Consider the following 461373-nt stretch of genomic DNA (forward strand, 5'->3'; position numbering starts at 1 on the left):
CTTGTTGCGTGAAAGCAAATATGCCAAGAAAGCCAGCACTACTTCCATAACTAATTACTGAATAGGGTATAAGTGACAAATCTTTACGAACGTGTTGGCTAATGAAAAAATAAGCAGTAATGATACCGGCAGCAATAAATGCTAAAATATCTCCATATAAAGCTTCTCCACTAATTTGGAAATCTTGCCAGCCAATGATGATACTACCTGAAATAGCGATGAGGCAACCAATAACCGCTCCTTTCGTAAATCTTTCCTTAAATAAAAAATAACCACCAATCATTGAGAACAAAGGTTGTAACGTTACGATAACTGTAGAGCTTGCTACAGAAGTATATTGTAATGATTCAAACCATAGTACATAATGTGCAGCTAAAAATAGCCCAGATATGAATCCGAATGTCCATTGTTTTTTCGTTAAAGTTTTTAGCTCATTTCGACTATTTTTATTAAATAGTAATAACGGTAACAGGATCAGTGTGGCAAAGAATAATCGGTAAAAAGCAATGATTGTCGCAGGAGCATCTGCCAATTTTACAAAAATAGCTGAAGTTGATAAGGCGAATACACCAAAAAATAAGATGAAATATGAAAGAATAGGTGATTTCAAAGTTTGTCCCTCCTATAGAGTGTTTATTATAATAAACTTAATACGATATAATGTACAAAGGTAAGTATATAAGTCCCGGAGATAATAGGAAAGGATTATTTGCCTTTGTTTAGTATGTCAGCACAAAGACAATGAAATATGCATTATGATGGATGAAAGGAAGTTTTACTATGATACATGATAGGCTTGGACAAACAGTATTAAGTTATCGTAAGAAAAATAATATGACAATTCGTGAATTCGCTGATTATGCAGGAATTAGTACATCACTAATTAGCCAAATTGAAAGAGGACATGCTAATCCTTCTTTAAATGTTTTGGAGTTAATTGCAAAAGCATTAAATGTACCGCTGTTTACACTTTTTATTAATGATATCGATACAGATTCGCTCATTTCTAAGAAAAAAGATCGAAAAAAAGTATATCGGGAAAACAATGATCACATTGTATATGATGTATTAACACCTGATTTTATGAAAGCACGTATTGAAATGTTAATGATGGATTTAAATAAACGAGCAAACACAACAGAAAGCCATTATTCCCATGAAGATAAGGAAGAGATTGCTGTTATTATGAAAGGGGAAGTGTATGTGGAATTGGAGGGAAAAGAATATTATTTAGAAGAAGGCGATGTTGTACGTATTCCACCGAATGTGAAGCATCGATTTTTGAATAAAAGTGATGAATCGAATCACATTTTATTTGTACTGACACCATCTTTAGGATGAAAATATAGTGATTTTTAATAGGGGAGAAAGAAAATGGAAAAAAGTATTTTGAAAGGCGGTCTTTCAATTATTTCTCAATGTAAAAAAGAAACAAATGATATTTGGCATGCACATTTTGGAGCAGCTGCAATTGCTAGTTATTTTTTTATGAAAGATAATAATATTGATGAAGAAACAGCTCGTAATATGTATTCGCAAACAAGGATGATGCTGAACAAGAAAAAAATTGGTGAGATGATTGATGATAAAAAAGAAATAGATTTTAAAATTGCGGAAAATATGATTATAAAATCTTTAGAACAAACGATTGATGAGCTTCATTGGGTGGGGCATAACGTCATTTATGCGTCATTAAGTTTATTAGCTATGAAAGAGCTACAAAAATGGGGTGATAATCAAGCAATTGAAGGGATTACTACTCTTATTTTATCATTTCGAAAAACAATTCCAGGTAGATCGTGGATTGGTTATACGACGAAAGAAGTAAAACAATTAAGTTTTGAAGAGGAGATACAAAGTGAATTGAGTAATCCAACACAAGTATCTCAGTTCATTTTAAATGAGTTATCGAAATTTAATAGTATTTATCGAGCGGAATCACATCATGATTTAATTGGGCATTTGCTTACATACTCCCACGCAATTAATATAATGTACGATTTAGGACATATAGATATATTTCAACGAGGGATACGTCCGCTGTTAAAACTAGTATACGTACTAAGAGCTAGCCAAAAGCTCAAGCTGAATACGGAAATAACTTTACACTCACCTATAGATCGATTACTTTTAATTCAATCTAAACGTGCAAATATTTTACCAACTGAAAATATATTTTGGATAAAAGACTATAGTGAATTCGATTGGGATTTTGGTCATGTATTTAAATTCTCATATAGTTATTTTAATCATATACAGAGAGCTCCAAATTATAAAGATATCACATTAGAAAAATTCCGTTATGTTATTCATTCTTAATGAACGTTAATGATCTGTAAAAGGATGTTTAATCTAGTTTCTTTTTTTGTTAGTAGTATATTATTTTTTCAAATATGTAAGATTTTACATGCGTATTTTACTTTTACTAATTATGTAAGTAGGCTATACTGAAATACATACATTTTATTTTTGGAGAGATGTAAAACGACATGGAACTAGCGAAATTGGAAAAAGTAATTGAAATAAAAAAAGAAGAACTTTTATATTTAGTATCGGATTATGGAATTCAACATGAAAAAGTATTGGCATTGAGTCAAGAACTAGACAAATTAATCAATTACTTTATGTTTTTAAAATAAAGAGAACTATGACGGGGTTTGTAAATGTTATAGTTCTTTTTTATTAGGTAATTTGAAAATATATTAAAATATATTGTCTAATTTCTTACAGAATGCGCAACTTGCTAGTCGAATATAAGGACTTTTGGTTATAATAAAAAGGAATTATTAATTGTATCGGTTAGGAGCGCAGCACATATGAAAACAGTTGTTGTTATCGGTGGAGGTATAACGGGACTTTCTACTATGTTTTATTTAGAAAAATTAAAAAAGGATTATAATATCGATTTAAATTTAATTCTTATTGAGAAAGAAGAGTATTTAGGTGGTAAAATCCATAGTGTGGAAGAAAAGGATTTCATTATGGAGTCAGGAGGGGATTCAATCGTTGCTCGTAATGAACACGTTATGCCACTTGTAAAAGATTTAAATTTAGAAGATGAAATGGTATATAATGAAACGGGTATTTCTTACATATATTCTGAAAACATGTTACATCCGATTCCTTCTGATACTATATTTGGGATACCGATGAGCGCCCAGTCGTTGTTTAGCAGTACGCTAGTCTCAACGAAGGGGAAAATCGTAGCTTTAAAAGATTTCATAACGAAAAATAAAGAGTTTACGAAAGATACATCACTTGCTTTATTTTTAGAAAGCTTTTTAGGGAAAGAGTTAGTGGAAAGACAAATTGCTCCTGTGCTTTCAGGCGTATATTCTGGTAAATTGAATGAGCTTACAATGGCATCTACATTACCGTATTTACTGGATTATAAAAATAAGTATGGAAGTATTATTAAAGGTTTTGAAGAGAATAAAAAACAATTTCAATCAGCAGGAAATAAAAAATTCGTATCATTTAAAGGTGGACTATCTACGATAATTAATCGCTTAGAAGAAGTGCTGACTGAAACTGTCGTAAAAAAAGGTGCTATAACGACGGCTGTAAGTAAACAAGAGGATCGATATGAGATTTCTTTTGCAAATCATGAAACAATACAAGCTGATTATGTTGTTTTAGCAGCTCCACATGATATTGCACAAACTTTATTACAGTCTAATGAGTTAAATGAGCAGTTTAATACATTTAAAAACTCATCTCTTATAAGTATTTATTTAGGATTTGACATACTAGATGAACAACTACCAGCTGATGGTACGGGGTTTATTGTAACGGAAAACAGTGATTTACATTGTGATGCTTGTACATGGACAAGTCGAAAGTGGAAACATACATCGGGTAAACAAAAATTATTAGTTAGAATGTTTTATAAGAGTACCAATCCGGTATATGAAACAATCAAGAATTACAGTGAAGAAGAATTAGTACGAGTCGCTTTATATGATATTGAAAAGAGTCTCGGAATTAAAGGTGAACCAGAAGTAGTTGAAGTTACAAATTGGAAAGATTTAATGCCGAAATATCATTTAGAACATAATCAAGCGGTTCAAGCATTACAAGAGAAAATGACGAATCTTTATCCAAATGTATATTTAGCTGGTGCCTCATATTATGGTGTTGGAATTGGTGCGTGTATTGGAAATGGAAAGAATATAGCCAATGAAATAATGGATACATTAAATAAATAATACTGTAGAATAAATAAAAACTGTCCCTTCAGCAAAATGGAGGAACAGTTTTTATTTATTTTATTTGAATGGAAATTGTATTGTTTTTTACATTGTTTTCTTTTATTGTTAATATTATTTCTCCAGACTCTTTAAATGAATACGGTGATAGTTGATAAATATCTTTTATATCAAGTTTTTCTTGTAATTTATTTACCGGTATTGATACGATATTTGGCTTCCATGTTTCTTGTTTTCCTGAAGGATATTCTATAAGTATTACCGGATTTTTTAACTTTATTGTTTTCCAAGAGACGAAATATAGTTGTACTTCTGTATCTTTTTTTAATAATTCTTCGGAGAAATAACCGAATTCGCCTACATTACCGAAAACAGTATAGTTTTGATTTTTTAATTTAATATCTAAATAACTAGGTTGATATGTTACTGCATGATAAGTCCCATATGAAAGTGAGAGTATGGCAGCGATTAAAATACCGATTGAAAATGTCTTAAAGCTATTGCCTTTAAAGCTAGTCATCATGAATGAGTTTGGTGTGAATTTTTTTGCGAATAAAAAAATAAGTAATATGAGTAAGAGGGATAAGCCGATGAATATATACATAGATTTTTACACCTCCATAGCGTAAAATGGATTAACTATATTTTACCATTAATGTATGGGTTAGGGTGGTTATTTAGAAGGAAAAAATGAAGGAACAAATTCTTTACAGTTCTTGATAATTTAAAATTTGATTTATGGAAATTATAGCGTGATGTTCGAGTCGCAATCAGAAGGTATCCAATTCGTGTATATAGAATAAAGAGGGAATGCGCCATTAGAAATGTTTGACTTATGGAACAATAAGGACTTTACTAATTATACATATTTTTTCTGATATAATGAATGAGTAGAGAGAAAGGAGTGATCCTATGGCATTTCCTATATTAGAAACAGAACGCTTACGTTTAGTTGAAATAGAACAATCTTATTGTCAAAAAATATATGAAATCTTTTCATTGGATGAAGTGACGTGTTATTACGGTATGAATTCTTTTACGGAGTTTGGACAAGCTTCACGTATGATCGAATCTTTTTCAAAAAATTACTTTGAGAAAAAGGCAATACGATGGGGAATTGTGTTAAAAGAAACGAACGTTTTAATAGGAACAATTGGACTAAACAATTTACAATTATGGAGTAAACGATCTGAGATTGGATATGATCTGCATCCTCGTTATTGGGGAAATGGTTACGCTTCGGAAGCAGCTCGAGAAATTATTGATTATGGATTTAAAGATTTAGGTTTGTTTAGAATTGGAGTTATTACATATCCTGAAAATGATACTTCTTGTAGAATGTTATCTAAAATTGGCTTCCAAAAGGAAGGTCTATTGCGTGGATATATTCATCAAGGAAATAAGCAACACGATGCATTATTGTATTCTATAGTACGAACTGATATTGAGAACATAAATTTATAATAAAAAAAACCTCTTAATTAAAAGAGGTTTTTTTTATTATAAATTAACCTAATTTAGGTAATAAACGTTCTCCGCTTTTCATGCTACTTTTACATAAAGGGCATTTAGGCTCTTCTTCAAATGAAAAGTTCTTTCTCATCCATCCTAAACAATCCTCTGATTCACATTCCCAAACAGGGGTTTGTTCTGGTGGTACTTCTGCTACATCGTTCTTTCGATTGCGATACATGTAACCACTCCTTTTATGTAAAAAATTTTAGTTATATATTAAAAAGGTTGTTAACCTTGCTGGTAACAACCTTTTTATTGTTTGAATTATAGCTTTACAACGTTTTTAGCTTGAGGTCCGCGGTTACCTTCTTCAACTTCGAAACTAACTTCTTGACCTTCGTCAAGAGACTTGAAGCCGTCGCCAGTGATAGCTGAGAAGTGAACGAATACATCGTTACCGTCTGCAACTTCGATGAAACCGAAACCTTTTTCGCTGTTAAACCATTTTACTTTACCTGTTAATGTCATGGTAATGCCTCCTAAAAGTAGAAAAATTACAATATGATCGGCCTTATTTGAATGAAAATAAAAGTTCACATATTATCAAAAACCCATAAGGAGTACAAAATGTCCCTGATTGATACTTGATAATATGCAAAGAAAATATAGTGTTAAATTGACCTTAATTACTATCTTACAACAAATGGTTGGAAATAGCAAGTGCTGGTAATACCACTGAGTAATCTGGGTGATAATAGTAAAGGCACAAAGGCACCTCTTTTATTTATATATTATTCCTAATTTGGATTTATTCCAAACAAAAATCATTTATATGAAAAAATAAGTTTAAATAAAAGGCTAAATATTATTTTAATATTGCTGATGAGTACCATAATTAGGAGGATAAAATATTGCAAAATAAACAATTTAAAATAATTGAAGCAGCAAAAGAAGGAAGAAGAAAAGTTCATCCTGTTTTTGCTGTCATACTCGCGATTATATTTTTAACTTTAGGTGAATTATTTATGTTGTTTATGCTGATTTTACCGAAAGCAGAAACAACTTTTATGAAGGCGATTTATAGCGACATTGAGATGATATTAATGTTTGGCGGCGCAATATTTTTTGTGTTTTTATGGATTAGATTTGTAGAGAAAAGATCATTTTCATCCATTGGTTTTTGGAGAAATCAATGGATAAGAAAATATTTGAGAGGTACATTAATAGGATTTGTTTTCATTTCAATACCAGTCATGCTACTTTTATTAACTGGAAATGTACAACTACAAATGCAACACATTACACCAATCGCTATACTTGGAATTGTGGGATCTTTAGTTGCTTTTTTAATACAAGGTGCAACAGAAGAAATTGTTGTTCGGGGTTGGTTATTTCCAGTTCTTTCTGTTAGAAGCCGTATATGGATCGGTATTGTTGTAACTTCATTTTTATTTGGTTTTCTTCATTTACTAAATCCAGGTATTACAATTCTTTCAATATCGAATATAATATTAGTTGGTGTGTTTGCAGCTTTTTACGTTTTGAAAGATAGTAGTCTTTGGGGGATATGCGCATGGCATTCCATTTGGAATTGGGCACAATATAACGTATTTGGTTTTGCGGTTAGTGGAATGACAATGTATTCTACACCACTTTTTAAACCTGTAACAACTGGATCGGAATTCCTTCATGGAGGCTCGTTCGGAATTGAAGGTAGTATCATTACAACAATCATGCTCACTATCGCTTCAATTGTTTTATGGAGAAAGTTATGGGGAAGAAAAGCGAAACAACGAAATTTTAGTTAATGAAAGAGGGGGAAACTATGGGGATAATAGCATTTGAGGGAGCAAGCGCTGTTGGTAAAAGTACCACGTGCCGTGAATTAGAAAAGAATTATGGTGCTTATATAATACCTGAAGTGAATTCTTTATTTGAAAGGCCAAAAAATGAACATAGAACATGGTATTTTGAAAAACAAGTTGAGCGCTGGAATATAGCTGTTCAGAAGTCAGAGCAATATGAATTAGTAATACTCGATGGGGATATATATCAACCACTTAGTTATAATTGGTGCTTTCATTTTGATATATTTAATCAGCCATTATCTTTAATAGAAAATTTTTATAAAGAAAAGATGATAAATAGGGAAATTGGTTTTCCGGATCAATATTTTTATTTATATACGAACGATGAAGAACTTAGAAAGCGGAAAGTATCTGATGAGACGAAAAGAAGAAGAAACTTTGAAAAACATTTACATATATCAAAATCGTTTCAGCGTTATTATGAAAATTTAAATACTGTTACAGATGGGTATTGTAAATTAATTGAGGCGAAAAGTGTAAGAAATAATGAATTAGAAATAGTGAGAAACTCAAAAAATTTGAATGTGTGTGAAGAAAGACGCTTTGATGTTTCAAGGTTAGATGCTATTACGAAGTGGTTAAAAGAAAATCGTGCATAAAGTAAAAACAACGAGTGTTGTAGAACGCGCTCGTTGTTTTTTTGTTTCTTTATAAATATAAAGGAAAAATTTGTAGAATATTTTCATTATTTAACAGAATAATCTTTCAATTTTAAAGAAAAAGAAATACAATATGAGGAAGTATATATAAATAATATGATAGGGGATGCGATGCGATATTTTGAATGAAGTAACAGTTTTTATATAAGAAATAATTAGGTAGTCAGAACAGAGATATTTGGGAGGAAACAAGCGAGATGAAAACATTTTTGAAAATAATAGGTGTTATAGCTGGTATGGCGGTAATCGGAGTAGGTTTAACATATGGTATTCTGCATTATTTAAATAATAGTAAACCAGCTGCGAAAAAGGCATCACCAGCTGCTCCAGCAGTAGAAGTATTAGCTGATAGTAACGTAAAAGCAGAAGATGCAAAGCTTTTAGAAAATGGCAATTATTCATTGCCAAATAGTGGTTTTAATAAAAATTTTAAATGGACAGATGAGAACATACAGACAGCATTACATGAAATGGCACATCAAAAAGCGAAAGCTGATCAAAAGTGGGGCTATATTTTTATTACACAAGAGCGGATTGAAAGCTTAATTGATATTGTAAAGAGTAATGATCTTGTGCAGGGAAGTACATATGTAGAAATTTTAGAACGATGGAAACAAGGAAAATATGAAAAGGTTGATGGGGATCACAATAAGATTTGGAAATTACAAAGTGGGAATTTAGGAGAAGGAAAAGGAGTAATGTCGGAAGCTGAGCAAAAAGAATTAATTAATCAAGTGTTTATGAACAAAGGTACATATTCAGGTAGTAAATTAATTGCAGGTGGCGGACAGACTAATAAATAATATACTAATTAATGTAAGAGAGTAATTGCTTATTAGGCAATTACTCTTTTTAAATGTACTTCTTAATATCTTAATCTCGTTCAAGTAAGGAAAGAAACGACTGTAACACCGGGGAAATCCATCTGGATTTATGATAGATTACATGACTTTGAATAACTGTTGGAGTTTCGATAGGCTGAAAACATAGTTGTTCTTTTTGACAACTTTCCTGTACAACGATATAAGGAAGAATTGAAATGCCTAACTCACACATGACGGATTGTTTAATGACTTCAACATTGGAAGTTTCAAATGTTTTAGCTGGAATATTTCCGCTTTGACGTAAAAAACGATCTACCATTGTCCTATAGCCGCAGCTTTGTTCTGTAAAAATGAACTGGGTTTCCTGTAATAACTGGAATGGATTTGTATGTGCAGCGGAATAAGCTGGTAAAATCCATCCAAATGTTTCATTACTAAAAGTACGCGTAATAAAATCATTATGTTCTATACTTTCTCCAATTATGAAGACAACGTCTGTTTCTCCTTCACGTAATTTTTGTAATGCTTGTTCATTTGTGTTCGTTTCAAGTACGATATTTACTTTCGGATTTTTCTGTTTGTAAGTACGTAATAATTGTGGTAATCGGTATACCGCTAATGATTCATTAGATGTAATACTTAATGTACCTTCTAAATAATCTGTATTTTGGGGGATTTCTTGCGCTTTTTCATATATTGAAAGTAATTCTAATGCATAAGGATGAAATTGATGACCGGCTTTTGTAAGTAGCACTTTTTTCCCTAACCGATCGAAAAGAGGGATATGTAAATCGTTCTCTAAAGCTTTCATATGTGCTGTAACAGTAGATTGCGCATAACCTAGCGCGTGCGCAGCTTTAGAAAAATTACCATACTTCACAATGGCGCAAAATGTTTTAACATGTCTCATTTCCATAAGCGATCCCTCTTTTATTATCATGATTTGTGAATGATTATATCATGTATTTTAATTTTCCAAATGATTAAATTCTGTATAAAATGAAATTGTAGAAATATTCATTCAGGTGATATTGGAGGAGAAAAGATGATCAAAAAGGGCTATCATGTAGCTGTTGTTGGGGCTACAGGTGCGGTAGGGCAAAAAATTATTGAACTGTTAGAGAATGAAATGAAGTTTAATATAGTTGAAGTTACATTGCTTTCGTCAAAACGATCCGCTGGTAAGAAAGTAAGATTCAAAGGACGAGAGATAATTATACAAGAGGCAAAAACAACTAGTTTTGAAGGTGTAGATATTGCCTTTTTTAGCGCTGGGGGAGAAGTATCTAGACAATTTGTAACTCATGCAGTTTCTAGTGGTGCGATTGTAATTGATAACACAAGTGAGTACCGAATGGCGCAAGATGTACCGCTCGTTGTTCCGGAAGTGAATGCGCACACTTTAAAACAGCATAAAGGTATCATTGCAGTTCCAAATTGTTCAGCATTACAGATGGTAACAGCACTTCAGCCGATTCGAAAATCATTCGGTTTAGAAAGAATTATCGTTTCAACATATCAAGCTGTATCGGGTTCTGGCATTCATGCGATTCATGAATTACAAGAGCAGGCTAAGTCTATGCTTGCTGGTGAAGAAGTGAAAAGTAATATATTACCGGCGAAAAAAGATAAAAAACATTACCCAATAGCGTTTAATGTACTGCCTCAAGTAGATATATTTACAGACAATGATTTTACTTTTGAAGAAGTAAAAATGATTCAAGAAACGAAGAAAATATTAGAAGATGAAAACCTGAAAATGGCAGCTACTTGTGTACGTGTTCCAGTTGTATCAGGGCATTCAGAATCGGTTTATATAGAACTGGAAAAAGAAGCAACCGTTGCGGAAATTAAGGAAGTATTAATGGGTGCACCAGGTGTTATTTTGCAGGATAACCCTAGTGAACAGCTGTATCCAATGCCATTATATGCAGAAGGGAAAATAGATACATTTGTCGGAAGAATACGTAAAGATCCTGATACGCCAAACGGATTCCACCTCTGGATTGTTTCCGATAACCTATTAAAAGGTGCGGCTTGGAATTCAGTTCAAATCGCAGAGACTTTAGTGGAAAAGGGGATACTTTAATATAGTTTAAAAAACTGGGAAATCGTTAATGATTTCCCAGTTTTTATTTCATAATTGTTTTCTTTATTTCGGCCGACTTTAATTAAAATTAGTCGTTATTGAATTTTTATAAATGTCTACTTTATGTGCAGTGAAGCGTAAGGTTTTGGATTCTGCATGAATTGTAAGGTTAATAATAATCGATAACGGCATTTCGACCGTTTTCACAATATCTTCTATAGCAATATACTCATTTTCTGTTTCGTTATAATAAACAACAGAACGGATTACTGCCTCGTTACCTTCAATATCAATTTCACACATCATAGGGAATTTTTCACCATTATGTAAGAATAGTTCGCCTAGTACGATTGAACCGTTTAACTCCTCTGTAAAATTAGTAGTTGTTGCTGGTTTTACCCATGTTTCGTCATGTTCTTCATTTTCCTCTTCATCTATTGCCCATTCCCATATGGGGTTTTGTTTTAGGTCTTCAATAGTTAATTTATCAATTGGTTTGCAACTACTCATACATAAATTCTCCTTTTATTTTGATAAATAAGTTTTTTGATTTCATGAATTAGATGATTGCTTATAAGTGGGTTTAACAAAGTATTTTGCTCATTTGATATCCAAACTACTTTATTTTGAAATAAAGCTATTACAGCAATATTAACAAAACTTTAATTGTCTAGTAAATAATTATTAGTGGAGATATTAAAATGGGATGGTGTTAAAGAAAGATAGTAAAAAACATCAAGGATGAATGAAATCCATTTGGTACGATATGGATATATCCAATGTGAGGGGGAATTTGATGTATCAAGTAAAGGGGTATTTTTCATCATTAAAAGGAAGTTATTATGAGATTGGAAAGCAACAAGGGGAATTCGTGAAACAAAATCCGTATCTCATCCCGCAATTTATACACGAAGAAAATGTAATATCTAATAACCATTGGACAGAATCGAGAAATATACTAAACAAACATTGTCCAGGCATAAATGAAGAAATTGAGGGGTTTTGTGAAGTGTTAAAAATTCCTTCAAAAAATATGATGTATTACTATCAAACACTATTGAAAGCAGGTTGTAGTCATTGTGCAGTATTACCTAAAAAGACCGATTTAGAGCACACATATGTATTAAGGAATTATGATTTGTCACCAGTAATAGATGATATGCGTTTTTGTTCAACTCATGTTGAAGGTGCGTATGCACATAGTGGCTTTTCTACTCAATATTTTGGCCGAACGGAAGGGGTTAACGAGCATGGATTAGCTGTTACATTTTCAGCATGTGGTCAACCAGTAGGAAATATTGCAGGTTTAAGAAAGCCAATGGTGAGTGGTTTACAATGTTTTGCGGTAATTCGATTGTTGTTGGAGAAATGTAAAAATGTGCAGGAAGCTAAGTTACTAATAGAAGAAATACCAATTGCTAGTAATATTAATTTAATAATAGCTGATCCTTTAAATGCAGCATATATTGAAATATTGGACGGTCATAAATCCACAATAACGATTGATGATGAAAAACAAGCTTTTATTGTATCAACAAACCATGCAGTTAGTTCATCAATTCAGAAATTAAATAATAGGAAATTAGAACAATCAACAAAGAGATATTACCTTTTACATGAGCATTTAAATAGATGTGAACAAGTAAGCATAGAGTCTTTAAAAAAGTTAGTAGAAGAAGAATATCCTGCTGGACTTACTGTGCATAACTATGAAGAATGGTTTGGAACTTTACATTCTGTATTATTCGATTTACATGATCGTACAATGAAGATTTGTTTCGGATCACCACTTTTAAACGACTGGTATTCATTGAAAGTTGGAGGAAGTATGCCGTTTTCTGAGGTGAACGTGAACTTTAAAAATAAAACTTATACTGACTTTTGGAAGGAAGATAAGAATGAATTGATACCTAAAAGATAAATGGGATAAGATGGTGATGTAAAGAGTGCATTTATACTGGAGGGATTACAAATGCTAAAAGTTATGTTACCATTTGTTCTTATCTTTTTTCTTATTATTGCGATGTATATTGCTTATCAAAAGAGAAAAAGTCTGGGATAAAAGGATTGAAAAGTGCGGTAACTTCTATTTGCTTCTTTTCACTTGCAATCTTAAATATGTTTGCATATTGGTTTCATTTTGGCGGTGCTTTTACTTGGTTATTTTCAATTGTATTATTGCTAGTTGGTGCATATTTTACTAAATATATTCCAATATCTAAAAAGGTACATTAAAGTTTATAAGAGTTAAATATAATGTTTACTTTGTTTTGAAAAGAGATTATTCTACTAAATTGTTGTGAAACGGTTTCATAGGATAATCTCTTTTGTTTAGTTTTGGAAAGAACGTACTGTGATTTTTAGTTGCTCAATAAATTCTCGAGTTGCAGCACACATATATTTATCTTTTCTATAAATTAGCCCTATTTCAATTATTGGAGTAGGGTTTTCTATTTTAATAGCTTGAATGTTTTTATTTTGTAAAAAGTCTATATATGGTTTGGGTAACACTGTAATTCCCATTCCTTTGGAAACCATTTGGATTAAAGATTCCATCGTACTAATTTCTAAAATTGGCCTTGGTTTAAAGTTTAACTTTTGACAATGAGATGTAATTAGTTCGGTTAAAAAGAAATTTTTAGGTAAAAGAATTAAAGGGTAGTTCTGTAATTCAGCAATAGATACATGATTACGTTCAGCTAATCGATGACCAGTGGGCACGACCAATGTAAGATCGCTTTTGTATAGAGGGATGGAGATAATCTCTTTATCTTGCACCGGGAGAAATGTAATTCCAATATCTAGTTCGTTTTGTAATAATTTTTCACGAATATCTCCTGTACGAAGCCCTAATACAGAAAGCTCTATATTAGGATATAAATTGTTAAAATTTAAAATAGCTGGTGGTAGTAAATAATTTACGACGCTTAACAAAGCCCCTATTGTTAAGGAACCTTGCTGTAATCCGTTTAGGTCTTGAATAGCTGAACGAGCTTGTTCGACTTCATGAAAAATGGTTTTACTATGTGATAATAAAATCTTCCCTGCTTCAGTTAATGATATTTTTTTACCAATTCGATTGAAAAGTGGCATTCCTACTTCATGCTCTAATGCACGTATTTGTTGACTTAGTGAAGGCTGTGAAATATTTAATTTTTCAGCCGCTTTTGTGAAATGTAATTCTTTTGAAACAGCTAAAAAGTATTCAAGTTGTCGTAATTCGATTGGAATCACCTCAAGTATAATGATAGGTTATACCTATCATTATTATATAAATAATTGAATTGAACAATGATTTTAGAGGTTTTATAATCATCTTTATGTAACAGAGAGGGTTGTAAAAATTAATCGAGAGAAAATACATGTAACACCTTTAAAGGAGGAAATAGAATGGCTAATGAATATCAATTATTATCTTTAAATATAGGATTACCAAAAGAGGTTACATACGGCGGAAAAGTAATTCATACAGGCATAAATAAGAAACAAGTAAAGGAACCGGTATATTTATCCTTTGTAAAATTTAATGGGGATGGACAAGCTGACTTAGTTCATCATGGAGGAGTAGATAAAGCAGTTTGTGTTTATACTGGTGATCACTATCCATATTGGGAAAAAGAATTGAATCAAGATTTTGTATATGGGGCTTTCGGAGAAAATATAACAGTTAGTGGTATGCGCGAAGAGGATGTTTGTATTGGTGATACGTTTGAGCTAGGACAGGCAATCGTACAGGTAACACAACCAAGGCAACCTTGTTTTAAATTAGCAAAAAAATATAATATTCCAAAGTTACCACTATATTTTCAAGAAACAGGATATACAGGATTTTATTTTCGTGTATTAAAAGAAGGATGGGTATCATCAGTCGATACCTTAAAAAAACTACAGTCTGATCCAAAAGGTGTTTCAGTAGCGTTTGCTAATCGTATCATGCATAAGGAAAAACAAAATATTGAAGGGGTAAAAAGGATATTAGAAGTAAATGCACTTTCATGTAGTTGGAGAAAGTCTTTTGAAAAGCGTATAAGTGGAGAAGAAATTAATACGAAGGAAAGACTTGAAGGAATAAAAGACTAAAAATATTTTATTATAAATAGTGTATTTCTATTAGTAAAAGCTAATTAGAAAGCGCTATTTTTGTATAATAAACTAATTAATATCCAAAAATCTTAATATCGTTTTATTCGACTTATTTTCAAATAGTCAAAACATAAAATTAATTAGACTTTTTTTTTATGTTTTGTGATAGTATATTGATTGGTAAGACCTCTATTTTTAAGAGTAGGTCATATAAGTATATCTAATTTAATGGAATTTAACATTTGGAGGTACAACATGGGGAATGTTGAAAAATTGGCAAGTCTTCTAATAGAAGAACCGAAAAGAGAGCAGTTATTTCCTTTATTTGAAGAAGTGTTTGGAATTACAACTCAAACATTGAATGATTTTTCGGATAAAGGATATTGGGATGATACATATAAAGCTTTATCATTTTTACAAGAAGATAAAGTGATTGCAAATGTTGCGGCATTTTCACTCCCATTATTAATTAATGGTGAAAAAATAAATGCAGCGGGTATTCAATCAGTAATGACACACCCTAATTTTCGTAGACAAGGGTTAATGACACAATTAATGGGTAAAATGATAGAAGAAATCGATAAGAAATGTGAATGTGCATTATTGTTTACGGAAAACCCTGAACTATATACAGCATTTGGATTTAAAGTTGTGCAGGAATATTTGATGACTATACCATATGATAAAAATATTAATAATAACGATTCACTACTTAAAAAGTTAGATTACTATAATATAGAGAATAGACAGTTAATACATGAAACTATTGATAGTAGCCAAAGACTTTCAAATAGTTTTTCAACTTTAAACTTCCATCCTTCATTTTATTTGAATATGTATGATTCGGAATGGAATGAGAAATTGTATTATTCAGAGAAACTAGATGCTCTAATCGTTTATGAAGTAGAAAATGAAAAGTTGAAATTATTTGGAGTATTTGCGCCAGTACTTCCGGTTTTAGATGAATTATGTGGAGAAATCAATGAAAGGTTTACGGAAATCGAATTTTATTTTTCTCCGGATCAATTAGGGGTTGAGGATGTACAGTTTACAGAAGTACAGTCTAGCAAGTATTTAATGGTTCGAAGTGATAAAGAGTTAGATTTTAAAGGTTATAAATTCCCAGTATTAGCGGAGTTTTAAATGTCTATATAAATGCTTTATTATGGAGGAGCTATGAATATATCGTATATACCAGAACATATTGAGCAACTCACTATAATGAATGTACCTGAATACTATAAAATTAATGATAATCATGCGTTTATTGTCCGTTCGAAAGCAGAAACTGATTTTTGGCTTAAAACACATTATGGTTTTGAAGTAATGAATGGTCATGTATTTTATAATGAGATGATGACAGACTTTCAAGCTGAAGTTCAGTTACGTATGAATCCAAATTCAAAATTCGATCAAGCAGGTCTTTTTGTTATGATTTCGGAGAACTGTTGGCTAAAAACATCTTTAGAATATATCCCTGAAGGGCCATCTCACTTAGGTGCTGTCGTAACGAATAATGGATATTCTGACTGGTCAACGCAAGATTATCCAACTGAAGCAGCTAAGCAACAACTTCGTTTTCGAATTATTCGAAAAAGCGGTGATTATACAATATATGTGAAAAAGGGCTATCAATGGGAACAAATAAGAATCGCTCATTTAATGGAGGATATAGGGAAGGAGCCTGTTAAAATAGGTTTTTACACGTGTAGTCCTTCTAAAAATAAGGGATTTGAGACTGAGTTTTTACATTTTACAATTGAAGAAATATAGATGAAAAACCGTATTCTTTTCATTAAGAATGCGGTTTTTGTATTTATATAATATAAAGCACATTTATTGACTAGAAAGTCATTAATACTTATCATTTAATAATGTTAAATATTAATTTACATAATATAATAGAAGTAATAAAGAAATTACAAAATATATAGCTTAAATAAGGAAGGGTATGAATTATTCAGTGGTAATTTCATGGGAAAAGGAGATTATGTATGAAATCATTTCGTAAGTTATTACAGTATTTAAAACCATACATGTTCTTCGCTATTATTGGGCCGCTATTTATGGTACTTGAGGTTGCGATGGACTTAATTCAACCGACTATTATGCAACATATCATTGATGTTGGGATTGCAAATCGGGATTTAAATTATGTAATAAAAATGGGGCTTCTTATGATAGGAGCAGCAGCACTCGGTTTAGTTGGAGGGCTTGGGTGTATGATGTATTCTACAAAAGCAGCTGTTAATTTCGCTACAGACATACGAAAAGATGTGTTTGCGAAAATAGAAACATTTTCTAGTATTAATCGGGACTCATTTGGAACAGGTAAATTATTAACGATCGTGACAAATGATATCACTTCCATTCAATCGGCAATGACGATGACATTACGTGTTCTCGTTCGTGGTCCACTGTTATTTATCGGAAGTATAATTATTGTTTTTGTAACAGCGCGAGAGTTATTTCCAATATTACTTGTAGTTGTTCCGATTTTATTACTTGCGATTATTTTAATTGCAAGTAAAGCAAGTGGTACATTTAAAAAGGTGCAAGAGGCATTAGACAAAGTGAATACAAAGCTACAAGAAAATTTATCTGGTGTGCGTGTTATAAAAGCGTATGTAAGACAAAAATACGAAATCGCTCAATTTGGAAATATAAATACAAATTTAACGAAGATAAATATTCGAGCTGTGCAACTTATTTCTTTAATGATGCCAATCATTATGCTAGTTGTAAGTGGCGGGATTGTCGCAACATTATGGATTGGTGGAGAAAAAGTATTCGATGGAACGCTTCAAGTAGGAGCGATTTTGGCATTTATTAATTACTTGAATATCATTTTAATGTCACTTATGTCGATTAGCATGGTATTTATTCAAATTGCGCGAGCTTTTCCATCTGCGGATCGTGTACAGCAAGTGTTAAATACCGAGGTTGATATTATAAGCGAAGCGAATGCGATCGAACCTGAGAAAATTGAAGGAAATATCGAATTTAAAAATGTTAGTTATAGCTATACGAAAAATAATGAATACGTTTTAAAAGATATTTCGTTTAGCATACAAAAAGGTGAAAAAGTAGGGATTATTGGATCAACTGGAAGTGGTAAATCTACCTTAGCGAAACTGTTACCACGTCTATATGATGTGGATCATGGTGAAATATGTATAGATGGAATAGATGTTAAAAAATATGATTTGCAAAAACTCCGTGCTTCAATAGGGTTTGTACCTCAGAAGGCGTTGTTGTTCTCAGGCAGTATAGAAGAAAATTTACGTTATGGTAAAGAAGATGCAACACATGACGAGCTGGAAGTAGCAGCTGCATCAGCTTGTGCGACTGAGTTTATCAATAAGCTCGAAGAATCTTATCAATATAATTTAACACAAGGCGCGACAAATCTATCAGGTGGACAAAAACAACGTGTATCAATTGCAAGGGCACTTGTGAGAAAGCCACCGATTCTCATATTAGATGATTCTACATCAGCAGTTGATGCAAAATCAGAGGCTACTATTCAAATAGCTTTAAAAACAAAATATAAAGGCACAACAACTTTATTAATTGCGTCTAAAATTTCTTCCATAATGGATGCGGATAAAATACTTGTATTAGATAATGGTGAATTAGTTGGCAATGGTACACATGAACAATTGTTAGAACAAAGTGAGGTTTATCAGGAAATTTATCTTTCCCAAGGTGGTAATTTAGATAAAGAAGGTGGGGAAGAACATGCGTAATTTTCAAGGGCAATTTGCTAATAAAGGTGGACGAAACACCCCAAAGATGGGAAAAGCTAAAAATGCTCAAGGAACTGTAATGCGGGTATGGAACTATATGGGCTATCAAAAAGCTGCTCTTATGTTTGTTATATTTCTAGTCGTTGTTACTACATTACTTGGATTATTAGGTCCCTATTTTATGGGAGTCATTATAGATCAATATATTGTACCGAAAGATTTAAGTGGTACAGCAAGAATGTGTATGTTACTTATCGCGATTTATGGTGTAACTGTACTTTTAACATGGTTACAAACGTTTGTCATGATTAACGTTGCATTAAAAACAATTCAAAAAATACGACAAGATATTTTTGAGAAAATCCAAACGCTTTCTTTACGGTTCTTTGATGTGCGTTCTCAAGGTGATTTAATGAGCCGTGTGACAAATGATATAGATAATTTGAATCAAGCCTTGACACAAAGCGTTGTACAAATTATTTCATCAGCATTAACTTTTATAGGTGTAACGATTGCAATGTTCGCCTTAAATTGGATTTTAGCAATTGTAACTTTAATTACAGTACCTATTATGTTTTACGTTACAAAAAAACTAGTTGCATATAGTGGTAAAAACTTTGCGAAGCGTCAAAAAGATTTAGGTGAATTAAATGGATTTATTGAGGAAGCAATTACAGGTGCGGATGTTACAACGTTGTACGGAAAAGAAAAAGAAACTGTACAAAATTTCAATAAAATTAATGAACAGCTAAGAGTTTCAGCTACGAAGGCTGATACATTTTCAGCTTTTATTTTTCCAAGTATGAACTTTATTAATAATTTAGGTATGGGCCTTGTCATTGGGACTGGATCAGTTATGGTCTTAAACGGAATGACAACAGTAGGAGTTATTGCGGCTTTTATTAATTATTCTCGTCAATTCTCAAGACCGCTAAGTCAATTTGCGACTTTAATGAATACAATTCAAGCGGCAGTTGCTGGTGGAGAACGTGTTTTTGAAATTATGGATGAGGTACCAGAAATTCAAAATAAAAAAGACGCATTCGTTGTACAAAATTTACAAGGGCATGTTGCACTTGAGAATGTTTCATTTGGCTACGCAGAAAATAAAACGATTTTAAAAGAAGTGAGTCTTAAAGCGCAGCCAGGAGAGACAATTGCTTTAGTTGGTCCGACTGGATCAGGGAAAACAACAATCATTAATTTGTTAACTCGCTTTTACGATATACAGCAAGGACAAATTCATATTGATGGAAAAGATATAAAAGATTATGATATTAATTCTTTACGAAGTAAAATAGGAGTAGTTTTACAGGATACGTATTTATTTGCTGGTTCGATTATGGATAATATCCGTTATGGACGCTTAGATGCTACTGATGAAGAAGTTATCACTGCAGCTAAGGCAGCATCTGCACATTCTTTTATTAAGCATTTGCCAAATCAATATGAAACAGAAATTACTTCAGAAGGATCGAATTTAAGTCAAGGACAAAAACAACTTCTAGCGATTGCACGAGCAATTTTAGCAGATGCAGATATATTAATTCTCGATGAAGCGACATCAAATATTGATACAAGAACAGAATTACAAATACAAGCAGGACTAAATAATTTAATGAGGGGTCGCACAAGTTTTGTGATCGCTCATCGACTTAAAACAATTGAAAAAGCAGATCAAATTCTTGTTATAAAAGATGGAAATATTTTAGAAAGAGGGAATCATGAATCTCTCATGGAAGATAGAGGGTTTTATTTTGATTTGTATACGAGTCAGTTTAAAATATAGTAAAAGCATTGATATGTTGCGGTTTCTCTTGAGAGGAGAAACCGCATTTTTTATATTTGCAAATATTACTATCCAAATGGTCTTTCACTACATATTTTAACAGCATCCACCTGCATTCCAGGCAAAACATGTGAATAGCGATTTAATGTTATGAACATATCTTTATAACTGAAGTGTTCACTTACAGTCTTTGGATGTATACCTTGTTTCAAAAGTAGCGTAGCATGTGTATAATAACGTAAATCATAAAATCGAACTTTAAAAATCGGAGTTTAAATAAAAAGAGCGCTGTTAAAAGCGCTCTGAGACAAACCATACATTTAGAGAGGAATCAAGATAATATATGGATATTGTGTGAGGATGTTGTAGGTTTTAATTAAAAATAAAGCACACATATAAGTGTGCTTTTATGAACGCTTTAGATTTGTATGACTATATAGTCATACAATAAAATATGCTTGTTTAATATAAATGTGTGTCAAATCTATAAAAAGATATTGTGTATAAGGAACAATAAATATTAATTAGCTAAGTCTTTTGTTTTTATCCTGCTATTTGCCGGACAGTAAGACCCCCACCTTAAAATTTAGCGGAAGCAAAGAAGTTAGGTGGGGGCTGGACTGCCCATAAAAGCCCATTGGTGAGGGCTGATTAAAGTTTCACTTTATTAACGAATTTGCACAACTGTTAACGCTGCAGAACGAATATCTACTGTACCTATTACTTCAACGGGGACAATTTGAATTAAATCACCAGGGTTTAAGTTAATTAGAATGACCCCACTTGATACATCGACTTCACCAGTTCCGATAATATTAGAACGGACTGCGGATCCGGATCCTGCAATAATATTAGTCGATGAATTTAATGTCAAGAAAAAGCGAGCTGCTTCCGGGGCTAATGGGACGTTATCAAGGCTAATCGTTAATGTATAGCTAATTTGATAAATACCAGCTACCTGAATTTTAATACCAGTTCCAGTACTAATTGTATCATTAATTACAGGGACAGTAATGTTAGGATTTGGGCCTGTACTAGGTAATAGTAGTGGTGTAAATAATGTTTCTAATTTCATTATTATCTTGAATATAAATCACCTCATCTTTTTAAATAAGAATGTAATAGATTTAGTACTTTTTAAATAGAATGATTAATTTATTATATTAATTAAAGCGGTTATAGCAACGGTAAAATGTTTAATATATGTAATAATTCTTTGGGAAGAAAAAAGAGAATAGTTATAAAGTTATTCTTTAATAATAGGGTCATAATGATGTGTATGAATTAAAAAACATGTGGAATGAGGTATTAAATTGAAACGCAATGACAATTTACCATTGAATAAGGGGATGATAGGCCCAGAAAATATTGGACCTACATTTCCGATTCTTCCACCAATTTATATTCCAACCGGAGCAACAGGCCCAACTGGAGAAACGGGCCCAACCGGAGCAACAGGTCCAACTGGAGAAACGGGCCCAACCGGAGCAACAGGCCCAACCGGAATAACGGGCCCGACCGGAGCAACAGGTCCAACTGGAGAAACGGGCCCGACTGGAATAACGGGCCCAACCGGAGAAACGGGGCTAACCGGAGAAACGGGACCAATTGGAATAACGGGCCCAACCGGAGCAACGGGCCCGACCGGAGCAACAGGTCCAACTGGAGAAACGGGCCCAACCGGAGCAACAGGCCCAACCGGAATAACGGGCCCGACCGGAGCAACAGGCCCGACCGGAGCAACAGGTCCAACTGGAGAAACGGGCCCGACTGGAATAACGGGCCCAACCGGAGAAACGGGGCTAACCGGAGCAACAGGCCCGACCGGAGCAACAGGTCCAACTGGAGAAACGGGCCCGACTGGAATAACAGGACTAACCGGAGAAACGGGGCCGACTGGAATAACAGGTCCGACCGGAGCAACAGGTCCTACTGGGGGCATTGGTCCTATAACCACAACCAATTTGTTATATTACACTTTTGCAGATGGAGAGAAACTTATATATACAGATGCTGACGGGATACCTCAATATGGTACAACGAATATTTTGTCTCCTAGTGAAGTTTCTTATATTAATTTGTTTGTTAACGGAATACTGCAACCACAACCATTATATGAAGTGAGTGCTGGTAAATTAACTTTATTGGATACGCAACCACCATCGCAAGGATCTTCAATTATATTACAATTTATCATTATTAATTAAAAGGACAGTTCCTTAATGAAAAGGAATCTGTCCTTTTCGTTTTATATTTGAATAGTTAAAATTAAGTGAGGGTACATTCAATTTCTAGCTGTTATAAATGGTTGAATGATAGGAATTTTAACTTCAATCCTTTTCATAGTGTATTGGAATAAAATATAAAATGAATTTTTCAATATAGTATATGAGAGTTCTCTATAATACAAACGGCTTCATGTTTAAAAAAGAGAACACAATCTTAGTAAAGAAATAAGGTATATTTATATGAAAAAAATGGCACTGTTAATTGTTGAGTATATTCAAATTAATATGTGTATTTAAACCTAAGAGATAAACGTGGAAAAATAAAATAAACTCTTAAGTTTAGGTATTTAATCTAAGCAGTCAATTATTAAAAACATATAATTAATATGTGAGTCATGAACATAATTAAATAGCGTTTTCAAGTTTAATTATATTTCATGTTTCCTATTTTAAGTAAATATATAACATATTTTTTACAACTTTATGATCCTTATAATAGGAAAAACTCAAATATAAAACAAGTAAGGAGGACATAAATGACAAACAATAATTGTTTCGGTCATAACCACTGCAATAATCCGATTGTTTTCACTCCAGATTGCTGTAACAATCCACAAACAGTTCCAATTACTAGTGAGCAATTAGGTAGATTAATTACTTTACTAAACTCTTTAATAGCGGCTATTGCAGCGTTTTTTGCAAATCCAAGTGATGCAAACAGATTAGCTTTACTCAATTTGTTTACTCAACTATTGAACTTACTAAATGAATTAGCACCTTCTCCAGAAGGGAATTTCTTAAAACAATTAATTCAAAGTATTATTAATTTACTACAATCTCCTAACCCAGATCTAAGTCAATTACTTTCTTTATTACAACAATTCTACAGTGCTCTTGCACCATTCTTCTTCTCTTTAATTATTGACCCTGCAAGCTTACAACTTTTATTAAACTTATTAACTCAATTAATTGGTGCTACTCCAGGAGGCGGCCCAACAGGTCCAGGAGGCGGAGCAACAGGAGCAACAGGAGCAACTGGTGCAACAGGAGCAACTGGTGCAACAGGTCCAACAGGAGCAGGAGTAACAGGAGCAACAGGAGCAACAGGAGTAACAGGAGCAACAGGCTTAACAGGAGCAACAGGTCCAACAGGAGCAGGAGCAACAGGCCCAACAGGAGCAACAGGTTTAACAGGAGCAACAGGCCCAACAGGAGCAACAGGAGCAACAGGTCCAACAGGAGCAACAGGTCCAACAGGGGCAACAGGTTTAACTGGTGCAACAGGCTTAACAGGAGCAACTGGTGCAACTGGTGGCGGAGCTATTATTCCGTTTGCTTCAGGTACAACACCAGCAGCATTAGTAAATGCGTTAGTAGCTAATACAGGAACTCTTCTTGGATTTGGATTTAGTCAGCCTGGTATAGCATTAACGGGTGGAACAAGTATCACATTGGCATTAGGTGTAGGTGATTATGCATTTGTAGCACCGCGCGATGGTGTTATTACGTCATTGGCAGGTTTCTTTAGTGCAACAGCTGCATTAGCTCCATTATCACCTGTTCAAGTGCAAATACAAATATTAACTGCACCTGCAGCAAGCAATACGTTTACAGTACAAGGCGCACCTCTATTATTAACACCAGCATTTGCTTTAATAGCAATTGGTTCTACAGCATCAGGAATCATACCTGAAGCTATTCCAGTAGCGGCTGGGGACAAAATACTGTTATATGTTTCATTAACAGCAGCAAGTCCAATAGCTGCAGTTGCTGGATTTGTAAGTGCAGGTATTAATATCGTTTAATTTGTTACATTTAGTAGGAAATTAAACAGGGGTTTGTATATAGTCCTTCCTAATAAATTTAGGAAGGACTATATTTTTTTGGAAAATAAGTAATAAATCAATTGAACAATTACTCTTTGTTAAGTTCGTATAAAAAAGTATAATTTACCCTTTCTCATTTAAGGAATAAGTTATGTAACTTTAAAAATTTTCGATCAGAAAAAAAGATGAATTCTTTAAAAAAAGAATTCATCCATAAAATAAACTATTTATTTTTATTGCAGTTACATCCTTTTTTCTTTACATAGCCTTGCTCGGCTAAGTCTCTTTGCGATTGGGAATTGGAAGATTGAGAATTGGAAGATTGAGAGGATGCTGAAGAGCTACTATTTTTATTATAAGAGTAGTTTTTTCGATAGTTATAATTACTCATAGTACTATCACCTCCAATTTAATATATAAATATTATATGTATGTACACTATCAATTGTTACTATTTTTAATAGGAAGAGAAGATACAATAAAAAAATCTCCTTGGTATTTTCCTAGGAGATAAATGATGATTCTTTTGAAAATTCACAAATTAATAGCCCCAGTAAAGAGGAAAGTAATAAGAATCTTGGTGATGCGGATTCTGTTGTTGAGCGAGGGGCTGGGTTGGATAATTTTTCGTTTCACGGTTTTGATTGCAGTTTGCCGGAGGACCAATTACAGTAGTTGATTGAATAGGGGAAACCGCTTGTTTCCATTGTTGTTCATTGAGGCAGTAAGTATGGGCCATCATATGAGCTGGAGTTAATCTTAAAATGTCAGAACCGAAAATAACTTCTGGAGTTGGAGCGTTGAAAATAGCTAATAAATGAGTATTATCTGCTGTAGCAATTTCATAATGCCACCACGCTTGTGGAATGTTGGCAACTTGCCCGGGTTTTATCGGTAAGTTTAATATTTGATTCGTAAATGGATTAAGTAAAGAAACAACAGCAGACCCTGAAATACAATAAACTAGTTCAGCTGCATTTTGATGAATATGTGGTTCTACAACATTTCCTGTACTTAAATAAATATCTAATAAAGAAGTATTTTCTAAAGTATTTAATTGTTTAATACCAAGTACATTTATATAATTTTGGGCATCTTTCCGAAAAAAATTACTTTTATTTACATCATAAGTAAAATTGGTTGAGGGGGAGGTATAGTCGATGTTGGCAGTCAATTGTATTACCCGCCTTTCTATAGGTAAGTTAGGTTGCAAAATTAGGATATGTGTCTAGTCTTTGTTTTGTGCTGTTATCGGTAGCTTAATAAATTCACTTATTCCATAAAGAATAAGGTGTTAAGACCAAACTATATTCGTATTCCCATTCATACTTTGGATTGATGGAAAAAAGTAATGAAAATGTTAATTTAAAATTACATCAATCATTTATAAGGAGTGAATGTTCATGTCATTTAGTGAAATGATTAGAAATGAAGTACTCAGCTGGGCGGGTGTTTCTGAAAAACCGCATCGATTTGGTGGTATTGAAATAAATTATGGCAAGAAAGAACTTGGCCATCTTCATGGTGATAAATTAGTTGATTTACCATTTCCGAAGTTAAAGCGAGATGAATTAGTGAAGCAAGGCTTGGTAAAACCACATCACGTATTACCTGAATCAGGATGGATCAGTTATTATTTAAAGAGTGAAGAGGATATTCCATTTGCAATTGAGTTATTTCGTATGCAATATGACCGAATTAAAAAGTAATGAAATATAGTAGGGTAATAAAAATTTATTTTTATGTCACATCCCTCCTTAATTGTTCGTCTTGTATGTAGAACGATTAAGGAGGGATTTTATTATGAAGAAATTTGATGTAGCAATTGTTGGCGGTGGGCTTGCTGGATTAACAGCATCTATATATTTAGCGAAAGCTGGAAAGAAAGTGATTGTATTAGAAAAATCCAGTCAATTCGGTGGCCGAGGGATGACTATAAATAAAAATGGAATCTGCATGAATCTTGGTGCACATGCTTTATATAGAGGCGGGGCAGCGTTTATAACTTTTAATGAGCTCGGTTTGAATCTTCCAGGTGGAATACCATCTACAAAAGCACATGGAATATGGAAAGGGGATATATTCACCATCCCAACAGATTTTCGCTCAATTTTATCAACACCACTACTTTCTTGGTCTGCAAAAGTACAATTCTCACGTCTTATGATTCGTTTAGGAAATTTAGATGTAGGAGAAGTTCCGAAAATGAGTCTAACTACATGGGCAGAAAATGAAATAAAAGATCCAATGGTTCGCAATATATTTTATGCGCTATGCCGGACAACAACATATACGTTTGCTCCTACAATACAATTAGCATCATCTGTACTAAAGCAAATACAGCTTTCTATAAAAGAAGGAGTGCTTTATGTAGATGGTGGTTGGGAGACGATAATAACAAAATTAAGAGCTATAGCAAATGATATCGGGGTGCAGTTTTTGGCTAAAAAGCATGTTGTGGAAATTGAGCATTCCGAAGGTAAACAAAGAATACATTGTGTTGATGATGAGGTTTTTGAAGTAGGTACAGTCATCGTGACGACTCCGCCGAAAGAGGCTTGTAAAATAATAAAAGGTGCAGAAGGAACAAGTTTGCATAAATGGAGTGAACAATCGGTACCGGTTACTGTTGGTGCATTAGATATTGGCTTGAGACAATTACCCAATCCTACACATCAATTTGTATTAGGATTAGATCAACCTATATTTTTCACAAATCAATCGAGAGCAGCTAAATTAAGTGAAGACGGATCAATTGCAGTGAGTCTAATTAAGTACCATAATCCTGTGCTAGAGATGAATCATATTCATGAAGATAAAGAACAGTTGGAAAGTACGATGGAGTTGTTACACTCAAATTGGAAAAGAGAAGTTGTTGCACAGCAATATTTACCGAAAATAACAGTAGTACATGATTTTCCTCATATTGACCGTGTTGAAAAGCCGGGTCCTAATATACCTGAAATGCCAGGTGTTTATGTTGCAGGAGATTGGGCAGGGCATGATGAAATATTAGCTGATGCTGCGGTAGCAAGCGGGAAACGTGCAGCGTTACACATTTTAAAGCAATATGAAAGTGGGGCAGTTCATCATGGAAACGGAGCAGTTATATGAAGCGTATCAACCATTATTATTTTCGTTATCATACAGAATCCTTGGGAGTGTTATGGATGCTGAGGATATCGTTCAGGATGTATTTATCTCGCTAAATAATATAGAAGATCCACAATCTATAGAAAATATGAAAGCATATTTATGTAAGATGGCGACAAATCGTTCAATTGATAAATTACGATCGGCAGCGCATAAACGTAACGTGTATGTAGGGATGTGGTTACCAGAGCCACTTGTAGAAGAGAGTGATGAGCCATCAAAGTCATTTATAATGAAAGAATCCCTTTCCACCGCATATTTATTACTTTTACAACAACTATCTGAGGTAGAAAGGATTGTTTTCATATTAAGAGAGGTTTTCAGTTATGAATACGAAGAAATAGCTTCAATTGTTGATAAGAGTAGTGTGAACTGCAGGAAGATCTTTCAACGTGCACGAAAAAGCATGTTGGAGAAACCGAAGCAATCAAAATTAAGCACGGAGAAAATGGCTTCTTATGTTGAAAAGTTTGTAGCATCATTACAGTGTGGGGATACGGAAGGTATGTTGGAAGTATTAAAAACAGATGCTATACTCAAAGCTGATGGTGGCGGTAAAGTTACGACTGCGATCAATCCAATTTATTCTGCAGATCGAATTATACGTTTGTTCTTTGGGATTGCACAACGATTGACAGAAGAGTACACTGTTGATTTCAAAATGGTAAATGGTATACCAGGAGTTATAGTTACAATAAATAATAAAGTAACATATGTTCTTTCGTTTGCATTTGAGGATGAGAAGATTTCAAATATTTATATGATGGTTAATCCTGAAAAACTTATGCATTTGAATGTAAAAATATAAAAAAGCGCATTTCTTCAGAAATGCGTTTTTTATTATTTTTCTAACATTTCAAGAGGTACATCTTTTTCGCCAGCTACCTCAAATTTAATTTCCCCGTCTTCTTCATAAATACGTGTAATAATCGGTATAGTAATCATTAATTTTTTATGCTGCTTTCGTTTTCGAGCAGCATCTAAGCTAATCACGTTCATTTGTAAGCATCCTTTCTTCTGGAAATATATAAACAAAGAAAATGCGTCCGAAAAGGGCGCTTAATTGAATTTGAAATACCGATTCATTTAAATGGGGTTTATATAATTTAATAACTGCAATTTTTATATGAAATAATATGAATGGAATAATTGCACGTAGAAATTAACTTTACCAAAAAACGAAACAATATGCTATAAAAAATTATAAATCTTTGTCATATAACAGGAAAAAGGTTTTTGTTTCGCATATAATAAAAAGTAGACGGGCAGCAAGAGCTTTTTCATCATATTGCTTGGAAAGGCGATGAAAAGAATGGATACAGTAGATTCATTATTATTACAACTTGAACAATATGGAGAAGAGCATGATCGAAATAAAAAAACAAGGGAAGAAAAATTACGGAATGTTTCTCGTGAGATGGGGCAATTTTTATCAATTTTAGTAAAAGGGTGTAATGCAAAAAATATCTTAGAAATTGGAACTTCTAATGGTTATTCTACATTGTGGTTGGCTAATGCGGTAGAAGAAACAAATGGAAATGTAACAACTGTAGAGCTTTCTTCAGAACGAGTTGGAGAGGCACTTATCAATTTTGAAAAGGCAAACCTGTTACAAAGAATTGATATTCATAATCAAGAAGCAGGGGCATTTTTAGATTCCCAATTAGATCATTCATTTGATTTTATTTTCCTAGATTCAGAGCGCACGCAATACATGTGGTGGTTTGAGCATATAAAACGTATGTTACAACCAAAAGGTTTTCTTGTTGTTGATAATGCAACTTCTCATGCAAGTGAATTAGATGAGTTTATAAAAATGATTGAAGAAGATGATACGTTTGAAACAGTGTTATTAGCGTTTCAAAAGGGAGCATTTGTAGCTCGCAAAAATAAATAGAAGTGAGTGTAATAGAATTATCACATTGAAAACGGGTGAATGTCAAAAGATTGAGTGTAGCACGATTAAAAGAACGTAAATTATTTAGGAAATATATGAAGAATCCGCCTTCAGCATGTAGTTCTCTAGGTCTTAAGTCTGAGGAAAATTATGTTGATTACAGGTATACTTATAGTAAGAAACAGGGAATGACTGCATAAACAGACATTTCTAAAAAAATCGATTTCAAGCAATCAGAATGTGTATGAAATACGATATAATTGATGAAATATAGTGCATATAAATTCGCACATATAAATAAAGGAGCGATTTTGTTGACTGAACTCGAGAAAAAAGAACCTGTATCCATTGTGAAAGATAATAATGTAGAAGTAGTGGTTGATACAGTTATAAAAGATGAAGAATTAGAGGAACTAAATAAAGAAGCTGATCTTTATGTACAAAAGTTAAATAGCGAGCAAAATACAGATTTATCAAAAGTATTATCTCAGCTAGGAGATTTAGGGGATAAAGAGCAACAAGCAGCAGGACAAACGTTATCAGCTTTAAAACGCCCTGTAACAGCGATGATGAATGGGAAAAATGAAGAAATTCCAAATACATTGTTAGAATTACGAAAAGTGGTATCAGAGCTTGATCCCAATTCACTTAAAGCAAGTGGTATGAAGAAAATAATGTTTAAAGTATTCAAGAAAAATCCACTTGAAACATACGTGCATAAATATCAATCTATAGATAAACAAATCGAGGAAATTATTAGATCCCTTCTAATTGGCCGTGATAACTTACAAGAGGATACAGTTGGTCTTGAAATGTTAAAAGAACAATCGCACGATAAAATTCATGCGCTTGATAAACAAGTATACTTAGGGAAAAAGCTTGCTGGCATGCTTGAAGCTGAGAAACAAAATCCAGAGCGTCAAAGGGATATTCCGTTAATTAACGATGCATTAGAAAAGATACTTGTACGTACACGTAATATGCAGCAAGCGAAAAGTGTATTATTACAATCTATAGCTTCTGTAGACATCATTAAGAAAAATAATGAAAAATTAACAGAGGCAATACGTAATGCGATTACGATGACACAAAACGTTGTAACAGTTTCAGCTGCTATTCAGCTTGCATTAACGAATCAACGGAAAACAATTGATGCCGTAAATGCGACGAATGAAGCAATTGAATCGATGGTATTAAGTAATTCTCAAGCGTTAAAACAAAATACAGAAGAAACGACGAAATTGCTTGAAAACCCTGCTATTAGCATGGATAAATTACGTGAATCATTCCAAAATGTGTTCGCTGCAATTGAAGCATCTGAAAAATCGTCAGAACGTATTATTGAGTCAAGCAAGAAGTTCGTTATTGAACTAGACACATTTAATGATGAGATGAAGCAGAAACTCATTCAGCGTCCAAGGAAATAACGGATTATTAGGAGGTGAACAAATGAGTTTCATTCAAACAGTACTATTACTACTCGGTACATTGCTTTTAATAGCATTTACTGTCGTTGTTTTAGTCGTATACTTCGGGCGGAAACTGTATTTTTCATGGACGAAGCCATATAAAAGAGCGCAAGATTCTTTAGATAAGATATCAAACAAATCAATACCGTTTCTACAAGAATTTACACAACATCCACTGTTTTATCGCTGGATTCGCACCGAAGGAAAGAAAGAACAAAATACATTAAATACTCTATTTTGTGCATCAGGTCAACGTACGAGAGAGCAAGTCTTCTCGATGTTACCGAAAGAAAAGCAGAAAAAAGTGCATGTAATGGCAAAAACTACGAAAAAGCTTACGAATGAAGATATTGATGTGGCTGCGATGAAAGTGAAAGATTTCTTAAGACAAGAAGCGCAGCAAACTGTAAAACCGACAGACTTATCATTTTACAAATTGTATTTTTATGACCGTTATCCAGACGCATTAAATACAATTCAAGCGTATAAACGCTCAATAAATCCTTCATTACAAAGAACGGTTGATGATATTACAATTTCAGTATTAAATGCACTTCCGTACTATCAAGAGCAACGCATGTTTGAACAACAACATAAACTTGAAACGTTCTTAATGAAAGATTTAACGGCCATGTTATCGTTGGTAGTACAATTACCACCTTCACAAAGACCAGAGAAGGAAGAAGAATTGAAAATCTACTTGGAAAATTTCCAAAAAGAAATGGAAGTAGTAGAGCGAGATATTCGCGACTCAATTGATCACGATTTAAATGTGAAGATGAGAGCAGCGACTGAGAAATTTAAGAATAAATAGAAGAGATCGCCTAAAAGTTGAATGTTTCAGCTTTTAGGCGTTTTTTTTGTAAATTGAGAGTGTTTAATCTTTTGTAAAATTGTATATGCAAACGTAAATAAATGGTAAAATATAGAGTGGTTTTTTGTACTTTGTGTAAATAATTATTATAAAAGGGGTATGGTATTGTGTTATTTGAGTTAGTCATCCTATTTGTAATTTTATTTTTATTTCTGGGCTATCCCATTAGTAAAGCTTGGGATAGTTTCCAATCGAAGAAGGAAAATTCCTCAAGTATACTAAAGTTCGAGCCACAGGAAATATTATCAATATGTTTGAGTTATTTTATATTTGGTTTAGGCATTATGTGGAATGCAAATGATGTAAGAGGAGGAATACCATTACATAAATTTGAAAAGAACGGAATGATGTCTGATCAATATGCTTCTTTAGCACATGACCACATTGCTATAGTAGTTCTCTTAGTTATTTTAGGTGCGGTTTCGTATTGGAGATTAACGAAAGGCCTAACAAAACTTTCACCAATATTTTATATTTTTTATAGTACTTTAATGATAGTAAACATTGTATATACATTCATCTATATTACCCATACAGGCTTTGCCTTTTATACGGAACTCGGAGGATTGAGATACATTCCAGTCTTTTGTATTCAAGTTGGGATGCTTGCATTTAGTCTATTATTCATAGCTAAATTAAGAAATACATTAGATTATTTCATACAATCTCAGAATGAGAAAGATTATACGCAGAGCAACAGAATTATATTATTGCTGTATCGTATTTCTTTTGGATATCAAAAAATGGCTACAGTCTGGATGATAAGTTTATTTCCTGTCTTGTTAATTATTCAATTCATTTTAATACTGTTTGGCCAAAAACCAGATAGTTTTATAAGAGTGTTTATGGAAACAAGTAGTTTTAATTATTCTAAGATTCCTGCCCCAAGTCCTCAAATTGTCTCCGGGGATGGGCATTATTTATGTACAGTTTCTGTGAAAGGCCATAAAAACATCGTTAAGCCATTACGAGCAGGAATTAGGCATGGGGAAAGAATTACAGTTAATCGACAGTTATTAATTGCGAACGCTTTTGAAAATGTAATTTAGGAGCGGGTACCAAAATGTCATAAAGTTATTCGTAATTTTTATGATAAATACGGTTATCCGATTAGTAAACATATTAATACGAAATGGTCGGCTGATTTTGTTTATATTTTAATGAAGCCACTAGAATGGTTCTTCTTATTTGTACTTTACACAGTAGATAAAAACCCTGAGAATAGAATTCATATTCAATATAGTGAACTACGAAAATAAAAGTAAGAGCCCGCATTCAAAAAAATGGGGGCTCTTACTTTTATTTTGCTTGAATAGTAGATTTACTAGAAGCCACACTTTCATTATGCAATCGATCAACTGCAGTTACGACATAGGTATACGTTTCTCCGGAAATAGCGGTTTTATCTACATAAATTTCTCCAAGCTTTGTTTTTCTTACAGTAGTAAGTAAATTTTTGGGATTTTGTATATCCACTTCATTTTTCCCATTCACGCGGTAAATAGCGTAATAAGCAGAATCATTATCTCTATTGTCAATGATACCAATTGCAATACCTTCATCTCTTGGAATGGCGCCTTTTAAAGTCGGTTGTTTTGGTGGATCATGATCAAGCCAAGGCATAGGCGGGATTAATGCAGGATGTTTATATATGTTTTTTGAAAGGCTATCTTTAACTCCGAGTGGATTGTTATTAATATCTTTTAAGCTAAAATGCATACTACCTTTTATATCAGGATATAGCCGGTTTAATGCAATTTGTTTTGGATATTCTTCTGGATCAGACCAAGCAGGGACGGAGTTATTATTAATTTTATAGGCCGCTTGACCGATGTATAGGTGAAGCGGTTTGTTATTTGTTTCTTTTTAACCCACCAATCTATTAATATGTCATATGCAGCTGGGGTGAAACCTATATTCCAATATATTTGCGGTGTAATGTAGTCAATATATCCTTTTTGTATCCACTCACGTGTGTCAGCATAAAGGTCATCATAGTTTCTTTGGCCTGCGGTTGTGTTAGAGCCAGTGGGATCGTCAGCTATATTTCGCCATACGCCGAACGGACTAATGCCAAACTTTACATATGATTTTTCTTGTTTTATAGCAGTATTTAAATCTTTTACAAGTTCATTTACATTGTTACGTCGCCAATCTTCTATATTTGTAAATCTACCATTATTATATGTTTCGTACGTTTTCTGATCTGGAAATTCTTCACCGGCTACTTTATATGGGTAAAAATAATCATCCATATGCAGCGCATCAATATCGTAATTTTGTACGATTTCTAAAGCGCCTTCTGTTATAAATTTTTTCACTTCCGGAATACCGGGATTGTAATATAACTTTCCGCCATAAGTGACAACCCAATCGGGATGTTGCCTTGCAGGGTGATTATTTGATAATCGATTTATATCGGTGTGATTCATCGTTATTCGGTATGGGTTAATCCAAGCGTGGAATTCTATATTTCTTTTATGAGTTTCTTCAATCATAAATGCGAGCGGGTCATAACCAGGATCTTTTCCTTGTGTTCCTGTAATGTATTCAGACCAAGGACCGTAATTTGAAGGATAGAAAGCATCAGCGGTTGGTTTAATTTGTACAACAACTGCATTCATACCAGTGCTTTTTACATCGTCTAATAATCTGATAAATTCTTGCTTCTGTTTTTCAATAGGTAAGCCAGTTTTTGAGGGTCAATCAATATTCAGAACTGATGCGATCCATACAGCACGTAATTCATGTTTTTTGTACGTAGTATTTACTTCAGCATAAGTAAAGTGAGGGGGAATGAAAGAGAAAGGGATGAACAAGATAACGATACAACATATCATTAATAAACGTTTAACGATCATTTATACGCCTCCCTATCATATGATTATTTAAAATAATATATGAGGCGAGGTTGACTTTGCAATAGAGAAAATTGCATATTGAAACATTAATTTAATAGGAAAAATATTTTTAATGAAATTTACTTTCATTATAACTAAATTCATTTACTACTTCATATGCTTGTTAGTAAAGTGAAACTTCCTTTCATTTGAAGAGTAATAAATTATAAGTATAGGAGGATTAATAAATGAAAGTTTTGTTCGTCTGTTCTGGAGGAATGTCCAGCGCAATTGTTGTAAACGCTTTAAAAAAAGAAGCGGAGAAAAATGGTGTGAACATGGAAGTGCATGCAATTGGAACGAATGAGGTAGAGGAAGAAGTAAAGAATGGCTGGGATGTCGTAATGGTAGCACCTCAAATAAGACACCGATTTGACTCTGTAAAAAAATTTGCAGAGGAGGAATCTATTCCGTGTGGCATCATACCGCCGCAAGCATACACACCGCTTGGTGGCCCGACTTTATTAAAAACTGTAAATGAATTAATCAGTTAGGGGGAAACGTTATGAATAAGTTTGTCACGTTTCTTGATAAAAACTTATCTGGACCGATGGCAAGGCTTTCTAAGCAGAGACATTTACAAGCAATCCGTGATGGAGTTATTTCGGCGTTACCATTTATTATAGTAGGAAGCTTCTTTTTAATAGTAGCATTTCCACCACTGCCGAAAGATAGTTTCATATCAGTTTGGGCATTAAAGAATCAAACAAGTATATTGATACCATATCGTTTAACCATGTTTATTATGTCTTTATATATCGCATTTGGAATAGGATATAATTTAGCGAAAAGTTATAAATTAGATGCTTTATCAGGAGCACAGCTCGCGGTATGTTCACTACTTTTAACATTAACGCCTGAGTTAATTGATAAAAAAGGATTCATGCTTCCGATGACAAATCTCGGAGGTCATGGATTATTTGTGACGATGATTGTTTCTATTTTATCCGTAGAGATTTTAAGATTTTGTAAGAAGAAAAATGTAATGATTAAAATGCCAGAACAAGTACCGCCATCTGTATCGCGTTCATTTGAAGCACTTATACCTGCAGCATTCGTTATTATTATAATGAGTCTAGTAACTGTCGTTTTTAGCATTGATTTACACCATGTTGTTGATAAATTAGCAGCACCATTAGTAAAAGCTGGGGATAGTTACTTCGGTGTAATGATTCCAGTGTTTTTAATTACGTTTTTTTGGTCATTCGGAATCCATGGTGTGTCGGTTGTTGGAACTGTTGCTCGGCCATTATGGGAAGTATACCTAGGGAAAAATGGTGAAGCAGTTGCTAGTGGAGCAGATCAGTTGCCATTTATTTCACCAGAGCCGTTATATCAATGGTTTATATGGATTGGCGGTTCTGGTGCGACGTTAGGGCTTGTATTAGCTATGATTGTATTTGGTCGATCGAAATATTCGAAAGCATTGTCAAGAACTTGTATTGTTCCGGGTATTTTTAATATTAATGAACCAGTCATATTCGGATTACCGATTGTACTAAATCCAATTTTAATTATCCCCTTTATCATTACACCACTTGTAACAGCAACTGTTGCATATTCAGCAACTGCGATGGGATTTGTAACACCAACGCATATTATGCCGCCATGGACATTACCTGCTCCAATTGGTGCATATTTAGCAACAGGAGGAGATTGGCGTGCGGTTGTATTAGTTTTTATAAATATAGCAATATCGTTCCTTATTTATTTACCATTCTTTAAAATGTACGACAAAAATATGCTTGAAATTGAAAAAAATGGTGACGGGGAATCTGTTAATCCTTAATCTGCACGCTGTTATTTTGAGTGATAGACTTTTTGTCTATCACTTCTTTCACATTAAAACTAGAAAGGGGGAAATAGAATGAATATAAAATTTAGTTATAAAGGCGTATTTTTATTATTATTTGGAGTGATTTGTGCAAATTTACTTTTTGTCCCTTTATTAGGCATGCTAAATCTATCACAAATGCATAGTATCTGGCTTGTTACAAGTATTGCGGCAAGCGTTTTGCTTACGGTAGTTGTTTCTTTCATTGATGGATCGTTTGCATCGAAAGCTCAGTTGTTTTTTAGATTTATATTGTTTTCGATTGGTTGTACGTTCGTTACTTACATGATTGTTTTTTAGTAAATAGGAGGTCATGCACGTTATGTATATTGCAGGGGTAATGTCTGGTACTTCATTAGATGGAATAGATGTAGCGCTCGTTCATATAGAAGGAAGTGGTGTAGATTCTAAAATCGAACTCATCCATTTTACTACTGTTCCATTTTGTAATGATATGAAAAATGAGATCCAACAAGCGTTATCAATTGAAACTTCGAATGTCCAACTTATATGTAGTTTAAATTTTAAACTTGGTTTATGCTTCGCCAATGCTGTAAAGGAAGTTTGTAAAGAGGCCAATTTTCCTTTGAGACAATTAGATTTAATAGGCTCTCACGGACAAACGATTTATCATCAGCCAAAGCAAGAAGGGAATATTATTTCTTCAACATTGCAAATTGGGGAACCAGCAGTAATAGCATATGAAACGAACACGACGGTTATCTCGAATTTCCGAACGATGGACATGGCGGCAGGGGGACAAGGTGCACCACTTGTACCATATTCAGAGATTATTTTATATCGGCATCAAACTAAAAATAGACTACTACAAAATATTGGTGGGATTAGTAATGTTACAGTGGTTCCAAGTAAACGAAGTAAAGAGAGTGTTATTGCTTTCGATACTGGACCAGGCAACATGGTAATCGATGAAGTATGTCAAAGATTATTTCATGTACCATATGATCAAAATGGTTGGATTGCAAAGCAGGGGGTAGTTGTAGATGAAATTTTAACATACTGTATGAACCATCCATTTTTGAACATGAAACCACCAAAATCAACAGGTAGAGAACAGTTTGGAGAAGCGTTTGTGACTGAATTATTGAATCGATTTAAAAAGCATAGTAAAGAAAATATATTGGCAACTGTCACGATGTTTACAGCATGTTCAATTGTTCATCATTATAAGGCGTTTATTTTGCCGTATTATGAAATTGATGAGGTGATTTTAGGTGGTGGTGGAAGTTATAATAACACACTTGTTGAAATGTTACGGAATGGATTAAGAGAAGAGAAATGTAGCATATGTATACAAGAAGATATTGGTCATTCTTCAGCAGCGAAAGAAGCAATTGCATTTGCTATTTTAGCAAACGAAACGTATCATCGTAATCCGAGTAATGTGCCGAGCGCAACAGGTGCTAAGAATTCCGTAATTTTAGGGAATATAACATTCCCTCCATACGCAGATGAAAATGAGGCGAACATATATGAAGTATATGATTGGAGTAGATGGCGGGGGAACGAAGACCGAGGCAATTGCATTTGATAAAGACGGAAATGAACTTGTAAGAGCTACCAGTGGTTTTGGAAACATATTAATAGATTTTGAAGAAGCTCTTGTGCATATTATGGAAGCAATTAATCAATGCCAGAAGAGTTTAATAAATGGGCATTGTGTTTGTGTTTGTTTAGGATTAGCTGGTATAAGCGGAGCGAATACAAATGAATTAACATTACGTTTAAAAAAGAAATACGGAACAAAAATTGAAATTTTTAATGATGCAATGATCGCACATGCAGCTGCTTTAAAAGGTAAGGATGGAATATTAACTATAGGTGGTACAGGTGCAATTTGTATAGGAAAAAAAGGAGCAGTATATCAGTATAGCGGTGGATGGGGACATATTTTAGGAGATGAGGGGAGCGGATATTGGATTGCATTACAAGCTTTAAAGAAAATGGCAATTCAGTTCGATCAAGGAATCAGTCTTTGTCCATTGAGTTTGAATATTCAAAGGCAGTTTCAACTTTTGACACCGTCTCATATAAAAAGCTTAGTATATACTTCTTCTAAAGATAAAATTGCAGCAATCGCCCCATTAGTTATTCAGGAAGCGAGAGATGGCAATGATGATGCGCATGAAATTATGATGCAAGCTGGAAAGGAATTAGCAAGGATTACAGTAAATGTTTATAACAAGTTGAACTTTAAGCACTCAACGCCAATTGCAGTAAGTGGCAGTATATTGCGTTTAGTTCCTGAAATATTTGCTGTATTTAAGAAATGGTGTGAAGAAAGTATGAAAGAAATTACATTCGTATCACAAGCAGAAATGGCAGTGAAAGGAACATATTATTTAATGAGGGATATATATTTTTAAAAATAGGTATGAGAATTTTTGTATGATTTGTAAAAATATGATGTTAAAATGTATAAAGGGATGTATGTTAAAAACGTACAATATACGTAGTAATTGAATATTGTATATGTATTCCCATGTAGAAAGTGAATGATTACATGATTAATAGTATGCAGTTTTTATATTTGGTGGCTTCTTATTTAATTGGAAACATATTGACCGCTTATATAGTAACAAAATTGAGACATAACGTTGATATTAGGGATGAAGGAAGCGGAAATCCTGGCGCAAGAAATATGGGGCGCGTATATGGAAAAGGGTATTTCATCGCTACATTTTTAGGGGATGCAATTAAAGGGGCAATCGTTGTTGCTGTAGCAAAATACCTTTTTGAAGATCCTACATTCGTAATGTTAACATTATTGGCCGTTATTATTGGACATATTTATCCAGTTTTATTTAAAGGCAAGGGCGGTAAAGGTATTTCAACATTTATAGGAGGACTAATCGCATTTGATTATTTGATAGCGCTTACCCTCTTAGGCATTTTTATTGTATTTTATTTAATATTTAAAGGGTTTACGAAGCCAGGACTAATTACGATTGCTTGTTTACCAATTTGTATGATTCTTTATTCTTATTCTATTGTTACCACTATATTAAGTGGAATAATTATTGTACTCATTCTATATGTAAATCGAGAATAAAATGAATGTTTAATAAGTGGGGATAATCTCCACTTATCATTTTTTATTAAATAGATAAAGGAGATAAGGCATGGGGTTAATTTATAAAGTTGCTGATCAAGATTGGGAATTTGAAAGTATACATAAATTGAATTATAAAACTTTTGTAGAAGAGATACCACAACATGAAGAAACGAAAGAACGGTTTCGTATAGATCGGTTTCATAAAGAAAATACATATTTAATTTGTTTAGATGAGGATAGATTAGTAGGTATGGTCGCAGTGCGGGGAAAACGACCATTCTCGTTAGATTATAAAATTTCAAATTTAGATATTTATTTGCAAGAGCATGGAGAAAAAGTGTATGAAATTCGTTTACTTTCAGTAGAACGTGAATATAGAAATGGAAGAGCGTTGTTAGGATTAATTCGTTTTCTACATCGTTATTTGCTTCTAAATGGATATGAATTAGCACTCATTTCTGCAACAACACGTGAACTAGCTTTATATGAGCAAATGGGATTCAAATCTTTCCATACGTTAGTTGGTACAGAAGAAGCAGCCTTCCAGCCAATGTATGTTACCCCTGCTATGTTTGAAGAGTCGAGTGTTGGGGGGATTATGACGAAAGAATATACGTTTTTACCTGGTCCAGTAGATATTGAAGAGAACGTTCGAAAGGCATTTTCTACGCGACCTATTTCCCATCGCTCTAAGTCATTTCAAGTGATGATGGACAATGTGAAAAAACGGTTACTTCACATGACAAAAGCAAAACATGTACAGCTTATGTTAGGAACAGGGACGTTAGCAAATGATGCGATTGCTTTACAGTTACGTTCTTTAAAAGGGAAAGGACTAGTATTAACAAATGGGGAATTTGGTAATAGATTAGTTGGACATGCAAAACGAGCACGGTTACATTTTGATACGTATAAAAAGGAAATGGGAGATCCATTTATTTATACCGAATTAGAAGAAATTATGACAACTGGAAATTATGAATGGATTTGGTTTGTTCATCATGAAACATCTACTGGAATGTTAAACGATTTAAACGAGCTAAATACTCTTTGTAACGAGAATCAAATGAAACTGTGTGTAGATTGCATAAGCTCAATTGGAGCGATACCATTAGACTTGAAGGATGTGTATTTTGCAAGTGGTGTTAGCGGTAAAGCGATTAAATCATATACAGGAATTTCTTTCGTTTTTCATAACCACATTGTAAAAATAAACGAGGCTGTGCCGGCCTATATGGACATTGGCATGTATGAAGAAAATGAAAGTATTCCATACTCACAATCATGGAATTTAATTTATGCATTGCAAGAAGCGTTGAAGAGATTTGAAGATGAAAAGACATTTGTAAAAATTAAAGAGACATATGATTATGTTGAAGAAGTTATTACTGATATGGGTTTAAAGCTTGTTTCACCTAAAGAACATGCCGCGCCAATTATACTTACTATTGTATTGAGCGAAGATTATTCTTCTAAAGTAGTAGGCGATACATTAGCATTACAAGGATACATCGTTCATTATGAGTCATCTTATTTACAAAAGAATAATTGGATCCAAATTGCATGTTTAAATCATTATAAAGAACGCGATATGAAGAGGATGTTAAATTGTTTGCAAATGTGTTTATTTCAGAGTGGGGTACATATATAAAGACTTTTTCTTTTCGTATAAAGGAGCTACGACTTACGAAAACTTAGGAATAGAACATTGGAAGAGGTGTCAGTATGATAACTAGAAAACTACCATTACATATAGACGATATTAAAAAAGCTCACAAAATTCTAGATAGAAATGCTCGTAAAACGCCATTAGTAAAATCTTTTTACTTAACTAGTAAAACGGGTGGAGAAATTCATTTGAAGTTAGAAAATATGCAATTAACGGGTTCTTTTAAATTTCGTGGCGCATTTAATAAAATGTCGCGGCTCACGGATCAAGAAAAAGAAAGAGGTGTAATTGCATGTTCAGCAGGTAATCATGCACAAGGAGTTGCATTATCTGCTCATTTACTCGGTATTAAGAGTAAAATTGTTATGCCAATTTCTGCACCTCAGGCAAAAGTTGAAGCAACAAAAGGATATGGATCTGAAGTGATTTTACATGGTGAAACCTTTGATGATGCAAAGGTAAAATGTGAAGAAATTATAAGGGAAACAGGTGAAACATACTTACATCCATATGATGATGTAGAGGTAATGGCTGGTCAAGGTACAATTGGATTAGACATTCTTGATGATATGTGGGATGTAGATACTGTCATTGTACCAATAGGTGGAGGCGGAATTATTTCTGGTATTTCTGTAGCATTGAAATCTTTTAATCCATCCATTAATATAATTGGTGTCCAAGCAGATAATGTTCATGGAATGAAGGCATCTTACGATAAAGGAGCAATCGTAGAACACTATGAGGCGCCTACTATTGCAGATGGTTGCGCAGTTAAAATACCAGGTGAATTAACATTTGAAATTGTAAAAGAATTAGTAGATGATATTGTAACTGTATCAGAAAAAGAGCTGGAAGTAGCGATGAAAGATTTATTACAACGTGGGAAAGCTGTTGTAGAAGGTGCAGGTGCATTAGCAACTGCTGCACTTCTTGCAGGAAAAGTTGATAGTTATATAAAAGGGAAAAAAGTAGTGGCTGTTATATCTGGTGGGAACGTGGACTTACAGCGCATATCAAGTGTATGTGAGCACTTTTTTGTCGCTAATGAAGTGAAATAGTTTTATGAAAGAAGAGCTAAGAGAAATGATTTTAGCTCTTACTTTTTGTCTACCGTTTACTGTAAGTAGAAATAAACTTGCAAAATTTGCTGTTTAAAAATTATTTTATTTAAGCGCCTATTTTTACACATATCTTTAATGTTATAATAATTATTTCAATATTGTCGAAACGTAAGCAGAAATTTAATATAATAGTTTTAATGTGCTAATGAGCGGTGAGGAGGGCAGGGCATGAATAAAGAAGAACAGGTCATGAACGGTTTCAGGGAATTATATAATAAGCTGGTTTGGCTTAATAAAGATAAGATGGAAGAGGGTCTTAAAGGTTTTAAGTCTTCTGAAGTCCACTGCATTGAATATATTGAAAACAATGCAGATTCTAACGTGACACAACTCGCAGAGGCTTTTTATGTGACTCGCGGTGCTATAAGTAGAATGACTAAGAAGCTCATACAAAAAGGCCTTGTTGAAAGCTACCAAAAGTCAGAAAATAAGAAAGAAATTTATTTTAGGCTTACCGAACAAGGGAAAGAAATTTATAAAATCCATGAAAATTTGCATAAAGAGTTTCAAGAGCGAGATAAAGCTGTATTTGAACAAGTGACTGAAGAAGAATTCAACAGTATAATTAGCTTTGTGGAAAAGTATAGTAGACATTTGGATGCAGAAATAAAGAAACAAGGTATACATATTAAATCGTAATATATTTTAATAATAAAGTGAAACTTTAATCAGTGGGGGCTTCATCTCCACTGATTATCAGCCCTCACCAATCGGGCTTTTACGGGCAGCCTTACTCTAATGAGAATAGGCTGCTTTTTTATTATTTTATTTTTATTGACTAATCAACAAAATTTTTAGGAGAGAAGTTAAATGTCTATATTTAGATCGAAAAATGAAAGGGGAACTGAAAAAAGCATAGATAAACATGCTTTACTATTCGGACTTATTTCTGTATTTCTTTGTGGTATAGGTTTCAGTATCATCATGCCTGTAGTCCCATTCTTAGTACAGCCATATACAAGTAATCCGGAAGAACAAGCATTGGTTGTTACACTACTAACTTCCGTATATGCGGCCTGCGTGTTTTTAGCTGCACCAGTACTCGGAGCTTTAAGCGATAAGTATGGCCGTCGTCCATTACTTTTAATATGCTTATTTGGTTCTGCAATTGGGTACTTAGTTTTTGGAATAGGAGGAGCTTTATGGGTACTATTTGCTGGACGCATAATAGAAGGAATAACAGGCGGGAGCATAAGTACTATCTTCGCATATTTTGCAGACATCATTCCAAAAGAACAGAGAACGAAATATTTTGGATGGGTGAGTGCAGTTGTAGGTGCGGGAACTATCATTGGCCCAACCATTGGGGGGATACTTGCCAAGTTTGGTGATACTGTACCTATATATTTTGGTGCAATCATAACGTTAATAAATGTTGTATATGGGATCAAATATATGCCTGAGAGCCTTGAAAAAAATAATAGGTTGAAAGAGATTACGTTTGTAAGGTTAAATCCTTTTGTACAGCTAGCAAACATACTTTCCATGAAAAATTTAAAGTGGTTACTTGTCTCAGCGTTTTTACTTTGGATACCTAACGGATCTTTACAAGCAATTTTCACGCAATTTACAATGGATACTTTCAGTTGGAAACCTGTATTAATCGGACTTATGTTTTCAATTTTGGGCTTTCAAGACATTGTTTCACAAAGTTTTATCATGCCAAAGCTTTTGATCAAGCTTAGTGATAAACAAATAGCAATTCTTGGGATGGTTTCGGAGATTATAGGATACAGTTTTATTGCGGCATCAGCTTTGTTTTCACTCTATCCACTACTTATCGCTGGGATGCTGATGTATGGTTTTGGGGATTCAATTTTCGGACCTTCATTCAACGGGATGCTTTCAAAGTCTGTCAGTTCTAGTGAACAAGGAAGGATTCAAGGTGGAAGCCAATCTATTCAAGCTTTAGCAAGAATGATTGGTCCTATTCTTGGAGGACAAATCTATGTATCACTTGGTCATGCCGCACCTGCTTTTATGGGTATGATTCTTATAGTAGCGGCAATAGCAGTTTTATATAAGGGAACGCATGAAACTGTATAACAGATAGATATAAGAATAAATAAAAGGGAGTCAGAACTTAGGAACAAGTGCTGATTCCCTATTTGTTTACGGTTTGAGAGCTAAGAGAAAAGTTTTTGTTTAGGAATTTATTCTGCTATGCTCTCATGGTGAAGGGTAATATTCAGTGAGGTGGAACTATCATTAATTACAGTTAGCTTTATTTGAAAGTAAAAAGGTAGGTAAATGACTAGATAGTTTCATTATGCTTGTGCTGAAGTAAATAATGACTCCATCTTTACTTTGCTCTTCTCTCGAATTTCAGCATCTACGTGTCTCATCACGTATTTATGCGCTACAGCGATTGCTAAAACATCATCTAATAAGCCGATCCCAATAATAGCAGCTATATCTGGAATGAAATCAATTGTTAATACGTAATAAGATAAAGCGGCTAATATTATGAATTTCGCTTTATTAGGTAATTCTTTCTTTTTCATTGTATAGAATAAAATAATACTTTCATATACGCTGGATTTACCGAGGTTTACAGAGCTTTTTTTGAACTTTTTCCAAAGTGTCTGTTTCTCCATATAAACACTCCTTTTACAAAAACATAGATTTTTTAAAAGGATGGACAAAGAAGTGAGAGATTAATCAATTTTATTGTTTTTCTTAATTATATATTTCCATAAAAATAGGGGAATACCTGTTCAAAATAATATAATGTGGATTATGCAACGATTCACAGTGTTCCGCTAAATAGTATATATATTGTAAGATGTATGTGGATCATTTAGTTATTATTATGCATTTTATAAGCGGTATGGGGGAAGAAAAATGAAAATAATAGAACTACCAATTGAATTCGAATTTAACGGGCAAAAACAATGTGTTTATCCAAGTTTAATTATAGTACATAATGAATTAACGTTAGTTGATACAGGATATCCAAGTTTTTTACCTTTAATTGAAAATGCAATATTAAAACATGGATATGAGATGAAAAACTTAAAGAATATAATTATTACCCATTATGATGACGATCATATAGGGGCTGTATATGATTTTAAAGTGAAATATCCAAATATTAATGTTATTGCTAGTGAAATTGAATCTAACTATATTAATGGTGATATAAAATCAGAGAGGTTAGTTCAAGCTGAAGAAATGTTAGAACGTATGCCCAATGAAGAAAAAGAATTTGGCAAATGGTTTATACAACAGTTAAAAAATATAAAACATATTTCCGTCGATGAAAAAGTACATGATGGTCAAATGATTTTGAATAATGAATGTCAAGTAGTGGCAACGCCAGGACATACTTCGGGGCATATTTCATTATATTTTCCGAATTTAGACTGTGTAATTACGGGAGATGCGGCTGTTCAAGAGAATCGTGAGTTAGTAATAGCTAATCCGAATTTTTGTTTGGATATAGAAAAAGCGAAACAGTCTTTAAATAGGATTAAAAGTTTTAAAGCAGCACAGTATTATTGCTATCATGGAGGAAAGCTTACTGTATAAATTAATGAAAACCGGTCTTTCCTAAATCGAAAAGATCGGTTTTTTAGTTCATATATTTTGCGATTTCAACCAAATCAGTAACATTATATTTCGGTAAAATTGAAATATATATGTAAAGAAGAATATATATAATTTGAGCAAGGGTATAGGGGGGAGAAAATGGGTTCGTTATTTGATGTAATAGCAGATATCATTTTATTTTATCCTCGAAATGACATGAAATTGAAACACCATATCGCAAAATTAAGTGAATTAGAGTGGTTTCGAAATCTACATGAAGATCCGAAGTATACAAGTTTAATTTGGAGTAATAGAAAAATTAAGAAGTTCATTTTGTCTTCTACTAACATGGAAACATTAATAAAATCTGAGAAAAAGCAAAAAGAATTTGTTCATCTAGTACAGGATGAATATAAAAAAAGAAGATAAGAATTTTTTTATTTTTCATATTTGGCGAAACAAATGGTACAATGAAAGCTAATGTGAAAAATAAGGAAAAGAAGTGGTCTATTTGAAAAACTTTTTAGAATTAGGAATTAGTGAAACTTTTAATCATACATTACGTGAAAATGGAATTACAGAAGCAACACCAATTCAAGAGAAGGCAATTCCAGTTATTCTGTCAGGTAAAGATATTATTGGGCAGGCGAAAACAGGAACGGGTAAAACGTTAGCATTCGTGTTACCGATTTTAGAAAAAATCGATCCAGAGTCTAGTGATGTTCAGGCTTTAATTGTTGCACCAACAAGGGAACTAGCTCTGCAAATTACAACTGAAATTAAAAAAATGCTTGTTCAAAGAGAAGATATTAATGTACTAGCGATTTATGGTGGGCAAGATGTAGCACAACAATTGAGAAAATTAAAAGGTAATACACATATTGTTGTTGCAACACCAGGACGATTATTAGATCATATACGACGTGAAACAATTGATTTAAGTAATCTTTCAACGATTGTACTAGATGAAGCGGATCAAATGCTTTATTTTGGTTTCTTATATGATATTGAAGACATTTTAGATGAGACACCAGGTAGTAAACAAACGATGTTATTCTCAGCAACGATGCCAAAAGATATTAAAAAATTGGCGAAGCGTTATATGGATGAACCGCAAATGATTCAAGTACAAAGTGAAGAAGTAACGGTTGATACAATTGAGCAGCGTGTCATTGAGACGACAGACCGTGCAAAGCCAGATGCACTTCGTTTTGTTATGGATCGTGATCAGCCATTTTTAGCTGTTATTTTCTGTCGTACAAAGGTTAGAGCAAGTAAGCTTTATGATAATTTAAAAGGACTAGGTTATAATTGTGCTGAACTTCATGGTGATATACCTCAAGCGAAACGTGAAAGAGTTATGAAGAGTTTCCGCGAAGCTAAAATTCAGTACTTAATCGCAACGGATGTAGCAGCTCGTGGACTTGATGTAGATGGTGTAACGCACGTATTTAACTATGATATCCCTGAAGATGTAGAAAGTTACATTCATCGCATTGGCCGAACAGGACGTGCAGGTGGATCAGGTCTTGCAATTACGTTCGTTGCAGCGAAAGATGAAAAACATTTAGAAGAAATTGAAAAAACGCTTGGTGCACCAATACAAAGAGAAATAATCGAACAACCGAAGATAAAACGTGTAGATGAAAATGGAAAACCGGTACCAAAGCCGGCTCCGAAGAAATCAGGTCAAAATCGTCAAAGAGATAGCCGCGAAGGTTCAAGAAGTGATTCAAGACGTGATTCGAGAAATAGCTCAAGAAGTGATTCAAGAAATAGTTCGAGAAATAGTTCTAGAAATGAAAATAACCGATCATTTAATAAGCCAAGTAATAAAAAAGGTAGTACAAAGCAAGGTCAGCAAAGACGTGGTCGTTAAATGGTTATAATTGTAAAAGAGTCGCAAAATATTGTGGCTCTTTTTTTTGTTTGAATACAACAAGGATGATGGCAAGGGAAAATTTCATTCACCGTATTTGAAATTTATAAAGGGAATTTTATAGTTCAAAACCAGTAGAGCAAGGGTATTACTGTCATTCAGCAGAACACTTTGGTTAAAAGAAAAGGTATTGAAGCGAGCGAGTATTTTCATTATACATTCCGCAATTATCGAAATAGAACAAGAGAAGTTTATGAAGGATTAAACTCGTATTGGTGTACGATCGTTGGAAACTGGAAAACTAATTTGTTAGTTTTTATCGATGAGGAACTCGAGAAGCACCACTGCCATCCTTATGGGGAAATTGCTTACGACGACGATGAAGGTAATGTAGTGATAATATGCGAAATAAGAAAAAAGGACTAGCAGTCGTACCTGCCGTCCTTTAATAGGAGAAAAAGTAATCTTGTTTAGAACTACGCATAAACAGAAAATCTGCTTGTAATTAGTTTTACCCTAAATATACGTGTCTATACAAAAAAGGGATAAGTAAAAAATACTTATCCCCGGAAGGGAAATCCCAAGTACCAAAATGGCTCGTATTGGTCTGCAGGTTCAAAAGTAGTATATGTAAAACGAAAAATCTCATACAAAAAGCAGACAACGATTTTGGTTGTCTGCCAGTGAGTTCAATGAGTTAGCTAATTGTGATAATTTGCATCCCCATTGCGAGAAGAGTGAAGCTGCTAGTTCAAACAGCTTGTTGGTATTATTTTCGATTTCTTAAAAAATATACATCAAAAGAAAGAGGTATTAGCCATGGACACGGCAGCTTGAAAGTAGTATGTATTTTTATTTGAAAAATATTCAAGGGGTGAAGAAACATGGAATGTTTAATAAAGGTGTTTGTTTTATTAATCAGTTAATTAATAAAACAAAATAGTTATTTGGGAGAAAGGGAAAATGAATATGAGATGAATTGAAGCTGTTGAAAAATTACTTGAAGTGATGAAAGAATGCTTTTGGAACGGAACATCTTTAAAGGGTGAAGCTAATGATTTTAATATTGTATCTTGGCTGATTGAAGAAGCGACGCGTAAAACAAAATAAAAATTTCATTTTGTAGCAAAGGGGAATAGATATGTGTACTTATTGGGGAAAAGTAGATAAAGAGTTCTTTAAGAGGCAAGAACCGGAACAAAATAAAAGAGCAGCTAGCAAAAGCTAACTGCTCAATACAAGGAGATACAGAGAAGACTACTTTAAATGAATGTTGGCATACAGCCTACATACAGTATTGACCGAATATTTATTTTAAATTCAATTTATTTAAAGTAAATATTCCAACAGATAAAATGGTTGCGCCTGCTACAGAACCTAACCAGTCTCTCCAGCCTAATGTATTTAAAGATGCATCTGTTAAATCCGTAATTAAGAAGATAGCAAACATTAATACACCAAATGCTAAGCATCCCCAAAATGTTTGCAAATATTTAATCATTTTCTTTCGGAACTTGCTCATATAAATCACCCTTATTAATAATTATATTTTTATAAATAAATTATCGCATGTGCAAAAATTAAAAGTACAAAATATGCAATATTACATATTGGAACTCAACAAAATACTCCATTGATAAGTACATAGATCGAACGAAGGCATCGTTCTTTTCCTAAAATGAAAGGTGACAATAAGAAACATGAGATACGTTTTAAACAAGTTGAGCGGACGTTAAAAAATAAAAATTTATAAAGGAAATAGAAAGTATGGTGTTGTATATGTACGATAATAGGAAACTTTTTGCAAACTAAACATATAATTTTAATAGACCGACAGTCGGTCTGGTGGGAAGGAGAACTTGAATGCGAATTGTAAAGGAGTATGAGGAGCGTAGAAAGGAAATTTTAGAAACAGCTGAGCGTTTGTTTCTTACGAAAGGTTATACGAAAACAACCGTGAATGATATTTTAAAAGAAATTGGTATAGCAAAGGGGACGTTTTATCATTATTTTAAGTCGAAGGAGGAAGTAATGGATGAAATCATTATGAGGATTATTAAAGAGGATGTCACTAAGGCGAAAAGGATTGTCTCCAATCCCGATATCCACGTTTTAGATAAGTTATTTAAAATTTTAATGGAACAATCACCAAAATCAGGAGATGTCAAAGAAAAAATGATTGAACAATTCCATCAACCAAATAATGCAGAAATGCATCAGAAAAGTTTAGTGCAATCCATTATACATTTATCTCCTGTATTAACGGAAGTTTTAGAGCAAGGAATAGAAGAAGGCATATTTTATACTCCATACCCACAAGAAACAATTGAATTATTACTCTCTTCAGCACAAGTCATATTTGATGATGGTTTATTTCAGTGGAAACCGGAAGAAATGATGAGAAGAGCTAAGGCTTATATTAAAATGATGGAAGTATCTGTTGGAGCGAAAGAAGGGTCCTTTGATTATATGATCGAGGTTTTAATGAAACAGAAATAGCTTTTTTCTGTTTGAGTATTATCGACCGGCAGTCGGTCTAACTAAATGAAGGATGTGATGAGGATGCCAGCAAGTATTCAATCTTCCTTGAAAGATTTTCACTTAATGGTAGGTGGTCAAATTATTACTATTTTAGGTTCAACACTATTACGTTTTGCACTGTCTTTATATGTGCTAGATATAACAGGACGTGCCGATATATTTGCAGGGTTATATGCCGTAACGAGTATCCCGTTTTTGTTAGCTCCTCTTGGCGGAGCGATAGCAGATCGTTTCAACCGCCGTAATGTAATGGTCATTTTGGATTTTATAAACGCTGCTATTGTATTAAGCTTTATAGTTTTGTTATTAACTGAATCGGTATCTATTTTATTGATTGGAACAATTATGTTTTTACTAGCAGTCGTTAGTGCAATGTACGCACCAGTTGTTATGGCAAGTATTCCGCAATTAGTTCCAGAGAAAAAGTTAGAACAAGCAAACGGTATCATAAATGGTGTGCAAGCATTATCTAATATAGTTGCACCTGTACTAGGAGGAATATTATATGGCATAATTGGTTTGAAAATGCTCGTCATAATAAGTTGTCTTGCTTTCTTTTTATCTGCAATTTTAGAAATGTTTATTACAATACCTTTTATAAAAAGAGCGCAAGAAAGCCATATCATACCGACAATTATAAAAGATATGAAAGAAGGTTTTCTTTATGTTTTAAAGCAACCTTTTATTTTGAAGGCTATGTTACTTGCAGCTTTACTAAACTTAATTTTGACACCGTTATTTGTTGTTGGAGGACCTATTATATTACGAGTAACTATGCAGAGTAGCGATACGATGTATGGAATTGGAATGGGATTAATTGATTTTGCAACCATATTAGGGGCATTGTCAATCGGTTTCTTTGCTAAAAAGTTACAGATGAAAACATTATATAATTGGATGCTTATCATAGCTTTATTAGTTATACCAGTGGCACTATCAGTTACACCGTTTACTCTTAATTTAGGATACTATCCACCATTTATCCTCTTTTATACTTTCTTCTCTTCTAATCGCAATGATTATGACAATTGTATCCATCTATGTGATTACTGTAGTCCAAAAGAAAACACCAAATGAAAATCTAGGAAAAGTAATGGCAATTATAACAGCGGTATCTCAATGTATGGCACCAATTGGGCAAGTCGTATATGGTTTTATGTTTGAAGGATTCAGTACGAAAATTTATTTACCTATATTATCTATAAGTTTCATAATGATAATAATAGCGGTGGTGACGAAGAAAATATTAAGAAATGAAGGGAACTAGCTTCATATGCTTAGAGTATTAGCGAAACCCAATCCTAATCAATTCTTTATCATTTATTTCAATTACGAATCTATATTCTTTGTCTAATATCCAGTAATAAAAACTGACTGCATCAACGTCAACTAATGATTGGAATACTTTATCAAGATTTGTACTTACTACAGGGATTTCATAGTTATCCCATATTATAAAAATCTGTTCGTCAAAATCTAGTTGGTTTGCTCTAATAAGGGAAATTAGTTGTTCTTTGTTCGAAGCTATGAATTGGTTATCTATCTGTTCCCAATCTATTCTTCCCGAGACAGTTATAGGAAATGAATTCATTAAAATAATAGCAATCTGCTGGCTTTTTTCTTGGGAGAAAATGAGAGTTTCGTTTCCTAGGGATTCAAGGCATTCACTAAACAAAGGGTTTGTGTCATTGTTGTTTTTGGTTTTCAGTGCTCTTAACTTTTGTCGCAATTTCCACTGTCTTGACGATCTATCATCCATTTTTAACATTCCTTATACAATTATTTAATAATGAGTATAGCATATAAGGGAAGTCTTTATGAAAAGGAACTTTTTAAATATAAATTAAATAAAAGCGTTATTTGAAAAAAAGCCTTTTAAGGAAAGATAAGAGGCCATCAAAAAATATAACAACATGAAAATTTTATATTATGTATATACAATTTAAAGAGTTAGTGGAAATAATAAAATGTATAAAATTCTTATAAAAAAGCCCTAGGATTAGGGGATCTAGGGCTTCCTCTGTTGGTATATCTCACACGACATTATAAAAAGAAAAGAACTTAATGAAGGTAACACATGAATGTTTCGTAAATGTATCAAAAAAGTGAACAAAAGCGTTATTTTATTAGAAAAGTATGATTGTATGAAATAACATGTATGAAAGAAGAGGCGTTAGCAAAAATATCCCTTAACGAAATCGGCTTTATTTTTCAGCAAAGTAACCTTCTTAAGTGACTCATGTTGTATAGGTAGCAGAGAAAACAGAAAGAGTTCTTTTTATGGAGGACGGAGAAGTTGTTAGTGAAATACAACTAGGCAAGTTTAGGAATGATGATTTAAAAGCGCGAGAAGAGAAATTGTTAAAATGGTTAGCTGTACTCGGATTTTAAAGACAAAAACTCCTATTGAATATAGGAGTTTTTTCTTTGTTTGAAAGTTCGAAAAGATATATAATAATTTTCTGACTATTAATTTATGGAGGGGTATTAATGAAAACTGAAACGTTACACACACAAGAAGACATTTTAAAAATGCTTGATTCATTATTAAGACCTGCAGAATCATTTTGGAATGATTTTTATGAGAATAGAGAAAAGGATGTTCCGTTTTTTGAAAATGTTCCAGATGAGAATCTAGTTTCGTATATACAAAAAGAGAGAGTTTCAAAAGGGAAGGTATTAGAACTTGGATGTGGTCCAGGTAGAAATGCCATTTATTTAGCGACTCAAGGATTTGATGTAACAGCAGTGGATTTATCTGTAGAAGGCATTAATTGGGCTAAAGAAAGGGCATTGGCAAAAGGGGTAGCAATTCATTTTATTTGTGATTCAATTTTTAATTTAGAGGTTCAAAACGAATTTGATTTTGTATACGATTCGGGCTGTTTGCATCACATTCCACCGCATAGAAGAATAAATTATGTGGATTTAATTAAAAACTCATTAAAATCGGGTGGTTATTTCGGATTAACATGTTTTGCGGCAGGCGATTTAGATGAGCGAAATGGATCGGAAATAACAGATTGGGATGTATATAGAGGATGGAGTCTACAAGGTGGTCTTGCATACTCGGAAGAAAAGTTAAGAGAGATATTTAAAGAATTTGAGGTAATTGAGATTAGAAGGATGAAACAAATGAAACAACCGAAAGAAATGTTTGGAGAATCATTTCTTTGGACAGCATTATTTAAGAAGAAATAATAAAGTAGATAATTGACAAACTCATCGTTTTTATAGACAATACACTTATAGGAATATACGTTCGGTTTTTGGCCGACTTATGTTTTACATAAATATATAACAAGGGGCTGTCTCCATATGAGTAACACAAATCAAAAAATTACTACGTTTTTAATGTTTGAAGGCAAAGCTGAGGAAGCAATGAATTTTTATACGTCGCTATTTGATCAATCGGAAATTGTAAGTATTTCTCGCTACGATGAAAATGGACCTGGTAAAGAGGGAACTGTAATTCATGCAACTTTTACGTTAAATGGCCAAGAGTTTATGTGTATTGATAGTTATGTAAATCATAATTTTACATTCACTCCAGCTATGTCTCTTTATGTAACTTGTGAGACAGAAGAAGAAATTGATACGGTCTTTCATAAACTAGCGCAGGATGGAGCAATTCTTATGCCTTTAGGTTCTTATCCGTTTAGTAAAAAGTTTGGCTGGTTAAATGATAAGTATGGTGTATCTTGGCAGTTAACTCTTGCTGAATAAAAAAGAAAAAGCGTAACTTATTTGTTTAATCGATTTAGTTAAAAGCTTGAAAAATTAAATAACATAAAAAAGCGTTCCAACTGTCAACAGGTTTGGAATGCTTTTTTTATGTGGAAGTGAGTTGTTTAAAAGTTAACAATTCTATGATTAGTTTAAATGAATGGAATAGATGTGTAATTTTTTGTCTTTTTAGAATTTTTTTAGTAATTTTTGCATTTATCTGTTAATGTAAATATAGACAACTATGTATGAACTATTAGGCAGGTTAATAGAAAAAGGAAAGCATTAAGCTTACACATTGAATGCAACTAGATCGTTAGGAGGACTAATCGCAATGGATACTACACAACAAAACAGTAATGCATGGGATAAGAAGGTTGAAGAAGGTTCTAGATACACGCAGCCTGTAAGTAGCGAGGTTATTGAGAAAAGCAAATCAGGTGAATGGGAGATTACAGTCACTACGGAAAAATCAGTTCCTAGAAAGTGGTTTCCAAAGTCATTAGATGGATTAAAGATACTTTGCTTAGCATCAGGTGGCGGACAACAAGCACCTGTTCTAGCTGCTGCTGGAGCAGATGTAACAGTTACTGATATATCTAAGAAGCAATTGGAACAAGATGAAAAGGTAGCAAAACGGGATGGTTTGACTTTGAAAACAGTACAAGGAGATATGTCAGACCTTGGTGATTTTGAGGATGAATATTTTGATATTGTTATAAATACTGTTTCTAATTTGTTTGTAAAAGATGTTCATCTTGTATGGGATGAAGTTTCTAGGGTTTTAAAGAATAAGGGTATTCTTATTGCTGGATTTACAAATCCGTTACTATGGATTTTTGATGATAACCAAGAACAAAAAGGTATTCTTGATGTTAAACATTCAATTCCTTCATCAACATTGGATTATTTACCAGAGGATGAAGTTCAAGATTACATCGATTCAAATCAAACAATAGAATATGCGCATACTTTAGAAGACAAAATCCAAGGCCAAATTGAAGCTGGTTTTGCTATAACAGGTTTTTATGAGGATGATTTTGGTGGAACAAGGATATTAGATAAGCATATTAAAACATTTATTGCGACAAAAGCTATAAAGTTAAAGATGGATTAAGAATTTTTGCTTGTCGCACGGGGCGTTAGTCGAAAAACGCTCTTAAAATAGAAAAGGATGGTGCTTTCCATCCTTTTCCTTATGTATTTTGATTGTCGAAACTATTCTCAAAACAAGTTTTACACTACCAATTGTATAATTAGGTTATGCTTTTATATTAAGAATTTTGCTGACCAAATCTTTTCCCGAGTTTAGCTAACAATTCAGGTTGATCGCTTTGGCTCATTATAACTTCAATAAAGATAAGTTGATTCTTATTAAAAGTTATATTTGTTAAGACTTCTGCTAATTCTGCTTCATTTTCTACTTTAAATGTTAGACTTTTTTCTTCTGACCCAAATACCATTGATAGTTTATTGTAATCCCACATTTGTATATCATTATAAGGTTGGTTTTGGCCGTGAATGGTACGTTCAACGGTGTATCCGTTGTTATTGATTAAAAATATAATTGGTTTTAAATTTTGACGTAATATAGTTGATAACTCTTGGGCAGTTACTTGGAAAGAACCATCACCAATAATTAAAATGTTGCGCCGTGATAAATTGGCGAGCTGTGTACCAAGTAGAGCGGGCAGTGTATATCCGATAGATCCCCATAACGGTTGTCCTACATATGCAGTGTTATTAGGTAGAGGGATAGCAGAACTACCAAAGAAAGGTGTTCCTTGCTCTACAATTAAGACGTCGTTTTCTTGTAAGAAATGGTACATTTGCTGCCAAAAACGTTTTTGTGTGACCATTTGTGCTTTTGGAATGAACTCTTCAGTAAAAGGTGAGGATTCTAAAATAAATGGCTTAACGTCAAGGGTATCTTTATTACGATGCTCAATTGAATCACTTAAATGTTGTAAAACATCCTGCATTACAACTGGACCGTATTTTTTATCTATAATTTTCACAGTGTAGGGATGGATTTCTATAACTTGTTCTTTTGTAAAACCTTGTGTGAAGCCGCCTGTAATAGTATCAGTTAACTTCACACCAATACTAATAATACAATCAGATTCATCAATTCTTTTTCGCAAGTACGGAGAACTTACATCACCAGTATAAATCCCTATAAATTGAGGGTGTTTTTCTGGGAATATTCCTTTTCCCATACTTAACGTCGCGATGGGAAACCCAGTTTTTTCTACAAATTGATGTAAATTTTCTTTAGCGTGAAATCGATCTACTTCAAAATCAGCTAAAATTACAGGTTTTTTGGCGTTATTTATTATTGAAGTGGCATGTAGTAGCATTTTATCCAACGCTTCTTTATTACTTAAAATCGGTTTATATAAAATTGGTTCTGTAGGTTTATTAATTGGTTTATTATATACATCAATCGGCAAATTAATATGAACCGGGCGTTTTTCATTCCAACATGCGCGTAAAACACGGTCAATTTCCTCAGCAGCATGCTCAGGTGTTACATTTGTTTGTGCCACAGTGATTTCTCGATACATATTGGAAAAGTGATCGAACTTTCCATCGCCTAACGTATGATGAACGATTGCTCCATTTTCCATTACTTTTGTTGGTGGCGTACCCGTGATTTTTATAACTGGCACGTTTTCCGCATATGAGCCAGCAATACCGTTAATGGCGCTTAATTCTCCGACACCGAAAGTAGTAATAAGAGCAGCGATTCCTTTTATGCGAGCGTACCCATCTGCTGCATATGCAGCATTTAATTCGTTACAATTGCCAATCCACTTTAAATTTTCATATGCTACCACATCATCTAAAAAGGCAAGATTATAATCACCAGGAACCCCAAATATATGTTCAATTCCTAATTCATGTAGTCTATCCAATAAATATGTACTTACAGTATATTGTTTTTTCAAATGAATCATCTCCTAATTGTGCAATGAATGTTTCAATAGACTAAATAAGTTCTAATGCGTTGATTAAAATATTCATTACTAGATTGTGGTATAATTTACATACAGGGGGAAAGTAGATGACACAACATAAAGAAGAACAGATGAATGAGGCATTAGCATTATTTTATTTTGCATATAAAACATTTACTGAAAAGCCAGATGAAATTATAAAAGAATATGGCATTCAACGAGTACATCATCGAATTTTATTTTTTATCGCACGTTTTCCAGGGATAAGTGTAAATGAGTTATTATCACTATTAGAAATAAGTAAACAAGCTCTCCACGGACCGCTACGTCAACTTGTGGAAAAGGGCTTAATTGAGAGTAATGAAGCTATGCATGATCGACGTGTGAAACAGTTGTCTTTAACAGAAAAAGGTACAGATTTAGAGAAAAAACTGAGTGATGTACAAAGACAACAAATGGGTGCTATTTTTTCAAAATTTGGTGAATCATGTGAGGACAATTGGCACCAAGTTATGAATGAAATGGCAAATAGCCGATCAGGTTTTGATGCTTGGATATCCAAACGTGAAATACCAGTCGATCAAAAATAATGAAAAAACTTCTGTTTTTATCGTTTGAAAAAGAACAAATTTTATCCATACATTTGGCAACTATGATTTGGTCATAGAGTGAATGGATAAAAAGATACATTACTAGATACTTTATACGTGTACGCAATGGAACAATAAAATTCACATTTCCGAAAGGGGAATTATAATGATAAAACTTGTACTTATTCGTCACGGACAAAGCTTATGGAATCTTGAAAATCGCTTTACGGGATGGACAGATGTTGATCTATCAGAGAATGGATTAAGTGAAGCGAGAGAAGCAGGAGCAATATTAAAGAAAAACGGATATACTTTTGATGTGGCTTATACATCAGTATTAAAACGCGCAATTCGGACGTTATGGATTGTACTTCATGAGATGGATCTTACTTGGGTTCCAATACATAAATCTTGGAAGCTAAATGAAAGACATTATGGTGCATTGCAAGGGCTGAATAAAGATGAAACTGCACAAAAATATGGTGAGGAGCAAGTTCATATTTGGAGAAGAAGTGTTGATGTAAGACCACCGGCTCTTACTGAAGACGATCCTCGATATGAAGCGACCGATCCAAGATATAAAACACTCAAAAAAGGTGAATTTCCATTAACTGAATGTTTAGAGGATACGGAGAAGAGAGTACTTGCTTATTGGCATTCAGAAATTGCGCCGACATTAAAAAGTGGTAATAAAGTAATTATTTCATCACACGGTAACACAATTCGCTCGCTAGTAAAATATTTAGACAACCTTTCAAGTGATGGTGTAGTTTCATTAAATATTCCCACTAGCATTCCGCTTGTTTATGAATTAGACGAAAACTTACGTCCGATTCGTCATTATTATTTAAGTATGGATGGAGAAGTACCTGAAGGGGAAATTCCGAAACATATTTCTTTTTAATACGAAAATTTGAAATGAATGCTTGTCTACATATACAATATAGACTCATGGTAAAGTGAAATTTTAATCAGTAGGGGTCTTATTTCCCACAAATAACAGGATAAAAGACGTGGTACTTTCTAATATATATGCGATGTAGCTAATTTTAGAAGCTTGTCCACGTCTTTTGTCATAAAGAGAGCAGCTTGCGCATGTAATGATATCGTGAGTAGTTTTTGAATGGAGGGTGATGTGATTAATGATCTCTAACATTCGAATTGGCTTATTTGTTTTAGCGATTGTCTTTGTAGTCCTTGTTTTCTTTTATTGGAAAAATGAGGAGTTGTACGAGGAGAAAAAGCAACGTATTAGAAAGACTTGGTATGGTTTGTTTATCATATCTGTCACCGTGTATTTCATGATAAAAGGAATTGATTTAACCCTCTGGAAAAATCTTTTAATGTTTACTGCAATGGTTATTTTTGTTGATATTGCGTTCATTTTAACGCCTAATATTTCAGAAATATGGGGTGCGAAATTTAGCGATATTGGCAAGACAGTTCAATCAATAAAACGATCATTAATTGCATCTAAAGCGAGAGGGGAAATATACACGACAATTATTCAAAATGTTAATCCAGCAGTATTCGGTACGATGGAATGGCATACGGAAGAGGAATATACAAAGAGCTTAAATGCATTTTTAGATTCATATGGGGAAAAGATTGGTGCGAAAATTGTTGTTTTTGAAGCCGCGAAAGAGTTAAATACAAACTTTCGTGGTATTCGCTCGCAATTTAGTATTATCGTTCCGTTAGAACATATCGAGCAATTGAATGAGCAGAAAGCGGTGCAAGTAGAAAATGTCGGGATTATACCAGCAAAAATAGTAAGTGACGTTTTCATTGTTATTGATGGAAAGAAAAATAACCTGCAAGATCGGGATTTTGAAAATGTATATAATTTAACAATACATCATAGTTATTTTAGTAAATAAGGACAGAATCTTTTTCTGTCCTTTTCTTCTATACATAAATTAAAAACAAAATCCGACAAAGTTGAATAAAATTGGACAATCATTCCTACACTAGCATGTAGAGGTGATTGTAGTGGTAAAAGATTATGACAATGATTTTTTTAAAGAAGGTAACGAAGATACAACAGATTTCTCTTTAATAAAAGGGGATACGTTGCAGCAAGTAGAAGAATTAGAAGAAGAATTAAAAAGAAAATCATAAGTGTACACTCTTTCTACATTTGCTATATAATATAAATAAAAGGTTGTATCTTTTTGAAAAGGGGGAGAAGAGATGGCTGAAGTCAATGGGCAAAAGTCTTCGTTTTTTAAAGAAAAAAAAGAAGAATCCAATACAGATTTCTCTCTTGTGAAAGGTGCATTAACGGAGAATATAAATCGGTTAGAGAAACTAATGAATAATAGTAGTTCAAAATATATACAGGTGAAAAGAACAAAAGAAAATGCATAGAGCATTTTCTTTTGTTCTTTTTATTTAATAGTAAACTTATCTTTTACTTTTTCAGGTAAATCTGCTTTCTGAATCTCTTCATAGGACTTTACTTCAATTGATGATCTTTCATTTTTGCTATCATCATCTTGATCTACATAAAGGCGTAAAAACGCGTCTTCATTTAATTTATGGGCGTTTTCTTTTTTTGTACTTCTAAATGTAATTTGTTTTTTAACACCATCTTCATCATATGCGGGCAGCGTATAGTTTCGTAAGTTTCTATCATTTACCTTTTCAATAGTTCCTTCGCCTTTTATTTGCATGTAATATACATCTTTACCAATTCTATTTAGTAACGCTCTCTCACAGCCAATAGTAAAACTAAAAAATAATAAACATAGTGTAATAATTGTTAAAAACTTTTTCATTTTCTTTATCTCCTTTAATGTGTTTCTTTAAAAAGTATACGATTATTATTAAATGAGAAAAATCGATATAGATTACAACGCTCTTACAATATTTTGAAATTTCTGTATATAAAATAAACAATAAAAGTTAAAAGAAAGGTAAAATAATGAATCATGGTATAATGATAAAAGACTTACATACTATTTTTTCATTTTGAGAGGAGCTTGAACATGTATTCTACTTTAGAACAATTAACAAAGCACCCTGTATTTTATCATTTTGCAGAAATTTCAAAGATTCCTAGAGGATCAGGTAATGAAAAGGAAATTAGTGATTATTTAGTGGGCTTTGCAAAAGAGCGTAACTTAGAAGTCATTCAAGATCAAGCATTAAATGTCATTATTAAAAAAGAAGCAACAACTGGTTATGAAAATGTACCAGCTATTATTATTCAAGGTCATATGGATATGGTTTGCGAAAAAAATCAAGCAACAGTACATGATTTTGAAAAAGATCCAATTGAATTACGAATCATTGGGGACATGTTATATGCAAATCAAACAACTTTAGGTGCTGATAATGGTATTGCAGTTGCGTATGCATTAGCTTTATTAGATTCGAAAGAAATTCCGCATCCAGCACTTGAAGTCGTTATCACTACTGAAGAAGAAACGACAATGGGCGGGGCTTTTGCTATTGATCCAAATCATTTTGAAGGAAAGATATTTATAAATATTGATTCTGAAGAAGATCATAAATTACTTGTAAGTAGTGCAGGTGGTGCGAAAGCTGTTGAAACAATTCCCGTAATTTGGGATGAAACGCCAGCGAATATGGATGCATACCGTCTATATGTTGGTGGTCTAAAAGGCGGACATTCTGGTATGGAAATTGATAAACAACGCGGTAATGCGAACAAAGTATTAGGACGAGTATTACGTGATTTATCAGCACATACGGAGTTTAACATAAGTGAAGTTCACGGCGGATTAAAAACGAATGCAATTCCGCGTGAAAGTGTAGCTACAATTTTAATTCGTACAGAAGATGTAGGACAAGTAGAAGAAAAACTAGAATCATGGACACGTGTATTACAAGAAGAAATGCGTGCTGTTGATCCAGATGTTCATGTTACACTGACAAAATTGGATGAAACAGTTGAAAAAGTATTTGCTAAAGAGACACAAAAGCAGCTTATTTCATCATTATTCTTAATTCCAAATGGCATTCAAAGTATGAGCATGGATATTAAAGGTCTTGTAGAAAGCTCAACAAATTTAGGCGTTATTGAAACGTTGCAAGATGAAATTAAATTACGTAACGAAGTGCGAAGTTCTGTAAGTAGTTTAAAACAACATGTTGCAGAAGAAATCAAATATATTGCTGAATTAGTTGGTGCTACATTTGAAATAGAGTCAGAGTATCCAGAATGGCCATACAATCCAAACTCACAAATTCGTAATTTATTTGAAAAAGTGCATCAAGAAAAATACAATAAAGAAATTGAAATCTTCGCTGTGCATGCGGGGATTGAGTGTAGCGCATTCGTTCAAAAAATGCCTGAATTAGATGCAATTTCATTCGGACCAGACATTTTTAACGTCCACACTCCAGATGAACATATCAGTATCTCTTCTGTAGTGAATAACTGGGGATTCTTCATTGATGTAATGAAGGGTACAAAAGAATTAGCTAAGTAATAACGACGAAATAAAAAGGAGCCTATAAAAATTTATAGGCTCCTTTTTTGTATTGGAATTTATCCCGCTATTTGCAGAGCAGCCCGATTGGTTTAACTAACAATCAGTGGGGATGAATAAAACCACTACTGATCAAAGTTTCACTTTATGAGAAGTCATTTTTCGTTAGTATGTAATATTAAGCTTGAACAATTAATAAGGATGAATTGTTGATGTTTTTTAGTACTGATGAAGGGGTGGAGAAATGAAGGGAAGAAAGCATTTTATTGTTTATATGTTTTTATTGTTCTTCACATTTAGTTTTATTGGTGTTCAGAAAATAATAGCAGAGGAAGTTGAATTTACAGGAACAACAGCTCCATTGAATGTAAATGTTAGAGAGGCAAAAAGTTTGAATGCAAATATTGTAGATGTGATTCCCGGAAATACAACAGTATCTTTTAAAGGATGGGAGTATGGTGAAGCGGTTAAAGATTACTGGACAGGAAATTTAGATAATCGTTGGTTTTATTATTTTAAAGGTGGAAAAAAAGTATATGTAACGTCAGCGTATATTAATGGAAATCCTCCAAATACATCAATAGATCGTAAATTATTTGTCCCTAACATATTACAAGAAAGATCAAATTGGTGTTGGGCAGGCACTTCGGTTTCAGTTTTAAATTATTTTGGGAAAACTCCTTCACAAGATCAGTACGTTAGGTATGTTAAGGGTGGATCATATAATAATCCTGCAACTTCACGTGAAATACAATATGGATTATCCGGATATGGGGTTAGCTCAGCTATAAGTTCTGGAGCAAAATCTTATGATTGGTTCAAAAGTCAAATTAATAGTAATCAGCCGATGATTGCACTCATTATGTGGCAAAATGGAGCTAACATCGGACACTTTCTAGTACTTGATGGGTTTTATAAAGGGACAACTGGAACAGATTATATAACGTACATGGACCCTTGGTATGGTGATCATTATAATCATAATTTCAGTACGTTCCATAACAATAATAATTTTTGGTGGAGTGAAACAGTTTATAATATCCATGCAAACTAATAATATTAAAAGCGGGGGTTCATAAATGGGAAAACTACTTAAGCTTGTGATATTGTGCATGTGCTTAATGACCGTTATTATTTTCGCTAGTAAAATTAGTTATGCATCAAAAAATAAAAGTGAATCAGTACAATCGATCGCATTAAAAGATTATCAATATAGTAAGGGAAGTTCTTCTGAAAATTTAAGCTTTGAAAAAATAACAACATCTCCATTTTCGTTACCAATCTATGCAACAATTCCAGCACAGCAAATTTTAAATAGCTCTGAATTTAAGCATTTACTATTACCAACAAATGAAAAGCTGTGGTTTATTATGAAGGGTGAGCAGCCAGAAGGACTAATTGTTGCGAATGATATTGAACCGATTCGAACGGGCGGAGAAAATAGAAGTAAAGATTTATATGGATTATATACAGCAATAAAGAATAATACAAATGAAACAAAAGATATTAGTTATTTCGAATTTGAAGGGCAAGGAATATTGGTAGTAAATCAAAATAATGATCAAGAAATATACCTTAGTAAAGGTGCCGCTGCCATATTAAAACTTCCTACTGGTCAAAAAGTATTGAGCAGTGAAGTATTACAGAAAATGAAAGAGAGAATTGTAACTGGTTTTGAATAGTGGTAATGTCTGATTCTTTTTTGTGTTTATACAGGGTTGAATAGGGAACAGGATCAATGGTAGCATTAGGGCATCTTTACTGTTTGAAACCTAATAGTGTATATAAAAAGGTTAGAGAAGTTAATTCTCTAACCTTTTTATATTAATGTATGAAATTTAAAAAGTGATGGAGTAAACCAAATAATAAAAATTTGTCTGCTCTTCTATTTTTATTTGCAATTTAAACTCGTTATATTCCGCTATCTATTGTACAACCTTTTTACATAGCTGAATTTTTTTATTTGAAAATAAGGGTGCATCTATAAAACCATAATGATAAACTAAAATACCTAATTCCACTCTAGAATTAATATGCCATTTTTCTTTAATATGATTAATTATCGTTGAAATTCTTCGAGGGGTAACATATATTTTTTTGGAAATTTCTGCATCTGTATATCCTTTTGCTACATAAATAGCTACTTCTAACTCTCTTTCGGTCAACATTCTTTTCATAAAATACGCTCCTTCGAAATTATTTATATAAAAATCAAAAGAAACTATTAAAAGAAATAAAGGTGAAAAATCATATTTATTTTAATCAGGCTATTTGCGGATAGTAAGATTCCCACCTCAAAATTTAGATGTGGCAAAGAAGTCTAACTCCCTGTAAAAGCCTGCCTGGAGTGGACTAATAATCAGTGGGGGGATAAAACTCCCATTAATTATTAGTGAACCATATTTTAATAATTTCTCGTATTGTAATACAAGTTTGTAAAAGAAACTATAAATCCATATAATTAGTAATTGTAACTATATTAATTTTACATTACATTAAAAGTTGGGAAATATTCTTATACTCATAAAGTGTTACATTTGAGGGAGGAAAGATGGAATTCTACAATCTTGGTATTATTATTAAAGAACTTAGAAAGAAAAAAAACATGTCACAATCTGAATTATGTCATGGAATATGTTCACAAAGTCAAATTAGTAAGATAGAAAAAGGTATTATTTATCCATCTAGCATATTGTTGTATCAATTATCTGAAAGACTTGGTATTGATCCAAATTATATATTCGCACTAACCAAAAATAAAAAAATAAAATATATTGAAAATGTAAAATGTGTAATGAGAGATTGTGTGAAACAAAAACAATATAATGAGCTTTACGAAATAGTAAAAAAAGAGAAAGATGAGAATAATTTTCAATCAAAAGAAGATAAACAATTTCTATTATGGCATGAAGCGATTGCTATATATTATGTAAATGGAGCAACAAGTAATGCCTTTGACATTTTAAATAGAGCACTAAAACAAACCTTAAGTAGTAGTAACTTTTTATCAGAAAAAGAAATAAGCATAATGAATTCAATTGCTATAATACATGCAGAAAATGAAGAGTATGAGAAAAGTATAAATATATTAAAACAAAGTTTAATTAATTTTAATAAGATAGAATTTCCTAGAGAAAAAGAAATCAAATTAAGACTCATTCATACGTTAACAAAATGTTTACACCTTGCAAATCAATATGAAGAAGCAATAAAGTATAGTGAAATAGGTATAAAATTAGCGATAAATATGAATACTTTATACTTATTAGGTGAATTATTTTTTGAAAAAGGTGCAATTTTATTGAAAGTTCAGCACTCTAATGAAGTTGGTTTAACAGACATAAAAAAAGCATTATTTATATTTGAACTAACTGAAAGAAAACAATATATAAAAATGATCAAGGAAAAATATATTAAAAATCAAGAATAAACAAGAAAGAATTCTAACATAAACTATTCCTAATTGTTATTTTTTTCTAAAAAAAGTACTGTAATACGAACTATTCCTAATTGTTGTTTATTGCTAAAATAAATACCGTAATATTAGATAAATATAAAGGGTGGCATTTTATGAAATCAAGAGGAATTACTCGTAAAGCAGATAGCATGGGGCGTATTGTTATTCCAATGGAAATAAGACGGGGTTTAGGAATTGTAGAAAAAGATTCTCTTGAAATGTTTATAGAAGAGGACCAGATTATTTTACGAAAATATCAATCTCCAAGAGCTTGTGCACTTACAGGGGATATTTCAGACAGCAATATTTCGTTAGCGAATGGGAAGATTATTGTAAGTCCAAACGGGATGGAACTGTTAATAAAGAAGTTACAGCAATATCTTTTAAAATAAAGTGAAACTTTAATCAGGGGGAGTTTTGTTCATCCCCACTGATTATTAGTTGAACCAATCGGACTGCCCGGCAAATAGCGGGGTAAAAGGTAAGTAAGAACTTTAAAATAGAATATACTTGAAAAAAATTCCTCTATCAATTTAGGGGTTTTTTTATTGTTATCAATAAAATTGAGGGGCCGTAGTTCGTTCAATGGAATACGAATTACTTCATAAATAGTCTGACTATTTTTTATAAAAAAACTATTCATTTACATTTTTTGGTTTCGTGTTATATTTTTAATGTTAACATAGTTGTATTGAAAATTCTGATTTTAAAATTAGGAAAACTTTAGAAAATGAAAGAGATTTTTAAATTAAATTTACCAATTCAATAGAGGTTCGTCGGGGAAATGTACCTAAGAAGAAATCTCTTATAATCCACGTTTTTTATTTGTAAATCGGTAGTTCTAATAGCTCTGACGAAAAGCGAAGGAGCAAAAAAGAAATGGATAGTTTGTTTAATAGAAGATAGGGTATAAAAAATAAAACAACGGAGGTTTTATAATGAATAAAGGAATACTGCAGATTACAGAAATTGAAGAAATTAGCATTCCTAATGTATTGAAGGATAAAATGAAGAATCTGATAGAAAATGAATTGAAAACTCATAATCCTTATACTTGTGATCAAGAAATAGCAGCATATTTTTCAAAAGAGTGGCTTAATTGTTTGATTGACTATTCAAAGAAAAATCCGAATTCAGATATGAAAAACCTACTACATATAATAAAAATAGCGAATTGTGGCGGAAACGTACCACCTACTCTTATTAAAAATACTCCATGTGATCCTATGGAAACACTATTACCTGGGGAAAATCGCAGAGGTTTTAATTATGGCGAAGACGAACACGATAGAATGAAAAAATATTTTTATGCAGAATGGGTCACATGGCTTTTTGCCACACTTTTTAATTATGATGCTTTAATTCACCCATCCGAACATGCAGGGAAAAATAGATTTCATCTTATTTCACCTTTAAACAACGATGAAGTTTTGCGAAATGTCGGTGCAAGCACCGGTGGCGGGAACTTTTATCAACATAACGATGCCACAGTGTATACAGATATGAAAGACCAATCAGATATTGAAGCAAGATTGAAAACATTCAATACGAATTTAGAAATTGTATCAAATAGACTTAATAAATCCGTGGAACGAATAGTGTCTGAAATTACTTGTGGAAAATTTACTAGAGTTGATGCTCTTTTATTAAAAGGAGTGTTAAATTTAAAAACTCAAACTCATATTGGAACGCCAAAATTACTGCAAAAGCATCTTGAAGAAAATCACTTCAGTAAAGATGACATATTGGCGGTAAGTAAAATGCCTATTGCTCATATCGCAGGAATGGCTGATGGTGAAATATCGGGATTTGTAGGAGAAATAAACCAAATTATATTTTTAGATGATAATGGTGATATTATTGCAACTTGTTTGAATGGAGCGGAAAATAGATTAATTTATGTGGGAGAAAGTGAAGAAGAAAAATTGAAATTTGACATGTTTTTAGAACTCTTACGAACAACGCCTACTTATAAGGTTCCACTTACATCTGAAGATTTATTACTTATACCAAATTCATACTATGGTAAACAAACAAATGTAACTCATGGTAGGGAAAGGTTATCTGAGGAAGAATATAAAATCCCGATTGGAAACAATAAATATGGAAGAAGAATTGTTTGCAGACAATACGTTTCCAGTCGATTACGTGATCAAAAAGAAAGTTACTTTACAGATTTAATTAACTAGTTTAAAGAGAGGAGGGACGATGGGGAGGTTTGGGTTATAATAGCTCAAGCCTCCCCATATTCTTTGTATGGATTTTACTATTGAATTACTTATACTACTATTTTTAGTAGCTGTATTAGCAGGATGGATAGATACGATTGCTGGGGGCGGTGGTATGATAACTATCCCGATAATGTTATTAGTAGGTATGTCTCCTTCTGTAGCGATAGCGACTAATAAACTACAAGGGAGTAGCGGAACCCTCATGGCAACAGTGTTTTTTATTAAGAAGAAAGAAATTAATCTTAAAGAAATGCGTTTGTCCATCTTAATGACCTTTTTGGGATCAGTTTTGGGTGGATGGCTTGTTTTACAGATACGAGCAGAATATTTAATCATGATATTACCTTTTTTACTTATTATTATTGGTCTTTATTTTCTATTATCTCCAAATATAGCAAACGAAGATCGACCGAGAAAAATAAGTATGTTGTTGTTTGCGTTAACAGTGGCTCCATTCCTTGGATTTTATGATGGTTTCTTCGGCCCAGGAACAGGTAGTTTAATTGCTTTAGCATTCATTCTTTTATGTGGATATAGTGCTACGAGAGCAACTGCAAATGCTAAAATCTTGAATTTTACAAGTAATTTCGCTGCTTTGTTATATTTTATTATTTTTGGCCAAATCGATTGGACAATTGGGTTGATTATGATGCTTGGTCAAATTATAGGATCGTATATTGGAGCGAAGATGGTGCTTACAAAAGGGACGTCATTAATACGACCAATAGTGGTTATTGTTTGCTTTGTCATGGCAATTAAAATTTTTTTACAAAATATAAACTAAATGTAATCAATATATTATTTGGATCAAAGTTAGAGTGTTTTCATGTTCTTATTGCAGTATTACGCTGTTTAAGATGTGTTCAAAATTACACAATTTGACTAGTGTAATATATTGCGTTATGCTTTTTTATAGTATAAAAGAAAGGCTTGAAGATAATGATTCGTCGTTTGAGAAAGCTAAAAAATGTAGCAGTCGTAGTAAGCTTCTAAGTAAATAGCAAAATATATAATACTTAGAAGCGAGGAATAAAGTTATGAAGTATCCATTATTTAATCATTGGTCAGAAACAAAGTATATAAAAGATATAGTAACAAATCCACTCATTGAAGTAGGAGAGTACTCCTATTATTCAGGCTATTATAGCCATCAAAATTTTGAAGATGGCTGTGTAAGGTATTTGTGGGGAGATGCTAAGTCTCAAGCACTTTTCAATCCAATTGAACAGATGGGATGGCATCTTGATAAACTCATTATTGGGAATTATGTTTGCATTGCAAGTGGGGTAGTCATTTTAATGGGTGGTAATCATAATCATCACTCAGAATGGATTACAGTATATCCATTCGCTGAGCAAATCAAACAATCATATGGACCAAAGGGCGATACAGTCATTCAAAGTGATGCTTGGATTGGAATGAATGCTATAATAATGCCTGGCGTTACTATTGGTGAAGGGGCAATTGTTGCTGCAGGATCTGTCGTAAGTAAAGATGTTCCGCCGTATACAATAGTTGGTGGAAATCCTGCTAAGGAAATAAAGAAACGATTCACTGATATAGAGATAAATATGTTAATGGAAATGCGTTGGTTTGATTGGGATAGGAAATTGATTGAGAAGGCAATTCCGCTGTTATCTAGTCCATCCATCGAACCATTATTTGCTTTTTATAAAAATGAAGTGAAAAATAAATAAATCAGTTAGAAAAACTACATCCAGTATAGGGTGTAGTTTTTTTATTACAAAAAACTAATAGTTTAGACTAAATAAAATTCATCTCTAATATAGGTCTAGCAAATAGCTGAATTGAATAATTAAAATCCTTGATAGCTAATAAAGCATTAACGGGCAGTAAGACTCCCACTGATTAAAGTTTCACTTTATTTTTTGTAAATATGGAACAAATGTAGCATCTAGACTGTCTATTAATTGTAATCCTAAAAAATATGAAAGTGCGAATCATTTTGAAAAATATAAGGGGATTAAAAATAGGGATATGTGTGGGAGTACAAAGTATCAGGGCACCTAAAAGTGTCGGATGAGATGGTCTATATGAAAGCGATCCTAACGTCTAATATGTATATATAATTTGAGAACACTGTCTATTTTTTTGAGATTATGTTAGAATAATGCTTTTTTTTGAGTACAAAGGTATTGGAGGTAACAGAAGTGAAAGGTATGTTTTGCAAGAGATTTATTACAATAGTAACAGTGCTTACACTATTTTTTAGCATGTTCGTTACATTTGGAAGAGCAGCAGCGGAAACAGTTTCTGCTATAGACGTTGAAGCGGGATCAGCAATTTTAATAGAAGCAAATTCCGGAAAAATTTTATATGAAAAAAATGCAGATGAATCATTGGCAATTGCTAGTATGACAAAAATGATGAGCGAATACTTAGTTCATGAAGCGGTGGATAAAGGAAAACTTAAATGGGATCAAAAAGTTAAAATCTCTGAATATGCACATAAGATTTCGCAAGGTCGTTCATTATCAAACGTTCCATTAGAAAATGGTGGCTCTTATACGGTAAAAGAGTTATATGAGGCAATGGCAATTTACTCTGCAAATGGTGCAACAATTGCTTTAGTTGAACAGATTGCTGGTAAAGAAGTCAATTTTGTAAAAATGATGAACGATAAGTCGAAAGAGTTTGGAATGAAAGATTATAAATTTGTAAACTCTACAGGCTTAACAAATCAAGATTTAAAAGGATATCACCCAGAAGGGACAACTCTAGACGAGAAAAATAAAATGTCTGCAAGGGATTGTGCAATTTTAGCGCAACGTCTTATTCAAGATTTCCCCAAAATATTAAATACAGCAAAAATTCCTAAAAAAACATTCCAAGAGGGTGGTAAATATCCAATTGATATGGCGAACTTTAACTGGATGTTAAAAGGTTTAATTAAGCAATATGAAGGTGTAGATGGTTTGAAAACAGGAACGACTCCAGAAGCGAGAGATTGTTTCACTGGTACAGTAGAAAGAAATGGTATGCGCCTAATTTCTGTAGTGATAAAAGCAAAATCTCATACGGCACGTTTTGATGAAACAAAGAAATTATACGATTATGGATTTGCGAATTTTGAAGTGAAGAATTTCTATGGAAAAGATTCAGTAATAAAAGGATATGAAACAGTTCGAGTGGCAAATGCAAAAGACAAAGATGTAGTAGTTCAAACGAAGCAAGCTGTTTCACTTCCAATGTCGAAGGGCAATAAAGACATTTATAAAAAAGAATTTAAAGTATTGAATAAAGAACAAGAAGCGCCTATTAAAAAAGGTGTAACAATTAGTAAAATGATTATCTCGCCTAAAGATAATACAGATCCTGGGTTCTTATCAGGTAAATCATTACAAATAGACCTTGTAACAAAATCTGATGTGGAACAAGCAAAGTGGTTTTGTGTTATCTATGGCACTTTATCATTCAAAAACAAATTATTGGGGATATTTAATTAAGAGATTTGTAAGAATCTATATTCCTTATTATTTTTGGATAATCGTTACCTTTGTTTTATTTATTTTATTTTCGTCGTATGAAGTGGTAGGATTACGGGATTGGTTCTATGATAGGTGGCAAGGGTCTATAACAAAATTAGATATTCTAAACCACTTTGTGCTTCTTAATAACTTTTTTACGGAAAATTATAATCCAGTTATTTGGTCATTGGCTCAAGAAATGCGTATATCTATTGTGTTTCCTTTGTTATTCCTTCTTTTTTATAAACTGAATTGGAAGAAAACGATACTATTTGCTTTGAGCTTTTCATTAATTAGTGTTGTTCTTAATATGTTGCATATTGGGAAAGCTGAAGGATTTTATAATGGTTATGCTGATACACTGCATTTTACATCTATGTTTATGGTTGGAATGTTACTTTTTAAGTATCAGGAAAAACTTAGCTACTCATATAGGAATATGAAAAAATTTAAAAAAAGATTTCTTATTGCATTAGGGGTTATCCTATATTTATATTCCATTTTAATTTATGGTTTTTCCCGTAATGATACAACTTTCTTATTAAAAGATTGGGGTGTCGTAATGGGGGTTAGTATATTTATTATAATGGCTATGAGTAACCTAAAAGTAAAAGCATTTTTAAATAAGAGTGTATTTGTATATTTAGGAGAAATTTCATACAGTATCTATTTGTGTCATTTTCCAATCATGATGGTACTATTTAAACTATTGTATACAAAGATACCTATCTTTTTCCTTCTTACTTTGTGCATTGTAATGACACTACTTTTTTCTATAGTTTCATATCATTTAATCGAAAAGAAATGTATCAACTGGGCAAAACAAAGAACAATAAATTTTTTGAAAAAAGTATAATTCCTAGATAGATTTTATTTCTTTAGTAAATATATGAATATGACCGATTCCTAAGTATACTTAGGAATCGGTCAATTTTAGATTCTAAATGTAAATATAGTAAAGTGGAATATAATTGAAATCGAAAACCACTTAGAAATAACAATTACGGTGTGAGCTATTGTATAGTATAGATATGGTTAACAATAAAGGGGGAATACATATGTGGAAGCGATTTGTAGCAATTGGCGATAGTTTTACAGAGGGGATAGGGGATAGGGGATGAAGTTGAGGGAATTGCATTAAAAAGCTGGGTAGATCATTTTGTTCAACTGTGTGAAAATGATATAGAATATGCCAATTTTGCAAAGCGTGGGTTAGTAACTAAAGAAATTCAATCGCAGCAATTGGAAAAGGCGCTAACTTTTAATCCAGATTTGGTTAGTCTCATTGCAGGGGCAAACGATGTTTTAAAAGGACGTTGGAATCATGATGCATATAAGAACGATATGGAATTTATGATAGATACATTAAGTAAAGCAGGGGCTGATATTATTATAGCAAACCTTCCAGATTTTACAGTTAGGCTTCCTTTTGCTTCTGAAAAAAAAACAAGTAATAAAAGAACAATTATTAGAGGCAAATGAAGTTATACATTCACTGAGCAGAGAGTATAAGCTTCATCATGTTGATTTTTGGAATCATCATTTAGTTAATGACAATACGCTTTGGTCTAAGGATTTAATTCATCCAAACTCAAAAGGATATGTAAAAGTTGCTGAATTAATTTTTAGTAGTTTGCCTGTACAGAAGACAAAATAATAGTTTGCAATGTAACGAATATGATATTAATTGTATGAAGCTATGTTTTTTAGTAAATAGAAAGAACTAAACATTTAGCAAACAAAGCGTTTCTACGATATATTTCTACAGTAGTGCACAAATACAGAATCACAAAGAAAGATCACTTATGGAAATAGGTGGTCTTTAAATGTTTTTATAACTAAATTAGTATATACTGTATTACTAACAGTTTCGTACTACATAAAAATTAAGTTCTCTTATAGAAAAACTGATTTTATATTATCTTAAAATATAATAAAATGTTCAAAACATATTTTGGGTATGTATCCTAATTGTGAATGATGTGTAATTTTTTGAAGTATAAATATCCAATAAATAAAATAGGTAGTAGGTGCAGAAGTATTAATACTATATTATTCAATTCTTGTTATGAGTACATTAGTGATTGGTAATATTATATTTTTATTATCAACTTTAGTTATTGGGATTAATTTGCATAGAAAATATGTAGGATAAGAAAAAAATATACTTTATTGTATATTTTTTTTGTTTAGTAGGATTTACGGTCTCTTTAAACTATTATGTTAATAAAATTAAAAAACTTAATTCTTGATACCCTTATGGTTAAAGCTATCTATAAAATGAAAATATAAATAAATAATAGTTTGTTATGATTTGTGGATTTGGTTTTTTATCCGAATTTTCTGATTCAAATATTTCAACTTTATGAATATAGTAGGTGAAATATTTGTGTGATAGTATTTGAGATAGAAAAAAGCCAACTTTAAAAAGGATGTGAATTGAATGTGTAAACGACTGTAAAGGGTTATATTAAGGCAACGTTTAGCTGTTATTAGTGTAAGGTAAAGATATATTTTGTAACAGTTGATATAAAAATGAAGAAATAGGTACGCTTTCGTTTGTCTGACTATTTTAAATATATGAAAAATAAGACCGGTTTGAGTTTTGGCGAAGTTAAATTCTAGGTGAGATGTCAATAATGATTAATTAGGTTTAATAAAGAGGTACCTTATACGCAAAAGCGTTTATATTAGTAACCTAAGGAGCTTGCTTTTATGAAAACTACTGATTCAAAAGGCCTATTAGGAAATAGGGTTTATTTACAAGTTTTCTCTGCCTATTCATTGCTTATGCTTGGTGTTTTTATTGATATGTTAGCGATTATGACTATAGTTGGGTTTGAATGGGAAGTAGATCCTACTATGATTGGATTGATTCCTGTTGCATATGCACTTCCTGGAATTATTTTTGGCTCATGGGCAGGTGTTATTGCAGATCGTTTTAGAAAAATTCCAATTATGATGTTCTGTAATCTAATGGTTGGTCTAATAACAATTGCTCTTTTATTTGTACAAGATATCCACTGGCTCTTAGTGGCATTAATGATTCGTTCCATTTTTATTGTTTTCTATTATCCTGCACAGCAAACACTAACAAGACAGATTGTATCCCCGGACTTGCTTACTAAAGCAGTAAGTATCAACGGAATAGTAGAGCAGGGTACAAAGATAGTAGGCCCCCTTATAGGGGGCATGTTGTTGAGCTGGTTTCAACCAGAGTTCTGCCTCATTATAAGAGCTATAAGTTGTTTATTAGCTACCTTAGTTCTCATACCCACAATAAAATTTAAAGAAACTATATCGAAAGAATTTGTTGAACAGCAAAAACAAAGTACTTGGACCGCTTGGGTACAAGGGTGGGGTTATGTGTTATCTAATCGGATAATATTATCAACCATGATTTTCGTTACAATAGCCATGGCGGTATTACAATTAGTAGACTCACAATTCCCAACTTTATTTAAGAGCTTATTCCCACATGATAAAAGTAAAATGGGATATATCATTTCTATTATTGGTCTTGGCGGAATACTTGGTGCATTACTAACTCAGAAATTAAAACAATTTCAATATGGCTGGGTAGTATGTGGAGGTATGGTTTTAATGGGAATTGGTTTTGGGGGGATTGGTTTGATAACGCCCGGTACGGTCTTCGTTTTAGCTTATTTAATTAGTTTTATCGCTGGTATCGGAAGTGGGCTGATGCTTGTATCTAATCAAGTCATTTTACAAATAGAATCCGATCAAGATCAAGTAGGAAGAGTATTTGGTATACAAAGCAGTTTAACAAACGCAGTTCTAATTATTTCTCCTGCTATGAGTGGTCCATTAGTGCATTTGTTTGGAGTAACTCAACTCTATGTTTATGGAGGGATTGGGCTTGTTATTATTGGAGTAATTGGAGTTTCACTGCAGAAATATTTATGGGCTAAACATAAACACGAACCTATAAGAGCAAATAATTTTTGAAGGGAAGATTTTTATGACCAATGAGGAATGCTATCCATTAAGCCATCCGCAGCGAAGAATATGGTATACAGAAGTCGTTCATTCTGATAAAGGAATATGTAATTTAAGATTTTTATTTAAACTTCATCGAAAAATGAATTATTCAAAATTAAACCAAGTTGTGAATCGCGTTATCAGTGAAAATGACGGTCTGTGCATTAGGTTAAAAGAAAATGGGCATCAGGAACCGAAACAATATTTTACTAAACATGAAGAACAAGAATTTGAGTTTTTTGATTTCAGTAATGTGGAGAATACAAATTTGCTTGAGGAATGGATTGAGCAGAAAACAAAAGAAACGTTTACATTATTTAATTCAAATTTATACTATTTCGCTTTAATAAAATTAAACGATAATGAATGTGCAGTCTTTGGAAATGTTCATCATATTATTATGGATGGTTTATCAATTCAAATATTTACTGAGCAGATTGCAAAATATTATTATGACATGCATAACGAGAATGAGGAAGGCGAAATTAAAAATTCATATGTTCAATTTCTGACCAACGAACAAACATACTTGAATAGTAGTCGCTTTCAAAAAGATCAAAAATTTTGGTTAGAGGAATTTAAAACACTGCCATCTGTGACTGGATTGAAGCCTTATAATACGTACCAAGTTAGTACAAAAGCATCACGTGAGACGTTTATATTAACGGAACATTTGAAGAGAAAGATAGAAAAATTTTCTGAAGATTACAAAAATAGTTTATATACTCTTTTTGTTGCTGCTTTTTCGTTGTCCATGTATCGGTGGACCTCATCGCTTGATATTGGTTTAGGAATGGCTTACGGCAACCGTATGACTAAAATGGAACGAAAATTGATTGGAATGATGGTGAGTACAGTTCCTTTAAGAATGGATATTGATCCAGAAGAAGAAGTACTTTCATTTATTAGTAGAGTGTCCAGAAAACAAAGCAAATCATTAAGACACCAGAAATATCCATTTGATTTGTTATTAAAGCAGATTAATAAAGAGAATAACAGTAATGTGAGACTTTTCGGAACTACGATTGATTATAGGGATCGTGATGAAAGTGGTGACTCACTATGGATTCCAAACCGTGAAGAAGTACAAGATTTTGCAGTTCATATTGAAAATCTAATTGATATAGACTCTTTACATGTACATATTGATTATCGTGAGGAGCTATTTTCTAAGGAAGAGATAGAACGATTCTTTAACGTTATGCTAGTGATACTGGAAAAAATTTTTGAAAACCCAAAGCAGAAGGTGGCTGAAATAGAAATCATTTCTGAGGAAGATAAAAGAAAAAGTTTAGTTGAGTTCAACAATCCTAAACTGGATGTCCCACCTCAAGTAACTATTCATGAAATGTTCGAACGGCAAGCGATGATTTATCCAAATGCTATTGCAGTTACGTATGAAAAAGAAAAAATTACTTATAAGGAGCTTAATGAACGTGCAAACCAGTTAGCTCATTATCTGCAGAAAAAGGGAGTAGGACCTGATACTTTAGTTGGACTGTGCGTTGAACGTTCCCTCGAAATGATTGTAGGTATTTTAGGAATTTTGAAGGCTGGTGGGGCTTATGTTCCACTTGATCCAACATATCCAGAGCAGCGACTTCAATATATTTTAGAAGATGCTAGCATTCAGTTATTCGTAACGCAAGAAAGTTTAAAAGAATTGAACTGGTTACCAGAAAATGTTGAGTCGATTTGCCTGGATTGTGATCAAGATGAGATTGGGAAAGAAAGTAAGACTTTGCCGGTTTCTAGTGTCGGTCCCCAAAATCTGGCATATGTGATCTATACTTCGGGATCAACAGGAAATCCAAAAGGTGTTATGATAGAGCATCACAATGTTATACGGTTATTTAAATCGACGGATTGTTTGTATCAGTTTAATGAAAAAGATACTTGGACGCTTTTTCATTCGTATGCATTTGATTTCTCAGTATGGGAAATTTGGGGAGCGTTATTATATGGTGGAAAATTAGTTGTTGTTCCGTACTGGATTAGTCGATCACCTAAGGATTTTTATCAAGTATTGGTGGAGGAAGAAGTCACAGTTCTAAATCAGACACCTTCCGCATTCCGCCAATTAATACGAGTGTGTGAACAAGAAGATAAGAATAAAAATTTGCAGCTGCGTTACGTGATATTTGGCGGAGAAGCGTTAGAACCTATTGGCTTGTTACCGTGGTTTCAAAGGTATGGGGAGAAAAAACCACAGTTAATTAATATGTATGGAATTACAGAAACTACAGTTCATGTTACATATTATCCAATTACTCTAGATGATGTGCAGCATGCTTCAAGAAGTAATATTGGAAAGCGGATTCCCGATTTAGAAGTGTATATACTAGACGCTTATCAACAACCTGTTCCTATAGGTGTTGATGGTGAACTTTATATTGGTGGAGCAGGATTGGCACGTGGATATTTAAATAGACCTGAATTAACAGCAGAGCGTTTTATATCTCATCCATTTAGTAGTAATCCGAAAGCAAGATTATACCGGACAGGAGACTTAGCTAGGTATTTGCCAGATGGGAATCTAGATTATCGTGGAAGAATTGATCATCAGGTTAAAATACGTGGTTTCAGAATTGAGATTGGGGAAATTGAGTCTACTTTACATACATATGCATCTGTAACAGAGGCAGTTGTAATTGTAAGAGAAGATCAGCCGGGCGATAAAAGATTAGTAGCATATGTTGTAGGAGATGGAAATGTAGATGCGTGGAGAGAGTATCTTAAAGCGAAACTACCAAGTTATATGGTTCCTTCGGGATTTGTGGCGATGGAAGCTATTCCACTTACAGCTAACGGTAAAGTTGATCGTGAGGCCTTACCTATGCCAGAGGAAAAGCAGATTAATAGTGAATGTGTTGGCCCTCGGAATAGTAACGAACAGATACTGACTACCATTTGGAAGCGAGTATTAGGTGTTAAAAAGGTGGGAATCTATGATAATTTCTTTGAAATTGGTGGCGACTCGATTCTCAGTATTCAAATCATATCTCAAGCAAGTCAAGTGGGGTTAAAACTTACTCCAAAGCAAATGTTTGAATGCCCAACTATCGCTGAGCTGGCACAAGTGGCTATAGAAACGCAGGGAGTACAAGCGGAGCAGGGAATTGTGATAGGTAATGTGCCTCTTACTCCAATTCAGTGCTGGTTCTTCGAGCAAGAACATCCACATACAGAGCATTGGAATCAATCAATGCTTTTAAGAGTAAAAGAAAGATTGAATGTGAAATTACTAGAGGGAGCGATATTAAATTTACTGAAACATCATGATGCTTTACGTTTCCGGTACGAACAGTTACCAAACGGAACGTGGAGGCAGAGAAATGAAGGGACTGATGAGCTGTCAGTACTCCATGTTGTAAAACGTAATCAAGTTAATGAAAAAGAGTGGAATAAAATAATACAAGAAGAGATGAACATTAATCAAGCTAGTTTCAATTTAGTTACTGGTCCGTTAATGAGAGTAGTGTACTTTGAAGATAACTTGACTGGAAATGATCGAATATTCTGGGTGATTCATCATTTAGTAGTAGATGGAGTGTCATGGAGGATTCTATTGGAAGATTTACAGGTGGTATATAACCAGATGAAACAAGGTCAAGAAGTTCGCTTACCTGCGAAAAGTACATCTTTTAAAGAGTGGTCTGAACGACTCCAGACATACAGTGATTCGGGGATTTCAAAAGAAGTACAAAATTATTGGAATGAACAAGTAGAAAAAGAAACGATGAAAATTCCAATGGACTATCCAATACAAGAAACAACAGAAGAATCGATTGATCAAGTGAAGAGGACTTTAGGAATAGAAGAAACACAAACATTGTTACACGAAGTTCTAGTCACTCATAAGACAAGGATTGATGAGGTACTATTAACGGCATTAGGACAAGCTATCGTTGATTGTATAAATCAGCAAACCGTTTCTATTCATCTAGAAGGACACGGAAGAGAAGAGATGATTGAAGGTATTGATTTATCAAGGACAGTGGGCTGGTTCACGAGTATTTATCCCGTTCATCTCAATTTTCAAGGAACTCAGACACCTATTGAAGGGTTAAAGGCTGTCAAAGAACAATTACGTCGAATTCCAAATCGCGGAGTTGACTATGGTATTTTACGTTACTTGAATAAAGGATTACTTCCGTTTTATCAGCAAAAGCCTTCAATAAGCTTTAACTATTTGGGCCAATTTGATCAGGTGTTTTCAAGGGACTCTTTGTTTATGCAAGAGACAGGATTTACATTTTTAGATCATGCTCCAGATTCCAAACCATCTCATCTAATTGAAGTTATCGGAATGGTGAAAGATGAAAAGTTACATTTTATTTGGATGTATAGTAGGGAACAGTTTTCTAAATTAAAAATTCAAGTGATAGCAGATGGTATGTTAAGGCATCTCCGTCAACTTATAAATAAACCAACAACAGAGTCTGCTTTTACGGTATCAGATTTTGCTGATGCAGAGGATCTTACGGAAGAAAGCTTAAGCAAAGTATTACTTAAATTAACAAAAAAGAGGGTGTAAAAATGGGAGACGTTATTGATATATATGGTTTATCACCTTTGCAAAAAGGAATACTGTTTCATACTTTATACGATCAAGATGATGAACATTCTTTTTCCTATATTGTACAAGTAGGTTTCTTGCTCGGGGGGCAATTGGATGTTGCTACTTTTGAAAAAGCTTGGGAATATGTTATTCAACGACATGAGGTTCTGCGCTCAGTATTTGTTTGGGAAGAAGTAGAAAAACCTCTACAAGCAGTTTACGAACGTCTTCCTTTTACTATTCATCAAGAGGATTGGAGTACCTATTCGCATGAGGAGAAGGAGAAGAAATTACAACAGTTTTTGACTGCAGATCGTAGGAAAGGATTTTTATTGGATGAAGCACCATTGATGAGAGTCACTGCGATTAAAGAAGCAAAAGAGGAAACGAGAATTATCTGGACACATCATCATATTTTGCTAGATGGATGGAGTGTGTCATTGGTCTTTAGTGAAGTGATGGAAGTTTATCTCAAGATGATAAAGGGAGAATTTTTGAATCTTCCTAAATCTCTTCCTTATAAAAAATATATTCAATGGATAAATAAACAAGATCAAAGTCAAGCAGAGGAATTTTGGAAAGAAGAATTAAAAGGATTCTATGCACCTACTTCATTAGCAATGGAAAGAAAGGATCAAGGACAAGAGAAGGGTTATGGGGAGTGTGCTTATCAAGTATCTGAGGAACCTACTGAGAATTTACAAGAGTGGGTACGAAATAGTCGATTAACGTTGAATACGTTAGTACAAGGTGCATGGGCTTATTTGATGAGTAGGTATAGCGGTGACAGTGACGTCGTATTTGGCGTAACTAGCGCTGGACGTCCTACTGATTTAATGGGAGCAGAGAATATGGTGGGGCTATTTATTAACACATTACCTACCAGAATTCGATTAGCGGATAATACATCAGTAGTAGATTGGCTTCGTAAAATACAAATGAAAGAAATGGAACGAAGACAGTATGAGTATAATTCGTTGATAGATATTCAAGGCTGGAGTGAGGTTCCGCGAAATAGCTCCTTATTTCATACCTTGTATGTGTTTGAAAATTATCCAATTCAAGGTGAGAGAAATGATGATTTAAGATTACTAGATGTTAAAAGCACGGAACAAACAAATTATCCTTTAACACTCATTGTAATGCCCGGTAAGAAAATTACTTTAAAGTTGATGTATGATCGAAGCTATTTTAATGAAGAAACAATAAATCTGATTCAGAATCACTTATTGCAAATATTAATTCAGATGACGAAGAGCCTAGACTCAAAACTATTTGAAATTACCCATTTAACAGAAGAAGAACAGATACAGTTACTAGAGGAATGGAATCATACTCAAGTTAATTATTCGGCTGAAGGCATGATTCATACGATGTTTGAGGAGCAAGTTAAAAAAACACCGGAAGCAATCGCGGCTAGTTACGAAAATGAACAAATTACCTATAAAGGGTTGGAGAAGCGTGCAAATCAGCTAGCTCATTATTTACAAAAGCATGGTGTAGGCCCAGAGTCTCTAGTTGGGGTATATATGGAACGTTCATTACAAATGATGATAGCGTTATTAGGTATTCTAAAATCAGGAGCAGCGTATGTTCCACTTGACCCTACTTATCCAGAGAGTCGACTTCGATATATATTAGAGGATGCTGGAATCGAAGTACTAGTGACGGAAGAGAATTCTAAAAATTTGTTTGTATCTGAAAATATAGAAACGATTTGTATGAATAAAGATTACACTGCAATTGAAAAAGAAGAAACAACCCCATGTATAAGTGGTGTAACAGGAGAAAATTTAGCGTATGTTATGTATACTTCAGGATCTACAGGGAATCCAAAGGGAGTAATGATTGAGCATCATTCAGTAATTAATTATCTAGAATGGATGCAACATAAATATCCGCTTTCTGAAAAGGATGTGGTCTTGCAGAAAACGCCATTCTCATTTGATGTCTCTGTTTGGGAATTGTTTTGGGGCATTCACGTTGGTGCAAGTGTATCTTTCCTACCTCCAGGTGGAGAAAAAGATCCTTCTATTATAGCTGAAGTGATTAAACAACATCAGGTTACTATAGTTCAATTTGTACCTTCGATGTTATCTGTTTTCTTAGACCACTTCAATCATATTGAATTGAACATGAATTGTTCGTCCGTACGCCATGTATTTTCTGGTGGAGAAGAACTAAGTTCAGGGTTAGTTAGACGTTTTCAACAGAAATGGGATTATAGTGGACAAGTGAAATTAACCAACTTTTATGGGCCAACTGAAGCCACTATTTATGTGAATGCATTTGATATTCAGCCTAATCAAGAATTTGTTTCTATTGGGCAACCAATACAGAACACGCAATTATATGTATTAGACCAAAATCAACGCTTGCAATCAATAGGAATTGAGGGTGAGTTATATATTGGTGGTGCTGGTTTGGCACGTGGATACTTAAATCGTCCGAATCTTACTGCTGAAAAATTCGTTTCGCATCCATATCGATTTGGGGAACGACTATATCGAACAGGAGATTCAGTAAGATATCTAACTGATGGAAATTTAGAATTTATAGGTAGAATGGACCACCAAGTCAAAATGCGTGGTTTTAGGATTGAATTAGGAGAAATTGAAGCGACTTTAGAAAAATGTTCGTTTATTAAAGAGGCTGTCGTATTAGTTAGAGAAGATCGTCCAGGTGATCAACGATTGGTTGCATATGTAATAAGCGATGGAAATACCCAAGAGTGGAGAGAGTATTTACAAAAACAATTACCGACTCATATGATTCCAGCGCACTTTATAGAGTTAGAACACTTCCCGCTTACTCCAAATGGGAAAATTGACCGAAAGGCCTTGCCAGCACCTGATGAGCAAGTTATTGAAGATTTAAATGTGCTACCTCGGACGCCATCGGAAGAGCTTATTGCCTCGGTTTGGGGTCAAGTGTTAGGGATAGAAAATATTAGTATTCAGGATTCCTTCTTTGAACGTGGTGGGCACTCACTACTTGCTACTCAAATCGTCTCTAGATTGCAAGAACTGTTCCAAATTAAAATTCCATTACGTGAACTTTTCAAGCACGATACAGTGGAAGCATTGGCGAAACGAGTGGATCAGTTACGAAAAGAAGATAAAAAACGAGAGGTTGCTCCTCTTGTACCTATGAAACGAGAAGAAATTATCCCACTTTCCTATGCGCAGAAACGTCTATGGTTTATTGATCAATTAATGCCAAATAGTGCTATGTACAATATTCATGCAGCGTGTCGCTTAACAGGTAAATGGTCAATTGAAGCATTGGAGGTCGGATGGAATCAATTGTTGGAGCGTCATGAATCATTAAGGACGACAATTCTAGAACAAGAGGGTGAACCTTTTCAACAGGTTCAATCTCATGTGTTCAGACATATTCCTCAAACGAATCTAACAGATCTTTCTTTGGAAGATAGGGAAAAAGAAATGCAACGCCTTATTCAAAACGAGGCGGAGGAACCATTTCATTTTGGACAAGATCCTCTGATTCGAACACGAATATTGAAAGTGGACAGGGAAGAATGGGTTCTCATTTGTACGATGCATCATATTATTTCAGATGGATGGTCAATGGGAATCTTACTTGAAGAATGGATGGCTTTTTATGAAGGAGCACTAACCGGAAAACCAGTGGAATTGAAGGAGTTATCTATCCAATATGCAGATTTTGTCATGTGGCAGAAGGAATGGCAAAAAGAGGAGAATTTGAATCAGCATCTTCAATATTGGAAGGAAGAATTATCTGGGGAACTACCGGTTTTACAATTACCGATGGATCGTCCTCGACCTGCAGTTCAAACCCATCGTGGTGCAAGTCAGTCCTTAATAGTGGCGAATTCCCTACAGGAAAAGCTCAAAGATTTAAGTCTGCAAGAAGGATGCACTTTATTTATGACATTGATGGCAGCGTATCAAAGCTTCCTTTCTCGTTATACAGGACAGGACGACATTATAGTTGGAAGCCCAATCGCTAATCGAAATGTGAAAGAGATTGAGGGATTAATTGGATTCTTTGCAAATACGTTGGTTTATCGAGCTGATTTCAGTGAAAATCCGACGTTCCAAGAACTTTTGTCGCAGGTAAGAAAAAAAGCGCTAAAAGCATACGAGTATCAGGACATCCCATTTGAGAAAGTGGTAGAATCCGTAAAACCTGAACGGAATACAAGTCATTCACCAATATTCCAAACTATGTTTACTTTACAGAATACGAAACAAGAGTTTCTTCAGCTATCTGAAAGACAAATGGAACTCATGGAAAGCCATGCTTCTGTTGCCAAATTTGATTTGAGTTTATTTGCTTCTGAGACGGAAGAAGGATTATCACTAACCTTTGAATATAATACTGATTTGTTTAATGATACAACCATTGAGCGTATGGCAAGTCATTTTAAACATTGGTTAAATCAAATTGTCTCTCATCCAAAATGTGTACTATCAGAACTGAATATGTTATCGAAAGTAGAATATAAGCAACTACTAGAGGAATGGAATAAATCGCGTGTTATAGATATGGAAGAAAGTACGATTCATACAATGTTTGAAGAACAGGTGAAAAAAACACCAGAAGCAATTGCAGTAGTGTGCGAAGATGAAGAACTAACATATCGAGAGTTGGACGAACGCTCGAATCAGTTGGCACATTATTTACAGAAAAATGGTGTAGGTTTCGAATCATTGGTTGGGATTTGTGTTACACGTTCATCTGAGATGATTGTAGGCCTCTTAGGAATTATGAAGGCAGGAGGAGCATATGTCCCAATTGATCCAGCGTATCCGGAAAGTCGACTGCAATACATTTTAGAGGATACTCAAATAAAGGTACTGGTGACACAGGAAAAGTTACAACAAAAAATGGTTATACCTAAATTCGTTGACGTGATTTGTATTGATCGTAATCGAGCAGAAATAGAACAAGAAGTAACTACGGTATGTATGAGTGAAGTGACGGGCGATAACTTAGCCTATATTATCTATACTTCAGGTTCCACTGGAAATCCAAAGGGAGTAATGATTGAGCACAGGAATACAGTAACAATGATTCATTGGGCGCATCGTACGTATTCCCGAAAGGAATTAGCGGGAGTGTTAGCTTCAACTTCGCTATCTTTTGATTTATCCGTTTTTGAATTATTTGTTCCCTTAACGATGGGTGGTAAGGTGATTGTCACTGAAAATGCTCTACATCTAGAGAAGTTGTCTACCAAAGGTGTAACTTTGGTTAATACTGTGCCATCGGTAGCGAAGGAACTGGTTCGAGTAAAAACAATCCCTTCTTCGGTAAAGGTGATGAATTTGGCTGGAGAACCATTGCCATATTCGCTTGTTCAAGATTTATACGAGAGAAGTACAATCGAAAAGGTGTACAACCTATATGGACCGTCCGAAGATACTACGTATTCCACGTATATGGAATTAGAAAAGGGTGTCATGTATAGGGTACCACCAATTGGTAAACCAATATTCAATACAGAAGTATATGTACTAAGTGCCGAACAAAAAATGGTTCCAATTGGTGTAGTTGGTGAGCTATACATTGGTGGATCAGGGTTAGCACGTGGATATTTAAACCGCCCTGACTTAACGCAAAATCTTTTTATATCGCATCCGTTTAAAGAAGGAGAGCGAGTATACCGGACTGGAGATCTAGTAAGGTATTTACCAGATGGAAATTTGGAGTATGTTGGACGAATTGATCATCAAGTAAAAATTCGTGGGTTCCGGATTGAACTAGGAGAAATTGAAGCGGCATTACAAAGGCATATATTAGTTAACGAAGCTATTGTAATGGTGCGGGAAGATTATCCTGGCGATCCACGTTTGATCGCCTATGTTGTAGGAGACGGGGATGCTCAAAAGTGGCGTGATTATCTCAAGGATCAACTACCAAATTATATGATTCCATCCTATTTTGTTGGATTAAATGCATTTCCACTCACTCCTAATGGGAAAATTGATAGGAAGGCTTTACCAGCACCAGAGAAGCAGGAGATAGCGAGTTGTTATATTGCTCCTCGTACGTCTACGGAAAAAACAATTGTTTCGATATGGCATGAAGTTTTAGGTATGGAAAACATCGGAATTCAGGATTCGTTTTTTGAAATTGGTGGACATTCATTACTTGCTACGCAAGCTGTTTCCAATCTTAAAGAGGCTTTTGGAATCGAGATACCATTGCATGATTTATTTATGTTTCATACGGTGCAGCAATTGGCAGAACAGATTGATCAATTGCTCGATAACAAAAATCAAGAAATGCAGAATGATAGTAAGGAGAATGTAAGTCTTCAAGACTATGTTCAAAAAGAAGCAGAAGTGAGTAATGATGAAGAATTATTGGAACTACTTAAGCAATTAGAGGAGCTATCAGAGGAAGAAGCACAAGGGATATTCGAGAGTAATTTGATTGAGGAAGGGGTAAAAAAATGAGAAGTGATTTACTTGCAAAGCTGAGTTCACTTTCTCCTGAGAAGAGAGCATGGCTTCAGAAGCAAATGCAAAAAAAGGAGAATAAAGAAGCACTCCCGTTGTCTTATGCACAACAACGTTTGTGGTTTATGGACAGATTTAACCCAAACAGTTCTTTATATAATATTCCAACAGTATGGCATCTAAAAGGAAATTGGATACCTGAAGCATTAGAGAAGGGATTCAATCGACTCATTGAACGTCATGAATCATTACGAACTGTTTTTAAAGAAATAGGAGAACAGCCTGTGCAACAAATTGTCGAATTCCTTCCTAGCGCATTACCTGTAAGGGATTACTCTCAACTTCCTCTAGAAGTAAAAGAAAAAGAGGTAGATAGTTTAATTGCGAGAGAAGCGCAAGAACCATTTGATTTAATGAATGGTCCTTTAATTCGTAATCAGCTTGTTCAATTAGAGAAGGATGAATGGTTATTACTGTGTACGATGCATCATATTATTTCTGATGCTTGGTCCATTGGTATATTCATGAATGAATGCCTTGCTTTCTATGAAGAAGAAACAGGCGGAAATCTTGCTAAATTAAGTTCATTATCTATTCAATATGCAGACTTTGCGAAGTGGCAAAAGGAGTGGTTGCAAGGTGATGTGCTAAATCGTCAGCTTACGTATTGGCAGGAAGAATTGTCTGGTGAGCTTCCTATCTTACAACTGCCAGTGGATCGACCTCGACCGGTTAAGCAGACTTACTCTGGGGCTGCGCATCACGTGATTTTTCCTTATAAATTGCTCAGTCAATTGAAGGATATAAGTCGACAAGAAGGATCCACTTTATTTATGACTTTAATGGCCGCATACCAGAGCTTTCTCGCTCGTTATACGGGACAAAAAGATATTCTAGTTGGTAGCCCGATTGCAAATCGGAACCATAAGGGAGTAGAAGGATTAATTGGTTTCTTTGTTAATACATTGGTTTATCGATCAGATTTGAGTGGCACCCCTACTTTTCGGGAGATTTTGAACCAAACAAAGAAAAAGGCGTTAAAAGCTTACGAATATCAAGATATACCATTTGAAAAAATGGTAGAAGCTGTGCAACCTGAACGAAGCATGAGTCATTCCCCTATATTTCAGACCATGTTTACGCTACAGAATATAAAACAAGAACGACTAGATTTGCCTGATAGAAGTATTGAAATGGTAGAAAGTAATATGTCTATTGCTAAATTTGATTTGAGCTTAACTGCCTATGAAGTGGAAGAAGGTCTATTCGTCTCATTTGAATACAACACGGATTTATTTGATAGTAGTACCATTGCACGTATGGCAGGACATTTTGAGAACTGGCTAAATGAAATCACGTATCATCCAGATGAATCATATACAAAGCTGTCAATGTTATCGGATACTGAGCAAAAACAACTCTTAGAAGAATGGAATGATACGGACGTAGTTTATGGTCATGATTGTATGATTCATGAGCTATTTGAGCAACAAGTTGCACGGACACCTGATGCAGTGGCGGTAGTTTATGAGGGTGGAAAGCTAACGTATCAAGAACTAAATGAAAAATCGAATCAATTGGCACATTTTCTACAAAAACGAGGTATCGGACCTGAATCATTGGTTGGTATATGTATTGAACGTTCTCCTGATATGATTATCGGTCTCTTTGGGATTTTGAAGGCAGGTGGGGCTTATGTCCCACTGGACCCAAGTTATCCTGAAAACCGCCTGAGATATATTTTGGAGAATTCACAAATTCAAGTGCTGTTAACAAAAGAGGCACTACAGGACTGGTTACCTAAAGATATTCAAGCAATTTGTTTAGATCGGGATCAAGTGATGATTTCTAAAGAGAGTAATTTAGCTCCGGTAAGTGGAGTAACAGCAAATAACTTAGCCTATATTATATACACTTCGGGTTCGACGGGAAATCCAAAGGGGGTAATGATTGAACATCATTCCGTTATCAACCGCCTACAGTGGATGCAGAAAAAATACCCATTGTCCGGGGCGGATACAATCCTACAAAAGACACCGTTTTCATTTGATGTTTCTGTATGGGAATTATTTTGGTGGTCATTTGTAGGAGCACGTGTTTGTTTACTTCCACCAGGAGGAGAGAAAGATCCTGCGGTGATTGAAGAGTATATTGAACGATATCGCGTGTCCACCATGCACTTTGTTCCGTCGATGTTATCTACTTTCTTAGATTATATGGAACTATATAATTCGAAAAGGGATGTATCGTCTTTAATTCAAGTTTTTACTAGTGGAGAAGCGTTAAACACTGAGCAGGTTCGCCGGTTTAAGGGGATCTTTTACAATGTTCAGCAAACAAAGTTAATTAACTTGTATGGTCCTACTGAAGCAACTGTGGATGTGACTTATTACGATTGTGATTTAGAAAAAGAACCAATGCTTATTCCGATTGGTCGTCCGATTGATAATACAGAGTTGTATGTGTTAGATCAATATCAACAAGTCGTCCCGATTGGTGTGGCAGGGGAACTTTACCTTGGAGTAGGATTAGCACGTGGCTACTTCAATCGACCGGATTTAACTACTGAACGTTTTATTCCGCATCCCTTTAAGGATGGGGAACGATTATATCGAACGGGTGACTTGGTGAGATATATGAATGATCGTAACTTAGAATATATTGGAAGAATAGATAACCAAGTTAAAATTAGAGGATTCCGAATTGAATTGGGAGAAATTGAAGCAGCTTTACATGATCACTCATCTGTAAAAGAGGCAGTCGTGTTGGTGAAGGAAGATCGACCAGGAGATAAGCAGTTAATAGCTTATGTAGTGGGTGAAGGCGATACTGGGGAGTGGCGTGAATATCTCAAGAAGCAACTGCCACATTATATGGTTCCGGCATACTTTTTCAAAATTGAAGGTATGCCACTCACTCCAAATGGTAAGGTGAATCGGAAAGCCTTACTGGAATTAGAAGAACAGTTCATAAGTGAAGATATTACTTCATCACGAACACCAGTGGAGGAGCTTATCGTTTCCGTTTGGAGCCAAGTGTTAGGAATAAAAAATATTAATGTTCAGGATTCCTTTTTTGAAATCGGTGGTCATTCACTACTAGCTACTCAAGTAGTTTCACGTTTACAGGGAATTTTTCAAATTGAATTACCAGTACGTGAACTATTTGAATATACAACGGTGGAGTCACTGGCAAAGCGATTAGATCAGTTACGTAAAGGAGATAAAAAACGAGAGATTCCGCCGCTGATACCAATGAAACGAGGAGAAGCTATCCCACTATCTTATGCCCAACAACGCTTATGGTTCATTGATCAATTTACACCTAATAGTGCCCTTTACAATATACCAATGGTATGCCGCCTTACAGGGAATTGGCTACTTGAAGCATTGGAAACGGGATGGAATCAACTAATAGAACGTCATGAATCACTGCGGACGGTCTTTCACGAAGTGAACGGTCAACCCGTACAGCAAATTGAACCGTATGCTTTTCAATCAATTCCGAAAACGGATTTAACTATGCTTTCTTCTGAAGATCAAGAAGAAGAAGTTAAACGTTTAATTCAACAAGAAACAGAAGTGCCATTTGATTTAACAGAGGGTCCATTAATCAGGGCAAGTATTTTGCACGTGGGAGAGGAAGAATGGATACTCCTTTGTACTCTACATCATATCATTTCAGATGGATGGTCAATGGGAATCCTACTTGAAGAATGGATGGCATTTTATGAGAAAGCAACGGATGGAAAGGTAGCGGAACTTGAACCATTGCCGGTTCAATATGCCGACTTTGCTCAGTGGCAAAAAGGATGGCTAAAGGAGGATGTGCTTGATCAACAACTCCAATATTGGAGGGAAGAATTGTCTGGGGAGCTTCCTGTACTCCAACTTCCTATGGATCGCCCGCGTCCCGCGATACAAACTCATCACGGGTCGATATACACTCTGGTTCTGCCAAGCACGCTACATGATAAATTGAATGAACTTAGTCGAAAAGAAGGGGCTACACTCTTCATGACGCTTTTAGCTGCATATCAAAGTTTTCTATCTCGTTATACGGGACAAGAAGATATTCTGGTCGGAAGCCCAATTGCGAATCGGAATTATAGAGAAATTGAAGGACTAATTGGTTTCTTCGTTAACACGCTGGTTTATCGAGCTAATTTGAGTGGTAGACCGACATTTCAAGATGTACTGTATCAGGTTCGTCAAAAGGCATTGAAGGCGTATGAATATCAAGATATTCCATTTGAAAAAATTGTAGAAGTTGTGCAACCGGAGCGAAGTACAAGTCATTCGCCAATCTTCCAGACTATGTTCATTTTGCAAAATATGAAACAAGAGTTTCCGGTGTTATCTAGTAGAAGTATTGAAATGATAGAAAGCCATAGTCCAATTGCAAAGTTTGATTTAAGTGTAATGGCAGCTGAGACGGAAGAGGGGTTACTTTTTACTTTTGAGTATAATAAGGATTTATTCAATGCTACTACTATTGAACGGATGGCAGGACACTTTGAGAAATGGCTACATGAAGTTTCTCATCGTCCACAAAATCCGTTGCATGACCTGAGTATGCTATCAGAACCCGAGCGTACTTTGTTATTAGAAACATGGAATGACACTGTAATGGAAATGTCTCATCAGGGTCTTGTTTGCGACAGATTTGAGGAGCAAGTAGCAAGGCGTCCTGATGCGATTGCGGTAGTTGACCAAACAAAACAGTGGACTTATGGTGAACTGGATACACAAGCAAATCAGTTGGCAAATGTTTTACAACGAAAGGGAGTAGCCCCAGAGTCAGTGGTAGGAGTTTATCTTCCGAGGTCAGCTGAGCTGATGGCAAGTTTACTGGGCATTTTAAAAGCTGGTGGAGCTTATGTCGTTTTAGATCCGTTGTATCCAAAATCAAGGTTAGAATACATGATTGAAGATGCAGGAATTCAATTTGTAGTGACGGCGGAAGGACAAGAAGGACATTTCGCACACGTCGAAATGGTGAGGTTAGAAGAATTAACGGTGGAAAGCGTAATCGCACCTACACGTCAAATAAATCCAGAGAACTTAGCCTATATTGTCTATACCTCTGGTTCTACAGGAAAACCGAAGGGTGTCATGGTTGAATATCGCTCATTAATGAATATGGTTTCTTGGCATCAGGAAGTTTATCATATTTCAGCAGAGGATCGTGCGACTCAGATTGCAGGGGTTGCTTTTGATTCGGCTGTCCAGGAGATTTGGCCGTATCTAACTGCTGGCGCAGCACTCTACTTGTCAACAGAGGAACTGAGAATTAATCCAGAAGCATTAAGGGACTGGCTCATTGATTCACGAATAACAGCTAGCTTTGCACCTACGCCTATTCTGGAAAGGCTCTTGAAATTATCTTGGCCAGATAAAACGGATCTTCGTTTTATCATTACTGGTGGGGATCAATTAACGCAGTATCCATCTAACGATATTCCTTTTGCGGTAATTAATCAGTATGGGCCATCGGAAAATACCGTTGTTACCACAGATTGTTATGTACCTGTAGGAGTGACAACAGGTACGCCATCGATTGGTCGACCGATTGCGAATACAGAAGTTTATGTGTTAGATTCTCATCTTCAGCTAGTACCAATTGGTGTAATTGGAGATCTCTATATTGGAGGGAAGAATCTTGCACGTGGATATGCTAATCGTCCGGATCTTACAAAGGAAAAATTTATTCCACATCCTTTCAAGTCAGGAGAACGTCTCTATTATACAGGAGACAAAGCAAGTTATCTTTCTGATGGTAATCTCCAGTTCCATGGCCGTATAGATGACCAAGTGAAAATTCGTGGTTTCCGGATTGAATTGGGAGAAATAGAAGCTGTTTTGCAGGCACATTCTTCTGTGAAAGAAGCAGTTGTATTGGTACGAGAGGATAATCAAGGTGACAAGAGATTAGTAGCTTATGTAGTTGGTGAAGGAAGTGTACATGAATGGCGAGAACATCTACAAACACATTTACCAAATTACATGGTTCCAACAAACTTTATTGAGATGGAAGTTTTACCACTTACACCGAATGGAAAACTTGATTTGAAGGCATTGCCTATACTTAGTGAACAATCCGCCGAAAATACTGTATACCCACGAACTCCGCTGGAAGAACTTATCGCTTCAGTGTGGAGGCAAGTGCTAGGAATAAAAGAAATTGGTGTTCAGGATTCTTTCTTTGAGCTTGGTGGTCACTCTCTACTTGCTACACAAGTGGTCTCACGTTTACAGGAAGTCTTTCAAATCAAATTGCCAGTACGTGAACTGTTCGAATATTCAACGGTCGAGGCATTATCAAAACGAATAGATCAGTTACGTAAGGGGAGCGAAAAACGAGAAATTCCACCATTGGTGCCGATGGAACGCGGAAATAATATTCCACTATCTTATGCCCAACAGCGCTTATGGTTTATTGATCAATTTGCACCTAATAGTGCACTTTATAATATGCCAATGGCATGCCGCCTTACAGGGAATTGGTTACCTGAGGGATTGGAGTTGGGATGGAATCAGTTAATAGAGCGTCATGAATCTTTGCGGACGGTATTTCATGAAGAAGAAGGTCATCCTGTGCAGCAGATTCAACCTTATATTTTCCGTCCTCTTCCGCAAATGGACCTAACTAAGCTTTCATTAGAGGAGAGAGAAAGAAAGTTGGAGCAATGGATTCAAACTGAAGTCGAATCTCCATTTGATTTAGAACAAGGGCCATTGTTCCGTGGGAAACTCATAAGAATTTCAGAAGAAGAATGGGTTCTTCTGTGTAATATGCATCATATTATCTCAGATGGATGGTCGATGGAAATCTTACTTCAAGAATGGATGGCATTTTATGAGAATGCGATTGGTGAAAAACAAGCAGAGCTGGAACCACTACCAGTTCAATATGCAGATTTTGCTCAGTGGCAAAGAGAATGGTTGAAAGATGAAGTACTAAATCAACAGCTTGCATATTGGAAGGAAGAATTATCTGGTGAGTTACCAGTCTTAATGTTGCCAATGGATCGTCCGCGTCCGCCAGTGCAAACCCACCATGGATTAACTCATAATGTGCTGTTGTCACGCTCATTACTGGATAAATTAAACGAACTAAGTCGTCAAGAAGGGGCAACGCTTTTCATGACCTTATTGGCATCGTATCAAAGTTTCCTTGCTCGTTATACGGGACAAACGGATATTATTGTTGGCAGCCCAATTGCAAATCGAAATTATCGAGAAATTGAAGGGCTGATTGGTTTCTTTGTCAATACATTGGTTTATCGAGCTGATTTAAGTAATGCACCGGCATTTCAAGAGTTGTTGTCTCAAGTGAGGATAAAAGCATTGAAGGCGTATGAGTATCAAGATGTTCCGTTTGAGAAAATTGTAGAGGTTATCCAACCTGAACGAAATACAAGCCATTCTCCGATTTTCCAAACCATGTTTACTTTGCAAAATACGGGACAGAAGCTACCAGAACTACATGGAAGAAATATAGAAGTAATAGAAAGTAATGCTCCTATCGCTAAGTTTGATTTAAGTTTAACTGCTGCAGAAGTGGAAGAGGGTTTATTACTTACTTTTGTTTATAGAACTGATTTATTTGACAGCTTAACTATTGAATCCATGGCTGAACATTTTGGGAACTGGTTGAATGTAATCGTGGAGAATCCTGATAAATCATTAGCTAAGTTGCCTATATTGTCAGTATTACAGCAAAAACAGTTGGAGGAGTGGAATAATGATGCTGTAGCATATCCACAGGAAAGTACGATTCATCAGCTGTTTAAAGAGCAAGTAAATCGTACACCTGATGCGGTAGCAGTGGTAGATGAAAAACAGAAGTTAACGTATCGAGAGCTGAATGAAAAAGCTAATCAATTGGCCCACTATCTTCAGCAATGCGGGATTGGGAATGAATCATTGGTTGGACTTTGCTTTGAGCGTTCAGTTGAGATGATTGTTAGTATTATGGGGATTTGGAAGGCTGGAGCAGCCTATGTTCCATTAGACCCATCATATCCAGAGAGTCGTCTACGATATATTTTGGAGGACACTGGAATTCAAGTATTAGTTACGAACGAGTCATTGGAAGACTGGATACCTAAAGAAATCAAGATAGTTTGTCTAGATAGGGATCAAGCAATGATTTCACAAGAAAGCATTCTTTCACCAAAATGTGAAGTAACAGGAGAAAACTTAGCGTATGTTATCTATACTTCAGGATCAACGGGGAATCCAAAGGGTGTCTTGATACAGCATCATTCTGTACTAAACTTGTCGCATGGTTTACAAAAAGAGGTTTTCGAACATGAGATACCATCTAACATGCATGTCGGTTTAAATGCGTCAATTGCCTTTGATGCATCTATCCAGCAATTACAAATGCTGCTTTATGGTTCAAGTTTGTATATTATTCCGAATGAAGTACGAAGTGATCCGGAGCAGTTTGTAGCTTATATTAGGGAGAACAAGTTAGAAATCTTTGATATAACACCTTCATTGCTTCAATTACTTATAGATGCCGGATTGTTAGAAACGTGCGATGGCGTTCATGCTCCAAGTAAGGTACTGGTTGGTGGTGAAGCAATTATGCCGTCATTATGGGAACAGCTAGTAGAGACTGATAAAATACAGTTTTATAATGTATATGGTCCTACAGAATGTACGGTTGATGCAACATGCTATCATATCAAAAAAGATAGTAAGAGAGTAACAATTGGACGTCCATTGCCTAACGTCCAAACTTATGTATTAGATAGTAATAGGTTGCTAGTTCCAGTTGGTGTGATGGGGGAACTTTATATCGGAGGAGTAGGTCTAGCAAAGGGGTACTTGAATCGTCCAGAGTTAACATCCGAACGATTTATTTCTCATCCATTCAAAGAAGGCGAGAGGTTATATAGAACAGGCGATCTTGTGAGATATCTTCCTGATGGTAATATAGACTACTTAGGAAGAATGGATAATCAAGTGAAGATTAGAGGATTTCGAATCGAACTTGGGGAGATTGAGTCGACTTTACAAGAGCATGACTTGGTAAAAGAGGTAGTTGTAATAGTTAGGGAAAATCAGTCGGGAGATAAGAGGTTAGTAGCTTATGTAGTGGGCGAAGGTAGTGTAGAAGAATGGCGAGAGTATCTTAAAACAAAACTGCCAATCCATATGATACCTTCCTACTTTGTCGAAATGAAAGAATTACCGCTAACCATAAATGGAAAGGTTGATCGGAAATCGTTACCTATACCAGATTATCAAGGAATACAAGAAGGCTACGCAACCCCAAGAAATGAACGTGAACATAAGCTTTCTATCATTTGGGAACGTGTGCTAGGTTCAAAACGTATTGGTATTTATGATAACTTTTTTGAAATTGGTGGAGATTCAATTCTTAGCATTCAGATTGTCTCTCGCGCAAAGCAAGCTGGTTTACAGTTGACACCAAAACAACTATTTGAACACCAAACGATTGCTGAGTTAGCGCAAGTAGTCAAAGAAGAACAAGGTGTACAAGCTGAACAAGGAATTATAACTGGAGAGACGATACTTACACCTATTCAGCAAAGGTTTTTTGCGCAAAATCATCCTAATCCACATCATTGGAATCAATCCATGTTCTTTAGAACGAAAGAAAAATTGGACATAGGATCACTGGAAAAGGCAGCGCGTAACCTTCTACTTCATCATGATGCCCTGCGTTTAAGATATGAACGTTTACCTAATGGGACTTGGGAACAGTGGAATGAAGGAATTGAAGAACAATTGATGCTGACTGTCATTTCATTAGACGAAGTGCCGGAAGCGGATTGGCATGAAGTTATTCAAAAAGAGATTAATGTTGCACAAGAAAGATTGAATTTACATGATGGTCCTTTAATGAGAATGGTGTATTTTGATGAAGGTGAGGAGACTGGTCGATTATTTTGGACAATTCATCACTTAGCCGTGGATGGTGTTTCTTGGCGGATTTTATTGGAAGATTTGCAAACAGCATATACGCAAGCGGTCCAAGGGCAAAAAATTCAATTACCTATGAAGAGTACATCTTTTAAAGAATGGTCGGAGAAATTACAACATTACGCTCAAACTGGAATATCAAAAGAAGTGCTACATTACTGGGAGCAGCAGGTTGAACAAGACGTAGTTATACTGCCAGTAGATGGTACTATAAGTAATCCAGTAAGCGCAGTAACTGAGGAAATTACTGTGGTGTTAAACGAGAATGAGACCCGTATGTTATTGCAAGAGACTTTAAGCACTCACCGTGTCCAAATCAATGAAGTATTATTAGCAGCATTGGTACAAGCTACAGCAGCATGTACGGGGCAGCCGATACTAAGCGTAGATTTAGAGGGACATGGTCGAGAAGAGATTATTGAAGATGTTGATTTATCGAGAACCGTGGGATGGTTTACAAGTATTTACCCAGTTCATTGAAATATTACTAATGCTAATACGCCAATTGCAGCATTAAAAGCAGTTAAAGAACAAGTTCGCAAAATTCCTAATAAGGGTGTTGATTATGGGGTGTTGCGTTACATGAACACAACAATGTGTGAGCCATTAAGCTCCCAATATACACCGTCTATTAGTTTTAACTATCTTGGACAATTTGACCAAATGTTTTCTAGCGATGCAATGTTTATTCCGGAGAACGAATTTAAGCGTTTAGATCATGCTGCCGGTTCCAAGCGATCGCATGTAATTGATGTAATTGGGGTTGTAACGGATGGAAAACTTCATTTCACTTGGGTATACAATGTTGGACAATTTGCCAAATCAACGATTCAAAGTATTGCACAGAATATGCTATATCAACTGAGTACATTGATTCAATTTTCAGATAGAGAATCTGCACTGACCATTTCGGATTTTGCAATGGCTAATCTTAGCCAAGAAGGTTTGACAAATGTACTAAACAAAATGCATCGCGGAAAGAACAATCAGATTACTGATTTATATCCACTATCACCTTTGCAAGAAGGTATGATTTTCCACACATTGCATGACCAAGGGGATGAACATGCTGCACCGTATATAGTGCAATTGAGTTTTATGATTCGAGGAAAAATGAATATTTCTACATTTGAGCAGGCGTGGAAATCTGTAATTCAGCGGCATGAAATTTTTCGTACAGCATTTGTATGGGACGAAATTGAAGAACCTGTACAAGTGGTGTATGAAAATATCCCATTTAAAGTGAACAAAGAAGACTGGCGTACAATGACAAGTGAAGAGATAGAGGAAAAAAGAAAAGTCTTTTTGGCATTAGATCGAAAACAAGCCTTCCAATTTGATGAAGCACCATTGATGCGGGTAACAGTCATTCAAGAAGGTGAGGAAGAATATCGGATTGTTTGGACCCATCACCATATTTTACTGGATGGATGGAGTTTACCATTAGTATTTAATGAATTACTTACAGTCTATCAGAAGAGAATGAATGGAGAAGCTGTGAAGTTACCTAAGTCCTCACCATATAAGAAATATATCCAATGGCTAAGAGAGCAAGATAAGGAGCAGGCGGAACAATTCTGGAGAGAGAAGCTAAAAGGTTTTACTGCGCCAACTTTGCTGGGCTTAGAAAGTAAAGAGGAAGAAAAAGGTTACACAGAGAAGGTTACGTATTTATCAGAAGAGCAGACTCAAGCGTTACAAGGATGGGCGAAACGCAATAAACTTACTTTGAGTACAGTAATTCAAGGTGCATGGGCATATCTCATGAGCCGATATAGTGGAGAAAATGACATTGTTTTTGGTGTAACAAGCTCAGGGCGTTCTACGGAGATTATTGCTGTTGAAAACATCGTAGGTCCTTTCATTACAACGTCACCGACGCGAATTCAATTGATGGATGATATAAAATTAATAGATTGGTTGCAGAAGATACAAGAGGAAGAGATAGAAAGAAGACAATATGAGTATGCTTCTTTGACAGAGATTCAGGGGTGGAGTGAAGTTCCTAGAGGAATACCGCTGTTCAATAGTTTATATGTGTTTGAAAATTATCCAGTGAAAGAGGAGTCTTCAGAAAATCTGGAAATTGGTGAATTGGAAGGGGTAGAACAAACCCACTACCCATTAGGGTTAGCTGTAGTTCCAGGAATCCAGTTATCGTTAAAGTTAATGTATGACCGTAGTAAGTTTAATAGAGTAACCATTGAACGAATGCTGGGTCATTTACACCAAGTGTTAATGCAAATGCTCAAAAACATTGATCAAAATCTATCGGAGCTAGTATATATTACGGAAGCTGAACAAAGAAAGCTATTGGAAGAATGGAATAATAATACTATATCCTATCCACGTGAGAATGCGATCCATCAACTATTCGAAGAGCAAGTACATCGTACGCCTGACGCGTTGGCAGTGGTAGATGAAAAACAGCAACTAACATATCGAGAGCTGAATGAAAGAGCTAATCAATTAGCTCATCATTTACAGAAATGTGGAATTGGGACAGAGTCATTAGTTGGCCTTTGCTTTGAGCGTTCAGTTGAGATGGTTGTTGGTCTCATGGGAATTTGGAAGGCTGGAGCAGCCTATGTTCCATTAGATCCATCGAATCCGGAAAGCCGCCTGCAATATATTTTAGAAGACACGGGAATTAGAGTGTTAGTTACAAATGAGGTATTACTAGGATGGATACCTAAAGACATCAAGACAGTTTGCCTAGATAGGGACCAAGCAATGCTTTCTCAAGAAAGCAAACTTTCACCAATATGTGAGGTAACAGGGGAAAACTTAGCGTATGTTATCTATACTTCTGGTTCGACAGGGAATCCAAAGGGGGCTTTAGTACAGCACCATTCTGTAATAAACCTATCCTATGGTTTACAAAAAGAAGTTTTCTCACATGAGATACCTAGTAATATGCGCGTCGGTTTGAATGCGTCAATTGCCTTTGATGTATCTATTCAGCAATTACAAATGCTGCTGTATGGTTCAAGTTTATATATTATCCCAAGTGAAGTTCGCACTAATCCGGAACGATTTGTGTCTTATATTAGGGAGAATAAATTGGAAATGTTTGATATGACACCTTCATTACTTCAATTACTTATAGATGGAGGATTACTAGAAACAAGTGCTGATGTTCATGTGCCAAGCAAGATATTGGTCGGTGGTGAAGCAATCATGCCGTCATTATGGAAACAGCTAGTAGAGACTGAAAAAATTGATTTTTATAACGTATACGGTCCTACAGAATGTACGGTTGATGCAACGTGTTATCATATCGAAACAGATAGTAAGAGAGTTACAATTGGACGTCCGTTGCCGAACGTTCAAACTTATGTATTAGATAAAAATTTGTTACCTGTTCCAGTTGGTGTAACAGGTGAGCTATATATTGGTGGTGCAGGTATAGCGCGAGGATACTTGAATCGTCCAGAATTAACAACAGAGCGATTCATCCGTCATCCATTTAATGAAGAAGAGCGTTTATATCGTACGGGAGATTTGGTTCGTTATTTACCTGATGGTAATTTAGATTACTTGAGAAGAATTGATAATCAAGTGAAAATTAGGGGCTTTCGTATTGAACTTGAAGAGATTGAAGCGAGTATAGAGAGGCATCCATTGGTAAAAGAAGCAGTAGTTTTGGTGACAGAGGATAAGCTAGGAGAGCAGAGATTGGTTGCTTATGTAGTTGGAGATGGAAGTATGCATGACTGGCGTGAATATCTCAAGACACAAGTACCGAATTATATGGTTCCCGCACACTTTATAAAGGTAGACAAGATTCCTCTTACACCGAATGGAAAAGTTGATCGAAAGGCATTGAACAGTTTAACAATTCAAAGAAAAAATAATTTGTCTACACCAATCATTCCAAGGGATGAAATTGAATATCAGTTGATTAAAATCTGGCAGGATGTGTTACAGATAGAAGATGTCTATGTAAATGATGATTTCTTTAATAGAGGGGGACATTCTCTCCTTGTAATTAAATTGATTTCAAAAATTAAGGAGAAGTTTGGAAAAGAGATTAAGGTGTCTACATTGATTAAGAATCCAACATTGGAAGGAATCGCATGCCTTATTCGCGATAAGCATGATATGACAAAATCTGTATCAGCGCTGGTTCCACTACAAGAATCAGAGAAAAGACCTTTCTTCTGTGTTCATCCGTTTATGGGAAATGTATTCTGTTACATTCAACTAGCAAGATTACTTAAGAACCATTGTTCATTTTATGGTTTACAGAATCCTCTTATAGAAAAGGGAGAAATTGATGAATTGACCTTGCCGGAAGTAATTCAACTTTACATTGAAGAAATCAAACGTGTTCAGCCAGAAGGTCCATATCGTCTTGGAGGATGGTCTTTAGGCGGTGCGATTGCTTATGAAATCGCAACTGTACTAAAGAATCAAGGTGAGGAAGTTGAGTTGTTGATACTAATGGATACTAAAGTACCTTCAGAGCAGGACTATAAAACAACGGAGGATATGCTCTCATATATATATGAGCATTTCATTTCTAGAGATTTTACTGAGCGGGGGAAAGGCCTCTTCCATGAACAAGATATGCTTGTAGAGCGATTACTTATGGAAGGAGTACTCCCGCCTGATGCAGATCTTATGAATTTGAAGCAAGTTATCAATGCTCATAGGAAATGCCTAAACATAATGGCAGATCATGATTTAATACCATACTCTGGAGAAGTTCTCTATTTTAGTGCTGAGGAAGGAAAAGAGCTGTTTACAGATTGGGGACCTTTATTAAAAGGAAGAGTAAATAAGTATTCTGTCCCTGGATCACATGAGGAAATAGTAGACTTCCCCGCAGTTGAAAAGATAGCTAAGTACCTATTAAATGAATTTGAAGGGATAAAAGAAACATCCCTTTCATTAACTGAAAAGTAAAGAGTGCAAAAGATGCAACGCTATGAACGAAAAGGGGAGACCAATACCTGCATATCAAGTGTAGGGAATAATGAATATAATATATTAAGAGCATTACTTTTTAAGGGGATAATGTAAAAAGTAATTGGTAGAGACATAGAAATCTTTGTAATAGAAGCGAATGCCTGATGATATTACTGAGGGAAGGTGCATATTTTCATTGATATGTAAATATGCACCTTTTCTATTGTATATGCAATTTAATAAAGTTAATTTGAGTTTCTGTAACGTTCATATATGAAGCCATTCTTTAAAAAAGGACGTGATTTATCATACAAATTCACGCTGTGAAAATACCAAAGAATATTGAAAGTCATTTGTTTAAGAAACTTAGTAACTTGGTTTCAAATGGGAAGAAAGAGCGAATGAAGCGATTATTAAATTCATGCGACATTAATAGGACCCTGATAGGGGATTTACTAATCCGATCTCTAATCTGCCAAAAGTATAAAATTAATAATGAAGAAATTAGATTTATATATAATGAGTATGGAAAACCTTTTGTTGAAAACTTTTCTGACTTTCATTTTAATCTGTCACATTCAGGAGAATGGGTGGTTTGTACTACTGCTAATTTTAATGTGGGTATTGATATAGAAAAAGTTTCAGAAATAGAGGCTTTTAAATTAGCAAAAGAATTTTTTTCAGCGGAAGAATTTTATGATATATCTAATATGAATTCTGATGAACAAATTAATTATTTTTATGATTTATGGACATTAAAAGAAAGCTATATAAAAACGATTGGAAAAGGGCTTTATACCCCATTAAATTCATTCTCTATAAAAAAAGAATCACGAACTTTAATTTCATACAAGCATATACCTAAAAACTTTTACTTTAAACAATATAACATTGATCCAAATTATAAGTTATCTGCTTGTGCAACAAGAGATGAATTTCCTCAAGAGATAATAATTAAAGACATTTATACAATTTGCCAAACTATATACAAATTTGAAAGTAAGGAGAAAATCAATGCAGAAGACTAAACTTTTTTGCTTTCCACATGCTGGGGGATCTGCGTTTAGTTACGCAAAATGGAAAAATCACTTTAATCCATATATTGAGGTAGTCCCGGTAGAGTTAGCTGGTAGAGGATATAGAATTGAAGAAAACTTGTACCAAAGTATGGAAGAGGCAGTAAATGATGTCTACAATAAAATAGTTATGCAGATAGATGATTCGCCCTACATTCTATTCGGGCATAGCATGGGAAGTTTGATCGCCTATGAAGTAGCCAGAAAAATAAAAGATTCTAAAAACGTATCGCCTGAATTTCTTGTTTTGTCCGGTAGAAATCATCCAAATAGTAAAATAAGAAATATCCGACATAATCTTTCTAATGAGCAATTTAAAAGAGAAGTTATTGCAATGGGAGGTACACCATCTGGGGTACTGCAATCAGAAGAATTAATGGAGATCTTTCTCCCTATTCTAAGAGCAGATTTTAAAATCGTTGAGACGTATATTCATGACAAAAATACACAACCATGTGATATTGATTTTCTTATATTTAATGGGGAAAATGATGAATTTACTACATATGATCAAGTAATAAAATGGGAACGATACACAAGTAAAACGTGTACTTTTCATTCTTTTGAAGGTAATCATTTCTTTCTAAATGAAAATATTGAAGAAATAGCAAATAGTATTAAAAGAAAGTTAGATTCTAAAAGATTATCAAATAGTTTTTAGAGTTTTATAAGTATGCTCATAGCTAAAAATATTAAAGGGTTTGAAGTATACACTTCTTGTGCAGATATGCATGGCAAAAAGACAATCGAGTACATTCGGTGGTCTTTTTCTATTTTTATGGAGTTTGTGGCGAAATGCTAGACTTGCTAGATTGTGGATCTGCGGGTTCAAGTCCTGTCATTCCGACCACGAGGGGGTATAATTTAAGGGTAAAACAGGGGCCTCCAGAACCTCTGATGTGGGTTCAATTCCCGCCATCCACTTATACTTGTTCATTAAAAGGTTTCACAAACAATATGTAATACGTTATGGGTACTTACATAAATTTATTGATTTTCAGTTAAAAAGTATTGTGCGATTATACACGTTATGTTACAGTTATATTACTAAATTGTTACAAAATATCATAAATATTTCGATATTATTTCTTGTTATTTCCGTAATGTTACAAAAAACTATAAATATTGTTATGTGTATAGGAGTGTGTGTAGTAAAAAGTCTGAGTTGAAAGTACGTGCACACTTTAAATTTCCTTTTTGTCTGAATGAAGAAGACTACCAACTAATTAAGGGCTTTAAAGTAACCACTTTAAATAAAATGTGCTTCCTTTCCCACACACAATTGAGTACATATTTAAAGTACAGTCTAATTGCTACACAGACTCTTGTACATATAAACATTAAGGTGAAATAGAGATAAGAATTCATTACATAAAAAGCATTACCAAGCTAAACGTACAAAATATCATCTGTGCATTTTGATGAAATGTTAAAATGCCTAGATGATATTTTTTTGAAGAATTCTTGGATATGTTTATGAATAACAATTCTTAATACTTAATGATTCTCTACTACTAAAACATCTGATAATTTATGTAATTAGATTTATAGGGTGTATGTACATTCACTTATATAGGGAAAATGAGGTTTTTCATATGAAGTATAGTTATAAAGTGTTTATATTTATTTGGACAATTATTTTATTGTTTTTTCTACTTTATTTTGGTTACAGTGAAATTTCCGAAAACGAGCAAATGCCAGTCATAACAATCAAACAATAAAAATAAGAAATACTACAAAAGCAAAACATAATAAAAATAGATACCCGAAAATGTTTAAGAACAGGAACAATTACATGCATAAACAACCTTACGATTTCCATGCATACCCCACGTCATTTGGGCAATAGGGGAAAAGTATTATTATTTGGCGTGCGCAATCTTCCATCACTAGTAGAAACGGAAAGTTCCGTATACCTGCTGAAGGAGGAAGATGTCTACCTGCCAGGGGGCGGATCTATTCAGCATCTAGAAATATTGGAATTAAAAGTGTAGAAAACAAATAGTGAAAAGGGAACATATCTTGTGATTCCTTTTTTATTCTTGTAGATAAGTCTGGGGAGAAAACGGGGATTTCTGCACGTAACATAGATCTCATCGGTATACTAATTGTGTTTTACGTATAGCTGGGAGTTGGTGTGATGGTATTTGCAATGGATGTGAGATTCCGTCATTCTTTTCATGAAATTGAATCATTAGACATTCCAAATATATTGTTTCCGAGTCAGTGCAGGAAATTGTATCAAGTGATTGGAATCGGCATTCAAGAAGAATTCCGCAATCCCTATGTCATTATAAAAGAGCAACATGGTTCCGTTACATTCCGATTACCAGAAGAATTATCAACATGGGTGCAGAACAAATTATTACTTGTTAAAGGGGGCCAGTTTGTTTCCATACTGCATTTCAGTTAGCCATGCGAAGTTTTGTGCCATTTTTTGATCTCGGATATAAAAAGAATAGTCTGTCAGGTTAGGTGAGGAGATGCCACCTCTGACTTTCACATCATACGTAGGATGTGGTGTAACTTGAATCAATTCAGATTTATGATTCTGAATAAACATTCTAACCTTTTCAAACTTGTTAATTACAGGCTGTATCTCCATTTTAAACCGATCATAGGGATATGTTTTATTTTTATTGTAATACCTATCCAGTTCAATCAACTCTGACACTGCTGTATCAAATTCACTCTTTACTTCAGGATTTACTTTTTGCAACCATTCTTTTGCATAAGAGCGGAATGAAGATTTATAAAACAAATTCATATCAAAACCAGCTAATGTGAGTGGCTTTCCTTTTTCTTTTTGTTCTTTCATATAGGTAAATAATTGTTCAAGTTCTTCAGTTTTCCATACAGAGTATAAGGATTGTTTCATCGCTTCTGTAGCGGTTGAGTTATCAAAATTTTGCTGAACATCTGCTGCTTCCCAAAGCCCTGTTTCAAATGCAATCACATCATATTCCAGGTGTAACAGCTTGAGAGGAAGTGCTGGAAGACGGGATCCCTAAGAAAGCAAAAAAACTAGGTGTGAAATAATCAGTTATTTGTGATGGTGGATTCTCCTAGGTGGAGGGTTCGCCGTTTTTTATTATATGTTATGTTGTGGTTTTTATATAAAGCATATTGAAAAGATGGATTAAATCTTCTGGAATGATGTCTCCATAATTAATAACTTGTACAATAACCTTTCAATTATCACTAAATCCATTCATATCAACAAGTTGTCCCATATATCCCTTTGTAGCAATATCTTTTAAAGTACGCTAAAAAATACCCTTTATTTTATCTTTATCTTATCTTTACCTTATCTTTAAATTTTTATATTAAACTTAAAACCTTAAAGTATTGATGTTTGAGTCTAAAAAGGGCGGGAGATAGATGTTCATTACATAGTTTGTAAATAACCAATTACCTTTGAAAAATTAAATTTTTTATACGAGGAGGAATATATGAAGGATACAAGTAAAAAACAAATTATAAAAGTGTTCCTTATTAGTATTTTAGGCTTAGTAATAATACTTGGAATGCTATATTTTAATCATAAAACCAATATTCAACAAAATAAAGCGCAAGCCACCGAAAAACGTGTATTGCAATATGAGTCTACCTTAAAAAAAGAATTAGAAAAATATAATTTAGGAGAGAAAACACCAATTTTATTAGGAATTATGTATCAAGAGAGTAGAGGTGAGGGAAACGATCCTATGCAGTCATCTGAATCACTTGGATTAAAGCCAAATGAAATTCAAGAGACAAGCTTGAGCATTGAACAAGGGGTAAAACACTTTGCTAAAATGTATAAATATGGAACGGACAAGGATGTTAGCATGGATACAATTATTCAAAGCTATAATATGGGGTCAGGTTATATTGATTTTGTTGCTAGTCAAGAAGTTAAACAACACTCGGAGGATTCAGCCAAAAAGTTTTCTAAGATGAAAGTTGATCAAAATCCAGCGATGTATACTTGTGGTGGAAATAAAAATAATTTTAGGTATCCATATTGTTATGGTGATTTCACATATGCCACAAAGGTAAATGAAAAAACAAAACTTATTGAAGAACTTCTTCGAAATGTACATAGCTCTTCTAAATAAGTTGCAGAATAAAATATAATGATACCGTCAGTTAATAATAATAATAATAATAATAGCTAAGAAAAAACTACTTCCTTTCTTAATTCACATAATTTTCAAAAATAAATCCTGTGGATGTTAATATTTGTTATATAGTATATTTGTCAAAGCATTACCCCTAAAGTTTCTACAGTCAATCTGTAAGATAGTTTGTTTGGCTCGTATATTCACCTTAAAACAAAAAGAACTTGTAGAGAGTCCTACAAGTTCTTTTTGTTTTAAGGGTTAAATGTGGATTTAAAATATAGTTGCAATTTTTTGAGGGGGAAAAGTAAATGTTTATAAAAACAGAAAGATTATTAATACGGAAATTTGAGTTCAAAGATTGGCAAGCTGTTCATGAGTATACATCAGATATCAATGTTATGAAATACATACCTGAAGGGGTTTTTACTGAAGAAAATACAAGAAACTTTGTGAATGAAAACATTGGTGAAAACGCTAAGAACTTTCCTGTAGTATTAATTCATAAAGATATTCTGATTGATCATATAGTTTTTCATAAATATTTTGGTGAGCATACATATGAGATTGGTTGGGTGTTCAATCCTAAATATTTCAATAAAGGATATGCTTCTGAAGCAGCACAAGCTACATTGGAATATGGATTTAAGGAAATGAAATTACATAGGATTATAGCTACATGTCAGCCACAAAATACCCCATCATATCGAGTAATGGAGAAGATTGGAATGAGAAGAGAAGGCTATTTCAGGAAGTGTATACCACATGGGAATGAATGGTGGGATGAATATTATTACGCTATTTTAGAAGAAGAGTAGTGTTTCAGAATGCATTATTTAAATTGACACTCTTATTCCTAAATAGGCAAGTTGACTATCTTTATTGGGGATTCTTGCTACTAAAGGCGAAGTTTATTTCCGGTATCGCTGACGTGCAAAACTTTGTATAATCTGATCTTATCTCTAAATCACAACTGTTACCCCATCACCATCAAGTTAAAGTTTCGTTTTATTTTGCTAACTTGATGGTGATGTGACGTAACCTTAATTATTTAAAAATTTTAAAAAGGCCCATTAGTCATGTTAAAGGGACCTTGATCACGCAAATGATCTGTAAACCAATTCATTTTTGATATACAGATCATTTGTATAATAATTTTTATAAATAATTGCTAAATAGTGAATTTACATAAATACTTTTAGTAGTTCTTGAATTAATGGGATTGCTCCACCTATAAATTTTAAAACTGCCATTGCGATTTCCATATTATTCTCTCCTCTTTTTCGTATTAAGATGTAATAAATCTTTATAACTTTATTATAGTAAGCGCTTACAATAATAACAATACATTTCCGTATGCAATATTGCATATTTATACATTAGATCTCTATTATTCATTTTTTAATGGTACTATAGCGAGGTGAGAGTCTTTAAGGGTTCTCCTTAATAGGAGGAAATATGGAAAGAGTGCAAGCGATTTACAGTAATCAAAAATTTAAGAGTTGGGTTAAACAGGTATTAGCTGTAGGAGGAGTAATAGGGTGCTGTTATTTGGTGTTATATGTTTTCTGTTTCTTAGTTATCATGTAAATAGTATACAACTAAACTAGTAGAGTCTTGCCTAGAGAGGTAAGGCTCTTTTATTGTAGTACCTGGAGATGAGCAAACTACATACAATATCTCTCAGGTTTTTCAGATCACTTTGTAGGATTCCTTGTTTAGAACACTAATTAATATCATTGAAAACAGAATTCTATGGATAAAAAATATGTTTTTACTAGATACATACTAAAAAGATAAGCATAAATTATATTAGATTTTGGCAAAATCTTTTTGAATTGGAAAAGGATTTAAATCTTACTTATAGACTTGATTCCTTTTTATATAATATAATCCTTATATTGATACGTAAATATAATACAGTAATAATAAATTAAAAGCAAGAATTTTAGTAGCGGTACGTTCACACATCCATCAACTTAAGATTTTCAAACAAAAAATTCTTTTTTTAATTGATTAATAGTAAACGAGAAAGATTGGCAAATTAACAACTAAAGAGATTTCTTCAGGTAAAATCTATCAAAAGGTCCTTTACAAAATTTATACATAAGTCAATTATAAAATCATGTAAATATTATGTATTTTTGTAAAAGAAATTCATTGACACTTGTGTATATAAGTAACTATACTCGTTACATCAAATTGAATGCGTGATAATACGATTTTATTATTATTACAAACATGTAAATATAAAAATAGAAAATCTCAATTTGATAAATACAATGGTAGAGGTGTTTATTTTAATGAAGCACAAATTAATTGCAACAGGTATCCTTGCAGGAGCTATATTATCCTATTCTTCTAATATTTTAGCAGATACTCATAAATTCCCTGATGTTCCTACATGGGCTGATAAATCCGTTAACTATTTAGTTGATAAACAGGTATTAAATGGTTATCCAGATGGAACTTTTGGTTCAAATGACTCCTTAGACAGAGCTTCGGCTACAAAAATTATGACAAAAGTTTTAGGTATAAAAATTGACCCTAATGCAAAACCATCTTTTACAGATTCACAAAACCACTGGGCTACTCCTTATATTGCTGCTGCTGAAAAAGCTGGTATTGTTAAAGGTGAAGGTAATGGAATCTTTAATCCATCCGGAAAAGTAACTCGTGCTGCTATGGCTACCATGCTAGTAAATGCATATAAACTACAAAGCACAGCAAATCATAACGAGCAGGTTAGATTTGAAGATTTAAAAGGGCATTGGGGAGAAAAACATGCCAATATTTTAATAGATTTAAAAATTTCTAATGGTACCGAGAACGGTTGGCAACCAAATAGATTTATAACACGTGCTGAAGCTGCTCAACTTACTGCAAAAACAGATATGTTACAACAAAATTTAAACGATGAAAAAGAGGTTATTACTGCTACCTCATATGAAGATTTAAATTTAACAGTGGCTTCGAAAATTACAGCTCAAGAGATTGATAGTTTTATTGCAAAATATCATTCAGATAGTCCCTTAGTTGGACATGGACAAGATTTTATCAATGCGCAAAATCAATATGGCGTGAGTGCTCATTATTTAGCGGCGCATGCGATTTTAGAATCTGGATACGGAAAATCAGAAATCGCATATCAAAAACATAATTTATTCGGTCTACGTGCATATGATGGAGATCCGTTTAAATATGCGAAATATTTACCAAGCTACGGCGATAGTATTGCTTATAACGCTAATTATGTACGAGAAAGATATTTAGAAGAAAGTGGTATGTATTATAACGGGTCAACATTAACTGGCATGAACGTGAAATATGCATCAGATAAAGGCTGGGCTAAGAAAATTGCGGGTATTATGGAACGTATTAAACCGTTTCGTGTAGAAGACTATACATATGCAAAAAAATTACCAAAGAATCCTGAAACATTAGATGTCGACGCGTTATCTAATGAAATTCCATATAAAATGTATGCAGACGGTTCAAGCTCAAATGTTGTATCATCAGCTACTTACTATCAGGTACCTTATCCATTTAATTTAAAAATTAAAAGTAGACCAGATGTAGCTGTCGAGGAGAATAAAGTTGGTACAGTAACTCCTGGAACAACCATCTTTATTTATCGTGAAGATCCGAATGGATGGGTAGAATTCTCTTTTGAAGCTAATGGAGAAAAATATTGGACATTAAAAAATAAATTAAGTATGTAATTAAAAAGATCTATTTCACTAGTTTTAAAAGTATGGGATTGGACAATTGATTCTCTAGATTGGAAATACAATAAATTACCCGTTGATGTAGCAGCTGCAAAGATTATTCAAAATGTCTTAGCAGGTGCTACATCCGCATACTTTTTCGGGAAAATGTTGCGCAAAGTAGGTTCATTTTCAACACTATCTCCTGGTTCACCGTAATCTTCAATGATGTAATATTCTTTATTTTTAATGTATATATTGAATATACAAATATATTGTGTTATGATGTGAATTAGAAACTCGCGTGTTTCAAATACAACATTTTTATCTTTTTGATGACCTCTTATCTTTCCGTAAGAGGTCCTTTTTTATCCCTCCGTATTGCATAGCCGCTAAAATACTATGAAAAGATACTAGAGACTACTACAATGTGATATTCTCTAGTATTTTTTCTTTATCCATATTATCTATTGTTGGGTAATTGATGAATTGTTAATTTTTGTATAATTTTCACAAAATAACTTTGAACCATTATTTATTTCAATATAAAATAATAAAGGTATATATATGAATAGGTATGTCCTTTTTATGTGATGATAATGCGAATTGAAGCGTAATACTGAAACGGTAAACGAGAAGAATCAGGGCCGAAACAGATAGTAAGGAGCAGACAATACTTATAATGAAAACGTTCATAATGGACTGTCTATGGATGGAGAAAAAATACGAAAAGATAAAAGGGGCAAATGAATATGAACAGAGCCTTTAAAGGTACCGTATTAGCAGGGATAAGTGTGGGTTTCTTGCTAGCTGGTTGTACAATAGAAACATATGTCCTAACGCAGTCCAGAATATAAGCAAGTAGATTAAGTATTCTAAGCAGATAAATGAAGACTATAGCGATGAAGAAATTGAAAGACAACTAAGAGGTATAGCATCCTGACTTTCTAAATAACATGAGTGTTTCTATAGAATGAATCCTTAGGAGGGCTATTGTGGAACCTTTAATCAATGCTATTTTATACTTTGTATTTTTATTTGGAGCACTGTTTCTTATACTGGGTACTGCATTGGTTTTATTAATCGCGGCTGCATTACCAGTAATCTGGAAGAAAAATCTATCATTCCTAATGATTAGCTTAGGTATAAATATACTTGTCATTCCATTGTCTTTTTTTATTGGCGGGATGGCAACAGATTCCCCTGGTAGTACGATGCACGATTTTTGGGAAGTATTTTTGTTTATTCAGATATTTCCGTTTCCCCTAGTACTGCTATCTTTAGTTTGGTGGCTTGTGCGTCGAAAAAAAGAAAAAGTTCATGTGTAGCGTTTTTAATGCAAATAAGCTGTCCGTTTGGGCAGCTTATTATATTTATTACTAAGCGTGATTATTTCCAAAATGAATGCAATACCACTATACAGTTAAATTGAAGGTGAACCATATTGAAATCTTATCAAACTTTAGCCCACTTGTATGCATTAGGACTAGGCTGCGGACTTTGGAATAGAGAGGAGGTTATTTCATGGTGCGATAGGTTGATTGAAGCAAATGATCACCCGCCATATGAAATTATGGAGATATCTTTAATGTCTAAAGCAAAGCTGATATATATATAGAATCGGCTTTACTGTCATATAGCCGCATAGTTGATGAAAACCCCTCGGTAAACATCCTTCTTTCAGTCTTAAATGAAAAGTTAGTAGTTCAGAAATGGAATATTAAACAAGCTATTACTTGCTCTACTCGATTACTAGTAAATAGAGGCCTGTATTGGGAAGAAGAATATTTTGATTTATACAGCCTTAATGATAGCTATGACTTAGCACAGGAAGGTATCCATTTTAATGAAAAAGATGTGATTTCTGCTTATATCGATACATTAGGTGTTTTTCGCGTCCATTTTAACGAGTTTGAAGATCTCTATTTACAAGTCATGAAACAGAAGTGGCAAGGGTAGAAGGCAGGAAAAAGAATCATTGGATCGTAAGAGTTACTTCCTGTATTTATCACCAAATTTATCTAGCCAAGACAAATCTGTCTTCGTGTTGATGAATTTTTGTCTCTTAATAACTTAATGCTATCGTTTTTATTTTTTCCGACAGCAAGCTAAGTTAGCATGTTTAATGCATAATGAGACGCCTGTAAATGAGCATTACTATTTAAATTTTTACCAGAGAGTAATTTAGTTAATTAGTAGAAAAAGGAAGGGGCCTATTTGGCTCCTTCCTTTTTCTCATACATACATAACGCTTGTTGACAACTTATGAAATAATAGCATTCATCGCTATTAAAATATAACATTAAAAGCAATTAATTAGATATATAATTTTGCATATATTGTACTATTTCATGAATAGGAACAAAACTATTTATCTCTTTCTGTATGGAGACAAATAGATTTAGGTTTACTTAAGTTAAGAAGATCTGATCATTGATTACTGGTTAAACCATATTTCTACGTATTTGAAAAAAATTATATTTGATGACGGATCTATTGTCTTTAAGACGGGAGATAAAGTAACAGAAGAAAAAATTAAGAGATTATATTGGGCAGCCAAGGAAGTAAAAGCACAATATCACCGTGTAATTGGAAATGATAAAGCACTAGAACCGGGTAATGCTGATGATGTACTAACAATAGTAATTTATAATAATCCAGATGAATATCAATTAAATAGACAATTATATGGATATGAAACAAACAACGGTGGAATTTATATTGAAGAGAAGGGGACTTTCTTTACATATGAGCGTACGCCAAAGCAGAGTATTTATAGTTTAGAAGAGTTGTTCCGTCATGAATTCACTCATTATTTACAAGGAAGATATGAGGTTCCTAGTTTATTTGGAAGCGGAGAAATGTATCAAAATGAACGGTTAACTTGGTTCCAAGAAGGGAATGCAGAATTTTTTGCAGGATCTACACGTACAAACAATGTTGTTCCACGTAAAAGTATAATAAGTGGCTTATCATCTGATCCAGCAAGCCGTTATACAGCAAAGCAAACTTTGTTCGCCAAATATGGATCTTGGGATTTTTATAAGTATTCCTTTGCACTACAGTCTTATTTGTATAATCATCAATTTGATACATTTGATAAGCTTCAAGATTTAATCCGTGCAAACGATGTGAAAAATTATGATGCGTATCGTGAATTATTAAGCAAAAATACACAATTGAATGCAGAATATCAAGCATATATGCAGCAGTTGACTGATAATCAAGGTAAATATAATGTACATCAAGTAACAAATGATTATTTAATTCAACACGCACCAAAGCCGTTAGCTGAAGTGAAAAACGAAATTGTAGATGTAGCAAATATAAAAGATGCAAAAATTACAAAACATGAGTCGCAATTCTTTAACACATTTAGCGTGGAAGGCACGTACGTTGGTGGGATATCAAAAGGTGAGTCTGAAGATTGGAAAACGATGAGTAAACAAGTAAATCAAACTTTAGAGCAGTTATCCCAAAAAGGGTGGAGCGGTTATAAAACAGTTACAGCCTATTTTGTAAACTATCGTGTGAATGCAGCTAATCAATTTGAATATGATATTGTTTTCCATGGTGTTGCGACAGAGGAAAAAGAAAAAACGACTACTATAGTAAATATGAATGGACCATACAGCGGGATAGTAAATGAAGAAATTCAATTCCATAGCAATGGTACAACAAGTGAAAATGGAAAAGTTATTTCTTATCTATGGAACTTTGGGGATGGTATAACAAGTACAAAAGCGAATCCTACCCACATATATGGAGAAAAAGGAACATATACTGTGGAACTAACTGTGAAAGATAGTAGAGGAAAAGAAAGTATAGAACAGACAAAAGTTACTGTAAAACAAGATCCGCAAACAGGCGGGTCCCTTGAAGAAGAGAAGATACTCCCGTTTAATACGCTTGTAAAAGGAAATCTGGTTACTCCTGATCAAACAGATGTTTATACGTTTAATGTTACAGATCCAAAAGAAGTAGAGATTTCTGTGGTAAATGAACAAAATATTGGGATGACATGGGTACTTTATCATGAATCAGATATGCAAAATTATGTAGCTTGTGGTGAAGATGAAGGAAATACTATAAAGGGAAAATTCGTAGCGAAACCAGGGAAATATTATCTGAATGTGCATAAATTTGATGATAAAAATGGTGAATATTCACTATTAGTAAAATAAATTCATTTCCGATATGTATACGAGAGTTGTATTTTAGGAGGAGTCTGTCACGATAGGCTCCCCCTATTTTTTTATTTATAAGGATGAAACTAAGCTTCCAACCTGTGTTCCGATTGGGAGGCATACAGGTGACACTCCAGGATTTAGTACTTTTGCTGAAGTACACTTGACGGAGAACGCATGCTTGTTATCAGGTTTGAGTAATACGAAAAGCGCTAACAGTCAGGATTCTTCTTCCATTTGGTGAAAAGGAAAAAATTTTCATGGAACAATAATTTCTCAAGTAGAATATTTTGTTATGTGGAAAATAAAGTAAAATGAATATTTACGTTATAGAAGAAGCGCTGTAAAATATTGTTTATATTAAGATTTTTTGTATATTTCAATAATTAATTCTATTGGCTTTCATTCCAATCAAAAAACTGTCATAAAAAAAGAGGGGGAAGACATTGTTTGCTAAAATTTGTTTGTAAAAGCTTTTAACCTGTTAAGAGCAATCCTAAGGTAGACTATTAATTTCTTTAATAATTTTTGCTTTCCTTTAGTACTTGGCATAATGCATTAAAAAGTTTAAATTTTGAAAGGAGAATTTGACATTATATATATATAGTATTTTTTATTGTATTCCTAACCATTCAAAGAGAAGGGGATGTGATTAAGGTGAATAATACATATAATGAAAAGACGCATACATTGATTAAACAATTATTAAAAAAGTTTTCACCAAAAGTTCCTGGCTTTGCATATATGGCCAGTTTTGATAGCGGAGTAACGTATAAAGGTGCAGTTGGCTTAGCTTCTATAGAGGAAAATCTACCGATAACCACAAAGAGCGTTTTTAATATCGCCTCAGTTTCTAAACAATTTACAGCGTTTTCTATATTACTCTTAGAACAAGAGGGAAGATTGAGTTTAGATGATTCAATTGTAAAGTTTGTCCCTTCTATAGGAACATATGCTGAACCAGTAACATTGAGGCATCTAATTCATCATACTGGCGGACTAGTTGATTATATGGAATTGGCTCATGCGGAAAATATTGAATTTACTGATATATTAACTGTGGAACAATCGCTAAAACACCTTAATGGTCATCAAATTGCAAGGTTCCCTGTTGGCACAAAATTTGAGTATAGCAATACAGGATATTTTTTATTGTCATTGGTGGTAGAGAAGGTAAGCGGGAAGTCTTTACGTCAGTTTGCAAAAGAACGTATTTTTGATTCTTTAAATATGAAAGACACAACAATTGTAGATTGCTACCCAACTACTATATCAATTGCTAGGGGGTATTCAAAGAATGAACAAGGAGCATATATGGTCTATGAAAGCCCTTGGGAACATACAGGTGATGGGGCAGTTCATGCAACAGTCGAAGACCTGGTAAAGTGGGGAGAAAATTTAACTACAGGTACCGTTGGCGGAAAAGAACTTGTTAAAAGAATGAGCGAAATAGGTCCGGAAATTTCTCCAACTAGGGAAACGATTATTGACAATGAAGATTATGCTTTTGGGCTAAGGCTTGCAGAAGGTTTTAACTGTCGATACTTGGAACATTCAGGTAGCTGGGCAGGTTATCGTTCATACTTCATGCGGTTTCCAAAAGAATATTTGACTGTTGTAGTACTAAGGAACTATGATGGATTTGACTCTAAAAAATATGCTAATGAAATAGCAGGAATTATTTTAGAAAAGTAAAAAATAGGGTGTAGAAGAGTATCTGGATTTGGTTAACCACACGTTGTTTTAGGGTGTAATTGATTTTGGGAACGGAAGGCAGGCATATATTTATGCCTGCCTTTTTTGTATTAAAATGAACATAGATATTAATTTTTTTGTAAATATGGAACAATGTCATTACTTACACTGTCTATTAAGCGTTAAAACATTTTTTATTAAATAAATTACGAAAGGAATCATCATTTTTAACTAAGGGAGAAGATTGAATTGAAAAAATTATGGATGCTGCTTTTCGTTTGTTTCGCAGTTTTGTTGGTAGGATGTAATAAAAACGAACCACCAAAACAAGCATTTGAAGAATATATCAATTTATGGAATGATAGAAAATTTGCAAATATGTATGATCATTTATCAGACCATGCCAAAAAATCGATTTCTAAAAAAGAATTCACAGAAAAATATCAAAAAATCTATGAGGGGATTGGAGCTAATAATTTAAAAGTTAAAATGAAAGGAGAGAATACGAAAGATAAAGAGCTTTTTCTTTTTGAAGTTAAGATGGATACGGATGTAGGACCAGTTTCATTCATCCATGAAGCAAAACTTGTGAAAGATAAAGAGTCTTGGGAAATAGATTGGACACCAGACTTCATCTTCCCAGGTATGAAAAAAGATTACAAAGTACGTATGCAAATAGAGCAAGGAAAACGCGGAGAAATATATGATCGAAATGGAAAAGGGCTTGCAACGAATGGTAAAGCGACTGAGGTTGGAATTATTCCAGAGAAACTAGGCGAAACAGCAGCGCAAACGAAAGAAATAGTAGCACAATTACTTGATATGTCTATAGAAGAGGTCGAACAAAAGCTCACAGCGAAATGGATAAAACCAGACTCCTTTGTACCAATTGGCATTTTAAAAGAGGGAACCAGACAGAATGATTATATTGAATTAGAAGGAGTTTCATCTCACCCAGTAAATATTCGTACGTATCCATTAGGTGAAGCAGCGGCACACTTAACTGGATATATAGGAAAGGTGAATGCGGAGGAGTTAAAATCACTTCAAAAACAAGGTTATCAAGCAGATGATTTAGTAGGTAAGACTGGTTTAGAGAAAGTGTTAGAAAATAAATTGCGTGGTGAAAAGGGTGGACGCGTATTTATAGAAGATGAGAAGGGGAAAGAGATTAAAAACGTAGCAAAAAAAGAAGCAAAAGAAGGAGAAAATGTTACGTTAACAATTGATGCTGCAATTCAAGAAAAAATCTTTAATGAGATGAAAACTGAAGCAGGGTCTAGTGCAGCGGTCAATCCTAAAACAGGTGAAACAATCGCACTTGTAAGTAGCCCTGCTTATAATCCAAATATAATAGTTAGAGGAGCATCGAAAGCCCAACGAGAAGCATGGAGTAACGACTCGAAACTACCAATGACGAATCGCTTTACACAAGCATTTGTACCAGGTTCCGTATTTAAAACGATCACAGGTGCAATTGGTTTGGAAACAAACACAATAAATCCGAAGGAAGAATTTAAAATTCAAGGATTGAAGTGGACAAAAGATTCATCTTGGGGAAATTACTATGTAACGCGTGTAAAGGATGCAAGTCCAATTGATTTTGATAAGGCAATGAAGTACTCTGATAATATTTATTTTGCTCAACAAGCTTTGAAAATAGGAAAAGATCAGTATGTAAATGAACTGAAGAAATACGGTTTTCATGAAAAATTACTAATCGAATACGAATTTCCTATTTCAATCATTGCAAGAGATGGGATAAGAAACGATATCCAACTAGCAGACACAGGCTATGGACAAGGACAAGTATTAATGACACCACTTCATTTAGCATTAACATATGCACCGATTGTGAATGAAGGGAATATTCCGTCGCCACATCTTTTAAAAGAAGCAAAAGTAGCAGGGAATTGGAAAGAAAATGTGGTTTCTAAAAAGAATCAAGAAATATTAAAGAGTGCATTAATCAAAGTCATTAATGACCCTGATGGTGCAGGGAGAATTGCAAAGGTTGATGGTGTAACGCTTGCTGGTAAAACTGGTACAGCAGAACTGAAAGAGTCGAAAGAAGCAGACGGAAAAGAACTGGGATGGTTCGCAGCTTTCGATGCAAATGCGCCAGACATGATTGTTACAATGATGATTGAAGATGTAAAAGGAAGAGGGGGAAGTAACGTTCCAGGTGAAAAAGTAAAACATGTATTTCAGAAATAATACTTAATTATAAGGTGAATTTTTTGACTACATTTATTACATGTTTGCTTAACTCAAAGATATAAATTGGGGAAAATATAGAGCAATGAAATTTCAAAAAAGCATTCTTTCTAATCGAGAATGCTTTTTTGCTGCGACTCTAGAAAGTTAATACCTTATCTTAATTTTCATTTCTGAAAAGTTGGCATTGCTAATGGTAAATAGAAGAGTATAGCAAGTTGAAATGGACAAGTGGAGTGTTACGTTAAATTCAAAAAACAGATTTTCATGAGTAGAATTTTATCATTGTATGCTTTACTTGTTTTTTAGTAGTATTATTCTGCTTGAAAAAAGATAAACAATGGAACAAATGAAACTTGTATCTTGTCTATATATTGAAACCATAATAAAAGTGAGGGCAGTTTTTATGTTTATTCAAATAAGTTTGAGGTGTGGAAATGGAACAGACGTTTATTGAAAAGTGTAATCATGATGAGCTGGACTATGTTATAAAAGACTATTGGCAAGATGTATGGAATTATTCATTTATTATTACGAAAGATCCACACTTATCAGATGATATCACGCAAGATGTATTTATAAAGGTGTTTAAAAATTGGAATTCATTTCGAAAGGAGTCATCTATTAAAACGTGGATTTTAAAAATCACAAGAAATACGGCAATAAACTATTTGAAATCCTCCTATTTTAAAAGGATATCTTTAATAGGATTTTTTAGTGACGATAAGCAATCCCTGTCAGCAGAACAAGAATTTTTTAACCAAGAAGAGATGAATGAGGTGTGGAAGGTTGTATTAAAACTACCTAAAAAGCACCGTGAAATAATTATATTGGACGCAAAATATGAATTATCATATGAAGAAATGGCTGAAACATTAGGAGTATCCATTGGAACTGTAAAATCGAGATTAAGTAGAGCGAGAAGTAAGGTTTCAAAATTAATAGGGGAGGGTAGTAGTGATGAACAATAAACAAAATCCTGACTGGTATAGAAAAATAAAAAAAGGCCCAATGGAGAATCGTAAAGATGAAGAAGAATTTATTTCTAAAATAAAGCAGTCTATATACGAAAATAATGAAGTGGATTTTGTAAAACATAAAAGACCATTTCGTAAAAAAGCATTACCTATTGTAGTTGTTTTAGTTTGTACAATGTTATTTTTTATTGTTCAACAACCTTGGCTTGATGATAATAAATCACCAGTACAAAGTAGTACTCAAATTAAGCCTAAAACAAAAGATGAGTCTGCTCAAGATCCATCATTAAAACAATTTATGAATGAACTATATCAAAGTACGAACTCAAAAAATGAAAATGACCTGTACAAAGCGTTAAATGATGAAGTTCTATTTAAAGGGAAGAGTTATAAGAAGGATGAACTGAAGTTTGATGAAGATATTTTTCATGAGTTGCAAGTCGCCCTTACAATGGGGGGAGAGTTTGGAAATGATACAAAGCAAGTATATAAAGTACCAAGTGGATTGACGGAAAGTAACCAACCAAAGCAAGCACATTTTATATATGCAACTGTTACTGGAAATAAAACAAAAATTTTAGCAGAACCAAAGCGAGAATCACAAGTTTTATATGAAGTATCTAATGAAATGGTAAAAGCTTGGATTCCAGAAAAAGTGCAGAATGATGGATATATAAAAATATCGACAATTAACGGTAATACTGGATATGTACAGAAAGAGTACATTTTAACTGATATTAAATATTCATTTATGTTCGAAAAGAATAATGAAGGTATATGGAAAATAATAAATATAGATTCTATATGGTAAAAGAGGAAGGTTCACTTTAATGAACCTTCCTCTTTGTTTTTATTCTCTTTTTGAAGAGTATTCCAGTACTCTAAAATTTCTGATGTAACGAGAGCGGCAATGTTTTTTTCGGAATTACTGCCAGGAATAACGACAGAAACGGCAATTTGTGGATCTTCAGTAGGAGCATATGCAATGAAAAGAGAATGATTTATCATTCTTTCTTGCTCATTTGGAAAACCTGTAATACCTGTTTTACCTGCGACGTCAAAGGGCAACTTTTTAATTTCCTCTATATTTTGACTCATTCCACCTTGCACGACACTCCAAAAGTTCATCGGGTAACGATTTGAACTTTCTAAAATGGTTTTAAACTTTTTGGTTTCCTTACCATCTTGACCAATAATCGCACTTACGATTTGAGGTTTATATTTATCACCTTTACTTGCCAATGTTGCTGCATATTGAGCGAGTTGAAGAGGAGTATGCACTTCATTTCCTCCCCAAGAGGCATTTAATAAAGCAGAAATCCCATTTTCAAATTTATTAGATGGATGGAATTCATATTGTCCGTCTTCTTCAAAGGGCAAATCAATCCCGGTTTTAGAACGTAGGCCGAATTGCATTAAATAATCTGTCCATATATGTGCCACTTTTTCTATATTTCCATTATTTTGGTTGAATAAGGGCAGAGCTACTTTTGCTGTCATAAATGTGTTAGATGAATTAATGATAGCCTGCCTCGGTGTAATCTCACCTGTTGGTGTTCCAGGTGCATTCGTAATGTTATTTTGATTATCATACTGAAAAGTACCTTTATCTAAATAAGTATCTTCGGGTTGAAAAAGTTTTTCGTTTAATCCAATTAAAATAGTAAGTGGTTTTATAGTAGAAGCCATATTTACATAAGATTCACCATACTTTAATTTTTGAATCGCTTTATTTTGCGAAAGAGATTTAATATTTTCTTTTCTAGAAGATACATGTGTATTTAATATATTTGGATCAAAAACTGTCGAGTTGACCATAGTTAAAATCGCGCCAGTTTTTGCATCGCTCACTACAGCATAACCAGCTTTAGCATCAGGTGTTTTCTTAATTTGCGATCTTAATGCTTCTTCTGCCTTTTGCTGCAACTCAGAGTCTAAAGCTAGCCGTACATCTTTTCCTTTTTGTACTTTTTGAATGTTCCATAAGAACTTTTTATTATTCAATTTAAAAATAAGAGTTTTACCTGGTTTTCCTTTTAAATCATTTTCATATTGCAGCTCAATCCCGCTTTTTCCAACAGCCATATGCTTTGAATTAAGGTCATTTTCTACATACCCAATTACTTGTGAACCAATTTCGTGTTTAGGATAATATCGAATCCATTCATCTTTAATTATTACATTATTGGGTTTGTTTTTGTTTATGAATGCAAGTTCATTCTCAGTTATATCAGAGTATAACGGTATATCATTCATAGTCTGCTTTTTACAAGATTGTTGTAATTGAGATTTTATGTTCTCTGTAGAAATATCATGTTGAAACTTGCTTGAAAATTGATTAAAAAAAGCTAATGTGCTTGATGTATCTTGTTTCGATAGCTTTTCATCATTAGAAGTGCAATATAGAGACTTAACTTTCTTATTTGTAGCTATTATTGCACCATTTTGATCAAAAATCTTTCCTCTTTCAGCTGAAGAAGTTGCGATAGTAATTGAAATGAAGTTGATTTTTAATAAAATTAGTAAAATCAAACCTACAATAGAAAGAACCGCAAATAATCTCCATCTTTTTGTATGTAACATATAACCCTCCCTTATGTAGCCTACTTCATCTTATATTTAATTATTTTTTTTGTAAATGTGGAACAACTGTATTGTTTAGGTTGTCTATTAAGTATTACAGCATGAAGAAAGGAATAATCAATATGAAAAGTTACTAGCAAGCCTATGTGTAAAATATAATATGAGTCACATTGCAAGCGACAAAAAACAAGTGAGAAAAAAGGAAGGGAGATTTATCAATTACGCGGCTATACAAAAAGGAATTAATACTTACAAAGATTTAGAAAAAAAGATAAGACACTATTTATAACCGAATAATGGTTTCAAATATATAGGGAACGTTTAAGTATTAGTGAGGAGTTCCGGAAGAATTATATGGAGGATTTATGAAAGAACAAAAAGGAAAGAAACAGAAGACATATATATCTATTCGGTTAAATATTATGTTCCTTTGCATATTTTTACTATTCTCAGCTATTATTATGCAGCTAGGGAAAGTACAAATTGTGGAGGGAGAGGCTTATAGGAACCAAGTGGAAAGTAGTCAAAATGCAATAACTAGTATTCCAGTTCCACGTGGACAAATTTTAGATCGAGAAGGGAAAACAGTCGTTAATAATAAACCTCTTCGCACAATTACGTATACAAGGGTAAAGGGGATTACGAGTGAAGCTATTTTAAAAACAGCAAAAGACTTGGCGGAAGTACTTGAAATGCCCGAACAAGACATAAATAAATTAACCGATATCGATAAAAAAGATTTTTGGATGCAGTTGAATTCGAAACGTGCGGAGACAAAGATTACTAAGAAAGATATAGAAAAATTTAAAGAAAAGGGTATAGAGGGCAAAGAGTTAGATAAAAAAATAGAAGACTTAAGACGAGGTCGCGTTACAGAGGTAGAATTAGCAGAATTAACAGCACAAGATTTAAAGGTGTTAGCTATTAAAAGTAAAATGAGTTCGGGTTATCAACTAACACCACAAATTATAAAAAAAGATGTAACAGATGAAGAGTATGCGCGGATAAGCGAAAATCTTGGAGATTTTCCAGGAGTAGATGCCACTGTTGATTGGGAACGTAATTATGTAAATGGTAATTTATTTCGTTCTATATTAGGAAATATTACGAGTAGTGAAGAAGGATTACCGAAAGAAAATTTAGATTCTTATTTAGTACGTGGATATAACCGTAATGATCGTGTTGGAAAAAGTTATATTGAACAACGATATGAAGATGTATTACACGGCACGAAAGAAGAAGTGAAAAATATTACTGATAAATCAGGAAACATTGTTAGCACAGAAATAATCTCTAAAGGAAAAAGTGGTAATAGTTTAACATTAACGATTGATATGGAATTACAAAAGAAAGTGGAAGAAAGTATAGAGAAAAACTTGAGAGCTTTTAAGAGTTCAGAGCCACTGCTCGATCGAGCTTTTGTTGTCATGACAAATCCAAATAACGGACAAATTTTATCTATGGCAGGCAAAAAGATTGTAGAAAAAGAAGGGAAAATAGAGGTTGAGGATTTGGCGTTAGGTAACATGACAACTTCGTATGAGCTAGGGTCAGCTGTAAAAGGTGCTACTTTATTAACTGGATATGAGACAGGGGCAATACATCCAGGAGATCAATTTTATGACGCGCCGATGAAATTTAAAGGTACACAAGCTAAAAAATCGTGGAATGTATCCGGATTTGGTAATATTAATGATTTACGAGCTTTACAAGTATCTTCAAATGTATACATGTTCCAGACAGCTTTAAAAATTGCGGGAGTCAATTACGTACCAAATGGCTCATTGGATATTAAACAAGGAGCATTTGATACGATGCGCTATTATTTCAAGCAATTTGGTTTAGGTGTCCTAACAGGTATTGATTTACCGAATGAAATAATTGGACAAACGAGAAAAGTAGATAGTCAACCTGGGTTTTTACTAGATTTTTCTATCGGTCAGTATGATACGTATACGCCGTTGCAATTAGCGCAATATATTTCAACGATTGCGAATGGTGGTTATAGAATGCAACCTCAAATTGTACAAGAAATACGAGAACAATCAATAAAAGAAGAGGTTGGCAAAGTTATACGTTCCATAGAGCCTGTCGTATTAAATCGAATTGATATGAAGAAAGAACATATTGATCGGATAAAAGAAGGGTTTAGATGGGTATTCCAAGAAGGTGATGGAACTGGCGTGAAATATTTCAAAAACGCGCCATATAAACCAGCAGGAAAGACAGGAACAGCCCAAACTGTATATGGTGGAGATGACCCGATTGGTAGAAATGCAAAAGGAGAACGTATGGAATGCTACAACTTAACGTTAGTTGGATATGCTCCATATGATAATCCAGAAGTAGCATTTTCCGTAGTAGTTCCATGGCTTCATGATGATAAAAATGGAATTAATTCTATAATTGGAAAGGAAGTTTTAGATGTATACTTTGATTTAAAACAGCAACGTATACATGGTGAAGCTACTAGTACAGGTAGTTCTAAGCAAAATTAAGATACTTTTCTCAGGGAAGAGAACCTGTTTGTATAAAGCCATTTATAAGAAAAAATGAAATGTGAAATAAGAGATAGCGGCGATCATAGCTACTATCTCTTATTTTGTTAATAACTCTCATACTAGCTATAAAATTTTTTTCAGTTTATGGAACAAATTTGGTTCGGTGATTGTCTATTATGTGTACGTATAAAAAGGTACTAAAAATTTGGAAGGAATGATGATTTTGAAAAATAAGAGGATGCTAAAAATAGGAATATGCGTTGGTATATTAGGTTTAAGTATTACAAGCCTAGAAGCTTTTACAGGAGGGGCACTGCAAGTTGAAGCGAAAGAAAAGACTGGACAAGTGAAACATAAAAATCAGGCGACGCATAAAGAGTTCTCTCAACTTGAGAAAAAATTTGATGCTCGATTAGGTGTATATGCGATTGATACTGGTATAAATCAAACAATCTCTTATCGATCTAACGAAAGATTTGCCTTCGCATCAACCTACAAGGCTTTAGCAGCAGGAGTATTACTACAGCAAAACTCAATTGATTCATTAAATGAAGTAATTATATATACGAAAGAAGACTTAGTAGATTATTCACCTGTTAAAGAGAAACATGTAGATACTGGAATGAAACTAGGAGAAATTGCTGAGGCAGCTGTTCGTTCAAGTGATAATACTGCAGGGAACATTTTATTTAATAAAATAGGAGGGCCGAAAGGATATGAAAAAGCGCTTAGGCATATGGGGGATCGGATTACTATGTCTGATCGCTTTGAAACAGAATTAAACGAAGCTATTCCAGGAGACATTCGTGACACTAGTACAGCGAAAGCTATTGCTACGAATCTTAAAGCTTTTACGGTCGGAAATGCACTTCCTGCTGAAAAACGTAAAATTCTTACAGAGTGGATGAAAGGAAATGCTACAGGAGACAAACTTATTCGTGCAGGCGTACCAACTGACTGGGTAGTTGGAGATAAATCAGGTGCTGGCAGTTACGGGACAAGAAATGATATTGCTATCGTTTGGCCTCCAAATAGAGCACCAATTATCATCGCAATTTTATCTAGTAAAGATGAGAAAGAGGCAACTTATGATAATCAACTCATTGCAGAGGCAACTAAAGTTATAGTTAAGGCTCTTAGGTAATAGTATTTTAGTTTTCGCATTTTTAACATGAAAGTATTAAAAGTATAAAGTTAGAAAACGACTCTTTTCGTGTGATAAGAGTCGTTTTTGTATTCTTATTATTAAAAAGGTAAAAGTAAAAATATAACGAATATATATGACATATCTCATATGAAATTTCATGTACTGTATTATTTTAAATAAATTTCAAGAAAGTATAATATAATTCAGTTAGCATATAGAAGTGTTTGATGAGAATGTAAAGGAGAAAATATGAAAAAGAAGATTAATAGAATTGTAATGATTATTTGTATATTAGTAGGTTTTACAATCTTTTTATATTTACAGAACAATTTAATAAGTATAACTGAGATTAAAATAACCTCTAGTAAAATACCATCCTCTTTTAAAGGGTATAAAATTCTACAAATTTCAGACTTACACAATAAAAAATTTGGCGATAATCAAGATGTGTTAATTCAAAAAATGAAAAGTATAGACCCAGATATTATTGCAATTACGGGTGATTTAATTGACAGTAAATCATACGATGCAGAAGTTAGTATGCAATTAATACGAGAAATGGTAAAGAAGTATCCTGTATATTTTGTGACAGGAAACCATGAACAATGGTCTGGAAAGTATAACAGTTTAGAAAAAGAGTTGAAGAAATATGGTGTCAATGTTTTAAGGAATGAACATGTAGGCATTCGAAAGGGTGAGCAAGAGATAAACTTGCTAGGTATTGATGATCCAGAGTTTGGTACTGGAAACCGTGATGAAGGAAATATTATAATAGATGAAATTAAAAAAGCAAAAATTGAAATGCAGCCAGATAAATATAATGTATTATTATCCCATCGGCCTGAATTTATAAAGGAATATACGAATGAGCGGTTGGATTTGGTTTTATCGGGACATGCTCATGGAGGGCAAGTTAGATTGCCATTTATCGGAGGATTAGTTGCGCCAAATCAAGGTGTTTTACCTAAATATACAGCGGGTTTATATGTAGAACAAAATACATCAATGGTAGTGAGTAGAGGATTAGGAAATAGTATCATTCCGCAAAGGATTTTGAATAGGCCAGAAATTGTAGTCGTGCAGCTAAATTAAGCTGTACGATTTTTTTTATACAAAAATGAGTAAAGGGGCTTTCTGTATTTTGCAGGAGTAAACATTACAATTTTGTTAAAAATTTTCTACGTTACATAAAGTAACAAAATTTGACCCTCAGTGTTTGTTATAGTGTAAATAATCAAAAAACTTAAAATTTGTCGAGTGAAAATTGTGATAAGTAATTCATATAAAAAACTTAAAGGGGTGTACACATGCATAAAGAATATGAAATTGAAGAATACACGGCGATTGAGGAACAAATCCATTATTATTGTAAATGTTTATTAGTAAGTCATCCTGATCAAATAATAAAGTATTTAGAAAAAAGGTTAGAAAAATATGCAGAAACATTACAATATGCACATTTATATCCTGACACAGTTATTTTACCGTTACAGCAATTAGTTATCGAATATTCTTTAGACGTTGCTAGAATTCGGAAGTATATGAATTTAAAAACGTAAAGTGAAATTTATAGTTTAAATGAAACAGAGTCGACTTTAGGAAATGAAATTCTAATGTCGACTCTGTTTCATTGTTTAATATCGGTGATTGAACATACATACTAATCAACGAAGTTTGACATATAATTAAGCAAGAGTAAAATAAAAGTGAGTACTCACTCATTTTTATTGGAAAAGGAGGATGAAACGTGCAACAACCTTCAATTATTTTACGGACTGTATCAAAAAGTTTTGGAAAAAAAGAAGTGTTACACAATCTTTCATTGCAAGTTGAAAAAGCAGAGATTTTTGGTTTTGTTGGACCTTCTGGATCGGGGAAAACAACGCTCATTAAAATGATTGCAGGTATTAATGAGGCAACGAAAGGTGAAGTGCTTGTTAATAATACTAATATGCCTAATTTAAATGAAATGAAACGAATTGGTTATATGGCCCAGGCGGATGCATTATACGAAGAATTGTCAGCATATGAAAATGCAGATTTTATAGCAACGATGTATGGGCTAAAGGGAAAACGTAAAAAGACAAGAATTGCAGAGGTTTTTGAACTTGTACAATTGTCACAGTATATGAAAAAGCAAGTACAACAATTTTCAGGTGGAATGAAAAAACGCTTATCATTAGCAATAGCGCTCCTTCACGAACCAGAAATATTAATTTTAGATGAGCCTACAGTGGGGATAGATCCGCTTCTTAGAAAAACGATTTGGGAAAAATTTTATGATCTTAAAAAGAAAGGCACAACGATTATTGTAACGACGCACATTATGGATGAAGCTGAATTTTGTGAGCGTCTAGGGTTAATTAGAGAAGGGAAACTAGTTGCGGTTGGAACAACTGAAGAATTGAAAAAACGCGTGTCATCTGGACGGATTGAAGATGTCTTTTTGCTAGAAGAGGTGGTGCCATCATGAGAGTTACTGGTGTAATCATACGTATTATTCGTCAATTTTTTCGAGATAAGCGTTCGTTAGCAATGATGTTTGGAGCACCGATGTTATTACTTTGGCTTTTGTCACTAGTGTTTACACAGAAAGACTATATACCGCAAATTGCTGTTGTTGATATGCCCGCTCAAATAGTAAAAGTGATGAAAAATCAAGAAGCGTCAATTTATGAATACAGTAAGGAAAAGGCGATTTCTGAGTTGGAAAAACAAAAGGTAGATGCAGTATTTCGAATAGAGAATGGAAAAATGAAACTTCTGTTGGAAGGTAGTGATTCGTCAAAAAATCGTGCTGTACTTCAAGTATTGCAAAAAAGCACAGAGAAGAATGATGTATCGATTATGAAACCTGAAGTAAATTATTTACATGGCTCTAAAGACTTTACGATGTTTGATGGGCTTGGTCCTGTATTAATTGGTTTCTTTACATTTTTCTTTGTATTTATATTATCAGGTGTATCTTTCGTAAGAGAACGTTTAAGTGGTACGCTAGAAAGGTTATTATCCACCCCAGTAAGAAGATGGGAAATAGTCGCAGGTTATATTATTGGTTTTGGAATCTTTGCCTTTATACAATCCATTATTATCGTAAGTTTTTCCGTTTATATTTTAGATTTATACGTAGCTGGCTCCATATGGCTAACGTTACTTATTACATGTATGCTCTCTTTAACTGCACTAACATTAGGTACGTTTTTATCGGCATACGCAAATAATGAATTTCAAATGATTCAATTTATACCGCTTGTTATTGTGCCACAAATCTTCTTTTCTGGATTGTTTCCAATGGAATCTATGAACCTACAAATGTTAGGGAAAGTATTTCCACTCACATACGGCGCTGACGCAATGAGACAAGTGATGATTCGGAATCAAGGGTTTACAGAGATTGCATTAGATCTTACTGTATTATTACTTTTTGCAATATTATTTGCAGTAGGAAATGTATTTGCTTTAAAGAAACATCGCAAAATATAATAATGACAAAAAGGAGCTTTATAAATGCAGAAGGATTGGCTGGAGGAATTAATAGCTGCAACTAATACGGATAAACGAAATGAACGTCAAATGCGTATATTAGAGGCGGCTGTTGATATGTTTGGAGAAAAAGGATACGCTTCAACTTCAACAAGTGAAATTGCAAAGCGTGCTGGTGTAGCGGAAGGAACCATCTTCCGCTACTATAAAACAAAAAAAGATTTATTATTAGCGGTCGTAATGCCAACTTTAACTAAGTTCGCTGCACCATTTTTCGTACAAACCTTTGCAAAAGAAATATTTAAATCGGAGTATGAATCATACGAAGGACTTTTAAGGGTTGTAATTCATAATAGGTTTAAATTTGCTCAAAAACACTTTCCTATGATAAAAATATTAATTCAAGAGGTGCCATTCCAACCAGAACTGAAAAATGAAATACAGCAATTAGTAGAAACAGAACTGTTTTCACATTTCAAAAAGTTGATTGTGAAATTTCAAGAAGTAGGGGAAATTATTGAGATACCACCATCTTCCGTACTACGTCTTACTTTATCAGCTGTATTAGGTTTATTATTAACACGATTTTTATTATTGCCTGAAGAAAAATGGAATGATGAAGCGGAAATTGAAAATACGATTCAATTTATATTGTATGGATTAACTCCACGATTTTAATCGTTGAAGTGTGAATTACATACATTACTTTTAAGTAAAAATAAATCGCCTTTAAAAAGGCGATTTATTTTCCAGAGTGTTGGGAAACCCTTTAGGGTTCCCAACACTCTGGAATCTTTTTTGATTTTAGCGAATAAAAACAACATAAAATAATAGAATTTTAAAAAATAGCCCTCCACCTGACCCTTTTTGGTCAGGTGGAGGGCTATTTTTTTCATGTTTTGACAAGCTGCGGTGAGATAAGCTTGCATTTGGACAGACTTCAGCCCTCGAAACCGGGCATAGCGGTAGCCATGTAGTTCTTTGGCGTCTGCAAAGCTTCGCTCTATAGTGGAACAGCGTACTTTATACAACCTTTTCCCTGTAGCTGTTAGCTTGTTTTTTCTAGCAATATCCTTATATTTCTCCCACACATGATGAGTGATAACTTTTTGTTTTTGTTTCTTTGAAAAGCACACCTCACGTAACGGACAAACAGCGCAGTCTTCTGGATTCGATTTGTATTGACGGTATCCTTCACGATCAGTTGTTACATATTCTAGAATACATCCCATCGGACAAGCGAAAACATTCATTTCTTCTACATATTTAAATTGGCTTTTCGGTACTTCTTTATTCCGTTTTCCAAATCGGCGATACCCCATCACCATAAATATATTCCGTTCTGATAGTTTCTTACAGATATATCCTGTAAAATAGCCAGCATCAAGGGCAACAGCTTCTACTTTGAAGTCGAATTTATCAATCTGAGCTTGGAGGCGTGCTAAATACGGCTCGGAATCTGCCATATTTCCAGCCGTTACATAGGTATCTGTAATAATATTGTACTTCGCATCAGTCGTACGATGATCCAAGAAATGAAAACCATTTGGTTTTCCATCTCTCATTAAAAATCCACTATCTGGATCCGTTGTACTTATACGAGTTTTTTTGGTAGGGGTATCACTTTCCTTTCTAGGTTTTAATTCTTTTTTCCATGTACCTCACGATCTTCGATTACCGCAGCTTCTAGCTCGTCTATATAAAACTTTGCTTTTTCTTTTTTATATTTATGTACAAATTTATTTTTATTGGCATTGGCCTTAATATGTGTAGAATCTGTCATCAGTGCACGTCCTCCTACCATCCGGTGCTCCGTCGCTTGTCTCACAATCTCATCAAAAATTTCTTCGAAAATATTTGTATGAATAAAACGAGTACGACGATTCCAACTGATTGTAGAGTGATCCGGAATAGTATCCGATAGAGAAAACCCTAAAAACCAACGGTAGGCAATATTCGTTTTAATTTCCTTTTCCAATTGACGCTCAGAACGAATACCGTAAAAATATCCAATAAACATCATCTTAAATAAAACAATAGGATGAATGGACGGGCGTCCATTGTTTTCACAGTAATAAGGGCGTAACTTCTCTTCAATAAAATCAAAACTAATTGTCGCTTCAATTGCACGAAGGAAATGATCTTGTGGAACCAACTCTTCTACAGAAACAGATACACGCTCATCACGATGATTTTTTAAAGCACCCATCATAAAAAATCTCTCCTTTTCCTCTTTTTTATCAGTGTTGACACATAAAAAGAGGTTCAGACACAAAAACAGGCTGTGGAGAAGACTTTCTCCACAGCCTGAAAAATAAATCGCCTTTAAAAAGGCGATTTATTTTCATTATATATTTTTGATAAATAAGTACTTGTTTACTAAAAACATTCTAAATCAGCGTGTTTCTTTGTCTCTTCTTCTAAGACCTAATAATCCTGCTAGTCCTAATAAACCAAGCCAAGCCCAATTATTATTTTTATCACGATTATCATTTAAATCATTTGTTGTATTTACATTTCGAGTTCTTACATCATTATTAACTCTGTCTAAGTTATTGTCATTTACTCGAGTTGAAATATCAGTGTTATTAACTCTATTCATATTATTTCCATCGTATTCAGCTTGCGTAGATGTACCTAAAAACATAATAGATAGTGCTAAAACACTTAAAATAGATGATAATTTCTTTTTCATAACAATCCCTCCTTTCTTAATCATTAATTTCTCCGAAGCATGTGTGTATTATTCATTTCACAATATCTAAACCCTCATTAATAGGGCGTACATTTATAGAAAATAGAGTTGAATGATTGTTAATATATCATTGGATATATATTTCTCATAAAAATAACTGAATCAAACTTTGCTTAAAATGTTAATCTTAGTACAATTTATATTATACGGGCTAGCAATAAGGAGGTAATAAGATGCGACAATTTGCAAAACCTACAATCGTCGTAAGTAAGTGTTTAGAATTTGATGCTTGTCGTTATAATGGAGAGATGATTCCAGATGTAACAATACGAAATTTGCAGCCATTTGTTACATTTATACCTGTTTGTCCAGAAGTGGAGATTGGATTGGGGACTCCTCGTGAAACGATACGAATTGTAGAAGAAAATGGTGAGAATAGACTTGTGCAACCGTCGACACGAGAAGATGTAACTGAAAAAATGGAGCAGTTTTCAAATGACTTTTTACAAACGATACCGGATGTGGATGGTTTTATTTTAAAGAATCGTTCACCAAGTTGTGGTACGCGTGATGTGAAAATTTATTCTGGTTTTGAAAAAGCGCCAGCAAAGGGAAAAGGAGCTGGCTTATTCGGCGGAGCAGTAGTAAAAAATTTTTCGCATCTTCCTATTGAAGAGGAAGGTAGATTGTCGAATTTTATTATTAGAGAGCATTTCTTTACAAGGTTATTTACAATCGCATATTACAAAATGATTAAACACAATAAAAATATGAAAGAACTTGTATCGTTTCAGTCGGACAATAAATATTTATTTATGGCATATAATCAGGTGAAACAAAAGGAATTAGGTCGTATAATTGCAAATCAAAAAAATGAAAAGATTGAAGTGGTATTTGAAAACTATGAGAAGACTTTATATGAATTATTTATGCGTGCGCCCCGTTATACATCGAATGTAAATGTATGCGAGCACATTTTTGGATATTTTAAAACAAAGTTAAAAAAACAAGAAAAAGATCATTTTATAGAACTGTTACAAAAGTATGCAGAAAAGAAAATACCACTTAGTAGTTTACTTACAATATTAAAATCATGGGCTATTCGATTTGATGAAAAGTATTTATTAAGACAAACGTATTTCGAACCATATCCTGAAGCATTAGTAGAAATTTCTGATTCGGGAAAAGGTAGAGATTATTAAACAATAAATTACATAATTCGACACAAAATCTCCTATGTTGTTGTAGAACAATGTAGGAATTTTTTTGTGCATTAGTACAGAATCTGTTTTAAAATTAAGTTATGACAGAATTATAGCAATTGTCTAACTAATATTCTTGTCTTTTAAGTTGTTATGTTTGTAGTAGAAACTCGCACGCTGTCGAAACTCAATATTCGATAAGGGGTGTGTAGCGGAATGGAATTTACTCTAACTCGCGAAAAACAAATGATTAAAGAAATGGTACGTGACTTTGCTGAAAAGGAAATCGCACCGAAAGCTGTATATTATGACAAAACTGCAGAGTTTCCATATGAAACATTTCAAAAAATGGGCGAACTAGGATTATTAGGCATCCCATTCCCAGAAGAGTATGGAGGTTCAGGTGGCGATACGGTATCGTATGCGTTAGCAGTTGAAGAAATTGGTCGCGCTTGTGGTGGCACCGGTTTAAGCTATGCTGCAACAATTTCATTAGGTGCTTCTCCAATTTATTATTTCGGTACAGAAGAACAAAAACAAAAGTATTTAGTTCCGATGGCGTCAGGTAAAACATTAGGTGCCTTCGGATTAACGGAGCCGAATGCTGGATCAGATGCAGGTGGTACTCAAACGAAAGCGGTATTAGATGGTGATGAGTATGTAATCAGTGGTGAGAAGTGTTGGATTACAAACGCAGAGTATGCAAATACAATTATTGTAACCGCTGTCAACGGTATTGAAGAGAATGGTAGAAAACGTATTTCTGCATTTATCGTGCCTACTACGAGTGAAGGATTAACGATTTCAAGTCCTTACGATAAGATGGGTGTTCGCGCTTCTAATACTTGTGAAATCGTACTTGATGGCGTTCGTGTACCGAAAGAAAATATTCTTGGTGATGTAAATAAAGGCTTTAAACAATTTTTATATACACTTGATGGAGGGCGTATTTCAATCGCAGCATTGGCAGTTGGTATTGCGCAATCAGCCTTTGAACGTGCATTACAATATGCGAAAGAACGTCAACAATTTGGAAAGTCAATCTCTAATTTCCAAGCGATTCAATTTAAATTAGCTGATATGGCGACTGAAGTAGAGCTAGCACGCAATTTAGTACATAAAGCAGCTTGGTTAAAAGATAACGATAAACCTTTCGGCAAAGAAGCGGCAATGGCAAAACTATTTGCATCGGAAGCAGCAAGCCGTATTGCGAATCAAGCAGTACAGATTCATGGTGGATATGGTTATATGCGTGAATATGAAGTTGAACGACATATTCGTGATGCGAAACTATTAGAAATTGGTGAAGGAACTTCTGAAATTCAACGTCTCGTAATTGCTAGACATTTAGGATGTAGATAAAAGGGAGGAATCACTATGTTTCAAAAAATATTAATTGCGAATCGCGGGGAAATCGCTGTTCGTATTATGAAAACTTGTCAAAAACTTGGCATTCGCACTGTTGCTATTTATTCTGAAGCAGATGAAAATGCCCTTCATGTGAAAATGGCAAATGAAGCTTACTTAGTAGGTGGACCGCGTGTTCAAGAAAGCTATTTAAACCTTGAAAAAATTATTGAAATAGCTAAGAAGACAAATGCAGAAGCCATTCATCCGGGTTATGGTTTATTATCAGAGAATCCGTCTTTTCCGGTTCGCTGCAAAGAAGAAGGAATCGTATTTATCGGTCCTTCAGAAGAAATCATTACGAAGATGGGAAGTAAAATTGAATCACGTATCGCAATGCAAGCAGCAGATGTCCCAGTAGTCCCAGGTATTACTACAAATATTGAAACTGCTGAAGAAGCAATTGAAATTGCAAAACAAATTGGTTATCCATTAATGCTTAAGGCATCCGCAGGCGGCGGAGGCATTGGTATGCAGTTGATGGAAACTGAGCAAACGCTCACCAAAGCGTTTGAAAGTAATAAAACAAGAGCGCAAAACTTCTTCGGTAACGGAGAAATGTATTTAGAGCGATATATAGCAGATGCGCATCATATTGAAATTCAGCTTTTAGCAGATACACATGGTAACACAGTGTATTTATGGGAGCGTGAATGTTCGGTACAGCGCCGAAATCAAAAAGTAATCGAAGAAGCACCTTCACCATTTTTAGATGAAGGTACACGAAAGGCGATGGGAGAAGTTGCTGTACAAGCTGCCAAAGCACTTGGCTATACAAATGCAGGTACAGTTGAGTTTCTTGTAGATAATCAGAAAAATTTCTATTTCTTAGAAATGAATACGAGATTACAAGTAGAGCATCCAGTGACAGAAGAAATTACGGGATTAGACCTTGTAGAACAGCAACTCCTTATCGCAAGTGGAGAGAAACTATCATTTACTCAGGATGATGTAAAACGTAGTGGTCATGCCATTGAAGCTCGTATTTATGCAGAGGATCCGAAAACATTCTTCCCGTCACCTGGGAAAATTACAGATTTAACATTACCGTCAAATGTACGAATTGATCACTTCTTAGAAAATCATGTAACGATTACACCTTTCTATGATCCAATGATTGCGAAAGTCATTGCACATGGCGAGACTCGTGAAGAAGCAATTTCGAAATTACATGATGCTCTAGAAGAATTAAAAGTAGAAGGTATTAAAACGAACACGCCAATGCTACTGCAAGTTTTGGAAGACGAAGTGTTCAAAGCGGGTATTTATACAACGGGTTTTGTAACGAAACAACTCGTTAAAAAATAAGATCTAACAATATTAAGGGGGAAAAAATGATGACGAAAGTATACGCATCGATGGCAGGAAACGTTTGGAAGATTGTTGTAGGAGTAGGAGATACAGTAGAGGAAGAGCAGGATGTCGTCATTTTAGAATCTATGAAAATGGAAATTCCAATCATTTCAGAAGAAGCCGGCACAGTTATGAAAATTAATGTGCAAGAAGGCGATTTTGTAAATGAAGGAGATGTATTATTAGAAATTGAATAGGGAGATATAGGGGGGGAAGCGAATTGAAACTACCTAATTTTGCTGTCATTAAAGAAGTAGGACCACGAGATGGTTTACAAAATGAAAAAAAGATTGTTGGCACAAAAGATAAAGTAAAATGGATTCAACTACTTACAGAAGCAGGATTGTCGTATGTTGAAGTTTCCTCATTCGTTCACCCAAAATGGGTCCCAGCATTAGCGGATGCAAATGATGTGTTTTCTGAGCTGAAAAGAGATCCAAATGTTACATATGCTGCGCTTGTTCCGAACCAAAATGGTTTGGAACGAGCTTTTTTGCAAAATGTAGATGAGGTGAATGTTTTTTTATCAGCAAGTGAATCTCATAATAAAAGTAATATTAATAAATCGATTAAAGAAGCGTTAGTTGTAATCGAAGATATAACAAAACAGGCATTATTCGAAGGGAAAAAGGTAAGAGGCTATGTTTCTACTGTATTTGGATGTCCTTATGAAGGGGATATAAGTGTCACAGCAGTTGACGAATTATGTAATCAACTATTTTCATACGGCATTTATGAAGTTTCTCTTGGGGATACAATCGGTGTAGCGAATCCATTACAAGTAGAACAAGTATTAGAACATCTATTAAAGAAGTATGATGCTTCGCAGTTTGCCATGCATTTTCATAATACGTATGGAATGGCTCTAGCAAATGTAGTTAAATCATTAGAATACGGTATTACAACATTTGATAGTTCTTGTGGTGGACTCGGGGGCTGCCCTTATGCACCAGGAGCATCAGGTAATGTTGCTACTGATGACCTAGTACATATGCTCCATAAATTAGGAGTTCAAACGAATATAGACGAAGAAAAGTTATTGCGAGCTAGTCAATTTATTCAAAGTAAGCTAAATATCCAATTACCGAGTCATGTGTATAGAGCGCTTCAACATAAAACGATAAGTAGGTGAGAAGATGCTACAATTACAAAACATTTCAGTTGATTATGTAACACCTCACGTTGTAAAGATTTCGTTATATCGTGAAAGACAAGCAAACTCATTATCTTTAGCGTTATTAGAAGAGTTACAAAACATATTAACTCAAATAAGTGAAGAGTCCAATACGCGTGTAGTTATTCTAACAGGTGCTGGTGAAAAAGCATTTTGTGCTGGTGCTGATTTAAAAGAACGTGCTGGTATGAATGAGGAACAAGTTCGCCATGCTGTTAGTATGATTCGCACGACTATGGAGATGGTTGAACAATTACCACAGCCAGTTATTGCTGCTATAAATGGAATCGCACTTGGTGGTGGTACGGAATTAAGTTTAGCTTGTGATTTTAGAATTGCTGCTGAATCTGCAAGTCTTGGTCTTACTGAAACGACACTTGCAATTATACCAGGAGCGGGTGGTACACAGCGCTTACCGAGATTAATTGGTGTTGGTAGAGCGAAAGAATTAATTTATACAGGTAGACGTATTTCAGCGCAAGAAGCAAAAGAATATGGTTTAGTAGAATTTGTTGTACCAGCTAATTTACTTGAAGAGAAAGCGATTGAAATAGCAGAGAAAATTGCTAGTAATGGACCTATTGCTGTTCGATTAGCAAAAGAGGCAATTTCAAATGGTATTCAAGTTGATTTACATACCGGATTACAAATGGAAAAACAAGCGTATGAAGGTGTAATCCATACGAAAGATAGATTAGAAGGATTACAAGCATTCAAGGAAAAACGCACACCAACGTATAAGGGGGAGTAAATATGTTAGATCAAAAACAACAATCTAATTCATTTGAAGAACGAGTTGAAACGATTAAACAAGGCGGCGCACCAAAGTATCATGAACAAAATAAAGCAAAAGGAAAATTATTTGTTCGAGATCGTTTAGCGCTTCTATTTGATAATGGCGAATATGTAGAAGATGCATTATTTGCTAACTGTGAACAAACAGGCTTACCTGCGGACGGCGTTGTAACGGCAACGGGTAAAATACATGGTCGTACTGCATGTGTAATGGCCAATGATTCTACTGTAAAAGCTGGATCATGGGGATCACGCACAGTTGAAAAGATTTTACGTATTCAAGAAACAGCTGAAAAACTACGTGTTCCGTTATTTTATTTAGTCGACTCTGCTGGAGCGCGCATTACAGATCAAGTAGAAATGTTCCCAGGGCGCCGTGGTGCAGGAAGAATCTTCTATAATCAAGTGAAATTATCAGGTAAAGTTCCTCAAGTATGCTTATTATTTGGACCTTCTGCAGCTGGTGGTGCCTATATTCCAGCCTTTTGCGACGTTGTAATGATGGTAGAAGGAAATGCATCTATGTATTTAGGATCTCCTCGTATGGCTGAGATGGTTATCGGTGAGAAGGTAACTTTAGAAGAGATGGGCGGAGCTCGTATGCATTGCTCTGTATCAGGATGCGGAGATGTTTTATGCAAGACAGAAGAAGATGCGATTACACAAGCAAGACAATACATTTCATATTTTCCAAATAACTACTTAGAAAAGACTCCATTGGTTACACCTCAAGAACCGAAACAATTCGATAAAACGTTAGAACAAATCATTCCAGAAAATCAAAATGCTCCTTTCAATATGAAAGATCTCATTAATAGAGTTATTGATGAAGGTTCCTTCTATGAAGTGAAAAAATTATTTGCTCAAGAGCTAATTACAGGCTTAGCACGTATTGATGGTAAGCCTGTTGGTATTATTGCAAATCAGCCGCGTATGAAGGGCGGCGTATTATTCCATGATTCAGCTGATAAAGCTGCTAAGTTTATTAATTTATGTGATGCATATCATATTCCATTATTATTCCTTGCGGATGTACCAGGATTTATGATTGGAACAAAAGTAGAGCGTGCTGGTATTATTCGCCATGGTGCAAAAATGATTTCTGCAATGAGTGAAGCAACTGTACCGAAGATTTCTATCGTTGTTCGTAAAGCATATGGTGCTGGTTTATATGCGATGGCAGGTCCAGCATTTGAACCAGATTGTTGCCTGGCATTACCGACAGCCTCTATTGCGGTAATGGGTCCAGAAGCTGCGGTTAATGCTGTATATGCAAATAAAATTGCAGCTTTACCAGAAGAAGAGCGTGCTAGCTTCATTGCTGAAAAACGTGAAGAGTATAAGAAAGATATTGATATTTATCATTTAGCATCAGAGATGGTGATTGATGGTATTGTTCATCCAAACAATTTACGTGAAGAATTAAAAGGACGTTTCGAAATGTATATGAGTAAATATCAAGTATTCACGGATCGTAAACATCCTGTATATCCAGTTTAAAAGCCCTATTTAGGGCTTTCTTGCTCAAAAAGTTAAGGAGGGGAAAACATTGAAACAAGCAGTTTGGTTTCCAACAGAAGAGTACAAGGAAAAAACACGTTTATATGGTTGGATGAAATCATTGGGATATGAAGATTATGAAACTTTTTATAATAAATCTATCGAGGAAACAGCTTGGTTTTGGGGAGAGGCAGAAAAGGCAGTAGGCTATCAATGGATGAAACCTTATACAGACGTGTTAGATTTAGAAAATGGTACACCGTTTGCACAGTGGTATAATGGCGGAACATGTAACGTTGTAGAATCAGCTTTATCCCGCTGGCTTGCGGATGAAGAGACGAGAATACAGCCAGCACTTCAGTACGAAGGGGAAAATGGAACTTCAAAATCATTTACATATGAAGAGCTTGACAACTGGGTAAGTCGTGTTGCAAATGGTTTGAAACACGCGGGTATTGAGAAAGGTGACCGTGTAACAATTTATATGCCGATGATTCCAGAAACAGTTGTTGCGATGCTAGCTGTAATGAAAATCGGAGCAATTATTTCACCAATATTCTCAGGCTTTGCGTCTGATGCAGTCATGACACGTGTGCAAGCGGCAGGTTCAAAAATGATTATTACCGCAGATGGATTTTCACGCCGCGGTAAAATTGTTTCTTTAAAAGATGAAGTAGATAAAGCTTGTGAACATTGCCCAACTGTTGAAAAAGTTGTTATCGTTCGTCATGCAGGAAATGATTTTACACCACATAACTATGACTTTTCGTGGAGTACGCTAGAAAAAGAAAAACCATTCATACATGCCGAGGAAATGCAAAGTGATGATCCATTAATGCTCATTTATACATCAGGAACGACTGGTAAGCCGAAAGGAACAGTACACACGCATGCAGGATTTCCTTTGAAAGCAGCTTTTGATGCAGGATTTGGAATGAATATTAAACAAGGTGATCGTGTATTATGGGTAACTGATATGGGCTGGATGATGGGGCCGTTTCTATTATTCGGTTCACTCATTAATGGAGCAACGATGGTTATGTACGAAGGTGTTCCAGACTTCCCAGAAGCAGACCGGTTATGGGAGACAGTTGATAAATATGAGATTACTCATCTAGGTATTTCGCCAACGTTAATCCGAGCATTGATGGCAAAAGGTGATGAGTATGTCAATAAACATTCTTTAAAGAGTTTGGAAGTATTCGCATCAACAGGAGAACCTTGGAATCCTGATCCATGGATGTGGCTGTTTGAAACGGTTGGAAAAGGAAATGTCCCAATCTGTAACTACTCAGGTGGAACTGAAATCTCTGGTGGGATTTTCGGTAATGTTCTTATTAAGCCAATAGCACCGATTAGTTTTAACGCATCTTTACCAGGAATGGCAGCTGTCGTACTGGATGATCAAGGTAAACCAATTCGAGATGAAGTCGGAGAATTATGCTTAGAGAAACCTTGGGTAGGTATGACGAAAAGCTTCTGGGAAGATGATGAACGTTACGTAAACACATATTGGTCGCGTTTTGAAAATAAATGGGTCCACGGTGACTGGGTCATTTACGATGGTGAACAATATATCATCACAGGGCGTTCAGACGATACGTTAAATATTGCAGGTAAACGTATTGGACCTGCTGAATATGAATCTATTCTTGTGAAACATAACGATGTAATCGAAGCTGCTGCAATTGGTGTACCTGACGAAGTAAAAGGTGAAGTTTGTCATTGTTTTGTAGTGTTAAGAGATCATGTAACATTCACAGGAGAATTAAAGAAAGAATTAATGAGTTTAGTAAACTCTCATATTGGAAAAGCGTTGTGTCCTAAAGACATCCACGTTGTAGAAGATTTACCGAAAACACGTAATTCTAAAGTAATGCGCCGTGTTATTAAAGCAGCTTACTTAGGAAAAGAATTAGGTGATTTATCATCGCTTGTAAATCCTGAAGTAGTTCCGTTTATTCAGGGGTTACAGTCTAGTAAATTATAAAGTTAGAAAGGATCTCTATATAAATAGAGATCCTTTTTTTATGTTTATAAAAAGAAAAGAAGTGAATTTGATGAAGAAGAAAAATTTTACTATTAGTGTTAAGTATGTTTTTTAGTTTTAATCAAAATACGATATTATGGAATGTCTATTCAATGGAGAAATACTAATTTACAACAACAAGGTGATGACAAAGCGTGAATGCTTATATGTCTGTTTAAACCTTTACGTGTTAATATATAAAAAGCTGACTATAAGCAGTCAGCTTTTTATATATTACATTCTAGTATTTGCCGGGCAGTAATGCCCCCATCTAAAAATTCAGCAAAAGCAAGGAAGTAGGTGAGGGATCAACTTTCCGGAAAAGCCCGATGGGTTCCAAAAGACATATTCTTTCCTTTACGTTGACATTAAAAATATTACCAATTTTTTCTTTTACAATGGCAACAAATAAAGAAACATTTACAACGACACTTATTTCGTTTAGAACTCCAATTATCATCACGATGACACTTTTCTTTAGATTTCCACCAATCATCATTACAATGTTTTTCCTGAGAACTCCAATCGTCATCACAATGACACTTTTCTTTAGATTTCCACCAATCATCATTACAATGCTTTTTCTGAGAACTCCAATCATCATCACAATGATGCTTTTCTTTAGATTTCCACCAATCATCACAGCAATGCTTTTTCTGAGAACTCCAGCAATCATTTTTCCAGGACATTTATTTCTACCTCCTTTCAATAGTGTTCATATTATTCTATGTTTTAATAAAAAAATGGCTTGTTTATTAACCTACTATTTTATCTTTATATGATAGAGTGTCTTCTACTCGATATAGAATTCATACAAACTATGCTAATTTTTAAGAGAAAGTGGAGAGAACTACTACTAGTTATGGTATTTTTCAATAAACACTTGTTGAAGAAAATGTTCTGATTACAAATAATATCTTATTTTCGAGTACGCTTTTTAAATGTATATTTCACAATGAAAAATGGGAAATCCACAAATAAAGTCTATGTATATGTGAGTTAATGGGAAAATCTAGTGTGTTTTTAAGGGGCGTCTTATTTAAAAGAAAAAAGGTTTGTTTTAGAAAGTGGTGTCTAAACATTAAATGGAGTAGGACTAAATTCACGGCCGCTCATTAAAAAGCTTTTAATTAGGAGAAGTATGTTTTTATAATGAATAATGAAAAGAAAGTTTGGTACAATTGTTTGTTTTTTTCTTTTTATGTGTTTGCCTCGTACCCTTTTAAGCTAGTGGACATACTTTACTAATAGAAAGGATTAGGGGGTGAGGTATTGGGTTCTCGATTTAATAATTGTAAAAAGAAGTGTACATGTAAACAAGATGATTGTTGGGAAGTATTCGAAGAGTGTAAAAAAGAACAGCATGAGAAATGTGATAATTCTTGTGTACAAGGAATTAGAGATGAACTTAAGAAATTAATTAATCGAACAGTTCAAATTAATACAGAGGGACGTACTTATGTAGGTACTGTTTCGTCTGTCAGTTGTGATGTAGTTAGGCTTGCGGCTATTCCAGGATCGGTTGGAGTAATTATTTCCATTTGTAAAATTGAAGCAATTTTCCCACCTGTTACAACGGTTACTGCTGACTTTGATTTTAATGGTATTGATGTAGCAAACAAAGCATAATTAAGCTGCTTTTTTGTAAAGCCATTCACATGAATGGCTTTATTTTAATTTCATATAAAAGGAGAATATATTCTTTATATAGAAATAAGTTTGAGGTTATAAAGCATGATGTACGAAAGGAGCAAGGAAGTGATTAAACTAGAAAGTTTTAAGAAATCTGATTTTAAACAATTAATAAATTGGATTAATTCCGAAGAATTTCTAATACAATGGTCAGGAAATGCATTCACATTCCCTTTAGACGAACAGCAATTAGAGAAGTATATAGAAAGTGCAAATACACTCGCTTTCAAAGTGGTAGATGAAGAGACTTCAGACGTTATTGGTCATATTTCGCTTGGGCAAATAGATAATATTAATAAGTCCGCTAGAATTGGAAAAGTATTAGTTGGTAATACGAAGATGAGAGGACGTTCTATAGGAAAACATATGATGAAAGCAGTACTTCATATTGCTTTTGACGAATTAAAACTACATAGAGTAACTCTTGGTGTGTATGATTTTAATACATCGGCCATTTCATGTTACGAAAAAATAGGGTTTGTAAAAGAAGGCTTATTAAGAGAGTCAAAAAGAGTAGGAGAAACGTATTGGAATTTATGGGAAATGAGTATGTTAGAATATGAATGGAAGAAGTAGCAACGATAGTAATTTATAATTATATTATGTTAACAAAGGGGCTTGGTGGGTATAGTGGATAATAAAACAAAAATAATTTCAATTGCAGCTGTTTCGGGGGAGAGCTAGTATGTTAAAACTAACAAAGAAACCATTTTTGAAAAAGGCCCACCTGCATTGTTTCTGAGGAATAAGAGGGTGAGTCATAATTAAACGAAACTGAATGAATCTAGAAAAATTGTAACTAAAGTATGCATCAACAATGTATTGAAAGGGATGAATAGTCCTTTATAGATTATTCCATATATAGCAAAACTGGTTAGCTTCTGATTTAAGCGCTACTAAATGATTATTATTAATAGAGTTATTCGTATACATTCTGTTCTTTTGGATGTTAAGTACCGTATAATTCACATCGTTTCGTTCATTTGAAAATGTTGATTCATTTAATAGTGTGAGTGTCGAGTTAATGTTGTATTTATCAATTCGCTCTTTTTTTCCTTTGAAAAACAGTTTGATAAGATGTGGCTCATTATTAATGAATAAGCCAAGTTCAGGTGATGAACGGACGATTAAATCATCTGATTTCCAATGTGATTTACCTGGATCAAACCAAGAGATGTCTTTATTTTTAATGAATTTTTTGTATTGCTTTATGACATCAATGTAGTTTTGTTTTTTTTTCTGATCAACCGTTTGTACTAATGTTTCGAAATATTCAAAAGGTAGTTTGTTTTGATGAAATTTAATAACAGTTTCTCGTAATTGTTTCCAGTAATCAAAAGCTGGTTGATATTCAGGTTGGGATTTTAGATTTTTTATAAAGGTTGTTTTAGCTGTACTACCTTTCAGTGTGAAGTCTAAAAATTGTGTAAGCCCTACTTTAATTTCTGTCATATTACATCCCCTTCCAAACATTATTCATTTAATAATAGACGAAAAATCCGACATTTTTAAAGAAATGAGCTAGATGCTAGAAAATCCAATGTCCATGCACAATAGATACGGGAAAGCCAATCCGTAAGTATAAATGATGGACCATTCAATTGAAGATACATTAGGTAATAGGATTTTACCAGGTGATAGGTTATTAATATAATCAGATAGTGAGCTGATTTTAAAAGATAACAATATAGATTATTTAGCTTGGATTTGAGAAAAAAAGTACATGGGAATAAAGAGGGATATAGGGAAATTGGCCCTCATCAAAAAATATAAGTTGGTATCAGTATACCGTAGAGAATGAGTGTATAGAACATACAAGTAAAAGTATTGGCTAGCACACTTAAAATAAGCCGTATAAAAAGTTAATCATTGGTGCTTTGATTATATAACGTTTGCGAAATAAATAGTGTGAAGGACAGCTATTCTAACAAGTATTTTATGTAACGTTCGTATATTTAAATTTTTTTGTAATTAATCGAATTCTAATTTTTTAGAAACGGATAATGAGGTATGGGTGGTGCTCTTTTTATTGAATAAAATGAGTTTATTTTTCGGAATTTCCTTACAATATAAAAATTAAAATTTTATTTGTTGTTAAGAAAATATATGAGGAAAATAAAAAAAGAGGGCTAATGCCCTCTTTTTCTTTTAATTTGGTAATTAATCACAGATTGGTATCCCAAGTACTCTTAGAGCTAATGCTACTTGAAGGGAAATCTCTAATCTAGCAATTTCAATACCAGCTACTGAAAGAACTAAAAAAGGTTGTCCGTTTACAAATACAACGCAACTATCCATAGTTAAGCCTCCTTTCTAGTAATCTACTATAGTATATGAGTAGAACTTTAAAGTGTAATAGTTCAATTGTTGGATTTAATAGAATTAATAGATTAACCCATTTAAACTAAACAAACGAACACAACGAAAGGAAACAGAGATGGATGTATGCCTCAAAAAACATAGGTTTTAAGACATGTAATGGGATATGAAATTTATCATATTGGTCAGCTATCTATATGGGCGAGAGAGTTAAACTTGCAACCAGTTTCAGCAAATTTGCTTGGAAGAGGATGATAGAATTAAAAACCGACTTGCATCTCAAGCGCAAGTCGGTTTTATATATATAAGAAGATTTCTTAATTGAAATCCTCGGATTTTTTCTGACGTATATGTAAAAACATTAAGGTGGTAATGATTAAAAAAATCATTATAGTTTGTATAATTAAATTTTTAAACTGAAGCAATATTGTCCAAGATGTAAGGGCGTCTTTAAAAGCTTGGAGTGCAGAGTACGAGGAAGGATCAAAACCATACTGGAGCAACTTTTTTGTTTCAATAAATGAAATGTTTTCTTCATCTGCATCTAATATTACTGAAATTAGTCTAGTATCTCCAAGTTTTGCTGTACTGACAAAACTATAATTACCGTTAGTTGAAAAACTAGTTTGTAAGCCATCAACACCTTGAAGTTTAATGTTTTCATTAAGGGAATATATCATTTTATTCGTATTGAAAACCTGGGAATCTTTGAAGGTAAATTGGTAAGAGGTTAGTTTCGTAATATTCAATACATCTGGAAAATCTTTTACTAATCGTGCTGCTAGTTTAGCTGCGTCTATCGCTGTTGTAGTTGATTGTTTATTTGTATTATTATTAATTCCAGTAGAGTTTAGAAATGGAGATGGTTGTAATAACTTTAGTTCTTTTGCTTTTTTATTCATTAATACTGTAAAGTTATCTTCATTTCCAGCAATGTGTTCTGCTAGAGCGAGTGCAGAACGATTATTCCCTGCCAGTAGCAATGCATGAAGTAAATCACGAACCGTTGTTTTATCATTCGATGTTACTTGTATAGGGCTTGTTTCTACTCGGAAAACTTCGTTACTTATTTGTACGAAGTCATCTAACTGTATCTTTTTATCATTTAGTTGCTCCAATACGATATATTCTGTCATTAATTTAGATAAAGCAGCTGATTGTACTGGGGTTTCTTCATTTTTTTTATAAACAATTTCACCTGAATTAGCATTTATTAAAATAGCTGATTTAGCTTGAATAATCGGACCATTTACATAAAGATAAAAATATAAAACGATAAGAGCAGTAATAAAAAAAGATAATAATAAAATAGCAAATTTCTTTAAGAATTGCATAAGCGATCCTCCTATTATGACATCAATAATAGTATTGTAAAAAGGAATGCTTAATTAGGAAGAAAGAAAAGGTAAAGAATTTCTAAAGAATTATAAAGGATTATTAAATTTAGGGTAATTATGGAAAAAGTTCAATTTCTTATATGGTAAGAAATTGAACTTTTTATTTGTAATATTAACATTTGTATGGGAGTAGTTTTACAGTGAATGTTGTTTTTTCGTCATCACTATATACTTCAATTGTTCCTTTATGCAATTCGACTATACTTTTTGCAATTGCTAATCCAAGTCCAGATCCACCAGTGTTTGTAGAGCGAGATTTCTCAACGCGATAAAAACGTTCAAAAATATGAGGTAAATCCGTACTAGGAATAGGTTGTCCGTAATTTGTTATATCAATTGTAATCATATTATTACTTTCATAAGCAGTAAGGTCAATATAGCGACCTTCGCTTCCATAAGCGATAGCGTTTATAATAAGATTTTCAAACACACGCACTAATTTGTCACCATCAGCTAATACCATGAGCTTTTGAGACGGGAAAGAAGGCCGACATTCTATATTAGCTTCTTGAACCTGTATGCGGAATTGAACAGTTAATTGTCCAAGTAACTCTACAATATCAATAGGAACAGAATACAAGCTTAATTCTTTATTTTGAACACGTGTATATTCGAACAAGTCATTCATTAATGCATTAAGACGAGTTACTTTATCGTAAATGACTTGAATATAGTATCGCAATTCCACTTCATCTCTATAATTATCATGATGGATTAAATTTACGTATCCAACTATAGAAGTAAGGGGAGTGCGTAAGTCATGTGATACATTTGTAATAAGTTCACTTTTTGCTTGTTCCGCTTGTCTTTCTTCATCAATTGAGACTTTTAATTGTTCAACAATTTCATTGACCCCGATTGCTAATTCTTCTAGATAATTATGATTTACAATAGAAACTTTATGATTGAAGTTTCCATTTGCAATATAACGAATTTCTTCTATCATTTTTTTTATACAAGTTTCATAATAAAGTTTTTTCTCGTGACGATAAAAAATGTAAAGATAGGATGAAAAAATAGAAAATAAAAACAAATAAGATACAATCATCATCCATAAAGACTCTTTAATCCCTTTATACTTTTCATAACCAAAAATTCGAATGAATTCTTTACCGAGTTCGGTTAGAGTAAGTGAACTTTCAATTACACTCGTAACGAGGCGATAAATAATTAGTTCAGTAATAGGAGTGAGTGTGATAGCTAATAAAAGCCAAAAAATAAGTTTCCATTTAGGAATATCTTTTAATATATCAAATGCTTCATTTCTCAATTTTATAGCCAACTCCCCAAACAGTATGAATAAATTTTTCTCCATTTATTACTGTTTCAAGTTTATCTCGTAAGTTGCTAATATGGACCATTACCGTCTTATTTGAACCATAACCATCTTCATTCCAAACGCGTTCGAAAATTTCTTCTGAACTAAATACTCTTCCTGTATTACTCGCAAGTAAATATAAAATATCGAATTCAATAGAGGTTAGTTTAATGTACTCTCCATTTACTTTAACTGTATGATTATGTTTGTGTATTTCAACAGAGCGAATACGAATAATACCATCTTCATTCTTTTGCGAAGTAGCATTTTGGAAAGAGGATCTTCGTAATAAAGCTTTCACTCTAGCTACTAATTCTAATGGATTGAATGGTTTGATCATATAATCATCAGCACCTGTCATAAGGCCTAATATTTTATCCATATCTTCTGCTTTTGCACTAAGCATTAGAATTGGTACAGTATTATTTTCACGCACTTCCTGACAAACTTCTAATCCGTTTCGTTTTGGCATCATAATATCCAAAATCATAAGGTCAACTTCATATGTAGAAACCTTTTGCAATGCTTCATCGCCATCATAAGCTTTATAAATGTTATAGCCTTCATTTCGCAAATAAACAGCAAGTAATTCAACAATTTCTTTATCATCATCAATAATTAATATATTTTTATTCATTGTGTAGTTCCTTTCCTTACAAATCATCAACATTACTATAATATCAAACATTTATGTACTTGTAGTGATGATTCTGTATAAAATTTCATGTAACGTATTAAAAAGGAGTAAAAAGATTAATAACGAATATAAAATAACAAGGATATTTAGATTCCACATTATAATGAAAGTTAGTTATAAGGGGGATTTTCTATGTTATGTAATGATATATATTCATTTACTCCAACTGGAAAAATAGACAATGATATTAAAGCTTTTCTACTAAAATATAATAAAGAGTTTACATATAAACATTCAATTCGTGTGGCAAATGAGGCAAAAAAGATTGCAGAAAAGTTTCACGTAGATAAAGAAAAAGCAGCAATTGCAGGATATTTACATGATATTAGTGGCATTTTTCCAAACGAGGAGCGGATTGCAGTTGCTGAAGAATTTGGTGTAGCAATAGTGGAAGCGGAAAGAAAGTTTCCTATGATTATTCATCAAAAATTATCGAGGGTAATCGCAAAAGAAATATTTAAAGTCGAAGATGAAGAGATTTTAAATGCAATTTGTTGCCATACAACGTTGCGTAAACATGCAACGAAGATGGATTTAGTATTATTTGTTGCAGATAAAATAGAATGGGATCAAAAAGGGACACCACCATATTTAATAGAAATAAAAAAAGAATTGGGAAAATCTTTGGAAAAAGCAGCTTTTGTATATATTTCATATTTGTGGGAAAGGAAAGATACATTGAAAGTTATACATCCGTGGCTAGAAGAAGCATATTGGGATTTAAAAAGAATTGTACAGTAGAAAGGACAAGGAAATGCAATTAAAAGAATATATGAATCAAACATTTCCAGGAGTTACATTAGGACCCTACTTATATTCTCAGTGGGAAAATCATTTACATTTTGATTTCGGAAAAGATAAATATCAAATTGTAGAAGAAACCGACGATTTAAATATGGAATACTTTTCTCAACTTTGAAGACATATTTTCAAAAGAAGATGTAGTGTTTGTAGTGACAAATGTTTATAGATTTAAAAAGGAAAACATAAAAACTTCACAGAAAATAAATATATACAATAAATATATTAAGAAAAGAGATTTAAGATTTCATATAAGATAAGAAACATTACCGTTTTTATTTGAAGATGAAGAAGCAGATTTATCCCGCTATTTGCCGGGCAGTAAGACCCCCCACTGATTAAAGTTTCACTTTATATTGTACATATCAATTTTCTTTTAAATGTCTTGCGGAAGATATTAAATATGAACCGCTGATACAAGCTGCTAATCATGAGGATTTTTCTGATCTGTATCTTCGATTTGGACGAAAAAAAGAAATCTCTTATCCAGATGTATTTCTCATAAATGCAAAGAAAGATATTGTGATGTTTATGTATGATGATAGAGGATGTGAAGTAATTGCGAAGAATAAAGAAATAATACGAGATTCATATAAGAAATACAAAGAATGGATTCCAGATTATGAACGAGAAAGTATAGATAACTTATTTAAATGACAATAGGGGAAGTGAAGCGTGTAATGAAACGTATTGCAATTGTATCTGCATGGGAACCAGAACTGACGTATTTGCATCAACATTATCCGAGTGAACGTGTTGAAAAAAGAGCAGCTTGGGAATTTCATTTTCATACTATTAATGAGCTGGAAATTATATCAGTTGTTACTGGTGTCGGTAAAGTAAGCTGCGCTAGTTGTGTACAATTGTTAATTAGTGAGTTTCAGCCAGATGAGTTGTTTATGACAGGAATATGCGGAAGTTTATCAAACAAGGTGAAAAACGGTCATATTGTAGTGGCACTAAACGCAATACAACACGATGTTACTGCAGCTGGCTCAGGGGAAGATGTTTTTAATTTATATAACGGTAGAACAGCACCTATTGAAACAACAAAATCACTTGTAAGAAGAATAAAAAAAATACGATCATATGATCCAATACATTTCGGTACATTTTTATCCGGAGATCAACGTATTCGTAGTTCAGAAATGAGATATTTACTCCATACCGTATATGGAGCATTGGCAGTTGATCAAGAAGTAGCAGCTTTCGCCTATGTGTGTCAAATAAATAAAAAACCATTTCTCTGTTTAAAAGCTGCTTCAGATCAAGCAAATGATAAAACGAAAGAAGAACAAAAAATTTTTAAAATGCTAGCATGCGAAAGAGCATGTGAGCATTTAATTGCCTTTTTACGTGTTTATGAGATTAATGTAGTAAATAATAGATAGTTAGAGGGTTTTAACATAAGTAATTGGAGGCATAATTATATTATGATTCAATATAAAAGGTGTAGTGATGTAAATATTGATTTAGTATATGAAGCTTTTAAAGTTGGATTTTCAGATTACATTATTAAAATGGAAGTTTCAAAAGGGGATTTTATACAACGTTTTTTGGGACCAGAAGGTAATTTGCTAGAACATTCTTTTCTTGCTTTAGAAGAAGGCAAACCTGTTGGCGTAATACTAGGTGGTATAAAGGATTATGAAAGTATTAAGACTATGCGCTGTGGAACATTAGCGGTTCATCCTAATTACCGCGGTATTGGTGTGAGTCAAAAATTATTTGAACTGCATAAAGAAGAGGCGATTCAACATGGATGTAAGCAACTTTTTCTCGAAGTCATTGTAGGAAATGACCGAGCGATTCATTTTTATAATAAGTTGGGCTATGAAAAAGTGTACGATCTTTCTTATTATAATTTAAATGATTTGACTAAAATAATGAATAAAGATTGTAAGGATATTGAAGTAAAACAATTAGAATTTCCAACTTTTAAAGATGAAATTCAGAAATGGTTAAACTTCCATATAAATTGGCAAAATGATATTGATTATATCAAAAAAACAAATAATGTATTTTATGGTGCATATGTCGATAATGACTTAAAAGGCTCTCTATGTGTAAATAAACAAGGTAAAATTAGTTTTATTTTCGTAGACAAAGATTATAGAAATATTGGTGTTGGGATGAAATTATTACAAGTAGCAAGAGAAGAATTAAATTTATCAAGTTTATCAATTGGGTTTCCTAACAATAATTTACTGGAAGGTTTTCTTAAGAAATGTGGATTTGAAAAGAATTCTTTAGCGCAATATGAAATGTATTTATTACTCTAAGAGCGGAAAGATTTATTCTTTTCGCTTTTTATTTTGCTGTTATGTTGGTAAATGCTCCGCAACTATAATTTATAATGAGAGGGATTTTGTTTATCCTTAAGTTATTTTTTAAATTGTCAATTTCATGCTAATAATTTTCTTTGTATAATATTCTAATTTTATGTAGAATAGATACGATGGGAGGGGATGAAATGAATAATGGATTAAAGTTTAAGATTTTTGAATTGCATTGTCTCGTTCAAAAGACTTATTCTGATATTAAAATAGCGTGTGATATTGCTATTTATCAAGAAAACACTTCTAAATATTTAATTTCATTAGGATTTTTAAATAAATCATATATGACTTATATAGAAGCAAAAAGATTCTATCGCGAAAATGAAGAGCTTGTAAGTGTAGAATTTGATAATTTCTTTGATATGTATGATAAATTAGAAAACGAATTAAAACAAGTTATTTCAACTGAAGATAAAAATCCTTCATTGTTACATAGCAGACTTGATCAGTTTCAGCAGAAAGTTGAAAATATAAATGACTTAATAAAAGTATTGCAAAATGCTCGTTAATGAATGCTTTTTTCTGTTCGTATAGAAATTATGTATTAAAAACATTTTAGGGATATTACATATTGAAGAGGTGGCTTTTGTAGATTACAAAAGTCATCTTTTTATGTTAGGAATAGATTGTATACATTTTAGCAGTTTCATATAAATAATAGAAATTTATACGAGGTAAATATCATGGGAAATAAAAAAGAAATAGCTATAGTTGCATTAACAACAGGATTCGTTTTAACAAGTGTAACACCATATGGAGTAGGGCATGCAGAGGAACCTGGTCAAATGCAAGTTGAAATTCAAGAGGATTCGTTCCGTACAGGTGATCTGACACAACCATCAAAAAAGGCACCAGAGAATGTAGTGAAAGATGCACTTAAGGAAAATACGGAGCATGCTTTGTCTCCAAAACAAGTTAGTGCAGAAACAGGAGTAGATTACAAGGTTCTTCAAAAACGTGGTTCTTATGATGGAACTACACTTGTGCGCATGCAACAAATATATGAAGGAAAAGAAGTATATGGCCACCAGTTGACTGCTCACGTAGATAAAAAAGGTATTATTAAAAGCATTTCAGGAGCTAGCGCACAAAATTTAACACAAGAAGATTTAAAGAAACCTATTAATTTATCAAAAGAAGAAGCAAAACAATATATTTATAAAAAGTACGGAAACGATACTAAATTTATTTCTGAGCCAGAAGTTAAGGCAGTTATTTTTGTTGATGAAAATCATGGGCAGGCTAGCAATGCATATCAAGTTACATTTGCTGCTACAACACCAAATTATGTATCTGGAACTTATTTAGTGAATGCTCATAATGGTGAAATGTTAAAAGATATGGTACAAGAATCAAGTTTGAAAATAAGTGAAGAGTATGTTGAATCCGTTAAGGAAAATAAAACTAGCAATTTTACATCATTAACTGGAACAGGAAAAGATGATTTAGGCGTAACTCGTACATTTGGTATTTCTAAACAGACCAGTGGGAATTATGCGCTTGCTGATTACACAAGAGGACAAGGAATTGAGACATATGATGTAAATTATAGAGATATTACAAATGAAGAAAGTTATTATCCTGGTATACTAGCAACTAGTGTTTCAACAACATTTAATGATCCAAAGGCGGTAAGCGCTCATTTCTTAGCAACAAAGGTATACGATTTTTATAAAGAAAAATATAAGCGTAATAGTTTTGATAATAAAGGAAAAAAAGTAGTTTCAGTTGTACATGCATGGGATTCTGGAGGAACAAATGATCCTGAAAATTGGGAGAATGCATTTAGTACTAATATTAATAACATTAGTATGCTTTTATATGGAGATCCCATGGTAAAAGCGTTCGATATAGCCGGTCATGAATTTACACATGCAGTTACATCAAGTGAATCTAACCTTGAATTTTCAGGAGAATCTGGGGCAATTAACGAGGCATTATCGGATATTATGGGAACGGCTATAGAGAAATACATAAATAATGGGGAATTTAACTGGACAATAGGAGAACAAACTGGATCGACTTTTCGTAATATGAAAAATCCAACTGCAATTAATTTTTCAGAAGGACTACCGTATCCGGATGATTATAGTAAATATAATGATTTAAATGGAGAGGATTATGGAGGCGTTCATTTTAACTCAAGTATTATTAATAAAGTTGCGTATTTAATGGCACAAGGTGGTACTCATAACGGTGTAAATGTAAATGGTATTGGTGAAGATAGAATGTTTGATATTTTCTATTATGCAAATACTGATGAATTAAATATGACTTCTAATTTCTCTGAATTGAAATTGGCATGCCTTAAAGTGGCAACTAATAAATATGGAGCGAACTCAATTGAAGTTCAAGCAGTCCAAAATGCTTTTGATGCGGCAAAAATTACAGGAACGGTGAAAGAGAACGAAAAAACAGCAGAAAACCAAGCTCCAGAGTTAACTGTACCGTTTACGATTACACTACGTGTAGGTGATACGTTTGATCCAATGAGAAATGTAAAAGCTGTTGATAAAGAAGATGGTGATTTAACAAATAAAGTAAAGCATAAAGGCGATGTAGATACTTCAAAACCAGGTACATACATTGTGGAATACATGGTTGTTGATTCTCAAGGGCGGAATGCAACGGCAACACAGACTGTAATTGTAGAGGGAAATGGAGAAACATCAGATTTAGAACCTAAATTAACAGTGCCTGTTGGAGCGACAATTCATGTTGGAGATTCATTTGTTCCAATGGCAGAAGTATTAGCTATCGATAAAGAAGACGGTGATCTCACTTCTAAAATCAAAGTTGATGGTGAAGTAGATACAACTAAAGCCGGTACTTACGTATTAACGTACACGGTTACAGATTCTAAAGGTCATGAAGTAACGGCGAAGCAAACTGTAACGGTCAAAGTTAGAGAAGAAGTTAAAAATGATAAACCAATACTAAAAGTACCTGCTACAACTTCAATTACTGAGGGTGATCAATTTGATCCATTGGTAGGGGTATCAGCTACTGATAAAGAGGACGGTGACCTTATTTCTAAAGTAGCGTATGAAGGAACTATAGATACAACTAAAGCTGGTACTTATGAAATAATATATAGTGTTAGAGATTCCGTGGGTAATGAGGTAAATGCAATACAAAAAGTATTAGTGAAAGATAAAGAAACTAGCAAAGCTAATGGCCTTGCTAATAAGGAAAATAAGAGTAATATCTCAAACAACAGTAATAGCGATAAAAAAGAATATACATATAAGGAGCTTCCAAAGACGGGTGTAAGTACAACTAACAGTGCAGCAATCGGCATATTGATAATTATTGTAGGCACAGTACTCACTTTGGTTCGCAAATTTAGAAAGATACAAAAATAATAGTAGGGATTATTCGTTTGAAGAAAAGAGTTCATTATTCAAAAGAAATAAAGTAGAAAGTAAGTAAAACAAAATATGGATTTTTTACTTAATAAGATTTTAGTAGTTAAGCGGTGCATTTGACTTCTATAAAAATTTGTAGTTGGATCATGTTCTGTCTACAAAACTACATTACATAAAAAACACGTTACTATTCTCATTAAAATAAAAGAATAGTAACGTGTTTTTTGGTTTGGAAAAAGCATAAATCCTATAGTTCATGAATCTGGGAGTGCTTCTAATCTGCCATTGATGAGTTACTGAAAACATTTTGTTTAATGGAAGTTTCACTCTAAATGACAACATGAGATTTTCGATATTTACCAGGTGTTTCATTGGTGAATTTTTTAAAAATTTTAGTGAAATAACTTTGATCGCTAAAATTAAGCGAAGCGCATATGTCTGATAAAGGATAGGTGGTGAAAGTTAATAATTTCTTTGCTTCTTCGATTCGTTCACGCTGAATGTACTCAATTAATGAAATACCGACTTCTTTTTTAAATAATATAGATAAATAATCTGAATTCACATTTGCAAATTTAGCAAGTTGTTTAACAGATATTGGATTGTAAATATTTTTAAAAATGTAGTTTTTGCAAATAGCAATAGTCTGTGAATGTTGCTGTGTTTTTTGTGCCTTTACACGGTCTGCACAGGTACAAAAAGCATTTTTTAATAAATCCCAAACAGATTCTTTGTCTTTTAAATCTTCTGTTCTTTGAATATGTAAATCATAAATTTTGTAAGCAATCCCAGATGGAAGTCCCCCTTTTATCGCATATCTAGTAGCGAGCGTGATGGATGAAATACAAATGTTTTTATGACGTCTTAATTGATGGAATGAAGATAAAGATGAAAGAGTCTCTTGTTGGAATTCGTAATAATATTTGAGTACGGTTTCTTTATCCCCTTCTTCTATAGAACTAAGTAGTTGCTGCTCTATATATAAATTATGATAAATGGATTCATCTTTTTGCATTGAAATATATACATCTTCGTTTAAGATGCTGCTATGACTTATATGAAGTGAGTCACTGTTATTTGAAAAGGTGCTTACATCTGAATTTTTTTTATAGAGAATGTTATAGAACAATATCGCTATATTTACAAAGAAATTTTGATCTTTGACTGACAATGAAAAATAATGGTCTCTTGTTCTTTTATAATTTGGAATAAAATTAAGGTTACTATCCGCTTTACTTGTAGAAGAATTCACATGTGTCAAGGGCCCAATAATAACAGTACCGTTCACCATATAATCGCTCTTTATGTGAATTAAAATAAAGTGCCCTAGATATTCGTGAGTTCTGAAGATGGGGGAATTATATGTATCATTTCTCTGAAAAAGCATATGTAACTCTTCTATTTTTGATGTATATAACGAATGTGAATCATTTTTTGATTTAAATTCTAAAAGAATATTTTTGTTACAATCTAAAAAACAAACTGGAATTTCGAAAGATTGAAAAAACATATTGCAAATGTACTCTATCTCAACTAGACTGAGTTTTTTAGTCATATTCTTCCTCCTTACAGTTATGCGTAATAGTTAAATAAACATATATTCCTTTTTCATAAGTAGATACGGAAAACCTTTATCAATAAAAAATATAAATAAAAGTTATAAACTTCTAAGAATAATACCATAATTTAACATGGATAGCACATATTATTTGAATATACAAGTAATAGTTTTGGACAGTAACGTAAAATATGAATCGTCAAACTTATTTGTTGGTTATTACTTATATGTATTAAAAAATGATTAAGATTGGATTTTAAATAGGGATAGGAAGTGAGAAATGAATAGATTGACAGTAAGTGACTAGTCGAAATTAGCAGTGAAAGCTATTATGTAACAAATGTAATGATTCTTGAAATAGGGATATACGTGTAATTTAGGGGAGAAAATTACATATATCATGTGGAGAGACAACGTAATAATAGAAGATAAGAAAAGTGAATAAGTGATTGTAAACAATGGATTGTTGGACGACTATGTTTTATGTTATTCGTTTAAATCTGATACTTGGCACACTATTGCTTTTAAGAAGGTAATAGTAATAAAGAAATTTTTAAAATGATAGAAGTAGTAAAGGGGATAAGAGAAATGAAAAAAATATTTAGTGTGCTTTTAGTGTTATTCTTAACATTTTCTACATGGTCTAGTGTATTAGTAAAGGCAGATTCACCATCTAAAGGTACTTTAACGATTCATAAGTATGAACAAGAAAAAGATGGAGCGCAGGGACTAGAAGGTGACGGTTCTGCAAATCAAGAGGTGCCAAAAGATGTGAAACCATTAAAAGGTGTAACGTTTGAAGTGAAAAGGGTTGCTTCTTTTGAAAAAATTTCAAACGATGGGAAAATCGTAAAAGAAGACGTGAAACCTGTAATGGGAGCCACTCCAAATCAAGTAGTAACAGATGATAACGGACAAGCTGTATTAAAAGATCTTCCGCTAGGACGTTATGAGGTGAAAGAAGTGGCAGGACCTCCACATGTGAATCTAAATCCCAATACGTATACAGTGGATATCCCATTAACGAATAAAGAGGGTAAGGTGCTAAACTATGATGTTCACATGTATCCCAAAAATGAGATTAAACGTGGTGCAGTGGATTTAATAAAAACTGGTGTAAATGAAAAAGCATTAGCAGGTGCAGTATTCTCTTTATTTAAAAAAGACGGTACAGAAGTGAAAAAAGAGTTAGCAACAGATGCTAATGGCCATATCCGAGTGCAAGGATTGGAGTATGGAGAATACTATTTCCAAGAAACAAAAGCTCCGAAAGGCTATGTAATAGATCCAACTAAACGTGAGTTTTTTGTTAAGAACTCCGGAACAATTAATGAAGATGGAACTATTACTTCTGGTACAGTAGTTAAAATAGAAGTGAAAAACAATGAAGAACCAACAATTGATAAAAAAATTAACGGAAAATTGGAAGCGTTACCAATAAATCCGTTAACTAATTATAATTATGATATTAAAACATTAATTCCAGAAGACATTAAGGAATACAAAAAATATGTGGTAACAGATACTTTGGATAATCGTTTAGTGATTCAAGGAAAGCCAATCGTGAAAATTGATGGAGCAGAAGTAAATGCAAACGTTGTTGAGGTAGCTATAGAAGGTCAAAAAGTAACAGCTACAGTAAAAGATTTCACAAAATTAGATGGTAAAAAAGAATTTCATTTGCAAATTAAATCCCAAGTAAAAGAAGGAGTACCATCTGGTTCGGAAATTTTAAATACAGCAAAAATACATTTTACAAATAAAAATGATGTAATTGGAGAAAAGGAATCTAAACCTGTAGTTGTTATTCCGACAACTGGAATAATTGAGTTAACAAAAATTGATAGTGCTAATAAGAATAAATTAAAAGGTGCAGAGTTTGTACTTAAAGATAATAATGGAAAAATAGTTGTCGTAGCAGGAAAAGAAGTAACAGGTGTATCAGATGAAAATGGTGTTATTAAATGGTCTAACATTCCATATGGAGACTATCAAATTTTTGAAACGAAAGCACCGACATATACAAAAGAAGATGGTACAAAAACTTCTTATCAATTATTAAAAGACCCCATTGATGTAAAGATTAGCGAAAATAATCAAACGGTTAAATTAACGATAGAAAATAATAAAAGTGGATGGATTCTTCCGGTAACGGGTGGTATAGGAACGACTCTTTTTACTGTAATAGGCCTTACTTTAATGCTTACAGCGGCATTTGTTTTCTTTAGAAAAAAGTTTGCTAGAAATTAAGATTTTAGGAACATGTAACCATATGAAAAGAGGAGAAGCAAAATGCTTCCCTCTTTTCGATATTTAAGCATATACAGAGGTGGAAATATGAAACGAAATCTTGTTTTGGGAGGTATTTTTTTATTTGGATTAGGTATTTTTTTATATCCTACTATTAGTAATTGGTTGGCGACCCGTGCACATTATTCTGAGATTAGCTCTTACGATAAGAAGATTAAAGCATTACAAAAGAAAGAAGTCGAACGTAGGGAAAAAGAAGCAGCCGAATATAATAAACAAGTTCAAACTTCTGCGAAAACATTTACAGATCCATTTTCTGAAAAAAAAAGTAATCATCAAGCGTATGCTGATGCGTTAAATTTAGGAGATGTAATGGGGTATATTGAAATATCGAAAATTAATATAAAACTGCCAATCTATCAAGGGACCTCTGAGGAAGTATTGAGTCGCGGGATAGGTCATTTAGATTTTTCTTCGCTCCCGGTAGGTGGAGAAAATACGCACACTATTTTAACAGGGCATCGTGGTTTACCATCAGCAAAATTATTTACAGATTTAGATAAGTTGAGCAAAGGAGATCTTTTTTATCTTCATTCTTTAGACAAAGTTCTTGCTTATAAAGTAGATCAAATTAAAGTAGTGTTACCACACGAAACGGACGATCTACAAATTGTACAAAATAAAGATTATACAACTTTAATTACGTGTACGCCTTATGGAATAAACACCAATAGATTGCTAGTTCGAGGTGAGCGTGTGGAGTTAAACGAGAAAGAAAAACAAAAAGTGAGTACAGAGATAGTTATATTTAATAAGTGGACTGTAATAGTTACAATCCTATTGTTATGTGTGTTTCTAGTCGAAATTTATAAGAAAAGGTTTACTTGATAGAATGTATGTATTTATCCTGTATTAATGGGAAGTGGGACCGGAAATTCAAAGATAAGTAAAGAAGGTATATAGGAGATGAAGTAAATCATCATTAATAAAAATTTCATTTTATTCGACTATAGAAAAAATACGGTAAAGGTGGGAACAAAGGAATTGAGGCTACGATTAAAGCTGGTAAGTATTCATTTTATTGTTTTGTTAATGTTAAGTGTAAGTTTTGTCGTATATGTACCAAAAGAAGCATATGGATCCACGACTAACTTAGAAGGTCTAGGAGATATATCGCGTTATAATGCTGTTGTCTTTGGTAACCATAAAGCAATAGGTGGCGACATTGAAGGAGCAATTGCAGTTCAAGGTGATATGGATGCATCGGGGTATACGATTGTAGGTGCTGCAGCGGGAACATCTAATATAGTAGGTGAAAAATGGGGTGATGAGGGATATCCGTCCTTGTTATTGTCTGGAAAATTTAAGAAATCAAGAGAAGAATCTTTTATCATTCAAAACGGAATAGTCGTAATGACAAAAGAGAGTGATCCAGATCGCATCATACAATCCTCTTATGATCGTATCGTTTATAAAGAAAAACTAGAAATTGACGCGAAATTTAATGAATTTCGCAATATAGTGAACCAAGTCAGTAAAAATGCAGGTCAATATAAAACGAATACCCCAATTCCAAATATGAGTCATGGAATCGGAAAAGATATAAACAATCCTAATATTTATGTTTCATCAGAATTGACAGGGAAAATTAATTTAGATATAAGAGATGTATTTTTACCAAATGCTAAGGACAAAGATTTTATTGTTATGTATTCGGATGCAACAGAGGTTACATTTAAAAATGGGTCTATTCTATATGACACGAACAATATTGGAAGGGCTACAGATATAGTTCCTACATCACAACCATATTCTCCTAATTCCCCGTTTACTGAGCTATATGGGAAAGTGATTTGGGTTTTTCCAAATGCGAAAAAAATTATAACAGAGGGATATGGTGTCGTTGGTAGTGTGTTTGCCCCCAATGCTGTATTAGAAACAAAAGGCGGTTCGATTAATGGACAAGCATTTGTCGGTGCGGTACAACAAACTGGTGGATTTGAATTTCACAATTTCAAATTTAACTGGCAACATTGGAACAAGCCTAGTACAGGAAAAGTAAAAATAAAAAAGGTTGATAGTAATAATGATAATAAAAAATTGGAGGGAGCAAAGTTTAAAATTGAAGATTCAAAAGGAAAAATAGTTGGAGAACTAGTAACAAATGAAGAAGGAGAAGCGATATCAAAAGACTTACCAATAGGAAACTATACCGTAGTGGAAGTAGAAGCACCTAAAGGTTACGAATTATTAAAAGATAACATAACTGTAAAAATAGAAAAAGATGCAGTAGTAGAAATTAAAATAGGAAATAAGAAATTGCCAGATCCAATGGGGAAAATGAAGCTTGTGAAAGTAGACATAAGTGATAAAAATAAAAAACTAGCAAGGGCAAAGTTTCATATAGAAGATTCAAAAGGAAAAATAGTTGGAGAACTAGTAACAAATGAAGAAGGAGAAGTAATATCAAAAGACTTACCAATAGGAAACTATACCGTAGTGGAAGTAGAAGCACCTAAAGGTTACGAATTATTAAAAGAAAAAATAACTGTAAAAATAGAAAAAGATGCAGTAGTAGAAATTAAAATAGGAAATAAGAAATTGCCAGATCCGACTGGGCAATTTGAAATTGAAAAAGTTGATGATATGGATAGTGAATTAAAGCTAAAAGGCGCTGTATTTCAAGTGTTAGATAAAGAAGGGAAAGAAGTTAGTAGATTAATAACGGATGAAAAAGGAAAGGTGATTTCCAACCAATTAGCAATTGGAAAGTATACGATTAAAGAAATAAAAGCACCGAACGGATACATGTTACTTAGAGGTCCAATAGAAATAGAAATTACAGAAGCAGTAAAGACACAAAAAATAACAGTGAAAAATGCGAAGAATAATTGGGTAATTCCTAATACTGGTGGGAGTGGAACAACAATTTTTTACGTAATTGGTATTATGCTAATGTTTGCTGTGCTATATTTCTATAAGAAAAATCGTATATTATGAACTAATTTTATAGAGTTAGACAGATCGTTGCGTTAGAGAGTTTTTAGGACATGAGTTCGGTATTGTACTGGACTCATGTTACTAAATTTGTTGAAGGAGGAAGGATAATAGTAAACATAGAATATGTTAATGAATTAAAATATTCAAGAGGTGAACATGGTGGCAATAAAACAAGACGAAATTAAAGTAGTTGTCGGAGCTGGAGTGTTTAATAATAATCCAGGTTGGATTCAAACGCAAGAAGATGAACTTAACTTACTAGATAAAGCTACGTGGGAAGGAAGATTTGAATACAACTCTATTTCAGCTATTTTAGCTGAGCATGTATGGGAACACCTTACTTTTGAAGAAGGTGTAAGAGCAGCTGAAATTTGTTATGAATTTTTAAAACCATCTGGTCATATTCGGTGCGGAGTCCCTGATGCATTCTTTCAGGATGAGGCATATCAAAATATAGTTCAAATAGGGGGCCCCGGTCCGAAAGATCATCCAGCAGCAAGTCATAAAATCGTTCATAATTATATAACATTAACGAAAATGTTTGAAACTGCTGGATTCGAGGTAGTTTTACTTGAATATTGTGATGAAAATGGTCGGTTTTATTACAACGAATGGGATGCAAACGACGGTGTTATTTTCCGTTCGAAAAGGTATGATTCTAGAAATAAAGGCGATAAACTTGGTTTTCCATCGCTAATCGTCGATGCGATTAAGCGCTAATCATTCAACAAAAAAGGAGTTAATCCTATGATTTCATAAGTCGCAAATGCGGCTTTTTTATTTGTACATAAATCTATATTTAATTTTCAATATTATATAATTCGATTTAGAAAATATTTAAGTTTTTCTCAGCACCATTCACTTTAAATTAACACTTCGTTGACATAAATATTTATTTTATATTTATATTCGTGTAAAATGAAATGGGAACATATATTCTATATAAGGAGACAATCAAAATGATAGCTGAAATTAGGAAACTAACTGATGGATATATTGTAAAATTTGAACGCCAATTTCCATATACGGCAGAAGAAGTTTGGTCTGTATTAACAGAAAACAGTAAGCTGAAAAAATGGATGCCCAATTTACAGATTGAAAGCCTTAAAACTGCTGGAATAATAAAGTTCGACATGATGGACGGTTCATTCATAAATATTGATATTTTAGAGTGTCAACTAAACTCAGTACTTGAATTTACTTGGGATAAAGACCGTGTCAGATTTGAAATACATAATGAGGAAAATGGTACCCTTTTACTTCTTAAAGAGTACATTCATGAATTAACAGATCATACACCGAGAGATGTAGCTGGTTGGCATATTTGTTTAAATCTTTTTTCTTTCGTTTTAGAAGGAGAAGAGAAAGAATTTTCTAAAGATGAATGGCAACAGTGGTTTGAAATATACAAGGATAAGATTCATGAAGTGAGAGGATAATTGCATAATAGATAATATTCATTATGTAATTATTATATTGTAAAAATGCTTTTGTGAATAAATAAGAATAGAGGTTAATATGAAAGTAAATCAATTAATTGCTAATAACATAAATAAATTAGATGCAACTATACCGTTTAATAAATCGTTTGGAATTGCTGGTTTATCTGGATCGGGTAAAACAACTTTTTGCCAAACAATTGGTGAAGAATCAAAAAAACGATTAGTTTCTTTATTACCAAAGGCTGAATATCAATATTTATTTCCTAACATTATGGAAACAAATTTTAGTGCCATTAAGATGGAAGAAATGCCTTTAGTACTTTTTCTAGGAAAATCATCGATTTCGTCTAATCCGCGTTCAACGATTGGTACTCATACTGGTGTTTTTACAGAGGTTCGGGAAAAACTTGCTGAAGTATTTAATCTTTCTCCAGAGGTCTTTTCATTTAATAATCAATTAGGCTGGTGTACTGGTTGTAAAGGCCGTGGTACTACAAAAAATGTTGAGTGTAAAAAATGTAAGGGAAAACGTTATAGTGAAGAAATTGAACAACATGAAATTGATTTGTTGGCCAAGCCACATTCAATTTCAAATATTAATGATTTAAGTGTTGAATCTATTCTTTCACTAGCAAAAGAATTGAATATTAGTGAAGAAAAACAGCATATACTGCAAAATATTATTAATATGAACATTGGTTATTTAACATTAAATCGAATTATGGGTACGTTGTCAGGTGGAGAGTTAACACGACTTTATTTGGCTGAATTCATGGCAGTAAGTGAAAATGCTGTAATTATTATTGATGAGATTTCAGTTGGACTTGATCATGAAACATTATTACAAATTTTAGAAGAGATTAAACGATTAGGGTGTAAAAATCAAATTTGGCTTATTGATCATTCAGATACAGTACTAGATACATCTGATGAGCAATTGTTCTTTGGACCTGGTAGCGGAAAATATGGCGGGAAAATTGTGGAAGAATCACCAAGACCAAAGTCAATACTGTGGGATCGAAATAAAGAAATACCAACAGAATTTTATACATTCTATGATTTATATTGCCGTAATATCCAAATAGCTGAGTTTCAAATTCCTAAAAACAGGCTTGTAACAGTTACAGGAGAATCAGGATGTGGGAAATCTACACTTGTCAACGAATGTCTAGCTACAGATTTTTTGAAACGATATCCAAAAGATAAATTAGTTATGGTAGGACAAGACCGAAATCAATCAATTACAAGTCGATCAACTGTAGCAACTTTCCTAGATATTAAAAAGAAACTGACAAAGTATAGTGAAGACATTGATGATATTTTTGAGCGCTCGATTGAGGATATTATTGATGAACTTCCAAATGAAGATATCGCTTATAAACGTTTGAGCCTACTAATTAAATTAGGACTTGGCTATTTAACATTAGAGAGAAAAACACAAACATTATCGACAGGTGAGTTTCAATGTGTTCATTTAGTTTCGGAATTATTTGCAAACACTAGAAATCCACATACATTATTCATTTTTGATGAGCCTTCAAAAGGTTTATCACAAAATATTTTAAATCAATTTATCGATAGTATTAGAGGTATTCTGCAAGATGAATCAGTTTCTATCATTATGATTGAGCATAATCGTTACATGTTAGAAAGCTCTGATTATATAGTTGATTTTGGAAAAAGGCAGAATGAATCTGTAGAGCATTTGGATGTTGTTAATCATGAGGATTACTATCGTCAAAAAAGTAATGTGAATAGCACAAAGAAAATAAATATCTCTTCAATGCTTAAGCAGAAAAAAGGAGTTCACTATTTAGAAGAAAATCATATTAACTATTTTAAAAATGCCGAAAATGTTTATAAGGGCGGTATTTTAAAAAGTTTATCATCAATGGCTAGGTTAATTTATGGTGAATATGAATCTGATACAATCGCACCTGTTATTGCTATTGATCTTGAAAGACATTTATATAGTCAATATAGTTTCTTATATGAGATTGGTGGATTAATTAATCATATTGTAGCTGCTCATCCAATTAATAAAGATACGAGAAGTTTTGATTTCTATTCACAGGACAATCATTGTCCATCTTGTTCTGGACGTCTTCAAATTGAAGTTTTTGATAAAGATATTGCCATTCAAGATAAAAGTGTTCCATTTTGGGATGGGCTATTCGATCCAGAAATCATGAAGGTATTAAAATTTTATCAGCATGAAAAAATAGAATTTCTATTCGAAGAAATAAAAAATGAGCTTGGTCACGATTTGTCAAAGAGCTATAATGATATGTCAGAAGAAGAAAAGCATACGTTTTGGTACGGATATTTTGAAAAATCATTTTATGATAAAAAAGGAAAGACACGTAGAACATGGGTAGGGTTTAATACAATTATTGGTGGGTATATTGTTATTTCAAAAGCACCTATTAAAGAAGAAATTAAGAGTTCAAAAAAAATGATGAAATGTCCAATTTGTGAGGGGACGGTTTTAAATCATCATAAACCACTTAAATTTGGTAACGTAGATATTCGTGAAATAATCAATCAGCCTATTAATAAAGTATTGAAAACAGTTGGTGATTTACCGGCACTTGTTACATTGAAGTCTATTGTTGGTGGCGATATGGTATTGACAGAAGATGTTTCTTTATTGCCAAGAAAAGCACAAGTTGCACTGAAGATGTTTGAATTAGAACAAGCAAGCTTTTCAAACTATGAAATGGTGTTACAAAATGTCTTACCATTCTGGAACGAAATAAAAGGAAATATCGAATCCATTAGTGTTAATAATCAAGTAACTGTTTGTGATTTCCCTAATGTTTATGAAACGAGAGAAACCATTATAGATAAGTATTTCACAAATGGTAAATATAAAAAACTTACGTATGTATACGAAGCGTTTGGATACAAAAAATTAGTTACCCAAATTAATAAAATTAAAAAGAGTAATCCATGTCCATTTTGTAAAGGTAAGAAAGTGATAACCGAAGATAATCTACATGATGGTGTCTTTAAACTAACAATTCCATGTGTAACTTGTAATGCAAGTGGTATTAATGACGAAGGGTTAAAAGAAGTTGTTGAGGGCGTGGATGTACAAACGTGGTTAACTGGAAAAGTAAGTGATGTTGTGAATGAAAGCTTATTAACAGAAGCTGTTGGACAAATACCAATTTTTAATCGCATACGTGAGTTGGATAAACGAGATATGATAGCGGTTTATGAATGTCTTGAGAAAAATAACTAGTGATGGATTTGTCAATTGCAGTAGTCATAAAAACAGGAATATAGGTTTTTAATTATATAAATATAACATGTTAAATTGTTATTTAAATCGTTAAAAATAGTTGACCCTCACACAATGTCATTGTTTAAGATAAAGTTGAGCTTTAAAGTAGATGTAACTTATAGGAGGAAATCATGTTTAAAATAGGGGATTTTTCAAAACTATCTTCCATTAGTATACGAATGTTGAGACACTACGATAAAGTGGAATTACTACAACCAGTAAAAGTCGATGAGCAGAGTGGATATCGATTTTATTCAGCAGACCAATTAAAAAAAGTAAATCAAATTCAAACGTTAAAAGCTATGGGGTTTAATATTGCTACCATCAAAGAAATAATAGAATGCGATAATATAGATACCATAAAAGAGCAATTTTTAAATCGTAGTGCTCAAATTAAAGAAGACATGAATAACCTCCAAAAACAATTACGTCTCCTCGAAGACTCAATGAAAACGATGAGAGAGGATGTTGTTGAGATGAATTATCATGTTTCAATAAAAGAAATTCCAGAAAGAACTGTAGCTAGTGTTAGAAAGATTATTCCATCGTATAATTGCGAAGGTGATTTATGGAGTGTATTAATGCAAGAAATTCAAATGAAAAATATTAGTATTGCCCAACCGAGTTATAGTATTGCGGTTTTCCATGATCATGAATACAAAGAAAATGATGTAGATATAGAAATACAGCTAAGTATTCTAGGTAAGCACGAAAATACAAAAGACGTTACATTTAAAAATATGGAATCGACTAATGTAGCTTCTATAACAGTTAATGGAAGTTATGAACAGATGACAGCTGTAAATGAGGCTGCGGCAAAATGGATTGAGACAGAGGGTTACAAATTAGCAGGCCCGATGTTTAATATTTATCATGTGAGCCCAGCGATGGAATTGGATCCTAATAAGTGGGTTACAGAAGTTTGTTATCCAATAAACAAATAAGTAATAAAAAAAGGCATGTTTTATGCCTTTTTTTATTTTGTTAATATCTCAAAATGTATAATTTTTCCTCTTTACAGTTTTCGTATCGGACTACATAAGGCAATAAAGACTTCAATTATTTTAGTAAAAGCAGCTAAAGCAAATATAAATACAGGATTGTAGGCTGAAATAATTCCACCTACTAATGCCCCCAATGGCATAGATAATCGTGTAAGTACACGAGAAAAACCTAAAACACGTCCTTGCAAATTGGATGGAACAGTTTCCTGCCGAATTGATGTAACAATCGTATTCCATGTGATATTACATGTCATCGCGATTCCGAAAGCAATTCCAGGAGCAAGCCAATATGTACTCCATAAAGCAAATGTTAATCCAAGCGCTCCAAAAAATAGGAGTAAAGGAATAAGTATACCACGTCGAAATTTCTTTTCTAAAGGAACGGCAATTAAGCTTCCTAAAAGCCCACCTATTCCTATTAAAGTATAATTATAACCACTTTGTGCGGAGGTAAGATTTAATGTCGATAATAAATAATACATAAGTACACCTAAAACAGCACTTGCTCCAAAGTTACCTACCATAGCTTGAAGTGACAAAGCTATATTTAACCGATCATTTATGAGCCATTTAAATCCATCAAACAAATCATTTAGTACATTTTGCAATGTTTTTTTATCAGTATTCTTTTTATTTAAGTTTTTCATAGAAGGTAATATAATCACAGCAATTAATGTAGCAATAAATGAAAGAACATTAATCCAAAGTACTTGAAAGCCGCCAATAAAAGATATGAAAAGCCCAGCTATGATTGGACCAAACAAACTAGCCAATTGATTAACCATTTGATATAAAGAATTAGCCTTCGTTAATGATGCACCTGCGATGTGTGGAATGACTGTAACTGTTGTTACATCAAAAAGCATGGACATAACTGCTAAGATAAAAGTAATTACGTATAAATGCCAGACTTCTAATAGATGTAATGCATGTAGAATTGGTACGAGACTTACTAAAATAATATTGATAATATCCGCCATCCAAAGTAACTTTTTTCGATCATATCGATCAACTAGTACACCAACTAAAGGGCCAAATAAAACGATTGGCAATACGTTAACAGCAAATAAAGAACCCATAATTACAGCTGAACCAGTTAATTGATAGGCAATCCAAGGCAGTGCAAAAGTATATAGTGAATCCCCGATTCGTGAAATGAGTAAACCAAAAATAAAAATCTTGTATTCTTTTGAAAAAGTTGTCTTGACAGTTAATCTTCGTTCTTGTACAAATTTCACAATTATATGACCTCCCTTTTTTATAGAGGAATTTGAAAATAATCCGTCCAATACGTATTAAATATAGAATTCCGTAAGAAGTTGTTGAATCCTACTTTATAATATTGATTTTATATAAAATTGTAGGGAATAGAAATTAGGGCGGTTTTTATGCGAGGAGACGGAATGATTTGAGAACAAAAGGGGTTGCTGGATAAAGAGTTAATCTTATGACCTTTTCCGCAATTATTGTTGTTAGCAGAACTTTTGAAAGAAGATCCTACATTAATATATCCCTTTTTTAGTTAATAATAGCCTCCTTAATACTAGTTAATACAAGGAGGCATTAAATTTTTAATAATTAATGGTATGTGTACCCTCCATCAGGAAATAATACATTACCCGTAGTAAAACTATTTTGCATTAAATATAGGACAGTATGTGCAATTTCATCATTAAATCCAGCTCGTTGTACAAGTGAAAGAGATTTATAAGCTTCGTAAGCAACTAGTCTATTTTCATTTTGTTCATTTTCTCTTTGTATTGTTCCAGGAGAAACCACATTAACTCTAATAGGAGCTAATTCCACAGCTAAAGCCTTCCCTAAACTTTCAATAGCACCATTGCAAGCTCCATAAGCAGGAGCGCCTTTAAGTGGTCTTTGACTAAATGCACCAGACATTAACACAATCGATCCAGAGTTTGAAAGAAAAGGAATTGCATATTTTACGGCATAATATTGAGGCCAAAACTTTCCGATGAAGCTACTTTCAGCAATTTCCTCTGTAGAGGTAATCGGTCCAAGTGTGTAAGAGGCTCCCGGTGTGAATAAATGATCAAAGTTCCCAACTATCTTGAAAAAATTTTGTAATTGCTCTTTATTTTGATTATCCAATATATAAGTTTGAAGATGATTGTTATTTATTACTTCTCGAGCAACTTTTAATTTTTCTTCCGAGCGTCCGGCAATAATAACATGTGCGCCTTGTTTAATTGCTTGTGTTGCTGTTGCTAATCCAATACCAGAACTCCCGCCAATGATAACAATACGGCTATTTTTTAATGTAGTAATAGACATATTTTAGCCACTCCTTTAATAAAAAATTTAGAATATAACTAACTGTGCTATGCTTTTATTATTCGCTAAAAGGGAGCAAGTGAAAAGTACGCACTTTATATGTACATAGTCGCAAATTTCGTACTAATCGCTATACATGCGGATAAGTAATAGGAAAAATTTCTAAATATGGTTTATCCGGCATTCACGGGCAGTAAAACTCTCACCTCAAAGTTAGGAAAATGCAAGGAAGTTAGGTAAGAGATCAATTGCCCGTAAAAGCTCGATTGGTTCAACTAATAATCAGTGTGGGATGAACAAAACCCCCACTGATTAAAGTTTCACTTTATGATATCTGAGGAGAGGTGAGAAAAATGGATTTACAAGAACCGAAGTTAAAAGGGGTAATAGCAACATTACAAATAATCGGTGGGAAATGGAAGTCACTCATTTTGTTTATTTTGCTAACAGATGGAATGAAACGTTTTGGTGAATTAAAGCGATTGATACCAGATATATCTCAAGGGACGTTAGCGAAGCAATTACGTGAATTAGAGCAAGATCAACTAATAAAACGCGAAATTTATCAAGAAATACCACCTAAAGTAGAATATTGCTTAACTGAACATGGAAAAACAGTCAGTACTGTTTTGGATAGTATGTGTAGTTGGGGAAGAGGGCATTTAGAATATATAGATAAAGATAAATCATAAAAATGTTATGTAAACTTATTGTAGTGTGAAGGGAAATGTTGTTTTAATAATTTGTACTTTATAATATATAATTAAAGAGTGTCGTAGGTTATTATACATATTTAATTTATTTTTACAAAGGGGAAGTAATAAGATGAACGAATTAGAGTATAAAAGCTTCTATGATAAAGTAGGAAGATTAAATGGATGGGATTTTAGCAAAATAAAATGTGAAACTGTAGGAGATACATGGGACTTTTATAGTGAGGTAAAAGAAAGGTGTAAACCATCACATATTTTACTTGATGTTGGTACAGGCGGAGGAGAAAATGTACTTAACATAGCATCATCAGCTAAATTGTTGATTGGAATTGATAATTCTAACGGCATGATTGCAACGGCACATTCTAACTTGAAAAAATCAGGTGTACAAAATGTTGAGTTTCTTCAAATGGGTTCTGAAGCTTTAACATTTCCACATGCACATTTTGATATTGCTTCAAGTTGTCATGCCCCGTTTCTGGCATCTGAGTTAGCGAAAGTAATGAAAAAGGGTGCCTTTTTCTTAACACAACAAGTAAGTGAGAATGATAAATTAAACCTGAAAGAAGCATTTGGTAGAGGACAATGCTTAGGTGAACGGGATGGTACTTTAAAAGAAAATTATATGAATGAACTTATTAGTGCAGGATTTGATCTCGTGCAAGTACGTGAATATGATGTTACTGATTATTACAGTAGGTCTGAAGATCTCATTTTCTTATTAAAACATACCCCTATTATTCCTAGATTCGGAGAACAGGAAGAGGATTTTACTATTTTACAAAAGTTCATTGATACGTATAGTTCTGAAAAAGGGATTCGTACGAATTCAAAAAGATTTATGATTATTGCTGTTAAATTATAATGTATTTTAGTGTAAAAGCTGCTTTTCATTTAAAGAAAAGCAGCTTTTTGTGTGGAAAAGAATACAGGAAATACTTGAAAATAATAGAAATAAATAAAGTGTAAATTAAAAAATCAAAATATGGAGGATAAATGTTTTGAAACGTTACTATATTAGCAATGAAAAAATAAATGTACATATTACTGAATGGGGGAATAATGACAAGCCCGTTATCTTTTGTTTACATGGATTAGGTAGTACGAGTTTAAGTTTTATAGAAATTGCTGAGGAATTAAAAGAAGAGTATAGATTTATCTCCGTTGATGCACCTGGACATGGTAAAACACCGCCATTTGAAAGAACAGAAGATTATGAGATGCACAATTTAGCAAATTGGTTAAATGAAATAATAAATGAATTGAGAATCAAATACTTCTATTTTCTATCACATTCATGGGGAAGTTTTGTAGCGTTATTTTATTTGTTAAATCATCCAGAAAAAGTACAAGGAAGTATTCTTATTGATGGTGGATATCAAACAAAAAGGCTTCGAGAAGAAACGTTGGAAGAAGAAATTGCTTATTATGAAAAGGACTTTGATAAATATGTTTTTAATAATTGGGACGAATTTTTCAAAAGTGAAAAAGAAGCTTATACTAGATGGTCTTCATTGTTAGAAGTTGCTGTAAAGGATCTCGGGATCGAAATGGATAATAAAGTATGGTGGCATGCCAGGGGGAATACAGCTAGTAATATAATAAGAGGTATGCATAAAGATGAAACAATAGATATATATGAGAAGCTACCGGCTAATATTGTATTACTTCGAGCTACAGTCCCACAAGTTTGGGCGGATTATAGAGATAAGACAGTAAATGTTTTTAAAGAGAAAACGGACAGTATAGTAAAAGTAATTCCTGATACTACACACATGTTGCACTGGGATAAACCAGAAATTGTTATAGCGGAAATAAAAAATAATTGGAGCTAACATATTCATACTAAAGTTGTAGTTTCTATATGAAAAATCCATCCTTCCGTTTGATTTTATCTATTTATAAGTGTAATACAATACGAATAGATAATAAGAAATGAGGGGGAATGTAAAGTGATTACACATATATCAGATATAAAACTACAAACGGTTTCCATAGAAGGGGTAAAACAAGTTTATAAGGACATATTATCTTTTCCAATAAAAAAAGAAACAGCATCCTTCATTCAATTTGAAGTAACACCTTATACAACAATTAGTTTTCAAGAAGTGTATGAACCAATCGCACCTGCACATTTTGCTTTTGAAATTCTATATTCAAAATTCCATGAAACAGCAAAATGGTTAAAGGACTCTGGATTACTCATTGTAAAATGGCAAAATGGAAATGTAATTGGTGAAGAGAATGGTCTATTCAATTTATACTTTAAAGACGGAGATGGAAATCTACTCGAAATTATCGCACATAGTTATGTTAAAGAGGATGTATTAGTACCACACTCACCTTTAAACATTTTATACGTAAGGGAAATTGGTCTTCCTGTTAAAAGTGTACCTGTTTTTACGGAATGGTTAAAATCAAATCTAAATATGAAAACGATGGAAGATGGGGATATTTTTAACTTTGTTATAGGTGGCACTGCATATATCGTCGCGACTTGGTGGCAGCGACCTTGGATTCCAATCGCGATGAAAGCTCTATCACCGAAAGTATACGTTTCTTTCGGAACACCAGACGTCGCATTTTTACAGCGAATCCAAAATAACTTTAAGAAAAATAGTGTATCATTTGAATGTAAACGTAATGAAGTATCATTTATTGAGCAAGGATATACATTTTCAATTGTGCATACATCAGAGTTTCATTCTGATATTCCTAAACAATTAAACTTACCGCTTTCTATTTAAGGATGAAAAGCGGTAAGTTTTTTGTATATTCGTGAAGAAGGTTTTAGCTAGGGTTACAGTGAATTTAAAGAGAAGTACAAGGTGTTATTTTAATTTATGTTAAGGGGAGAAATGAAGTGGTTTTAGGTAATCCAATTGCAAAAGGGAATACTGCAGAAATTTATTTAACTGATGATAAGGTTGTAAAATTATTTAAAGATTACCTCCCAGATACAGAGTCTATGAATGAAGCAAAAAAACAAAAATATGCGTATTCATGCGGGCTGCCAGTTCCAAACGTATTTGAAGTAATAAAGATACAAAATAGACAGGCAATTATTATGGAACATGTAAAAGGGGACAACATTGGTGATTTTCTGCTTAATAATTTAAATGAGGCAGAGCGTTATATCGGCCTTTGTGTTAATGAGCAAAAAAAAATCCATGCTATACATGTAAATACAGATGAAATGGAGTTAATGAGGGAAAGGTTAGAGAGTCAAATTAAATCTGTACATAAATTGGATGAAAACAAAAAGAAAAACATATTACTAAAATTAGATTCTATTACATTTGATTTTAGGCTATGTCATGGAGATTTCCATCCATTTAATTTAATTTTGAGTAAGGAAGAGAAAGTGAAAGTTATAGACTGGGTAGATGCTAGTTCAGGGGATATTCGCGCAGATGTATTTCGAACATATTTGTTGTACTCACAATCTTCGGTAGAATTAGCTGAGATGTATTTACATATATATTGCAGTCGTACCGGCTTATCAAGAGATGAAGTTTTTCAATGGGCTCCTATAATTATTGCAGCTAGATTTTCTGAAAAAGTATCACCGCAAAATGAAGTGTATTTGAAAAGATTATTGAATCAGTATTTATAAGTCATAAAAAAGGCTGTCAGCTAATTAATAAATGCTGTTGTTTAACCAAATTTTCCTTGCAGTTAAACAACAGCATTCTTAAATATTGATATAGGTATTCTTATTTTCGATCTTCATCCTATAAAGGTTCATAATCCGTACTTGTTCCTCCGTTAATTCTTCTTTATCCCAATACATATGCATTAAGCTATATTCAAAAATCTCCTTTAATTTAATAAATAACGGAAACTTGTCTTTCATCTCTTTTGGTAGCTCATTTTCCTTTTGGTAGCCTTCAAATAGTGCTTTTGTAATAGAATACTCATAGTCAACGATATTCCCATTTCCAGCAAATGAATATTCTATCGCACTATAAATAGGAACGGCTAAATCGAATATGTAAAAATGTTTTTGGAATGAATCCAAGAGAATATCAACTTAACAAAATGCCTATTCAATCATTTGTTAAACTAAATTTAAATAAAGAAGGGGCGTTTAAAATGAATATTTCTAGAAAAATAGAGTTTGAACAGTTACGAGATAGGAAGAGTGAGCTATTTGATAAAGAGGTACTTAACATATTAAATGGTCAAGTTATGTATGAAGAATTTAAAAACGAAAAGCTAATGGGTGATTCTGATTATGCACCATTTAATGAGGCAATGTGTGTGAACCCTGCTACTACACAAGTTTTTGATGAGGATTTTATTAAAACAAGAGCGGAAGGACATAACAGTTCCGTAGAAAGTTATACAAAAAAGGTTATAGATCCGTTAGAAAAACTTTTTACGAAAAATTATAAATGTATTGTTTTATGGTTTGGTGAAGATATGTTTTGTCAAATGAACCTACTTACCATACTTTCTCACCTTGAACAGTCTGTTTATGAAGGGAAGGTATACTTAAATAGCTTTAGAGAGGATGAATTTAAAGTAAATCAAATTGAACTTGAATTGGGGAAGTATTCTTCTATATACAATGAAGTATTAGTAAACCATAAAAAGACCTCCCATAAGGTACCACCTGTAATGTATCAGGCTATAGACTTATTTTTAGAAATGTTAACAGAAGATAATGCAGTAATGAAATTCATTTCTAAAAATAAAGATTTATCAACTCAAGAATTATTAACGAAGTTGTTTCATCTTTTTCCTACAATCGGATATGGAGATACTCAGTACATAGAACTGATTAATAAAATAAAGAAGAAAGCTACACCAAAAATATAGGTGCAGCTTTCTTCTTATAATTGCTCAAGTAATTCTAATTCTTTTTCTACAAATAGCATTAGTTCTTTAATTGTTTCACCAGAAAAATCAAAACGAATACCGGCTGCATCATACACGTCTTTTATAGATTGCGAGCTTCCTAGTGATAATGCCTTTTTATAATTTTCTAGCGCTTGCTTAGGATCCTCTTTATATTGTTTATACATTTGTAATGCACCAAGTTGGGCGATCGCATATTCAATATAATAAAATGGTACTTCAAAAATATGGAGTACAGGTAACCAACTCGTTGCTATCCAGTTTTCGTAGCCATCAATATGTATGACGCTAGACTGATAATGTTTTTGAAGTTGTAAGTATTTTTCATTTCTTTCTTTAGAAGTATGACTTGGATTTTCATACAGCCAGTGTTGAAATTGATCGACAATAAGCATAATAGGTAAATATGAAATAACATCTTTAAAGAAGTTAATTTTTGCTTGTTTTAAATCTTTTTTGTCTGTATAGAAGGTATCCCAATAATTAAGCGAGAATAACTCCATTGTCATACTGGCTAGCTCAGCTGTTTCAGCTGGAATTTCTATATACTGTCGTAATTTTAATGGTTTTATGAGTTCGTTATGAATACTATGACCCATTTCATGTATAAAAGTGACAATATCATCTTGTGTATAATTTAAGTTCATAAAAATATAAGATAATTGTGAAGCTGGTAAGTACTCACAAAAGCCACCAGCTGCTTTTCCTTTGCGGCTTGTTAAATCAAGACAATTGTGTTTATACATTCGGTTTAAAAGTGCTGAAAATTCAACATCTAGTTTATTAAAGATATGAGTGCTCTTTTCAATTAAATCATTTTCATTTGCAATAGGTTTAAGTACTTTTTGATCTGGAGTTACAGCTGATACATCCCACGGGCGAAGTGTATCCAATTGCAGTTTATCTTTTTTCTCTAGCAATATTTTATCTTTAAGAGGCACAACATACTTACGTATGGATTCAGCTAGTTCATAGCAATCTATCGCTGAATAATCAAAACGCTCGTATTTTTTGAACATATAATCGCGATAATTCTCTAGTTGAATATTTTTTGCTTTTTGATGGCGAATTTCAATTAATTGATTTAATATGTTTTGCAGTTCTTTTTCAACAGATAAAAATTGTTCAGAAATAATGGTTTTTGCCTTTTTACGGGTGTCACGATTCGAATCTTGTAAATAGGATTGTAATTCTGTTATCGTTTTTTCTTCTCCGTCCCAAATTCCACTTAATCCTCCAGTGATTTCAAAGTACTCTGTGACTAATTTGTCTTCCTTTATTTCTAATTCGATATTTTCCTCACAAAATAACTTTTGAGCATTTTTTATTTTTGTATCTAATAAACCATATACATTAGAATCTAATTCCATTCGAAAAGGTGACTCTAAATATTTATTATCCAATAAATTTTGGTATCGCTTTAAAAGTGGCTTTACAAATTGTTGATCATGTTCAAAAGTATCCTTTATTTCTTCATCATCCGTATTACATTGAAAGGCGATGTAATGTGATCTTAATTGTTCTTCGATGTCCCAAATTACTTTTGACTGCTCTTTTAACCAATTTTCAAGGTCTAGTTTTGAAGAAATCATTTTATTTAATAAAGTCGAAAGAGTTTTTTCCAATTGTAGTACATTACTAATATCAATCGTATTTACACGTTGCATTATATATCCCTCACTTTGTATTTATTCATAGAGATATTCTATTTATTAATTGTAATTCCCTTGTTAAGTGGGGTAAATGTGAAATAATGTTAAATTTAATAATTAAAGAAGGTATTTATATGTCAAAGTAAAAAGTTTATCGTAAATGAAAATATATGGAGGGGTGCTGCATGAGAAAGGGAAAGAAGTTACTTGTATTTTTATTTCCACTTGCTTTATTATGTGCCTGTGAGAATGACATTGAAGATGCTAAAAGTGAAGATTCTATAGTGATGGATATTGCCACAGCAGCGGTAAAGGAGGAATCTTTTTTTAGTGCTGCTATAAGAGATGAAAAAGAAAGAATATTAGATTTAGAGATTGCTGATAGCGAAGATAGTAACGAAATAAAAAATGATATTAATAAAAGATTGGTGATACAAGGTGTAACGTCTTATAAAATCAATATAACTCAAAGAAATAGAGAAGTTGTAAAGGCAGAGAGTAGATGGAATCAAGTTTTTGGACATATATTTGATGACGTATTCAGAAAAAATGGATATGAAGGGTTTGGTATTCAGCAAATAAATTATAAAAAGAATCAACCTGTTACCATTGATATAAAAACTAAGATTAGCGATGATGAAGTAGGGGCGAGAGAACTTGGACAGAAAATAGAAAAAGAAGTTGAAGTTGTACTTAAAACAGAAGCAGTAAAGAAATGGATTGAAAATGATTCATATGCTATTGGGATTTACGATATAGATGATCGGAAAATTAACTAATTGAGGAATGAATGCTGTATGAATGAAAAATCGATATAATTAAATATAGAATTACTGAAGGAGGTGTAAGATGTATAAGTATTTACATATTTTAAACGACATAGAAAATATGATTCAAAATGGAGAAATAAGAGAAGGAAAGAAATTACCGTCTATACGGTCACTCGTTACGCAATATGAATGTAATAAGGCAACAGTTATACGTGCGCTTCATGAATTAGAAAAGCGTCACATTATATATTCTGTCCCTCAAAGTGGATACTACGTTGTTAAAAAATCAGAGAGTACTATAGAAAATAACGAGATAATTGATTTTGCCTCCTCAGCACCAGATCCAGATGTTTTTCCGTATTTAGATTTTCAACATTGTATTAATAAGGCTATTGATACGTATAAAAATGATTTGTTTGTATATGGAACGCCGAAAGGCTTACCATCTTTAATACCAGTTATTCAAAAACAACTAGCAAATTATCAAGTCTTTACAAAAGAAGAAAATATTTTTATAACATCAGGTGTTCAGCAGGCACTTGCTATATTAACTTCTATACCATTTCCGAATGGAAATGAAACTGTATTAATTGAACAACCAACATATCATCTATATATTGATTATCTAGAAATAAATAAAGTTCCTGTAATCGGTATTAAACGTACGAATGAAGGTATCGATTTGAATGAATTGGAGCAAATATTTCAAAACGGAAAAATAAAATTCTTCTATACGATACCGAGATATCATCATCCGCTTGGAACGTCTTATTCTAAAGATGAGAAAGAAAAAATCACACTATTGGCTAAGAGATACAATGTATTTATAGTGGAAGATGATTATTTAGCAGATTTAGAAACTGATTCAAAAGCAGATCCATTATATAGCTTGGATAATTGTAGTCATGTCATATATTTGAAAAGTTATTCGAAGATTATTTTTCCAGGTTTACGGGTTGGAGTTGCGGTCATTCCACCATCCATTGCAAATGCGTTCTATACATACAAAAAGATACTAGATATTGATAGTCCGATGATTTCTCAAGCGGCTTTAGAAATTTATATAAAGAGCGGTATGTTTGAACGTCATAAAAGTAAAATTAATTCTTCCTACTATAATAGATCAATAAAACTAGCAGAAACATTAGAAAAAGTGCAAAATGAAGATCCATCATTATTTACATATAATAGACAAAACACATTTGGAATACACACTTGTTTAGAAATGCAGAAAAACACAGTTACAGAAACACTTATACAAAAATTAGGTGACAGGCAAATAAGTGTCGATACTATTGATAAGAATTATATGAGGAATTTTCCTAAAGAAAAACTGTTAAAGTTAAATGTTTCGAATGTAAAAGAAGATAAGATTGAAGAAGGTATTCGTAAAGTAATTGAGGAAATCAAGCAATCAGGGCGTTTAGATTTTCAATTTAAAAAAGAATAATACGTATAGGAAGGTTTATTGTGAGGCGAAAAATAATAACCTTGTTTGTAGCTATTGCCATAGTAATTGGAGCGTTGGTAGTTACGAAATATTATAAAGAAGATGATCAATGCATAGCAATTACTGAGTATTCAAAAGGTATTATCGTAGATTAAAATAACCGACCTATAGCAGATGTGAAAATTCAATTAAAAATAAAATGCATAGTATTTCACATGAAAAGGTGAATTTGAAATTGCGGATGGTGTTTGTGATGACATTTTGTTGCAATTAGTTACTCCAAATAACAGAGTCCACACAAGGAAATATGAAAGAGAACATATATCAAAAGTTATACAGTTGAATTATAAAAATGAGGCTGAATAAAATGAAACCATTACAAAGGGAAGTAACAATTGTGACTGGGGCAACAGATACGCTGGAAAAACAGTAGTAGCGTTAGAAAATGAACAAAATATTGGGAGTAATTATTTTGAGGAGAATGTTTTGAATCAAAATTAATATTTTTAAGAGCACTCTAGAGCCGAGTGCTCTATTTTTTATACTGTACACAAATAATGAACTTCTCTTAACTATCAAAATAGTTATTTGAAAAGCATTGGTAAAAATGAAATACAATCAAAAATAAAGTGGCAAATCCAACTCACCCAAACACTTTTTGAATTTTTCCATATATAATTTAGTGCTAATCTAACTGGGATTATAGTTATTAATAATTGCATTGGCACAAAACCGTAAGCTGGAATATGCCATAAAGCGAACAATAAACTACATATTATGGATGCTGTACTAAATTTCAATCCTAATTTTTGTAATGCAATAATTATATTAGTACAAATCAATTCTTCACCCATTAACATAAATGGTATACGGAATAAAATCATATAAATACTTATTACTTCAGCAACAGAATTTTTAGTTGCAGGTTCAAAAATGTAACTGAATATTAAACTGGAACCCATACCCACGATAATAGTTAAAGGCACACCCCAAAGTAAAGTTTTAAAACGAAAATGTTTAAATTGCTCTAATGATATTTTTCCTAAAAAATAGTATCCTATAATTCCACATAATACAAGGTTCCATAAAGCTTCAATAAGTATTCCTAACAATTGGGGTAGATTCCCCCCTAAATAAACCGCAAAAATTTGATATACAATCCCGGTAGTAATTAATAAACTAAAAGCCAAAAGAGATTTCGAAGCAATTTTTTTCTCAGTTTCCAAAATCTTTGTTTCCACAACAACCCCTTCTTTCTTATTTCTTGTTAATTATAAATATATAATAGCACATTAAAAACCTAAATAATGGTAAAAAAGATGGGTATTAAAATAATTTTTTTATCAGTAAATTCAATAGATAATAAAATCGAGTGGTTTGAGTATGAACTGCTGAGAATTCAACGTTAAAAGATAAATTATAAAATTATGATTAGGAAATTGTTGTATTTATACATAGTCTTATACATTTTTAAAGTTTTGTTAAACTAATGTTAATATTTTACTGTTAGATGCTATCATTAAATTATAATTTATATTTTGAATAGGAGGGAGATCGAGTCTATGGCGGTACGTATAGTCGATGATTTACAACAATTATCATTGTTACTTATGTTTTTAAGTACATTCATATTTTACAGATACTTAAAGAAGGTTAAACGAGAGAGAAAATTGACTGGCTTTGAATGGACAATGTATTTTGTCACTCAATTTGCGACATTAATTTGGGCAATTACTTATTTTATTAAACACTTAGCTGAATCGTAAATACTAATCATTCAATTTAGTTTACTGTTATCTATTTGGGATATAAATATAGTCCGTATCTAAATCAATGACAACATTGCTTATGACGTCTTCTTGTAGTAACTTTGGAATTTTTTTGTAATGATAGCGTACACAAAATAAGCTTAGCAGATCCTCATTAGATATCTCTTCATTTTTTACATTTAAATACATCGTTATTAATTCGTTAATAGAACAGTTACGGCCAATAACATACTCGTTTATTCTATATCCATCAAATTCAATTATCATGTTATCACTGTTGGGTGCTAGCCAACGCTATAGCTTTAATTTTGGATGAATCTATTATACATTGTTTGAAATTTAGTGAGAATATATTTTTATAAAGTGAGAGGATATGAATGGAACAATATAAGTTAGTTTTAGAAGGTGCGAAACAACTTAAGTGGGAAACAAATGAAATTAAGGACATACAGGACGATGAAATTATCGTTAAAACAATCGCAGGATCGATAAGCATTGGGGCCGAGTTACCACAGTATAATGGATCCGATGTTACAGATCCGCATCCTTTTTATCCAAGAAAAACTGGATATGAAAGTTATGGTGAAGTGATTGAAGTTGGTAATCAAGTAACACATGTAAACGTAGGTGATAAAGTAGTTTCTTTTTATGGACATGAAACGATAGGGATAGTTAAGGCGCATAAAGTAATTCGAGTGCCTAGTTCTATACAACCTAAAATTGCTTTATTATCTATTCTTTCATGTGATGCCGCTAAAGGAGTATTGAAACTAAACCCGCGACAGGATGAAAAAGTACTTATAATTGGAATGGGAGTTATTGGTTTACTCGCTTGTTATTTCTTAAAATACTATGTAGGCATTGAGCATGTGGATGTTATTGAGCCTAATAAAAATAGAAGAGATTTTGCAAAGAAGTTTGGTACGAAAAACATATATGATTCAGAAGAGAAAATAATAGAAACATATAATTATGGTTTCGAATGTTCTGCTACAAATAGTGGGTTCCATACTTTGCAAAAAGCTCTTAAAACTAATGGTAAAATATGTATACTGCCTGATGGTAATATAGAAGAACTAACATTAACTGCTAACTTTTATCAGAAAGAATTACAAATTATTGGATCAAGTGACGGATACGATTATCAAAAACATGCAGATTGGTTTTTTGAAGAAATAGGAAAAACACCATTTATAGAGGAGATCTTTCAACATGAAATACATTATACTTCACTCATACAATGTTTTGATGAATTGAGTTTAGGGATAATTAAACCATTAAAAGTATATGTTTCATATGAATAACGAAAAAATGAGCAAATATTTGTCACATACCTTACAAATGTTTCGTCACATTTATGATTATTAAATGAGGAGGAACATATATGAAAATATTTGTAGCAGGTGCAACTGGTGTAATAGGACGTTCTTTATTGCCAATGTTAATAAAAAATGGGCATACGGTGTTTGCGATGATTCGTAATACTTCGCAAGTAGAAGCAATGAAAAGGTTGGGTGCCATACCAGTAATAGCTGATGTATTTAATAGAGAGGCTGTATTTTCTGTATTAGAAGAAACAAATCCCGATGTAGTTATTCATCAATTAACGTCATTGTCATCATGGAATTTTGAGGATAATGCAAAAATTAGAACAAAAGGCACTCGTAACCTTGTCGATGCCGCTAAAAATGTAGGGGTACAGAAAATAATCGCTCAAAGTATTTCATGGGCGTATGAACCAGGGGATACATTTGCGACTGAAAAAGACTCACTACATATTACTGCTTCTATGCCTCGGCAAGTCACTGTTAATGGCATATTGAAATTAGAAAAAGCTGTTACTGAGTTACCTGAATCGGTTATACTTCGTTACGGCACATTATACGGACCAGGAACATGGTATGCGGAAAACGGATTAATAGCAAATCAAGTTCGTAATAATGAAATTATCGCATCAGACGGGATAAGTTCGTTTATACATGTTGAAGATGCTGCAAGAGCTACTATGCTATCCCTTAATTGGCCTTCAGGAATCGTAAATATTGTAGATAATTATCCAGCAACTAGTAAAGAATGGTTACCAATATATGCAGCAGCGATAGGGGCACATAAGCCTAAAGTTCAAGATGGGAAAAATAGTTGGGAAAGAGGAGCTTCCAATAATAAGGCACGTAAAGAGTATGGATGGACACCTTTATTTCCATCATGGTCTGAAGGATTTAACAACTTAATAGGTAAGTAAAACATACCTTTAATGGGAATGATAGTAAAATACACCATTAAAGGATTGGGTTATTATGAATATAATTTGGGAAAGTATTATATTAACTTTTACTGGAATAATTGTTTTGAAAATGACAGGTAGTACATCTGTGAGCCAAATGACAAGAGCTGAAATCATTATAGTTGTATCAATTGGCCGTATTATTGTAGAACCTGTATTAAGTAGAAAAGTAGTCCCATCTATATTCGCGGCTATCATATTTGCAAGCATATTACTTATCATTCATTTCTTTGAATTGAAATCAAGGAAGGTGGAACAATTTTTAAATGGAAGTAGCATTATAATTGTTGAAAACGGAGAGATTGTAAAAGAGAATTTGATGCAGGCAAAAATGTCGGAACAACAACTTTATATGCAATTAAGAGAAAAAGGGATTCATGACGTAAAGAGTTTACAGCAAGTTACAGCGGAACCGAATGGTCGTATTGGTTATCAATTAATAAAAGAAGCACAACCAATAACTTTAGAAATGTTAGAAAAAGTATTAGATCGGTACAATATAAAAAGATAATTTCTCGTGAGAAAAAGCCAATACTATAACGGAAGTATTGGCTTTTTTATTTTTCTACAAACGTAAGGATTAATAAAATAGGGTGGATTTTAAACCAATCATTATAATAGATATAGGCTTATAATTGTGCTATATTCAATGGACTTATAGTGAATGTGGTAAAAAACTAATTTGGCATAGGTAGACGCAGCGTTAAAATTTATAAGTTTTTCATGTGATACTAAAAATGGATTGAAAATAAGGAGATAGATACATAATGGAATTTTGGGAATCAAGTTTTATCGAAAAACAAACGATGTGGGGATTTGAACCTACAGAATCTGCAATTTTGACAAAAGGTTTTTTTCTTGAAAAGAACGTTAAGAATATATTAGTTCCGGGTATTGGATATGGAAGAAATGCAAAGGTTTTTATCGATAATGGTATAAATATAACAGGTATTGAAATTTCGAAAACAGCAATCGATTTAGCAAGAGAAAACGGACTAGAAGATGTTAGTATGTATCACGGTTCAGTAAACGAAATGCCTTTTGATAATAAACTGTATGATGGGATATTTAGTCATGCACTTCTTCATTTGTTGAATGAACAGGAAAGAGAGAAATTTATTGAAGATTGTTATAATCAGTTAAAACCAGGCGGATATATGGTTTTTACAACTGTTTCTAAAAAAGCTCCCATGTACGGAAAAGGAAAACAGTTGGATAAAGATTATTATGAGATAATGGAAGGTGTAAAAATGTTCTTTTATGATTCTGAATCTATAAAAAAAGATTTTAATCAATATAGATTAGTACAAGTTTCGGAAATTGATGAACCAAATAAGAACATGGCAAATAAACCTTCAATCAATTTCTTAATGATAAAATGTAAGAAAGAACGATAACTAAAAGTTATTAAGAATGATTAAAGATGTTTATATATTGATTATGCACAAATAAAAAGGACAAGCATATAATATAAATACCTTTTAACTTTAAGTAACCTTAACTTTCGTTAATAGGGTATCTCAAAATCCCCAAAAGAGCACTTGCGGAAACAAGTGCTCTTTTATTTTTTGTTTCATAAATATTTATAGTTGCAAATTTCGTGCAATAAAAATAAATATGAGAGAAATAATCATATCTTTATTATACGATTATTTCTGAACTACAAACGATATAGCATTTGTTTTTAATTGAATGTGTCTTTCATTTCGAACAATATCATAAGCTAATTCTTTTATTTCAACTTTTAGTTCTTTCCATTCTTTATAAATGCTTTTTAAAGTACTTATCATTTCTTCGGTTGAAAGATTAATTTCAATTAAAGCTTCTAATTCTTCATTCGTTATTGAATCAATTTCTTGTATGTTAGAGTTAATAATTAAACAATTAATACCGCCGTTTTTTGTACCTCTTTTCATAGAGTGGAGTACATTTTTAAAATCTTCTTCTGATCTGACATGTTCTAAACTTGATACTGCAACGATATAATCATAAGCGTTAGAGTCAATATGATAGTTTTCAATTGCTGCTTCTTCTGTTTTTATAGCCTCGAATACATCATGTTCTTTGCTATAAATTTGTAGCTTTGTTAAAGCGGAATTAAGTAAATCAACACATGTAACGGTGCCGCTAGTATTTTTTATTTTTTTTGCAATTGGAATGCTATTTCTCCCAACGCCAGAGCCAAGGTCAAGTACTTGCAAGTTGTTTTGTCCGTCAAAGTGGTTCATCAAGTCCATAACCGTTTTAACTGGTTTGAAAAGCCAAGAGCCAGCTTCAAACAGTTTATATTGTTCATAGCAAAGGTCGTGATATTTCTTTTCTTCTTGTCTTATGTAATCGATACGGTTCACATTGTTTCAGCTCCAATATTTTTATTGCAAAATGAATAGGTGGGACAGCCTTTAACATTTGTTTGAATTCGAAAAATACCACCAGCATGTGGATACTCTTTTAATTCGTTATCACTCATTCTTGTTCTGGCTGTTGTAACATATAAATCTGTTAAATTAGGCCCACCAAATGTACATGATGTTACATATAACGCGGGAATTGGAATGCTTAATATTTGTTCTCCAGTAGAGGGATTCCATCTAGTTATTTTTGAACCTCCCCAATGTGCAATCCATAAACAACCTTCTTCGTCAATTGTCATACCATCAGGTAGACCATCATTTTCAGAGAAATTGATTACATCACTTGGATTATGAATGTCTCCAGTACGTATATTATATTGATAGCGAACCACTTTTTTAGTAGGTGTATCTATAAAGTAAAAGTATGTATGATCAGGTGACCAAGCAATTCCATTTGATGTATTTACATGTAAAACTTTTTTCTCTACACTTAAATTATGATGTAAACAATACAAGGAACCTGCAGCATTCATACCGTATGTATCTGTAGAACCTGCCCAGAAACGACCAGCTGGATCACATTTTCCATCATTGAAACGATTTTCTATTAAATGTGGTTCAGGGTCAAAAATATGTGTCAGTTTTTCTGTATTTACATTAATAGAATAAAAGCCGTTTTCCATGGCTAAGAGTAGTACATCCTCTAAATATGGAACAACACAGCCAATTTGTTGATTGAGAACAATTACTCGGTTCGTATTAGCGGTAGGATTATATATGCATAATTTTCTCTCCATAATATCAACCCAATATAAAAGTTGCTTTTTTCCATTCCAACATGGTCCTTCAGCTAAACTTGCTTTAGCATCTAAAACTAATTCTATATTACTGAACAAGATGTTCACCTCGCGTTATAAGATATTAATATAATTCGATAAGAATAGAGGTAAACCTTTTAGTCAAAGGATATTAAAATTTATACTGTAGAAAAATGACCTTCTCAAGTGATTAAAAAAGTGTATAAACAAGGAGAGGAAAATGCATATGATGTTTTATGAGATTGTTTGCTTTTCTTGTAAGAATATATTTCGTGTTTACGAAGGCAGTGAAAAATATAAGCGATTTAAAGAGAAACCAAAAGGGGCATATTGTTGTGATGAGTGTAGCCACAAAATTCAATTAGAAGCGATAAAGAATTTTTTTAGATAATTTTACGATTTCGATTCGGAAAAGTTTGACAATAAAAGTGTTATAAATTATCATATTAAAAAACTAATATTTAAGGCATAGAAGAGAAGAGTAGTTAAGAAAGAATACGTACAGAGAGCTCTGGTAGCTGAGAAAGAGCGGTATACATCTTAATGAAAAAAGACTTGGAGCTGCGCAAGGAACTAATTTATTTAGGGATGGTGCGACGGGTTCTCCCGTTATAGAGATAGGGTATAAGCATATTTTGCCGTACCTGAAGAGGTTAATATGGTGACATATTAACAAACTGAGGTGGTACCGCGAAGCTAACAACTCTCGTCCTCAAGATGAATAATCTTGGGGGTGGGAGTTTTTTTGTTGCATAAAACTGGAAATGAGAAACAAAAAATAATTGAGGTGAGTAATATATGCATTGGGCGTATGAAGTAGCACATGAATTAATTAGGAAACATCCAAATAAAGAAATGTTTGTTTGTGCATCTGGAATTAGTCCGTCAGGTTCTGTTCATATTGGGAACTTTCGTGAAATCGTAACGACTTATTTCGTAGTAAGAGCACTTCAAGATTTAGGGAAAAAGACTCGTTTTATATTTTCGTGGGATGATTATGATAGGTTTAGAAAAGTTCCAAAAAATATTGATCCATCTTTTGCAAAGTATATTGGTATGCCATACTGTGATATTCCAGATCCGTATGGATGTCATAACTCGTATGCGGAGCATTTTGAAAAAGAGTTTGAAAAATCGCTTCAAGCATTTGGAATTGAAGTAGAATTTATTTATCAACATGATGAATATAGAAGCGGAAGGTATAACAAAAATATATTAGAGGCCTTGTATAAACGAAAAGAAATATATGATATTTTAATGGGTTTTAAAACTAGAGAGTGTAGTGAAGAAGAGCGAGAGAGCTTTTATCCAGCTACATTATATTGTGAGAGATGCGGAAAAGATACAACAACTATTACACATTTTGATGAAGTATTAAAAACAGTCCGGTATGAATGTGAATGCGGAAATGAAAAAGAGTTATCCGTATTAAATACAAATAAAATGAAACTAAACTGGAAAATCGATTGGCCGATGAGATGGATGATAGAGGATGTTATTTTTGAACCGGGCGGTAGAGATCATTCATCAGAAACGGGTAGTTATAATGTATCAAAAGAAATTGCAAGGAAAATATTCAATCGAGAAGTGCCTCATTACGTTGCTTACGATTTTATTGGTATTAAAGGGAATCATGAAAAAATGTCTAGTTCTTCAGGGAATAGTATTACACCAAGCAATTTATTGAAAGTGTATATACCAGAAGTAATTCTCTTTATGTTTGCAAAATACAAACCAGGCGCTGCTTTTCATATTGGGTTGGATGAAGATGTGATTCGTAATTATACAGAGTATGAGCGATTGAAAGATAGTTATGAAAATAAAACGCTCAAAAATGAAGATTTATTTGATGCAATTAAAATCTCTAGAGTTGATAGTGAGATTAAAGAATATCCGAAATTTAATCAAGTAGCAGGAACGTTACCATTATTAAATTTTGATTCAACTATTTTACAGGGGATATTAAAGAAAATAGATAGGAGCTATGCATTAGATGAAATGAGAGCGATAAGTAATCGCGCAGAGTATTGGATAAGAAACTTTCAATCTGAAAAATTAATCGCGGTAAATGAGGAGAAAAATGCAGAGTTTTACTACACATTAGATGAAAGGCAGAAAGAATGGCTAGTAGAAGTTTGTAAAATACTTCGTTCTAATAAAGATTACTCTAACTTAATGGAGCAATTATATGGGATTTGTCATCATGAAAATAAAAAAATAATGAAAGAAAATCAAAAACAATTATTCACTATTATATATAAGCTCATTATGAATCAATCAAATGGTCCTCGTATACCATTATTAATACATGTAGTAGGCATAGAAAATTTCATCACACTATTAGATTTCTAAAACACAGTTAAAAGCAACGCAAGTACCAAAATTTCTAAGTACTTGCGTTGCAAATTTTACTATCGTGAATACATTTTCGGACATTCATCACCACTTGGTTCATAAAAACAATGGCTTTTAAACTGTCCTACAAATGGCTGATTATACCATTCAGGCGGACAAGCTCCAACTGGACGGAAATACCAAAGAGCCCATCGTGCAGGCCAGCGCCATTGACCTTGTAAAACTTTTCGTGCGATTTCTTTTTCTGATTCACGAGCGCGTTGATAAAAATATCCATATTGTACTGCTTCAAATCCGCCGGGGCTTTGATATACAGCGTCTCGTACGGTACGGAGTTGTTTAAAATCTAAGCAATCACAAAATACACGGTTTACTACTACGCAGCCAACTAACTCCTCACCTTGGCGACCTTCGCCTTCAGCTTCAGCACGAATTAATCGAGCTAGTAAATCAACATCACTTTCGTTGTATGGAATAAGGGGCATAGTGATACCACCTTTCTGTTATAGTAAAGAGTGTATGTTATAAAACAATCTGCGTGCTTTTTTACATAAAAATAACATTTAATTTTAAGAGGAGCTTGTATAAAAAAAGCTAATTAGTAATAGTAGATAAATATAAAAGGGAGAGGTATTATGTATCGAATTCATAAAGACCATATCATTTACTCAATGTCACCAGAAAATAAGCCGTGTATGGAAGTAGAAATTGGGAGCAGTCTTGTATTTGAAACATATGATTGCTTTGAAAATCAAATCGATTCTGAAGATGTTGTGTTACAAGAATTAGATTGGAACCGAATTAATCCAGCGACTGGACCTGTATATGTTAAAGGAGCAGAACCTGGCGATATATTAGTCGTAACGATTGAAAAAATTGAAATTGCAGAGCAGGGCGTTTTAACTACAGGTGCAAACCTTGGTGTAATGGGTGATGAGTTAAATGAAAATACAGTGAAAATTGTCCCAATACATAATGAATATGTTTTGTTTTCAAGTGAACTACAAATCCCGATTAATCCAATGATTGGGGTAATTGGTACTGCACCGAAAGAAGAGAGCATTTCATGTGGCAAACCGCATGATCACGGCGGGAATATGGACTGTAAAGAAATTAAAGAAGGAACAACATTACTACTACCAGTTAATGTCCCAGGAGCACTATTAGCATTAGGTGATTTACACGCAGCAATGGGTGATGGTGAAATTGGTGTTAGTGGTGTAGAGGTTGCTGGTGAGGTAACGGTAACAGTTCAAATTATAAAAGGAAAACAATGGCCATTACCAATGGCTATTCAAAAAGAAAAAATGATGACGATTGCTTCAGAGAAATTGTTAGATGATGCAGCAAATCGTGCTGTACGTAATATGGTGACATTTTTACATGAAGAATTAGCAATGTCTAAAGCTGATGCAACGCTTTTATTATCGGCAGTAGGTAATTTAAAAGTTTGCCAAGTTGTGGATCCGCTGAAAACAGCGCGTATGGAACTAGGAATGGATTATGTGGAGAAACTAGGATTTACTTTTAGTAAATTTCATATTAAATAGATAAGGGACGAAAAAGGATACTTTTGTATAAAAGCATCCTTTTTTTAATTTACTGATTTTGTGAAAAGAGGTAGTATTTATTTTATATAAGTATATTTGAGATTGTGGATTAAAAAGGAGTTCAATAATGGTCAAAATTATGATTGTAGAAGACGATATGAAAATTGCAGAACTATTATCGACACATGTTGCGAAATATGGTTATCAAGGAGTTATTGTATCGGACTTTCAAAATGTATTAAACATTTTTTTAGAAGAACAACCAGAGTTAGTTTTATTAGATATTAATTTACCGAGTTTTGATGGGTACTTTTGGTGTCGTCAAATTCGGGGAGTTTCAACATGTCCGATACTATTCATTTCGGCCCGTGAAGGCACGATGGATCAAGTTATGGCGTTAGAAAACGGTGGCGATGATTTTATTCCGAAGCCTTTTCATTATGAAGTTGTAGTGGCGAAAATTCGTAGTCATTTAAGACGTGCATATGGAGATTATGCACCGAAATTAGAAGAACGAATGATTGAACAACAAGGTCTTTGTTTATATCCTGAAAGACTTGTATTGAAACTTAGAAATGACGAGATTGATATAACGAGAAACGAAGCCATTTTATTAGAGACATTAATGAAAAATTATCCGCGTGTTGTGAGTAGAGAAGTGTTACTTAATAAATTATGGGATAGTGAATCTTATGTTGATGATAATACATTAAGTGTAAATACAACACGTGTGCGTAAAAAGTTACAAACGTTGCATATAGAAGGTGCGATTGAAACGATTCGTAGTGTTGGATATAGATTTCATATTACTTGGGATAATGGTATAGAAAAATGATAAGGTTGTTTATACGTGATCATATACCACTTATTTGCTTTACCATAATTCAACTACTAGCTATATTTCTCGTATATTGGTTTGATGGGCATAATCATATTACAACGGCGTTATATGCAATGTTTCTAGGTGTTTTCTTTATGGGAAGTTATTTAGTGTTTCGTTATTTTACACATCGTTCTTTTTATGAGCGCCTAGCAAACCCGATGCAATCTTTGGATGAATCTGTTCAAAAATCTGATTTTGCAGCTGTATCGGCTGCTCTTCAAGAACTACTTGAGGTGCAATATCGACATTATCAAAATCAGCTGCAAATGCAAGAGAGAAAAAATAATGACCATTTAACCTTTATGAATCAGTGGATTCATCAAATGAAAACACCTTTATCTGTAATAGAATTAATTACACAGGATGAAGTAGATTCACGTTTTGAAAGTATAAATGAGGAAACTGATCGATTAAAAAAGGGATTAGAAATGGCTCTGTATGTCGCACGTTTAGAAGCATTTACACAAGATTTTTATGTAGAAAGAGTACAACTACATAAAATAGTGAATGATTCGGTACATGAGCATAAACGTTTCTTTATCCGAAATTTTGTATATCCAGAGCTTGAAATTGATAAGGACATTACTGTAGAAAGTGATGCGAAATGGTTACAATTTTTAATCGGACAAATACTATCGAATGCGATTAAATATTCATCAGGTAGTAGAGAGAAAATTAAAGTGAAAGCTTGTAAGGAAGGTAATAATGTTATACTTGAAATTGCTGATAATGGTGTAGGTATACCGAAGCAAGATTTACCAAGAGTATTCAAACCTTTCTTTACAGGAGAAAACGGTAGAGATTTTAAAGAATCAACTGGAATGGGGCTATATCTCGTATATGAAATTACGAAGCAATTAGGACATAGTGTAGAAATCTATTCAGAAGTTGGTAAAGGTACCGTTGTACGTATTATATTTTTTAATGTGTAAAATGACTCAGGCTAAAGAACTTTTGAAATAAGTTTTTTAGCCTTACTTTATATGGATTAAATGAAATGATATACAAGACTGGTATGATTCTAATAAAAGGTCGTGTAAGTATGTGTAATGACACAATAATAAATAAGGCTGTTAAATGAGAGGGATTTAATAATTTATTAATATATAAATAGTTTATTGTAAGAAAAAAGCTCGCCCTTTAAAAGAGCTAGCTTTATGAATTTTAATTAAGTAAACAAACTTAATAATTTATATCCAATTAATCCCAAAATAGTGATAGGAATCATCATTAAGAAAGAAGAAATTCGATGAGCATTAGAGCGTTCTAATACAAGAATCAAGATAATCCCGACTATGACTTCGGTATATCCAACAGGTAACATGTGACTATAGTCTTCAAAATTTAAAAGAATGTGAAGTCCATCTGTTACAAAAACTCCACTAATAAGTGAGCTTCCGAATTTATGAAGTGGATTTGTAGTATCTTTCCATAGAAAACCTGCAATTCCAAAGATAGTTCCTCCTATACATGCACATACAATCCATATAGATATAAAATAAATAGAGTGAGCTATATTTTTAATAACTATTGCATAACCATAGTAGCCTAATACCATTCCGAATAGTGCAAGGATACCAGAAAGTATAGCTGTACGCTTAGAATAACTAAAGCTAGCCACAAAAAAGGATGGAACTAACCAAACGCTTCCTAGATTAGCTAATGAATTCCAATGTCCAGGAAGTATACTTTGCCCCAATTTAGTTAGTATACCAACAATTATCCCTACTATAATCGGGATGAGAAAAATCATTAAAAACATATTTAACTTTGTGATTTTTAATGTCCTGTCCATAAAATCAATCCTTACATTATTATTTTCTGTAAAAATATAATAGCTTATTACAAGGGGATAATCAATAAAAAATTATCGATAAACAATAATTTATTGTTGGGTAATGAATAATATTTTGTTTTTATACAAAATTTATCCCGCTTTAATGGGCAGTAAGACCCCCACCTCAAAATTCAGCGAAGGCAAAGAAATTAGGTGGGGGTCGGGCTGCCCATAAAAGTCCGATTGGTTCAACTAATAATCAGTGGGGATGAAGAAAACCCCCACTGATTAAAGTTTCACTTTATATAAGAGAGAGTGCTTAGAAGTTTACTATTGGGGAAATCTAAAGGACGTAGTACAATCAATGTAATTTGTGCTTGTTCAATATGAAGCTAAGAAATGATAAATAAGCCTAAAAGAAAGCAATCTTTTGAACAGCACAAATAATTGCATTTACTCATACAGTACTAGTATGGTACAATATGGTTATTAATGACGGAAAGGAATGATGGGTGGACGATGATTAACTAATCTTATTTTTAAATGTTGAAATTCAATAAATTTCAATTTCTAAAAAATAGGATTAGTCTGCCCAATTCCAAACAACGGTATTGCTATTTATATTGCGCAATAGCTTATTTGGGTATAAATAATGTAATGACTAATCCTGCCAAATTTATTTGGGAGGATTTTTTTATTCTCCCTTAATGAAAGGGATCGATATTTATGAAAGAACTATTAAAATTAAATGATGTTTATGTTGAAATAAAAGAAAATATGTTGTTAGAGAAAATGAATGTGACAGTAAAACAAGGGGATGTTATCGGATTAATCGGTAAAAATGGTGCTGGTAAATCAACGTTACTTCAATTAATAAACGGGAAGATTGAACCTTCAAAAGGTACTGTTGAATGGATGCAAATGAATATGACAACAGCATATGTTGAGCAAGAAATAGAATCTTTTATTAGTAATGATGTAATTGCAAAAGAAGCAGAACTTCTTGCGAAATGGGGCGTGCCAACGAACGATTTTCATACTTTAAGTGGTGGTGAAAAGCTGAAAATTCGATTAGCAAAAGGATTTGCTGAAAATCCTAATGTCTTAATATTAGACGAACCGACAAATCATTTAGATGAGATTAGTACGGGATTTCTCATTAAACAAATAAAAAACATGAAAGGTACAGTTATCGTTGTATCGCATGATCGATATTTTTTAGATGTTGTCGCAACAAAGATATGGTCAATTGAGGACAAAAAATTAATTGAGCATAGTGGTAATTATACGAGCTACATGAAAGCACGTGAGCAAAAAAGAAAGTCGCAGCAGCGTGAATATGAAAAGCAGCAAAAAAAGATAGAACAAGTAGAAACACATATAAAAGAATTGAGTTCATGGTCACAAAAGGCACACGCGCAGTCTACAAAACAAGAAGGTGTGAAAGAATTCTATCGTGTAAAAGCGAAGCGAATGGATGCACAAGTGAAGTCAAAACGAAAACGACTTGAAAAAGAGCTGGAGAAAGCGAAAGTAGAACGTGTGAAAGAAGAGTATTCAGTTGAGTTTTCTATTCAAGCGAACAAAAAAGTAGGAAAACGTTTTTTAGAAGTGAAGCAATTAAAAAAAGACTTTCATGGGAAAGTATTATTTGAAAACGTTAATTTTACAATTCAGCACGGTGAGAAAGTTGCGATTGTTGGACCAAACGGTAGTGGGAAAACAACATTACTGAAGATGATTATGGGAACGGAAACTGCTGAAGGAGAAATATGGATTTCACCATCTGCGAACATCGGCTATTTAACACAAGAAGTTTTTGATTTACCGCTTGATAAAACACCAGAAAATTTATTTTTTAAAGAGACGTTTGAAGAAAGAGGAAAAGTCCAAAATTTAATGAAACATTTAGGGTTCCAAGCTTCTCAATGGAAAGAGCCGATTGAGCATATGAGTATGGGAGAAAGAGTAAAATGTAAGCTAATGGCTTATATTTTAGATGAAAAAGATGTACTCATTTTAGACGAACCGACGAATCACTTGGATCTACCTTCACGTGAACAACTTGAAAATACATTAGCTGAGTATAACGGAACATTAGTAATTGTATCTCACGATCGATATTTTTTGGAGAAAACAACTAACACAAAACTCGTGTTTTCAAACAATACGATACAAAAGCAGCTAGAAGAACCTACGAAAACAAGAGATGATATTGAAGAGCTACGTTTAACGTTAGAAACAGAGAGACAAGAAGTACTAGGGAAATTAAGCTTTTTAACTTCTAACGACAAAGAATATAAAGCACTGGATGAACGGTTTATGGAACTTACGAAGCAGATTAAGGAGCTTTAATGTAAGTAAGGGGGATTAACATGGATGAAGAGAGATTCACTAAGTTATTTAAAATAGATTGTGGAGATATATACCTACAAGAGTTTACGGTCAAAGATGCAGAGAGTATTTATAACATATCCAATCAACCGGAAATAGAAAAATTTTTACCGGACTGGAAATCGATGAAAGAACAAAGGGTTAATTGGGTTGTAAATTATGAAATACCAGAAAATAAAGCGTTTCTTCATGCAGTGAGAACTACGACTAACATAGATGATCACATATTAAGACTAGGAATATTTAAGAAAACCACAAATGAATTTATTGGATGGTGCTGCACAGGTATGAAAGAAGAACTCTCTTCACCAAACAGAGAGATAATGTATGCTATCTCAAATGAACATCAAAATCATGGCTATGCTACAAAAGCGACTAAAGGTTTAATTGACTTTTTGTTTAAAGAAACAAATTTAAATGTCCTTAACGCAATTGCTTTAATTAACAATGTAGCATCAAATAAAGTTATTGAAAAATGCGGGTTTATTTATAAGAGCCAACAGAGGATAGAAAATCAAATATATAATCATTATATATTGAGAAAATCTGAGTGGATAAAAATATAACGTTGGGTAGTAAAAGACCGATAGCAATCGGTCTTTTACTCATTTATATAATAAAGATTTATTATACATTGTATTTCCTACTACTATACAATTATTATAAGATAGTTATGCGCTAATTTTAGTTTGAAAATAGTTTTATTATCAGTTTTTTTAGAAAACTTACAAGCGTGTAAGATAAATGAAAGACGAATCAATATGAGCTGTAAGACAATTCATTTACACTCTGTTATGAGACGTGCAAATGAAGGGAGAATATACATGGAAATTTTACATGCAAAAAGTATTAGTAAAGTATATAAAGGGAAAGTACCTTATAAAGCATTAGTTGATATTGATTTATCAATTCAAGAAGGTGAATTTGTAGGGATTATGGGGCCATCTGGTAGTGGAAAAACAACGTTATTAAATATGGTATCTACTATTGATTCTCCATCATCGGGAGAAATTTTAATAAATGGTACAAATCCTTTCCAATTATCATCAGAAGATTTAGCGTTATTCCGCAGAAAACAATTAGGATTTGTTTTTCAATCATTTAATCTTCTTAGCACACTTACTGTAAAAGAAAACATCGTATTGCCGATGACTTTAGATGGTGTTTCCGTGCAAGAAATGAACAAGCGATTGGAAGAGATTGCAGAGAAGTTAAATATTACAGATATCTTGAATAAAAGAACATTTGAAATATCAGGGGGACAAGCTCAAAGAACAGCAATCGCTCGTGCGATCGTTCATAAGCCGCAATTATTACTTGCAGATGAACCAACAGGGAACTTGGACTCTAAATCTTCAAATGATGTAATGGAGATGCTTGATACTCTTAATAAAGAAGAAAAAGCAACGATGATGTTAGTTACACATGATCCGTATGCTGCGAGTTTTTGCAGTAGAGTAGTATTTATTAAAGATGGTCAACTATATAACGAAATTTATTGTGGTGAAAGCAGACAAGCCTTTTATCAAAAGATTATGGATGTTCTTTCTTTGTTAGGAGGGAAAAGGCATGACTTTTCGTCAGTTCGCATTTAATAATATTTTTCGTAATAAGCGTACATATGCTGCCCATTTTTTAAGTAGTGCATTTTCTATTATGATTTTCTTTACGTATGCTCTTTTATTATTTCATCCTGATTTACAAGGTGAGTTGAAATCGACAAGTGCAACAATAAGTGCATTTGGTACATTGGGATTTTCAGTTTCGCAAGGATTGATTTTTGTATTTTCATTTTTCTTCATTTTATATTCAGTTAGTTCGTTTTTAAAGACGCGTAAGAAAGAATTTGGCGTTTTAATGATGCAAGGTATGTCAATGAGACAGCTTAAGAAATTATTATTAATTGAAAATATGTTGATTGGACTTGGTTCAATTTGTATAGGGATTTTCATTGGACTCATATTTTCTAAACTAGTCTTATTGATAAGTGCAAGTGTATTAATGATTAATAATGGTTTACCTTTTTATATACCAGTGCGGGCTGTATTATTAACAGTTATCACATTTCTTTTCTTGTTTTTAATTGTTTCATTATTTACATTTAAAATGATAAAAGTAACGGAACTTGTGGAACTTATTCGAGCAGAGGAAAAGCCAAAACCTGAACCGAAATCTTCAGTTTTATTATCGCTACTTTCTTTAATTAGTATAGGATATGGATATTTTTCAGTATTTCGCTTCATACCAAGTACTAATTTTATTACGCTTGGAATAGGTGTGCTCCTAGTAATTATAGGAACGTATTTTTTATATACACAGTGTAGTGTTTATATATTGCACCTTGCTAAAAGGAGAGAAACTTTCTTTTTAAAGAGAACAAATATACTAACATTTTCAGAATTAATTTATCGTATGAAAGATAATGCAACAATGTTTTTTATAGTATCTATTATATCAGCAGTTGCTTTTACAGCAATTGGCACGACAGCTGCTCTTGGAAATAAAGATTTAGTAAGGATGACGAATCCGTATACATTACTATACATGGCTCCTGAAAACAACAAAATAGCGGATAAACATCTCTCTATTATAAAAAACCATCTGGCTGATGCTAATATTCCGTATCGAATGGCTTCATCTTCATATATATATACAGAAAGTAATGTATATGTAATGAAATTAAGTGAATATAACGAACTTGCGAGAGCACTAGGGTATCAACAAGAAACGATTGAAAAAGAAGATGAAATGTTATTAATTCCTGGAATGGTATCACAAAAACAAGAATTTAAAAATGGTGATTATAAGAAGAATATTGAAGTCATTCAAGGCGATTGGACAAAGACATTTCATGTGAAAAAAACTGTCGATAATTTAGTTTTGCCACATGATACGAAAGGGATATATATTGCTATTCAAGATCATGTATATGATGGAATTCCACTGAATAGTGGTCCAGATAATGAAGATATTATTCAATATCGTACTTACGGATTTGTTGTAGATGATTGGATAAAAACGAAAGAGGTTTCAAACCAATTAAATAATATATTTGATCAAGAACCTAGAGATATACATTTTGAATTTAGAGCACTAACAATAGAGTTGTTAAGTGCAAAACAAACGAATGGGTTATTACTTATGGCTAGTGTTTTAGTCGGAATCGTTTTCTTCACATTTGCTGCTAGTTTTATTTATTTCCGATTATATACTGATTTGAATCGTGATCAACAGCAGTATAAAATGATTTCGAAAATGGGGTTAAGTAAACGGGAGCTAAAGAAAGTTGTAACGAGACAGTTATTATTAATGTTTTTCTTACCAATTGTCGTTGCAGTAATACATACTGTAGTCGCTTATATGGCATTACAACAATTAGTCGATTTTTCTATTCTAAATAGCTCTATCGTCATTTTAATTTCATTTATATGTATACAAGTTTTATATTTCTTTATAACTCGTTGGCGTTATTTACAAAAGCTTCATAAGACAATGGAACAATAGAGAAAATCAGCAAGTAAGATTGCAGAAAAGCATGTAAAAAAACAATTTGAAGTTATGGAAGGAACTGTGATGAAAAAACAATTATCTATTTTCATATTAAGTATATTATTGTTATTAAGTGTAAGTGCATGCTCTAAAAACGAAAACAGATTTCCAGCTAACGGTGTGTTAATCATTGGAGATGAGAATCATACTGGAGCAATTATGAATCGTTATAAGGAAAACACGAAAGAACAGGAAGCTTTTGCAGTGAAAACAGGTAGATTTGACCAAAAAAGGGTTCTGATAATAAATGAATCTACTGCACAAGCGATGATGAATGCAAAGCTTTTTCGTAAACGTGATCAAGCATCCCTTTCTAAAACGTTAGATACGTTGCCGAATTTTCCAAAAGAAAGTTCCCTATTATTTATAAATGAAGAAGAAAAGAATATAAAAAGTATTGAAATAGAAGGAAACAAGATACCTGTTACATATGGTAGTGATGCTTGGCTTGGCAATAAACGTGACTATGGAGCACTATGGTATATCGTTGTGGCGAAAAATAGTGTGTATAAAGAAATAAAAGCAAATGAAACGAATATGCAACTTCTACACTTGAAAAAGTCATTAGGTGATGAAAACCCTAAAATATCGACAGATAATACGTTGATTAATGAAAAAGTAAAAGTAAGAAAGTTAATTGAAGGTTATAGAGATGAGGTATCAATTCAGTTTGTAACGATTGGAGAAAAATCTTAAAAAAGAGCTCGAGGTTGATGGATACTTTATCAACCTCGAGCTCTTTTTAATACCGTTTAAATAACTTACATTACTTCATTTAATCGAGTCTCACTCGTTTCTTCAATCGCATTTGAATTTTGAACTGAATTATTTTGTGCTTCTTTTTCTTTACGAGCCTTTTGTAGCATTTCAAGTATAATCCATAAAGGAACACCTTTATCTTTTAGCATCTTCCATAAATCTAATTCATTAAATTTATGCTCAGGCTGTTTCATTTCTTTTTCAGATAAACGAATATCAAACTTGATAGGATCATTTATTTTCTTACTTTCAAGTTTAGTAGAAGAGATGGTATTATGCTCAAGATGAGATGGAGTTATTTTAGTAGGTTGAGACAATGTATGAATATTTGATCCGATTTGCATGATTTTTCCTCCTTTTCAAGCAATGAGATTAGTTTTCTTATGGTTTTTAAATCTTTTTAACATGAGGAAACTATATCTAATTATAAATCTAAATAAATAGATTTACAAGTTATATTGTAAAAAGTAAATATTTACTTGAATTAATATTTATCAACATTTGTATATGTTTTCTATATATACAAAGTATATAAAATACTTTACATTATGTTTAAGTTGTTAAATTATTCTGTTAATTAGTTAAAAAGAAAAATGTAAACGTTTTATTAGGGGGGAGAAAGTATGGGGAAGTTATTTTTAAAAATATGTTTTTTTGCATTAGTGACCGTATGTTCATTCGCAGCGAAAATATCATACGCTGAAGAGAGGCAACAAAATAATTATCCTATCATATTGGTGAATGGATTTGCTGGATGGGGTAGAGAAGAAATGCTTGGCGTAAAATATTGGGGTGGTGTTCATGATATACAGGAAGATTTGAAACGAAATGGTTATACGGTACATACCGCAGCTGTTGGACCTGTTTCTAGTAACTGGGATCGTGCATGTGAATTGTATGCACAAATTAGCGGTGGGACAGTAGACTATGGTGCAGTCCATGCTGAGAAACATGGACATAATCGTTTTGGCAGAACTTATAGTGGTTTTGCGCCGAATTGGAGTGAAACAAATAAAGTTCATTTAGTTGGACATAGCATGGGTGGACAAACGATTAGAACATTAGTACAGCTATTAAAAGAAGGTAGTCTTGAAGAAAAGAATTATGTGAAAAATCACCCAAACACCAAAATATCACCACTATTTGAAGGCGGAAAATCATATGTTCATAGTGTTACAACATTAGCAACCCCTCACAACGGTACAACACTTGCGGATGGGAGTCTTCTACTGCCGTTTGTTAAAGATTTACTCATTACAGCTGCAAGCTTTGGAGGAAACAATAATTTACATTATATGATTTTAAATTGGATCAATGGGGTATAAAGAAGAATGCTGGAGAGTCCTTTTTCCAATATAGTAATCGTATTCTAAATAGTTCACTTTGGAAAAATACAAAAGATATAAGTCAGTGGGATTTAAGTACAGATGGTGCAAAGGAGTTAAATAATTGGGTAAAGACGCAACCAGATGTGTATTATTTATCCTATAGTGGACATGCATCACAAGCAGCACCTATAACAGGTTTACATTTGCCTCATATAACGATGAATAAAGTGTTAATGGGAAATGCATTTTTCTTAGGTTCTTATGCGAGATATGAAGAAAACCGTCCGCTAGTTGATACTTCTTGGTGGCAAAATGATGGTGTAGTAAATACAAATTCCATGATTGCACCATCTTCTAATGTTGCTGTAAATAATAATGAGTCATTACAGGTTGGAAAATGGAATCATATCGAAACGAAAGCGAATTGGGACCATCTCGACATGGTAGGGTTAAGTGTTTCAGACTCGTTAGGTTTTTCTAGCATTCAAGAGTTTTATAGAACAATTGCTGAAAAGCTATCACGTTTACCGAAATAGGTAATAATAAAGCGCTCTCGATGGAATTCGAGAGCGCTTTATATTATATTGAAAGAGGGATTTGGTAGAAAAATATGGGGGGATATTATGAAAATTCAAGTTGTATTATCAGGATACGGAACAGTAGGCAGAGAGTTTATAAAATTATTAAATGAAAAATATTCATATATATATGAAACATATGGGATTCAATTAGTTGTAAGTGGCGTATTAGGGAGAAATATTGCAATACATAATGAAGAAGGCTTATCTCTTCATCATTTATTGATGTATGGTGGCGGTACCGCTGCAATTGAAAAATATTTAGAGTATCATCCGAAGGAACGTGCAATAACTAGCATAAGTGGTACTGTATTGGTAGAATCAACGGTTACAAATCTTAAAGATGGAAATCCAGGGAAACAATATATGAAACAAGCGATTGAGAAACAGATGGATATAGTAGCAATTTCTAAAGGTGCGCTCGTTACAAACTGGAGAGAAATAAATGAAGCAGCAAGAGGCGCAAATGTACGAATTCGATATAGCGGTGCAACAGCCGCTGCACTGCCGACACTAGATATCGGACAATTTAGTTTAGCCGGTTGCAGTATTGATAAAATAGAAGGAATATTAAATGGAACAACTAATTATATTCTTACGAAAATGTATGAGGAAGATATGACATTTGAAGAAGCGCTGAAAGAAGCACAAAATAAAGGGATTGCTGAGACAAACCCTATATTAGATATAAGTGGTTCAGATAGTGCGTGTAAATTGTTACTTTTGACTAACAGCTTAATGGAAACAGAGAAAACACTTACTGATATACATATAAAAGGAATTGAGCACGTTACAAAACAGCAAATACAAAACGCTAAGGAACAACATAAAATTATTAAATTAATAGCATCAATATATAAGGATGAGGGTGGCAATGTGAATTTAAATGTTGAACCGTGCGAAATAGAAAAAGATCATCCGTTAGCAAATGTAAATGGGACCGAAAAAGGAATTACATTCTTTACAGATACGATGGGACAAGTTACTACAATTGGTGGGGCTTCTAATCCACGAGGCGCTGCAGCTGCAGCTTTAAAAGATGTAATTAACTTATATCGAAAAGATTTGTAAGACCGTACCGCCCTTTATAAAAAATACATATGTCGTGGACCTTTTGAGAATGAAATAAATATGCAAAAATGATTGCAGGGGGTAAGGAATTGTTTAAGGATTTTAAAGTTGTTAAAGATCGTCCAGTTTATATTCAATTAAAAGACTATTTGAAAAAGATGATTATGAAAGGGCATTTGCTCGGGGATCAAAAAATCCCATCAACAAGGGAACTAAGTGAATTACTAAGTGTGAGTAGAAACACTGTACTCGCTGCTTATGCAGATTTAGAGCAAGAAGGACTCATTTATGCAGTTAAAGGAAAAGGGAACTTTGTTGCGAAGGTGGATATATCTAACACTTCGTCTGTTGAAATAGATTGGAAAAATAAACTTAATACAGTGACCGCATTAGCGGACGAATTAGATTTAATGAAACATGGTGTTCGTTGGGCAAAGGAAATGATTGTTTTTAATAGTATAGCCCCGGATGAGAAGCTATTTGATGTTGAAAATTTCAAAAGAGCTTTTCTTACTCGTATGTCCATTGAAGGGGACATCGTATTGAACTACGGATATGCAAAGGGATATAGACCGTTAATGAATTATTTACTTCATTACATGGAAATGAAAGGTGTAGACATTTCGAATAAAGATATTCTAATTACAAATGGATTTACAGAAGGGTTGGATATTGTACTCTCTTCTTTATCAAAAAAATCCGGGCGTGTCATTTGTGAGAATCCAACTCACCACGCTGCACTTAAGCTTTTCCGTTTACATGGACTTGAAGTTCATGGGATTGATATGCATGAGGATGGTATTGATACGAATGAAGTTGAAAAAAGTTTGCGTGAAAAAGATTTTGATTTTGCTTATTTAATTCCTTCTTATCATAATCCAACCGGTATTGTTACGAGTTCAGAGAAAAGAACGGAATTGATGAGGTTATTCTCAAAATACAAGGTTCCTATTATAGAGGACGGATTTAATGAAGAATTACGTTATTCAGGTTCACATTTAGCTCCATTATTAACTTTTGCGGGAGCTGGCAATAATGTGATTTATATTAGTAGCTTTTCAAAGGTACTTTTCCCTGGTTTACGTGTAGGCTGGATTATTGCAGATAAAGAGCTGATTCATTATTTAGAAAGCGTAAAAAGAGCAAGAACGATTCACACATCTACGCTAGATCAAGCTGTTCTGTTTCAATATTTACATGAGGGATATTTTGAAAAATATTTAAAAAAGGCAAGATCTGTTTATAAGAAAAAATATGAGTTAGCTGTCGGGGCATGTAACCAGTACATTCCTTTTAAAAGAATGACTGGAGATGGTGGACTTCATTTATTTATAGAGCTAGAAGAGCATATGAATGCCCGCACACTTTTACAAAAGTGTTATGAGAAAGGCGTTACGTTTTCACCTGGAGATGTTTTTTACTCTGATGGAGAAGGAGCGAACACTTTCCGATTAGGTTTTTCGCGCTTGAAAGAAGAAGAAATAGTTCGGGGAATTAAAATAATTGGTGATACATTAAAAAATGAAATTTGGAGTTGAGAAAATGAAAATCGGTGTTATTATGGGCGGGGTATCGTCTGAAAAACAAGTTTCAATTATGACGGGGAATGAAATGATTGCTCATTTAGATAAAAATAAATATGAAATAGTTCCAATTACATTAAATGAAAAAATGGATTTAATTGAAAAAGCGAAAGACATTGACTTTGCGTTGCTCGCATTACACGGAAAATACGGAGAAGATGGGACAGTTCAAGGAACACTGGAGAGTTTAGGGATTCCTTATAGCGGAAGTAATATGTTATCTAGCAGTATATGTATGGATAAAAATATTTCGAAAAAGATTTTACGTTATGAAGGTGTAGAAACACCAGATTGGATTGAACTTACAAAAATGGAGGATCTAAAGCTTGACCAGTTAGATAAGTTAGGATTTCCATTAGTAGTAAAACCAAACTCTGGCGGATCGAGTGTCGGAGTGAAAATCGTTTACAATAAAAATGAATTGATCTCAATGCTAGAAACTGTATTCGAATGGGATTCTGAAGTAGTAATTGAGAAGTATATAAAAGGTGATGAAATTACATGTTCAATTCTGGATGGAAAACAGTTACCTATAGTTTCAATTCGACATGCAGCCGAGTTCTTTGACTATAATGCAAAATATGATGATACTAGTACAGTTGAGGAAGTTATCGAACTTCCAGCAGAAATTAAGGAACGTGTAAATAAAGCGTCACTTGCTTGTTATAAAGCATTAAAGTGTAGTGTTTATGCAAGAGTTGATATGATGGTGAAGGACGGAATTCCATATGTAATGGAAATTAATACATTACCAGGGATGACACAATCAAGTTTATTGCCAAAAAGTGCAGAAGCAGCGGGGATTAGTTATAGCAAACTATTAGATATGATTATTGAAACATCATTAAAAGTTAGAAATGAAGAAGGGTTTTAAGGAGATTATATAACGAATTCTTTTGACAGTTTCACGAAGTATGCTATGATGAATACATTATAAAAACAAAATATTTATCCACTAGGGGGGCCTTTTATAGGCTGAGATCAAATGTGATTTTGAGACTCTTAGTACCTGATCTGGTTAATGCCAGCGTAGGGAAGTGGGAAAGACGTTGCTATTTAATGAGTAAATAAATACTGTCAATTTCACTTTCTTTACGCCTGTAAAGAAAGTTTTTTTATTTTACAGCTTTAATAATTGTGGATAAATACTTATATTTTATACATTATTGGAGGGATTTAAATGACTTTTTCACAATCATTACGTAAAGAAGTAGATTCAATTTGGGAAGCGAGTTTTAACCATCCTTTTGTAAAAAAACTTGGTGAAGGAACGTTAGATTTAGCTAGTTTTCGTTATTATGTGCTTCAAGATTCATATTATTTGAGTCATTTTGCTAGAGTACAAACTTTAGGAGCTGCAAAAGCTCTTGAATTAGAGACGACAGCTCGTATGGCACATCATGCTCAAAATACATATGAAGCAGAGTTATCTTTACATGAGAATTTTGCTAAAAAACTAGGGATAACGAAAGAAGAAAAAGATAATTTTATTCCTGCGCCAACTGCATATGCGTATACTTCACATATGTATCGTGCTGCGTATGAAGGGCATTTAGGAGATATCATTGCAGCAATTTTACCTTGCTATTGGTTGTATTATGAAATTGGCGAACGCTTAAAAGAGTGCCAGCCGGAAGAGCCAATTTATAACGAATGGATTTCTGCTTATGGATCTGATTGGTTCCGTACGCTAGTTGAAGAACAAATTACACGTTTAGATACTATCGCTGAAAAAGTAACAGAGGCAGACCGCAAACGTATGAAACAGCATTTTATTATTAGCAGTCAATATGAATATTCATTTTGGGAAATGGCTTATACATTAGAAAAGTGGCCAGTGGATACAGACGTAAAAGACGTAATTGGATAAAGAATAGAAGTAATGTTATAGATAGGTCTGGATCATACCTATCTATATATTTTTTCTTGTCAAATTTGCGTAAAGTTATTAGTGCTACGGATATGGCGAAATAGAATATCGATAATTTAGCTCATTTACTTGTCTACGCATTAACTGGATAAACTTCTGTCACATTTATTTTACAATTAAAGAACGTAAATGTTGGTGGTATGAAGTTAAATAAGAAAAGAAACCCGAGCTATTAGCTGTAACGGAGTTGTTTTTTCTTCGCAGGAATTCCTAAATTATCATGGAATGTTGTTAATACGATATGCAAATATGCATATCGTATTTTTTTGAGTTCTTTATGTGTTAAAATTAGATATAAATATATGGAAATATAAAGAAGCAAAAGCAGGAATATCCAATGAATTTTGAGAGGTGTTATATGTTTACAAATAAGAAATTAATTCGATTTGGTTTATCGTTGTTTGTATTTTTAGGGATAATTAATTTTACAATCAGCTATTTCCAAACATATCTTGAAACAGCAGCAGATATTAAATGGGTAATTCCAGAAATTTGGAAAACCATTTTGCTAGATGTTCCTCAAGGTATACTTGTTCTTTTAGGCGCAATTGCTTTATATGATTTCACAAAAGAGGCATCACAAAAAGACGCATCAATCTAAGTGTGTCTTTTTTCTATTAGGAATTTCATAGAGAGTTTTGCTGGAGAAATAGAATGAAAAGCCCTAATTAGGGCTTTTTTCTTTGTAGGAATTTCTTATCTGTCATAGAAACCGGTCACTTGGAGGTGTTATAGCGAAAGCCATTTACAGTACAGAAAAATCTAAGCAGCACACGGAAATATATAGGACATGGCATCATAATTATTGAGAAATTAATTGAACTTAGTAAGTATGAAGATATGACGCTAGAATTCATATTTTTTAATTTTTATTTATCCCGCTATTTGCCGGGCAGTAAGCCCCCCACCTCAAAATTCAGCGGAAGCAAAGAAGTTAGGTAGGGGATGAACAAAACCCCACTGATTAAAGTTTCACTTTATAAAAATGAGCCCATAGCAAAAATAGGTATATGAACAAGGTGCATCATTTAGTGATAAGTCATACTTTGTTGGTGTACGTATTGAACTTAGTTTGTAGCGCTATTCCTACTTAGATGTAACGAACAGAAACATAGGGAAGCATCGATGAGGTTGTATTTTATAAACGGAGGTTATGAAAATGAATCAGTTTCAACAAGAACTACAAGCGCTAAGTCTTAATGATTACCGATCTGGAAATATTGTCTATTGGGACCAGCAAAACCAATATCCATATTACTATATTGAAGATGCTGCTCGTCGCTGTGGCGGTTGTGGTCGTTGTGGCGGATTTCGTTGTGGTGGATTCCGTTGTATTGGTTGCTTCGGTTGTTTTGGTTGCGGAAGTTGCGGAGGTTGTGGCGGCTGTGGTGGTTGCTCTAACTGTTTTGATGGTTTTACTGATACTACCGGTACTATTGTAACGTATGAATATTAATTACATTTATCCCATTATTTGCGGGCAATAAAATCTTCCTTAAAATTCAGAGAGAGCAAAGAGAAGTTAGGTGGCGGACTGTCCATAAAAGCCCGATTGGTGAAAGCTGATTAAAGCTTCACTTTATCAATTAAAAAACATTAGTTTTATATATGTACTTGCCGACAAAGAATATAGCCATTATTAATGGATATATTCAGTCATTCAAGTGAAAGAGTAACAATAAGATATATAGGTGTAATCAAGAGGTGATGGATAAAGCAATGACTAGATTTAAAATCTAATCATTGCTTTTTTCTTATGGTTTTATCATCAAATATCTGTCTGGTTTAGGGATTGATTCCTTCTAGCTAATGAATTCATTACAACTTTGTAAGGTTAATGTAATGTTAATCGATAGTAAGTGAAGATGCTTGAGTGTAATTTAAATAAGATTAAAAAGTACTGTTTATCTATAAAATAATTGGGTAAATAATATGTAATTAGGAAGTGTATGAATATGATTGAACTAAAATCTATTATCCATTCGTATAAACTAAAGAGAAAAATAGCTAAAGATTTATACGGAAAAAGAGATGAATTGACACTGTTATTAAATGAATTTAATAAAATGAAATGTACAGTAACATCTGAAAAGAAGAAAAACAATATATTATCTCGTTTGCAACTAATTTATCAAAATATGAAATTAGATAAGCAGTATCCTCTATCAGTTGCTTTTGATAGTAAATTATTGGAGCGATTAGAAAAAGAACCTCTACATACTATTGAGGATGGTGTAACATGTTTACATCTAATGTTAGATGTGAATTATGAGAAAATAAAACAATATGGTTCGAGTACAAGTAGGTCATTTGTTCCATTATCGCAGTCTTCTATTTGTCTTGCTGATTGTATTTGTTTAACAGGAGTTGTAGTAGGTTTACTAGGAGCAATTTCATTTGGGGGATTACTGTTATCTATATGTTCAATTACATAAAGGTTGATATTTGTAAAAAGGGCACCGAATTAAGGTGTTCTTTTTTGGTTTTTTTGTAAAGATATTGTAAATGATAAGTACAATGCATTAAGTATAATGTATAATTCGAATGTATGGAAATTCAAATATAATAGAGGTGTTATACATGATAATTACTTTGAATTTTTAAAAGAGTCGGTTCGATAATAATTTATGTAGATAAACAGTTTTTACGTTTCTTTTAAATACTTGGTTTAAATGGATTAGCTTAAGTAACTATTGTTCTAGCTTTTTGATAATCAAGACAACTGAAGAAAGGAAGGAATCATTTTATGAAAAAATTAAGGCTGCTAACATTTGAAAATATAGTAGAACCCCTTTTAAATGAAAAGGTATCATTTATATATTTTCCTATTGAATGGCTGGACATCGTAGAGATACATTATAAGACATTTTTATTAACGAGTAAGTTGAAACGTTTGAATGAAAGATTGTATGATATGTTTTCGGATATATTGTTTATTCAGCATAACCCATACGTATTAAATGAAAATACACCATGGATTGTATCGAAAGAACCTATTAGACAAGAGCAGCTCGATTATATTTTTCAAAGTTGGTATGAGATTATTCATGATTGGAAACCAAATAGATTAGTAGAACCACCAAAATATGAATGGCAATCCGATTTGATTTCTAATTTGCCAGTACTACATGATATTGAAACGTATTCTAAGTGGGTGCCCGCTTTAATCTCACATATTTTTTGTGAGCGTCCTATATATTTAGAAAATACAAATGAAGAAGAAATCTATTTTTCCCCTCTTAGATCACAAAATATTTGTGAGGCGATGTCAGGGCCGATAAAAGATGAAAAAACACAAGATTTTTTCTCCTATGTATATCGATTCGAATGCATAACCCGCGGTGGTGAGAACGCTCCATTATTAAATATTTCAATAGGGATTCGGAGATTTTATCAAGAATATAATCATCCAGATATTCCTTTACTTTTAAGACGAAAACGAGGCATGATATTGATTTCTACCTCAGAGTTTGCGTCAAATAATAAAAAAATACGGTTTGTAAAACTAAAAATACAACAAGCTACAACCGGCATGAAATGGATTAAGATATTTAGAAATTTAAAAGATGATTTTCAAATAGGGGGAGAGGTGGATTTAGACCATATTCTCCAATATCCGAAAGATTATATTGTAGGAGAAAATAAAAGGGTGTTATTTCCATACAATGAGAGAATTTATAAAGTTCAAGGTACTAAAATAGAACCGGGTATAACAGTAAAGGAAAGAGAGTATTTATTTAAAGAATTTCAGCGTAAATTCTCTTATTTCACAATACTTCCAGAATGTAAAAAGGTAGCAACAAATAACAAAAATGAATTATTTCCTTTATTTGCACCAAAAGGATTAGAGACATTAACATTAGAAGTTTGGTCTGAAAATATAGCGCTGGAAATAGAACAAGCATTACTTGATAGCGAAATTGTTTTGACTAAAGTTGGTGAAAATTCGTATGTATTGAATACAGATTTTCCAGTGTTATTAAAGATTGTGAGATACAATATTGAAAAGGTGTTACAAAATCCATATAAAATGCAATATTGCCAAAAATATAAAACAAATCTTGTAGATGATGTTAAGAAAGCTGTCTATACTACCGCGGGTAAGCGCAGTGATGCGACATTAGCATTAATCGCAATGAAAAATTGTGATGGACGCGAAAAAATTGATCCAAAACAAATCATTAGAGAGGGATTTGCACGAACAAACCGTATTTCAACATTTATTAATTTATTTATAGGACAAAATGTATCTCGTAAAACAATTGTAAATAGTGTTTTTAGTCTATTAGAACAAAAAGGATTTTTGAGGCGTAGTTGGAATAAGATAAATTTACCTTGTACATATGTTAGTTTATCAATTGAACGAATATCGAAATTCGATTTCTTACCTATTTTTTCAAAAATAAAAGGAAAAGAAATTTTATATAAATTATATGGGAGTACAGAGTGGCAAACGATTGATTACGTATTATTAAATATAAATAAACATAATGCATTTTTACCACAACCATCAAAGAGAAATGATATGGGAGCTCTTTTTAAACAATATGTTTCCGAAACATTAATGGAAATTGTACAATATGCAAAAGAACAAAATGAACAAGTTTATTTCATTGTAGATGCAAATTTGAGAAGGTATTGGATAAAAGAGTTACAAAATAAAGAAATTAATACAGATATTTTACCTGATATTGTTCCAGAGGTGTTAAAGGTTCCAAATTTAAATATTATTAGAATAAATACAGGTTTTGATGTACCAAGTTACGGTGTAATAGAATCTGATGATGCTCTAGATAGCATTGGCTTATATACAGATCAAAAAGGGATGTATTATAGCACTGGTGAATATTCACTTAATTGTAGTGGGATTTTTCAGCGATATATACTTGAAATTTTACCATTGGGTGTAAAACCTGTAGAAAGGGATTATATCGCTAAAATGATACATTACATGTGCTGTAATTCTAGTATGCTTTCGAAAAAGAATGTACACATGACATATTCCGTACATATGGAAAAAGTAATGAAGACTTATATTACTGACATAGATGCAAGAGAGTTTAAAGAATTTGATGATGAATTGGATGTAGATGTAGTAAAGGTAGAAAAGAAAGATTCAATTACTCTACTTTAAATACTAGTAAACAAATCCTGCTCGTTATATCGATCAGGATTTGTCATTTTTTTATGTAAATAAGGATATCCTTTGTCAAGTATCTTTTCGTTTACATATTTACTTTATGTGCAGACAGGATTAATATGTTTTTTAGAAATACAAAAACTATATCATATGGAAAAAGATTTTTATTAATTGAAAAAATTTGAAAGGAATGGGGAATTGTGAAGAAATTAGATGTGCTCTTAATGCTATTGAGCGGCCTCTTTCCAATTGCAGGACTTACAAAGCAAATCCCTCTAGAACAATCTATATATATTGGAGGGCTTTTATTTTTTACTAGTTTCGGTAGTTATTTTGCTAAAAAGATGTATTCACGTATATGCAGCTGGATAGCGTATGCGCCATTTATAACATTACTGTTAGTTATTTGGCACCAGGATATTTCAACAAGTTCAATCATAGCAAATGCGAAAATTGCTGCATGTGTCGCGTTAATTCCATGTTTATTCCGTTTTCGTACATATGGACTTACTTTGGGCTTATTCTCATTATGGGCCGCTTTACTATGGGATATAAAAGAAGTACAGTCGTTAGTCATACTTGAACGCATAACGAGTTTAATGACAAGCCATTATGTATATATATTACTATTAATTGGAGGACTTGTATTAGGAGGATTACTTGCGATGTTCATTCACCGCAAAGAGAAAGATAATCAAGAAAATATAAATCTACTTGGACCAAAAAAGAAACGCAAAAGATTATCAATTAAGATTCGACTTCCAAGATTGCCGAAATTAAAGATGAAACTATTTAAGTTTGGTGGGAAAGAATCTAAAAGTAAAATGCCAGAAAAGAACCATGAGTATAAGTACGAAGAACCAGTTGCAACATATGAAATGACAGAGCAAATAGATCCATACAAAGAAAATGCAGTTCAAGGTCAAACAAGGATGGAACGCCGAAGAAATAGGTATAATGCATAATGAGGTTTAATAACCCCGTAATGACTTATCTTAATATTGATAAATCATTACGGGGTTTTTTATGTAATTAAATGAAGGTTGCTAATGTGGGGGGGAACAGCATATTTTATAGGTGGGAACCAAAATGAAATAAGGGGAGGATAAAATGCTTATCATTACATATATATCTGCTTGTATATTATTCTTAGTTAGTTTTTTACATGTATATTGGGCTTTCGGAGGTAATTGGGGGACAAATAGTGTTATTCCAACTAAAGCAGGGGAAAAGGCGTTTACACCTCGTGCCGGAATGACATTGGTCATTGCATTATTATTAAGTATGGCAGCAATAATTTTGTTGCAACAAGCAAATATTGTTCATTTTGCAGTTCCTAATGTTATTATTCAAGTCGGTTCCTGGATTTGTATGATCGTCTTTTCTATTAGAGTAATTGGTGAATTTAACTATTTTGGTATCTTTAAACGACAAAAAGATACGCACTTTGCAAGAATGGATACCGGTTTATATATTCCACTTTGTGCATTTTTATCTTTATCTTTCTTATTAGCAATAATTTTGTGAGTGAATAATAGTAGTTTCTTTTCTCAAAAAATATATAAACGTGAGAAATCTAAGAGTAAATAAAAAGGATGTAAGCGCCTTCTTGTCGAAATGTAAATTATTATGAAAGGCGGTGACACTATGAAGTATGTAAAAGTTAGTATGAATGGTGGAAGTGAACATAAATTCTCAATGACTTTAGATCGGTTTGAAGAACTTATTACTACAGAGAATGGGATATTAGAAAATAAATTAGTATGTATTGAAAATGTAATGATTAATCCTACTAATATATCTTCTGTAGTTGAAAAAATTGGTGTACCGGCTAAGTTTATGGAAGCTTAAAATCTTTAGATAAAAAACATCCATTGAGGATGTTTTTTAATTTATAAATATGAAATTGTGCAGTGAAATTTTGAGTAGATTTTTTAGCAATAACTGTGCATATATTAAGTACCTGAACATGGTGCTTAATACATGCACGAAATAATAAGTACAAGCATATATTATGTAGTAGGACAAGATCTTCGTGTCCTACTTAATACTCAGAAAAAACCTCTAATCACATAAGAGCAGCTAATTGCAGGGTGCTCTTATTTTTTATGAAAATCTACTATGAGCCTTATTTTATAGTAGGATGCAATAATAAAGGGCTATTTTGAAATAGTGTTTTTTAGCCTTTAATTTTAAATTTATCTTTAACGTTAATAAATATTAAAAATAATATGATAGCAGAAATTAAGTTAGATAAGTAGAAATTTTGATGAAACAGTAGTTCAAAGATGACATCGAAAGTAACGAATAAGGCAATAGCAGGTAGTATGCAAATAAATATAAATCTCCAATTTTTTAAGTAATGTTTATAATTTGTAAGTACTTTATCCATAAATATAGCTCCTATATTTTTGTTTTTATATAATTATACATTTAGATACAAGGATTTTCAAAGTAAAAATATTTAGCAATTCAAAAATATAAGGAGAGCTTTTGTTGAAAATCCAGATTGCTGTAGTAATCTGGATTTGACTTTAAAGAACTATACTAAAATGATACACTATAATCTACGTTATTTTTGAAATGAATAGAGGGATTTGTGTGATAGATAAAATTAAAAATGCTGTAGAGGATATGTACGAAGATGAGGCTAAAGATTTACTTCAAAGTATTCTCATACAGTTAAACTTATTAGAAGAAAACTATAGTGAAGATACAATTAAAAATTTGATGGATATTCCGAAACAATTAACAAGTAATCCTACTTATAAAAGGAATGTAAAAGAAAGTACGCACGTACATATTGCTTTTGATGATTCAACGGCTGGTTGCTTAAAATATATGTTAAGTCAAGAAGAATTATTTGAAGAGAGTGTTGTTGCTTTTTCGGAATTTTTTTCAATTGGACCGATATATAGGTTGCATACGAATGAGGGGCAACTAGCAAGACAGGAGTGGTTAATAAATAACTTAACTGCTTATGATAGTTATTTTGAAGAAGAATATTTATCAAGATTTATAGCAACTATAGAAGAACTACATACTATTCCTGTTGAAACACCTATTACAATTTGGAAGGCTGATAATGCACATGAACATGTAGGCCTAAGTTTTGTAATAGCACAATTAAAGGATAAGAAAAACATTCGAGTTATTAATACGTCTGAAGCAAGTAGAGAAATATTAAAACAAGAGTATGATATTCGTGGAACGGGAGAATTACCACCTGAAAGTTTAGCTCTATTCCAAAAAAGTTTTATAAAGTTACCTTATTTAACTGAAGAGAAGCGAATGAAGTTTGAACATGAGTGGGATAGATTCTCGGAAAGCATAGAATGTTTAAGAGTGTGGAAAGAAAATGAAGTGCATTTTGTACAAGAAGATTATTTTGATCAATTTATAATTGAATGCGCGAAAAGTGTGGGTGCTGATCGAGAGTTCCTCAAAGCTCCTAGAGTAATTGGTGAAGCACTTGGTCTTGTTGAACAATTGGTTGGAGATACATTCTTAGAATATCGCTTGAAACAATTAATTAAACAAGAAGTATTTGAATTTGAAGGTTCGTTAGATGAAATGCGTTTTTATAGTGTGAACTTAAGGAAATAATAAACACATTCTATTTTTGAAAGGCTCGTATTTTTAATAATACGAGCTTTTTAAGTTGAATTTGGGCTATACATAAGCTTCCTAGAGAGGGCATATCACATATGAATGATAAAGGTAATGAATGAAAAGAAGGTGATTTGTTAATATGTATAACCAACAAAATTATCCATATGATCAAGCGATGTATTATAATCCACAAAACTACGGGTATGAACCTACAAATGAAGTGAGAGATATTGAACAAGAAGATTACAGACCAGATGATGCGGAGGATGCTCCAACGTCACCACCACCGTCACAAGCGCCATCGTTACCGTCTACATTTGCTTCTCCGGCACAACCAGGCAATATGAAATCATGGATGTGTAACTGTTTAGGAAGATGGGGCTATTTACGTTTACATCGTCCTGGGCCTTTTGGAAGAGATTTATGGTTCTTTCCGACTGAAGTGAGAAGAAACGGAGTATCAGGTTACACTTGGCAGGGTGGTCGTCGTCGTAAAGTAAGTTATCGCTATCAACAAATTAGTAATTTTATGTGCTTCGCATAAAGAGAAGTGGGAGAGTGAAACGATTTTACTTTCTCACTTTTTTATTTTTCAATATACGAAGTAAGATTTTGATTAAAAATTTACAATTTTCACGTTTTTATTAGAGTATAATGCATATGTTGGTCGGTTTTCAAAAACAAATGAGAGTGAGGGAATACAATGTCAATGAAAAACAAAGTTGGGTTAAGCATAGAGGATGGCATTAATTTAGCTTCAGCTCAATTTAAAGAAGATGCGTATGAAATTTATAAAGAATCGCGAAAAAAACAACCTATATTATTTGTAAACCAAGTTGAAATCGGTAAAGAATGGCTCATTACTAGATATGAAGATGCTCTGCCACTTTTAAAAGATAATCGTTTAAAAAAAGATTGGACAAATGTATTTTCTCAAGATACAAAGAACATGTATCTTTCCGTTGATAATAGTGACCACTTAACAACACATATGCTAAATTCAGATCCACCTAACCACAGTCGTTTACGATCTTTAGTTCAAAAAGCTTTTACACCGAAGATGATTGCACAATTAGACGGAAGAATTCAGAGAATAGCAGATGATTTGATAAGTAATATAGAGCGAAAAGGTACATTAAATCTTGTGGATGATTATTCATTCCCTTTACCGATCATTGTAATAAGTGAAATGCTCGGTATTCCAAAAGAAGATCAAGCGAAATTTAGAATTTGGTCTCATGCTGTTATTGCATCACCAGAAATACCTGAAGAAATAAAAGAGACCGAAAAACAACTATCTGAGTTTATTACATATCTTCAATATTTAGTTGATATTAAAAGAAAAGAGCCAAAAGAAGACTTGGTGAGTGCTTTAATACTTGCAGAGAGTGAAGGGCATAAACTTAGCGCTCGGGAACTATATTCAATGATAATGCTATTAATTGTCGCAGGACATGAGACGACAGTGAATTTAATTACAAATACGGTATTAGCACTTCTTGAAAATCCAAATCAATTACAGTTATTAAAAGATAATCCCAAACTAATTGATTCGGCTATTGAGGAAGGATTGCGTTATTATTCTCCAGTTGAGGTTACAACTGCAAGATGGGCAGCGGAACCTTTTCAAATTCACCATCAAACAATACAGAAAGGAGATATGGTTATTATTGCATTGGCTTCAGCGAACCGTGATGAAACAGTATTTGAAAATCCAGAAATATTTGATATTACACGGGAGAACAACCGTCACATTGCCTTTGGTCATGGTAGTCATTTCTGCTTAGGAGCTCCACTTGCGAGGTTAGAAGCAAAGATTGCTATTACTACTTTGTTTAATCGAATGCCTGAACTACAAATAAAAGGGAATCGTGAAGAAATTAAATGGCAAGGTAACTATTTAATGCGTTCTTTAGAGGAATTACCTTTAACTTTCTAGAATAGTTAAAAGGAGACATGCATACATCGAAAATGATTTACATAGAGTATGTATGTGTTATTTAAATTCGAAACGGAAGGGTGAAGACATCCCAATGATCAACTAATTCTATTTGTAAGAGATCTTCGTTAAAAAACGAAATATTCTTCTGAATAGGGTTAGTCTGTACATTTATAGAAAAGGGATGTATTTCGCTCTGCGAATATATAGTCTTTTTATATGATTTGTGCTGCCTCCTGTTCAGAACATGAAATAGGAGGCTTTTTTATGTCGACAAATGTAGTAACGAAACAAAACAATGGGGTATCACAAGTATTAAAAAATCGGTTTGTACAAGGGATTTTAGCATCAGCATTATTTTTACAAATAGGAATATGGGTTCGAAACTTTGCGGTATTACTATATGTAATGGAAATGACAAAAGGTGATGCTTTTGCTATTTCTATGATTTCAGTTGCTGAATTCGCTCCAATTTTTATTTTTTCATTTATTGGCGGTACCTTTGCTGATAGGTGGAAGCCAAAGAAGACAATGATATGGTGTGAAACGTTAAGTTCCATTTCAGTATTCGCTGTATTAATTACGCTTATGTTTGGAACGTGGAAAATTGTGTTTTTTGTGACACTCATCTCTGCAATCCTTTCACAGTTTTCACAACCATCTGGAATGAAGTTGTTTAAACAACATTTATCAACGGAACAAATTCAATTAGCGATGTCTATATATCAAACGATATTTGCAATATTTATGGTATTAGGACCAATTCTAGGGACATTTATCTTTCATAGTTTTGGAATTTATATTTCAATCATCATAACAGGAATCTCGTTTTTACTTGCGGCAGTTGTATTGTTATTTCTTCCGAAAGATCTTGAAAACGACGTAGAAAAGAAAGATATCACTCTGCTGCAGGAGATGAAGGATGGTATTAAGTATGTCAAAAAGAAAAAAGCATTAACTTTGCTAGGGCTTTGCTTTATGGCTGCAGGACTAGGTATAGGATTAATTCAACCATTAGGTATATTTATTGTGACTGAGCAGCTAGGATTATCAAAAGAGAGTTTACAGTGGCTACTAACAGTAAATGGTGCGGGAATGATTGTTGGCGGAGCATTAGCAATGGTATTTGCGAAAAATGTTGCTCCGCAAAAGATGTTAATTATCGGTATGCTTGGTCAAGCAATTGGTATTGGCATTATAGGATATTCTACAAATTTATGGGTGACACTTACGGCGCAGCTTTTTAGTGGTTTAGCTCTTCCTTGTATCCAAATTGGTATTAATACGCTTATTATTCAAAATAGCGATACCGATTTTATAGGTCGTGTAAATGGTATTTTAAGTCCGCTTTTTACCGGTTCAATGGTAGTAACGATGAGTATAGCTGGTTCATTAAAAGAGATGTTTTCATTAAGTATGATGTATGAAGGGACGGCTTTACTTTTTATAATTGGATTATTGTTTATTTTACCTATATACAATTTAAAGCCAGTAATAGCGGTAGAAAGTGAAATAAGTGGTAAAGGAAGTGCCGTACAAAATGAATCCTAATCCAAATGTTAAATACCCTATTGAAGGAAATCAAAACGTTCAATTTATAAAAAATATAATAACAAAACCTAATATACTTGTTGGTGACTATTCTTATTTTGATGCAAAAGATGGAGAAACATTTGAAAATCGAGTATTACATCATTATGAATTTCTTGGAGATCGCCTTATTATTGGAAAGTTTTGTTGTATTGCATCTGGAGTTAACTTTATTATGAACGGAGCGAATCATCGGATGGATGGATTTTCGGCATATCCATTTAATATCTTTGGAAATGGGTGGGAGAAGTATACACCTAGTTTGTCTGATTTACCTTACAAAGGCGATACAGTTATAGGAAATGACGTTTGGATTGGTATGGACACAACTATTATGCCCGGAATAAAAATAGGAGATGGTGCAATCATTGCAGCTAAATCTGTTGTGACTAGAGACGTCGCACCATATACAATTAATCATTGCAGCTAAATCTGTTGTGACTAGAGACGTCGCACCATATACAATTGTTGGTGGAAATCCAGCAAATAAAATAAAAGAGAGATTTTCAAATGAAATAATAGAAGAATTATTACAAATTCAATGGTGGCATTTTGACATTGAAAAAATAACTGAAAATATAGATGTGATTGTACGAGGAGATATTGAACCATTAAGAAAGCTAAAAAGGGAATAAAAAATGCATGACAAAGAGTATCATACCTCCGAATTTTGTTAATGATAATAGAACAAGGAGGTGTGATACTATGGCACAAGACGTTTTATGTGAAGTAAATAACTGTAAATTTTGGGCGAACGGTAATAAATGTAGTGCAGAGGCAATTTACGTAGTAAGTCATAAAGGTAAACATGCATCTACAACGGAAGAAACAGATTGCAAAACTTTCGATCCAGAAGTATAAATGTTTGAAGGGTAGCCAAATCGTGGTTGCCCTTTTATTAATTATAGTATTGATAATAAATATCATTTTCATTCATTTTTTTTAACTTTTCTTGTTATTTTTTCATATTTTTTTCATATTTTTTTCATAAGTGATGTAATCCAACTCAATTCATGTTCAATTCGTGATTTACTAAATTCAATGACTTCAGTAATAAAAGATGAGGTAACATCTAGAGACTGAATAGCAGTAAGCTGATTATATAGTACGTTTTGACGTACAGTCAAAATCTCTTTTCTATCCTCATAGTCAAGTTTTTCAAATAGCGCAATACGAACAAGAAATTCTGTATTGTTTGTCGCAAGTTTTTCGGGAAACTCTCGTAACATTTCAGAAAAAATTTCTTCTCCTGTTTCTGTTATATCGTACATATTTCGGTTTGGTTTTCCGACTTGTTTATGTATTTTTTTCGTTATAGCACCCATATTTTCAAAGCGCCGAAGGGCAGGATAAAGCATGTTGTGATTTAATTCGAAATTTTCACCTAAACGATTTTGAACATTTTTTTTAATTTCATATCCATGTTTTGGTCCTGTCGTTAATTCTGCTAGTAGTAAAATGTCAACGTACATAAAAATCCCCCTTATATATTTCTCAAGTTCTCTAATGAAAAATCCCCTTTGGTATATGTTAAAATAACATATAATAGTTTATACAACTTTGGACTGCCGACCTATCACTTTTATTGTAAAAGAAAAGGGAGGAAAGAACTATGGCTTCACCTGAAAATGTTATTTTAGTTCATGAAATTTCAAAGCTGAAAACAAAAGAAGAATTATGGAATCCATATGAATGGTATCGTTTGATGAGGGATAATCACCCAGTTCATTATGATGAAGAGCAGGATGTATGGAATGTTTTTTTATATGATGATGTAAATCGTGTTTTATCAGATTATCGCTTATTTTCAAGTAGAAGGGAGCGCAGACAATTCTCAATCCCTCCTTTAGAAACTAGAATAAATATAAACTCTACAGATCCACCAGAACATCGCAATGTACGTTCCATTGTTTCTAAGGTATTTACTCCAAGAAGTTTAGAACAGTGGAAACCTCGAATACAGGCTATCGCAGATGAACTTGTACAACATATCGAAAAATGTAGTGAAGTTAATATCGTTGAACAGTTTGCTGCACCTTTACCTGTTACCGTTATTTCCGATTTATTAGGAGTCCCAACAACAGATCGTAAAAAAATGAAAGAATGGTCTGATATTTTATTTATGCCGTATAGTAAAGAAAAGTTTAATGATCTGGATGCCGAGAAAGGGATAGCATTACATGAATTCAAAGCATACCTTCTACCGATTGTTCAGGAAAAGAGATATCATTTAACCGATGATATCATTTCTGATTTAATTCGAGCTGAATATGAAGGCGAAAGATTAACCGATGAAGAAATTGTAACCTTTTCATTAGGTTTACTAGCGGCTGGGAATGAAACCACTACAAATTTAATTATTAATAGCTTTTATTGCTTTTTAGTAGATTCACCTGGAATTTATGAAGAGTTAAGAAAAGAACCTAACTTAATTTTAAAAGCGATTGAGGAAGTATTACGCTATCGCTTTCCTGTTACATTGGCCCGGAGGATTACAGAGGATACAAATATATTTGGTCCTTTCATGAAAAAGAATCAGATGATTGTTGCGTGGGTTAGTGCAGCGAATTTAGATGAGAAAAAATTTTCACAAGCCTCTCAATTTAATGTACATCGAACAGGAAATGAAAAGCATTTAACCTTTGGGAAAGGTCCTCACTTTTGCTTAGGAGCACCACTTGCACGTTTAGAAGCTGAGATTGCATTAACTACCTTTATAAATGCTTTTGAAAAAATAGAGCTATCTCCATCTTTCTGTTTAGAAAAATGTATATTGGAAAATGAACAAACATTAAAATACTTACCTATTCGATTGAAAGCCAAATAAAAATCTTAACAAGGTGCATACATTTGCATCTTGTTTTTTTGTTTCTCAATTGTGAGTTTTCGGCAATTACCTTAATATGGAATTGTATAAAACGTAGAGGAGGATTCTTATGTTGACTTGTAATGGAAGTAAATCATTTCAAAAGTTTATTAAAGGTGTTACAAATCTTATGGAAAACGGTTTATTTGAAGAAGAAATAGTGTGTGGCATTGAAAAGTTACTAGAAGAACTTTTAGAAAAGAAAACATGGCTTCCGTTAGATAAACAGAAGGCCAATTTGACTCAATATGCACGACATTTATTGTATGAAGATCCGCTCAAACGTTTTGAAGTACTAGCTCTCGTATGGAAAGATGGACAATCTACACCTTTACATGACCATGACGGCACATGGGGAGTAGAAGGCGTTTTTTCAGGAAGGATTATGGTGAAGAACTTTATACAAACGAAACAACTTGGAAATTCACTTGTTTATTTAACACATACAGGAAATCTTTATTTGGGAGAAGGAGAAACAGATAAAGTAATTCCACCAGCGGATTGTCATATTCTTGAAATTAGTAAAAATGAAAGCGTTATTACGATTCATGTCTATGGAAAACGGCTAGAAAAGTTTAAAGTATATATCCCAACTGAAGAAAAAAATGTGTACATGTGTGAGACAAAATACATTAGTTATAATTCATAGTTTAAAATCCAAAGCTTTTTTAAAAGGAAAAGCTTTGGATTTTATTTTTAATTATTTCTTGACCTGAAACGCTTTTCATAAATTATAAATAAGAAGTACCTCACGAGGATTGTATGAAAACGATACCTAATAATTAATTAGAACTCGTGTATTTATAGAAAGTGGTGAAGAAATAATGAAATTAATCGCAATTGATTTAGATGGAACTCTTCTTTCGGGGAATAAAATGATAAGTAAAGAAAATGCAGAAGCAATTCGAACATGTCAAGAAGCTGGCCATGTTGTAGCAATTTGTACAGGACGTTCTATTGTTGACATTGAGCGATTATTGTTAGAAGTTAATTTAGAGTGTCCAATCATTGCGGAAAATGGGGCTCTTATATATAAAGATAGAAAAATGATGAAGAGATATCCGATTCAAAATATGCAGGCACTTGAAATTGTAGAATATCTTGAAGAGAATGGTTTATATTATCAGCTTTATACTGATAAAGGTGTGTATGTACCGGATTATGGAGTAGAGAGTGTACGTAATGAAATTGAGTATGTGAAGAATTCAAAAGAAAATTTCGACTTGAAAGAGTTAGAAACAATCGCAGCATTATATCTTGAGCATACAGCGTTTCATAGTGCGGAAAGTTGTAAACCAATTGTAGAAACAGATATACATGTGCATAAACTATTACCATTTTCTTATGATATTGAGAAATTAAAAAAACTAAAAGAAACATTTCTTGATAATACAGATTTAGCAATTACATCTTCATATTGGCACAATTTAGAGATTAATCATCGAGATGCTCAAAAAGGGAATGGATTATATACTTTAGCAGAACATCTTAATATTCCGGTTGAAAATACTGTAGCGATAGGTGATGGCCTAAACGATGTTTCTATGATGGAAAAAGCGAACATATCAATTGCAATGGGAAATGCAGTTGAAGAAATAAAAGCAATGTGTAAATACGAAACGTTATCAAATGAAGAACATGGTGTGGCACATGCTTTATATAAATATGTAATGTAAATAAAAAAGAAAAAAGAATCCAAATGGATTCTTTTTTCTTTTTTATTACAGGCTGTGGAGAAAGTCTTCTCCACAGCCTGTTTTTGTGTCTGAACCTCTTTTTATGTGTCAACACTGATAAAAAAGAGGAAAAGGAGAGATTTTTTATGATGGGTGCTTTAAAAAATCATCGTGATGAGCGTGTATCTGTTTCTGTAGAAGAGTTGGTTCCACAAGATCATTTCCTTCGTGCAATTGAAGCGACAATTAGTTTTGATTTTATTGAAGAGAAGTTACGCCCTTATTACTGTGAAAACAATGGACGCCCGTCCATTCATCCTATTGTTTTATTTAAGATGATGTTTATTGGATATTTTTACGGTATTCGTTCTGAGCGTCAATTGGAAAAGGAAATTAAAACGAATATTGCCTACCGTTGGTTTTTAGGGTTTTCTCTATCGGATACTATTCCGGATCACTCTACAATCAGTTGGAATCGTCGTACTCGTTTTATTCATACAAATATTTTCGAAGAAATTTTTGATGAGATTGTGAGACAAGCGACGGAGCACCGGATGGTAGGAGGACGTGCACTGATGACAGATTCTACACATATTAAGGCCAATGCCAATAAAAATAAATTTGTACATAAATATAAAAAAGAAAAAGCAAAGTTTTATATAGACGAGCTAGAAGCTGCGGTAATCGAAGATCGTGAGGTACATGGAAAAAAGAATTAAAACCTAGAAAGGAAAGTGATACCCCTACCAAAAAACCTCGTATAAGTACAACGGATCCAGATAGTGGATTTTTAATGAGAGATGGAAAACCAAATGGTTTTCATTTCTTGGATCATCGTACGACTGATGCGAAGTACAATATTATTACAGATACCTATGTAACGGCTGGAAATATGGCAGATTCCGAGCCGTATTTAGCACGCCTCCAAGCTCAGATTGATAAATTCGACTTCAAAGTAGAAGCTGTTGCCCTTGATGCTGGCTATTTTACAGGATATATCTGTAAGAAACTATCAGAACGGAATATATTTATGGTGATGGGGTATCGCCGATTTGGAAAACGGAATAAAGAAGTACCGAAAAGCCAATTTAAATATGTAGAAGAAATGAATGTTTTCGCTTGTCCGATGGGATGTATTCTAGAATATGTAACAACTGATCGTGAAGGATACCGTCAATACAAATCGAATCCAGAAGACTGCGCTGTTTGTCCGTTACGTGAGGTGTGCTTTTCAAAGAAACAAAAACAAAAAGTTATCACTCATCATGTGTGGGAGAAATATAAGGATATTGCTAGAAAAAACAAGCTAACAGCTACAGGGAAAAGGTTGTATAAAGTACGCTGTTCCACTATAGAGCGAAGCTTTGCAGACGCCAAAGAACTACATGGCTACCGCTATGCCCGGTTTCGAGGGCTGAAGTCTGTCCAAATGCAAGCTTATCTCACCGCAGCTTGTCAAAACATGAAAAAAATAGCCCTCCACCTGACCAAAAAGGGTCAGGTGGAGGGCTATTTTTTAAAATTCTATTATTTTATGTTGTTTTTATTCGCTAAAATCAAAAAAGATTCCAGAGTGTTGGGAACCCTAAAGGGTTTCCCAACACTCTGAAATAAAAAAGAAAAAAGAATCCAAATGGATTCTTTTTTCTTTTTTATTAGGGGTAAGGTATTCTATGAGATTCATAGAAGCCTTATTACATTTTATTATATAGAATATATTGGAATAAATGTTTATATTTTTCATAAAAATTGTGAATATTTTATGAACTTTATACTTATTGCATGTTTATACCGCTATTAGTAACGTGTATGACTCTCGAGTAAAAATTCAGTGAATGTAAGAAGGAATTCAAGTTATCTAGATAATAAGTGAGGAATCAACGAAATATATACTAATTAAAGGTATATTCAGTATATATATTCTTTTCTTGTTTTAATTGAAAAATAAAATTTGTTCGAATAATTATTCTACAGCTATATACCTACACTAGCTTTCTTCGTATAATGGAGAAGTATGAATTTTAGATTTGTATTAATTTTACATATTGAGGTGAAAAAGGAATGAATTCGCGGCTAATGGAACTTATTGATGTGAGTACAATAGAAACCATGGCAGAACAATTTTATAAATTAACTAACATATCACATCAACTTCTTGATGCTGAAAAAGAGTGTGTTTTTTCATTCGGAATGAATGAGATAAAAAAGAGTAAACTTCCAAAGATTGAAATCCCCATTTTCTTATACAATCAACATTTAGGATCTTTTGTTGTATGGTCCAAAAAAAGTGAAATTTTCAGTTGTCAAAAATACTTTGAAATGCTCTCAAGTTTAATTTTAGATGGTGCAATAAAAGTATTTCAAAGTAAAAATACAACGTTGCTTTCTCGGAAAGAAGAGGAACTACATACGATTTTACAAAACATGCCTGTTATGGTCGATGCGCTTGATTATAATGGAGATTTTGTTTTGTGGAATCGAGAATGCGAAATTGTAACAGGTTATACCGCTGAAGAAATAATTGGAAATCCCAATGCACTGCAATTATTGTATCCTGATCATAATTATCGCCATCAAATACAAAAGAAATTTTTAACTTGTGGAAAAAATTTCAGAGATTGGGAAATGCACTTAACATGTAAAAATGGTGAAATCAAAACAATAATGTGGTCGAATATATCAGAACAGTTTCCTGTAACAGGATATAGTTATTGGGCTGTTGGTGTAGATATTACACATTTAAAAGCGATAGAAGAGCAGTTAAAACAACAAACATCTGAACTGGAATTAATTTTTAAAGCTTTACCAGATTTATGTTTCTTAACAGAAGATGATGGCACAATTATAGATTACAAGGCAGGATCTCCTACAAAGTTTTACGTACCCGCAGAAGCTTTTATGGGAAAAAAGTTTTACGAAGTATTACCAACGTCAGTAGCACAGCAGTTTCAGGAAGCCATTAATCAAGTGAAGGAAAAAGGAACGAATGTAATTGTAGAATATCCACTCACACTTAATGGAAGTATTGATTTCTTTGAGGCTAGGTGCTTACCATTATTACATGATAAAATTATGATTATTGTACGCGACATTACAGAGCGAAAAAAAACAGAAGAATTGCTAAATAAATCAGATACGCTTGCAGCAATTGGTCAATTAGCAGCTGGCGTGGCTCATGAAGTAAGAAATCCTTTAACTGTAATTAAAGGTTTTATACAGTTATTTCAAATTAATAAAGAAGATCAAGAAAGATATTTTGATCTTATGCTTTCTGAAATTGAAAGGATAGAAGCAATCCTGCAAGAATTTCTATCAATCGCTAAAACAGATGAGATAAATACAGAAAAGAAAAATATTTATCGAATTTTTAAAAATGTCGTATCGTTAATGAATACAAAAGCAATTATGAAAAATATTCAAGTTGAACTATTTACGGATGACAAAGATATAATTATTGAATGCTCAGAAAATCAATTGAAACAAGTATTTATTAATATTTTGCAAAATTCAATCGAAGCTATGCCAAATGGTGGGGAAATTTCAATTCACATAAAAGAAATAAATGATGATGGTGTCATCATTCATGTAATAGATGAAGGAATAGGAATACCTGAAGAAAGAATTAAGAGATTAGGTGAACCTTTTTATAGTACGAAAGAAAAAGGGACTGGTATTGGATTAATGTTAAGTTATAAAATTATTGAAAGTCATCAAGGGACAATTAGTATCATGAGCGAGGTTGGTGTCGGGACAACAGTAACTATTTACTTACCGAAAGTACTAAGTAAACAATCTCTTTCTAATTGTGACGACAAATGTATAGCAATACGCACTAGTAGTAATTCTTAAATCAATTAATACCCAATAACAAAGCGATTAGTGAAAACTAAGCTTTTTGTTATTGGGTATTTTTTATATTTAATTTAGTAAACTTTACCTTTTCTTTACCTTTGTTTTAATTTCTATTAAGTTTTAAACATTATATTAATATTTGTACAAAGCAATGTATAGAAATTGTACATTACTTTTAATATAGAAATGTGATTATTATTTGAAATATTGTAAGGAGGAGATTATGACAAGGTGAAAAAGCAAGAGAAGAAAAGTGGTAGAGTAGTACCTCTCCGGTTAAATATTTTATTCCTTTGTGTATTTTTATTATTTTCTGGCATTATTATTCAGTTAGGGAAAGTGCAAATTTTTGATGGAGAAACATATAAAAATGAAGTAGAAAAGAGAGAAAATGCAACCGTGGGCCTTTCTGTACCACGTGGGAAAATATTTGATCGTGAAGGAAATCCAGTAGTTGATAATAAGTCTTTACGTACGATTACATATACAAAGGTGAAAGGTGTAAAACAAGAAGAAATATTAAAATCAGCAAGACAACTTGCAGATATTATTGAAATGCCACAAGAAGATATAGATAAGTTAACTGAGACTGATAAGAAAGACTTTTGGATGCAATTAAATCCAGAACTTGCTCAAGACTTAGTATCAAAAACAGAAATAGATAAGTTCAGAGATAAGGATATTACCGGAAAAGAGCTAGACAAAAAAATAGAAGATTTAAAAAGGAAACGCGTTACAGATAAAAATCTTCAAGAACTAACGGCTAAAGATATAGAAGTGTTAGCTATTAAAAGTAAAATGACCTCAGGTTTTCAAATGGCACCTCAAATTATTAAAAAGGACGTTAGTGAACAGGAATATGCGGTGATTAGTGAAAATTTAGCGAACCTTCCAGGAGTAGACGCATCAGTTGATTGGGAGAGAATCTATGTAAATGATGGATTATTCCGTTCTGTCCTTGGTAACGTTTCAAATGCTGATGAAGGATTGCCACGTGAACGATTAGATTATTATTTAGTGCGTGATTATAGCCGAAATGATAGGGTCGGCAAAAGTTATATCGAACAGCAATACGAAGATGTACTTCATGGTACAAAAAAAGAAGTAAGAAGCATTGCTGATAAACAAGGAAATACTATTAGAACGGAAACGGTTTCGGAAGGGAAAAGCGGTAAAAATTTAACTTTAACAATAGATATGGAATTGCAAAAAAAAGTAGAGGAGAGCATAGAAAAAATATTAAAACAATATAAAGGATCAGAATCAATGTTAGACCGTGCTTTCGTAGTGATGATGAATCCGAAAAATGGCCAAGTATTATCAATGGCTGGGAAAAGGCTTGTAGAAAAAGACGGGAAAATGGAAGTTGAAGATTATGCTTTAGGCACGCTGACAAGTTCATATGAGCTTGGATCAAGGGTTAAAGGTGCGACAGTGTTAACAGGGTTTGAAACAAATGCAATAACTCCTGGAACACATTTTTATGATGCACCTATGAAATTTAAAGGAACTAAGGAAAAGAAGTCTTGGAAAAATTTTGGTGATATAGACGATCTAAGAGCGTTACAAGTTTCTTCAAACGTTTATATGTTTAATATAGCATTAAAAATTGCTGGCGTGGGTTATGTGAAAAATAGTTCACTAGATATTAAACAAGAATATTTTGATAAAATGAGGTATTATTTCAGGCAATTTGGACTAGGCGTACAAACTGGTATTGATTTACCAAATGAAACCGCAGGACAAATTGGAAGAAAAGATAATCAGCCTGGTTTCTTATTAGATTATTCTATTGGACAATATGATACGTATACACCACTTCAGCTTGCACAATATATTTCGACTATCGCAAATGGAGGGTATCGAATGAAACCACAAATTGTTCAAGAGATTAGAGAACAAACCGTTCAAAAAGATGAGGTTGGTAAAGTAGTACAATCAATAGAACCCGTTGTTTTAAATAGAATCGATATGAAACAAGAATATATTAATCAAGTAAAAGAAGGATTTAGAAAAGTATTTCAAGAGGGAGATGGAACGGGAGTAAGAGCATTCCAAAAAGCACCATATAAACCAGCTGGTAAAACAGGGACCGCACAAACTGTATATGGTGGAGAAAATGAAATTGGGCGAAATGCGAAAGGTGATCGTAGAGAATGTTATAACTTAACATTGGCTGGATATGCGCCATATGATGATCCAGAAGTAGCATTTTCTGTTGTAGTACCATGGGTTGAAAATGATAAATCGGGCATTAACTCCGATATTGGAAAAGAAGTTTTAGATGCTTATTTTGATTTGAAAAATAAGAGATTAACTGGTGAAGCGCCAAAAACAGATGCCTCTAAAGAGAATTAAAATGTACGAAACGTCTCTAGCATTCCTGTAAACTAGAGGCGTTTTTATCTGGGAATAGATTAGAAATGGGGTATATATGAAGCTGTTTATTCTAAAATATTGGAGGAACATATGTAGCTACATATTCATTATAATAGGGGTTATTTTTATTAATAAGTCCTTTTTATTTTGTATGGTAGAAGGAATTTCGATGCAACCTACTTTGAATGAAAAAGATTATATACTTGTTAATAAGGTAAACGTCTGTTTATCGTCTTTTCATCATGGAGATGTTGTCATTATAAAAAAAGAAGACGCGCCTACTTACTATGTGAAACGAATTATTGGATTATCGGGGGATAACATACAACTAAAAGAGGATGAGGTATTTATTAACGGTAAAAAGCGTGATGAGTCGTATATACATTTAGATATGTCACAAGTATCCAATCGTTTTTCAAATTTTAGAGAAATAAAAGTTCCTACGCATAAATTATTTGTGTTAGGTGATAATCGTAATCATAGTAAAGATAGTAGGAATACACTTGGACTTATTGATGAGTCAAATATAATAGGTAAAGTAGAAATGATATTTTATCCATTTGATCATATAAAATGGATAAAATAATTCTATTAACGATTCACGTTTTATAAAATCAATCATATATTGATAGCATAGGACAAGCAGAAAAGCTTGTTCTAACCTCACAGAACACTCCTTATCACGGTTAGGCATCTACATAGGTAGATGCTTTTTTTATGTTGATGACTGAAAATTATTTATCAATATAATGTAGCAAGCATATTAGGACTATTAGGGGGAGATTACTTGTACAAATAACAGTATGCTTAATTAAAACAGTGAAATGTAAGGAGTGAGGAATAAGTGCTAAATATTTTAGTAGTTAATTTTCCAGCAGAGGGGCATGTAAACCCTACATTAAATTTAGTAAAAGCCTTTACTGAACGAGGGGATAATGTACATTATATTACAACGGCAAACTTTAAGGATAGAATTGAAGATTTAGGAGCTACTGTACATACTCATCCGGATCTATTAAAAGAGATTTCTATTGATGCTGAAACCTCATCTGGGTTAAATGCTTTCTTTCATGTGCATGTTCAAACTTCTTTATATATATTAGAAATTACGAAACAATTATATGAAAGTATAAAATTTGATTTCGTAATTTATGATATATTTGGCGCAGGAGAGTTAGTAAAGGAATATTTACAAGTTCCAGGTGTAGTGTCCTCACCTATATTTTTAATTCCGCCAGAATTTTTGAAGACATTACCTTTTCATCCAAATGCAGATATGCCATTTCAACCAGAGGAAATCTCTGAAAAATTACTAAATCAGATGGAACATAAATTTGGAGTAAAACCAAAGAATAATCTTCAATTTATGAATAATAAGGGTGATGTTTGTCTCGTATACACAAGTCGTTATTTCCAACCTAATAGCGAATCGTTCGGGGAAAATAACATTTTTATTGGACCGAGTATTTCAAAGCGTAAAACAAATATAAAGTTTCCACTGGAATCACTTAAAGAAAAGAAAGTTATTTATATTTCAATGGGAACACTGCTTGAAGGACTCGAACCATTCTTTAATACTTGTATTGATACTTTTTCAGATTTTGATGGGATAGTTGTAATGGCAATTGGTGATAGAAATGATATTTCTAAAATTAAGGAAGCACCAGATAATTTTATAATTGCTCCATACGTACCTCAATCAGAAATATTAAATGAAGCAGATGTTTTTATTACACATGGCGGTATGAATAGTGTACACGATGCCATTCATTATAATGTCCCATTTGTAATAATACCGCATGATAAAGATCAGCCAATGATAGCGCAAAGATTAACTGAGCTTGAAGCGGCACATAGATTATTGAAAGAACATGTTAATGTACACACTTTAAAAGAGGCCGTAACAGATGTACTTTCAAATGAAAAGTATAAATATGGTATAAGAAAACTTAATGATAGCTTTTTAGAATGTGGTGGTTCAAAAGAAGCGATTGCAGTTATTGAATCTCTTTTAAATAAAGTAAAACTTTAATTGGTGGGGCTTTACTGCCTGCAAATAGCGGGATAATTAGTCGTAACTGTATACAAGCATAGAGGTTCTCACCTTTATGCTTGTGTATTCTTATCCAGCAAATTGTACAGCAGTATTTGCATGTAAAAAAGCAGTATCAAAAACGGGAACAGTAAGATCATTTTGGGAGATGAGTAAAGGTATTTCAGTGCAGCCTAATAATACACCTTCAGCGCCGTTTTGAATTAATGATTTTGTAATTTGTAATAACCTTTTTTTAGATGTTTCTGAAATGATCCCTCTACTTAATTCATCTAATATGACATGGTGGATAAAAGTTCTTTCCTCGTCATTTGGGATAATTGTCTCAATGTTATATTTCGCTAATCGTGATTTATAGAAATCTTGCTCCATCGTTTGTTTTGTTCCTAATAGTCCGATACGTTTTATATTCTGTTCTACCATTTCTTTAGCACTTACATCACCAATGTGAAGAAGCGGGATAGATATTGCTTGTTCTACCTCCTCGGCAAATAGATGTACAGTATTTGAACACATTAATAAACATTCAGCCCCAGATTTTTCAACTTTCTTTGCAACTGTAACTAGTTCATTTTTCACTTCTTCATATTGATGGTTTTGTAATAAAGTAGTTACTTCACCAAAGTCCATACTATATAAAATTAGCTTCGCATTTTGATCGTATTGAGAGAGTGTAAGTGTATTAATATGTTTATAGTATAATGATGTAGATTCCCAACTTAATCCTCCAATCAAACCAATAACTTTCATAATGCATTCCTCCCCGAAACGATTTTGAATTCATTATTTCATAATTCCGATAAGAATACAATGATTTAAATGCGCTATTTAATAAAAAATAAAAATAGTAAGAAAAGTGTTGAAATTTACATTCTTTAGTGCCATAATACGAATTACAAATTAATACTTATCCAGAGAGGTGGAGGGAACGGCCCTAAGAAACCTCAGCAACCCCTATGCAATTTTATAGGAAGGTGCTAATTCCGCAGAGGACACGATGTGTTTTTTGAAAGATAGGAGGATTCTTGAAAGTGAAAGAAAGTGACCTCTTATGTAAGAGGTCATTTTTTTGTTGTATAGAAAGGGAGTGTCGATGCATAATTCATTTTTAAATTAAATATAGAGTAATAAAAGTTGACTAATATGAGAGGGGAATTGTCATGAATAAATTATCAACAAAGTTAGTAGTAGCAATCGGTATTGGAGCAGCATTATACGGGATATTAGGACTTTGGGGATTTTCTATTGCACCGAATACATTTATTAAACCAGCATTAGCTATATTAACTGTTTTTGGAGCATTATTTGGTCCAGTGGCAGGACTGTTAATCGGACTTATCGGTCATACCGTAACAGATACGATTGCTGGATGGGGTATTTGGTGGGGATGGGTTATTAGTTCAGGAATTATTGGTTTTTCAATGGGGCTTATTCAAAAAAGAGTTGGTTTTAGTGTGAAAAACGGGTCGTTTAACAAGGGGGATATTTCTTATTTAGCAATTACTGGGCTAGTTGGTATTGTCATTGCTATTATATTTGCTGGGGCATTCGATATTATTGTGATGGGAGAACCATTTGACAAAATTGTTATACAAGTATTAGGAGCAACAATTTCCGATGTCATCGTTTTCTTAGTACTTGGATTGCCACTTACAATTGGTTTGGCGAAATCCAATAAGAAACATACACATTTAAAAATTGAAAAGTAGGGATGTTAACATGCAACCAATTATTTCGTTTGAACAATTCACCTTTCAATATGGGCATGCTGCGCAGCCTACTTTAAGTGATATTACCTTTCATATATACCCTGGGGAAAAAGTGCTAATTGCTGGACGAAGTGGTTCAGGAAAGTCGACATTAGCTCATTGTATAAATGGGCTAATCCCATTTTCTTACGAAGGGAATAGCACAGGTAACGTTTTAATTGCCGGTAAAGACCCAAGGGAAGGAAGTATTTTTGAACAAAGTAAACAGGTAGGAACAATTTTACAAGATCAAGATGCTCAATTTATTGGTCTGACAGTAGAAGAAGATGTAGCTTTTTATTTAGAAAATGAATGTGTAAAGCAAGATAACATGAAAAAGATTGTTTCGGACTCATTAAGAAAGGTGAAGATGCATACGTTTCATAAACAAAGTCCACATGAATTATCAGGAGGTCAAAAGCAAACAGTTTCTCTTGCTGGTTTATTAACAACAAATGCGGATATATTATTGTTCGATGAACCATTAGCGAACTTAGATCCACTAAGCGCCATACATACGATAGAACTTATGAAAGATATACATGAGCAGTATAATAAAACGATTGTTATTATCGAACATAGGATAGAAGAAATTTTAAAACTGGATTTAGACAAAGTTATATTAATTGATGAAGGTAAAGTCATTGCGATGGGAACACCAAAAGAAATCTTAGCGTCAAATATATTACCACGTATTGGCTTAAGAGAGCCTATTTACATCGAAGCATTAAAGAGATTACACTTTGATTGTAATAATGACGTAATATATCCAATGGAAAACCTTCAAAAAGAAAAGGTAAGCAACGTTATAAAAGAGTGGATGGAGAAACAAGTCATATTAGAAAGGAATGCTAAAAACAAGGAATTACTTAAAGTGGAGAATTTATCATTTTCATACCCTAATAAACAAAAAGTATTAGAAAATGTAAACCTTTTAATATATGAAGGAGAAATTGTGGCACTGTTAGGACATAATGGAGCAGGGAAATCCACATTAGCTCATAGTCTTATAGGTATAAACAAAATGAAAAATGGGAAAATTGCGTTAAAAGGTGAAGATATTAGTTCTTGGTCTATTCGTAAACGTGGGGAAATCATATCTTACGTGATGCAAAATCCAAATCATATGATTACACAGCCTACTGTTTTTGAAGAAGTTTCATTTACATTAACATTACATAATTTTTCTAAGGAAGAAATTAAGAATAAAGTAGAAGGGATTTTAAAAATTTGTGGCTTATATCCATTTCGTAATTGGCCAATTCAAGCACTAAGCTATGGGCAAAAAAAGAGACTAACAATCGCATCTGTATTAACAACAAATCCTAAGCTTATCATATTAGATGAACCGACAGCGGGACAAGATTATTATCATTATAAACAATTTATGTCGTTTATTAAAAACCTAGCTAAAAAGGGAATTTCATTTGTTGTTATCACTCACGATATGAATCTCGCGCTAGAATATACAGACCGTGCAGTAGTTCTACATGAAGGGAAAATTATTGCGGATAACACAGTGTTTGATGTATTAGGCAATCAAGAAACGTTACAAAGAGCCAACTTAAGAGAGAGTTCTTTAACCAAGCTTATTAAATTTAGTGGGATTGCATGTCCAGAAAAATTTATGGAGCTTTATTTAGACAGTACTAGGAGGGAGGAAGGTGCATAGTACATATTTTCATCGTATGGATGGGGTAGTGAAATTGTTTTTATTTATTTTTTGTATGACGCTTACTTTTTTGTTTTTTGATTTTCGGGTGTTGCTAATATTATTTATTATTGGGTGTATCGGACTCAGCATTGCTAAAATTCCATTTCGTAAAATTTTAATTGTTTTTAGTGTCATATTTACATTTAGTTTATTAAACTCTGTCATGATTTTATTTATTACACCAACTCATGGATCTGAATTAACTGAATCATATACCGCGTTTTTACATGTTGGATATGCAACGATTACATATGAAACATTATTTTATGCAGCTACACTTTCATTAAAGTATTTTACGTTATTACCATTTACACTTCTTTTTATTTACACGACAGATCCAAGCGAATTTGTAAGTAGCTTAAGTAAACTTGGTATTCATTATAAGATTACATATGCAATAAATATTGCACTACGTTATATTCCTGACATCCAGTCTGAGTATAAAATTATTAAACACGCGCAAGAAGCGAGAGGAGTGGCTTTTGAAAAAGGAGAAGCAAGTTTATGGGTTCGTATGAAGAACCGTGTTTTAATTTTCTGGCCACTAATCATTCATTCTCTAGAAAGAATAGATACGGTTTCAAATGCAATGGATTTAAGAGGATTTGGAAAGAAGGATAAACGTACATGGTTTTATACAAGTAAGGCGAAACGTGAAGATTTCATCGCTTTATTTGCCGGTATTTTCATATTTATTGTTGCGGTATATTTAAAATTAAACGTATTTCAAAACTTTTGGTATCCATTTTAAAGCACTCTTTAAACGAGTGCTTTTACTTATTTTTATGTAGACATGCTCAAAAAAGGGATATATACATAATGTATAATACGAACCAGTTAAAATGATCAACTACCTATTAGTTTTCAAACCAAAAGGAGGAGAAAATATGAGTTACGGTGGTTCTTGTGGTTTTGGTGGAGGTTTCGCTTTACTAGTTGTGTTATTCATTCTATTAATAATTGTAGGATGCAGCTGCTGGGGCGGAGGATACTAATTTTTAATTAGTCTTCACAAATGTAAACTAAAAAAACATTGAAGATACTTATGTATCGAAACAAATAAAAAAGGAGCAACTATGCTCCTTTTTTATTTGTTTAAATGCGTATTCTCACTATATTTCGGGAACGTAATCGTTAAAGTCGTTCCTTTACTAACGATACTTCGGATTTTTAAACTTCCATGCATCGTCTCAATAATCTTAACAGCAACCATTGTACCTAAACCAGTTCCTTTTGTTTTTGTACTAAAATACGGTTCACCGAATCGATGTATTTGCTCCTGTGACATTCCAACTCCGCTATCTTCAATTCGTATTTCAACTTTACTATTATTGATAGATGAGGAAATATTTAAGGTACCACCATTAGGCATTGCTTCAATACTGTTTTTTATTAAGTTTAAAAAACATTGTTGAAAGTGCTGTTTATTACCAACAATGGTTGCCTCAGAAAAATCCTGTGTAATATGTATCGTATTCATATTACACAATGGCAATATCATATTAATAACTCGATTTAACTCTTGTTTTACTGAAATTTGATCTAATTTTTCTGGAGCAGGTTTGGCAAACGTTAAGTAATCATCGATAATTTCTTGGGCACGATTTAACTCTTCAAGTATATGTTTAATATATTCGTCTCTTGATTCAGGAGTTAAATTTTGTGTTTTTAAAAGCTGTGTAAATCCTTTTACAACCGTTAAGGGATTCCTTACTTCGTGCGATATACTTGCAGCGAGTTGGCTAACAATCTCCATTTTTTCCATTTTAATTAATTTAGAGCGCATTAATACAGCATCCTTTATAACTTCATTTATATAAACAATAAATAACATTAAAGTAGTCGGTAATACCATGAAATAAATAATATACAAATTATTCACTTCAAAATCTGATAAAGTTAATACAATTAAAGTTGTAAATATTGCTAGGAAAAAGGTTAAAAACATGGAAAAAGCTACTTTAAGTTTTCTATTATATGTATTAAATTTTGAAGATGCGAGTGCTGTAACGATGAACATTATTCCGTAAACAACGACTGTTAGCATATTAAATCCATAAAATATAAATCTTGTAATTAATAAAATTGTAAACAATATGATACCGACAGGGAATCCACCATAAAGCGTAGCTATTATGACCGGAATTTGTCTTAAATCATGAATACAACTTTCATCCATATAGATAGGGTATCGCATACATAAAATAAGCGGAATACTAGAACAAAGGGTAATCAGTAGTATTTTATATTTCTTTAAATAGTGCCGGCTATCATATATGAAATAAAAAACAAATATACTACATAAAATGTATAGAAGATTATTTAACACGTTTTGATTAATATAAACAAAGTCCATAATATTTGCCTCGTTATTCTGAATTTCCTTTTCATATGTATTATACATGATAATAGTATAAACTCTATATTTCTTTTAATAATTTAGGGTTATATCCTTTCCGCATTAGCCGCTTTTAACCACGCTTCATAGAATTCTATAACTGATGCATACCGTTCTGCTCGATTGGCATTTACAGCACGATACGCTACCTCATATAATTCCTTACTTGCTTCCCATTTTATAAAAGAACGATCTTTTTCACCGCCTAAAAGTGAGAAAGCCATTGCTCCCATATTAAATACATTTGTTCTTTCATCAATTGTTGCGTTTAGTTCAAATTCCTCTGGTGACATAAAACGGGAGGAACCCCATAGCCGGCCCATTCTATTTATGTAAGGTTTCTTACTGTATAAATCTATATCACAAATTTTTGTCTCGTTTGTATTAAAATTATATAAAATACTACCGTCATAAAAATCTATTGCTACATAGTTTTTCTTTTCTACATAACTATGGAAAGAAAAAATGGAATGTAAGGAATGAATTCGTTCTATAGCAGATAAATGTCTAAATTTATAAAATGGTGAGTTTGGATTTTTATATTTTTCAGGAGATGGGAAACGCCAATGCGAATGAAGACACTCACCATCAAACCAATCGAAAATTAATACATATCCAGATTGAACTGGAAAATGATCAATTAATCTTATGAGCGATTTATGCTTTAAATCTTCATAGATAGTAACTGAATTTTTTAGCCTTTCAATAGCATCACCCGTTGTTCCTTCATATGCAATTGTTTGTGCTCCTGCGTATTTGATAAATTTCTTATGCCCATCTTTTTCTACACCAAAACTTATATTACCTGAATCTTGTTGGTCAAAAACTGCAAATACGGTCCCTAATTTAATAAGCCAATCAAAATTATGATATTCTTTTAATTGGAATGTTACGTTATTTAACTGAATTTCCACGGAATTATCTTTCATAGATTACCTCACATTTAATATAATTAAGTTGTACATTCCACTATTCGACATATTTTATGGAAATCCTATGCTAATAATATAAAATTTTATAAATATAATGATAAATATTTATAGAGAGGTGAATACAATGGATCAACAAATTGTTATTAAACCGTATCAAAAAGAATGGGTTGAAGAGTATATAAAAGAAAAAGAGAAATTTTGTTCCTTGTTAGGACAAGAAATAATTGCTGTTGAACATATAGGAAGCACAGCAGTAGAAGGATTAGGAGCTAAACCTCTTATTGATATGATGATTGGCGTAACAGAATTGCAAATAACTGAAAAGTGGATTGAAGTTCTATCGGAAATTGAATATGAGTATGTTCCAAAAGATGCAACGAATTGGCGTTTTTTTAGAAAAGGAAAGTGGAGAGCAGGTACTCATCATTTGCATGTTTATATTTATAATAGTGACGAGTGGAGAAACAATATTTTATTTCGTGACTTTCTAATAAGCAATGAATGGGCACGTAAAGAATATAGAGAATTAAAAGAGATGCTTGCTATTACATATGCTTTTGATTGTGTTTCATATACAAAGGCAAAAGCGCCGTTTATTCGAAAAATATTAGAATTGGCTAGAATTCAATAAATTTATAGATTCTTATCTAACTAGTTTTGAAACCTCTTCCTATACTTTTTATAGGGAGAGGATTTTTTTCATAACAAAATATATAATTTCTAAATTATTGGAGGCAAACTATTTTATTTATTTTGATATTTCTAGTACATTGGAAATATTAAGGGGGAATTAAGCAATGAAAGCTATTGTACATCAATATGAAAAAGGATTAGAGGGGTTAGAATATAAATTTTCACCTGAGATAAGTCCTAATGCAGGTGAAGTAAAAATAAAGTTAAAAGCTGCAGGGTTAAATCATAGGGATTTATTTATTATAAACAATAGAAAAGAAATGGATCTACCATTAGTAATAGGTTCAGATGGCTCAGGAATTGTTACAGAAATAGGAGAAGGAGTTTCAAATATTACACTACATACAGAAGTTATTATTAATCCTAGTATTGGATGGGAACATGCTACTGAAGTACCGGAGTTACCGGAAGTACTAGGTGGGCCGAAAGATGGAACGTTTGCTGAATATGTAATTGTACCAGCTGAAAATGTAGTAGAAAAGCCGTCATATCTTACTTGGGAAGAATCAGGTGTTTTATCTTTATCTGCATTAACTGCATATAGAGCACTTTTTACAAAGGGTAGATTGAAGTGCGGTGAACACGTTTTAATTCCGGGAATAGGAGGTGGTGTAGCTACATTTGCCATGTTATTCGCGAAAGCAATCGGCGCAAAAGTGAGTGTTACTTCAAGGGTAGAGAATAAAAGGGAACTTGCTGAAAAATATGGTGCAGATATTTCTTTTAATAGTACCGGAAATTGGGAAGAGAGCTTACAAGGTGAAAAAGTAGATTTAATAATAGATAGTATAGGCCCGGCAACTTTCTTGAAATATTTTGATGTATTAAAACCAAATGGAAGAATCGTGAATTTTGGTGCAAGCTCAGGAGATAAAATTGAATTACCATTACGCGCATTATTTTACAATCAAATTGATATTATGGGAACATCCATGGGTAGCCGTGAGGAATTTAATGAGATGATAAAGTTTATTGAAAAATATCAAATTAAACCAATTATTGATAAGGTGTACTCGTTAGAAGAAGCAATTCGAGCACTAAGCCGTATGGAACATGGAGAACAATTCGGAAATATTGTACTTCAAATGAATTAAAAAATATGATTTTGCAATTAGTATATTTAAATGAATATGTTATGTATTTCAAACATGAAAAAAATACGAACCGCCTTATTATAAAGGCTTACCGGCTTTATACATAAATAGCGTATAAAATTTGTTTAATAATTGTCATATGAGTAATAGTAAAATGAGAATTAGATGAAAAAAGTTTAAGCCTATTTTCATAATGGTATTGTATACTGTGTAAATCAAGAACACTTGTATGTAAGGAGAGAGTTTAATGAATTACACAGTATTTCAGTGGTTTAATAATTTTGCTGATTCATCCAAACTATTAGATACGTTAATGATTGCTATTACAAATAGCGCTGCATACGTAGCCGTTCTATTTATGTTTATCTTATGGTTTAATAATGGAAAGAAAGAAAAGGCAATTAGAAAACAATATACAGTTTTATATACGGCGCTTTCGGTTATTATTGCATTATTAGTAAATGTTCTTATACACGCGGTATATTACCATCCGCGTCCGTTCGTATCACATGATGTACATCAATTAGTACCACATGCAGCAGATTCATCATTCGTTAGTGATCATTCTGTACTTGTATTTTCAATCGCCTTCGTATTTATTCTTAGAGGAGAAAAACTAAAATATATCGTGCTATTATGGGCAGTACTAGTCGGTATATCACGTATGTACGTAGGTGTTCATTATCCTTTAGATATACTTGGTGCAGCATTCTTAACACTTATTACGAGTGCTTTAGTAATGCAAAGTACTCGTATGTTTGAACCAATAGCGAAACTTGTATTCAAAATGTATGCATTAGTAGCGAGACGAATTCCTTTCTTAGCGAAATATAACCATATCGCATAATTTTCCTATAAAAAATTCCCCTTTGGACATCCAGAGGGGAATTTTTTATAGGAAATACGAAAAGAGTTTAGAGTGCTCTGTAATCAAGTTGTACTAATTAATATTCTGAAATTTCACGCACCGTATTTTAAATATATAAAATAATAACACAAAATAACAACAGTTAGTTTTTCATTGTTTTAAAGGAATTAAAAAGAAAACTTCGAAACATATAGTATCGTAAACAAAAACTACAAATTTTAAAACGGATCTTCGTACGAATCCATTCCAAAAGAGAGGAGATAAGTATGCAAAAACTCCAAACGAATAAAGGCGCTCGATATATGATGATTGCTTTTATTGTTTTGTTTCTTATTATGATTTTGCGTATATTCTATATTCAGGCAGTAGGAGTCGTGCATAATGTGAATGTAAAGGATCTCGCGAATGAACAACATAATAAAAAAGGTGTTTTAGAAGCGAATCGTGGCACTATCTATGATCAAACCGGAAAGGTGTTAGTACAAGATTCTACAACGTATCGAGTTGTTGTGAATTTAAAAGGAAAAGATAAAGTGAAAAATAAAGATGAAACCGCACAACAATTAGCCGATGCGCTTGAAATTGATAAAGAAGAAGTATTAAAAAACTTTCATGAAGGGCGTACGCAAGTTGAAATTGGGAAAATTGGTCGGAACTTATCTAGGGAAAAGAAGGAAAAAATTAATGATTTAAAAATACCAGGTGTATCTTTTATGTCGGAAAAAGCAAGAGTGTATCCGAATGAAGACTTTGCATCCTATATACTTGGTTTTGCTAGACCAGATGATAAAGGGAATACGGAAGGAAAGTTTGGGCTTGAAAAGAGTTTGGATAAATATTTGCGCTCTACAAACGGGAATATAGAATATGTGGGTACACGAAGAGGGATTCCGCTTACAAATGATATAGGTAAAGTAGAACCTGCTAAAAATGGAAATAACGTATATTTAACACTTGATAAACAAATTAATAGCTTTTTAGAAGAAGCGATGAACAAAGCACAAGAGCATTATGATCCGTCTATGTTAATTGGAATTATTGCTGATCCAAAAACAGGAAAGGTTTTAGCGATGTCTAGTAAACCTAGTTACAATCCTAATGTAGGTGATATCGAATATTTTTTAAATGATCCGATTGCAAATGCATATGAACCAGGTTCAACAATGAAAGTTTTTACGTTAGCAGCTGCCATTAATGAAGGTGTATATAACGGCAAAGAATATTTTCAATCTGGAAAATATTCCGTTGGTTCATCTGATATAAAAGATCATAATGGTGGATTTGGATGGGGATCAATTACATTTGATGAAGGTTTTGAAAGGTCATCAAACGTAGCTTTTTCTATTTTAGAAGATCAGTTACTGAAACCAAATAAATTTAAGCAATATATGAATAAATTTGGATTCAATCAAAAAACAGGAATAGATTTACCTGGAGAAAGTAAAAATACTTTATTATTAAATACGCAAATTCAACAGGTTACAACTTCTTTTGGTCAAGGTTCTACAGTAACTCCAATTCAATTAATCCAAGCGGCTACTGCTATAGCAAATGACGGGAAAATGATGCAACCATATATCGTTGATAAAGTTGTAAATCCAACAAACAAGGAAGTTATTATGGAAAATCAACCGAAAGAAATTGGGAATCCGATAAAAAAAGAAACAGCGGACAAAGTTAGAAGCTTAATGGAGCGTGTTATAACATCTTCAAAAGGAACTGGTACAATGTATAAAGTGGATGGTTATCCAATTGGAGGTAAGACAGGAACAGCACAAATACCGAATCCTGAAAACGGCCGATATATGGAAGGGAAAGAGAATTACATTTTCTCCTTTTTAGGAATGGCTCCAATTGATGATCCGGAGTTAATCGTATACTTAGCTATTAAGCAGCCAAAGTTAAAAGGAGATGAGTATGGAGCTCAGCCTCTTGCTGAAATATTTAAACCTGTTATAAAAAACAGCCTTGAATATTTAAAGGTGAAACCGTATACAGAAAAACAAATAGCTGATGCAATGAAACAATCTCAATTAAAAGTACAAAATTATGTAAATCAATCGATGGATACAATAGAGAAAAGTGTAGAAAAAGAGAAGCTACAGCCGGTAATTTTAGGAGAAGGAAAAATAATAAAACAATATCCACAGTCTGGCGAGGTAATGAGTGAAGGTGATCGTATATTTTTATTAGGGAATAACGCACAAATGCCAAATGTAAAAGGTTGGTCCATGCGTGATATTATGTATTTCTCCAAACTTTTGAAATTAGATTTGAAAACTTCTGGTACGGGTTATGTAACGAGTCAAAGTATTGAAAAAGGACAAGATTTACAAGAAGGAGATACACTAGAACTAGAATTAGAACCGCCGTTACAACCGTTAACAGAGGCGAATACGAATTAATCCAGGCATTTGGAAAGAGCTATATGCAAATAGCTCTTTCTTTAGAGTTGCGAGTAATTTCACGCACCGTAATTTTTAGAAAAAATAATAAATGATAAGTTGTTAAATATCTGATTATTTTTTATTTACAGTTAAATACATATGTGATAATATGGAAAAAATAAATGCAGTGAAGAGAAGAGTAAATAAAATGAATTTTTCACAGAGAGCTCCATGTAGCTGAAAAGGAGTAAAAATTCTTTATTGAACCAAGCCTCTGAGCAGCACATCGGAACCTATTATTAGGGGATGGTGTGACGGGAGCTCCCGTTATAGAGCTATGGTATAAGCATGAATTAGAATGCAGTACCTAATAAGGTTAGTATGGTGACATATTAACAAACTAGGGTGGCACCGCGATGATAAATCTCGTCCCTAAGATTAAAAGTCTTGGGGGTGGGATTTTTTTATTGTTGTAAAACAATTTTGAAAGCGGGGGCCAAAAATGAAAAATTTACTTAAAGATTGGAAATATCCTTTATTACTATTGTCCGGAGTTGGTATTGCGAATTTAGGGGCATGGATTTACTTAATAGCACTGAATGTACTTGTCTATAATATGGGTGGCTCAGCCTTAGCTGTTGCTACTTTATATGTAATAAAACCATTAGCCACTTTATTTACAAACGCTTGGTCTGGGAGTATGATTGATCGTTTAAATAAACGGAAATTAATGATTCACCTCGATATATATCGTGCGTTATTTATCGCTATTTTACCTTTACTTCCGTCACTTTGGATTGTTTATGTATTCGTATTCTTTATAAGTATGGCCAGTGCAATTTATGAGCCAACTGCTATGACATATATGACGAAATTAATTCCAGTAGAGCAAAGACAACGTTTCAACTCATTACGCAGTTTAATAGGATCTGGTGCATTTTTAATTGGTCCAGCGATAGCGGGGGTTTTATTAATTGCAGGTACACCAGAGTTTGCTATATATATGAATGCTATAGCATTTCTCTTATCAGGATTCATTACATTACTTTTACCGAATCTTGATAAGAAAGAAGATTTGGATACAACTAGTAATACATTATCACTTACAGTATTAAAAAAAGATTGGAACACTGTTATAAATTTTAGTAGAAAACATGTGTATGTCGTATGTGTGTATTTCTTATTTCAAAGTATGTTCGTATTAGCAACTGCTACTGATTCACTTGAACTATCGTTTGCGAAAGATGTATTACTACTAACAGATAGTGAATATGGTTTTCTAGTTAGTATAGCTGGTGCAGGATTTATTTTAGGTGCCATAACAAATACAATTTTGTCAAAAAAATTAGCACCTTCATTTCTAATTGGAATAGGATCATTATTCATCGCAATTGGTTATTTAATTTATGCTTTTTCAAATGTATTTTTAATAGCTGCTATTGGATTCTTTATTTTATCTTTCTCTATGGCATATGCAAATACAGGATTTTATACATTTTACCAAAATAATGTTCCCGTTCATATAATGGGACGGATCGGGAGTATATATGGACTTGTTATTGCGTTAGTAACAATCTTTATTACAATACTATCTGGTGTTGCGACTCAGTTCATTTCTATACAACTTGTAGTTATTGTAGGGTCATTAATAATGTTATTTATTACTATCGTCTTGTGTGTGTTTACTTTATTCCCATCACAATCTAAGTTGTATTCTACTGAGTCAATAAAGTGAAAATTTAATCAGTGGGGGTCTTACTGCTCATAAATAGCGGGATAAATTTGAAATGGACTTTGTGTTTTCATTAATAATTTATCGTATTTAATAAGAGGGTTCCTTCCTCTTTATATGGAAAAATTAATAAGAGGAAAGAACAATACCGAAAGATAAGGGTGGTTGTCGTGATAAAAACAAAAGATGAAATTGATAAAATTGTAAAAGAAATACAAAAGAAAATAGATTTCTCTGGAGTAGTTTTAGTAAAAAAAGAAAAAGATTTAGTCTATGAAACAGCATTGGGTTACGCAAACAAAAGTGAATGTATAAACAATACGATACAAACAAGATTTGGCATTGCCTCAGGATGTAAAATCTTCACTGCAATTGGCATCTGTCAACTTGTTGAAAAAGGTGTTATTTCTTTTCATACAAAATTAAAGGATTGTCTAGAGATAAAACTTCCAAACTTCGATGAAGATATTACAATACATCAACTACTAACGCATAGCTCTGGTATACCAGATTATTTTGATGAAAGTATTATAGATAACTTCGAGGATCTTTGGAAACAAACACCTATGTATCTATTAAAGAGCTTAAAAGACTTTTTACCATTATTTCAAAACAATAATATGATGTTTGCACCTGGGAGTAAGTTTCACTACAACAACGCAGGTTTTATCATACTTGGATTAATAATAGAAGAACAGACGGGACTTAAATTTACGGAGTATATAGAAACAAACATTTTTAATTCGATTGGCATGAATGATTCTGGCTATTTTTCATTAGATAAATTACCAAGACATACAGCTCTAGGATATATAAAGGACGAAACCAACCAAAATTGGAGAACAAACGCTTACTCTATACCAATAAAAGGAGGGGCTGATGGAGGTGCATATGTTACTGCACCAGACATGTTGAAATTTTGGGCGGCACTATTTAATAATGAAATTTTAGGAAAGGAATATACAAAGTTACTTTTAACTCCCCACATTTATGTAAATGATAAACAGTCTTACGGATATGGAATATGGATTGAAACACGAGAAAACAAGGTATTCAAATATCATGTAATGGGATATGATCCAGGCGTCAGTTTTCGCTCGGCCATATATCCAGAATTAGGAATCACTTTAGTTATTCCATCGAATAAAGAGGCAGGACCTGAAAAATTAATGACAGAAATAGAAAGAGCTTTTTAATTATATGGATATAAAAGAAGAGATACGAAAATAATTTAAACGGGTTTATGATTGTTTCTGTTCTGAAAAATATTTTAGTTAACGAGGAACCCTTTATTTATTAAATAAGGGGTTTTTGTAATTCTGCACAATTACATATGTTTATATGGATTTTTAAATTAAAAAATATTACTATATAATTGTAAATTTAAATTATTAATTCATATGAAAGGATGTGTTAACAATTTGTATATGATCAACGGTAGTTTGTTTATTATTTTAGGGGTTATTTGTTATTTAATTGTACGTGGAATATTAATTGGTACCAAAAATAAAAAACATGTGATTTGGTGGAAAGAAATAGTAAGTTTTTTATTCGTGGTTTACATTTGTATGGTTGTTGCAGTAACTTTATTCCCTTTACCAATCGGTTTTCCTTCTAATGTTGAAAATCTGAATCGCTCGGTCAATATAATACCATTTGCATCAATTATTAAAGACATCAATCAAATTGGTAGTGCTTATGATGGAGATGCCCTATTTATGATTGGGCTAATTGTAAGAAATGTAGGCGGGAATATTTTATTATTAATGCCTTTAGGATTTTTAGCACCTATCCTATGGGATAAATATAAGAAATTCAAAAATACAATTTTATTAGGATTTTCTATATCAGCTAGTATTGAATTGCTACAATTAATTGAGTCTTTATTTAGTGGAGTGGGACGTATTACTGATATTGATGATGTGATTTGTAATGTTCTAGGTTCTATTTTTGGATATTGTATTTATAATATCTTTTTAAAAGCCATTAATAAATTTAACATTCGAGTATTGGGTAAAACTAATTCTAAAGGTGTGGAATTAGTTGATAAATAGGAGTTTAAACGAGTTATTAAAGGCGTACGAGTAAAAAGTACGTCTTTTTTATTTTTATAAATAATGCTTAAGGCTGATGAGAAATCACATTTTTCATCTTACACTTGAAAGTAGCTATCGTATTTCAAGTATGGAGTGAAAAGAGGAGAATATAATTTTTAAAGATAAGCAAGTTTATAGGAGGATTCTAAATGGATATTTTACTTGTTGTTCTTATTATTGTTTTGATGCAAAGTAAAGAACGAAAAGTGAAAATAAACCGTATTTGGCTCATTCCGGCTTTGTTGTGCTTTGTAACAATCCAGTCCATTATTCATATGGGACAAATAACATCCCTTGTTTAACATTGCTAAGAACGGTAATACTAATTAACATTGAACTTTTACAACAAGGGATGATAATATGATATACATTTACACAGATTTTGGTGGAACACATACTACCTCACTAGCTGCAGCGTATCATTTAAATAAACTACCAACGGATCGTAAGTTAACGAAAGAAGAAATTTTGAATGTAGATTACTTTAATAAATTGAAAACAGAAGATATGGGAAAAATTATTTTTCATGGAATCGATGAACATGGTCATCCTGTATATACGATTGGATGCGGCGCATCAAAAGTTGTTGTACCTGCGATGAAGCATTTAGGAGAAATCTTGCAAAAACATTATCAAAGCCATGAAAAGATTATATTTTCTAATACATCACCAACAGTGCCTTTACCGATGACTTTCGGTGGGCTGTTTTCTAGAAGGTTCCATATTGATTTTATTGGCGTACCGTTACTCGTATGGGGAGCAAAAATTTGCTGTGATAATATACAAAGGCTTGTTAGTTATACAAAAGAAGCTGGACGATTAACGAATGATTATGTAGTAATTTTAGATAATGAAACTTTTAAATAGTATATGATAAGAAGAAAATCGAGCAAATTCCTTGATTTTCTTTTTTATTTGTGAAATAGACAAGAAATAGTCACAATTAATATGCATCTACTATAGCCAAAACAATAAAGTCCTGTTACTATTACAGGGATATTCTCTTTTCGTAACATAAATATATAGAAAAGTCAGAAAAGAGGAATTGAATTAAGGGAGGAACAACATGAAGCGTGTTGCTTGGATTACTGATAGTACAACTGCGAGTTTTAAAACAGAAGGAGATAACTTTGTTATCCCAATTGAAGTTATTATTGATGGTGTGTCGTACAAAGATTGTGAAGAAGGTGTGCGTGAGCGCGTTTATAATGCTTTGAATGAAGGTAAAACTGTCACTACATCACAGCCTAACATAGGGGAAATGGTAGATTTATTTTCGAAATGCAAAGAAGAATATGAAGAAGGATTTGCAGTTGCTATTAGCGGAAAAGTAAGTGGAACCTATCAAAATATGAAGCTAGCTGCAGAAATGGCAGGTTTTCCATTAACGGTATTAGACAGTGAAACAACAAGTTATCCAATGGATGAACTAATTAGAAAAGCGAAATCGTTATACAATGATGGTATGACTTTACAAGATATACACAAAACATTAGTAGATGAAAAAAGAAGACCTTTCCACGTATTCCCGAAAAGTTTAAAAGGCCTTTATGCAAGTGGTCGTGTAAAGGGCATTCAATTTTTACTTGGAAGTTTATTAAGTGTCAACTTAATATTAGAAGTAAAAGGTGGAGAGCTTTTACTTGAAAAGAAAGTTCGTAAAATCCAAAAATGTCGAGAATATATTAAAAATGAACTTGAAAAAGAATTACCAAAAGTACTTCACATGTTCCATGCTAATGATAAAGATGGAGCCGAGGAATGGATTGCAGATATTAGACAAGCATTCCCTGAAATGGATTTCAAATTATATCCATTACCAATTTCATTTGCGGTTCATGCAGGTGAAGGTACAATAGCAATTAGTTATTAAAGTAAAACCCGTGAATTATTCACGGGTTTTTTATTTAATTAAAACAAAATGGGATCTCGACATATCTCCATCGAACTTAGTAATATTGCATTTTTAAACCATTGCTCAGCTAACCCTATGCAAATTTACAATTTTTAATGTCAATACTTCAAACTTGACATACTTATTGAGAAAGAGTGAGAATGAAAATATAACACTTATCCGATACATTCAGGGGTTATTAGTATTGGATTTATTTTTAAGGGGGATGTTTAATGAAACCAGAAATAATTATCAGAAATTTCTTTGAAGAAGTGCGTTCAGGGAGTAATCCGGATTTTTCAAATCGATATATGGCAGATAAAGTATTGGCACATCAAGTTATATCTGAAGAGGAACAAACAGTATATAGATCGCCAAAAGATTACGCTGAGCATGTAAGAGAGATGGTTGAAGTATATGGGAATTTCTCTTTAGAAATTCAAGAATTATTAGTACAAGATAGTAAAGTATATGTACGATGGAAACAAGTAGGTACACACATAGGAGAAATAGATGGGTATGAACCTACAGGTCTCCCTATAATTCAAATAGCAAGTGCAGTGTATAGAATAGAAAACGGGAAAATTTCAGAGTATTGGATTCAAATTGATAGATCAGGAATTCAAAATCAATTAGAATACAATAAAAATATTCAATAAATTATCTTTAAGAATAATAGGAAAAAGCATAAAAACAAGATTTTTAAAACGATTATTTCTGTTACATAAAGGATACAAATCAATGTACTTTTTTACTGAAAGATTCATTCAAATTAATAAAAAGAGAGCATGTTTTAATAAATCTTTTAAAATATGCTCTCTTTTATTGTTTCTATGTGTACTTACATCAGTTTGATGTAACATTATTATGCAGTAACAAGAAATATAGGCATCTGTTTATGAACCAAAAAAATAGTGACAATGGTTCATATGGTTCATATGGTTTAAATTCGGTATACGCTAGTTAATAATGAAAATAATAGAATCAATTTGTAATGTGTATTTCGTTTTGCACTGTAAATCATTCATATTGAGTAATAGAATTGTAGAAATATATAATAGAATATTCGCACTAATATTTATACAGCTACAATCTATTTATATATAAGGTTATTAGGATTATATTGAAAATGAAAGAGAAAACAATAGATGGAAGGGGATGTTTTTTATGTTTAAAAAAGCAGCACTAGGGATTTCATCGTTAGCAATCACAGCGTTCGTCGGATTAGGAATGGCAACAGAAGCTTCAGCTGGACCAGCAGCACCACTTACTTCACTAAACGTCGTACAAGTAGAGTCTGAGCTAGGCGGGGTAGAAACAATTAATTAGAACAGCTTCAGCACATCGCGTAACCACGGGGGAAAATACTTATATATTACAACGAAAGAAATGGGCTATGGCCAAAACCCATTTGCTAAAATGAATGGTTCTAATGTAAAAAGTATTGATTCCACTATAATTGGCGGAAGACCAATCGTTGGCTGGTATTATAAATGGGATGCTTCTGGACACCAACAAGGAACTTTTGAGTACCAAAAGACATCTATAAATGCCCCATTTAATACAATGCGTACATCAATTTATATCCAATAATTTTGAAAGCGTTCGCACATGTAGAATAGTAAAAAAGGTACTTCTAGGAGTACCTTTTTTTGATTTGAATCACGTTCATCTATATTTACAATCCTGATTTCACAGCAAGAATACTTACCATAAAACAAAATCCTTAAACGTCTATAAAATTAATATGAAAGCGTAGTACAAGTCCGCTACAGTTAAAGTACGTAACTTTACATATTTCAACTCAATGAAAAAGGAAGAAACTGCAGTACTTACGCCGCAGTTTTAAATTCATCCATGAACTCACAGTTTTTAGATATATAGACATAAACGTAATACCTGCGCCTCTTTTTTAAATTCAAGATTAAAAAAGAGAAGCTAAACTTATATAAGCTTAGCTTAATGGGGATGTGGCGGAACTTTAAAATTAATTACATCTTTTTCATAGCATAAATAATTTTGTATAGGGAGATGAAAGGATTTTTTAAAGTAATAAAGAAGTATGTATAAACAAATATATAAATGGTAGTGATTAGGATGAAAATCAGTAAGTTTGCAGAAGTAAATAATGTAAGTGTAGATACGATTAGACATTATATGGATCTCGGACTCGTTATTCCTGAGAAAAAAGGAAGTCACTATTTTTTTGACGAGTATTGTCAAAAGGATATAGAACTTATATTAGAGTACAAATGGATAGGGTTTAGCTTGAATGAAATTAAAGAACTGTTTCTTTATAAAAATTTAGGGAAATCCTTAGACTATGAAAAGGATATTTTTTATCAATCTTTATTTAAAGTAAAATATGAAAAGATTGAACAAGAGATAAAAACCTTAAAGGAACGAAAAGATAAATTAAAGAAAACGTTAAATAATTTATCTATAGAAACTGAAATCTCGAGTTCAATTTTAGGGGTAGATTTAAAAGTACTTCATTTATTTAAATGTGTTAAGTGTAACGGAAATTTAATTCTTGAAGATGGCATTATTAATAAAAATCAAATTGTTGAGGGGAAATTAATTTGTAATTGTGGTGAAGAATACGCGATTACTTCCGGAGTTTTAACAGCTGGAAAATTATTTGAGGTGTATAAGAGGAAATCACTTGAAGATTCTATTTCAGATTATATCCATGAAACGGATACTGCTTTTTTGGAAAATGTTCAAAGAGGAGGAGAATGGGCGAAAAAGAAACTAATGCAATTAGATTTAAATGAAAAAATACTACTTGATTTAGGGTCTGGTATTGGGTTCTTTTTACGAAATATTTATGAAGAACTACCGGAAGAGTGTTTATATATTGCTGTTGATCGAGATTTGAATAAACTTTTACTTTTAAAAGATGTAATTGAGAGAAGAAATGTGAAAAGAAATATTGTATTTATTTGTGCCGACTTTCTAAACATACCTATTCAGAGTAGTTCTATTGATATTGTAATCGATCAATCAGGTACAAGTAATTATAGTTTTGAACATGAGGAGTTCTTATTGCGCGAATTAAATTCCCTTTTTAAACACAATTGTTATTTATTAAGTTCATTTATTTTATTTAATAAATTTAGCATAAATAGCCAAATTGTACCTAGACTCCGAGGGAATTTTACATCTGCAAAAGTAACAAAAGAAATCGAAAATTTACAGTTTCAATCTATTGATGAAAGTACTTCAAATTATTTGATACGAGGGGGAAGGTATGAGGATTTCTTTGTTCAAGGAGAAGAAATTTATACATATTCATTTTTCGGAAAAAGATGGGGTTAACCCATGCCCATCAACTTAAGAGAACAAATAAACTGAAATTCCCTTCAAAAGGGTTATAAACTGTTCAACAGATTGATTGTTCTTAAAAATCCGCATGCGAAATAAACTCTAACGAGTTTTGTTTTTTAAATTATGCAGCTTTCTTTTGTGCTCTAGCTATACTATACTCATAATGGACACCCATGATATCAAAGACAGTTTTCTTCTCATATCTGTGAGATTTCCGCCCGTTTTTCTCTAGAAGGTGGAACAGGTGAACCAGAAACTTTGTTATCTCTTGGGTGTTTTGTATGGCTTGATAGAGGAGAAATAGATGATCTTGAATCATTCCAATCGCTTTATATTCACTTAATTCTTTTTGCTTCTTCTGTAACAAAAGTTGGCGCATTTTAAACATGGTAGAAGAACATAAGAAAATAGCAATCAGTTTCCCGTATAAATGGCACTCTATTCGTTCTTGTTTAACAGTGCGACAATGATCTATATGAAACAATGATTTCCACGTTTTAAAAACTATTTCTATCTGCCAACGTAAAGAGTATAGTTCATGGACTTGCTTCATCGAAACCCACTCCCACGGAGTGTTAGTTACATATACATTCAACCCAGATAATATTTTACTTTTTTTCGAATATGGTTTTCCTTTTTTCTTTTCACTTTCCATTTGTTTTTTTCGTCGTTCTCGTAATTGTTTTTCTGTTAGACGATACAGAACGAGTCGGGCAAACAAAACTTTTTGATCTCCTACATAAACATTACCTACTTCATAAGTTTCACCAGGTAACAAGCGCTCCATCATCATTTGCAAGTTGATTTTTACATATTCTGTCTGTTTTTTGAGTGCACCATTATGAAAAAATGTAGGATTAGGATTTTTGATATATACATTTGAATTTAACTTTAAGCGTGAAATAAAATATGTTCCCCGTTGATCCATTTGATCTAAATCCTCTAATGAAAAATACCCTAAATCACGAATACATAAATCGCCTGGTCGTAACGTATCTAAACATTCTGTGCCGAATGTTTTATCATTATTTTTTCCAGGCCCCACTTGAAAATTAAGAAATTGTCCACTATGTAAATCATATTCTAATTGAATTTTGATTCCAGCTGTTTGCGCACATCCACCTGAACCAGGGTATATATGCTCCAACGTATTAGGTACCTGAAACATGGTGGCATCCATGATGCGAATGCGTTGAAAATGAGCAAGAAGTTGATTAGAAATGTGAGTCTGTTCACAGATTTTTTGTTGTAATAACAAAGAAAAGATATGTTTTAAAAATAACACTGATTTTTCATTAAATCGTTTATTTAAGCCCTCCGGGCTAAGTACAGTACCTGTAACTGCATGAAGCCTACTACATAATCGGACTAAAGAATCACTGGCCACCCTTTGGCTAATCCAAATACAAATGGTAGCTAAATCTGCCCCTGAAAATTTGCGTTTTCTTTTTACAAATTTCATCTCTCTTGCTAGTTCTTCCAAAAAATCAGGTGTGATATAGCGCTGTAATTCTTCTGCAAATGGTTGTAACTCCTCTTGAAGCAAGAGATTCATAAAAAACGTCACCCTTTCTCATAGATTATTAAGAAAGAATAACGTTTTTTTGTACTTTGGGGTAGTAAAAAGCCTTAAGTTGATGGGCATGTGGGGTTAACCCCATCTTTTATTTATTTCCCTTTAAAACTTTTCAAATCGTACATATTGCTATTGGGCTGACCCAAGAACTTACAATGTACGTAATACAAAGTTATGCAGGGGGGAAAATGATGGGAAGTTTACGATTACATATAGAAAATAAAAATAGAAACCAAGAACTAAGAAATATTTGTTTATATTCAATTGCAAAAACAGTATCACTATTTGGTAGCTCTATTTATAGTTTCGCATTAGGATTGTATGTATTACAAATAACCGGATCTGCTTTAAATTTCGCGATTACGCTTATTTTAGGAACGATTCCAATGATTGTTATGAATCCATTTGCCGGTGTCATTGCTGATAAGGTTGATAAAAAGAAACTCGTCGTTTGCATGGATGTATTAAGCGGGTGCTTATTAATAACTGTTTATATATTAAGCAACTATTATGGATTAAACTTATTCATTATTTATACTACTACCTTTCTTATGACCGTATTTACAACGTGTTTTGGAATAGGATTAGAGGCCGTAAAACCGAATATGGTTACTAAAGAACGGTTAATGAGTATTAATTCTATAAGTAAAATTATCGATTCTATATCTTTAATTTTAGGGCCTATGTTAGGGGGCATTGTTTTTGCAGTCTTTGATATGAAAACTTTTATAATTATTAACGGTATTTCATTTATCCTTTCGGCTATATCCATATTGTTTATAAACTTTAAATTGTGCGAGCAAAACATAAATGAGGAATGTTCAATTAGAGAAATTAATTTTATTGAAGATATAAAGGAGGGATACTCTTACTTATTGGAGCGGAAAAGCTTAAAAAATACTTTTAGTATTTTAATTTCCCTTAATTTCTTTTTAGGCTTTGCTGTAACCGTTCCGTTGCCATACATTATTAACACAGTTCTCAATCTTAATTCTAAGCAATTTGGTATGATTCAAGGGACTTTTCCGATAGGTATGATAGTTGGTGCAATATTAGTGAAAAAGATAACTGATTGTTATTCTTATTCTTATCTATTGAAAAAAATAAGTTTTATGTTGGCAATTTTTATGATAGTTTTAGGGATACCTGTTTTATTTAAATCTATTGTAGTAAATAATTTGGTATATGTTACTACGTATTGCATGATTATGTTCTTTTTAGGATTTATGATAGCACAAATTGATATTCCTTTAATGTATTTCATGCAAAATGAGATTCCTGAAGAATATAGAGGAAGAGTTCTTAGTATTGGATTAAGCTTAGGTAAAATAATGCAACCAATAGCACTTGCAATATCAGGACTATTATTAAATTTCATTCCAGCCTACACGCTTCCCATTGCAGGGGGGATTGTATTTTTTACTTTGAATAAAATTTTAGCAAATAAGTTTAATTTAGAAATTCATTCAAAAGATTATAGTGTTTAACGTAACTTAAAAAGCGCAGGATTAGCATCCTGCGCTTTTCTATCGTAATTCAGCGGTTTTTCTAATGACAATCTTATCAATATCATCTTCTTCATCACCAATAAATAATCCGCGTTCTTTTAAATATGCTTCAAAATATAAATCTGCTTCAGCGCGTTCGTCATATGGCTTTACAGAGAGAACGAAACCTAATTTGTTTTGTTCTTCTAAGTGAGAAGTGGAGATGTAAGCCGGTACATTATGGCGTAAAAAGAGTTCTTTAACCGGAATAATCATATCTTTCATTAATTTCGTTAGCATACCCATTTCAAACTCGAAATTAAAGCGATCTATACTAGATAAATCAGCGAATACTACACCGATAAAACCTGTATTAAATACTTCTTGATATTCTACATCTTCATCATGGCCGCCATAAAAATTCTTTTCGATTAAATAATTTACAAAATAAGCAACGCCATCACTTTGTTCAAATGGTTTCGTTGAAAGAACAAAGCCAATTTTCTTTTGTTTATGTAAATACACACATGACATGTATGCTGAAATGTTATGTTCTTTAAACAAAGCGCTTGTTGCTCCAGAGAGACCATCTAATACGTGATGAACAATTTGAAGTTTTTTACGAGCGAAATAATAGGATTTCTTTTGTAACTCCAATGTATCAATAAAGACAGAGCCGATAAAGCCTGTATTTGAAATAATAGGTGCTTGCTTTTTTCTTCCTCTGCGCTTTAATGGAGCCATTGTTAAAATCATCCCTTCATGTACGTTTAAAATAAAATAGAACGTTTGTTCGTATAATTATATTTTACTATTAAAACGCTATAAAGTAAAGGGTTTTTGATGAAAATATAACAAAAAAGACACCTTATAAAAGGTGCCTTAAACGCTGTAGGGAATAGGGTTTACCCTAACTATTTATATTATGATACAGAAACAATCTCTTCTGTATCTTCTACATCTAAATGACAGTCCATAGTACGAACATCTTGATCTTCATGACTTCCGAAATAAATAGTAATTTTCATATGTATCGCTCCTTTATTCTAGGAATACCTAAAATAATTACTAGTAATGTTAATATTTATTATATACCACTTTTTTCATTCCGACAACGTTATATCATTTTTAATTATTTTAAACTATAGAGCACAATTTAAAGAGGTACTTTTTATAAAAAAAGGTAAATTTCTAATATGTTATATTTAATATAGAGGGATTCGAGTATTACTTTTTATGAAAAGGAGAACTATTGATGAATTATAAACAATTACTAATAGATAACTTTGCATTTAAAACTTCATATGTTGCGCAATTTGTGCCCGGAATGAGTATAAAAGAAACGAAAGATTATATTGCTGTTGATTGCGGATTACCTGCCGATACATTCAATATCATCACTCTACTGAACAATAATTTAACGGAAGGGGTCGAGAAATTATATAAGGAGGTAGAATACTATAATCAAAAGAAATTTCCAATGAGTGTTTGGTTATGGGATGAGGAGCAAGAGCGGGATATAAAAAGCGAGTTAAATAAAATCGGTTTAAAAGAAGCGGAGCAAAATATTGCGATGGTAGCAGACTTAAAAACAATTTCTCCAACAATAAACATGCCAGTAAGTTTTACAATTCAACAAGCATCTTCACCTGGACTAATAAAAAAATTTGGAGAAACGTTAGCTAATCTATTCGGCACATCGGAAGAAGCTATACATGTACAAGCATTCTATAATCAAATTTCTAATCTTGATTTATGGAACAGTGAGAATATGAAACTATTTTTAGGATTTTATGAAGGTGAAATCGTAACTGTTGGTTCATTGATATGTTCAAAAGATAGTATTGGTATTTATGACATCGCAACGAAAGAAGAAATGAGAGGACGAGGATTCGGATCTACTATGTTCAATTTCCTTCTGCAAGAAGCACAAAAATTTAAAAATACGTATTGTGTATTACAAGCTTCAACCGATGGAATCAATATTTATAAAAAATCGGGATTTCAAGCTATCGGCAAAATGACTGTATTGGAAAATCGACATGTAATTGAGTAAATCATTCTAGTTAAATTGTCTTTATATAGGAGCTTATAAATCGTTATGAAAAAGATATATCTCGTTACAATAATTTGTGCCTTTATAATAATAAGTATCTTTGTTTTTCAGAAAATTAATGAACATAAGTATACTAAAGCTATGAATCAATCAAATCATATAAAAAATATCGCACATAGAGGTGCTTCTGCGTTCGCGCCTGAACATACAATAGCAGCATATCGATTAGGCCAACAAATGAATGGAGATTATATAGAAATTGATCTCCAAATGACAAAAGATGGATATTTAGTGGCTATGCATGACGAAACCTTAAACCGTACAACAAATGGTACAGGGCTAGTGAAAGAGCATACATTAGAAGAAGTAAAGCAACTAAATGCAGGTTCTTTTTTTAATGAAAAATATCCGAACTTAGCCAAGAAAGAATTTGAAAATGCAAAAGTCCCAACATTAACAGAAATTATTGAAACGTTTGGGCATAACGCGAACTATTATATCGAAACAAAAACACCTGATGAATATCCAGGAATGGAAGAAAAATTATTAGAAATTATTAATCACTACGAAATACAGGATAAAGTGATTATTCAATCATTTAGTGAAGAAAGTCTACAAAAGATTCATAGCTTAAATAGTAATATATCCTTAGTACAATTATTACCTTATAAAAAAGCAGTTCAATTAACAAAATTAGAGATAGAAAAGTATAAAATGTACTGCATAGGTCTTGGTATGAATTACAAATATATTGATTCAGATTATGTAAAGAAAATAAAGAAAAACGGATTAGAAGTTCATCCATTTACAGTAGATAATGAAAAAGATATGAAAAAGTTACTTTCATGGGGAGTCGATGGGATGTTTACTAATTATCCGGATCGTTTACATTCAATATTATTGGATTTGAAAATTCATGAATAAGAAGTGTTATTCATAAAGGAAAAATTTACACAACCTGTATATTAGGATTATCAATGCAAGAAGGCATGTAGCATATAAAAAGAAAATACCAAAAACCGCAACTTGAAGACTTAGGTTGTGGTTTTTTAATTGCTTCGATTTCAACTTACAAAGTTTGAAGCTAGAAGTGAAAATCTTTTTAGCTGAATTGGCTTCCTATGTATTTGTACTTCGTATCGTTCTAGGTATATGTACAACCCGTGAGACGAGTTTTGCATAGGATAATAGAAAAGGAGATGTTGCATATTGAAATACCACAATAGAAATGTAAGTAATCTGAATAAATTAGCGGATAATACGAAAGCTGCAGCTTTTAAGTGGTATCAGTACTGTATCGACAATGGAATTGAAGTATTAATTTATGAAACAATCCGTACAGTCGAGCAACAACGTGAATATGTTCGTAAAGGAGCATCACAAACGATGCGCTCATATCACTTAGTAGGACAGGCATTAGATTTTGTTCCAATTCAGTCGAATGGTACAGAAGATTGGAATGGCTATAATAAAGAACCGTGGGCTTCAGCAATTCGTTATGCTAAACAAATTGGTTTCGAATGGGGCGGTGACTGGAAAGGATTTGTGGATAGCCCGCATTTGCAATATAACTACAAAGGGTATGGAACGGATACTTTTGGAAAAGGTGCTCAAAACGTAGTGACTCCTCCCACGTCGAATGATAATGTAGGGGTTGCTTATATTAACGGTAGTAATGTAAATTTACGAAAAGGACCTGGTACTGGATATGGCGTTATTCGTCAATTAGGGAAAGGAGAGTCCTACAAAGTATTTGGACAAACAAATAGTTGGTTAAATCTAGGTGGCGATCAGTGGGTTTATAACGATCCATCATACATCCGTTATACGGGAGGAAATGTACCAGCAACTTCACAATCATCAAATGATGGTGTAGGTGTAGTTACTATAATCGCGGATGTATTGCGTGTTCGTACCGGCCCTGGAACAAATTACGGCATTGTGAAAAACGTGTATCAAGGTGAAAAATATCAATCGTTTGGATATAAAGATGGTTGGTATAATGTTGGTGGAAATCAATGGGTTTCTGGTGAATATGTTACGTTTGTAAAGTGAAAATAAGAGCCGTCCAGTTGGGCGGCACTTTATTTTAAATATTCATAGGGCGAGCACTTATAATATCATTCGTGATGCATAGAGTATAATTTTTCATTCTAATAATCAGAAAGTAATCAAAATGTAATTAATTTCAACTACGCTTTTTATATTTTTTTGATACACTGGCTACGAGGGGGATACCAATTAAGGTCGGTAAAAACCAAAACCATATTGGCGGAAGTAAATTTATAATGGGAATATGGATGCCGACATTTACTAAAAGTGCGGTGACTGCACCAATATAAGAACCTAACATGCCTCTAATGTGGTGATGGAGCCAATTTTTCCAACGTTTTTTTCGTGCAAGGTATCCATAAATCGCAAATGAATAAGAGAAGATTGCTACATAAAATAAATATGCGATTTTATCCCAGTTGATAATGGATAATATTATTGCCGTAAGGGTAATGACAACATAAGGTGCATGATATATTTCGCCCCATTCGGTATGTTTTCCTTTCTTCTTTTGGGCAACCATCGCTACAATACCAGTGATTAAGCATATTGTTCCAAATAGGATGTGTATGGTTAAAAGAATGTTAAAAATGCTCATAATAATTCCTCCTTTTTTATTTTTATAGTATTGCAGTATAGGAGAAAAGTTGAAAAATATAGTTAGTTCGGCTTAATATATTGAAATAAAGGTACTCCTAGAACAAAACCCAATGATTTAAATATTTAGTGAGATGATTATTATGTTAAATGAAGGAGAGACTTCTATGTTTACATCTATTACATATTTACAATCGGGCAATGAGAAACAACAAAAAATATATGATGTTTTGAATAGCCTAAACATAATGGAGGATTTAGCTTTATATAATCCCGTTCTTTGCGGGACAATCCCTATAAGAATTGATACTCCTCAATCTGACTTAGATATTGTAATGGAAGTATATAATTTTGATGTTTTTGAGCAGGAAATGAGGTCTTTATATGGTTCTTATGGAGGGTTCAACATAAAAAAGAAAAAAATTAAAGGTACTGAATCGATAAAGGTGAATTTTGAATTCGAAGGTTTTGAATTTGAATTATTTGCTCAACCGAAGCCAGTGCGTAATCAAAATGCATATAGACACATGATAGTGGAACACATGCTATTAATGCAGCATCCCCATATAAGGGAAGAAGTTATTCGCTTAAAGGAACAAGGTTTAAAAACAGAACCTGCTTTTGCTCAAGTATTAAATATTGACGGAGATCCTTATGAAGAGCTTATTTTATTAGGGCAGGAAATGAAATTGTGGTAAATAAGATACATAAAAAATCCTCCAAAAACAAAAGAGGATTTTTTTTATGCCGTTAACTTCCGAATTAATTCACTGAGCAATCTAATTCCGTTAGTCATTTGTTCTGGAGTAGCATATCCATATGATAAACGAATGTACTGATCTGATTCTTCTTCATAAATACGTCCCGGATTTAAAAGAATTCCTTTTGATAGTGCCTCTGAAAATAGTTTTTTCATCGGAATGTTATGTATAACCTTTAGCCATATAAAAAATCCACCACTAGGAATATCCCATGATGCAATATCTGCACAATATTTATTTAAAGCTCGTATCATTATTTGTCTTCGTTCTTTCAGGTGCATTCTTACATTTGCTACATGTTCTTCATAAAAACCTTCATTTATCCATTCAGCAGCTACTCTTTGAGATAAAGAGCTGGATCCATAGTCTGTTTGCATTTTTATATCTGACAATCTATCAATAACAGGTTCTGGTCCGATTATCCATCCAATTCTCAGTCCTGGGCTAAGTGTTTTAGAGAGACTACCAATATATAATACATGTCCATGTTTATCCATCGACTTTAAAGGAGCTGGAGGTGATTCATCAAGCCATAACTCTCGGTATATATCATCCTCGATGATAGGCAATTGCTCTTTTTCACATATTTTTAATATTTCTTTTCTTCGCTCTTTGGACATCAATATCCCCGTTGGATTTTGAAAACAAGGAATTGAATATAAAATATTATTCTTTTGACTATATTTAATTCGTTTTAATAAGTCGTTAGGTAAAATACCGTGATGATCCATTGATATACCGGATAAATTTATATTTGCTGATTGAAAAATATGAAGTGAATATAAGTAAGAAGGTTGTTCAAGTAAAACAGTTGATTTTCTATGTAAAAGACCAATCGATATTAATTGTAATGCTTGGAGTGCACCAGAGACTATTAATATAGAATCCGGTGATGCATGTATTCCAAATGATCTTACATATTTGCTTATTGCTTCACGTAACGGATAAATACCTTTTTGTTCTTCGTATCCGAAATAATCTAATTCCTCACTGACGTTTTTTATTATAGATTGCATAGTTTCGAGCGGGAAAAGATGAGGTGCAAGTTCACCTTTACTAAGATGGATAAGCGTTTTATTTGCTTCTGCTTCATTTATTTCTCGCACCATTAACTTACTTGGTTTATGAATACCGGCTTTTACATATTCACTCCAATCGGGCGGAGGATTAGTTGCTAATAATGACCATGTATTATTTGTTACAATTGTTCCTGCTCCGATTTGTCCTTGAATTAAACCATCTGCTATAAGTTCATCTAGCGCAGTAATTACAGTACTTCGATTTACATGAAATAATTTTGCTAACTGCCGCTGACTAGGGATTTTACTTCCAATTGGCCATTCTCCGTTTTCAATTTTTTCTTTCATATAGTCTATTATCTGCTGATATTTGGGCACTTTTTTATCGGTCGTCATATAAAAAACTCCTTCGTTTATTTAAAAGATTCAAAGTGGTTGGTTTTTCCGATAAATAACTGGTTGAAGACATTGTATCAACTATTAAATATGATAAAAAGAAATAATTGGTAATTTAAAAATGGTTGGTTTTTTAGGGAAGGAGAGAAAATATGCATAATAAAAAATGGGATTTACGTATTATATGTGCTCACGCTTTTACAATTCTTATATGGGGAACTGCTTTTCCAGCAATTCGTATGGGGCTTGAATCTTATACGCCTGAACACCTTACTTTACTACGCTTATTAATCGCCTCATTTATACTTTTGTTATTTTCATTTATATACAAACTACGACTACCGGATTTAAAGGATATCCCAGCAATTTTTATATTTGGTGCTCTAGGATTTACTATTTATCACATCGCATTAAACTACGGCGAAAAAACAGTAAATGCTGGATCTGCAAGTTTAATCATTTCAGTCACTCCAATAGTGACGGCAATTCTTGCTTCTGTTTTTTTGAATGAAAAAATGAAATTAAATGGTTGGCTTGGTGGTGTAATTAGTTTTGCAGGAATTGCCTTAATTTCATTTAGCCAGGGCGATGCTATTCAATTGAATAGCGGGGGATTATTTATATTATTAGCGGCGATTTCAGAAAGTCTATTTTTCGTTTTCCAAACATCTTACTTAAAAAAATACGGCTTCTTACCATTTACCATATATACAATTTTGTCTAGTACTGTATGTATGCTTATTTTCTTACCCGGAGTTTATCAAGAAATACTAGCAGCTCCACTTGAAGTTAACTTGAGCGTTATATATTTAGGTGTCTTTCCAACAGTACTCCCGTATATTGCATTGGCCTATATTATATCTCGTGCTGGTGCTTCTGAAGCAACAAGTTCTCTATATTTAACGCCAATAACTGCGTGTTTCATTGCTTGGATATGGTTAGGAGAAGTGCCAACTTTGGTTTCGATAATTGGCGGAGGAATTACTATACTTGGAATTGTGATTGCTCATATACCGGTATTAAGAAAAGAAAAACATAGGAATTTAGCAAATAATCAATCCGTATAATGTAATTCAATAATAATTTTATGATACTTTTTTATATAGTTTCTTTCTTATGTTGATAAATATAATATTTTGTATTTCAGTTAAATATTGTATGTTACATTTTATGTAGTAAGCATTTTAAAAGGAGCTGACAACATAATGAATGGAAAAAGAAAAATTTTCACATGTATTTCTATTGTAGGAATCGGACTAGCTAGTTTTTCTAATTCTAGTTTCGCAGCAAGTGTAACGGACAATTCAATACAAAATTCTATTCCCGTAGTTAATCAACAAGTAGCTGCTGCAAAGGAAATGAAACCATTTCCCCAGCAAGTTAATTATGCAGGTGTTATAAAACCGAATCATGTTACACAGGAAAGTTTAAATGCTTCTGTAAGAAGTTACTACGATAATTGGAAAAAGAAATATTTGAAAAATGATTTATCTTCTTTACCTGGTGGTTATTATGTAAAAGGAGAGATTACAGGTGATGCTGATGGGTTTAAGCCACTTGGAACTTCAGAAGGTCAAGGGTATGGGATGATAATTACAGTATTAATGGCTGGTTATGATTCGAATGCTCAAAAAATCTATGACGGTTTATTTAAAACAGCAAGAACTTTTAAAAGTTCTCAAAATGCTAATTTAATGGGATGGGTTGTCGCAGATAGTAAAAAAGCACAAGGTCATTTTGGTTCTGCTACTGATGGAGATTTAGATATTGCGTATTCTCTTCTTCTTGCTCATAAGCAGTGGGGATCTAATGGAACAGTTAATTATTTGAAAGAAGCACAAGACATGATTACAAAAGGTATTAAAGCTAGTAATGTTACAAATAATAACCGACTAAATTTAGGAGATTGGGATTCTAAAAGTTCACTTGATACGAGACCATCTGATTGGATGATGTCACACCTTAGAGCATTTTATGAATTTACAGGTGATAAAACTTGGCTTACTGTTATTAATAATTTGTACGATGTTTATACGCAATTTAGTAATAAGTACTCTCCAAATACAGGACTTATTTCAGATTTCGTTGTAAAAAACCCACCACAACCCGCACCTAAAGACTTCTTAGATGAGTCAGAATATACAAATGCATATTATTATAATGCTAGTCGAGTACCTTTAAGAATTGTAATGGACTATGCGATGTACGGCGAGAAGCGAAGTAAAGTCATTTCTGATAAAGTCTCTTCATGGATTCAAAATAAAACGAATGGAAATCCTTCTAAAATTGTGGATGGTTATCAATTAAATGGATCCAATATTGGTAGTTATCCAACTGCTGTATTTGTTTCACCGTTTATTGCTGCAAGTATAACGAGTAGCAATAATCAAAAGTGGGTAAATAGTGGTTGGGATTGGATGAAGAATAAGAGAGAAAGTTATTTTAGTGATAGTTATAATTTATTAACTATGTTATTTATTACAGGAAATTGGTGGAAGCCTGTACCTGATGATAAAAAAACACAAAATCTAATAAATGATGCAATTTATGAAGGATACGATAATTAATTAAATTTGAGAATGGTTACTGAAGAAAGGAATTAGCATTCGCTAGTTCCTTTTTAATGTTTTGTAAAACATTATCCATTCTAAAATTCGCATAGATATACTTGCTTTTTTCATATACATAGTTATTGATGACTCTATGTTTTTATGAAGGGAGAGTATTTCTTGGAAAAAGTATTATTTTTCGGAGATCCAGGTATTGATGACTCATTTGCCATTATGTATGGTTTACTGCATCCCGAAATTGAAATTGTCGGTATTGTAACCGGATACGGAAATGTTGAGCATATACATGCTGCACATAATGCAGCGTATATTTTACAGTTAGCAAATAGACAAAACATTCCTGTCATTAGTGGTGCAACAAAACCACTGACAGAAGAAATCACTACGTACTATCCTGAAATTCACGGAGCAGAAGGATTAGGGCCCATCCATGTTCCAGAAAATATATTATCTATTCCAATATATAATTTCGGCAGTATTGCTGCGATTCTTATAAAGTACGGAAAAGATTTAACGATTGTTGATGTAGGAAGATCTACCTCGTTAGCAATTGCTTTTAATTTATGGAATGATTTAATGCTAAATGTAAAAGGAATCTATTTCATGGGTGGTGTTTTTTTAGAAGTAGGAAACGTTACGCCATTAGCAGAGGCAAACGTGTATGGAGATCCGATAGCAAGTAAAATTGTTTTCCATCAAGCAAAGAATTTATTCATATTCCCTTTAAATGTAACAAACAAAGCTGTGTTAACACCAAATGTATTTAACTATATTCAAGCTAATGCAAAGAATCCATTTCATATGATAATGAAACCAATGTATGACTACTATCTATCCGCATACCAAAAACTTAATCCATCTATGGAAGGACCTTTGCTACATGATGTGGTTGCAATAAGCGGATTAGTAAATCCAAGTTTTTTTGAATTTGTGCATCGTACAGTAAATGTAGATACATACGGAGATACGAAAGGACAAACATTTGCTGATTTTCGCCCTAACTCTAAATCTGAAGGAGCCCGTATAGCTTTAGAAATAGATGCAGAAAAATTCATTCAAGATTTTATAAAAATTATGTTATAAGTTGCTGTCGAAAAAGGGAATTATTTCAATGCGTTGAATATAAAAATACATCCTCTAGATAAAGGAGCTTACAATATTGAATGTCCAGTTAAAGGTTGTTACGAGAGACAATTGGGAAGATGCATTAAAGTTACAAGTTAAAGAAGATCAAAGAAAATTTGTCCCCGCTGTAGCAGTTTCACTTGCTAAAGTATATATAAAACCAGATGGTGACAATGTAGAGTACATACCATTCGCTATATACGATGGTGACCTTATGGTTGGTTTTGTTATGCATGCTGTTGTAATAGAGACATCGGATATGTATTGGATTAACGGATTTATTATTGATCAATCGCAACAAGGTAATGGTTATGGAAAAGCAGCATTACAAGAAAGTATTGATATAATAAAAAATACTTTTAAATCGTGTAAAGAAATAAGATTAACCGTACATAAAGATAATCTCTCTGCAAAGAAATTATATGAACGATATGGTTTCATATCATTAGGACAGGAGTATGATGGTGAGCAAGTATACCGTTTATTTGTTTAACTATTAAGAAGTAAAGGTGTGAAATGAAATATGCAATTTACTGAAGTGAAAATTGAAGTGTTCATTCCTGAAGAATATATTGAAACATTAAGGGATGAATTAAATAAAATTGGAGCATGTAAAACGGGCGAATATGACCATTGTCTTTCCTATAGTTCAGTGAAAGGATATTGGAGACCTTTAGAAGAGGCATCTCCTTTTAATGGAGAAATTGGTCAAATATGCGAAGGACAAGAATGTAAAGTTGAAATAAAGTGTAAACGAGAACTTGTAAAAGATGCTCTTGAAGTTATTAATGATATTCATCCGTATGAAACACCTATGATTTATATTATACCAATACTAAATGACTATTTTGAGAAACTATACATTAAATAACTAGGAGGAATATCAATTGAAAAGTAAATTTCATCATATTGTACGAGCAGTCATGATAAAAGATGAAAAATTATTAGTTGCTGAATATATCGGCCATCATTATTTTTTACCTGGTGGCCATGTTGAAATTGGAGAATCAGCAGAGAATGCATTAAAAAGAGAGTTAAGAGAAGAACTTGGAGTAAACTGTAGTATACAACAATTTTTAGGCGTCATAGAAAATCAATGGCAAGATAAAGAAGTGCTTCATCATGAAATTAACCACATTTTTGAAGTAGAGTCACAAGATTTACATACGGACTTAACACCGAAATCTAGCGAGTCTCATTTAGCATTTCACTGGATAGATTATAATAAAGAAGCCTTAAATCATTATGAAATCATGCCAATGCCTTTAGTGAAGGAATTACTAGAAAGAAAGTTAAGTGATGAACTACTAAATTGTTGGATTAGTAATTTTTAAATCACTTTATTTATAGTAAATACGTCCATCGAATGAATATAAAGAAAATAGGCTGAAAAACAAGGTACATCACCTAGTGTAAGTTCATATTTTGTTGATGTACGCATTTAGTCTATAGTCTTGTTTCTACTTTGTTTAAAAGAATTTATTAACTTTAATATTTGGACGGAATTTACATTTATAAATGGAGGGTTTCATAATGAATCAGTTTCAACAAGAACTACAATCATTAAACCTTAATGATTATCAAACTGGCAATGTTGTGTATTGGGATCAACAACAAAGTCAATATCCATACTATTACATTCAAGACGATGCACGTCGTTGCGGCGGATGTGGCGGTTGTGGTGGACGTTGCGGTGGATGTGGCGGTAGATGTGGTGGTTGTGCAGGTCGTTGCGGCGGATGCATAGGATGCGCAGGATGTTTCAGTTGCTTTAATTGCTGGAACTGGTGGATTATTTAAGTATAGAAAATTCAAGTTATTTTATATGAAAGAAAGGTGTAAAAACTATTTTGCACTTTTCTTTCATGCTGTAATTTTGATGTGTATTAAGGGGGATTTATTTGTATACATATGATAAGTTGATTTCTTGGGTAGAGGATATAAAAGAAAAAAATCATAGTTCTGCTACAGCACTTTGTATTATAAAAGATAATAAAATCGTACTAGAGCATTATAGTGGTTATCACTCAAATACATCTACAACCAAGAGAGTAACAGCATCTTCACAATTTAACGTTGCTTCTGCTAGAAAAAGTTATTTAGGATTAATGATAGCGTATGCGCTTTATGAGGGGAAAATAAACTCTATTGATGATGAAGCGATAAAATATTTTAAAGACTTTGATCCTGCATTGCTTAGTAAAACGACGATAAGACATTTAGTAACACATTCGCACGGATTAGAAGAAACGAATGACAGGACAATTTTTCGTGAATTTGCACCGGGGCAATCATGGGCGTATAGAGATATTAATGTAAGAATGATGACACGTCTTATTTATCAGCTATATAACAAAAGTTTTCCTGAATTGTTAAAGGAGCGTGTGTTTAAGCCTGCTAATTTTCAAGAAACAGGTTGGAGAGTTCAGCGAGATGAAAATTTAGTTGACGTTGTTAATAATCCAAATGAAGACGCAATTAGTGAAATTGGTACGGTAGATGACGGTACTGAAAAAAATTTGTTTGTCTCAGCTAGAGAATTTGCGCAGTGGGGCAATCTTCATTTAAATCAAGGTGGGATAGATGGTAAACAAATTGTTCCAAAAGAAGTTATAAAAATCGCTACGAGTTTGCAGAGTCCAACATATATAAACAAAGAGCTACCACAAAATGGATTGTTTTGGTTCATCCAAAATGAGCCTGCGCAATTAAGCGAACTTGGTGAACGTGTTCCAAAAGGGTCGTATCAAATATTAGGGATTACTGGATCGACCATTTTAGTAATACCTGAATATAATGTAGTTGTTGCAAAAATGTATAACAAAAGATATAACTACGGTGGTGATAATTACTTATATTATTTACGTGAATTTAGTAATTTAGTCGCAGATACATTTAGTAACGGTAATAGGGCATAATTACTCCTATAACGAAAAGGGGTGATTGAAAGTGAAAGATAAAGTGAACAAAAATAAAAAGCAAAATATAAAAGATGTAAATACAGAGCAAAATGCAATTTATAGCGATCCTAAAGATGCAGCTAATATGCAAACTGTACCGCAGCCGAAAGATTTTGATGAAATCGAATATTAATTTTTCATCCGACTATATGATGAATGAAAAATACGTCTTAAGTCTCATAACATTTAAGAAATTATTTGATAACATATATACATAAGCATTTGAAAATGTCTTATCTTAACAAAGCTTTCTTTAGAAATATCTGATATAACCTGCAAAAGGCACTTCTTTATGAAGTGTCTTTTTGTGTATATGAATTTAATTACCATTTTCCGTACAGTATCTTGCAATTTATGATGGATATACTAACTGTGAAAATTCATGTCAAGATAAAAGAAGGGGACAGTTAGTATGAAACAAACTTCTATAAATTCGTTACTAATTGTTCTAGGTACAATCATTGTTCAAATTGGCCTTGGAACAATTTATACATGGAGTTTATTTAATCAACCCCTTGTAAGTAAGTTTGGATGGAATCTTAATGCAGTAGCGATAACTTTCTCCATAACAAGTTTTTCCTTATCATTCTCAACTTTATTTGCAGCAAAGTTACAGAAAAAATTAGGACTTCGGAAACTTATTGCTACTGCAGGAATTGTTTTAGGACTCGGCTTAATACTTAGTTCACAAGTTTCTTCCTTACCACTATTATATTTATTAGCTGGTGTCGTTGTTGGTTATGCGGATGGAACAGCTTATATTACATCACTATCTAATTTAATTAAATGGTTTCCAAATCGGAAAGGGTTTATTTCAGGTATATCTGTATCAGCGTATGGAATGGGCAGCTTAATCTTTAGATATATAAACGGAAATCTTATCGATAACCTTGGTGTATCACAAGCATTCTTATATTGGGGTATTATCGTGTTACTTTTAGTGTTAATCGGATCGTTCTTCTTACGTGAGGCAATTGTAAGTAATGCTGTAACTGAAACATTACACAATGACTATACTCCGCGTGAAATGATGCGAACGAAACAAGTATATCTGCTATTTTTTATGTTATTCACCTCGTGTATGGGTGGTTTGTATTTAATCAGTATGGTAAAAGATATCGGCGTACAACTTGTTGGACTTAGCGCAGCAACCGCTGCAAACGCCGTTGCTATGATTGCAATCTTTAATACAGTAGGTAGAATCATTCTTGGGACGTTATCAGATAAAATCGGGCGAATGAAAATTGTCTCTGCAACGTTTATTATTATAGGTTTGTCAGTCTTTACTTTAAGTTTTATTCCGCTAAATTACGGAATCTATTTTGCTTGTGTAGCAAGTGTCGCCTTTTGCTTCGGCGGTAATATAACTATATTCCCAGCTATTGTCGGAGATTTCTTTGGATTAAAAAACCATAGTACAAATTACGGGATTGTCTACCAAGGTTTCGGATTTGGTGCGCTTGCAGGATCATTTATTGGAGCGATACTCGGGGGATTTCAACCAACTTTCATTATAATCGGTGTTTTAAGTGTTATTTCCTTCATTATTTCAATATTAATCCGTCCACCAAATGTAGAAAAGAAAAAGGAACTAAAACATTTACATCGGAAAGTGGCGTAATACTAAAAAGAGTCCTAATATAGGGCTCTTTTTAGTACAAAACATTTTTTGTGTAGAGAGAATAGAGTTATTTAATTTAAAATGAAATGAGTAGCAGATACTTAGAATATTCATATTGTTTTATAAAGGAACTAACATGTTGCTAAAAACATTTAGAAAATTACAGTTAACAAACTTTGTGATGGAACGTGCACTTCATTCATAGACCATTATTTTCTTATCAGTTTACAATGAAAGTAGTTGGCTTTTATTGATTACAACCATAATTTCTTCTGTTGTGGCATTCGCTACAACAAATATTGATGACATTTTTATACTACTTGTTTTATTTTCACAAGTAAGAACAGAAGTAATTAGGACAGAAGGAAGAGCTGTCCGCGAAAAAGCTACGAGAAAAAAACTTTATATTGTTATTGGACAATATTTAGGATTTAGTATGATTATTTTTCTAAGTATCATTGGGTCTTTAAGCTCTTTTTTCATTCCTGTTTCGTGGATTGGATTATTAGGATTCGTGCCAATTTATATGGGGGTTAAAGGACTATTGTCACTTCGTTCTTATAAAAGTAATGAAGTTATCGATAACGTTACTGTTTCATTATTTAAAGTAGCTTCAATTACATTAGCTAATGGAGCTGACAATATTTCGATTTATATACCAATGTTTGCTAGTCAAACTCTAGAAACAAATATCGTTACATTAGTTATCTTTTTTTCCATGATAGCGATATGGTGTTTTATTAGCTACAAATTGATAAAAGCTCCTATACTAGCTAAAGTACTTGAGGAAAACTGTCATATTATTGTTCCAATTGTTCTAATTGGTTTAGGAATGTTCATTCTTTTTCGTAGTGGTACAATTGGACTATTCTCCTAAGGTGTTGAAATAACGGAAGTTTTCATAAAAAAGAATTGAACAATTTTAATATTTTTTAAGCAATTATATTCATTGAAATTAATTAGATTCTACACAACGTATATAAGTCTTATTACAGATGAAATGTAGTAGGGCTTTTTTTATTTTAGTGAAATGAAACAATTGTATTAGTGATCTACGACTATTATTTAGACAGGACATTAGCATTATGAAGTTGAATAGCTATCGTAAAAGGAGCGTGATAATTAAAATGAAAATAGTAAAACAATGGGTCCAAGAAGATAGTGATTACATAAGAGAAAAAGTAATTGAATATAACCAAAAACATATTTCAGATGAAGAGAAAAAGCCTTCAGAAAAAATTAGTTTTATAGTGAGAAATGAAAAGGGGAAAATTGTAGGTGGAATAACTGCAATTACATTTTGGCACCACGTACATGTTGATTTCCTGTGGGTTTCTGAAGAATATAGACACGAAGGTTATGGAACCAAGTTAATAAAACTTATTGAAGAATTTGCAATTGAAAAAGAGTGCAGGTTAATCAATTTAGATACTTTTAGTTTCCAAGCTCCTGATTTTTATAAGAAGCATGGATATAAAGTAATCGGAGTAAGTGAAGATTATCCGAAAGGACATAATCATTATTATTTAGAAAAACGGCTAAAAAGTATATAGAATTTGTTAACATTAGTATTTGGAATACAAATGCAATAAGGGCGAGGTTATTATTAATTTCAGTATTAATTGGATCAATTTTTATTCTAAAACTGCAAGAACGTACTTTGGATACTCTTCCTAAGGTACGTTCTTTTTTTATATCAGTAGCCTATTCTTATTAACTCCACCAATAGTGGTAAAGGCAAGACTTAACTAACTTATATATATTAAAAGGAGTTAATGGTAGAATGAATAGAAGACAGAAAATTCCTTTTATTAAAAATAGAGGAGGTACATATGAAAAAAGTTAATGTTACATACGCGATTTTGTACGATAAAACTAATGAAAAGATTTTAATGGTAAAAAACAAAGGGGAAAATGGTTCTTATTATACATTACCAGGTGGCGCAGTTAAATTAGGAGAAACATTGGAAGAAGCAGTAATTCGAGAAGTAAAAGAAGAAACAGGGTTACATATAAACGTAAAAGGGATTTGTTCTATCAGCGAAGCCTTTTTCGAGGAAAGAGATCATCATGCAATTTTCTTTAATTTTCTAGGTGAAATAATTGGCGGAGAGACATATATATCAAGGCCAAAAGAAATTGAAGAGATTACTTGGATGGAATTACATATAGCAGCTCCATATTTACGCATACCAGAACATTTACTAGATTTATTACAAAAGAAAGAAACAGTACCTTATTTTTTTAACGGAACAATCGTTCATCAATCTTCATAAAAATATTATCTCATGTAAGGCGGGGAAAACATGGAGTTTATCGTTAATCACAAACAATTCACTCAAGCACTTTCAGAAGTCAACAAAGCAATATCAACAAAATTTTTAATTCCTATATTATCTGGTATAAAAATAACTGCAGATCAATCTGGAATTACTTTAATTGCAAGTAACTCGAATATTTTTATTGAAAAATTCATTCCTGTTTTAATTGAAGACGAAAAGATTGCAACTATTTTAAAGGCAGGAACTATTGTTGTACCTGCAAAGTATTTCATTGAAATAATAAAGAAAATGCCAAGTGATATAGCAATAAAAAGTAAGAATGAGCAAATTATTAAGATACAATCAGAAGAAATCACATTAAGTTTAAATGGATTTCCTGCAGATGAGTTTCCGAATGTACCACTTATAGACAATCATGCAGAAATCAAAGTAGAGACAGAGCAATTGATTGAAGTATTTAAACAAACAGTTTTTGCGGTAGCAAAAAATGAATCTAGACCTGTTCTTACTGGGGTGCATATAGAGTTATCTAATAATAAGTTAATTTGTGCTGCAACTGACTCACATAGACTAGCGATACGTGAAACGCTACTTTCCTCAGATGTAAAAGCAAATTGTATTGTACCAAGCGCAACCATTAATGAACTTCTAAAATTAATGAACAGCAATTCGGAATTCGTATATATCTACTTTTCGGAGAGTCATATTATATTTACGTTTGGAACAACTACATTATATTCAAGACTAATTGAAGGGAAATATCCTAATATTTCTAACCTTATTCCAAATGATTTTAAAACGATTATTAACGTAGATAGAAAAAAGATATTACAAGGTGTAGACCGATCAAGTTTATTAGCAAGTGAATGGGCCAATAACAATGTTAACTTAGAAATCATAAACGAATCCACAATTAAAATTTCTTCAAACGCTTCTCAAATTGGGAAAATATCCGAAACGCAACAAATAGATGCGATTCAAGGTGAAAAACAATTAAATATATCTTTCGATGGGCGTTTTATGGTTGATGCTTTACGAGCAATAAAAGAAGAAACGATTACTTTAAGCTTTGGCGGTTCTATGAGACCGATATTGATTGAAGCAGGAGAACAATCTGCAGCAGTACATCTTATATCACCAGTAAGAGCGTATTAGGGATAGAGGAAGGAATTACATTATGTACAAGCAGACTATTGATTTATGAAATCATAAATCAATACATTATAAGAATGATGTATTAGTAAAGCAAACAGTTTACTAAATCCTACATAATATAATTCAATCATAGACAAAGCAGCAATGGTAATCTGAAATACAAAGCAAAATAATAATAACCTCAATATAAAAGCCATAGATTAATCGATATGGGGTGAGTATGATGAAGAAAATAATTGTTTTACTCATTGGTATAGTTTTAATTACTTTTGCTTTTTATCAATACAACAAAAAAAACTATGCAGCTAAAAGTACTAACTTGTATGTAGAAAACTTTAAAGGGGAAAATGATTCAATAAAAATACAATCTGCTATTAATAAAGCAGAATCTAGTAAAATTAAAACGGTATTACTTGATGATAAGAAGTATAAAATTACGTCACCAATCATTGTTAAAAAAGGTGTGAAATTATTATTTGGTTATGGATCCCAATTTGTAGTTGAGGGAAACTTTAGAGTTCTAGAACTGGAGAACAACGCATCCATTGAAGGAGCGTATATAGCTATTGACGATCCTAAATTTAACTCTGAAGTTATTTATTTAGACGGTAAAAATAAATATTATAACACTTGGAACAAAACACAAATAAAAGATATAAATATTATCAATTGGACGGAAACGAATAAAGGTACCGGAATTTCTTTATACTCTGCTGGAAAAGAAAATGAAATTTCGTTTGTTAACTTCGAAAACATTAAAATTGTAGGAATGGAAACCGGACTAAAATTAGTAGCAAAAAAACCGAGCACCGGACAAGCTTGGATAAATGCCAATCGTTTTATGAACTTTTCTTTAGAAGACTGTGTAAATATGATTTATATGGATAGTCAAGTAACTACGCCAAATGAAATTAGTGGGAATCAATTTACAAATCTTCAAATACAGCCTTCAAATAAAACAAAAAGCATTATAAAAGTAAGTGGTCAGCATAATGAATTTCATGGGATGGTTTGGGGTTTAAATAAAATAAAACATGAAACCGAACTCATTGAACTGACTGATAAGAGTATGAATACAGTGGTTGAAATGTCCAGTGTACCAGCAAATAGAGTTTTAGATAGTGGGAAATCCAATATTGTGAAATAAGTTTAAATACAGAAAAAAGAGCGAATTCTTTATAAGAGGATTCGCTCTTTTTATATTTTAAAATTAAATTTCCTTCCACCAAGCGGATGAAGGATAATTTGTAGATTTTAACGTAATAGATTCACCAATTTGAGGCGTTGTAATTTTAACTCCTAAACGGTTAGCTTCTTTCGTAACACGTTCTATCGGGTCACTCCATTCGTGTAATGCTAACGTAAAGGCACCCCAATGAATCGGAAGAAGTAATTCTCCTTTAACATCAATATGAGCTTGTACCGTTTCTTCAGGCAACATATGAATAGCAGACCACCTCGGATCATATTGCCCGCATTCCATTAATGTAAGATCGAATGGACCGTATTTATCACCAATTTCCTTAAAGTGAGGGGTATAACCGCTATCACCACTAAAGAAAATTTTAGTCTCTTGACCAAGAATAAGCCATGAACACCATAATGAACGATCTCTATCTGTCATACCACGTCCCGAGAAATGCCTTGCAGGCGCACATACTAACTTAATATTATCAAACGTAATTTCGTCCCACCAATTATGTTCACTAATTTTACTAGGCGAAACACCCCATTTAATAAGATATTGCGCAACTCCAGTTGGAACATAAAAGTGCTTTGCGCGATCTTTTAACTGCATAATACTTTTGTAATTCAAATGATCATAGTGATTATGAGAAATGATAATCGCATCAATTTCTTGAAGGTCATCACGTTCTAAAGAAAAAGTACCACTATAGCGTTTACTATTAAACAAAGGAAATGGGGAAGAGGCATCTCCAAACATAGGGTCTAATAATAGTTTTTTACCTTCTATTTTCAAAAGAGAAGCAGAATGGCCAAACCATGTAACACTCTCTAACGATTCATTATCTTTATTTGATAAAACGATAGGCAAATCCTTTATAGGACGCAGCTTTGATTTTATTTTAAAGTAATCCGTCATTAAACTTATAATATCTTTCGGTTTAAAACTCATATCAGTATGAATTTGATTTGTATATTTCTTATTCATTCGTTCTCCTTTTTACGATTAACAATTTACGTATGTTGTTATTGTAGCTATTTGTAGTTTAAACTATATTATTTTACCTTTCATCTAAATTGCCTTGTATTTCATAAATTCGTCAAATTCATTATTTGTATCTATAAAGTACAAATTGCACAGTGGCAGCTAAAACAAATATTAAGTACATGTAAATTGTTTTTATTTAGTAAATTCCTTCTTATACGCAACAAAGAACATACGTTTCGTTGTATGTTATAGAAGAAAATATGTCTCTAATAAAAGAAAGGAAGGAGAGGACGTAAGTGCAAATAGAGAGAAAAAAGAACTCAAAATGTAAACTATCAAAATCGGAAATCATTCATTTGTATACTGAAGGGAAGAGCACCTCAGAAATCGCCATGCTTGCTAATGTGTCTGCAAGGTATATTCGTATGGTTTTATCAGACAATAACGTACCAAGGCGCGCTATAGGGAGTTGGAAGAGAAAGTATGACATAACAGAAGATTATTTTAAAACGTGGTCAAACAATATGGCTTATATTTTAGGGTTTATAGCAGCAGATGGTGTTATACAGAAAGAAAATCAATGTGTCAGTATATCTCAAAAAGAAAGTTATATTTTAGAAGATATAAAAAAAGAACTAAAAACAAACCAGCCACTTTATCAAAACAAAAAAACAGGCGTATATATGCTAAATATTAATAGCAAAACAATAAAAGACGACCTTATGAACATACACGGAATTATGCCATGTAAATCATTTAACATCGAATTTCCTTTTGTACCAGAAGAATATTTGCATCATTTTGTTCGTGGGTATTTTGATGGGGATGGTTACGTCAAGTATGAAACTTATACAGTTAATTTCGTAGGTGGATCATATAACTTTATGAATTCTTTACATCAAATTCTTCAAAATCGCAATTTACGAGCCGATTTACTAAATCAAAACAAACATTATCGTGTTATTTTATCTGGAAGAAAATCAATACAACTATTTTCAAATTGGATTTATAAAGACAAAGATATTTATTTGCATAGAAAATATGAAGTGTTTCAGAAAGAAAGTCTGAGTTTAGATCAATTACAAGATCGAAAATTAAAACAAACTCAAACTGCTGTTAAGCAAAGAAAACAAAGTTTCCTTGAAGAATATATGAAAAATAAATGTAATGCTATAACTTGTTCAAATTTAGAAATAAGCGAATCGGCTTTCAAACGTTGGCTAAAAAATGATAATCAATTTAAAAGAGATTATGAAAAGATTAATTTAACAATGTCCACTAGCGATAACTAAATATAAAATCCTAAAAAACCTTAGAATAGGTATGAAGATAGCTATTCTAAGGTTTTTTATTTTTAAATCATAAAGGATTCTTAATTTTATTGATTGAATATAGTAAATACATAGATTTTACAATTGTCTTGATAAAAAAGGAGAGAGACACCTTGCAAAAGAAATTTATCAATCCAGAAACGATGCCACCAACTTCTGGATATTCACATGTAGTGGAAGTTAGTAACGCTAAACGAACAATTTACATATCTGGACAAGTAGCGATTAACACTGATGGTCAAATAGTTGGCATTGGTGATTTAGCTACACAAACGCGACAAGTTTTCGAAAATATTAAAAGTGCATTAGAAACTTCGGAATTAAGATTTAATGATGTAGTAAAATTAACATTTTTCCTAACAGATATTTCTCAAATGGCCACTGTTAGAGATATACGAGATCAATACATTGATACTAAAAATCCACCAGCAAGTTCAGCTGTAGAAGTTAGAAAGTTAATTAACGATAACTTTTTAATTGAAATCGAAACAATTGCTGTAGCAAACTAATTTTAAAAACTTATTATGAATCATATCAATGCAATTCGTTTAATGTGTTCAGTTAAAACGAATTGCATTTTTTATTGTCTTAAATATAATTTATATCTGGAGACATTTTCATCAACAACTTATAAAACAAATAACTAAACAATCCATCACACAGAATGATTAAAAAGAACGAGGGGAGGCTAATCACAAAAACTAACTTACCTATAATAAGTTTATTATTTAAAGTTAGTTAACATAATATATATTATAGGCAGTTATAGAAACAAAGTAATACCAGGTATCAAAACCCAAGTAAACTATACTTAATGAGACGAAACAGAGATTTTTGGTGAGATTTACATTAAATCTTATCTAAACAAACTTCTTCAGTTTTTATCGTTTTTATTTGTTATAAATTCATCACAGCAAATCTTAATCAATAATCGCTTAAGATTTAACGAATTAAAAACATTTTTGATTGGCAAGAAATTTTTATACAGAAAAATTATTTCTATACAAAATATAAATTAATAATTTTATTTTATGTTTTACTTAATGAATTAATTGCTATTTGCACATGTTTTACAACTTTACATTATTTGTTGTTATTTCTGTTATTTAGGCTTGACTTTCATTACACTCATTGTTTTTTATTCTAGTTAACATAACGCTTATTTTTAACATAAAAAAATCCTCCTCACCTTCAGGAAGATTTTTTGTTTGCTATTATTTTATTTATATCTTCTAGTAACAATCCCAATTGTAAATGACATTGGAAAAATCTAGATTTAACAAATCTTCCTTACGTATAAAGAAATTAGCAACCCCAGAATCGCCCCACATAATATTTAATGAATCGTCTGTATCGATTTGCATCAATAATATGTCATTTTGCTGGTATTTTTCTTCCCATTCCCTTGGATCTGTCTGTGTGAAAAATGGATAACCACCAATTTTATGTCCTTGATCCTTACATAAATCATCATACAGTTCGCCTAATTCTGTATTATTTTCTTCATCAACAATTTCTTCCCAATCAATGTTATCATTAAAAATCATTTCAAATCGATAATCTCTTGGTGTTACTGGTTGATATGCCAACTCAAACTTTAGTTTTGCTGCTTTGGGTATGATAAAATTCTCTAAATCTAAAGTGTTTAAATAACTAAAATCAGTAATCACCTTAGTTAAATCCGCTGTGATTGTAGAATGATAAACAATTCGAAAGTCTTTTTGGCTTGTGGGATGATCAAAATCTACTCCAAAAAGATCTTCTTCAGCACTTATGAAAAACTGTAACATTCCATGTTGAGGCATATGTTCAATGTTTGGTATTTCTTCAAGGTTTAACTGCGCAAGTAGCATCATAGGTTGTCCGTTTGAGTCTTTAGTAATGCCCTTAATCCATCGAATAGCTTTTCTCGCCACCATACGCTATCATGTCCACCTTGAAACTCTTCGTAAGTGGTTTGGTATTTCTTTGCTTCTAAAGCTTTATATAGCCGTCTATTAGCCGTTAAAAGAGGTTCGTTTTCGAGTTCGCCTACTGCTATGTAAGAATGTAGATGAGTCGCATTAGAATTTATTGATGAAATTTGATTTTCAATCCAAGGAATTGTATTTTCATAATTATCCTTTTTCCAATGTACGGATCCAGACATTGACAACACATTTCCGAAAATATGTGGATTTTGAAGTGCTGCATAAAAAGCTGCTAAGCCACCAAGACTGAAACCAGCAATTGTTGTATGATTCTTTTCTTGATAAACGTGATACTTAGCTTGAATCCACGGAAGTAATTCCTTCGTTAAAAATGCATTCATTTTATCGTTATAAGTTAGCTCTTCTAATCGATCGACAGGATCTATAGCAACAGCAATGCAAGATGGGATTTCTTTTTCGTAAATTAAATAATTAAGTGTTTTTTCAATTGAAAGGCTCTGAATGAATGAATTCCCATCAAATACAATGAGAAGTTCTTGAGGATGTGGAGTGTGAGAATAATCATGAGGCGTATAAATATGAATTTTACGTGTGTTATTTAAAATCGAACTATGAAAAGAATATGTTTCAATTCTCCCAGATGGATAATGATTTGAAGGGAAACGACTGCTATACTGCATGTCCATACTTATTTTTAACACAGACGCTTTATTGGTACCTTCTCCAAATGTATTTTTATTAAATGGGTCTAATCGATACTGTTCACTACGCTTTATCCAATTATTTTCGAAAAAATCATTTACTGTAAAATAATAAGTTGAAATAAAACTCTTATTTGTTCTAAACGTAACATACCAAATATCTGTCTGTAACAATCGTTGTAATTGATTTACAGACAAATCCCAACCAGGAAAACTACCGAATACATAAACGTTTTCAGTGTTTTGATCCCCTAACCATATATACGTTATAAGCTTATACTGATTATCTGCAGGGCATTGTTCTATTAGTGGCGTGTGATTTGACTTTATTTCATGCAAAAAAGTATAAAGAGCTTTTTCGTTTCCATTCTTTAATTGATTTTTAAGCTTCTCTAACTTAGGACTGATTATTGTAGTCACCTTTCTTCTTCCTTTGTAGTATTCTATATGTAGTTTTTTTCATTAGAATCCCTATATAAAAGTAGTCGTAAGTTATTTGTTTAGCGAAGTTATTTATTAGAAAAATAATCAATTGCCTGAATAGAAAGTTCTAATGATTTTATTCTTCTTTCTAAAAGCGTTCTTTGAGGACTCCCAAGCTTTGACTTAACGTAAATCTTTTCAATTGATGGAAGCAAACCAATTAGAACATTACGAGCTTCTGCTAAATCTTCCTGAGTATAATGATGAGTTTCTTGCTTCCAAACACTTTCTAACATAGCTAAGCCGATACTAGCTGCTTTGAGTCTTTTTTTCACTAAAGTAGTATTTGATCCTTTTTGAGTCATCTGTGACAAGGCATTTTCAAGTTTACTAATTGTTGACTGTAAAGATTTTATTGATTCTACTTTATCTATATTTGATACGTTTTTCATGTTAATGTTATCCCTTCTACGTTGCTAACTTGTTTTGTTTAATGTTTAATGAAATCCTTAAAAGCTTGATTTCACTCGAAATATTTTAACATAAATAACTAACTGTATTCGAGTTGGACAATAACTTAAAGCAAAACAGCTATTCCTCTCTCCTCCCCTGTAGCATTCTATTATATGTACTTCTTTCTTCTCATTAGAATTCCTATATAAACTAGTTGTTAATATTGAATGTTTTATGAACAAAAAAACGTACAAGTAATGTAACCTGTACGTTTTCGCTTTTATTCAGTAAGGTAATAAAGTAATAGCTTCCTGGTCTTCTCATAATTCATGAAATCTCTATACAAAATAGGATACTTCACAATTTCTGTTTCTATAAAACGATATTGCGGAAACCACTCAAAAAACGATTTTTTTAACCACTTTATTTGTTGAAACGTAATGTTCAGTTCGTTTCCATTTAGTATAGAATTTAAAGTAGCTGCTGTATGCATCCAATAATGATTAAAATCAGCGTTTATACAATCATCTTCGGTAAATTTACTTTTTAAGTCTCGCTGCAATTTTGCTGTAGCACGATAAGGAAACGGTTTATGAAGTGGACTATGCATTTTCTGCAATTCCTTAAAAATAATTTGTTTTCCTAACTTCAACTTTCTCCTCCTTTATTTCTCTATCCAATTTAATAAGTTTTCATAATGATATTGAGCATCGATATACCCAAGATTATATAGATTAACAAGCTTTTCCTTATTTCTTTCTATTCCGCTTATAGGAAGCTGTACACTTGGTTGAATTACATAAAAATTATCTTTTTGTTCTTCTCGATTCATATAAGATATCGTCTCATTATAAAAACGATAATGGTCTACTAAATTCTCTGCGATTTTCGGATATTTTCTATATAAAATTTTAGCCAGGCCTGAAAATTTATTCCGCTGCTTCTCATATCCTTCTGGCTTTGTCATAATTACAACGTTCTTTTCATAACCATCAGTTTGAGCTTTTAAAACTGGTATAGGATCTATAATTCCTCCATCTAGTAATTTTCGATTATCATATTCTACAGCAGGTGCTATAAACGGCACAGAGCTGGATGCACGGATGATTTTTAAAATATCATTTCCGTGTTCTGCTTTATTATAATAAATGGCTTGTCCTGATTCGCAATCAGTCGTCCCTATAACAAACTGTTCATTACAGTTTAAGAAAGTTTGAAAATCAAATGGTACAATTTTATTAGGTACTTCATCAAATAAAAAATCCATTCCGAATAATTCACGTTTTCGAATTAAGTTTCGATAAGATATATACCTGTAATCTGATACTAGCTCTGTATTTACTTTCTTATTTCTACCTTTTTGACGTGACAAATAGGTTGCTCCCATACAGGCTCCAGCTGATACGCCGACTACATACGGAAAGAATAAGTTCTTTTCCATGAAATATTCGAGTACACCTGCAGTATATAAACCTTTCATTCCTCCGCCCTCTAATACTAAACCAATATTCTTCATGCTATATCCCTCTGCTTCTTTTTTCTTAATTTCATATTAGCATAAGATTTTAAGATGAGGTTTTATAAACTAATTACAACAATAACCAGAAACTACTAAAGTAATGTCATAATATCTTTGTGAGTAACATGTTACAATATAAGTAATTCATTCCACATATATTAAAGGAGGAATTTAATATGGGTTTATTTAGCGGTATTTTAGGAAATGCATCAAATACGAGTTCTGAAAGTGTAGAACGTGATTTAGAGAAGATTATGCTAGACGATGAAAAAGTAGAGCATGCTTATAAATTAATTCGTGATCTAATCGTATTTACAAATCGTCGTCTTATTTTAGTAGATAAACAAGGAGTAACTGGCAAAAAAACAGAATACCATTCTATTCCTTATAAAAGTATTACACAATATAGGATCGAAACGGCTGGGCATTTTGATTTAGATGCAGAACTTAAAATTTGGGTGTCTAGTATGGAGGATCCAATTACGAAAGAATTTAAAGGTGACGATAGTATTTTAAGCATTCAAAAAGCGTTAGTAACCTTTACGACAAAGTAGTGGTTTTTGTATTTTTATTCATTTTTAAAATTACTAACCCGAGTATTTTGGAAGAACATACATCGTTTTTGTATATTTAATCTAAAATAACATAAAAAGGTAAAGCGTATTTTATATGCTTTACCTTTCTTTTTTGTAATAAATAAGTGTAGTTTCATCATTTAATTTCTTTATAACTTCTGTTCTTTTATACTCCATCTTTTCATACAAAAAACAATTTTTCTCTTCTTCTAAAATAGTAGCAAGTTCCCAGCTCGTTGCTTCAGGAAACATTTCCTCAATTAATGTAAGTACCTTTTGGGCAATTCCTTTTCCTTGATAACTCGGGTGAATAAACATTGGACTGATCCAAAATTTAGAGGGTGTTTCTTTTTGTGAAATGCATATCGCTCCAACAAGATTCATTGCCACTATTATTTTATAGAAGCCACCGTCTACATGATTTATTCTACAAATAGTTTTTTCGATAGTTTCATTTGCTGGATTTGTTTCATAGTCTTTATATTTATGTAATAAAGGGCTAAATGAGTCTATTTGCATTTGAAATATAACTTCTGCATCACTTTCTGTCGCCTTCTCTAATGTAATCTCCATGTTACCAATTCAGTCGCTTTCTTAACGAGGTAATATGAGCGGTATGATGACGACCATGCCATGCGTATAGTCCTATTGCAACAGCAAGTTTTGTTTCACCAGTTTCAGGATGGTTAAATGTCTTTTCTAAATCTTCAATTTCTAGAGAATATAAAAGGTTAACCCATCTTTTATGTAATGAATCTAGCATTACTAGTGAAACATCTACCGGTAATTTTGAATCGGGTAACTCTGCCCACTTCTCTTCTTTATACGGCTTAATAGTTGGATTCTTTTCTGTCAGTGCTAATTTAAAGCGTATGTAGCTATTCATATGGCTATCAACAACGTGATGAACAACTTGACGGACAGTCCACCCTCCAACGCGATATGGTGTATCTAACTGCTTCTGATCTAAATCTTTAATTGCCTTTGTTAGTTCATTAGGTAAATCTTCAATTTCTTGAATCCATGTATCAATCATTTCTTCAGTTATAGGACGTTTGTATGTAAATTGGCCAATTGGATAACGTAAATCATTCATGAATAAGTCCTCCTTATTATAAGCGCGAAGTATTTCTCCAAATATAGTGTACAAACTTCACATGTTCTCCATGTAATTCTACAGATGTTATATCTGATTCGTTTTGATAAGAAGAAAATCCGCTTTTTTCTAGTACAATTTGTGATGCGAGATTATTAGTCGTTGTTTTAGCATGAACTTCAGTAATTTCATTATTTTTCGCTACATCTAAAATTAATTTTACGGCTGCTGTTGCAACTCCTTTTTTAGTAAATTTTTCTCCGACCCGATACCCGAGCGAACTAATTCGAGTTTCCGTATCTATATCTACTAAATTAATTCGCCCTACAATTTCTTTTTCTTCATTACGAATTAAATAAAAATAAGAATCTCCATCTGCTTGTTCTATTAATAAATCGTCTAGTAGTTTTTGGAAATATTCAAATTCAAAATATTTTGAGCCACGATTTGGTACCATTGTTTCAAAAAAAGATTTATTCGTAAGTTCAAACGTAAATAAATCCTTAGCATCTTGTTTCTTTAGTTGCTCTATGTATATTTCCATCCTGTATTCTCCTTCTAGATTTACTAACTGTTATATCAATTATATTCCTGCTATTACTTTCGATTAAGTAATACAGATAGTAGCACTTTCGGATGAAAAAGATGAAATGGACTACGAATTAAATTCATAACTCGTACTAACCGAATATAAACATCAGAATTACTTGCGGATAGTCGATATATTTGTTTCGTATACCATAGCTGAAATTTTTGTTTTGTAGTTAATTCTCTCTTTAGTTGCGGATGACGTGATATTTCCGTTGTTGTCATATCCCATGGGGTTTCTATTATAGTAGCTGCCTTTTTATAAAATTGTTGTGTAAATGTTTTATCAAGTTGTTTTCTACCTTGCAGAAGTAATTGCAACTGGTGAGCCTCCATAGCAGCAACTGATACGCCTTGGCCGAAAACGGGATCAAAACGACATTGCGCATCTCCAACAACTAATAAGCCTTCTGGTACATTATTCACTAAATCAAATCGCCGGCGTACTTGATAAGGAATTTTGTATGTCTTTATATCAGTAATTCCCTCAGCCTTGTTTAGGAAGTCTGTAACATTAGAAATTGATAGGTTTTCAGCAAAATCATAAAACTCATCATCTATTTGTGGTGCTTTCTCGTTTGCGTATCCACTGAAAGTAACAAAATAACGATTATCTTCTATCGTTTGAATAAGAACGCCATAAGGGTTATCAGGGAAACTCGGAGACATTAACATATTACAACAGTCTAATTTCTCATTTTCTTTAAGTTTGAACATTTTCGTTGCGTAAAATAAATCAATACGAACTTTCTCTTCTTGTACTTCAATTTCGTATTCTCGTAACCACTCTATACTCTTTGAGCCAAATCCACTCGCATCAACTACAAGGTCTGCACGAACTTCTTCTTGTATGTCTGTCTCTAAATATTTAACTTTTACTCCACACACTTTGTTAAGCTTTGCATCTACCAATAACCCTTTAACCAATGTTTCATATTTAATAGTAATATTTGAAATTTGATGTATTCGTTTTTGAATATGCCATTCTAGCAAAGGACGACTTTGTTGAATCATATGTACTTCCCCTATGAATGGCTGTTTCCATAAACCAAATTGATGCCATTTTAAATCACGAGTAAAGTTATTTACGATACTACCTGCTTCTATTAATTCATTCGTAATAGTAGGAAACAATTCTTCAATTGCGTTTTCTCCACCTTTTAATAACACGTGAGGATGATTACTTTGTGGAACTCTTTTTCTCGAAGACTTTCCATCCCACCTTTCACCAGCTTCTATAATGATTACTTCTTTAAAAGAAGTTGATAATGCTTTTGCTGCAAACTTTCCTGCTATACTTCCACCAATAACGATAGCCTTATTAAACATATTTTCCCCCTTAATAAAAAGAGATCCTGCCTTGTATGAATGAAACAGGATCTTAAACTAATTAACTTCTTTATCATTATACTTAAAATACATCAGTAAATTGCAACATTAAAATTAAAATACCTAATCCCCATACGTAATACGCGAATACTTTTAAAGAGTGACGTTTTAAATATTGAATCATCCATGAAACGGCTATGTATCCAAAAAATGCTGCTGATAACGTTCCGACAATTAAAGATGTACTAGAAATAGATTCTGCTTTCCCTTGAAAAACGTCTACAAATTGCAAAATGATAGCTCCAACAATGGCTGGTGTCGATAGTAAAAAAGAAAAGTAAGCAGCAGTTTCACGGTCTAATTTTCTCCATAATGCAGCGACAATTGTCATTCCAGAACGGGAAATGGCTGGAAAAATAGCAGCAGCTTGAAATGAACCGATAATTAATGCGTCTTTATATGTTATGTCATCCATTTTTTTACGACCATTCTTTTGTTTATCTGCCGCGTAAAGAAAGAATCCGGTCACTAAAAACTCCCAACCGATCGTGATTCCTGTTTTTGAAATATCTTCAAAGAAATCTTTAAACAATAAACCAATTACAACTGCGGGTATTGTCCCAACGATAAGTAATAACATGAGCTTTGAAAATGGGTTTTTAATTAAATATATAAATTCTTTTTTGTAATAAATAAAAACCGCAAGTAAAGTCCCAATATGCAGCATCGTATCTAAAAATAAGCCAGCCTCATCTAATCGGAACAAATGCCTTCCTAAATAAAGATGTCCGGTACTACTGATTGGTAAAAATTCTGTTAAACCTTGAATTATACCTAGTATGAAAGCTTCTAACCAATTCATGATGGTCTCCTTTCTCTTTTGCTTGTACCAATATATGAGGGTTAAATTTTCGATATGAAAAAAACTATATTTCTCTATGAATTTACTTTTTATTTATGGATATATATGTAAAGAGGGTTAAGGGGGGTTATTATGTGGAAGTACACAAAATTCGGTAATGTATTACTTTGGGTGGGCCCTATCCTTGTATTTTTAGGACTATGTATGACAAATGTTATTTCAGATATTCCTTTCTTTGAGGGAAAACATAAAACGGTTGGTATTGTACTTATATTTATAGGTGTAATCTGTTTTGTTGCTGCTAATCATTTGAAAAAAGGAGAAAGATATGAAGAATAAATCTAAATAAAAAACAATCCTGGCATATTAGCTAGGATTGCTTTTTATTAATGTTGATTATTTGTAGAATACTTTATCAACGTTATATTTCGCTTTGTATTCATTAATGATATATGTTTCGTAAATTTCTCTTTCTGTTGGATCTTCTACGATACATGCATCAATGCGGTATACTTCATCACGGTGATTTTTAATTGGTGAAACATTATCTTCAAAATGCTTCTTAATACGTTGTCTAATTTTACGAGCTTTACCTACGAAAAGAAGTTCGTCATTAATATTGTAAAACATAAAAATGCCGCCTTTATCTCTAGGGAACAAGTGGAAATCGATAAATCCATTAATTGGAGTAATGATTGGCTCGTCTCCTTTAATAACTTGTTTACGTTCAGTAATTGAAACATCAGCTTCAGGAATATTAATTTTAATCAAGTTCATTCACGTCCTCTTTTATTATAAAGATAAATAATAGCATACATAAGTAAGAAAAGCTATGTTCAGAGGCATATTTCATTTTATAATTCAAATATTATAGGTGTATCATGTAAACTTTTCTTCCAAATCATATGATCGCTGGATTCTCCCCAGTAATCTTTCAATACATAGCTAGGTTTTCCAAACTTTTTCGTCCATATACTTTGCGCATTTTTATATCCACTATCTAAACAATATTCTGTTATCCCTCTGCTAAGTAATGTAAGAAACATTGTATGTAGTAATAAACTCCCTATTCCCTTTCTCTGATACTCCGGAAGTATGAATACAGTTCCTATTTCATACAAATTTTTAAGTACACCACCTGTACAACTATTAATCAATGTACTTGCTGGACCGATTTCGATTGTTCCAATGATTTTATCGTTACTTGTATCAATTGCTAATAAAAAGTAACGACCTTCTCCGTTACTATCAAAATCACTTTTCAAATACTGCTTTTTTGAGTTAATTTCATTTTCTATGTCATCCAATGATTGTGACAATCCTTCATTTTTGTATGTATTCGTAATAACGATACGGAAAAATAAATATAGTTCATCTACATCATTCAAATTCGGTCTTCTAACTGCAACGTTAGTCATGAATTCAATCTCCAATCCTCATTATGCCATTGTCAATACAACACTTTATATAATCTATTCATCATTATTCTGCAAAAACCTGCATAAATCCAACAGTATAGAAAGCTCATTATAGATATTGATAAAATAATTTTTATATCCATAGTTGTATGAACAGCAGGACCAAGTACCGGAAAACGGAAAACATCGAGAACAATCATAATACCAATAATTAGACAAGTTGCTGAAAAGGAAACAATCCAAATTCTCCTCTTTAATTTTAAAAAGGATACTCCTAAGGCTAGACCTAATAAGCCTGTAGTAAAAGGAAAGACAATTAGTTCACTTGGCTCAATAATAAATAATAGAAAAATAGTAAGAATATAAGAAAGTATTCCCTCACGAATAGAATAGAAAATAGCAAAAAAAATCGGTAATGTCGAAAATGGACTAATGAGCAAACCTATACCAGGAACTAGGTTTCCTGCTGCTTGAAACATGGTGGCTAATGTACTCATCAAAGCTGTAAGTACTAACTTATTCGCAAGGGACAATTTTCTTTTATGAACAAAGCTCGTATCATGTTCTATCATCAGTTGATACCAATAACGTACAAACCAATTCATCAATATCTCCCCCTAAAGATGCCTCATTCATTACTTTCTATATTATTCATACACTAGTGGTTTATGAGCTGCTTTCTACTTGTTATGAATTACTATATAATAAAAGGCTTTTAGGGGGATAAATTGTGCGTTTTAAAACAAAATAAATTCCTTGGATTATTAAACTACGAGTGTATATCGTATCAGGGAATAATTTCAAAAATGGTACCTTTGTTAAAATCTGTTACTTTCATAGAACCGTAAACTCCTAAATATAATTTAGTTTGATTCAAATTTGTTCCTAAACTCATATAATAAGCTGCTTGCGTACCAAAATCATAATTGGTTTCAATAGCATGAAAGTCAGCATGTTTACCGTCTGTACCTGCTCTAGTATAGGCTAAAACACCCTTAACTGGCGGTCGAGAATCTTCTTTCTTAGCAAGGTCAGTAAACACTACGCTACCTGTTAAATTTGGAATTGCATTTCCCATATATGGCTGAACTCCTGTAAGGGAAGTTCCTCCAAACTTATCGGGTCTGGAATCTTGATGAAAATAACTAAGTAGAGGCAGAATACGCCTCGCTGAAGTTTGTATTGTTTCATCATAATAAGTCATTGTTCTTTCATCCAAAGTCTGATTTTCGGAACAATGCCGTATAAAAGAAGTAGGTAAATCCCCTTCCCATCCTCTCCAACCAAAATTGATAAACCCATCTTGATTGGGAGTGAGCCTCATAAAATGCATTTGAACAAGTTCTGTAACCGGTATAGGTTTATATTGAACAAATGAAAAAATAGACTCTACAATATTTTGTCCGACATTTCCGGCGTATTTGATATATTGATTATAAAACCTTTGAAATGAAATGCCGGTTATATTACGTACTCCTTTTGCAATTACTGTAAGTGTTTCTTGTATAGATAAAGGGAGTTCATTAAAGCGTGTAACTACAGGAGGGTTATTTATAAATGTATTTTTACTTACATCGATTTCAATTATTTTACCTGCTATTTCTAAATCATCTTGGCTTAAATTAAATGGATCATAACCTGATCCGCCATCTCCATTTGTAAAAACAAGTTTTCCAGTCTCAGGTGAAAAGTTTAAACTATTGACTCCGTTATGATTAAAAAATGGTCTTCTTACATTCAGTAATGTTCGTCGCTTTTGAGCTTGACCATTAGATTGTAAAGTCCATTCTTCTACTGTATCAATGTGATCATATTGCGTATTTCTATTAACCCACTTTAAATTTAACGTTTTAGGGTCACAAGGATTCGGTTTAAATTGCTCAGAAAATGCACCTGGTCCTTGAGTTCCAGCTACTGAATAATGAAGATAAAATAACCCATTTTGATAAAATTGTGGATGGAACGCAAGTCCAAGCAATCCGCGTTCATCATAACCGCTACTAGAAACACCTTCTTCAAATGTACCTAATTTAATAATTAGGTGACGAATATCTAAAAATATCTTTATAACTCCATTCCCTATGTAAAAAATCTCTCCTAATTGGGTTGCGATAAATAGTCTTTCGGTCGATTCGCCTGGAAGTATTGTTGTTTTCAATACGGTTGGTAAATTTATATTATGAACAATGGGTCGTAAACTAACTTTAACTTTTGTCAATTAACTGTACACCCCTTTTTCTTCTTTTTATAGAAGAATATGATTAGAGTAGTTTTGTTAGTATCAAATAAGTCGCATTCCTTTTTATTACAATTTTGTATACAATATAATTATAAATAATATGGGGGACGAACTATGATAATCGTACTACAAATCATCTTACCACTAATTTTCGCAGTCTATTTATTTACCCTCTATCATAACGGGACGTATGGATCAGCTTCATTCATTTTAGCAGTCATGATAGGAATTTTCGGTTTAGAGAATATTTTTCAATATGCTAGTCTAACAGATCATGCTATTTATCCATATTGGGGCAGTTTGAAGGCTGTTGTTATCGTTTTATCAGTCGTATTTCTATTTAAAAAAGGTGGTTTAACAGGAAAATATTGATTTGTAATGCGTTACATATTTTCTTGTTAAATTGCTTTTATTTTATAAAAGCAGAAATATTTATGTAAAAACACGAAGGGATGTGTTACATATGTCTATAAATATTATTTCAATAGTATCTATCATAATATGGATTTTGTTAATTACAGAACTTATAAAACCTTCAAAAGAACAGAATGGACGAAAAATAGTAACTTTAGTAACTGCTGGTTCCGCATCAACACTTATTTTGACGGTTTCATTTATTCAAAATATCCCGTTTTGGAATTGATAGTGATATAACTAACAAAAATATGTATAAATAAAAAGATTAGGATTCACTCCTAATCTTTTTATTTTTTGAGGTAACACCATATGCCCAGTAAGCTAAGATTTTAAGACACCCCCTTAACGAGAACTTTACATTTTCACAATTATTTATGAGAATTCGGCTCGTTTTTCCGTTTTGGGGAAGAATCAATTTCTTAAGTTGATGACGATGTGGATAGTATCCCAGGTATCACAAAATGATGTGAAAAATGACAAAACTGTAAGATAACGAACTATTTTGTAAGGGAAATCACTCGTTTCATTCGCCAATTTTTTCTATAGTAAGGATAAGAAGAAAACAAATAAGATGATATGAAAATGAGTGTTAATGAAGTAAAAGGTTTAACGAAATTTTATCAATCAAAAGGTGCGGTTGCGACAAATCTGATTTTTCTTTACAGGCTGTTCTTAATGAATTCATGAAATGGGATTGTACTTATATTGTAAGGAGTGGGACTATTGAAAACAGTACTATCGGTGCAACACCTAACGAAAGAAATCAAGGGCAAGTTGATTGTACAAGACATATCGTTCGATATGGTAGCGGGAGAAATTATTGGACTACTTGGTGCGAACGGAGCGGGCAAGACAACCACGATGAAGATGATAGTTGGTCTAAGCACAATAAGTGCCGGGGACGTGCAAATTGCAGGTTACAGTATTAAAAGTCAGTTTTCTAAAGCAATCCTCAATGTAGGGGCTGTGATTGAAGCACCTGCATTCTATCCTTATTTGAGTGGGTATGAAAATTTACGACAATATCAGCGTTTGCACAAAAATGCAAGTAAGGACTGGTTGCTGGAGGTAGCCAGTCTAACCGGCATAGAACATGCGCTTGATCAGCGAGTAGGCACGTATTCCATGGGAATGAAACAACGCTTGGGAATTGCACAAGCACTACTGCGAAAGCCAAAGTTGCTTGTGTTAGATGAGCCGATGAATGCACTTGATCCTGCTGGTGTCCGTGAAACCCGGAACTATTTAAATAGAATTGCGACAGATTTGGGCGTAGCAATTGTGATTTCCAGTCATCAACTGTCTGAGATTGAGCAGATGGCACGTCGAGTGGTTATTATGCAGAATGGCTGCTTAGTGACAGAGCAAAGGATTGATGATGGCTTAAATGATGGGAAATTCTGTATCACTCTTCACATTGATAATGTTGAGCTTACAAGCGAAGTTTTGGTTAACTTGTTTGGGGAAGATCATCATGCATTGGATTATATGCAGACAGAGAAATTATCTAACGGTGTGCATACTATAACAGTAGCTATTGATGAAGGGCAAGTTCCAATGTTGATTCGAGCATTGTGTGCTGCCGGGGTGGAAGTTCATCGGGTGTTGTCGACACATACGAGTTTAGAGGATAAGTTTTTAAAATGGACAACTGCGCGTGGTGAGGTGAGTTAAGTTGTTATGGAATGAATGTTTGAAGATAGTGAATAAAAGAATCTTTATTCTTTCACACATTGGTTTTATTGTGATGACGGTACTTGTTATCTTGGGCATACACCAGTGATCTCAAGGCTGATGATACGGTGGCTCAAATAGTAAATGCTTTGCTTGGCCTATCGGGAATGCTTGTTATTCTACCTTGGGCGATTGTTTTGTCACCTCTTATTTGGACGGATGAGTATCAATATGGAACTTTGAAACAACTGTTCCTGCATACGTCCTCGCGCTCACGGTTGTATGTTGCAAAAATTGCTGCGATGATTTTGCTCATCATTACGGGTATTGTTAATATATGCATTGTTTCTTTGTTAGCGAATCTTCTGATGGCTCCCCAAAACATACAATGGGGCGACATGACGGATGTTATATATTCTATTGGAGCAATCGCATTGCAATGTTGCCTATATGCAAGTCTAGCATCCTTGATTGGCGTGTGGACGAGATCAGCTGCTATCGCAGTAGGCAGTAGCTTAGTGCTATACTTTTTACAAATGATATTTGGAGGTAGTCTCTTATCTACATCATGGACACACATTCTATTCATTCATCATGATGATTTAAGTGTCTATTGGAGCACGTCACAATATAAATCGGAATTAGTTGGCTTACTTATGTCGTTAGCGATAGATATCACCTATATTTTGTTTTTCTTTGCAATTGGATTATGGATGTTCGTCAAAGAGAGAGGAGCAGACTAAACATAACACGGAGCTAAAAATGAGCAAAATAGAATACAGTTATGTCGCTTATACCAATACTCGGGATAAGGATATGGAAGATAAAATAATGAATGTGAAACAATGATAAGTGATAAGTGATTACGCTAGTCTAGTTAACCAGCAGCAATCTAGTACTTTATTTTTTGTCAAAGACTACCGCTGATTTTACATTAAAGTCAATAATTGAAAAGTTAGAGAAAAAGAATAAAGAGTTTGAAGAAGAAAATAAAGCCTACTGATTACTTCATGAAGTTATAAAATTAGTACCGTACATATTAGACATATCTGAAATATACGGTACTAATTTTACTATTGATTCACTTATCTAACTTAAAGATAAGTATGTGGTCCTTTTACAATTTGAATTTCTTTTTAAGCTTCTTATATTTTCTATACGAACGTCTAACAATGTTTAACATAAAATACGGTATTTTAACCGGGAAAGGTAATTTATATATGAAAGGAAAATAAAAGGTGAAATATGCCTTTTCTAGGTCTCTCCACTTACTATCTTCTTTTGTTTTTAAGAAATCAGATACATCGACTACATATCCCCTTCCTTTTTCCATCATCACATTTTTCCCGTGAACATCACAAGGAGTTAACCCTTGTTCCCTCGCATACTCTAAAGCCTCATTAATATCAAGTATTACTTGCTTAGGAATTTTAATACCCTTATGAATAGCATCGTATAAGGTAATTTCTTTTAAACGTTTCAATACTATGAAATTTTCTCCTTTATATATAAGCTTTGAATAAGAAGGATGATTTCCAATTCTTCGGTATACTTCTGACTCTTTTTCAATTCCTTCTCCTTCTCGCACGTAAACTTTCACTACCCAATCTTTGTATTCTCTGTGCATGAATACTGCGGCATAATTACCTGTTCCTAAACACTTCCAAAGTCTAGGAATATCTTTAACTACTACAGGCTCGAATTCATCCTCACTTCTGATACTTACCTCTTTTAATAATTCGTCATTTATCAATCCCACAAAACTATTTATACTCATCATTCCCACTCCGGTTTTGCTAAAAGGGGGCCCACCCACATTTTAACGAAAATATACACTAAGCGAATTTTAGCATAAAACGAGTCATCTTTCTTCTTAAAATAAAAAGCTAACTCGTTTTATTTAAACTGTTGAATACTTAATATTTATTCCGTTATTCATAGCCAAAAACCGTACGATATAAAAATATTTCTAATTATTTTCATTTTTTCAGAGTCAACTGTATAGGGCTTTTCTTAGTACAAGTTCTCTTCGTTCATTACCCATGCCAAATCTATAAAACATTGTTTAGAAGTGTAGCAAGGGGTTGTTAATGACTCAATTCTTGTTCCACTACTATTTTTGTTAGCTAACAATTTCATTGTTTTAATAGTCTTTTGTTTAATTCCCACAATGCTGTTTTGTTGCTATCCCATTTCAAAAGCGTTACTGCTTCCTCAAAGCATAACCATTTATAATTGAAGTGTTCTTTAGATAATGATATGTTTTTTGTAGGGACTTTAACTCCAAAAGAAAATTCTTTTATTACATAAACCTCTTCTCCCCAAAGGAATCCTCCAACTACATCTTCTACTGATAGTGAAGACACAGAATCTAATTGTATATATGGACATTCTCTTGTAATACCAGCCTCTTCAAATGCTTCCCGTTTTGCTGATTCAATAGGAACCTCACCGTCTTCTCCGCCGCCAGCTATTCCTTGCCAATAACCATAATCACTTCGGTTAAAAATGGCATATTGAATAGAATCGGCAGTTTTTATATAAGGAAATATCAATACTTGATATGGCGCTCTCATTACTTAACCTCCTTCGAAAATACGTTTTAAATCAATATGAATAAAGAGCCGCCATCACAATTCTACATTATTAATGCAGGTTTATAATGTCGGCCCTCTATTTTTAAATAATTTTATTTTTCATAAACAGGCTTACTCTTAACAGAGGAAAAACTACTTATTCTCTGTCAAATTTGTTTAGCATGGTTTTTCCTAAATGTTAGCAGTACCCTATATTATTCAATTGCGCCAGCAACATCATAATCATTTAAATCTAATTCAATCGTTTGTCCGAGCGCTAGTTTAGCAAGTTCCGCTCCTAAATATGGACCAGCTGTTAAACCCGAAGCTCCTAATCCATTCGCAACGAGAATTCCTTCAAAGTTAGGTAGCGGTCCGATAACAGGTAAGAATCCTGGTGTAAATGGTCTGAATCCAACTCTCGTTTCAAGCATTGTAGCATTTTCTAAGCCAGGTGCAACTGTTAATGCCTTATGAAATACTTCATGTAAACCACCTGCTGTTACACGATGATCGAAACCAGTATCATTCTCATGTGTTGCACCAATTACGACACGCCCATTGTCAAACGTTAAAATATATTGATCGTTCGGTGGCATAACAACTGGCATATTTTCTGTTGCTGTATTCTCGATTTGCAGATGAACAATTTGTCCTTTTTGGAATGTAACTAAGAAATTAATTCCTAATGGTTTCAAGATTTCATTCGCCCATGCGCCTGCAGTTACAATAACCTTTTCCGCTAAAATTGTTTCATCGTTTACTGTAACTCCCGTAATATGATTTCCTTCACGGACTAATATAGCATCGCCTTTTATGAAAGTTGCACCATGTTTTTTCGCAGCACTTATTAATGCATTGCGTAATAATCTTCCATTTACTCGTGCAGCACCACTAATATGAACAGAACTATATTCGTCTGATAATGCTGGGAATAATTTTTTTGTTTCTTCAGCTGATAAGCGAGTTATTTCACCAATCTCCGGGGCATCTTCACGTCGTTTATAAGCTCGCTCTTCCATTTGATCTAACTTTTTCTCGTCAGTATGTAAACTAATTGCACCTACACGATTATATCCTGTGTCAGTTTCACCGTCTTCTTCTAATTGCTGAATTAACGAAGAATAGTAACGTGCACCACCTTTAACGATTTTATACCATGCTTTATTACGACGCTGTGATAGCCATGGACATACAATACCTGCTCCTGCATCAGTTGCTTGCCCTAATTGTTGGCGATCCACGATAGTAACATTCGCACCTGCCTTAGCAAGATGATAAGCAGTAGACGCTCCTAAAATTCCAGATCCAACTACAATATATGATTTCATTTCAAACACCTTTTCTCTTTTGCTAATTATATAAATATAAGAACATTCCTTAGTATAATGGAAGGAATGCTTTTTTCAATGTACTCATCACAATTAATTGTTGCAGCATTGTGACTTCCTTAATCATTATTTTTTCTTCTTACGGAATAATTCAATTGTTTTATAGCCTTGTGAAAGGATTTCTATCATTTTCTCTAGACGTTTTTCACGTGTTTTTTCTTGTTTCACAGAAAAAAGATTACGTGCCCAATCTTTTTGGTATCCAGGCGTTAAACTTTGATAAAACTTAAGTTCATTCGGATGATTAGCTAATAATGCTTCAACATCTTTAATTCGATCTGCATAATCGGCAACACATTGACTCATAGCAGATGTTTTTGTTGTTTTTTTCTTTTCACGTTTTAAACCAACAACAGTAAAGACTTCATCCATACTTACCATTCGTGCAAATTTAATATCGCTTTCTCCCACATAACCATCTTCTCCAACGTTTAATGCCGGAAACATCTCATCACGGTGAATAAACGTACTATAACGAGCATTACCTTTTTTCGGATATGCGAAGAATACGTAACCTTTTTCAATTAGTAATTCTTCATTACTAATAATAAAATTCGTTTGTTTCACCATTTCATCAAGCGTTTCTACAAATATAAAGATAGCATCGTGTTCTTTTGAGAATGCAGTTTCTTTACCTGTAAAAATGTCATAATCACTTGGTTCGTTAATAACGACCATATTTGTATACTTATTAAGTTTCAATTTATCAATAACTGACATAATAATCTTCCTTTACATTCAAAATTCATTTTACATACTTTTTCGTACTGTTCTAGTGTATTATATGTATTAAGAAAATCAAACTTTAAATCGTATTATTCTGCTGCAAAAGAACATAATTCTTTACTAGATGGGGTGGTTTTATGCCATATGTAATCCGAGATGAAGGGCTAGTTTTACAAGGGGATGATGGAAAAGAACCAATTTTTCATACATATGAAGAAGCTGAGGAAACATTAACTATACCGCAGTTTCCGAAACATATTAGAAGAAAACCATTTACACCAAAAATAATAAAGATAGCCGCTTCTGAATAAGAACCGGCTATCTTTATTATTCATAACTTAATAGCAAATAAAGTATATAAAAACTCTTTATATTGATCTTCTGTAATTTCACGCTTAGTTTTTTCCCCATGAATAATTTCGGTTAAACTTGTATTCGTTAATGAAATATGGCCAGAGTTCGTCAACTTTACTGCAATTGGTCCTTTATTAAAAATAGACTTCTCATCTTCTATCACTCTTCTTTGAACATCATTTACTACTATCTCATCAATAATATGTTTATAAAAAGCATGACAAACTTTCCATTCTCCAGCAGCATCTATTCTTTCTAAAACATAATTTCCTTTATTCGTATCTTTCCGTCTCACCCGGTACGAACCATTTTTTGAAGAAACCGACTCGCCAGTAAAAGGTACAGGAACAAGAGGTACTAACGAAGCTATACCTATATCAATTAAATACTGTACATTATCATAAGTTAAAATAATTGTTATATGGCCATCCTCAAGTGCCCATGCATTTATATCGTTTTTATACACCGTACCTAATGCCAGTTGTACATCATAGCCACAGTCTCTTAAGAAATAGTAAAAAAGAGTATTTAATTCGTAGCAAAGTCCACCACGGGAACTAGTTAAAATTTTCTCTCGTAAGTTTTCCAGAGAGATTTGATTCGTATTTCGTGCTATAACATCTAAATTCTCAAATGGTATAGTATGCGCAAACGAAAAGAGTATGGTAGGTAATTCTTCAAACGTTACATCATTACGTTTTTTAAGATTTAATCTTGTGAAAAGCTGATCTTGTAAACTTGTCATATTTAGCACCCCTTAAAAATTTATAAGTTTAAATAATATATGCTGATTGTAAATTTTAAGGGGCACTGTAACAATGTACATTTCATTTAACTGTACCGGTACAAAAATTACGATTCACGAGGTAAATTAATAGAAGGCGTCATTACAAATGTCTTTTCTGTAATTGCTTCTTTTTGTGGCAAATCAAAAGCTACGAATATAAATTTAATAGTTTATCTATAGGCAAATTATTACTATCACTTAAATCAACAAAATATTGAAGTTGCCACGTTTGGCTCTTTTTAGCTTGATTACTAACAGTGGTATCCCAAACAGGATAAATCCTCATTGCCATTTTCCCTGTTTGACTTTGTGTTCTCAATATTTTTTCTTTAAGAAGAATCTCTTTAGGAAAAATAAATTGCCCTAGTTTATTATCAGCAATACAAGTGATTACTAATAAATCAGGAGCAGCTTCATAAGAGAAAGCTCTATTTCGCATATTTTCATCTTTCTCCCAAAAAGAAACAAATTGACCAATTTTATTAGGTGTAACTTTTGATTTTCTAAAACGAATGGTTTTGTTATTTAAGTGGAATAAACATCCGGCATATTCTGCGTTTTGCTTTTCTTCTTTTAGATTCGTAATCATTAAGTTGTTAGGTTTGTAAACTATATTATTTAAATTTTGGATTATAATATTAAAATTGTTCAAAAAAACTCCCCCTTTATTCATCTCTTAGTTTACCACAAACATCAGTTCTTCTATATCGTATATAATTATGAACTAAGTGAAATGGGGGAATTTAGCAGGATATAATTATTACTTTAATGTACTTAGTTTTTCAATTGCTTGTTGTTCAGTTGCTAAGTAAAAAATGTCATTTCCTTTATTACATTCATAAATAAAATCTTTTAAGCTTTTACTAGTATACATAGAGAAATCTCCAACAATAGCAATCTTTACCTTATAGTTTATAAACTTTTGAAGGATATCACCCGCAAGCCGTGTTTTTAGGTCAAAGAAATCTTCACTTATTAAAGATTTATGGATAATAATATGTTTCGCATCTACCTCATTTTGAACTGTTGCCATAGTATCTAATGCAGACTGAACATCCGATATTAATACCTTATCGTTTCTAATGACCGCAATATTGATTCCATCGATTACTACTTTCTTTATTTCCATAGTCCCACCTGTACAGAGATAATAAAGTTGTTTAATTTACAATAAAGTCATTTAAAAAATAATATAGTAGTTTAAAAATCCTTCTTCTACTAACGAGGCAGGTTAGTGGAAGAAATAGCAAGTGGGTTTAACTAGGAGAAGTGTCTTCTGTTTTTTAAATTAAGGATATCGATAAATTAAGATTTATTTACTTAACATTGTACTTATTTTCGGACCGAGGCATCTAATCGGTGAGTATATACAAACCAAGTAATGCTTGCTGTTAATAATGTTGACGAAATTAAAGCTGTAAGAACACTATATGTTTGCCAAATAAGTATCGTTGACCAATCGAAGGCAAAAAACATTATACACTGGGCAATAGTAGCGATTAGGAAAATAATTGTTACGATTGTTCTCTTTTTTGTCATTGGCTGCTGCTCATTCGTTTTCCCTTTTCTTAATCCTAAGAAAAATAACAGAACGGCTAATAGGCAAAGAATAATTGTGGTAGACGACAAAATGATGTCCAAAAGCTGTGTGCCACTTATCTCATATGACTGAGTTAGATTGCCGTTTAATATATTTTTAACTTGTAGTACCAGGTTTATATTGGTATTTGCGCCGTTGCTCAGTAAGCAGATGGCTGTTCTTTCATTTGGCAGTATGGCTACTTTGGTACTAAAATTTGGATTACCCCCAGTGTGTTCTATAAACGTTTGTTCGACGTTTACCGACCAACCTGCCGCATAATACATATCATTGACAGCCGAAACAGACATATCACCTCTATGTGATTTTTCGATGGCCCTGTGAAATATTTCGGGTATGTCCTGCACGATACCCATCTGTATGCCCATCCAACGCGCCATATCTTTTGTATTAGAAATGATATAGCCGGCAGGTTTATTCCCGGTATAATACGGAGCGTTAAATGGAGTTGTTATAAAAAAGGAAGAACGGTAACCCTGTGCTAACTGTCCAGTGGCTTGAGCATCTTCTTTATAAACATACGTCTGGTGAAGACCTAAGGGTAGAAATACTTGCTCCTTCATAAAGTCTTCATAGCTTTGTCGTGATACAATCTCAATAACCAAACCCAATACGTCATAATTAACGGTTCCATAGTTATATTGTTCACCAGGAGAGAACGCCAATTCTGCATCTACCAGCGTTTCCACAGTCTTTTGCAACATATCAGGCGTATTACCTTGTGGAATATTTTGAAGATGTCTAATATTTGTTAGGCCGCTGGTATGGTGAAGAAAGTTATTTAGTGTAAGGTTTTGCATATCAACAGGTTTACCTTGATACTTTAACGTAAACCAAGGTAAATATTTTTGGATAGGGTCAGTCATTGATAGCAGCCCTTGCTCTTCCAATAGCAAAATCCCCATACCAGTAAAAGCTTTACTCACCGAGGCCAACTCATAGAGTGTATTTTCACTTGCAGACAGTCCCTTTTCAAGATCTGCATACCCAGAAGAAAAGTAGAACACTTCACCATCAGCAAGTATTGAGAGTGACATTCCAGGCACACCTGACGTACGACAGGCATCATCTAGCAATGCTTGTATTGCCACAGATTTCGAATCTGACAACGCATAACTTTGTGTTGCGAATCCTGAGAATAATATAAATATCGTTAATACAAAAACAATAGTCTTTTTCATACACTCTCCTTTCTGAAGAATTATAAGGGTATAAATAACTTATTTTTATAACTATAAACTAAATTCTGATTTATATTTCTATTTATCTATATAATATCAAATAATTGTGAAGAGTTACACTTAAACTAACGGGGGCGTTAGTTTAATAAGAAGTAAACAACTTTATTATTCATTTTTTAAGCATTACATAAGCAGATGGATATAATTTGAAACAACTTTAAAGAGCCTTGCTGCATATAGAATGTAGTAAGGCTCTTATCTTTTTTAATCAAAATTCAATAACTTTATTATCACTATACACCACCCCTTTATAATTTACACAGTATGAGTAAAATTGTTTTACAAAACTTCGTATTAATCATAGATTAAATTAGCCACAGCTATTAAAATCGCCTCTATTTTTTGTTGTAAATATCTATTTTTTATTACTAATACGGTCAATGAAATTAATGATAGTTTCTCTTTTTTATATTTTTTAATATATATGGGATTACTTTTACTTGTTATAAAAATATTGTGGAGTAACATAACTTAACAAACTATCCAAAGTGTTAATCTCGGCATATGGTTGTATTTTGGTAGTATTCTTGATTTTCTGAGGGTTAAACCACACACCTTTTATATTTGCATTTTGAGGACCAGCAATATCCTTTTCTAAGTCATCCCCAACAAATAAAGTATTTTCCGGTTGTAAATTTAACTTATTTAATGCTAGTTCGAATATACGTTTATCAGGTTTACTAAATCCCACTTCTTCAGAAATAATGATTGTTTCAAAATACTTATTTAAATTCGTGTTAAATATTTTAGCTTTTTGCCTCTGAGTTGAGCCATTTGTTATAATTCCAACTTTACAGTGCTTCTTTATTTGATTTAAGAAATGAATAGTATTTTGGTCTATTGAAAAACATCTAGGGAAATTATTATTCCAAAAATCTTGGATGTAATTGCGTGGCAATCTATACCTTGGCGTGAATTCATCAAACAATGATTCTAAAACTGTCGTTTTATTACTTATGCCATATTCTCTTTTATCGTATTCTTTGAATTTCTGTAACATGTTGCTTTTAGCCGCACCATCTACATTTTCATAACACTTTTCTAAAACAATTAAAAATAATGCCTCTACTGCTTTATCCCTATCAAGTAATGTATCATCTAAATCAAACAGCATCGCTTTATAACCCATCAAATCATTTCACAACCTTTCTATATTTCCTAGTAATCATCAAAAGTAATCAAAAAACAATTCATATCAAAGAACTCATAATAGAACGATATTCTAAGAGTTAAATCAAAAATCCTTCTTCTGTTTGTTAATTGATGTGAAAGTACACGATTTCAACTAAGGTAGTAGGTGAATTTTTTAATTGTAATTTCTAATTTTCAGATTAATTCGAAGGTATTTTGTGATAAGCTGTACTTAAAGATTAAATATAAAGGATGATTCATATGCAAATAAGACCAAAGGTAAGTGAATATAACTCCTATTATGCAACGTATACCAACTTGGTATCAGACGGAAATATCATATATATTCTAGAACAACAAATGAAGGAAACAAATCTTTTATTAAAGGGAATTTCTGATAGTGAGGGACTTTTTCGATACGCTCCTACTAAATGGAGTATAAAAGAAGTAATCGGCCATATTGCAGATACAGAACGTATTATGGCATATCGCTTGTTATCTATTGCTCGAGGCGAGACAGCGGAACTTCCAGGCTATAACGATGATATGTATGTTCTTAAAGCTGCTTTTGATAAGCAATCTATGCAAGATCTTCTTGAGAATTTAATAGTTGTTCGCCAATCTACCCTGTATTTACTTAGAAGCTTAGATAAAGAAGCTTGGTCACAAAGAGGAAATGCGAATAATTCTGAAGTTACAGTTCGTGCATTAGCATACATCATTGCTGGTCATGAGCTTCATCATCTTCAAATTATAAAAGAACGTTACCTTGGTTCTGATGTATATCCAGCAACTTAATGTTTGAAGAAAAAGAGTCCTATTTATGTAGGGCTCTTTTTCAGAATTTATAACGGATTAGCGCTTAGAACCATGGCAATTAAATGTCTTTATTTATAAAATTCACCACATAATATATATGTTATCCCCTCTTATTCTGTACATAATTTTATTTAGGCTGATATACTATAAACACAATAGTTCTGGAAAGGTGATGATATTATGTATGAACAACAAAATAATAGAGATAGAGATCAAAAAATGATGTTTTCTATGCAAGGAGTTCCCACAAATAAAATTAATATACATCAATTACCTAAATGGATTAGAGTTTTTGGCTATTGTGCGTTTGGTTGGATGATAGTATTTAGTTTAATTATGATTGTAGGTTTAATTCTGCAATAACTATACAGAGTAGGTAAACGGGACGATATTTAGGTCATACATCTAGGTAATGTCCCGTTTTTTATGTGTGATTATCCCATGATATAAGTAACCGATTATAATAAAAAGAACCTGTAGAATATCTTACAAGTTCTTTTTCAAATATTATTAAAACGGGAACAACAAACTATTTTAACATTCAGTACAGGGAGACCATTTTGATTATGGCTTGATTTTATGATAAATCAAATTTCACCTGTTCAAGAAAAGCTAGAAAACAAATTCAAAAACGCAGTCGTTGTTGAATATTGGTAAGAAGTTAGTCAATTTAAGGAACTTATAGAAAAAAGAGAGGTTAAGATTGATTTAATGTATGTAACATAAAAAATATATTTATTATATAATTTCCACACAATAAGTATAGAGAACCTATTTGTGAATATCTATATGGGAATTTAAGTTGTTCCTCATAGAAATTACATCTTTTAATACGAAAAGAAGCAAGTTAACATTCTTTTATATGGATAAGAATATTAACTTGCTTCTTAAATTTTAGTATAAATTATTTATTGTAAGCTTTATAATATAATATGCAAATTTATCACCTATTTTTATAATTCAAGCACCTACTATTAGGAAAAGAGAATATTTCCTAATTAATTTAAAACATAAATTTTGTCTATGTTTTAAACAATATGTACTTTGGAGGAGGTTAATTTGATTTTTTCAAAACTCATTGATCGGTACGCCTTATATGATTTACACAAAAAAAGAAGTGTAGCGTTTCAGTTTACTTCCCTTTCTAACACTTCATTAAATATAAAGGACATAGAATCTTTTTATAAAGTAAAACCATCACATATTCATTTTGACATTAAGCATTCAAAGCAGGAAAATGAATACATGCTTGGACAATTCAACTATAAAAGCTCGGTTCAATCCGGTGATTCACGCAACGACTCTGTAACTGGGGAATTATTCTTACATGAAAATGAAAATGCACCTCATGTTATCTTTGTTCACGGTTGGAGAATGGATTCTAACGAACGTGTGAAAAAAATATTCCACAATCATATGACCACCCTGAAGTGGAATATGTATTATTTCACTCTACCCTATCATTTTGAAAGAAAACCCGATCAATCCCTATTCAGTGGAGAATATATGGTAAGTGCAAATATTGATCGAACAGTACAAGCAACTAGACAAGCGGTAGCTGATTTACGAGCTTTGATTAAATGGATTAAAGCAAACAAAAATGGTCCCCTGATTCTAATAGGGATTAGTTTAGGCGGATTTATTACTAACTTAACCTCTCTTGTTGAAGAAGAAATTGATGTGTTAGCATCCATTTTCTATGCAAATCGACTTTCTTATTCTATTTGGAATACAATTCCGGGTAAATTTATTAGAGAAGACTTGGAACATCATGGTGTTACGTATGATGATTTAATAGATTATTGGAAAATCACTGAACCGAGTCAAGCATTGCCAAAAGTAAAAAAAGAAAATATTTTATTAATTTCAGGTAAGCATGATCTATATGTGCATTCTGAGGATACAGACTACTTGTGGGAATCTTGGGAAAGACCTACACGATATATTTATACATGTGGGCATGCTGGGATAGTTCTTAAACGTAAAAAAATTGCAGCTGATACTATTAATTTTATTCAAAATCGATTGAACTCCCCGCACTTATCTAATGTCGTGCCTTAAATCGCGAGATTACTAAGCACATAATCTTATACTTGTAATGTTTCATTTTAACCAATTACATATATAAATCATTGTCATGCTAATCCATACACAATAAAAAAATGAAAGATCCCCTAATGAAACATTAAAAAGGGAAGAACCTTAATGAGTTCTTCTCTTTTTGTTTGTTCTTTATTGAATTGTAATTTAATTACAGTATGTGAAATTATGCTATATTAATTTTAAAAGCGAAGTAAAGGTTGTTTTTACTTCGCTTTTTCATTTGCAATCCTTATTAACTTTGCTCAATTCAGTATTTATTTCTACACTCTTCGCTTTTATTTAATCGTTTTTTCTGATTTTAAAACAATGGAACTTAATGCAGGAACTTTAATTTTATTGTCATGGACAACATAAAGTGGTTTACTTCCCGCCTGCTCGCCATCTACTAGTACTTTCCAAGGCCCTTTCGATGGAAGTGTTATTTCAACAGCTTCTCTATTTGCATTGTGAGCCACTGTAAAGTATTCATGTTTATTCCCCTCTATTATATAAGCTACAGTATTTTTTGGAGCATCAATAAATGATACGTGTGTTTTTATTTGCTCTGCAGATGTCATTCGAAAAGCTGAGTACTTTTTGCGTAATTCTATTAAACCCTTCATATAATCTACTTCATTATTAAACGTTGCACGGCGCAGCCAATCCATCTGGTTAATTGAGTCTGGAGATTTGTAACTATTATGATCACCGTATTTCGTCCGCATAAACTCTTGCCCTGCATGTAAAAATGGAATACCTTGTGATGTTAATAAAATCGAAGAAGACAATTTGTGCATTTGTTTTCGCACTTCTTCGTTATCACCTGAATTAGTCAACTCAAGTTTATCCCATAATGTATGATTGTCATGCGCTTCCACATAAGTTAGCACCTGCTCTGGATCTTGATAGGTAGACGAATTTGTATCGTAGTCAATACCTGCCGTAATACCTTTTTTAATACGATCTTCCATGTTTTGCTTTCCATTTATAAAACCATTTTCTTTCTCCTCAAATACACTACCTTTTAACCCATCACGTATATTATCGTTAAAATGAGCAATCCCTTTCATTTTCTCTGCATTTTTTTGATTTGCTTTCAACTCAGCTGCAAGAGGTGTATTTAAATCCCATCCTTCTCCGTGTAGTATAATAGAAGGGTCAATTTGATTAACAGCTTTACGTATTTCATTCATCGTTTCATAATCATGAATACCCATTAAATCAAAACGGAATCCATCTAAATTGTATTCTTTTGCCCAATATGTGACGGAATCTATCATAAATTTCCTCATCATTTTTCTTTCTGAAGCAGTATCATTTCCTACTCCAGTTCCATTTGCAAATGTTCCATCTTCATTGTAACGATAATAATAACCTGGAACTAACTTATGGAAATTAGATTCAGCAGCGTTATACATATGGTTATATACTACATCCATCACCACTCGAAGATTATTATCATGTAGTGTTTGAACCATTTGCTTTAATTCAGTTATTCGCACAGTCGGCTCATAAGGATTTGTAGAATAGGAGCCTTCTGGAACATTGAAATTTTTAGGATCATATCCCCAGTTATATTGTGGTTCATTTAAAGTCTCTTCATTTACAGAAGCATAATCAAATATCGGTAAAAACTGAACGTGAGTAACACCAAGATCCTTTATATGATCAAGTCCTGTTTTTACACCTTCTGGCCCTTTTGTTCCTTTTTCTGTTACACCTAAATACTTCCCTTTCTGTTTAATACCACTTTCAGGTTGAATGGAAAGATCGCGTACATGTAACTCATAAATAATAGCATCTTCCGGATTTTTAAATTTTGGCTTTTTGTTTGCTTTCCATTTTTTCGGATTTGTTTCTTCTAAATTAACGACTGCACCTTTATCCCCATTTACAGAAGCAGCACGCACATATGGATCAACCGCTTCAGTCCACTTATCACCAATTTTGACCTTATACGTATAAAAGAGCCCTTTTTGGTTCCCTTTTAGTTCTGCTGTCCAAGTTCCCTTTTCACCTTGTTGCATGTTTATTTCAGTACCTATTTTATCGTTCCATTTTTTATATGTAACTAACTTCGCTTCGCTTGCAGTAGGAGCCCATAAACGGAACTTTGTATGTTGCGGAGTATATGTATTTCCTAAATCGTTACCACCATAATAAAATAAATTATCAAATTCTTCGCTACGAATGACTTTACCAATTTCAGTATTCGTATCAGCTAAGTTTTCTATTTTAACTTTGTATGTTTGTTTTAAATCAATTTTCTGTTCCGTAATTATTTTGACCTTATTAGTAATATCGCCACTGTTTATATCATAAGGAGTAATATTCTTAATTTTAATGCCTTCAATTTCAATTTTCTTTTCCTTAATATGAAACGGGACATTAGTCGTTACAGTAATTTCATGGAAACTATCAATAGTTGCTTTTTGAATTGAGAGATCCGATGAAGGCTTAGAGTTATATACTTTTTCATCACCCGAAAGGATCCATACTTCAGCACGACCGTCCTTTATATTTTCAATCCAACGATCCCCACCATCTTTTTCCCATTCATTTGCTCGAACTATAAATCCTACACGATTATAGTCACCGTCTATTTTTATCTTAGCGTATTTTCCAAATTCATCTTCACCAGTAAATTGATAAGATGTACCATTTGCATTTTCTCCCCATAACCAAAGATTCCAGTCTTTTGTATTTCCAAGCTTTTCTTTGTAATGAATGATAATTTCAGTTGTTTTCGAATTTGAAACTGCCTTCACACTCTGAAAGGAGAAAACAGATGATAACATAACGATTAAAGTAAGTAATAAAACTGTTTTGTTAATTAATCTTTTTGTAATTTGCATCACATACACCCTTTCTTCAAATATTACTAACGATTTATTATGCTTACACTGAATAACACTGCTTAAATTAATCTAGAAATCTCTTTTACTTCACCTCCATATCGGCTATTTTCACGTATGTATTTCAATGACCTTTTAATACGAAAACGTTTGCATTAGTACTTAAAAAAATAGATTTGTTTATGCCTTCATATATTTGTAAATACTAAAAGATCAGGGAAAACATTTTAAAGCAATCGTTTGTTATCGCTTTCATTTTATAGACTTTCTATCAAGAGGTCAATATATTATTAATTTTCTGTTTTTATATATTTTAAACCTTATTTATTTGTCACAACTTCTTACAGGTAAAGTGCCTCATTATTGCTTAGTCAGTTTATTTTCAATAATACATTGCTACGTAAAAAACAGCTAATATCCTTAAAATGACATTAGCTGTTTTTCATAATGTATTAATATATGAATGATAACTATATTTCTAAATTACTTAATTTTTGCTGCATCAAATGCTTTTTGAACTGCTTGAACTTCAGCTGTATTCGCACCATATTTATTAGTTGCCACTCGAATACATGCTGATCTCAATTCTTTGAAATTAGAAGTCATGTTTAACTCATCTGTATTTGCATAATAGAAAATATCAAACATTTTATCTTCACCAATTCCTTTAACTGTTACTCCGTTATGAGTTCCGCCTTTTGCAATCAGATACGCAACTTTATTAATAATACTTGAATTAAAATGAACACCGCCTTGATCCCATCCATTAAAATCGTTAAATTCACTGTAATCATCTGGATAAGGCACTCCAAGTGAAGATGGCACAGAAGCTGGGTTTTCCATATCACGGAAAACAGATCCCGTTTGTTCTCCCATTGTCCAGTTAAAGTTTCCATTATTTACGTATTTCTCAATAGATGTTCCCATAATATCAGATAGCGCCTCATTAATCGCACCGGATTCCCCGTAATATTCAAGATTAGATTCGCTAGAAGTAACAGCATGTGTAAATTCATGTCCAGCTACGTCATATGCTTTAACAATAGGATCGCCATATACAAGCATACTTCCATTATTAGCACTTAATGCATTCTGCCAATTTTTCGGATCATTCGTCTCTTCAGAATCCCAAGCGTGTACAACTGAAACTACCTTTTGTCCCTTATTATCAAAGCTATTACGCTTGTATTTATCTTTATAAAAATCAAATACTTTTGTTGCTAAGTAATGAGCACTTACTGCTTTTGGATCGTTAAATGTTGCCGAAGTACTTGTCGCTAATGTACCAGGATAATAGCTTTCTTCTTTAGTAATATCTCTGTAATTCACATCATATGTTTCAATGCCTTGCCCTCTTGTATAATCAGCAAGAGCATATTTGCCATTACTTTGTTTAGAGATACCAAATGAACGATTAATACCTAAATCATCTTTTCCTGTTCCGGTTAATGATGTAAGACTGCTTTGTTTACTTTTCTTTAAAGCTCCAACTAGTTTGTCACTGGCCTTTAAGTTAGATTCTTGTACCATATTTTTTAACATATCACCATTTTGTGCATTTACTAAATAAGTACCAGAAACATAGTTTGGTGTTGCAGCTTCGAAGGTAACTTGGTATGCATTGCTAGCTTGTCCATTATTTTCATCAACAAAAATAACCTCTTTAACTTCTGGCTCAGAAATAAACTTGATATCGTTCCCGTATTTCGTATAAATATATTGTTTTGCTTCATCTTTTGATAGATTAATAGGTTTTTTCAATTCTTCTTGTTTTAAATTTTGCGCGCTATCGCCTGAAACACTTTTAATAACACCCTTATTATCTACGTGTGCAGTTAATTGATGTCCATATACTTCTTTTCCTTCGTATGTTTGCTGCATACGCACAAGTGTAGTTCCATCATACGAACCACGTTTTTGAAGGACTTTATAATCTACTCCTGCTTCTCCATTGACTTGTTTTTGGGACAGAGCTTGTTCTGTTTTCTCCTTAAGTGCATCCTTTACTACATTTTCTGGTGCCTTTTGTGACGGCTGTGTAAGTTCACCCGAACGGAACGATTCCTCCTGAATTTGAACTTGTAGTTGATCTGTTTCCTCTGCATGACCTACCCCATATGGTGCCACAGCTGTTAAAGCTAATCCTGTTGTTAATGCTACCTTAGTTAATGTCTTTTTGTTTTTCATTATTTCACCTCGTATAATTTTTGAAATAGAAAGCTTGTACAAAGTATACTGTCTATTAATGTCTAAAAAAAGAGAAAATACACAATTTATGTAACATTATGCAAAATTACATAAATTGTGGTCAATATTATAAATAATGAACGGAACACATATGTACATTAATTTGAATAAAAGAGAGTCCTTATAGGTGCTCACCCAATTGGTTAGTTATTAATTATCTATATTCATTGTAATAAAAGTATACTTACCTCTAAATAACAACATAAAAACCCACTCTTTACTATTGTAAGAGTGGGTTTAATGTTATTAAAATAACAATTACTATAAGAAATTTTATAATTTATATTTTTTTAGTAATCCTACTAAGTTTTTTGTAAAATTCACCTTTTGTCTTTACATGATTAAACTGATTTGGATTAATATTTGCTTTTTGTGAGAGTAATATAATCTCTTCTTTTGAAATTGAGTCTTTCGTATTTATAGATGCTATATTTGTGTATTTTCCGTCTTCTGTTTTTGGAATTTCTAAAATCCCTTTATTCACAAGATCAACTACTGCCTTATGCTCTGAAGAATGTAAATCTACACCAGTAATTTTCCAATTATGCATAACTTTTGGTGTGTATACACCGTTCTTTACCTCTTTTAAATATGTAATAGCAAGGTTACGAATGGTTCCGCCTGTTTCTCCAAATGCATTCTCTTGTTTAGATGACCAAATTTGTTCAAACTTACGCCCCTCTAAAGCTCCACCTTTTGCCTGAAGAGCCTCCATTCTATATGCATTCATTCCCAACGTCATAACATCGCTCATTTTGATTGGTTTGTTTGTACGAATAGAGCGTAAATTTGTAATTCTGCTTCCATATGGTTTTGTTAAGTCAATTTCGTATTTTACGCCTCCAAAGAAATCGTTCGTACTGTATTTAGATGCACGGCGGGTTTTATCAAAGCTAACGGTTACATCTCCGGCACGAGATGAGTTAAAATATCCTGCTGCCCATTCCATATAGTCTTTTAAATCTTTTCCAGAAATCTTATATACTGTAATTTCTCCCAAGGCATATTGGTAATTGTACGCAATATCTTTTTTCTTAATAGGGCCTGTATCTAAACGGGCATAATCATTATCAATTTGATGGGCTACTACATCTGCTTTACTGTAGTAGAGCATAACTTCATGAAAGAAATCTGATAAAGGTGTTTCTTGAATCTGAACACTTGGAATGCCCTTTATTTCATTTTCAGGAACAAGATTTCTACCCTTTAATTGAGCGACTACAACATTTGCATCTCCTCTCGCATATTCGTGAAAAGGTGTTAATGTTTCTTCAAGTGTAGGATCGGATAATATCGTTGTCCCATCAGCATTTTTTACAGGTATAGCGGTAGCAGTTTTATTTTTTAAAGCCAACTTCCCATCTTGCTTTGTAAAAGTAAGGTCAATACGTGAAATATGTGTTCCATATTTATCTGGTTCTGTAATAATTACGCCATTTACAACTTCTTTTTTTACAAGTTTATGCATGTGAGCCGCAAAAATAGCGCTTAGTTCCGGACAAGCATTTGCAATATCTTGAACACCAGTACCAGGGATACCATTCTCATTTTCTAATCCCATATGCATAACTCCTACCATTACATCTACTTTACCTTCTAATTCCTTAATTGCCTTTTTCGTCTCTTCTACTGGATTTTTCACCACTAAACCATTTAAGTGATCTGTCCCTTTTTCAAAATCACTAATCATTGGTGTATTCATACCAATAATCCCAACTTTAATTCCACCTTTTTCTACAATTGTATATGCAGGAAGAAAGCGCTCTCCATTTTCCTTATAAATATTTCCTGCTAACGTTTTTCCCTTATATTGCTCACTAACTTTTTTCAATGTATCTAATCCAAAGTTGAATTCATGATTTCCAAATGCCCAGGCATCATATCCCATTGTATTCATCGCTACCATCATTGGCGATTGTGGCTTATCGTTGAATAATTCTACTGAGTTTCCTTGAATTGTATCCCCGGCATCTACTAATATGGTATTTGGATTTTCTTGACGGACCTTCTTTATAACCGTATAAAGCTGCGTCAAACTTCCACTCATATTTGCTCCATCAAGCGCATAATCCCAAGGCATAAATCTACCATGAATATCTGCAGTACCTAACAATGTGATATTAACTTCAGATTCCTCAGCCTTAGAGATAGATGGTTTGACTATTACTGCCGTTCCAAGCAGTAATAGAATTACAAAGTAACATACATAGTTCTTCCATTTCATTTTTTGCATAATAATAATATTTCTCCCCTTTTTGTACTTTCATAAAGTTGCTTGAACTTTAAAAATGTAACTTATTATTCAGGAAACTTCAACTACAAAAGATAATTTTGAAGGTGGTTCTGTTGCAAAAATAAAGAGAATAAATTGCATACATCCTCTAACAGAATTGTATTTTATCATTTCCTGACAGAATACCCCTTCCTTAAGAGTGTGAAGTGTACTTTCAAAATAAGGACATATCATTTATCATCATAAAAATCATCATTTCAATTTATTAAAACGGGCATATACAATATGTTATGATGATTAATTTTTTGAGTTTCGTTGCTGATTTATCTCCTTCTAAATAAAAACATTTTCAAAAAAATAACCCCGCTCTTCATTTAAGACGGGGTTACACTTATACAGAAAATTGGATAGTTTCATATTTTCTTAAGCTTATTGGTCACTTTCAACTAATTTCATTCTATTTTTGTTTTCTTCTGAATCAATATGAATCAACCGTTTCCCCTGTTTATAATACGTATCAATAAATAGGGAATAATTTTTACTTTTCAATTTCACAAAGCAATTTTATCTCTTTTATTTGTGAAATATGACGCTGTTCATGTAAATAGATCAATTCTATCCACTGATCAAGGGATAATTCTCCAAGAGCTGGATGCATCACTGATTTTTTCGCTAATATAGACTCATCTTCTATTGTACTCAGGAAACGCATCAATTCTTTTCTTGATTCGTTTAGCATATTGAGCATTTGCTCCACTTCAAATGGTTCTATACTTGGTTCAATCATTTCTGGAGCTATAAACTTTTTCGTTCTATCTAATAAAATAGTGTGAATTTCTTTACGCTCATTTTGGGTACTATCTAACTTTTTTAACCCTGAGGAAATAACTGTTATCACTCTCTCATCTAATAAAACTAAATGATGACAAACTTGTGCAATACTCCATTTATCCTTATCTGGTTTCCTATTAAATTGAGCATCACTCAACAAAGTAATTTCCTCAAATAATTGATCTCTCGTTTCATAAAACTTGTCATTTACAAATGTATCCATGTGGATTCTCCTTTCATTGCAACCTACATACTTAAATTTCTACGCTAGAGATATTATCTTCAAAAAAAGTTTTTCTTTCACTACTATTCCAATTTTATTTTAAAGCCACAAATGAACTTATTTGTTTTTTTATATCTTTTTAATTGGCACAAATAAATCAACCTTTAACTTTCCGTCTAGATCTTCAGCAACATTATTTAAGCAAAACTCTAAATTATCTCTATCATAATCTGCATCATACTCACTATTTGGTAGCCACTCTACATACATGTATTGATACGCTTCACTTAATTTATGAGGTTCATCATAGAACTGGTATAGACCATATGTACCTCCATCTAATTTTTTAAATTGCACATCATGATACTTTTCTTTATCGAAGTTTTCAGGAATCGTAACACATGCATCATGCCGGCACTTATGACTTGCAACAAGTTCAGGATTATCCAATGATATTCCGATAAATGATTGCTCTGGTGGATACAGTTTATTTTCAATTGACCAATTCAGTAACTTTCCCCAATGATCTTGCGGTTCAAAGTAGCTACCAGTTCGTCTTATATACGCTACTTCTAATGGTGGTAATTTTTTTATAACAACTTTCATTTATATCTTCTCCCCTATAAATATGTACACTGTTTAATTAGCTTTCTTTAACATTTATTCCTTCTTAAATAAAAAGAATTCTCTAATCATATAAAGTGAAACTTTAATCAGCGGGAGATGAATTTGAATTGAAATATAATTGATTACTATTACTACTAAAGTAGTATGTACTTTCATACTTTTATTTGATTTTACATTCTTTTTAAATCGATATATTAATTGTAAGAAAATAAAAAGGTGGAGGATTTTAATTGATTAAAGGAATATACGAAGCGCATTTACCAGTGAGTAATTTACAACAATCTATCGAATTTTATGAAAAACTAGGGTTGAAGTTAGCCTGGAGCGATGAATCAACAGCATTCTTTTGGATTGAGGAAGGGAAAAGTTGGCTAGGATTATGGGCGGGCTCTGAATACGAAACAAAATATCATCCTTCTTTACGTCATATTGCATTTAGAGTTTCCTATGAGGATTTAAAAGAATCATTACATTGGTTACACTCACTTCAAATTAAAGCTGTTCCGTTTGGGAGTAATGAATCTATTGAACCCTTTGTCCGTCCACATCAAGGTAATGCATCTGTTTATTTTATTGATCCAGATGGTAATAGCTTAGAACTTATTTGTCATATTGTTGTACCTAACGCACTAAAACATATAACTGATAAATTATCCTTTAAAGATTGGGAGACGCTATTAGCTGACACATTTGAATGAATATTAGTTATAAATCATAATGGCTCGCTTTTATTTTTATAACATGTATAACAATCTTGAATAATAATGTCCTATCAATTTATCATTAAATAAATGTAAAAAATGACCCTATTTATTCATTTTTAATGCGTATGTATGTACATTTGTTAATTTATTCGATATATTATGGGTATTGAATGATTACGTAAAGTGTATAGGTCGCTTATATAACACCTTATATTTTTATATCCGTGAAAACTACAAAGTGTATGAAAATCCATTTGTCAAATGAATTTAGTGCGGAAGGAGGTTTGTGGTTACTTCATAGGGTATAATAATCAGTTTTTTACTGATAAAAATATAGGAGGCGACATAATGTTTCGTACGATTTCAAATTTCATGAGAGTAGCTGAGATAAGAAGGAAAATCCTTTTTACACTAGCGATGTTAATCGTTTTTCGAATTGGCACGTTTATTCCAGTTCCTCATACTAACGCAGAGGTATTAAAAGTACAAGATCAAGCTAACGTTCTAGGTATGTTAAACGTATTTGGTGGAGGAGCATTGCAACACTTCTCAATCTTTGCTGTAGGTATTACACCATATATTACAGCTTCCATCATAGTACAGTTACTACAAATGGATGTTATACCTAAATTTTCGGAATGGGCAAAGCAAGGAGAAATGGGCCGTAAGAAATCAGCTCAATTCACTCGATACTTTACAATCATTCTCGCATTCATACAGGCCATCGGAATGTCTTATGGCTTTAATAATATAGCAGGTGGACAATTAATAACAGATCAAAGCTGGACTACATACTTATTTATTGCGACAGTTTTAACTGCAGGTACTGCATTTTTACTTTGGTTAGGCGAACAAATTACCGCTAACGGAGTTGGTAATGGTATTTCGATGATTATCTTCGCAGGTCTCGTTGCCGCGATTCCAAATGTTGCAAATCAAATTTATTTACAACAATTCCAAAATGCTGGCGATCAGCTATTTATGCACATAATAAAAATTGTTTTAATTGGACTCGTAATTTTAGCGATAGTTGTTGGTGTTATTTACATTCAACAAGCTGTACGTAAAATACCGATCCAATATGCAAAAGCTGTTTCAGGAAACAATCAATATCAAGGAGCAAAAAACACTCATTTACCGCTTAAAGTAAATAGTGCTGGTGTTATACCAGTTATCTTTGCTTCTGCATTTTTAATGACGCCGCGTACAATTGCGCAGCTCTTCCCTGATTCAAGCGTATCAAAATGGTTAGTTGCAAATCTTGATTTCGCACATCCAATTGGAATGACACTTTATGTCGGTCTTATCGTTGCTTTCACATACTTCTACGCATTTATTCAAGTAAATCCTGAACAAATGGCTGAGAATTTGAAAAAGCAAAATGGATATGTTCCTGGTATTCGTCCTGGTAAAGCAACTGAACAATATGTAACTAAAATTTTATACCGTTTAACATTTATCGGTGCAATTTTCTTAGGTGCTATTTCTATATTACCGCTCGTATTCACGAAAATTGCTACGTTACCACCTTCTGCTCAAATTGGTGGTACAAGCTTACTTATCATTGTCGGTGTAGCACTAGAAACTATGAAGACGTTAGAAAGCCAGCTTGTAAAACGTCATTATAAAGGCTTTATTAAAAAAGTGAATTAATTATCAAAAACACAGTTGGTTATTTTTCCAACTGTGTTTTTGATTTTATCAGTCCTGTAATATACAGAGCTGTTGCTTTATTAAACTACATCTCCTTCTCTAATAACCGCCCTTTTTTGAAATAAGTCCGTAGTGTTGAACGATTGGCCAAAAATACACCAATCAATATAAGACAAGCTCCCATTCCCATTGTAGGATTTAAAGGCTCTCCTAAAATGATATATCCCACAATTATTGCAATTAATGGTGATACATATAACCACGTCGATGGAAATACTGGATTTGTTTTTGATAAGAGCCAGTAATATAATCCGTGTCCACCAATCGATCCGATAAATATGAGATATAAAATAGGCCATTGCACACTCCATGAAGTTAATACGGTTACATTTGGTTGTTCTACAATAATAGATGCGATGAGTAGTAAAATCCCTCCATAAAACATTTGAATACCGTTAATAAGAAATGGTGATACATTTGATAAATCTGACAGTATTTCTTTCGAACGAATAGAGCCTATTCCGTAAAATAGCTCCCCTATAACTAAAACAATACAAGCAATACTCCATATGAAACTTACTTGTTGATGCATTCCTGGTAAAGAAACAAATATAACACCTATTAGTGCAATAACTAAAGCAACGAGTTGTTCCTTTTGTAATTTCTCCCTATTCCTCTTTGCTTGTATTAATAAAATCATCATTGGTCCCGTAGCAGAAAGAACAGCAGCTAATCCCGAAGAAATATATTGTTCTGACCAATATAAACTTGCGAATGTCATAAATGTTAAACAAAATCCAGCATACATAATACGTTTTGAAAATATATGTGGCATAATTTCTTTTCGCTTTAATTTAAAAAGAATCATAAGGATTATACCCGCTAAAAAGAAACGAATTCCTGCTGAAAACAACGGTGGCGCTCCTGCTTCAATTCCAATTTTAATCGTTAAAAATGTTGTCCCGAAAATAATACATACTAAAATGTAATTAAAAATGACCATTTTACTTCCTCCTTTTTACTCTTAAAATGAGTATAGAGGCTATGGTGTATAACAGTGTATCGGTACATATAACAGTTACTTCAAGCTGTAGTTGATTCCCTATATATTTTTCGCTTTAATTAAATTAAAAAGAAAAATAGGTGAACCTATGAAGATTGTATTGCGTAAAGAATCAAACATACCGTATTACAAGCAAATATATATGCAAATTGTTGAAAGAGTACAAAGTGGTATGCTTTCACATGGTGAATCCCTTCCTTCTTTACGTTGTATGGCCACAGATTTACAAATCAATGTATTAACTGTTCGTAAAGCTTATAAACAGTTAGAAACGAAAGGGTACATACGCATCGAACAAGGAAAAGGTGCTTACATATATAAACGTGTAAAGAAAGATTTCAAACCGATACCGTATAAATGGCAACAATCAAGATCTATTAATGTTATGCGTTCTCAATATGCAATGAATAAACACCGTAAATATTATGATTTTTCACAAGCAATTCTGTATCCCCGTCTGTTACCAAATCCATTTTTGGCAGACGAAATGCATAAATTGCTGGATAAAAATCCGATGTTGTTAGCAACTTATGGGCCAGTTCAAGACGATTATGAATTGCGAGTTGAAATAGCAAATTACTTAAATGAACACCAGAAATTAGTGACGGACCCATCTCAATTATTAATTACAAGCGGAGCACAACAAGGAATTGATTTAATTGCTCAAACATTATTAAAACCTGGAGATACTGTATTAGTAGAAAGTCCGTGTTACAGTGCCGCGCTTGATGTTTTCATCAATAAAGGTGTTCAAATCATTCCTGTTTCTCTTGATAATCATGGAGTTCGCTCCGACTTAATTGATGATATTTGTCAAAGTAAAAATCCCGTTTTATTGTATACGAATCCGACCTTCCAAAACCCGACAGGTACAGTAATGAGTAAAGAACGAAGAATGGAACTTATAGAACTAGCGGGGCTATATCAATTTTTTATCATTGAAGATGATTCTTTCGGAGAAATATATTTTGAAGATGCTATAATCCCGCCCCCAATCAAAAGTTTTGATAAGGATGGCCACGTAATATATATAAAAGGATTTAGTAAAACGTTAGCACCAGGACTGCGTATCGCGGCACTTATTGCCGATGGTCCTATTTTTGAATGGCTATATGCAGTAAAAGGTTCAATGGATATCGGTAGTCCTTTATTAACACAAAAGGCACTTCTACCGTTTTTACGTGCAAAACGTATGAAAAACCATTTAGAAAAATTACGTACAGCTTTACAAATGAGACGTGATTTAACAATTGATATATTATCGCCATTAAAAGAACTACACTTTGAAATACCAAATGGAGGTTTTAATTTATGGGTGACACTACCTGATTCGATAGATCCCTTTACCTTATTACAAAAAGCAAATGAAGTAGATGTCTCTTTTTTACCAGGAACAGCTTGTCTATTAAACTACGAAACAAATGATAACCAATTAAGAATTAGCTATTCAATGTTAAACGAGAAAGATATGGAAATCGGATTAGAGAAATTACATGATACAATACGAAAAAGTATTTGTTAGAAGTAATATCACATTAGCCAACAATAAATAATACCCGCAAATGAAAATGTATAGTATGGGATATTATCTATTGTTGAGCTTTTTCGTTATTCTTAACAACCGGTTTTAAAACTTGTCTTTCTTTTAATTCTTCAACACTGCCATATCGATCAATAACGATTGCTTTCATTTCCTCTCCTCCTTGCTGTTTATTTTAATAACATACAATTATTTCTCAAAATTTTTTGCCTTGAATTACCATATACTTATTTTTGGGGGTAATTATGCAAAAAGCATTATAAAGTGAAACTTTAATCATTCATCACCAATCGGGCTCTTACTGCCCGGCAAATAGCGGGATGAATTTCAAAAAGAATCTTACACACATCTTAGAATGATTCAAAACTGTATTATTAATTAAATTCAAAAGAAATGGGGCTAACGTTATGAGTGAAAAGATATTTAAAATAAACGGTATTGATATATGTACAGAAAGCTTCGGTAACTCTAATGATCCCGCTATTTTATTAATTATGGGAGCTACTTGTTCAATGATATATTGGGATGAAGAATTTTGTGAACAGTTGGCGAACACAGGAAAATTTGTTATTCGCTTTGATAATCGCGATGTTGGACGCTCTGTTACATATGAACCTGGCACTTCAAATTATTCAGTAACAGATATGGCTGAAGATGCAATCGGGGTATTAGACGCTTATCATATTGATAAAGCCCATCTTTTTGGTATGTCATTAGGTGGTATGATTGCTCAAATTGCCGCTGTAAAACATCCCGAAAGAATTTTGGCGCTAACTTTACTAGCGACTAGTGTAATAGGATCTGATAATAATACTCGCGATTTACCCCCAATGGATGAAAGGATTTTAACACATCATGTAAAGAGCGCAAGTATAGATTGGACAAATAAAAATGATGTGACAGAGTATTTAGTTTCAGGATCTCGTCTATTATGTGGATCAGACCGAATATTTGATGAAAATAGAGTTTATACACAAGTAAAACAAGAAATAGAACGCGCAAACAATTTATTAAGTATGTTTAATCACGCTTTACTTCAAGGTGATGATGCATATGAAGGTGTACTTCACTCCATACAAGCACCAACATTGGTTATTCACGGAACAGACGATACAGCACTACCATTTGAACATGGCCTCGCACTAATTGATGAAATTCCAAACTCAGTACTATTAACCCTTAAAGGGGCAGGCCATGAAAACCATCCAGATGACTGGGAAAGCATAATTAACGCTGTTTCTAAACATACATCTAAAATTTAGATAAATAACTAATGGAAGGGGGCACAAATTGTGTCCCCTTCTAGTTACAAACACAAACCCATCACTGTATTCATATGTATAGTGATGGGGACTTTTTATATTTTTCTATGTTTAAAAAAATGGACAATCTAATTGATCAACAGATTCCCATAATTTTTTTTTTGCATTTTCGGTGGATGTATTTGTGTCTAGTGTCATGTTTTTAAAAGGGTTTACTTCGACTTTTAATAAGGATGAAGGCTCCACATATAATGAGAAAACATGGCTGCTTGGTAAAGCTTTTGAAACGTCAATATCTCCAACTTGTTTAAATAGTTGCTGCGCAGCAAAAAAGAAGAAATTAGTTGGATTTGATTGTTTATTCAGCCACGCAAGCATTTCAGGTGATACCGATTTATGAATATTGATTTTTACTCGATCACCACGTTTATATCGCCTAGATCGCATACTTCCACCAACTAACTTATCGTTAAGTTTGTAAATCCTAACTCTTTTTGCTTATGCTCTCTATATTTTGGCGAACAAGTATAAACTAATAATCCTCGTGCATTTGTAAATAACGGATTATCTACAAAGATTACATTTTTGAGTCGTCCTTTTTGCTTTAAAATCATTTTTAAACTGTTTTTAATAATTACTGCACCCCCGCCATAAATAAACACGTATGGATCGTCTTTCATATCATCAATTTTATTTATAATATCTGTTGCAACACGTGCTGCTAAACCTAATAGCGCTGGCTGTGATTCCTCAACTAATAAGGTATTTCTCGGATGCTTATCATTTAAATAAATTTGATTGAATTCTGTAATACTATCAATCGTTTTAGTTGGATACTTCCGGTTCCATCTCGTAATGATTTGTAGTAACGTCTCTTTTACACCATAAGATAAACCTTTACTTAGTTGCGGACGGAAATTCACCCCTAATGAAACGACTTCTTCTGTCGTCCCTGCACCAATATCAAAAGAGAGTAGAGTTTTATCTACAAAATCAATTTCAGAAACTTGATTTTGCTCACATTCTATTTTATGTTTCACAACATTTCCTTCTTCATCGTATACAATGCCCCACGTACCAGAAGCGCCCTCAGGCAGGCATTTACAATACTCAATTGAAACATTAATTGTCACATCGCGTCCGTTCGGATAATGGAAAATAACCTTATGATTTCCCATATAACGTTTTGCATTTTCAGCAGCTATTTCTTGTGTAATAAGCTGCATAGGAAGAGCGACAGATAAATCATAACGAATATTAATATGGCTAGAAGTTGGACTTTGACGCATAGCGCTTACCGCCAAACCTGATAGTATTGTAATAACCATTAACTCATCCGTTGACTTATTCGATTTCTTCTCTACCTCAGTACCTTTTAATTGATCTTGAATAACTTTTTCTCCAACGATGTATCGTACATTATTTAGCATTAACGATGGCGAACTTATAGTCACATCAATGTGGTTTTCTAATTCAGATAATGAAACATCTACCTCATCTAAGAGTCCTGTAGGCTCACCTATATATAAAGAATAAATACTCGGAATAAAAATAGGGTCTTGCCCTTTCACCATTAACTTCAAACCGTTGTTTCCTGCATCTGCACCAGCTTTTAAAAGTATAGACATAACTACCCCCTAAATTAATCTGACATCCCTTCCAAATATATGCGAGCCCATTCTTTTACATTCAAATGTATTGTAATTTTTTATTTATCATAAAAACAAAATATTGCATACTTACATATTGTGTGTAAAAAGTATTTGACATGACACTTTTCCAATTTTATACTTATATTTGTAAAGAGTTTTTTACAATCGAGGGGGCAATTATTTATTGAATACTAAAAAAACTATTTTTATAATCATTGTTTTAGCATTAATTGCAATACTAGTACATGGCACATATAAATACATAACTGAAGGTTCTATTTTAGGTGGTACGATTTTTGCTATTTCGTTAATACTTAGTAATTTAATTAATCACATTACTTGGGGAGATCCCCACGGTGTGTCAGAAGAAAGTCAAGATGAGATGGGACAACAAATTACATATAAAAGCTTTAAAATTGCGTATTTTATGCTTGTAGTTGTAATGTTCCTTTTATTAATCTTCTCCGAAGGATTTTCTATGGGGGCTAATTTAGATGGAGTAAAAAACCTCCCCCTGTTCATCGCAATTTGCTCTTCATTCTTTATTTATCCTATTGTCGAACTCATAGTTGCAAAACAATATAAGTAAAAAGATGAGGTTTTCTACATGTAGAAAACCTCATCTTTTTATATTTACATAATCTCTACAATTGCTTTTAATTTATTCACAGTCCGCCAATTCCTAACTGTAGCTGGTGTATGTAACTTCTGAAACTGGTTCATTAATTTAGAATTTCGAATGCTATTTTTGAAAAATAAATAAACGACCTTCTCATCTATATAGCAATCTTCAAGTTCACTTTTAAATGTAAGCAATTGACTACTCTCTTCTTCAGAAAGTACATTAGCTAAAAAAGCAATATGAACACTTTCTCCTTCTAACAATGAATGAACTTCATATGGACATTGTTTAATAATATTTATAAATTCATCATGTGTTCTTAGCATGACTGGAACATCGAAATCAAATTCTTTTTTTATTTCAGATTGTATTTGGTCCTTTAGAAAGTTTATACCTTCCTCAGATTCGAACACAATATTACCACTTTGTATATATGCTTTCACTTGTTTTAACCCTATTGATTCAAACACTCGTTTTAAATCAGCCATTTTGATTACTTTATGGCCACCGACATTGATTCCTCTTAGTAATGCAATATAAAATGTCATATTATCCCCCCCCCCACAGTAAAATGAACTTATCAATTGAATCGGTTTTCCCACTCATATTTCTCGGATATTTGTTTTAATTCTTCTAACATATCATGAATAGATAATACCTCAAATAAAATAATAGATTCACTTGAAAAATGGTGATGATAATGATTTGGTTTATAATCTTTTAAATCATTTTTATAACTCCAAAATTGCTTGTCTAATTCAGCAATAAGTTTGAAATGTTCCTCATCAATTTCATTACAACGGTTTCTCAATATAGCAATTATAGAATGAATTGTTCGTTGTAATATTTCTCTTTCACTTTGTGACCAGTCACAAGTCTCAATTGATACCCGAGCTAAATTATCTATATGGTAAATGATTTGCTGTAATATATGAAGTTGCTTCTGCATCGTTAAAAAGCTTCTCATTTCCTTCTTTGTATGTTGATGATATTTCCAATCTTTCTGCTCATATTGAACAAATTGTATCGCCTTATGCAATAATAAAGTCAATTTAGATAAATCCTGAGCAGTCTCCTTTTTCACACCTTTTCTTGCAACTAATGCAGTAATCCATTCTTCCATAATATTTGCTGTTTTAGCAAATAGATCCTCTGTACATCCAAAAATCATTTTCGTGTAGTGGGGTGGAAAAATGAAAAAATTCACTAAAGTAGATACTATAATACCAGTAGATGTAGTAGCTAAACGAATTAAAAATGCAGTAAAATAATGATTTGCCGTAATTGGAATCATTGCTACGGCAGTTAAAGTTGCAACTAAAGTTCCCGCATGTAACCTTAGTTTTTGACATGTAACGATCGTAAACATTGCAGCTAATGCATAAGAAATTGCTTGGTGGCCTAGGAAAAATGTGAAAGTCATGGCATATGCCGATCCAATTGTTGAGGCCGGAAAGCGAATAAGTCCTTTTTTTATTGAGTCTGTTGCAGTTGGTTCAATTGTAACAATTGCTGTTATTACAGCAAAAATAGTTGGGATGTTAAAAAAATCACAAACTAACACTGTAAGAAAAACTGCAATTCCAGTTTTAATCACTCTTCCTCCAACGATATTCCATTTTCTATCTTGATTCATTTTTTATATCCTTCATTCCTGTTTCATTTTATATACATATATTATATATTGTTAAAATAAAAAAACCTACTACTTGAATATTCAAGAGTAAGTTTTCTATCTCATTATTTCATTATAGGTAAATGCATTATTATTTGTTGGCCAATTGGTCCCATTCTTCTAAAACCTTTATCTTGGAAACCAACTTTTGCATATAAATTTTGTGCAGGAATATTTCTTTCATTCACAGCAAGTACAACTTCATTTTTTATTGGAAAATAACGTTTTACAAACTCTTCTAATAATAACAATGACTTTTTAGCGAATCCTTTTCTTTGTCTATTGTGATTAATAGAAAATGACGTTAAAAGTAAAGCATCCTCATTATCTGTGAACTCCTTTACTCTATCTCCCGTTTCCAATGCGAAAAGACCCACCGGTACCCCATTGTGATCTAAAATAACAATCACATTTTTTGTATAATCACTTTTTGCTTTCTCCAGTAATGCGCTTGGATCTGATGTAAACTGAACTTGTTCACTTGGTAAAGTAAATGTTTGTATAACTTCTTTATATTTCTCCTTATACGGAGCTAATTGAATTTCCCCTGTGTGTATGTTCATGCTAAACTCTCCCATTTTTCAGCTTATTAACTTATACCTTGCTGTGCTTTTGAATGCACTCTTCCATCTAAAAAGGTAATTTCAACAAATGAATTTGGATCGTTCCCTTTCCAAGCAAAAATTTGTTTAATTTGTGTAGAATGCTCTACCCCTTCTTCTATAAGTAAATCTCCTTCAAAACCAATTAAATCTTTCACTTCTGTATAAGTCATTCCTTCATTTATACTCGAGAAATGATTTATATTGATAGACTCTTTCTGTTGCCTTTCCATCACAGTAGAAGAAGTTGCTGTTTGGTTTTTCACTTCTTTTCTCTGTTCACACGCTGTCATACTGAAACCTAAGCATAAACTAAACAATATACATGCGCTTTTTTTCATCATAACAGTTGTCCCTCCCATGATAATTAAACCATATATTCCCTTAAAAATAAACTGAATATTTAATATTATATTTAAAAACCTCGTACAATTAAGTACGAGGCTAATTTCATTTATTCAAATGATTATTTGATTGATCATCCTGTTCTTTTCTTAACTCTTGTTCTTCATCTTTTGGTAATTGTTTATCATTATCTTTAATTGGATTCGTTTCTCTATTTTCTATCATATCATTTGGAACTTGTGGCATTACTCGGCCCACAATAGCGGCTAATTCATCTAGTATACCTTCACCTGTTTTTCCTTTTTTAATTTGCTTTCCGATTTGTTTGAGGCGTTCATACGTATCAACATCTGCTACAACGACTGCATTAGCACCGTCAGGGTCATTTTTTAAACTTTCTGCAACAGAGTATTTAATTGATTCAACTCGAGTTCGATCAAGTTTTGCTTTTACATCAATACCTACAATAGCATATTTTCCAACAACGACCGCTGTTGCATCATTCACACCTGGCACACTTGCTGCTAAAGATGCTAAATGATCTGCTGCTTTTTCATTTGGCTTATTTGATTTATTCGTATAATTAACATTTTTCATTGAAACATTTTTTTGTTCCGGCTTTTCGTTTGGATTGTCTTTTTTTCCAATACTGCATCCAGTTATAACGAAGCAAAGCATCAATATATATATTAGAGTTTTCATTATTTTCACCACTTCACTATTAAGGTTTAATCATAAATTTTTTCAACAGCTTGCATTTTCTTTACCTTTTCCTCGGCCCCGCTATTAGCATTAATGAATATTTGGTACGTATCTTTTCCTAAAGTGCCTATAAATTCATAGCAAAGCACTTCATTATGCAAATCATTGACTACTAAAGCTTTACGTTCTTCCATGACTTTTACATCCGGATTGATTTTCTTTCTTGCTTCTGCTGCAGTTAGCTTTGCCGATGGAACTGTTCGCTTTTGATGTGACGCTAAATATTCTTTTGCGGAGAACCCAACGATAGAACCATCATCTAAAGCAATTTTCATTTGGATTGCTTCTGGATAAATTCGTACTCCATTTTCATTTACTACATACGTAAATACACCAACATTATCATATTGAGAGCTATCATAAAGCTCCATATTATTAAACTTATGGTCCTTTAAAAATTTCAAACCTTTACTACCTGCATCGTTTAAACTAACTTTCTGTTCTTTAATTTCGCGGTTATTCATAACCCAAATTGGATATCCGCCTTTTCCGGTAATATCCATATAGAACTCATTGTTCGTTGCTTCATCTTTAATTTTCACACTATAGAAGGATTCTTTCGCACCTTTTCCGCTTTTCTCAACATCTACTTTTTCATTTCCTTTTAAATTCAAAAACGATTTGGCAATTTTCGCCGCTTCATCTCTAGAAATTGTCTTTCCTTCCGCTTCAAATCCACCTTTTTTATTTTTTTGCGCACTTGTAAAGGTCGGTCCGAAGTTTGTAGAAGAATATGATGTTACGTTTTTCTCTACAGTTTTCAATCCATCAATAATTGTGTTATCTGCTGGATCGCGATTTGATGCAAGTGCCATTTCTACATCCATCCAGCGTAAATTATTTTTCAAAACAAGATGTTGTACTTTTCTTAGTTCATCTTGTATATTTCCTGCATTTGAATATAAAGTTTGTAGCGTTTTATATTCTTGCTCATTTAACGGCTCTTTTTCTAAATCACGAATGGCTGCACGGTAACTGAAATCACCGATATTCGCTAAAAATTCTTCCGTTTTATTAAATGGCATTAATGTTAAAGGTAGTTGTCCTACATCTGAGCGAGCTTCAGATGTTAAACGCCATACATCCGCTAATGCAGGTGATAAAGATGATCGTGAATTCATCGCAAGTGTTGTGCCAATTTTATCGTGTAATAAATCGACTTCGTATGCTAAATCATGGAATGCACGTTGATAGCTATTTTCCGCTCGAATTAAAACCGCATTTTTCTCTTGGTGCTCTTTATAGCCCCAATAGCCTGTTCCTACTACACCGACTGTTAATAATACAATGATAATACCTCGTAACATTGTCCCACCTCCGCTCTATTTACAGAAAATATGTTTACCGATTTTTTTAATTTGTGGACGAGTCCAAATCCATTTACTAGTCGCAGTATCTGGATTGAAATAATATAAAGCATTTCCTGTTGGATCCCATCCGTTAATCGCATCTAAAACTGCTTTTTTTGCTGTTTCATTTGGTGTTAAATATATTTGTCCATCGGCTACCGCTGTAAATGCTCTAGGTTCAAAGATTACACCTGAAACAGTATTTGGGAATGACGCACTTGTAACACGGTTCAAAATAACAGCAGCTACTGCAACTTGTCCTAAATATGGTTCACCGCGTGATTCTCCGTATACTGCGTTTGCCATAAGCTGAATATCATTTTGAGAATAACCATTCGGAACATTTGTCCCTTTATTTTGAGGTGGTTTATTCTCTTGTGCAGTGCCACCACTATTTCCTTTATTCGTTGTCGTCCCTTTATTAGCAGTTGACTTGTCATACTTCGTTGCTTTCACGAGCATTTGCTTCGTTTTAGCTCCAGCTAAACCATCAACGGGTAATCCAAATTTCTCTTGAAAATTCCGAAGTGCCCAATATGTACCCCATCCGAAAACACCATCTACTTTTCCCGTATAAAATCCGTTATATTTTAAACGAGATTGCAGTTCAATGACATCTTCGCCCGATGCTCCTCTTTGAATGACTTGATTAGAAAATGCTTCTACATTCTTTAGTTGTATACTACTGACCATTAAAGACAGTCCTATGAACGCAAGTAAAACCGCTATTTTAAAAATAGCTTTTTGGCGCATAATTTTCCCTCCTTAATTATGTAAATGATTTCTTGGTTATGTTTTGTAAAAGCCTCGCTTTTATGTAAAGAAGACAAAAAAATCCAAACTAATATCGTAGAAAGAAAATGTAAACAATATAAAAAAAGGATAAAAGGAGTTCATCATGAAGAATTTGTTAAAGCGTGTCGCACTCGTCCTTCTGTTCCTAACAACATGTTCAAATGTATATACAGGCTCATCAATTGTTCATGCGCAGCCGCCGTATGCAAAATGGGGTAAGCTTGCTGTAGAGAAAACGAAAGAAAAGTACCCAAAAGCAGAGATTATTGATTACCTTCATATAGGTAGAAAACCAAAAACCGTTCAAATAACAGTTGAAAAATTCAAATTGTGGCTACGTGAAGACGGAAAAGAATATGGTGTTTTTGTTGATGTGGAATTTGAAACGAAGACGGAGAAATTTATTAAAATGTCGCTTCAGAAGACGAGTAGATAAAATGAAAGAAACCCGGCTATTTAGATTCATAACAGCCGGGTTTCTTTCATTTCTAAAATTCTTTTCTAAAATATCGATTCCCTAAAAATCTTACCAATATACAAATAGTTCCAATTACAACTGCTATCCCTATACTGTATAAAAGTACTCTACCATATCCACCTATTCTCGGATCTAAAAATGGATAAGGATACCAATTCACGATTGGACCACGAATTAAGCTATATACAACGTAAAAAAACGGGAATAAGAGCCAACTTGAAGCTTGTTTCCAAGTGATTTTCTTATTTGGTGGATTTAATATCCAATCTAAAAGCATAGCAATTGGCATGATATAATGTAACACCGTATTTACCCATGGTATTGCCGTTTGAAGTGATTCTTCTAACCCTCTTAATAATAAAAAATAAATGAGTCCAGTCGTAAGTATGTATACCGTTGCTGCACCACGAAGTATACCAAACTGTTCTGATCGACCAAATGTAGCTGTTCCGATACTACTTAAAAGGAGAATACATGCAACTAAAATGTTACTTTCGATCGTGAAGAAACTAAAAAAGTTAACTGGATTGAACGGTTTCACTTGTGCCCGTATTATAAATTGCGTAATGATTGCACTAAATGCTAGAAGGCTTAAACATAGTCTAAATAAAGATAAAATTTTTTCATCTTTCATACATTCCCTCCTTTTCTTATATATAATTAGAATTTCCCTGTACATGCTCAATAAATAAATTTAACGGAACGAGCCCACGTTTTGGCATATGACTACTTATAATAGATACTACTTCTAATTGAGGAATGATAACGATGTATTGTCCGCCGTATCCCATAGCGAAATATATACAATACGGTATGGGAAATCTTTCGTTATGTAATACCCACCAGTGATATCCATATGCGCCGACATGTTCATATGTTTCAAATTGCGCCCTACTTGACTCTTCTAACCATTTCGCTGATACAATTTCTTTTTCATTCCAATATCCATTTTGCAAACATAATTTTCCTAATTTTAATAAGTCGGTAGATTTCATTTTCATACCGAAGCCACCTACATATATACCCTGCGGATCTTGTTGCCACTCGTATTCGTTAATTTTTAATGGATCAAATAAATATTTCTTTGCAAACCGCTCTGTCGACATTCCAGTAGCTTCTTGAATAATATAGCTCAGTAAATGAGAAGAACCTGAATTATAATTCATTTTTGTAGCAGGTTCTTCAATTATTGGCTTTTCTAATATGTACTGTACCCAGTTCTCTGATTCTACAAAGTCATTTGGGAATACTACTCCATTCCCAAACTCTTTCCAGTCCTCACCAGTAGTCATTGTTAATAAGTGATATAGCGTTAAATCATGTTTTTCCCCAGGTACATTTTCAATCCACTCTGTAATTGATGTATGTATATCATTTATATAGCCCTTATCAATTGCAATACCAATTAATAAAGATACGATACTTTTTGTAATCGAATTTATTTTATATAAGTTATTTGCACATTCGGGTGTTTTATAATACTCCGTTGTTAATTCCCCTTTTTGATAAACAAGAAATGTATTCACTTTTTTCTTTTCGAATTTATTTTCTAGTTGCTTGAAATCCAAAAACTTTACCTCCATTTAAATAGTTACTCCATTTATTATATCTTGTTCCTTCATTTTAAACATAATTGCGCTCAAATAAAAATAAACCTGTCAGCCATAATGAACTGACAGGTTTATTTTTATAATTTCGTACGAACATTCCAAAGCTCTGGGAAGAATTGTTGATCAAGTACTCGCTTTAAATAAGAAACACCGGAGGATCCACCTGTACCCATTTTATGTCCAATAATTCTTTCTACTGTTTTCATATGACGGAAACGCCATTGTTGTAGCCAGTCTTCAATATCAATCAATTTTTCAGCAAGCTGATATAAATTCCAATATTTTTTCACATCCGCATACACTTCCAACCATGCTGCTTCTACTGTTGCATCTTCTTCATAAGGCTGCGTAATATCACGGTTTAATACATCTTTATGAATAGGGAATCCTTCTTTTACTAATGCTTGAATCGCGACATCATATAGACTTGGTGCATGTAGCGCTTTATGAAGTCGTGCATGTAATTCTGGATCCTTTTCATAAATTTTTAATGCGTGTGGCGTTTTATAGCCAAGTGCATACTCAATCATACGATATTGATACGATTGAAAACCTGAAGCTTGACCGAGTGAATCACGAAACTCAATATATTCTGATGGTGTTAATGTCGCAAGAATATCCCAAGATTGAATAATTTGAGACTGAATTTTTGATACACGTGCTAACATTTTAAAAGCTGGTTGTAATTTATCTTGTTTAATAGATTCAATCGCCGCATTTAGCTCATGTAAAATGAGCTTCATCCAAAGCTCACTTGCTTGATGAATAACGATAAATAACATTTCATCATGATGGTCCGATAATCTTTTTTGAGAAGATAGTAAACTATCTAATTGTAAATACTCCCCATACGTCATATTCTCTTTAAAATCCGTATGAATCCCTTTTTCCATAATTACTTTTTCATTTTCTTTCATATTAGCCAAACGCCCCTTTTATATGATTCTACTTATATTGATCTAATAACGGCTCGAACTGGACTTCCATCTGCATCAGTTAATGCAAGTGGTAATGCAATAAGTTCATAATCACCGTCTGCTACATGATCTAGTACGACATTTTCTAAAATATGAATTCCATGTTTAAATAATTGATGATGCGCTGCTAATTCTTTATCATCTAGCGGATCAACTGATGGTACATCTACTCCGATTAAACGAATACCTTTCTCTGAAAGAAACGACGCTATGTCTGCACGTAAATGAGGGATCACCTCTGGAAATTCTTCAGCTTTCCCATGTGAAGATGTACGTAATAATAATCGTTCTACACCTTCTAAATGAAAGCTTTCTAATTCCTTTTTCCCGATGCTTTCAAGATTAGAAACGTCAATAATCCGTGCTGGGCCAACATAAACTTGAACATCTAAATCCAATACTTTCTTTCCATCATTATCAAAATGAAATGGTGCATCAATATGAGTGCCTGTATGAATACTCATCGTTAACTTTCCGACATTTACTGAGCCACTTTCTTCTTTTGACCATGAAACTTCATACGAGAACGGTGTGTCTCCTGGCCACGTTGCAATATTATTATTTAGCGGTTGTGAAATATCAATCCACTCTGATGTTTTCATATTTATGCCACAACCTCTCGCTTATTTTCAAACTGCTTATACTCTTCATTTTTCATAATTTTCTTTAATATTTGTACAGATTTCCACACTTCTTCGTATGTGTTATATAAAGCGACCGGCGCCAGTCTCACCCCATTTGGCGCTCTAAAATCTGGAATTACTCCATTTGCTTTTAGTGCTTTACATATACGTGCTGCTTCTGCATGCTCTAAATAAATGTGCCCGCCTCGTTTTTCATCCTCTAATGGATTTCCAATTGTAAATTCGAAATCTTTTAATTCATGTCCAATTAAATTCAGCATGTATCTCGTAATATGTAAAGATTTCTCACGTAAACGTTCAATACCAGCATCTTTGAAAATTTCAAGTGAACCAATTAATGGTGCTGTACTTAAAACGTGCGGTGTACCAATTTGATAAGCACCTGCATGATCAGCAGCTGTTAATGTATGCTCCATATCAAACTGCTTATCTTTTCTAGAACTAAACCATCCAGACAACCCTGGTAGTCTATTAAAATGTTTATTATTCACATAAATTCCTGCAACGCCACCCGGTCCTGCATTTAAATATTTATAATTGCACCAAACAGCAAAATCGACATCCCAATCTTTGAAATGATGCGGAATAGATCCTATTGAATGGCATAAATCAAATCCGATATGAATGCCGCGTTTATGAGCTTCCGTTGTTAAACGTTTCATATCAAGAATTTGACCACTTCTATATAAAACAGAAGGTAATAAAATTAAAGCGATATCATCTTCCATCGCATGGATAATATCTTCTTCAGAAAGTGTTCTACCATCTCGGCTTTTCACTCTTACTAAATGCTCCTCTGGATCTAATCCTTTTAAACGAATTTGACTTTGAAGTGCATAAATATCTGATGGGAAAGTTAATTCATCCGCAAGTATTTTTGTACGTATTCCTTTTGGTTCGTAAAACGTCGCAATAACTTGGTGTATATTTGTAGTTGTAGAACCGGTTACAATAGTTTCTTCCGGTAAAGCACCAATAAGAGGGGCTGTAAGTTTACCTAATTTCTCTGAAAGGAAAAACCACGGGTGCTCACCTTCTGTCCAGCCGTCAATGCCATACTCTTTCCACGAATCTAGCAACGTAAGTAATGATTTCTCTGCTCTTTTTGAAAGTAGCCCTAATGAGTTTCCATCTAAATATATAGTACCTTCTTTTTTATAGAATTCAGTTTGAAAATCTTTCAGTTCATCATGTTTATCACATTCAAGCGCATACTCATAAGTTGGTTGAAATGGTTCTTTATACATGGTGTCACCTTCTCTTAATTTTCTTTTTATTCTAACTAATTGAAATATATCACCTTAATTGATACAACGTCAATGATATTATGTCAGTTGACTTTATATATGAACTTCTTTTACAATACAGTTATATTTTCAGATATTTCAGTATAAAGAGGTGATTCTTTGAAAAACCCTACTCTTTCATCAAGAAAACACCGCTCCTTAGAAACGAAGAAGAAACTATTACACTCTGGTTACACTATTTTTATAAATAATGGATTTCAAAAAACGACAATTACACAAATTATTAAACATGCAGAAACTGGTTACGGAACAGCATATGTATACTTCAAAAACAAAGATGATCTCCTAATTAGTTTAATGGAAGATGTTATGAATCGTTTTTATAATATCGCTGAGCGCTCTTTTTCTCCACAAACAAAAGAGGAAGCACGTATAATGATCCAAAATCAAGTTAGAGCATTCCTGCAATTAGCAGATGAAGAACGCGCTATTTTGCAAGTTGTAGAGGAAGCGATAGGATTATCAAGAGAAATACGGCAAAAATGGGATGAGATTCGGGAACGTTTTATAACAAGTATTAAACAGGATATTACTCACTCTCAAGAAAGTGGATTAGCACAACCTAATTTAAATAAAGAGATTGTAGCACGCAGTTGGTTCGCGATGAATGAATCGTTTCTTTGGACTATTACGCAAAATGATAAAAAGATTAACTTAGAGGAAATTGTGTATACGTTAACGGAGATGTATACGACCGGGTTATATAAATAGCACACCTTCAATAAGGAAGGTGTGTTATTTTACATCTATAAAAATATATTATCTGGGTATGGTAGCGCTAAAGTAGGCTTTTCAGAAAATGAGAAATATTGTAGTTTTAAAGATTCACCATCTATCGATTTCAGTTTTCCACTAGTAATTTCACATTCAAACACAACAACAATATATTCTACTTGATCGCCATTCGGATATATATGACGGAACCTTTCCCCTCCAAATACCCCTTTTTGTTTTTTTACTCGTACTTTCAATCCTGTTTCTTCCCATACTTCCCGAATTACTGCTTCTTCTGGAGTTTCCCCAGGTTCAATCGCTCCAGCTGGCAAACTCCAGTATTCCCCGCCAGGATATTGAAACAAAATATCTCCCTGCCCATTCTTTATAACAGCAGCTACACTCGGTATTAGAATTAGTTCATGGCCTAATTGCTCACGGATTTTTTTATAATATAGCGACATCGACATATAATTCTCTCCCACTCCAATAATAAACAACTGTATTTTCTGACACCTATTGTATAATAATACCAATAGCAATTTCTATATAGAAAGGATAAGAAAATTACTCCCCTTTATATCTGCTACACTAGATAATTTATACAGTTCTAAACCTCGCGTTTTCCATTCTTGTGAATCTTGTTTAATTATCTTTTTAAAATATTTTAGTAGTGGCCATAAAGCATACTCCTTATGATCTACATAACTAACAACATCCCATTTTAACTTTTCATTAATTTCACTCATAAGTTCGGGTATTACTACTTCACCATATTTTTTAAAACATTCATGAGTTTCTTCGTAATTTTAAAATAAAGTTTGATTAAAAATATCGTGTTAACCCGTATTCTATGGTAAATAAAAAGAATCCATTTTGAAAAAGATTGATCAAAATGGATTCTTATCCAGCAGGTTTATGTTTTGGTTTTATAAAAAAGTTTGATCATTTTCTATCAATGAAAACAATTAATTGACTATTTTTATTATGAAAAGGTCGGAGCAGGAAATTCATCAATTTTGATACGAAGTAAACTATAAGGTTTCTGTCGTAAGTCTTTTCCATAATGAAATCTAGGCTGTCGATGTAATTGGTTCACAATGACATACAAATATTGATCCGGACCAATTGAAAAAGTATCCGGCCACAAAATTCTCGGATCATGTGCGATAGTTTCCATTATGCCATTTGGCAATATCTTACGGATACTGTTGTTTTCATAATCTCCAGCATAAACAGTTCCCTTTGCATCAGTGATCATTCCATCAGACGCACCTTTTTCTCCCCAATACTCCACATGATAAGGTAAATTCATGTCCGGTATCGTTCTGTTTCTCAGGGCTTCTGTTGAGATCGAGAACAAATGCCGACTGGTTAGTGGAGCAAAAAATAATATCTTTCCATCGGGAGAAATCGCAAGACTATCAGACGCCAACCTAAATGGAGAAGTTGAACCGTCTTTGTTTCGATTCATTAAAATTTGACCTTCTACTTTCGGTAAAAAATAGGTATCGGGTGAAGTTGAATTTGCTCCATTTAACCGTCTAAACGCGTTTCCATTTGATAAATCTACGACGATAATAGCTCCTGGTCCTCTCGAAGAAGAATCCGTTATATAGGCATAACCTGCTTTTCCAACACGAAAATCAAAACGGACATCATTCAGATAAGTTGTAGGCAGGACAATATCTTCTGTAAAGGTATATACTTTTCTTATTGTATTGGTTTCTAAATCAACAGCGACTAATTTTGCTCCCCCTTTAATAGGTTCAGAAAAATTGGGTGCCGCTGTATCTAATATCCAAAGCGTTCCCCTTCCATCAGCAACTACACTTTGGACACTGATGAAAGTCATTGGGATATTCTCGGGGTTAGCCAAATTGGTTTGTAAATTAGGATAAGGCTGCAATTTATCCTCAAAAATTTCCGCCACCGTAAATTTAACATCGTCTCCCCATTTCGGAAAGCAAATGAAAATACGACCGGTTTCTGAAACAGTAACACCTGTAGGCATAGCCCCATAAAATGCATAAACTAGTTCTAAATTACCGAAATATTTTTCACTAGGTAACATAGGTTTCATAATATCCTCCTCAAGCGTTCAAACGGGATATCTCCTATATATGATTTATATTTTTTCTAGTGCATGTTTCTTAATAAGTTTTTCTATACGAAAAGATGATTGAATTGATTGTTTTCGAAATTTAATAAGTCTGTCAGAAGAAAGGAAGCATTTTAATTTAAAGGTCTCCAGATGAAGTAGAATTCAATTAGCAGGTAGCGAAGTTCAATATTCCCGAATCAACGTTAAGCTGGTATAAAAAATGGGGAAATTTCCCCATTTAAATTTGTGAAAAAATGTACTTAAGCTAAACTGCCCGTTAGTTTAAGTGTAACACTTCACAAACAGTATTTTGAGTATTCTTATTATTCCTGTTTCCTCAACAATCTGGCCCTTTAATTGAACAATAAAATAAAGGTGAGTACATATTAGTCATGTATAATATGCGCTCACCTTTATTTTTTTAGGATTTTTAGCTTTTAGGTCTTGATAATAATTTTTAGTGGTTTTATTAACAATTTATATTTAGTAAATGTGCTTTTCATGAATTTGATATAAGTCAAAAGAATTTCCTGTCCAATATAACTACGTATGTTAGCCCACTTCTTCTTTATCCAGTCTACTGACAATTCCAACTATAAATTTATATTCAACCCTCCTCTTCTTATCTTTCTTAAACCCCTCTTTCGTATCAAAAATAAAACAAGTTTTCCGAAACCAAATACGTATGTATAAAGACTCAAAATAAATAGGTTTTATAATTCCTCGTTCTTCAAATTCAGTTCCATCTTTATTTTCAGTTTCCGTTCGAACGAACCACCTATTCCCGATTCCAATTTCAATGTACTTCACACACTAACCCCCATTAGGAAATTTCCCTTCTAACAATTCTATTATTTCCCCGGTAAGCGCACATTCCGACAGAACATGAGCCCACAAAGAAAAAGTAGATTACAAAAATCTACTTTATAACTTATATTTTTGCATTCGTTTATAAAATGTACTACGGGGTACATCTAATAGTTTTGCAGCTAATGAAACATTTCCGTTTGTCTTTTGTAATGCTTCAATCATGCTATCACGCTGTATTTTTTCGCGAAAATTCAATGTATGTTCGGTTTTATTTTCAACTTGTAACTCAAGTTGTTGTTGATTTCCCATCATTGTTTGTATCAAAAAAGCGACTTGTTTTTCGCATATTTCCCGTCCTTGCGACAAAATGTAAATGCGTTCTAATGCATTTACTAGTTCTCGAATATTTCCGGGCCATGTATGTTGTAAAAATTGATTACAAATACTCTTCGGAAATACAACATTCCAATTCTTCCGTTCGCAAAAGTGTTGTATAAAATATGGAATATCCTCTTTTCTTTCTATTAACGATGGAACATATAGTGGATAAATATGTAAACGATAATATAAATCTTGACGGAATTTCCCTTCTTCTACTAACCTTAGTAAATCTTTATGTGTGGCAGTAATAATACGAATATTTACTGGTACCTCTTTTGAACTTCCTATTGGAGTTATTGTGCGTTCTTGTAAAACACGCAATAAGGCTACTTGCATCTCTGGTGGTACTTCACCAATTTCATCTAAAAATAATGTTCCTCCATTCGCTTGTTCAAATTTCCCTTTATACCCTTGACGTCGCGCACCTGTAAACGCACCTTCAGCATAACCGAACAATTCACTTTCCATTAATTCTTTAGGCAAAGAACCACAATTAACAGCTATAAAGGGCCCGTCTTTTCTTGGACTATTTTCATGAATCGCTCTCGCGACATATTCCTTTCCTACTCCTGTCTCACCACATACATACACACTAGCATCAGTCGGTGAAACAAGCTTAATTTCTTCTAGTGTGTGTTGAAATGCTTTGCTTGTCCCGGTAACTCCTGGAAAAGTAATTCCTTTTATAAATGTGAAAGCAGAATATGTATTCATTTGTTTGTTTTCCTTTAAATACATACATTTCCCGATTATTCTTTCATTACTATATACCGGTATCTCTAATTTAGTTTCCAATCCATGGTGCACTAAATCTTCAAGTTTCATTCTTGACCAATTAGTTACTCGTTCCCGAACGCTCTTACTCGCAGAAACGATAACATCACGATGATTACAAATAACTACTTGTTCATCACTATCAATGACATCTAAAAAACGATGGATTAAGTGTAATTCATTTTGATGAACCCTTATGCTACATTCACGTTCAATCGCATGTGCAATTGAAGTTACCATACCGAGCATATATGGATGTGAAAATTCAATTGGACAGGAGAAATCTAGAATACCAATTAATTTCCCGTCATCGTTATGAATGGGAGCAGCCGCACAACTCCAGCTATGAGATGCCACGGAGTAATGTTCAGTACCACTTATCATAATAGCTTCTTCAATTTCTAGCGCTGTTCCTATTGCGTTTGTCCCCACAGTTGCTTCCGTCCATTTTACACCTTCAATAAAATTAATATGTTTCGCTCGCTTTAACGTTTGTTTATTTCCACTTAAGGATAGAACATAACCATCTGGATCGATTAATAATGCCATCATTTGTAGTTCATCAATGGTTTTTCTCAAATTTTGTATTTGGGGTAATGCTATATCAAGGAAAATTTCACTCTTTTTCTTTTGTTCTCGAAAAATATTAGAAGACAAAACTTTCTGACCTTTATTCATGTGAGGATTAACATTAGCCTGTTTACATCGATGCCACGATTCTGAAATTCTTTCATTTATGCGATTTGAATCAAGAACACCTTCATTAACAAACTTTTTCCATGCATGTAAGTAAAACGGTGAAGCTAACATTGTATCATCTCCCTTTTAATTGTTTTGGAGATTTATAAAACATACTTTTATTATAAAACTGAATAAAAGCGTTTTCAATACAACTAGCAATACGACACAAATATGTTAATAATTTGAATATCCTAATGCACTTCTTTATTCTTTTTTAGTAGCACTATATTTTGTATAATGGACGCAAACAAAATACATAACCAAAACCACTTTTGTGGATTACCATTTATAAAGAAAACAATCACGGCTATTGCAAATAAAATAGCGGATGCTAAACTAAAATATAATTTTGTTTTAATTTCTATTATCCCTCACCCCTCTGTTACTTTACAGTACATACTAACTCTTCATTCTTCATCTCTACTATGTACTCCTGTAAAACATATTCTTTCCCGCCATGGTTTTCATACCATTCATGTATTCCTTTAATATGCCTCTCGTCACTTCTAATTTTCGATTCTATTTCATTATACTGTTCATAACTATCATATTCCCATATGGCAAATACTTCAGACGTACCATTCTTATTATCTTTCATCCAGCGTCCTATTAGCCTAGAACCATGCTTTAATTGATTAGGTAAGTTCGTATTATTGAAATGATCATTAAATACTTCTATGAATTCATTTTTCACTACATAGTACTTCCTTCTGTAAAACATACTTCTTCACCTCTTTCATGAAAAGTATTAGTAAATCTTCCCATCAATACCGTATTATAATACTTTCCATCCGATAGTCTTTTGTCATTTTTCAAAATGCCTTCTACTTCAAAACCTAATTTTTTATACAGATGAATAGCTTTCTCGTTTGTCTCTAATACTTGTAAAGATATTTTATTTACTGCATTTTCGTCAGCCCATTTAATAGATTGTTGTAATAGGCTCTTACCCATTTTATATCCCCAAAACTCTTTTAAAATGCAAACGCCAAACTCCACTTTATGAGATAATCTCTTAAAATTTGATCCTTCACACCTTGAAAATCCAACGATTCGATTGTGCACTTCTGCAACTAAAAAGAGATTCTTCGTCTCTTCACTATCTGTTTTTATTATTTTTTGAAATCCTAGATTATCTATAAATCCCTCTCCAGCATCTCTATCCATATTTTCAGTTTCTCCATCAATCTGAACTCTAATTTTCGATAACTGGTCAGCATCTTTCTCAGCTGCAGAACGAATTGTATAAGTTAATCCATTTATATGAAACTCTTGCTCTTTTACAATCATGTCAAACTCCTTTCAAATGAATATAATGGCGCTATTACAACTTGTTTACCTTGTTTCTCAAAGTCCTGAACAGTTTCTTTACTAGCCTCTTCGTCAGTTATAATAATGTCAATTTCTTTTAGAGACTCTCCTCTTATAAAACAATCTATTCCAAGTTTATTATGCGGAACTAAACAAATATTTCTTCTAGCAATTTCACTTACTCTTTTACTAAAATAAGCAACTTCAGGTGTTGCAGTACTAATACCTTGTAATGAAATGCCTCCACCTGTGGAGAAATAAAGATCAATAGAAAATCTACTTATCAATTCAGAGGCAAGTGTATCAGTAATATTCCCTGAAGGTTTTACTTTTCCGCCAATTAAATACGTATCAATATTCTTATATTCTCGTAGATAACCAGCTATTTCTATAGAATTCGTAATAACCGTAAATGATACTTCCGGTAAATATTTCAGCATCGCATTATGAACGGGAGCCCCGCCAATAAAAATTGAATCACCTTCTTGTATATAAGATACCGCAACTCTTGCAATTGTGTCCTCATATATTGAGCTATCACTATAACGTTTAGTTGGTTCCGCAGCTAAGTTTCTCACTCGCGTAAGTTCAATTGCACCTCCGTGCGTTCTTTTTAATAAACCATCCTTTTCCATAATAGACAAATCTCTTCTTATAGAATCAATAGACATATCAAATCTTTCCGCAAGATCCTTTGCTATTACTCTTCCATCTGTATTAAGTCGTTCTAAAATTTTCTCTCGACGTTCTTCAGTAAACATGTTATCACCACCGTTATTGAAGGTTCAGAAACTTAAACTTTATTTTAATTATATGCATGCCTCTTCCGTTTTACAATATTTTCAATTCTTATTTATTCCGTTTTATACAGTCTTCTCCCTCTTTCTATCCTGTTAACTTGACAACCAAATAAATGTATATCTGTATATTACGCAAAAACACTTCCATTTACCTTCCTATTGATGTAAAATTATTCCTATGTTTTACTTTTTAATACAGAAAGGGATTACTATGAAATCATTAATCAAAACGACATGTACAGCATTGTTATTTACTGGAATATTAACAGGATGTAATAGCAATACTACATCAAAACAAGAAAAGAGCGCTCTCGAAAAGAATGCAATGCACTATGGAGAAATAGTTAAAAACGAATACTATAGAGCGACAGTTGAGAATGCAAAGTTTGAAAAAATAGACAAAGAGCGGCGCCTTACTACTCGTGTTATGATTAATAATGTTCGAGACGATGGACAAACTATTGATCTTTCGGAAATAAAATATTTCATACAAGATGAAAAAACTGGTGAGAAATATGAAGGTGAAGCTCATCCGATAGATGACGAGCACTATAAAAATGTTCCACACGAGTTCTCTTTAACTACTGACGTTGTATTTGAACTGAAAACTTCACCAAAAGATTTAAATAATATGTGTTTATACATAGATAGCAAAGCAGCGCCGTTAACAGATACATATTGGAAGCTTGATAATTTAGTATCTAAATAGAAAGACCAGTCTTACATGACTGGTCTTTTACATTCATACATTTAACTTTCATTAACACTTATATTCATTTTCTAATAACAACTTGAATAACATCAGCTAAACCAGTGTGCCCTTTCCCTTCAATTCGCTCTTGTTCGCCATTAAAGAAATGAATTACCTTATGTTCTTCACACCAAGTAAGGGTATCAATTGGATCATACAGCATATCAACATCTTTTGGTCCACCAGTACCATAGTTTATTTGTTTTTTTGAGTAAACTTCAAACATAATTAAACCACCAGGCTTTATCGTTTGTATCATTTTACCTAATATCATTTTTTTATAATCATCATGAAAATGTCCAAATACCATAATTGCTGCATCATATTCATTTTCTGGCAAACTATCAGCTAATAAATCTACTTTTTTTGTATGCACGTTTACGTTATGCTTCTCTGCCAATTTTTTTGTCTTCTCTAATCCATCTTCCGAATAATCAATAGCTGTTACTTCGTTCCCTTGTCTTGCTAGAAATACAGCATTTCTACCTTCTCCTTCCGCGAAAGCTATTACTTTATTGTGATTTGCTAAACGAAATGCTTGTTCTTTAATAAATGTATTAGGTTCTTCCCCGTAAAAATATTCATCTGATTTATATCGATCATTCCAAAATTTAGTCATCATCTTCTCTCCTTCTTCATATCATTTTCTAACTACAATTAAAGATATCAAAGAGTCTTTTTATCCTTAATTAATTTAAAAATAAAAGCAGATTAAAAATCCACTTTTATTTTTTTATTATGTCAAACGTTTGTAATGCTCCATAAAAAATTATTTATTCACAAGTAATACATCTGTCGCACAAATCGTCACTTCTCTAAATGGACAGTCAAATAAAACACCTAGTTCAAAACCATCTTCAGTAAGAGCTATTTCATGATATAACCACCAAGCATTTTCAAAGTTTTCCGGCATAGAACAATTTGTTACTCCTATAAAGGTTACTTCAAGTTTATCAAATTCACTAAAAGTACCACTGCAATCTAATACGATAGATAAAGTATCTTCTGATTCTCTCTTTATTACTTTAATTACACTATCGTGTAGTGATGTCTTGTGTAACTGAGCGACATTTGACGGAAGTTTTTTCTCAATGGAATTAAAATATTCTACGTATGATTGATCTAATTGTGCCATTCTTTTCTCATAATCTGTTGTCCACTCTTGCATACGTTTTTTCAGTTCACCTGATGGATATTCTGAATTAATTGTGATGTTTTGTATAATTGAGTATATCGATTCAGGAAGGAATTTTAATAAATCTATTTTCCTTTCCTCTATTTCTTCCTTTAAACTTTGTATATCCATTTCCGACCATTCTTTTATAGACTCTATAAAACTTACAAATTCTAAAACTTGCATTTTTTTATACCATTCTCTTGTAAAATATTTCAATGACACCTCTCCTAAAATATCTTTACATCCAGTAAAAGCAATACATCCACTTATTATATCATTCCAATAACCATTTTTTCTAAAGAAATAATGTAAAAATGTAAATATTCCGCCTATTATTTCTAAAACTTCAGAATATTTACAAAAGTATAAAATTAGAATACATTTTAGCTGTACAAGATTCACCTGTACAAAAATTCAAACAAAAAGGGATGGTTATATGTTGAAGAAATTAGTAGCAAGGACATTAGTAGCGGGTTTTGCACTAACTGGAGGACTAGGTGCGGTAAGTGCTGAAGAAAAAAGTAACACAATTAAGTCATTTGATTATTTAAAAGTGGATGAACAAAATGTTAATTCCTTTGCAAAATTAAGTGATCAGGATAAGAAAGATATCCAAATTACTATGGTATTACCTAAGCAAAATGAAAATGGAGATTGGCTAGCTTATGGTTTTACTAGCCGTGAAACATTAGATGCGTATATTGCAAAGGATAAAAAAGCAATTAAAAATAAAATTAATCCTTTAGGTAGCGGTGCTGGTAGTACTGATTTTTATGAACATAAAGATAAAGGTGGCCAATATATTTACTGGAGTAGCGGCTTTAAAAACTTACCATCTAGCTGGAATGACAGAATTTCTTCTGTAAGTACAGCGTCACCTTCTGCAAGTTATTCAACGACACTTTGGGAGCACACTTCAACACAAGGATATGGAAAAGGCGTTTTATTTAAACATGCTGATTGGTACGGTAAAACTGCTAATTTAGCTCCTGATTGGAACGATATTACTTCAGCGATTGAAATTAAAAAATAATAAGATATTCTATTAATAAAAAATCAAACCACTATTCTCTTATTTGTTTAGAGAATAGTGGTTTATTATATTTCCATTTAAGCATGTACAGCATGTCCTACCGCTTGCATTAACGCTTCATGAATTGCTTCTGATAAAGTAGGGTGTGCTGCAATATAATCTCTCATTATATCAGCGGTAACTTCTGTATGAATCATTACGGTTCCTTGACCAATAAGTTCAGTTGCATGAGGACCGATAATAGAAATCCCTACAATTTCTTGGTATTTAGGTTCTACAATGACTTTTACTTTCCCTACTTGTTCTCCTAAAATAAGAGCTTTTCCGTTCGCTGTAAAAGGAAATTCTCCGATGAGAATATCACCATATTGTTCTCTTGCACCTTTTTCACTTAACCCGACACTAGCTATTTCTGGAGCTGTGTATATACAACGGGGCACAGCGTGATAATTTACTTTCACGTCTTCTCCGCTTGCGTGTAATGCTGCTGTCGTTCCTTCATGGAAGGCAACGTGAGCAAGCTGAATTCCACCAATCACATCACCAGCTGCGTAAATATGCGATACGTTCGTTTGCATATGTTCATTCACAGCAATCCCTTTATTTGAAAACTGAACCCCTGCCTTTTCTAATCCTAATTGTTGCACTCGTGGTTTTCTTCCTAAAGAAACAAGAACAAATTCTGGAGTTACTTCATGAGTAATTCCCTCGTATTCAAATGAAGCTTGCTTCTTATAGTTATTTAAACCTTTTAAAACTGCTCCCGTAAAAATTTTCACCCCATCTTTTTCTAATTTCTCTCTTAAAGTATTCGCGATATCTTCATCTTCACCAGGTAGTAATTGCGGTGCCATTTCAACTATCGATACTTTTGTGCCAAGTCTACTATAAATGCTTGCAAACTCGCATCCTATTACACCACCACCAACGATTAACAATGAAGATGGTACACTCTCAAGAGACATGGCATGGCTACTATTTAAAATCCATTTTCCATCAAACGGAGCGAATGGTAATTCTGTAGGTTCGGAACCAGATGCGATAATAAAGCTCTCTCCATCAACTACTTCTTCTTTATTTCCTTGTACAACTCGCACACGATGATCCGTTTCGAATTTCGCTTTTCCTTTTACAACTTTAATTTTATTTTTCTTCATTAAATATTGTATTCCTTGGACAAGTTGCATTACGATTTGTGATTTTCTCGCCTGTATTTGATCCCAATCAATTGATATACTTCCTGTATTAAGCGTAACTCCATAATCATTCGCTTTTCTCACAATATCATGTACTTCAGCACTTTCTAACAGTGATTTCGTCGGCATACACCCAACATTTAAACATGTTCCGCCAAGGTCAGCTTCATCAATAAGAGTGACATCTTTGCCATTTTGAGCCGCGGTAATTGCTGCTACATAGCCAGCTGGTCCGCCTCCAATTACAACTAGTTTACTCATTCTCTCACCTTCTCTTTATAAAAGAATTGTTATAGGTTCTTCTAAATAATGTTTAATTGTGCGTAAAAATGCAGCTGCTGGTGCACCGTCTAGTACACGATGATCGAATGTTAAACTTAAAGGTAACATACTACCTTTTTTTAATTTTTTCCCTTTATATACAGGAACATGTTCAATTGCGCCAATACCTAAAATGCCAGTCTCAGGTGTATTTAATACCGGTGTGAAATATTCAATACCAAAGCTACCTAAATTACTAATTGTAAATGTCGTTCCGTGCATATCATCACTACTTAAGCTACCTGCTCGCGCCTTTTGTGCCACATTCTTAATCTCTTTAGACAACTCTACTAAAGATAAATTATTTGCAAAGCGAATAGCTGGAACGATTAACCCTTTTTCTAATGCGACTGCCATGCCTAAATGCACATGTTCAAATTGATGAATTGCATCATCTATATAAGCGCTGTTCATTTCTTTATGCTCTCCAAGTGCTAATACAGCAGCACGCGAGACAAAATCCGTAATGGTTAATTTATTATCATATCTTTTTTGTACAATTTTCGCTATTTCTTTATGTAAAGCAACTAAATCTGTTACATCTACTTTCATCGTTAACGTTAATTGTGCGCTATTTTTTAAGCTTGCGTGCATACGATTTGCGATGGCTTTACGCATACCAGTAACAGGAATCACGTTACTTTCTTCTTGTTCAGATATTTCCGGAACGATTCCTCTTACCTCAAGTGCTTTTAATACATCTGCCTTTGTAATCCTTCCGCCAGGACCTGTACCAACTAATGCCTTGATATCCAGATTTTCAGACTTTGCAATTTTCTTGGCTACAGGTGAAATTTTAATTCTTTGCTTCGATACTTCTTTCCCATTTGCTTCTTGATTTTGTACATTTTGTAATTCTATATTAGATGTTTTTTCTTCTACAACATGTGTGCTTTCCTGCATTTCTACCTTTTCATTCGGTTTACCGATGTAGCAAATTACAGTACCAGGCGGCACTCCTTCATCTTCACTTACAGCTATATCAAGTACCGTACCATCAGCTGGCGCTTCAATTTCCGTTTCAATTTTTTCTGAATTAATACTAGCAATTAGTTCTCCTTTTGCTACATTATCGCCTGCTTTAATATTCCAGCTCGTAATAATACCTTCTTTCATCGCCATACCTAACTTCGGCATTACAACTTCTACAGCCATGTCTCTCTCTCCCTTCTCATCGTTTTATTACACATGTAATAAAGATTGGTCTCCAATCATTTCTGATACAGTTTCAATTACTTTTTCTGGTGTTGGCAAATACAACTTTTCAAGTGGTGGTGAGAACGGAACAGGTGTATGTGGTGCTGTAATTCGTTTAATAGGTGCATCTAACAAATCAAAACCTTTATCCGCTACAATTGCCGCAATATCTGTTGCAATACTACATCTAGGATTCGCTTCGTCAATGACGATAAGACGATTTGTTTTTTCAACAGATGATAAAATAGTATCTTCATCAAGTGGTGATAAAGATCGTGGATCAATTACTTCTACTTCAAGCCCCTTTTTCGATAATTGCTTTGCAGCTGCAAGCGCTGTATGAACTTGCTTTCCGATTGCGACAATTGTTACATCAGAACCTTCCCGTTTAATATCTGCTTTTCCTAATGGAATTGTATAGTATCCTTCTGGCACTTCACCTTTCATATTGTAAAGTGTTTTATCCTCAAAGAAGATTACTGGATCATCATCTTCAATTGCCGCTAATAATAAGCCTTTTGCATCATACGGTGTGGAAGGAACAACAACTTTAATACCTGGTATGCTCGTAAATAATGCGTACAAACTTTGTGAATGTTGAGCTGCTGCACTAAAACCAGCGCCATGCATCGTACGTACTGTAACGGGTACTTTTGCTTTACCTCCAAACATATAACGGAATTTCGCACCTTGGTTTAATACTTGGTCAAGACAACTACCGATAAAATCATTAAACATTAACTCAGCTATCGGACGTAACCCAGTTGCAGCAGCTGCCATCGCAGCTCCCATATAACCCGCTTCAGAAATTGGTGTATCCAATATACGATTTCGGCCAAACTCTTGTACAAGTCCTTTCGTAACACCAAGAACACCACCCCAAGCTTCATCATCTTGCAGGTGATCAACTTGTGCACCTCCTGCAACATCTTCACCTATTAAAATTACATTTTCATCACGACGCATTGAGATTTTCATCGCTTCATTAATTGCAGTTGACATACTTACTGTTCTAGTCATAATTTTTCACCCTCCTATTATTTGTAAGAAACGTATACATCTTTTAATAATTCTTCATCGTCTGGGTATGGACTATTTTCACTAAATTCAATGGATCTTTGTACTGCATCATCTACTGCTTTTTCCATATCAACAAGTTCAGATTCTGTTAATAAACCTTCATGAATTAAATGCTTACGGAAATTCACAATTGCATCTTTTTCATTTAAATGTTCTTCTTTTTCTTCTGATGTTTTATATGTTTGTGCTTCACCTTCGAAATGACCATAATTACGATATGTCATACATTCAATAATTGTTGGACCATCACCATTACGCGCACGTTCCACTGCTTCTGCAGCAGCTTTATATACAGCTAGAAGATCTTTTCCATCTACTTGAACACCTGGAATATTATAAGCTTTTGCGCGATCAGCGATAGAATCACAACTTGAAGCATATTCAAATGTAGTTGCTTCACCGTAACCGTTATTTTCTGCAATAAAAATAACTGGTAACTTCCAAATCGCCGCTAAATTAACCCCTTCATGGAATGTTCCTTCATTATTTGCTCCGTCACCGAAGAAGCAAACACTTACATCTTTTGTTCCTTTATATTTAGCTGTTAATGCTGAACCGCAAGCAAGTGGGAACCCCCCGCCTACAATGCCATTCGCACCAAGCATTCCTTTATCTAAATCGGCAATATGCATGGAACCGCCTTTACCTTTACATAATCCTGTCGCTTTCCCGAAAAGTTCAGCCATCATACCATTTAAATCACAACCTTTTGCGATACAATGTCCATGACCTCTATGTGTACTTGTAATATTGTCACTATCCGTTAAGTGGGCACATACACCAACTGCTACCGCTTCTTCACCTGCGTATAAATGAACGAAACCTGGCAAAACGCCTTGCGCGAACAATTCATGCACCTTATCTTCAAACTTACGAATCTCTAACATTTTTTCGTACATCCAACGAGCTTGTTCTTTCGTAATTTCATTCCCTTTACTTTCAGTTGTTTTTAACATGTCCAGCCCTCCTATTTTCTTGTTCGTCTTTTATATTGCAAGTACCGTGCCAAATTCTAATCCTTGTTTTAATAGGTTTTCTCTATCTTTTAACAATAAAAAAGTGGACAAAATGAGACGTTTGTCTCGTTTTGTCCACTTTTGTTCCCTTAATAAGAGAATTGTTACTTTATTCATTATCAAAGCTCTTCTGTAATTTTCGGATGTAAATAATTTGACCAATATGATATGCATTATGAGTTGTTACATTCGCTAGCACTTCCCACCACTTTGCAGAAACAGGAAATCCCACTACATCACTTTCAACCTTTTCTTCATTTATGAGATTTTGCCATTGTAACAGTTTTTCTAGTAGTTTTTCCCGTAATTCATCGAAAGTTTGATTATCTGAGAGCATAACACTTTTGTTATTATCTCCTATAGCGGGTACTGCATTCACATTTGATTCTTTATACCTAGTTTGCCACGTAGAGTTCCAATACAGTAAATGTTGTACGATTTCAGCTATACTATTACTCTCTTCATTCGGTTTCCAGAAAGCTTCCCTCTCAGATAAATCCTTAACTGCATCTGAAAATGGCATATACCAACTGGGATCATTTGCATTCGCTAATAGCTGATCTGCTAATACAGCTTTTACATGGACCATTTTTCTTCCCTCATTTCATTATCATATTAATATACACTACTCTATATACGCTGATTCCCTATAATCCCCTTTTTTTACATACAAATTGGTTTCATAATGAATGTAAGAATAATAGATTTTCTTATCATAACTCGTTATGATAAAAGAAAAAGAAAGCTGGCGAAAAATGAATAAAAAAATCGCAATAATTACTGGAGCCTCAAGTGGATTTGGACTATTAACTACACTCGAACTCGCAAAAAAAGATTATTTAGTTATCGCTACAATGCGAAACCTTGAAAAACAAGGAACCTTACTATCCCAAGTTACTCAACTTAACTTACAGCAAAATATAAAAGTTCAACAATTAGATGTAACAGATCAAAATTCTATACATAATTTCCAATTATTTTTAAAAGAAATTAATAGAATAGATCTCCTTATAAATAATGCAGGATATGCAAATGGGGGCTTTGTAGAAGAAATCCAAGTAGACGAATATCGAAAGCAATTTGAAACGAACCTTTTTGGAGCTATATCAATTACCCAGCTTGTTTTACCATATATGAGAAAACAAAGAAGTGGAAAAATCATTAATATAAGCAGCATTAGCGGCCAAGTTGGATTCCCTGGTTTATCTCCTTATGTATCTTCAAAATATGCATTAGAAGGCTGGAGTGAATCGCTTCGCTTAGAATTAAAACCTTTCGGAATAGATGTCGCTTTAATTGAACCTGGTTCTTACAACACAAATATATGGGAGGTTGGTAAACAACTAGCTGAAAACCAATCTGATACAACATCTCCTTACAAAGAATATATGGATAAAATACAAAAACATATTAATAGCGGTAGTGATACATTTGGTAATCCGATAGATGTTGCTAAAAAAGTCGTTGATATTGCTGAAGCTAAGCGCACAAATTTACGCTATCCAATCGGTAAAGGTGTGAAATTTATGATTTTTGCGAAGAAGATTCTTCCTTGGAAATTGTGGGAATACCTTGTTTTGAGAAGCTTTAAGAAGATGTAAATATAAAGAGTAACTATCAAGATAAATAATGGTAGCTACTCTTTTTAAATATTCATCATGAAAAACCAAAACGACATTAGTATGTAGAAAGAGGATCAAAATAAAGTAACATTGAAACCATAAAAACAAATGCAAAGAATCCAATTATAGAAAGAATATATTCCTTTGTCTCTCTGCTATACTTCCATTCCATCCATACGCGTAATAAGGAAATTGCTCCAAAATAAGTAAGTACAGCAATTCCTATATTAGCATTTTCTACTTTGAACAGATAAATAAAACTTACTATAAGATATACGATAAAAAGACCTATTTCTAATTTTACATGTAAACTATTTACATGCTTATATATCCAAGCATTGCCCTTTGGCATATTTAGTTTTTTTCTTAAAAACTTTTCTAAAAAATATCCTCCAATTATCATAATAATAACTATAATCCAAATAGTAGAGTTGCCCATTGCATTCCCTCCTATTAAATTAATTATGTTTTCGTAACAAAATGGATTATATATTTTTTAATATGTAGATAATGTATTCATTTTCTTTATCTTCTTTAGTAGTAGTTTTATCAAGACATGTTTTATGTATTGTATAACAACAATCTATTTCCCATCCCTTTTGTTTCGGGATGTTTAATCCTTTTTCTTTCTATTTTTTCAAAAACGAATATAGATAGTACCGATAAAATTAATAGAGTTATTTTTATAATTGACAGAAAACCCTATCCTTTTATTTTCTTACTTGCATTTTCTCCGGCTGATCACTCGGATACGTGGCATTCCTTTTATTTTCTACGTCCCAACTAATAATTGTCGCACTATCACGTCCCAACTGATGATGCACGTGTTCTAAAACATTGTGAATATTTTCTTTAAGTGTTTTATCATTTCTGTTCATAGCATTATACAAATTTACAGGTGTTTCATATCGGCGTTCCCCGCATTCTAATACTCCATCTGTCACCATCACAATTCGGTTCTTTCCAGTACGTAATTCACGAATACCTGATGAATAGCAAGGCACAGGTAAATCAAATGTGTTTACATTTCCAATCCATTCGTAAAAATGACGTTGATTTAATGCATATTGTCCTAACTTATGTAACTCTTCATGAAATACATACACTAAACAATCACCGATAGAAAGCCACCATATATAATTTTCTTTCCTTACACATAGTAAGCAAGCTGTTTCACCTTTAATTTTTTTACACTTTTCCTTAAATGAAGATGACTGAAAAATTGTAAGTATATGATTTTCAACAGACTGAAATACTGAATTAATTGGTTCATTCAAAATTACTTTTATATTTTCATATTCTTTTTCGATTGTATTTACTACTAAATCAACACTTTCTGCACTATTATGTCCATCTAATATAGCTGCAAATTCCCACTCACCATTTGACCAAACTAATGCACCATCTTCATTCTTTTTCGCTCCGGCACTAATATTCCCACCATATGCACCGAGCACGATATCACCATATTGCTTTACCGAAATTTCGTCTAAACACATTTCTCTACTTCCAACCCATGAATGTTGTCTATTATTTTTTGTATGCATATTCACTCACCATATACTCTCGTATTCTTTCGCATAGTTTTTTGATTTTCGCTGCGTCACCATATGGTGCGCCAGTCCATTTCGCTATCTCGCTTGGTGACCAAAACTCTTTTGGTGTATTCGAATAACGCGGAATTATGTTTCTTCACTATCCCAGTGGACATGTCCAACGTAAACGAGTTCATCTTCGTAAATAGCTCCACCTGGAACTATAATATTTCCTTTATGCTTTTTGCAAATGAAGCAGTTTTGTTCTACTTGATTGTTTGTTGACATGTCCATCACCTTCCTTTTCATATATAATATCACAAAAAAAGGAAAAACAGGTTTTGTATTCCGAATTTTCATTCTTTTGATACAGCAATTTTTGAAATGAATTTACACCTCATTATTTCTTCAAAAACGCAATCCCAATTATAATCCCAATCACAATTCCGATTACTAAATTATTTGTAAAGTGCCCTTGAAATACACCAATTACAACCCCTATACCGACACCTATTGCCAAAGCATCATTTCTTTTTTTATTTTTAGCCAAAATTGCATCTCCTCCCATCATTTCTCCCTAAACAACATGCATTCACTTAAATGTATTAATATACGCACTATCTCGCTTGAATCTTTTCAAAAAATGCACTTTAACTTCATATATAATATTTTCCATTTTCTGTACATACTCCTTTTATAATGAAAAAATTTCAAGTAACCATTAAATATATATAGGCATTTACTATAAGAAAGATCCGTAATTTATTGAAGGGGGAACGATTCAAATGCATCCTCATTGGAATCGTTCCCCCCATCCTGTAAGGAATACATTGCATCATGATTCACAATATATGATGCAATGTATCGCAAGTCTTGAAAATCAATTAACTAAATTAATCTCATTAATCGAGGAAAATAATCAATTCATCAAATCAATGGAACAACAACAAAACCAAGTTTGCGCACCAGCTGGAGGTTCTGTTATCGTTCGTATGTGATCTGGATGCAATAAAAAACACACTTTGTATTATAAAAGTGTGTCTTTTGGTCATTATTTTCTTTTCGTATGGAACCCTTGTGTAATACGGTCTAATATAATTGCGATTACTACGATAGCTAATCCAGCTTCAAAGCCCATTCCGATATTAACTTGTGTTACAGAGCGATATACATCAACTCCAAGTCCTGGAGCTCCTACAAGTGATGCTGTTACAACCATCGATAACGAAAGCATAATGCTTTGGTTCACACCAGCCATAATCGTTCCGGTTGCAAGTGGTAATTGTACTTTAAATAGTTTTTGTGATGCAGTGGATCCAAATGCATTCGCTGCTTCAATTAAATCTTCTGGAACTTGTCTAATTCCTAAGTCCGTAAAACGAATTGTCGGTGGCATTGCAAAGATTACTGATGCAATAATTCCAGGTACTACACCTACTCCGAAAAATGTAATCGCTGGAATAAGGTATACGAATGCAGGCATTGTTTGCATAAAATCTAGTGTTGGTTTTAAAAATTTTGAGAAACGTTCATTTTGAGATGCTAATATACCAATTGGAATTCCGACAATAATTGAAATAATAACAGACGTAAGTACGAGTGCTAATGTTTGCATCGTTTGTGCCCAGTAGTTAATATTCAAAATGAATAATAATCCAATAAGCGTAAAAATGACTAAAGATAATTTCCTCGTTGTGTACCAAATGAAGAAACACAAGATAATAATCATCAATATGGCAGGTATTATTGTTAAAAAATTAGTGAGTAAATCAACGAATCCACCAATAATATAAGAGAATCCTCGGAATAAGCCTTCAAAGTGCTCATATAAACTTGCAACAAATGAGTCGACCCATTCCCCTAATGGAATACGTGGTATACTATTCATCGTCTTTCACCTCTTCCTCAATGTTTCCTGCAAGAGCTTGAATGACACTTTCACGTTTAATAATTCCTCTTAGCCTTTTCTTCTCATCGATTACTGGTAACGGATATTTCATCTCTGCCATTTTTGCATATGTCTCTTCCAGTAAAGTATCCAAATACACATGCGGAATATCATTAAGTAATAAATCAGCAATCGGCCACTGTTTTTGTACTGCTTTACTCGCATCATCCGCAGTTAATATACCTAAAAACTCATACTTTTTGTTTACAACATATACAGTTGAGACGCCTGCATTCCTCATAATTTGAAGGGCCACACGAGGTCCACGATCAATTAATAAAGTTTCTGGTCGTTTTAAAATAGACTCAGCCGTAATTACTTTTCCTAAATTCACGTCCGCAACAAACTTTTCTACAAATTCATTTGCGGGGCTCATCATAATTTCTTCTGGCGTTCCAATTTGGACGATTTCTCCATCTTTCATTAATGCAATACGATCTCCAATTCGAAGCGCTTCATCTAAATCATGCGTAATAAATATAATCGTTTTTTCCATTTTATCTTGTAACTCTAACAATTCATCTTGCATTTCTTTTCGAATAAGTGGATCTAATGCACTAAATGACTCGTCCATTAGTAATACATCTGGATTATTCGTTAGTGCCCTTGCGATTCCAACGCGCTGCTGCATACCACCACTAAGTTGACTTGGATAATTATCTTTATGATGATCGAGTCCTACTAACTGTAGCGATTCTAACGCTTTTTTCTCTCGCTCTTCAACCGGAACTCCTTGTATTTCTAAACCATATGCAACATTTTGTATAACTGTACGATGCGGAAATAGAGCAAATTTCTGAAATACCATGCTCATTTTCGTTCTTCTTACTCTCCGTAACTCTTCTTTTCCCATCGTTGCGATGTCTTCACCATCTATGTATATATGACCTGCAGTTGGTTTAATCAATTGATTTAACATACGAACTAGCGTAGATTTCCCGCTGCCAGACAAACCCATAATAACGAAAATCTCTCCAGAGTAAACTTCAAACGTTGCTTTTTTCACCCCAACGTTCATTCCTGTCTCTTTTAAAATTTCCGATTTACTTTTTCCTTCTTTTAATAAGGAAAGGGCTCTTTGCGGATGTTTCCCGAATACTTTTGTTACGTTTTCAACACGCACCTTTGTATTATCCATGTCACTACTCCTTTTCTACCCATCTATTCACATAGTGTTGCGATTTTACAAAGAAATATTACATAAAAATGACATTCATAAGATTTCTTTAAAATTCTCGTTTCCGTTCATAATAAGAATGCTTACTTATACATTTATTTTATAAGGCAAACGTTACTTAGGAGGTTTTCGATGCGAAAGAAAATTTGGTTTATATGCCTTGCATTATTTATTACTATGATTTTCACTTCATGTAATGCAACAAATGCAAATTCGAAAGGAAAAATTAAACTTGGTGTAACAAGTTGGAAAGAAAATATTGCAACTGCAAACATGTGGAAAGTTTTATTAGAAGAAAAAGGCTACAAAGTTGAGCTCATGTATTTAGAAAAAGCCGCAATTTGGACTGGTGTCGCTCGTGGCGATGTTGATGCGAATTTAGAAGTATGGCTACCAGTTACAGATAAACCGCTAAACGATCGTTATAAAGATGATATTGTCTTAAAATCAAAATGGTACGAAGGTACTGGACTAGGTTTAGTCGTCCCTTCTTATATGAAAAACATAAACAGTATCGAAGATTTAAATGCTCATAAAGATGAACTAGATAATAAAATTGTCGGTATCGAACCCGGTAGTAGTCTTATGAATTTAACGAATAAAGCAATGAAAGAATATGATATAAAACTAAAACTTGTCCAATCTTCTGAAGCTGCGATGATGAGTGAACTAAAGAAAGCATATACAAAAAAGAAACCAATCGCTGTTACGCTTTGGAATCCGCATTGGGGTTTTTCAGAATTTGACTTAAAATATTTAAAAGACCCTAAGAAAGTATATGGTGAAAAAGATGACATTTATTACTCCGTTCGTAAAGGTTTCGAAAAAGATCACCCGGATATCATAAAATACTTTGATAAATGGAAAATGAACGATGAGCAGCTTGGTACATTAATGGTCGAGTTAAATAAAACGAAAGATCCCGAAGAAGCGGCACGAAAATGGATTAAGAACAATCAAGCGCTAGTTGATGAATGGGTAAAGGATTAATAAAAAGGCTAGAGAATTAACATATCCTCTAGCCTTTTTCATCTTATTTTTTCGTAACAACATCATCTACAATCCCATATACCTTCGCTTCTTCTGCAGTCATAAAATAATCTCTTTCTGTATCATGTGCTACTCTTTCAATCGGTTGGCCTGTTTTTTCTGCAATCATTTTATTAATATCATGCTTTAACTTTAATATTCTTTTCGCAGTTATTTCAATTTCTGTTGCTTGCCCTTGTGCACCACCAAGCGGCTGATGAATCATAATTTCACTGTTAGGAAGCGCAAACCGTTTTCCTTTTGCTCCTGATAATAATAACAATGCACCGAATGATGCCGCAAAGCCCATGCATAGCGTTTGCACATCTGGTTTAATTAAATTCATCGTATCTAATATTGCAAAACCTGCTGTCGTTGAACCTCCTGGGCTATTGATGTATAAATATATATCTTTTTCTGCATCTTCTGCTTCTAAAAATAATAATTGCGCTACGACACTACTCGCTACTTGATCGTTAATTTCTGAGCCGATAATAATAATGCGGTCTTTTAATAACCTTGAATATATATCATAGGAACGCTCTCCTAATTTTGTTTGTTCTACTACATATGGAATTGTATTCATTTTCAATTCCTCCAATACTTGTTATGCTGCGCAAAGCATACAACTGTAGGAAGAAGGTTGTTTCACATTAAATAATAAGACTGGCTGTTTAGATGGTAACTTAGTAAAATCTATTGACGGAAGCAGTTTCGTTAATAATTCCGGTCTCTCTTCTCGAATAGACGTTACTACAACTTCCATATCATCTGTGAATTCGACTATCTCGACCCCTTCTTCACTTACAGTTTTCAGCCTATTTCTACTCCGAAATAAAGAAGCTTTCACTGCACCTTCTGATACAGAACACACTTTAGCAATATCAGCGATACTATATTGAAAAACATCTTTTAATAATAAAATTGCGGATTGCTGTACATTTAATGAAGACAATACTTTCCCTACCATTTCATGCAAATCTGCAATGTTCTCATGTGGTTCTTCAAAAGTGATTTGTTCTCTTATTTTTTCATGAACAGACTTAGACTTTATCTGATCTAACCAACGATTTCTTGCTATTTTATAGACGAGTGTCATACAAATATCTTTATTTCTATATTTTTGAAGCACTTTACACACTGTTTCTTGGGCGAGATCTTCCCCATCCCATTTGTTTTTCGTTAAAAAAGTACAGTATCTTTTTAACTCTCCATATTGTTCAATTAAAAAGTTTATATTTGAATGATTCATATCGATATGGTTCTTTAAAACATGAGTTACTTTTGTGCACAAAATAACCACTCCTTTTCAGCGCTTACTTAATAAACGATTCAACATTAAAAAAAGTTACGGGGATATAAAAAAATAATGTTTATGTTCAATAATTCGCGGTCATAAATATGTTATGTACAATTTTACGTGAGGAGGAACAAATTTGCCAAAATTAACAATTGAAGGTGCGGGAACTTTTGATGTGAAAGAAGGAACAAAGTTAGTATTAGCAATTGAAGATAGCGGTGTCAACATTCTTCATCGTTGCGGCGGGAATGCACGTTGCACAACTTGTAGAGTAGAAATACTAGCAGGTGATTTCTGTGAAGCGAGTGCGAATGAGAAACATGCAATGACGGAAAAAGGAATTGAAGATCATTTACGATTATCTTGTCAAATGCGTGTACATAAAGATATAGTCGTTCGTCCGGTACTTACAGTTGAAAATTCAGGTCTTGATGCTGGGCCACGTCCGGCGGAGTAAAGCGATGAATTTAAAACAGCTCGCTGGCGAATATGCTGCTAACTTTGTAAACGATGGCATGAAAATTGGGCTTGGTACAGGTTCTACTGTATATTGGACAATACAAAAATTAGGTGAGCGTGTAAAAGAAGGATTATCATTTCAAGCTGTACCAACATCAAAGGAAACTGAAGCATTAGCACAGCAACTAAATATCCCCCTAATTTCGTTAAACGACGTACAAAGTCTTGATCTTACAATTGATGGAGCGGATGAAATTGATTCAAATTTACAACTTATAAAAGGCGGTGGCGGTGCATTACTTCGTGAAAAAATCGTTGCCTCTTCCTCTAAAAAACTAATTATCATTGCTGATGAATCGAAACTTGTAACACATTTAGGTACTTTTCCATTACCTATTGAAATCATCCCTTTTTCATGGAAACAAATCGAAAATAAAATTCAGTCTTTAGGATGTCAAACAACATTGCGTTTGAAAAACAATGAAACCTATATAACCGATAACAATAACATGATTATCGATTGTATATTCCCTAATCATATTTCTAATCCTGCCCATTTACACACTCAATTAAAAATGATTACTGGTGTAGTTGAAACAGGGTTATTTATAAGTATGACGAGTAAAGTAATTATCGGCGCTAAAAATGGGATAAAGGAATTGTAATAAAAGCTAACTTTTTAAAGTTGGCTTTTTAGTATGTTCTTCTCTTTATAGCGCTTTATTATGATATACTATGAAAACACAAGCTGATTACATTAGAAAGGACTGAATATTTTGCAATCCAAACTTATAACAGAACTTGCTGATTTAGAAACTGTCTTTCATATTCGAAAAGAAGTATTTGTAAAAGAACAAGGTGTCCCTCTTGCAGATGAATTCGATACATTCGATGAAATCGGAGAGCAATGTAAACATATTTTAGTTTATTATCATGAGCTTCCTGTAGGCACAGGGCGTATACGATTTGTTGATGGCGTCGGAAAATTAGAACGTATTTGCATTTTAAAAGATTATCGTACATACGGATTAGGTAAAGTCATCATTCAAACGTTAGAAGAAATTGCTCGTAACGAACAAGCTACAAAAGTGAAACTACACGGGCAAACACAAGCTGAAGGATTTTATAAAAAATTAGGTTATGAAACTTCTTCTGATATATTTATGGAAGATGGCATTCCGCATATACTTATGACGAAAATGTTATCATAATAAAAAGGGTAGTATATGAATCTTATGTATTCATACACTACCCTTTTTTATAAATAGAAAAGTGAATTCTCAAGATTCTCTTTTGAAATCAAAGCCCATCATCTCTTAGTTCATATCTAGGTAAAGCTTACACTGTTTTCCATAATGATAATGCATAAATCCAGTTCGGATCACCATTTCCTTGATAACTCTGGACTGCTTCATATACTTTTCCTTCGTGTAGAACTCTATCTCCCTTTTTATATGCTTTTTTTGCATCCCACGCTTCATATGAAGCGCTTTCGGTTTTTGTAGTAATTGTGAATATATCACTCTGTACGGATTCATTTCCAGCTACATCAACAGCTTTTACTACATATTTATAAGTAGTATTAGCGAGCAGATTTTTATCCATATAAGAAGCTGTATTGGATGTTGCAATCTTTTTCATTGATCCTTCTGTTTCTCTATAAATATCGTAATGGTCTACACCAATATTATCGTCAGATGGACTCCACATTAAATCCACACTTGACGCTGTCGTTCCCATACTATGTAATCCTTTTGGTTGTGTTGGTGCTTCTGTATCTGGAATCTCAACTGTTGTTTTTACTGTAAGCGCTGTACTTTCCTTCGATACATTGCCAGCTGCGTCAATTGCTTTTACAGTATAAGAGTATTCTGTGCTTGGTTGTAATTTCTTATCAATAAAATGAGTGCCTATTACTGTATCAATCATCTCTCCGTTACGGAAGATTTGATATCCTTTTACCCCTACATTATCCGTAGAAGCGTTCCATGTTAGTTCTACACTATTTGCTGTTACTTTTTGCGTCTGAAGTCCATTTGGAATACTTGGCGCTTCTATGTCTGGTTTCACATCATTAATAAGATTAACATCAATTACATTATAGAATGCATTTGCTGTATCAGCTACATCCCATACTGCTAAAATCACATGATATCCACTACGATCAGTAGGTACATTGATTTTATGAGTTAAATTATTTGAAGCTGCAGAACCATCATGTTGTACAGTTCCAATTGGTTCAAAATCTGCTCTTGTTAGCGCTTTATTTGGATTCCATCCTTTTTTAGTAATATAGTAATGCCACTTACTCGTTAAGTGAGGCGCAGTATACTTCCAAGTAAATGTATTTTCCCCACCAGTGATTGTATTTTTAAACCCACGATTTGCTGTTTGTTGATCTAAAATACCACCAAATTTTCCGCCTGCTGAAGCAATTTGTCCATCTACTGGACCACCTTGTGGGAACCCTTTTGGAGCTTCTAAACTTTGTGGTTCATACATAACACTTCCACAGTTTACATTTAGCGCACCATAAGTTGAACTACATAAAGCGGATCGGCTACCGGGCTTTTCAACAAAACCGTGCGCATAAGCATTTTGAGGAATAAGTGTCGTACTAATAATTCCAGCTGTTAATGCTACAGCTCCTAAACTTTTTTTGTTCATTTTCATATTTTGTAGTTATTTTAAAAATCGATTATTCATGTTCATGTCTCCTTCTTGTTATACTTTGTAGTGGAATGTGGGCTTTGATGTAAAAGAATAACAAGAGACAAACTTGTACCGATGTATGTGTTAATTATGCATACACCGCAGTGAAATTATATTTTTCTTGTGAAATATTTCACTTTATGAATATATCATGACATAGAAATTACCTGAGTATGTGCAGAAGTTGTGCAGAAACAGTGAAATTATTACTAACATGTAAAACTAAGTCCTAACATTTTAAAATAAAATTCGAATATATTTATCTATCATCTTTACTTCATAATTGACAATACATTTAACTGGTTAACTTTTATTCTTATACTTATATCTCTCAGTGCCTTAGTTTTAACCATACTAGATATTAAAAATAAGAATTATAAAGTTAAATAAAAAGCATCCTATTTAGATGCTTTTCTAATGTATAATTTCATTTTTTCACTGACCTACAAATATAAAAATTTCATCAACAGCTTCCTTATATCCACCTGATTTTTGGAAAGATTTCTTCAAATTCAAAGCAACTTCTTTAAATGACGGATTATTTAATACCATTTCTACACTTTCACTTAGTTGATCCGCAGTTAATCCTTGCATTTGTAATTTTATTCCTGCTCCAAGACTCTCCACTTGCTTTGCGACTACTGGCTGATCTGCACTTTGCGGTATTACAACGAGCGGAACCCCGTTATACAGTCCTTCATGCGCACTGTTCATCCCGCCGTGTGTAATAAATAGTTTCGTATATGTAAGCAGCTCAGTTTGGGGTACATAGTTTTTCACAATGAAGTTTTTAGGAATTTCGCCTAGATCACTTATTTTTGTTTTACTACCAATAGACATAACAATTGTATGCTCACTATTCTCAAGGGCCTTCATACACAGTTTATAAAAGTCAATCGCTTCATTAAAAACAGTACCTAATGAAATATAAAGCGGACTTTTTTCTTCAATTGAAGTAAAATCAACGTCTCTGTTTTTCATTTGTGCAGAGATAGATGGTCCTACAAATTTATATGTTTCATCAAACGTATCACCAAAAGGCTGGAACTCCTTAATTGTATATACAATAGTAAGGGGTGCAGGATTACAGAAAACTTCATACGATGATTTTATTTCAACACCATATTTTTCAGCAATTCCCTTCGTTAAGTTTTGAAAATCATTCTGTATTTTATCATAAATTTCTACTGGGATATTTTTTGATAGATGACCTAACATTTGCTCAAAGGATTTTTCATCCTGCGCAAAAGATGTGCATGAATTTATGGCTGGAAGTTTAAGGATTTGAGCAATTAAATGGCCACAGCCAAACATAGAATCATGAATTATGTAATCAAAATGTTCACCTTCAATTTGTTCTAGAACGCTAGGTATGACAATATCCGCTGTATGTAGAAGGCCATTTATTCTTTCCTGTAAATAATTTCTGCCTCCAGATAGAAACGCTTTTATAAATTTTTGATCATCAATCGTTCGTACAGTAGCACCTGTCTTCTCAATCCGCTCCCTGAAAGCTTCTATTGAAAAATAAACGACCTCTTCACCACGAGAAATCAATTCATCTACAACTTGTAAAGTTGGATTTATATGTCCTTCTGATCCAGCATTAATAAATAAAACACGCGCCATAATAAACACTCCTTACGTTAAATCATTTCTATGTTGGCAAGAGTACGGATTCTCTCCATACTCTTTTCCTAGCTGTTCGTATCATGTTCCTACTAAATTGACCTAGCAAGTCTAAAACCGAGATCATCTATATGAAATGTAGGATGGCTTCGACGACGACAAGTAGCGCCGCACCCTCTCGCTGTTTCAGCCCAACTACCACCACGAAAAATGCGGTATGATCCGTACACTGTTTCATCATACAAATCATAACACCATTCCCAAACGTTCCCTAGCATATCATAAAGTCCCCATGCATTCGGTTCTTTTTGGCCAACGTCATGAATCTCTCCATTTGAATTTTCATTATACCACGCTATATCATGAAGTTTCCCGTATGTATATCCGGTTGTACTTGCTTTACATGCATATTGCCACTCCACCTCAGATGGTAATCGGTAGCCATTTGAATCTAAATTACATTTCACAATTTGACCACCATCACTAATAGAATAATATTCTTTTAATCCCGCTTTTTTTGAAAGTACATTACAAAACGCAATGGCATCTTTCCATGAAATATTGACAACTGGTTTATGATTTTTATCAAAATTATTTAATGTACTATTTGTAATAGCATCATATAGTTCCATTGTTACAGCATACTTTGCAAGAAGAAATGGTTGAATTTGTACTAGCCATTCTTTTTTTATTCGCTCATCTCTTAATACTACCTCTCCAGCTGGAATATTGACCATTAATGAATCGATTAGTTGAATTAAATCGTTAGTCATTTTCTATTCCTCCAAACGTTCATTTTATATGAAATTAAAGTCATATACTCATTACAAAATACAATTTTCAAAAAGCGTTAAATTTTTCATAATAAAAAACGATTAGTTTTATTAAACTAATCGGTAAGATTCACAAAGAATTTTTGTGTTACATTCTATAATTATATGTGCTCTAAAAATTTCCGAACCTCATTTGGAGATTTTAAAACAATAACCTTTTTCTCTTCCGGCAATTGCTCTAACCCTTTTAAAATTGTAGGTCGTTTAGCATTAGGATATTCCCATATCCATTTAAAAAATTGCAAATCAAATCTTTCTTCACATCCCGCGCCCATATCTGGTCTTGTTTTATTCTGGTATTTTACAATTCTTTTAAAAGCACGATAAATACAAATTGTTCTATGAATATCAAGGAAGATAATTGTATTAGCTGCATTCAGTCTTATACCCATCGTCCCGCCATAATTCCCATCAATAATCCATTTCTCATCTTTAATTAAGTTATTTTGAACTGTTATTTGTTCTTCTCTCGGAACACCTTCCCAATTCGGTTTCCAAAATAATGCATCAAGATGATGCACCTTAATATTTAATTTATTTCCTAACTGCCTTGCTAATGTAGATTTTCCTGAACCACCAGAACCAATTAATATTATTTTTTTCATACCTTTACGATACCTTCTATAACTTCTTCAATAGTTTCCTTATTAGCGAAAATCCAGAAGAACATTTCTTCATTTAACTTTAATGAATCTGGTAACTGGACAAAATAAGCAATAAAGATAATTTGAATTGAAAGCATAACATACCAAATGGCTTGTAGTTCTTCTTTCGTTAAATCATTTTGTTTATAATAACCTTCAAAGACTTTGCTAACGATATGTAACCATTTCCCTCTTAATCTTTCATCACTAAATAGCTCGCTTAATATACTTGTACAGCAATAACATAAATCAAATATTTTTACATTATTTTCTAAAATCTCAAAATCTATAAACCCTTCCAGTTTATCATCTTTAAAGATTACATTTGATAGATGCATATCACGATGAATAATTTGTCTCGGTAATGGATGGACTGTTTCCTTGAAAGCTGCGTGCATTCGCTCCATCTTTTGAATTACCTCTCGATGAACATACTCATTCTTTTCTAAAATCGGTATAGCCCATTCAAATACCATCTTATATAAATCTCTTTTTATTAACTCATGGTCACTATTCACCGAATGTAATGCTTTGTGCAGATTAGCTATTTCTTCTCCAATTGTACTTGCTAGCCTTTCCAGCTTATTCGTATCTTTTATTTCTAAAACACTTCCGGCAACATACTCATATAAGCAATAATATTTTTCTTTATATAATACATATTGTTCATCATTTTCTGTCTTTACTACTCTCTGTACCTTAATTCCCTTTTCATACAGTTGCTTCAAAACATCGAATTCAACTAGAAGTTGCTTTATTGATCCTGTTTTCTTTAAAATATACTCTTTATTCTTGCATATAACCTTCGCTACTTTTTGTTGAATTACAGTAGCTGTGACATGTTCATTTTGAAACCAAAACTTTGCAATTTCCAGTGCTTGTTCCATTTACAAATACCCCTTTTACAATTCTTATGTCTTCCGAAAAATAACCTCACACAGTACTCCCACTCCAACACCAATTGTATAGGCCACTAAATCACTCCACAAAAAACCGTATCCCAACACGAGTCCGCCCAAAGTCGTTGCACGCATGCTATCTATCCATTCCGCATGATACAATTGGCTCGCTTCAATCCCGTAGCAAAACATTAAACTAATAAAAGCCAACTTCTTCGTCTCTGTTTTAGGAAACAAAAATCCAAAGCCAGTGAAAATCATTAATGCCCATAAAGCATCGCCTAAGTAATCATTTAATAGATGTGGTAGTGCAAAAGAAAACTTTCTTGAGCTAAGACCTAAAATAATAATAACTATAGTAAATAGTGCATATACTACTCTATTTCGTTTCGTATTCATTTTAAAGTCCCCTAATATGTAATGTAAAACTGTAAATAGCTAGTAAAACAAAGTTATTTTACTAGCTATTTATTAGTTGCTTTAATGATAAGAAAATGTGGATTCGTATTTAGATAATAATATGATTTTTCGTCTACTTCTTTCATTTTTTCAATTGCCTTCGGTTCTACTATCTCTTCTAATACAAAATAATTTGTAGTTTCATTTAGTATGTCTTGTAATGATCTTCTAAAAAACTTGACTTCAATAGTAATATTCGGTTTAACCCAAGTATCTATTAATAACTGTTTTTCAAAATAATTTTCACATGGAAACTTTGTGAAATCCATAAAAGGATGATGAATAGAATATATAAGTTCTCCACCTGGCTTCAATACACGACGAAATTCTTGAAATACTTGATTCCAATTTTCTATATAATGAAGAGTTAATGAACTTACAATCACATCATATGTATTATCTTTAAATGGCAATGTTTCTTGCAGATCATGACAAAGGAACGTTGCTTCTTCTCCTATATTTTCTTTTGCTGCTTTTACCATTTCAGGACTTACATCAATTGCTGTAACATTTGCTCCTCTTTTTATGAATTGAGAAGTATACCATCCAGCTGCACATCCAGCATCTAGTATCTTTTTTCCTTCTAGTTCCTTTGGAATAAGCTCCATCATCGCCGGTCTTTCATAATAACTGTTATATGGATTTGCGAAATCTAGATTTTCTTTATATGTACTCGCTAATTTATCATACGTATCTTTAATCGAATCTTTCATTACACACACTCCTAATACATATTAATCCATTAACTCCTGCTGCTTTTTCTTTGAAAATGATTGTAGTACTAAATCATACGACCAATCAATCATTTTATTAATTTGCTCCTGCACTATATCCTTATGAATATAAACAGTATTCCAATGTTTTTTATTCATATGATACCCTGGAATAATGGTTTCTGGATAATCTTCTCTTATTCTTAATGCGACTTCTGGATCACACTTCAATGTAATCGCAGCTTTTTCGCCTTCTTCATGATTTACTATCGCAAATATTTTATTATTAAGCCTCATACATGTTGCACTCCAACCATCTGGAGAATCTTCTGTCGCCTTTCTTTTCGATAAACAGTACGCTCTTGTTGCATTCATTTTAATTGGCACCTCTTATTCTTTCCCTGTTTGATTACGATGCATCACAATTTGCTTCGTTGCTTGAAATTGCTGCTCACCGTAAAACTTTATTAGCTTCTCTCCGTAAAATAGACTAACAATATGAATATGAGATATTTCCTCGAGTAACATTGTAAGCATCTTCTCTCCAATACCTTTATTTCTTACACTCTCATGTACGACAACATCTTCAATGTATGCTCGAAAAATACCATCAGAAACGACTCTAGCAAATCCAACTAATTCATTTTCTTCCCATACTCCAATGGCTATACTATTCTTTAACATTTTTTCAATATCGACTTCTTTTCTTTCTGGCCACCAACCGACAGAATCATAAAGCTTCTTTATTTTTTCTGCACAGATTGGTTGTTCTTGTTGCAATTTATACGTGTACATATGCTTCCCTCCATCAATCAGTATACATAATATTATTATAATCTCTTTTCAAAAAAGTGCTGACTATGACCTTTCGGATGATCTTCAACGACACCATACTCCCTGTAACCGTGCTTTTTATAAAATTCTGGTGCTTGAAAACTAAATGAATCTAGCAATATTAATCTACACCCTTTCTCCTTCGCAATCCCTTCAATTTCATGTAAAAGTTGGCTGCCATAACCGTCATGACGAACTGATTCATCAACCCATAAAAAGTCGATATGAAGGTGATAAAAATACATCGTACCTGTTACGCCACCAAAAATTTTTCCTTCTTCATTTTTTACTACGAGGCGTACTTCTTCCATCGTCTGTCTTGCCTCATCTGTTAAGATGGACATATTATATTGAATAACTTTATTTTTAATATATTCTCCTTCAGTACGTGTACCGTTCTTTATATGTTTCATTTATATTGCTTCCTTTCAGCTTAGTAATCTACATTTTATTTTTTCTCTTTAAAATACTAATACATACGAATCCACCATATGTAACAAAGCATGAAAAGCTAATTATACCTGGTACAGAGACATATCCTACCCTTATGTAACTTATAACCGCAAAACAAACGATAGACAATAAAATAGATGGCCAAAATATAAGAGCTGTTTTTCTTCTTCCTCGTTGCGATGTACTTTCTTTCTCTCCAGAAACACGTGTGCCAAAAAGCAATACAATACAAATAAGGATCGCTGCAAAGTAAATTGTATCTAATGACAAATTGTGATCATATAGTGCGATTCCAACTTCAAGAGCAATAATCGTTAAAATTAAAATAATGATTGTTGAAGTCTTTAAGTTTCTTTTCAATCGCTCACTCCTAGCATGCTTTCACTATATTCTTTGTATATGTACTTTAAAACTGCTGCAAAAGCTTCATCTACCTCTTTATTTTCACGTCGATTCGGTAAATCTTTTCCCCCCATCACATAAAGAAGCGGAAATTCGTTAAACATTCCTATAATACCAATATTTATTGTAGCTGTGAGTAATCCACCTGTCATATGAGCTAAATGATAATATGGGATTTCTTCATACTCTCCTTGCTGTCTTACCATGCCGCTAATAATTGGTTCCCATAATTCTGGTTCTGATTTATAACCTTGAAAGGTTTGTATGAAAAGGGCAAGAACTTCACTTAATTCTCCAACATTTTTCTCATCTCTAGCATTCTCTTGTATATAAATTTTTGAAAAGTACGTTTGTGCGTACATTTTCACAGCATCCCATCCACCACAGTGCATTACAACTGACTGTGCAACGCAACTATCATGACAAGCAATCATTACCTCTACCGCTTGACTAAGTGTTAAAGAAGTTCTTCCTTGTAAATGCGGATATAACTGCGCACTATCTTCATGCGGATTAAATTTAATGTGATGAAGTATATCATTCCAATTATGTTTATTTTCCTTCACCATTTGCGTTACTACAAATCCAATGACTAATTTTGCTGCTGATGCTAACGGAATATTTAATTCATTATTATATGAAGCAACTATCCGATTATCTTTTGTAGAATAAATTGCCATTCCCACATAATTAGATTGTACCTCTTTTATTTTATTTATAACAGTTTCCATTTCCATCCCTCTTTTTATATCGTTATATTAACTTCTAATATTTCAACATTGAATGTAAAAAAACTTTTCATTAGCTATTAAAATAAGAAAAAGGTAGCATGAATTTTTTCTTGCTACCGAAAAATATTTATTCTTCTATAGGATTTTCAGGACCGTTAAGTTCCAGCTGATAAAAAGCTAAATCTAGCCATTTATTAAACTTATAACCAGCTTTTTTTATTGTTCCTGCATGAATAAATTCATAGTTTTGATGCAAGGCAATACTTTTCTCATTCTCTGCATTAATTCCAGCAATTAAGGTCATATACTCTCTTTCCTTTGCAATTTTGATTAATTCTTTCATTAATGAAGACCCAATGCCATTTTTTCTATATGCCTTATCTACATACACAGAATGTTCAACTGAATATTTATAAGCAGGCCACGCTCTAAATGGGCCGAATGTCGCAAATCCTACTACTTTATTATCTAATTCATATACGAAAATTGGATACCCTTCAGCCTTTTTTTGTTCATACCAATCTATTCTATTTTCAAGGGTTACAGGTTTATACGCATATACAGCTGTTGTATAAAGTATCGCATCGTTATAAATATCTAAAATGTATGCTAAATCTCTTTTCGTTGCTTCCCTTATCATTGTTTTCTTCCTTTCATCATGTTCATCTTATTTCACTATCTTTTCAATAGTTTTATTTTATCGAAATTTCCGATTTTTATCTACATACGAATACTAGCTTTTCGGAAACCATCAAGTATATTTATTGCAGCAGATAACATGTAGAAGAAAATTCCTCCCCCAATGAGCCACGTTTTAAACTCCTCTGGGGAAATAGTAAATGCATTTGCCAAATACGTAATAAATCCTGCGTTTAATAAATGTGGATTTACTACAATTACAATGAATATGATTGTTCCGACTACTTGAAGAATAGCATTTCCAATTGCCAACCTTTTCGTCCATTGTCCCTGTACTAACTTATAAAGTGATATAGCTACTTCGAAAACGATCATAACCAAAATTAGGGGCCAATATTGAAGCAAAACATCTTGATTAAACGTTGGCGCGACAAACTTCAATCCGTTTTCTGTACCATGATATACGCCTACAAGATGATTCGCATAAAAGTAAAGTGTAGCCCATATTGCTGTCCACATTAAACCTCCAAAAACTTCAAACTTTGAAATCGCCTTTTTCTTCGGGATATACGAAACATTTTTCAAGTCATCTGGTGTCCATTTTTTTAAGCTTGTTGTTAATGGGTGTGGATCCTTTTCTTTATCAGTTCTTTCTAAAATAGCAAATACAAGTGTTAACCAGAAAAATACATGGAGACCCACTTCAAAAATTTCCCCTATACCTTTACCTATCAATTGTAAAATAACATTTAATACCGCTTGATCACCATTATAGCCTATAAAATTTTCTGCAACCATTGAAATGAGCGCAATAACAGCTGCAATTGGTATAATCATTTTTAATAGCGTCGTATATACATCAAAATAACGTGGTCCAATTAAATGCATTGGTCTATCCAAGTACCCATTAGCCAATGAAACTGGACTTCCCAATTTTTCGAGTACGCTCTTCACATCTTCCTCATTATAATCGTCTGGTAACATATCCTCTATTGTTGACCGTAGTTCAAGTGTAATATCTTCACGATTTTGTTCAGGCAATCTCTTCGCAACTTCATGGACATACATATCAATCAAACTCATTTTCGTCCTCCTCCTTTAATAAGTTATAAAGTTCTTTCGAATCCTTTACCCACTGCTTTTTCAATTGTAAAAATATCTCTAATCCATATTCACTTAAAACATAATACTTACGAGGTCTACTCTCTGTTTTATCCCAACTACTCGTCACTAACTCCTGCTTTTCTAATCGGCGAAGTAGCGGATATAAAGTACTTTGATCAATTGTAATCCCTGATTGCTCCAATAACTGGACAAGTGAATATCCGTACTGCGGCGTTCTTAATTGACTTAAAACAGCTAACGTTAATGTCCCTCTTCTTAACTCAGTAATTAACGAGTTTAATAAAGTATCCATTCACTCACCTCATTTCCATTACTATATGTCATACAGTATGTGTTTTATACTATGTATCGTACAGTATTAATGTGACAAAAACTATAATCATTTACCAAAAAACGGATAATAAAAAGCGCAAATTATATGATTTTTGCTTTTTTAGCTAAGTTATATATCTATAGCACTCTAAAAGGTAGCACCTTAACTACTAATTTTGAAGTTCTAGTAATGCTATGTTACAAATATCGTATACATATGATGTGAACATAACATCTCACTATAGGAAGCTATTAAAACGGCAAATTACCATGGTTGAATGATTCCTGTTTTATTCTTTAGGCACTGTTGATTTCACCCTGTTTTCAGCACCTAATCAACGTTATTTCCTTCATAAACTTCATCTTGTTCAAAATCTCTATTTTTATTTGGTTTATTAAAGTAAAATAAAAAAACAATTAAATTAGGTTAATTGTTTTTCAAATGCAAAATCTTTATTTTTTTAAATAACCTATGATATTCGAAAAGACAAACTCTCCAAATGCAAGTGGTATATAAATAAACCATAACTTTAATATTGCCTTTGTTTCTTTGTGATCAGAATCCCCCATTAAAACCAGCCCAATCCTTTTTCTTCTAATATTTTCATTTTAATTCCAGTAACAAGGAAATTATACCATTTATTAATGTTGTAGTCTATATTTTCTAAAAATTAAATAAATACAAATATTGCATTATCTTAATAACCAGATAAATACAATAACTTTTTTTACGTTTCATCTTCAAAGTCTATAATGAGTCCTGTTAGAACTGCTTCATTACCAATCGATTGGATCCCGTGACCAATAAAATCCATCTTAAATTCTTCCCACTTTAATTTATGTAATGATATAATAACACTAAATTTTCAACACGTGCTTAATAGATTGGGGACTTATAATGGATAAACCTCTCACTGCATTACAAACTATTATTATACATATGAATACAACTGAGCATTGGCATGATTTTATTTGTTACTGTCAGCATCGCGAAGCGGGACTTCGAAAATTAGCTTATAAACATTTAGAGACATTTATTACAAATGCAAAGAAATGGGAATCAAAAGATCAAGAGGAGTTTGCCATTTCACTGTTTACTATTTTAGATGCATCAAACGAAAAAGATGAGGTGTTAACTTTCTCACTAAATAGTTTTCTAATTGACATTCTATATAGATGGACAGAAAACACCCCATTTGATTCAAGGCCTTTTAGATGGATAGGAATTTATATGGACTCTAGCAATAAAGAAGACGATTTAGAAAAATCCCTTCGAAAAGCGATTGAATTAGGTGGTGATACCGAACAAGAAGCCATGATATACCTAGTTTCTAATTACATCAATACTTTAAAATTTGGTACACATGAATTCCCTTCAGGTTATTGCGGAGATTTAAGCGAATGTATAGAAAAACTTCCCTATATGCTTCAATTAACTAATAGAATTCAGAATAAGAACATAAAGGAGCAAAACATTGGTCAAATACAAGAACAACTACACTTAATTCTAGATTGGTTAAAACATACACAAATTCCAGTAGATGCTGTTCGTATATGGGAAAAAGAACAAACTAAGGAATTAGAAATGGTCATTGTATATTATTTACACAACAGCTCAAGTCGTTAATTCATCTTGTACAGAGATAATAAAGTTGTTTAAAACATAATAAAATTGTTTAAAAAACGCCAGTCATGTTATTCAACAATCGGACTATATAATGGAATGAACCCTTGTAAAAATTAGAAATATTTGAAATAATCATTATTAAGTTGAAGCAGAACGATTGCAGAAAAAGGTGATACGACTTTTTCTTACTTAAGAATCGCGAAACAGTTGAAAATTTTAATTAATTATATTCCGAAAGGGTGTGTGTAGTATCTTATCAACTAATGTTTTTACTTATAAATCTAAGGATGGAAAAACAGTAATAATTAGAGAAGCTAAAGAACAGGATGCAGAAAGAATACTAGATTCTGCTTCAAAAGCTTTAATAAACGCTCCATACATGCTAAGTACGGTTGAGGATGTAAAAAAGGTACGTATCGATGCTATTCAAAAAACGTTAAAAGCTTATCATGAAAATCCAAATTATGTACAGTTTATTGCTGAAGTTGATGGTAAGTTAGTCGGTGCAATAGATTTTAAGAACGGAAACAAAGAAAAAATTAGTCATCAAGGGGCTTTTGCGATGACCATACTACCTGAATATCGAAATTATGGTATTGGAAGAGCTCTTCTAGAAACGTTAATCAATTGGGCTAAAAATAACAGTAAGATTGAAAAAGTTTGTCTTGAGGTAATGGAAGATAATCTAGGTGCAATCCAGTTATATAAGAATCTAGGCTTCTTTGAAGAGGGTAGAAAAGCAAAGGGTGTAAAATTGGATGATAGCTATCAAAATTTAATATTAATGGCTTTATTCGTTTAAAATTGAACATTATTTAAATGTAGTGTAGTGCTTTGATAAAAAAGGATAAATCTTTTACAAAAAATATCCCCTACTTTCTAAACCACGAGTAGAGGATTATGGCGTTTTAATAGACTTAGGAAGATAGATACAATTCGTTGCTAAAAGGACCATCATCCGTTGTGGATTTGAAATAAAGTTTGATCATTTTTTATCTATTTTATGCCACAATCGCACCCTTTAGTTGAATAAAGGAACAATTATCTATGAAGTGATCCTTTCTAGTAGTATAAAATTAAATGCAAATTAAGCTAAAAGTTATTATATTTCGTTATCACTGATTTAGCCCTTTCAATAAGCTTATTTTTTATGAAATCAGGTTCTATTATTTCTGCTTCTTGTCCAATATTCCAAAGTAGTTCAACATAAAACCACTCTTCTGAAGGGTTAATATTCTTTGTTATTTTCGCGGTTCCATCTGAATTGTATTCCATATTATCTCTTAACCATGATATGCTCTCAGCTTTTCTTTTTCCCTCTTTGCTTAAACTCACTTCGAGCTTTATGAGATTAGATTCACACTCAGAATACAGCCATTCTTTAACATTCAAATGGACATTAGTGGAATGAGAAGCAGAATTAATAATTGTTTTTTTTATTCGATCTACCCTGAAAAGCCTTATGCCTCTTCTCATTCTACAGTAAGCGGGACAATACCAATACCCGTTATATACGTATAAGCCCATAGGTTCTATCTCTCTATAGATTTCATCTTCAGTTGTTTCATATAAGATATTAACAGTTTTCTCTTCTACAGATGCATCATAAAGGTTTCTTAGCACCGTTTTATCTACTTTAATATTTGGTTGCCACATCAAGATTTTGTCTCTAGTATTCTCAATTGTATCGGAAGTTTCCTGAGGAATCATATTGAACAGTTTATTTAGAATTACTTTATATGAAGTAGAAAAAGGAGTGGCGCCAACATATTGCATGGCATCTATTGCAAAAAATAAAGCTATTATTTCATCCTCACTAAACCAAATAGGAGGGATCATTTTATTTTTTAGTGTACTAAACCCTCCATTTCTACCTCTTTCTGAATAGACTGGAAAGTAAATTTCACTTAGCTCCTGTATATCTCGGAGGATTGTTCTCTCTGAGACTCCTTCGGATTTAGCAAGTTCCTTTGCAGTAATGGAATTATTATTGTTTAATGCCAGCATAATTCTAATGATACGTTTAGTTTTAGACATTTAATCACCTTTTTCATAAAATATGACAAAATCTGTCTTATTTATATTATAAGCTAATTTTAAACTAAGTGAAGGAGGCTAATGCAAAAATGAATACCATCGAATATATTACTGAAACGAAAGAAGTATTATTTTCACGTAAAAACTTAAAAAATGAAGAGCTATCTGCGAGATTAATAACTGATTACATTGTAAGTAATGGTGTAGTTTACGAGAATATAGGCTCTTGGGTTGATGATGTAGTGAGAATTAAACTTAAAAAGTTGGAGGAAGAAACAACTTACCTAACTCAATCAAAGAAATACAACTTTAGATGTGTTGAATACCGAAAATATGAAGATGACCCATCGCAAAGAGAGGTGCTTCATGTTCTTGAGAAAGAAAGTACTTCTGACTTACTACCTCATCTTTTAATTTTTAATCCTTCTCTACAGGCGAGGCCATTAAAAAGATGTGCATCAGAAATAGATGAAGATTGGGAAATATTTGTTGTATATTATTTAGATGATTGTGAATGTGAAAAATAAAGTGTATGCTAAAGAGCCTACTTTCTCGATATTGAGAAAAGGCTTTTATTTTTTAGAACTCACATTTAAAAATAAATGTACATTAGTTCTCATTAAATTATATATTAATCATTCTCTTTATTCATTATTATTTATTCTACAGCTATAAATTAAAGACTTAAATTAGTAGCATGTAGTCTATTAAAAAGTACATTCTTTTTTAAAGCACTACAGAAACAACTTTATATTTTTAGGTGTAGTGAAGTATCTTATATCGAAAATTAAATAACTATGTTTTAACCCCACCCTAAATTTAGAGCGGGGTTATACTTGTTTTTGGTTTTAAAATTAAATAACTTTATTGTTATTTTACACGTCTACTATTTCAATATAAAAAAGAGGATTTTCATACAGTACTAGAAAATCCTCTTTTTATATTTATCCCACATTAGCTTGCAGTAAAACTCCCCACTGATTATAGTTTTACTTTATTTTAATCCTTTAATTAAAGGTGACGCTTCCCCACTATAGAAAATCCATAAGTCATGAAGTGATCTCGTACATCCGACATATAGTAATTTTGCATCATGTTTTGTGTTTTTGTAATGTTCTTCATCCACATCAATTAAAAGCACCGCATCAAATTCTAAACCTTTCGCTAAATAGACAGGTACTACTGATATACCACCTTCATATTTACTTTGGTTTGCTTCAATTACGTTGACCGTTAATCCTGCATTTGTTAATTTCACATATATATCACGGCATTCATCTTCTGTTCTTCCGATTACCGCAATTGTTTTCACATCTGCATTTTGCAAATGTTTTACCGTCTTCACAATTTCAGTAAATTGATTTTCTGCATGAATTACTTTCACATCTTCTCCACTGCGGAAGACTGGTGTTGCGAGTCCTACTGGGATTTCTGCATTTTTAATTATTTCATTTGCAAATTCAATAATTTCTTTTGTAGAACGATAACTTCTTGTCAATTCATAATAACCGGTTTCTTGGAATACTTCCTTAAAAGCATTCCAATCTTCAATTCCTTGGTAATCATAAATCGCTTGCGATAAATCACCTAATATAGTGAAAGAATTACCTAATGTAATTTCTTTTAATACATAAACTTGGAAAGGCGAAAAATCTTGCGCTTCATCAATAACAACGTGATGAAACTTCTGCCCGATTTCAATCCCTGTTATACGATGATGTATGTATATTAAAGCTGGTAAATCTTCTACATACACTTCTTTTTTACGACAACTCTTTTCTGTTTCTTTAACAAGTTCTTCAGGTAATGCCTCAAGTATTTCTTTACTTTTTACTATTGAACTATACAGTGAAAGAGCACTCATTTTCGGCCAAAACTTCATATATGCGTTCAGTCTCTTAGTCGCTTCTTTTTTTAGTAATTTTTTCTCGTTTGTTTCCCCGAATTTTTTAAGCTCAATTTCAATCCAGCGCTTCATTCGTCCTACTAATCGTTCTCTTCTTTTCTGTAAAGGATAATGTTTATATTCAACTTGCATCCATTTTTTAATATCTTCTACTGGAATAATCGCTCTATCCCACGCCTCAAAATCTTTTGTCGGAACTAACTCATTTTCAAATTGGATCATTCTCTCTTGAATAAACGTCTTAAATTCCAACGTACCCTTTAATTTACCTAGCATTACCTTCTTTTCATCACGATTAATTGAAAATGCTTCTTTCAATTTTTCTTCTGTCTGCTTTAGTTTCACTGAATCATCTAACGTACGTAATGCCCAATCCGGAAACGTTGTTTGATTAATATTCCCTACACCTAATTCAGGAAGTACACTCGAAATATAGTCTAAAAACAGACTATTCGGCGCAAATACGATCATTCTTTCTGCTTCTAGTTGTTCACGATATTCATAAATTAAAAAAGCAAGGCGATGTAAAGCAATTGTTGTCTTTCCACTCCCTGCAACCCCTTGAATAAGTAATGGTAAATTTCTTTCCGCTCGAATAATATCATTTTGTTCCGATTGAATCGTTGAAACAATATCCTTTAGCTTATTATCTTTATTCTCACCTAATCGATATAGAAGAAAATCATCGGCATGCGATACATCTTCATTTCCTTTTACATATGTATCAACAACACGTTCAAGTTCTCTTTTTCGAATGGAAATGTTTCGTTTTAAATACACATCACCTTCTACTAACCCATCTGGTGATTGATAAAATGCTAATTCGTCTCCACCGGTAAATGAATAAAACATACTTGCGACAGGTGCCCGCCAATCGATAATGATTGGCTTCATCGTGTCCATATCCGAAACCCCTACTTTTCCGATATAAATCAGCATAACTTCTTCTTTTCCATCTTCCTGAAAATCTAACCTTCCAAAGTACGGCTCTTGCACACCAATACGTAAGTTTTGTCTATTAGACTCCCTCATACTTTCAAGAATTTGCTCTTTAAAATCTTCTCCATAATAAACTGGGATTTTTTCAAGCTTATCCAATTGCTCATCCATCGTATGTAAAGTATCCTTCATTTTTTGTAACTCATCTTCAAATATGTTGCTCATTTCGACGATTCCCTTCTGTCCGTTCTAATTTTTCAGTCGAAGTATCATTGTATTAAAAATCCAATCATAAAGTCAATAGTTTCTATTTAAATTTTCCGAAAAAACTTACTTTTCATCTTTCTAATTTAAAAAGAATATGCAACATCTAAATCACACAAATACACATATAGTATAATGATGCATGCAAAAGATACTACTTTCTATTTGTCTCCTATTTAATTTATCTATTAAAAAACATTGTAAAAATTAAAGAATTTAATCAATGGGCGTTTTACTGCCCATAAATAGTCGGATAAATAAAAGTAAAGGAGGCTCTTCAAATGAATGTCGCGAAAAAGAAATCACTAAAGTTATATTTACTTATTTTTGTATTCACTGTTTTGGCCAGTGGATGGATTGGGGTATTTCTAGATTCTCTTCTAACAAATCAACCTGAAGGAAACACTTTAGGTATGGGATTATGGCTAATATTACCTTTCCTCGTAAGCATTTTACTTAGAGTTATTAGCCGAGATTGGAATGATTTTGGCATCAAACCAAATTTGAAAGGAAACTTTATATGGTATTTCACTGCACTACTTATTTATCCATTCGTTACAGTAATAACGATAAGCATATCGCTCATTTTTGGAGTAGCTCATATTTCTAGTTTTGATATATCCACGTTATTGTCACTCATAGTCATGTCTTCTATTGGTAACTTTATTAAAAACATTTTTGAAGAGTTTTCTTGGCGCGGTTATTTAACTCCAAAGTTGATTGAACTAAATCTAAACGATTGGTACATTTATATTATTTCTGGTTTCATTTGGGCACTTTGGCATGCTGCATATTATATAGTCTTTTTGCCAAATGAATATTTTGAATCTATCTCAAGATTAAATATGCTTTTATCTGGCTGTATCCTTATGGTTTGTTGGTCAATTATGTATGTTGAAATATATAGACTTACAAAATCCGTCTGGCCATGCGATTGAGGATGCTGTTCCTACTGTTTTAGTTACCATAACAGGGATTATTACCCTTACAAACAGTAGTGATTTTTGGTTAAATCCTATTAGCGGGGTCGCTGCTACTGTTTTATTTCTCGGAATTGGAATCGTACTAAGAACTATAAGAATAAAAAGAGAACGACAATTATTCACACAATAAAAAGCAGATAATGAATTCGTCATTATCTGCTTTCCAATTTTTAAAACTACCTTATTATATTTTTTGATACATAAGCCAGTCACCAGAGTCTATCACTTTCTTTAACATCTTTTTATCTTGAGCGATATACACATATGCCTCAATTTCCCTATCAGCAACATATACTGTTTGCGTGATTCGATCATATAAATCAGTCTCCGCATTACCTGTATATTCTTCTAGTTCATCTAACTTACACAATATCTCATCATTTACTACATAAACTTCTCCATACACCTGTTCTTCAATCGAATAAGTCATGGCCGGATATCCTTCGTTCGTATCAAATAATTTGCCATATGTCCAAGCTCTGTCTGCGATGCATGTTGCACCTAGCATATAATGAGCATTCATTTGTCCTCTTCTTAACGTGCCATAAACGAAAACATGATACATAAATTCTTATCCCCTTTATATGCCTCTACTTTCTTATTTGTAAATAAGCACGAATCATAAAGTAACTCACTTCATTCGGAAGCTGTTCTTTAATAGATTTCAGACCACCATCTGCATTTTGAACGGCAGTTTCAATAAGAGATTCATACTCTGCTGGAACAAAGCTTTTCCAATCTACTTCCATTCCATCCTCATAGCAGCGAATTAAATGGTTCTCGATTGTTTGTCTTGATAAGTTACGTTCTTTTGCAATCTCATTCAAATCAATACCTTGTTTATACATTTCATACGTTTCTAAATGAGAATTTGCGGACGCTTTTCCTGACTTTTTACGCTCTGAAACTACTTCTGTCTTAATCGTTTCAGCATAATTTGGATTTTCCTCAATAAAATGCTGAACTGCTTGTAAGAAGTGCGAGCCATATTTCACAAGTTTGTGTTCTCCGATACCTTTTACCGTCAACAATTCGGAATCACTTTGCGGCATTTTTACACACATATCTTTTAATGTTTGGTCAGAGAAAATAACGAACGGAGGTACACCTTCTCCTTGTGCAATTTCTTTACGTACTTCACGAAGCACTTCAAATAAAGGATGGTCTTGAACAATTTGTCTTGTCTCTACTCGTTCTTTTCGTAAAACATTCTCTTTACCAAGTAATACTTCTTTCCCTTTTTCAGTTACTTTTAACGTCGGATAAGTGCCATGCTCAACTGCAATTAACTCGTCTGAAATTAAAAACTCAATAAACTCACTGACCTCTTTTACACTACGGTTCGATAAAAGCCCATACGTTGGTAAAGTATGAAAATTAAATTCAATAACTTTCTTATTCTTCGACCCAGTTAATACTTGCGCTATCATTTGCTTTCCAAAGCGTTGGTTCGTTCTAATCATGCATGATAAAACCATTTGTGATTCCCTTGTCACATCGATGCTCTCGCGATTGTCTGTACAATTACCACAGCGTCCACAATCTTCTTTCGGTTCTTCTCCAAAGTATTGCAAAATGAATGATTGTAAACATTGTTCTGTATGACAGTAATCGGTCATATTTTGCAATTTTTCAAGTTCATTTGAAAAACGTGATTCTCCAGTTGATTGATCAATTAAAAAACGCTGTACTTGTACATCTTGAGAAGAATATAACAATATACATGTACTATCTAATCCGTCACGACCAGCACGTCCTGCTTCTTGATAGTAACTTTCCATATTTTTTGGAAGCTGATAATGAATTACGTAACGAATATTCGATTTATCAATACCCATCCCGAATGCAGATGTTGCTACCATTACACTTACTTCATCTCGTAAAAAGAGTTCTTGTTGCTCATTGCGATCAATATCACTCATACCAGCGTGATATTTTGATACAGAAACTCCTGCCTTCATTAAATCTTCATATAACTGATCGACTACTTTTCTAGTAGCTGCATATATAATCCCAGATTCCTTTTGATTTTGACGAATATAATCCGCCAAATATGCATTTCGATCTTGCCCTTTAATAACAGAAAACGATAAGTTCTCACGCTCAAACGTTGTCATAATTGTATTTTCTTTATTAATTTCAAGTGTATTACAAATATCATCACGTACTTGCGGTGTTGCTGTTGCTGTTAATGCTAATACGAGCGGCTTTTCTGGAAGATAATCTAATATGCGATGTATATGTAAATAACTTGGACGGAAATCATGTCCCCACTGTGAAATACAGTGTGCTTCATCAATCGCAATCATAGGGATTTTCATATCGATAAGTTGGTCAACAAACTCCATCGAATCAAGACGCTCAGGCGCGACATAAAGTAATTTGTAATGTCCTTGTTTCGCTAATTGAATTCGCTGATTTGCTTCAGCAATAGAAATAGAACTATTAATATATGTAGCTGAAATGCCATTCTGTACCAATGTATCTACTTGATCCTTCATAAGTGATATTAAAGGAGATATAACCAACGTCGTGCCTTCAAACACTAATGCCGGAATTTGATAACAAATTGACTTACCGCCACCCGTTGGCATAATACAAACTGTATCTTTCCCATCTAGTACATTTTTAATTGTTTCATCTTGTCCTCTTCGAAACGAAGAATAACCAAAGTAGGACGCTAAAAGTTCTTGTGCTTTAGTAAACAAAAAAGAGTCACCTGCTTTTCTTTATCTTTCATCTACTTCTATTATATCAAGCACTTATGCGACTTGAAAGGGATGGATAAACGCTTATTGTTTTTTCATTATTCTATATTTAATATGAATTAGCATCCGTGTTATATATGTTTTACAACATTTATAACGTAAATCCAGTACACAAGAAGAAAGAGTTTCAATTTAAATGTTCATTTTATTTCCCTTTCTTGAATACTACTAATCGTATACATATAAATTCAGGAGGTTACTATATGAAGCATTGTAATATGAGTTCCATCACAGCGAAAACGAAAACACAAAAACTCCAATTCTCAAATAATGAAGCGTGGAAATATGAATCATACTATAAGTACCAGCCATTACTCTCTTATAAAAAGCTTTTACATTTTCTTTCTCAACTTTTTAGACGTTAATATATGCGCAAAAAATGTATCATTCACAGAATTTTTCTCAATATTAAATGTATAGACTTACTAGAATTCAGTTGTTACCATATATAATAATCTGTTGGATAAACCCCTTAAGTTGACCTGCTTATATTAGCAGGTCTTTTTCATGATTACATACTTCTGTGTACCTCGATCTCACTTCCAAGTCTTTTCTCCATTTTATAACCATATTTAACTCCCAACAATTCATGATAATCATGAATTGTTGGGAGTTAAATTGTTCACATATAATTATGCAATTCTTCTTTCTCAATACACAAAAGACATTTTACTTGTTACTATAAAAGTACTCCAGATGAGTTTTTTGCTCATCGACATTATCTAGTTATTGGGGCCTGCCGCGGGAAGCAGGTCCCTTTTACTGTATGAAGGTCCTAATTTCATTTGGACACATTTACCAGGATTTTTCAAAAGAATTTTATGATAACATTACGTAGTCGAGTCCGACATCTCGGCAATACCCTTTTGAGGGTCTGTAACTTCCCTTGCAGACCCTCTTTTACTTTATATTCAATTTATTCATATATACCACAACATCATTCATTGAATTTCTCCATTTCAAATTCCCTAAAAATAATCTAGGACACGTAACTAAAAATAAATCTTCATCATACTTTGAGTTATACATGTTCAAAGGAGTGTTACTATTTATGTATTCTTATTGGCAATCGTATTACTCCCCCTACCATAACCCTTATGTAAACTATGATTTATCCGTACGGAACTACCGAATTAGTAAAAATGAGAATTTTTTAAAAGGGTATATGCGTTCTTTATGGGAACAACACGTCGCTTGGACGAGATTGGCTATTATAAGTATAGTCTTTAATTTACCAGATGTTAACGTTACTGTTGGACGACTTCTACAAAACGCAACACATATGGGACTATCACTTGAACCATTTTACGGTGAGGATGCAGTGAAAAAATATAGTGCATTAATTAAAGATCACTTAGTAATTGCAGCGGATCTTGTTAAAGCCGCAAAAGCTGGTAATCAAAATGCAGCGGCCGCTATAGAGAAAAAATGGTACGCTAATGGTGATGAAATTATTGAATTTCTTAACAGTATCAACCCATATATAGATAAAGAAGAATTTAGAAAAATGTTTTATGAACATTTAGCACTAACGAAAGCAGAAGCACTTGCCTTCCTAAATAAAGATTATGAAGCAGGAGTAAAACTTTACGATAAAATTGAAAAAGAAGCATTAGAAATGGCCGACATGATAACAAACGCAATCGTAAAACAATTCCCGCAAGTATTTCAATAAAGTGAAACTTTAATCAGAGTAGGTATTACTACTAAGTAATACTTGATAAAAATAAGTCGGTTTCCAAACATAAATCGGCTTATTTAGTTTTCTCTCCATGATATTTCACCTCCTTTACATTTAGCTTATATCGATATATTTTATTAATATCCGTTTTTTATAGGAGGAAATAGTTTGATTAACGCGATTGGTCTCGTTTTTATACTTACAAATAAACACGAGAAAAAAAAGAAAGTTTACTTAAATGAAAAATTTGCACTAATAGATATTATTGATTCTAAAGAAGTATTTGATGATGAAGGGAATCCTTTAGTAGAACTAACATGTAAATACAGTATATATTTAGATGAAAAATATTACTGTAAATCTCTCGATGATTATACCGGACAAGTATTTCCTTTCTTAAGTGCAAAAATAGGAAAAGGTCTTCTAAGAAACTTAAACTACTACTTTTCTTACGTTGATGCCTATGATAAGAAACCACCAGTTAAAGAAATAAGACCACTTATGAAACAAGTAACGAACAGATAGCCAAAAATACAAAAAAAGAAAGCATCTAACTCTGGATGTTTTCTTTTTTATTGAAAACTCATTAACTTTCATCCTCTTCTAAAAGTATGTATCCAAGCATATTTTAAATTAAAAACATTGGAGGATTAGAGTGAATGAGATACTCAGAAACAATTATAAGCAAACGACTTCGAATACTTAAAATGACGGGTATGTTTTTCCTGCTAGTGTTAATAGCAGGGATTGGCTATACAAAATTACTTTATGAAAACGGCTTTCTTCAAGAAAAAAAGAATTCAGTAGAAGTAATGAACACTAGCATTACAGGAGAAATAGAGCAGCTTTTTCATATAAACTTGCAAGGTTATCGAAAAACAAGCCTTGATGCTGTTATAGAAGCAAGCAAAACCGATCCAAGTGAACTATCCCTAATTGAACTGGTCAACAAATCCTGCTCGCGAGATTGCATAGGCGAACCAGTAACATATGTAAACTCAAACAATGGATATATCTTTTATAAGGAATCTAATGGAACTAATGTAGCTATAACGGTTAAAAAGAAAGACACATGGGTAATTGTAAAGAAATCTGTTCAAGATGGAATATAATCACCCAAAAAAAGAGTACGTATCGTACTCTTTTTTATTATTAATACCCTTCCTCTTCATGAATACAATGGCATTTCGGTTTTGTTTTACAATGACATTTTTCACACTCACATTTCGGTTTCTCTTTGCAACAACATTCGTGAAAATCATTGCGTTTACATCTACATCTCCCAAACATTAAATTATCCCAAAATGTATTACAATTTCGGGAATGCCCACAATGACAAGTATTCCCCATGAATCTGCTTCCTCCTTAATAGAATTCATCATATTCTATGTTTGAAAGTATACAAAGGCTTGTTTATTAGTCTATTTTCTCCATATTATAAGTAGAGTTAAAAGATTACATAAAAATAAAAAACCGTCACATGACGGCTTTTTATTTAGCAAACTACTCTTTTGTATAAAAATATTTAATTCCTTTCGTATCTAACCAAGCAGTTGCTTTGTCCAGTTCGTTCCCTTGACGATAATCTGTTTCGAAATACACAAGCCCTTGATTATCTCCACGAGATATTATTTTAGAAGTATATCCAAGCTTATCCATCATTTGAATCATGTCAGGAATTAAATTTACACCAAATTCATAAGTAACTACTTTGTTATATTTATTCACTATAATTCCAACCCCTTCTTGTTTTTTTATCGGCTCAACAATTTGATTTGTAAACCAAGCTAACGGCTTATTTCCAATCAGCTTATTTAAATCACATTTGCCGATACCAGCCACATTGCCTGTTTCTGTGTATTGCCAAATATCACATGGATATGCCGGTTTGTTACCACCATAACGAGGAATCCATACAAAATCAGAATTGACATTTGCCATTCCAAATGGAGCATACATATGATGAGCAATATATAAACCAGCCTTCTTAGCTCCTAATCTGCGTAATTCATCAATAAAAGCTTGTGTACCTGCTCTCATATCGTTCATTGTTCTTACTTCTACGTCAGCTACCCAAACTGTTGCATTTTTATCACCACGGTTCCAAAAGTCTCTTGCTTCTATCCGTGCATCCTCTACTGAAACGAAACGACAGAACGCATAATTACCAAACGGAATATTTCTTGCTTTCATTGCTTGTACATAATTTTTATATAAAGGATCTACATAATTTGAACCATCTTGCACACGTGCAATTACAAAATCTAATTGTGGTGCTGCGATATCCCAGTTAATGTCGCCATTCCATTTCGAAATATCTACAATATAACCCATTATTTAACATCTCCTTTTTCATTATTATATTCAAAGCTTGTTTTTTTGCTATTATCAACTAATAAATAGTATGAGAGGTATTATATTATTGGGTAATAATTTAAAATTCGGCTTATGTATTGAGAAAACAAAATATTATTACGGGTTGAATAAGTAAAGGTTTACAAAACTCTAAACTATATAAAGTGAAACTATAATTAGTAGGAGGCTACGAGCAGTGGAATTCCCACCTAATTTCTTAGCTTCATCCGAATTTTGAGGTGAGAATTTTACTACCCACAAATAGCTTGATAAATAAAACCACCTTTCTGACAGGTGGTTTTGTGTACTAATTTACATATACATTGTCCATATTTTTATAGTTACATAATTATTGGTTACTTAATATACTTGTTAACTAAATATAAGACAATTTTTAGTTTTTAATCAAACTAATTTTCATTTTATCTCACGTACTCATAGTACCATTTTCGTGCATCTAACCAAGCTGTAAATTTATCGATATTTCCAGACGGATAGCCATTCGTTATAGCATAACCAATGCCATCTTTCTGAACGACAATTTGTCCATCAATACCCGCATCTACCATAGCTTGAGCCAAAGCTTGTAGATTACTAAATGCTACACCACCAGTTTTTACTTTGAGCAAATCCGCTGCACCTCCTCCAGTTTGTCCTGTAAGAGCAAATACAACAGAATTAGCGATTTTATCAACATTCCATTTTGCCATATCAGATTCATTGTCAATAAATCCTAATTCTATAAGAATAGCAGGTGCTTTCGTCCCATTTAATACCGCTAAATCTGTACGCTGTTTCGCACCTCGATCACGCCATCCAATATCTTTTGCTAGTTGAGCTGAGATTTTAGCCGCCAAATCTTTCTGATCATAATACAAAACCTCAACACCCTGTCCATTTCCATCACTTGCATTGATGAAAAGAAATAACTAAATCCACAGCATGGGAATTGCTATTCCGAATGATATTATTTAAATTTTGTGATTGAGTTGCCCCTACCTCGTCCGTATCGTCATAAACCGTGTGTCCTAGGGATCTTAACTTAGCCGCCACAGCATCTTTAACTTGCCTATCTAAAACGTGTTCTTTCCGATTCCCAAAATTAGCACCTTGAACAATACTATTGTGTCCTCCGTGCAAACTATATCTGGCCATTATTTATCAACATCTCCTTTCTTAATATCCTATTCAAAACTTGTCTTATTGCTATTCCCACTTACAATTTTAACTGTACCCATATGTCCTACATTTTCTAGAAGTGAAGCAATTTGTTTTCGATATAAAAAAGCTATCGCTTCATAAATCGAATGATTTATTCTCTAAATTACTTTTACATGAATGACGACACGAACAAAAAAGCATCACCCTTTCGGCGATGCCTAAAAACTCTATTTTACTTTTCAGCTCCCTAAATAAATAGAGTTTAAAATCACTGAAACTACACCTATATTTCCTCCCCTTCCTTCACAGCTTCTTTCAACCTCTGTAACATATATCCAATCCCTTTACACCCCTCTAGCGGATATGTAATCATTTCTTCTGGATATAACTTTGTCACTACTTTTTTATGCTTCTTCCCTGCTAGTAAGACGATTTCGTCAAACTGTAATAAACTTTTATCTACCATCTGTTTTTGTAATTGCTCTATATTTATTACCTCATCGCTTTTTGAATCAAATGCAAGATCATAGTTTTCTAATACAATATCATTTGGTCTTAAAAATCCATGTTTCGCCGATAATATAACCCAGTTTTCGAAAAACATAGTTGCGTACGCCTGACATGCTTTTCCGAACGGACTAATATACACATCTTTTGCTTCCATCGGTCCGTAGTCTGAATGTTTATCCCAAATTTTCTTTTTTCCACATGGAATTATACATATCCTTTTCATATATATTTCTACTCCCTTTACTTTGGTAAATAAAATTCGTTATTTTGTACATTTTTCTCTCAAAATACTATATAATAATTCTGAAAAGTTTAAATTACACATTTTACCATATATGTACTATGGATCACTCTCATTGCAAATATTATAATACCATAAAAATTTTTGCATTTTTTTCTTCAAATTTTTATAATTAAATTGAAATATTATGATTTATAAATTAAATTAGGAAGGAGGTCCATAAAAATGAAAAATATTATCCCTGCACTATTAGTCTATTTTATTATTTGCGTTATTTCCGTTATCATCCCAGCATCTGAAGGCTATAATTATGTCGGCTGGAAGTTATTTGTTGGGCAAGTGTATGCGATACCTATTTTCTTCATTACTGCTATAATTACATTTTATATAAACAAGAAAAAATCTTACGAATAAACGATTATAAGGATAGCTAACGCTATCCTTATTTTAATTCGTTAATCAAATTTAGAATGACCCTTGCAGTACTCTATATCCTTTCTTCTAAAAAGTCAAACGCAACTTCTGTATTTCAGCGTTTAAAGGTAGCTCCTCCGAGAGCCAGCTCTCTAATTCTGAAACCGACGTAATATTTCGTTCTAAAAGTGACTGTAATTTACTCTCCAAATCATTAAACATACACAATCCTCCCGTTTTTAATTTTCTGTTTTTTAGAGGTAAAAAAGGACAAGTAGCCAATCTGACTACTTGTCCTTACTGTTCATCTGTACGCAATACGATTAAGCTTGGAATGCTTCTGTTAATACTGGTACGATTTGTTTTTTACGAGATACAACACCTCTTAAAGTAGCTGTGTTGTTTTCTAGTGATACGTTGTATGCTTTCTCAACAACGTTTGCTGCTTTACCGATCGCAAGACCGACAGAATCATTAGTTAAGATATCAGTTACAACGAATAAGAATAGGTCTAAACCTTTTTCTTCTACTACTGCAGAGATTACTTTTTCAAGTTCCGCTTGGTGTACAAGAACGTCGTTTGTATCAACAGCGTTTACTTGTGCGATTTCAACTTTCGCATTACCCATTTGGAATTCTTTAGCGTCAAGAGAGATTAATTGCTCCATTGTTTTTCCGCTTAAGTCAGCACCAGCTTTTAACATTTCTAAGCCGTAGTTATCTGCATCTACACCAGCGATTTGCGCTAATTCACGAGCAGCTGCTACGTCTTGTTCTGTGCAAGTTGGAGATTTGAATAGTAAAGAATCTGAAATGATTGCAGATAACATTAAACCTGCAACTTCTTTACGAATTGTTACGCCATTTTCTTTGTACATTTTGTTTAAGATTGTAGCTGTACAGCCAACTGGCTCACAACGATAGTATATAGGATCGCTTGTTTCAAAGTTAGCAATACGGTGATGGTCAATAACTTCTAACACACGAACTGATTCGATATCGTTAGCACTTTGTTGACGCTCGTTATGGTCAACTAAAATAACGTTGTCCACTTCGCTTGCTACTGTCTCAACAAAACGCGGTCCTTCTACTTTAAAATAGTCTAACGCAAATTGAGTTTCACCGCTGATTTCGCCTAAACGTACAGGCTCAGCATTCATTCCTAATTCTTTTTTCAATTCTGCATAAGCAATTGCAGAACAAATTGCATCTGTATCTGGGTTTTTATGCCCGAAAACTAGTACTTTTTCCATGTTTTCCACCTCTTCATGAAAAGGATATCTTAAAGAAGCAAATATGACAATATTTAAAGCATATTTTTTTATAAATAATTGCACTTTCTTCTATATTTTTCATCATTTTCATAAAAAAAATCATCTAAAATGAATTAGATGATCGAAATGTATGTTTCAATTAAAATAGTGTAGGAGCTTGCACTACATTGTTAAAAGCGAAATTTGAGGATAAACCATTATTCAAAAGGTTTACATCTATAACTTGATAAAACGCATTTCCAGTGTCTGCAATTTCCCAAACAGCTAAAATAAGATGGTATCCACTACGGTCAGTTGGTACATTTGCTTCGTGCGTTACTGTTGTCCCTGGTCTAGCTCCACCGTCATTTTTCACATAGAATGGCACTAAATCTAAATCTGATCGCGTTAAAGGTTTATTTGGATTCCAACCTTTTTTCGTAATATAATATTTCCACTCTTTTGTACTATGAGGAGCCGTTAGTTTCCACTTGAATATATTCGTCCCGCCATTTAACGTAACTTTCTTCCACCTATCTACAGTTTGAACATCTAAAGCGGGAAAATGACCAGCCCCTGCAATTTGTCCATCAGAAGGTCCTAGTTGCGGAAATCCACCTATCCCTTCTACGCTTTGTGGTTCATATTGAATCGGTCCACAATTTACATTTACCCCTTGCTTACATAAATAAGATCGGCTCGCTGGTGATTCTACATATCCATGAGCTGAAGCCTTTTCTGAAAATCCAAATGTTAATAATCCCGTAAGTAATACTCCACCACTTAAAATAACTTTCTTCATCTTTTGTAAACTATTCTTTTTCATACTTTCATCCCCTTCCGATAATAAAGCGAAAATAACTATAGTTGGCTAGTCATCTTCTCTACATTTATTATAAGACGAGAATCATTACTAAAAGAACCCTCTAAAAAATTTCTCAAATTCATTTAGTGCGTTAATTAGATTATAATTAACTATTTTAACACCGCCAGAAAAATATAGACGGTGTTAAAAATAGTCGTTTATTATTCACTTACTAATAATTAAGCACTCTCCCCGTTTGATTATACCTTAAATGTTTTTATAATAAATAACCGTAGCATCTAACTTACCATTCGGGGAAATTGCATACCCTGGTATTGTTCCAACTTCTTGGTAGTCTAGTGATTTGTACAGTTTATTGGAAGGATCTCCTTCTCTAGTATCTAATACTAAAAGAGACCTGTTTTCTTGCTTTGCTCGTTCCTCTGCTTTTTGCATAAGCGATCGTCCAATACCGTTACGTCTAAAGTTTGGATGAGTCATTAATTTGCAAATCTCGGCTCTATGAATTCCGTTAGGCTTAGTAACTAATTGTAATTGAATACTCCCTGCTACTTCGTTGTTTATTTTAGCCACATACAATATCACTTCTGGCGCTAATACTGTTTGCCAATACTTTGTTGCGTCTTTTTGTTCCAGTGGAGGCAAAAAACCAATTGATGCCCCATCGTTTACAACCATTTTCAAAAGTTTCGAAAGTTCTTCCATATCATTTTCTAGTTGCTTTATTTCTTCAATTACTAAATTTCGCATTACTTTTCCCCCTTTTGTTTCATTGTAACAATTTTTAAAGAAGGAATAATGAAATAATAAGATGAATTTATAGAAAGATATGACTTTTTGTGAAAGGATAACGATATGAAATATATATTAGATAGAACGTACGCAAAAGAATTACTCGAATGGGCATATGAACAAAACCCGGGCCCTTGGTTTGAACATTCACTACATGTTGCTCATGCAACTGAAAACATAATTATAGAACTTATTAAAAATGGGTATAACCTAGATGCTGACATAGCATATAACGCTGCCCTTTTGCATGATATCGGAAGATACAAAGGTTTTACCAAATCGGTCATTCATTCCTATGATGGTTATATGTATATGAATGATTTAGGGTATACAGGAAACGCTGTTATTTGTGTGACACACTCATTCCCATGCAAAAATGAACATATAGATATCGCAGCGGAATGGAGTCTCGTTCCTGACCATATGAGAAGCCGGTTAGTTGAAATATTAAATGAACATTGTAACTACGACTTATACAATAAAGTAATTACTCTTTGTGACGCTCTTGCTGATGCGGGTGGCTTTACTACGCTGGAAAGAAGATTAATTTCTGTTGGTTTGCGTCATGGTACAACATCTCATACATCTTTACATTGGAAAGGGTTTTATGCGATTAAGAAAGAATTAGAAGCTTTAATCGGTAAGAGTATATACACAGTTCTTCCTGATGTAGAAAAATCTATTTATGAAGATATAGAATATTAAATTGAATACAAATTTAATTTCAAATAAAAAACGTTTTAAACATAAAGTTTAAAACGTTTTTTATTCAATGCTTTTGATTTTTCAGTTCTGTTAAACACTCTTGCACTAAAGTTACCGCTTGACTCATCGCAGCTCCGCCAGCAAATGCTGCTGAAACACCACATGCTTCCAGAATCTCTTTATCTGAACATCCTTGATCAAGACAACCTTTTGTATGATAAATTGTACAATACTCATCTTGCGTTGCTAAACTAATTCCTAATGCAATAAGTTGCTTTTCTCTTTTTGTTAAAGCACCCTCTTGAAAACAAGCTTGCGTGAACGCATTATATGTCTCAGCGATTTCAGGAATTTGATTTGTAAAACTACCTATACCTTCTTTATAATGATGTAGAATATCATTTATCGAACTATGTTGCTCATGTTCCATCTTATTCCCTCCAGTCATATTATCCATACCTATTGTAGTATGTGATGAAATGGAGGCAATATACCTTCTTTTAAATTAAGAATTTTCAGTTAATTTACGTTATAATTTTAAATTATCATCTACAATAACTTTTTCTCTAGAACTTTTTCTTTCAACCTCTTTACTTCTTTCTTCCCAAAATGTTAATCCTTCAATCTCCACATTTTTAGGATTAAATACTGGATCTTTCCCTTCTTTTTTCTGCCTTTCATAGTCTTTTAACACTTTTAATGCGATTTTACTTAATAATAGAATCGCGATTAAGTTTAACCATGCCATACTACCGATTCCTAAATCTCCGAGATTCCATAAAAGCGACGCTGATTCAACACTACCGATGTAAACCATAATTAAAAATCCAAATTTTAAAACTGGTTTTAACCAGCCATACTTCAATTGACGATCTAAATAAGTAAGTGTCGTTTCAGCGATATAGTAATAAGCGAGTAACGTTGTAAATGCAAAAAAGAAAATCGCAATTGAAATAAATATTGGACCAAACCCTGTTATCGCAGTTTCAACTGCTTGTTGTGTATAAATTGGACCAGCTTCCACATTTCCTATATTTTGTACAATAGCGGTTTTCCCTTCAGGTATAACATTATACATACCTGTTATTAAAATCATAAGAGCTGTCGCTGTACATACGACAATTGTATCGATATATACGGAAAACGCTTGAACTAATCCTTGTTTTGCAGGATGCGATACTTCAGCAGCCGCCGAACTATACGTCGCTTCTCCGACACCAGCAACGTTTGAAAATACAGCGCGTTTTACGCCCCATGCAATAGCTGCACCAACAATTCCACCAAACATTTCATTTACACCAAATGCACTAGAGAAAATTAAAGCAAACATACTTGGAATCTCCGTTACATTCGCAATTAATATGATACATGTAACAATTACATAACCAATTGCCATAAATGGCACAAGCATTTGAGAAACACCGGCAATTCTCTTTACACCACCAAAAATAATTGCTGCTAGTAACACGACTAAAAATATACCAGTTATATATTTGCTAATACCATTAGAGTTTTCGAATCCAACTGCGATACTACTAGATTGAATACCTGGTAATAACACGCCATATGAAAGTGTTACAACTACCGCTACAATGACTGCAAACCATTTCATTTTTAAACCTCTCTCAATGAAATATGGAGTACCGCCGCGATATTCATTCCCTACTTTACTTTTGTATACTTGAGATAATGTTGATTCTACAAACGCGCTCGCTGCCCCTAACAAAGCCATTACCCACATCCAAAATACAGCTCCAGGCCCGCCGAAAGCGATCGCTGTCGCTACCCCTGCAATATTACCAATTCCAACTCTTCCTGATAAGGCTAAACAAAATGCCTGAAAAGATGATATTCCCGTCTCGGAACTCTTTCCTTCAAATAATAGTTTAATCATCTCTTTAAAATAACGAATTTGCAAAAAACGTGTTGCAATCGTGAAATATACGCCTGCCCCTAATGCAAAAACAACTAAACCGATACTCCACACTTGCCCTACTAACCATTCTACTAAATTCTCCATCCAAATCCCCCTTATCATTCTTTGGAAAAGCAATTTTGTATATAAGAAAACGGACAACTATTATCAAACTTTCTAGTTGTCCGCATCTTTCATTATTTCATCCCTCAATTTTTGTCAGTAAAACACCCTATTACTTTATATTTACCCAAACACTTTTCACTTCTGTATAATTATCAAGCGCATATGAACCTAATTCGCGGCCAATACCAGATTGTTTGTATCCACCAAATGGTGCAGCTGCATTTTCTAAGTTATAATCATTAATCCACACTGTTCCTGCTTTTAATTTATTTGCCACTTGATGACCCGTTTTGATATTTTGCGTCCATACACCCGCAGCAAGGCCATAGGATGAGTTGTTCGCTCGTTCAATTACTTCTTCTGTCGAATCAAATGGCAGAACAACAACAACTGGTCCAAATATTTCTTCCTTAACGATTGTCATATCGTCTGTAACATCTGTGAATACAGTTGGCTTAACGAAATAACCCTTTTCAAGTGCACGTTCACCACCAGCCGCAACTGTAGCGCCTTCTTTCTTCCCTTGCTCAATGTAATGTAACACACGCTCTTGTTGTTTCTTAGATACGAGTGGACCCATTTCCGTTCCTTTCTCCATACCTGCTCCAAGTTTTACGTTGTTCGCCATTTTCACAAGTGCATCTACTACAGTTTCATAATGTTTACGATGAACAAATACACGTGATCCTGCGCTACAATTTTGACCGTGATTATACATAATACCTTGGAATGCACCATTAATTGCTTCTTCCAAGTCCGCATCTTCTAAAATGATATTTGGTGATTTGCCGCCAAGCTCTAACGTTACATGCTTAATCATTTCTGCAGACTGACGCATAATATACTTTCCTGTAACAGTAGATCCTGTAAAAGCAACTTTATCAATGTCATGATGATTTACAATTGCTGCTCCTGCTTCAGGACCAAAGCCTGGTACAAAGTTTACAACACCGTTTGGAAATCCAGCCTCTTTAAAAAGTTTTGCTGTATATAGTAAAGATAAAGGCGTTTGCTCTGCTGGCTTTAATACGATCGTACAACCTGTCGCCAGTGCAGCTCCCATTTTCCAAGAAGACATAACGAGCGGAAAATTCCACGGAATAATCTGACCTACAACACCTACAGGTTCATGTCTCGTGTAATTTAAGTAATCTTTTGAAATTGGGATTGTTTGCCCAATAATTTTTGTAGCCCATCCTGCGTAATAACGATAATTTTCTACAGTTGCTGAAATATCATCATCAAGTGCTACTTGATATGGCTTTCCATTATCTAAAGCTTCTAGTTGCGCTAATTCTTCTCTATGTTCTTCAATTAAATCTGCTAATTTATAAATAAGATGCGCTCTTTCAGCAGTAGTCATTTCTGCCCACGGACCGGATTCAAATGCAGATCTTGCCGCTTTTACTGCAGCATCAATATCCTCTTCTTGCGCTTCACATACGACAGCTAGAACATCTTCTGTAGCTGGATTATACGTTTCAAACGTCTTTCCCCCAATAGCAGCAACAAATTCGCCATTAATAAACATTTTAATTTCTTCATTTAAAAACGCTTCCACTTTTGGTTTCAGCTCAATATTTGTCTTTAACATTATGTTCTCCTCCTTATTTAAACAGCTACATGAGCTGCAATATTTGATAAAATCGTTTGAAGCTTTTGATCTTCGTCAACAGTTAATCCTAGTCTTGGATAGCGAGAAGGTCCTCCCGCTTGCCCATGTAATTCCATGGAACGTTTAACGATTTGAACATATTTCCCTGATCCTTCAAGAAACTCGCAAAGTGGTAAAATAGCATCGTTTATTTCCCACGCCTTTTCTAATTCACCATTTTGAAAATGCTCATACATTTTTGTAACGAGACCGGGAACGATATTTCCTGCTACTGAAACCCATCCCGAAGCACCAACTAAATATGATTCCATAACTAAATCTTCAGAACCACAGAAGACTTGGAAAGCCCCTTCACTTTGTCTTACTAAATCTCTCGCTTTTCGAATATCTCCGCTAGATTCTTTAATATGTGTAACATTTTCACACTCTTTTCCAATACGGAGCATTAGCTTTGTACTCATATCAACACCAGAAGTAAATGGGTTATTGTATAGCATAATTGGTATATTTACAGAATTTGAGATTTCTTTAAAATGAAAATAAATCTCCTCTTCCTTCGGTTTACAATAGTAAGAGTTTATAATTAATGCACAATCCGCTCCGTGCGCTTCTGCATGTTTCGTATATTCAATTGTTTCTTTCGTCGTCTCTGCTGCAGTTCCAACAATGACTGGAATACGGCCATCAATTTCTTTCAACACGGTTTCTACCATTTTAAATCGTTCTTCTTTTGATAAACTTACAAACTCTCCTGTACTTCCATTAATGATGACACCTGCAACCTTTTGTTCGATAAAGTAATTTACATTTTGTTTTACCCCATCCCAATTAATTTCCTGAAATTCATCCATCGGTGTTATTAATACTGGAAATGCCCCTTTAATTTTTTGCATATTTATCTCTCCTTATCACATTTTATTTTAATAAGAAACCTGCCGGAAATGGATCCGTAGGGTCTAATAGAAACGTCTGCATTCCTGTAATAAATCCTCTACTTTCAAAACGGAAAATGTATCCTAGTTCCTCCTTCTTCACTTTTTCCACAGTTATAAAACTATTAAATATACTTTCATTTTTAAAAGGTTTATCCGCCATATAATCATTTTTAAATAACGCATGAACATAGGAAACGATAGTAGAAACAAAACCTGGCGAACGTACGATAAAGTTATCTTCATGAAATGTAATCGACTTTATATGGTTCTTTTCTTTTTGCGAAGGATCTACTAAAATAAGCCTTTTTATTAGCGACTGTTTTTGTATAGCCTGCAGTGTAGCTTCTCCCCATCTTTTCAATTCTGAAATGTTTTCAACACGAATTTCTGGCGAATACGCACCTTTTTCTACAACTGCATATACTTTATCTGCTTGTATGAGAGAATAACTTACATTACCAACCTGTAAATTTTCCTCAATCAAATAGCATAGTTTGCTTTCAAACGAAACCGATATAACTTCATCATTCTCTACATACGCATGAACTAAAAATATTCCAGATAACGTTTCAATTTTGTATTGATTGGACTCTCTCTTTTTTAAATACCCACTTTCGAGTAACATCGTTATTACTGCAACAATGCCTCCATAATGAAGCGGAATCGAACCTTCATGATTAAAAAATAATACAGCTGCATCCACTTCATTATGGATAGATGGAACGACAATACACCCATTCAAACCGATAAAACCACGTGGTTCATTTAATAAAAGCTTCATCTCTTCTGCTAATTCACCTGAAAATTGTTCATTTAATTGCTCCAAACTGTAGTAGTATTTGCATGGTACGTCTTTCATTACACGAAATGCCTCGCCATTTACATGTACGTCTACTGCTGTATACATTTTTTGAATGTTCATTTTATATCCTCCGTTTCATGTTCCATCGGCGGAATTAGCAAAAATCCTTCTTTAAGTGGATCCATTTCATTGTAAAAAAATCTATGCATACCCATAAGCCAAGCTGATCCCGTAATTTTCGTTATGACAGCTTCAATATTTTCAACATGTGTCGTATTCATGACATATCCTTTAAATAAAGAACCAACGATACTCTCATGAATGAACTCTTCACCAATTTCGATTTCTTTCTGAGCGTATAATACAGCTAGCTTCGCAGATGTTCCTGTACCGCATGGAGATCGATCTATTCCGCCTGGTGGTACAACAACTGTATTTTTCACATGCGCACATTCATGAGTAGGATCTGTATAAAATTCAACATGTGTTAATCCTCTTATAAACGAATACTCTGGATGAGTGATTTCAAACTTCTCATTAATTGTGTTTCTTATATGAATCGCCTTATCGATGATTGTAGATGCATTTTCTGGTACTAATTCTAGATCTACTGATTTCGCATCAATAATGGCATAAAAATTCCCTCCATACGCAATATCAGCTTCTATAGTTCCAATGTCTTTCACTTGTACAGTAATATTTTTTAATAAAAAAGCTGGTATGTTACAGAAAGATACTTCTTTTGCTTTTCCATCTTGAACAGCAATATCTACTTCAACTAAGCCAGCCGGTGTATCTAGTTTTAAAGAAGTAATTGGTTCAACTACCGGAATTAAACCTGATTCAACTAACGCTGTACATACACCGATTGTATCGTGACCACACATCGGTAAATATCCACCTGTCTCTATGTATATAACACCTATATCAGCCTCAGGATGACACGGGTCTGTTAATAATGCCCCTGACATTACATCATGACCACGCGGTTCATTCATTAACAATTTTCGAATCCAATCATACTCCTTTTTCATATGTAACATCTTCTCTGCCATCGTCTCTCCAATCAACTTTGGAAGTCCACTAATTAATGTCCTCGTTGGATTCCCACCCGTATGTGTATCAATTGTCGTAAAGACTCTTTGTGACTTCATCCGTTTAACACCCTTTCTGTAAAACGACTCAAACGAAGTGGTTCAATAGGAATAATTGTCTCTTTTTCATTTAATAACTCTTCAATTACTTTCCCAGTAACTGCTGCAAGACTAATCCCATCCCCTTCATGCCCAGCGGCAATGAAATAATTTGGAATATGTTCCACTCGTGAAATAATCGGTAAATGATCTTCTGTCCACGGACGTAAACCAGCGTAAGAACGAATTACCATCATATCTGCCATTTTCGGATAAAAGCGAATCGCTCTATTTGCAATACATTTAATGACTTCATTGTTTATTCTCGTATGAAACCCTACAAATTCACGGCTACTTCCAATTAAGAAATTTTGACTTTCAGTAGGCTCAAATACGAGCGCAACCCCGTATTTTTCAGTTAAAGCATCTACTTTTCGTTTTCCGCCAAATTTAGAAATTAAATAACCGAATTCCATTACTTTACGGCACCCTACGTGTTGTTGTCTTGATGCTACAATAATATGCCCTTTTCTCGGTTCAATTGGTATATTTACATTTAACATCTGACCAATCTTAGGAGCCCACACACCCGCTGCATTTACAACTTGTTGTGCTGTAAAAGTTCCATTCGTAGTTTCTACAACAAATGAACCATTCGTATCTATGTTTATACTCTTTACTTCGGTCTGTTTAAAAGCTTTTGCGCCAAACTTTTGTGCCTCTGACAGAAGCGAGAATGCAAGGAGATATGGATTCACAGTTGAATCCGTCGCACATTCTAAACCGCCTAATAAATCATCAGCAAAAAAAGGCGACTCTTCTCTTATATCTTGCCTATCAAGCATTCGAAACGGTAATCCAGCTTCTTTTTGCCGATTTACCCATTGCTGCGCAGCTTCCATCTCTTCGTCTGACTCACATACGAGAATACTTCCTGGTGCCCTATATTCAAATGCATGCTCTAATTCTTCACTTAAATCAGTTACTAATTTTTGACTTACTAAAGACATTTGACTATCAAACCCTGGGTCTTTATCAATGGCCAAAATATTCCCATCACACCGTGAAGACGTCCCGCTGACAAATTCTCCTTTTTCAATGATTGTTACGTCTCTTCCGTATTTTGAAGTGTAATAAGCGATAGAACACCCTATTATTCCACCACCTATAATTAAAACGTCGCAGTGCCTCACACTATACTCCTCCTTTCCCTAAACCTCTCACTTTCTTTTATGCAATTGACGTGCCAATTCTGTACATATACAATTTTTATAAATAATATTTTTATTTGTAAAAATATTTTTAATTTATAGTAAATAGGTGTATTATTTTTTTATCACTGTCAAAATTTTTATACATAACAGGAGGACATTATGGCATTTTCATTTCCGACTATACAAGAATTTTTGGAAAGCGCTTTAATCAATCATACATGTAGCCTTGATCGCATTAAGAAAATAAACGAAAGGTTTTATTATCTCCCTTCTACTACAGAAGAATATAATTGCGCAATTATTTATGTAGATGACTCATTCACTGCATTAATTGACGCTTTTTCTTATGAATTAGCTGTTATCATCCTTAACGAAAACGATGAGCCGCTATGCTGTATAACTTCTCAGCAAATGATTCCATTTCTTTATAAGTCCTACAATGAACTACAGTCATTTTATGACACTGTAATACAAACAACTGACTCTTCTGTTACAGTCATTGATAGTAAAGAATACGTTCGAACTTGGACAGATGGCGCTGAAAAAATATTTTCAGTCAATCATAATGAGATTATTGGGCAACCGATTACTCGTTTTTTTGATTATAAAGACTTGGAAATTTTACAATCTTTACATGATGGAAAAAGCATAGTCGCTCAGTTCCATCAGCCTCGTCCCGATTTATTCGTATTAATTAATTCAAATCCAGTTTATTGTAATGATGAAATTATAGGAGCAGTCGTTTCAGAAACAGATGTTACAAATCAAGTCGCTTTAAATGAAAAACTATTTAATATGTCACATGAAATGCACCGTTTAGAACAAGAAGTGGCAAAGTATAAAGATGAATCCGATCCATTCCTTGCGATGAATGGGAAAAGTCCTGTTATACAAAGAACGATACAATTAGCTAGAAAAGTTTGTTCGGTAAAATCAACTGTTTTAATACTTGGGGAAAGCGGAGTTGGAAAAGAAGTATTTGCGAAAGCAATTCATGAAGCAAGTGAGGCAGCGAAGGCGCCTTTCATTTCGATTAACTGCGGGGCAATTCCAGAAGCGTTATTTGAAAGTGAATTATTTGGTTACGAGCGTGGGGCGTTTTCTGGAGCAAATAGTAAAGGAAAAAAAGGGAAAATTGAACTCGCGCAAGGCGGTACTTTATTTCTTGATGAAATAGGTGAAATGCCACTTGATATGCAAGTAAAACTGTTACGTGTACTGCAAGAGCGAAAGTATTACCGAGTTGGTGGTGAAAAAGAAATTAATATTGATTTCCGCATTATCGCTGCTACAAATCGTGATTTACAAGAAGAAATGAGAAAAGGAACTTTCCGAGAAGATTTATATTACCGCTTAAATGTAGTTAGCTTGCATATTCCACCGCTGCGCGAAAGACGCGAGGATATTATTGAATTAACTTATTCTTTCTTAAATGATTTTTCAATCAACTATAACCGACCAATTCGTGACCTACCTTCAAGCATTATGCATGAACTGCTTCATTACAATTGGCCAGGTAATATTCGCGAACTTCGAAACGTTGTTGAACGGCTTGTGGTATTCGCAACAGACGGAATTATAAAACAAGAATATCTACCATTTCATACGACTGAAACTTTAGACAACCATACAGCTCATTCCCTATTACTCAGCAACAATAATACAATCCTTTCTTTACAAGAAGAGATGGATGAGCATGAGAAAAAAGTTATTGAAAGGGCTTTACGAATTTTAAATGGGAATAAATTAGAATGCGCAAAACAACTTGGCGTAACAAGGGCTACTTTATATAACCGTTTAAAGAAACTTGGACTTCAATAAAGAATCATTATGCACCAATCAGGCGTTTACAGGTAGCCACCTCCTCTCTATATTGGCATGATTTTTGCTTATATAATTTGTGAAAATCGAACTAGAGGAGGAATACACATGACAAATAAAAACAACTTAATCGTTTGTCGTTGTGAAGAGGTTACATATGGGCAACTTCAATCGACAATTGCTGAATATAACTGCTCGGCAAGAGAATTAAAACTAAGAACACGTGCTGGCATGGGATTTTGCGGTGGGCGCACATGCAGAATAATGATAGATCGAATGATTGAAAATGCGAATCCTGACGTAAATCTTAATGAACTACCGTTAAAATATCAACCACCAATACGTGCAGTTACTTTTGGATCAGTAGGTGAAAGTAAATGAGTAGAATTACACATCACCCTATTTTAGGTACTTTACAAAGTAGTGAGCGTATTACCTTTCAATTTAACGGTCATCAATACGAAGCATATGAACATGAAACGATAGCTGCTGCCCTGTTAGCAAATGGAATACGAACATTAAGAGTTCATGAAGATAGCGGAACACCGCGAGGTATTTATTGTAATATCGGGCACTGTTCCGAATGCCGCGTGACAGTAAATAATCAAACAAATGTACGCGCATGCTTAACTGTTGTAGAAGAAAACATGATTGTTGAAAGCGGGAAACAGCATCCGAATATCGTGAGAGAGATGGTGAAAAAGCGATGAGTGATGTAATTATTATAGGTGCAGGGCCAGCGGGATTATCTGCTTCTATCTCTTGTGCTCGTTTCGGACTAAAAGTGCTCGTTATTGATGAATTTATGAAGCCGGGCGGGAGATTGTTAGGACAGTTGCATCAAGAGCCTACTGGAGAATGGTGGAACGGAATAGAAGAATCGAAGCGACTTCATGAAGAAGCAGAATCACTTTCAGTACATATCAGGTGCGGTGTTTCGGTCTATAATTTAGATAGAGATGAAAACAATTGGTTTGTACATACTAATATCGGTACGTTAGAAGCACCTTTCGTACTACTTGCTACTGGAGCTGCGGAATATTCTATTCCCCTTCCTGGCTGGACACTTCCAGGAGTGATGTCAATTGGAGCAGCTCAAGTTATGACAAATGTTCATCGCGTGCAAGTTGGAAAAAAAGGAATTATTATTGGTGCTAACATTTTGTCTTTCGCCATTTTAAGTGAATTGCAATTAGCGGGAATTACAGTGGATCATATTGTACTCCCTGAGAAAAGCGAGTTAAGTCAAAAAGCTGGTGAACCTGAAGAAGTTTTAAACTCTCTTTTAAATGCAGCTCACCTCGCTCCTTCTGCTTTCTTGCGAATAGGTAGCCACTTTATGAAATTTGATTGGATTCGAAAAGCTGGATTAACATTCTATCCAAACAACGGAATGAAAATAAACGGAACGCCACTTCACCTTCGGAAAGCAGCTCTTGAAATTATCGGAACAGATCAAGTTGAAGGTGTACGTATTGCTAATATTGACTCTAAAGGAAATGTTATTAATGGAACAGAGAAAATATATGAAGCAGATTTTGTATGTATTGCCGGGGGATTATACCCACTTGCCGAACTTGCAGCTGTAGCCGGTTGTCCCTTCCATTACATTTCAGAATTAGGCGGACACGTTCCTCTCCATTCCGAAACAATGGAAACTCCTCTTCCTGGTTTATTTGTAGCTGGCAATATTACAGGCATTGAAAGCGGAAAAATTGCGATGGCGCAAGGAACAGTTGCAGGTCTATCTATCGCAAAATATGCAAGTAAAAAACGTGATATAGTCGACCAACAATTATCTCACGCCATGCAAAACGTTCACTTTGTTCGTCAGAAAGCTGCAATTCAGTTTAATCCGATGGTAGATATCGGTAGACGAAAAATGAATGAAATTTGGCGTGATTATTCTTCTACATATGCACATACTAAAAAGAGCTGCTGAGATTATTCTCAACAGCTCTTTTCTCTACTCATCTGAGTTATTAAATTTCGCTAATGCGTAAATTCCTTCTTCATCATCTAATTCAAGTTGCAATCTCGCTGCGAATGGATTGACATTATATTCTCTGTCAAGCAATAAGCGTAAAGCTTCGATTAAGTTTGCTTGAATTAAAATTTGCTGGCGACCATTTACCTCTACTTCCGCAGAGAAACCGTAGTCATCATCATACATAAGTTCAACTAATACTTCTTCTGGACCCACTTGTCTTTTTTCAGCGATATATATACAAAGCGCATTTATAAGCTCTTGTTCAGAAATTTTTATTGTTTCCATGCTACTTCATCTGCCTTCTTCTTACGTTGGTCTTTGAAGTATTTAAATGCACGAACCGCTAACATTACGATACCAGCCATTACTAACATATTTACCATAAACGCTAATACAGAACCAAGAGCTCCCATATTTGCAAATAAGCTACCCATTAGTAAACCACCAAGACCACCTAGTAATAAACCTTTCATAAAGCTTCCTTTATTACTTTTTGGTGCTGTATTTGTTGCTTTCGTTTTTGAATCTGGAGTCGTTTTTTGAGAATTTACATTTGAGTCTTTTTTGTTTAAATCAACTTTTGACTTTTGACCTGAACTTGGTGTAAATGATTTTTTACCAGATTTGTAACTTTTCGCTGCCGCATGATCTACGAACATAAAGCTGCTAGCCCCAAAGATAACCATGAATGCTGTCATTACTGCTACAAGTTTTTTCAACATATTATATCCATTCTCCTTTTATATAGATATATGTGAAATCTATCTTTCTAGTAAATTCAGAATGATAGATTTGTTTTTAAGAACATTTTAAAGGTTCTTATGAACTTATTATATGAACTTTTGTCGAAATATGCAAGTATTATTTACTTCCGACAGTTTGGTGACAAAGGAAAAATTAAGCAAAACAGAATTGACTTTAAATGAAACAAAACATATTATAAGTTCATAAGAACTTTTTATTATTTTGGAGGTGAAAAGATGGAAACATTTCATCTCACACGAAACGAAATGGCTACCCTTCTTCTATCACTAAGAGGATGGAATACGAAAAAGCCTCTCGGTATTTTACAAGAAGCTTGGGCAAAGTCACATAAAAAAGATATTGAAAGCGGACAAAGCGTTACAGCTTTTATTACTACCGCACTTTCACCTATTTTTGAAAAGCTGATTAAAATTGACGATACTGATGTCGGTTTTTCTTTAAATGAAATAGTTGCGCTTGGCAATCAGATTGAAAACACAAGTTTCTCTGTAACTGCTATGCAAAACTGGGTGAAACGAGATATAAAAGAAATGATTGGCTCTCCTCAAAAGGGGAAAAAATATTCAATTGAACAAGCAGCCTTACTATTTATTGTCGAAGATTTAAAAACAGCACTTGATTTTGAATCCATTCGTAAGCTATTACGCCTTATTGTAAATGACCCAGCCGATCGAAGTGATGATTTAATCAATCCTGTTCATTTATATGTAGCATACTCTTCTCTATTTGAAGAACTCAATCAAGGGAATTGCTTACAATTAAATGCAACAGATACCGTTCATACAATTGAAAACATCGTAAAAGAAAAAGCTGATAAAATCGCAAGCAAGTTCGATCAAATTAATAACGAACAACGCGAAGCAATTCGTAACGCTATTATTATTGCGACCCTTTCTGTACATACCGCATATGTACAAATGTTAGCAAAACGTTACGTAACAGCAACTTTATTTTTACAGAACTTAGATGTGAAGCCTTAAAAAACAAGCATCCCCCTGTACTACGTATATGACGGGGGGATGCTTGTTTTCAATCAATATAAAATACAAAAATCATTTTACATCTAAACTTACGTTTCCATCTCATTCATTTTTTATTTTCGAACCAAATCAAATTGAATAGGCATATTCTTTTTTAGGCAATTTTACTATCTCTTGAATGAAATTTGATTTCTCTAAAATGTCCTCTAACTGCCCCTCACTATAGACGTAAATACCACCTACATATGAACTGTACGCCTTTTTCTCAGTTATTACTGCTAAGGTGCTATTTTCCTTTTTAAAATCACCCTCTAGTCCTTTTTCAAAAGATAAACTTTTGGCTTCTGAAAAATAAAGGTGAATTAACGTCGCTAATTGTACGTCCTCTGATTTTGCAAAGTACTTTATTTCATTTAAAATCATTTCATCTTGTAACGGAAGAAAGTCTTCTACTTCTAACTTCTCTCCTTTATGAAAGAAGTTTTGAAGTTCAGGAGTATAGAACGAAAGATTTTTCTCCTCTATCATTTTTAAAATTGTTTGCAGCAATATGTCTTTTCCTATCACAAACGGGTGGCCAAATCCATTATTGTAAAGCTCTTCTTTCATTTTCATTAATTGTTCGATGAAGGGGATTCCTGATTCTTCAATAACAAGTTTATCGTCAATTAAACGCATGTTAGCAATCAATTCTTCTATCTGTAAACCTTCTAATTCAAGCGATGAGTAATATAAATCTCTATTCCAAAAATCTAATTGATCCATTCCTAATGAATTAAATAAGAGCTCATCTATAATTGGAAAAACTCCATCTTCTGTTAAAGCTTTCGTTACATCATCTAATAATCTATGTGTTTGATTTAAAATCGTACGTATTTCTTCGTCCTCTTGAATGATTCGTACCGTCCACTCACCATGATCTTCACCCGATATTTGCTGAAAACAATGTGAATATGGCCCATGTCCAACATCGTGTAGAAGGGCTACAGTAGATACTAGCTTTCGTTCATATTTCGATAAATGTATGTCACCAATCTCAGTAAGATGTTCTATCACTTTATTTACTAGCACATATACACCTATCGAATGTTCTTCCCTCGTATGCATTGCGTTCTCATGTAAAAAATAAGTATGTCCTTGTTGTTTAATATTCGCCAACCTTTGAAATGCTTTTGTATCTATCAATCGAAGGATATCTCTATCACGAATAGAGATTGGTCCATAAATCGGATCTGTAATATACATACGTTCTCCTCCTATTTTTGTAAATGAAAGACCTATACCATTATACTTAATTTTCAGTCTATTATCATTGATATATGAGAAATTTTTAATAATCTTTTCATTAACCCTTCATGAAAACGTGGCTTATATCTTTTACTATAATAATTATGAGAGACATAAAAGAATTGAAATAGCAATCCCCTATGTAAATAAGGTATAATCTACATATAGTGAACCTTTTACGTCATTAAATAAAAGGTTCTTATACTCAAAAATTCATAAACTAGAAGGTGCAACAATGTTAAGTAGTTTTATTCATTCAGTATTAACGTTTTTTGAAGGATTAGGTTATTGGGGCATTATGCTTGGACTTATGATTGAAATTATCCCAAGTGAAATTGTCCTTGCTTATGCAGGATACTTAGTATTCAATGGAAGTATCTCATTTATAGGCGCTGTTGTATTCGGTACAATTGGCGGTGTTATTGCTCAAATCTTTATTTATTGGCTTGGACGATACGGCGGACGCCCTATATTAGAACGTTACGGAAAATATATTTTCATACATAAAAAACAAATAGATGCTGCAGAAGATTGGTTTAATCGTTACGGAACTGGCGTCATTTTTACAGCACGCTTCATTCCAGTAGTGCGTCATGCGATTTCAATTCCTGCTGGTATTACAAAAATGCCATTACTACGTTTCACTACATTAACAGCACTTGCGATTATCCCTTGGTCTATTATTTTCATTTATTTAGGTGAAAAACTAGGTGAAAATTGGGAGAATATAAATGATATTGCTGGTCCGTATGTGAAATCATTCGCAATTGGTGGCGTCGTACTTATACTTTTATACTTCGTTATAAAAAAATGGACAAAAAAGCGTAAAAATCTCGCTTAAGAATATAATAAAAACCGCTATAAATTCATTCGGAATTATAGCGGTTTTTTATTTATATATGAATTAATCTTCAGGAATTATATAATACCTTTCCATCTACATTTACATGGATAAGCAACCATTTGATCATTTCTTTCGTATATTATCTCAAAAAGGAGTGATTCCCCTATGCATTGGCAGCAAAAAATACCGTACTTAATCGGACGCCCTATCGGCATTTCCTTCATAAATGGGCAAGGAACTTCTGGTGTATTATGTTCAGCGCATGATGGTCAATTATATGTGTATGAATACCTTTATCAAGCTCAGTTTGCAATGAAACATTATGATTATAGACAGATTCAAGATATACATGCATTCCCAAATTGTCCTCACCAAAATCCTCTATACTAAAAAAATCGGAACGGCTCATAGCCATTCCGATTTCTATACTTTATTTCTCAGAATAAAATTTCTGCACTGCTTCATCAAAATAAATCCAACCTTTCCAGCCCAAATGAATCGTATCTTTTAAGAAATACTTATCATATTCATGACCAGAGAAATCAATTACTGGATATCCTGCTTTCTCAACCTGTTCTCGAACTTTTTTATAATACACTTCACGGCGTTCTTTCGGGAAGCCAGTATAATCATACCAAGGCCCATTTACAGGTACAGAAATAAAGAGTGGTTTGACATTTTTCTCTTTAAATAACTCTAAAATAATTTGTAAATCATCGTATTCTGGTGATTCATCATATGTTTCATTTGCTCTAAAGTTTTTTAAACCTTTTAGTTTTTTCTTCAGATTATTCTTATGATAATACGGATTTTCAATTCCGAATGTATTTGTAGTAGACTCAGCTTTCCCTTCTTGTTCTGCATGTTTACGTGCGTCTTCCCAAGAAATTGAACGAAGTCCGATATTTGTTTTCTCCTTCATCGGTTCGATTTTAAATAAAGAGTTAAATATATCTCTATGATCTAAAATATTTCGATGCATATAAGCAAGTGGTTTAACTAAACCTGCTTTTATGTTATGTTTCGTATCATTATATACAATACCTTCTAATGAATTTTTTAATATATCATCTTCTTGAACAACTTTATAATCTAATAGCCGTTTCGCGATTTGCTTTTTCATTTCTGGATTTATCTTATCATTAAAAATAAAATGATATGCTTGTTGTTTGGAGAAATTATTAGTGAAATCCCCTTGTGAGACACCAGTCTTTGTAAACCATTGTGGTGATAGAACAAAGACTACTTTTTTACCTTCTAATTCATCCATAGTAGATGTCATATTTAAAATATGAGCTAAACTTTGTGTACCGCCAGTTCCAATTAAAAACGGTGTAAAACCAGCTGGATTTACTTTGAAATAATTAGACGGATGATATGCATCCATTCGTAAAAATTCTGATGAACCGTACATCGGTAAATACTGTGAATTCTCTAACATTTTTTGCTGTAAGAAAACACTTTGTAATTTCTCTTTTTGTAAAGAAGTTGCCGCATCTTCTACCTTCTTATCACTAATAAGCGATACTAAACTTTTCGATGGGATTAGAATGATAATGAAAAAAAGCACACATGCTAAAATTATAGGACCAAAAGCATGCTTCATTTTCATCTTCTGTCCCTCTTTCTATCGTTATTAAATTGTAACCCTTGTTTTTGACACGTCATCTTTTCTCTCCTTTGTCTCTATACATGTTCCATTCTATTTATCTATTATATACATGTATGTATTTCCTTCCTTGTTCTATTAAGCCCTATATAAATAGCGCAAGAAAATGTTTCCATAGAAACATGTTAATTATACAAGATTCTACATAAATTTCACACTGGAATTTTAGGGTGTGTCTAAAAACTGTTGTTCATTGTGTTAATCGAAAAATGGCAGCGATATACACAAAGGCTAAAAAAGAAGATGCCAGCTTATCATACCGTGTTGCGATTCTACGGAAATGCTTGATTTTATTGAAAAAACACTCCACTAAATGGCGTTCTTTATATAAATACCAATCCACATTCCAAGGAGCTTTCGCATTTGATCTGGGTGGAATGGTATAGGTTGCTTCATGATTGGTAATATAGTTACGAATCGTATGAGAACCATAGGCTTTGTCACCAAGAATATTGCTGCCCTTAATTGGTATTTCATCCAAAAGCTCGCAAACTGGAGTGCTATCAAAAATATTTCCGCCAGTCAAATGAAATAAAATGGGGTTGCCTAAACCATCAACAATTGTATGGATTTTGGTAGTTTTTCCACCGCGACTCATGCCAATATGCTGATGAAACTCATGATTTATGGCCTTTTTTTGCACCAGCACTATGTTGATGCGCTTTGATACTGGTTGAATCTATGCTGAGATTTTCAAAATCCGGTTCAGCATTTAATTCTTGAAAAATGGTCAGTAGGACACCTTCATCACGCCATTTGCAGAAGCGAGCATACACGGTTTTCCATAAGCCGTAATGGTCCGGCAAATCACGCCAGGGAGCGCCGCTCCTAGCTATCCATAAAATAGCATTGAACATTTCACGATTACTTCTTTTAGGCGGACGACCAGTAGAATACGGTGGGAAAAAGTCTTTGATTTGTTCCCATTGTTCATTTGTAAGTTCGTAGCGGCGTGGCGTCATAGAAAATACCTCTCTCTAAATGGTTTGAGGTAATCCTACCATAGAAATAGTTTTTAGACACACCCTAGTAATAATTTTATTTTTTAACAATAAAAAAACATATGAAATGTCTAGAATTCTTCGGATGATGTATGAAGTTCAAAATATGATAATAAACGCCCGCTATGATTAACTTCATGAGTATATATAAACCCGAGCTTTCGTAAAAGTTTTTTCGAGCTCTCATTTGCTACTTTAACTCTAGCAATTATTCTTGTTACATTCAAAGTCTCTATTGCATATTTAATGGAAGCCTCTGCTGCTTCTAATGCATACCCATTCCTCCAATGTTCTGGGTCAAGGAGATACATAATTTCTATTGCACCTGTTTCATCTACCTTTCTTAAACCACAATGTCCTAAAAGCTTTCCTGTTTCACTATTAAATAACAACCATACCCCGAAGTCATACTGTTCCCAATGTAAGATAAGTTGCCCAATATAATCATTTGTTTCTTCCTTCGACATTCCTCTTGATTTAGCCAACCATTTGCCAACAGTATCTTTTTTTAATATGTTATAAAACTGATTAATATCTTCTACAATTGGTTTCCTCATAAATAATCTTTTTGTATAAATTACTTTCTCTTCTTCAAACATAGACATCATTTCCCCTCCAAATACTGTTTACAGACTAATAAATTATACCATGAACTATTTTTCTAACTTTAAATAAGAAAAACAGACTATCACATACATGAAGTCTGTTTCTCCATTCTTTTATTTTTGTACATCTGCCCATTTTAAACTTGTAGCTGGACCAAATTGATGTACATATAAATCTTTCACATATGGTTTTTGTAAGTAAGATAATCCGCGCTGGAATACCGGTGCAATTACTGCATCATCAAGTAGCATTTTTTCAGCTTCTTGCATTGCTTTCCAGCGAGCCTTTTCATCATTACCTAATTCTGTTTTAATCTTCTTAATTAACGCATCATATTCTGGGTTTGCATATTCTGTATTATTGACGCTACTTCCAGAAAGGAATACTTCTAAGTAAGTCATTGGATCTGGATAATCTGGTAACCAGCGTGATAACGACATTTCATATTCTTTCTTCTTCTCAAGTGCTAATTTTTGCGTATGTGGTTGTAATTTCACATTCACTTTTAATCCTGGTAAGTTTTTCTCAAGCTGCTCTTTAATGTACTCTCCAACTTTTAGTAACTACTCAGCTTCTTCAAATAAAAAAACAGGCCAAATACATGTTTCCGATTCGAAAACATGAAAAGAAAATACTCCAATCAGAGAAAGAATCTATGCCAAATAGAGAAATTCTCTTATGAAGTCGTGTTATTCCAAGGAACCGTTCTAGTTTCTATGACTTGGTTTATCGCTTGTAAGACCGATTGTTTTTGTTTTTTCATGGTACTCATAAAGCTTCGTATCTGACAAAAAGATTCTGCGCCTTTCTTACTTCGGAAAGTCCCAGACACTTTCTGTTTTACTTTCGTCATCCGAATATCCCGTTCTGCTTGATTGTTATCAAATGGAATGGCTGGATGTTCTAAAAACCCTAGAATTCTGTCAGAATACTTGACGAAGCGATTCCATAAATTTTGAGAAGGCGTCTGCTTTCCTTTCTTCTTTTGTTTCGTGGAAAGAATCTGTTGTTCTTTCAATATGGATTGATACATAATAAACAGATTCTTTTGCGTCGCTTTTGGCATGGTACCTTCGGATTGCTTTTTCATCGTCAACGCTTGCGTTAGAAATTTCTGCATCTGTTGTGCCCATTGTTCTCCAGTACTATCTATAATTCCTTGTAAATCTCGTAAGAGATGGGCATTACATAAAACGTGACGACAATCTGTATACGCATCATACGATTTCCAACCATCATGCATCGCAATTCCAGAAAAAGATGGCAAGATTTCTCCAGCATCCATTGCTTCTTTTCCACGTTTTTGATGAATATGTTGCAATGTCACCTCCGGTGTACTGGCAGTATGTAACCATTGTGTTTTGTTTTCTACACGCATACCAGTTTCATCAAAATGGACAACAGGAGACTGCAGAATCTTTTCCTTTACTTCTTTTATGAATGGCTGCAATTGAGAAGCGAAAGCCTGTGTATGATTTACCAGGGTTCCTTCGCTTATAGAATGTCCAAAACAATCCTGAAAGAATTCTTTTGTTCGCTTCAAAGAAATGCATTGATAATGCGTTAAATAGGGAATCAGTCTTTTTATATTTGGACCATATTGAACAGGACGAGATACTGTCGAAGGAAATTGGGCTTCTTGGATAGAATGGCAATGTGGGCATTCTTTCTGTTCTACTTTATGTTCTGTCACTTCGATCTGAATAGGTGGTAAGTCATACACTTGGCGAATGCGATACCCTTTTACAGGCTCGTGGTTCAAGGAAGTATGACAACAAGTACAATATGTAGGAGAATGTGTAATCGTATGATCTGGAGTCGCTGTCAAACCAAGAGTATGTCCCTTGTGGCCCAACTGGCCACCCGTTTGACGATGAGACGGTTTGCGCAAACTTTTTGTAACGGGCTTACCCAAACCATCTGTAGAAGGTGGCTTATGACTATTTTTGGAGTTTTTTTTTGAAGCATTTTCTAGTTCTTGTATACGTTTTTCTAACTTAGAAAATGTTTCTTCAAATAAAGAAATAACAGCTTCAGGTCCTTTTTTATATGTATCTAAAATAATTTTTCGATCGACCATAAGATTCACCTCCCCTGTTTGATATACTCAGTATTTACAAATGGGAGGCATATGAAACTAGTAAAATTTAAAAAAGACACCGAAAGGTGGCTGAGTAGTTACAACTTTTTTAAAGTTTTCCAAGTCATAATTTAATAGTTCTAACGTCACTTCATCTGTACCTGTTTCTTGCTTTGCCTTTTCCCAATATTCTTTCGCTTTTTTTACATCAGTTTTATTAAACTCACCTGCCGTACTTCTAAAATCTTTTTTATCTGGTCCCTTTAAAAATCCTTTTGGTACGTAATAGTTTGCTGCAACCGATCCATCATTTAAAAATGAATCTGCGAGTCCCTTCTTATCAAAAACTGTACTTAGCGCAAGACGTGCATTTTTATTTTTAAGAATCGGTACATTTTCATTAAATCGGAAGAAGTACATAACTGGATCTGTATATTGTTTTAGCTCTTTATTATTTTTATATTTATCTACGAATTCTGTAGAAATAACAGCTCTATCAACTTTATCTGTTTCATATAAATTTACCGCAGTTGAAATTTCTTTTACAATTTGATAGTTTACTTCATCTAACTTCACTTCTTTTTTATCCCAATACTTATCGTTTTTCTTCATTGTAAAACTAGCTTCATGCTTCCACTCTGATAATGTAAACGGTCCATTATATACCGCTTTATTTGCTTCTAATCCATATTTATCACCTTGCTCTTTCGCATATTTTTCGTTAATTGGATAGAAGGATGGTAAAATTAATAATTTCGTAAAATACGGTACAGGATGTTCTAGCTCTACGACGAATGTTTTATCATCCTTCGCTTTTACTCCTAATTCATCTAGACCTAGTTGTTTTTTATTTATCTTCTCAGCATTTTTTACATCGTACGCAATGTATGCATATTGAGAAGCAGTATCTGGATTTATCAATTGCTTCCAAGCGTATACGTAATCATGAGCGGTTACTGGCTCTCCGTTAGACCATTTCGCATCACGCAATTGGAATGTATATGTTTTTCCATCTTTACTCACTTCATATTTTTGTGCGCCGGCTTCAATTATTTCATCATTTTTCGATAGACGGAATAGTCCTTCCATTACGTTATTCAAAACGTTAAACGAGACCGCATCTGTTACTTTCCCTGAATTTAACGACGGAATTTCACCTGTTTCTAGTAACTGTAATACTTTCTTCTCATCTTTCGGCTTTGTTGCAGTTTTTTCTTTTACGCAACCAACTAAAAATGAAGAAACTAATAGAGTACTAACTAATGAGTAACGAATAACTTTTTTCATTTAAAAACCCCCTTCTATTTTTAAGGTAAGTAACGACGAGCACCAGCGTATTCTTCTATATATCCTGGTGTATTTAGCGGTATAATCTCTACCGACCTTTCAGCTCTTGGTGAGTGAATCATATTGCCATCACCAATATACATTGCAACGTGATGGACACTACCTTTCCCTTGATCATGTGCAAAGAAAATTAAATCTCCTTTTTGTAGATTTTCTTTATCAACTGCAACCCCTGCTCTTGATTGCGGTCCAGAATCTCGCGGAATTGTAATGCCGTGCGATTTATAGATCGTATGTGTGAAGCCAGAGCAATCAAATCCAAAACCACTTGTACCAGCCCATATATACGGTAAGCCTAAAAACATTTTCCCTGTGTTAATTAAATCATTGGCCGCCGGAGTTGGAATATCAGTTTGAGATCGGTAAACTGTTCCATCATTTTTTCGTAGCCATGCTTTCTGACCGTTTGGCAACAATACATGGTATGAAATTGTGTCTTCACTTAATAGCGGCAGTCTTGTATTATAACTGACTTCAAGTGATTTATGTTTTTCAGAAGGATTTATATATAAAATCGCTGTTGGTTTAGTTATTAAGACAAAAGGTTCATTTGTTTTATCTGCAAATTCTTGATTATATGTTAATTGTTTTTCAGGCATCCAGCCCGGATAACCTTCTTCATTTCGTGGTGTTGGCTGTCCATGCACTAATACCTTCACCCATTCGCCTTTCTTATCAATAACAGTTACTTCTTGACCGAGTAAAGCTTGTGTTTCTAATTTATTTGCATTTGTTAACCATAGTTTCTCGTCAAGTGTCATTGATTTCGTCCATTTCCATAGATCCACTGGATTTATTGCACTCGGTGTATCGATTGGTCTTAATGAATCAGGTGCTGTCCATAACGTTGCAGCAGATACATCTATAAATGCTTTATTATCCTTCTTTTCTTCAGCATTTGCCGATGTAAACGATGAAAATATAAATAAAGTTGTTAAAAATGCAGTTCCTACTTTTTTCATATATATCCCCCTTAAAAGATAGTTTACTTGTCTCTTCTCCTAAGATTTACTATTCACTGTCGATTGAAGGTTTACCTTTGATCCAGAATAAGTCATTCCTTCTGGCTCTTCCATTAACCAAAGCGGTGCATCAAGATCAAAATAATGAATATTAGGATGCGCTGCCGCTAAATGCGCAACAGCACTAACGGAAAGTGAAGACTCCATCATGCTGCCCACCATACACTTCACACCAGCTGTTTCTGCGATATCAGCAATACGCCATGCTTCACGTATGCCACCACATTTCATTAATTTAATATTAATGAAATCTGCATATCTTCCTTGAACGAGCTTTAATGCGTCACTTGCTGAAAATATACTTTCATCGGCCATAATTGGCGTTTGCACACGATCTTTGACGTACTTTAACCCATCCCAATCTTTCGCGTGTACTGGTTGTTCAATAAATTCTATATTTAAATTACGATTTTCCATCTCTTGAATGATAGAAACCGCTTCTTTTGGACTCCAACCTTGATTCGCATCTAAACGTAATGTCGTATTTCTTGGTACCACATTTCGAATTGCCTCAATACGTTCCAAATCTAAATGCGCCTCTTTACCCACTTTAATCTTTAATATTTGAAATCCTTTTTCTATATGTTTCTTCGCTTCTTTTGCCATTAATACAGGCTCATCCACACTCACTGTAATATCGGTATGAATTTCTTTCTTCCCGCCTAACAATGCATATAACGGCACATTTTGATATTGGCAATATACATCATATAAAGCGATATCTACCGCTGCTTTCGCACTTGAATTTCCAATACAACTCATTTGAATGCGCTGTAGTAACTGCTGAAATTGAATGATATTTTGACCAATTAAACATGAACGCATCGGCCCTAAAATCGCTTCTTGCATTCCGCTGGTGAAATCCCCCGTAATAACTGGCGTTGCGGCTGCAGCCCCCTTACCAATCACTCCTTCGTCTGTATGAATATAAACATCTATACTTTCAATTTCGGTTACAGTACGAAGCGCGGTTTTAAACGGTGTATGCAGTTTTACACGTCTACGATTTACTTTTACATCTGTAATTTTCATTTTGTTCATCCTTTCGTTCTCCAATGAAGTGAAATTTTAATCCACCGGAGATTTATACCCACGGATTATTAGGTAAACCCATTGGGCATTTACTCTCCTATCTCTCTACTTTATTTTCGTTTACTTTTAATGTAGGACGATAATGTGAAATAAAAAAATCCAGCCATAAGAATGATTCTTACGGCTGGATTTTGTCTATGATTGAGTAGACAAAGCAGCAAGCTGATTATATTTTTTCTGTGCATCTTTTAGCGCTACAAGTAACGCTTTTTGAGAAGAACCGAAATATCGGTTCTTTACTTCCATTACTAACGCCGGGTCATTTATATTTTTATGTAGAAATAAATATTTAACAAATTGAGATGTTAATGCAATTGTCGCTGAGCAGTCTGCATCTACAATTTCCCCTGTATCCTTAACAAGGATAAATGCTACGAAATAGCTTTTAAACTTTTCAGTAATGGGATTATTTTGAGGTGCTTTCGCATCCCCTACGATATAAATTGTATTTGAAGCGTACACAGCTATCTTCCTTTCTTATACGAGGATAACGGGTTTCTTAATAGTCGTATGAGCGAGGAACTCAACGTTGATTAAAAAATGTATCCGCTTACCTTGTATTATAATATAATTGACAGAATTTTAACAACATTTATTTTAGTGTATATTCCATATTTATGAAAACAGCTTAAACTCTTCATTTTTACAATATGTGATTGTTCCTTGTACCATGACATTCATACATAAAAAACTGCACCTCCAATTGTTAGACGCTGCCTAACAATTGGAGGTGCAGTTCAATGGCTAACTGTTTTTTTATTACTTTGGCATCACAAATATAGTTTCATTTGACTTAGAAAATTGATACTCTTTTCTCGCTAACTTCAAAATTTCTTCCTCATCGTCTGTTAAATTTTCTATGTTAGTCTTTAAAGAATCTTTATCTTTCTTTAAAGATACTAATTGTTTCTTTTGATCCGTAATCGTATCTTTCTTTTTATCAATTACTTCTTGTTGTTTCGTTAAAATATATTGAACGTACAGAGTAGTTGCTGCAATAAAAAGGACCATTAAAATAAGACGCCTTAACTTCTTTTTATTTATCTTACGCTTGTCACTAGGTTGTGATGATTGTTCTGGTATATTAGGAACATTTACTCGTTTGAGTTTCCTCATTCAAATCCCCCTAACCCATATTTTTCACTACCATCGGCACGTTTTCTTACTAAACTAAATTCTATTCTTATAAAATAAACTCCTTCACAAAAATATCCCATAAATTAACCAATTAAAGATAGCATTCGACGACATTTCTACATTTACACCGTTTTTTTTTATACATACTGCTATAAAATAGTAGTTTCTGTAATTCTTTTTCTACTATATGTAGAAGAGTTTTTTCACACACAAAATTCTTACCCCACATATCCATGTTATAACATGCTTACAAGGAGGAGAAATATGCATTACCGCACATTAGGTAAAACTGGAATAACTGTTTCTGAAATAGGTTTTGGGGCATGGGCAATCGGTGGTGATGAATGGGGACCTGTTAACGATAAACAATCTATAACTGCTATAAAAAAAGCAATTGAGTGTGGTGTGAATTTTATTGATACTGCGGATGTGTATGGTTTAGGACATAGTGAAAAGTTGGTGGCTACCGCGATTAAAGGACATCGTAATGATATTATCCTATCAACGAAAGGTGGTTTAATCGGACACCACTACGACCCTAATGGAGTTCCTGTATATGATACTCCCGAAAAAATCATCGCCGTATTTGAAACAAGTTTACAACGTCTTCAAACAGATTATATTGATCTTTATTTTTGTCATATTTGGTGGCATAATCGTAGAGAAACAGAAGCATTTCTACGTGCATTTGACATATTAAAACGTGATGGAAAAGTAAGGGCAGTCGGTGTTTCGACTCATGATTTACAATACATTCATCATTTCAATAACAACAACGAAATTGATATCGTACAGCTTGATTACAATATATTAAATCGAAAACCAGAAAAAGATATATTACCATTTTTACAAGAGAAAAATTTAGGAGCTGTTATTCGTGGTCCATTAAAAATGGGCATTTTAACTGGAAAATTCACAAATAAAACAATTTTTCCGGATGGAGATTTACGCAAAGATTGGCCAAATGAAACTTGGTTTCAAGAAGACTTACAAACTGTAAAGAAACTTCGGTTGCTCTCAAATAAAAATCAGACCTTAGGGCAACTTGCACTTCGCTATGTACTCTCTCATCCGGCAGTAAGTGTTGTAATTCCTGGTGCCAAAACAGGAATACAAGCACAAGAAAATGCAAATGCATCTGTTCGCCCTATGTTGAGTGATGAAGAGCTTAACTATATTCATTCAATATAAAAAGCCCAATTCGGGCTTTTTAATTTGGGAAACTAATATCATACTCCATTCGCTTCGCTGTGTCCTCTGCAACATGCACACCTAACAAGTTTTTCACAATATGAAATACCATATTAATTCCAGCTGAAATTCCGGCAGATGTTATAATATGTCCTTCATCTACAAACTTTACATTTTCTATAACTTCAACATTTTGAAACTCATTTTTAAACTTTTCAATACTAGCCCAATGTGTTGTTGCTTTTAAACCTTCCAGTAAACCTGCTTTCGCCAGTAATAGCGCTCCTGTACAAACTGAAGTCATCAGCTTTACTTCTTTCATTTGTTGGCGAATCCATTTTATTACTATTTCATTTTTTATTTCATATTCTCTAGCACCTAGCCCGCCCGGAATTATTAAAATATCCACTGGTGGTAAATTTTCAATACTATAATCTGGCTGTACCTTCAATCCGTTCCTTGCTGTAATCATTTCCCCATTCTCGCTAACTGTATAAACAGTAAATGGTTTTTCCTCATTCACCTCAGTTACAGAAAAAACTTCAAATGGCCCTGCAAAGTCTAACACTTCTACTTCATTAAATAAAAATATACCAACACTCCATTTATTCATCATAAGTTCACTTCCTGTTTCAAATGATGTAATAGATGATCATATCCTTTTTCTAATGCAATATCATACGCTGTTTTCCCATCATTTTTCTTTATCATCTTATTAGCTCCATTTTTAAGGAGTAACATAATTATTTCTTCATTTCCTAATAATGCCGCTTCGTGAAGTCCTGTCCAGCCACCACTTTGCATAATATTTACATCTAATCCTTTTTCAATTAAGAAAGCAACAAGTTCACTTTGCTTGTTCGCAATTGCTGCTTGCAAAGGCGTATTTTCATTTTCGTTTTTCGCTCTACTATGTATATCTGCACCACTTTCTAAAAGAAAACTCGCTATTTCTTTCTGTCCAAAATAAGCTGCTAAATGAAGTGGTGTCCATCCATCTTCACTACATTCGTTAACAATACTTGGACTCGCCTTTATAAACTTCACTACTTTTTCCTTATTACCACTTATAACAGCTTGTGCTATTGATTGTAAATGCTCCATAATAATCTCCCATCCTTCAAAATATTTAAGCATCTCCTTCTACATGTTCTATTCATTATTATATTTTCCTTTTAAAACCTTAAGTTTACATAATAATATTATATATCACTTTTTGTGCTTAATGCTGAATAGCAATAATGTTAAAAATACTGCCTTTAAACAATGAAGACCATGATTTCATTAGAATGACTGAAAAAGCAAGCAAAAAACTATACACATAGTTTTCATCATATTTGTTCAGTTGCATGAACTAAAACAGGTAATGTTTATTCTGCTATTTATGCTTTCAACATATCAAATAATATTATTCCAATAAAAAACAATCCATTTTAAAAATGGATTGTTTTTTTATTTCTGTTTTATGCGGTTTATTTTATTTTTGTATTTTCAATGATAGAATAATTATATTTACAAAAATGAAACACTACTATCTTAGCCCCTCTTATAGTAAGTTTTTCGTTCGAAAACAAAAATACAATTTCACCTTACAATTGAAAAAACATATGTAAAAGTTTCTAAAACAGCTGCCTTATCATACTAATCTATAGCAATTCTGTCTTCTTCCCTTACCTGTTTCCTTTAACACATACGATTTTAAAACTAGCGCCGTTAATGAATCTGTTAATGTTTTATATGATAAATTTGATAATGCCAATAGATCGTTCGTATATAACATTCTATGCTTCTCTAATAATAATAGTACTAATCGTTCAGACGGTTTTAATGCCTCGTCACTTTCTAGTATAAAGTCTATATTTTTCATTTCTCTAATTACTACTCCTTATATAAAAAAATACTTTAGGTGCTAATTTAATATGAAAATAATACATAACAAAATTATAGATATATTAAAATAGTACCATCTAAAAACACTATTATACTATAACATAGAAGTAGTGTTTCCCCAAATAGGAAATGCTTTTTTATATCGCTGTAAGATTCTTGCAAATGTACATAATATTTTGTACCATTACCCGCCAAGTTTTCTTCTAATTTCGCTGCTCATCCTGATGTATTTGTAATCAATGAAGTTCTTCTAAATTTATAAACAAATAAAAAACGGTTCGTCTATCATGCCCTAAACATGAATGACAACCGTTTTCTAGTTTCTTCTTAATTAACATGCTCTATCTTAAATATTTCTTGCAATATGCGGCTTACTGTAATAACTTGTTCCACCGCCACCTACAACTACTTTACCGCCTTTTTCGAAAATTAATAATTTACTTGAACCATCTGCAAGAAGCACTATTACTTCAGCATTATTACTTGTTGCTATATAAATTACATAACCACTCTTTGATATACAAGTTTCCCAATTCGCATCAAATTCTGATCTTACTACACGATTTGAATACACTTGATTTTCAATTCTATCTTGTTCTACGTTTTCCAAATTTATTCTCCCCTCTTCCCTGCATAGTTATATATATTAAAATAGCACCATCTAAAATAGTGACCGATTTTAACATAAATAGTATATGTAATTAGTAGGAGAATGCTTGGACAATAGAAACGAAATAGACTTCGGGAATTTTACAATTGAAACTTCTCTTTAATCATTTCCGCTACTTCTTTTGCACTCAAATACGTGTTATTAATTTTTATATACTCTTCTTTTTCAATTTCACCATGAAGAGAGTTTAATCTATGCATTTTCATCGTTTCTTTCAAATTATTTTCAGACCACTCAATATCTCTTTTTTTCGGTTTATGTTCTAATCTATTCGGGCTTTTATTTCGTTCTAATCTTTCATCTAATTCCGCTTCCAGCTCTACAAAATACACTGTCCCACCTTTTGATTCAAAAATATTTTCTACATGATGTATATAATCCCAATCCTCTTGGAGGTCAAATGCCCATATATACGTAAAAATCATTCCAGATAAATCACTTTTAGATACTTCTTCAAATATTTCATTACGAAATAAACTTACTAGTCTTTTTGCTTCTTTCGTACTGTAATCAAAAATTGGACTTACTAAATCAATTGTCATGTGGTTATGAAAAAGTTTTAAACCGGTTAATGTTGCTAATTCTTGCCCCACTGTCATTTTTCCAACTGCTTGTGGGCCAAATATTAATATAAGTTTCATTTATTTCCCTCCAATCTTTCTCTATAAACCATTACATAAAATAAAAAATAAGACAGCCGATTTTAAAACGATTGCCTTATTTTTTATTCATAGTTTTAGTTCTATTCTTTTCGCACAGCTTCAAAAGTAATCGTTTGATTTGCATTTGACGGTTCTTTTTCATAAACATATTCAGTAGAGCGAGTAATGTTTGAGAAACCTATACTTTCTAAAAGAAGTATAAACTCTTCTATTCCATACCAGCGCAGCGCAAAGCGTTGCAATTCTGTTTGTACTAACTGTCCTTTACTCCACTTTTCATATTTCAAATATGATACAGTAACTTGGTTCAGCCAATCTATTTCAATTGATTTATTTTCTAATGTGATTCCGTCTCCGCTTGGCAAAGAGAAAGTCGATGTATGAATTTCCCCAGTCTTCCATTTATGCGGGAGCATAATATCTACGATTAATCGTCCACCTGGATTAAGATGTTCATAAAAACATTTCAATGCATTTATAGAATCCACACGATTTTCAATTAAACAAAAAGATCCAGTAGGAATGATAATTGCGTCATATTTATGCGGAAGTGAAAATTGTTGCAAGCTTCCTTCATACAAATTAGGATGTAAGCCTCTCTCTTTACAGCGCTTACGGCAAGAATCTAGCATTTCAGGTGAATAATCTATCCCATCCACTTTAAAACCAGCCTCTAGAAGCGGAATGATGACACGCCCTGAACCTACTGCAGCTTCGAGGATTCTTCCTCTACAATCTTTTAAACGTTCTTTGTAATACTCAATATCACCATTTAAAGAATAACCGACTGGTTTTGTGTAATCATACAGTTCCGTACAAAGTGTACTATAAAAGCTAAACATTTATTTTCTCCTCCGTTTTTACGTACGGAAGATTTCAATTCAACTAATCTTCCTGTACCTCTAATTTTAATGAGATTTCGAAAGAGCTGACTGTCATAATATATCACTCACTTTCCATAGAATATAATGATATTGTATTACATAACCTTCCAATTTGAAATATAAAAATTTAAAATTCAGACTACAAATTAAAGAGCTTACTTTAGTAAGCTCTTTAGAAAAAATATTTATTTCACAATCGGCAATGTCACTTCACTTAATTTCACAGTAAGTTTTGTACCAGCTTTCGGTCTAATTGTATAATCATAATCACTTGCAATTAAAACAACTCCGATTTGATGCCCCGCTTTAAATACATAATCATCTGGCTGCATGTCCCATGTGAATGTATAATCTTTGCCCGGTTGAATCGCTGTTGAATTTTCTATACTCTTTACGTTTTGTGGGTCCATCCAGCCTCTCGTTACGATTTCCGGCTTCGCTCCTCCATAGTCAACAAGTAACGCTGTTAAATTTGATACAGATCGATCAATATTTCCTGTAATTGAAATCTTTGGTGTACCACTTATACGCGTATCTTTTTGCAGTACAGGCATTGTATATACTAATCGATTTGCTACTTCTAATTCTGGGTTTGCTACTAATTGGTTTGATTTTATTTGTGCATCATCTAAGAATGAGAAAACTTTATTAGCCGATCCCATACTTAGTGGCAAATTGACTGATTTATTGCTTAAATACATACGGATTTTTGAAGGTACAGCTGCTGGATCTGGCCAATTTTTTATCTTTTGCCACGTTTTATTTTCTCTTTGCACATCAACCATTGGTTCATCCATAATTCCATTTTCAATTCCGTACAACCAATAATCTAACCATTTATTTTGTGTTTGCTGCCAGTTATTACTTGATGTCCCACCATGACCACCTTGGTGTAGCCACATTTTACGCGGAACATTATTTTCTCCAAGTGCTTCCCACCATTGCGCGAACTGTTTCGTTTTAACATTCCAATCGTTTAAACCATGAACAACAAATACACTCGCTTTTACATTTTTAGCATCTTTTACATAGTTACGTTTATCCCAAAAATCATTATAATTACCTGTTTTTCGGTCTTGTCCAGCCGTTAACTCTTTTATAACTTGTCCGCAAACTTCAGGGTTTTCCCTTGTCAGTACTGCTTCTGCCATATTATCTGTATCTTCTCCTTGATATCCGCCTGGAGCAATGACTGCACCATTTGCACGATAATAATCATACCAACTACTAATTGCTGCGATTGGAATAATTGTTTTTAAACCTTCAACTCCAGTAGTCGCAACAGCATTTGGTAATGTACCATTATAAGAAACTCCAGTCATACCTACATTGCCTGTAGACCAATTTGCCTGAACTTCCTCACCCTGTTCTGTAAATGCTTTCGCGCGACCGTTTACCCAATCAATAACAGATTTTGTCCCGAGTATCTCTTGTTCATCTCCAGTTGTAGGGCATCCATCTGATTTTCCAGTACCGATACTTTCGCCTAAAATAACTGCATAACCTCTTGGCACGTAATAGTTCCCATACGAACCAAGATTAATCGCTCCATACGGTTTTCCTTCATACGCATACAATTCTTCATCTACATTATATACAGGAACATCTTTTAATCCAGATCGATATGGACTCATTTCATAAATAACAGGAACTTTCACATTCGGATCTGTCTTTGGACGCATAACTTTTATCGATACTCTGTCTTTCTTACCGTCTTGATCACTATCAACTTCTGTCTCTACATATAAATTTTCGATAATAGCTTCATCGAGAGAATAAATCGGTTTTGTCATCCCATTTTCTAATTCAATTTTCGTATTTTTAGTCTCTTCCTTCTTCTCTGCATGCACATCCATAGTAAAGCTAGGTATAATTGTTGCAGATAGCATTGCTGACAGTGTAATTGCCATTTTCTTTTTACTCAAAATATTCCCTCCCCTTATTCGTTCTCTTTTACTATATAACAAAATAACTGAAAATTCAGTTTTGTTTTTATATAAAAGTTGAGAAACTCAAAGATTTCTTATTAAGTAAAATTTAATGGAGGTGTGAAATTATTTTCCCACTCCCACCTTCTTTATAAAGTGAAACTTTAATCAACCCTCACCAATTGGACGTTTACGATCAGCAGGGCCACTTCTTTGCTTTCGCTGAATTTTGAGGTGGGGTCTTACTGCCCGGCAAATAGCGGAATAAATAGAGAAAAAGACAACCAATATTTCTATCGATTGCCTTACATTCCATTTATTATTTTTCTAACTCTTTAAAGGTATCTTTCAAGTCTTTATCAGATACCTTTATATCTGCATTTTTAAGCAGATCTCTAGTAACTTGTTGATGGAATTGAGGATCTTGTATACGTTGCTGTTCTAATTCTTTACGAATATTCTCTTTCTCTTCCTCATACGGTTTAAGCTCTTTTTTATCCGTTAGCTTAATAATATGATATCCGAAAGAAGATTTAACAGGTTCACTCAATTGACCAACTTCTAACTTATACGCAGCATCCTCAAATTCTTTCACCATCATACCAGGTCCAAATTCAGATAGTTCCCCACCTTTTTCTTTAGAACCTGGATCCTCTGAATATTGTTTAGCCAATGCCGCGAAATCTTCGCCACTATTTAATTTTTCTTTAATTTCTTTTGCTGTCTTTTCATCTTTTACTAAAATATGGCTAACTTGAAGCTTTGGCTTATAATGATCTTTAATATCTTTTTCCGTTACGGTTGCTTTAATAGCTTTTTCAAAAGCAAAAGTAAGCTTTAATTTCTCTTTCAACTGATCTTCATTTTTCACACCATTGGATTCCATATATGTATTAAAATTATCGCCCATCTTGTCTTTTAATTCTTTTAGTTGTTTCGTTACCTCTTCATCCGTAACTTTATATTTATCATGTAATACTTTCTCTACTACCATTTCAGATAAATTCTGTTTACCGTAGTTTTCTTTTAATTTTTTGTTAAAATCACTTTCTGAAATGCTTCCTGATTTTGTCGTTACAATATTATCTGATGAACCACATGCAGATAAAGATAACGTCATACCCATTAAAATGCTACCAATTACTAATTTCTTTCTTTTCAAATCTGAATACCTCACTTCATTAAATTCAAATATAACTATGTAAATATAACGTTTTCCTGTGAACTTCACGTGAATTTAATGAAAGTAGAACATTTGCTAATTCTCCATTTAATACATCAATTTTGAAAATTATGGTGATTCGTCCTATATCGCTAATCTCTAAAGCTGCAAAAAGGACTAATATTTTCATTAGTCCTTTTTCACATTTATATAAAATTGAATTTCTCCATCTATAGAGGAAACTCCATATTCAAAACCATGCCTTTCTAAAATACTTTTCACTATCGCTAAACCTAATCCTGTACCTGATTTTTCTTTACTACGAGAAGATTCTAGTACATAAAAAGGCTCCCAAATTCTCTCGATATCCTTAATTTTATCCGTAGGAATGCCATTTTTTATTTGGAAATATATACTTTTATTTCTATCTTCTAATGTAATTATTATGTTTTGATTTGCTGTATATTTTATCGCATTAGAAATTAAATTTTGAAACACCATTCTCATTTTATTTAAATCTGCATAAACGATTGTATTGCCCGCATTACAATTTACTTGCAAGTTAATTTCTTTCGAATCCAGTTCAATCTGATGCTTATCTAATATACTCTGGACCAGTGGTTCAATGGGGAATTCTTCTTTTTGTAAAATATCTCTTTCTAGTTTAGAAAATCGTAATAGTTCTTCAATTAAGTTTGATATTTGATCTGTTTGTTTAATAATTGTATCTACGTAAGTCCCATCATCTAATCCATCTTTAATCCCCATAGAGTATGCTTTTACTAATGCGATCGGTGTCTTTAATTCATGCGTTACATCACCCATAAATCGTTTTAAATGTTCATTACGATCAGTTAAGTCTTGATGTGCTTCATGTAGTTTTTCACTCATGATATTAATACTATTGGCCAACTCTCCTATTTCATCATTCGTTTTCACTTTCGTTCTTTTAAACTGCAAATGTGAAATATCCTGAGCCACATCACTTAACTCTTTCAGTGGTGTCGTTATTATTTTTGAAAGTATCCACACAAGTAAAATAATAAGAAGGAGCGAGAAACATAGGATATATAAGTAAAATGTATTTAACGTATTTATAATTTCATTTGAATTCGCAATGGAAGTCCCAATTAAAATTATCGTATCATCTTTCGCAATATATTTAGCAAAAAAACTCGCTTTTACCTTTCCTTGATCGTACAGTTTATTCGATTGCCCTTCCGTCTTCACTTTCATAACTTCGTCTTTCGTAATCCAAAGCTTATTTAACGTTACTTTCTTTTTCGTAAGTTGCATGCGTAACGCGTCGTTCATAGCATCTTCTGACTGATTAATTGGCGTATACGCAATTGTAACATTATTTTCACTTTCAATTGTATGAATAACATCTTCTAAATCATTGACTGGCGCATTTTGTATTTGAGTTGTAAATTCATTTAAGTTTTCACGTGTTTTATAAATATTATATTTCGGCAGGAGAAAGTTAATTAATAATAAAGAAATTGTAAATATAAGAATAACGGTTAAAGAAATGCTGAGAAATAGCTTTTTCCCAAGTTTATTCACTTTGTTCCTCCAAACTATAACCCAGCCCACGATGCGTCTTAATAATATCTTCTCCAATTTTTTTACGCAGCCTTCTTACATGTGTATCAACCGTTCTCTCTTCTCCAAAATAGTCAAATCCCCATACAATGTCTAACAATTTTTTACGAGTTAAAATCGTTCCTTTATGATTTAAAAAGCATTTTATTAATTCGAGCTCTGTTTTTGTAATTTCTAACTCTATATCATTTTTATATACTTTATTTTTGGCGAAATTTATCTTTACATCTTGTACTTGAATAATATCATCGTGCTGAATAAGTTTTTTCGCTCGCGTAATTAGTACTCCTGGATGAAATGGTTTTTTCACGTACTCATCTGCCCCACTTTGAAGCGCTGCTAATTCATCTTCGCTTTCACTTTTCGCCGTAAGCATTAATACTTTCACGCTTGAATTCTTTTTTATTTCCTGACAGACAGTAATACCACTATGTTTTGGCATCATCCAATCCAAAATAGCTAAATCAATTTTTTCATCATAAAATATTTGAAGTGCTTCCTCTCCGTCTTTCGCTAATAATACTTCAAAGCCTTCTTTTTCAAAATAAGCTTTTAAAATCCTTAACATATCTTGTTCGTCATCTGCAATTAATACTTTCATATTTTTTCCTCCATTGCTTTTAAACAAAAACCAATTGTATCATACAACATCTTTGTTACATGAATGTGACAGAAAAATATTTAAAGCTTTTGAGGGGATAGTAATGTTGAGGTGTTGTATTATGATAAAAAAAATCGGGGTCATTTCTCTTCTTTTATTTCTATTATCAACAAATGTGTTTGCAAATACAAATCAACAAATTGAAGTATTTGATTGTCAAAAAGAAATGGTCATTCAAAAACAATCTTTAGATCCAGTAATCCAAAAAGAAGCAGTTCAATACGCTAAAGCAATTACTGGTCCATTTAAAAACTTAAATGTCGTTCCAAAAGATGGCTATATGATAAAAATCCCATTATCTAAGCCGGTTTCTATTACTAATCAATGGTTACACACTACAATAGACGAAGTACTTATACTGCTCCCACTAAATGAAAAGCCTTATATTATGCTTTATGATGATGAAAATAATCCGCATTTTTATTATGTAAAAGGTAAACCAGGATTATTATTGAAACAAATGCAGGTTAAAACGTAATTGACTGAAAAGGAGTCACCTTATAAGCTAAATTTTAAAAGCTAAGGTGCTCTTTTTTATAATAACAATTTAGTAAATGAAATTATAAAAGTTGGTTTTTAATATAAGGATCGCAACTTCATATATCAGCGATTTTTAAGATATATCGATTTACCAACAAAAAACCTGTTCGTAGCTATTATTTGGATAGCAATCTCTATAATAGTTTGTAGTGACTCGATCCCTTATATAATCCCCCTTTTACAAATCCATTCGCAGTATAAAACACATCCCCTTGCTTCGTGTCAGTATGTAAAACAATCACTTCAAAATACTTTTCCGCATGACATAATAGTTGGTTTAATAATAAGTTCCCTAACCCTAAACGCCGATAATCCCTTGAAATATAAAATCTCCTTAACCGCCCAATCTTATTGTCTTTTGTGTACGGATCCTCATTTAAACCTCCAACTCCAATTAACATATCACCTTGAAAAATACCATATAAACATTCTCCAGTTTTATTGAATACATTTACTTTGTTTTTATATCCATTTATTAGTCTTATAAGGAAATTAAACCCTTCTTCTTCACTGTCTTGAACGAGATGACTGAATTCATATTCCATTAAATTTTCTATTTGTTGAATATGTATATCTTTCAAGTCCATTCCCCCTAAGTACGAAAATACATAAAAATGCTCGAGAATCATTTATTCTGAGCATTTTTATGGTTGTTACTTTATTTAATTCATAGTATGCATATAATTCACTTCATATGTAAATCGATAATACAGTTAATTAATTTTATTATGAAAATATAAGAGCCTTGCTACAATCTAGTATGTGGTAAGGCTCTTTAAAGTTGTGTAATTCTTATTGAACTAAAGCACCTGTTTACTTAAATGAATACATATACATTTATAATGTCTCTCAAATATAATATCAGTTTATAAATTCACCATTCTTCTCTAGCAAGTATAAGTTAAATTATAATTTGTTAATCGATATGTTTGTGTAACCACTGTTCAAATATTTTTAACTGTTCTTCAGTATGAAGGTAATGTTCACCCGTCTCCATAACTTCTAATTCACAACGATGTTTTTTTGTAAAATAGTTAATAGTTTCAAATTCGCACAGTTCATCCTTAGCTCCGTACATAATATATGTATCTGTATTCCATGTACTAATAGGATGCTCTTTTACATAGCATAAATAATCCCAATATAACTTTTGACCAATAGGTGTCTCTATAGTCATTTCTTTTTGTAAAAGCTCCGGTGTTACATTAAACCATTTCATCATATTTTCTATAATTCGTTCCATATTAACTACTGGTGATAAAAATAATGCCTTTTCTATCACATCATTTTGAAAAGCTAAAAGGCTAAAATATGCTCCCATACTACATGCAAACACGTTTATTTCTTTCCAATGTTCTTTTGCGTAGTTCATAATTATAGATAATTCATTAACACAAAACTGTACTTTACAAGGAGTGTTATCATTCTTTCTTTCTCCATGCTCAGGTAAATCAAAGCTTAATACTTGATAACCTTTTCGATCGGCTTCTTCAGCTACTATTTGAATAACTGCATCTTCCTTATTTGACATATTTCCATGTACTGCAATAAAAATTTTTTCACTCTTATCTCCCCACAAAACCGCAGGAATATTACTAATTTTAAAAATATTTTTAAGCATATTCCCCTCCATAAAATAAGACATATAGGACTCGAAAAAAATGCACACACTTTATTTATCTCTGTACAGCAGGCAGTATCCGCTTTAAATCTATTAAATCATCTATTACTATATCAGCCTGAGCAAGTTCATCTTCTTGCGCAAAATCAAAATTGCATCCAATTGCCAGTAAACCGTTGTCTTTCGCTGCATTTATATCAGATAGCCGGTCACCAACTACGGCTGCCTCTTTTATATCATATTTGTTCATAATACTTTTAACTAAGTCACCTTTATTTAGCGATTGTATTTGTTCGATACTAAACGTTTCAGTCACCCACTTGTCTAAAGCATAATAAGTTACGATTGCTCGTAAATATTCTTTCAAACCATTACTAGCAATGTAAATGGAACAATTATTTTCTTTTATATATGTAAATATTTCTTTTACATTTGGATATAAAGCGCCTTTTCCGCTTTTTATGTTTTCAATTAGTCTATCTAAAAAATATGCATCTGTTTGTTCTCTTATTTCAATAGAATGTTCCGGTAATAAAGCTTCCCAAACTTTCGGTAGCGGCACACCCATAATTTCACGGTATTTTTCAATCGGTGTTACCGTATCCCATAATTGAAGTGATCTTAAGTGATCAAAAGTATCATCTAACGATAATTCTAAAATTTTATCTGTTTGAAATAATGTTCCATCCATATCAAAAATTAATGCTTGTAACATTCTTATCTCTCCTTTTGGACTATAGTTTTACCAGATATATTTTTAAGAATCTCAATAATAATTTCTGAGCAATAATTTGCAGCAGTTTTCGCGAAATTATCATAAGAAACTTGAGCTTCATCATCTGCACTGTCAGAAATACATCGTATAACAAGAAACGGTATATCATTTATGTAGGCAACATGTCCAATTGCTGCACCTTCCATTTCTGTACAATGAGGTGCGTATTCGTCTATTAATTTTGCCTTTAACTTTGAATCTTCAACAAAACATTCACCACTTACAATTCTTCCTTGGTGAGCTTGAATATTTGAACTATTACTGTTACATGCTTTACGTGCTAACTCTATCAATTCCTTACTTGCAATAAACTCCTCTTGAAACGGGAATAATTTTTTCATTTGATTTTTACTTACATCATGATGGGTAACATTCGTTGAAATAACTACATCACCAACTTTTACATCTGGATGTAATCCACCAGCAACGCCCGTATTGATGATAGAGTCTACATTAAATTTATGAATTAATGTTTGCGCACATGCAGCTGCATTTACTTTCCCTACACCAGAACGTGCAATAATTACTTCTGTTCCCATGAATTCTCCAATATAAAATGGCATTCCCGCTATTGTCTGTTCTTCTTGTATTACTAGCTTTTCTAAAAGTAAATCTATTTCAATTTGCATTGCTCCGATAATGCCGGTTCTGTTCATGTATGTAGTCCCCTTTATTAATTAATCCCTTTAATCCTCTCTGACATAACCGACAATAAAAATTTCGGAAGTACAAGTTGTCTCTTTAATCTTTTCGGCTGTGAGAGTAACCTATACAGCCATTCAGTTCCAGTATCCCTCATTATTTTCGGTGCTCTTTTTACAGTACCAGATATTATATCAATCATTCCTCCGATACCAATAGATAGCGGAACGTTTAATGTTTGTATGTTTTCATAAATGAACTCTTCTTGTTTTGGTGAACCTAGTCCTACAAGTAATAAATGCGGTTTGAATTGCTTAATTTTCATTTTTATTTCTTCTATTTCTTCACCATTTACAAATCCATGCTGTCCTTTAAATTGTGCTCCTGGGAACTGCTCATTTAATTTTTCTAATGCCTTTTTATTACTTTCTGGCGCAGCTCCAAAAAGAAAGACACGATATTCATTGTCGTTACAATATTTTATTAAATCGTGAGTTAAATCCGCCCCAGTAACACGTTCTTTCAAAGTTCCTTTTAATATTTTCGAGCCAATTATGACACCAATCCCATCCGCTGTTATTAAATCCGCAGATAGTAACATCTTTTTAAACTCCTTTGATTTTTCCGTATTTTCCTTTGCAGACATAACAATTTCAGGATTTGCAGTTACTACAAACCTTGGTTTCTCTTGTTGTTCATATAACCAACCTTTTAATAAACTTATAGCTTTTGCATATTCTAAAGTTGAAAAAGGTATACCTTTTATAAATTGCTGATCCACTGTACTCTCCCCTTATATAAGCTGCAAATATTCATCAATGTCTTTAGAAATTTGAATAAAAGCTTTATTCCAAAATTCATAATTTCTTATATCTATTTCAAAATGTTTTTTCATAAGCTCCTCTACTGAAGCCTTTCCTGTTTCTCGTAAGAACTCTTTATATTTCGAATGAAAAGTACTTTTACCTTCTTGAGCTATTTCTAATAAGCTAAAACTTACTAAATATCCAAACGTGTATGGATAATTGTAAAAAGGAACATCTGCTATATAAAATTGAATATATTTCATCCATACAAACGGCTGGTATTCACTTAAAGCATTTCCATAAGCTTCTTTTTGTGCAATTATAGATAATTTCTCAATTTCATCAGCACTTAAAGGACCCTCTTTACATTTTTCATAAAATGTTTTTTCAAACTGATACGATGCTCGTATTGCCATTACATAATTAAAACTATTTCTTATTTTCCAGCTAAGTAATGACTTTTTCGTATCTTTACTATCCGTTGTTTCAATTAGATAATTTAAGAGTACCGTTTCAAAGAAAATAGATGCTGATTCAGCCGTACTCATTGGCAAATAATCATCTAAAAAAGATGTAGATTGTTCAAAACTCATATTATAAAAATGCCAAGCATGTCCTAATTCATGAGCGAGCACTCTTACACTATTTATACTCCCATCATAACGAATGGAAATTCGCGATTCTTTCTCACTGAAAAATGGAGCACAAAACCCGCCTGGTGGTTTATTCTCTCTCGGTTCAGCATCTACCCAACCACTTTCTATCGCATTACGTGCAAATTCTGCTAATTCTTCATCAATATTCTTCCATGCATCATAAACGTTTTGTATTGCTACTGAAAAAGGAATCATGACCTCATTACTTTCCTTTACTGTCATAAGTTCATGCCATGTAATCGAAGCTTTCCCTTTCTTATACACGTTTAAAGCACTTACTAATTTATCAAGGTTTTCTTCTGTCGCATTCCACATTTGGAATAATACAGTTTCTGAAATGCCATTCGCATGAAAAGATTGTGTTAAAATCTCTCTATCTTCTATTTCATCACTCTTTGCATTACGCAATCTCCCTACTTGATTTAATACAGTAGCAAAGATTTCTTTTTCCTTATGTAAAGCACATGTTAATGAATCGAATACTTCTAATCTTTCCTTTTCATTATCACTATTCATTGCAATAGTATTTGCTTGTCCAAAGGATAATAGTTTATTATTGTGCTCTATTTCTATCCTATCCCGTAATTGTATGTACATATTTTCCCACGCATTAAGTTCATCTTTTATTAACTTAGTATTATCTGAAGTTTCCACTTCATTATGTTTTATTACTTGCTGTAATTCACTTTTTAGTTCCTTCACTTTCACGGTCAATTTAGTAAGGTCAGATGGAACACTTTCTTCAACCGATCGACAGTACAAATAGTATTCTGCTTTTTCAATAACTTGTATAAGCTTTGAAAGAATCTCTACATCTTTTGTTACAAAATATTGCTCTTTCAACTCCAAAATCGGAAATAGAATATCCTCATTCAAATACAAGCGATTTAAATCCCATCTAGCACTTTCTTGCATTTTTATAGCCACCTCCTATTTTTACAAATAGTTACAGATATTTCTCCACACACAATTATATATGAAATGGAAAAATTTTGATATCTTCAAATATTTAAATTCCTATAAATATATTCTTATTTATACTCTTTTCTTCTACCATTAAGTATCATTACACATATAAAAAATAATCCCTCTACAAGATTGCATTTGATATAGGAAAACTTCAAAGATTTTATCTTCATCAATACCATATCGACCGATTATCACAGATTAAAAAATAAAAAAGGATTGATCAAAAGATCAATCCTTTACTCTACTTCATTTAAGAAAAATAACGTTATAACGCCAGGTCCTGTATGTGCACCGATTGCTGCACCAATTGTATTTACGATAAATACTTCACAGCCAAATCTTTCCGTAATTAATGATTTTAATGCTTCCGCTGTTTCTAAATCGTCACCGTGAGTCATACCGATTGTTTGACCTTTAAGGTCTTTACCACGTTCTTCCATAATATCAACAATACGGCTTAATACTTTCTTTTTCCCTCGTACCTTTTCAAGTGGTACAAGTTTTCCTTCTTCCACGTTTAAGATCGGTTTAATGTTTAGTAAACCACCGATAAATCCTGCGACTTTACTTAAACGTCCACCTCTCACTAAGTACTGTAAGTCAGCTACAGTGAAGATATGTTCCATATGGCTCATTAGAAAATCAACACGCTTTAAAATATCTTCTTTTGATGCGCCGTCTTTTGCCATTTTAGCAGCTTCTAAAACGACAAGACCTTGACCAAGCGAAGCACATTTCGTATCAATAATTTCTAAATCTAAGTTAGCATATGTTTCTTTTACTTCCTCTTTAATGACAACTGATGATTGATATGTACCAGACAGTTCAGATGAAAAAGCTAAATATATACAAGGATTACCTTCTTTTGCATAAGAAACAAATTTTTCTTGGAACGTTTCAAGTGAAGGCAATGACGTTCTATAAACAGCGCCTTCTCTCATTTTTTGCAATAATGTAACTGACTCTAATGTTACTCCATCTAAATACTCTGTTTCTGCTTCATCATATACACGGAGTGGAATTAAATCAATATCATATGCTTGCAGCAATTCTACTGGTAAATCCGCCGCACTATCCGTAATGATTTTAACACCCATTTTTAAACCTCTATTCTGTTATAAATATAAAATAATAAAATAAAAATAGTACTTTTAAATTATATACGTAAAACTTAAATGAAGAAAGGAAAACACTTTATATTGTATGCACTATTCTTCAAAACTTGAACTGTCAATGAAAATGATTCTATTTTAAACACCTTTTTCTTATTATTTTTCTAAAACACGAATAATTTTATAAGTATTTTGTATCATTATATTTTAATTCTTTATCTTAATATAATCTTTTCAAATTCATACTGTTTAAAATTGAAAAGCCAAATCCAATAAAGGAAATGGCTTTTACATTTTCATAAAATAACCAAACTTTATTTTCCATCAAATTGTTTGTTTACATTCATACTTTGGTGATGTTGAATATTAGTCCAGTTATGATAAATATTTATAGCCTGTACTATAATTAAAACAGTGAATATTCACCTGTAAGAATCACTAGATAAAAACAAGTTAAACATTTTATAAAATATTTAATTTTACTAGTAAAGCTAATAAAATTTGGAGAAGAATTTGAACATTTACTGCTATGTCTGTATCCGTAGTCGTAACTGTAACATTTCTAGAATTTCTAATAACAGTTTCTTGTTTATTAATTTGTTTAATAGATGATTTTTGAAACAATTCTTGTGCTACACGGTCAGCTTTTTCACTATCTGCTATAGAAATACTTATTATAACCACGATAGCTGCTTGTAATGCTGCTTGAATAGATAAAGCAGCTTTTGTATCTGTAGTAGTAACTTCTACATCTGCTGAATCTACAATTGTAATAGATTCTTCAGAAATTTGATACGGTTTACTTTCTTGCGCAGCTGCTTCTGAAACGCTAGCATTTTTAAAAGATGGATGAGGATTCGAGGAATCTAATGCACTCCACTTTTTATTTTCATCTGAATGACATGTTTTGTCCATGCGTTCACCCCCTTCAATCTAAATAATTATTAACTTGTGATTGTATTTCAGAAACAATACTTTTAATTTGCTGCTTTTTTTCTGGTGATAAATTTTTTAATTTTTCTTCATTTATCCCATGCCTATTAAAAATATCTGAGAGTAAAAGGTCTATAATTATATTCTTTTGATCCTTATCAAACTTAAAGGAAGAAAATTTGTTTAAATCATCCATTTACAATAGTCACTCCAATCAATTTTCTATAAAAATTTTAAATATCTACGAGCATTATATGTAATGAAATAAAAATTGCTTGGACAAGTAACTTAATCTTCTATTTTCACTTCTTTTTGCTAATAAAATCAAAAGCTGACTTCTAATAAGAAGACAGCTTTCCTTCACTTCACATAAATATAAGTTTCATTACTGTTAAATCATGTATTTTATCTTTATTTGTAGTTTTCCACACTTGCTTTACCATTAATCTTGAATATTAATTCAGTCATAATAAAAAGTCCAAGCTTGTACCACGTATTACAACAAAAAACATTTACTTAGATTGAAAACTTATAGCTAAATATCAATAGGATAGACACTTTATAAAATGTTTAGTTTAACTAGGGTGTGTCTAAAAACTGTTGTTCATTGTGTTAATCGAAAAATGGCAGCGATATACACAAAGGCTAAAAAAGAAGATGCCAGCTTATCATACCGTGTTGCGATTCTACGGAAATGCTTGATTTTATTGAAAAAACACTCCACTAAATGGCGTTCTTTATATAAATACCAATCCACATTCCAAGGAGCTTTCGCATTTGATCTGGGTGGAATGGTATAGGTTGCTTCATGATTGGTAATATAGTTACGAATCGTATGAGAACCATAGGCTTTGTCACCAAGAATATTGCTGCCCTTAATTGGTATTTCATCCAAAAGCTCGCAAACTGGAGTGCTATCAAAAATATTTCCGCCAGTCAAATGAAATAAAATGGGGTTGCCTAAACCATCAACAATTGTATGGATTTTGGTAGTTTTTCCACCGCGACTCATGCCAATATGCTGATGAAACTCATGATTTATGGCCTTTTTTTTGCACCAGCACTATGTTGATGCGCTTTGATACTGGTTGAATCTATGCTGAGATTTTCAAAATCCGGTTCAGCATTTAATTCTTGAAAAATGGTCAGTAGGACACCTTCATCACGCCATTTGCAGAAGCGAGCATACACGGTTTTCCATAAGCCGTAATGGTCCGGCAAATCACGCCAGGGAGCGCCGCTCCTAGCTATCCATAAAATAGCATTGAACATTTCACGATTACTTCTTTTAGGCGGACGACCAGTAGAATACGGTGGGAAAAAGTCTTTGATTTGTTCCCATTGTTCATTTGTAAGTTCGTAGCGGCGTGGCGTCATAGAAAATACCTCTCTCTAAATGGTTTGAGGTAATCCTACCATAGAAATAGTTTTTAGACACACCCTAATAAAGCTAATAAAATTTGAAGGAGAATTTGAATATTCACTGCAATATCTGTATCAGTAGTTGTTACGGTTACGTTTCTAGAATTTTTAATAAATGTTTTTTGTCTATTAATTTGTTTAATAGCTGATTTTTGAAATAATTCTTGTGTTATTTTATCTGCCTTTTCACTATCTGCTATAGAAATACTTACTACAACTACGATAGCTGCTTGTAATGCCGCTTGGATAGATAGCGCAGCTTTTGTATCTGTAGTAGTAACTTGTACATCTGCTGAATCAACTATTTCAATATATTCCTCAGAAATTTGATCGATTTCATCTGTTTGTATAGCTTCCTCTAAAAAATTTGCATTTTTACTAAACGAATAATCATTTAATGATTCGCAATCTTCTTTTTTCGGATCGCAATCCTCTTTTTTTAGCTCACAATCCTCTTTTTTTGGCTCACAATCCTCTTTTTTTGGCTCAGGAACTCGTTTTTTCGGCTCAAACTCCCGGTTTAATGGATCCCGATTTTTCTTTCGTCTACAAACTTCACATTCACACATAAAATCACCCCTTTTAGTCTTAAAAATTAGCAATATTAAAATATTGACTAACTAATAGCATTTTATGTATTTTTTAAAAATTTGTTTGGACAAGTAACTTAATCTTCTACTTCTTTTTCTAATAAAAAAAGCTGCCTTCTAATAAGAAGACAACTTTCTTTGTGACTACTCTAGAATAGATTTCATACAATATAATTGTTCCTTCCTTATAACCTGAGTTCGTCACTTTAGTTATAAAAATGTGGGTATATCCTATACCTTTTTTAGGGACCATCCATAATTTATTTCATAAAAAGTGCTTTGTTTTACTGAAAGGTGGTTGCGGAAACAACCGCCTTTTTATTCGGAACAAAATAAAACTTTTATATAAAAGCCCCATACTTAAATACACTAAACTTCATATAATATATTGCATCCTTTCTTTTTAGAATAAGTAGTCGTTTACTGAAGGGCACTTTTCGAAGTGCTCTTATCTTTAATCCCCCTCTTTTTCAGGAAGAGTTTTTTACTAAACCCTAATATGATTTGTATCACTAAGGCTAGGGATTACGACATTTCCTTAATAACTTCAATGAATATAGTAGCTACTAATTAAAATACCCCTATGATCTTCTCTACACTTAAACCATCGTGCATTACCGAACACATGAATTAATTTTTATTTTGACTATGTAACACTAAATTCACAAGATTATTATCCTATGTTTGATGAAGCCATCATTTCAATGCCAGCAACCCCACACTTTTAACTAATAACTTAAACAAATGGGCTACCTCAAGGTTCCTTTGATATAGTATGTTATGTTCTATATAATGAAGAGAGCGCTAGTATTCCGAAGGAGGATATATATGAGTATTCAATTGGCCACATCTAACGATTTAAAATGGATTAATAGTCAATATGACTCAATAGGATTTGTACGAAGTGATTTAAAGAGAGATAAAGTTGCAATTATTACATATAACAACGAGTATGCAGGTGTTGGCCGATTAGTCCAAATAGATGAAGATACTTTAGAAATGGGCGGGATTTTTATTCTGCCTCAATTTAGAGGGCTTCAATTAGCTGGTGAGCTTGTTTCATTTTTAGTAGAAACTGCGAAAAAATCACAAATACAAAATGTATATTGTCTTCCTTTTGAGGAATTAGAAAACTTTTATAAGAAATATGGATATACTGAAGTCGATACTACGACAGAAGCAGTCCATCCAATTATTCTAAAAAAATATAATTGGTGTTTGGAGAACTACGATAAACACGTTCTACTATTTAAATTGTAAATGTAATAAAGTGAAACTTTAATCAGTGGGAGTTTTAATCAAATCTCTCACCAATCGGGCTTTGATTAAAACTCTATGTTCCGTCAATACTATAGATAATATGATTGTATTTCTCCATTCCCCCTTGGAGAGGAGCAGTTGGCTTTTGCTAGCTGCTCTTTTATTTTTTCAAAAAGTCACATAAATATCTTTAATTCCAAACATTCAAAAGATAAAATATGATATGATTGTTATGAAGATATTTACCAACTAATAAATGCGCCCTAGACTTACGTACTAGGGCGCATTTATTTTTTAGTATGTAACTCCTTCACTCATCTATTATCCACAAAATAAGTATCATATGCCTTATCAAATTCATATCCTAACTTTTCTGCTAGTTTAGCAGATGTAGTATTCGCTGCGTCCCAGTTTGGATACTTTCCATTTTCTAAGCAATCCAATATAAGAGCTGCACTTACTACAGTTGCCAAGCCCTCTCTTCTATGATTGTGATCAGTCGCAACTTCAATTTCAATCCCATCATTATAAATACTATACGAGGATGCACCGCATACAACTTCTCCGTTATATAAAATGCTATAACCTATACCACGGTTTATATAATCTTCTACCGAATGAAATTGACTTGTGAAATCTTCAGATATCTTATGTAATGTAGGGCTATTTGCGATATGCTCGTCTATTCTTCTTAACTCATATTCTTTTGGAAGTGCTGATATAAAAGATTTTAATTTTGAACGATTAAAAACTTCTGGATTTCGTTTGAATTTATAACGTAAAAACTTATCTATTTTTCTTTCATGGAATGTTTCTAAGCGTTGTTTCCACTCTTCACTATTCACGATAACTAAAATTCTTTCTGGAATATTACGTAATAACTCTTCTGTTTCTTTCGTATTTGGGTCTCCAGCGTAAAATGTAAAAATCCCTACCGTAACTTGTGCTACTTTTGGATTTTCAAGATCATTTACCCAAGCAGTACCCATATGCCCTTGTAAATAAGAAAGTAAAACAACGTTATTGAAATCCTCAAACATAGAAACTAGTTTTTTTCTTGTATGTATATTCGCTTCATATATCATTTACATTCCCGCCTTCTTTAGAATCAACTACTCTTAACATTTTCATGAGCGCTCCATAATTCGTATTCATATACATACCCACCTGTTCATCATAAAAGCAATTGACTATTAAATTAAAACTTTGAATATTTATAAAATATCAGTAAACATAAAATGATTATAACATCTACTAACTATGAAATGATCAACATATAAAATAAGTCAACAATAAATATATTTCTTACCCGTTAACAAACGGTTTGAAGGACCAACATAATTAATTATGTAACAACCCTCAACAATAGTTTGAGGGTGCATTTAAATACATGTGTTATAACTCATTTTTATAAATAAAAGATTCCGTCTCACCGTTCTTATATACTTTAGTCAATTTAACAACTGATTTGTACGTGTTAACGTCATCCTCTATCATTTTTTTCATCTCTTCTATTTCGGCATCACCAGTTCCGCCCTCTATTTTTAAACAGTTCGAAATGGAAAGGTATCCGCTTGATGCCAATATAAAAATAAAAATCGTATCAGGAAAATTAATAAATAATAATCCGTAGTTTAAAGGGTCTCCAGCTAGATGTGATAAAAGTAATCGAAAACCTACCAGTTCAGGTACTTGAACAAAATCTCTAGAAACTTTCGCCTCACCTACTATAGTAATTTGCTTTACTACATTCCCGAGATCATCTGTAAATTCAGTACATCTAGGTGGATTAATTGTTGTTGCTTGGAAAGACACATTTAATTCAGGATTGTTAAAATCGAAAAAGATTGTACTCCCCTCCGTTAAACAATGCGGGCAAACATTTCCTAGCAAGCTAAAGTCCTCTTCAATATATTTAACTTTTGTTTTGCAACTACATACTTTCCCTATTCGAATTGCATCAATCTTTGAACAATCGACAAATATAACCTCATTGTCTTCTTGTACGAATGATACGATACCTGTTTTCTTATTAAATGAAAGAAAATAAGATACAGCAATTTCGTTTCCTGCTATTATGATACTTTCAACTTTTGTATACGGTTCTAGACTCTGTAAAAACTCACATATACTATTTTGGCAACACCCACAATCACGTTTCGGTTCACACCCCACTTACACTCCATCCCTTCTCTATATAGAATTGCTACTACATATATATGAGAAGAAAATAAGAAAAGCTTGGACAATATAACGTTAACGTAGCAATATCGTTACCTAATCGTACATTTATATGGAAATCACACCATTTTTGAGTAAGGACACATAAATTTTACTATAAATACATATAACAATTTCATCTTTCATGAAAAAAACGTTATAATAAGGTGTAGCCTCTACGATTACGTTATAAAGGAGATTAAAACAATGGCTAAAATTAAAGTATACCAAGCAAAAGAGGAAAATATGGAAGCAGTAAAAAACATCATTGATGTTGAGGAACAAAACCCAACTGCTGAAAACTTACAAAATCTATACGCATGTGTATTAGATACTGAAGATATGGCATTGCCTGAATCATACATTGAAGAAGATATCTTAATTGATTCTATTGAAGTTATGGTTAACGCTTCTCAAAGCAAAGTAAGAGACTTAGGTGCTTACGATGTAATCGAAGTTCAAAACAAAGGTAAGAAAACACAAATTTTACTATTAGCAGACGAAGAATACGAAATTATCGAAGGCTAATCTAAATCCGTACATACGAAAAAGCTCCTTTCCAATTAGAAAGGAGCTTTTTCATTACGCTTTTGATGTTTCACTCTTTTTATTCGTTTGTTGTTTCTTAATTACCATGCGCTCATTTCCCATAAAGAAAATAAATATGAATGCTAATCCAGCTGGTACCAATGCCCACATGAATGTTTGAACAATTGAACTAGAAAGAGCGTCAATAATCTTATCTAATATTTGCGGAGGGATTTGAGATCTTGCCGATTCTGATAGAATAGCTCTTGAATCCCCTAAAGCGTTTGTATTCATTCCCCCGCTCATCCCTTTAAATGCTTCTTCTAATTGATCTTGGAAACCTGTTCTTTGGATCATTCCGAAGATTGTAATGCCTAGTGTCATTCCTAACGAACGAATGAAGTTACTCGTTGAAGTCGCAGACCCGCGCTGTTCCATACCGAAGTTGTGAATAGCTGCCATACTTAGTACAGAGAATGAGAAACCGACTCCAAATCCGATAATAATCATATAAACTGTTAATAATACACGACTTGTTTCTGGTGTTAACGTGCTTAATAAGAATAGTCCAATTAGCATAATAACCGCAGAAATAATCATAATGTTTCGGTAGCTAAGTTTAGTTGTTAAAAATCCGCCTAACTGCGCTGTTACGACTGATCCTAACATCATCGGTAAAAGTAATAATCCTGAGTTTGTTGCGGTACCACCGTATACACCTTGAATAAATAACGGAATGTACACAGTTGCTGACATAAATGCAGCACCGTAACATAAAGCAATAATTGTACTCATTCCGAATAAGCGCTGCTTAAACATCTCAAATGAAATAATTGGTTCTTCTACTTTTCGTTCAATAAAAATGAATGCGATGATTAAAATAGCGAATCCACCAAATAAGCTTAAAATAAAGCTAGAATCCCAATCATATTTTTGTCCGCCTAGTTCAAGCGCAAACATTAAAGAAACTACTGCACCAACTAAAGTAATTGCACCAAACCAATCAATCTTTTGCTTCCTATGAACGCGTGATTCTTTATAAAAGAATGTAATAAAAATAAGTGCTAAAATGCCAAGTGGTAAGTTAATATAAAATACCCAGTGCCAGCTAATGTAGTCGGTAATATATGCGCCAAGTAATGGCCCGAAAATACTAGATAATCCAAATACCGCTCCGAATAAACCACCCATTTTCCCGCGTTTTTCAGGTGGGAAAATATCAAAAACGATAGTAAACGCGATTGGCACTAATGCCCCGCCGCCAATACCTTGAATGGCACGATAAATACCTAACTGTGTAATATTTTCAGCAGTACCACAAAGTGCCGAACCAATCATAAAGACAATTAAACCGAAAATAAAGAATCTCTTTCTACCATACATATCTGATAGCTTACCGAAAATCGGCATGCCTGCCATTTCTGCGACCATATAGGCAGAAACGACCCATACAAAGTTTTCGAGGCCTCCTAAGTCACCAACGATTGTTCCCATCGCCGTTACGACAATGGTATTATCCATCGATGCCATTAAAATACCTAGCAATAAGCCCGCCACAACAAAGCCGAGCTTATTATTCTTCTCAACCATATCTCTTGCTCTCCCTCATACTACTTATATTTGTTTATGTTCTTTTACGACTGCATTACCTTTTTGATTAAAACTAGTATGATATTCTACAACACTAATTTCACATCCAGGACCAATTGTGACGTTGTTGCCTCTTACAACTTCAGCAATCGTATGTTCTAAATAGATATCATCTCCTTCAACAATCGAAGTTTGGAGGTTTCCAGCATGACTAGTAAAAGGAATAAATCTCGCTTTTTTACGAACAGTAATCTTTTTACCACCAATTTCTCTTACCTTACTGCCTTCATAACGAAGTGAGATTTGAATATTTTCAGCATTAAGTAATCCATCACTTTCAAGACCACCAGTTAATGATAAATCTTCTACTTCAATATCTCCTTTTACATTTAAAGCACCTTTTACATCTACGAAATCACCTGAAAACTTTCCTGCAATATCTATCATACCTCTAACTTTTGTTTTTTCAATATGAGCATCACCATGAATTTGTGTATTACCATATACTTTTACATATTCCGCATCTACATTTCCTTGTACTTCGTTATCTCCATATACGACATAATTTTTCACTTTCACATTACCGCGTACATCACTCGTTCCGTACGTTTTAAACTCATTGCAACTCATATCATTCGTAATTGTTCCTTCACCGCGAATCTTCACTTTATTATAATCTCCGCCTGCTGAATTACCAGAACCATTTACTGTGAGACTATGTGGATGTTCCATATTGATTTCTCCCTTCCGTTAAACTTGCTTAATTTCTTTTACATTTGCATTTTTATCAACAGTAAGAACACCGGTATATTCAATCAGTTCAATCTCACAGTTTGCTCCTACTGTAACATTGTTTCCTCTTACCGTTCTTATGTGAGCATAATCAATATCGATATTGTCACCTTCTAATAGTTCAGCTTCTAACTGCAAGCCAAATACTGTTTTAAATAGCCTACTAAATGTACCTGATCTATGTCTTACTTTAATCGTTTGACCACCAATTTCTTTCGCTCGACATGTACCGTGAATATTTATATTAATTTCATCTGCGCTTAATAAACCACCGATTGTAAATTGTCCTTCTGAAGAAAAAGTATCCACTTCACAATTACCGTCAATTGTAGCTTGACCATTGACTTTAAATTCTTCACCAGTGACATTTCCACCTATCGTACCTTTTCCTGCAATTTTCAAACTGTTTGCTTTTACATTTTGCGTAATTGTTGCTTTTCCATCAATTCGCATCGTTTCAGCATGAACTGTGCCATCAACTTTACCAGATCCGCTAATTCGTGCACTGCTACTTTTCAAATCGCCAGTAACTGCACCGTAACCGTTACATTCAAATTGCTCACATTCAACATTTCCATTCACAGTTCCTTTTCCGTTTAATTGCACTTTATGAAACTCGCCACCATTCGATGAACCGTAACCATTTATAATCAAATTATCTGTACGCATACTTTCTCCTCCACTACAACAATTTAGTTTTTAATGCTTCGGTATATTTCATAATCGCTTCGCGTAAAACGATTTTGGTGCCTTTTTCAAAAATTAAATCGTCCACGTTTGAAACTAATAAACATGTAGAAATACCTAACTTTCGGACAATGATTAAGTCACAAGTTTTATGTTTCATTGCTTCATAATTTTCACGTAAAACTTGCAAGACCATTTTTCCTTCTTCTAAACTAATCTCTCCTGATTGTAGTAATTCTTCTAACATGTACACATAAAGAATGTCTACAAATTGAAACTCTGCTGTTTTATTCGTTTGTTCTATGAAAAATTGTAAAACTGGTTCTGATGCAATCCCCTTGCGTAAAATCTCTTCCTTTGTTAAAAGAATTTCTCTCACACTCGGTGAAAACATGTTCGCTAGTTCATCAAGTGATAAATCCTCTTTCATCGTTTGGATTTTATCGATACGCTCTAATATCTTTTCTTTCGGAAAAAATGTCTCTTGACCTGTAAACGTTGATTTTCGTACAAACCAATCTTCCGGAATTAAATTTTTTCTTTTCCACCTATATAACTGTCCGTATGAAATACCAGTTAGTTCTAATAAATCTTTTTTTGAAATTAAATCTGTACTCAACTGTATAACACTCCTTCCTGATAACAATGTAACATAACACTGTTACGCTGTAAATAGACTTTTATCACAAGTAGCGTAACAATGTGTAAAACAAACCTATTCTCACATACAAAAAGGCTCTTACACATCTTATGAAAATGTGCAAAAGCCCTTATATATCAAGATTTAAACCAAATATTATAAAAATCAATCCAACCTTGTGAATTAATCATTATATTTTGAACTTTTTCATGTGTACTTACCTCTTGTTTATTACGATATAAAGGAATAATATGAATTTGACGTAACAAAGTATCCTCGATATCGCGTAACAGTGTAACTCTTTTCTCTAATTCTTCTTGTCTAAAATAAGGAGACAACTTTTCATGAAAGTCCATGCTGCTTTGTCCATGAATAAAACTATTTTTTGTAAGAAACATATATAATAAACTATCTTCTATTCGTTCACTTATTGTGGCACTATCATGCATCATATCGGCCTTTTGTATCGTACTTACTTCCAATAGCTCTTCTATCTCAAGAAAATTATTTTCTACACGAATCCCGTACTTCGCACACTCTTTTTGTATCCATTGTGCCTCTTCAACATGATCTCGTCCTGTAAATGTGTAGAGTTGTAGCACTTCACTATGATAAGTACTCCTTTTAATTAAACTTTCGATATCTTCGTCAATATCTACTATGCTTTCATTTGCTAATATTAGTTTCTTTGCCACTTCTCCACGTTCTCCGCCGAGTTCTTGAACGATTGTATAACCATGAATGATTTGATATAACGCTTTCCGAAATAACGCATCTTGCATTGGTCCTTCTTTCGTAAGATTACATGTTATATATGTCACGTTCGACTCAAGCCGGGACAATTCTTTATTATGTTTTTCTTTATCTTTATACTGCGCCTTTACTAAAACATCGTATGTACTTACACCTTGTTCTACATTCCACAACTCAATACGATCTAAAAAAGGTCTTTCACGAAAATATAAAGGATGTCCTTCTAAAATGAACAGATTTTCATTACTTTTATATAATTGAAAAGGCCCTGTTCCAATTAACCCTCCTGCTTCATCTTCATTCACGATAGAACACTGTTCTGCACTTAGCATATGTAAAAACATTCGATTTTCCGTATGTAATTGAATTTCGAAAACGTAGTCATCCACTGAACGGATATTTTCAACGTGTTGTAACATCCATGCGTGTGCATTATTTTCCAGCTTCATAAATCGATTCAACGAGTATATAACATCATGTGCAGTAAGTTGTTTTCCATTATGAAAGTGAACTCCTTTTCGTAAGTAAAACGTCCATATTTTTTCAGCGTCATTATATTCCCAGTGAAATGCAAGTCTTGGCTCTATAATGTTTGTATTACCGTCTACATACACGAGTGTGTCGAATATATGTTTTACCATATGGCATTCCGAACGCATTGTAGCGTATACAGGATCTAATGTGATATCTAAATTCATTTGTACTTGCAACCGGAGTACATCTCTTCTCCCTTCAGATGTCATTTCAACCTTATGACCAAATATTGAATCCACCCAGGAGTGATATTCTCCCTTTATCGATGGAAAATGTGAGCTATAGCGTTCCACAAATATGCTTCCGCTTTTCACATCCCCTTTTTTCGTTATTTCTTTTCCTCTATCTAAAATTAAAGACATCGGGTGCTTTTGAAATATTAACTTAGAACGATTTCCTCTGCCGCGACCTGGAAACCACTTAATCCAATTTAACTCATCTAATTTTTTTATAATTAATTTACTATTACGCTCTGTACAAAATAGTGTTCTAGATATATTTTGCACTGTTACTTCCAATCGTTCTCCCTCTTTTTTCCCTTTTCCATAAGCAATCCATAGTTCAATGTATTGATCTAAAATAAACATCATACTCCCCCTAAAAGGTGAAAAATACTCCCTATTGTTTCTACCCTTTTTCCAACTCTCCTTTCATCTTATCATTTCAATATAGAAAGGAGGAATTAATATTGAATTATCTCTTACTTCGTTACAATAAACCTATTTTCATTAGACTGTGCGGTGAATTATTAACCCGAACGACTGAATCTATGTTAGCTCTCATTATGATTATTTACGTCAATAAAATGTTAAACGGCAATGTAATAATAACTATGCTGATTTTCGGACTGCAGCCACTTTCAGACATTTTATTTACACTTATTGCTGGAGGAATTACTGATAAATATGGCCGAAAAAAGATTATGTTACTCGGATTATTACTACAAGGTGTTGCAATCGGTAGTTTCGTTTTCGCTCAATCCGTTTTTATATTTGCACTGTTATATGTTATTAATGGTATTGGCCGTTCCTTATACATTCCAGCTCAGCGTGCACAAATTGCTGATTTAACAAAACAAGAGCAGCAAGCAGAGATTTTTGCTCTCCTACAAACGATGGGAGCAATCGGATCCGTAGTCGGCCCTTTAATCGGTGCAAGTTTTTATAATACTCACCCAGAATATTTATTTATCGTGCAAAGTGTAACTCTTACGATATATGCTGTTGTTGTTTGGACCCAGCTCCCAGAAACTGTTCCACCTATAAGTAAGTCGAAACAAACAGTTGAGGCAAGTTCACCAAAGCAATTTGTTTTTAAACATTACGCCATATTCGGTCTTATGGTTTCTACACTTCCTATTAGCTTTTTTTATGCACAAACTGAGACGAATTATCGTATTTTTGCAGAACATGTATTTCCTAATCTCGTATTCATACTCGCATTTATTTCAACATGCAAAGCCATTTTGGAAATCATTCTACAAATCTTCCTCGTAAAATGGTCTGAACGATTTTCTATGGCGAAAATCATCCTTATTTCTTACGCCTGCTATACAATAGCTGCAGTTGGCTTTAGTTATTCAACGACGATATTGTCGTTATTCTTCACCTTACTCTTTTTAGTCATTGGAGAAAGTATTGCTCTAAACCATTTATTACGATTCGTTTCAGAAATTGCACCTCATGATAAACGTGGTTTATATTTTTCAATTTACGGTATACACTGGGATATATCTCGAACGTGTGGACCAGTTATTGGCGCAGTTATATTAAGTAAGTTAAATGGAAGTATGCTGTTTTATATTTGTGCTAGCTTCTTATTAGTTGGAGGTATTGTTCAAGCGCTATTTGTTCAAAGTTTGGAACGTAAAAAAATCGTGAACCATCCTACACATAATTTATAGGTTACTACTTTTTCAGTAGATCAACATTTCTTATTGGATAAATGCTAAAAAATAAAAGTGAAGTATTTCGCATATGAAAGTATGTTTTATATGACAGGAGACATTCCTTGTTTACAACTAAAAACACCTCACTTCAAGAAAGTGAGGTGTTTTTGAAATCACTTAATTTCTTATCCTGCCATTTTATTAATACTATCCTCTGGCGAAAATACGGAAATATGATCGACCTTACCAGTCGATTTTGGAATGACAAATTTCAATTCATACTGGTTATTTACTTTGTATACATATATTTTATCTTCACCATTCTCTTTAACTGAAGATGGTTTTCCTAATGCTTTTTCAATTTCTTGTAATGTAATCAATTTTAGTTCCGCATGATATGAGCGTACATCAAAAACTTGTGACCCTTTATTAAATCCGAAAACAACATTTTTATTTGTAAAAGTTGCGTACATTCCATTCCCTGTATATTCGGTTTTATTTGATTTCCCCCACGCTTTTTCAATTTCTTCAATATCCCCTGTATGGGCTCCAAATGGCACATTAGGTACCTTTCCTTCTTTTGCTAGTTCAAACAAATCTTTAACGTGGTTAATTGATTTTTGATTAAGTATTCTATCTTTCGAATCTTGCTCAGCTGATGGTTTTGTTGTTTTTTCATTACTTGGTTTTGCTTCAAGATTTTTCTTTTCTTCTGAAGAATTACTTTGTTCATTTTTATGATTTTCCGAGGCTGGATTTGCTTCCTTTTTTTCGTCTGTCCCTTTACATGCTGCTAATGCAAATGTGCATGTAAAAGCAAGAAATAACATAACTATTTTGAAATATACTTTCATCATTTTTACCCCCTATTGTATTTTATTCATTTCGATAATCAACCGGATGCGAAGTATAGTATTAATTAAGGACTTCTAATTCTAAATCGTCACTTTCCCATAATTTAAAAAAACTTGGAATTATATTGTTAATCATCGTATTCATCTCCTTCTTTAAACCTTCTCTTCTCGATGATAATATCCTCTATCTATAACTTAAAACATGCTGTCACAACAGCTCCTTGAAACAAAAAAAACAGTAGGAAGTGATTACTCTTTTCCTACTGGTTGAAATGAAATTAAACGGTAAATCTTAGCTTCTTAAAAAATGTAGCGATAGTGTTTTTTACTGTTTCAAAATTATAAGCAAACGTGTTATCTCCACTTAATGATGAAATACATGTTAAACCTGCAGCTTTAATAAAAGCTTTTACATCTACAAGCATAGAATTAGCCTCCAAGAATTTAATTACAATCATTATAACAGGTGTTTTACGACGCTAACATGAAAGTAATAAATAAATTTCTATTATTAATTTATCCCGCTATTTGCTGGGCAGTAAGATCCCCACCTCAAAATTCAGCGGAAACAAAGAAGTTAGGTGGGGGCCCTGCTGCCCGTAAAAGCTAAATTGGTGAGGGCTGATAATCAGTGGGAATGAACAAAACCCCCACTGATTAAAATTTCACCTTATTTAGCTTACAGTACACCATTTCAATGTCATATAAAAAAGCTGCCCAAAAAGAGCAGCTTCAAATATGTATATTACACTTCAATTGATTTACCATCTTCAACAATATGATAAAGTAAATGCGCTAAATGATGAATTGGACCGTATTCTTCCTCTTCCTCATCTGTTTCGCCTTGGAATTCAAGATCGTTTAAGTATAGTGCTAAAAATTGATAGTATAGTTTTAAATCAAATCCGTAGCATGCAGTTGGTTCTTCATGATCCCCTTCATATTGTAACATTAAGTATTGATCATTTCCTTCTGCATCTTCTGCATCAAAGAATGCGAAGAAGCCAACGTTTGTATCTAAATCAAATAAATGACGAGTACCTTTTTCAGTTGCTTTATTGAAGTCCTCTTCACTTAATTTATGTACTGTTGTCGCTTTTGCATTATCTTCTTGATGGAAATTTACTGTAAATGATTTCAATGCTGACACCTCCTGATTGTATAATACTAGCATAACATATAAAAAGGACTGCTTACAAATGTAAACAGTCCTTACATTCATTTTCGCATTGCTCGTAATAAGAAGCTTACGATGAAAATTAAAATGATCGCACCGATTAAAGCTGGAATAATTGCATATCCGCCAATGACTGGACCAAAACTACCAAGTAATTTCGAACCAACCCAAGAACCGATAATACCAGCAATAATATTACCAATTACACCACCAGGTACGTCCTTTCCAGTAATTAAGCTCGCAAGCCATCCTAATATACCACCGACGATTAAAGACCAAATCATATAATAACCTCCTTTACATTTCACCAATCAAAATATAATTAGAAACAATTGCTTACCATTAGTTATGTGACATTTTTCATAAGTTATTCATGTTGTTCAACTTTAAGATTTTTGAGAATAATACACACAGATTAAACCTTTTTTTGAACTAACGATTTATCCGACTTGTTATTACACACATTAAGAACAATCTGGCTTCAATATTGTTCGCATAAACTCTTCTTTAAAAGCTGCATAGTTAAAACCAACAGCAATTCTTTGAATCGGCCGATCATCAAACCTTGTTGGCTCAGCTATTTTTCTAAAGTCTGCTACACTTTGGCCCCTAGTCACATCATTTGTCGTACTAATCCACACTGCCGATTTTTTATATTCGAAAATACTGTCATTTATAAACGAGATAAACGGTAGTAAATCGTGTATAGGACTTCCACCAATACCCGGATATTCTTTTTTATAGAAATTCTCATAATAAAAATCAATCATTGGTTTAATGAGTTTCGCCTGTCCAGTTCCTTGTTTATCTATTATATTCGCCATTTCAGGCGTAATAAGCGCGCCCTGTGTTACATTTAACGGGTATATGCTAGCGTTTTTCGCATATTTCATAACAATATTTGCTGCAATTGGATCACCATAAAAATTCGCTTCAGATACTGGTGTAACATTACCTGGAAATAGGAAAGCGCCGCCCATTATATAATACGAACAAATACGATTCATTATATTTGGATACAATAAAAATAACGTAGCAAGCGTCGTTAGTCTCCCTGTCGCCACAATTATAATATCTTCTGGACAAGGTTCGATTAATTTGATTAATTCACAAAAATTTTCTCGTTTACAAATTCTCATCTCAGGTGGAATAATAGGACCTAAACCGTGATCCCCGTGGATTTCAGGGAAAAACAAAGGCTCTTCAGCTGTCATCGGTCTACTCGCACCTTCAATAATTTTCACTTGTGTAGCATAGTACCTTTCTAAAAAATAAACATTTTCCGTAACGATATCTCGTGATACATTCCCGTACTCAGCAACAATACCTAGAATATCTAATTTACATGTTTTATTTGCATAAATTAACGCTACGGCGTCATCAATACCAAAGTCTCCAAAAAAGATAATTTTCTTATTAACTATTCTCACCCCTCTTAAGCATAATCTACTATTATTATTATGTGAAAAAGACAAGGCGGTGAAACAGCGCAAACTAAAAAAGCCGCCTATTTATTGGCGACTTCAATCTTTTTATAAGACAAATATGCAAGTACATTTTTACTTGAATCGTATTTCGGGTTATTTCCTTTTCTCGGCTCTCTCAAATGTATCTTTTCAAATCCAGGAATGTCCGGCATTTTCTCCATAAATTCAAGCATTTCTTCCTCAGTACCTTCAATGCGTACACGAATCATTATATCTATTCCTCAATTCTCAGTTTCTCTGTACTAAGTATATCGTACTTCAGAAAGACTGCAACACATTTATCTTTTTAATGTTGTACTTTTTTTACATATAAACATAGCCATTTCAGTATAGAACGACTCTACTTTATTATTTTTAAATTGAATATTAAAATATCCCTTCATTTCGTTTGGTGCTTTCATCATACATTCTGTTAATTTTTCACGCTTTTGTAAAGGGACATCCATCATATTACACCACCAGTCAAAATCAAATTTCTTATCAAAAGTAAGACATGACTGCATTTGCAAACCGTTTTTTTCTAATAAAGTAAGCCATTCTGTCTTTTTTAGAGCTCGTTCATGACTTGGGTCTCGCTTTTTTTCTATAAAATTATAAAATGTATCATATTCATTATTTTCTGGCGAAACATTATCTATTAAGATGAATAATCCATTATCCTTCAATGTACGATTTACTTCATAAATAAATTGAGCCGGATTCGTAAAATGATGGGCTGCAATCCGGCATGTGATTGTATCAAAAAAATGGTCTGCAAATGGTAAATCCTCTGCGTTTCCTGCTACAAAAGATACATTTTCATGCCCATTCTGCTTTATAAAAACTTTTGCTTTTTCTAACATCTGTTCTGTTAAATCAAGTGCAACTACTTCTTCAAACATAGGTGCTAACATATTTGCCACATGTCCACCACCAGTAGCAACATCAAGAAGACGATTATTATGACGAGACTCAACTTGTTGAACTACATATTGTAAATCCAGTCCTTTAGCATGTACTTTACTATTTACATATTTATCTGCATTACTGCCAAACTGTTTTTTCACAAGCTCTTCTTTACTCATATTATCATCTTCTTTCTATTGTTATTTACATATACGACTCATATAATTATTACAATTCTCTTCATGTATTTTCAAATCCTCTTTTCATCTCACTTCTCATCACATTCCCTTATAATCAAAATAATATGATTATACGTTATTGCATTAAACAAAAAAGGCTACGGGAACTTTCCCCCTAACCTGACTAAATATTTACTACATTTTTATTTCTTCGTATATATCTATATAATATAAATCCTCTTTCAACTTCATAATAACATCTACTTCGTTATAAGTAGCCTCACGAGCATGTAAACCAAATTGATCCATACCAATCCATATCCACCCAGGTGTAAGATATAAAACATCTATATTAAAATAATCTAACTTAGTAAGCTCCGATGTAATAAATTTATCTTTATTAGCGATTTGTTTATCTATTAAACCATATTCTTTTCCATTTTCAAATAGCGATATAAATTTCCCTACAATCGGATGTTCACGAACAATAAAATGATATTCTTTTTCCTCTATATTTACCACAATCAAACGAGAAACAGATAAATCAAGCCCTGAATTCGACATATTTGTTTATTCACCTCCTTGTATAGGCTTCTTAAATATGATAACAAACGAATATTCAAATTAAGTTAATATAATGTAAAAAATAAAAAAGCTGAATTCCCTTTAGAAATCAGCCTTTATAATTCGATCAACTTTATACTTTTACAAATTATTATAATGTTTCTTTTTCCTCATCATTTCCGGAAACTAAACTTCCTATAGCATCCGCTGTTACTTCCACTACAAACTCATAAATACCAGCTACAACTTCTCCAATTATTTCATCCATCTTTTTACCCCCTTATTTTATATAACTATTTGTAGTATAGAAGAAATTGGTAAATACAAACTATCGAAAAAGGTGACATAAACCTTACAGAATTGTAAGCTCTTTCCCCCCTTTGAAACTCGAAGTATTTTTAGCAGACAAATAGGCCATCATAATATGGGACAACTAATAATCCTGTCAAAGGAGGTGTTTAAAATGTACTATGTGAAATTAATTAAAGGTCAATCATTCTATGCTTTTGATCATCGTTTCTTAGTGTCTGAAGAAGAAGAAGTTTCCGAGAAAATTTATAATTACTTACGACGTAATGAATTTTTTGAAGTACGTAAAGAAGAATATTCTGCTTAATTACAAAAAGCATTAAGAAAAATATCATCTTATTTTGATATATTCTTGATGCTTTTATGTGAATTTCTTCTTTTCAATAATTGTTGTTGACTCTATTAAATAATCTAGTATTTGTCCAAGCTAATTCTTAACTATTTTTATATTCTAGTATATGAAAATAGTTAAGAATATGACTCATATCATTGATTACCAAGCTACTCAACCTATTAGTAAAACTGGTGAAACAACTTTTGCAATCCCCTCTTCTCCAAATAAAGCAATTTTAGCAAATTTGAAATTGAGAATTTCAAGTAGAGATTCACGTAATAATCGAGTAGAATTAATCGCTACAATTGGTGTAGAAGGAATAACTGGGACTTCACAAGTTTTATTCCGAATTTTCCGTGATAATATTGAAGTTTTTAATGCACAAGTAGGTATTGAATCTACAGATTCTGAACAATTTTACGTACAAACATTTCAAGCTATAGATCAAAACGTTAGCAGTGGAACACACGAATATTCATTAACTGTAGAAAACCTTACTAGTGGTGCTAGTGCAGAAGTTGTTGGTCCTCTATCTTTTAGCGCTTTAGCTATTGGAAAAGAGCAAAAATGTTGCTAAGTGAATCTAATATTTAATTTTGTACTTGAGAAAAGCGAGGCGTAGTTATACGTTCTTGCTTTTATATATATTCTTACTTTCTATTAGCTTTAATCATAAAATTTTTACGTTTTGATTCACTTATTTCAGCACTTAACACATCAAATTTTTGACAAATCAAAAAGATTGAAATCCACTTATGAAACACGTAATATAGACTCTGACTCTAAAAAAGTTCGTATAAAAACACTACATAAATAAGGAGGTTTTATATACGAGTTTTTCATTTTAAAAGACGGAGAGGTTTTAATGTTATGTGGCGTAATAAAAACGTTTGGATTGTTTTAATTGGGGAGTTTATTGCAGGTCTAGGATTATGGCTTGGTATTCTTGGGAACCTTGAATTTATGCAAAAATATGTCCCTTCTGATTTCATGAAATCAGTTATATTATTTATCGGACTATTAGCCGGTGTTCTAGTTGGACCTATGGCTGGCCGTGTCATCGATCAGTATGAAAAGAAAAAAGTTCTTCTTTACGCTGGGTTTGGTCGAGTTTTAAGTGTTATTTTCATGTTTTTTGCTATTCAATTTGAAAGTATCGCATTTATGATTGCATTTATGGTTGCTCTTCAAATTTCAGCAGCATTTTATTTCCCTGCATTACAATCTGTAATTCCACTCATCGTACGTGAGCATGAGTTATTACAAATGAACGGTGTACATATGAATGTTGGTACAATTGCTCGTATTGCAGGTACTTCACTAGGTGGAATTCTTTTAGTTGTGATGAGTTTACAGTACATGTATGCCTTCTCAATGGCAGCATACGCCTTATTATTCCTCTCGACTTTCTTCCTACAATTCGAAGACAAGAAATCAACAACACCAAGTAAACAAGCTGCAAAAGATAATAGCTTTATGGAAGTATTTCGTATTTTAAAAGGAATTCCTATTGCTTTTACAGCACTTATATTAAGTATCATCCCTCTATTATTTATAGCTGGGTTTAATTTAATGGTTATTAACATTAGCGAAATGCAACATGATCCTACGATTAAAGGGTTCATATATACAATTGAAGGTGTCGCATTTATGATAGGTGCCTTCGTAATTAAACGTCTATCTGATCATTTCAAACCTGAAAAATTACTATATTTCTTTGCAGTTTGTACTGCTTTTGCACATCTGTCATTGTTCTTTAGCGATATAAAATGGATGGCTCTTACATCATTTGGGTTGTTTGGGTTTAGTGTTGGCTGCTTCTTCCCTATTATGTCGACGATTTTCCAAACGAAAGTGGAAAAAAGTTATCACGGTCGCCTCTTCTCATTCCGTAATATGTTTGAGAGGGTTATGTTCCAAATCGTCTTACTTGGCACAGGCTTCTTCTTAGATACAATTGGGTTACAATATATGGTTCTCATCTTCGGAGTCGTTTCATTATTGATTATTTCTATTTCCCTCTCTAAGCAGAAACATTATGAAAAACAGCATTCGCAATCTGCGAATTTATAAAATAAACAAAGAAGTATGGATCTAATATTGGATCCATACTTCTTTGTTTTATAATACGCCTATTTATTACGTTTATTGAAATTACCTAAAGGAGTATCCTCCTTTAATTTCGAATAGATTATAAAAAGTACTCTTTATAAAAGGAGTGGTAAAATGTCTGATGGCATCGAAGTATTTATTGTCCTTCTCTTTGCAATTGCTCTGTTTAGCATCCTAAACTTTTTAGCCATTTCCTTATCTGGACATAGTTTTAAAAAAAGAATCGTGGCAGGTTTCATATTTTTACTACTGACTCCCATTATCTTTTTGACTATCGCAACATTTGCTTCTATATTCGATAAAGCAGGATTTGGCGCAGGTACGTTAGCCTTTATGATCGCAAGCGTATATATATTAAATGGAATAGTGATTCTGCTTTCCTCTTTATTTATGCTCAAAAAAGACATAACATAGGCTATGGTACTAGCATGAATCTGACTTTACACTAGATTCATGCTTATTTAATTTCTCCTAAATTTTTATATGAAATTAAATAATTCTTTAAAAAAATTTAAACTTTATTTATTATAATATCCCTATCGTATTCGCACGTTTATTCAAATTTAAAAGAAAGGAGCACAAAATGAAAAAGGTTCTACTTACAATTCCTATACTAATCATCCTACTTAGTGGATGCAGCAATAACGATATATACGGTTCTTGGGAAGTCGTTGACAATAAAAATGGTGAATGCCCTGTATATTATAAATTTGAAACAGTTGTCAAAAAAGAAAATAAAGAGGAAATTGTGCAAAATTTAGTAGAAATGCAAACAACAAAGAATAAAGACGATTTATATAAAGGCTCATTTGTCAAAAATTCTAATGTATATCACATTGATTATGGTAATTCATTTACATCGGACCAAACTTTAAAAGTTGCCGACGGTACACTAAATGTATACTTTTTGACAGCCGAAAAATTATGCACATATAAAAAGAAATGATTACATTTCAGAGGAGACGCAGAAAATATTTTCTGCGTTATTTCACTTTAGAAATCGGCCACAAAAATAGCCCTTGTTTTCGTATTCTTTTTCATTCAAAACATGAGAAATATACTTAATAAAAACTAGAGAATACCTTAAGTTATATAAAATGAATCCTATAATAGACATTTCAATTAACGCATCTACGCTATTTACATCGATACTTTTCAAAATAGGCTAATCCTTCCTCTAAATTTGTCAATCATTTTAATTTTCATAAAAAAATGATAAAATATAAACATGTGTTTTCAGAATAATTAAAAATGCAGAATGAAAGCACTGTTTTAGGAGGGGTTTTGATGACTTACACGTTAGCAACTAGAATGAAAGCATTCCAATCTTCTATATTTAGTGAATTAGGAGCCTATAAAAAAGAAAAAATTGCAGCAGGTCATAACATGATTGATTTGAGCATCGGAAATCCTGATATGCCGCCCGCTGATTTTGTAAGAGAAACAATGGTACATACAGCGAGTGAGAAAGAGAGCTACGGGTATACATTATCAGGTATTCAAGAATTTCACGAAGCTGTAACTGAATATTACAACAATACTCATAACGTTTTATTAAATGCGGATAAAGAAGTTTTATTATTAATGGGTTCACAAGACGGGCTCGTTCATTTACCTATGGTTTATGCAAATCCAGGTGATATTATATTAGTTCCTGATCCAGGATATACAGCTTATGAAACAGGTATTCAAATGGCTGGTGCAATATCTTACTACATGCCTTTAAAGAAAGAGAATGATTTCTTACCAGACTTAGAAGTCATCCCTGAAGAAATTGCCGATCAAGCGAAGATGATGATTTTAAACTTCCCAGGGAATCCCGTTCCAGCAATGGCTCATGAAGATTTCTTTAAAGAAGTAATCGCATTCGCGAAAAAGCATAATATTATCGTTGTCCATGATTTTGCTTATGCCGAATTTTATTTTGATGGTAATAAGCCAATTAGCTTCCTCTCTGTACCTGGTGCTAAAGAAGTTGGCGTAGAAATCAATTCTTTGTCAAAAAGTTATAGTTTAGCAGGTAGCCGTATTGGATATATGATTGGAAACGAAGAAATTGTTCGTGCACTTACTCAATTTAAATCTAATACCGATTACGGTGTATTTTTACCAATTCAAAAAGCGGCATGTGCTGCACTAAGAAACGGTGCTACGTTTTGTGAGAAAAACCGTGAAATTTATCAAGAACGTAGAGATACACTAATCGATGGATTCCGAACATTTGGCTGGAATGTCGATAAGCCAGCTGGTAGTATGTTTGTCTGGGCAGAAATTCCACAAGGATGGACTTCTCTAGACTTCGCTTATGCATTAATGGATCGTGCGAATGTCGTTGTTACACCTGGTCATGCATTTGGACCTCACGGAGAAGGCTTCGTACGTATTGCACTCGTTCAAGATAAAGAAGTGTTGCAACAAGTTGTTGAAAACATTAGAAATAGCGGCATTTTCGTCCTTGAAAAAGTAAATGAATTAGTTAAAAATTAATTCCGGCTCCCCTGCTTAACTTTAGCAGGGGTATTATTAATTGGAGGTACTTTCATATGCATATTAAAGACACACTTCCCCATCGTTATCCATTTTTAATGATTGATAAAGTAACAAATGTAAAACAAGATGAATTCGTTACAGGATATAAACTCATTACAAATAACGAATGGTTTATAAATGATAGTCACAAACATATGCCTCATATGTTAATTGTAGAAGCACTTGCTCAGCTTAGTGCATTTGTACATACAAGTGATTCTGAAGGACTAGGATTCCTCTCCTCTTTAGATGGAGTTGAATTCCACGGAAAAGCATATCCCGGTGATAAACTTGATTTACATTATGAGCTAACGCGCAATCGCCGAGGTTTTGTTCTTGGTAAAGGTATTGCAACTGTAAACGACCAGCCTATTGTAACTATAGAAAAACTATTAATATATCAAGCAGATTAAAGTGTTCCTTATATCAGTTGGAAATATCTATTCTCAACCGATTAAGTAAATAGGAAAACATATTACGTAGTTAGGAGCAGGAAAATGGAACGTACTATCGGTATCGATGCTGGAGGCACATTAACGAAAATAGCTTATTTTAACAAAAAAAAGCTATTAACTTTTGAAAAATTTTATTCGCATGAACAACATAAAATAATAGATTGGATTAAAAACAACAATGGCATAAAACAAATATGTATTACGGGGGGTAAATCGAAACTATTACAGCAACTGCTTACAGGTTCATATAAAATAATAGAGCTAAGCGAATTTGAAGCTACTCTTGCAGGTGTCCAATTCATATTAAAAGAAGAACAACATACTATAAACAATTTTATTTTAACCAATATCGGTACAGGTACTTCTATCCATTATGTTTATAATGAACAATATATTCGCGCTGGTGGAACCGGAGTTGGCGGTGGGACTATTATGGGACTTTCAAAATTGTTAACAAATATAGATCATTTTGAAGATGTAATCCCTCTAACAAAGGTAGGATCTAGAAAAGAACTAGATATTACGGTTGGAGATATTTATGGTGGTATTCTTTCCCCTATCGATAATAACTTAACTGCTAGTAACTTCGGAAAAGCAGCCATTACAGAATCAAATAATAGTAGCTCCGATATACTAGCTACTGTACAAGGACTTGTTGGTGAAGTCGTTACTGCATTAAGCCTTCAATTCGCTGAAACAAAAAACATTGAACATATTATTTATATTGGTTCGACTTTATGTAATAACGTACAACTTCAACATATTATTAGTAGCTACACCGAATATCAAAATAAAACACCAATCTTTTTACAAGATGGTGGTAATAGCGGTGCAATTGGTGCATTACTTCATGCTACGAAATAAAAAGCTGACTTTTGTCAGCTTTTTAGAAATGGCACTTCAAATTCAATAATTGATTCCCCGTTCTCTCCAATTCGCTCCACGCTTATTCTATCAATCACACAATTTAACTTCCCATGAAAACTAGGAATCTCCTTCACTACTTCAGCAGCTAATTCGGCACTTTCTTTTCTTCCGACTGTTACATGCGGGATGTACGGAATGTCTTCTTTCAAAAATTGTAATAAAGGTCCTGTATATAGAATATTATGTAGTTCCTCTATTTGTTCTTTCCCCTTTTCAACTCGTAAAAACAAATATTCTCTTTCACTTGTAATTTGATTCGTAAATTCAATTTCTATATTCTGTATCGGTTTTGATACATTTATAATATGTAATTTCAGCTCATCATTTGAAATCGAACTTTCAAATGGGAATACAATTGTAATATGCGGTGAAATTAATCCAAATAAAGGATCATGTTTTTGCCTAATGTCCTCGATTTCGCTAATGAACATGTTGTTTAGAAAAAGTAAAATTGTACGCATTTTTATCCCCTCAACTTTTCCTCATTATAATATGTATCATATTCTATGACAGCCTGCCCTTCAACAACTTGTTTTGCTTACCTCTAAAAATAAAAAAACTTCTCAAATGAGAAGTTTTCATATAGCATGATTATTATTTTCCCGCCAAACTTTTCTAAACTTATACTTTGAACTGTTCCACCACCGGGTAAATGATTAACAATTGCAACCACATCTGAATTATTACCAACGTATGTCCCAGTATATTTCTTAAAATCATCTGACCTAACATCATATATATCTTTTATTCTTTCCCCGTTAGAACAAGCCGTAATGAATAAAAAAATTGTTAGCATAACGATTATGTTATGATGCATATATTTCATTTAGCATCCCCCATTTTTATCGATATTTCGTTAATTACAATATTTACTTTCAAATCCCTTTTTAAATATACGCATTTTAATCAAAATTAAAAAATTTCATTTTTTATGTTTACAATTATCCATTAATTGTATATACTTACTAACGTAAGAAAAAAATTCTAAAAGGAGGTCGAAGGAAATGATGAAATTACAATTACATGCATTAACTTTAGCGTTAACTGCACCTGTGTTTTCTGGACAATTAAATATGAATTCGACCACCCTAATGGAGAATTGAAAATCGTAATTTATTTCATTTAATTCATAAATTCGCCACAGGAGGTCGTATACTTTCCTGTGGCTTTTTCACGCCCAGCCATAGGAGAACTGTATCTTCCTGTGGTTTTTTTGCGCGATTTTTTAGTCTCTTACATTATTTTTCTAAGAAAGGAGCAACATTCAATGACTATTAGCGTATTGTTTTTAAGTATTACGATTCAAAGAAATACAATTTCCAAAGATGAAATTCTTCATAATGAGCAAATTGAAAAAGCTATGAATGATGTTAAGGAGCGCCAAGCACTTTACTGTGATCACCTGTAATTCCTTTTCGAAAGGAGGAATTCATTTATGACTTTTCATATTTTCTTTTTTACGACTGTACTTCAAAAACATACTTTATCTGAAACTGAAATCAATCGTAAACAACAGTTAAAACAACTGACTGATAAAATAACTGACATT

The 461373-nt window shown here is 33.1% G+C and carries 422 protein-coding genes, 34 pseudogenes, 2 riboswitches and 2 other annotated features (2 of these 460 cut by a window edge); of the genes and pseudogenes, 255 read left to right on the forward strand and 201 right to left on the reverse strand.

What is annotated here, in order from left to right; all coding sequences use genetic code 11:
- A protein-coding gene (locus AC3WVZ_RS10565; protein WP_000841810.1) for a DMT family transporter crosses the window boundary here: on the reverse strand, nucleotides 1-610 show its 5' portion. It extends 278 nt beyond the left edge of the window; only the first 610 of its 888 coding nucleotides appear in the window; it begins with the start codon at nucleotides 608-610; the stop codon falls past the left edge of the window.
- A 170-nt stretch (nucleotides 611-780) separates the two neighbouring features.
- Here AC3WVZ_RS10565 and AC3WVZ_RS10570 point away from each other — a divergent pair, with 170 nt between their 5' ends.
- The 4 genes from AC3WVZ_RS10570 to AC3WVZ_RS10585 all read left to right on the forward strand — a co-directional run bounded on the left by AC3WVZ_RS10570 (nucleotide 781) and on the right by AC3WVZ_RS10585 (nucleotide 4208).
- The gene (locus tag AC3WVZ_RS10570; protein ID WP_000581032.1) at nucleotides 781-1341 is read left to right on the forward strand and encodes a helix-turn-helix domain-containing protein; all 561 of its coding nucleotides are present in this window, start codon (nucleotides 781-783) and stop codon (nucleotides 1339-1341) included.
- 33 nt (nucleotides 1342-1374) lie between these two features.
- Complete coding sequence (locus tag AC3WVZ_RS10575) at nucleotides 1375-2319, forward strand: hypothetical protein (RefSeq protein WP_233936345.1); 945 nt, start codon at nucleotides 1375-1377, stop codon at nucleotides 2317-2319.
- A gap of 170 nt (nucleotides 2320-2489) precedes the next feature.
- On the forward strand, nucleotides 2490-2639 hold the full coding sequence (locus AC3WVZ_RS10580) for an aspartyl-phosphate phosphatase Spo0E family protein (protein ID WP_000417698.1): 150 nt from the start codon (nucleotides 2490-2492) through the stop codon (nucleotides 2637-2639).
- Between the two features lie 177 nt (nucleotides 2640-2816).
- The gene (locus AC3WVZ_RS10585) at nucleotides 2817-4208 is read left to right on the forward strand and encodes a protoporphyrinogen oxidase (RefSeq protein ID WP_233936346.1); all 1392 of its coding nucleotides are present in this window, start codon (nucleotides 2817-2819) and stop codon (nucleotides 4206-4208) included.
- Between the two features lie 55 nt (nucleotides 4209-4263).
- On the opposite strand, the gene AC3WVZ_RS10590 is transcribed toward AC3WVZ_RS10585, so the two are convergent.
- A complete protein-coding gene (locus tag AC3WVZ_RS10590; protein WP_000275240.1) occupies nucleotides 4264-4812 on the reverse strand; it encodes a hypothetical protein in 549 nt (182 codons plus the stop codon).
- A gap of 308 nt (nucleotides 4813-5120) precedes the next feature.
- Between AC3WVZ_RS10590 and AC3WVZ_RS10595 the strand changes: the two genes are divergently transcribed.
- Nucleotides 5121-5672: a GNAT family N-acetyltransferase gene (locus AC3WVZ_RS10595; protein ID WP_233936347.1), complete on the forward strand. Its 552-nt coding sequence runs from the start codon at nucleotides 5121-5123 to the stop codon at nucleotides 5670-5672.
- A gap of 43 nt (nucleotides 5673-5715) precedes the next feature.
- On the opposite strand, the gene AC3WVZ_RS10600 is transcribed toward AC3WVZ_RS10595, so the two are convergent.
- Both AC3WVZ_RS10600 and cspD read right to left on the reverse strand, forming a co-directional pair.
- Nucleotides 5716-5901, reverse strand: coding sequence for a cold-shock protein (locus tag AC3WVZ_RS10600; protein WP_000286203.1), 186 nt, complete (start codon nucleotides 5899-5901; stop codon nucleotides 5716-5718).
- A gap of 86 nt (nucleotides 5902-5987) precedes the next feature.
- Nucleotides 5988-6191: a cold-shock protein CspD gene (gene cspD / locus AC3WVZ_RS10605; RefSeq protein WP_000176366.1), complete on the reverse strand. Its 204-nt coding sequence runs from the start codon at nucleotides 6189-6191 to the stop codon at nucleotides 5988-5990.
- A gap of 383 nt (nucleotides 6192-6574) precedes the next feature.
- Here cspD and AC3WVZ_RS10610 point away from each other — a divergent pair, with 383 nt between their 5' ends.
- The 3 genes from AC3WVZ_RS10610 to AC3WVZ_RS10620 all read left to right on the forward strand — a co-directional run bounded on the left by AC3WVZ_RS10610 (nucleotide 6575) and on the right by AC3WVZ_RS10620 (nucleotide 8993).
- The gene (locus tag AC3WVZ_RS10610; protein ID WP_139847280.1) at nucleotides 6575-7471 is read left to right on the forward strand and encodes a CPBP family intramembrane glutamic endopeptidase; all 897 of its coding nucleotides are present in this window, start codon (nucleotides 6575-6577) and stop codon (nucleotides 7469-7471) included.
- Nucleotides 7471-8130: an AAA family ATPase gene (locus AC3WVZ_RS10615; protein ID WP_119683340.1), complete on the forward strand. Its 660-nt coding sequence runs from the start codon at nucleotides 7471-7473 to the stop codon at nucleotides 8128-8130. The genes AC3WVZ_RS10610 and AC3WVZ_RS10615 overlap by 1 nt, the downstream gene beginning before the upstream one ends.
- Before the next feature lie 257 nt (nucleotides 8131-8387).
- Complete coding sequence (locus tag AC3WVZ_RS10620; protein ID WP_233936348.1) at nucleotides 8388-8993, forward strand: PRK06770 family protein; 606 nt, start codon at nucleotides 8388-8390, stop codon at nucleotides 8991-8993.
- Nucleotides 8994-9063: 70 nt separating this feature from the next.
- Here the strand turns inward: AC3WVZ_RS10620 and AC3WVZ_RS10625 are convergent, their stop codons facing one another.
- Nucleotides 9064-9930 carry a LysR family transcriptional regulator gene (locus tag AC3WVZ_RS10625; RefSeq protein ID WP_000425899.1) on the reverse strand — a complete coding sequence of 289 codons (867 nt, stop codon included), beginning with the start codon at nucleotides 9928-9930 and terminating at the stop codon, nucleotides 9064-9066.
- A 129-nt stretch (nucleotides 9931-10059) separates the two neighbouring features.
- Between AC3WVZ_RS10625 and AC3WVZ_RS10630 the strand changes: the two genes are divergently transcribed.
- A complete protein-coding gene (locus tag AC3WVZ_RS10630; protein WP_063220084.1) occupies nucleotides 10060-11103 on the forward strand; it encodes an aspartate-semialdehyde dehydrogenase in 1044 nt (347 codons plus the stop codon).
- A gap of 78 nt (nucleotides 11104-11181) precedes the next feature.
- Here AC3WVZ_RS10630 and AC3WVZ_RS10635 read toward each other — a convergent pair whose 3' ends face one another.
- Entirely contained in the window at nucleotides 11182-11613 is a 432-nt protein-coding gene (locus AC3WVZ_RS10635) for a hypothetical protein (protein ID WP_063220083.1), read from the reverse strand.
- A 286-nt stretch (nucleotides 11614-11899) separates the two neighbouring features.
- Here AC3WVZ_RS10635 and AC3WVZ_RS10640 point away from each other — a divergent pair, with 286 nt between their 5' ends.
- Entirely contained in the window at nucleotides 11900-13024 is a 1125-nt protein-coding gene (locus AC3WVZ_RS10640; protein ID WP_000285233.1) for a C45 family autoproteolytic acyltransferase/hydrolase, read from the forward strand.
- A gap of 51 nt (nucleotides 13025-13075) precedes the next feature.
- Nucleotides 13076-13338: pseudogene (locus tag AC3WVZ_RS10645) on the forward strand (hypothetical protein).
- 96 nt (nucleotides 13339-13434) lie between these two features.
- Here the strand turns inward: AC3WVZ_RS10645 and AC3WVZ_RS10650 are convergent.
- Nucleotides 13435-14337: a LysR family transcriptional regulator gene (locus tag AC3WVZ_RS10650; RefSeq protein ID WP_233936349.1), complete on the reverse strand. Its 903-nt coding sequence runs from the start codon at nucleotides 14335-14337 to the stop codon at nucleotides 13435-13437.
- A 156-nt stretch (nucleotides 14338-14493) separates the two neighbouring features.
- Between AC3WVZ_RS10650 and AC3WVZ_RS10655 the strand changes: the two genes are divergently transcribed.
- The 5 genes from AC3WVZ_RS10655 to AC3WVZ_RS10675 all read left to right on the forward strand — a co-directional run bounded on the left by AC3WVZ_RS10655 (nucleotide 14494) and on the right by AC3WVZ_RS10675 (nucleotide 20724).
- Complete coding sequence (locus tag AC3WVZ_RS10655) at nucleotides 14494-15183, forward strand: MOSC domain-containing protein (protein ID WP_001262990.1); 690 nt, start codon at nucleotides 14494-14496, stop codon at nucleotides 15181-15183.
- Nucleotides 15184-15441: 258 nt separating this feature from the next.
- On the forward strand, nucleotides 15442-16329 hold the full coding sequence (locus AC3WVZ_RS10660; protein ID WP_000528673.1) for a GNAT family N-acetyltransferase: 888 nt from the start codon (nucleotides 15442-15444) through the stop codon (nucleotides 16327-16329).
- A 33-nt stretch (nucleotides 16330-16362) separates the two neighbouring features.
- The gene (locus tag AC3WVZ_RS10665; protein ID WP_063220082.1) at nucleotides 16363-16959 is read left to right on the forward strand and encodes a DUF1349 domain-containing protein; all 597 of its coding nucleotides are present in this window, start codon (nucleotides 16363-16365) and stop codon (nucleotides 16957-16959) included.
- A gap of 221 nt (nucleotides 16960-17180) precedes the next feature.
- Complete coding sequence (locus AC3WVZ_RS10670; RefSeq protein ID WP_233936351.1) at nucleotides 17181-18935, forward strand: ABC transporter ATP-binding protein; 1755 nt, start codon at nucleotides 17181-17183, stop codon at nucleotides 18933-18935.
- Nucleotides 18928-20724 (forward strand): ABC transporter ATP-binding protein, encoded by a 1797-nt coding sequence (locus AC3WVZ_RS10675; protein WP_063220080.1) that lies wholly within the window; start codon nucleotides 18928-18930, stop codon nucleotides 20722-20724. Before AC3WVZ_RS10670 ends, AC3WVZ_RS10675 begins: the two co-directional genes overlap by 8 nt.
- 667 nt (nucleotides 20725-21391) lie before the next feature.
- On the opposite strand, the pseudogene exsF reads toward AC3WVZ_RS10675, so the two are convergent.
- Nucleotides 21392-21787, reverse strand: a pseudogene (gene exsF, locus AC3WVZ_RS10680) (exosporium protein ExsF); the annotation flags it as partial.
- Nucleotides 21788-22037: 250 nt separating this feature from the next.
- Between exsF and AC3WVZ_RS10685 the strand changes: the two are divergent.
- Complete coding sequence (locus AC3WVZ_RS10685) at nucleotides 22038-22931, forward strand: DUF4183 domain-containing protein (protein WP_233936352.1); 894 nt, start codon at nucleotides 22038-22040, stop codon at nucleotides 22929-22931.
- A 557-nt stretch (nucleotides 22932-23488) separates the two neighbouring features.
- A complete protein-coding gene (locus AC3WVZ_RS10690; RefSeq protein ID WP_233936353.1) occupies nucleotides 23489-24757 on the forward strand; it encodes an exosporium glycoprotein BclB-related protein in 1269 nt (422 codons plus the stop codon).
- 562 nt (nucleotides 24758-25319) lie between these two features.
- Here the strand turns inward: AC3WVZ_RS10690 and AC3WVZ_RS10695 are convergent.
- A complete protein-coding gene (locus tag AC3WVZ_RS10695) occupies nucleotides 25320-25952 on the reverse strand; it encodes a cupin domain-containing protein (RefSeq protein ID WP_061457194.1) in 633 nt (210 codons plus the stop codon).
- A 229-nt stretch (nucleotides 25953-26181) separates the two neighbouring features.
- Between AC3WVZ_RS10695 and AC3WVZ_RS10700 the strand changes: the two genes are divergently transcribed.
- The 3 genes from AC3WVZ_RS10700 (at nucleotide 26182) to AC3WVZ_RS10710 (ending at nucleotide 28739) form a co-directional block, all read left to right on the forward strand.
- The gene (locus tag AC3WVZ_RS10700; RefSeq protein WP_063219921.1) at nucleotides 26182-26487 is read left to right on the forward strand and encodes a luciferase domain-containing protein; all 306 of its coding nucleotides are present in this window, start codon (nucleotides 26182-26184) and stop codon (nucleotides 26485-26487) included.
- A 94-nt stretch (nucleotides 26488-26581) separates the two neighbouring features.
- Nucleotides 26582-27892 (forward strand): phytoene desaturase family protein, encoded by a 1311-nt coding sequence (locus tag AC3WVZ_RS10705; RefSeq protein ID WP_063219922.1) that lies wholly within the window; start codon nucleotides 26582-26584, stop codon nucleotides 27890-27892.
- Nucleotides 27870-28739 carry a sigma-70 family RNA polymerase sigma factor gene (locus AC3WVZ_RS10710; protein WP_000447162.1) on the forward strand — a complete coding sequence of 290 codons (870 nt, stop codon included), beginning with the start codon at nucleotides 27870-27872 and terminating at the stop codon, nucleotides 28737-28739. Before AC3WVZ_RS10705 ends, AC3WVZ_RS10710 begins: the two co-directional genes overlap by 23 nt.
- 32 nt (nucleotides 28740-28771) lie before the next feature.
- On the opposite strand, the gene AC3WVZ_RS10715 is transcribed toward AC3WVZ_RS10710, so the two are convergent.
- The gene (locus AC3WVZ_RS10715; protein WP_001100984.1) at nucleotides 28772-28930 is read right to left on the reverse strand and encodes a hypothetical protein; all 159 of its coding nucleotides are present in this window, start codon (nucleotides 28928-28930) and stop codon (nucleotides 28772-28774) included.
- Nucleotides 28931-29234: 304 nt separating this feature from the next.
- Between AC3WVZ_RS10715 and AC3WVZ_RS10720 the strand changes: the two genes are divergently transcribed.
- The 4 genes and pseudogenes from AC3WVZ_RS10720 (at nucleotide 29235) to AC3WVZ_RS10735 (ending at nucleotide 33430) form a co-directional block, all read left to right on the forward strand.
- Nucleotides 29235-29828, forward strand: coding sequence for an O-methyltransferase (locus tag AC3WVZ_RS10720; RefSeq protein WP_002164547.1), 594 nt, complete (start codon nucleotides 29235-29237; stop codon nucleotides 29826-29828).
- 314 nt (nucleotides 29829-30142) lie between these two features.
- Nucleotides 30143-31255, forward strand: a complete 1113-nt coding sequence (locus tag AC3WVZ_RS10725; protein WP_000137407.1) for a toxic anion resistance protein — start codon at nucleotides 30143-30145, stop codon at nucleotides 31253-31255.
- Nucleotides 31256-31277: 22 nt separating this feature from the next.
- A complete protein-coding gene (locus AC3WVZ_RS10730; protein ID WP_000008371.1) occupies nucleotides 31278-32111 on the forward strand; it encodes a DUF3974 domain-containing protein in 834 nt (277 codons plus the stop codon).
- A 167-nt stretch (nucleotides 32112-32278) separates the two neighbouring features.
- A pseudogene (locus tag AC3WVZ_RS10735) lies at nucleotides 32279-33430 on the forward strand (DUF6688 domain-containing protein).
- Nucleotides 33431-33470: 40 nt separating this feature from the next.
- Here the strand turns inward: AC3WVZ_RS10735 and AC3WVZ_RS10740 are convergent.
- Nucleotides 33471-35032 (reverse strand): annotated as a pseudogene (locus tag AC3WVZ_RS10740) (glycoside hydrolase family 10-like protein).
- 227 nt (nucleotides 35033-35259) lie between these two features.
- Here AC3WVZ_RS10740 and AC3WVZ_RS10745 point away from each other — a divergent pair.
- The 10 genes and pseudogenes from AC3WVZ_RS10745 (at nucleotide 35260) to AC3WVZ_RS10790 (ending at nucleotide 44817) form a co-directional block, all read left to right on the forward strand.
- A complete protein-coding gene (locus AC3WVZ_RS10745; protein WP_000865907.1) occupies nucleotides 35260-35565 on the forward strand; it encodes a PTS sugar transporter subunit IIB in 306 nt (101 codons plus the stop codon).
- A gap of 11 nt (nucleotides 35566-35576) precedes the next feature.
- Nucleotides 35577-36860 carry a PTS sugar transporter subunit IIC gene (locus tag AC3WVZ_RS10750; RefSeq protein WP_233936356.1) on the forward strand — a complete coding sequence of 428 codons (1284 nt, stop codon included), beginning with the start codon at nucleotides 35577-35579 and terminating at the stop codon, nucleotides 36858-36860.
- A gap of 78 nt (nucleotides 36861-36938) precedes the next feature.
- On the forward strand, nucleotides 36939-37205 hold the full coding sequence (locus AC3WVZ_RS10755; RefSeq protein WP_001021963.1) for a hypothetical protein: 267 nt from the start codon (nucleotides 36939-36941) through the stop codon (nucleotides 37203-37205).
- Between the two features lie 22 nt (nucleotides 37206-37227).
- Nucleotides 37228-38397: pseudogene (gene anmK, locus AC3WVZ_RS10760) on the forward strand (anhydro-N-acetylmuramic acid kinase AnmK); the annotation flags it as partial.
- Nucleotide 38398: 1 nt separating this feature from the next.
- On the forward strand, nucleotides 38399-39292 hold the full coding sequence (locus tag AC3WVZ_RS10765) for a BadF/BadG/BcrA/BcrD ATPase family protein (RefSeq protein WP_233936357.1): 894 nt from the start codon (nucleotides 38399-38401) through the stop codon (nucleotides 39290-39292).
- 137 nt (nucleotides 39293-39429) lie between these two features.
- Nucleotides 39430-39978 (forward strand): glycerol-3-phosphate 1-O-acyltransferase PlsY, encoded by a 549-nt coding sequence (plsY, locus tag AC3WVZ_RS10770; RefSeq protein ID WP_000610870.1) that lies wholly within the window; start codon nucleotides 39430-39432, stop codon nucleotides 39976-39978.
- Nucleotides 39979-40048: 70 nt separating this feature from the next.
- Nucleotides 40049-41632: an aminotransferase class V-fold PLP-dependent enzyme gene (locus AC3WVZ_RS10775; protein WP_063219927.1), complete on the forward strand. Its 1584-nt coding sequence runs from the start codon at nucleotides 40049-40051 to the stop codon at nucleotides 41630-41632.
- A gap of 74 nt (nucleotides 41633-41706) precedes the next feature.
- A complete protein-coding gene (gene tdcB, locus AC3WVZ_RS10780) occupies nucleotides 41707-42708 on the forward strand; it encodes a bifunctional threonine ammonia-lyase/L-serine ammonia-lyase TdcB (RefSeq protein ID WP_000632959.1) in 1002 nt (333 codons plus the stop codon).
- Between the two features lie 231 nt (nucleotides 42709-42939).
- Nucleotides 42940-43410 carry a MarR family transcriptional regulator gene (locus AC3WVZ_RS10785; RefSeq protein WP_001030904.1) on the forward strand — a complete coding sequence of 157 codons (471 nt, stop codon included), beginning with the start codon at nucleotides 42940-42942 and terminating at the stop codon, nucleotides 43408-43410.
- Nucleotides 43411-43581: 171 nt separating this feature from the next.
- The gene (locus AC3WVZ_RS10790) at nucleotides 43582-44817 is read left to right on the forward strand and encodes an MFS transporter (protein ID WP_063219928.1); all 1236 of its coding nucleotides are present in this window, start codon (nucleotides 43582-43584) and stop codon (nucleotides 44815-44817) included.
- A gap of 221 nt (nucleotides 44818-45038) precedes the next feature.
- Here AC3WVZ_RS10790 and AC3WVZ_RS10795 read toward each other — a convergent pair whose 3' ends face one another.
- Nucleotides 45039-45368 (reverse strand): YkvA family protein, encoded by a 330-nt coding sequence (locus AC3WVZ_RS10795; protein ID WP_025688168.1) that lies wholly within the window; start codon nucleotides 45366-45368, stop codon nucleotides 45039-45041.
- 247 nt (nucleotides 45369-45615) lie between these two features.
- Here AC3WVZ_RS10795 and AC3WVZ_RS10800 point away from each other — a divergent pair, with 247 nt between their 5' ends.
- From AC3WVZ_RS10800 to AC3WVZ_RS10810, 3 genes are all read left to right on the forward strand, one after another.
- Nucleotides 45616-46302: an MBL fold metallo-hydrolase gene (locus AC3WVZ_RS10800; RefSeq protein ID WP_063219929.1), complete on the forward strand. Its 687-nt coding sequence runs from the start codon at nucleotides 45616-45618 to the stop codon at nucleotides 46300-46302.
- 159 nt (nucleotides 46303-46461) lie between these two features.
- Nucleotides 46462-46731, forward strand: coding sequence for a hypothetical protein (locus AC3WVZ_RS10805; protein ID WP_000535037.1), 270 nt, complete (start codon nucleotides 46462-46464; stop codon nucleotides 46729-46731).
- Between the two features lie 73 nt (nucleotides 46732-46804).
- On the forward strand, nucleotides 46805-48181 hold the full coding sequence (locus AC3WVZ_RS10810) for a DEAD/DEAH box helicase (protein ID WP_065212736.1): 1377 nt from the start codon (nucleotides 46805-46807) through the stop codon (nucleotides 48179-48181).
- Between the two features lie 1309 nt (nucleotides 48182-49490).
- Here AC3WVZ_RS10810 and AC3WVZ_RS10815 read toward each other — a convergent pair.
- A complete protein-coding gene (locus AC3WVZ_RS10815; RefSeq protein ID WP_000033157.1) occupies nucleotides 49491-49703 on the reverse strand; it encodes a hypothetical protein in 213 nt (70 codons plus the stop codon).
- A gap of 341 nt (nucleotides 49704-50044) precedes the next feature.
- On the opposite strand from AC3WVZ_RS10815, the gene AC3WVZ_RS10820 reads away from it, so the two are divergent.
- Together AC3WVZ_RS10820 and AC3WVZ_RS10825 are read left to right on the forward strand one after the other, a co-directional pair.
- The gene (locus AC3WVZ_RS10820) at nucleotides 50045-50680 is read left to right on the forward strand and encodes a TetR/AcrR family transcriptional regulator (RefSeq protein WP_001223578.1); all 636 of its coding nucleotides are present in this window, start codon (nucleotides 50045-50047) and stop codon (nucleotides 50678-50680) included.
- 63 nt (nucleotides 50681-50743) lie between these two features.
- Nucleotides 50744-51989: pseudogene (locus tag AC3WVZ_RS10825) on the forward strand (MFS transporter).
- 18 nt (nucleotides 51990-52007) lie between these two features.
- Here AC3WVZ_RS10825 and AC3WVZ_RS10830 read toward each other — a convergent pair.
- Complete coding sequence (locus AC3WVZ_RS10830; protein ID WP_000342724.1) at nucleotides 52008-52481, reverse strand: CDI toxin immunity protein; 474 nt, start codon at nucleotides 52479-52481, stop codon at nucleotides 52008-52010.
- 491 nt (nucleotides 52482-52972) lie between these two features.
- Here AC3WVZ_RS10830 and AC3WVZ_RS10835 point away from each other — a divergent pair.
- From AC3WVZ_RS10835 to AC3WVZ_RS10850, 4 genes and pseudogenes are all read left to right on the forward strand, one after another.
- Nucleotides 52973-53113: pseudogene (locus AC3WVZ_RS10835) on the forward strand (ABC transporter ATP-binding protein); the annotation flags it as partial.
- Nucleotides 53114-53212: 99 nt separating this feature from the next.
- Nucleotides 53213-53923 (forward strand): class I SAM-dependent methyltransferase, encoded by a 711-nt coding sequence (locus tag AC3WVZ_RS10840; protein ID WP_065212734.1) that lies wholly within the window; start codon nucleotides 53213-53215, stop codon nucleotides 53921-53923.
- Nucleotides 53924-54040: 117 nt separating this feature from the next.
- The gene (locus tag AC3WVZ_RS10845; RefSeq protein ID WP_000072493.1) at nucleotides 54041-54448 is read left to right on the forward strand and encodes a VOC family protein; all 408 of its coding nucleotides are present in this window, start codon (nucleotides 54041-54043) and stop codon (nucleotides 54446-54448) included.
- A gap of 334 nt (nucleotides 54449-54782) precedes the next feature.
- A complete protein-coding gene (locus tag AC3WVZ_RS10850; RefSeq protein ID WP_233936358.1) occupies nucleotides 54783-55565 on the forward strand; it encodes a class I SAM-dependent methyltransferase in 783 nt (260 codons plus the stop codon).
- A gap of 157 nt (nucleotides 55566-55722) precedes the next feature.
- Here AC3WVZ_RS10850 and AC3WVZ_RS10855 read toward each other — a convergent pair whose 3' ends face one another.
- Nucleotides 55723-57408, reverse strand: a complete 1686-nt coding sequence (locus AC3WVZ_RS10855) for an alpha-keto acid decarboxylase family protein (RefSeq protein ID WP_065212732.1) — start codon at nucleotides 57406-57408, stop codon at nucleotides 55723-55725.
- Between the two features lie 107 nt (nucleotides 57409-57515).
- Between AC3WVZ_RS10855 and AC3WVZ_RS10860 the strand changes: the two genes are divergently transcribed.
- The 5 genes from AC3WVZ_RS10860 (at nucleotide 57516) to spoIISB (ending at nucleotide 60368) form a co-directional block, all read left to right on the forward strand.
- Complete coding sequence (locus tag AC3WVZ_RS10860) at nucleotides 57516-57998, forward strand: MarR family winged helix-turn-helix transcriptional regulator (protein WP_000191888.1); 483 nt, start codon at nucleotides 57516-57518, stop codon at nucleotides 57996-57998.
- Between the two features lie 166 nt (nucleotides 57999-58164).
- Nucleotides 58165-58902: a 2,3-diphosphoglycerate-dependent phosphoglycerate mutase gene (gene gpmA / locus AC3WVZ_RS10865; RefSeq protein ID WP_000594152.1), complete on the forward strand. Its 738-nt coding sequence runs from the start codon at nucleotides 58165-58167 to the stop codon at nucleotides 58900-58902.
- 238 nt (nucleotides 58903-59140) lie between these two features.
- Nucleotides 59141-59878, forward strand: a complete 738-nt coding sequence (locus AC3WVZ_RS10870) for a type II toxin-antitoxin system SpoIISA family toxin (protein WP_000624977.1) — start codon at nucleotides 59141-59143, stop codon at nucleotides 59876-59878.
- Between the two features lie 112 nt (nucleotides 59879-59990).
- On the forward strand, nucleotides 59991-60119 hold the full coding sequence (locus AC3WVZ_RS10875) for a hypothetical protein (RefSeq protein WP_000237819.1): 129 nt from the start codon (nucleotides 59991-59993) through the stop codon (nucleotides 60117-60119).
- A gap of 72 nt (nucleotides 60120-60191) precedes the next feature.
- Nucleotides 60192-60368 (forward strand): stage II sporulation protein SB, encoded by a 177-nt coding sequence (gene spoIISB, locus AC3WVZ_RS10880; protein ID WP_233936359.1) that lies wholly within the window; start codon nucleotides 60192-60194, stop codon nucleotides 60366-60368.
- Between the two features lie 20 nt (nucleotides 60369-60388).
- On the opposite strand, the gene AC3WVZ_RS10885 is transcribed toward spoIISB, so the two are convergent.
- The gene (locus tag AC3WVZ_RS10885; protein WP_065212731.1) at nucleotides 60389-60778 is read right to left on the reverse strand and encodes a YxeA family protein; all 390 of its coding nucleotides are present in this window, start codon (nucleotides 60776-60778) and stop codon (nucleotides 60389-60391) included.
- A gap of 210 nt (nucleotides 60779-60988) precedes the next feature.
- Here AC3WVZ_RS10885 and pepD point away from each other — a divergent pair, with 210 nt between their 5' ends.
- From pepD to AC3WVZ_RS10900, 3 genes are all read left to right on the forward strand, one after another.
- On the forward strand, nucleotides 60989-62458 hold the full coding sequence (pepD, locus tag AC3WVZ_RS10890) for a beta-Ala-His dipeptidase (RefSeq protein ID WP_065212730.1): 1470 nt from the start codon (nucleotides 60989-60991) through the stop codon (nucleotides 62456-62458).
- 244 nt (nucleotides 62459-62702) lie between these two features.
- Nucleotides 62703-63512 (forward strand): papain-like cysteine protease family protein, encoded by an 810-nt coding sequence (locus AC3WVZ_RS10895; protein ID WP_233936360.1) that lies wholly within the window; start codon nucleotides 62703-62705, stop codon nucleotides 63510-63512.
- Between the two features lie 25 nt (nucleotides 63513-63537).
- The gene (locus AC3WVZ_RS10900) at nucleotides 63538-64140 is read left to right on the forward strand and encodes a hypothetical protein (protein WP_233936361.1); all 603 of its coding nucleotides are present in this window, start codon (nucleotides 63538-63540) and stop codon (nucleotides 64138-64140) included.
- 243 nt (nucleotides 64141-64383) lie between these two features.
- Here AC3WVZ_RS10900 and AC3WVZ_RS10905 read toward each other — a convergent pair whose 3' ends face one another.
- Nucleotides 64384-64635 (reverse strand): response regulator transcription factor, encoded by a 252-nt coding sequence (locus AC3WVZ_RS10905; RefSeq protein ID WP_000827560.1) that lies wholly within the window; start codon nucleotides 64633-64635, stop codon nucleotides 64384-64386.
- Between the two features lie 374 nt (nucleotides 64636-65009).
- Between AC3WVZ_RS10905 and AC3WVZ_RS10910 the strand changes: the two genes are divergently transcribed.
- The 15 genes and pseudogenes from AC3WVZ_RS10910 to AC3WVZ_RS10980 all read left to right on the forward strand — a co-directional run bounded on the left by AC3WVZ_RS10910 (nucleotide 65010) and on the right by AC3WVZ_RS10980 (nucleotide 105014).
- Nucleotides 65010-65888 (forward strand): helix-turn-helix domain-containing protein, encoded by an 879-nt coding sequence (locus tag AC3WVZ_RS10910; RefSeq protein ID WP_000397979.1) that lies wholly within the window; start codon nucleotides 65010-65012, stop codon nucleotides 65886-65888.
- Between the two features lie 140 nt (nucleotides 65889-66028).
- Complete coding sequence (locus tag AC3WVZ_RS10915) at nucleotides 66029-66307, forward strand: AbrB/MazE/SpoVT family DNA-binding domain-containing protein (protein ID WP_233936362.1); 279 nt, start codon at nucleotides 66029-66031, stop codon at nucleotides 66305-66307.
- Nucleotides 66308-66853: 546 nt separating this feature from the next.
- Nucleotides 66854-68104, forward strand: a complete 1251-nt coding sequence (locus AC3WVZ_RS10920) for a hypothetical protein (RefSeq protein WP_001032358.1) — start codon at nucleotides 66854-66856, stop codon at nucleotides 68102-68104.
- Nucleotides 68105-68171: 67 nt separating this feature from the next.
- On the forward strand, nucleotides 68172-68930 hold the full coding sequence (locus AC3WVZ_RS10925) for a TSUP family transporter (RefSeq protein ID WP_000347994.1): 759 nt from the start codon (nucleotides 68172-68174) through the stop codon (nucleotides 68928-68930).
- Nucleotides 68931-69183: 253 nt separating this feature from the next.
- Nucleotides 69184-69843 (forward strand): CatB-related O-acetyltransferase, encoded by a 660-nt coding sequence (locus AC3WVZ_RS10930; RefSeq protein ID WP_227077892.1) that lies wholly within the window; start codon nucleotides 69184-69186, stop codon nucleotides 69841-69843.
- A gap of 474 nt (nucleotides 69844-70317) precedes the next feature.
- Nucleotides 70318-71556 (forward strand): annotated as a pseudogene (locus AC3WVZ_RS10935) (D-alanyl-D-alanine carboxypeptidase family protein); the annotation flags it as partial.
- Nucleotides 71549-72490: pseudogene (locus tag AC3WVZ_RS10940) on the forward strand (acyltransferase family protein); the annotation flags it as partial. The pseudogenes AC3WVZ_RS10935 and AC3WVZ_RS10940, both read left to right, overlap by 8 nt.
- A 202-nt stretch (nucleotides 72491-72692) precedes the next feature.
- Nucleotides 72693-73291: pseudogene (locus AC3WVZ_RS10945) on the forward strand (SGNH/GDSL hydrolase family protein).
- A 1058-nt stretch (nucleotides 73292-74349) separates the two neighbouring features.
- Entirely contained in the window at nucleotides 74350-75603 is a 1254-nt protein-coding gene (locus AC3WVZ_RS10950; protein ID WP_000858621.1) for an MFS transporter, read from the forward strand.
- Nucleotides 75604-75616: 13 nt separating this feature from the next.
- A complete protein-coding gene (locus AC3WVZ_RS10955; protein ID WP_000180445.1) occupies nucleotides 75617-80173 on the forward strand; it encodes a non-ribosomal peptide synthetase in 4557 nt (1518 codons plus the stop codon).
- A 2-nt stretch (nucleotides 80174-80175) separates the two neighbouring features.
- On the forward strand, nucleotides 80176-86646 hold the full coding sequence (locus AC3WVZ_RS10960; RefSeq protein WP_233936363.1) for a non-ribosomal peptide synthetase: 6471 nt from the start codon (nucleotides 80176-80178) through the stop codon (nucleotides 86644-86646).
- A pseudogene (locus AC3WVZ_RS10965) lies at nucleotides 86643-101522 on the forward strand (non-ribosomal peptide synthetase). The gene AC3WVZ_RS10960 and the pseudogene AC3WVZ_RS10965 overlap by 4 nt, the downstream one beginning before the upstream one ends.
- 326 nt (nucleotides 101523-101848) lie before the next feature.
- Entirely contained in the window at nucleotides 101849-102553 is a 705-nt protein-coding gene (locus AC3WVZ_RS10970; RefSeq protein WP_002195517.1) for a 4'-phosphopantetheinyl transferase family protein, read from the forward strand.
- Nucleotides 102540-103262, forward strand: a complete 723-nt coding sequence (locus AC3WVZ_RS10975) for a thioesterase II family protein (protein ID WP_001172947.1) — start codon at nucleotides 102540-102542, stop codon at nucleotides 103260-103262. The genes AC3WVZ_RS10970 and AC3WVZ_RS10975 overlap by 14 nt, the downstream gene beginning before the upstream one ends.
- Before the next feature lie 1479 nt (nucleotides 103263-104741).
- A complete protein-coding gene (locus AC3WVZ_RS10980) occupies nucleotides 104742-105014 on the forward strand; it encodes a hypothetical protein (RefSeq protein ID WP_002164541.1) in 273 nt (90 codons plus the stop codon).
- Here AC3WVZ_RS10980 and AC3WVZ_RS10985 read toward each other — a convergent pair.
- On the reverse strand, nucleotides 104967-105557 hold the full coding sequence (locus AC3WVZ_RS10985) for an erythromycin esterase family protein (RefSeq protein ID WP_002164540.1): 591 nt from the start codon (nucleotides 105555-105557) through the stop codon (nucleotides 104967-104969). The two genes, AC3WVZ_RS10980 and AC3WVZ_RS10985, sit on opposite strands and share 48 nt — an antisense overlap.
- A gap of 496 nt (nucleotides 105558-106053) precedes the next feature.
- Here AC3WVZ_RS10985 and AC3WVZ_RS10990 point away from each other — a divergent pair, with 496 nt between their 5' ends.
- Together AC3WVZ_RS10990 and AC3WVZ_RS10995 are read left to right on the forward strand one after the other, a co-directional pair.
- Nucleotides 106054-106701, forward strand: coding sequence for a lysozyme family protein (locus tag AC3WVZ_RS10990; RefSeq protein ID WP_000655736.1), 648 nt, complete (start codon nucleotides 106054-106056; stop codon nucleotides 106699-106701).
- 314 nt (nucleotides 106702-107015) lie between these two features.
- The gene (locus AC3WVZ_RS10995) at nucleotides 107016-107522 is read left to right on the forward strand and encodes a GNAT family N-acetyltransferase (RefSeq protein ID WP_000470149.1); all 507 of its coding nucleotides are present in this window, start codon (nucleotides 107016-107018) and stop codon (nucleotides 107520-107522) included.
- Nucleotides 107523-107888: 366 nt separating this feature from the next.
- Here the strand turns inward: AC3WVZ_RS10995 and AC3WVZ_RS11000 are convergent, their stop codons facing one another.
- A complete protein-coding gene (locus tag AC3WVZ_RS11000; protein WP_002196003.1) occupies nucleotides 107889-108074 on the reverse strand; it encodes a hypothetical protein in 186 nt (61 codons plus the stop codon).
- Between the two features lie 933 nt (nucleotides 108075-109007).
- Between AC3WVZ_RS11000 and AC3WVZ_RS11005 the strand changes: the two genes are divergently transcribed.
- Nucleotides 109008-110426 (forward strand): S-layer homology domain-containing protein, encoded by a 1419-nt coding sequence (locus tag AC3WVZ_RS11005; protein ID WP_000680975.1) that lies wholly within the window; start codon nucleotides 109008-109010, stop codon nucleotides 110424-110426.
- A 24-nt stretch (nucleotides 110427-110450) separates the two neighbouring features.
- A pseudogene (locus tag AC3WVZ_RS11010) lies at nucleotides 110451-110564 on the forward strand (polysaccharide deacetylase); the annotation flags it as partial.
- On the opposite strand, the pseudogene AC3WVZ_RS11015 reads toward AC3WVZ_RS11010, so the two are convergent.
- A pseudogene (locus tag AC3WVZ_RS11015) lies at nucleotides 110552-110659 on the reverse strand (peptidase M56); the annotation flags it as partial. The pseudogenes AC3WVZ_RS11010 and AC3WVZ_RS11015 sit on opposite strands and share 13 nt — an antisense overlap.
- Before the next feature lie 747 nt (nucleotides 110660-111406).
- Here AC3WVZ_RS11015 and AC3WVZ_RS11020 point away from each other — a divergent pair.
- From AC3WVZ_RS11020 to AC3WVZ_RS11050, 7 genes and pseudogenes are all read left to right on the forward strand, one after another.
- Nucleotides 111407-111739 (forward strand): hypothetical protein, encoded by a 333-nt coding sequence (locus tag AC3WVZ_RS11020; RefSeq protein WP_000433519.1) that lies wholly within the window; start codon nucleotides 111407-111409, stop codon nucleotides 111737-111739.
- A gap of 116 nt (nucleotides 111740-111855) precedes the next feature.
- Nucleotides 111856-112370, forward strand: a pseudogene (locus AC3WVZ_RS11025) (protein kinase).
- Between the two features lie 509 nt (nucleotides 112371-112879).
- Nucleotides 112880-114595: pseudogene (colA, locus tag AC3WVZ_RS11030) on the forward strand (collagenase ColA); the annotation flags it as partial.
- Nucleotides 114596-115255: 660 nt separating this feature from the next.
- The gene (locus AC3WVZ_RS11035) at nucleotides 115256-116293 is read left to right on the forward strand and encodes a serine hydrolase domain-containing protein (protein ID WP_233936365.1); all 1038 of its coding nucleotides are present in this window, start codon (nucleotides 115256-115258) and stop codon (nucleotides 116291-116293) included.
- Between the two features lie 249 nt (nucleotides 116294-116542).
- The gene (locus AC3WVZ_RS11040) at nucleotides 116543-118510 is read left to right on the forward strand and encodes a penicillin-binding transpeptidase domain-containing protein (protein ID WP_000737757.1); all 1968 of its coding nucleotides are present in this window, start codon (nucleotides 116543-116545) and stop codon (nucleotides 118508-118510) included.
- Between the two features lie 437 nt (nucleotides 118511-118947).
- Nucleotides 118948-119481, forward strand: a complete 534-nt coding sequence (locus AC3WVZ_RS11045) for an RNA polymerase sigma factor (protein ID WP_000438330.1) — start codon at nucleotides 118948-118950, stop codon at nucleotides 119479-119481.
- The gene (locus AC3WVZ_RS11050; RefSeq protein WP_001060762.1) at nucleotides 119471-120298 is read left to right on the forward strand and encodes an SH3 domain-containing protein; all 828 of its coding nucleotides are present in this window, start codon (nucleotides 119471-119473) and stop codon (nucleotides 120296-120298) included. Before AC3WVZ_RS11045 ends, AC3WVZ_RS11050 begins: the two co-directional genes overlap by 11 nt.
- Nucleotides 120299-120309: 11 nt before the next feature.
- Here AC3WVZ_RS11050 and AC3WVZ_RS11055 read toward each other — a convergent pair whose 3' ends face one another.
- Nucleotides 120310-122070 (reverse strand): peptidoglycan D,D-transpeptidase FtsI family protein, encoded by a 1761-nt coding sequence (locus AC3WVZ_RS11055; protein ID WP_065382198.1) that lies wholly within the window; start codon nucleotides 122068-122070, stop codon nucleotides 120310-120312.
- Between the two features lie 365 nt (nucleotides 122071-122435).
- Between AC3WVZ_RS11055 and AC3WVZ_RS11060 the strand changes: the two genes are divergently transcribed.
- The 7 genes from AC3WVZ_RS11060 to AC3WVZ_RS11090 all read left to right on the forward strand — a co-directional run bounded on the left by AC3WVZ_RS11060 (nucleotide 122436) and on the right by AC3WVZ_RS11090 (nucleotide 129879).
- A complete protein-coding gene (locus tag AC3WVZ_RS11060; RefSeq protein WP_233936366.1) occupies nucleotides 122436-124568 on the forward strand; it encodes a peptidoglycan D,D-transpeptidase FtsI family protein in 2133 nt (710 codons plus the stop codon).
- 220 nt (nucleotides 124569-124788) lie between these two features.
- A complete protein-coding gene (gene bla / locus AC3WVZ_RS11065; protein ID WP_233936566.1) occupies nucleotides 124789-125715 on the forward strand; it encodes a class A beta-lactamase Bla1 in 927 nt (308 codons plus the stop codon).
- A gap of 252 nt (nucleotides 125716-125967) precedes the next feature.
- Entirely contained in the window at nucleotides 125968-126810 is an 843-nt protein-coding gene (locus AC3WVZ_RS11070; RefSeq protein WP_000727179.1) for a metallophosphoesterase, read from the forward strand.
- 215 nt (nucleotides 126811-127025) lie between these two features.
- On the forward strand, nucleotides 127026-127277 hold the full coding sequence (locus tag AC3WVZ_RS11075; RefSeq protein ID WP_000548621.1) for a hypothetical protein: 252 nt from the start codon (nucleotides 127026-127028) through the stop codon (nucleotides 127275-127277).
- Nucleotides 127278-127465: 188 nt separating this feature from the next.
- Entirely contained in the window at nucleotides 127466-128191 is a 726-nt protein-coding gene (locus AC3WVZ_RS11080; RefSeq protein WP_001187071.1) for an ABC transporter ATP-binding protein, read from the forward strand.
- A complete protein-coding gene (locus AC3WVZ_RS11085; RefSeq protein ID WP_001266729.1) occupies nucleotides 128188-129201 on the forward strand; it encodes an ABC transporter permease in 1014 nt (337 codons plus the stop codon). Before AC3WVZ_RS11080 ends, AC3WVZ_RS11085 begins: the two co-directional genes overlap by 4 nt.
- A gap of 24 nt (nucleotides 129202-129225) precedes the next feature.
- The gene (locus AC3WVZ_RS11090) at nucleotides 129226-129879 is read left to right on the forward strand and encodes a TetR/AcrR family transcriptional regulator (RefSeq protein WP_065382197.1); all 654 of its coding nucleotides are present in this window, start codon (nucleotides 129226-129228) and stop codon (nucleotides 129877-129879) included.
- A 164-nt stretch (nucleotides 129880-130043) separates the two neighbouring features.
- On the opposite strand, the pseudogene AC3WVZ_RS11095 reads toward AC3WVZ_RS11090, so the two are convergent.
- Together AC3WVZ_RS11095 and AC3WVZ_RS11100 are read right to left on the reverse strand one after the other, a co-directional pair.
- Nucleotides 130044-131413, reverse strand: a pseudogene (locus AC3WVZ_RS11095) (IS1182-like element ISBth7 family transposase); the annotation flags it as partial.
- Between the two features lie 183 nt (nucleotides 131414-131596).
- On the reverse strand, nucleotides 131597-131896 hold the full coding sequence (locus AC3WVZ_RS11100) for a WGxxGxxG family protein (protein WP_000728157.1): 300 nt from the start codon (nucleotides 131894-131896) through the stop codon (nucleotides 131597-131599).
- Nucleotides 131897-132129: 233 nt separating this feature from the next.
- On the opposite strand from AC3WVZ_RS11100, the gene AC3WVZ_RS11105 reads away from it, so the two are divergent.
- The 8 genes from AC3WVZ_RS11105 to AC3WVZ_RS11140 all read left to right on the forward strand — a co-directional run bounded on the left by AC3WVZ_RS11105 (nucleotide 132130) and on the right by AC3WVZ_RS11140 (nucleotide 141317).
- Nucleotides 132130-133098 (forward strand): YbgA family protein, encoded by a 969-nt coding sequence (locus tag AC3WVZ_RS11105; RefSeq protein WP_001248640.1) that lies wholly within the window; start codon nucleotides 132130-132132, stop codon nucleotides 133096-133098.
- Between the two features lie 216 nt (nucleotides 133099-133314).
- On the forward strand, nucleotides 133315-134460 hold the full coding sequence (locus AC3WVZ_RS11110; protein ID WP_000397279.1) for an acyl-CoA dehydrogenase: 1146 nt from the start codon (nucleotides 133315-133317) through the stop codon (nucleotides 134458-134460).
- Between the two features lie 15 nt (nucleotides 134461-134475).
- Nucleotides 134476-135813, forward strand: coding sequence for an acetyl-CoA carboxylase biotin carboxylase subunit (locus tag AC3WVZ_RS11115; protein ID WP_000486749.1), 1338 nt, complete (start codon nucleotides 134476-134478; stop codon nucleotides 135811-135813).
- A gap of 26 nt (nucleotides 135814-135839) precedes the next feature.
- Nucleotides 135840-136055, forward strand: a complete 216-nt coding sequence (locus AC3WVZ_RS11120) for an acetyl-CoA carboxylase biotin carboxyl carrier protein subunit (RefSeq protein WP_001987345.1) — start codon at nucleotides 135840-135842, stop codon at nucleotides 136053-136055.
- Nucleotides 136056-136078: 23 nt separating this feature from the next.
- The gene (mvaB, locus tag AC3WVZ_RS11125) at nucleotides 136079-136990 is read left to right on the forward strand and encodes a hydroxymethylglutaryl-CoA lyase (protein ID WP_000775436.1); all 912 of its coding nucleotides are present in this window, start codon (nucleotides 136079-136081) and stop codon (nucleotides 136988-136990) included.
- Nucleotides 136991-136994: 4 nt separating this feature from the next.
- Nucleotides 136995-137783, forward strand: coding sequence for an enoyl-CoA hydratase (locus AC3WVZ_RS11130; RefSeq protein ID WP_000939818.1), 789 nt, complete (start codon nucleotides 136995-136997; stop codon nucleotides 137781-137783).
- Between the two features lie 2 nt (nucleotides 137784-137785).
- Nucleotides 137786-139327, forward strand: coding sequence for an acyl-CoA carboxylase subunit beta (locus tag AC3WVZ_RS11135; protein ID WP_000886744.1), 1542 nt, complete (start codon nucleotides 137786-137788; stop codon nucleotides 139325-139327).
- A 49-nt stretch (nucleotides 139328-139376) separates the two neighbouring features.
- Nucleotides 139377-141317 carry an AMP-binding protein gene (locus AC3WVZ_RS11140; protein WP_000806472.1) on the forward strand — a complete coding sequence of 647 codons (1941 nt, stop codon included), beginning with the start codon at nucleotides 139377-139379 and terminating at the stop codon, nucleotides 141315-141317.
- A gap of 310 nt (nucleotides 141318-141627) precedes the next feature.
- Here AC3WVZ_RS11140 and AC3WVZ_RS11145 read toward each other — a convergent pair whose 3' ends face one another.
- Entirely contained in the window at nucleotides 141628-142032 is a 405-nt protein-coding gene (locus AC3WVZ_RS11145; RefSeq protein WP_000560129.1) for a hypothetical protein, read from the reverse strand.
- 596 nt (nucleotides 142033-142628) lie between these two features.
- Between AC3WVZ_RS11145 and AC3WVZ_RS11150 the strand changes: the two genes are divergently transcribed.
- Together AC3WVZ_RS11150 and AC3WVZ_RS11155 are read left to right on the forward strand one after the other, a co-directional pair.
- Nucleotides 142629-142985: a hypothetical protein gene (locus AC3WVZ_RS11150; RefSeq protein ID WP_000535577.1), complete on the forward strand. Its 357-nt coding sequence runs from the start codon at nucleotides 142629-142631 to the stop codon at nucleotides 142983-142985.
- A gap of 105 nt (nucleotides 142986-143090) precedes the next feature.
- Nucleotides 143091-143624: a GNAT family N-acetyltransferase gene (locus AC3WVZ_RS11155; RefSeq protein ID WP_000990082.1), complete on the forward strand. Its 534-nt coding sequence runs from the start codon at nucleotides 143091-143093 to the stop codon at nucleotides 143622-143624.
- A gap of 267 nt (nucleotides 143625-143891) precedes the next feature.
- Here AC3WVZ_RS11155 and AC3WVZ_RS11160 read toward each other — a convergent pair whose 3' ends face one another.
- Together AC3WVZ_RS11160 and AC3WVZ_RS11165 are read right to left on the reverse strand one after the other, a co-directional pair.
- Complete coding sequence (locus AC3WVZ_RS11160) at nucleotides 143892-144500, reverse strand: hypothetical protein (RefSeq protein WP_000136052.1); 609 nt, start codon at nucleotides 144498-144500, stop codon at nucleotides 143892-143894.
- 708 nt (nucleotides 144501-145208) lie between these two features.
- Nucleotides 145209-145346: a DUF3956 domain-containing protein gene (locus AC3WVZ_RS11165; protein WP_000376554.1), complete on the reverse strand. Its 138-nt coding sequence runs from the start codon at nucleotides 145344-145346 to the stop codon at nucleotides 145209-145211.
- A gap of 165 nt (nucleotides 145347-145511) precedes the next feature.
- On the opposite strand from AC3WVZ_RS11165, the pseudogene AC3WVZ_RS11170 reads away from it, so the two are divergent.
- A pseudogene (locus AC3WVZ_RS11170) lies at nucleotides 145512-145622 on the forward strand (DinB family protein); the annotation flags it as partial.
- A gap of 62 nt (nucleotides 145623-145684) precedes the next feature.
- Here AC3WVZ_RS11170 and AC3WVZ_RS11175 read toward each other — a convergent pair.
- The 3 genes from AC3WVZ_RS11175 to AC3WVZ_RS11185 all read right to left on the reverse strand — a co-directional run bounded on the left by AC3WVZ_RS11175 (nucleotide 145685) and on the right by AC3WVZ_RS11185 (nucleotide 148719).
- Nucleotides 145685-146701, reverse strand: coding sequence for a D-alanyl-D-alanine carboxypeptidase family protein (locus tag AC3WVZ_RS11175; RefSeq protein ID WP_001160045.1), 1017 nt, complete (start codon nucleotides 146699-146701; stop codon nucleotides 145685-145687).
- A 175-nt stretch (nucleotides 146702-146876) separates the two neighbouring features.
- Nucleotides 146877-148034, reverse strand: coding sequence for a sensor histidine kinase (locus AC3WVZ_RS11180; protein ID WP_001243312.1), 1158 nt, complete (start codon nucleotides 148032-148034; stop codon nucleotides 146877-146879).
- Nucleotides 148024-148719: a response regulator transcription factor gene (locus AC3WVZ_RS11185; protein WP_001038807.1), complete on the reverse strand. Its 696-nt coding sequence runs from the start codon at nucleotides 148717-148719 to the stop codon at nucleotides 148024-148026. Before AC3WVZ_RS11185 ends, AC3WVZ_RS11180 begins: the two co-directional genes overlap by 11 nt.
- A gap of 192 nt (nucleotides 148720-148911) precedes the next feature.
- Between AC3WVZ_RS11185 and yqeK the strand changes: the two genes are divergently transcribed.
- The 6 genes and pseudogenes from yqeK (at nucleotide 148912) to AC3WVZ_RS11215 (ending at nucleotide 155284) form a co-directional block, all read left to right on the forward strand.
- A complete protein-coding gene (yqeK, locus tag AC3WVZ_RS11190) occupies nucleotides 148912-149520 on the forward strand; it encodes a bis(5'-nucleosyl)-tetraphosphatase (symmetrical) YqeK (protein WP_025689453.1) in 609 nt (202 codons plus the stop codon).
- A 13-nt stretch (nucleotides 149521-149533) separates the two neighbouring features.
- Nucleotides 149534-150237 (forward strand): annotated as a pseudogene (locus tag AC3WVZ_RS11195) (DUF3885 domain-containing protein).
- Nucleotides 150234-150971 (forward strand): 5'-methylthioadenosine/S-adenosylhomocysteine nucleosidase, encoded by a 738-nt coding sequence (mtnN, locus tag AC3WVZ_RS11200; RefSeq protein WP_000151939.1) that lies wholly within the window; start codon nucleotides 150234-150236, stop codon nucleotides 150969-150971. The pseudogene AC3WVZ_RS11195 and the gene mtnN overlap by 4 nt, the downstream one beginning before the upstream one ends.
- Nucleotides 150972-151013: 42 nt before the next feature.
- A complete protein-coding gene (locus tag AC3WVZ_RS11205) occupies nucleotides 151014-151862 on the forward strand; it encodes a GNAT family N-acetyltransferase (RefSeq protein WP_000617041.1) in 849 nt (282 codons plus the stop codon).
- A gap of 191 nt (nucleotides 151863-152053) precedes the next feature.
- On the forward strand, nucleotides 152054-152428 hold the full coding sequence (locus AC3WVZ_RS11210; protein WP_001059022.1) for a hypothetical protein: 375 nt from the start codon (nucleotides 152054-152056) through the stop codon (nucleotides 152426-152428).
- A 174-nt stretch (nucleotides 152429-152602) separates the two neighbouring features.
- On the forward strand, nucleotides 152603-155284 hold the full coding sequence (locus tag AC3WVZ_RS11215) for a M4 family metallopeptidase (protein ID WP_000527065.1): 2682 nt from the start codon (nucleotides 152603-152605) through the stop codon (nucleotides 155282-155284).
- Between the two features lie 331 nt (nucleotides 155285-155615).
- Here the strand turns inward: AC3WVZ_RS11215 and AC3WVZ_RS11220 are convergent, their stop codons facing one another.
- Complete coding sequence (locus tag AC3WVZ_RS11220) at nucleotides 155616-156842, reverse strand: AraC family transcriptional regulator (protein ID WP_233936367.1); 1227 nt, start codon at nucleotides 156840-156842, stop codon at nucleotides 155616-155618.
- A 591-nt stretch (nucleotides 156843-157433) separates the two neighbouring features.
- Here AC3WVZ_RS11220 and AC3WVZ_RS11225 point away from each other — a divergent pair.
- The 7 genes from AC3WVZ_RS11225 to AC3WVZ_RS11255 all read left to right on the forward strand — a co-directional run bounded on the left by AC3WVZ_RS11225 (nucleotide 157434) and on the right by AC3WVZ_RS11255 (nucleotide 167770).
- Nucleotides 157434-159095, forward strand: coding sequence for an LPXTG cell wall anchor domain-containing protein (locus AC3WVZ_RS11225; protein ID WP_000719303.1), 1662 nt, complete (start codon nucleotides 157434-157436; stop codon nucleotides 159093-159095).
- 87 nt (nucleotides 159096-159182) lie between these two features.
- Entirely contained in the window at nucleotides 159183-159983 is an 801-nt protein-coding gene (locus AC3WVZ_RS11230) for a class C sortase (RefSeq protein ID WP_079004367.1), read from the forward strand.
- A 156-nt stretch (nucleotides 159984-160139) separates the two neighbouring features.
- Entirely contained in the window at nucleotides 160140-162095 is a 1956-nt protein-coding gene (locus AC3WVZ_RS11235; RefSeq protein WP_233936368.1) for a SpaA isopeptide-forming pilin-related protein, read from the forward strand.
- A 156-nt stretch (nucleotides 162096-162251) separates the two neighbouring features.
- On the forward strand, nucleotides 162252-162815 hold the full coding sequence (locus tag AC3WVZ_RS11240) for a class I SAM-dependent methyltransferase (protein WP_000225731.1): 564 nt from the start codon (nucleotides 162252-162254) through the stop codon (nucleotides 162813-162815).
- Between the two features lie 239 nt (nucleotides 162816-163054).
- A complete protein-coding gene (locus tag AC3WVZ_RS11245) occupies nucleotides 163055-163534 on the forward strand; it encodes an SRPBCC family protein (RefSeq protein WP_000559863.1) in 480 nt (159 codons plus the stop codon).
- 79 nt (nucleotides 163535-163613) lie between these two features.
- Nucleotides 163614-166784, forward strand: a complete 3171-nt coding sequence (locus AC3WVZ_RS11250; protein ID WP_063219960.1) for an ATP-binding cassette domain-containing protein — start codon at nucleotides 163614-163616, stop codon at nucleotides 166782-166784.
- Between the two features lie 173 nt (nucleotides 166785-166957).
- The gene (locus tag AC3WVZ_RS11255; protein ID WP_000472635.1) at nucleotides 166958-167770 is read left to right on the forward strand and encodes a MerR family transcriptional regulator; all 813 of its coding nucleotides are present in this window, start codon (nucleotides 166958-166960) and stop codon (nucleotides 167768-167770) included.
- A gap of 71 nt (nucleotides 167771-167841) precedes the next feature.
- Here AC3WVZ_RS11255 and AC3WVZ_RS11260 read toward each other — a convergent pair whose 3' ends face one another.
- Nucleotides 167842-169068: an MFS transporter gene (locus AC3WVZ_RS11260; protein ID WP_000673890.1), complete on the reverse strand. Its 1227-nt coding sequence runs from the start codon at nucleotides 169066-169068 to the stop codon at nucleotides 167842-167844.
- A 340-nt stretch (nucleotides 169069-169408) separates the two neighbouring features.
- Complete coding sequence (locus AC3WVZ_RS11265) at nucleotides 169409-170125, reverse strand: SDR family oxidoreductase (protein WP_000029108.1); 717 nt, start codon at nucleotides 170123-170125, stop codon at nucleotides 169409-169411.
- Between the two features lie 353 nt (nucleotides 170126-170478).
- On the opposite strand from AC3WVZ_RS11265, the gene AC3WVZ_RS11270 reads away from it, so the two are divergent.
- The 5 genes from AC3WVZ_RS11270 (at nucleotide 170479) to AC3WVZ_RS11290 (ending at nucleotide 174454) form a co-directional block, all read left to right on the forward strand.
- A complete protein-coding gene (locus AC3WVZ_RS11270) occupies nucleotides 170479-170817 on the forward strand; it encodes a winged helix-turn-helix transcriptional regulator (protein WP_233936369.1) in 339 nt (112 codons plus the stop codon).
- 133 nt (nucleotides 170818-170950) lie between these two features.
- Entirely contained in the window at nucleotides 170951-171703 is a 753-nt protein-coding gene (locus tag AC3WVZ_RS11275; RefSeq protein ID WP_001003873.1) for a class I SAM-dependent methyltransferase, read from the forward strand.
- A 136-nt stretch (nucleotides 171704-171839) separates the two neighbouring features.
- A complete protein-coding gene (locus AC3WVZ_RS11280; RefSeq protein ID WP_000833447.1) occupies nucleotides 171840-172673 on the forward strand; it encodes an alpha/beta fold hydrolase in 834 nt (277 codons plus the stop codon).
- 117 nt (nucleotides 172674-172790) lie between these two features.
- Nucleotides 172791-173585, forward strand: a complete 795-nt coding sequence (locus AC3WVZ_RS11285; protein WP_233936370.1) for a VOC family protein — start codon at nucleotides 172791-172793, stop codon at nucleotides 173583-173585.
- 116 nt (nucleotides 173586-173701) lie between these two features.
- Nucleotides 173702-174454 (forward strand): aminoglycoside phosphotransferase family protein, encoded by a 753-nt coding sequence (locus tag AC3WVZ_RS11290; protein ID WP_233936371.1) that lies wholly within the window; start codon nucleotides 173702-173704, stop codon nucleotides 174452-174454.
- Between the two features lie 78 nt (nucleotides 174455-174532).
- On the opposite strand, the gene AC3WVZ_RS11295 is transcribed toward AC3WVZ_RS11290, so the two are convergent.
- Entirely contained in the window at nucleotides 174533-174859 is a 327-nt protein-coding gene (locus tag AC3WVZ_RS11295) for a hypothetical protein (RefSeq protein WP_002195523.1), read from the reverse strand.
- Here AC3WVZ_RS11295 and AC3WVZ_RS11300 point away from each other — a divergent pair.
- Complete coding sequence (locus tag AC3WVZ_RS11300) at nucleotides 174850-175662, forward strand: hypothetical protein (RefSeq protein WP_001069556.1); 813 nt, start codon at nucleotides 174850-174852, stop codon at nucleotides 175660-175662. The two genes, AC3WVZ_RS11295 and AC3WVZ_RS11300, sit on opposite strands and share 10 nt — an antisense overlap.
- 14 nt (nucleotides 175663-175676) lie before the next feature.
- Here the strand turns inward: AC3WVZ_RS11300 and AC3WVZ_RS11305 are convergent, their stop codons facing one another.
- Nucleotides 175677-177368 carry a M3 family oligoendopeptidase gene (locus AC3WVZ_RS11305; RefSeq protein ID WP_001190028.1) on the reverse strand — a complete coding sequence of 564 codons (1692 nt, stop codon included), beginning with the start codon at nucleotides 177366-177368 and terminating at the stop codon, nucleotides 175677-175679.
- A 170-nt stretch (nucleotides 177369-177538) separates the two neighbouring features.
- On the opposite strand from AC3WVZ_RS11305, the gene AC3WVZ_RS11310 reads away from it, so the two are divergent.
- The 3 genes and pseudogenes from AC3WVZ_RS11310 (at nucleotide 177539) to AC3WVZ_RS11320 (ending at nucleotide 179939) form a co-directional block, all read left to right on the forward strand.
- The gene (locus AC3WVZ_RS11310; RefSeq protein ID WP_001225383.1) at nucleotides 177539-178132 is read left to right on the forward strand and encodes a DUF4030 domain-containing protein; all 594 of its coding nucleotides are present in this window, start codon (nucleotides 177539-177541) and stop codon (nucleotides 178130-178132) included.
- Between the two features lie 70 nt (nucleotides 178133-178202).
- Nucleotides 178203-179573, forward strand: coding sequence for an aminotransferase-like domain-containing protein (locus tag AC3WVZ_RS11315; protein WP_233936372.1), 1371 nt, complete (start codon nucleotides 178203-178205; stop codon nucleotides 179571-179573).
- A gap of 20 nt (nucleotides 179574-179593) precedes the next feature.
- Nucleotides 179594-179939: pseudogene (locus AC3WVZ_RS11320) on the forward strand (carboxypeptidase regulatory-like domain-containing protein).
- 218 nt (nucleotides 179940-180157) lie between these two features.
- Here AC3WVZ_RS11320 and AC3WVZ_RS11325 read toward each other — a convergent pair.
- Entirely contained in the window at nucleotides 180158-180814 is a 657-nt protein-coding gene (locus tag AC3WVZ_RS11325; protein WP_061457221.1) for a CPBP family intramembrane glutamic endopeptidase, read from the reverse strand.
- A 321-nt stretch (nucleotides 180815-181135) separates the two neighbouring features.
- On the opposite strand from AC3WVZ_RS11325, the gene AC3WVZ_RS11330 reads away from it, so the two are divergent.
- On the forward strand, nucleotides 181136-181339 hold the full coding sequence (locus AC3WVZ_RS11330; RefSeq protein ID WP_000290886.1) for a hypothetical protein: 204 nt from the start codon (nucleotides 181136-181138) through the stop codon (nucleotides 181337-181339).
- Between the two features lie 27 nt (nucleotides 181340-181366).
- Here the strand turns inward: AC3WVZ_RS11330 and AC3WVZ_RS11335 are convergent, their stop codons facing one another.
- Nucleotides 181367-181609: a hypothetical protein gene (locus tag AC3WVZ_RS11335; RefSeq protein WP_002195526.1), complete on the reverse strand. Its 243-nt coding sequence runs from the start codon at nucleotides 181607-181609 to the stop codon at nucleotides 181367-181369.
- A 110-nt stretch (nucleotides 181610-181719) separates the two neighbouring features.
- Between AC3WVZ_RS11335 and AC3WVZ_RS11340 the strand changes: the two genes are divergently transcribed.
- From AC3WVZ_RS11340 to AC3WVZ_RS11355, 4 genes are all read left to right on the forward strand, one after another.
- Entirely contained in the window at nucleotides 181720-182646 is a 927-nt protein-coding gene (locus AC3WVZ_RS11340; RefSeq protein WP_100651653.1) for a zinc-binding dehydrogenase, read from the forward strand.
- Between the two features lie 80 nt (nucleotides 182647-182726).
- Nucleotides 182727-183584 carry an NAD-dependent epimerase/dehydratase family protein gene (locus AC3WVZ_RS11345; protein WP_100651655.1) on the forward strand — a complete coding sequence of 286 codons (858 nt, stop codon included), beginning with the start codon at nucleotides 182727-182729 and terminating at the stop codon, nucleotides 183582-183584.
- 55 nt (nucleotides 183585-183639) lie between these two features.
- Entirely contained in the window at nucleotides 183640-184137 is a 498-nt protein-coding gene (locus AC3WVZ_RS11350; RefSeq protein ID WP_001021703.1) for a DUF421 domain-containing protein, read from the forward strand.
- 256 nt (nucleotides 184138-184393) lie between these two features.
- Complete coding sequence (locus AC3WVZ_RS11355; protein ID WP_100651657.1) at nucleotides 184394-185023, forward strand: class I SAM-dependent methyltransferase; 630 nt, start codon at nucleotides 184394-184396, stop codon at nucleotides 185021-185023.
- A gap of 252 nt (nucleotides 185024-185275) precedes the next feature.
- Here AC3WVZ_RS11355 and AC3WVZ_RS11360 read toward each other — a convergent pair whose 3' ends face one another.
- Nucleotides 185276-185977: a class I SAM-dependent methyltransferase gene (locus AC3WVZ_RS11360; protein WP_001079450.1), complete on the reverse strand. Its 702-nt coding sequence runs from the start codon at nucleotides 185975-185977 to the stop codon at nucleotides 185276-185278.
- Nucleotides 185974-186876 (reverse strand): SMP-30/gluconolactonase/LRE family protein, encoded by a 903-nt coding sequence (locus tag AC3WVZ_RS11365; RefSeq protein ID WP_100651659.1) that lies wholly within the window; start codon nucleotides 186874-186876, stop codon nucleotides 185974-185976. Before AC3WVZ_RS11365 ends, AC3WVZ_RS11360 begins: the two co-directional genes overlap by 4 nt.
- Before the next feature lie 142 nt (nucleotides 186877-187018).
- Here AC3WVZ_RS11365 and AC3WVZ_RS11370 point away from each other — a divergent pair, with 142 nt between their 5' ends.
- Nucleotides 187019-187189, forward strand: coding sequence for a DUF2197 domain-containing protein (locus tag AC3WVZ_RS11370; protein ID WP_000551042.1), 171 nt, complete (start codon nucleotides 187019-187021; stop codon nucleotides 187187-187189).
- 69 nt (nucleotides 187190-187258) lie between these two features.
- Nucleotides 187259-187515, forward strand: a binding site (T-box leader).
- 81 nt (nucleotides 187516-187596) lie between these two features.
- Complete coding sequence (gene lysS, locus AC3WVZ_RS11375; protein ID WP_000558598.1) at nucleotides 187597-189150, forward strand: lysine--tRNA ligase; 1554 nt, start codon at nucleotides 187597-187599, stop codon at nucleotides 189148-189150.
- Nucleotides 189151-189209: 59 nt separating this feature from the next.
- Here lysS and AC3WVZ_RS11380 read toward each other — a convergent pair whose 3' ends face one another.
- Complete coding sequence (locus tag AC3WVZ_RS11380) at nucleotides 189210-189638, reverse strand: cell wall hydrolase (RefSeq protein ID WP_001128402.1); 429 nt, start codon at nucleotides 189636-189638, stop codon at nucleotides 189210-189212.
- Nucleotides 189639-189788: 150 nt separating this feature from the next.
- On the opposite strand from AC3WVZ_RS11380, the gene AC3WVZ_RS11385 reads away from it, so the two are divergent.
- From AC3WVZ_RS11385 to AC3WVZ_RS11395, 3 genes are all read left to right on the forward strand, one after another.
- The gene (locus tag AC3WVZ_RS11385) at nucleotides 189789-190703 is read left to right on the forward strand and encodes an acetamidase/formamidase family protein (protein ID WP_000285667.1); all 915 of its coding nucleotides are present in this window, start codon (nucleotides 189789-189791) and stop codon (nucleotides 190701-190703) included.
- A gap of 127 nt (nucleotides 190704-190830) precedes the next feature.
- Nucleotides 190831-191538, forward strand: coding sequence for a response regulator transcription factor (locus AC3WVZ_RS11390; protein WP_000238994.1), 708 nt, complete (start codon nucleotides 190831-190833; stop codon nucleotides 191536-191538).
- Nucleotides 191535-192518, forward strand: coding sequence for a sensor histidine kinase (locus AC3WVZ_RS11395; RefSeq protein ID WP_002183605.1), 984 nt, complete (start codon nucleotides 191535-191537; stop codon nucleotides 192516-192518). Before AC3WVZ_RS11390 ends, AC3WVZ_RS11395 begins: the two co-directional genes overlap by 4 nt.
- 236 nt (nucleotides 192519-192754) lie before the next feature.
- Here the strand turns inward: AC3WVZ_RS11395 and AC3WVZ_RS11400 are convergent, their stop codons facing one another.
- On the reverse strand, nucleotides 192755-193381 hold the full coding sequence (locus AC3WVZ_RS11400; protein WP_233936373.1) for a DUF6518 family protein: 627 nt from the start codon (nucleotides 193379-193381) through the stop codon (nucleotides 192755-192757).
- Between the two features lie 708 nt (nucleotides 193382-194089).
- Between AC3WVZ_RS11400 and abc-f the strand changes: the two genes are divergently transcribed.
- The 5 genes from abc-f (at nucleotide 194090) to AC3WVZ_RS11425 (ending at nucleotide 200002) form a co-directional block, all read left to right on the forward strand.
- Nucleotides 194090-195718: a ribosomal protection-like ABC-F family protein gene (gene abc-f, locus AC3WVZ_RS11405; protein ID WP_000661373.1), complete on the forward strand. Its 1629-nt coding sequence runs from the start codon at nucleotides 194090-194092 to the stop codon at nucleotides 195716-195718.
- A gap of 20 nt (nucleotides 195719-195738) precedes the next feature.
- Nucleotides 195739-196323, forward strand: a complete 585-nt coding sequence (locus tag AC3WVZ_RS11410; protein WP_000343078.1) for a GNAT family N-acetyltransferase — start codon at nucleotides 195739-195741, stop codon at nucleotides 196321-196323.
- A 258-nt stretch (nucleotides 196324-196581) separates the two neighbouring features.
- On the forward strand, nucleotides 196582-197352 hold the full coding sequence (locus tag AC3WVZ_RS11415) for an ABC transporter ATP-binding protein (RefSeq protein ID WP_000404284.1): 771 nt from the start codon (nucleotides 196582-196584) through the stop codon (nucleotides 197350-197352).
- The gene (locus AC3WVZ_RS11420) at nucleotides 197327-199261 is read left to right on the forward strand and encodes an ABC transporter permease (protein WP_000144161.1); all 1935 of its coding nucleotides are present in this window, start codon (nucleotides 197327-197329) and stop codon (nucleotides 199259-199261) included. The genes AC3WVZ_RS11415 and AC3WVZ_RS11420 overlap by 26 nt, the downstream gene beginning before the upstream one ends.
- 69 nt (nucleotides 199262-199330) lie before the next feature.
- Nucleotides 199331-200002 carry a lipoprotein BA_5634 family protein gene (locus AC3WVZ_RS11425; protein ID WP_000744467.1) on the forward strand — a complete coding sequence of 224 codons (672 nt, stop codon included), beginning with the start codon at nucleotides 199331-199333 and terminating at the stop codon, nucleotides 200000-200002.
- 65 nt (nucleotides 200003-200067) lie between these two features.
- On the opposite strand, the gene AC3WVZ_RS11430 is transcribed toward AC3WVZ_RS11425, so the two are convergent.
- Nucleotides 200068-200409, reverse strand: coding sequence for a DUF3914 domain-containing protein (locus AC3WVZ_RS11430; RefSeq protein WP_001165490.1), 342 nt, complete (start codon nucleotides 200407-200409; stop codon nucleotides 200068-200070).
- Nucleotides 200410-200688: 279 nt separating this feature from the next.
- Here AC3WVZ_RS11430 and AC3WVZ_RS11435 point away from each other — a divergent pair.
- The 13 genes and pseudogenes from AC3WVZ_RS11435 (at nucleotide 200689) to AC3WVZ_RS11495 (ending at nucleotide 213546) form a co-directional block, all read left to right on the forward strand.
- Nucleotides 200689-201929, forward strand: a pseudogene (locus AC3WVZ_RS11435) (esterase/lipase family protein).
- An 87-nt stretch (nucleotides 201930-202016) separates the two neighbouring features.
- Nucleotides 202017-203042, forward strand: a complete 1026-nt coding sequence (locus AC3WVZ_RS11440; protein WP_053564405.1) for a homoserine dehydrogenase — start codon at nucleotides 202017-202019, stop codon at nucleotides 203040-203042.
- 89 nt (nucleotides 203043-203131) lie between these two features.
- On the forward strand, nucleotides 203132-204580 hold the full coding sequence (gene pdxR, locus AC3WVZ_RS11445) for a MocR-like pyridoxine biosynthesis transcription factor PdxR (protein WP_233936374.1): 1449 nt from the start codon (nucleotides 203132-203134) through the stop codon (nucleotides 204578-204580).
- 4 nt (nucleotides 204581-204584) lie between these two features.
- Nucleotides 204585-205499, forward strand: coding sequence for a D-alanine--D-alanine ligase (locus tag AC3WVZ_RS11450; RefSeq protein WP_100651729.1), 915 nt, complete (start codon nucleotides 204585-204587; stop codon nucleotides 205497-205499).
- A gap of 73 nt (nucleotides 205500-205572) precedes the next feature.
- A riboswitch (TPP riboswitch) is annotated at nucleotides 205573-205678 on the forward strand.
- A 127-nt stretch (nucleotides 205679-205805) separates the two neighbouring features.
- Nucleotides 205806-206495 (forward strand): thiaminase II, encoded by a 690-nt coding sequence (gene tenA / locus AC3WVZ_RS11455; RefSeq protein ID WP_000144509.1) that lies wholly within the window; start codon nucleotides 205806-205808, stop codon nucleotides 206493-206495.
- A gap of 397 nt (nucleotides 206496-206892) precedes the next feature.
- On the forward strand, nucleotides 206893-207156 hold the full coding sequence (locus tag AC3WVZ_RS11460; protein WP_002082716.1) for a DUF3937 domain-containing protein: 264 nt from the start codon (nucleotides 206893-206895) through the stop codon (nucleotides 207154-207156).
- Between the two features lie 558 nt (nucleotides 207157-207714).
- Nucleotides 207715-208011: a heterocycloanthracin/sonorensin family bacteriocin gene (locus tag AC3WVZ_RS11465; RefSeq protein ID WP_142408467.1), complete on the forward strand. Its 297-nt coding sequence runs from the start codon at nucleotides 207715-207717 to the stop codon at nucleotides 208009-208011.
- A gap of 152 nt (nucleotides 208012-208163) precedes the next feature.
- Nucleotides 208164-208295, forward strand: a pseudogene (locus AC3WVZ_RS11470) (site-specific integrase); the annotation flags it as partial.
- Between the two features lie 209 nt (nucleotides 208296-208504).
- Nucleotides 208505-208990 (forward strand): hypothetical protein, encoded by a 486-nt coding sequence (locus AC3WVZ_RS11475; protein WP_002041181.1) that lies wholly within the window; start codon nucleotides 208505-208507, stop codon nucleotides 208988-208990.
- 311 nt (nucleotides 208991-209301) lie between these two features.
- On the forward strand, nucleotides 209302-211689 hold the full coding sequence (locus AC3WVZ_RS11480; protein WP_079004364.1) for an RNaseH domain-containing protein: 2388 nt from the start codon (nucleotides 209302-209304) through the stop codon (nucleotides 211687-211689).
- Nucleotides 211690-211895: 206 nt separating this feature from the next.
- On the forward strand, nucleotides 211896-212660 hold the full coding sequence (locus AC3WVZ_RS11485) for a DUF3959 family protein (RefSeq protein WP_000732188.1): 765 nt from the start codon (nucleotides 211896-211898) through the stop codon (nucleotides 212658-212660).
- Between the two features lie 145 nt (nucleotides 212661-212805).
- Nucleotides 212806-213222: a DUF3995 domain-containing protein gene (locus tag AC3WVZ_RS11490; protein ID WP_000905568.1), complete on the forward strand. Its 417-nt coding sequence runs from the start codon at nucleotides 212806-212808 to the stop codon at nucleotides 213220-213222.
- Between the two features lie 120 nt (nucleotides 213223-213342).
- The gene (locus AC3WVZ_RS11495; RefSeq protein WP_000878369.1) at nucleotides 213343-213546 is read left to right on the forward strand and encodes a hypothetical protein; all 204 of its coding nucleotides are present in this window, start codon (nucleotides 213343-213345) and stop codon (nucleotides 213544-213546) included.
- 328 nt (nucleotides 213547-213874) lie between these two features.
- Here AC3WVZ_RS11495 and AC3WVZ_RS11500 read toward each other — a convergent pair whose 3' ends face one another.
- Complete coding sequence (locus tag AC3WVZ_RS11500; protein ID WP_000362067.1) at nucleotides 213875-214087, reverse strand: hypothetical protein; 213 nt, start codon at nucleotides 214085-214087, stop codon at nucleotides 213875-213877.
- 209 nt (nucleotides 214088-214296) lie between these two features.
- On the opposite strand from AC3WVZ_RS11500, the gene AC3WVZ_RS11505 reads away from it, so the two are divergent.
- From AC3WVZ_RS11505 to AC3WVZ_RS11530, 6 genes and pseudogenes are all read left to right on the forward strand, one after another.
- Nucleotides 214297-215301: a DUF1835 domain-containing protein gene (locus AC3WVZ_RS11505; RefSeq protein WP_233936375.1), complete on the forward strand. Its 1005-nt coding sequence runs from the start codon at nucleotides 214297-214299 to the stop codon at nucleotides 215299-215301.
- A 145-nt stretch (nucleotides 215302-215446) separates the two neighbouring features.
- The gene (locus AC3WVZ_RS11510) at nucleotides 215447-215851 is read left to right on the forward strand and encodes a hypothetical protein (RefSeq protein WP_000282687.1); all 405 of its coding nucleotides are present in this window, start codon (nucleotides 215447-215449) and stop codon (nucleotides 215849-215851) included.
- A gap of 159 nt (nucleotides 215852-216010) precedes the next feature.
- Complete coding sequence (locus tag AC3WVZ_RS11515; protein ID WP_079004362.1) at nucleotides 216011-217246, forward strand: cytochrome P450 family protein; 1236 nt, start codon at nucleotides 216011-216013, stop codon at nucleotides 217244-217246.
- Between the two features lie 267 nt (nucleotides 217247-217513).
- Nucleotides 217514-218797, forward strand: a complete 1284-nt coding sequence (locus AC3WVZ_RS11520) for an MFS transporter (RefSeq protein WP_000106396.1) — start codon at nucleotides 217514-217516, stop codon at nucleotides 218795-218797.
- Nucleotides 218787-219471 (forward strand): annotated as a pseudogene (locus AC3WVZ_RS11525) (CatB-related O-acetyltransferase). Before AC3WVZ_RS11520 ends, AC3WVZ_RS11525 begins: the two are co-directional and overlap by 11 nt.
- Before the next feature lie 70 nt (nucleotides 219472-219541).
- A complete protein-coding gene (locus AC3WVZ_RS11530) occupies nucleotides 219542-219697 on the forward strand; it encodes a DUF1540 domain-containing protein (protein ID WP_000046095.1) in 156 nt (51 codons plus the stop codon).
- A gap of 113 nt (nucleotides 219698-219810) precedes the next feature.
- Here AC3WVZ_RS11530 and AC3WVZ_RS11535 read toward each other — a convergent pair whose 3' ends face one another.
- Complete coding sequence (locus tag AC3WVZ_RS11535) at nucleotides 219811-220308, reverse strand: PadR family transcriptional regulator (protein ID WP_000289127.1); 498 nt, start codon at nucleotides 220306-220308, stop codon at nucleotides 219811-219813.
- Between the two features lie 140 nt (nucleotides 220309-220448).
- Here AC3WVZ_RS11535 and AC3WVZ_RS11540 point away from each other — a divergent pair, with 140 nt between their 5' ends.
- The 8 genes and pseudogenes from AC3WVZ_RS11540 to AC3WVZ_RS11575 all read left to right on the forward strand — a co-directional run bounded on the left by AC3WVZ_RS11540 (nucleotide 220449) and on the right by AC3WVZ_RS11575 (nucleotide 231641).
- On the forward strand, nucleotides 220449-221663 hold the full coding sequence (locus AC3WVZ_RS11540) for a cytochrome P450 (RefSeq protein WP_233936377.1): 1215 nt from the start codon (nucleotides 220449-220451) through the stop codon (nucleotides 221661-221663).
- A gap of 109 nt (nucleotides 221664-221772) precedes the next feature.
- A complete protein-coding gene (locus tag AC3WVZ_RS11545) occupies nucleotides 221773-222351 on the forward strand; it encodes a cysteine dioxygenase family protein (protein ID WP_000954442.1) in 579 nt (192 codons plus the stop codon).
- A 175-nt stretch (nucleotides 222352-222526) separates the two neighbouring features.
- Nucleotides 222527-223378, forward strand: coding sequence for a Cof-type HAD-IIB family hydrolase (locus AC3WVZ_RS11550; RefSeq protein ID WP_233936378.1), 852 nt, complete (start codon nucleotides 222527-222529; stop codon nucleotides 223376-223378).
- A gap of 146 nt (nucleotides 223379-223524) precedes the next feature.
- Nucleotides 223525-224894 (forward strand): annotated as a pseudogene (locus tag AC3WVZ_RS11555) (IS1182-like element ISBth7 family transposase); the annotation flags it as partial.
- Between the two features lie 545 nt (nucleotides 224895-225439).
- Nucleotides 225440-227227 (forward strand): ATP-binding protein, encoded by a 1788-nt coding sequence (locus tag AC3WVZ_RS11560; protein WP_001088552.1) that lies wholly within the window; start codon nucleotides 225440-225442, stop codon nucleotides 227225-227227.
- Between the two features lie 234 nt (nucleotides 227228-227461).
- On the forward strand, nucleotides 227462-229588 hold the full coding sequence (locus AC3WVZ_RS11565; protein WP_233936379.1) for a peptidoglycan D,D-transpeptidase FtsI family protein: 2127 nt from the start codon (nucleotides 227462-227464) through the stop codon (nucleotides 229586-229588).
- 76 nt (nucleotides 229589-229664) lie between these two features.
- Entirely contained in the window at nucleotides 229665-230195 is a 531-nt protein-coding gene (lepB, locus tag AC3WVZ_RS11570) for a signal peptidase I (RefSeq protein ID WP_063220391.1), read from the forward strand.
- Nucleotides 230196-230453: 258 nt separating this feature from the next.
- Nucleotides 230454-231641 (forward strand): macrolide family glycosyltransferase, encoded by a 1188-nt coding sequence (locus tag AC3WVZ_RS11575; RefSeq protein ID WP_063220390.1) that lies wholly within the window; start codon nucleotides 230454-230456, stop codon nucleotides 231639-231641.
- Between the two features lie 90 nt (nucleotides 231642-231731).
- Here AC3WVZ_RS11575 and AC3WVZ_RS11580 read toward each other — a convergent pair whose 3' ends face one another.
- Nucleotides 231732-232412: an aspartate/glutamate racemase family protein gene (locus AC3WVZ_RS11580; protein WP_063220389.1), complete on the reverse strand. Its 681-nt coding sequence runs from the start codon at nucleotides 232410-232412 to the stop codon at nucleotides 231732-231734.
- Between the two features lie 154 nt (nucleotides 232413-232566).
- Nucleotides 232567-232682, forward strand: a riboswitch (SAM riboswitch).
- 140 nt (nucleotides 232683-232822) lie between these two features.
- Here AC3WVZ_RS11580 and AC3WVZ_RS11585 point away from each other — a divergent pair.
- From AC3WVZ_RS11585 to AC3WVZ_RS11600, 4 genes are all read left to right on the forward strand, one after another.
- Complete coding sequence (locus AC3WVZ_RS11585) at nucleotides 232823-233371, forward strand: ECF-type riboflavin transporter substrate-binding protein (RefSeq protein WP_001038210.1); 549 nt, start codon at nucleotides 232823-232825, stop codon at nucleotides 233369-233371.
- A 10-nt stretch (nucleotides 233372-233381) separates the two neighbouring features.
- A complete protein-coding gene (locus AC3WVZ_RS11590) occupies nucleotides 233382-235082 on the forward strand; it encodes an ABC transporter ATP-binding protein (RefSeq protein WP_063220388.1) in 1701 nt (566 codons plus the stop codon).
- Nucleotides 235075-235875, forward strand: coding sequence for an energy-coupling factor transporter transmembrane component T family protein (locus tag AC3WVZ_RS11595; protein ID WP_000556372.1), 801 nt, complete (start codon nucleotides 235075-235077; stop codon nucleotides 235873-235875). Before AC3WVZ_RS11590 ends, AC3WVZ_RS11595 begins: the two co-directional genes overlap by 8 nt.
- Before the next feature lie 136 nt (nucleotides 235876-236011).
- The gene (locus tag AC3WVZ_RS11600) at nucleotides 236012-236119 is read left to right on the forward strand and encodes a YjcZ family sporulation protein (protein WP_000120182.1); all 108 of its coding nucleotides are present in this window, start codon (nucleotides 236012-236014) and stop codon (nucleotides 236117-236119) included.
- Nucleotides 236120-236211: 92 nt separating this feature from the next.
- On the opposite strand, the gene AC3WVZ_RS11605 is transcribed toward AC3WVZ_RS11600, so the two are convergent.
- Both AC3WVZ_RS11605 and AC3WVZ_RS11610 read right to left on the reverse strand, forming a co-directional pair.
- Complete coding sequence (locus tag AC3WVZ_RS11605; protein ID WP_000348330.1) at nucleotides 236212-237480, reverse strand: LytS/YhcK type 5TM receptor domain-containing protein; 1269 nt, start codon at nucleotides 237478-237480, stop codon at nucleotides 236212-236214.
- Between the two features lie 89 nt (nucleotides 237481-237569).
- Entirely contained in the window at nucleotides 237570-238451 is an 882-nt protein-coding gene (locus AC3WVZ_RS11610) for a protein kinase domain-containing protein (protein ID WP_000654538.1), read from the reverse strand.
- 127 nt (nucleotides 238452-238578) lie between these two features.
- Between AC3WVZ_RS11610 and AC3WVZ_RS11615 the strand changes: the two genes are divergently transcribed.
- The 13 genes and pseudogenes from AC3WVZ_RS11615 (at nucleotide 238579) to AC3WVZ_RS11675 (ending at nucleotide 252539) form a co-directional block, all read left to right on the forward strand.
- Nucleotides 238579-239085 (forward strand): GrpB family protein, encoded by a 507-nt coding sequence (locus AC3WVZ_RS11615; protein ID WP_233936380.1) that lies wholly within the window; start codon nucleotides 238579-238581, stop codon nucleotides 239083-239085.
- Between the two features lie 166 nt (nucleotides 239086-239251).
- Nucleotides 239252-240241: a zinc-binding dehydrogenase gene (locus AC3WVZ_RS11620; RefSeq protein ID WP_000644512.1), complete on the forward strand. Its 990-nt coding sequence runs from the start codon at nucleotides 239252-239254 to the stop codon at nucleotides 240239-240241.
- 247 nt (nucleotides 240242-240488) lie between these two features.
- Entirely contained in the window at nucleotides 240489-241088 is a 600-nt protein-coding gene (locus AC3WVZ_RS11625; protein WP_233936381.1) for an undecaprenyl-diphosphatase, read from the forward strand.
- A 287-nt stretch (nucleotides 241089-241375) separates the two neighbouring features.
- The gene (locus tag AC3WVZ_RS11630) at nucleotides 241376-243514 is read left to right on the forward strand and encodes a penicillin-binding protein (protein WP_001170947.1); all 2139 of its coding nucleotides are present in this window, start codon (nucleotides 241376-241378) and stop codon (nucleotides 243512-243514) included.
- 160 nt (nucleotides 243515-243674) lie between these two features.
- Nucleotides 243675-243933: a binding site (T-box leader), on the forward strand.
- Nucleotides 243934-243998: 65 nt separating this feature from the next.
- Entirely contained in the window at nucleotides 243999-245231 is a 1233-nt protein-coding gene (locus tag AC3WVZ_RS11635) for an MFS transporter (RefSeq protein WP_000793342.1), read from the forward strand.
- Between the two features lie 167 nt (nucleotides 245232-245398).
- The gene (locus AC3WVZ_RS11640) at nucleotides 245399-246424 is read left to right on the forward strand and encodes a serine hydrolase domain-containing protein (RefSeq protein ID WP_000598049.1); all 1026 of its coding nucleotides are present in this window, start codon (nucleotides 245399-245401) and stop codon (nucleotides 246422-246424) included.
- A gap of 225 nt (nucleotides 246425-246649) precedes the next feature.
- Nucleotides 246650-247282 carry a VanZ family protein gene (locus AC3WVZ_RS11645; RefSeq protein ID WP_000281843.1) on the forward strand — a complete coding sequence of 211 codons (633 nt, stop codon included), beginning with the start codon at nucleotides 246650-246652 and terminating at the stop codon, nucleotides 247280-247282.
- 191 nt (nucleotides 247283-247473) lie between these two features.
- Nucleotides 247474-247626 (forward strand): hypothetical protein, encoded by a 153-nt coding sequence (locus AC3WVZ_RS11650; RefSeq protein WP_000353713.1) that lies wholly within the window; start codon nucleotides 247474-247476, stop codon nucleotides 247624-247626.
- 58 nt (nucleotides 247627-247684) lie between these two features.
- A complete protein-coding gene (locus AC3WVZ_RS11655; RefSeq protein WP_000639421.1) occupies nucleotides 247685-248191 on the forward strand; it encodes a DUF3189 family protein in 507 nt (168 codons plus the stop codon).
- Between the two features lie 199 nt (nucleotides 248192-248390).
- Nucleotides 248391-249197, forward strand: coding sequence for a DegV family protein (locus AC3WVZ_RS11660; RefSeq protein WP_000831929.1), 807 nt, complete (start codon nucleotides 248391-248393; stop codon nucleotides 249195-249197).
- A 254-nt stretch (nucleotides 249198-249451) separates the two neighbouring features.
- On the forward strand, nucleotides 249452-249877 hold the full coding sequence (locus tag AC3WVZ_RS11665) for an ester cyclase (RefSeq protein WP_063220386.1): 426 nt from the start codon (nucleotides 249452-249454) through the stop codon (nucleotides 249875-249877).
- A gap of 508 nt (nucleotides 249878-250385) precedes the next feature.
- A pseudogene (locus AC3WVZ_RS11670) lies at nucleotides 250386-250811 on the forward strand (DUF4879 domain-containing protein).
- Between the two features lie 504 nt (nucleotides 250812-251315).
- Nucleotides 251316-252539: a MerR family transcriptional regulator gene (locus AC3WVZ_RS11675; protein WP_063220385.1), complete on the forward strand. Its 1224-nt coding sequence runs from the start codon at nucleotides 251316-251318 to the stop codon at nucleotides 252537-252539.
- A 130-nt stretch (nucleotides 252540-252669) separates the two neighbouring features.
- On the opposite strand, the gene AC3WVZ_RS11680 is transcribed toward AC3WVZ_RS11675, so the two are convergent.
- Entirely contained in the window at nucleotides 252670-254103 is a 1434-nt protein-coding gene (locus AC3WVZ_RS11680) for an IS4 family transposase (RefSeq protein ID WP_233936233.1), read from the reverse strand.
- 212 nt (nucleotides 254104-254315) lie between these two features.
- Here AC3WVZ_RS11680 and AC3WVZ_RS11685 point away from each other — a divergent pair, with 212 nt between their 5' ends.
- On the forward strand, nucleotides 254316-255611 hold the full coding sequence (locus AC3WVZ_RS11685) for an MFS transporter (protein ID WP_000535184.1): 1296 nt from the start codon (nucleotides 254316-254318) through the stop codon (nucleotides 255609-255611).
- Nucleotides 255612-255650: 39 nt separating this feature from the next.
- Here the strand turns inward: AC3WVZ_RS11685 and AC3WVZ_RS11690 are convergent, their stop codons facing one another.
- Complete coding sequence (locus AC3WVZ_RS11690) at nucleotides 255651-256355, reverse strand: hypothetical protein (RefSeq protein ID WP_000035355.1); 705 nt, start codon at nucleotides 256353-256355, stop codon at nucleotides 255651-255653.
- Nucleotides 256356-256866: 511 nt separating this feature from the next.
- Here AC3WVZ_RS11690 and AC3WVZ_RS11695 point away from each other — a divergent pair.
- The 3 genes from AC3WVZ_RS11695 to AC3WVZ_RS11705 all read left to right on the forward strand — a co-directional run bounded on the left by AC3WVZ_RS11695 (nucleotide 256867) and on the right by AC3WVZ_RS11705 (nucleotide 259722).
- The gene (locus AC3WVZ_RS11695; protein WP_001107063.1) at nucleotides 256867-257667 is read left to right on the forward strand and encodes a GNAT family N-acetyltransferase; all 801 of its coding nucleotides are present in this window, start codon (nucleotides 256867-256869) and stop codon (nucleotides 257665-257667) included.
- A gap of 45 nt (nucleotides 257668-257712) precedes the next feature.
- Nucleotides 257713-258591, forward strand: coding sequence for a glycerophosphodiester phosphodiesterase (locus tag AC3WVZ_RS11700; RefSeq protein WP_000725652.1), 879 nt, complete (start codon nucleotides 257713-257715; stop codon nucleotides 258589-258591).
- 285 nt (nucleotides 258592-258876) lie between these two features.
- A complete protein-coding gene (locus AC3WVZ_RS11705; protein ID WP_000873739.1) occupies nucleotides 258877-259722 on the forward strand; it encodes a M15 family metallopeptidase in 846 nt (281 codons plus the stop codon).
- A 133-nt stretch (nucleotides 259723-259855) separates the two neighbouring features.
- Here the strand turns inward: AC3WVZ_RS11705 and AC3WVZ_RS11710 are convergent, their stop codons facing one another.
- Nucleotides 259856-260317: a DUF2306 domain-containing protein gene (locus AC3WVZ_RS11710; RefSeq protein ID WP_233936382.1), complete on the reverse strand. Its 462-nt coding sequence runs from the start codon at nucleotides 260315-260317 to the stop codon at nucleotides 259856-259858.
- Nucleotides 260318-260483: 166 nt separating this feature from the next.
- On the opposite strand from AC3WVZ_RS11710, the gene AC3WVZ_RS11715 reads away from it, so the two are divergent.
- Nucleotides 260484-261014: a DUF4269 domain-containing protein gene (locus AC3WVZ_RS11715; protein WP_000495197.1), complete on the forward strand. Its 531-nt coding sequence runs from the start codon at nucleotides 260484-260486 to the stop codon at nucleotides 261012-261014.
- 44 nt (nucleotides 261015-261058) lie between these two features.
- Here the strand turns inward: AC3WVZ_RS11715 and norG are convergent, their stop codons facing one another.
- Entirely contained in the window at nucleotides 261059-262492 is a 1434-nt protein-coding gene (gene norG, locus AC3WVZ_RS11720; protein ID WP_000205592.1) for an efflux pump transcription regulator NorG, read from the reverse strand.
- Between the two features lie 152 nt (nucleotides 262493-262644).
- Between norG and AC3WVZ_RS11725 the strand changes: the two genes are divergently transcribed.
- The 15 genes from AC3WVZ_RS11725 (at nucleotide 262645) to AC3WVZ_RS11795 (ending at nucleotide 275352) form a co-directional block, all read left to right on the forward strand.
- Nucleotides 262645-263559 (forward strand): DMT family transporter, encoded by a 915-nt coding sequence (locus AC3WVZ_RS11725; RefSeq protein ID WP_000551623.1) that lies wholly within the window; start codon nucleotides 262645-262647, stop codon nucleotides 263557-263559.
- Nucleotides 263560-263697: 138 nt separating this feature from the next.
- Nucleotides 263698-265059 (forward strand): family 8 glycosyl hydrolase, encoded by a 1362-nt coding sequence (locus AC3WVZ_RS11730; protein ID WP_001013588.1) that lies wholly within the window; start codon nucleotides 263698-263700, stop codon nucleotides 265057-265059.
- 162 nt (nucleotides 265060-265221) lie between these two features.
- Nucleotides 265222-266145, forward strand: a complete 924-nt coding sequence (locus tag AC3WVZ_RS11735; RefSeq protein WP_000416797.1) for a nucleoside hydrolase — start codon at nucleotides 265222-265224, stop codon at nucleotides 266143-266145.
- A 76-nt stretch (nucleotides 266146-266221) separates the two neighbouring features.
- Complete coding sequence (locus tag AC3WVZ_RS11740) at nucleotides 266222-266680, forward strand: GNAT family N-acetyltransferase (protein WP_001102671.1); 459 nt, start codon at nucleotides 266222-266224, stop codon at nucleotides 266678-266680.
- A gap of 30 nt (nucleotides 266681-266710) precedes the next feature.
- Complete coding sequence (cutA, locus tag AC3WVZ_RS11745) at nucleotides 266711-267058, forward strand: divalent cation tolerance protein CutA (protein WP_001160791.1); 348 nt, start codon at nucleotides 266711-266713, stop codon at nucleotides 267056-267058.
- Nucleotides 267059-267074: 16 nt separating this feature from the next.
- Nucleotides 267075-267521: an NUDIX domain-containing protein gene (locus AC3WVZ_RS11750; RefSeq protein WP_000836832.1), complete on the forward strand. Its 447-nt coding sequence runs from the start codon at nucleotides 267075-267077 to the stop codon at nucleotides 267519-267521.
- Between the two features lie 199 nt (nucleotides 267522-267720).
- Nucleotides 267721-267987 carry a heterocycloanthracin/sonorensin family bacteriocin gene (locus AC3WVZ_RS11755; protein WP_001071389.1) on the forward strand — a complete coding sequence of 89 codons (267 nt, stop codon included), beginning with the start codon at nucleotides 267721-267723 and terminating at the stop codon, nucleotides 267985-267987.
- A 101-nt stretch (nucleotides 267988-268088) separates the two neighbouring features.
- Entirely contained in the window at nucleotides 268089-269105 is a 1017-nt protein-coding gene (locus tag AC3WVZ_RS11760; protein ID WP_000288895.1) for a serine hydrolase domain-containing protein, read from the forward strand.
- A gap of 31 nt (nucleotides 269106-269136) precedes the next feature.
- Complete coding sequence (locus AC3WVZ_RS11765; protein ID WP_000653680.1) at nucleotides 269137-269280, forward strand: hypothetical protein; 144 nt, start codon at nucleotides 269137-269139, stop codon at nucleotides 269278-269280.
- A gap of 279 nt (nucleotides 269281-269559) precedes the next feature.
- Nucleotides 269560-270768, forward strand: a complete 1209-nt coding sequence (locus AC3WVZ_RS11770; protein ID WP_233936383.1) for an L-lactate MFS transporter — start codon at nucleotides 269560-269562, stop codon at nucleotides 270766-270768.
- Between the two features lie 250 nt (nucleotides 270769-271018).
- Entirely contained in the window at nucleotides 271019-271645 is a 627-nt protein-coding gene (locus tag AC3WVZ_RS11775) for a cadmium resistance transporter (protein ID WP_233936384.1), read from the forward strand.
- Nucleotides 271646-271895: 250 nt separating this feature from the next.
- Entirely contained in the window at nucleotides 271896-272321 is a 426-nt protein-coding gene (locus AC3WVZ_RS11780; protein ID WP_000706722.1) for a GNAT family N-acetyltransferase, read from the forward strand.
- 279 nt (nucleotides 272322-272600) lie between these two features.
- Nucleotides 272601-273044, forward strand: a complete 444-nt coding sequence (locus AC3WVZ_RS11785; RefSeq protein WP_000757601.1) for an NUDIX hydrolase — start codon at nucleotides 272601-272603, stop codon at nucleotides 273042-273044.
- Nucleotides 273045-273074: 30 nt separating this feature from the next.
- Nucleotides 273075-274205 (forward strand): DNA polymerase III subunit beta, encoded by a 1131-nt coding sequence (gene dnaN, locus AC3WVZ_RS11790; protein ID WP_000394467.1) that lies wholly within the window; start codon nucleotides 273075-273077, stop codon nucleotides 274203-274205.
- A gap of 223 nt (nucleotides 274206-274428) precedes the next feature.
- The gene (locus tag AC3WVZ_RS11795) at nucleotides 274429-275352 is read left to right on the forward strand and encodes a hypothetical protein (protein WP_233936568.1); all 924 of its coding nucleotides are present in this window, start codon (nucleotides 274429-274431) and stop codon (nucleotides 275350-275352) included.
- Nucleotides 275353-275415: 63 nt separating this feature from the next.
- Here AC3WVZ_RS11795 and AC3WVZ_RS11800 read toward each other — a convergent pair whose 3' ends face one another.
- Nucleotides 275416-276378 carry an MBL fold metallo-hydrolase gene (locus tag AC3WVZ_RS11800; protein ID WP_001037063.1) on the reverse strand — a complete coding sequence of 321 codons (963 nt, stop codon included), beginning with the start codon at nucleotides 276376-276378 and terminating at the stop codon, nucleotides 275416-275418.
- A gap of 296 nt (nucleotides 276379-276674) precedes the next feature.
- Here AC3WVZ_RS11800 and AC3WVZ_RS11805 point away from each other — a divergent pair, with 296 nt between their 5' ends.
- Together AC3WVZ_RS11805 and AC3WVZ_RS11810 are read left to right on the forward strand one after the other, a co-directional pair.
- Nucleotides 276675-277670 (forward strand): LAGLIDADG family homing endonuclease, encoded by a 996-nt coding sequence (locus AC3WVZ_RS11805; RefSeq protein ID WP_001165409.1) that lies wholly within the window; start codon nucleotides 276675-276677, stop codon nucleotides 277668-277670.
- Nucleotides 277671-277822: 152 nt separating this feature from the next.
- A complete protein-coding gene (locus tag AC3WVZ_RS11810) occupies nucleotides 277823-278218 on the forward strand; it encodes a RidA family protein (protein ID WP_233936386.1) in 396 nt (131 codons plus the stop codon).
- Nucleotides 278219-278941: 723 nt separating this feature from the next.
- On the opposite strand, the pseudogene AC3WVZ_RS11815 reads toward AC3WVZ_RS11810, so the two are convergent.
- The 5 genes and pseudogenes from AC3WVZ_RS11815 to AC3WVZ_RS11835 all read right to left on the reverse strand — a co-directional run.
- Nucleotides 278942-279586, reverse strand: a pseudogene (locus tag AC3WVZ_RS11815) (YwqG family protein); the annotation flags it as partial.
- Nucleotides 279574-280761, reverse strand: a pseudogene (locus AC3WVZ_RS11820) (alpha/beta hydrolase-fold protein); the annotation flags it as partial. The pseudogenes AC3WVZ_RS11820 and AC3WVZ_RS11815, both read right to left, overlap by 13 nt.
- Before the next feature lie 89 nt (nucleotides 280762-280850).
- A complete protein-coding gene (locus AC3WVZ_RS11825; RefSeq protein ID WP_000800305.1) occupies nucleotides 280851-281216 on the reverse strand; it encodes a hypothetical protein in 366 nt (121 codons plus the stop codon).
- Between the two features lie 281 nt (nucleotides 281217-281497).
- Nucleotides 281498-281869, reverse strand: coding sequence for a YxiJ-like family protein (locus AC3WVZ_RS11830; RefSeq protein WP_063220379.1), 372 nt, complete (start codon nucleotides 281867-281869; stop codon nucleotides 281498-281500).
- Nucleotides 281870-281881: 12 nt separating this feature from the next.
- A complete protein-coding gene (locus AC3WVZ_RS11835) occupies nucleotides 281882-282733 on the reverse strand; it encodes a patatin-like phospholipase family protein (RefSeq protein WP_103622021.1) in 852 nt (283 codons plus the stop codon).
- 179 nt (nucleotides 282734-282912) lie between these two features.
- Here AC3WVZ_RS11835 and AC3WVZ_RS11840 point away from each other — a divergent pair, with 179 nt between their 5' ends.
- Nucleotides 282913-283290: a PH domain-containing protein gene (locus AC3WVZ_RS11840; RefSeq protein ID WP_142408731.1), complete on the forward strand. Its 378-nt coding sequence runs from the start codon at nucleotides 282913-282915 to the stop codon at nucleotides 283288-283290.
- A 120-nt stretch (nucleotides 283291-283410) separates the two neighbouring features.
- Here the strand turns inward: AC3WVZ_RS11840 and AC3WVZ_RS11845 are convergent.
- From AC3WVZ_RS11845 to AC3WVZ_RS11865, 5 genes and pseudogenes are all read right to left on the reverse strand, one after another.
- Nucleotides 283411-283884: pseudogene (locus AC3WVZ_RS11845) on the reverse strand (GNAT family N-acetyltransferase); the annotation flags it as partial.
- Between the two features lies 1 nt (nucleotide 283885).
- Nucleotides 283886-284407: a YfiT family bacillithiol transferase gene (locus AC3WVZ_RS11850; protein WP_000999070.1), complete on the reverse strand. Its 522-nt coding sequence runs from the start codon at nucleotides 284405-284407 to the stop codon at nucleotides 283886-283888.
- A 16-nt stretch (nucleotides 284408-284423) separates the two neighbouring features.
- On the reverse strand, nucleotides 284424-284951 hold the full coding sequence (locus AC3WVZ_RS11855) for a GNAT family N-acetyltransferase (RefSeq protein ID WP_000409241.1): 528 nt from the start codon (nucleotides 284949-284951) through the stop codon (nucleotides 284424-284426).
- 53 nt (nucleotides 284952-285004) lie between these two features.
- Nucleotides 285005-286324 (reverse strand): FAD-dependent oxidoreductase, encoded by a 1320-nt coding sequence (locus AC3WVZ_RS11860; RefSeq protein WP_233936390.1) that lies wholly within the window; start codon nucleotides 286322-286324, stop codon nucleotides 285005-285007.
- An 82-nt stretch (nucleotides 286325-286406) separates the two neighbouring features.
- Nucleotides 286407-287186, reverse strand: a complete 780-nt coding sequence (locus AC3WVZ_RS11865) for an undecaprenyl-diphosphate phosphatase (RefSeq protein WP_063220377.1) — start codon at nucleotides 287184-287186, stop codon at nucleotides 286407-286409.
- 132 nt (nucleotides 287187-287318) lie between these two features.
- Here AC3WVZ_RS11865 and AC3WVZ_RS11870 point away from each other — a divergent pair, with 132 nt between their 5' ends.
- Nucleotides 287319-287525 (forward strand): hypothetical protein, encoded by a 207-nt coding sequence (locus AC3WVZ_RS11870; protein ID WP_000266125.1) that lies wholly within the window; start codon nucleotides 287319-287321, stop codon nucleotides 287523-287525.
- 57 nt (nucleotides 287526-287582) lie between these two features.
- On the opposite strand, the gene AC3WVZ_RS11875 is transcribed toward AC3WVZ_RS11870, so the two are convergent.
- The 4 genes from AC3WVZ_RS11875 to AC3WVZ_RS11890 all read right to left on the reverse strand — a co-directional run bounded on the left by AC3WVZ_RS11875 (nucleotide 287583) and on the right by AC3WVZ_RS11890 (nucleotide 290822).
- Nucleotides 287583-287963, reverse strand: coding sequence for a nucleotide excision repair endonuclease (locus AC3WVZ_RS11875; RefSeq protein WP_001048941.1), 381 nt, complete (start codon nucleotides 287961-287963; stop codon nucleotides 287583-287585).
- 77 nt (nucleotides 287964-288040) lie between these two features.
- Entirely contained in the window at nucleotides 288041-288604 is a 564-nt protein-coding gene (locus tag AC3WVZ_RS11880) for a GNAT family N-acetyltransferase (protein ID WP_000185966.1), read from the reverse strand.
- Between the two features lie 32 nt (nucleotides 288605-288636).
- Entirely contained in the window at nucleotides 288637-289209 is a 573-nt protein-coding gene (locus AC3WVZ_RS11885; RefSeq protein WP_001103998.1) for a YybS family protein, read from the reverse strand.
- A 182-nt stretch (nucleotides 289210-289391) separates the two neighbouring features.
- Nucleotides 289392-290822 (reverse strand): PQQ-dependent sugar dehydrogenase, encoded by a 1431-nt coding sequence (locus AC3WVZ_RS11890; RefSeq protein ID WP_000169994.1) that lies wholly within the window; start codon nucleotides 290820-290822, stop codon nucleotides 289392-289394.
- 135 nt (nucleotides 290823-290957) lie between these two features.
- On the opposite strand from AC3WVZ_RS11890, the gene AC3WVZ_RS11895 reads away from it, so the two are divergent.
- From AC3WVZ_RS11895 to AC3WVZ_RS11910, 4 genes and pseudogenes are all read left to right on the forward strand, one after another.
- Nucleotides 290958-291215 (forward strand): hypothetical protein, encoded by a 258-nt coding sequence (locus AC3WVZ_RS11895; protein WP_000587696.1) that lies wholly within the window; start codon nucleotides 290958-290960, stop codon nucleotides 291213-291215.
- Between the two features lie 91 nt (nucleotides 291216-291306).
- Entirely contained in the window at nucleotides 291307-291486 is a 180-nt protein-coding gene (locus AC3WVZ_RS11900; RefSeq protein WP_000026314.1) for a hypothetical protein, read from the forward strand.
- 497 nt (nucleotides 291487-291983) lie between these two features.
- Nucleotides 291984-292934 (forward strand): ABC transporter ATP-binding protein, encoded by a 951-nt coding sequence (locus AC3WVZ_RS11905; RefSeq protein WP_000859759.1) that lies wholly within the window; start codon nucleotides 291984-291986, stop codon nucleotides 292932-292934.
- 1 nt (nucleotide 292935) lies between these two features.
- A pseudogene (locus AC3WVZ_RS11910) lies at nucleotides 292936-293677 on the forward strand (ABC transporter permease).
- A 374-nt stretch (nucleotides 293678-294051) separates the two neighbouring features.
- Here the strand turns inward: AC3WVZ_RS11910 and AC3WVZ_RS11915 are convergent.
- The 4 genes from AC3WVZ_RS11915 to AC3WVZ_RS11930 all read right to left on the reverse strand — a co-directional run bounded on the left by AC3WVZ_RS11915 (nucleotide 294052) and on the right by AC3WVZ_RS11930 (nucleotide 297621).
- The gene (locus tag AC3WVZ_RS11915; RefSeq protein ID WP_000026539.1) at nucleotides 294052-294711 is read right to left on the reverse strand and encodes a protein kinase family protein; all 660 of its coding nucleotides are present in this window, start codon (nucleotides 294709-294711) and stop codon (nucleotides 294052-294054) included.
- Nucleotides 294712-295069: 358 nt separating this feature from the next.
- Complete coding sequence (locus AC3WVZ_RS11920) at nucleotides 295070-295510, reverse strand: NUDIX hydrolase (RefSeq protein WP_233936392.1); 441 nt, start codon at nucleotides 295508-295510, stop codon at nucleotides 295070-295072.
- A gap of 215 nt (nucleotides 295511-295725) precedes the next feature.
- The gene (locus AC3WVZ_RS11925) at nucleotides 295726-296841 is read right to left on the reverse strand and encodes an NAD(P)/FAD-dependent oxidoreductase (RefSeq protein WP_033696296.1); all 1116 of its coding nucleotides are present in this window, start codon (nucleotides 296839-296841) and stop codon (nucleotides 295726-295728) included.
- Nucleotides 296842-296967: 126 nt separating this feature from the next.
- Nucleotides 296968-297621 carry a YdeI/OmpD-associated family protein gene (locus AC3WVZ_RS11930; protein WP_000110844.1) on the reverse strand — a complete coding sequence of 218 codons (654 nt, stop codon included), beginning with the start codon at nucleotides 297619-297621 and terminating at the stop codon, nucleotides 296968-296970.
- A gap of 143 nt (nucleotides 297622-297764) precedes the next feature.
- Between AC3WVZ_RS11930 and AC3WVZ_RS11935 the strand changes: the two genes are divergently transcribed.
- Nucleotides 297765-297938, forward strand: coding sequence for a hypothetical protein (locus AC3WVZ_RS11935; RefSeq protein WP_176265164.1), 174 nt, complete (start codon nucleotides 297765-297767; stop codon nucleotides 297936-297938).
- A gap of 20 nt (nucleotides 297939-297958) precedes the next feature.
- On the opposite strand, the gene AC3WVZ_RS11940 is transcribed toward AC3WVZ_RS11935, so the two are convergent.
- From AC3WVZ_RS11940 to AC3WVZ_RS11960, 5 genes are all read right to left on the reverse strand, one after another.
- On the reverse strand, nucleotides 297959-298726 hold the full coding sequence (locus tag AC3WVZ_RS11940; protein ID WP_000202746.1) for an arylamine N-acetyltransferase family protein: 768 nt from the start codon (nucleotides 298724-298726) through the stop codon (nucleotides 297959-297961).
- A gap of 190 nt (nucleotides 298727-298916) precedes the next feature.
- Nucleotides 298917-299420, reverse strand: coding sequence for a MepB family protein (locus AC3WVZ_RS11945; protein WP_001058786.1), 504 nt, complete (start codon nucleotides 299418-299420; stop codon nucleotides 298917-298919).
- Nucleotides 299421-299528: 108 nt separating this feature from the next.
- Nucleotides 299529-299897 carry a DUF4180 domain-containing protein gene (locus AC3WVZ_RS11950; RefSeq protein ID WP_000403456.1) on the reverse strand — a complete coding sequence of 123 codons (369 nt, stop codon included), beginning with the start codon at nucleotides 299895-299897 and terminating at the stop codon, nucleotides 299529-299531.
- A 203-nt stretch (nucleotides 299898-300100) separates the two neighbouring features.
- Entirely contained in the window at nucleotides 300101-301549 is a 1449-nt protein-coding gene (locus tag AC3WVZ_RS11955) for a serine hydrolase domain-containing protein (RefSeq protein ID WP_000751391.1), read from the reverse strand.
- 496 nt (nucleotides 301550-302045) lie between these two features.
- Nucleotides 302046-302738 (reverse strand): HAD family hydrolase, encoded by a 693-nt coding sequence (locus AC3WVZ_RS11960; RefSeq protein WP_000540712.1) that lies wholly within the window; start codon nucleotides 302736-302738, stop codon nucleotides 302046-302048.
- Between the two features lie 263 nt (nucleotides 302739-303001).
- On the opposite strand from AC3WVZ_RS11960, the gene AC3WVZ_RS11965 reads away from it, so the two are divergent.
- The 3 genes from AC3WVZ_RS11965 to AC3WVZ_RS11975 all read left to right on the forward strand — a co-directional run bounded on the left by AC3WVZ_RS11965 (nucleotide 303002) and on the right by AC3WVZ_RS11975 (nucleotide 305620).
- Complete coding sequence (locus AC3WVZ_RS11965; protein WP_001167131.1) at nucleotides 303002-303538, forward strand: DinB family protein; 537 nt, start codon at nucleotides 303002-303004, stop codon at nucleotides 303536-303538.
- Nucleotides 303539-303739: 201 nt separating this feature from the next.
- Entirely contained in the window at nucleotides 303740-303922 is a 183-nt protein-coding gene (locus AC3WVZ_RS11970; RefSeq protein WP_233936393.1) for a hypothetical protein, read from the forward strand.
- 696 nt (nucleotides 303923-304618) lie between these two features.
- Nucleotides 304619-305620: an alpha/beta hydrolase gene (locus AC3WVZ_RS11975; RefSeq protein WP_000577697.1), complete on the forward strand. Its 1002-nt coding sequence runs from the start codon at nucleotides 304619-304621 to the stop codon at nucleotides 305618-305620.
- 317 nt (nucleotides 305621-305937) lie between these two features.
- Here the strand turns inward: AC3WVZ_RS11975 and pulA are convergent, their stop codons facing one another.
- The 5 genes from pulA to AC3WVZ_RS12000 all read right to left on the reverse strand — a co-directional run bounded on the left by pulA (nucleotide 305938) and on the right by AC3WVZ_RS12000 (nucleotide 314636).
- Complete coding sequence (gene pulA, locus AC3WVZ_RS11980; RefSeq protein WP_233936395.1) at nucleotides 305938-308496, reverse strand: type I pullulanase; 2559 nt, start codon at nucleotides 308494-308496, stop codon at nucleotides 305938-305940.
- 483 nt (nucleotides 308497-308979) lie between these two features.
- On the reverse strand, nucleotides 308980-310683 hold the full coding sequence (locus AC3WVZ_RS11985; RefSeq protein ID WP_000791447.1) for a M4 family metallopeptidase: 1704 nt from the start codon (nucleotides 310681-310683) through the stop codon (nucleotides 308980-308982).
- A 340-nt stretch (nucleotides 310684-311023) separates the two neighbouring features.
- Nucleotides 311024-312976 (reverse strand): bifunctional metallophosphatase/5'-nucleotidase, encoded by a 1953-nt coding sequence (locus AC3WVZ_RS11990; RefSeq protein ID WP_001171089.1) that lies wholly within the window; start codon nucleotides 312974-312976, stop codon nucleotides 311024-311026.
- 538 nt (nucleotides 312977-313514) lie between these two features.
- The gene (locus AC3WVZ_RS11995; protein WP_000379366.1) at nucleotides 313515-314030 is read right to left on the reverse strand and encodes a DinB family protein; all 516 of its coding nucleotides are present in this window, start codon (nucleotides 314028-314030) and stop codon (nucleotides 313515-313517) included.
- A 129-nt stretch (nucleotides 314031-314159) separates the two neighbouring features.
- On the reverse strand, nucleotides 314160-314636 hold the full coding sequence (locus tag AC3WVZ_RS12000; RefSeq protein ID WP_000869612.1) for an AraC family transcriptional regulator: 477 nt from the start codon (nucleotides 314634-314636) through the stop codon (nucleotides 314160-314162).
- Between the two features lie 251 nt (nucleotides 314637-314887).
- Here AC3WVZ_RS12000 and AC3WVZ_RS12005 point away from each other — a divergent pair, with 251 nt between their 5' ends.
- Both AC3WVZ_RS12005 and secY read left to right on the forward strand, forming a co-directional pair.
- Nucleotides 314888-315355 (forward strand): VOC family protein, encoded by a 468-nt coding sequence (locus AC3WVZ_RS12005; protein WP_000589640.1) that lies wholly within the window; start codon nucleotides 314888-314890, stop codon nucleotides 315353-315355.
- A 354-nt stretch (nucleotides 315356-315709) separates the two neighbouring features.
- Nucleotides 315710-317014: a preprotein translocase subunit SecY gene (gene secY / locus AC3WVZ_RS12010; protein ID WP_000490135.1), complete on the forward strand. Its 1305-nt coding sequence runs from the start codon at nucleotides 315710-315712 to the stop codon at nucleotides 317012-317014.
- Between the two features lie 85 nt (nucleotides 317015-317099).
- Here the strand turns inward: secY and AC3WVZ_RS12015 are convergent, their stop codons facing one another.
- A complete protein-coding gene (locus tag AC3WVZ_RS12015) occupies nucleotides 317100-318017 on the reverse strand; it encodes a DMT family transporter (RefSeq protein WP_000234340.1) in 918 nt (305 codons plus the stop codon).
- A gap of 148 nt (nucleotides 318018-318165) precedes the next feature.
- On the opposite strand from AC3WVZ_RS12015, the gene pdxR (AC3WVZ_RS12020) reads away from it, so the two are divergent.
- Both pdxR (AC3WVZ_RS12020) and mleBCA read left to right on the forward strand, forming a co-directional pair.
- Nucleotides 318166-319599, forward strand: coding sequence for a MocR-like pyridoxine biosynthesis transcription factor PdxR (pdxR, locus tag AC3WVZ_RS12020; protein WP_233936396.1), 1434 nt, complete (start codon nucleotides 318166-318168; stop codon nucleotides 319597-319599).
- A 425-nt stretch (nucleotides 319600-320024) separates the two neighbouring features.
- Nucleotides 320025-320879, forward strand: a complete 855-nt coding sequence (mleBCA, locus tag AC3WVZ_RS12025; RefSeq protein ID WP_001290779.1) for a BCA family alpha/beta fold macrolide esterase — start codon at nucleotides 320025-320027, stop codon at nucleotides 320877-320879.
- Nucleotides 320880-320990: 111 nt separating this feature from the next.
- Here the strand turns inward: mleBCA and AC3WVZ_RS12030 are convergent, their stop codons facing one another.
- Both AC3WVZ_RS12030 and AC3WVZ_RS12035 read right to left on the reverse strand, forming a co-directional pair.
- On the reverse strand, nucleotides 320991-321326 hold the full coding sequence (locus AC3WVZ_RS12030) for a hypothetical protein (protein ID WP_001257760.1): 336 nt from the start codon (nucleotides 321324-321326) through the stop codon (nucleotides 320991-320993).
- An 11-nt stretch (nucleotides 321327-321337) separates the two neighbouring features.
- Nucleotides 321338-322507 carry a ParM/StbA family protein gene (locus AC3WVZ_RS12035; protein ID WP_000025622.1) on the reverse strand — a complete coding sequence of 390 codons (1170 nt, stop codon included), beginning with the start codon at nucleotides 322505-322507 and terminating at the stop codon, nucleotides 321338-321340.
- A 208-nt stretch (nucleotides 322508-322715) separates the two neighbouring features.
- Between AC3WVZ_RS12035 and AC3WVZ_RS12040 the strand changes: the two genes are divergently transcribed.
- A complete protein-coding gene (locus tag AC3WVZ_RS12040) occupies nucleotides 322716-323120 on the forward strand; it encodes a hypothetical protein (RefSeq protein ID WP_050843869.1) in 405 nt (134 codons plus the stop codon).
- 44 nt (nucleotides 323121-323164) lie between these two features.
- Here AC3WVZ_RS12040 and AC3WVZ_RS12045 read toward each other — a convergent pair whose 3' ends face one another.
- The 7 genes from AC3WVZ_RS12045 to sleB form a co-directional block, all read right to left on the reverse strand.
- Nucleotides 323165-323701 carry a DUF1697 domain-containing protein gene (locus AC3WVZ_RS12045; RefSeq protein WP_233936397.1) on the reverse strand — a complete coding sequence of 179 codons (537 nt, stop codon included), beginning with the start codon at nucleotides 323699-323701 and terminating at the stop codon, nucleotides 323165-323167.
- A 32-nt stretch (nucleotides 323702-323733) separates the two neighbouring features.
- Nucleotides 323734-324789 (reverse strand): aromatic acid exporter family protein, encoded by a 1056-nt coding sequence (locus AC3WVZ_RS12050; protein ID WP_233936399.1) that lies wholly within the window; start codon nucleotides 324787-324789, stop codon nucleotides 323734-323736.
- A 104-nt stretch (nucleotides 324790-324893) separates the two neighbouring features.
- Entirely contained in the window at nucleotides 324894-325406 is a 513-nt protein-coding gene (locus AC3WVZ_RS12055; protein WP_002025890.1) for a GNAT family N-acetyltransferase, read from the reverse strand.
- A gap of 11 nt (nucleotides 325407-325417) precedes the next feature.
- Nucleotides 325418-325774 (reverse strand): hypothetical protein, encoded by a 357-nt coding sequence (locus AC3WVZ_RS12060; protein WP_000976446.1) that lies wholly within the window; start codon nucleotides 325772-325774, stop codon nucleotides 325418-325420.
- 106 nt (nucleotides 325775-325880) lie between these two features.
- Nucleotides 325881-326477 carry a YhcN/YlaJ family sporulation lipoprotein gene (locus tag AC3WVZ_RS12065; protein ID WP_000854053.1) on the reverse strand — a complete coding sequence of 199 codons (597 nt, stop codon included), beginning with the start codon at nucleotides 326475-326477 and terminating at the stop codon, nucleotides 325881-325883.
- A gap of 26 nt (nucleotides 326478-326503) precedes the next feature.
- Nucleotides 326504-327844: a germination protein YpeB gene (gene ypeB / locus AC3WVZ_RS12070; RefSeq protein WP_233936400.1), complete on the reverse strand. Its 1341-nt coding sequence runs from the start codon at nucleotides 327842-327844 to the stop codon at nucleotides 326504-326506.
- Between the two features lie 15 nt (nucleotides 327845-327859).
- Complete coding sequence (gene sleB / locus AC3WVZ_RS12075; RefSeq protein ID WP_001249053.1) at nucleotides 327860-328639, reverse strand: spore cortex-lytic enzyme; 780 nt, start codon at nucleotides 328637-328639, stop codon at nucleotides 327860-327862.
- A gap of 145 nt (nucleotides 328640-328784) precedes the next feature.
- Here sleB and AC3WVZ_RS12080 point away from each other — a divergent pair, with 145 nt between their 5' ends.
- The gene (locus tag AC3WVZ_RS12080; protein WP_233936401.1) at nucleotides 328785-329117 is read left to right on the forward strand and encodes a DUF3889 domain-containing protein; all 333 of its coding nucleotides are present in this window, start codon (nucleotides 328785-328787) and stop codon (nucleotides 329115-329117) included.
- Nucleotides 329118-329169: 52 nt separating this feature from the next.
- On the opposite strand, the gene AC3WVZ_RS12085 is transcribed toward AC3WVZ_RS12080, so the two are convergent.
- From AC3WVZ_RS12085 to kynU, 5 genes are all read right to left on the reverse strand, one after another.
- Entirely contained in the window at nucleotides 329170-329793 is a 624-nt protein-coding gene (locus AC3WVZ_RS12085; RefSeq protein WP_000650955.1) for a Pr6Pr family membrane protein, read from the reverse strand.
- 16 nt (nucleotides 329794-329809) lie between these two features.
- Complete coding sequence (locus tag AC3WVZ_RS12090) at nucleotides 329810-330727, reverse strand: serine hydrolase domain-containing protein (protein WP_233936402.1); 918 nt, start codon at nucleotides 330725-330727, stop codon at nucleotides 329810-329812.
- Between the two features lie 119 nt (nucleotides 330728-330846).
- Nucleotides 330847-331686, reverse strand: coding sequence for a tryptophan 2,3-dioxygenase (kynA, locus tag AC3WVZ_RS12095; RefSeq protein ID WP_000661957.1), 840 nt, complete (start codon nucleotides 331684-331686; stop codon nucleotides 330847-330849).
- A gap of 32 nt (nucleotides 331687-331718) precedes the next feature.
- Nucleotides 331719-332348: an arylformamidase gene (kynB, locus tag AC3WVZ_RS12100; RefSeq protein ID WP_065212644.1), complete on the reverse strand. Its 630-nt coding sequence runs from the start codon at nucleotides 332346-332348 to the stop codon at nucleotides 331719-331721.
- Nucleotides 332349-332350: 2 nt separating this feature from the next.
- The gene (kynU, locus tag AC3WVZ_RS12105; RefSeq protein ID WP_114555513.1) at nucleotides 332351-333637 is read right to left on the reverse strand and encodes a kynureninase; all 1287 of its coding nucleotides are present in this window, start codon (nucleotides 333635-333637) and stop codon (nucleotides 332351-332353) included.
- A 159-nt stretch (nucleotides 333638-333796) separates the two neighbouring features.
- Between kynU and AC3WVZ_RS12110 the strand changes: the two genes are divergently transcribed.
- On the forward strand, nucleotides 333797-334408 hold the full coding sequence (locus AC3WVZ_RS12110) for a TetR/AcrR family transcriptional regulator (RefSeq protein WP_000795497.1): 612 nt from the start codon (nucleotides 333797-333799) through the stop codon (nucleotides 334406-334408).
- A 35-nt stretch (nucleotides 334409-334443) separates the two neighbouring features.
- Here AC3WVZ_RS12110 and AC3WVZ_RS12115 read toward each other — a convergent pair whose 3' ends face one another.
- The 7 genes from AC3WVZ_RS12115 to AC3WVZ_RS12145 form a co-directional block, all read right to left on the reverse strand.
- Complete coding sequence (locus AC3WVZ_RS12115) at nucleotides 334444-334881, reverse strand: NUDIX hydrolase (RefSeq protein WP_000062936.1); 438 nt, start codon at nucleotides 334879-334881, stop codon at nucleotides 334444-334446.
- 515 nt (nucleotides 334882-335396) lie between these two features.
- On the reverse strand, nucleotides 335397-336494 hold the full coding sequence (locus AC3WVZ_RS12120) for a major royal jelly family protein (protein ID WP_233936403.1): 1098 nt from the start codon (nucleotides 336492-336494) through the stop codon (nucleotides 335397-335399).
- Nucleotides 336495-337067: 573 nt separating this feature from the next.
- A complete protein-coding gene (locus tag AC3WVZ_RS12125; protein ID WP_000873841.1) occupies nucleotides 337068-337325 on the reverse strand; it encodes a DUF3977 family protein in 258 nt (85 codons plus the stop codon).
- 114 nt (nucleotides 337326-337439) lie between these two features.
- Complete coding sequence (locus AC3WVZ_RS12130) at nucleotides 337440-339290, reverse strand: sigma-54-dependent Fis family transcriptional regulator (protein ID WP_233936404.1); 1851 nt, start codon at nucleotides 339288-339290, stop codon at nucleotides 337440-337442.
- A 313-nt stretch (nucleotides 339291-339603) separates the two neighbouring features.
- Entirely contained in the window at nucleotides 339604-339942 is a 339-nt protein-coding gene (locus AC3WVZ_RS12135) for an NIPSNAP family protein (protein ID WP_000499992.1), read from the reverse strand.
- Entirely contained in the window at nucleotides 339915-340511 is a 597-nt protein-coding gene (locus AC3WVZ_RS12140) for a GNAT family N-acetyltransferase (RefSeq protein WP_000635671.1), read from the reverse strand. The genes AC3WVZ_RS12135 and AC3WVZ_RS12140 overlap by 28 nt, the downstream gene beginning before the upstream one ends.
- Complete coding sequence (locus AC3WVZ_RS12145; protein WP_000493652.1) at nucleotides 340508-341293, reverse strand: DeoR/GlpR family DNA-binding transcription regulator; 786 nt, start codon at nucleotides 341291-341293, stop codon at nucleotides 340508-340510. Before AC3WVZ_RS12145 ends, AC3WVZ_RS12140 begins: the two co-directional genes overlap by 4 nt.
- Before the next feature lie 250 nt (nucleotides 341294-341543).
- On the opposite strand from AC3WVZ_RS12145, the gene AC3WVZ_RS12150 reads away from it, so the two are divergent.
- Complete coding sequence (locus tag AC3WVZ_RS12150) at nucleotides 341544-342041, forward strand: hypothetical protein (RefSeq protein ID WP_233936405.1); 498 nt, start codon at nucleotides 341544-341546, stop codon at nucleotides 342039-342041.
- A 64-nt stretch (nucleotides 342042-342105) separates the two neighbouring features.
- Here the strand turns inward: AC3WVZ_RS12150 and AC3WVZ_RS12155 are convergent, their stop codons facing one another.
- Together AC3WVZ_RS12155 and AC3WVZ_RS12160 are read right to left on the reverse strand one after the other, a co-directional pair.
- The gene (locus AC3WVZ_RS12155; protein ID WP_233936406.1) at nucleotides 342106-342705 is read right to left on the reverse strand and encodes a class I SAM-dependent methyltransferase; all 600 of its coding nucleotides are present in this window, start codon (nucleotides 342703-342705) and stop codon (nucleotides 342106-342108) included.
- Between the two features lie 147 nt (nucleotides 342706-342852).
- The gene (locus AC3WVZ_RS12160) at nucleotides 342853-343476 is read right to left on the reverse strand and encodes a DUF4085 domain-containing protein (RefSeq protein ID WP_000873453.1); all 624 of its coding nucleotides are present in this window, start codon (nucleotides 343474-343476) and stop codon (nucleotides 342853-342855) included.
- 220 nt (nucleotides 343477-343696) lie between these two features.
- Between AC3WVZ_RS12160 and AC3WVZ_RS12165 the strand changes: the two genes are divergently transcribed.
- Nucleotides 343697-344293, forward strand: coding sequence for a hypothetical protein (locus AC3WVZ_RS12165; RefSeq protein WP_233936407.1), 597 nt, complete (start codon nucleotides 343697-343699; stop codon nucleotides 344291-344293).
- A 77-nt stretch (nucleotides 344294-344370) separates the two neighbouring features.
- On the opposite strand, the gene lpdA is transcribed toward AC3WVZ_RS12165, so the two are convergent.
- The 5 genes from lpdA to AC3WVZ_RS12190 form a co-directional block, all read right to left on the reverse strand.
- A complete protein-coding gene (gene lpdA / locus AC3WVZ_RS12170; protein WP_233936409.1) occupies nucleotides 344371-345750 on the reverse strand; it encodes a dihydrolipoyl dehydrogenase in 1380 nt (459 codons plus the stop codon).
- A gap of 15 nt (nucleotides 345751-345765) precedes the next feature.
- Nucleotides 345766-346965 carry a dihydrolipoamide acetyltransferase family protein gene (locus AC3WVZ_RS12175; protein ID WP_000257766.1) on the reverse strand — a complete coding sequence of 400 codons (1200 nt, stop codon included), beginning with the start codon at nucleotides 346963-346965 and terminating at the stop codon, nucleotides 345766-345768.
- A 27-nt stretch (nucleotides 346966-346992) separates the two neighbouring features.
- Complete coding sequence (gene acoB, locus AC3WVZ_RS12180; protein ID WP_000198898.1) at nucleotides 346993-348027, reverse strand: acetoin:2,6-dichlorophenolindophenol oxidoreductase subunit beta; 1035 nt, start codon at nucleotides 348025-348027, stop codon at nucleotides 346993-346995.
- A 17-nt stretch (nucleotides 348028-348044) separates the two neighbouring features.
- Nucleotides 348045-349043: an acetoin:2,6-dichlorophenolindophenol oxidoreductase subunit alpha gene (acoA, locus tag AC3WVZ_RS12185; RefSeq protein ID WP_000921269.1), complete on the reverse strand. Its 999-nt coding sequence runs from the start codon at nucleotides 349041-349043 to the stop codon at nucleotides 348045-348047.
- A 169-nt stretch (nucleotides 349044-349212) separates the two neighbouring features.
- Nucleotides 349213-349692, reverse strand: coding sequence for a DinB family protein (locus tag AC3WVZ_RS12190; protein ID WP_233936411.1), 480 nt, complete (start codon nucleotides 349690-349692; stop codon nucleotides 349213-349215).
- 166 nt (nucleotides 349693-349858) lie between these two features.
- Here AC3WVZ_RS12190 and AC3WVZ_RS12195 point away from each other — a divergent pair, with 166 nt between their 5' ends.
- Nucleotides 349859-350704, forward strand: coding sequence for an oxidoreductase (locus AC3WVZ_RS12195; RefSeq protein WP_001034797.1), 846 nt, complete (start codon nucleotides 349859-349861; stop codon nucleotides 350702-350704).
- Between the two features lie 76 nt (nucleotides 350705-350780).
- Here AC3WVZ_RS12195 and AC3WVZ_RS12200 read toward each other — a convergent pair whose 3' ends face one another.
- The 4 genes and pseudogenes from AC3WVZ_RS12200 to AC3WVZ_RS12215 form a co-directional block, all read right to left on the reverse strand.
- Nucleotides 350781-351164 (reverse strand): DUF4181 domain-containing protein, encoded by a 384-nt coding sequence (locus AC3WVZ_RS12200; protein WP_000528448.1) that lies wholly within the window; start codon nucleotides 351162-351164, stop codon nucleotides 350781-350783.
- Between the two features lie 271 nt (nucleotides 351165-351435).
- Nucleotides 351436-352272 (reverse strand): PP2C family serine/threonine-protein phosphatase, encoded by an 837-nt coding sequence (locus tag AC3WVZ_RS12205; protein WP_000556966.1) that lies wholly within the window; start codon nucleotides 352270-352272, stop codon nucleotides 351436-351438.
- Nucleotides 352256-352554 (reverse strand): annotated as a pseudogene (locus AC3WVZ_RS12210) (hypothetical protein). Before AC3WVZ_RS12210 ends, AC3WVZ_RS12205 begins: the two are co-directional and overlap by 17 nt.
- A 106-nt stretch (nucleotides 352555-352660) precedes the next feature.
- Nucleotides 352661-352828 (reverse strand): glycine zipper domain-containing protein, encoded by a 168-nt coding sequence (locus tag AC3WVZ_RS12215; protein WP_000508401.1) that lies wholly within the window; start codon nucleotides 352826-352828, stop codon nucleotides 352661-352663.
- A 217-nt stretch (nucleotides 352829-353045) separates the two neighbouring features.
- Here AC3WVZ_RS12215 and AC3WVZ_RS12220 point away from each other — a divergent pair, with 217 nt between their 5' ends.
- Nucleotides 353046-353258, forward strand: a complete 213-nt coding sequence (locus AC3WVZ_RS12220) for a hypothetical protein (protein ID WP_065382618.1) — start codon at nucleotides 353046-353048, stop codon at nucleotides 353256-353258.
- Between the two features lie 53 nt (nucleotides 353259-353311).
- On the opposite strand, the gene AC3WVZ_RS12225 is transcribed toward AC3WVZ_RS12220, so the two are convergent.
- Nucleotides 353312-354148, reverse strand: a complete 837-nt coding sequence (locus AC3WVZ_RS12225) for an ABC transporter permease (protein ID WP_001084759.1) — start codon at nucleotides 354146-354148, stop codon at nucleotides 353312-353314.
- A complete protein-coding gene (locus tag AC3WVZ_RS12230; RefSeq protein WP_000370606.1) occupies nucleotides 354141-355346 on the reverse strand; it encodes a quaternary amine ABC transporter ATP-binding protein in 1206 nt (401 codons plus the stop codon). The genes AC3WVZ_RS12225 and AC3WVZ_RS12230 overlap by 8 nt, the downstream gene beginning before the upstream one ends.
- Nucleotides 355347-355517: 171 nt before the next feature.
- On the opposite strand from AC3WVZ_RS12230, the gene AC3WVZ_RS12235 reads away from it, so the two are divergent.
- A complete protein-coding gene (locus AC3WVZ_RS12235) occupies nucleotides 355518-356375 on the forward strand; it encodes a glycine betaine ABC transporter substrate-binding protein (RefSeq protein WP_001227613.1) in 858 nt (285 codons plus the stop codon).
- Nucleotides 356376-356418: 43 nt separating this feature from the next.
- On the opposite strand, the gene clpP is transcribed toward AC3WVZ_RS12235, so the two are convergent.
- On the reverse strand, nucleotides 356419-357000 hold the full coding sequence (gene clpP, locus AC3WVZ_RS12240) for an ATP-dependent Clp endopeptidase proteolytic subunit ClpP (protein WP_001092373.1): 582 nt from the start codon (nucleotides 356998-357000) through the stop codon (nucleotides 356419-356421).
- A gap of 21 nt (nucleotides 357001-357021) precedes the next feature.
- Nucleotides 357022-357708 (reverse strand): RNA polymerase subunit sigma-70, encoded by a 687-nt coding sequence (locus tag AC3WVZ_RS12245; RefSeq protein ID WP_000337511.1) that lies wholly within the window; start codon nucleotides 357706-357708, stop codon nucleotides 357022-357024.
- Between the two features lie 142 nt (nucleotides 357709-357850).
- Between AC3WVZ_RS12245 and AC3WVZ_RS12250 the strand changes: the two genes are divergently transcribed.
- The 3 genes from AC3WVZ_RS12250 (at nucleotide 357851) to AC3WVZ_RS12260 (ending at nucleotide 359384) form a co-directional block, all read left to right on the forward strand.
- A complete protein-coding gene (locus AC3WVZ_RS12250) occupies nucleotides 357851-358171 on the forward strand; it encodes a 2Fe-2S iron-sulfur cluster-binding protein (RefSeq protein WP_001125388.1) in 321 nt (106 codons plus the stop codon).
- Nucleotides 358172-358175: 4 nt separating this feature from the next.
- On the forward strand, nucleotides 358176-358838 hold the full coding sequence (gene rpiA / locus AC3WVZ_RS12255; protein WP_001049989.1) for a ribose 5-phosphate isomerase A: 663 nt from the start codon (nucleotides 358176-358178) through the stop codon (nucleotides 358836-358838).
- Between the two features lie 111 nt (nucleotides 358839-358949).
- Nucleotides 358950-359384 (forward strand): GNAT family N-acetyltransferase, encoded by a 435-nt coding sequence (locus tag AC3WVZ_RS12260; RefSeq protein ID WP_233936413.1) that lies wholly within the window; start codon nucleotides 358950-358952, stop codon nucleotides 359382-359384.
- A gap of 127 nt (nucleotides 359385-359511) precedes the next feature.
- On the opposite strand, the gene AC3WVZ_RS12265 is transcribed toward AC3WVZ_RS12260, so the two are convergent.
- The 15 genes from AC3WVZ_RS12265 to AC3WVZ_RS12335 form a co-directional block, all read right to left on the reverse strand.
- The gene (locus tag AC3WVZ_RS12265; protein WP_233936414.1) at nucleotides 359512-360846 is read right to left on the reverse strand and encodes a lytic polysaccharide monooxygenase; all 1335 of its coding nucleotides are present in this window, start codon (nucleotides 360844-360846) and stop codon (nucleotides 359512-359514) included.
- Between the two features lie 474 nt (nucleotides 360847-361320).
- Nucleotides 361321-362514 carry a macrolide family glycosyltransferase gene (locus AC3WVZ_RS12270; RefSeq protein ID WP_233936415.1) on the reverse strand — a complete coding sequence of 398 codons (1194 nt, stop codon included), beginning with the start codon at nucleotides 362512-362514 and terminating at the stop codon, nucleotides 361321-361323.
- Nucleotides 362515-362606: 92 nt separating this feature from the next.
- On the reverse strand, nucleotides 362607-363287 hold the full coding sequence (locus AC3WVZ_RS12275; RefSeq protein WP_233936416.1) for a formylglycine-generating enzyme family protein: 681 nt from the start codon (nucleotides 363285-363287) through the stop codon (nucleotides 362607-362609).
- Nucleotides 363288-363448: 161 nt separating this feature from the next.
- Nucleotides 363449-363952: a DNA topology modulation protein gene (locus AC3WVZ_RS12280; protein ID WP_233936417.1), complete on the reverse strand. Its 504-nt coding sequence runs from the start codon at nucleotides 363950-363952 to the stop codon at nucleotides 363449-363451.
- Entirely contained in the window at nucleotides 363949-364878 is a 930-nt protein-coding gene (locus tag AC3WVZ_RS12285; RefSeq protein ID WP_078386550.1) for a phosphotransferase enzyme family protein, read from the reverse strand. The genes AC3WVZ_RS12280 and AC3WVZ_RS12285 overlap by 4 nt, the downstream gene beginning before the upstream one ends.
- A gap of 24 nt (nucleotides 364879-364902) precedes the next feature.
- Complete coding sequence (locus AC3WVZ_RS12290; RefSeq protein WP_001093456.1) at nucleotides 364903-365289, reverse strand: ribosomal maturation YjgA family protein; 387 nt, start codon at nucleotides 365287-365289, stop codon at nucleotides 364903-364905.
- A 65-nt stretch (nucleotides 365290-365354) separates the two neighbouring features.
- On the reverse strand, nucleotides 365355-366062 hold the full coding sequence (locus tag AC3WVZ_RS12295; RefSeq protein WP_000655262.1) for a class I SAM-dependent methyltransferase: 708 nt from the start codon (nucleotides 366060-366062) through the stop codon (nucleotides 365355-365357).
- Nucleotides 366063-366083: 21 nt separating this feature from the next.
- Entirely contained in the window at nucleotides 366084-366437 is a 354-nt protein-coding gene (locus AC3WVZ_RS12300) for an MmcQ/YjbR family DNA-binding protein (RefSeq protein ID WP_000994621.1), read from the reverse strand.
- Nucleotides 366438-366452: 15 nt separating this feature from the next.
- Complete coding sequence (locus AC3WVZ_RS12305; protein WP_233936418.1) at nucleotides 366453-366857, reverse strand: GNAT family N-acetyltransferase; 405 nt, start codon at nucleotides 366855-366857, stop codon at nucleotides 366453-366455.
- Between the two features lie 35 nt (nucleotides 366858-366892).
- Complete coding sequence (locus AC3WVZ_RS12310) at nucleotides 366893-367309, reverse strand: GNAT family N-acetyltransferase (protein ID WP_000680537.1); 417 nt, start codon at nucleotides 367307-367309, stop codon at nucleotides 366893-366895.
- A 28-nt stretch (nucleotides 367310-367337) separates the two neighbouring features.
- Nucleotides 367338-367709 carry a hypothetical protein gene (locus tag AC3WVZ_RS12315; protein WP_078386548.1) on the reverse strand — a complete coding sequence of 124 codons (372 nt, stop codon included), beginning with the start codon at nucleotides 367707-367709 and terminating at the stop codon, nucleotides 367338-367340.
- A complete protein-coding gene (locus AC3WVZ_RS12320; protein WP_060852056.1) occupies nucleotides 367706-368482 on the reverse strand; it encodes a serine hydrolase in 777 nt (258 codons plus the stop codon). The genes AC3WVZ_RS12315 and AC3WVZ_RS12320 overlap by 4 nt, the downstream gene beginning before the upstream one ends.
- A 127-nt stretch (nucleotides 368483-368609) precedes the next feature.
- Nucleotides 368610-369122 (reverse strand): GNAT family N-acetyltransferase, encoded by a 513-nt coding sequence (locus AC3WVZ_RS12325; protein WP_100651710.1) that lies wholly within the window; start codon nucleotides 369120-369122, stop codon nucleotides 368610-368612.
- A gap of 80 nt (nucleotides 369123-369202) precedes the next feature.
- On the reverse strand, nucleotides 369203-370204 hold the full coding sequence (locus tag AC3WVZ_RS12330) for an HAAS signaling domain-containing protein (RefSeq protein ID WP_000052353.1): 1002 nt from the start codon (nucleotides 370202-370204) through the stop codon (nucleotides 369203-369205).
- Nucleotides 370191-370538, reverse strand: coding sequence for a PadR family transcriptional regulator (locus AC3WVZ_RS12335; protein ID WP_000380296.1), 348 nt, complete (start codon nucleotides 370536-370538; stop codon nucleotides 370191-370193). Before AC3WVZ_RS12335 ends, AC3WVZ_RS12330 begins: the two co-directional genes overlap by 14 nt.
- Nucleotides 370539-371456: 918 nt before the next feature.
- Between AC3WVZ_RS12335 and AC3WVZ_RS12340 the strand changes: the two genes are divergently transcribed.
- Both AC3WVZ_RS12340 and AC3WVZ_RS12345 read left to right on the forward strand, forming a co-directional pair.
- Complete coding sequence (locus AC3WVZ_RS12340; RefSeq protein ID WP_000360499.1) at nucleotides 371457-372185, forward strand: hypothetical protein; 729 nt, start codon at nucleotides 371457-371459, stop codon at nucleotides 372183-372185.
- Between the two features lie 241 nt (nucleotides 372186-372426).
- The gene (locus AC3WVZ_RS12345) at nucleotides 372427-372987 is read left to right on the forward strand and encodes a GNAT family N-acetyltransferase (protein ID WP_000337118.1); all 561 of its coding nucleotides are present in this window, start codon (nucleotides 372427-372429) and stop codon (nucleotides 372985-372987) included.
- A gap of 290 nt (nucleotides 372988-373277) precedes the next feature.
- On the opposite strand, the gene AC3WVZ_RS12350 is transcribed toward AC3WVZ_RS12345, so the two are convergent.
- Complete coding sequence (locus AC3WVZ_RS12350; protein WP_063245509.1) at nucleotides 373278-374222, reverse strand: helix-turn-helix transcriptional regulator; 945 nt, start codon at nucleotides 374220-374222, stop codon at nucleotides 373278-373280.
- A gap of 89 nt (nucleotides 374223-374311) precedes the next feature.
- On the opposite strand from AC3WVZ_RS12350, the gene AC3WVZ_RS12355 reads away from it, so the two are divergent.
- Complete coding sequence (locus AC3WVZ_RS12355) at nucleotides 374312-374749, forward strand: hypothetical protein (RefSeq protein WP_233936419.1); 438 nt, start codon at nucleotides 374312-374314, stop codon at nucleotides 374747-374749.
- A 467-nt stretch (nucleotides 374750-375216) separates the two neighbouring features.
- On the opposite strand, the gene AC3WVZ_RS12360 is transcribed toward AC3WVZ_RS12355, so the two are convergent.
- Nucleotides 375217-377292: a HelD family protein gene (locus AC3WVZ_RS12360; protein WP_173600656.1), complete on the reverse strand. Its 2076-nt coding sequence runs from the start codon at nucleotides 377290-377292 to the stop codon at nucleotides 375217-375219.
- A gap of 320 nt (nucleotides 377293-377612) precedes the next feature.
- Here AC3WVZ_RS12360 and AC3WVZ_RS12365 point away from each other — a divergent pair.
- Nucleotides 377613-378444, forward strand: a pseudogene (locus AC3WVZ_RS12365) (CPBP family glutamic-type intramembrane protease).
- A gap of 54 nt (nucleotides 378445-378498) precedes the next feature.
- Here AC3WVZ_RS12365 and AC3WVZ_RS12370 read toward each other — a convergent pair.
- The gene (locus AC3WVZ_RS12370) at nucleotides 378499-378879 is read right to left on the reverse strand and encodes a gamma-glutamylcyclotransferase family protein (protein WP_075677138.1); all 381 of its coding nucleotides are present in this window, start codon (nucleotides 378877-378879) and stop codon (nucleotides 378499-378501) included.
- Nucleotides 378880-378904: 25 nt separating this feature from the next.
- Complete coding sequence (gene recQ / locus AC3WVZ_RS12375; protein ID WP_000494261.1) at nucleotides 378905-381022, reverse strand: DNA helicase RecQ; 2118 nt, start codon at nucleotides 381020-381022, stop codon at nucleotides 378905-378907.
- 1111 nt (nucleotides 381023-382133) lie between these two features.
- On the opposite strand from recQ, the gene AC3WVZ_RS12380 reads away from it, so the two are divergent.
- The 3 genes from AC3WVZ_RS12380 (at nucleotide 382134) to AC3WVZ_RS12390 (ending at nucleotide 383875) form a co-directional block, all read left to right on the forward strand.
- Nucleotides 382134-382757 carry a hypothetical protein gene (locus tag AC3WVZ_RS12380; protein WP_000287728.1) on the forward strand — a complete coding sequence of 208 codons (624 nt, stop codon included), beginning with the start codon at nucleotides 382134-382136 and terminating at the stop codon, nucleotides 382755-382757.
- A 174-nt stretch (nucleotides 382758-382931) separates the two neighbouring features.
- Nucleotides 382932-383288 carry a hypothetical protein gene (locus tag AC3WVZ_RS12385; protein WP_000606231.1) on the forward strand — a complete coding sequence of 119 codons (357 nt, stop codon included), beginning with the start codon at nucleotides 382932-382934 and terminating at the stop codon, nucleotides 383286-383288.
- A 134-nt stretch (nucleotides 383289-383422) separates the two neighbouring features.
- Nucleotides 383423-383875, forward strand: a complete 453-nt coding sequence (locus AC3WVZ_RS12390; RefSeq protein WP_233936420.1) for a hypothetical protein — start codon at nucleotides 383423-383425, stop codon at nucleotides 383873-383875.
- On the opposite strand, the gene AC3WVZ_RS12395 is transcribed toward AC3WVZ_RS12390, so the two are convergent.
- From AC3WVZ_RS12395 to AC3WVZ_RS12415, 5 genes and pseudogenes are all read right to left on the reverse strand, one after another.
- A complete protein-coding gene (locus tag AC3WVZ_RS12395) occupies nucleotides 383876-384049 on the reverse strand; it encodes a hypothetical protein (protein WP_000503004.1) in 174 nt (57 codons plus the stop codon).
- Nucleotides 384050-384266: 217 nt separating this feature from the next.
- Nucleotides 384267-385097: a GH25 family lysozyme gene (locus AC3WVZ_RS12400; protein WP_000540616.1), complete on the reverse strand. Its 831-nt coding sequence runs from the start codon at nucleotides 385095-385097 to the stop codon at nucleotides 384267-384269.
- Between the two features lie 443 nt (nucleotides 385098-385540).
- Nucleotides 385541-385687 (reverse strand): N-acetylmuramoyl-L-alanine amidase C-terminal domain-containing protein, encoded by a 147-nt coding sequence (locus tag AC3WVZ_RS12405; RefSeq protein ID WP_341351908.1) that lies wholly within the window; start codon nucleotides 385685-385687, stop codon nucleotides 385541-385543.
- A gap of 71 nt (nucleotides 385688-385758) precedes the next feature.
- Nucleotides 385759-386273: pseudogene (locus tag AC3WVZ_RS12410) on the reverse strand (N-acetylmuramoyl-L-alanine amidase); the annotation flags it as partial.
- 289 nt (nucleotides 386274-386562) lie between these two features.
- Nucleotides 386563-387012 carry a DUF6884 domain-containing protein gene (locus AC3WVZ_RS12415; protein WP_000820903.1) on the reverse strand — a complete coding sequence of 150 codons (450 nt, stop codon included), beginning with the start codon at nucleotides 387010-387012 and terminating at the stop codon, nucleotides 386563-386565.
- 243 nt (nucleotides 387013-387255) lie between these two features.
- On the opposite strand from AC3WVZ_RS12415, the gene AC3WVZ_RS12420 reads away from it, so the two are divergent.
- Complete coding sequence (locus tag AC3WVZ_RS12420; protein ID WP_000789483.1) at nucleotides 387256-387444, forward strand: DUF4017 family protein; 189 nt, start codon at nucleotides 387256-387258, stop codon at nucleotides 387442-387444.
- A 323-nt stretch (nucleotides 387445-387767) separates the two neighbouring features.
- On the opposite strand, the gene ppaC is transcribed toward AC3WVZ_RS12420, so the two are convergent.
- The 3 genes from ppaC to AC3WVZ_RS12435 all read right to left on the reverse strand — a co-directional run bounded on the left by ppaC (nucleotide 387768) and on the right by AC3WVZ_RS12435 (nucleotide 390273).
- Nucleotides 387768-388697, reverse strand: a complete 930-nt coding sequence (gene ppaC / locus AC3WVZ_RS12425) for a manganese-dependent inorganic pyrophosphatase (protein WP_233936421.1) — start codon at nucleotides 388695-388697, stop codon at nucleotides 387768-387770.
- Between the two features lie 160 nt (nucleotides 388698-388857).
- On the reverse strand, nucleotides 388858-389523 hold the full coding sequence (locus AC3WVZ_RS12430; RefSeq protein WP_063220352.1) for a lytic polysaccharide monooxygenase: 666 nt from the start codon (nucleotides 389521-389523) through the stop codon (nucleotides 388858-388860).
- Between the two features lie 246 nt (nucleotides 389524-389769).
- Entirely contained in the window at nucleotides 389770-390273 is a 504-nt protein-coding gene (locus AC3WVZ_RS12435; protein WP_001245258.1) for a GNAT family N-acetyltransferase, read from the reverse strand.
- 105 nt (nucleotides 390274-390378) lie between these two features.
- Here AC3WVZ_RS12435 and AC3WVZ_RS12440 point away from each other — a divergent pair, with 105 nt between their 5' ends.
- Nucleotides 390379-391020 (forward strand): HD domain-containing protein, encoded by a 642-nt coding sequence (locus AC3WVZ_RS12440; protein WP_000875112.1) that lies wholly within the window; start codon nucleotides 390379-390381, stop codon nucleotides 391018-391020.
- A 64-nt stretch (nucleotides 391021-391084) separates the two neighbouring features.
- Here AC3WVZ_RS12440 and AC3WVZ_RS12445 read toward each other — a convergent pair whose 3' ends face one another.
- From AC3WVZ_RS12445 to AC3WVZ_RS12475, 7 genes are all read right to left on the reverse strand, one after another.
- Entirely contained in the window at nucleotides 391085-391477 is a 393-nt protein-coding gene (locus AC3WVZ_RS12445) for a carboxymuconolactone decarboxylase family protein (RefSeq protein ID WP_001999958.1), read from the reverse strand.
- 72 nt (nucleotides 391478-391549) lie between these two features.
- The gene (locus tag AC3WVZ_RS12450; protein WP_063220351.1) at nucleotides 391550-393040 is read right to left on the reverse strand and encodes an alanine/glycine:cation symporter family protein; all 1491 of its coding nucleotides are present in this window, start codon (nucleotides 393038-393040) and stop codon (nucleotides 391550-391552) included.
- A gap of 130 nt (nucleotides 393041-393170) precedes the next feature.
- A complete protein-coding gene (locus AC3WVZ_RS12455; RefSeq protein ID WP_000920973.1) occupies nucleotides 393171-394655 on the reverse strand; it encodes an aldehyde dehydrogenase family protein in 1485 nt (494 codons plus the stop codon).
- A 17-nt stretch (nucleotides 394656-394672) separates the two neighbouring features.
- On the reverse strand, nucleotides 394673-395569 hold the full coding sequence (gene dapA, locus AC3WVZ_RS12460) for a 4-hydroxy-tetrahydrodipicolinate synthase (protein WP_001169456.1): 897 nt from the start codon (nucleotides 395567-395569) through the stop codon (nucleotides 394673-394675).
- Between the two features lie 22 nt (nucleotides 395570-395591).
- Nucleotides 395592-396533, reverse strand: coding sequence for a proline racemase family protein (locus AC3WVZ_RS12465; RefSeq protein WP_001025560.1), 942 nt, complete (start codon nucleotides 396531-396533; stop codon nucleotides 395592-395594).
- Complete coding sequence (locus tag AC3WVZ_RS12470; protein WP_000842048.1) at nucleotides 396530-397567, reverse strand: proline racemase family protein; 1038 nt, start codon at nucleotides 397565-397567, stop codon at nucleotides 396530-396532. Before AC3WVZ_RS12470 ends, AC3WVZ_RS12465 begins: the two co-directional genes overlap by 4 nt.
- Nucleotides 397564-398739, reverse strand: coding sequence for an NAD(P)/FAD-dependent oxidoreductase (locus AC3WVZ_RS12475; protein WP_001215236.1), 1176 nt, complete (start codon nucleotides 398737-398739; stop codon nucleotides 397564-397566). The genes AC3WVZ_RS12470 and AC3WVZ_RS12475 overlap by 4 nt, the downstream gene beginning before the upstream one ends.
- 180 nt (nucleotides 398740-398919) lie before the next feature.
- Here AC3WVZ_RS12475 and AC3WVZ_RS12480 point away from each other — a divergent pair, with 180 nt between their 5' ends.
- From AC3WVZ_RS12480 to AC3WVZ_RS12495, 4 genes are all read left to right on the forward strand, one after another.
- Nucleotides 398920-400581 (forward strand): sigma-54 interaction domain-containing protein, encoded by a 1662-nt coding sequence (locus AC3WVZ_RS12480; RefSeq protein ID WP_000885732.1) that lies wholly within the window; start codon nucleotides 398920-398922, stop codon nucleotides 400579-400581.
- Between the two features lie 108 nt (nucleotides 400582-400689).
- Nucleotides 400690-400962 carry a (2Fe-2S)-binding protein gene (locus tag AC3WVZ_RS12485; protein ID WP_000182617.1) on the forward strand — a complete coding sequence of 91 codons (273 nt, stop codon included), beginning with the start codon at nucleotides 400690-400692 and terminating at the stop codon, nucleotides 400960-400962.
- Nucleotides 400959-401291: a (2Fe-2S)-binding protein gene (locus tag AC3WVZ_RS12490; protein ID WP_000087064.1), complete on the forward strand. Its 333-nt coding sequence runs from the start codon at nucleotides 400959-400961 to the stop codon at nucleotides 401289-401291. Before AC3WVZ_RS12485 ends, AC3WVZ_RS12490 begins: the two co-directional genes overlap by 4 nt.
- Entirely contained in the window at nucleotides 401288-402523 is a 1236-nt protein-coding gene (locus AC3WVZ_RS12495; protein ID WP_001286092.1) for an NAD(P)/FAD-dependent oxidoreductase, read from the forward strand. Before AC3WVZ_RS12490 ends, AC3WVZ_RS12495 begins: the two co-directional genes overlap by 4 nt.
- 24 nt (nucleotides 402524-402547) lie before the next feature.
- Here AC3WVZ_RS12495 and AC3WVZ_RS12500 read toward each other — a convergent pair whose 3' ends face one another.
- Complete coding sequence (locus tag AC3WVZ_RS12500) at nucleotides 402548-402856, reverse strand: YxcD family protein (protein ID WP_000447747.1); 309 nt, start codon at nucleotides 402854-402856, stop codon at nucleotides 402548-402550.
- Nucleotides 402844-403293, reverse strand: a complete 450-nt coding sequence (locus tag AC3WVZ_RS12505) for a hypothetical protein (RefSeq protein ID WP_000914478.1) — start codon at nucleotides 403291-403293, stop codon at nucleotides 402844-402846. The genes AC3WVZ_RS12500 and AC3WVZ_RS12505 overlap by 13 nt, the downstream gene beginning before the upstream one ends.
- 258 nt (nucleotides 403294-403551) lie before the next feature.
- On the opposite strand from AC3WVZ_RS12505, the gene AC3WVZ_RS12510 reads away from it, so the two are divergent.
- Nucleotides 403552-404316, forward strand: a complete 765-nt coding sequence (locus AC3WVZ_RS12510) for a DUF1836 domain-containing protein (RefSeq protein WP_000447231.1) — start codon at nucleotides 403552-403554, stop codon at nucleotides 404314-404316.
- Nucleotides 404317-404445: 129 nt separating this feature from the next.
- Here the strand turns inward: AC3WVZ_RS12510 and AC3WVZ_RS12515 are convergent, their stop codons facing one another.
- Complete coding sequence (locus tag AC3WVZ_RS12515) at nucleotides 404446-405561, reverse strand: HD domain-containing protein (protein ID WP_000275992.1); 1116 nt, start codon at nucleotides 405559-405561, stop codon at nucleotides 404446-404448.
- A gap of 277 nt (nucleotides 405562-405838) precedes the next feature.
- Here AC3WVZ_RS12515 and uptA point away from each other — a divergent pair, with 277 nt between their 5' ends.
- Complete coding sequence (uptA, locus tag AC3WVZ_RS12520) at nucleotides 405839-406444, forward strand: undecaprenyl phosphate transporter UptA (protein ID WP_000952913.1); 606 nt, start codon at nucleotides 405839-405841, stop codon at nucleotides 406442-406444.
- A 168-nt stretch (nucleotides 406445-406612) separates the two neighbouring features.
- Nucleotides 406613-406837: a hypothetical protein gene (locus AC3WVZ_RS12525; protein WP_000558689.1), complete on the forward strand. Its 225-nt coding sequence runs from the start codon at nucleotides 406613-406615 to the stop codon at nucleotides 406835-406837.
- Between the two features lie 40 nt (nucleotides 406838-406877).
- On the opposite strand, the gene dltD is transcribed toward AC3WVZ_RS12525, so the two are convergent.
- The 10 genes and pseudogenes from dltD to AC3WVZ_RS12575 all read right to left on the reverse strand — a co-directional run bounded on the left by dltD (nucleotide 406878) and on the right by AC3WVZ_RS12575 (nucleotide 416380).
- Nucleotides 406878-408059 (reverse strand): D-alanyl-lipoteichoic acid biosynthesis protein DltD, encoded by a 1182-nt coding sequence (gene dltD / locus AC3WVZ_RS12530; RefSeq protein WP_000782309.1) that lies wholly within the window; start codon nucleotides 408057-408059, stop codon nucleotides 406878-406880.
- 247 nt (nucleotides 408060-408306) lie between these two features.
- Nucleotides 408307-409078 (reverse strand): IS5 family transposase gene (locus AC3WVZ_RS12535; protein WP_425594306.1). Its coding sequence is split into 2 segments (ribosomal slippage): nucleotides 408307-408736 and nucleotides 408735-409078, totalling 774 coding nucleotides; the frame shifts between segments, so codons are not numbered across the junction.
- A 110-nt stretch (nucleotides 409079-409188) separates the two neighbouring features.
- Nucleotides 409189-409722 carry a GNAT family N-acetyltransferase gene (locus AC3WVZ_RS12540; protein WP_000061617.1) on the reverse strand — a complete coding sequence of 178 codons (534 nt, stop codon included), beginning with the start codon at nucleotides 409720-409722 and terminating at the stop codon, nucleotides 409189-409191.
- A 114-nt stretch (nucleotides 409723-409836) separates the two neighbouring features.
- A pseudogene (locus AC3WVZ_RS12545) lies at nucleotides 409837-410280 on the reverse strand (ABC transporter substrate-binding protein); the annotation flags it as partial.
- Between the two features lie 119 nt (nucleotides 410281-410399).
- Complete coding sequence (gene tnpC, locus AC3WVZ_RS12550) at nucleotides 410400-411803, reverse strand: IS66 family transposase (RefSeq protein ID WP_233935200.1); 1404 nt, start codon at nucleotides 411801-411803, stop codon at nucleotides 410400-410402.
- Between the two features lie 102 nt (nucleotides 411804-411905).
- Nucleotides 411906-413090: pseudogene (locus AC3WVZ_RS12555) on the reverse strand (peptide ABC transporter substrate-binding protein); the annotation flags it as partial.
- A gap of 20 nt (nucleotides 413091-413110) precedes the next feature.
- Nucleotides 413111-414112 carry a C40 family peptidase gene (locus tag AC3WVZ_RS12560; protein ID WP_100651718.1) on the reverse strand — a complete coding sequence of 334 codons (1002 nt, stop codon included), beginning with the start codon at nucleotides 414110-414112 and terminating at the stop codon, nucleotides 413111-413113.
- Between the two features lie 39 nt (nucleotides 414113-414151).
- Complete coding sequence (locus AC3WVZ_RS12565) at nucleotides 414152-415213, reverse strand: dipeptide epimerase (protein ID WP_233936422.1); 1062 nt, start codon at nucleotides 415211-415213, stop codon at nucleotides 414152-414154.
- Nucleotides 415214-415399: 186 nt separating this feature from the next.
- Nucleotides 415400-415726, reverse strand: coding sequence for a DUF3870 domain-containing protein (locus tag AC3WVZ_RS12570; RefSeq protein WP_000271313.1), 327 nt, complete (start codon nucleotides 415724-415726; stop codon nucleotides 415400-415402).
- Between the two features lie 297 nt (nucleotides 415727-416023).
- Nucleotides 416024-416380 (reverse strand): FtsB family cell division protein, encoded by a 357-nt coding sequence (locus AC3WVZ_RS12575; RefSeq protein WP_001228738.1) that lies wholly within the window; start codon nucleotides 416378-416380, stop codon nucleotides 416024-416026.
- A gap of 285 nt (nucleotides 416381-416665) precedes the next feature.
- On the opposite strand from AC3WVZ_RS12575, the gene AC3WVZ_RS12580 reads away from it, so the two are divergent.
- The gene (locus tag AC3WVZ_RS12580) at nucleotides 416666-417592 is read left to right on the forward strand and encodes an aldo/keto reductase (protein ID WP_000559360.1); all 927 of its coding nucleotides are present in this window, start codon (nucleotides 416666-416668) and stop codon (nucleotides 417590-417592) included.
- Between the two features lie 19 nt (nucleotides 417593-417611).
- Here the strand turns inward: AC3WVZ_RS12580 and AC3WVZ_RS12585 are convergent, their stop codons facing one another.
- The 10 genes from AC3WVZ_RS12585 to AC3WVZ_RS12630 all read right to left on the reverse strand — a co-directional run bounded on the left by AC3WVZ_RS12585 (nucleotide 417612) and on the right by AC3WVZ_RS12630 (nucleotide 426994).
- Nucleotides 417612-418208: a DJ-1/PfpI family protein gene (locus tag AC3WVZ_RS12585; RefSeq protein WP_000981424.1), complete on the reverse strand. Its 597-nt coding sequence runs from the start codon at nucleotides 418206-418208 to the stop codon at nucleotides 417612-417614.
- Complete coding sequence (locus AC3WVZ_RS12590) at nucleotides 418205-418696, reverse strand: ankyrin repeat domain-containing protein (protein WP_000400680.1); 492 nt, start codon at nucleotides 418694-418696, stop codon at nucleotides 418205-418207. The genes AC3WVZ_RS12585 and AC3WVZ_RS12590 overlap by 4 nt, the downstream gene beginning before the upstream one ends.
- A 532-nt stretch (nucleotides 418697-419228) precedes the next feature.
- Nucleotides 419229-419459 (reverse strand): hypothetical protein, encoded by a 231-nt coding sequence (locus AC3WVZ_RS12595; protein WP_000789031.1) that lies wholly within the window; start codon nucleotides 419457-419459, stop codon nucleotides 419229-419231.
- A gap of 369 nt (nucleotides 419460-419828) precedes the next feature.
- On the reverse strand, nucleotides 419829-420092 hold the full coding sequence (locus tag AC3WVZ_RS12600) for a hypothetical protein (RefSeq protein WP_233936424.1): 264 nt from the start codon (nucleotides 420090-420092) through the stop codon (nucleotides 419829-419831).
- Nucleotides 420093-420232: 140 nt separating this feature from the next.
- Nucleotides 420233-420793 carry an AAA family ATPase gene (locus AC3WVZ_RS12605; protein WP_000767065.1) on the reverse strand — a complete coding sequence of 187 codons (561 nt, stop codon included), beginning with the start codon at nucleotides 420791-420793 and terminating at the stop codon, nucleotides 420233-420235.
- Between the two features lie 101 nt (nucleotides 420794-420894).
- Complete coding sequence (locus AC3WVZ_RS12610; RefSeq protein WP_000490911.1) at nucleotides 420895-421656, reverse strand: class I SAM-dependent methyltransferase; 762 nt, start codon at nucleotides 421654-421656, stop codon at nucleotides 420895-420897.
- A gap of 227 nt (nucleotides 421657-421883) precedes the next feature.
- Entirely contained in the window at nucleotides 421884-423623 is a 1740-nt protein-coding gene (locus AC3WVZ_RS12615) for a Xaa-Pro dipeptidyl-peptidase (protein WP_000038291.1), read from the reverse strand.
- A 322-nt stretch (nucleotides 423624-423945) separates the two neighbouring features.
- Entirely contained in the window at nucleotides 423946-424788 is an 843-nt protein-coding gene (locus tag AC3WVZ_RS12620; RefSeq protein WP_000823433.1) for a peptidylprolyl isomerase PrsA, read from the reverse strand.
- Between the two features lie 189 nt (nucleotides 424789-424977).
- Complete coding sequence (locus AC3WVZ_RS12625) at nucleotides 424978-426354, reverse strand: sensor histidine kinase (RefSeq protein ID WP_233936426.1); 1377 nt, start codon at nucleotides 426352-426354, stop codon at nucleotides 424978-424980.
- A complete protein-coding gene (locus AC3WVZ_RS12630; protein ID WP_000865977.1) occupies nucleotides 426347-426994 on the reverse strand; it encodes a response regulator transcription factor in 648 nt (215 codons plus the stop codon). The genes AC3WVZ_RS12625 and AC3WVZ_RS12630 overlap by 8 nt, the downstream gene beginning before the upstream one ends.
- 121 nt (nucleotides 426995-427115) lie before the next feature.
- Here AC3WVZ_RS12630 and AC3WVZ_RS12635 point away from each other — a divergent pair, with 121 nt between their 5' ends.
- Nucleotides 427116-427532, forward strand: a complete 417-nt coding sequence (locus tag AC3WVZ_RS12635) for a hypothetical protein (protein ID WP_000591778.1) — start codon at nucleotides 427116-427118, stop codon at nucleotides 427530-427532.
- A 196-nt stretch (nucleotides 427533-427728) separates the two neighbouring features.
- Here AC3WVZ_RS12635 and AC3WVZ_RS12640 read toward each other — a convergent pair whose 3' ends face one another.
- From AC3WVZ_RS12640 to AC3WVZ_RS12690, 11 genes are all read right to left on the reverse strand, one after another.
- Nucleotides 427729-428223 (reverse strand): GNAT family N-acetyltransferase, encoded by a 495-nt coding sequence (locus AC3WVZ_RS12640; protein WP_002195629.1) that lies wholly within the window; start codon nucleotides 428221-428223, stop codon nucleotides 427729-427731.
- 287 nt (nucleotides 428224-428510) lie between these two features.
- Nucleotides 428511-429215 carry an alpha/beta hydrolase gene (locus AC3WVZ_RS12645; protein ID WP_000916629.1) on the reverse strand — a complete coding sequence of 235 codons (705 nt, stop codon included), beginning with the start codon at nucleotides 429213-429215 and terminating at the stop codon, nucleotides 428511-428513.
- Between the two features lie 55 nt (nucleotides 429216-429270).
- The gene (locus AC3WVZ_RS12650; RefSeq protein WP_000938422.1) at nucleotides 429271-429930 is read right to left on the reverse strand and encodes an HAD hydrolase-like protein; all 660 of its coding nucleotides are present in this window, start codon (nucleotides 429928-429930) and stop codon (nucleotides 429271-429273) included.
- A gap of 2 nt (nucleotides 429931-429932) precedes the next feature.
- On the reverse strand, nucleotides 429933-430646 hold the full coding sequence (locus tag AC3WVZ_RS12655) for a 5'-methylthioadenosine/adenosylhomocysteine nucleosidase (protein WP_001082284.1): 714 nt from the start codon (nucleotides 430644-430646) through the stop codon (nucleotides 429933-429935).
- 17 nt (nucleotides 430647-430663) lie between these two features.
- Nucleotides 430664-431413 (reverse strand): WecB/TagA/CpsF family glycosyltransferase, encoded by a 750-nt coding sequence (locus AC3WVZ_RS12660; RefSeq protein ID WP_000372664.1) that lies wholly within the window; start codon nucleotides 431411-431413, stop codon nucleotides 430664-430666.
- A 12-nt stretch (nucleotides 431414-431425) separates the two neighbouring features.
- Nucleotides 431426-433009: a M3 family metallopeptidase gene (locus AC3WVZ_RS12665; protein WP_001158171.1), complete on the reverse strand. Its 1584-nt coding sequence runs from the start codon at nucleotides 433007-433009 to the stop codon at nucleotides 431426-431428.
- Nucleotides 433010-433299: 290 nt separating this feature from the next.
- Complete coding sequence (locus tag AC3WVZ_RS12670) at nucleotides 433300-434160, reverse strand: DegV family protein (RefSeq protein WP_000538278.1); 861 nt, start codon at nucleotides 434158-434160, stop codon at nucleotides 433300-433302.
- A 477-nt stretch (nucleotides 434161-434637) separates the two neighbouring features.
- Nucleotides 434638-435090 carry a spore coat protein gene (locus tag AC3WVZ_RS12675; RefSeq protein ID WP_233936428.1) on the reverse strand — a complete coding sequence of 151 codons (453 nt, stop codon included), beginning with the start codon at nucleotides 435088-435090 and terminating at the stop codon, nucleotides 434638-434640.
- Between the two features lie 13 nt (nucleotides 435091-435103).
- Nucleotides 435104-435304 carry a spore coat protein W gene (locus AC3WVZ_RS12680; protein ID WP_000342253.1) on the reverse strand — a complete coding sequence of 67 codons (201 nt, stop codon included), beginning with the start codon at nucleotides 435302-435304 and terminating at the stop codon, nucleotides 435104-435106.
- A gap of 408 nt (nucleotides 435305-435712) precedes the next feature.
- A protein-coding gene (locus tag AC3WVZ_RS12685; RefSeq protein ID WP_425594293.1) for an IS5 family transposase occupies nucleotides 435713-436485 on the reverse strand; the annotation gives its coding sequence in 2 pieces (ribosomal slippage) (nucleotides 435713-436155 and nucleotides 436155-436485; 774 coding nt in all).
- Nucleotides 436486-436538: 53 nt separating this feature from the next.
- The gene (locus AC3WVZ_RS12690; RefSeq protein ID WP_233936429.1) at nucleotides 436539-437099 is read right to left on the reverse strand and encodes a spore coat protein; all 561 of its coding nucleotides are present in this window, start codon (nucleotides 437097-437099) and stop codon (nucleotides 436539-436541) included.
- An 849-nt stretch (nucleotides 437100-437948) separates the two neighbouring features.
- Between AC3WVZ_RS12690 and AC3WVZ_RS12695 the strand changes: the two genes are divergently transcribed.
- Nucleotides 437949-438380 (forward strand): GNAT family N-acetyltransferase, encoded by a 432-nt coding sequence (locus tag AC3WVZ_RS12695; protein WP_000027166.1) that lies wholly within the window; start codon nucleotides 437949-437951, stop codon nucleotides 438378-438380.
- A 314-nt stretch (nucleotides 438381-438694) separates the two neighbouring features.
- Here AC3WVZ_RS12695 and AC3WVZ_RS12700 read toward each other — a convergent pair whose 3' ends face one another.
- A complete protein-coding gene (locus AC3WVZ_RS12700; protein WP_000638727.1) occupies nucleotides 438695-439465 on the reverse strand; it encodes a GNAT family N-acetyltransferase in 771 nt (256 codons plus the stop codon).
- A 310-nt stretch (nucleotides 439466-439775) separates the two neighbouring features.
- Nucleotides 439776-440555, reverse strand: a complete 780-nt coding sequence (locus tag AC3WVZ_RS12705; RefSeq protein WP_000501707.1) for a BC_2878 family exosporium-associated protein — start codon at nucleotides 440553-440555, stop codon at nucleotides 439776-439778.
- A 252-nt stretch (nucleotides 440556-440807) separates the two neighbouring features.
- On the opposite strand from AC3WVZ_RS12705, the gene AC3WVZ_RS12710 reads away from it, so the two are divergent.
- The gene (locus tag AC3WVZ_RS12710; protein WP_001062733.1) at nucleotides 440808-441128 is read left to right on the forward strand and encodes a hypothetical protein; all 321 of its coding nucleotides are present in this window, start codon (nucleotides 440808-440810) and stop codon (nucleotides 441126-441128) included.
- Nucleotides 441129-441182: 54 nt separating this feature from the next.
- On the opposite strand, the gene AC3WVZ_RS12715 is transcribed toward AC3WVZ_RS12710, so the two are convergent.
- From AC3WVZ_RS12715 to AC3WVZ_RS12735, 5 genes are all read right to left on the reverse strand, one after another.
- Nucleotides 441183-442718, reverse strand: a complete 1536-nt coding sequence (locus AC3WVZ_RS12715) for an MDR family MFS transporter (RefSeq protein ID WP_000229620.1) — start codon at nucleotides 442716-442718, stop codon at nucleotides 441183-441185.
- Nucleotides 442719-442742: 24 nt separating this feature from the next.
- Nucleotides 442743-443450 carry a hypothetical protein gene (locus AC3WVZ_RS12720; protein ID WP_000400906.1) on the reverse strand — a complete coding sequence of 236 codons (708 nt, stop codon included), beginning with the start codon at nucleotides 443448-443450 and terminating at the stop codon, nucleotides 442743-442745.
- Between the two features lie 18 nt (nucleotides 443451-443468).
- Nucleotides 443469-444179 carry a bactofilin family protein gene (locus AC3WVZ_RS12725; protein ID WP_001258384.1) on the reverse strand — a complete coding sequence of 237 codons (711 nt, stop codon included), beginning with the start codon at nucleotides 444177-444179 and terminating at the stop codon, nucleotides 443469-443471.
- A 13-nt stretch (nucleotides 444180-444192) separates the two neighbouring features.
- Nucleotides 444193-444816, reverse strand: a complete 624-nt coding sequence (locus AC3WVZ_RS12730; RefSeq protein WP_000102257.1) for a YhbD family protein — start codon at nucleotides 444814-444816, stop codon at nucleotides 444193-444195.
- Nucleotides 444817-444974: 158 nt separating this feature from the next.
- Nucleotides 444975-446711 carry an ABC transporter substrate-binding protein gene (locus AC3WVZ_RS12735; RefSeq protein ID WP_233936570.1) on the reverse strand — a complete coding sequence of 579 codons (1737 nt, stop codon included), beginning with the start codon at nucleotides 446709-446711 and terminating at the stop codon, nucleotides 444975-444977.
- Between the two features lie 101 nt (nucleotides 446712-446812).
- On the opposite strand from AC3WVZ_RS12735, the gene AC3WVZ_RS12740 reads away from it, so the two are divergent.
- Nucleotides 446813-448027 carry an MDR family MFS transporter gene (locus tag AC3WVZ_RS12740; protein ID WP_001108464.1) on the forward strand — a complete coding sequence of 405 codons (1215 nt, stop codon included), beginning with the start codon at nucleotides 446813-446815 and terminating at the stop codon, nucleotides 448025-448027.
- Between the two features lie 170 nt (nucleotides 448028-448197).
- On the opposite strand, the gene AC3WVZ_RS12745 is transcribed toward AC3WVZ_RS12740, so the two are convergent.
- The 8 genes from AC3WVZ_RS12745 to AC3WVZ_RS12780 all read right to left on the reverse strand — a co-directional run bounded on the left by AC3WVZ_RS12745 (nucleotide 448198) and on the right by AC3WVZ_RS12780 (nucleotide 453158).
- The gene (locus AC3WVZ_RS12745; protein WP_233936430.1) at nucleotides 448198-448869 is read right to left on the reverse strand and encodes a YjgB family protein; all 672 of its coding nucleotides are present in this window, start codon (nucleotides 448867-448869) and stop codon (nucleotides 448198-448200) included.
- 275 nt (nucleotides 448870-449144) lie between these two features.
- Nucleotides 449145-449291 carry a hypothetical protein gene (locus AC3WVZ_RS12750; protein ID WP_000959548.1) on the reverse strand — a complete coding sequence of 49 codons (147 nt, stop codon included), beginning with the start codon at nucleotides 449289-449291 and terminating at the stop codon, nucleotides 449145-449147.
- A gap of 320 nt (nucleotides 449292-449611) precedes the next feature.
- Nucleotides 449612-450007, reverse strand: a complete 396-nt coding sequence (locus tag AC3WVZ_RS12755) for a cytosolic protein (protein ID WP_233936431.1) — start codon at nucleotides 450005-450007, stop codon at nucleotides 449612-449614.
- 77 nt (nucleotides 450008-450084) lie between these two features.
- A complete protein-coding gene (locus tag AC3WVZ_RS12760) occupies nucleotides 450085-450327 on the reverse strand; it encodes a GlsB/YeaQ/YmgE family stress response membrane protein (protein WP_000638306.1) in 243 nt (80 codons plus the stop codon).
- Between the two features lie 180 nt (nucleotides 450328-450507).
- Nucleotides 450508-451473 (reverse strand): nucleoside hydrolase, encoded by a 966-nt coding sequence (locus AC3WVZ_RS12765; RefSeq protein WP_233936432.1) that lies wholly within the window; start codon nucleotides 451471-451473, stop codon nucleotides 450508-450510.
- Nucleotides 451474-451550: 77 nt separating this feature from the next.
- Nucleotides 451551-451739: a DUF3970 family protein gene (locus AC3WVZ_RS12770; RefSeq protein ID WP_000621877.1), complete on the reverse strand. Its 189-nt coding sequence runs from the start codon at nucleotides 451737-451739 to the stop codon at nucleotides 451551-451553.
- 69 nt (nucleotides 451740-451808) lie between these two features.
- Nucleotides 451809-452594, reverse strand: a complete 786-nt coding sequence (locus AC3WVZ_RS12775; RefSeq protein WP_000031317.1) for a class I SAM-dependent methyltransferase — start codon at nucleotides 452592-452594, stop codon at nucleotides 451809-451811.
- A gap of 195 nt (nucleotides 452595-452789) precedes the next feature.
- Nucleotides 452790-453158: a hypothetical protein gene (locus AC3WVZ_RS12780; protein ID WP_000071475.1), complete on the reverse strand. Its 369-nt coding sequence runs from the start codon at nucleotides 453156-453158 to the stop codon at nucleotides 452790-452792.
- 463 nt (nucleotides 453159-453621) lie between these two features.
- Between AC3WVZ_RS12780 and AC3WVZ_RS12785 the strand changes: the two genes are divergently transcribed.
- From AC3WVZ_RS12785 to coaW, 8 genes are all read left to right on the forward strand, one after another.
- On the forward strand, nucleotides 453622-453774 hold the full coding sequence (locus AC3WVZ_RS12785) for a YqbF domain-containing protein (protein WP_000291905.1): 153 nt from the start codon (nucleotides 453622-453624) through the stop codon (nucleotides 453772-453774).
- Nucleotides 453775-453943: 169 nt separating this feature from the next.
- Nucleotides 453944-454378: an exosporium protein ExsC gene (gene exsC, locus AC3WVZ_RS12790; RefSeq protein WP_000148808.1), complete on the forward strand. Its 435-nt coding sequence runs from the start codon at nucleotides 453944-453946 to the stop codon at nucleotides 454376-454378.
- A gap of 293 nt (nucleotides 454379-454671) precedes the next feature.
- Nucleotides 454672-455874 carry an MFS transporter gene (locus AC3WVZ_RS12795; RefSeq protein WP_000269258.1) on the forward strand — a complete coding sequence of 401 codons (1203 nt, stop codon included), beginning with the start codon at nucleotides 454672-454674 and terminating at the stop codon, nucleotides 455872-455874.
- Nucleotides 455875-456027: 153 nt separating this feature from the next.
- Nucleotides 456028-456327 carry a hypothetical protein gene (locus AC3WVZ_RS12800; protein WP_001279463.1) on the forward strand — a complete coding sequence of 100 codons (300 nt, stop codon included), beginning with the start codon at nucleotides 456028-456030 and terminating at the stop codon, nucleotides 456325-456327.
- Between the two features lie 169 nt (nucleotides 456328-456496).
- Entirely contained in the window at nucleotides 456497-456859 is a 363-nt protein-coding gene (locus tag AC3WVZ_RS12805) for a hypothetical protein (protein ID WP_000757022.1), read from the forward strand.
- A gap of 341 nt (nucleotides 456860-457200) precedes the next feature.
- Nucleotides 457201-458400 (forward strand): LL-diaminopimelate aminotransferase, encoded by a 1200-nt coding sequence (locus tag AC3WVZ_RS12810; RefSeq protein ID WP_000222693.1) that lies wholly within the window; start codon nucleotides 457201-457203, stop codon nucleotides 458398-458400.
- Between the two features lie 56 nt (nucleotides 458401-458456).
- Complete coding sequence (locus AC3WVZ_RS12815) at nucleotides 458457-458855, forward strand: 3-hydroxyacyl-ACP dehydratase FabZ family protein (RefSeq protein ID WP_000547649.1); 399 nt, start codon at nucleotides 458457-458459, stop codon at nucleotides 458853-458855.
- A gap of 84 nt (nucleotides 458856-458939) precedes the next feature.
- Nucleotides 458940-459761, forward strand: coding sequence for a type II pantothenate kinase (gene coaW, locus AC3WVZ_RS12820; protein WP_000442504.1), 822 nt, complete (start codon nucleotides 458940-458942; stop codon nucleotides 459759-459761).
- A gap of 14 nt (nucleotides 459762-459775) precedes the next feature.
- Here the strand turns inward: coaW and AC3WVZ_RS12825 are convergent, their stop codons facing one another.
- Together AC3WVZ_RS12825 and AC3WVZ_RS12830 are read right to left on the reverse strand one after the other, a co-directional pair.
- Complete coding sequence (locus tag AC3WVZ_RS12825; protein WP_001259199.1) at nucleotides 459776-460285, reverse strand: 2'-5' RNA ligase family protein; 510 nt, start codon at nucleotides 460283-460285, stop codon at nucleotides 459776-459778.
- Between the two features lie 134 nt (nucleotides 460286-460419).
- Nucleotides 460420-460650: pseudogene (locus AC3WVZ_RS12830) on the reverse strand (DUF4825 domain-containing protein); the annotation flags it as partial.
- Nucleotides 460651-461091: 441 nt separating this feature from the next.
- Between AC3WVZ_RS12830 and AC3WVZ_RS12835 the strand changes: the two are divergent.
- Complete coding sequence (locus AC3WVZ_RS12835) at nucleotides 461092-461232, forward strand: YrzI family small protein (protein WP_000156193.1); 141 nt, start codon at nucleotides 461092-461094, stop codon at nucleotides 461230-461232.
- A gap of 27 nt (nucleotides 461233-461259) precedes the next feature.
- On the forward strand, nucleotides 461260-461373 hold the 5' portion of the coding sequence (locus AC3WVZ_RS12840; protein WP_000142712.1) for a YrzI family small protein. 30 nt of this gene lie beyond the right edge of the window; 114 of the gene's 144 nt are visible here — the first part of the coding sequence; the start codon lies at nucleotides 461260-461262; its stop codon lies beyond the right edge, outside the window.

Source organism: Bacillus sp. CPT56D-587-MTF (assembly GCF_058792335.1).

Excerpts from the sequence above, each read along its gene's own strand:
- AC3WVZ_RS10570 (WP_000581032.1), top strand. The coding sequence starts at position 781 with ATGATACATGATAGGCTTGGACAAACAGTATTAAGTTATCGTAAGAAA.
- AC3WVZ_RS10575 (WP_233936345.1), top strand. The coding sequence starts at position 1,375 with ATGGAAAAAAGTATTTTGAAAGGCGGTCTTTCAATTATTTCTCAATGT.
- AC3WVZ_RS10580 (WP_000417698.1), top strand. The coding sequence starts at position 2,490 with ATGGAACTAGCGAAATTGGAAAAAGTAATTGAAATAAAAAAAGAAGAA.
- AC3WVZ_RS10585 (WP_233936346.1), top strand. The coding sequence starts at position 2,817 with ATGAAAACAGTTGTTGTTATCGGTGGAGGTATAACGGGACTTTCTACT.
- AC3WVZ_RS10590 (WP_000275240.1), bottom strand. The coding sequence starts at position 4,812 with ATGTATATATTCATCGGCTTATCCCTCTTACTCATATTACTTATTTTT.
- AC3WVZ_RS10595 (WP_233936347.1), top strand. The coding sequence starts at position 5,121 with ATGGCATTTCCTATATTAGAAACAGAACGCTTACGTTTAGTTGAAATA.
- AC3WVZ_RS10600 (WP_000286203.1), bottom strand. The coding sequence starts at position 5,901 with ATGTATCGCAATCGAAAGAACGATGTAGCAGAAGTACCACCAGAACAA.
- cspD (WP_000176366.1), bottom strand. The coding sequence starts at position 6,191 with ATGACATTAACAGGTAAAGTAAAATGGTTTAACAGCGAAAAAGGTTTC.
- AC3WVZ_RS10615 (WP_119683340.1), top strand. The coding sequence starts at position 7,471 with ATGAAAGAGGGGGAAACTATGGGGATAATAGCATTTGAGGGAGCAAGC.
- AC3WVZ_RS10620 (WP_233936348.1), top strand. The coding sequence starts at position 8,388 with ATGAAAACATTTTTGAAAATAATAGGTGTTATAGCTGGTATGGCGGTA.
- AC3WVZ_RS10625 (WP_000425899.1), bottom strand. The coding sequence starts at position 9,930 with ATGGAAATGAGACATGTTAAAACATTTTGCGCCATTGTGAAGTATGGT.
- AC3WVZ_RS10630 (WP_063220084.1), top strand. The coding sequence starts at position 10,060 with ATGATCAAAAAGGGCTATCATGTAGCTGTTGTTGGGGCTACAGGTGCG.
- AC3WVZ_RS10635 (WP_063220083.1), bottom strand. The coding sequence starts at position 11,613 with ATGAGTAGTTGCAAACCAATTGATAAATTAACTATTGAAGACCTAAAA.
- AC3WVZ_RS10640 (WP_000285233.1), top strand. The coding sequence starts at position 11,900 with ATGTATCAAGTAAAGGGGTATTTTTCATCATTAAAAGGAAGTTATTAT.
- AC3WVZ_RS10655 (WP_001262990.1), top strand. The coding sequence starts at position 14,494 with ATGGCTAATGAATATCAATTATTATCTTTAAATATAGGATTACCAAAA.
- AC3WVZ_RS10660 (WP_000528673.1), top strand. The coding sequence starts at position 15,442 with ATGGGGAATGTTGAAAAATTGGCAAGTCTTCTAATAGAAGAACCGAAA.
- AC3WVZ_RS10665 (WP_063220082.1), top strand. The coding sequence starts at position 16,363 with ATGAATATATCGTATATACCAGAACATATTGAGCAACTCACTATAATG.
- AC3WVZ_RS10670 (WP_233936351.1), top strand. The coding sequence starts at position 17,181 with ATGAAATCATTTCGTAAGTTATTACAGTATTTAAAACCATACATGTTC.
- AC3WVZ_RS10675 (WP_063220080.1), top strand. The coding sequence starts at position 18,928 with ATGCGTAATTTTCAAGGGCAATTTGCTAATAAAGGTGGACGAAACACC.
- AC3WVZ_RS10690 (WP_233936353.1), top strand. The coding sequence starts at position 23,489 with ATGACAAACAATAATTGTTTCGGTCATAACCACTGCAATAATCCGATT.
- AC3WVZ_RS10700 (WP_063219921.1), top strand. The coding sequence starts at position 26,182 with ATGTCATTTAGTGAAATGATTAGAAATGAAGTACTCAGCTGGGCGGGT.
- AC3WVZ_RS10705 (WP_063219922.1), top strand. The coding sequence starts at position 26,582 with ATGAAGAAATTTGATGTAGCAATTGTTGGCGGTGGGCTTGCTGGATTA.
- AC3WVZ_RS10710 (WP_000447162.1), top strand. The coding sequence starts at position 27,870 with ATGGAAACGGAGCAGTTATATGAAGCGTATCAACCATTATTATTTTCG.
- AC3WVZ_RS10715 (WP_001100984.1), bottom strand. The coding sequence starts at position 28,930 with ATGAACGTGATTAGCTTAGATGCTGCTCGAAAACGAAAGCAGCATAAA.
- AC3WVZ_RS10720 (WP_002164547.1), top strand. The coding sequence starts at position 29,235 with ATGAAAAGAATGGATACAGTAGATTCATTATTATTACAACTTGAACAA.
- AC3WVZ_RS10730 (WP_000008371.1), top strand. The coding sequence starts at position 31,278 with ATGAGTTTCATTCAAACAGTACTATTACTACTCGGTACATTGCTTTTA.
- AC3WVZ_RS10745 (WP_000865907.1), top strand. The coding sequence starts at position 35,260 with ATGAAAGTTTTGTTCGTCTGTTCTGGAGGAATGTCCAGCGCAATTGTT.
- AC3WVZ_RS10750 (WP_233936356.1), top strand. The coding sequence starts at position 35,577 with ATGAATAAGTTTGTCACGTTTCTTGATAAAAACTTATCTGGACCGATG.
- AC3WVZ_RS10755 (WP_001021963.1), top strand. The coding sequence starts at position 36,939 with ATGAATATAAAATTTAGTTATAAAGGCGTATTTTTATTATTATTTGGA.
- AC3WVZ_RS10765 (WP_233936357.1), top strand. The coding sequence starts at position 38,399 with ATGAAGTATATGATTGGAGTAGATGGCGGGGGAACGAAGACCGAGGCA.
- plsY (WP_000610870.1), top strand. The coding sequence starts at position 39,430 with ATGATTAATAGTATGCAGTTTTTATATTTGGTGGCTTCTTATTTAATT.
- AC3WVZ_RS10775 (WP_063219927.1), top strand. The coding sequence starts at position 40,049 with ATGGGGTTAATTTATAAAGTTGCTGATCAAGATTGGGAATTTGAAAGT.
- tdcB (WP_000632959.1), top strand. The coding sequence starts at position 41,707 with ATGATAACTAGAAAACTACCATTACATATAGACGATATTAAAAAAGCT.
- AC3WVZ_RS10785 (WP_001030904.1), top strand. The coding sequence starts at position 42,940 with ATGAATAAAGAAGAACAGGTCATGAACGGTTTCAGGGAATTATATAAT.
- AC3WVZ_RS10790 (WP_063219928.1), top strand. The coding sequence starts at position 43,582 with ATGTCTATATTTAGATCGAAAAATGAAAGGGGAACTGAAAAAAGCATA.
- AC3WVZ_RS10795 (WP_025688168.1), bottom strand. The coding sequence starts at position 45,368 with ATGGAGAAACAGACACTTTGGAAAAAGTTCAAAAAAAGCTCTGTAAAC.
- AC3WVZ_RS10800 (WP_063219929.1), top strand. The coding sequence starts at position 45,616 with ATGAAAATAATAGAACTACCAATTGAATTCGAATTTAACGGGCAAAAA.
- AC3WVZ_RS10805 (WP_000535037.1), top strand. The coding sequence starts at position 46,462 with ATGGGTTCGTTATTTGATGTAATAGCAGATATCATTTTATTTTATCCT.
- AC3WVZ_RS10815 (WP_000033157.1), bottom strand. The coding sequence starts at position 49,703 with ATGAGCAAGTTCCGAAAGAAAATGATTAAATATTTGCAAACATTTTGG.
- AC3WVZ_RS10820 (WP_001223578.1), top strand. The coding sequence starts at position 50,045 with ATGCGAATTGTAAAGGAGTATGAGGAGCGTAGAAAGGAAATTTTAGAA.
- AC3WVZ_RS10830 (WP_000342724.1), bottom strand. The coding sequence starts at position 52,481 with ATGGATGATAGATCGTCAAGACAGTGGAAATTGCGACAAAAGTTAAGA.
- AC3WVZ_RS10840 (WP_065212734.1), top strand. The coding sequence starts at position 53,213 with ATGAAAACTGAAACGTTACACACACAAGAAGACATTTTAAAAATGCTT.
- AC3WVZ_RS10845 (WP_000072493.1), top strand. The coding sequence starts at position 54,041 with ATGAGTAACACAAATCAAAAAATTACTACGTTTTTAATGTTTGAAGGC.
- AC3WVZ_RS10850 (WP_233936358.1), top strand. The coding sequence starts at position 54,783 with ATGGATACTACACAACAAAACAGTAATGCATGGGATAAGAAGGTTGAA.
- AC3WVZ_RS10855 (WP_065212732.1), bottom strand. The coding sequence starts at position 57,408 with ATGATTCATTTGAAAAAACAATATACTGTAAGTACATATTTATTGGAT.
- AC3WVZ_RS10860 (WP_000191888.1), top strand. The coding sequence starts at position 57,516 with ATGACACAACATAAAGAAGAACAGATGAATGAGGCATTAGCATTATTT.
- gpmA (WP_000594152.1), top strand. The coding sequence starts at position 58,165 with ATGATAAAACTTGTACTTATTCGTCACGGACAAAGCTTATGGAATCTT.
- AC3WVZ_RS10870 (WP_000624977.1), top strand. The coding sequence starts at position 59,141 with ATGATCTCTAACATTCGAATTGGCTTATTTGTTTTAGCGATTGTCTTT.
- spoIISB (WP_233936359.1), top strand. The coding sequence starts at position 60,192 with ATGGCTGAAGTCAATGGGCAAAAGTCTTCGTTTTTTAAAGAAAAAAAA.
- AC3WVZ_RS10885 (WP_065212731.1), bottom strand. The coding sequence starts at position 60,778 with ATGAAAAAGTTTTTAACAATTATTACACTATGTTTATTATTTTTTAGT.
- pepD (WP_065212730.1), top strand. The coding sequence starts at position 60,989 with ATGTATTCTACTTTAGAACAATTAACAAAGCACCCTGTATTTTATCAT.
- AC3WVZ_RS10895 (WP_233936360.1), top strand. The coding sequence starts at position 62,703 with ATGAAGGGAAGAAAGCATTTTATTGTTTATATGTTTTTATTGTTCTTC.
- AC3WVZ_RS10900 (WP_233936361.1), top strand. The coding sequence starts at position 63,538 with ATGGGAAAACTACTTAAGCTTGTGATATTGTGCATGTGCTTAATGACC.
- AC3WVZ_RS10905 (WP_000827560.1), bottom strand. The coding sequence starts at position 64,635 with ATGAAAAGAATGTTGACCGAAAGAGAGTTAGAAGTAGCTATTTATGTA.
- AC3WVZ_RS10910 (WP_000397979.1), top strand. The coding sequence starts at position 65,010 with ATGGAATTCTACAATCTTGGTATTATTATTAAAGAACTTAGAAAGAAA.
- AC3WVZ_RS10915 (WP_233936362.1), top strand. The coding sequence starts at position 66,029 with ATGAAATCAAGAGGAATTACTCGTAAAGCAGATAGCATGGGGCGTATT.
- AC3WVZ_RS10920 (WP_001032358.1), top strand. The coding sequence starts at position 66,854 with ATGAATAAAGGAATACTGCAGATTACAGAAATTGAAGAAATTAGCATT.
- AC3WVZ_RS10925 (WP_000347994.1), top strand. The coding sequence starts at position 68,172 with ATGGATTTTACTATTGAATTACTTATACTACTATTTTTAGTAGCTGTA.
- AC3WVZ_RS10930 (WP_227077892.1), top strand. The coding sequence starts at position 69,184 with ATGAAGTATCCATTATTTAATCATTGGTCAGAAACAAAGTATATAAAA.
- AC3WVZ_RS10950 (WP_000858621.1), top strand. The coding sequence starts at position 74,350 with ATGAAAACTACTGATTCAAAAGGCCTATTAGGAAATAGGGTTTATTTA.
- AC3WVZ_RS10955 (WP_000180445.1), top strand. The coding sequence starts at position 75,617 with ATGACCAATGAGGAATGCTATCCATTAAGCCATCCGCAGCGAAGAATA.
- AC3WVZ_RS10960 (WP_233936363.1), top strand. The coding sequence starts at position 80,176 with ATGGGAGACGTTATTGATATATATGGTTTATCACCTTTGCAAAAAGGA.
- AC3WVZ_RS10975 (WP_001172947.1), top strand. The coding sequence starts at position 102,540 with ATGCAGAAGACTAAACTTTTTTGCTTTCCACATGCTGGGGGATCTGCG.
- AC3WVZ_RS10980 (WP_002164541.1), top strand. The coding sequence starts at position 104,742 with ATGGTATTTGCAATGGATGTGAGATTCCGTCATTCTTTTCATGAAATT.
- AC3WVZ_RS10990 (WP_000655736.1), top strand. The coding sequence starts at position 106,054 with ATGAAGGATACAAGTAAAAAACAAATTATAAAAGTGTTCCTTATTAGT.
- AC3WVZ_RS10995 (WP_000470149.1), top strand. The coding sequence starts at position 107,016 with ATGTTTATAAAAACAGAAAGATTATTAATACGGAAATTTGAGTTCAAA.
- AC3WVZ_RS11000 (WP_002196003.1), bottom strand. The coding sequence starts at position 108,074 with ATGCAATATTGCATACGGAAATGTATTGTTATTATTGTAAGCGCTTAC.
- AC3WVZ_RS11005 (WP_000680975.1), top strand. The coding sequence starts at position 109,008 with ATGAAGCACAAATTAATTGCAACAGGTATCCTTGCAGGAGCTATATTA.
- AC3WVZ_RS11045 (WP_000438330.1), top strand. The coding sequence starts at position 118,948 with ATGGAACAGACGTTTATTGAAAAGTGTAATCATGATGAGCTGGACTAT.
- AC3WVZ_RS11050 (WP_001060762.1), top strand. The coding sequence starts at position 119,471 with ATGAACAATAAACAAAATCCTGACTGGTATAGAAAAATAAAAAAAGGC.
- AC3WVZ_RS11055 (WP_065382198.1), bottom strand. The coding sequence starts at position 122,070 with ATGTTACATACAAAAAGATGGAGATTATTTGCGGTTCTTTCTATTGTA.
- AC3WVZ_RS11060 (WP_233936366.1), top strand. The coding sequence starts at position 122,436 with ATGAAAGAACAAAAAGGAAAGAAACAGAAGACATATATATCTATTCGG.
- bla (WP_233936566.1), top strand. The coding sequence starts at position 124,789 with ATGATTTTGAAAAATAAGAGGATGCTAAAAATAGGAATATGCGTTGGT.
- AC3WVZ_RS11070 (WP_000727179.1), top strand. The coding sequence starts at position 125,968 with ATGAAAAAGAAGATTAATAGAATTGTAATGATTATTTGTATATTAGTA.
- AC3WVZ_RS11075 (WP_000548621.1), top strand. The coding sequence starts at position 127,026 with ATGCATAAAGAATATGAAATTGAAGAATACACGGCGATTGAGGAACAA.
- AC3WVZ_RS11085 (WP_001266729.1), top strand. The coding sequence starts at position 128,188 with ATGAGAGTTACTGGTGTAATCATACGTATTATTCGTCAATTTTTTCGA.
- AC3WVZ_RS11090 (WP_065382197.1), top strand. The coding sequence starts at position 129,226 with ATGCAGAAGGATTGGCTGGAGGAATTAATAGCTGCAACTAATACGGAT.
- AC3WVZ_RS11100 (WP_000728157.1), bottom strand. The coding sequence starts at position 131,896 with ATGAAAAAGAAATTATCATCTATTTTAAGTGTTTTAGCACTATCTATT.
- AC3WVZ_RS11105 (WP_001248640.1), top strand. The coding sequence starts at position 132,130 with ATGCGACAATTTGCAAAACCTACAATCGTCGTAAGTAAGTGTTTAGAA.
- AC3WVZ_RS11110 (WP_000397279.1), top strand. The coding sequence starts at position 133,315 with ATGGAATTTACTCTAACTCGCGAAAAACAAATGATTAAAGAAATGGTA.
- AC3WVZ_RS11115 (WP_000486749.1), top strand. The coding sequence starts at position 134,476 with ATGTTTCAAAAAATATTAATTGCGAATCGCGGGGAAATCGCTGTTCGT.
- AC3WVZ_RS11120 (WP_001987345.1), top strand. The coding sequence starts at position 135,840 with ATGATGACGAAAGTATACGCATCGATGGCAGGAAACGTTTGGAAGATT.
- AC3WVZ_RS11130 (WP_000939818.1), top strand. The coding sequence starts at position 136,995 with ATGCTACAATTACAAAACATTTCAGTTGATTATGTAACACCTCACGTT.
- AC3WVZ_RS11135 (WP_000886744.1), top strand. The coding sequence starts at position 137,786 with ATGTTAGATCAAAAACAACAATCTAATTCATTTGAAGAACGAGTTGAA.
- AC3WVZ_RS11145 (WP_000560129.1), bottom strand. The coding sequence starts at position 142,032 with ATGATTGCTGGAGTTCTCAGAAAAAGCATTGCTGTGATGATTGGTGGA.
- AC3WVZ_RS11155 (WP_000990082.1), top strand. The coding sequence starts at position 143,091 with ATGATGTACGAAAGGAGCAAGGAAGTGATTAAACTAGAAAGTTTTAAG.
- AC3WVZ_RS11160 (WP_000136052.1), bottom strand. The coding sequence starts at position 144,500 with ATGACAGAAATTAAAGTAGGGCTTACACAATTTTTAGACTTCACACTG.
- AC3WVZ_RS11165 (WP_000376554.1), bottom strand. The coding sequence starts at position 145,346 with ATGGATAGTTGCGTTGTATTTGTAAACGGACAACCTTTTTTAGTTCTT.
- AC3WVZ_RS11175 (WP_001160045.1), bottom strand. The coding sequence starts at position 146,701 with ATGCAATTCTTAAAGAAATTTGCTATTTTATTATTATCTTTTTTTATT.
- AC3WVZ_RS11185 (WP_001038807.1), bottom strand. The coding sequence starts at position 148,719 with ATGAATAAAAATATATTAATTATTGATGATGATAAAGAAATTGTTGAA.
- yqeK (WP_025689453.1), top strand. The coding sequence starts at position 148,912 with ATGTTATGTAATGATATATATTCATTTACTCCAACTGGAAAAATAGAC.
- mtnN (WP_000151939.1), top strand. The coding sequence starts at position 150,234 with ATGACAATAGGGGAAGTGAAGCGTGTAATGAAACGTATTGCAATTGTA.
- AC3WVZ_RS11205 (WP_000617041.1), top strand. The coding sequence starts at position 151,014 with ATGATTCAATATAAAAGGTGTAGTGATGTAAATATTGATTTAGTATAT.
- AC3WVZ_RS11210 (WP_001059022.1), top strand. The coding sequence starts at position 152,054 with ATGAATAATGGATTAAAGTTTAAGATTTTTGAATTGCATTGTCTCGTT.
- AC3WVZ_RS11215 (WP_000527065.1), top strand. The coding sequence starts at position 152,603 with ATGGGAAATAAAAAAGAAATAGCTATAGTTGCATTAACAACAGGATTC.
- AC3WVZ_RS11220 (WP_233936367.1), bottom strand. The coding sequence starts at position 156,842 with ATGACTAAAAAACTCAGTCTAGTTGAGATAGAGTACATTTGCAATATG.
- AC3WVZ_RS11225 (WP_000719303.1), top strand. The coding sequence starts at position 157,434 with ATGAAAAAAATATTTAGTGTGCTTTTAGTGTTATTCTTAACATTTTCT.
- AC3WVZ_RS11230 (WP_079004367.1), top strand. The coding sequence starts at position 159,183 with ATGAAACGAAATCTTGTTTTGGGAGGTATTTTTTTATTTGGATTAGGT.
- AC3WVZ_RS11240 (WP_000225731.1), top strand. The coding sequence starts at position 162,252 with ATGGTGGCAATAAAACAAGACGAAATTAAAGTAGTTGTCGGAGCTGGA.
- AC3WVZ_RS11245 (WP_000559863.1), top strand. The coding sequence starts at position 163,055 with ATGATAGCTGAAATTAGGAAACTAACTGATGGATATATTGTAAAATTT.
- AC3WVZ_RS11250 (WP_063219960.1), top strand. The coding sequence starts at position 163,614 with ATGAAAGTAAATCAATTAATTGCTAATAACATAAATAAATTAGATGCA.
- AC3WVZ_RS11255 (WP_000472635.1), top strand. The coding sequence starts at position 166,958 with ATGTTTAAAATAGGGGATTTTTCAAAACTATCTTCCATTAGTATACGA.
- AC3WVZ_RS11265 (WP_000029108.1), bottom strand. The coding sequence starts at position 170,125 with ATGTCTATTACTACATTAAAAAATAGCCGTATTGTTATCATTGGCGGG.
- AC3WVZ_RS11270 (WP_233936369.1), top strand. The coding sequence starts at position 170,479 with ATGGATTTACAAGAACCGAAGTTAAAAGGGGTAATAGCAACATTACAA.
- AC3WVZ_RS11275 (WP_001003873.1), top strand. The coding sequence starts at position 170,951 with ATGAACGAATTAGAGTATAAAAGCTTCTATGATAAAGTAGGAAGATTA.
- AC3WVZ_RS11300 (WP_001069556.1), top strand. The coding sequence starts at position 174,850 with ATGAATCCAAGAGAATATCAACTTAACAAAATGCCTATTCAATCATTT.
- AC3WVZ_RS11305 (WP_001190028.1), bottom strand. The coding sequence starts at position 177,368 with ATGCAACGTGTAAATACGATTGATATTAGTAATGTACTACAATTGGAA.
- AC3WVZ_RS11310 (WP_001225383.1), top strand. The coding sequence starts at position 177,539 with ATGAGAAAGGGAAAGAAGTTACTTGTATTTTTATTTCCACTTGCTTTA.
- AC3WVZ_RS11315 (WP_233936372.1), top strand. The coding sequence starts at position 178,203 with ATGTATAAGTATTTACATATTTTAAACGACATAGAAAATATGATTCAA.
- AC3WVZ_RS11330 (WP_000290886.1), top strand. The coding sequence starts at position 181,136 with ATGGCGGTACGTATAGTCGATGATTTACAACAATTATCATTGTTACTT.
- AC3WVZ_RS11335 (WP_002195526.1), bottom strand. The coding sequence starts at position 181,609 with ATGATAATTGAATTTGATGGATATAGAATAAACGAGTATGTTATTGGC.
- AC3WVZ_RS11340 (WP_100651653.1), top strand. The coding sequence starts at position 181,720 with ATGGAACAATATAAGTTAGTTTTAGAAGGTGCGAAACAACTTAAGTGG.
- AC3WVZ_RS11345 (WP_100651655.1), top strand. The coding sequence starts at position 182,727 with ATGAAAATATTTGTAGCAGGTGCAACTGGTGTAATAGGACGTTCTTTA.
- AC3WVZ_RS11350 (WP_001021703.1), top strand. The coding sequence starts at position 183,640 with ATGAATATAATTTGGGAAAGTATTATATTAACTTTTACTGGAATAATT.
- AC3WVZ_RS11355 (WP_100651657.1), top strand. The coding sequence starts at position 184,394 with ATGGAATTTTGGGAATCAAGTTTTATCGAAAAACAAACGATGTGGGGA.
- AC3WVZ_RS11370 (WP_000551042.1), top strand. The coding sequence starts at position 187,019 with ATGCATATGATGTTTTATGAGATTGTTTGCTTTTCTTGTAAGAATATA.
- lysS (WP_000558598.1), top strand. The coding sequence starts at position 187,597 with ATGCATTGGGCGTATGAAGTAGCACATGAATTAATTAGGAAACATCCA.
- AC3WVZ_RS11380 (WP_001128402.1), bottom strand. The coding sequence starts at position 189,638 with ATGCCCCTTATTCCATACAACGAAAGTGATGTTGATTTACTAGCTCGA.
- AC3WVZ_RS11385 (WP_000285667.1), top strand. The coding sequence starts at position 189,789 with ATGTATCGAATTCATAAAGACCATATCATTTACTCAATGTCACCAGAA.
- AC3WVZ_RS11390 (WP_000238994.1), top strand. The coding sequence starts at position 190,831 with ATGGTCAAAATTATGATTGTAGAAGACGATATGAAAATTGCAGAACTA.
- AC3WVZ_RS11395 (WP_002183605.1), top strand. The coding sequence starts at position 191,535 with ATGATAAGGTTGTTTATACGTGATCATATACCACTTATTTGCTTTACC.
- AC3WVZ_RS11400 (WP_233936373.1), bottom strand. The coding sequence starts at position 193,381 with ATGGACAGGACATTAAAAATCACAAAGTTAAATATGTTTTTAATGATT.
- abc-f (WP_000661373.1), top strand. The coding sequence starts at position 194,090 with ATGAAAGAACTATTAAAATTAAATGATGTTTATGTTGAAATAAAAGAA.
- AC3WVZ_RS11410 (WP_000343078.1), top strand. The coding sequence starts at position 195,739 with ATGGATGAAGAGAGATTCACTAAGTTATTTAAAATAGATTGTGGAGAT.
- AC3WVZ_RS11415 (WP_000404284.1), top strand. The coding sequence starts at position 196,582 with ATGGAAATTTTACATGCAAAAAGTATTAGTAAAGTATATAAAGGGAAA.
- AC3WVZ_RS11420 (WP_000144161.1), top strand. The coding sequence starts at position 197,327 with ATGACTTTTCGTCAGTTCGCATTTAATAATATTTTTCGTAATAAGCGT.
- AC3WVZ_RS11425 (WP_000744467.1), top strand. The coding sequence starts at position 199,331 with ATGAAAAAACAATTATCTATTTTCATATTAAGTATATTATTGTTATTA.
- AC3WVZ_RS11430 (WP_001165490.1), bottom strand. The coding sequence starts at position 200,409 with ATGCAAATCGGATCAAATATTCATACATTGTCTCAACCTACTAAAATA.
- AC3WVZ_RS11440 (WP_053564405.1), top strand. The coding sequence starts at position 202,017 with ATGAAAATTCAAGTTGTATTATCAGGATACGGAACAGTAGGCAGAGAG.
- AC3WVZ_RS11450 (WP_100651729.1), top strand. The coding sequence starts at position 204,585 with ATGAAAATCGGTGTTATTATGGGCGGGGTATCGTCTGAAAAACAAGTT.
- tenA (WP_000144509.1), top strand. The coding sequence starts at position 205,806 with ATGACTTTTTCACAATCATTACGTAAAGAAGTAGATTCAATTTGGGAA.
- AC3WVZ_RS11460 (WP_002082716.1), top strand. The coding sequence starts at position 206,893 with ATGAATTTTGAGAGGTGTTATATGTTTACAAATAAGAAATTAATTCGA.
- AC3WVZ_RS11465 (WP_142408467.1), top strand. The coding sequence starts at position 207,715 with ATGAATCAGTTTCAACAAGAACTACAAGCGCTAAGTCTTAATGATTAC.
- AC3WVZ_RS11475 (WP_002041181.1), top strand. The coding sequence starts at position 208,505 with ATGAATATGATTGAACTAAAATCTATTATCCATTCGTATAAACTAAAG.
- AC3WVZ_RS11480 (WP_079004364.1), top strand. The coding sequence starts at position 209,302 with ATGAAAAAATTAAGGCTGCTAACATTTGAAAATATAGTAGAACCCCTT.
- AC3WVZ_RS11490 (WP_000905568.1), top strand. The coding sequence starts at position 212,806 with ATGCTTATCATTACATATATATCTGCTTGTATATTATTCTTAGTTAGT.
- AC3WVZ_RS11495 (WP_000878369.1), top strand. The coding sequence starts at position 213,343 with ATGAAGTATGTAAAAGTTAGTATGAATGGTGGAAGTGAACATAAATTC.
- AC3WVZ_RS11500 (WP_000362067.1), bottom strand. The coding sequence starts at position 214,087 with ATGGATAAAGTACTTACAAATTATAAACATTACTTAAAAAATTGGAGA.
- AC3WVZ_RS11510 (WP_000282687.1), top strand. The coding sequence starts at position 215,447 with ATGTATAACCAACAAAATTATCCATATGATCAAGCGATGTATTATAAT.
- AC3WVZ_RS11515 (WP_079004362.1), top strand. The coding sequence starts at position 216,011 with ATGTCAATGAAAAACAAAGTTGGGTTAAGCATAGAGGATGGCATTAAT.
- AC3WVZ_RS11520 (WP_000106396.1), top strand. The coding sequence starts at position 217,514 with ATGTCGACAAATGTAGTAACGAAACAAAACAATGGGGTATCACAAGTA.
- AC3WVZ_RS11530 (WP_000046095.1), top strand. The coding sequence starts at position 219,542 with ATGGCACAAGACGTTTTATGTGAAGTAAATAACTGTAAATTTTGGGCG.
- AC3WVZ_RS11535 (WP_000289127.1), bottom strand. The coding sequence starts at position 220,308 with ATGTACGTTGACATTTTACTACTAGCAGAATTAACGACAGGACCAAAA.
- AC3WVZ_RS11540 (WP_233936377.1), top strand. The coding sequence starts at position 220,449 with ATGGCTTCACCTGAAAATGTTATTTTAGTTCATGAAATTTCAAAGCTG.
- AC3WVZ_RS11545 (WP_000954442.1), top strand. The coding sequence starts at position 221,773 with ATGTTGACTTGTAATGGAAGTAAATCATTTCAAAAGTTTATTAAAGGT.
- AC3WVZ_RS11550 (WP_233936378.1), top strand. The coding sequence starts at position 222,527 with ATGAAATTAATCGCAATTGATTTAGATGGAACTCTTCTTTCGGGGAAT.
- AC3WVZ_RS11560 (WP_001088552.1), top strand. The coding sequence starts at position 225,440 with ATGAATTCGCGGCTAATGGAACTTATTGATGTGAGTACAATAGAAACC.
- lepB (WP_063220391.1), top strand. The coding sequence starts at position 229,665 with ATGAAGCTGTTTATTCTAAAATATTGGAGGAACATATGTAGCTACATA.
- AC3WVZ_RS11580 (WP_063220389.1), bottom strand. The coding sequence starts at position 232,412 with ATGAAAGTTATTGGTTTGATTGGAGGATTAAGTTGGGAATCTACATCA.
- AC3WVZ_RS11585 (WP_001038210.1), top strand. The coding sequence starts at position 232,823 with ATGAATAAATTATCAACAAAGTTAGTAGTAGCAATCGGTATTGGAGCA.
- AC3WVZ_RS11590 (WP_063220388.1), top strand. The coding sequence starts at position 233,382 with ATGCAACCAATTATTTCGTTTGAACAATTCACCTTTCAATATGGGCAT.
- AC3WVZ_RS11600 (WP_000120182.1), top strand. The coding sequence starts at position 236,012 with ATGAGTTACGGTGGTTCTTGTGGTTTTGGTGGAGGTTTCGCTTTACTA.
- AC3WVZ_RS11605 (WP_000348330.1), bottom strand. The coding sequence starts at position 237,480 with ATGGACTTTGTTTATATTAATCAAAACGTGTTAAATAATCTTCTATAC.
- AC3WVZ_RS11610 (WP_000654538.1), bottom strand. The coding sequence starts at position 238,451 with ATGAAAGATAATTCCGTGGAAATTCAGTTAAATAACGTAACATTCCAA.
- AC3WVZ_RS11615 (WP_233936380.1), top strand. The coding sequence starts at position 238,579 with ATGGATCAACAAATTGTTATTAAACCGTATCAAAAAGAATGGGTTGAA.
- AC3WVZ_RS11620 (WP_000644512.1), top strand. The coding sequence starts at position 239,252 with ATGAAAGCTATTGTACATCAATATGAAAAAGGATTAGAGGGGTTAGAA.
- AC3WVZ_RS11625 (WP_233936381.1), top strand. The coding sequence starts at position 240,489 with ATGAATTACACAGTATTTCAGTGGTTTAATAATTTTGCTGATTCATCC.
- AC3WVZ_RS11630 (WP_001170947.1), top strand. The coding sequence starts at position 241,376 with ATGCAAAAACTCCAAACGAATAAAGGCGCTCGATATATGATGATTGCT.
- AC3WVZ_RS11635 (WP_000793342.1), top strand. The coding sequence starts at position 243,999 with ATGAAAAATTTACTTAAAGATTGGAAATATCCTTTATTACTATTGTCC.
- AC3WVZ_RS11650 (WP_000353713.1), top strand. The coding sequence starts at position 247,474 with ATGGATATTTTACTTGTTGTTCTTATTATTGTTTTGATGCAAAGTAAA.
- AC3WVZ_RS11655 (WP_000639421.1), top strand. The coding sequence starts at position 247,685 with ATGATATACATTTACACAGATTTTGGTGGAACACATACTACCTCACTA.
- AC3WVZ_RS11660 (WP_000831929.1), top strand. The coding sequence starts at position 248,391 with ATGAAGCGTGTTGCTTGGATTACTGATAGTACAACTGCGAGTTTTAAA.
- AC3WVZ_RS11665 (WP_063220386.1), top strand. The coding sequence starts at position 249,452 with ATGAAACCAGAAATAATTATCAGAAATTTCTTTGAAGAAGTGCGTTCA.
- AC3WVZ_RS11675 (WP_063220385.1), top strand. The coding sequence starts at position 251,316 with ATGAAAATCAGTAAGTTTGCAGAAGTAAATAATGTAAGTGTAGATACG.
- AC3WVZ_RS11680 (WP_233936233.1), bottom strand. The coding sequence starts at position 254,103 with ATGAATCTCTTGCTTCAAGAGGAGTTACAACCATTTGCAGAAGAATTA.
- AC3WVZ_RS11685 (WP_000535184.1), top strand. The coding sequence starts at position 254,316 with ATGGGAAGTTTACGATTACATATAGAAAATAAAAATAGAAACCAAGAA.
- AC3WVZ_RS11690 (WP_000035355.1), bottom strand. The coding sequence starts at position 256,355 with ATGGCTCCATTAAAGCGCAGAGGAAGAAAAAAGCAAGCACCTATTATT.
- AC3WVZ_RS11695 (WP_001107063.1), top strand. The coding sequence starts at position 256,867 with ATGAATTATAAACAATTACTAATAGATAACTTTGCATTTAAAACTTCA.
- AC3WVZ_RS11700 (WP_000725652.1), top strand. The coding sequence starts at position 257,713 with ATGAAAAAGATATATCTCGTTACAATAATTTGTGCCTTTATAATAATA.
- AC3WVZ_RS11710 (WP_233936382.1), bottom strand. The coding sequence starts at position 260,317 with ATGAGCATTTTTAACATTCTTTTAACCATACACATCCTATTTGGAACA.
- AC3WVZ_RS11715 (WP_000495197.1), top strand. The coding sequence starts at position 260,484 with ATGTTTACATCTATTACATATTTACAATCGGGCAATGAGAAACAACAA.
- norG (WP_000205592.1), bottom strand. The coding sequence starts at position 262,492 with ATGACGACCGATAAAAAAGTGCCCAAATATCAGCAGATAATAGACTAT.
- AC3WVZ_RS11725 (WP_000551623.1), top strand. The coding sequence starts at position 262,645 with ATGCATAATAAAAAATGGGATTTACGTATTATATGTGCTCACGCTTTT.
- AC3WVZ_RS11730 (WP_001013588.1), top strand. The coding sequence starts at position 263,698 with ATGAATGGAAAAAGAAAAATTTTCACATGTATTTCTATTGTAGGAATC.
- cutA (WP_001160791.1), top strand. The coding sequence starts at position 266,711 with ATGCAATTTACTGAAGTGAAAATTGAAGTGTTCATTCCTGAAGAATAT.
- AC3WVZ_RS11755 (WP_001071389.1), top strand. The coding sequence starts at position 267,721 with ATGAATCAGTTTCAACAAGAACTACAATCATTAAACCTTAATGATTAT.
- AC3WVZ_RS11770 (WP_233936383.1), top strand. The coding sequence starts at position 269,560 with ATGAAACAAACTTCTATAAATTCGTTACTAATTGTTCTAGGTACAATC.
- AC3WVZ_RS11780 (WP_000706722.1), top strand. The coding sequence starts at position 271,896 with ATGAAAATAGTAAAACAATGGGTCCAAGAAGATAGTGATTACATAAGA.
- AC3WVZ_RS11785 (WP_000757601.1), top strand. The coding sequence starts at position 272,601 with ATGAAAAAAGTTAATGTTACATACGCGATTTTGTACGATAAAACTAAT.
- dnaN (WP_000394467.1), top strand. The coding sequence starts at position 273,075 with ATGGAGTTTATCGTTAATCACAAACAATTCACTCAAGCACTTTCAGAA.
- AC3WVZ_RS11795 (WP_233936568.1), top strand. The coding sequence starts at position 274,429 with ATGAAGAAAATAATTGTTTTACTCATTGGTATAGTTTTAATTACTTTT.
- AC3WVZ_RS11800 (WP_001037063.1), bottom strand. The coding sequence starts at position 276,378 with ATGAATAAGAAATATACAAATCAAATTCATACTGATATGAGTTTTAAA.
- AC3WVZ_RS11825 (WP_000800305.1), bottom strand. The coding sequence starts at position 281,216 with ATGAAAAACGTATCAAATATAGATAAAGTAGAATCAATAAAATCTTTA.
- AC3WVZ_RS11835 (WP_103622021.1), bottom strand. The coding sequence starts at position 282,733 with ATGAAGAATATTGGTTTAGTATTAGAGGGCGGAGGAATGAAAGGTTTA.
- AC3WVZ_RS11840 (WP_142408731.1), top strand. The coding sequence starts at position 282,913 with ATGGGTTTATTTAGCGGTATTTTAGGAAATGCATCAAATACGAGTTCT.
- AC3WVZ_RS11850 (WP_000999070.1), bottom strand. The coding sequence starts at position 284,407 with ATGAATGATTTACGTTATCCAATTGGCCAATTTACATACAAACGTCCT.
- AC3WVZ_RS11855 (WP_000409241.1), bottom strand. The coding sequence starts at position 284,951 with ATGGAAATATACATAGAGCAACTAAAGAAACAAGATGCTAAGGATTTA.
- AC3WVZ_RS11860 (WP_233936390.1), bottom strand. The coding sequence starts at position 286,324 with ATGTTTAATAAGGCTATCGTTATTGGTGGAAGTATAGCAGGAAAGTTT.
- AC3WVZ_RS11865 (WP_063220377.1), bottom strand. The coding sequence starts at position 287,186 with ATGAATTGGTTAGAAGCTTTCATACTAGGTATAATTCAAGGTTTAACA.
- AC3WVZ_RS11870 (WP_000266125.1), top strand. The coding sequence starts at position 287,319 with ATGTGGAAGTACACAAAATTCGGTAATGTATTACTTTGGGTGGGCCCT.
- AC3WVZ_RS11875 (WP_001048941.1), bottom strand. The coding sequence starts at position 287,963 with ATGAACTTGATTAAAATTAATATTCCTGAAGCTGATGTTTCAATTACT.
- AC3WVZ_RS11880 (WP_000185966.1), bottom strand. The coding sequence starts at position 288,604 with ATGACTAACGTTGCAGTTAGAAGACCGAATTTGAATGATGTAGATGAA.
- AC3WVZ_RS11885 (WP_001103998.1), bottom strand. The coding sequence starts at position 289,209 with ATGAATTGGTTTGTACGTTATTGGTATCAACTGATGATAGAACATGAT.
- AC3WVZ_RS11895 (WP_000587696.1), top strand. The coding sequence starts at position 290,958 with ATGATAATCGTACTACAAATCATCTTACCACTAATTTTCGCAGTCTAT.
- AC3WVZ_RS11900 (WP_000026314.1), top strand. The coding sequence starts at position 291,307 with ATGTCTATAAATATTATTTCAATAGTATCTATCATAATATGGATTTTG.
- AC3WVZ_RS11915 (WP_000026539.1), bottom strand. The coding sequence starts at position 294,711 with ATGAGTATAAATAGTTTTGTGGGATTGATAAATGACGAATTATTAAAA.
- AC3WVZ_RS11920 (WP_233936392.1), bottom strand. The coding sequence starts at position 295,510 with ATGAGAGCGCCATATCAAGTATTGATATTTCCTTATATAAAAACTGCC.
- AC3WVZ_RS11925 (WP_033696296.1), bottom strand. The coding sequence starts at position 296,841 with ATGAAATCATATATTGTAGTTGGATCTGGAATTTTAGGAGCGTCTACT.
- AC3WVZ_RS11930 (WP_000110844.1), bottom strand. The coding sequence starts at position 297,621 with ATGTCAGTTATTGATAAATTGAAACTTAATAAGTATACAAATATGGTC.
- AC3WVZ_RS11935 (WP_176265164.1), top strand. The coding sequence starts at position 297,765 with ATGCCATATGTAATCCGAGATGAAGGGCTAGTTTTACAAGGGGATGAT.
- AC3WVZ_RS11940 (WP_000202746.1), bottom strand. The coding sequence starts at position 298,726 with ATGACAAGTTTACAAGATCAGCTTTTCACAAGATTAAATCTTAAAAAA.
- AC3WVZ_RS11950 (WP_000403456.1), bottom strand. The coding sequence starts at position 299,897 with ATGGAAATAAAGAAAGTAGTAATCGATGGAATCAATATTGCGGTCATT.
- AC3WVZ_RS11955 (WP_000751391.1), bottom strand. The coding sequence starts at position 301,549 with ATGAAAAAGACTATTGTTTTTGTATTAACGATATTTATATTATTCTCA.
- AC3WVZ_RS11960 (WP_000540712.1), bottom strand. The coding sequence starts at position 302,738 with ATGGGTTATAAAGCGATGCTGTTTGATTTAGATGATACATTACTTGAT.
- AC3WVZ_RS11965 (WP_001167131.1), top strand. The coding sequence starts at position 303,002 with ATGCAAATAAGACCAAAGGTAAGTGAATATAACTCCTATTATGCAACG.
- AC3WVZ_RS11970 (WP_233936393.1), top strand. The coding sequence starts at position 303,740 with ATGTATGAACAACAAAATAATAGAGATAGAGATCAAAAAATGATGTTT.
- pulA (WP_233936395.1), bottom strand. The coding sequence starts at position 308,496 with ATGCAAATTACAAAAAGATTAATTAACAAAACAGTTTTATTACTTACT.
- AC3WVZ_RS11985 (WP_000791447.1), bottom strand. The coding sequence starts at position 310,683 with ATGAAAAACAAAAAGACATTAACTAAGGTAGCATTAACAACAGGATTA.
- AC3WVZ_RS11990 (WP_001171089.1), bottom strand. The coding sequence starts at position 312,976 with ATGCAAAAAATGAAATGGAAGAACTATGTATGTTACTTTGTAATTCTA.
- AC3WVZ_RS11995 (WP_000379366.1), bottom strand. The coding sequence starts at position 314,030 with ATGGATACATTTGTAAATGACAAGTTTTATGAAACGAGAGATCAATTA.
- AC3WVZ_RS12000 (WP_000869612.1), bottom strand. The coding sequence starts at position 314,636 with ATGAAAGTTGTTATAAAAAAATTACCACCATTAGAAGTAGCGTATATA.
- secY (WP_000490135.1), top strand. The coding sequence starts at position 315,710 with ATGTTTCGTACGATTTCAAATTTCATGAGAGTAGCTGAGATAAGAAGG.
- AC3WVZ_RS12015 (WP_000234340.1), bottom strand. The coding sequence starts at position 318,017 with ATGGTCATTTTTAATTACATTTTAGTATGTATTATTTTCGGGACAACA.
- pdxR (WP_233936396.1), top strand. The coding sequence starts at position 318,166 with ATGAAGATTGTATTGCGTAAAGAATCAAACATACCGTATTACAAGCAA.
- mleBCA (WP_001290779.1), top strand. The coding sequence starts at position 320,025 with ATGAGTGAAAAGATATTTAAAATAAACGGTATTGATATATGTACAGAA.
- AC3WVZ_RS12030 (WP_001257760.1), bottom strand. The coding sequence starts at position 321,326 with ATGCGATCTAGGCGATATAAACGTGGTGATCGAGTAAAAATCAATATT.
- AC3WVZ_RS12035 (WP_000025622.1), bottom strand. The coding sequence starts at position 322,507 with ATGTCTATACTTTTAAAAGCTGGTGCAGATGCAGGAAACAACGGTTTG.
- AC3WVZ_RS12045 (WP_233936397.1), bottom strand. The coding sequence starts at position 323,701 with ATGACATTTTATATTGCATTACTAAGAGGAATCAATGTCGGTGGCCAT.
- AC3WVZ_RS12050 (WP_233936399.1), bottom strand. The coding sequence starts at position 324,789 with ATGAATCAAGATAGAAAATGGAATATCGTTGGAGGAAGAGTGATTAAA.
- AC3WVZ_RS12055 (WP_002025890.1), bottom strand. The coding sequence starts at position 325,406 with ATGGGAGAGTTTAGCATGAACATACACACAGGGGAAATTCAATTAGCT.
- AC3WVZ_RS12060 (WP_000976446.1), bottom strand. The coding sequence starts at position 325,774 with ATGATGAAAAAAAGCGCATGTATATTGTTTAGTTTATGCTTAGGTTTC.
- AC3WVZ_RS12065 (WP_000854053.1), bottom strand. The coding sequence starts at position 326,477 with ATGAAAACTCTAATATATATATTGATGCTTTGCTTCGTTATAACTGGA.
- ypeB (WP_233936400.1), bottom strand. The coding sequence starts at position 327,844 with ATGTTACGAGGTATTATCATTGTATTATTAACAGTCGGTGTAGTAGGA.
- sleB (WP_001249053.1), bottom strand. The coding sequence starts at position 328,639 with ATGCGCCAAAAAGCTATTTTTAAAATAGCGGTTTTACTTGCGTTCATA.
- AC3WVZ_RS12080 (WP_233936401.1), top strand. The coding sequence starts at position 328,785 with ATGAAGAATTTGTTAAAGCGTGTCGCACTCGTCCTTCTGTTCCTAACA.
- AC3WVZ_RS12085 (WP_000650955.1), bottom strand. The coding sequence starts at position 329,793 with ATGAAAGATGAAAAAATTTTATCTTTATTTAGACTATGTTTAAGCCTT.
- kynA (WP_000661957.1), bottom strand. The coding sequence starts at position 331,686 with ATGAAAGAAAATGAAAAAGTAATTATGGAAAAAGGGATTCATACGGAT.
- kynB (WP_065212644.1), bottom strand. The coding sequence starts at position 332,348 with ATGAAAACATCAGAGTGGATTGATATTTCACAACCGCTAAATAATAAT.
- kynU (WP_114555513.1), bottom strand. The coding sequence starts at position 333,637 with ATGTATAAAGAACCATTTCAACCAACTTATGAGTATGCGCTTGAATGT.
- AC3WVZ_RS12115 (WP_000062936.1), bottom strand. The coding sequence starts at position 334,881 with ATGTCGATGTCGCTATATTATAAAAAAATCCGTGAGCAATTAGGCCAT.
- AC3WVZ_RS12120 (WP_233936403.1), bottom strand. The coding sequence starts at position 336,494 with ATGAAACCTATGTTACCTAGTGAAAAATATTTCGGTAATTTAGAACTA.
- AC3WVZ_RS12130 (WP_233936404.1), bottom strand. The coding sequence starts at position 339,290 with ATGTTAGCTTCACCGTTTTACTTACATGCATGGAAAAAGTTTGTTAAT.
- AC3WVZ_RS12135 (WP_000499992.1), bottom strand. The coding sequence starts at position 339,942 with ATGTTTTACAGAAGGAAGTACTATGTAGTGAAAAATGAATTCATAGAA.
- AC3WVZ_RS12140 (WP_000635671.1), bottom strand. The coding sequence starts at position 340,511 with ATGATTGTAAAAGAGCAAGAGTTTCATATAAATGGATTAACTTATACA.
- AC3WVZ_RS12145 (WP_000493652.1), bottom strand. The coding sequence starts at position 341,293 with ATGTTTACTGAAGAACGTCGAGAGAAAATTTTAGAACGACTTAATACA.
- AC3WVZ_RS12150 (WP_233936405.1), top strand. The coding sequence starts at position 341,544 with ATGAAATCATTAATCAAAACGACATGTACAGCATTGTTATTTACTGGA.
- AC3WVZ_RS12155 (WP_233936406.1), bottom strand. The coding sequence starts at position 342,705 with ATGATGACTAAATTTTGGAATGATCGATATAAATCAGATGAATATTTT.
- AC3WVZ_RS12165 (WP_233936407.1), top strand. The coding sequence starts at position 343,697 with ATGTTGAAGAAATTAGTAGCAAGGACATTAGTAGCGGGTTTTGCACTA.
- lpdA (WP_233936409.1), bottom strand. The coding sequence starts at position 345,750 with ATGAGTAAACTAGTTGTAATTGGAGGCGGACCAGCTGGCTATGTAGCA.
- AC3WVZ_RS12175 (WP_000257766.1), bottom strand. The coding sequence starts at position 346,965 with ATGGCTGTAGAAGTTGTAATGCCGAAGTTAGGTATGGCGATGAAAGAA.
- acoB (WP_000198898.1), bottom strand. The coding sequence starts at position 348,027 with ATGACTAGAACAGTAAGTATGTCAACTGCAATTAATGAAGCGATGAAA.
- acoA (WP_000921269.1), bottom strand. The coding sequence starts at position 349,043 with ATGTTAAAAACAACTGAAAGTAAAGGGAATGAAATTACGAAAGAACAA.
- AC3WVZ_RS12190 (WP_233936411.1), bottom strand. The coding sequence starts at position 349,692 with ATGGTCCATGTAAAAGCTGTATTAGCAGATCAGCTATTAGCGAATGCA.
- AC3WVZ_RS12195 (WP_001034797.1), top strand. The coding sequence starts at position 349,859 with ATGAATAAAAAAATCGCAATAATTACTGGAGCCTCAAGTGGATTTGGA.
- AC3WVZ_RS12200 (WP_000528448.1), bottom strand. The coding sequence starts at position 351,164 with ATGGGCAACTCTACTATTTGGATTATAGTTATTATTATGATAATTGGA.
- AC3WVZ_RS12205 (WP_000556966.1), bottom strand. The coding sequence starts at position 352,272 with ATGCATACAAAAAATAATAGACAACATTCATGGGTTGGAAGTAGAGAA.
- AC3WVZ_RS12215 (WP_000508401.1), bottom strand. The coding sequence starts at position 352,828 with ATGGGAGGAGATGCAATTTTGGCTAAAAATAAAAAAAGAAATGATGCT.
- AC3WVZ_RS12220 (WP_065382618.1), top strand. The coding sequence starts at position 353,046 with ATGCATCCTCATTGGAATCGTTCCCCCCATCCTGTAAGGAATACATTG.
- AC3WVZ_RS12225 (WP_001084759.1), bottom strand. The coding sequence starts at position 354,148 with ATGAATAGTATACCACGTATTCCATTAGGGGAATGGGTCGACTCATTT.
- AC3WVZ_RS12230 (WP_000370606.1), bottom strand. The coding sequence starts at position 355,346 with ATGGATAATACAAAGGTGCGTGTTGAAAACGTAACAAAAGTATTCGGG.
- AC3WVZ_RS12235 (WP_001227613.1), top strand. The coding sequence starts at position 355,518 with ATGCGAAAGAAAATTTGGTTTATATGCCTTGCATTATTTATTACTATG.
- clpP (WP_001092373.1), bottom strand. The coding sequence starts at position 357,000 with ATGAATACAATTCCATATGTAGTAGAACAAACAAAATTAGGAGAGCGT.
- rpiA (WP_001049989.1), top strand. The coding sequence starts at position 358,176 with ATGAATTTAAAACAGCTCGCTGGCGAATATGCTGCTAACTTTGTAAAC.
- AC3WVZ_RS12265 (WP_233936414.1), bottom strand. The coding sequence starts at position 360,846 with ATGAAAATGAACAAAAAAAGTTTAGGAGCTGTAGCATTAACAGCTGGA.
- AC3WVZ_RS12270 (WP_233936415.1), bottom strand. The coding sequence starts at position 362,514 with ATGGCGCGTGTTTTATTTATTAATGCTGGATCAGAAGGACATATAAAT.
- AC3WVZ_RS12275 (WP_233936416.1), bottom strand. The coding sequence starts at position 363,287 with ATGACTAACGATTTAATTCAACTAATCGATTCATTAATGGTCAATATT.
- AC3WVZ_RS12280 (WP_233936417.1), bottom strand. The coding sequence starts at position 363,952 with ATGAAAAAAATAATATTAATTGGTTCTGGTGGTTCAGGAAAATCTACA.
- AC3WVZ_RS12285 (WP_078386550.1), bottom strand. The coding sequence starts at position 364,878 with ATGGAACAAGCACTGGAAATTGCAAAGTTTTGGTTTCAAAATGAACAT.
- AC3WVZ_RS12290 (WP_001093456.1), bottom strand. The coding sequence starts at position 365,289 with ATGAATACGAAACGAAATAGAGTAGTATATGCACTATTTACTATAGTT.
- AC3WVZ_RS12295 (WP_000655262.1), bottom strand. The coding sequence starts at position 366,062 with ATGAAAGATTCGATTAAAGATACGTATGATAAATTAGCGAGTACATAT.
- AC3WVZ_RS12300 (WP_000994621.1), bottom strand. The coding sequence starts at position 366,437 with ATGAATGCAACAAGAGCGTACTGTTTATCGAAAAGAAAGGCGACAGAA.
- AC3WVZ_RS12305 (WP_233936418.1), bottom strand. The coding sequence starts at position 366,857 with ATGTACACGTATAAATTGCAACAAGAACAACCAATCTGTGCAGAAAAA.
- AC3WVZ_RS12310 (WP_000680537.1), bottom strand. The coding sequence starts at position 367,309 with ATGAAACATATAAAGAACGGTACACGTACTGAAGGAGAATATATTAAA.
- AC3WVZ_RS12320 (WP_060852056.1), bottom strand. The coding sequence starts at position 368,482 with ATGGAAACTGTTATAAATAAAATAAAAGAGGTACAATCTAATTATGTG.
- AC3WVZ_RS12325 (WP_100651710.1), bottom strand. The coding sequence starts at position 369,122 with ATGATAAGGGAAGCAACGAAAAGAGATTTAGCATACATTTTAGATATT.
- AC3WVZ_RS12330 (WP_000052353.1), bottom strand. The coding sequence starts at position 370,204 with ATGAGTTTGATTGATATGTATGTCCATGAAGTTGCGAAGAGATTGCCT.
- AC3WVZ_RS12335 (WP_000380296.1), bottom strand. The coding sequence starts at position 370,538 with ATGGATACTTTATTAAACTCGTTAATTACTGAGTTAAGAAGAGGGACA.
- AC3WVZ_RS12340 (WP_000360499.1), top strand. The coding sequence starts at position 371,457 with ATGGATAAACCTCTCACTGCATTACAAACTATTATTATACATATGAAT.
- AC3WVZ_RS12350 (WP_063245509.1), bottom strand. The coding sequence starts at position 374,222 with ATGTCTAAAACTAAACGTATCATTAGAATTATGCTGGCATTAAACAAT.
- AC3WVZ_RS12355 (WP_233936419.1), top strand. The coding sequence starts at position 374,312 with ATGAATACCATCGAATATATTACTGAAACGAAAGAAGTATTATTTTCA.
- AC3WVZ_RS12360 (WP_173600656.1), bottom strand. The coding sequence starts at position 377,292 with ATGAGCAACATATTTGAAGATGAGTTACAAAAAATGAAGGATACTTTA.
- AC3WVZ_RS12370 (WP_075677138.1), bottom strand. The coding sequence starts at position 378,879 with ATGTATCATGTTTTCGTTTATGGCACGTTAAGAAGAGGACAAATGAAT.
- AC3WVZ_RS12380 (WP_000287728.1), top strand. The coding sequence starts at position 382,134 with ATGTATTCTTATTGGCAATCGTATTACTCCCCCTACCATAACCCTTAT.
- AC3WVZ_RS12390 (WP_233936420.1), top strand. The coding sequence starts at position 383,423 with ATGAGATACTCAGAAACAATTATAAGCAAACGACTTCGAATACTTAAA.
- AC3WVZ_RS12400 (WP_000540616.1), bottom strand. The coding sequence starts at position 385,097 with ATGGGTTATATTGTAGATATTTCGAAATGGAATGGCGACATTAACTGG.
- AC3WVZ_RS12405 (WP_341351908.1), bottom strand. The coding sequence starts at position 385,687 with ATGGTAGATGCGGGTATTGATGGACAAATTGTCGTTCAGAAAGATGGC.
- AC3WVZ_RS12415 (WP_000820903.1), bottom strand. The coding sequence starts at position 387,012 with ATGAAAAGGATATGTATAATTCCATGTGGAAAAAAGAAAATTTGGGAT.
- AC3WVZ_RS12420 (WP_000789483.1), top strand. The coding sequence starts at position 387,256 with ATGAAAAATATTATCCCTGCACTATTAGTCTATTTTATTATTTGCGTT.
- ppaC (WP_233936421.1), bottom strand. The coding sequence starts at position 388,697 with ATGGAAAAAGTACTAGTTTTCGGGCATAAAAACCCAGATACAGATGCA.
- AC3WVZ_RS12430 (WP_063220352.1), bottom strand. The coding sequence starts at position 389,523 with ATGAAAAAGAATAGTTTACAAAAGATGAAGAAAGTTATTTTAAGTGGT.
- AC3WVZ_RS12435 (WP_001245258.1), bottom strand. The coding sequence starts at position 390,273 with ATGCGAAATTTAGTAATTGAAGAAATAAAGCAACTAGAAAATGATATG.
- AC3WVZ_RS12440 (WP_000875112.1), top strand. The coding sequence starts at position 390,379 with ATGAAATATATATTAGATAGAACGTACGCAAAAGAATTACTCGAATGG.
- AC3WVZ_RS12445 (WP_001999958.1), bottom strand. The coding sequence starts at position 391,477 with ATGGATAATATGACTGGAGGGAATAAGATGGAACATGAGCAACATAGT.
- AC3WVZ_RS12450 (WP_063220351.1), bottom strand. The coding sequence starts at position 393,040 with ATGGAGAATTTAGTAGAATGGTTAGTAGGGCAAGTGTGGAGTATCGGT.
- AC3WVZ_RS12455 (WP_000920973.1), bottom strand. The coding sequence starts at position 394,655 with ATGTTAAAGACAAATATTGAGCTGAAACCAAAAGTGGAAGCGTTTTTA.
- dapA (WP_001169456.1), bottom strand. The coding sequence starts at position 395,569 with ATGCAAAAAATTAAAGGGGCATTTCCAGTATTAATAACACCGATGGAT.
- AC3WVZ_RS12465 (WP_001025560.1), bottom strand. The coding sequence starts at position 396,533 with ATGAACATTCAAAAAATGTATACAGCAGTAGACGTACATGTAAATGGC.
- AC3WVZ_RS12470 (WP_000842048.1), bottom strand. The coding sequence starts at position 397,567 with ATGAAGTCACAAAGAGTCTTTACGACAATTGATACACATACGGGTGGG.
- AC3WVZ_RS12480 (WP_000885732.1), top strand. The coding sequence starts at position 398,920 with ATGGCATTTTCATTTCCGACTATACAAGAATTTTTGGAAAGCGCTTTA.
- AC3WVZ_RS12485 (WP_000182617.1), top strand. The coding sequence starts at position 400,690 with ATGACAAATAAAAACAACTTAATCGTTTGTCGTTGTGAAGAGGTTACA.
- AC3WVZ_RS12490 (WP_000087064.1), top strand. The coding sequence starts at position 400,959 with ATGAGTAGAATTACACATCACCCTATTTTAGGTACTTTACAAAGTAGT.
- AC3WVZ_RS12495 (WP_001286092.1), top strand. The coding sequence starts at position 401,288 with ATGAGTGATGTAATTATTATAGGTGCAGGGCCAGCGGGATTATCTGCT.
- AC3WVZ_RS12500 (WP_000447747.1), bottom strand. The coding sequence starts at position 402,856 with ATGGAAACAATAAAAATTTCTGAACAAGAGCTTATAAATGCGCTTTGT.
- AC3WVZ_RS12505 (WP_000914478.1), bottom strand. The coding sequence starts at position 403,293 with ATGTTGAAAAAACTTGTAGCAGTAATGACAGCATTCATGGTTATCTTT.
- AC3WVZ_RS12510 (WP_000447231.1), top strand. The coding sequence starts at position 403,552 with ATGGAAACATTTCATCTCACACGAAACGAAATGGCTACCCTTCTTCTA.
- AC3WVZ_RS12515 (WP_000275992.1), bottom strand. The coding sequence starts at position 405,561 with ATGTATATTACAGATCCGATTTATGGACCAATCTCTATTCGTGATAGA.
- uptA (WP_000952913.1), top strand. The coding sequence starts at position 405,839 with ATGTTAAGTAGTTTTATTCATTCAGTATTAACGTTTTTTGAAGGATTA.
- AC3WVZ_RS12525 (WP_000558689.1), top strand. The coding sequence starts at position 406,613 with ATGCATTGGCAGCAAAAAATACCGTACTTAATCGGACGCCCTATCGGC.
- dltD (WP_000782309.1), bottom strand. The coding sequence starts at position 408,059 with ATGAAAATGAAGCATGCTTTTGGTCCTATAATTTTAGCATGTGTGCTT.
- AC3WVZ_RS12540 (WP_000061617.1), bottom strand. The coding sequence starts at position 409,722 with ATGTCTATGTTTGAAGAAGAGAAAGTAATTTATACAAAAAGATTATTT.
- tnpC (WP_233935200.1), bottom strand. The coding sequence starts at position 411,803 with ATGGTCGATCGAAAAATTATTTTAGATACATATAAAAAAGGACCTGAA.
- AC3WVZ_RS12560 (WP_100651718.1), bottom strand. The coding sequence starts at position 414,112 with ATGAAAAAAGTAGGAACTGCATTTTTAACAACTTTATTTATATTTTCA.
- AC3WVZ_RS12565 (WP_233936422.1), bottom strand. The coding sequence starts at position 415,213 with ATGAACAAAATGAAAATTACAGATGTAAAAGTAAATCGTAGACGTGTA.
- AC3WVZ_RS12575 (WP_001228738.1), bottom strand. The coding sequence starts at position 416,380 with ATGAGGAAACTCAAACGAGTAAATGTTCCTAATATACCAGAACAATCA.
- AC3WVZ_RS12580 (WP_000559360.1), top strand. The coding sequence starts at position 416,666 with ATGCATTACCGCACATTAGGTAAAACTGGAATAACTGTTTCTGAAATA.
- AC3WVZ_RS12585 (WP_000981424.1), bottom strand. The coding sequence starts at position 418,208 with ATGATGAATAAATGGAGTGTTGGTATATTTTTATTTAATGAAGTAGAA.
- AC3WVZ_RS12590 (WP_000400680.1), bottom strand. The coding sequence starts at position 418,696 with ATGGAGCATTTACAATCAATAGCACAAGCTGTTATAAGTGGTAATAAG.
- AC3WVZ_RS12595 (WP_000789031.1), bottom strand. The coding sequence starts at position 419,459 with ATGAAAAATATAGACTTTATACTAGAAAGTGACGAGGCATTAAAACCG.
- AC3WVZ_RS12605 (WP_000767065.1), bottom strand. The coding sequence starts at position 420,793 with ATGAAACTTATATTAATATTTGGCCCACAAGCAGTTGGAAAAATGACA.
- AC3WVZ_RS12610 (WP_000490911.1), bottom strand. The coding sequence starts at position 421,656 with ATGTTTAGCTTTTATAGTACACTTTGTACGGAACTGTATGATTACACA.
- AC3WVZ_RS12630 (WP_000865977.1), bottom strand. The coding sequence starts at position 426,994 with ATGAAAGTATTAATTGCAGATGACGAACAAGATATGTTAAGGATTTTA.
- AC3WVZ_RS12635 (WP_000591778.1), top strand. The coding sequence starts at position 427,116 with ATGATAAAAAAAATCGGGGTCATTTCTCTTCTTTTATTTCTATTATCA.
- AC3WVZ_RS12640 (WP_002195629.1), bottom strand. The coding sequence starts at position 428,223 with ATGATTCTCGAGCATTTTTATGTATTTTCGTACTTAGGGGGAATGGAC.
- AC3WVZ_RS12645 (WP_000916629.1), bottom strand. The coding sequence starts at position 429,215 with ATGCTTAAAAATATTTTTAAAATTAGTAATATTCCTGCGGTTTTGTGG.
- AC3WVZ_RS12650 (WP_000938422.1), bottom strand. The coding sequence starts at position 429,930 with ATGTTACAAGCATTAATTTTTGATATGGATGGAACATTATTTCAAACA.
- AC3WVZ_RS12655 (WP_001082284.1), bottom strand. The coding sequence starts at position 430,646 with ATGAACAGAACCGGCATTATCGGAGCAATGCAAATTGAAATAGATTTA.
- AC3WVZ_RS12665 (WP_001158171.1), bottom strand. The coding sequence starts at position 433,009 with ATGCAAGAAAGTGCTAGATGGGATTTAAATCGCTTGTATTTGAATGAG.
- AC3WVZ_RS12670 (WP_000538278.1), bottom strand. The coding sequence starts at position 434,160 with ATGGGTGTTAAAATCATTACGGATAGTGCGGCGGATTTACCAGTAGAA.
- AC3WVZ_RS12675 (WP_233936428.1), bottom strand. The coding sequence starts at position 435,090 with ATGGACAAAACATGTCATTCAGATGAAAATAAAAAGTGGAGTGCATTA.
- AC3WVZ_RS12680 (WP_000342253.1), bottom strand. The coding sequence starts at position 435,304 with ATGGATGATTTAAACAAATTTTCTTCCTTTAAGTTTGATAAGGATCAA.
- AC3WVZ_RS12690 (WP_233936429.1), bottom strand. The coding sequence starts at position 437,099 with ATGTGTGAATGTGAAGTTTGTAGACGAAAGAAAAATCGGGATCCATTA.
- AC3WVZ_RS12695 (WP_000027166.1), top strand. The coding sequence starts at position 437,949 with ATGAGTATTCAATTGGCCACATCTAACGATTTAAAATGGATTAATAGT.
- AC3WVZ_RS12700 (WP_000638727.1), bottom strand. The coding sequence starts at position 439,465 with ATGATATATGAAGCGAATATACATACAAGAAAAAAACTAGTTTCTATG.
- AC3WVZ_RS12710 (WP_001062733.1), top strand. The coding sequence starts at position 440,808 with ATGGCTAAAATTAAAGTATACCAAGCAAAAGAGGAAAATATGGAAGCA.
- AC3WVZ_RS12715 (WP_000229620.1), bottom strand. The coding sequence starts at position 442,718 with ATGGTTGAGAAGAATAATAAGCTCGGCTTTGTTGTGGCGGGCTTATTG.
- AC3WVZ_RS12720 (WP_000400906.1), bottom strand. The coding sequence starts at position 443,450 with ATGGAACATCCACATAGTCTCACAGTAAATGGTTCTGGTAATTCAGCA.
- AC3WVZ_RS12725 (WP_001258384.1), bottom strand. The coding sequence starts at position 444,179 with ATGCGTACAGATAATTTGATTATAAATGGTTACGGTTCATCGAATGGT.
- AC3WVZ_RS12735 (WP_233936570.1), bottom strand. The coding sequence starts at position 446,711 with ATGTTTATTTTAGATCAATACATTGAACTATGGATTGCTTATGGAAAA.
- AC3WVZ_RS12745 (WP_233936430.1), bottom strand. The coding sequence starts at position 448,869 with ATGATGAAAGTATATTTCAAAATAGTTATGTTATTTCTTGCTTTTACA.
- AC3WVZ_RS12750 (WP_000959548.1), bottom strand. The coding sequence starts at position 449,291 with ATGCTTGTAGATGTAAAAGCTTTTATTAAAGCTGCAGGTTTAACATGT.
- AC3WVZ_RS12760 (WP_000638306.1), bottom strand. The coding sequence starts at position 450,327 with ATGATTTGGTCTTTAATCGTCGGTGGTATATTAGGATGGCTTGCGAGC.
- AC3WVZ_RS12770 (WP_000621877.1), bottom strand. The coding sequence starts at position 451,739 with ATGATTCGTGTACGCATTGAAGGTACTGAGGAAGAAATGCTTGAATTT.
- AC3WVZ_RS12775 (WP_000031317.1), bottom strand. The coding sequence starts at position 452,594 with ATGAGTAAAGAAGAGCTTGTGAAAAAACAGTTTGGCAGTAATGCAGAT.
- AC3WVZ_RS12780 (WP_000071475.1), bottom strand. The coding sequence starts at position 453,158 with ATGTCGAATTCAGGGCTTGATTTATCTGTTTCTCGTTTGATTGTGGTA.
- AC3WVZ_RS12785 (WP_000291905.1), top strand. The coding sequence starts at position 453,622 with ATGTACTATGTGAAATTAATTAAAGGTCAATCATTCTATGCTTTTGAT.
- exsC (WP_000148808.1), top strand. The coding sequence starts at position 453,944 with ATGACTCATATCATTGATTACCAAGCTACTCAACCTATTAGTAAAACT.
- AC3WVZ_RS12795 (WP_000269258.1), top strand. The coding sequence starts at position 454,672 with ATGTGGCGTAATAAAAACGTTTGGATTGTTTTAATTGGGGAGTTTATT.
- AC3WVZ_RS12800 (WP_001279463.1), top strand. The coding sequence starts at position 456,028 with ATGTCTGATGGCATCGAAGTATTTATTGTCCTTCTCTTTGCAATTGCT.
- AC3WVZ_RS12805 (WP_000757022.1), top strand. The coding sequence starts at position 456,497 with ATGAAAAAGGTTCTACTTACAATTCCTATACTAATCATCCTACTTAGT.
- AC3WVZ_RS12810 (WP_000222693.1), top strand. The coding sequence starts at position 457,201 with ATGACTTACACGTTAGCAACTAGAATGAAAGCATTCCAATCTTCTATA.
- AC3WVZ_RS12815 (WP_000547649.1), top strand. The coding sequence starts at position 458,457 with ATGCATATTAAAGACACACTTCCCCATCGTTATCCATTTTTAATGATT.
- coaW (WP_000442504.1), top strand. The coding sequence starts at position 458,940 with ATGGAACGTACTATCGGTATCGATGCTGGAGGCACATTAACGAAAATA.
- AC3WVZ_RS12825 (WP_001259199.1), bottom strand. The coding sequence starts at position 460,285 with ATGCGTACAATTTTACTTTTTCTAAACAACATGTTCATTAGCGAAATC.
- AC3WVZ_RS12835 (WP_000156193.1), top strand. The coding sequence starts at position 461,092 with ATGACTATTAGCGTATTGTTTTTAAGTATTACGATTCAAAGAAATACA.